Source organism: Leucobacter sp. WKLB1 (genome assembly GCF_059696215.1).
Genome location: NZ_AP046115.1, coordinates 1,365,563 through 1,826,935, shown reverse-complemented (window position 1 = coordinate 1,826,935; position 461,373 = coordinate 1,365,563). Strand labels below are relative to the sequence as shown.

The following is a 461,373-nucleotide window of genomic DNA, read 5'->3' as shown; positions in this document are numbered from 1 at the left end:
GACCCGGTTTCGGAGACGAATAGGGGCCGCCGCCCGACCAAGAACGGCGGCCCCAGAACCGGGAGAAATCATGGACAATCTCAACCCGGAAGTTGCGCGCTCACTCAGTGTATATCTGGGTGCCGACAACGGCCAGATCAGATCCTCGAGCGGCACGGAAGCCGCGCGTGCGAAGCGGAAGCGCGGCGGGAGTGCCGCCGCGAGCGAAGCGAGCGAGGCCGCCGGTACGGCGGCCCTTGATAGTACTCTGAGTTACTGTTGCGGGCAGAAGCCGGAGGAGAGTTCGGCCGATGAATCTCCCGACTCCGTGGGCGGACGCCGCGCATTGAGGTGGGGTGCCAGGGCGCTTCTTTGGCAGGCCTCTACTCTGCGGCCGGTGAGGATGTGCGGGCGCGTGCTTCGCGATGATCCTGGTGCACCTTCGACGGGTGCGGGAGTCAATCGTCGTGAGCTGAAGCGTGGTGCGGTAGCCGGGTACTCGGGCGTCACGCTGTGTGGTTCGGTGTGGGCTTGTCCTCGTTGTTCGGCGGTGATTGCGCAGCGTCGAGCTGAGGAGATCTCTCGAGCGGTTGACGCTTGTCATCGCGCGGGCGGATCGGTCTATCTGCTGACACTCACCGTCCGCCATAGCCGAAAGGATGCTCTGGCAGATCTATTCGATGCGATCTCCAAGGGATGGCGGGCAGGCCTCGGAGGCATCAAATGGTCCGGTCGTAAGGAGCAGACGCGGGCTCGCAACGGGCGTGTGTGGGTCGAGCCCGCCATTGTCGGAGACGCCGAACTGTTCGGCGTGGCTGGCCGGGTGCGATCCACAGAGGCGACTGTCTCATTGCCGCAATCAGGCGGGCACGGCTGGCACCTGCATTTTCACGCGTTGCTGTTCACAGTGGCCACACTCGGGGCCGGCCTTCGCGATGATCTGGACGCCGTCTTGAATCGGGTCTATGGATCGGATCTCTCCTGGGAACGTGACGCGTTGGGGCGTCTCGTATTCGGCAGTCGGATCTTCGGCCGCTATCGCAAGGCAGTCGAGAAGGCAGGGTTTCGCGCTGATGTCGACGGATTCGATCTTCGAGGGATCCATGATGGCGGGGCTGAGTTCGTCGGTTCCTACCTGGCGAAGTCGACCTATGACGTGGCTACTCGCGTCGGCTTCGAGGTAGCTTCTGGCTCGCACACAAAGAGCAGCAGGGCCGAGCGCAACGTCACCCCATTTGAACTGCTTTCACGCTGTGCTGAGGATCTACAAGCACGCCGGTTCGGGATTCGTACACCGCGGCGTTGGGAGATCGTCGATCTCGATGACGGGTCGCTCGGCCTCGTGGATCTCGATAGCGGCAGCATCGAATCGATCACATCTCCGGGTCTCTGGGCGCTGTGGCACGAATGGGAGCGCACCTCGCGCGGGCGTCATCAGATCCATTGGTCGCTGCCTGTGCCTGACGGCGAGACCGACCGCGCGCAGCTATGGAACGAGATCCTTACAGCAAGGGGCGAGACAGAGGACGATGAAGCCGTGGCACAGGTCGAGCTGCGTGGAGAGCGCCTGGGCGAGATCCCCCGGGAGGCGTGGTACGCAAGGCTCGTGTGGCGGCCGTCGTGGCTCGTTGGGGCGCTCGAGGCGGCGGAAGCCGGAGGACAAGACGCGCTGCGGTGGTACTTGAGGGTCCGGGGCGTGGAACTCGATTCCCCACCTGTCTAGGCATCTGTTCGGAAAGTATCGCAACAAGTCGATCAAGCCTCTTTGTGAGTGAGCCCGAGCAACGCACCCTAAGAAAGCTCCTGTGTCATCAACTTACGTCGAACGGGGGTACGAGGTTGCGGGAAGGTTCCCCATCAATCCACTCTTGACGTAGCCTCCTATATTCCTCTGTCTCGCCAAGTCGCCACGTTTGGTCCTCTTCACGCTTCTTGTACCCGAGCGCTAAAAAGATGGTTTCCATGATGTCTCTGTCTACGCCAAGGCGTTTCGCACCCTCGAAAGTGGTCCAGGATTCTCGAGTGGACGCCCACAGCCGAACGTCTTCCGTGTGGCGTACGCCTCGCTCAGAAAAGTCCTTCGCAAGTGTCTTAGCTCTCTTAGTCAGCGAAGAATTTTTCAGCCAGGCTTTGGGGGAAGGCAAAGCGTCGGCTGCAACCCAAGAGGCTCCGAAGAAGAACAGTTCCGTCAAGAACGGAACGAGCATATCGGCGGTTCCGCCGAGGCCTTGGAGGGGTGCAACGTAGATTGCGCGAGGCGTTCTATCAATGTACCTAGCCGAGTGGGATCGGTAGATATCTGACACTGAAAGATGCCCAGTGATTACTCCTAGCGGAGGAAACCGTGCACGGCCGTCTAAAGCTTCCCACACCGTGACGCGTTCGAGATCTCGCCATCGAGGTACATGCTCATCTGTATCTGAAACGAACAAAGCGAAGGGATAATCCCTTTCCGGAGCGGCACCAGAATCGTTGCGAGTCCAATCCGGGAATCGATCCGAGAAGTGCTCTTGCATCACCTGCGAGATCGCCACAGTAGAGGTCGGTGAAATAGCAATCTCACCGATCACTACAACCTCATCGCTGTCATAGGCCGATGGCAGATCGCTGCCTGGAAACGGCGTAAGTCGCAAAGTAAGCGTCACTAGAGAACTCCATCGATAGCAAATCAAACATGGATTTAAGGTTGGATTCTCTACAAATCTATCTCGCCGGGGGCTACGTGGAGACCGGCATCCCAGAGGAGGTAGACGCCTGCTCTGATGATCGTAATTGTCAAATGCGGCAGCTCTGAAGCGCGCTCCTACTGTGCCAGTGTCGGCGGGACGGAGTCGTGGGGTATCGTTGCTCTCTTATGCAGATGGCACGCAAGAAGCCCTATCTCGTGTACGTTTCAAGCGAGCACCGATGGTGGCTCCTCCATGTACCTGAACTGGGTGCCGTCGGACAGGCCGAGCAAAGACAAGATCTCGCGGAAGTCTCACGCGATCTGATCGCCCTCTGGCTCGACATAGATCAGCGAAGGGTGCAGGTGCGCTTACGGCGTCGCAGCGCCCAGTTCTGACAACGTTGTGAGGATCTAAAAGAGCCCCAGTTCCATTGCCTCGAGGATGAGAGCGTCAGGCCACCGCTCGCGCATTGTGGCTTCTTCCTCTTGCGTCATTTCGGGCTTCAGTCCGCGGCCCCTCAGAAATATCTCACGCTCCTCATCAGATAGGGCTACGCTCACGGCCCTTGACCCGGGCGCAGTGCAGTTCATGACGACACCCTACCGTTGCTACGCGATATAGCCCTCAAGCCATTTCCGCGGAATGCTGGTGATCTTGCCGAGATGACAACTACGACTCGAGCCTTGAGGGTCTCCGAGGGATTTCAGAAAACTCTCAGGGTTACTTATGGCCGTTCTCGCCTTCGCACTGAGGTGCTTGCGGACTGCTTGCAACTCGCAATACTGCGACCGCTCATCATCAGGCATTCTCGCTGACTGGCCCCCACTTGGCTTGCAGGAATATTGCAAGCAGATTGCTTGCAATATGCTTTCTGATCTGGGCTTTTAAGACTTCAAGCGTATGGACACGACGCATCGCGACCCCTAGTGTTCTGATTCCAGGAGCTGCTATCCGCTACCGGTAACAGAGAGGGGATCTGATGCACCAGAAGCGCGACTTTCCATACCCGCGGCTTGAGTACATGGAGAAGTGGACTCAGCGGGTCATTGCTCGAGCTGAGGGGCGAGACGTGCTCTCTTCCGCGATCGGGATAGATAGTCGCGACGCTCTGTTACAGGAGTTGCGGGAGACATGGCGGCTCATCGTCGAGGCCGAATTGAAACGGATGTTCCTTGTCGCCTATATGCGTCACCGAGCATCGCCAAGCTTCACGCTCCGCGAGATCGCGGAAGCAGCAGGCATCAGTGTCTCTAGGACTTCGCAACATAAACGTTTCGAGCGGCCTGGAAGTAGTCGATGAGCGACTTGAAGAACTTCAGAACGAGGCCGAGCACCCAGGAAAGGAATGAAACCATGCGCATGAAGATGAAGAGCGAGCCAGTCCCTCAAGTGGCATTCGAGGCTCCGAAGGACACTGTCCCGATGAGCCCTCCGGCGTTTCGGGCAAGTATCTCTATGGCGGTTTGGCTGGTCGCGCTCTGCGTGGCGGTGTTGACGGTCGTGTTCATCGTTCGCGGCTGGCCTGAGATGGGAGCGAGTACGGTGACTCCCTCTGTGCAGCAGGTGGAGGCTGAGACAGTCCCGGTTCCTCCGTGCGGATGGAATCAGGTCACTGCCGCGCTGCCGGGTGAACCCACGGTTTCCGTGTCGGTTGATTGCCCGGATGAGGCACGCTGATGTTCAAGAGGTGGCTTCGCTGGGTTCGGGCTGTCGGCAAGCTGGCCGTGATCCTCGCAGTAGGCTTGCTGGTCGTTGCGCTGGTGTCACCGGTCTTCGGGGAGGCTCGCCAGTGGCTGGTATTCCTGGCAGCGCTCGCAGCTCTTCTGATTCTCCTCGGCAGATCTCTCTTCCTGGATCCTCTGAAGTGGTACACGGTGTACCGCCCGAAGATGGCCCGTTCCCCGGAGGTCAGGAGGCAGTGGCGGTGGATTCTGCGGAACTGGGAACTGTTCTGCATCGCGACCGGGTTGGCAGGTGCAGAGCCGACGGGCAGCGGTTGAGCGCGCCTGTATCCGGCTGTGAAGCGGATTGTTTCTGGTCCGCGCGGGATCACGTGGGATGTTGAGGTGCTGGTGACGGATAGTGGCGCACAGACTCCCGGCCTGTGGATTCGTCGCTCTGAAGAGATCGCGAGCTGTATCGGTTGGCCGGTGGAGGTGACTGCGCTCTCCGCAAGTCGTGTCAGGATCTCGATTCTGAAGAGGACTCCTTCGCAGGAACGACAGTACGTTCCCCTGCGATCGAGTGTCGATTTGCGGGCTCCCCTCGCCGTGGGTCTTCGCTCGGATGGTTCACCGTTCCGGCTGCCGTTGGCGGATAAGCAGACACTTCTCGTCGGTGCTTCTGGCTCCGGTAAGGGAGCTGTGATCGCCTCGGTTCTTGCCGGGGTAGGTCCGGCGATACGCAGTGGAGCGGTGACGGTGGATGCCATCGACCTGAAGGGCGGCGTGGAGGCGTCCTCCTATTCGGGACTTCTCCGCTCGTGGGCCTGGGATTACGAAGCTGCGGTGAAGTTGCTGCGTGAGCTGGTTCAGGAACTCGAGGACCGCTTGACCACAATGCGGATGAGCGGCGTTCGTAAGATCGAACCTTCTTCCGCTACCCCTTTGCGACTGCTCATCATCGACGAAGCAGCCAGCCTCGTCTACATGGCTCCTGACAACAAGACGAAGTCCGAAGTCGACTTGCTGTTGAAACGAGTGCTCTCAACTGGGCGAGCTGCCGGATACGTCGTGCTGGCCGCTCTGCAAGATCCGCGCAAGGAAGCCCTCGCTTCTCGAGACCTCTACACCCAGACGCTCGCGCTTCGGTTCCGCACCAAGGATGATGCTGTGCTCGCCATTGGGCAGTCGGCCTACGACGCGGGGGCGCGGTGCGAGCAGATCCCTACCGCACTCCCCGGAACCGGTTACGCCATCGACGGGGAGACGGGAGAGATTGTGCGCTTCCGCTCGTACTGGGTCTCTGACACGGATCTCAAAGAAATGGTGAAGATCTACGCACCGAGTGCCAACGCGGGAGATTCAGCAGAAACCACCAAGTGACCCCGTGCCGAGAGTAACGCGCAGGGTTCCCCACCCTTGACCCACATCAATACGAACAACTCGAGAGAAAGGCCTGATCATGGCTTCAACTAACTCACTCGCTATCCGCCCGGAGGCAGGCACCATCGCCCTTGTCGGCGGCGGACGACTCACCGAGGTCGCCGAATACAAGGACGGCCAGCGCGTCGGCATTCAGACTCGCAACGGCCTTCCCCTCCGCCGTGCGGCCGGAGTCACGGCCATGATGGGAGGTGTACCGCTCGACGGCTTCACCGTCATGACGACCAGCCAGATCGACGATATTCCCGAGGGAAGTCTGCTGGCTGTCTCGGGAACGGTGGAGGTCAACATCCGCGGCGAAGCCAAGCCCGGATTTGGAGATAACGCACCCCGAGCATCATTGACCGGCTCCGTCTACGTCGAGCAGATCGAGCCTGTCGGCACGATGGCCCAGCTTCTCGCACAGGCGACTCGTCGCAAGGGTGATTGACCGATTGAGGCAACCCGCTCAAGGCAAGGGTTCGACGTGTCGAACCCGCGGCAGCTCAAGAAGGAGGTGACCAACTCATGGTTGCAACAACAAAGCAGGCTGCAGTTCCAACGCTGCTGACGGAAGCTGAGGCCGCACGCTATCTGACGGTGAGCGTCGGGGCTGTGCGTGCGTGGCGTGGTGCGGGCAGCGGCCCGGCCTATCTGAAGATCGGGGCGGCAGTCCGGTACCGGCCTTCCGACTTGGATCACTATCTTGAGTCGGCAAAGTGCGAACCGGAGAACTGAGCACGTGCGCCCCGCCAGGAATCGGCGGGGCGCACTCGTTCCAAGGAGAAGGATGATCGAGAAGCGACCGAACGGCAGCTATCGCGTTCGGCTCTACTATCGTCGTCGCTACGTCGGAGGGAAGACGTTCTCGCGTCGTCGCGACGCGGAGGTGTGGGAACGCGAGGCCAAGGCGGCCCTTGCCGCTGGCCGGTGGCTGGATCCCTCCAAGAATGAGGCGGTCACTATCTCCGAATGGGCGGAGCTCTGGCTTGCGACGCTCGAGGGCGGCAAGCCCTCCGCTGTTGCAGACAGGAAGGCGAAATTCCGCCTGTACGTCGAACCGACCTTTGGCCGTCGTCCAGTCGGAGCACTAAAGCACTCGGAAGTAGCGGCTTGGGCTCGCGATCTTGCCGTCCGCCTTTCGCCGTCTACAGCTCGTCGCGCGCTGGCGACCCTCCGAAGAACTATCGATCTGGCTATCCGTGACGGGGCGGCCAGTTCCAACCCGGCGTTGGGTGTGCGGTTGCCAGCTCAGCAGGCGGGAGAGCCAAATCCGCTCACACACGCCGAGGTTCTCAGGCTTGCGAGAGAGATGCCAACGCAGAAGGATCGCCTGCTCGTCCTGGTGGCTTGCTACGGTGGCCCGCGATGGGGAGAACTCACGGCGTTACGGCCTGCCGATGTCACCGGTCGGGGATCCCTGCGGCTTATTCGAGCCTGGTCTGAGACCGGCGGTGTTCTGCACCTGGGCGATCTCAAAACCCATCAGGCCCGAACGGTGCCACTGCCTGCGTCTGTGGGCGGAGAACTCGTAGAATGGTCTGCGACATTACCGCGAGATTCGTACCTCTTTCACGCATCCCAGCCACCTATTCCACTCAGGAACAATAACTACCGCCGCCGCGTACTCGATCCCGCGCTCGAGCGAATCGGCCTTGCAGGTATCACTCCGCACAATTTCCGAGACACCTGCGCATCGCTCGCGATTCAGGCCGGGGCCACGGTCCCCGCTGTTGCGGCGCTGCTCGGCCATCGAGATCCCAGTGTGACTCTTAAGCACTATGCAAGCCTGTTCCCGACCGACCTTGAAGCAGTTGCCGACCGGCTCGAACAAGCGCTATCCGCTGCTACGCACATCGAAGATCTACTCAACGAATCGAACCAGACCACCGACCATACACCGACCAAACCGAAACCGACGACGCAGGACGATGCCTGAGAATCCAAGCGATACGGGTAGTAGGGCGTGCGGGGCTTGAACCCGCGACCGACGGATTATGAGTCCGCTGCTCTGACCGACTGAGCTAACGCCCCCTGAGTAACCGTTCCATCTTAGCGATGGCTCGGTTCAGCTGATCGACTCCCGAGCCGCCGCGGGCGCGTCGAGGTGTTCAGCGGCGGCGACCGGGTCGCCCGAGCTCTCGCCCGGGTCGTAGCCCGCGTCGATGAGCGATGCTGCTCGCTCCGTGTGCTGGCTGAAGTCGAGCATGTCGGTGCGGAGCCCGAGGTCGCGGTCGACGTGCAGCGCCATGGAGTGCGCGGCGTTGCGCACATCGCGGGCCTCGATGGCGCTGAGCACGGCACCGTGATCGAGGTGCATCGTCTCGAGCGTAGTGCCGAGGATCACGCGGCCCTGTGCGCTCGCGCGCTGCAGCACCGACATGACGCCGAGGTAGAGATCGAGCAACAGCTTGCTGCCGCTGGCTTCGACGACGAGCAGGTGGAAAGAGCCGGGGTTCGTGCTCTGTTCGCACGATGCCACAGCGTCGGCTTCAGCGTGCTGGTCGCGGAGTGCAGCTTCGCGCAGCGCGGTGAGGTGCTCCTCGGTGCGGTGCACGGCAGCGTGCTGAGCCGCCTCGATCTCGAGTGAACGCCGGTAGACCAGCACCTCTTCGAGATCGTGGTCGCCCAGAAACTCGGTGAGGAGTGTGCTGACCGGGGTGCGGGATCGCACGAACGTTCCGACACCCGGAACGGTCTCGAGCATGCCGAACGCCGCGAGCGAGCGAACGGCTTCGCGGACCGTCGACTTGCCGACACCGATGAGCTCCATGAGCTCCGGTTCTTTCGGGATGAGTTCGCCGACGGCCCACGCGCTCGAAGAGATCTTGTCGCGCAGATAGTCGAGGGTGTCTCGGGCCTTTTGCGAGCCCCGAATGGCACTGGACATGGCGGACCTCTTGCTGCGTGGGACGGATGGTGATCCTATGTTATCGGAGCACACCTGTGGGGCCTGTGCTGGTGGGGATATTCAAGGCATCAACTCTGCTTCTGCCCCGATCTGCATGGGTGAATTCCGCGCCACGCCGCACATCCGATCTTATACATCAGATCTACAGGAAACCCGGTGGTAGCGTGCAGGTATGACCGCACCTGCGCTGCCGTATGACGCCCTGCTGCTCTGCTCCTTCGGGGGCCCGAATGCCGTTGACGATGTGATCCCGTTCTTGAAGAACGTCACTCGCGGCAAGGGAATCCCTGAGGATCGCTTGGCCGAGGTGGGGGAGCACTACCACCACTTCGGCGGGCGAAGCCCGATTAACGACCAGAACCTCGCACTGGTGACGGCGCTGCAGCAGGAACTCCGTAGCCGGGGGATTACGCTCCCGGTCATCTGGGGCAATCGCAACTGGCACCCCTACACGGTCGACACGCTGCGTGATGCGTCGGCCTTCGGTGCGAAGCGGATCCTCACCCTCGTGACGAGTGCGTACGCCTCGTACTCCGGGAGCCGGCAGTACCGCGAGCACCTGGCCGCAGCCGTCGAGGTGCTCGGCGAAGATGCGCCCGCCGTCGACATTCTGCGTCCGTTCTTCAACGACGCCGGGTTCGTGCACGCGAACCGCGAAGCGATTGAACACGCAGCGGCGGAACTCGAAGGTGGCCTGGCGGGCGCGCACATCGTCTACGTCACGCACTCGATCCCTGACACGATGCAAGACGCATCAGCGGTGACCGGGCCCGGGTACCGGGAGCAGCACGAAGACGTGCGCGCCACGATCGACGCCGACCTGCGCGAGCGCCACGGCATCGAATTCACCTCGTCGCTCGCCTACTGCTCCCGCTCGGGCGACCCGCGCACCCCGTGGCTGGAGCCCGACGTGAACGACCACATCGAGTCGCTGGTCGCCGAGGGCGTGCGCCGGATCATCTTCGCGCCGATCGGTTTCATCTCCGACCATATGGAGGTCGCCTTTGATCTCGATATCGAGGCGATGGAGACGGCTGTCGAGCACGGGGTGCTCGCGGTGCGCGCGGGCACGGTCGGCGTGCGCCATACCTTCGTTTCCGGCCTCGTCGATATGGTGCTCGAGCGCGCGGTGCGCGAGCGCGGCGAGTCGGTCGAACCGCACGTGCTCGGCGACTTCCCGGCGTTCCCCGACGAGGCGCCGGCCGACAGCTGCCGCATGCGCCACGGCGAAGTCACGGGCATTCCGGTGCTCGCGAGCGTGCTCGACTGACCGGCGCACGGCGATCCCGAACGAACTTCACGAACGCATCACGAGGAGAACAGATGTCTGACGCACCACGACCGCAGGTCGATCACAGCCATGTCGCCGAAGCCATCAACGCTTCGACGAACTTCACCATGTACTCGGTGTTCAAAGAGACGCGCCCGTCGGGTGGCGTGGGCGTCTCGCCGGCGCTGAACGGGATCGTGCGCGGTCTGCTCGCCGAACTCGATGCCATCGAAGGTCTTACGACTCGAGGCTGGTATGACGTCTCGGGGTTCCGTGCCGACGCCGATGTGCTGATCTGGTGGCACGCGCCGACCAGCGAATCGCTGCAGCTCGCGTATCGCACCGTGTGGGAGTGGAGCGGCGGTCGGCTCGCGCCGGTCTGGTCGAACGTCGGCGTGCACCGCGCGGCGGAGTTCAACCGCGGCCACGTGCCCGCGTTTCTCGCGGGGGACGCGCCGAAGGACTACGTGTGCGTTTACCCGTTCGTGCGCGGCCGAGACTGGTACCTCCTGCCCGATGCCGACCGAGGCAAGATGCTGCGCGAACACGGAATGGCGGCGCGCGACTACGGTGATGTGCTCGCCAACACCGTCGCCTCGTTTGCGCTCGGCGACTACGAGTGGTTGCTCGCGTTCGAGGCGGATGATCCGGTGCGCATCGTCGATCTGATGCGCGAACTGCGAGCCGTTGAAGCGCGTCGTCATGTCATTGAAGAGACCCCCTTCTTCACCGGCCCACGGCGCGCTCCTGAGGAGCTGCTGCGACGCATTCTCGGTTAGGCAATCCTGCCCTTCATCTGGGAGTTTCCCATTGTTAAGCCAAGCCTCGCCTTGCTTGCGCGGCGCCGAAATCGGCGTAGTGTGAATGTTGTCAACGCACACCAACGAAAGGGATTCACTCGATGTCTACCAAGCAGATCACCGTTCCCGCAGCCCAGGGCGACCTGCACCGCCCGACCGGTGTCGCGCAGTACCTGACGCCCGTCGTCCACGACCTCGTGGCGCTCGCCGTGAACGGCAAGCAGGCGCACTGGCACGTACGCGGCGAGAACTTCGTCGGCGTGCACGAGTTCCTCGATGAGGTCGTCGCGCACGCTCAGGATGCATCGGACACCGTCGCAGAGCGCATTGTCGCTCTCGGCCTGCCGATCGACGCCCGCATTGGCACCATTGCGGCGCGCACCACGACTCCGCAGCTCAGCGACGGCTTCCAGCAGTCGAAGGTCACCGTTCGCGAGATCGTCGCTCAGATCGATGCGACGCTCGAGACGGTCTACGCCGCGGTCAAGGGCCTCGATGACGTCGACCTGGTGAGCCAGGACGTGGTCATCGCCGTAGCTCAGCAGCTCGACAAGGATCGCTGGTTCCTGTCGTCGCACTTCGCCGAGTAATCCAGCGTGTCGCTGAGCAGCCCTGGCTGACCGGCGACCGCGTCTGCACGGGCGCGACCCTCTCGGGGGTCGCGCCCGTTTTTTTGCGTAAACATCACATCAGATGAATCTATGGTAAATTCACTCCGTAAGGCGTGCCTTACTCAGATCGCATGTTTGATGAAAGGTCGCCGCGCATGATCGGGACGCTGATGATCGGCCTCCGCGAAGGCCTCGAAGCCGCACTCGTCGTGAGTGTCTTGCTCGCCTATGTGAAGCAACTCGGGCGGCGCGACGCTGCAGTGAAGATCTGGATCGGCGTTGCTGCGGCGATCCTGCTCTCGATGATCGTCGGTGCCGTGCTGACTTTCGGCGCCTACGGCCTCTCGTTCCAGGCGCAGGAGATCATCGGCGGTTCGCTCTCGCTCGTCGCCGTCGTGATGGTGACCTGGATGGTCTTCTGGATGCTGCGCGCCGCGCGCGGTCTCAGCTCGGAGCTTCGCGGCCAGGTCGATCGGGCGCTGCTCGGCAGCGGCTGGGGCGTCGCCCTGCTCGGCTTCGTCTCGGTCGGGCGCGAGGGTCTCGAGACCGCCCTGTTCATCTGGGCGACCACGCGGGCGAGCCAGTTGTCGCCGTTGCTCGGCTTCGTCACCGCGGTGTCCGGCATCATCCTGGCAGTCATCATCGGGTGGGCGCTCTTCCGTGGCATGATCAGGATCAACCTGACCCGATTCTTCCGCTGGTCCGGGATTCTGCTCATCGTCTTCGCCGCGGGCGTGTTCGCGTACGGCATTCACGACCTGCAAGAGGCAGCCGTGCTCCCCGGACCCTTCGCCGAGCCCCCGCTCGGCGCGAGCGCGTTCGTCGCGAGCTGGTACGGCGAGGCGGCATGGGCCTTCCAGATCTCGCACGTCATTGCTCCCGACGGCTTCCTGGGGGCGCTGCTGAAGGGCACCCTCGGGTTCTCGCCCGAGATGACGAAGCTCGAGGTCGTCGCCTGGTTCGCGTACCTCATTCCGACCCTCACCCTCTTCCTCCGCGCTTCGTTCGCGCAGGAGCGCACGATACGTGCACACCGCGCGGCAGCCGAACCGGCCGTCGCTTCCTCGAAAGGAACCCTGTGAATCTCGTCTCCTCCCGCCGCACCGCCGGTGGACTGATGGCCGTCGCAGCCGGAGCGCTGCTGCTGACCGGTTGCGTACCCAACGCGGCGCCGAGCGGTGACGCGATCGCCGTGACGGCAAGCGACACCGACTGCACCGTCGAGACCGCGACCGCGCAGAGCGGCACCGTCACCTTCACCGTGGAGAACGACGGCACCAAGGTCAACGAGTTCTACGTGCTCGGCAGCAACGAGCTGACGATCGTCGGCGAGGTCGAAAACATCGCCCCCGGTGCGAGCCGCGACCTCACCGTGCAGGTCGGCCCGGGCGACTACTTCACGAGCTGCAAGCCCGGCATGATCGGTGCCGGCGTGGGCCAGGCCGCCTTCTCGGTGAGCGGTGACGCGATCGAGACGTCGCCCGAAGACGATGCGGTGATCGCGCAGTACGTCGGCTACGTGAAAGCGCAGACCGAAGAACTGCTGCCCCAGGTGCAGGCGTTCGTCGATGCCTACGTCGCCGGCGATGACGACGAGGCCAAGCGCCTCTTCCCGCTCGCGCGCATCAACTACGAGCGCATCGAGCCGACCGCCGAGCAGTTCGGCGATCTCGACCCGAAGATCGACTACCGCAAGCCGGGCGCTGATGAAGAGGGACTCGACTTCACCGGCTTCCACCGCATCGAGATGGATCTGTGGAACGACGCAGCCGTCGCAAACGGCGACTACCCGGGTGACCCCGATCTGACGCCGTTGACTCCTGAACAGCGCAAGGTGCTCGGTGATCAGCTCGTTGCTGACATCACCGAACTCAAGGAGAAGGTCGCGTCGCCTGATTTCACGCTGACGCTGGCCGACATCACCGAGGGCGCCAAGGGCCTCCTCGACGAGGTGGCGGCACCCGACGGCAAGCTCCCCGGCGAAGAGAACGAGTTCGCACACACCGACCTCTACGATTTCACCGCCAATGTGGAGGGCGCTCAGGTTGCGTTCGACACGGTGCGTGAACTCGCTGTCACGAACGGTCATCAGGACCTCGTGGACGAGCTCGACGAGCGCTTCGACGACATGTTCGCGCTGCTCGCCACCTACGGCAACTACACCGACGGGTTCGTCTTCTACGACACCGTGACGCAGGCGGAGCGCAACGAGCTCGCCGCCAAGCTGAGCGCCCTCAGCGAGCCGCTGTCGAAGCTCACCGCGGCGGTCGTGGCAAGCTAGTCGCATGACTGACCACTCTGCATCCGGCACGCCGGATGACGCGAGGGGCTCCGAGGCTTCGGCCGCGGGGCCCCTCCGCCCGTCACGCCGCGGACTTCTCGGCCTCGTCGGCGCGGGTGTCGCGGGCCTCGCGGCCGGTGCGGCCGCAGGCGGTGTCGCCGCCTCAGTGGCGTATGCCGGCGGCGGCTCGGGCGGATCCGGCACCGTACCGTTTTTCGGCTCGCACCAGGCGGGCATCGCAACGGCCGCGCAGGATCGCCTGCACTTCGCATCGTTCCGCATGCTCTCGGGCACGAACCGAGACGACCTCATCTCCCTGCTGCGCGACTGGACGGAGGCCGCTGCGGTGCTGACCCGTGGCCGCGCCCTCGGAACCGGTGTCGAGCCCGACAACGCCTTGCTGCCCCCGGATGACACGGGGGAAGCCGAGGGGCTCGAAGCCGCGCATCTCACCCTGACCTTCGGGCTGGGGCGCGCGCTCTTCGACCGACGCGATGATCAGGAGGATCCGTTCGGCATTCGCGACCGACTGCCGAAGGCGTTCGAACCGCTGCCCTCGTTCGCGTTCGACCTGCTCGACGCCGATCAGAGCGACGGCGATCTCTGCATTCAGGCGTGCGCCGACGACCCGCAGGTCGCGGTCCACGCCATCCGCAATCTGTCCCGGATCGCTGCGGGTCGCGCGCACCTCGTCTGGAGCCAGTTAGGGTTCGGGCGCACCTCTTCCACCTCGCGCGTGCAGGCAACGCCGCGCAACCTCTTCGGATTCAAAGACGGCACGGCGAACGTGATGGCCGAGGAAACCCAGGCTCTCGACGAACACGTGTGGGTCGGATCGGAAGCACCCGCATGGCTGCAGGGCGGAAGCTACCTCGTCGCTCGCAAGATCCAGATGACGATCGAAACCTGGGACCGAGCTTCGCTCGGCGAGCAGGAACGCATCATCGGGCGCACGAAGCAAGAGGGCGGGCCGCTGTCGGGCGGCACCGAGTTCACGGCTGCTGATTTCACCGCCCCCGACGCCGTCGATACCTCGGCGCCGGCAATCGACATGGCCGCGCACCTGCGGCTCGCGCACCCCGACCAGAATGCCGGCGTGCGCCTCCTGCGCCGCGGCTACAACTACGTCGACGGCTCGAATGGCCTCGGGCAGCTCGGTGCCGGACTGTTCTTCATCTCGTTCCAACGCGACCCTGCCGCGTTCGTGCAGGTGCAGCGCTCGCTCAAGACCGATTTGCTGAACGAGTACATCCGGCACATCGGGTCAGGGCTCTGGGCCGTGCCTGGGGGCGTGCAGCGCGGCGACTACCTCGCTCAGGCGCTCTTCGAGTAGTCGCTCGACGAGGCCGGGGCCCGGTCGCCGCGGCCGGCATCGAGATACTCCTCCACGAATCGCCCGAGCACCATGTGCGAGGCGCGCACGTCGGCCGCCTCCGCCGTCGCAATGATCGTGTCGGCCTGTGCCGGCTCGAAGTATCCGTGACCGGCATACGAACGCACACGAGACGTGAACGCCGCCGTGTCGAGCTCGGGGTGAAACTGCGTCGCATAGACGTTCTTGCCCACGCGAAACGCTTGCACCGGGCAGGTGGGCGAACTGGCCAGTACGGTGATGCTCGGCGGCACCTCGCTGATGGCTTCCTTGTGCCCGACAAACGCATCGAACGAGGTCGGGAGCTCGTGGAGCAACGGGTCCGCGCGGCCCTCGTCCGTGAGACTGATGCGCACCGCTTGAGAGGGCTCGCCATACGTTCGGTCGACACGGGCGCCCTGGTGCGACCCGATCGTGCCGACACCGTAGCAGACGCCCAGAAACGGAAAGTCGCGACGCACGACATCATCGAGCAGCGTTGCGAGTTCGCGTTCGACGCGGCGCTCGGTCGGTGATTTGCGTTCCTCGGGCTCGCTGACGGTGAACGGGCTCCCGGCGAGGATGATGCCAGAATACGCGCTGAAGTCGATCCCACTGAGTGGCGCTCGATCTGCGCGAATCCACGCGAGTTCGTCGGGAAGGAGCCCCGTCAATCGGCAGTACGCTGCGTGCTCATCTGCGGCGACGTCATCTTCGCCGCGAGTCGTGATGAGCAAGAACGGCGTCATCCGTCTACCGTACCGCGTGGATGAGGTGCGGCGTGCCATCGGCGTCACGCGACGTCATCGGTCTGCTTGCACGCCTGTGCGGCACGAGTGAGAATACCCGCATGGCACTGCACTGGAAACTCGTCGTCGATTCAGCGAACGCCGACCATCAGGCGGCGTTTTGGGCGGCCGCGCTCGACTATGTCGTGGAAAGCCCGGAGCCGCTCATTGCGGAACTGCTCGCGGCGGGGCGCCTGCCTGAGGCCGCGGTCAGTGGGGCGCCCGGCGCGCGCACGTTCCGGGGGCTCGCCGCCGTGCGGCATCCCGAGGATCCGTTCGATGCGCACAGCGGTGTCGGTGCCGGCCGTCGCATCCTCTTTCAAGAGGTGCCCGAACCCAAGCAGGGAAAGAACCGTCTGCACCTCGACGTGCACGCGGGGGATTTGTCGTTGGACGCGCACGTGGCCCGTCTCGAGGCACTCGGGGCAACACGGGTCACCGAGGTCGATCAGGGGGCAGCGGGTCACTGGTGGGTGCTCGCAGACCCTGAGGGCAACGAGTTCTGCGCGGCCGGATAGGTTCGACTCAGACGCCCGGGCGACCAAGCGAAAGGCGCACACCCCCGACCCTCTCGCAGAGGTTCGGGGGTGTGCGCGGTGTCGGAGGGGTTACTCGTACGAGCGAATCGCCAACACGGCGTTGTGGCCGCCGAAGCCGAAGGAGTTCGAGATCGCCAGCTGCGGGCCATCACCCAAGGGCTGCGCCTCGCCGGAGACGGAGAGCGGAATCTCGGGGTCTTGATCGACGAGATTGATCGTCGGGGGAGCGATGCGGTGCTGCACGGCGAGCACGGAGAACATCGCTTCGAGTGCGCCGGTGCCGCCGAGGAGGTGACCCGTCGCGGCCTTGGTTGCCGACACCGGAATCTCGGTGACGCGCTCACCGAATACGCTGCGGAGCGCAACGTATTCCGCGATATCGCCCACCGGCGTCGAGGTGGCGTGCGCATTGATGTGCGTCACCTGATCGGGCGTGGCTCCCGCCTGCTCGAGCGCGAGGTGCACGGCGCGAATGGCGCCCTTGCCCTCGGGATCGTTCGCGGTGATGTGGTACGAATCGGCGGTCACGCCGCCGCCCGCGATCTCGGCGTAGATCTTGGCGCCGCGAGCGAGCGCATGCTCTTCGGTCTCGAGCACGAGCGCTGCAGCGCCCTCGCCCATGACGAATCCGTCTCGGTCGATGTTGTACGGTCGTGACGCGGTCGCCGGAGAATCAACGCGCTTCGAGAGTGCCTGTGCCGAGTTGAACGACGCAAGCGTAATGGGGTGGATCGCGGCTTCGGCGCCGCCGGCGATGACGACATCGGCGAGTCCCGCCTGCAGATGCTCGTAGGCATTTGCGATGGACTCCGTACTCGACGCGCATGCGGAGGCGACGGTGCGCGCGAACGCACGCGCTTCGAGATGCATCGAGACCGCAGCTGCGGGGGCGTTCGGCATGAGCATGGGCACCGTGAGCGGCATGACCCGACGGGGGCCCTTCTCGCGAAGGGTGTCCCAGGCATCGAGCAGGGTCCAGAGCCCGCCGATACCGGTGGCCCAGTCGACACCGAGGCGCTCCGACGCCACCTCGGGAGTGCCCGCGTCGGCCCAGGCCTCGAGTGCCGCGACGAGCGCGAATCGGCTCGACGGGTCAAGTCGTTTCGCGACCGGTCGATCGAGCACCTCCGCGGGATCGACCTTGGCCGTTCCCGCAAAGTTGACCGCGAGTCCGTAGGTCTCGGCCCAGTCGTTCTCGAAGGTGCGCACGCCGGATTCGCCGGCGAGCAATGCCTGCCAGCTCTCTGGAGCCGTTCCGCCGATCGGCGAGGAGGCTCCGATGCCGGTAACGACAATCTTCTTCGTCATGTGTGGGTACTCCGAGATGTGGGGTGGGCCGGATAGTAGTGGGGGAGGTACGAGCGAGCGCGGCGGGAGCGTCCCGCACATGAGCTGGAGTGCTGCGACCGCCGCGCTGCGCTCGAAACCGAGTGCTTAGGCCTGAGCCTTGACGATGAAGTCGACGGCGTCGCCGACGGTCTTCAGGTTCTTGACTTCCTCGTCGGGGATCTTGACGTCGAACTTCTCTTCGGCGTTGACGACGATGGTCATCATCGAGATCGAGTCGATGTCGAGGTCATCGGTGAACGACTTGTCGAGTGCGACAACGTCCGCTGCGATGCCGGTCTCGTCGTTGACGAGCTCAGCCAGACCTGCGAGGACCTCTTCATTGCTGAATGCCATGTGTGTTTCTCCTTGATATGGGTTTCGGTCGGTGAAAAGTGTATGTCGGTCGGCCTCGTGCCGGGGGAACACTCCCGGGTGTGGCGCGAGAGGTCAGGGAATCTCGACGACCTGAGCGCCGTAGACGAGCCCGGCCCCAAAGCCGATGGTGAGTGCCAGGCCGCCCGAGAGTTCAGGCTGCTGCTGCAGCAGCGCGTGCATCGCGAGCGGGATCGATGCTGCAGAGGTGTTGCCCTGCATCTCGATATCGCGAGCGATCGCAACGGTCTCCGGCAGTTTCAGCTGTTTTGCGAATTCGTCGACGATGCGCATGTTGGCCTGGTGCGGAATGAACGCGGCGAGATCTCCCGGTTCGATCCCTGACGCCTCGAGCGTCTGCCGTGCGACCTTCGCCATCTCCCACACGGCCCAGCGGAACACCGTCTGGCCGTCTTGGCGCAGCGTCGGCCAAGCGACGACACCCGGATTGTTGCGGTACTCCTCGAAGGTCGAGGTGACCCGGATCGTGTCCCACTTCTCGCCGTCGGAGCCCCATACCGTGGGGCCGATGCCTGCATGGTCGCTCGGCCCGATCACGACGGCGCCGGCACCGTCGGCGAGCAGGAACGAGATGCTGCGATCGGTCGGATCGACGATATCGGAAAGCTTTTCCGCGCCGATCACGAGCACGTTGCGGCAGATGCCGGCGCGCACGAGCGCGTCGGCCTGGGCGACACCGTAGACGTAGCCCGCGCACGCTGCAGAGATGTCGAAGGCTGCGGCGGGGGTCAAGCCGAGTCGGTGCGCGGCGAGGGCCGCCATCGACGGGGTGACTGCGACGTTGGAGATCGTGGAGATGATGACGCCATCGATCTCGGATCGGTCCAGGCCAGACGCGACGATTGCCTCTTCGCCGGCTTCGACGGCGAGGTCGACGGCTTCGACTGAGCGACTCGCGCGTCGACGCTGAATGATTCCGGTGCGCTGGCGAATCCACTCATCAGACGAGTCGATGGGGCCGACGAGGTCGTCATTCGGCACGTCGAGGTCGCCGCGGGCGGCACCGATCGAAAGAATGCGCGTGTGCGCGGGGCCCGAGGGCTGCACGAGAGCAGTCATATGCGATTCCGTTTCGGTCAAGCTGCGGGGCCGGTGATCAGAGCCACGGCCGCGTCGAGATCTTCGGGGGACTTGATGGCGACTGCGGGAACGCCCTTGAGCGCGCGCTTCGCGATGCCGGTGAGTGCGCCGGCGGGGAGGAGTTCGATGAGGCCGGTGATCCCCGCGCTCTGGAAGCTCGCCATGCAGGCATCCCAACGCACTGGCTGCGCAATCTGCGACACGAGTGAGTCGACGAACGCGGAACCATCGGTCACCAGGGCACCATCGGCATTGGACCAGAGCGGGTGCTTCGGCTGTTCCGCGGAAATGCCGACCGCGGCTTCACGGAGCACCGGGATCGCCGACGCCATCGCCTCGGTGTGGAACGCGCCGGCGACCTGCAGTGCGATCACACGCGCCCCTCGCGGGGTATCCGCGGCAAGCGCGTCGAGCGCCGCTCGCGAGCCGGCTGCGACGATCTGGCCACCGCCATTGCGGTTCGCAGCCGTCGCACCGTGTTCGGCGATCTTCTCGAGCACATCGCTCTCGACTCCGCCGACGACCGCAGCCATGCCGGTGTCTGCGCGCGACGCGGCATCTGCCATGGCGCGTCCGCGCACCGCGACGAGGCGCAGCGCGTCGGCGTCAGCAAGTACACCTGCAGCGACGGCCGCTGCGAACTCACCGACTGAGTGTCCGGCGATGCCCGCATCGGCGACGGAGACGCGCGCCGAAAGTTCGCGCCAGGCGAGCAGGCTCGCCGCAACGATCAGCGGTTGGGCGATCGCGGTGTCGCGAATCGTGTCTGCGTCACTCGTTGTGCCGTGGGCGATGAGGTCGATACCGACGTACTCGGATGCCTCGCCGAGAAACTCGCGAGCTCCGGGGAGCTCGAGCCAGGGGGCGAGGAATCCGGGGGTTTGTGAGCCCTGTCCGGGGCTTGCGATGACGATCACGTGTTCCAGTTTCTCAGATCGGGGTCGTTTGGCCTGCATATTCTCGACCACACTTCGCGGAATTCTTTGTGGGAGTGCTTCAGAAAGGCGGTGTTTCGAGGTGGACTCGTGCGCTCAGCCGCGATTCGACTCGCGCTTCGGGGCGGGAGATCGGCGGCCGCTCTGAGCGATGGATCCGGCGATGAGCGCCGACTGCAAGATCAGCGCCTCGCGTGCACCGGTCGCATTCCACCCGATGACGTCGGAGACCTTCTTCAGGCGATAGCGCACGGTGTTCGGGTGTACGAAAAGCTCGCGTGCGGTGGCCTCGAGCGAACGGCCGTTGTCAAGGTAGCACCAGAGCGTCTCCAAGAGTTCGCCCGAGTGCGCGGCGAGCGGCTCGTAGATCTGCTCGATCAGTGTGCGGCGCGCCAGGCCGTCTCCGGCGAGTGCACGCTCGGGGAGCAAATCATCGGCAGCGACGGGGCGCGGGGCGTGTCGCCATGAACGTGCGACCGCAACACCGGCGAGTGCCGCCCGTGCGCTCCGGGAGGCATCCACCAGGTTGGCAACTGCGGGCCCCAGTACGAGTGGCCCCTCGGAGAATCCATCGGCGAGACGATGAGCGATATCGATGAATGACAGCGGATCGCCGCCATTCGCCTGTTCTTTCGCAGGCGGGTCGAGCCGGCCGAGCACCAGCACGAGTCGCGTCCCTTGCAGTCCGATGAGCACATCGGCCCCAGCGTGTCGTGCTGACCTGCGGAGTTGATCGACGTCGACGAAGCGCTCGGCCGTTCCGACCAGAACCGCGGCCTCGCCGTCGCCGTGCCAGCCGAGTGCGGCAATGCGGCTGGGAAGCTCGTCGTCGCTCTCGCCGGTCAGGATTGAATCGACGACGAGTGCCTCCAGACGCGCGTCCCACAGCCCTCGTGCCTCAGCCGCTCGTGCGTAGACATCGGCGGCGGCGAATGCGACGTCGCGCGAATAATGGAGCACCGCCTCGCGCAACGATTCGCTGCGCGGGGCGACGCGATCCTCCACGACCGACACGACGACGCGAATCAGCTGCAGCGTCTCTTGCAGGCTGATCGAGCGCAACAGCTCACGGGGAGCTGCGCTGAAGACGTCGGACGCGATCCACGGTGTCGAGGTCGGGTCCTCGTACCACTGAATGAACGAACTGATCCCGGTCTGCGCGACGAGGCCGACGGCGGAGCGTCGGCTCGGCGGCATGTTTCCGTACCAGGGGAGCGTCTCGTCGAGCCGAGTAATGGTTCGTGTCGAGAGCTCCCCCGTAATGGTGCGGAGCCAGGCGAGTTCCTGGGACTTGGTTCGATCCATGGGATTCGAATCGCTCGCCGCGGGGCGCGCTTAGGACTCCCCGCCGGCGCCGCCGGTGGTTCCGGCGTTCACGTCGTTCAGCCGGTACTGCTCGGCGGCCCGGCGCGGCACGTCGGCGTCGATCTTGCCCTGCAGCGCGAGGCGCTGGAGCACCTTCACGACGACAGACTCGCGGTCGATGCCGAAGTAGCGACGGGCCGCGGCGCGGGTGTCGGAGAAGCCGAAGCCGTCGGCGCCGAGCACCGAGTAATCTCCGGGCACGAATGCGCGGATCTGCTCCGGGACCTGCGTAGCCCAGTCGCTGACCGCGACCACGGGGCCTTCGGCGCCCTGGAGCTTCTCGGTGAGATACGGAACGCGCGGTGCGTCGCCGAAGTTGCGGAAGTTGTGATCCTCAGCCGCCACGCCATCGCGACCCAATTCGGTCCAGCTCGTCACGCTCCATACATCGGCTGCGACATCCCAGTCGCGCGCGAGAATCTGCTGCGCTTCAAGCGCCCACGGCACTGCGACGCCGGAAGCGAGGATCTGCGCGCGGTGCGTTCCCTCAGTCGCGGCTCCGACCTTGTGAATGCCGCGAACGATGCCGTCGACATCAACATTCTCGGGCTCGGCCGGGTGCACGAGCGGCTCGTTGTACACCGTGAGATAGTACATCACGTTGGGATCCGGGTGCGTGCCGCCGTACATGCGCTCGATGCCCGAACGCATGATGTGGCCGATCTCGTACCCGTACGCGGCGTCGTACGAGATGACCGCCGGATTCGTTGCCGCCAGGGCGATCGAGTGGCCGTCGGCGTGCTGCAGGCCCTCTCCGGTCAGCGTGGTGCGCCCTGCGGTGGCGCCGACGATGAATCCACGCGCCATCTGGTCGCCGGCGGCCCAGAACGCGTCGCCGGTGCGCTGGAACCCGAACATCGAGTAGAAGATGTAGATCGGAATCAGCGGTTCGCCCTGTGTGGAGTACGAAGTACCTACTGCGGTGAACGCGGCGGCAGCGCCGGCCTCGTTGATGCCGACGTGCAGCAGCACGCCCTGGGGGCTCTCCTTGTACGCGAGCAGCAGTTCGCGGTCGACGGAGACGTAGTTCTGCCCGTTCGGGTTGTAGATCTTGGACGTCGGGAAGTACGAGTCCATGCCGAAGGTGCGCGCCTCATCGGGGATGATCGGCACGATGCGAGGGCCGAACGACTTATCGCGCATCAGATCCTTGAGCAAACGCACGAACACCATAGTGGTCGCGGCCTCTTGCGTCCCCGAACCCTTCGCCGCGATCGCGTACGTCTTGGGCTCCGGGAGTGTGAGTTCCGTGTGCTTCGTGCGACGCTCAGGCAAGTAGCCGCCGAGCGCGCGACGGCGCTCGTGGATGTACTGGATCGCCTCGTCGTTCTCGCCCGGGAAGTAGTACGGCGGGCGGTACGGGTCGGCTTCGAGCTGCGCATCCGAGATTGGGATGCGCATCGTGTCGCGGAACGTCTTCAGATCGTCCAGCGTCATCTTCTTCATCTGGTGGGTCGCGTTGCGGCCCTCGAAGTGCGGTCCGAGCCCGTAGCCCTTCACGGTCTTCGCCAGAATGACCGTGGGTCGGCCCTTGTGCGCCAGCGCGGCGGCATACGCCGCGTACACCTTGCGGTAATCGTGGCCGCCGCGACGCAGCTGCCAGATCTGATCATCGGTGTAGTCGTCGACCAGGTGCTGAGCCCGCTCGTCTTTGCCGAAGAAGTGATTGCGGATGTACGCGCCGTTCTCGGCCTTGTACGTCTGGTAGTCACCGTCGGGAGTGGTGTTCATGACGTTCAAGAGTGCGCCGTCGACGTCGCGGTTCAGCAGGTCGTCCCACTCGCGACCCCAGATGACCTTGATGACGTTCCAGCCGGCGCCTCGAAAGTAGCTCTCGAGCTCCTGAATGATCTTGCCGTTGCCGCGCACCGGCCCATCGAGACGCTGCAGGTTGCAGTTGATCACGAAGGTCAGGTTGTCGAGGCCCTCGTTCGCAGCGACCTGGAGCTGGCCGCGGCTCTCGACCTCGTCCATCTCGCCGTCGCCGAGGAACGCCCACACGTGCTGATCCGAGGCATCCTTGATGCCGCGGTTGGTGAGATACTTGTTCAGCTGCGCCTGGTAGATCGCGTTAATGGGGCCGAGACCCATCGACACCGTCGGGAACTGCCAGAAATCGGGGGCGAGACGCGGGTGCGGGTAGCTCGGGAGACCGCCGCCGAGGTGCGACTTCTCCTGACGGAATCCGTCGAGCTGATCTGCGGAGAGCCGGCCCTCAAGGAAGGCCCGAGCGTACATGCCGGGGGAGGCATGGCCCTGCGCGAAGATCTGGTCTCCGCCGCCAGGGTGATCTTGCCCGCGGAAAAAGTGGTTGAAGCCGACCTCGTAGAGCGATGCTGCTGACGCATACGTTGAGATGTGGCCGCCGACGCCGATGCCGGGGGCCTGCGCACGGTGCACCGTCATCGCGGCATTCCAGCGCAGCCAGGAGCGGTACTTGCGCTCGAGTTCCTCGTTGCCGGGGAACTCCGGCTCATCATCCGACGCGATCGTGTTGACGTAGTCGGTCGTCGGCACCTGCGGCACATTGAGGTGCAGCTGGCGCGAGCGGTCGAGCAGGCTCGTCATGATCTCCCGGCCACGGCCGGCTCCCCGCTCATCGACCACCGCATCAAGAGACTCTCGCCACTCGGCGGTCTCCTGAGGGTCCTGATCGTTGTTGTCGGGTGCGTACGGATCCTGCGTGTTCACAGCCAAGATTTGTGCTCCATTCACCATGAGGCGTGCGCGAGCCTGAGACGCTGGTTGATGCGTCGGCGCGCAGCACGAAAGGCGCCCGCTGGATTCGCGGGTGTCGCACCAGACTATCGAAGTTGCACGACCAATCAGGCAATCGGAGCCGCCCGGGTGTCATTTCCGCACAAAGTGACGGGTGAATATGGAGGCTGATCGGGGGGCGCTACAGTGTGTATCGCAATTGCATATAGAGGGGCGCGGCGTCGCCCGGAACAGGAGTCTCGATGGTTCTCGCAGTTGGTGCGCAGGCACCCGATTTCACGCTTTCCGATCAGCACGGTGAAGAGCTCGTGCTCTCGGAACTCGTCGCCGAGGGTCCGGTCGCACTCGTCTTCTTCCCGCTGGCCTTCTCGGGAATCTGCACCGGCGAACTCTGCGAGCTGCGCGACAATCTCGCGATCTTCGCCGACCAGAACGTGCGCCTGATCGGTGTTTCAGTTGATTCGGTGTACGCGCTCAAGGCCTGGGCTGAGCACGAAGGATACGAATTCTCGATTCTCTCCGACTTCTGGCCGCACGGTGCCGTGGCGCGTGAATACGGCGTCTTCGTTGAGGAAGCCGGCATTGCGACGCGCGCCACCTTGGTGATCGGCGAGGATCGCCGCGTGCTCGCTTCCTTCGAGGCCGCTCCGGGCGAGGCCCGCGATTTCGGGGCGTACCGAGAGGCTCTCGCGACACTCGCCTGAATCGAGCGATTTTTGAGTCGCGACTCGCCTCGCGTATGCTGATACGGCTGCGGTGCTGAGGCGAGTCGCGGCGGTTGGGGCCTGTAGCTCAGTTGGTTAGAGCATCTCGTTTACACCGAGAGGGTCGGGGGTTCGAGTCCCTCCGGGCCCACCCATTCATTCTGTTACTCTGCCCGCAGCACGTGCGGCACTACTCCGGCCAGTGCGTCGCCAGCTTGTCGAGCAGTCGCGCAAGCTCGGCCCGCTCAGCATCGGTGAACTGCTGAAGCGCGGTGCCCAGAGCTTCGCGTCGTTCGCCGCGCACACCGCGCGCAAACCCTCGACCGCGGTCGGTGAGGGCAATGCGTGTGCGCCGGGCATCATGGGGATCTGCCTCGCGCTCGACGAGCCCGCGCTCGGCCGCCTGCTGCACGAGCCGTGAGGCGCGCGGTTGATCAACGCCGATCGCCTCACCGATCGCGCCGACGCCCAGTGGTGCTTCTGCTGCGGCAAGGGTCTCGACGAGTCGCATGAGCGCGGGGCCGCCGAAGCGCCTGCCATCGTGCAGTCCGCGACCCCGGTGCTGCGCTTGCGGGCCCCCTGGAGCGTCGTGAACTTGAGCGTCGAAGGGGCCACCGTGGCCAAACGGGCCGCCGGGGCCCCATGGGCCGCGCGGGCCCCGGCCTCGGCCGCGAACGCGTGCGAGGGCGTGCGCGATGGCGTCGATGTCGTCGGATCTGCTCACAGCGAACATCTTACATGTACCTTGACATGCATTGAATTGAATGTCACACTCATATACATGCAACATGACAAGTAAGGAACACGATGCACAACGTATGTGAAAACGAAAATGTCGGCCACAGCGCCGGCGCCACGACACATGACCATTCCGATCTCCGCGCTCTGCGACACTCGCTGAAAACGGCCAGCCACTTCATGCGCGAGTCCCGGCGACAGACGCTCGGTGAAGCCGGGCTGACGCCCGACGAGTGGAGACTCTTCCGCCGCCTCGAACGCAAGAATGCCCAGGCTTCTGAGAAAACTTCGCAGAACGATACAGCTCAGAACGACGGCGCTCAATACGATGCCCGACAGGGCCGTGAAGACCGTTGCCTCGAACACCCTCGCGGCATGGGGCGGCGCGGCCACGGACCTCGTCGCCACTTCGCCGTCCGCCGTCTCGTCGAGATCGGCTGGGTCACGCGATCCGAGTCTGGCTCACACTGACGGAAACCGGTCGTGCCGGCGTAGAACGCACGCGTGCGTCGCTGCAGCGAGCCGACGACCACCTGTCCGAAGCGATCGGCGACGAGAGCCTTGCGGCTGCGGTGCGCACGCTCGACGGCGTCGCGCAGCATCTCGGGTGGGAACCCGGAACGAAGTTGCCGCGGGCCCCGCGGACGCCGCGCGGCATGCGTCGCCACCCTCGGTTTGCCGGGGGAGGCCACACATGCGGCGAGCGGCACGATCGCCACGATCCTCGCGCGGAGCGATTCCACGAGTGCGACTTCGAACGCGACACGCACTCCGAGCGACCGCATCCGCACCATCGCCACCCGCATGCGGGTTGGGGGCGCGGCCAATGGGCAGTGCGTGGGCGTTAAGCCTTAGCGGGGGAGCGCCGCCTCGATCGCGGCAACGATTGCCGGAGCATCGGGCTCCGTCGAGGGCCGGAACCGCGACACGGTGCCGTCGGGCGCGATGAGGAACTTCTCGAAGTTCCACTTCACGCGCCCGGCTTTGGCGTCGGCGTCAGTCGTCTCACGCAGCTCTGCGTAGAGCGGGTGCTTGCGGCGTCCATTCACCCTGACCTTCTCCATGAGCGGGAAGGTCACCCCGTAGTTCATGGAGCAGAACGTCTTGATCTCCTCGCCATCACCCGGCTCCTGACCCATGAACTGGTTGCAGGGGAAGCCGAGTACCGTGAAGCCGCGATCCCCGTACGTGCGCTGCAGCTCTTCGAGCTTCTCGTATTGCGGCGTGAGACCGCACTTCGACGCGACGTTCACCACCAGCACAGCGCGGTCGGCATAGTCGGCGAGCGAAGCCGGGTCGCCATCGATGGTGGTGAAGGGAATATCGCGCAGCTCCATACGGCTCAGCCTACGCCCGAACTCCTCGGAATGCGCTGCATCCCGGTACCGTTGAAGATCGTGTGGGTCGCGACAGCGCGACGACGAAGACTGAAAGGCACGGGTAGGTATGACCTCGGCTGCGCACGGCATTCCGGTTCAATTCGATGCGAGCGGGGTCAGCGGTGCCGACGCACTCAAACAAGCCTTTCGCGAGCACCCGGCGGGCGTCTCGCTCATCACTGCGATGACTGAGGACGGCCCGGTTGGCCTCACTGCGTCGAGCGTCGCCTCGGTCGGCATCGATCCGCCCGCGATTGCATTTTCAGTGACCCGCGCGACCGGAAGTGCCGGGGGCATCCTCGGTGCCGAGACGCACCTGGTGCACCTGCTCGATTCGCGTCATGCCGACGTGGCCCAGCTCTTCGCGGTATCGGGTTCCGAGCGATTCACGGCAGAGCAGGGCTGGGACCGGCTGACGACGGGCGAGCCGTATCTCCCCGCATCCCGAGTCGCACTTCGATGCCGACCGCTGCACACTCTCGGAGTGGGCTCGTCGGTGGTTGTGGTGTCCGAAGTGCTGGGCGCGGTCTTCGGTGACGCCGCAGATCCGATGGTCTACCACGATCGCCGCTTCCACACGCTGCCCCCAGCCGAGCACGCGTAGCCTGAAGAGACGACGGGGAGGGGCCAAGATGCCAGAGCGCGATGCCACCACGATGGGCAGCTATGTCACCGGAGGCGAGGCTTTCGAGCGAGACACGCAGTACATCGAAGATCGCATCGTCGCTGACCCGGATGCGGTGCGTGCGCTCCCGGCGCCACCGGCGTCGAAGGTTGGTTCCCTGCACGCGGGGCTCACTGCGGGCGCAGACGCCTGGCCGGTCGAACCGGGTCGCTACCGACTCATCGCCGCTGCGGCGTGCCCGTGGGCGAATCGCACCCTCATCGTCCGGCGTCTCTTGGGCCTGGAATCGGTGATCTCGCTCGGGCAGCCCGGCCCCGTGCACGACGCGCGATCCTGGACCTTCGATCTCGACCCCGGTGGCGTCGACCCGATTCTCGGCAGCGAGCGGCTCCAAGAGCACTACTTCCGCAGATTCCCCGGGTACCCGCGCGGGATCACCGTGCCGGCGATCGTGGATATCCCAACGGGTGGAGTCGTCACGAACGACTACCCGCAGATCACGCTCGATTTCTCGACGCAGTGGCGTGAGTTCCATCGCGCCGGCGCACCCGACCTCCTGCCGGCCGACCTGGTTGAAGAGATGTGGCCAGTCATGGAGCGGGTGTTCACCGAGGTGAATAACGGCGTCTACCGATGCGGCTTCGCCGGGAGCCAAGCGGCCTACGACGCAGCGTATGAGCGACTCTGGGACGCGATGGATTGGCTCGAAGAACGGCTGTCGACTCGTCGGTACCTGATGGGAGAGACGATCACGGAGGCCGACGTGCGTCTGTTTACCACGCTCGCCCGCTTCGATCCCGTGTACCACGGGCATTTCAAAGCGAACCGCAACAAGCTCAGCGAAATGGAGCACCTGTGGGGGTATGCGCGTGATCTGTTTCAGACGCCGGGGTTCGGCGAGACGATCGACTTCGCGCAGATCAAGCAGCACTACTACGCGACGCACACGGACATCAACCCGACAGCCATCGTGCCTGCTGGGCCCAGCCTGGCGAACTGGCAGCAGCCCCACGGCCGGGAGCGGCTGGGCGGCGCACCATTCGGCGATGGCACCCCGCCCGACCCGATTCGCTAGCGGGGAACCGGGATTCCGACGGTGTTGAGATTGCGTGCCTTGTCGTGCCGCTCGACCGCGACGCCGACCAGGGCGAGCGTCATGCCGATCGCACCGAGCGCGACTCCGACCCACCCGGGGGCGAGATAGCCGAGGCCGCCGGCAATCACGACACCGCCGAGCCACGCGCCCAGGCTGTTGCCGATGTTGAACGCGGAGTGGTTGACGGCCGCCCCGAACAGGGCGGCTTCGTCGCTCACCCGAATGAGGCGCGATTGAATCGAAGGCATCAGGATCGATGACGTGACGCCGAGCAAGAAGGTGCAGATGATGAGACCCAGCGGAGTCGTCGCGAACAGTGCGTAGGCGACGAGCACGGCGATGAACGCGGAGAACCCGAAGAGAATCGTGCGGGTCAAGTCTTTGTCGCTCGCCCAGCCGCCGGCGAGGTTGCCGATGGTCATACCGACTCCGAGCCCGGCGAGTACCCACGGTATTGCGCCAGCAGAGAGCCCTGCGACGCGAGTGGTCACCTCTGCAATGTACGAGTAGACCGCGAAGAAGCCGCCGAAGCCGATCGCGCCGACGCCGATCATGATCCACAGCCGGAAATTCTTGAGTGCCGACAGCTCTCGGAGCGGGCTGCGCTCGGGGTTGCCGGGGAAGCGGGGGAGGAACGCGACGCAGAGCAGCAGGGTCGCCGTAAAGATCACCGCAACCAGCACGTACGCCCAGCGCCACCCCGCGATCTGACCGATCCAGGTTGCCAACGGTACACCGATGACGTTGGCAACCGTGAGGCCTGAGAGCGCCAGGGCGATGCCACGACCCTGCATGCCGGGCCCCATGATGCGGGCAGCGAGCAGCGAGGCGACGCCGAAGTAGGCGCCGTGCGGCAGTGCGGCGATGAATCGGGTGAGCGCCAGGGTGCCGAATGTGGGCATGAATACCGACGCGAGCGTGCCGACGATGAAGAGCGCGAGCAAGAGAAACGCCAGTTTCGTCTGGGACATGCGAGCCGCGAGCACCGCAAATGTCGGAGCGCCGACGACCACACCGAGTGCATACGCCGTGATCAGCCAGCCCGCCTGCGCAATGACGGTGGTCGGGGAGTCAGCGAAACCGGGGAGCAGGTCGCGCGCGATCTCGGGGAGGAAACCCATGGTTGCGAACTCGGTCACCCCGATGCCGAAGCCGCCGAGCGCAAGCGCGAACAGGGCGAACGCGCGCCGGGCCGGGGTGAGTTGCGTCATCGAATGCGGGCCTTTCGGAAGGTGGTGCTTGGCTGTGTTGCCGCGGCACGGCGACCACGCAAGCCTAGTCGGTGCGCGCGACGTGACCCGCACCGACCAGGTTCACCAGCCGCGCGCGATCCATTCGGGCAGGGCGGACGCTTCGGTCGCAATCGTCGTGCTGTCGCCGTGACCCGGGCGGGCGACCGTGGCTTCGGGAAGCGTGAACAGGCGCTGCTGAATGGAGTCGAGGATCTGCGGGAAGCTGGAATAGCTCCAGCGAGTGGCGCCGGGGCCGCCCTGGAAGAGGGTGTCACCCGAGAACACCGTGCCGAGTGCGGGCGCCGCGAAGCACACCGAGCCCGGGGTATGGCCGGGAGTATGCAGGGTCAGGAGTTCGACGCCGGCGACCGCAAACTCGGCGCCGTGGGCGAGTTCGATGTCGGGCAGCGTATCGCCGTACGTATCGGCCCAGATGAAGAGATCGTCGGGATGCAGATGAAGGAGGGTGTCGAGTCGCTGCGCGAGTTCGACTGCCGCATTCACGTGGTCGTTGTGGCCGTGCGTGAGCAGGATTCCGAGCGTGTCGCGATCACCGACAGCGTCCGCGATCTGGGCGGCGTCGTGGCTGGCATCGATGACCACGACCTGTTCGTCGTCGCCGACGAGCCAGATGTTGTTGTCGATGGGAACCGCTTCAGGCTCGGGGCCGCCACGATCGACCATTATGCTGCCGTGGGTGATGACGCGCTCGATACGGACGGTGCTCACAGGTGGGGTCCTCTCTGTAGGGGGCGAAACGAGGGAAGCGGCACGCGCTACTCAGCCAGCGCGAGACGCAGGTCGGTTACCCGGATGGCGGCCTCTCGAAGGCGCTCCGGCGGCAGGGTTCCGGCGTCGACCGCCGCGGTGATCCCGCTGATCGATGCGGCGACCGTGGATTCGTCAGCACCGGCCACCAGCACCAGCAGATCGTTGCCGGCGAGCACGGATTGCACGGCGTTCGCCGACGGATCCGCATACGCCGGATCTCCCGAGTTCAGGAGCATGCCGAGGTCATCGGTGACGGCAACACCGGTGAACCCGAGGTCTTCGCGTGCGATGCGATGCCATTCTGACGAGAGCGAAGCCGGTGCGGCATCGACGGACGTGTAGGCGAGGTGCCCGAACATGAGCAGTTCGGCGCCGGCGTCGATGCCGGCGGCGAATGGCACCGACTCGTTCGCCGTCCAATCGGCACGCGTCAGGTCTGTGGTCGGTATCGAGCTGTGCGAATCGCCGGGGGCCGCGCCGTGCCCGGGAAAGTGTTTGAGAGTGGAGAGCACCGTACCGTGTTCTCCACTGACGGCTGCTGCGACGCGAGGTGCCGCGTCGTCGCCGGTGGCTCCGAGCGTGCGCGAGAAGATGAACGAGCTCGGGTCTGCGGTGACGTCGGCGACGATGCCGAAGTTGACCGTGACCCCCGATTCGGCGAGGAGCGCCGCACGCCCGGCAGCGGCAGCGCGGACGTCGTCGGGTGCAGCGAACTTGAGGGTGTCAGCGCCCGGAAGCGTGTCCCAGGGCAGGCGCGTGACGTCGCCGCCCTCTTCATCGATGCCGATCAGTCGAGGCAGCGCTGGGTCGGGGGAGAGTGCGGCCGTCACGGTGCTCAGTGCAGCGGCGTCCGCGGGCACGTTGGCACCCATCAACAAGAAGCCGCCAAGTCCGTGCGCTTCGGCGAAGGACCCCACGGTCGCTGGGTCAGCGCTGGGTGTCGACGCCATCATGATGCTTGCCGCACGCTGCGCCGTACTCTCGGCGTCGACGATCTCGGTCGCGCGCGCGCGTCGCAGCTCTTCCGGGCTCGGGGGAGCCGGAGTCGTGGGGGCCGAAGCTGACGTGGGCTCCGGCGGCAACGTCGGTGCCGGATCGCCCGCGGGCTCCGGACCGCAACCCGTCAGAGCAAGCGCGGCGAGCGCCACCCAGGCGATGCCGACGGAGGCGGTTCGGGCGCGGCGCGGGCGAGCGTGGGTGACGGTTCGTCGCGGGCTCACGCGCGGGTGACGACGGTCGGGCACGGCAGCGCTTGCAGCACGCCGTGACTGACCGAACCGAGCAGCAGCCGCGAGATCCCACCACGTCCACGGCTGCCCACCACGAGCATTTCGGCATTCTCCGCGGCCTGCACGAGGGCGGCGACCGGAGCCGACTGCACGATTTCTCGACGCACGTCGAGGTCGGGGTACCGCTCGGCGAGTCCCGCGATGCCGATCGCGATGGCTTCCTCAGCGACGCCGCGCTGCGACTCCACGAGCTCTTCGCTCCAGAGGTACTCGAGACCGGGGGTGAGCGGTGGCATCCACGCGTATACGGCGACGAGGGGGACCTCGCGGATCGAGGCCTGCGCAGCCGCGAATGCGATCGCTTTGCGCGACGCATCGGACCCGTCGACGCCGACGACCACGGGGGCGTTCGGCCGAGGCTCGCTCTTCGGAATCACCGCTACCGGGCAGTGAGAGGTCGCCGCGACTTTCACGGCGCGCGTACCGAAGAAGGAACCGGAGAACCGGCCACCCTGGTGCGCGCCGAGGATGACGAGGTCGGCACGCTTCGATGCTTCTTCTACTTCAGCGATCGGATGCCCGACGACTGCGGTGCCCGAGATCGCCCCGGCGAAGCCGAGTGCGCGCGCGTGCTCGGTCTCGGCCTGCAGCATCTGCTCGGAAGCCGCCTGCGCCTCCGAAAGGAATGCAACGCTTTCCGAGAGGAATGAATCGTCGGCGACGTGAATCAATTCGACGGAGGCCCCGCGCTCGGTGGCGCGGGCGAGGCCCCAGGCGAGGGCGACCCTGCTCTGCTCGGATCCATCTACTCCGATGAGGTACTTCTCAGACATGATCTGTCCTTTCTCTCTCTGTCGATGTTCGGGGCGAGCAGGGCCGCGGTGCCTCAGCTCTCGAGCGCCGGCAGGTGAGCGGGGTGCCCGCCTGCGAGCTGTTCGATGATGCGCACGACCTGGCAGCTGTAGCCGTACTCGTTGTCGTACCAGACGTACACGACGGCACTGTCTCCGGTGACGATGGTCGCGAGACCGTCGACGATGCCCGCGCGGTTGGAACCGACGAAGTCGGTCGAGACGATTTCGTCGGATTCGACGTAGTCGATCTGGGTGCGCAGTGCCCCCGTCAGTGAAACCTGCTGCAGTGCGGCATTGATCTCTTCGCGCGTCGTCTCCGCTTCGAGCTGCAGATTCAGCACGGCCATCGACACGTCGGGGGTGGGTACGCGGATCGCGTTGCCGGTCAGCTTGCCCGCGAACTCGGGCAGTGCCTTCGCGACCGCCTTTGCCGCACCGGTCTCGGCGAGCACCATGTTGAGCGCTGCCGAGCGGCCGCGACGGGCGCCCTTGTGGAAGTTGTCAGTGAGGTTCTGATCGTTCGTGTACGAGTGCACCGTCTCGACATGACCGCGGGTGACGCCGAAGCGATCGTTCAGTACCTTCAGTACCGGCGTGATCGCGTTCGTCGTGCATGACGCAGCGCTGAGGATGCGCTGGTCATCGGTAATCGCATCGTGGTTCACGCCGAAGACGACGTTGAGCAGATCGCCCTTGCCGGGTGCGGTGAGCAAGACGCGGTCGATGCCGGGGTTCTCGAGGTGCTTGCCGAGCCCCTCGGCATCGCGCCAACGGCCCGTATTGTCGACCAGGATCGCGTTCTCGATGCCGTACTGGGCGTAGTCGACACTGGCAGGGTCATCTGAGTAGATCACCTGGATGCGCACACCGTTGGCGAGGATGACGTTCTCGTCTTCGAGAACCTTGATGGTGCCGTTGAACGGCCCGTGCACCGAGTCGCGCTTCAGCAGATTCGCGCGCTTCTCGAGGTCGTTCTCTGCGCCCCGACGCACGACGATCGCGCGGAGGTTGAGGCCGTTTCCGCTGCCCGAGTGCTCGATGATGATGCGCGCGAGCAGACGACCGATGCGGCCGAAACCGTAGAGCACCACATCGGTGCCCGTGCCGGGCTGTGCTCCGATGGCGGGGGCGAGCGCCTCGCGGAGGTACGCGTGCAGGTCACCCGCGCCTGCGGCGCGGTAATCGTTGGCGAGCAGCGCGAGGTCAACGGATGCGGGCCCGGGCTGAATCTCGGCGAGCGCGGAGACGATCGCTGCCGTCTCTTCGAGGGGAAGCTCGGCGTCGTCGATCTTGCGAGCGAAGCTGTGTGCGCGAATGATGTCGATGGGCGATCGGCCGACGAGGCTGCGGCCGTGGATGGACATCACGACATCGTGGTCGCGATACAGCTGACCGATGAGCGGGATCATCCGCTCGGCGAGTTCCTGCTTCGCTTTCCACGCTTCGAGGTGAGCATCAGCACGCTGGTTCATGTGAACGGAGGGTTCCTTCCCTGGGGTTACCTGAGTAGTTCGGCCTGCCCGCCGGAGACGTTGAACGTCCGGCTCCAGTATCCCACGATGCCGCCCGCGCGTGGCGACCGGTGCGCCACGCGGTGCATGACGCCGTGTGACGCCAAGATTTCACGGCGTCCGAGCCCGTGGCGCATCCTGGAACGGTACCGTGGGCAATTGCCCGCATCCCCAATCACATTGAGGAATCTCATGACCTTCACGAAGCGCGGCACTCTGGCCGCTTCGCTCGCAGCACTTGCACTCGCGGCCGCCACGGCGCTTGCCGGCTGCTCAACCTCTGCATCCGACTCAGGCAGCTCCGACGCAGGTTCTGACGCGACCGTCAAGATCGGTGTCGTCGGCGCGAGCGATCCGTACTGGCAGACCTTCACCGATGCTGCCGCTGAAGAGGGCATCACGGTCGAACTCGTAGATTTCACCGACTACAACCAGCCCAACCCGGCGCTGAGCGAGGGCGAGCTCGACCTCAACCAGTTCCAGCACATCCAGTACCTCGCCGACTACAACGTGTCGAACGACGACGACCTGGTGCCGGTCGGGGCGACGGCGATCTACCCGCTCGCCATCTTCTCCACGAAGCACACGAAGCTCGATGAGGTTCCGAAGGGCGGAACCGTTGCGGTTCCTTCGGATCCCAGCAACCGGGCTCGCGCACTGAACGTGCTGCAGTCGGCCGGCCTGATCGAACTCACCGACGGCGGCACGCTCTTCTCGACCCCGGACGACATCGATGCCGCCAAGTCGAAGGTCACGGTGACCGAGATGGATGCGTCGTTCACCGCGACCTCGCTCTCTGACGTCGACGCCGCGGTCGTCAACAACGACTTCGTCACTGACGCCGGCCTGAAGTTCTCGGATGCTCTGTACCAGGACGACCCGAGCGATGAGGGTGCGAAGTACTTCATCAACATCTTCGCGGCCCGCGCCGAAGACAAAGACAACGAGACCTTTAAGAAGCTCGTCGAGATCTACCAGACCAATGCAGACGTCCAGGCGGGCGTGCTCGAGAACTCGGGCGATTCCGCGATCCTCCTCGACACCCCGGTGTCCGAGCTCCAGGAGATCCAGGACGATGCAGAGGCGCAGATCGCGGCCAGCAAGTAAGTCGCAGCCTGACGCGCGAAGCGCATAGGATCGGGGCGTTCGGTTTTCCGAGCGCCCCGTTTCCGTCTATCCGAAGGGAGACGCGATGACCCGCGTCCAGATGATCGGCGTCTCGAAGCGCTACCCGGGCCGTGGCCCCAGCTCAGAACCGATCGTCGCCGTTGACGATGTGACCATCGACGTCGCCTCGGGCGAGATCCATGCGATCATCGGCTACTCCGGCGCCGGGAAGAGCACACTGCTGCGCCTGGTGAACGGTCTCGAGCGGGCGACGGCGGGGCAGATCCTGGTCGGCGACGATGACATCACCGCGCTGCCCGAGTCGAAGCTTCGCGTCGCCCGAGGCAATATCGGCATGATCTTCCAGCAGTTCAACCTGTTCCACTCGAAGAAGGTGGCGAAGAACGTCGAGTACCCGCTCATCGTGGCCGGGGTTCCGGCAGAGGAGCGCAAGCGCCGCGTCGCCGAACTGCTGCAGTTCGTGGGTCTCGCCGACAAGGCCGGCGCCTACACGGATCAGCTCTCGGGCGGGCAGAAGCAGCGTGTGGGCATTGCGCGCGCACTGGCCACGAACCCGGGCGTGCTGCTGGCCGATGAGGCGACGAGCGCGCTCGACCCGCAGACCTCGCACGAGGTGCTCGCGCTGCTCAAACGTGTCAATGCGGAGTTCGGGATCACCATCATTCTCATCACCCACGAGATGGAGGTGGTGCGCGAGATCGCGCATCGCGTCACGGTCATGGACAGCGGGCGCGCGGTCGAGCAGGGTGATGTCTTCGACGTGTTCTCCGCACCGAAATCGCAGACGACACAGCGCTTCGTCGCGACCGCTCTGCCGACGCAACCCGAGGCCGAGCACCTGGAGGCGCTGCGCGAGCGGCATCGCGGGCGCCTCGTCTCACTGACGTTCAGAGATGGCGATGTGGATCAGCCCGTCGTCTTCCGCACGCTCGCCGAGCGCGGCGTGGGCGTCAGCATCGTGCACGGCGGAATCACCGATGTCGGCGGCCGCAGCTTCGGCAAACTCACCCTCGAACTGATCGGCGAAGACCTGAAGGTGGAGCACGCCATCGCTGCCCTGGCTCAGGAGACGACCCTGGAGGTGCTCGCGTAATGGACAACCTCATTCAGCTGCTCGAGAGCGGCAAGTTCCTCGAGGCGACGTTTCAGACGCTGGTGTACGTCGTCTTCGCGATGCTCATCGGCGGGGTGCTCGGGCTCCTCATTGGCACGGCACTCACCGTCACGCGACAGGGCGGCATTCTGCAGAATCGCGGCGTGTTCCTCGTACTGAATCTGCTCGTCAACTTCTTCCGACCGATTCCCTTCGTGATTCTGCTGGCGGCGATTCAGCCGCTCGGCCGCGTCATCGTGGGCACCGGCATCGGCGATCGCTTCCTGATCTTCGTGCTCTCGTTCGCCGCGACCTTCGGCATCGCGCGCCTCGTCGAACAGAATCTGCTCACGGTGCCTCCGGGCGTGATCGAGGCCGCACGCGCCATGGGCGCGGGGCCGGTGCGCACCATTGTGACCGTCTTGATTCCCGAGGGCCTCGGTCCGTTGGTTCTGGGATACACCTTCGCGTTCATCGCGGTCGTCGACATGACCGCGATGGCGGGCGTGATCGGCGGTGGCGGACTCGGAAACCTGGCGCTGCAGTACGGCTATCGCCAGTTCAATCCGTGGATCACGTGGGCGGCGGTGCTCGTCATCATCGCTATCGTGCAGCTCGTGCAGCTGCTCGGCAATGTCATCGCGCGAAAGCTGCTGCGTCGATGAGCGCCGGGCTGCCGACTGCGCCGCTGCTTGCCGACCTGCGCGCTGCGGCGGAATCGCTGTGGCCGTTGGAGACCGCCGAGAACTGGGATCGCGTCGGTCTCGTCTCGGGCGCCGACGACGCGCCGTTGCGGCGCGTACTGCTCGCGGTCGACGCTACGGCGGAAACCGTGGGCGAAGCGCTCGACTGGCATGCCGACGCCCTGCTGACGCACCATCCACTGCTGCTTCGCGGCATTCACAGTGTGGCCGAGGACACGGCGAAGGGGCGACTCCTTGCAGACCTGATCCGCGGCGGCTGCGCGCTGTATGCGGCTCACACCAACGCTGATCAACCCGCTGGAGGTGTCTCCGCGGTCATCGCCGAACGGCTCGGGCTCACCGGTGCCGTTCCCATCGTGCCGCACGCGAGCGATGCGGCGATCGGGATCGGACGCGTCGGGGACCTCGCGGCACCGCTGACACTTCGCGCCTTCGCCGAGCAGGTCGACGCGGTGATGCCCGCGACCGTCTCGGGTGTGCGGGTCGCGGGCGATCCGGAGCGAACGATTCGTCGTGTCGCCCTGCTCGGCGGCGCAGGAGACAGTCTGCTCGACCACCCACTGGTGCGTTCGGCGGATGTGTATCTGACCTCAGATCTCCGCCATCACCCGGCGCAGGAGGCGAGCGAGACTGCGGCTGTCGGAGGAGGCCCGGCCCTGATCGATGTCGCCCACTGGGCAAGCGAATCGTTGTGGCTCGAGGGGGCCGCGGCGACGCTGGGACGGCTGCTCCCGGGCGTGGAGTTCCGGGTGAGTGCCCTGCGCACCGATCCGTGGACCTTCTCGGTGGGCGCCCACGTCGAGTGAATCGTGGGATCGCCACACCGCGATAGGCTGAACCTCATGAAGGCCAGCCCGCGACAGCAGCGACTCCTGCTCGATCTCCAAGATCTCGATACGACGCTCGCGCGACTCCGCCGTCAGCGCAAGACGCTGCCGGAACGCGAGCAGCTTGCCGGTCTCGCCGGTGAGACATCAGACGTGCGCACGCGGTACATGGCGGCGCAGCGTGAACTCGATGCGCAGACCGCTGAGCTCGAACGCGTCGAGTCCGATGTCGCACTGGTGCAGCAGCGTCGCGACCGCGATCAGCAGCTGCTTGCCGCGAGCACGTCGAGCAAAGAAGCGCAGGCCCTGCAATCGGAACTCGAGACACTGACTCGTCGTCAGTCGGAGCTCGAAGACCGCGAGCTCGAGCTCATGGAGGTGCAAGAGCAGGCGCGCATCGCCTTCGACGAGGCGCAAGGCGTGCTCGATGGCGTCGACGCGCGCCGCACCGATATTCAGGCCGCGATCACCGCGTCCGAACAGCGCATTGATCGCGACATCGCATCGCAGCAGGAGGAACGCGACGGCCTCGCCGCCGAGGTGCAGCGCGATGTGCTCGGTGTGTATGAAGATCTCCGGGCCCGCATCGGCATCGGTGCCGCCCGTCTGCGCGGCAACGTGTCCGAGGCGAGCAACATGGCGCTCGCGCCCGCCGAGCTCAGCGACATCAGGTCGGCGGCCCCCGATGAGCTCGTGTTCTGCCCGGGAACCGGCGCCATTCTCGTCCGCATCGAGGAGTAGCGGCCGCAGTGCTCTAAGCTGGTCTCTGGGAATGGGCCGGTGAGACGGTCGCGTCGTTCCGGAGCTTCGGCTTCTGAGCGCCGAGGAACGTCCGGGCTCCGCAGGGGAGAACGGTGGGTAACGCCCACCCGGGGCAACCCGCGAGAAAGTGCAACAGAGAGTAGACCGCCCGCACGGTTCGCCGCGCGGGTAAGGCTGAAAGGGTGGTGTAAGAGACCACCGGCGCTCGTGGTGACACGGGCGGCCAGGTAAACCTCGTTCGGAGCAAGGCCAGACAGAGGATGATGACGCGCCCCGCCGAGTCCTCGGGTAGGCCGCTAGAGGGTGTCGGCAACGGCACTCCGAGAGAGATGACCGTCACTGGTCGGCTCGCCGATCACGACAGAACCCGGCGTATGATCCGACCCATTCCCCCCACCGCGACGAAGCGCCGTGTCAGTCTCCCGAGACGGTCAGCAGCTCGAACCCGTCCTCCCGAATGACCACGGTGTGCTCGAACTGCGCGGTGATGCTATGGTCGCGCGTGGTAACCGTCCAGCCGTCGTCCCACTGATCCCATTCGTGCGTGCCGAGCGTGAGCATCGGCTCGACGGTGAACACCATGCCGGGCACGATCACATCGTTGTACGCCGGAGCAGAGTCGTAGTGCGGAATGATGAGCCCGCTGTGGAATGACGTGCCGACGCCGTGGCCGGTGAAGTCGCGCACCACGCCGTACCCGAAGCGTTTCGCATAAGTTTCGATGACGCGGCCGATGACGTTGACTTCGCGACCAGGCTTCGCCGCGCGAATTCCGCGCAGCATCGCCTCGTGGGTGCGCTCGATGAGCAGGTCGATCTCCTCGGATACCTCGCCGACGCGGTAGGTACGGTTCGTGTCGCCGTGCACGCCATCGAGGTACGCGGTGACATCCACGTTGACGAGGTCACCGTCGCGCAGCACGGTATCGTCAGGGATCCCGTGGCAGATGACCTCGTTGACCGAAGTGCATGACGATGAGGGGTAGCCCCGGTACCCGAGCGTCGAGGGGTACGCGCCTTGAGCGATCACGTAGTCGTGCGCCACGCGATCCAACTCGGCCGTGGTCACGCCTGGTCGCACAGCCGCGCCCACCGCGTCGAGCGCTCCCGACGCGATGCGCCCGGCTGCTCGAATGCGATCGATTTCCGGCTCGGAGTAGGTGTTGTCGCCGACGTAAGCGGGCGGCACAGCGAGGCCGACATAGGGCGGCCGCGTGATCATCGCGGGCACTGCGCGCGGTGCGGGGCGAGTGCCGGGTACGAGATGGCCGTGTGCGTCGAAAGGCATGCCTCTAGTCTAGGAAGTACGTTCGGCACCGCCGACCGCGAACGTCATCTGGCAGCGCGCGAGCGCAGAAGGAGAGAACGATGAGCAAGCGAGAGTGGGGGATCGAGGATCCTTCGGAGACGTACTGGTACAACTCGCGCACCGGCGACATCGAAGAGGGGCCGCAATCGCTTTCGGTCGACCGCATCGGCCCGTTCGCCACACGGGAAGAAGCTGCCCGTGCCAATGAGATCGTCGCCGAGCGCGCTCGCGCCTGGCGTGAAGAAGAATCGGCTGACGACTGAGACGTAACACGATCGTCATGGTCGCGGGATAGTCTGAGGCCAGCGGTGCGCGCGGGCCTTTCAGGGCGGCGCGCACGAGTGCAACATCCTGAGCAACGGACGGAGGAAGCGTGAGCAAGCAGCGAGATTTTGTTCTGCGCACGATCGAGGAGCGCGGTGTCAGGTTCGTTCGGCTGTGGTTCAGCGACGTCTCGGGCACGCTGAAGTCAGTCGCGCTCGCACCGGCAGAGGTCGAGGGGGCGTTCAGCGAGGGCATCGGCTTCGATGGCTCAGCCATTGAAGGCCTGACGCGCGCGTACGAGTCCGATCTGCTCGCGGTTCCGGATCCCTCAACCTTCCAGCTGCTGCCCTGGCGCAGCCAGTCGGCGCCGACCGCGCGCATGTTCTGCGACATTCGTACGCCGAACGGTGAACCCGCCGTCGCCGACCCGCGCAACGTGCTGAAGCGCACGCTTGCCACGGCCGCGGAAGAGGGGTTCTCCTTCTACACGCATCCCGAGATCGAGTTCTACCTGCTGAAGTCGAAGGACTTCGATGATCGTGGGCCGGTTCCCGTGGACCGTGCGGGCTACTTCGACAACGTTCCCGGCGGAACAGCGCACGATTTCCGGCGCGAGAGCGTCAACATGCTGGAAGAGCTCGGCATCTCGGTGGAGTTCAGCCACCACGAGGCCGGTCCGGGCCAGAACGAGATCGACCTGCGATATGCCGATGCGTTGACGACCGCCGACAACATCATGACCTTCCGCACGGTTGTCAAAGAGGTCGCCATTGCGCAAGGCGTGCATGCGACCTTCATGCCGAAGCCGCTCGCAGGGCACCCGGGATCGGGCATGCACACGCACCTCTCGTTGCTCGAGGGCGATACGAATGCGTTCTACGACCCGGGCGCCAAGTACCAGATCTCGCAGACCGGACGTCGGTTCATTGCCGGCCTGCTGCGTCATGCCCCAGAGATCACCGCAGTCACCAACCAGTACATCAACTCGTACAAGCGTCTGTGGGGTGGTGATGAGGCCCCGTCATTCGTGAGCTGGGGGCACAACAACCGCTCCGCACTCGTGCGCGTACCGATGTACAAGCCGGGCAAGGGCGATGCCGCACGCGTCGAATACCGCGGCATGGACAGCGCAGTGAACCCGTATCTCGGGTTCTCGATGCTGCTCGCCGCAGGTTTGAAGGGCATTCGCGAGGAGTACGAGCTGCCGCCCGAGGCCGAGAACAACGTCTGGGCGTTGAGCGACGGCGAGCGTCGCGCGATGGGGTTCGATCCGCTGCCGACGAGCCTCGACCACGCGCTCGCCGTGATGGAGCGGTCAGAGCTGGTCGCCGAAACGCTCGGGGAACAGGTCTTCGCCTACTTCATCCGCGACAAGCGCCGCGAGGTCGCCGAGTACCGCAGCCAGGTGACCCCGTACGAGCTGTCGTCGATGCTCGACACCATCTGACGCGTAGTCTGGACGTATGGCACGGGAGCACGCGACGATCACCCTCTCCGAGATCGCACGTGCGGGGTTTCAAGACCTCGGCGAGGCCCGCGACTCTCTGACGACGCTGGGCACTCAGCTCGGCTACCCGCCGAGCGCGTTTCTCCCTGCACTGAGCGCTGCCGCTGACCCGGATGCGGCGCTGCGGAGAGTGCGCCGGTTGGCAGATCAGCACCGGGAGGTGCTGAGCGAGATCGATTTCGCCGAGTTCGGCACATTGTGCCTGCTCGTGGGCGCTTCGCCCGCTCTCGGCGATTTTTTTGCTCGGCACCCCGACCGGCTGGTCGAGATCTTGCGCGTCGGCGGGGCCGTGGTCGATGCTGAACGCGCGCGGGTCGAGCTTGCCCAGGCCGTCGTCGACCCATCCGACGGTTCGGTGCGGTGCGGTGAGGCAGGTTGGATCGCGCTGCGCGCCCGGTACCGAGAACTGCTCGCCACACTCATGCTCTACGACCTCGACGCCGGGCGTCGAGGCGTTGCCACCGAGGTCTTCGAAGCGGTCGCCGCTTCGCTCTCGGGCCTCGCCGCAGCGGCGATCGACGCGTCGTTGACGGTCGCGCGCGCAACGATCGCCAGTGGTGCATCTGGCCCAGCGGCGAGCCAAGAACGGCTTGACGCATTGCGCTTGGGAATCGTGGCGATGGGCAAGTGCGGTGCCGGTGAACTCAACGTCGTCTCGGACGTCGACGTGGTGTTCGTCGTCGACAGCGCCGACGACGATGTGCTCGACGGCGATGCGCTGATCAGGCTGGGTACGCGGCTCGCGAGTGAAGTGATGCGCGGCATCCATGATCCCGCGGTCGAACCGCCCCTGTGGCAACTCGACGCGAACCTGCGCCCCGAGGGGCGGCACGGCGCACTCGTGCGCACACTGAGCTCCATGCGCTCGTACTACGACCGCTGGGCCAAAGCGTGGGAGTTTCAGGCGCTGCTCAAGGCTCGGCCCCTCGCGGGCGACCTCGAGCTCGCGGCCGAGTTCGTGGATCAGACCCGCGAGGGCGTCTGGGCTTCAGCTGCTCGTGACGACTTCGTCGGGTCGGTGCAGCGGATGCGCGAACGCGTGACCGAGCACATCGCCGATGCAGATCTCGACGTTCAGTTGAAGCTCGGCCCAGGAGGGCTCCGCGACATCGAATTCAGCGCCCAGCTGCTGCAACTCGTGCACGGTCAATACGACGAGCGCCTCCACGTCGCCGGTACGCTGCCGGCCCTGCGTGCGCTGGTCGAGGGTGGATACATCGCACGAGGCGACGGGGACCGGCTCGCCGCGGACTATCGGCAGCTGCGGGTGCTCGAGCACCGATTGCAGTTGCGAGACCTCCGCCGCACAGCCCTGATGCCGGTCGACGAGCATGGGCTTCGTGTGCTCGCTCGCGCGAGCGGACTCGCGAAGAGTGCTTCAGAGTTGCAGCAACACTGGGAGCACATCAAGCGAGAAGTGCGTGAACTGCATGTCAAGATTTTTTACGCCCCACTGCTGAGTGCCGTTGCCGCGTTGCCGGAGGAAGAGCTCGTGCTCGGCAGTGCAGCGGCTCGGGCTCGCCTCACGAGCATTGGATTCTCGGACCCCGACGGCGCGATGCGGCATATGGCGGCACTGACGCGCGGCACCACTCGTCGTGCGCGTATCCAGCGCAATCTCATGCCCGTTCTTCTGCAGTGGTTGGCCGAGGGAACCGACCCAGACTTCGGTCTACTGGCGTTTCGACGAGTCAGCGAGGCAAATCGGGAGTCGCCCTGGTATCTCCGACTGCTGCGTGACGGAACCGAGGCAGCCGAGCGTCTCATGCGTGTGCTCTCGAACTCCCGATTTGCCGCTGACCTGCTGGAGTCGGTGCCCGAGGCAGTCGCCTGGTTGGAGCGCGATGAACGTTTGCAACCGATGCCGCTGCCGATGCTCTTCGATGAGATGCGCGCAATCGCTTCGCGGCGCGCAGGCCTCGACTCCGCAGCCACCGCGTTGCGCACCGTGCACCGACGTGAAGTGCTTCGCCTGGCGCTCGGGCGCGTGGTCGGCGCCATCGACGACGCAGCCGTTGCAGCTGGGCTTGACTCCGCGCATACGGCGCTCCTCGACGCACTGCTCCTCGCCATCCGCGCCGAGGCGTCACCCGGCTCGTCGCACGGGCTCGAGATCGCGCTCATCGGCATGGGACGATATGGCGGGCGCGAACTCGGCTTCGCGTCAGACATCGACCTGGTCGCCATCTATCGGGCCGGAACGGGGACGCCGAACGACACCGCGGCGCGCGAGGCGGTTCGACTCGTCTCAGAACTCCGGCGTGCCGTCGCCGACCCACGCTTTCCCGTCGATCTCGACTTCGATCTGCGACCCGAGGGCAAGAACGGGCCAATGGCCCGAAGTCTGGACGCGTCACGGGCCTACTACGAGCGGTGGTCGGTGACGTGGGAGGCACAGGCGCTCCTGCGCGCGCGCTTCGTCGCCGGCGATGCACAGCTCGGCGCCGATTTCATCGCGCTCGCTGATCAGATCCGCTATCCGGCTACATTCGGCGAGGCTGAGACGCGCGAGGTGCGACGCATCAAGGCCCGTGTCGAGGCGGAGCGCCTGCCGCGCGGTGCGGATCCCAAGCGCCATCTGAAGCTGGGGCCCGGTGGCATCAGCGATGTCGAGTGGCTGGTGCAGCTGCTGCAACTGCGTGGTGCGTCTCAGCATCCCGAACTCAGAACGGTGTCAACGGTGGGGGCACTGCGCGCGGCGACTGAGCTCGAGCTCCTCACGACAGACGATGCGGAACACCTCCTCGAATCCTGGAGGTTCGCGAGCCGGGTGCGCACCGCATCGAAGCTGTGGACCGGACGAGGCTCGGATTCACTGCCGACCGACTGGAACGATCTCGCCGGAATCGCCGGAGTACTCGGCCTTCCGCGCGACCGTACGTCAGAGCTCGAGGAGCAGTGGTTCGGGGTAGCCCGCCGCGCGCGTGCTGTGGTGAATCGCGAGTTCTTCGGATACGACGACGACCCCCGATTCCCATTGCACTGATTCGATCCTTCAGCGCCTGGGCGACTCCCGCGGTCACGCTATGCAATATTTACACGGCGTTCACACTCGGGGCTAGCGCAATTCGTTATCGAAGTGTAATTTGATCGTTATGCAGTACTTACAAACATTCCTTGAGGCGTTGCTCGCAGAAGACGGCGCCGAGTTCGAAGACGAACTCGAGTCCTAAGTCCCTCCCACCCGTTGACGACGACGTCATCGGTACGAACGAGTGAGCCCCGCTGACCTGAACCGGTCAGCGGGGCTCACTCGCTTCTCCGAGAGATCAGACGCCGTAGTACAGCTCGAACTCAAACGGGTGCGGGCGGAGCGCCATCGGAGCGATCTCGTTCTCGCGCTTGTACGAGATCCAGGTTTCAACGAGCTCTTCCGTGAAGACGCCGCCCTCGAGCAGGAACTGGTGGTCGGTCGACAGCGCATCGAGCGCCTCTTCGAGCGATCCTGGAACCTGAGGAATGTTTTTGGCCTCCTCGGGTGGCAGCTCGTACAGATCCTTATCGATCGGATCCATCGGCTCGATGCGGTTGCGGATGCCGTCGAGGCCCGCCATCATCTGTGCGGCGAACGCGAGGTACGGATTACCCGACGCGTCAGGGGCGCGGAACTCGATGCGCTTTGCCTTGGGGTTCGACCCGGTCAGGGGGATGCGCACTGCGGCCGAGCGGTTGCCCGCCGAGTAGGCAAGGTTCACCGGAGCTTCGTACCCCTTGACCAAACGGCGGTAGCTGTTGATCGTCGGGTTGGTGAACGCGAGCAGCGCAGGGGCGTGGTGCAGAATGCCGCCGATGTACCAGCGGGCGATGTCGGAGAGCTGCGCGTAGCCGTTCTCATCATAGAAGAGCGGCTCGCCGCCCTTCCAGAGCGACATGTGCGTGTGCATGCCCGAACCGTTGTCGCCGAAGACCGGCTTCGGCATGAAGGTAGCGGTCTTGCCCCAGAGCTCAGCCGTGTTCTTCACCACGTACTTGAACTTCAAGACATCGTCGGCAGCCTTGACGAGGGTGTCGAAGCGGTAGTTGATCTCTGCCTGGCCGGGTGCGCCCACCTCGTGGTGCGAGCGCTCCAGCTCGAGTCCGGCTTCGATGAGTCGCAGCGAGATGTCATCGCGCAGATCCGCCTGCTTGTCGACGGGGGAGACGGGGAAGTAGCCGCCCTTGTCGGGAGTGGTGTTGCCGAGGTTGCCACCCTCGACCTTGCGAGCCGAGTTCCAGTTCGCCTCTTCGGAGTCGATTTCATACATCGTGCGACGCGGCGTCGTCTCGTACCGCACGGAGTCCAGAATGTAGAACTCGGCTTCAGGCGCGAAGAACGCGGTGTCGGCTATGCCGGTCGAAGCCAAGTACCGCTCGGCCTTCTTGGCGACCTGGCGGGGGTCCTTCGAGTAGATCTCACCCGTGCGAGGGTTGAAAATATCGCAGATCACGATCAGCGTGCGCTCGGCGCGGAACTGGTCGAGGTACGCCGTCGTGACGTCGGGGATGAGCTGCATATCGGACTCGGCGATGCCGGCGAACCCGCGAATGGAAGAGCCATCGAACATCTGGCCGACCTCGAAGAAATCTTCGCCTACCGTCGCTGCGGGAATGTTGAAGTGCTGCTGCACCCCCGGCAGGTCGGTGAAACGAATATCGACGAACTTGACGTCGGTTTCCTTGATGAAGTCGATGACTTCCTGCGGGGTAGTGAACATGCTGCTCCTCGGGTGTTGTTCGGCCAGAGGCATTCGGTTCCTCAGCGCGCCGATCGTGTGGTTCCACCCTACGCGAGCATGATTTCAAAACCATGAGTCCCATGTTTCGCGCGTGTTACGCGATGTTCATCGGCGTGCACTCGGCGAACACTGCTGAGCAGGATCGCTTAGCCGCGAAGGAGCACGGTTCCAGCGATCTTGTCGTGGAACGCACGCTGATCTGAATCCCACACCAGTACAGGGATGACGAGGCAGAGCAGCAGCGTGCGAACGACTGGGCGCCACAGGCCGACCCACCCGCCGGTCAGCGGCACAACACGCAGACCGAGCAGCCGGTGGCCGAGAGACCCGCCGATCGTCGGAATGAACACGACCTGCATGACGGCGAAGACGACCACATTCCAGAGCTCGGGGTGCAACCCACCGATCAACAGGTACGCCGGGAGGGCGGCAAGCGCCCAATCGATCAGGATCGCCAGAACTCGGCGACCGAAGCGAGCTACCGAACGCTGCCCGGTCTCCGGGAGTCCGAGTCGTTCGCCAGGCCACTCGCTGGGTTCGAGTTCTCCGAATCGCTGCGGCGACGATGCGGGCATTGGTTAGCGGGGCCGCTGTGAACGGACGCGGTTCGGATCCATGCCCTTGGGGATGCCGACCGGGGTGCTCTGGAGCGAGGAAAGCCGGCTGTGGACGGCATCGACTTCTGCACGACTCATCACCGTCTTGAGCTTGACGAGCGTGCGAGACAGCTTCGGCAGCGGCACCCCGTCACCATCAGGGCCGACATACAAATGCACAACGGCAACATTGCGGAGTGCGCGCTTCACTTTGCGCTCTTCGTCTGCGGCCATGCGCTGCGTGCGCTGTTTCGACCCCTCAGAGATGAGCACGACTCCACCGCGGCCGACGACGCGATACACCGCATCCTGTGCGCGGTTGATCGCGACCGGAACTTCGGAGCCGCGCCAGGATCGACGCAGCGCGCTCTGCACAACCGCGCCCACGGCGCCGGGGCGACCGGAAATCTGCTCATACGCGGTGTGCTCTGCGCGACGGCCCAGCACGATCATTACCAGGAGGATGCCGACGAGTACGCCGGTAATGGGCCACAACACCCACGCGAACCAGCTGCCGGGAAGCAGCCAGGCGAGGAGCACCGCCACGAGAATCGGAGCGATGAAGCACACCAGCAGGATCCACGGCAGATTCGTGTCGTGCACCTTCGTGGTGCGGTAAATCTCGATCATCTGCCGGATTCGGCCGTTGCGCTTCGCCTGCTCTGCTGCCATACCCTCCAGGATACCGGCAAACGAGGGGAGTGTTGACGAACTCTGCGCGGACGGGCGGCCAGTAAAGGCTCGACGCGCGCACACTCACGGCTCGGAGCCGATTCGCTTGACTTGTGCACATTCACGCACGAGTACGCAGGGCGATGGCGGATCGCGCGGCAGGCTGCCCTACATGAGCCAGGGATCGACTTCACATGCTGAGCCGGATCTGCCGCGCGATGCTGCGCGCAGCCGGCCGCGCTCGCCTGGCACGACGCATGCGGGCGCGGCGCAGGCGCTCGTGAATACGGCGTGGCAGTGGCTCGAATCGGCGTGGGAGCGACGCGCGACTGGGCGATGTGGCGTGCCGAGAGGTGCAGAGCGTCGGCACCGACGATTGGGCCACGATCTGGGCTGCGTCGGACTCGGCCTGCCCTTGCATGAGCTCCGACGCATGCTCCGACGGGCTGACACCGTCGAAGTCGCAGACGTGCTGGGCGACGTGATCGGTCTCGCCGCCGCAGAGCTGGCGAACCCTCGACAGCCGTGGTCTGTCGAGCGGGCGCGTGAGGCGGTCGCTGCGGAGTGCGAACGAAAGTTCGAGTTCGTCAATCACGAGTGGCCACCGCGGAGTGCCGAGATTTCGACGGAAAAAGCGCTGCGCCGCGGTCGATTCACAGAACGACCGCGGCGCAGCGCGTAACGGGGTGAGCGTGAGCCCAGAGGCGTTAGATTCCGAGGTTGCCCTCGAACTGTCCGGCCTCGAGCCGTTCGCGCACGAGCGACAGGAAGCGTGCCGCGTCCGCACCATCGACGATTCGGTGATCGTACGAGAGCGCGAGGTACACGGTCGACCGCACCGAGATGGAATCACCCTCGGGGCCCGAGATGACGACCGGCTTCTTCACGACTGCGCCGGTGCCGAGAATCGCGACCTGCGGCAGGAAGACGAGCGGGGTGTCGAAGAGCGCCCCACGCGATCCCGTGTTCGTGAGTGTGAAGGTGCCACCGCTGAGCTCATCAGGCGTGAGCTTGTTATCGCGCGTGCGAGCCGCGAGGTCGGCAATTTCGCCCGAGATCTGGGCGAGGTTCTTCTCGCCGGCCTCCCGCAGCACCGGCGTGAGCAGCCCGCGCTCGGTATCGACGGCGATGCTGATGTTCTCGGTGTCGGGATACACGATCGAGTCGCCGTCGACGGTGGCGTTGATGATCGGGTAGGTGCGAAGCGCCTCTGCCGCTGCAAGTGCGAAGAACGGCAGGAACGAAAGCTTCGAACCGGACTTCGCCAGGAACTCGTCCTTCTTCTTCTGCCGCAGTTGGGCAATGCGTGTCACGTCAACTTCGACCACGGTCGTGAGCTGGGCCGTCGACTGCAGCGACGCCACCGCGCGCTCAGCGATCACCTTGCGGAGACGGCTCATCTTCTGCGTCGTGCCGCGCAGCTCGGACACCTCGACGGTCGGTGCCGAAGCAGCAGGAGCCGCGCTTGCTGCACCTGCGGGTGCCGCGACTCGCTCTGCAGCGGCCAGCACATCCTCCTTGCGGATTCGACCGCCAACGCCGGTGCCGGAGATGGTGCCGAGATCGACGCCCTTTTCATTCGCCAGCTTGCGAACGATCGGCGTGACGTACCCGGCGTTGCTCTCGGTTTCGGCGGGAGCGGCGTGCGAGGCCGCGGGAGCCGGAGCCGCAGGTGCGGAGCTGACCGGAGCCTCGACTGCAGATGCAGGTGCAGGTGCTGCAGGTGCAGCCGGCGCCGGAGCCGCAGCGGGCGCCTCGGGAGCAGCCTCAGCGGCCGGAGCCTGACCGGCCGGCGCCGACGGTGCCGCACCGCTGCCGATGCGCGCGAGTTCGGCGCCCACCTCGATGGTCTCGTCTTCTTGTACGAGGATTTCCTGGAGCACCCCAGCGATCGGTGAGGGCACTTCGGTATCGACCTTGTCGGTCGATACCTCAAGCAGCGGCTCATCGACCTCGACGGTGTCGCCCACGCTCTTCAGCCAGCGGGTGACGGTGCCCTCAGTGATGCTCTCACCGAGCGACGGCAGGGTGATGCTCTGCGAATCGCCGCCCGCGGGAGCAGGTGCCGACTCGGCTGCCGTCGCTGCCGCGGGAGCGGGCTCTGCGGCAGCGGGCGTCTCGGCCGCGACCGGCTCAGGGGCCGATGAGGTTTCGGCCGGGGAAGCTGCAGGCGCTGCTGCTGCAGAACCGCTCCCGTCTCCGACCTTGGCGAGCACGGCTCCCACTTCTGCGGTCTCGTCCTCTTGCACGAGAATCTCCTCGAGCACGCCCGCGACGGGCGACGGGATCTCGGTATCGACCTTGTCGGTCGAGACTTCGAGCAACGGTTCATCGACCTCGACGGTGTCGCCGACGTTCTTCAACCAGCGGGTCACCGTGCCCTCAGTCACGCTCTCGCCCAGTGCGGGGAGGACCACCGATTCACTCATCGTGCATATCTCCGTTCGTAGTAATCAGTCTGTGCGCAGCGCTTAGATGGCGTGCAGCGGCTTGCCGGCGAGCTTCAACATGGATTCGCCGATCGTCTCGTTCTGTGTCGGGTGGCCGTGCACGAAGGGGGCGACATCTTCGGGGTAGGCCTCCCAGTTCACGATCAGCTGCGCTTCGCCGACCAGCTCGCCGACGCGGGCGCCGATCATGTGGACGCCGACGACGGGGCCGTCAACCACGCGCACTGCCTTGACGCTGCCCGCCGTGCCGAGAATCGAGCTCTTCGCGTTGCCGGCGAGGTTGTATTCGTAGCTGACGACGCGGTCGTCGCCATACTGTGACTTCGCCTTCGCCTCGGTCAGGCCGACCGAAGCGATCTCGGGGTCGCAGTAAGTGACCTTCGGGATATTGACGTCTTCGACGATGACGGGATTGAGGCCAGCGATCTCCTCCGCGACGAAGATGCCCTGCTGATAGCCGCGATGCGCAAGCTGCAGTCCGGGAACGATGTCGCCGATGGCGTACACACCCGCAACGTTCGTCGAGAGGCGCTCATTCGTGAGCACGAAGCCGCGGTCCATTTCGATGCCGACCTCTTCATAGCCGAGGCCCTGGGTGACGGGCCCGCGTCCGACGGCGACGAGCAGGTAATCAGCCTCGACGGTGTTGCCGTCTTCGAGAGCGACGGTCACGGTGTTGGCGTCCTGGGTGACCGACTGGAAGCGGACACCGAGCTTGAAGTCGATGCCGCGCTTGCGGAAGGCGCGCTCAAGCTGCTTCGAGATCGACTCCTCCTCGTTCGGCACGAGATGGGGGAGACCCTCGATGATGGTCACCTCTGCACCGAACGACTTCCAGACGCTCGCGAATTCGACGCCGATGACGCCGCCGCCAAGAATGGCGACGCGCTTCGGGATCTCCTGCAGCTCGAGAGCCTGCTCACTGGTGATCACGCGACCCTCGATGGCGAGGCCGGGGAGCGACCGCGAGAAGGAACCTGTCGCGAGCACCACGTTCTTGCCGATGATGCGATCTTCGCCCACCTGCACCGTGTTCGCGGCAACCAGCTTGCCCTCGCCCGCGATCACCGTGATGTTGTTGGCTTTCAAGAGGCCCTGGAGGCCCTTGAACTTGCCGGCGACGAGGTTCTCGCGGAACCGCGTGACGCCCGCGATGTCGACGCCCGAAACGCTGGACAGTACACCGTATTTCTCGCCTTCGCGGGCGACATCCGCAATCTCTGCGGAGTGCAGCAACGCCTTCGTCGGGACGCAGCCGCGGTGCAAGCACGTGCCGCCCAACTTGTCCTTCTCGATGACGGCGGCGCTCAATCCCAGCTGTGTCGCACGGATCGCCGCGGCGTAGCCGGCGCTTCCGCCGCCCAGAACCACGATGTCAAACTGCTGATCGGCCAAGTGGGGTCTCCCTCGGAATACTCGCAATGTGAAGGGCGTCCGAAATGTGCAGGGCGCGCCTTGACCAGCCTACACCGGAGCGCCCGAGTACCATTGCGCAGGGTTTCGCTGAGGGCGTGATGATTTCGCGGCTCAGGACGCGCGCCGTTCGTAGGATTGAAGCGTGACGGAATCGATCTTTTCTGCTGATTACTCGGAACGCCGAGCTCGGGTACCGCGCGGCCTGCCCCTGGTCGTGGCGATGCAGGGCCTGAGCGATGCCGGCGGCGCGATCGCGCAGCTTGAAGAATTCCTCTGGAAGCACGGTGAACCCGAAGAACTGGTGCGCTTCAACGCCGATCTGCTGCTCGACTACCGGGCGCGACGTCCCATCATTACGTTCGATGAAGATCACTTCGTCGACTATGCCCCCGAAGAGTTGACGCTGTCTTTGCTGCGCGACGAGCTCGGTGCCCCGTTCCTGTTGCTCAGCGGCTACGAGCCCGATTTCCGATGGGAGCAGTTCATCGACACGGTCCTGCTGCTTGTGCACGAGTTTGAGGTCTCGATCACGGTCTGGTCGCACGCGATCCCGATGCCCGTACCCCATACGCGGCCGATCTCGATGACGGTCAGCGGCTCTCGCGATGATCTAATCGAAGCGCGATCTGTGTGGAAGCCGACCACGAAGCTCTCGGCCTCGGCGTCGCATGTGCTCGAATACCGCTTGCACGGGCTCGGTGAAGAGGTGGCTGGGTTCGCCTTGCTGATCCCGCACTACCTGGCGAACACGGACTACCCAGATGCGCTCTACTCCGCGCTTGATGGCATCATGGCGGCGACCGGGCTTATTCTCCCCACCGATGAGGTGCGACGGTTGGCGCGACAGTTCACCGCTCAGGTCGACACGCAGATCGCAGAGAACGAAGAGTCCGCGGAGATGGTGCGCAACTTGGAGCAGCGCTATGACGCATACATGGAAGACCAGAGCCCGCGATCGCCCTTGGTTGCGGAAGACGGTTCGATCCCGACGGCCGACCAGCTCGCCAGCGAGTTGGAGCGGTACCTGGCGGAGCACCAGCGTCGCCGCCCCGAAGACGACGCTCCGGAAGCGTTGTGAAAATAGCACCCGGCGCGTCGAGTGGCAAGAACTTCCTGGGGTCCGTGCAATAATTGACGTGCAGCCCATGCAATCCGGCTCCCATTCTCGCTCGCGGGAATACGCCGGGCTTGACATGGGTTTTCATGCTGTGAGCACCTGACGGCGATTTCACCGTCAGCACAGGCCGAGATCTGAACGAGAGAGGCGGCTGCGTGGCAACTGCATCCACGACCACGACTCGAGCATCCAAAGCGGGTGCGACCCAGCAGGCAGGACAGACCGAGGAGGCCGGCGAGATGACCGAGACCACTGCGGCTCCGCGCAAGACGGCAGCAGCCAAAAAGACGACTGCTGCGGCGAAGAAGGCATCAACGGCGGCGAAGAAGCCAGCCGCGACCAAAGCGAAGCGCACGACGAAGAAGACCGAGGACGAGATCGATCTCGACGCTCCCGAGGTCGATGAGGAAGCCGAAGCCGCTGAAGAGGAGAAGGCGGCTCCGGTGATCACCGAGCCGCTGCCGACCGGGGCGATCGTGCTGAAGGCCGGTGACGAGGAAGACGTCCCGACCATCACGACCGCGATCCCCGGTGCGACCGCCGATCCGGTGAAGGATTACCTGAAGCAGATCGGCAAGGTGGCGTTGCTCAACGCCGCTGAAGAAGTCGAGCTCGCCATGCGTATTGAGGCCGGCCTGTTCGCTGAAGAGAAGCTCTCGACGGAAAAGGGTCTGGCGAAGAAGCTTGAGCGCGAGCTCAAGTGGGTGGCCCGCGACGGCCAGCGCGCGAAGAGCCACTTGCTCGGAGCGAACCTCCGCCTCGTCGTGTCGCTTGCAAAGCGCTACACCGGCCGCGGCATGCAGTTCTTGGACCTCATTCAAGAGGGCAACTTGGGTCTGATCCGCGCGGTTGAGAAGTTCGACTACACCAAGGGTTTCAAGTTCTCGACCTATGCGACCTGGTGGATCCGTCAGGCCATCACGCGCGCTATGGCCGATCAGGCGCGCACGATCCGTATTCCGGTACACATGGTCGAGGTCATCAACAAGCTCGCCCGTGTGCAGCGGCAGATGCTGCAGGATCTCGGTCGCGAGCCCACGCCTGAGGAGCTGAGCCGTGAGCTCGACATGACGCCTGAAAAGGTCGTCGAGGTGCAGAAGTACGGGCGCGAGCCCATTTCGTTGCACACGCCGCTCGGCGAAGATGGTGACAGCGAGTTCGGTGACCTCATTGAAGACACCGAGGCGGTCGTTCCGGCTGACGCGGTGGGCTTCACGATGCTGCAGCAGCAGCTCGAACAGCTGCTCGATTCGCTCTCGGAGCGCGAGGCGGGCGTGATCCGCATGCGGTTCGGCCTGGGCGACGGTATGCCGAAGACGCTCGACCAGATCGGTGACACCTTCGGCGTCACGCGTGAGCGTATTCGCCAGATCGAATCGAAGACGATGGCGAAGCTGCGGCACCCGTCGCGCAGCCAGCAGCTGCGCGATTACCTCGACTAAGTGATTCGCGGCGTCGATCGACGCCCATGAGAAAGGGCCCCGGTGAAGATCGCTTCACCGGGGCCCTTTCTGTCTCGCGAGTTACGCGTTGAGCTTATGGGTCTCGTCGTGCCAGGTCTCCGCCATCGGGCGCAGCTTCGACTCGTGCTTGTTCGCGTGATGCGCGCAGAAGAGCAATTCGCTTCCGCCCAGCAGCACCCGGACGTATGCCTGCGCACCGCAGCTATCGCAACGGTCCAGCGCACTCAGGGGACGATCTGCGGACTCAACCTCTTGGGTTCGATCCTGCTCGAGTGTCGTCATGGCATCCTCCTCTTCCTTCATCACTACGCCACCATCCAAGCACGACCTCCCGAGAATTCCCGCATTCTGTCACCGTGGTTCGCTGACCGCGTAGCCCGGGGAGTCGACCTGGGCACTCGCCGGATCACCTGACCGCCGATGTCCGTGGTGTGGCCTAGGGTAGATCCGTCATCAACCTGAGGAGATCCGAGTCGTGGCAGATTCCAGCTATTCCGCGAGACATCTCACCGTGCTCGAGGGGCTCGAAGCGGTGCGAAAGCGGCCGGGCATGTATATCGGCACCACCGATTCGCGTGGATTGATGCACTGCCTCTGGGAAATCATCGACAACTCGGTCGATGAAGCGTTGGGTGGGTTCGGCAATGCCATCGGCGTGGTACTGCACGATGATGGCAGCGTCACCGTTGCCGACAACGGCCGCGGCGTACCCATCGATATCGAGCCCAAGAGTGGGCTCAGCGGCGTCGAACTCGTCTACACGAAGCTGCACGCGGGAGGTAAGTTCGGTGGCGGTGGCTACCAATCGTCGGGTGGCCTGCACGGTGTCGGTGCTTCTGTGGTGAACGCGCTCTCCTCACGGCTCGATGTCGAGGTCGACCGAGAGGGCAAAACCTGGGCGATGTCGTTCCGTCACGGCGAGCCCGGGATCTTCGCAGGCGAAGGCCCTGACAGTGCTTTTACGCCCTTCGAAGAGGCGTCTGAACTCCGCGTGGTCGGCAAGGTGAAACGGGGGGTTACCGGAACGCGTGTTCGCTACTGGGCCGACCCGCAGATCTTCTTGGCGTCGGCACGATTCGAGCCGGAGTCGCTGGTCGCGCGCGCGCGGCAGACGGCGTTCCTCGTTCCGGGCCTGGCGATCGCGATCACCGATGAACGGTCAGAATCCCGAGGCGACGACGGTGTCGCTCCCGTGCATGAATTCGCGTACGAGGGTGGCATTTCGGAGTTCGTCGACTTCCTCGCGGTCGATGCGCCGCTGACCGAGACCTGGCGCGTCACTGACACGGGCACGTTCCGCGAGACCGTTCCGGTCATGGACGCGGAAACGGGCCATCTGGTTTCACGGGAAGTCGAACGCGATTGCGAGGTCGACGTCGCGCTGCGCTGGGGAACCGGGTACGACACCGAGATTCAGAGTTTCGTCAATATCATCTCGACCCCAAAGGGCGGCACGCACCTCACTGGTTTCGAGCAGGGGCTGACCCGCTTCTTCCGCAAGCAGATCGAGACCAATGCTCGGAAGTTGAAGGCGGGAAGCGACAAGCCGGAGAAGGATGACATTCTGACCGGGCTCACCGCGGTCGTGACCGTGCGGGTCCCCGAACCCCAGTTCGAGGGGCAGACGAAAGAAGTGCTCGGCACTGCAGCCGTGCGCGCGATCGTGACGAAAGCAATCGTTCAGGGGCTGACCGAGCGCTACGAGTCCACGAAGAAGACCGACAAAACCCAAACGGCAGCGCTGCTCGAGAAGATGGTCTCGGAGATGAAGGCGCGGATCGCGTTGCGCGCACAGCGCGACACCGCGCGACGCAAGAGTTCGCTGGAGAGCTCGTCATTGCCAGCGAAACTCATCGATTGCCGCTCCAAAGAGGTCGCCGAGACGGAACTGTTCATCGTCGAGGGTGACAGCGCGCTCGGCACGGCCCGCCCGGCCCGCGACAGCGAGTTCCAGGCCCTGCTTCCGATTCGCGGCAAGATTCTGAATGTGCAGAAGGCTTCGGTCGCCGAAATGCTCAATAACACGGAGTGCGGCGCCATTATCAAGGTGCTCGGCGCGGGTTCGGGGCGCGACTTCGAACTCGAATCCGCACGTTACGGCAAGGTCATCCTGATGAGCGACGCCGACGTCGACGGTGCGCACATTCGCACACTGCTGCTCACGCTGTTCTTCCGCTACATGCGACCGATGCTCGAAGCGGGTCGCGTGTACGCTGCCGTGCCCCCGCTGCATCGCGTCATCGTGCAGAATGCCGGCCGGAAGCCCAATGATGTGATCTACACGTACAGCGAACGCGAACTCAACGCCTTGCTCGCTGATTTGAAGAAACGCGGAAAGAAGTACCAGGAGCCGATCCAGCGCTACAAGGGCCTGGGCGAGATGGACGCAGATCAACTCGCGGAGACCACGATGGATCGAGAGCACCGTGCGCTGCGGCGCGTTCGCGTCGAAGACGCCCACTCGGCCTCCCAGATCTTCGAGTTGCTCATGGGCAACGATGTGGCACCGCGCAAGGAGTTCATCATCGAGAACGCCGATGATCTGGATCGCGAGCGCATCGACGCCTAACCCGTGCGAGGCGTTCACCCCGACGTTTGCGGTGTGAGGATGCATTCGGCCCCGTGCTCCCGCGTTCGCGGAGGCACGGGGCCGAAGTATCGCCGGGGCAGCGAACGTCAGGGAGCGACGCCCACGTAGGTAGCCGAGCCATCGATGGGCTGGCCGGAGCCATCGCGCTTGCCGAGTTCGACGGGAAGTTTGCGGGCGGTGCCATCAGAGGCCAGCGCACGCGGCTCTCCGGTACCCACCCAAGCGCACGCGATCTGGTCTTCCCACTTGAGGAAGCGCTGGGCTCGGACGCCACCAGTGCCCCTGCCCTTTGCCGGGAACTCGGCCCAATCAGTAACTTTCGCTGTTGCGACATCGGTGCCGGGGAGGGTGATCGAACTGTCAGCGATGGTGACGACGCGGGCCTCGGCGTCAGCCGCGACCGATCCTGCGAATACAACACGTGCGTCGGCAGCGAGACGAATGCCCGCCATACCCGCAGCGGGCCGGCCCTGGGGGCGAACCGACCCAGCACCGAACCTCAGCAGTTGCGCGTCGCTGGTCACGATCGCGAATTCATCAGAGTCTGCGGCGACGAACGCGCCGACCAGAGCATCACCGCTCTTCAACGTGATCACTTCAAAGCTCGGCTTGGCAGGCAGATCGGTGAGTACGACGCGCTTGACGGTTCCCTGCAGGGTGAAGAGCCCGATGGGGGTCTCCGTGTCGAGCGGAACGATGCCGACGACGCCGAGCTTCTTATCGGTGACTCCGATGTATTCCGCAAGTTTTGCACCCGCGGAAAACGCGATGCTCGCAGCGGGAACGGACGGAAGGTCGACCGGGGTGAATCGCTGCAGTGTGCCATCAGAGAGAATCGCCCCGAGCTCACCGCGAACCGTGCCGTCGATGCTCGCGAGCACGGCGCCGTGCTTTGTGGCGCGCGGTGCCGGCCGGGTCGACTCGGGCGTTTCAGGATCGCGTTCGATGCGCAGGGCTCGACCGGTGACCGAGAGCAGCACGGTGCAGGGGGAGTCGGCGACCTCAAGCGAGGCCGTTGAAGCCGCCGAACGGGTCGGGCGCATGACCGCTCCGGTCAGAACGGTGCGCCGTGGGGTGCCGAATGCTTCGGCTGCAGCGTCCATCTCGTCGGCGACCACGCCGCGGAGTCGCTCGTCGCTGCTGAGGATGGCCAGCAGCGACTCGATTTCTGATTGCAGTTCGTCACGCTCGGCTTCGAGCTCGACTCGCGAAAACTTCGTCAGGCGACGCAGGCGCAACTCAAGGATGTACTCGGCCTGCAGCTCGGACAGGTCAAAGACCTGCATAAGTCGAGTGCGTGCGGTTTCGGCATCATCGCTTGTGCGAATGAGCTGAATGACTTCGTCGATGTCGAGGATGGCGAGGAGCAGCCCCTCGACCAGGTGCAGACGTTCGCGACGCTTCCGCAAACGGAACTCGGTGCGTCGGGTGACGACGGAGATGCGGTGATCGAGGAAGACCCGCAGCATTTCGCGGAGTCCGAGCGTCTGCGGCTGCCCCTCGACAAGCGCCACCGAGTTGATGCTGAACGAGTCTTCGAGCGGCGTATACCGATAGAGCTGCTCGAGCACGGCTTCGGGGGAGAACCCGGTCTTCAAGGTGATGACCAACCGCAGCCCATTCTTGCGATCGGTCAGGTCGGCGACATCGGAGATGCCGGAGAGCTTCTTCGCGTCGACGCCCTGCTTGATCTTCTCGATCACGCGCTCGGGACCCACGAGGTAGGGGAGCTCGGTAACGACGAGCCCGGTGCGTCGCGGTCCGAGCTGCTCGACGGACGCCTTGGCTCGGGTGCGGAAGGCTCCGCGCCCGGAGCGGTAGGCGTCTTTCACGCCGTCGAGGCCGACGATCGTGCCGCCGCCAGGAAGGTCGGGGCCGGGGATGAATTCCATCAGCTCGTCGACTGTCGCCTCGGGGTGCTGCAGCAGGTGTTTGGCACCGTCGACAACCTCGATGAGGTTGTGCGGTGCCAGGTTCGTGGCCATGCCGACCGCGATGCCGCTGGCTCCGTTCACGAGCAGGTTGGGAACGGCAGACGGCAGCACTTCGGGCTGCATGATCTGGTTGTCGTAGTTCGGCACGAAATCGACGACGTTCTCGTCGAGCGATTCCGTCATGGCGAGCGCTGCGCCCGCGAGCCGTGCTTCGGTATATCGGGACGCGGCGGGCCCGTCATCGAGCGAACCGAAGTTGCCGTGCCCGTCGATCAGCGGCAAGCGGAGGGCGAATCCCTGTGCGAGACGCACGAGCGCGTCGTAGATCGACGAATCACCGTGCGGGTGCAGCTTGCCCATGACCTCGCCGACCACACGAGCGGACTTCACGTGCCCCTTCTCGGGGCGCAGACCCATGTCCTGCATCATGAAGAGGATGCGGCGTTGCACCGGCTTCAACCCGTCACGCGCGTCGGGAAGTGCGCGCGAGTAGATCACCGAATAGGCGTACTCGAGGAAAGAGCCCTCCATCTCTTGCGAGATGTCGATATCTTCGATGCGTTCGCCGGCGAGCTCATGGGGTGCGTCCGGTGCGCCGGCGGATGACGTGCGGGGGTCGGTCATAATGGAAATCATGCTACCGACGACGACCGACAACGGTGCGAGGCTTGCCGCGATTCTGCCAAGCGGCCTGGCAGCGATGGCCCGCGGTGCCGGGCACGCAGCGCCAGAGGAGCTGCGCATCGCGTCCGATGTGACCTTCCCGGCGATCCGTTCGTTCGTCATGATCGTTGTCGACGGTCTGGGGAGCGCGAATCTTTCTGCCGCAATCGATCATGCGCCGACCCTCGGGCGATTGCAGCGCAAACGCATCGAAACGGTCGCCCCGTCGACAACGGGAGCCGCGCTCACCTCCCTCGTGACGGGAGCACTTCCGGGGGAGCACGGGCTGATCGGCTACCGAATTCGGCACCCCGAACTCGGGCTGATCACGACACTGCGTGACTGGGATGGGATCGCGGATCGTGCGGCGTGGCAACGCGTGCGACCGCTGTTCCATCTCGCCGGAGATATCGGAGCACGCGCCTTCACGATCGGTCGGCCGGCGCACGCGTCAGGCGGGCTGACCGAGGCGATTCTCGCCGGGGCGCAATACATCGGCGGGCAGCGGATCGAAGATCGTTTCTCGGCCGCATCTCAGCTGCTGCGTGGCGGCGAGCCGGCAGTCGTCTACCTCTATGTCGATGAGCTCGACAAGGTTGCGCATGAATCCGGCTGGCAGAGCGAGGCGTGGTTGCACCGGCTCGAGCAACTCGACGGCGCGCTCGAGTCGCTGCTCAGAGGGTTGCCCGGTGATGTCGGGGTCGTCGTGACCGCGGACCACGGCATGGTCGATGTCGCGGCGCATCAGCAGATCGTGATCGGCTCCGATTCACCGCTGCTCTCCGGGGTCGATGACATCGGCGGGGAGCCGCGCTTTCGCGCTTTGTACCTCGGCGACGGCGCCGATGCGGAGGAGGTGGCACAGCGCTGGCAAGATGCCGAAGGTAGTCGTGCGTGGATCTTCACGCGTGACGAGGCCGTGCGATCCGGAGCCTTCGGGAACATCGCGCCAGAGGTCGCTCCGCGTCTCGGTGATGTAATGGTCGCCGCGCGCAAGCAGGTCGCCTACTACTCGCATCTCGACGACCCGAGATCGCTCTCGATGGTGGGACAGCACGGTTCATTCACCGACGAGGAACGCGGAGTGCCGCTCGCGCTCGCCGGTGCGCTCGCCGGAACAGGGTTCGCGAACGCCGTGGCCGCGGTAGCTCGAGCACGGGCCTGAGCGGCCATTCATTCAGCGTTCACTGCACCGGATCTTCGTCGCTGCGGGTGCCGAACAAGATGTCGTCCCAACTCGGAATCGACGCCCGACCTTTCTTTGCAGGGCGCTCTGACTCGCCGGACGAAGCCGGTTCGTTCGCGCGCGTCGAACTCGGTCGCTCCTGAACTTCAGGGGTGCCAGAATGACGCTGTGGTGCCTGATCGCGCGTCGAGCCGGATGCCGATACCCCGGCATTGCCCCAGATGCTGCGAGGCGACACAGCGCGTTCTGTAGTTTCTGGAAGCGAGACGGGTGCGGTCGCGTCGTTCGTCGAGTCGTTGTCATCGCGTTCCGCGGAAGTCGGTGTGACCGCCGGCTCAGAATCTACGAGAGCGTCCAGATCAAGCTCCTGAGGGTGCAGTGCGGCCTCGCGTTTGACTTGGTCGCGCTCCCCACGCCGCTTTCGCAGCGCATCGAGCAGATCTGCAGTCTGGCTGAGATCCGTCGGGGCTGCGGCGTCTGATGAGATGGCGCGCTGATCGATCTCCTTGCGGCGCTCGTACTCGGCATTCGAATCTGCGGGCGGCGTCGCGTCGGTGTCCGCTTCAAGGTCCGACTCGGTCTCGATGCCGGAATCGTCGGCAGAGCGTTCTTCCGCGGTATCTTCCGAGAACGTATTCGCTTCGAAGCGCCCGCCACGTTCCCCACCGTCAACTGCGCGCAGCTTCGGAATCAATCGGTCGCCGACTTCGCCCTGCTTCGACAGGTTCACGGCGTCCGGATTGATCGGCGCGAGAATGCTCTTGCGATGATCGAACGTCCACACCGCGCGATGCGCAACGTCATGCGAGATGAACTCGAGACTGACCATCCATCCCCGCTCCTCATCGCGCCACGAACTCCACTCGCTCGTGTCCGACGCAAGTCCGACAAGTCGCTCGGCGATGACCGCACCGAAACGCTCGTCTGCTTCGTCAAGCGCATCCGTGCGCACCGGCACTGCGTGCGCGCGCTCAAGGATGTAGCGACGCTCTGCGAGTACCGGCTCCTCGTAGCGCTCGACGTCGGCCTCGTCGAGTCCTGTCTCCGCGATGACCTCGGCGCGTGACTTCCCCGAGCGGATGAGCGCCTGGATTTCACGTGGCCCGACTTTTCCGGGCTCACGCTCGCGACGCGACAGGTGACGGAGCTCGCTCAGCGCGGCCTCGTCTACCAGGAAGCGGAACTCGTCGCCGGCGTCGTTCGCGACGATCAGCGACCGGTCATCTCGGCGCACAAAGCGCAGTTCGTCCATCGGCGCATCTCCTTCGTGAGTCGCGAACCAGAGTGACATAGAGTGTTGGCGATTCTGCGCATTGACGCGGGCGCGTGGCGATATGCCCGCGCGTAGGGTGTGTGCGACTTCGCGCTCAGAGAACTCTGAGCGGAACAGTTTGCGCCAGACAAGGTTCGTGCGGCAGACTATGGCCGCTCGAAGGATAAGGTGCCGACAGACCGGCACGGGAATGCAGGAGAGAATGGCCACCGATTACGACGCCCCGCGCAAGACCGAAGAAGACGCCGATTCGATCGAGGCGTTGAAAGAGCGTGGACCAGCCAAGGGCGCCTCGGGTCTTGACTCAGAGGACGCCGACAACCCCAGCTTCGATCTGGGAGGAAACGACCTCTCCGACGTTGAACTCGATGTCGTCGTGCTGCCGCAGCAGGATGACGAGTTCACCTGTGTGAGCTGCTTCCTGGTGCGTCACCGCTCACAGATCGATCATGAGACCGATCTCGGGCCGATCTGTCGGGAGTGCGCGGCGTAATTCCCGCTGTGACGACCGTGGCTGCGTGCCGCCCGGAATCGGGCGAACTCGCAGCCACAGTCGTGTTGCGAGAGATTCAGACCTCGTGCGAGTCGCTTTGCGTCGCTGCAATCGCCGCGGAGAGCTTCTGCGGGTGTCGGGTCGTCAGAATCCAGAACGGCGCCGGGTCGTTTGCATCCGTGACCTCAATCCGGACACCCCGATGAATCCATCCGCGCAAGAGCAGGTAGTTCCGCGCGTCGGCTCCCGGTCCGATCGCCGCTTTCAGCGCTTCGGCTCCGAGAAGTTCGACGGCTCCGAGGTGATGGAGCGGGATCCGCGCACGCCCGGCGACGAGCGAGTGGTCGGCGACCTCGATAGACGGGCTGAGCAGCAAAAACGTGAGCGCAAGAATGACGTACACGATGATGCCCGTCGGAATCGCCCACTGCGCATTGATCGGAGTCAGCACCAGGGCCACTGCCGGGATTACCAGGATCAGTGAAATGAACAGGCTCGGGCCGGGGAGCAGCCGCTCCCGGTAGGAGGAGGTCGTCGGCGCGGAGGCATCACGGGTCATGCTGCCATTATCTCGCGGGCCGAGCTGGGAGCGGTCGATCCAGCGCAGGTGCGGCCCGATCAGATACGCTGAGCGCGTGAGTGATGTTGTTGAGGTGCCGATTGTCGCCGAGTTCGCCCCCACGTATGCCCATCCCGGAGATGCGGGAGCAGATCTCAGGGCTGCGGAGTCAGTCGTGCTCGAACCGGGCGAGCGAGCACTCATTGGAACTGGTGTCTCAATCGCTCTTCCCGACGGGTACGTTGCATTCGTCGTGCCGCGGAGCGGCTTGGCAGCGAAACACGGCATCACGGTGGTGAATTCGCCCGGCACCGTCGATGCGGGCTACCGCGGTGAACTCAAGGTCACGTTGCTGAATACGGATCGCACGGCAGCGTTTGCCGTGGAGGTCGGGGATCGCATTGCCCAGGTCATCATCATGCCCGTGAGCCGTGCCGTCTTTACCCCGGTGCAGCAGCTTCCCGAGAGCGTCCGCGGCACCGGCGGCTTCGGCTCCACCGGCGTACAGAACTGAAGACAGGCAGACGGCGCATCGGCGCCGCAATCGGCCAATACCGGCCGCAGGAGGAGACGCAATCATGAGTGATGCACAGACGCCCGAGTCCGACGAACTCGAACAGAAGACCACCGACGCCGTTGAGGTGCGCGACGCAGAGGTCGCCGCGCCCGACGACAGCAAGTCCGCGCCGACGGATCGCGAGACGGCGGGTCCGTTCGATGTCAGCGAAGTCCCTGCGATGCGTCCGTATGTCGACCTCGGGGGCATCAAAGTTGCGCCTCGTGAGGGATTGCAGTTGCGCCTCGAGGTCGATGAGCGTGCGAATCGTGTCGTCGCCGTGTCACTGGAGTACGCGGAATCGCTGCTGCAGGTGCAGGCATTCGCCGCGCCGAAGACGACCGGACTCTGGCACGGGGTGCGCTCGGAACTCGCCCATCAGATGACCACTCAGGGCGGTACCGCTCGTGAAGAGGAAGGCCCGCTCGGAACCGAATTGTTCGTGCAGACCCCCGCGCCTGATGAGCAAGCAGGCACTCGCGCTGCGCGCTTCATCGCCGTCGATGGACCACGATGGATGCTCCGCGGCGTCATCATGGGCAAGGCGGCTGTCGATGCAGGTGCGCGTGAACGGGTCTTCGACCTGTTCCGTGAGCTCGTCGTGGTGCGCGGTGATCAGCCCATGCCGCCGAGCGAGCTGCTGCCGCTGAAGGTACCCGCCGGAGTGCAAGGCGAACGCCAGGCGCCCGAAGGCGGAACGCTCGCAGTGTGAACGGCCCCGAAGGTTCCGCAGAACCGGAACGCGGCGCACGTGAGGGTGCGCAGCCTGAATCTGAGCGGACCCCGCTGAGCCCGCCGCCTGCGCCCGAACGCGCGTCGGCAACGCGTGAGTTCGGAGGCGCGCTGGGGCGCACCGTGCGCGCTGGAATGTCTGGAGAGGCGCTTTCGGGTCGCGGAGTGCTCGAGGCGATCGGCGGGTGGCGGGGTATCGCCGAGACCCTCGTGCCCGGCCTACTCTTTCTCGTGCTCTTCACGCTCACCCGCGACGCGAGACTCTCGGCGATCGCGCCGGCTGCACTCGTCGTCGTGCTCATCGTGATCCGTCTGCTGCGGCGCGAGCCGCTCGTGTCGGTCTTCTCTGGGGCGGCGGGCGTCGCGGTTGCCGTCGCGGCAGCGATCTTTACGGGGCGCGGAGCCGACTACTACGTTCCCGGCTTCATCACGAATATCGTCTGGTCGTTGGGGCTGCTCCTGTCGGCGGCGGTCGGATGGCCGCTCATCGGACTCGCGCTCGGTGCATTGCGCGGCGATCTGACCGGCTGGCGCCGGGTGCGGGCGCTGAAGCGCATCGCAACGTGGCTCACCCTGCTCTGGGCGGCGCTGTTCGTGGCGCGGCTCGCCGTGCAGCTCCCGCTGTACTTCGCCGCGCGTGGCGACGATGGAGGAGCGGCGACCGACGCGCTCGGGATCGCTCGTCTGGTCATGGGAGTTCCGCTCTTCGCACTGGTGGTGGTCTTTACGTGGATGGTCCTCAATCGCCTGCCCCGATCATCAGATGATCCAACGGGGGAATCTGAGGAGAACACTGGGCAAAACGCCCCGTCGGCGTGACAATGGTGGTGTCGGTTCGGGTATAGAATTATCTCGACATCGAGACACATTGGAGGAGCTCAATGGGAGCCGTCAACAGCTTCGACGCGAAGAGCACCCTCGCCGTCGGCGAGAACGAATACGGAATCTATCGCATCGATCAGGTCCCCGGCCACGAGCGGCTGCCTTACAGCCTGAAGGTGCTGCTGGAAAACCTGCTCCGCACGGAAGACGGCGCGAACGTCACCCGTGAACACATTGAAGCCCTGGGCAACTGGGATCCTTCGGCGCAGCCCGACACGGAGATTCAGTTCACCCCCGCGCGCGTCATCATGCAGGACTTCACCGGCGTGCCCTGCGTCGTCGATCTCGCGACGATGCGCGAAGCCGTCGTCGACCTGGGCGGCACGCCTGACAAGATCAACCCGCTGGCGCCCGCCGAGATGGTCATCGACCACTCGGTCATCTCCGATGTGTACGGCACTCCCGGTGCGGCCGCGCGCAACGTCGAGATCGAGTACCAGCGCAACGGGGAGCGCTACCAGTTCCTTCGCTGGGGCCAGGGCGCGTTCGACGAGTTCAAGGTCGTTCCGCCCGGAACCGGCATCGTGCACCAGGTCAACATCGAGTACTTGGCCCGTGTGACGTTCACCCGCGACATCGACGGTGAAACCTTCGCGTACCCCGACACCTGCGTGGGCACCGATTCGCACACCACGATGGAGAACGGCCTCGGCGTGCTCGGTTGGGGTGTTGGCGGCATCGAGGCCGAGGCAGCCATGCTGGGTCAGCCCATTTCTATGCTGATTCCCCGCGTGGTCGGCTTCAAGCTCTCGGGCAAGATTCCTGCGGGCGTTACCGCCACCGACGTGGTGCTCACGATCACCCAGATGCTGCGCAAGCACGGCGTCGTTGGCAAGTTCGTCGAGTTCTACGGCGAGGGCGTCGGATCGGTTCCGCTTGCGAACCGGGCGACCATCGGCAACATGAGCCCAGAGTTCGGCTCGACGGCGGCAATGTTCCCCGTCGACGATGTGACCCTCGACTACCTGCGTCTGACCGGCCGCCCGGAAGAGCAGCTCGAACTCATCAAGGCGTACACGCAGGCGCAGGGCATGTGGCACGACGCGTCGCGCGAGCCCGAATTCAGCGAGTACCTCGAACTCGATCTGGGTACCGTGGTCTCGTCGATCGCCGGCCCGAAGCGCCCGCAGGATCGTATCGAGCTGTCGCACTCGAAGTCGCAGTTCGAGACGGACCTCAAGAATTACGCCCAGGCGGCCAACCCCGCCAAGGTGAAGGACGCGCAGGGGCGCGAGTTCGAGATCGACCACGGCGCGGTGACGCTCGCGTCCATCACCTCGTGCACCAACACCTCGAACCCCTCGGTGATGCTCGCAGCGGGCGTGCTCGCTCGCAATGCGGCAGCGCGCGGCCTCCAGGCGAAGCCGTGGGTCAAGACGACGCTGGCTCCCGGGTCGAAGGTCGTCACCGACTACTACGAGAAGTCGGGGCTGAACGTCGACCTCGAGAAGCTCGGCTTCTACACCGTCGGCTACGGCTGCGTGACCTGCATCGGCAACTCGGGTCCCCTGAACCAGGAGATCTCCGACGCCGTAAACGATCACGATCTCGCGGTGACTGCGGTGCTCTCGGGCAACCGCAACTTCGAAGGTCGCATCAACCCCGATATCAAGATGAACTATCTCGCCAGCCCGCCGCTGGTGATCGCGTACTCGCTTGCCGGAACGATGGACTTCGACTTCGAGACTCAGGCGCTCGGCCAGGATTCCGAAGGCAACGACGTGTTCCTCCGCGACATCTGGCCCGACCCCGTCGAGGTGCAGAAGATCGCCGACGAATCGATCGACTCCGACATGTTCACGGAGAAGTACGCCACGGTCTTCGATGGTGACGAGCACTGGACCTCGCTGCCGACCCCCGACGGCAACACGTTCGCCTGGGATGAGAAGTCGACCTACGTGCGCAAGGCGCCCTACTTCGACGGCATGGAGCTCGCGCCGTCACCGGTCACCGATATCTCGGGTGCGCGTGTGCTCGCGAAACTCGGCGACTCCGTGACGACGGACCACATCAGCCCGGCAGGCAGCTTCAAGGCCGAGACGCCGGCAGGCCAGTACCTTGTCGAGAACGGTATCGCACCGAAGGACTTCAACACCTACGGCTCGCGTCGCGGCAATCACGAGGTCATGATCCGCGGCACGTTCGCGAACATTCGTCTCCGCAACCAGCTCCTGGCCTCCGAGAACGATGGTGCGGGCGTCGAGGGCGGCTTCACGCGCGACTTCACGCAGGCCGATGCGCCGAAATCGTACATCTATGATGCGTCGCAGAACTACCAGAGCGCAGGTATTCCGCTGGTGGTGCTCGGCGGCAAGGAGTACGGTTCGGGCTCGTCCCGCGACTGGGCGGCGAAGGGCACCCGACTGCTGGGCGTGAAGGCGGTCATTACCGAGAGCTTCGAGCGTATCCACCGCTCTAACCTCATCGGCATGGGCGTGCTTCCGCTGCAGTTCCCCGAAGGGCAGAGCGCCGATGACCTCGGTCTTGACGGCACCGAGACCTTCGACATCTCGGGCATCACTGCGCTCAACGATGGCGAGACGCCGCGCACGGTCGCTGTGACGGCAACCAAGGCCGACGGTTCGCAGATCGCCTTCGACGCGGTGGTTCGCATCGACACCCCGGGCGAAGCGGACTACTACCGCAACGGTGGCATCCTGCAGTACGTGCTGCGATCGCTGGTCTAGGCGCTGCGTGCACTGCGCGGGCCCGGTCGCTTCGGCGATCCGGGCCCGCGCTCGTTTGCAGCGCTACTAGACTGATCAGATTCGCGGTTCTCATGCGGCGAAACGGAACGGAGGCGGGGTTCATGGCGATCCTGGATCGAATCTCAGGGCCTCGAGATCTCGACGCGCTCACACTCGATGAGTGCCAAGACCTGGCCGCGGAAATCCGCGAGTTCCTCATCGCTGCCGTCTCGCGGACGGGAGGTCATCTCGGGCCGAACCTGGGGGTCGTCGAGCTGACGATCGCGCTGCACCGCGTGTTTCAGTCGCCACGTGACCCCATCGTGTTCGACACCGGCCACCAGAGTTATGTGCACAAGCTCCTGACCGGGCGGAAAGACTTTTCCGGGCTCCGCAGTCGTGGCGGCTTGGCCGGGTATCCTCAGCGCACTGAATCCGAGCACGACATCGTCGAGAGTTCGCATGCGTCGAGCTCGCTGAGCTGGGCGGATGGAATCTCTCGAGCCTTCGCGCGGCGCGCCCAATCTGACCCCACCCAGCTGCACCGGCACGTCGTCGCCGTGGTGGGTGACGGCGCGCTCACCGGCGGGATGACGTGGGAAGCGCTCAACAACATCACCGACGACAACGACCGTAACCTCGTCTTGGTTGTCAACGACAACGGGCGTTCATACGCGCCGACGATCGGCGGCATGGCGCGGTTCCTGAATTCCGTGCGCTCGAAAGACGCCTACCGCGACCTGCAAGAGGGCAGCGAGAAGCTGTTTTCACGTCTGGGCGCGCCCGGTCGCACCGTCTACCGTGCTGCGCGCGGAGCGATGCGCGGAATGGTCAGCCGGGCATCGGACAACCAAGACCTCTACTCGAATCTTGACATCAAGTATCTCGGCCCCGTCGACGGACACGACCTCGCCGCGGTGGAAGAAGTACTGCGGCAGGCGAAAGGTTACGGGCGCCCGACTCTGGTCCATGTGATCACTGAGAAGGGGCGCGGATACGCTCCCGCAGAGAACGATCTCGCTGACCAGTTCCATGCGATCGGGCAAATCGATCCGGGCAGCGGCGAACCCGTCGAATCAGCGCATGGACGCAGTTGGACGTCGGTCTTTCGCGATCGGATCATCGAGCTCGCCGCAGGCGATGACCGCATCGTCGGGATCACCGCTGCGATGCTGGCGCCGACGGGACTGGACGGCCTCGCTGCAGCATATCCCGGCCGCGTGATCGACGTCGGCATCGCCGAGCAGCACGCAGTCACCAGTGCTGCCGGGCTCGCCTACGGCGGGATGCACCCGGTCGTCGCGGTCTATGCGACCTTCATGAATCGTGCGTTCGATCAGCTGCTCATGGACGTGGCCCTGCACCGCGCCGGCGTGACGTTCGTGCTGGACCGCGCCGGAATCACGGGGCCCGATGGGGCGAGCCATAACGGCGTGTGGGATCTCGCAACCCTGCAGGTCGTGCCGGGAATTCGGATCGCTGCGCCTCGCGATGCAGCGCGCTTGGACGAACTCCTGGCAGAGGCCGTGCGCATCGACGATGCACCCACCGTGCTTCGGTACCCCAAGGGTGCAGTCGGTAACGATATCAGCGCGCTTCGACGTACCGTCGACGGTGTCGATGTGCTCCGAGATGCGGTGCGTCCGTCGAGCCTCGCTGATCACGGCGCTGGCGGTGATGTGCTGTTCGTTCCCGTCGGGCCACTCGCCGAGGTCGCCTTGGATGCGGCTGACTTGCTTGAGCGCGACGGTATCACTGCCTCAGTGATCGATCCGCGATGGGTGGTGCCCGTCGCCGCATCAGTGATCGACGCAGCGCGGAACCATCGACTGGTCATTACCCTGGAAGATGGCATTCGCGTCGGTGGAATCGGCACCCGTATTCGTCAAGCACTTCGAGATGCGGGCGTCGACACAGCGGTGAGCGAGCTGGGAACGCCGGATGCGTTTCCCGACCATGCTTCGCGCGCCGAACTGCTCCACGATGCCGGATTAACGGCGTCTCAGATCGCGGCGAATGTCGTGCAGCAGGTGCAGGGCACCCGTATTCCGATCGCGCGCCCCGAGACGGAAACCGTCCCCGAGAACTGACAGGAGCGGGGCGCCCTCGTTGAGCCCGAGGACGCCCCGCCGAACAGCCGCACTACGACCGGTGCGCCCCGGCAATACGCGGATCGTGGAACGTACCGCCGAAGGCTCGCTCGCTCGCTCCTGAACGATCCAGGTACGGTGTCGCTCCGCCGGCCTGGAACGGCCAGCCTGCGCCAAAGATCAGGCACAGATCGATGTCTTCCGCCGCCGCGACCACGCCCTCGTCGAGCATGATCTTGATCTCGTTCGCCAGTTCGTTCTCGACACGGCGCAGGATCTCATCTTCACCGACGGCCTGTTTGCCGAAGACGCCCGCCTTCTTGGCGGCCTTTGACAGCTCCTCTACCTTGCCGAGCTTCGTCTTCACCAGGGGCGACTCAACCTCGGCGAGCCGGTGCAGATTCTCTGACGCGTAGAACCGGTCGGGGAACGCATGGACCATCGTATCTTGCACGTGAGCCGCGACTTTCCAACCGACGAGATCGATGAGCTCGAACGGCCCCATCGGCAATCCAATCGGTGCGAGCGCGCGCTCCACGACGGGGAGCGGGGTTCCCTCATCGAGAGCACGTGCCGCTTCGCCCATGACCTTCGCCAGCAGACGGTTGACCACGAAGCCGGGGCGATCCGCGGTGATTACCGCGTTCTTCCCCAGCTTGCGAGCCGTGACCATTGCCGTGGAGAGTGATGCGTCGTCCGTTGCGGGCGTGCGCACCACCTCGATCAGCGGCATCACGGCGACCGGGTTGAAGAAGTGGAAGCCGACGAGTCGCTCAGGGTGAGCGAGGTTTGCGCCGATTTCTTCGACCGAAAGGGAAGAGGTGTTCGTTGCGAGCACTGCAGTCTCGGAAATGAGCGGCTCGATCTCCGCGAATACCTGTTGCTTGACGCCCAGCTCCTCGAACACGGCTTCAATGACCCAATCGCAATCCGAGAACTGCGTCTTATCGGTCGTACCGTGCACGAGCTCGGTGATCTGATTGGCATCGTCAGCGCTCAGGCGGCCCTTGTCGCGCAGCTTGGCGATTTCGCCGCGGATGTACTCCAGGCCCTTGTCGACGCGTGACTGATCGAGATCGGTGATCAGCACGGGCACCCGCAGTTTCCGGGCGAAGAGCAGCGCGAACTGGCTTGCCATGAGCCCTGCACCGATCACCCCGACCTTGAGTACCGGCTTGGCAAGCGCCTTGTCGGGCGCGCCGGCCGGGCGTTTCGCTCGCTTCTGCACCAAATCGAAGGCATAGATCGAGGCCGCGAACTGGTCGCCGGAGATCAACTCGGCGAGCGCGTCGTCTTCACGTTCGAATCCGCGCTTCAAGTCGTTGTCTTTTGCGGCGCTGAGCAGATCGAGCGCGACGTACGGCGCCCGGGTGGCGGTGCCCAGTCGCGCCTTCAACGTGTCGCGTGCGATCTTGATCGCGGCCGGCCATTTGGTCAACCGCTCCAGCTTGCCCGGCACGTGCGGCCGCTGCACGGAGACGGATCCTTCAAGCACCCCGTCGGCCCACGCCAGTGAGCGCTCGAGGAAGCTTGCGGCCCCAAACATCGCGTCGAAGAGGCCCATGTCGAGGGCCTGCTGCGGCTTCAGCATCCGATTGTTCTTGAGCGGGTTCGAGATGATGACCTCGAGCGCCGGTTCGATCCCGATGAGGTTCGGAACAATGGTCGCTCCGCCCCAGCCCGGGATGATGCCCAGGAACACCTCGGGGAAAGCGAGCGCAGCGGCCGAAGCGTCGAGGGTGCGGTAGGTGCAATGCAGGGCGATCTCCATCGCGCCACCGAGTGCGAGACCGTTCACGAATGCGAATGACGGAACGCCGAGCTCGCCGAACTTACCGAGCACGAAGTGGCCGTACTGTGCCATGAGTCGGGCATTCTGCTCAGTCGCGAGCGTGGATACCTTCGAAAGATCGGCACCCGCGGCGAAGATGAATGGCTTCCCCGTCACCGCGACGGCAACGATCTCGCCGGCGGCCGCGCGGCGTCGCAGGTCGTCGAGCACAGTGGCGAGCGACTGGAGAGTGCGCGGTCCGAGAGTGTTCGGTCGCGTATGGTCTCGTCCGTTGTCGAGCGTGATCAGCGCGAGCGTGCCGCCGGACGGCAGGGTGACATCGCGCACGAACGACTCCGTGATGACCTCGTCGTCAGACGCTTCGATCAGCGGAGTGAAATCAATGCTGCTGTAGTCGGTCATTGCGCTACTTGCCCTTCTTGCCGTCGAAATGCGGGTTTTCCCAAATCGCCGTGCCGCCCTGTCCGAGGCCGACGCACATCGCGGTCACGCCGTATCGCACGTCGGGTCGCTGCGCGAACTGGCGCGCGAGCTGCGTCATCAGACGGACGCCCGATGCAGCGAGCGGATGCCCGATGGCGATGGCGCCGCCCCAGGGGTTGACGCGCGGGTCGTCATCGGAAATGCCGAAATGGTCGGTGAACGAGAGCACCTGCACGGCGAACGCCTCATTGAGCTCGAAGAGGCCAATGTCGTCGATCGTGAGGCCGGCGCGGCGCAGTGCCTTCTCCGTCGACGGCACCGGGCCGAGTCCCATGACTTCGGGCTCGACACCGGCGAAGCCGAAGCCGACGAGCCGCATCTTTGCGCCGAGGCCGAGTTCGCGGGCGGTGTCGGCACCGGCGAGCAACGAGACGGTCGCGCCATCGGTCAACGGGGATGCGTTGCCCGCGGTGACACGACCATGCGGGCGGAACGGGGTCTTCAGCGTTGCAAGGCCCTCCATCGTCGTCTCCGGTCGACGTCCCTGGTCTTCGGTTGCGAGGCCCCATCCGGTTTCCGACCGAGTCGCTACCGGAATCAGGTCGGCCTGGATGTCGCCGCGGTCGTAGGCGGCCTGCACTTTCTGCTGGCTCAGCATGCCAAAACGATCCGCGCGCTCCTTGGTCAAAGCCGGGAATCGGTCGTGCAGTCGTTCCGCGGTGATGCCCATGTTCAGCGCATCCGGGCTCACCAGCTTCTCGGCGACAAAACGAGGATTCGGATCTGCGTCGAGTCCGATGGGATGCTTGCCCATGTGCTCGACGCCGCCGGCAATAGCGAGGTCATACTGGCCCGATCCGATCGCTGCGCCCATGAATGACGCGACCGTGAGTGCGCCGGCGCACATGCGATCAAGGGCGAACCCGGGCACGGTGACGGGGATGCCCGCAAGCATCGACACCGTGCGGCCGAGCGTGAGCCCTTGGTCGCCTTGCTGGGTCGTCGCGGCGATGCCCACGTCGTCGATGCGCTCGAGCGGCAGCCCGGGATTGCGCTCGATCAGCCCTTGCAGCGCCTTGACCGCCAGGTCATCGGCACGAGTCCCGGCGTAGATTCCCTTGTCGCCGGCACGCCCGAACGGGGTGCGGACACCGTCCACGAACACAACTTCTCTCATTGCGGCCACTTCGCCTCCATCAGCATTGGTGATCTGCGTTTCTTCCATCCTAGAGAGACGGAGTCTCACGCGTCACGACCTGGCACCGAGAATGCTGAAAATATGCGGGAATCACCGTACGGTGTTATGGGAGGTCTACAATTTCATCGGCAATAATTGGTGCGGTTATGCCAACCTGCCAGGGGCGCGCTCCGAGCTCCGTGAGACGGAGTGCGATCCCTGCTGCGGAGCGGTCGGCGGGGGGCTGGAATACGACCCGGCGAAGTGTGTCGGGGGTGAGTAGGTTCTCCAAAGGAATCGAGCGCGCCTCGGCTTCGGCCTCGATTGCTGGGCGGGCGGCCTCGAGTCGCGCCGCAGCTTCAGGATGACGCTGCGCCCAAGCGCGGTGATGCGGGATTGCCTCGGGGTCGCGCTGCTTCGGCCCCGGCAAGTCCGTGGTCGTCTTCCCGCGCAGGATCGCTGACCACCAGCGCTCGAGCTCGCTGCGGCTGGCGCGCCCTCGGAATGTCTGCAGGCGCGCGAGGTCGCCGCTCGACCTGGGATTGGCTGCCGCGGCGGCGACGATCGAGGCGTCCGGGATCAGCCGACCGGGTGCCACATCGCGTTCGCGGGCGAGTGCGTCGCGGGCGTTCCAGAGCTCCCGGGCGAGTGCCAGGGCGCGCGCAGATTTGAGGAGGTGGCCGCCGGAGAGTTTGCGCCACGGTTCTGCGGGGCGCGGCTTCTCGGGTTTGGTGCGCGCCGCTTCGAATTCTTCGAACGCGAACTCTGCTTTTTGCTGCGCGTCAAGATCTGCCGCGATGGCATCGCGCAGGTCGGGCAGCAGCGCAACGTCGAGCGCCGCGTACTCGAGCCAGGATTCTGGGAGCGGACGCTGCGACCAGTCCGCGGCGGAGTGCGCTTTTTCGAGCGTGATGCCGAGCTTGAGTTCCACGATCGCACCGAGGCCGACGCGTTCGTACCCGAGGAGTCGCGCAGCCAGTTCGGTGTCGAAGATTCGCTGCGGCGCAAGCCCGATGGAAGCCAGGCAGGGGAGATCTTGAGTTGCCGCATGGAAGATCCATTCCTCTGCCGCGAGGGCGTGCTGCAGCGGGGCAAAATCTGGGATGTCGATGGGGTCGACGAGAAATGTGCCCGCACCGCGGCGGTACACCTGCACCAGGTAGGCCTCGGACCCGTAGGTGAAGCCGGAGGCGCGCTCGGCGTCAACGCCGACTGGTCCGGTTCCGCCAGCGAGGGCGTCAGCGGCGCGTTCGAGCCCCTCGGGGTCGCTGACCATGGTCCAGTGGGTATCGAGCTCCGACTGGGAGACCGTCATGCGTTATGCCCCTTCCGCGGCTTGGCGCGAGCGTCGCGCCGCGATGGAGTCTATGCCCTCTGCGTGGGGGAGTCCGGCCAAGAGGCACAAGAGCTCCGACCATGCCTGGGCGTGGACTCCGAAGTCGTCGCCGATCGGCGTCCACGACGCGCGCAGTTCGATCTGCGCGGATTCTCCACGGGCCTCCAGGGCGCCGTAACTACTGGAGAGCGTCTTCGTGGCGGTGGCAGAAAGGTAGGTGTACTCGGCGCCGCGAGAGTCCAGCGCATCGACGAGCCAGGACCAGGCGACATCGGAGATGAACGGGTCGACGCCGATCTCCAATTCGAGCGGCGCCTGGGCGAAGCACACGATGCGGAACTGGCCGCCCCACTCGTCGAAAGCGTCGGGGTCGTGCATGAGCACGATGCGCCCGGCACCATAGGGCGAATCGGTGGCCGTACTCGATGCAGGGCCGTGCTGCGACGTGCGCGACACGCCTGCGGCGAGCGCGATCGAGTGCGGCGCGATGCGCTCGGGAGCCGCGATCTCTTGAGAGATCAGTTCGCTGCGCAAGCGCGCGGAACGGAGCTGCTCTGCAGCCGTGTCGAAGTCGACGGGGGCGCCATCGATGCGTGCCATCACACTGGTGACACTAGAGTTTGCTGTGAACTTCGGGTCGATGCCACGCCGGGATCGGTGAAGCGAAGGAGGAGGCCGTCACCATGGTGAATCATGACTCGCGACGGGGCCGGGCGGTCGGGCTCGGGGTGCTGGGTGCGCTCGCGGGAACGGTGCTCGCCGGAGCTGCGGGCGCCGTGCTCGGTGGTGTCGCCCTTGCGCGACGCGCCGTGACCCCGGCTGCCGTACCCGAGTCGCCAGTCGAAGTCGTCTCGGTCGATGCCGCGGGGCTCGATGGAGCGGCTCGGCCGAACGGGGGCGTGCCCACGGTGCGGCTTCGGGGAACCGATGCAGACCTGCCGGGGCGATACTCGTACCTGTTCCAGGGCGTGGCGGGTCACGCGCGCGTCGGCGAAGTCGTGGCGCATCTCGGCGGTGACGTCGTACGCGAGCTCATCGCGGTAGATCGGGGTGAACTGCTGCCCGGCGTGTTGGGGCGCATTACGGGTTGGTGGTACTCGGAACCCGAAGAACTCGGATTGCGCACTGAACACATCACCTATACGACGGAACTCGGCGATGCCGATGCCTGGATCGTGCACCCGCGCTGGCCTCGTAAACGCCGGTGGGCGATCCACGTGCATGGCCGTGGAGCATTACCGGGGGAGACGCTGCGCGGCGTGACTGCGCTCGCGCAGAGCGGGGTCACCAATCTGATCATCAGCTATCGGAATGATCCCGGTGCGCCGCAGGGCTTGCGCGGTCGGTACGGAGTCGGATTCTCCGAGAGCCGGGACGTCGATGCCGCCATCGCGGAGGCCGTGAGTCGCGGGGCGGAACGCGTGACCCTGGTGGGCTGGTCTATGGGGGGCACCGCCTGCCTGGTCACGGCTACTCGTGGTCCGCACCGGGGCGTCATCGATGGTCTGATTCTCGATTCGCCAGCCGTCGATTGGAATGCGCTCCTCCGCTATCACGCTGCGGCAGCCTCGGTGCCCGAGGCGATTGCCGGTATCGGTGTGGGCTTGCTCTCGCGCGGGTGGGTCGGGGCCGGAGAGAACGGTGGGCTCCCGATCGCGGAGTTGCGCCCCGAAACCTTCGCCCGCGAACTCTGCATTCCGGTGCTGATACACGCAAGCCGTGGTGACACGTTCGTTCCTTCAGATGGCTCAGAGCGTCTTGCCGATCTGCGGCCGGAGCTGGTGCACCTGCGTCTAGTGCAGCGGGCGGAGCACGTGAAGCTGTGGAATATGGACCGGGAAGGTTGGGAGCGGGCGACCCGCGTCTTCGCGCGCGGGCTGCCGCATCCTCCCTGGCGCGGATAAGCGCGATCACGCGGGTACACTGGCTCCGATGGTCTCAGACACCCAGCACAACGCCGCCCGGCTCGTCGACCGGCGACCCACGATCTCCGGTACCGAACTCGTCGCGACCCTGGTGCCCCCGCCCCAGTTCGATCGCGCCTCCTTCGATTCGTACCGGCCGGATCCCGACTACCCGTCTCAGGACGAGGCCCGCGAGCTGCTGCGCGCGTTCTCCGCGCCCGCACCAACGGTGTCTCGAGGTGGTTTCTTCGGCTTCGGAAAAAAGAAGTCGGCTGACACAGCCGCTCCTGCGCCGACGAAGCCGGGCATCTACCTCGATGGCGGCTTCGGCGTCGGCAAGACCCACCTCCTCGCGGCCACGTGGCACGCCACGGCCGGTCGCAAGTACTTCGGCACCTTCATCGAATACACCGCGCTGGTCGGTGCGCTGGGCTACAGCGGCGCCGTCGGCGTGCTGCAGGGAGCCCGACTGATCTGCATCGATGAGTTCGAGCTCGACGATCCGGGCGACACCATGCTCATGACGCGTCTGATCGGCGATCTCACCGCGACCGGCACCAAGTTTGTGGCCACCTCGAACACGCCTCCCAACGCGCTCGGCGAGGGGCGGTTCGCCGCTGCCGACTTCATGCGCGAGATTCAAGCGATGTCCGATCGCTTCGTGACGATACGCATTGACGGTGTCGATTACCGCCAGCGCGACCTCGAGAGCGACGCCATCTCATTGACCGATGATGAGTATCGCTTCGTGCTGGCGGATGTGGCCTCCGCGCACGAGCGCATGACCGACGATGATTTCTCAGGTTTGATCGAGCATTTGGCGACCGTGCACCCGTCGAGCTACAGCGGATTGCTTTCGGGTGTGCAGTGCATCGGTCTGCGTAACGTGCACGAGCTCACCGATCAGTCCTCGGCACTTAGATTCGTCGCGTTCATCGACCGTGTGTACGACGCGCAGATTCCCATTCGCGCGACCGGTGCGCAGCTCACGACAATCTTCGGCGGAGGCATGCTCGACGGCGGCTATCGCAAGAAGTACCTGCGCTGCATGTCTCGATTGAACGCACTGACGGCCAGCGAAGTATCTCAGTAACGCCATCCGCATCACTGAGCGAGGAGACGATATGAACGGAACCCCGTCGAACAAAGGTTGGGCGCGAGCGCTCGGTGAATTCGGCCGTTCGTTTCTAACTGCGTTTCTCAAGTCTTCGGGCCGTCAGAATTCCGAGCAGCACTCGGGGTCAGTGCCGAAGCCTTCCGCGCAGGATCGCCGAAACGGTCAGGCAACTGCGACGGCCTCGCACGATGAGCGTCTGAGCCCGGGGCGCGACGGCCAAGCGGCAACGCGCGAACTCACCGCGTCGGAGACACGTCTCTTGCGACCGAGCTACGAGCCGAACCCCGACGGCGATCCTGACCCCGGGGAGGTCGTCTGGACCTGGGTGCCCTACGTAGAGAACGATGGTCGCGGCAAAGATCGACCGGTGCTCATCATCGCGCGCATCGACGACGAGACCACCGCGGGGTGCTACCTGAGTACGAAGCAGCACCGTGGCTTCGTTTCAGTCGGCACTGGAGGCTGGGACAGCCAGGGGCGCGAGAGCTTCCTCTCGCCCGAACGCGTACTCCGTGTCACGAACGGCGGGATGCGCCGCGAAGGGCACGTGCTCGACCGGAGCCGCTTTGTCGATGCGGTCGCCGCGGTCGTTCGCGAACATGGGATCCGTGGGTGAGCCTGAGCGGTTGATACTCCGTTCCCCCGTGCGCCGTTCTGGGCGCCGGCTCGCTTTGCGGACGCTCGCGGCTCAGCCGCGCACCGTACAGAACAGGTGTCCGACCGGATCCCGGTACACGCGGAACGTCTCGTGGTCGGCCGCGAATCGTGCCCCGATTTCGAGGAGTGCGCGGTGCGCTTCATCGAGGCTGTCGACACGAATGTCGAGGTGCGCCTGTTGCGCACCGTCATCGCCCGGCCACTCCGGTGGCACATAACCGGGGGACTCCTGGAACGCGAGTGTCGTGGAGAGCCCATTGATCTGGAGGTCGACCCAGTCGTCGCCGTCGGTCACCACCGTGCCCCCGAAGATGCGCCGATAGAACTCTGCCAGAGCGGCAGGTTCGGGGCAGTCGAATACGAAACTGTGCAACTTCGCGATCGGGCTCATGCGGGTCTCCGTTCTCAGCACTGAGTGTGCCACCAGTCTGCGCGCCGGTGCCGCACGGTGCAATCATCTGCGCGAGATGCCGGTCACGTCTTCGGAGGCGGGGTGACGTCGGGGGAACGGCGAGCTTCGATGATGCACTGGGGGCGGGCACCCGGTTCGTGACGTTCGGTGAGCGAGAGTACGCTGAAGCCTGACACGAGAGAACTGACTGGGAGGCCAGCGATACGCTCGAATGACGGCGTGCTCGAAGGGCTCGAAATGTGACCAGGTAAACAGGCCGACGAGCAAGCTCCCTCCAGGGCGCAGCACTCGGCGGAACTCCGAGAGCACCGCAGCAAGGTCTTCGGGGCGGGCATGGATCACCGAGTACCACGCAAGGACACCGTCCAGGCGTGTATGGGCACACTCGGTCTGTTCGAGGGATGCCCGGCGGAATCGAGCGTCGGGGAATCGGCTTGCGGCGATGGCTAGGAACTCGGGGGAGTGACCGATACCTTCGACATCGACTCCGTGCTGCCGCAGCTCCTCGGTCCAGTGCCCGGGGCCGCAGCCGGCGTCGAGCACGGGCCCGGAACGTGCGAGGGCCCAAGCGCGAATGCCAGCGCGGTCGTCGGGATGCGCAGCTGCGACGTCCGCGAAGTGCTCCGCGTATTCGACGGCGCGCTGGTCGTAGGCCTGGCGCACCGCCATGGGGGTCGGGTCGAAGGCTCGCATTCTTCCAGCGTATGTCGAAGCGCTGCAGTGCCTTGACACGTGGGTCTTCCCTCGGCGGATGCCATGGAGTCATAATGAAAGGAGATGCGCCGCGACCGGCCGGTGCGCTGACGAAAAGGACGAACGAATGGGCATCGAAGATCTGAGCAAGAGGGCCTCCGACCTCGCCGGCAAGGCCGGTGAAGTGGTGAACGAGAATGCTGAGAAACTGCAGGATGCGCTGAAGAGTGATCAGGCCGAGGAAATCAGCGACAAGGTGCTCGACGGCGTCGCCGGTTTCGCCGACAAGATCACCGGCGGCAAGTTCAGCGACAAGATCACTGAAGTTCGCGACAACATCGACGGCGCTATCGGTAACGAGTAAGTTTTCGCGGCTGTCCGCAACTTCGACCCCCGACAACATCATTGCGCGGGGGTCGAAGTATGTTTGCCAGCGCGTTCGCGATTCTCGCGAGGTCACGGAATGCAAAAAGCCCCGGGGAAACCGGGGCTTTTCTTCTGTGCGCGATACTGGGATCGAACCAGCGCGAGAATCTGGGGCGAACGCATCGCGTTCGCGATTCTCGCGAGGTCACGGAATGCAAAAAGCCCCGGGGAAACCGGGGCTTTTCTTCTGTGCGCGATACTGGGATCGAACCAGCGCGAGAATCTGGGGCGAACGCATCGCGTTCGCGATTCTCGCGAGGTCACGGAATGCAAAAAGCCCCGGGGAAACCGGGGCTTTTCTTCTGTGCGCGATACTGGGATCGAACCAGCGCGAGAATCTGGGGCGAACGCATCGCGTTCGCGATTCTCGCGAGGTCACGGAATGCAAAAAGCCCCGGGGAAACCGGGGCTTTTCTTCTGTGCGCGATACTGGGATCGAACCAGTGACCTCTTCCGTGTCAGGGAAGCGCGCTACCGCTGCGCCAATCGCGCCTGTACAGGCTATGAAATTATAGACGAGGTGGCGACGGGATTCGAACCCGTGTATACGGCTTTGCAGGCCGCTGCCTCGCCTCTCGGCCACGCCACCGTAGTGGTTGTTACCACAAGCGGCCGAGCAAGCTCGGCCACTGGAGCGGATGACGAGACTCGAACTCGCGACCCTCACCTTGGCAAGGTGATGCGCTACCAACTGCGCTACATCCGCATTTCCGCCGCGTTTCCGCGACCTGATTAACTATAGGGAAGCCTGAGCGGGGGTGCAAATCAGGCTCGCCATCCCGGGCGCGCCGCACGAGGCATCGGCGTGTTTTCGCCGTTCTTGGAAGTTTTCGCATGCGTGTCGGTGGCCCCGGATACTGTGGATGCATGTCCGAAAGCGCGGGGTCGGTGGTGAAGCGATGGGTGGGCTTCACGGTCTTCCTCCTCGTCGTCGCGCTCGTGGCGTTCGTCATGATGCATCGGCAGGAGCTCAAAGATCGCTTCGCCGCAATCGGGTTTGAGGTCAGCCCGCAGGTCGCAGACCTCTCTGAATCACTGCAGCTGACTGATGCGGGTCTGCGCATCTTTACCGCGACTCACCCGACCATCGACGGGAGTCAGCACTTCAATGAGCAGTGCGCCGAGGTCGACCACTCCGAGCAGGGTCACGTGCTCGGGTGCTACACGGGCGACAGGATCCATTTGTTCGACGTCACTGACGAGCGCGTGAGCGGCATCGTCGAGGTCACCGCGGCTCACGAGCTGCTGCACGCCGTATGGTCGCGCATGGGCGAGGGCGATCGCACGCTCATGACGGCGAAGCTTCGTGAGGTCTACGATGACTTGGTTCCCACGCACCCCGAACTTGCAGAGCGCATGTCGGTGTACGAGCATTTGTCGGATGCCGCGTTCGCGAACGAACTGCATTCGGTCTTCGGTACCGAGGTGCGCGAGCTACCACCCTGGCTCGATGAGCACTACGCGCAGTGGTTCGAGCACCGATCAGACCTCATCGACGGGTTCGACACGTACCACACGGTGTTTCAGGAATTGCAGCAGCAAGCCGATCACCTGCAGTCCGAAATGACGGCGCTGCGCGCCGATGTGAAGACGCGCAAGCAATCGTACGGGCAGGCGGTTGAGGCTTTCAACGTTGACGCGAGCGCATTCTCGGCCGATGTCGCGGCCGGCACATATGCGGAAGACCCCGACGCGCAGACCGCGGTCGCCGGCGCACTCACCGAGCGTCGCGCAGCCCTCGATGCGGAACTTGCCGACCTGCAGGGCGACATCGACCGATACAACGGGCTCCGCCATGATCTGCGGCAACTCAGCGAGGTGAGCGCCGAACTCGATGAGCAACTCAACAGTGATCTCGCGCCGATCACGACACGCCCGACCGAATAATCCCGATTCCGCGAAATACTGCGCCTCGCGACTGGTGGCGCAGAGGCAACCTGCGATCCGTGTATGATCGATCAGGTTGGCACCGCGCAGTTTCACTCGTGAAGCTCCAGTGCAGACGGGCGATTGGCGCAGTTGGTAGCGCGCTTCCTTCACACGGAAGAGGTCATCAGTTCGAGTCTGGTATCGCCCACCACACCGACATCAGGCCCGCAGCGCACACGCGTTGCGGGCCTGATGCGTTTCCCACCCATTGCCTTATTCCGGCGAATCTGGGACAGTTGACCCACATTCTCGACGAGGAGGATCGATGGGTGTTCCCGTGCATCAGCGCCGCGCCGCGCTCGTCGATGCCGCCTTGCGTGTGCTCAGCCGAGACGGGCTGGCGGCGACATCCACCCGGGCGATCGTTGAGGAGGCGGGCATGAGTCTTGCCAGCCTCCACTACGCGTTCGACTCCCGCGATGCCCTGCTCGAGGCGGTCGTCGGGAGAGTCGTCAGAGACGAACGCGAAGCGGTGCATGCGGCGCTCGCAAGCGGGGCCGGCGCGCAACGCGGTGACAAGGTCTCAGGCGCCGCCGGCGACGCCGTGCTTCAGGAACTTATCCGCAACGGCATGGAGCGCTACGTGCAGACCGTGGTGCAGTATCCCGGCCGCGAACACGGCATGCTCGAATTGACGCTCGATGCGTCGCGGCATGCGGACTCCCGGGCACTCGTGCGCTCGCAGTACGACAGCTACCGGTCAGTCGTCGCCGACCTGCTTGTCGAGGCCGGGCAGATCTCGGGAACGCGGTGGCGCGTTCCCGTCGATGAGATCGCGACCGTCGTGGTCGCGTTGACCGACGGCCTGACCATCGCGCACATCGTCGACGGCGTCACGCCCGTGCTCGCCTTGGATACCGTGGTTGCGGCGATCCTCGTGCACGCGGAAACGCGGTCCCTGTGAGCCGGGAGCGCGGCCAGGCACCCGCGACCGAGGTGCCGTCTTCGGCTGAGGCGGCAGCGGCTTCGGCACCATCACACCGGGTCGCGGCCCCGTGGATCGCTGCATTCTCGGTTGCGTGGCTGGGGGTGTGGATGGCTCAACTCGCACCGATGCAACTGCTGCTCCCGACGCAGGTCGAACGGCTGGTGCGGGCAGACGGTTGGGTTGGCAGCGTCGTCGCCTTCGGCACGGTGAGCGGGATCTCCGCCGTCTGCGCGATCGTCGCGTATCCGCTGGCGGGGGCGCTTTCTGACCGCACGAGGTCGCGGTGGGGGCGACGCCGCCCCTGGGTCGCCGGAGGAGCCCTGCTGTTCGGCTGCAGCCTGATGGCACTCGGGCTGCAGGAGTCGTTCTGGGGCGTCGCAGTCTGCTGGTCACTCGCTATTTCAGGGTTCTGCACGCTGACAGCGGCGCTGACCGCGATGATCGCGGATCAGGTGCCCGTGTCTCAGCGAGGCCTCGTCTCCGGGTTCGTTTCGGCGCCGCAGGGCGTCGGGGTGGTGTTCGGTCTCCTGCTGGTGACGGTGGTACTGACCGGCATCAGCGCCGGATACATCGGCCTTGCAGTGGCGCTCTGCGTGCTGGTGCTTCCTGCACTGCGGCTGCCGGATCCGCCGCTCGACCGCCGTCACCGCACGCCCTGGAGCGCCGCTGCAGTCGCCCGCGGGTTCTGGATCAGCCCGCGTCGCTTCCCCGACTTCGGTTGGACGCTGTTGTCGCGCATCCTCGTCAATACGGGCAATGCACTCGGCACGGGCCTCCTGCTGTACTTCCTGATGTTCGGGCTCCACCGGGCACACGCTGACGACGACCTGCTCGTCTTGTCGCTCATCTACACGACCATGACCGTCGTGGCCTCGCTCGTATGCGGCAGGCTTTCTGATCGCCTCGGCCGTCGTAAGGTCTTCGTTGCCATCTCGGCCGGTTTGCAGGCGATCGGCGGCTTGCTGCTTGCTGTGTGGCCGGGCTATTCGCTCGCGTTCGTGGCCGCAGTGCTGCTCGGCCTCGGATACGGATGCTTCCTCGCCGTCGATCAGGCGCTAGCGACGCAGGTGCTCCCTGACGCGGCCAGCCGCGGCAAAGATCTCGGCATCATGAACATTGCGAACGCCGTGCCGCAGGCGCTTGCACCACTGCTCGGGGCGATCGTCGTCAGCGCTACCGGAGGATTCATCGCCCTGTTCCTCGTCAGCGGCGCGTGCTCGCTGTTCGGAGCCTGGAGCGTGCAATACGTGAGGAGTGTTCGATGATTGATCTGACATCGCCGCGAGGGGACCCCTGGGCCAACCCTGCGGCGTACTGGCCGCGCATCGATGCAGCGACACGCGAGCTCGATCCACCGTTCGGCGTGTTGCACCGGGGCGCCCTCGCGCACAATGCTCACGACCTGCTGCGGCGAGCACAGGGGACGCCGATTCGTGTCGCGAGCAAGTCGCTGCGCGTGCGGGCCGTGCTCGAATCGGTGCTCGCGATTCCCGGGTTTTCGGGAGTGCTCGCGTACACCCTGCCCGAGGCGCTCTGGCTCGCGGATGCCGGGTTCGACGACATTGTGGTTGCGTACCCCACTGCGGATCGTGGGGCGATCGCCGCGCTCGCGACTGACCAGCGGCGGTCCGCCGCGATCACTCTGATGGTCGATCACATGTCTCAGCTGGACTGCGTCGACAGTGTGCTGCCACCGGCGCAGCGCGAGACCGTTCGGGTGGCGTTGGAACTCGACGCCTCATTGCAGTCGCCGGTGCTCGGGCATGTTGGGGTCTTCCGTTCTCCTGTGCGGTCGCCGGCGGCGCTCGCGAGTCTGGCGTCCGCAGCGGCGGGGCGTGACGGGTTTCGGGTGGTCGGCGTCATGGCGTACGAGGCGCAGGTCGCAGGCGTTCCGAATTCGGGTCCGGGCAGGATCGCGATTCGCGCCATGCAGCGCGCGTCCGTCGCCGAACTCGCCGAACGGCGGGCGGAAGCGGTGGCCCTCGTGCGGTCGGTCGTCCGAGCGCATGGCAACGACCTCGAATTCGTGAATGGGGGAGGCACAGGGTCGATCGAGTCCACGCGGCTCGACGATTCCGTCACGGAGATCGCGGCGGGATCCGGTCTTTTCGGCCCCGGCCTATTTGATCACTACGAGCAGTTCGCGCCGGCGCCCGCGGTGGGGTTCGCGCTCTCCGTGGTGCGCCGCCCCGCCCCAGCGGTCGCGACGGTGCTCGGCGGTGGGTGGATCGCGTCGGGACCACCGACGGCGAGTCGCCAACCGCTCCCGGTGTGGCCTCCAGGGCTCAGCACGTTGCCGCGCGAGGCCGCAGGCGAGGTGCAGACCCCGCTGCGCGGAGTGGCCGCGCGCGGCCTCGAGGTCGGCGATCGCGTGTGGCTGCGGCACGCGAAATCGGGGGAGATCTCAGAACATCTGAATGTGCTGCACGTCGTCGATGGAGATCAGGTGATCGACTCGGTACCCACATATCGTGGCGAGGGGAATGCGTTTCTGTGACTGACTCAAGATCGTCGTCGGATCCGAGAGGCGACCGCCTGCGCATCCGCCGCGGTCGCATCGTCGAGAACTGGGGGCGCAGCGTCCGTGCTCACCCAACCCGGGTTTCGGCACCGACGACCGCCGAAGAGCTCTCGGACATTGTGCGTCGTGCAGCGGCAAATGGTGAGACCGTGAAAGCCATCGGCGCCGGGCATTCGTTCAGCGACATTGCGATGACGGATGGCGTGCTCGTCGATGTCGCTGCGTTCTCCGGGCTGATCGCGTTCGATCCGGAGTCGATGCGTGTGACCATCGGTGCCGGCACACGCTTGCGACAACTCCCGATGATTCTGCGTCCACTCGGATTGGCCGTCCAGAATCTCGGCGACATCGACACGCAGACGATCGCTGGCGCCGTCTCGACTGGCACTCATGGCACTGGGATCGGCTTCGGCGGCATCGCGACGCAGATCACTGCGGTGACGCTGGTCGACGGCACCGGGGCGATCCGCCGGATCGCGACCGATGCGCACCCCGAATGGCTTCCGGCCGTACGACTGGGACTCGGCGCACTCGGCGTACTTGTCGCCGTCGAGCTGCGGTGCGTACCGACGTTTCTGCTGCACGCCGTCGAGCGCTCCGAACCATTTGATGTCATCGACGACCTGCTCGACCGTGCGCGCGCGATCGACCACGTCGAAGCGTACTGGTGGCCGCACACGGACCGATTGTCGACCAAGTCGAACGCGCGTCTCACCCCAGACGCGGCGTTCGCCGCCCCGCACCCGGTGCGGGGCTGGCTGGAGGACGAACTGCTCGGAACGGCGGCGCACTGGGCGATCTGCAGCGTCGGCACTGTAGCGGGGTTTGCCACGCCCGCGATCAATCGATTCGCCGCTGCGGTCTACGGGAGGCGCTCGTTCACCGACGACTCCCACGCGGTGTTCACCAGCCCGCGACGCGTACGCTTTCGTGAACTGGAGTACGCCATTCCTGCGGAGGCTCTTCCCGAGGCACTCCGCGAGGTGCGCGCGCTGATCGAGCGACGACGGTGGCGGGTTTCGTTCCCGATCGAGGTGCGCTTCGCCGCAGCAGACGATTTGTGGCTCTCGACCGCGTACGGTCGCGAGAGCGCCTACATCGCGGTGCACCGGTACTGGCGAGAGAATCCGGAGCCGTACTTTTCCGCAGTCGAAGCGATCTTGCGCGACTACGACGGCCGCCCGCACTGGGGCAAGATGCACGGTCGTAGTCGGTCTGATCTCGCATCTGCGTACCCTCGATTCGACGACTTCCTCGCCGCGCGCGATTTCTTCGACCCCGAGCGAACGTTCGCGAACGACTACACCCGCCGGGTGCTCGGGCACTGACCGGCGCAAGTAGGCTGAGAGGCATGCTTCTTCCGGCCCTCACCGCGCTCGATGTCGTTCCCGGCGTCTTCGCCTTGACGCATGCCGCTATCGGGCTCATCGCGATCCTGTCCCTGGCCAAGTTCGAGCCGCAGCTGACGTGGCCGAAGATGATCGCCTGGATCGTGTTCATCGCCGTCGTTCCGCTGGTCGGCGCGATCGTGTGGTTCACCGCGGGTCGACCGCGGTTCCTCACTGCGTCGGGAGTCGACGCGGCCGCGGACTCAGCGCCGCACGTCGGGGGAACGCAGTAGGATCGTACGGTGATCGGCGCATTGCCGATCCTGCGCGACCGCAACGGCGAGCGCAGCATTTCCGACACCCACAGTGCAGGAGTTCACCCGTGGCCGATGGCTTCTCCCGGTTCCCCGATCGTTCGATCGTCGCGATGCGCGTCAACGGCGAGTTGCGCGACCTTGCGACGGAGCTGACGGAGACGGACACGGCTGAGCCGATCTCGGTCGAGTCGGCCGACGGTCTCAACATTCTGCGCCACTCGGCGGCCCACGTGCTCGCGCAGGCCGTGCAGCGCATCAACCCCGAGGCTCGCCTCGGCATCGGCCCGCCGATCACCGACGGGTTCTACTACGACTTCGACCCGAAGACGCCGTTTACGCCTGAAGATTTGAAAGCGATCTCCGCTGAGATGCAGAAGATAGTCAAGCAGGGTCAGCGCTTCGTGCGCCGCGTCGTCACTGAAGATGAAGCGCGCGCCGAGCTCGCGAACGAGCCGTACAAGCTCGAACTGATCGGGCTGAAGGGTGGCTCGGCGGGTGACGAGAACGGCGAGAGCGTCGAGGTCGGCGGAGCCGAGCTCACAATCTACGACAACGTCGATCCGAAGACCGGCGAGCTGTGCTGGAAAGATCTGTGCCGCGGGCCGCACGTGCCCAACACGCGCCTGCTCGGCAACGGTTGGGCGCTCATGCGCTCGGCAGGCGCCTACTGGCGCGGCAGCGAGAAGAACCCGATGCTGCAGCGCATCTACGGCACCGCCTGGCCGACCAAGGATGAGTTGCGCGCCTACCAGACGCGCCTCGAAGAGGCGGCGAAGCGCGACCACCGCAAGCTCGGCGTCGAACTCGACCTCTTCAGCTTCCCCGACGAGATCGGGTCGGGCCTCGCGGTCTTCCACCCGAAGGGCGGCATCATCCGCCACGAGATCGAGACGTTCATGCGTGAAGAGCTGCTGAAGAACGGCTACGAGGTCGTGAACAGCCCCCACATCACGAAGGGCTCGCTCTTCGAAACCAGCCAGCACCTGAACTGGTACAAGGACGGGATGTTCCCGGCGATGCACCTCGACGAGGTCGAAGACGCCGATGGCAACGTCATCAAGCAGGGCCAGGACTACTACCTGAAGCCCATGAACTGCCCGTTCCACAACCTCATCTTCCGCGCTCGGGCGCGCAGCTATCGCGAACTGCCGCTGCGTCTCGCGGAGTTCGGCACGGTGTACCGCTACGAGAAGAGCGGCACGCTGTCGGGCCTCACCCGTGTGCGCGGCCTCACCCAGGACGATGCGCACATCTACGTCACCGACGATCAGGTGAAGGGCGAGATCAAGCAGCAGCTCGAGTTCGTGTTCGCGACGCTTCGTGCCTACGGTCTCGATGACTTCTATCTGGAGCTGTCGACGCGGGATCCCGAGAAGTCCGTCGGCTCCGACGAACAGTGGGAGATCGCGACGGAGACCCTGCGCGAGGTTGGAGAGGAATCGGGTCTCGAACTCGTCGCCGACCCCGGTGGCGCCGCGTTCTACGGACCGAAGATCTCCGTGCAGGCCCGAGACGCGATCGGTCGCACCTGGCAGCTCTCGACGGTGCAGCTCGACTTCAACCAGCCCGAGCTGTTCGAGCTCGAGTACCAGGCGGCCGATGGCACGCGTAAGCAGCCGGTCATGATTCACCGTGCCCTGCTCGGTTCAGTGGAGCGCTTCTTCGCGATCCTGCTCGAGCACTACGCCGGCGCGTTCCCCGTCTGGCTCTCGCCGACGCAGGTCGTGGGTATTCCCGTGGCCGAGCAGTACGGCGAGTACCTCGACGGAGTCATCGCCCAGCTGCGTGAACACGGGGTGCGCGCCGAAGTCGATCACGGCGACGACCGCATGCCGAAGAAGATCCGCACGCACACGAAGGCCAAGATCCCCTTCCAGCTCATCGCGGGCGAAGAGGATCGCGCGGCGGGCGCCGTCAGCTTCCGCTTTCGTGACGGAACCCAGATGAACGGCGTGCCGGTCGCCGATGCGATCGCGCGCATCACTGGTGCGATCCGTTCCCACGAGCAGGTCTCCACCGCATGGTCGGAGTAGGCGACTGCGCCGACGGCACCGCTCCGGTCGAGTCCCTCGACGAGAGCGGTGCCGTCGGCGTCGCCGACGACCTGCAACGACTGTGGGTGCCGCACCGCATGGTGTACGTCGCCGATCACTCGCAGCCCGAGCAACACGACTGCCCGTTCTGCGCAGCGCCCGGCCGCACCGATGCCGAGGCGCTCATCGTTGCCCGTGGCGAGCACGCCTACGTACTCCTCAACCTGTTCCCCTACAACAGCGGACACCTGCTCGTCTGCCCGTACCGCCATGTCTCGACCTATGACGAGGCCACCGCAGACGAGGTTGCCGAAATCGGTGAACTGACGCAGACCGCGATGCGCGTCGCGAAGCAGGTGCTGCGCTGCGACGGCTTCAACATCGGCATGAATCAGGGAGAGGTTGCGGGGGCCGGTATCGCCGCGCACTTGCATCAGCACGTCGTACCCCGCTGGCGCTCTGACGCCAACTTCTTCCCGATCATCGCGAAGACGAAGGCCATGCCGCAGTTGCTCGGTGAAGTGCGCGATTTGTTCGCCGAAGCCTGGCCGGCGCCGTCAGATGCCGGGCCGCAGCGCTCGTAGACTCAATCCCAGACCACCCTTTTCCATCACGATCAAGAGGAGCTCCCGTGTCCGGACACTCCAAGTGGGCGACGACCAAGCACAAGAAGGCCGTCATCGATTCGCGTCGCGCCAAGGCGTTCGCGAAGTACATCAAGAACATCGAGGTTGCGGCGCGCATCGGTGGCGCCGACCTCTCGGGCAATCCGACGCTCGTCGACGCCGTGCAGAAGGCCAAGAAGAACTCGGTCCCCGGTGACAACATCGACCGCGCGATCAAGCGCGGAGCCGGCCTCGACGGCGACGCCGTCGAATACATGACCATCGTCTATGAAGGTTACGGCCCGAACGGCGTCGCGCTCATGATCGAGTGCCTCACCGATAACAAGAATCGCGCCGCCGCCGAAGTCCGTACAGCACTCAGCCGCAACGGCGGTACCCTGGCGGATCCCGGGAGCGTCGCCTACAACTTCGCCCGCAAGGGCGTCATCATCGTGCCCGCAGAGGGAACGACCGAAGACGACGTGCTCGGCGCCGTGCTCGAGGCCGGCGCAGAAGAAGTGAACGCTGCACCCAACGGCGAGACCTTCGAGGTCGTCACCGAGGCGTCTGAGCTCGTCGCCGCCCGCACCGCGCTCGTCGATGCCGGAATCGACTACGACTCGGCCGACGCCGAGTTCGTGCCGAACCTCAAAGTCGAGATCGACGCCGATACGGCGCGCAAGGTCTTCCGACTGATCGATGCACTGGAAGACAGCGACGACGTGCAGAACGTATTCGCGAACTTCGACCTCACGTCCGAGGTGCAGGCCGAACTCGCTGAAGACGAGTGATCCGGGCGCTCGGCGCGACCTTCGCATGACGCGCATCATCGGGATCGACCCCGGTCTCACCCGCTGCGGTATCGGCGTGGTGACGGCCGGGGCCGGTCGTCGAGTCACCTTCGAGCACGTCGAGGTACTGGGCAGCCCGGCGACCGCCGAGCTGCCCGCGCGCCTGCACCAACTGGGCTCCGCAATCGAACGTCTGCTCGACGGCGAGAAGCCAGCAGCGATCGCGCTGGAGCGCGTCTTCGCACAGCAGAACCTCCCCAGCGTCATGGGCGTCGCCCAGATCAGCGGCGTCGTGATGTTCCTTGCGGAACGCCGGGGGATCCCGGTGGCGCTGTACACCCCGAACGAGGTCAAAGCGCAGGTGACCGGATATGGCAGCGCCGATAAAGCGCAGGTGACCACCATGGTGACGCGCCTGCTCGGGCTCGCCGCACCGCCGAAACCGGCTGACGCCGCTGATGCGCTTGCGCTCGCAATCACCCACGCTTGGCACCTGTCCCGCGGAGGCAGCGCCGATCGCTCGCAGCGCGGAGCGGCACCCGGTGGTGAAACGCCCGCCCAGCGCGCCTGGCGGGAGGCCGAGGCGAAGGTCGGTCGGCGTCGCAGCGGCCCGCGGGCCTGAGCTCTCCCGTCTGCGACCGAGCGCCTAGCGCTCGCGAGACGTCGGATCGTCGTCGTCCTCGCGATCCGGCATCGCCGAATGGCGCCCGTACCCGGCGACATCATCAGCATCGGGAAGCGTGATCGGCAACGTGAGCGTTCCGGTGTGCAGCGCCTCTTCGATCGCCTGCTCGACCTGACGCTGCCGACGCAACTGGATGCGACTGATGGCGCGCTGCTCGGGAAGACTCCAGCCGAAGCGCACAGCGAGCAAGCGCACGAGGGCGGTCACGATGACGCAGACGATGCCGGCAGTGATCACCGGCACTCCCAGGGCGAGCAGACCCACGAGCACGACCACGCCGGCGAGGCTCGCCACGGCGTACAGCGAGCCGACATGCATGACCGCGATCGGAATGTTGAGCATGAGATCGCGCAGCACCCCGCCGCCGATTGCCGACACTGTGCCGATGAAGAGCGCGGGGATCACTGGCAAGCCGAGTGCGAGCGCCTTCGTCGCCCCGATTGCGCCGAACATGCCAATGCTGATCGCGTCGAGCACCGTGATGGCGGGGTCGACCTTCTCGAGAACCCGCGACAGCAGCATGCCGAGGAACGCGGCACCGGTCGCGACCAGCAGGTACAGGTTGTCGGTGAACGCGGCGGGCGATTGACCGAGGAAGACGTCGCGAAGAAAACCGCCGCCGACCCCCGAGAAGATGCCGATGATCGCGACGCCCAGCAGGTCGATGCGTTTGAACCCGGCGGCGAACATCGCGCCCTGCAAGCTGCCGACCCCCACGGCGGTGAGATCGGCATACAGCGGGATCCGGAACGTCTCGTCGAACACCCGTCCATTCTCGCGCACCCGGAGTTGCGCCGCTCGCGGAATCTCCGCGTCGATATCACCTCCTGCGCGATACTGAGGGGGTGCCCCTCTACCGCGAACCCGGGGTCGTGCTGCGCACCCACAAGCTGGGTGAAGCCGACCGCATTGTCACCCTACTCACGCCCGGGCGCGGGCTGCTGCGTGCGGTGGCCAAGGGCGTGCGACGCACCTCGTCGAAGTTCGGCGCCCGTCTCGAACCTTTCATGGTGGCCGATCTCCAGTGCTTCGAGGGCCGCACCCTCGATACGATCACTCAGGCCGAGACTCTGGGAGCCTATGGCCCGCAGATCAGTGCCGACTACGACCGGTACCGCGCCGGCAACGTGATCGTCGAAACCGCCGAACGGTTGGGCGAGGGCGACACGTCGCGCGAACTCTACGGCCTGCTCGTCGGCGCGCTGCGTACACTCGCCGCGGCCCGGATTCCACCGGAGCTGGTGCGCGACGGCTATCTCCTGCGTGCGCTCTCGATCGCAGGTTGGACTCCGGGGTTCACCGACTGCGTGCGATGCGCTCGCCCCGGGCCGCACACGGCGGTGGTCGTGCAACTCGGCGGCGTGGTCTGCGAGGAATGCCGTACGCCGGGGTCGCCCCGACTCGATCCTGGGAGCATCGCGCTGCTCGAGGCGCTGCTGGTCGGTGACTGGGACGGGGCCGTCTCGTCGACGGAGCGCGAGCGGGGCCAGGCGGCCGGGATCGCGGCGGCGTACACGCAGTTTCACCTCGAGCGCGGGCTCCGCTCCTTCAGCGCGCCGCGCAACTGACGCTCGGCGGCCCGCCTCTACACTGGCAGGCATGCACTCCGCGCCCACCATGCTCGTTCCGGTCGATTGGACCGGAGAGCAACCGCCGCAATTCGACGGACCGGCCCCGAAGCACGTCGCGATCGTCATGGACGGCAACGGACGGTGGGCGAATCGGCGCGGCCTGCCGCGAGTCGAGGGCCACCGGATGGGAGAGCAGGCGTTGCTCGACGTCGTCGCCGGGGCGATTCAGGCGGGCGTGGGGCACCTCAGCGTCTACGCTTTCTCGACGGAGAACTGGCGGCGCTCGCCCGACGAGGTGCGGTTTCTCATGGGCTTCAACCGTGACGTGCTGCGTCGACGGCGTGCGCAGCTCGATGCGTGGAACGTGCGCATGCGCTGGGCTGGTCGACGGCCCAGACTGTGGGGATCGGTCATCAGCGAGCTGCAGGCCTCCGAGCGCGCAACCGCGAAGAACACCGGGCTCACACTCACGATGTGCGTCAACTATGGTGGTCGAAACGAGCTCACCGATGCGGTGCGAGAGATCGCGGCAGAGGTGCGCGCCGGGCGTCTGTCGCCGAACGGCATCACCGAGCGCACGATCGAGCGCCACCTGTATGTGCCTGAACTCCCTGACGTCGACCTGTTTCTGCGCAGTTCGGGGGAGCAGCGCACGAGCAACTTCATGCTGTGGCAGTCGGCCTACGCCGAGATGGTGTTCCAAGACACGCTCTGGCCCGATTTCGGGCGGCGCGAGCTGTGGGAGGCGATCCGCATCTACCATGCCCGCGACCGCCGCTTCGGCGGCGCAGTCGACACGCCCACCGCCTCCTGATCTGCGAGAATGGAGGAGATATGACTTCCCAGACTCTCGGTGACGCCCGCCTGCGCATCGGCCCGCTCGCACTCGACGTGCCGGTCGTACTCGCACCCATGGCCGGCATCACCAACACTGCGTTCCGTCGACTGTGCCGTGAATACGGCGCCGGTCTGTACGTCAGCGAGATGATCACGAGCCGTGCGCTGGTCGAGCGCACTCCCGCGTCGCTGCGTTTGATCAAGCACCACGAGAGCGAAACACCGCGATCGATTCAGCTCTACGGCGTCGACCCGAAGACGGTTTCCGAGGCGGTCCGCTTTCTCGTTGATCAAGACCTGGCCGACCACATCGATCTCAATTTCGGCTGCCCGGTGCCCAAGGTCACGCGCAAGGGTGGCGGTTCGGCGCTTCCCTGGAAGAGCGATCTGTTCCGCGCCATCGTCGAGGGAGCGGTGCGCGCCGCGGGCGACATCCCGCTCACGGTGAAGATGCGTAAGGGTATCGATGAGGATCACCTGACGTACCTCGATGCCGCTCGCGCGGCAGAGGGTGCGGGCGTGGCGGCCATCGCGCTGCACGGTCGCACGGCAAACCAGTTTTACTCGGGTCACGCCGACTGGAGCTCGATCGCGACGCTGAAGGAGACGATCACCAGCGTCCCCGTCCTTGGCAACGGCGACATCTGGTCTGCGGAAGACGCAATTCGTATGGTGCGGGAGACGGGCTGCGACGGCGTCGTGGTCGGCCGCGGATGCCTCGGGCGCCCGTGGCTCTTCGGCGATCTTGCTGCGGCGTTCCGCGCCGAGGCGGGGGAGATCACCGAGGAGGCGGCGGAAGCGGCGATCGCGAAGCCGCCGCTCGGCTTCGTCATGGAGGCCATGCGTCGCCATACCGAATTGCTCGTCGAGTTCTACGACGATGACGAACCGCATGCCTGTCGCGACATCCGCAAGCACGTCGCCTGGTACTTCAAGGGCTACGGTGTCGGAGGCGATACGCGCCGTGCGCTGGCGGCGGTCGAGTCGATCGCGCAAATGGACGAGATCTTCGCCACGATGGACGGCTCGATGCCGTATCCGGGCGAGGGCGCCGAAGGGCAGCGCGGTCGCGCCGGCAGCCCGAAGCGTGTAGTACTGCCCGATCGTTGGCTCGAGAGCCGCACCAGCGAAGGCATTGACTACGCCGACCTCGCCGAGGCCGAGCGAGACGACTCCGGTGGGTGATCCCGGCCTGCCCATCGGGTACGACCGAGCAGACGCGGAACGCTACGTTCCGGAAGCGCACGGCGGCGGTCGCAGCGATTTCGCCCGCGATCGCGCGCGCGTGCTGCACTCCAGCGGCTGGCGTCGGCTCGCCGCCAAGACGCAAGTGCTCAGCCCGACTGCGGGCATCGATTTCGCGCGCAACCGCCTGACGCACTCGCTTGAGGTCGCGCAAATCGGACGCGAGCTCGCGGTCGCCCTGCATCTCGCACAAGACGTGGTCGATACGGCCTGCCTCGCCCATGACCTCGGTCACCCGCCCTTTGGGCACAACGGTGAAAAGGCCCTCAACGAGTGGGCCGCCGATGCGGGTGGGTTCGAGGGCAATGCGCAGACACTGCGCGTGCTGGCCAGGCTGGAGCCGAAACGGTTCGATGCCGACGGTCGGAGCGTGGGGCTCAATCTGACCCGGGCGACGCTCGACGCGAGCTGCAAGTACCCGTGGAGTTTGGATGAAGCGGAGCCCGGCAGCGCGAAGTTCGGATACTTCGCCGACGACGCTCCCGTCTTCTCCTGGCTCCGGGCAGGCGCACCGGAACGGCAGAAGTGCGCGGAGGCGCAGGCCATGGACCTCTCCGATGACATCGCCTATTCCGTGCACGACTTCGAAGACGCGGTGGTGAGCGGGTTCATCGATCCCGAGATCTTGACCGCTCGCTCCGGGCACGACGGGCTCATTACCGACGTCTCGGAGTGGGCCGACGGCTCGTTCTCGCGCGACGAGCTGGGTGCCGCGTACGATCGGATCGCGGAAACCTCGAACTGGCTCACCCGATGGGATGGCACGCGCGCTCATCAGGCACAGCTTAAGAATTTTACGAGCGACATGATTGGGCATTTCGCGCGCGGTTCGATCGCTGCGACCCTCGAGTCTGCTGACGGCACTCCACTCGCTCGGTACGGCGCCTCGGTGATCGTGCCGCGTGAGATCCGAGCGGAGATCGCCGTACTCAAGGGCATCGTCGCGGCGTTCGTGATGGCCAGCGGCCGGCGGCAACCGACCTACCGTCGGCAGCGCGAACTGCTGAACGAACTGCTCGACGTCCTGTGGCAGACCGGCGACAGCGAGCTCGAGCCCGCATTCGCCGCTGATTTCCGTGAAGCGTCGGACGACGCCGGGCGGAAGCGCGCCATCGTCGATCAGGTGGCCTCGCTCACCGATCAATCGGCGATCGCTTGGCACAAGCGACTCTGCGACATCCCGCTCGTCTGATCCGACCGGGGCCGCGCCACGCGCTGAACCGAGAGGGGCATGCGCAGGGAGCGTGTGGGCGCGCTCTGAAGCGCGTCGTGCGGCGCTAGACTCTGCCCTATGGCAGGCAGGATTCGGGCGAGCGACGTTGAGGAAGTGAAGCGGCGCACGAATCTCGCGGATCTCGTCGGCGACTACGTCACGCTGAAGAACGCCGGCATCGACTCGATGAAGGGGCTTTGCCCGTTCCACGATGAGCGGAGCCCGAGCTTCCATGTGCGGCCGGCGCTCGGGTATTACCACTGCTTCGGGTGCGGCGAGTCGGGCGACGCGTTCACCTTCGTGCAGCGCATGGACCACCTCACGTTCGCGGAGACCGTCGAGCGCCTGGCCGCACGCATCCACTACGTGCTGACGTACGAAGAGGGTGGTTTTCAGCGCGAAGATGGGCCGAATCGGGCGCGTCTGCTCGCGGCGAACCAGTCAGCTGCGGCGTTCTTCATGGAGCAGCTGCAGAGCGACGAAGCCACGACCGCACGCGAGTTTCTCACGGCCCGCGGGTTCGATGCGGCCGCGTGCGCGCACTTCGGTGTCGGCTATGCCCCGCGAGGGTGGGATGGCATGACCGGGCATCTGCGCGCGCAGGGCTACACCCCGCAGGAGCTCGTGCTCTCGGGGCTCGCTTCTGAGGGCCAGCGCGGTGCCTACGATCGTTTCCGCGGCAGGATCGTGTGGCCGATCCGCGATACGAGCGGCCAGACACTCGGCTTCGGAGCCCGCAAGCTCTACGACGACGATAACGGCCCGAAGTATTTGAACACCCCAGAGTCTCCCGTCTACCACAAGTCCCAGGTGCTCTACGGGCTCGATCTCGCGAAGAAAGCGATCTCGCGGGGCAAGCGCGCCGTGGTGGTCGAGGGGTACACCGACGTCATGGCCTGTCACCTCGCGGGCATCGAAACTGCCGTCGCGACCTGTGGCACTGCATTCGGCAAAGATCACATCGCGGTACTTCGCCGCATCATGGGCGATGACTCTGCGGCCGAGGTCGTGTTCACCTTCGATCCCGACGAGGCCGGTCAGAAGGCCGCACTGCGCGCATTCAGCGAAGAGAAGCGGTTCACCGCGCAGACGTACGTCGCGGTCGCTCCGGAAGGCCTCGACCCCTCCGACCTCAGACAGCATCGCGGGGATGAAGCCGTGCGCGAACTGTTCACGCGCAAGGTGCCCCTGTTCGAGTTCGCGCTGCGACAGGCGATTGCGCGATTCAATCTGAATAGCGTCGAGGGGCGCGTCTCGGCGCTCCGCGAGGCCGCACCCATCATCGCGGAGATCAAAGACGCCTCGCTTCGCCCCGGGTACACCCGCGAGCTTGCACGCATGCTCGGTGCGGAACTGGGGGAGGTGCAGCAGGCCGTGCGCGGCGCGGAGCGATCCCCCCGCCCGCAGCCGCGCACAAACGGTGGCACGCAGCAGCGCGGGCAGCATCGCGGGGCGCCGGCCCGTCAGCGCGTCGCTGCGCAAGCCTCTGGCCCGGGCGACCCGTATGGGGACTCCCTCAGCGAAGCGTTCGAGGGAGACGACCCCTACGGCAGTGCAGGCGACCCCTATGCCGGTAGCGCCGGGGCGGCAGGCTCCGAACCTCAGGCACCACGGCGCGTCGGCGTGTCGACGTTGCGCAATGCCCCGACAACGCGCCTCGAACGCGACGCCATCATTGCGATGCTGCAGCAGGGCGACAGTATCGGCGCGGATTTGCTGCAACAGGCCGTGACCGCGCAAGTGTTCGAACCCGATCTCCGTATCGTGCGCGACGGCCTGGCAACAGGTCTCACGCAGCTCGGCGCCCCCGGCTGGCTCGACGCGGTGATCGCAGCGGTTCCCGAGACGCATCACGGGTTGGTACGTGAGCTCGCGATGGTGCCACTGCCCATCCCGCAGAGCAAAAGCGGACAGCTCGCCGCCTACTCGAGAGACGTCGTGGTCTCACTGCTCGATCGAGACCTCGTTGAGCTGAAGCGCGAATTGCTCGCCCGGCACCAGAGACTCGGTGATTCGAGCGACCCCCGCGCGCGTCGCATCCAGGAGCAACTGGTGGCGCTCGAGGCGGCGCGACGGAGCCTGCGCGATGAATGAGCAACGTGCCGGGAGATTTCCTGGACCGAACTCGCACATGCCCTAGGCTTTCGACAGCCGCAGGACACCGCGAACCCCGGAGGAGTTTCCAGGATGCCCCAGCCCGTAGTCGATGCCGATCCCACGATCCGCGTCTCCGATCTCTCACTCTCGTACCCGGCGCACGCCGGCGGTCGGGAATTCGAAGCGGTCGAGGGCCTGACGTTTGAGGTCGCGCGCGGGAACGTGATCGCACTGCTCGGAGAGAGCGGCTCGGGGAAGTCGACGCTCACACGGTTTCTGGCGGGTCGGGCGCTTGATGCGAACGAGAAGTCGTCGCGCATCAAGCTGACGGGCGGCGAAGCCACGGTGATGGACGTGCCGATGAAACGTCTGGGTCGTCGAGCCAAGGCACGACTCACCGCCCACGTCGGGCACCTGGCGCAAGACGCGGGGGCGACGCTCACGCCCGAACTCAATGTCGGCGACATCCTCTTCGAACCGATCGTCGAGCGCAGCAAGCACTTCGACCGCGAATCGCTCGGCGAGCGCATCGCGGAGATGATGGACATCGTGGCGATGCCGCTCGCGAAACTCCAGGAGTATCCCTACGAACTCTCGAAAGGTCAGCGTCAGCGCGTCGCGGTGATCCGGTCGCTCATGCTCGACCCGAGCCTGCTGATCGCCGACGAGCCGACCCTCGGCGTCGACGCGAACAATCGACCCAAAATCGTCGAACTGCTGCGCTGGTATCGCGAGCGCACGGGAGCGACGATGCTGCTGATCAGCCACGACATCGGAATGCTGGAAGCGCTGGTGCAGGAGGTGCTCGTGATGCAGCAGGGTCGCGTTGTCGGACGTGGCGACATCAACGAGATCTTCCGCAATGCTGATCACGGCTATGTGCAGCGCCTCGCTCAGGCGCTGCGCGCCACCGCATACGACGAGATTGCGGACGAGTAGCGGCCTGCGAATCGCCCGGGCCGGCTCGATTTGCACTGCTCGTTTCGAGCTTGCTAACCTTATGGGGTTGCAGACGCAATGATCCCCTGTAGCTCAGTTGGCAGAGCGCTTGACTGTTAATCAGGATGTCGCTGGTTCGAGCCCAGCCGGGGGAGCGACCACAGCCCTTACCATTTCGGTAAGGGCTGTTTGCATTTTCTGGCGAGTTGCTCTCCGCTGAACGATGGGATTCGATGATGACCGAAAACCCCAATCTGCACGGACGCGTCATTGCGGTGGCCCCGTACGGCGCGCCCGAGATCCACAAGTCCACATGGGTCGCCCCTGGGGCCGTGGTGGTCGGCAACGTGCAGATCGCTCAAGACTCCAGCGTTTGGTACAACGCGGTCGTGCGCGGGGATTCTGATGCCGTGCGCATCGGCGCTCGCACGAACATTCAAGACGGGGCCGTGGTGCACACGCAGCGCGGCGACGCGGCACTCATCGGCGATGACGTGTCGGTCGGTCATCTGGCGATGATCCACGGCGCGATCATTGAAGCGGGCTGTCTGATCGGCATGCACGCGACGGTGCTGACCGGTGCCGTCGTCGGAGCTGGGAGCCTCGTTGCCGCGGGCGCCGTCGTGCCGCAGGGCATGGTCGTCCCCCCGAATTCCCTGGTCGTGGGTGTACCTGGCCGGGTCGTGCGGGAATTGAACGCGGACGATCGCGAATCCGTGCGCCAGAATTCGGCGCGATACCTCGAAACCGCGGCACATCATCGCAACGCGACACGCGCCGAATAAGCCACCGTTCGAACACTCGTCGCGAATGCACTATGCTCGGTGAGGTGCTTCGGCACGACGCGCTGCACGCAGCACGGGGATGTAGCTCAATGGTAGAGCCTCAGTCTTCCAAACTGATTACGCGGGTTCGATTCCCGTCATCCCCTCCACTTCTCAGGCCCCGCTCCGGCGGGGCCTGTTGTGTTGCCGGAGCCATTGCACACCCGCGCTGACACTCGGAGCGGTTTCACGTGCATGTGTTCAGCCCGTGTTTCGGCTAGACTTGCTCGGGTTGTGCGCGTTCGCGCGCCATCACACGGGACACCCGGGTTCACCGGGGCGTAGCTCAGCTTGGCTAGAGCGCCCGCTTTGGGAGCGGGAGGTCGCAGGTTCGAATCCTGTCGCCCCGACCAGGGTCCGCCGGCCCGAAACCGGCATCCGATCGAAATTCAGATGATGAGAGGCCAAATTGCCGAAGACGACAGCTGAGAAGCTCACTGCCACCCGCGCCAAGCTAAGCGTGGAGGTCACGCTCGACGAGCTGGAGCCGTACCTCAAGCAGGCGTACAAGACCATCTCCGAGCAGGTCTCGATCCCCGGTTTCCGCAAGGGCAAGGTGCCCGCGCCGATCATCGATCAGCGCGTCGGCCGCGAGGCCGTCATCCAGGAGGCTGTCAACGCCTCGCTCGATGACTTCTACCAGTCGGCGATCGCAGAGGCCGAGGAGCGCCCGATGGGTCGCCCCACGGCTGACGTCGCCCAGTGGCCTGACGCAAAGGATCCGAAGAGCACGCTCGAACTGGTCTTCGAGGTCGAGGTGCGCCCCGAGTTCACGCTGCCGAAGTATGCCGGCATCAAGCTCACCGTCGACAACGCAGAGGTCGACGAAGCTGCGATCGAAGACGAGCTGACCAAGCTGCGCGAGCGCTTCGGCACCCTCGTGACCGTGGATCGCCCGGCCAAGTCGGGCGATTTCGTCGAGCTCGATCTCACCGCAACCATCGACGGCGTCGAGGTCGACCAGGCGAGCGGAGTCTCGTACGAGATCGGCGCAGGCAATCTGCTCGTCGGCACCGATGAGGCGGTCGAGACGCTCACCGCAGGTGAGACGACCAACTTCACGTCGCAGCTGCTCGGCGGCGAGTACGAAGGCCAGGACGCGGAGGTCGAACTCACCCTGACCGCCGTCAAAGAGCGCGAGCTCCCCGAGGCCGACGACGAGTTCGCGCAGCTCGCGAGCGAGTTCGACACCATCGCCGAGCTTCGCGACAGCCTCAAGGAGCAGGTCTCGAAGGCCTCGGTCTTCGCTCAGGGCCAGCAGGCACGCGACCTCTTCACCGCGACCCTGATCGAGCAGGCCGGTATTCCCGTGTCTGAAGAACTCGTCGAAGAAGAGGTGCACCGCCACCTCGAGAGCGAAGGTCGCCTCGAAGACGACGAGCACCGCGCTGAGGTGCGCAAGTCGTCTGAAGAGCAGATCCAGTTGCAGCTGCTGCTCGACGCCATCGTCGAGGCAGAGGGTGTCACGCCCACGCAGAACGAGCTCTCGCAGTACATCTTCCAGTCGGCGCAGCAGTACGGCATGGAGCCCACGCAGTTCCTGCAGGCCATCAGCCAGGGCAACCAGATGGGTGTCATCCTCGGCGAGGTCACGCGCAACAAGGCACTCGCAGTGGCGCTGGCGCAGGCGACCGTCGTCGATCAGGCCGGCAACACCGTCGACCTGAGCGAGTTCACCGCGGTCGATACCGATGACGAGTCGGGCGAATCTGCGGAGGGCGCAGACGAGGCCGAGGCCGCTGCAGCACCGGCGAAGAAGTCCGCTGCCAAGAAGCCGGCCGCGAAGAAGGCCGCAGCTGAGCCCGCTGCAGACGATGAGGAAGCCAAGAAGGCTGCCCGCTCGGCCGCCGCGAAGAAGGCCGCCGCAACCCGCGCCGCCAAGAAGGCCGCTGCTGAGGCAGCTGAGGGCGACAAGTAAGTCGAACCTCCCGGTCTCCAACGATCCCCCGTCTCGGTGAGAGACGGGGGATCGTTGCGTCTGCGGAGGTTCACAGTCGTCGAGCACCACCATGCGCCCACGGCGAACACGACTCCCGTGCGGCCCGCGAATCGGTACGCTCGAATCAAGCAACAACGAATGGAGCGCCGCATGGCTGAACAGACGCCACCGAACAGTGTGTTCGAGCGACTGCTGAAGGATCGCATCATCTGGCTGGGGTCGGAGGTGCGCGACGACAACGCGAACGAGATCTGCGCGAAGATCCTCCTGCTCGCGGCGGAAGATCCGGAAGCAGACATCTACCTGTACATCAATTCGCCCGGCGGCTCGATCACCGCTGGTATGGCCATCTACGACACGATGTCGTTCGTGCCGAATGACATCGTCACCGTCGGTATCGGTATGGCGGCGTCGATGGGACAGTTCCTGCTCACCGCGGGCACGAAGGGCAAGCGCTACATCACTCCGAACGCGCGCGTGCTTCTGCATCAGCCCCATGGCGGCTTCGGCGGCACGGCGAGTGACATTCAGACGCAGGCGCAGCTCATCACCTCGATGAAGAACCGTCTCGCTGAGATCACCGCAGCGCAGACCGGAAAGTCGGTCGAGCAGATCAACGAAGACGGGGACCGCGATCGCTGGTTCACGGCCGATGAGGCGCTCGCGTACGGCTTCATCGATTTCATTCGCGACTCCGCCTCCGACGTCGTCGGCGGCGGAGGCACGAGCAGCAACTGACGAGACGGACAGGAAGAATCGACTCGATGAATACTTCATACGCACCCCAGGCCGGCGGCTCGCACCTGCAGATGCCTGAATCGCGCTATGTGCTGCCCTCCTTCGAAGAGCGCACCGCATACGGATACAAGCGCCAAGACCCCTACGCCAAGCTCTTCGAGGATCGCATCATCTTCCTCGGGGTGCAGGTCGACGACGCATCCGCCGACGACGTCATGGCGCAGTTGCTCGTGCTCGAAAGCCAGGACCCCGAGCGCGACATCACCATGTACATCAACTCGCCGGGCGGCTCGTTCACCGCGATGACCGCGATCTACGACACGATGCAGTACATCCGTCCGCACGTGCAGACGGTGTGCCTGGGCCAAGCAGCGTCAGCTGCAGCGGTGCTGCTCGCCGGCGGTACTCCGGGGAAGCGGCTCGCACTTCCGAACGCACGCGTGCTGATCCACCAGCCGTCGAGCGGCCAGGGCGGTCACGGCCAGGCATCAGACATCGAGATTCAGGCGCGCGAGATTCTCCGCATGCGCGAGTGGCTCGAGGAGACGCTGTCGAAGCATTCCAAGCGCAGCATCGAGGAGGTGAACCGCGATATCGATCGCGACAAGATCCTCAGTGCGCAGGAAGCCTTCGAATACGGCCTCGTCGATCAGGTGCTGACGAGCCGCAAGAATCCGCAACCGGTGATCGCGCAGTAGTATTCCGGAGCCCCGGGGGTGACCCCGGGGCTCCGGCGTGCCGCCCATCAATGTCGGAGGCTCCCGCTAGTCTCGAAGACACCGGATCAGACCGAGTAGGTGAAGGAGCTCCGCATGGCGAAGATCGGCGAAAGCAGCGAGCTGCTGAAGTGCTCCTTCTGCGGCAAGTCGCAGAAGCAAGTGCAGCAGCTCATTGCGGGCCCGCAGATCTACATCTGCGACGAATGCGTCGCGCTCTGCAATGAGATTATTGAAGAGCGGCTCGCCGAGCACCAGGCTCCAGAGACCTCAGACTTCACGCTGCACAAGCCGCGTGAGATCGCCGACTTCCTCAACCAGTACGTCATCGGGCAAGAGCGTGCGAAGCAATCGCTCGCCGTCGCGGTATACAACCACTACAAGCGCGTACGAGCGATGTCCACACTGGCGAGCGCTGAGGTGGCCTCCGAACAGGTTGAGATCGCGAAGTCGAACATTCTGCTCATCGGTCCGACGGGGTGCGGCAAGACCTATCTGGCTCAGTCGCTTGCACGGCAGCTCGGCGTGCCCTTCGCTGTCGCCGATGCGACGGCGCTGACCGAGGCCGGGTACGTCGGCGAAGATGTCGAGAATATCCTGTTGAAGCTGCTGCAGGCGGCTGACTTCGATGTGCAGCGAGCTGAAACGGGCATCATCTACATCGATGAGATCGATAAGATCTCGCGCAAGGCGGAGAACCCCTCAATCACCCGAGACGTGTCGGGGGAGGGAGTGCAGCAGGCGCTCCTCAAGATTCTCGAGGGTACGGTCGCCTCGATTCCTCCGCAGGGCGGTCGCAAGCATCCGAACCAGGAGTTCATCCAGCTCGATACGACGAATGTATTGTTTATCGTTGCGGGCGCATTCGCCGGGTTGGAAGACATCGTCGGCTCGCGACTCGGCAAGGGCGGTATCGGGTTCGGTGCTCCGGTATCGAGCAAGCGAAACGACGACCAGCTCTTTTCTCAGGTGCAACCCGAAGATCTGCACAAGTTCGGCCTGATTCCCGAGTTCATTGGCCGACTGCCGGTCGTTGCCACGGTCGATCCACTCGACGTCGATGCACTGACCCGCATTCTGACGGAACCGAAGAACGCGCTCGTGAAGCAGTATCAGCGCATGTTCGAACTCGACGGAGTGAGTCTTGAGTTCGAAGACGCCGCTCTCGAAGCTATCGCTGAACAAGCGGTTGAACGAAAGACCGGTGCGCGTGGCCTCCGGGCCATTCTTGAGGGCATTCTCGGCCCCGTCATGTTCGAGGTGCCGTCAGATGGCGATATCACCAAGGTGATCGTCACTCCGGAATCAGTCGTGGGAGACGCGGCTCCGCGCATCCTTCAATCACGCGGTGGCCTCGAGATCGCCTAAGTCGGGTCGCCGTCGGATTGCCTCGCTCACATTGCCAGTGAGACGCCGGCGACATCATCGACGCTCCACTTTCCGTCAGCGTCTCGACTGAGCAGCGACATCTCCACGTTTCCGATTCGTGGGATGCGCTCGACCCGGGTACCGGCGACGTGCGCGAGAAGATGCCGAATGAACGACCCGTGCGATACAGCGAGCACCCGCTGCTGAGGGTGACGCCCCGCAATGCGTTCCAGCGCCCTGCTGGCGCGTGCAGCCACCGCTTGAGCGCCCTCCATATCCGGATACTGTCGATCAGGCCAACGCTCGAGCGCTTCCGCCGGCGACATTCCTTCTGCGGCGCCAAATGAGCGCTCGACGAGCTCTGCCACTGGCAGCACCGCCCCCAGGTCGAGCTGATTCGCCAGCACCTCAGCTGTCATCGTCGCGCGAGCCAGCGGGCTCGACACCACCGCGTCCCACGGTTCGCCGTCGGTGAGTGACCTCGCCAGCTCCGACGCCTGTGCGCGTCCGGCCGCGTTCAGCGGAATATTAGTGCGACCCTGCATACGACCGGCACGGTTCCAGTCAGTCTGGCCGTGACGGATGAGCGCGAGTCGCACCGACTAGCCTGCGTGCTCGAGATCGTAGCTCAACAGTACAGAGCCATCGGCGTTCGGGATGAGCAGCGCCTCGACGCTGAGCCCACCCCCGTCGAGGTGCGCTGAAATTCCGCCATCGCCCGACTCATCTGAGGCCGACACGGTGAATCCACTCTGCGAGATGACGCTCTGCCACAGCGCGTCAGCACCAGCGCGATTCGGCGCACGCAGCACGACGAACCAGGCGCTCGCTGAACGCTCACCGGCATCGTCGATCGTTGCTCCGGCGGGCACGACGAACTGAGTGGTCGGGAACGATGCAGGGAGCACCGCCGATTTGCCCTCGCCGCCGCCGGGAATGCCGGTCTCCTCCCAGCTGCCGCTCCCATCGCCGCCCTTCGCAGAGCTGTCGGCGGTGGCGTGAGCGTTCGCGTCGTCTGAGGTTTCTCCCGTGTTCTCGGCCGCACTGTCACTCGAGGCATTGGGGGTTGACGGGGCGCTCGTCGAAGTGGACGTCTTCGAGTCTGACGAACCTCGACCCGCAGTGGGTTCGGGGGCGCAGCCGACGAGCATGCCGGCCAACGCCGCACTGGTTGCGAGCAGCACCGCTGCACGAAGCTTCACGGGCGGTCGTTTCGTCATGCGTACTCCTCAGCTCAACCAGTCATCTTCGTCGCCGTCGAGATGCTCACCGCGACCTGTTGCAGACAGCGGCGAGCCGCTGACCGGCTCCCATGCCCCCGCACGATCTGCCGGGGATGCGGCAGGGAGTGCTCCGCTCAGCACGCGACCGCGCGCGTCGAGCCCGACGAAGGCGATGTCGTCAAGCACGCAGCGCGGTCGGCCCTCCAGCCACGTCAGCGTCCAAGAGACTGCGTTCGGATGTACCGATTCCTGGTTCGCGATAGCGGCATGCAGCAGCGGGGGCACGCTGCGGTGCGGGGCCGCCCCCGTCTGCCACCGCGCCCCCAGCTGCATGCTTAGGCCTCCACCGGCGCCAGCTGAATGTCGGCGACGACCACACCCGAGGCGTCGTCATCCGCCGCAACGAGCTGCAGTTCCGCGATGCGACCGACGGCCGCGAGATCGACCGAGGCAGACTCAAGGCGCGGCAGGTCAGCGACGGGCGCCTGAATGACTGCAACGGAGACCGGCGTCTTCTGTGAGGCCTTGGCGGCGGTCTTCGCACCGCGGATGCCGACCAGTGCAGCACCGACGAGGCCGAGCAGCCCCGCATCGGCGCCCTCGCCCGCGAGATCGGTCGCTTCCGCGGCCACCGGCCACGCGGCTTGGTGCACCGAACCCTCGCCGAACCACGACCACACTTCTTCGGTCGCGTACGGCAGGAACGGAGCCAGCAGCCGCACGAACACCGAGAGGGAGGTGCGGAGTGCGGTCACCGCCGAGGCCTGGGTCTGTCCGCTGCCGTTATGGGCGCGCTCCTTCACGAGTTCGAGATAGTCGTCGCAGAAGGTCCAGAAGTAGAACTCGGTGAGCTCGAGCGCGCGGGCGTGATCGTAGTTCTCGAACGCGCGCGTCGCGTCATCGATCACTGTGGCGAGTCCGGCGAGCACCGAGCGGTCGAGTGCCTCAGTGACGGTACCCGCGCCAGACGCGTCGAAGCTCAGAGTGAACTTCGCGGCGTTCAGCAGTTTGATCGCAAGGCGGCGACCGATCTTGATCTGCGTCGGATTCTGCGGGTCGAACGCCGCATCGGTGCCGAGCTTCGCGGAGGCCGCCCAGTAGCGCACTGCATCCGAGCCGTGCTGGTCGAGCATGCCCGCGGGAGTCACCACGTTGCCCTTCGACTTCGACATCTTCTTGCGATCGGGATCAAGAATCCACCCCGAGATGCCCGCGTGCTGCCAGGGGAGCTGACCGCTCTCGAGTTCTGACCGCAGCAGCGTCGAGAAGAGCCACGTGCGGATGATGTCTTGGCCCTGTGGGCGAATGCTGTAGGGGAAGACGAGATCAGAGAGCTCGGAGTCTCGCTCCCACCCGCCCGCAAGCTGCGGGGTGAGCGACGACGTCGCCCACGTATCCATCACGTCGACCTCGCCCTGGAAGCCACCTGCGACGCCGCGCTGATCGGCGGTGTACCCCGCAGGCACATCGCTCGACGGGTCCACCGGCAACTGCTCAGCGGCAGGGAGAATCGGCTGATCGAAGACGGGGTTGCCTTCCGCATCGAGCGGGTACCAGACCGGGATCGGCACGCCGAAGAAGCGCTGGCGCGAGATCAGCCAGTCGCCCGAGAGGCCTTCGACCCAGTTCTCGTAGCGCACGCGCATGAAGTCGGGGTGCCACGACAGCTCACGGCCGTGTGCCAGCAGCCGCTCGCGCAGCGACTCGTCACGCGCACCGTTGACGATGTACCACTGACGGGTCGAGACGATCTCGAGCGGCTTGTCGCCCTTCTCGAAGAACTTCACGGGGTGCGTGATCTTGCGGATGTCGCCGACGAGCTCGCCCGACGCCTGCAGCGCCTCGACGACCGTCTGCTTGGCACTGAAGACCGTCTTGCCCGCGATGTCCGCGTATGCGGCGAGACCGGCCTCACTGGTGATCGCATCGGGGGCCTCGGCGATGACGCGCCCGTCGAAGCCAAGAATTGCGCGGTTCGGCAGGCTGAGTTCGCGCCACCAGATGACGTCGGTCACATCGCCGAAGGTGCAGATCATGGCGATGCCGGTGCCCTTGTCCTGCTGCGCGAGGTGGTGCGCGACAATCGGCACCTCGACGTCGAACAGCGGGGTGCGCACGGTGCTGCCGAACAGCGGCTGGTACCGCTCGTCGTCGGGGTGCGCGACAAGCGCGACGCACGCGGCGAGGAGTTCGGGGCGGGTCGTGTCGATGAGGATGTCGCCCGATCCGTCTGACTTGTGGAACGCAAGGGTGTGGTAGGCGCTGGGCTGATCGCGATCTTCGAGTTCGGCCTGCGCGACCGCGGTGCGGAAGGTGACGTCCCACAGCGTCGGCGCCTGAGCCTGATAGGCTTCGCCGCGCTCGACGTTGCGGATGAACGCGAGCTGCGAGGCGCGCAACGACTCGGGTCCGATGGTGCGGTAGCTCTGCGTCCAGTCCACCGACAGGCCGAGGGTGCGCCACAGCGCCTCGAACTGCTGTTCGTCTTCCTCGGTCAGACGCTCGCAGAGCTCGATGAAGTTGCGGCGCGAGATCGGCTGCTGATCCGCCGCCTTGATGCTCTTGCCGTCGCCGCCCTCGTGCGGAGGCACGAACCCTTCGACGTAGGGCAGCGTCGGGTCGCAGCGCACACCGTAGTAGTTCTGCACGCGTCGCTCGGTGGGCAGGCCGTTGTCATCCCAGCCCATCGGGTAGAACACGTCTTTGCCCTGCATGCGCTGATAGCGCGCGACAGTATCGGTGTGCGTATATGAAAACACGTGCCCGACGTGCAGCGAACCCGAAGCGGTGGGCGGCGGCGTATCGATGCTGTAGACGTTTTCCCGTGTCGCGCGCTCGCGCGGGAAAGCGTACGTGCCCTGCTGTTCCCAGACCGGGCCCCACTTCGCTTCGAGGCCTTCGAGTGCCGGCTTGTCGGGAATCGCGCTCATGCGTGGGGCTCCGCTTCTCGATCCCGTGACGTCGCGGGATCGGGGTTCGATGTGGACGGCACCGCGTGATCGTGCGGCAGATTTCGCTGCACTGGTGCCTGATGGTGTGACCTCCAGCTTACCCGGGTCATTGAGCGCGGAGCGGCACCCCGAGCAGTGTTTCATTCAGTGCCGGGTCCCCGCCCGGTTCGGGTTCGGTGAGGTACTGCTCCCAAGAGATATCGCTGGCTGTCTCGCCCGCTGCGACGATCCACTCGTGCAGCCGCTGATATCCAGGGCCGATACCCGAGTAGTCGCCGCGCACGAGCAGCGTTGCGGTGCGCGCGGCCGGGATCGTTTCCGAGGACACCGCCACATCATCCGGGTCGCCGAGCTCCGCGAGCGAACACGCAACCGGCACGGCTACGGAGAGGTCGAGGCCGGCGTCAGTGGGGTTGCCGTGCACGACCGCCATCGGGGGAGCGGCGGGGGCGCCCCCGAAGCGCTCGAGCGCGCCAAAGAGCGTCGGATACGCGCGATCGTAGAACGACGGCAACTGATCGAAAGGAACGGTCTCGCGCACCACCACGAGGTGGATGAGCGGCAGTTCGCGGATCTCTGGCCCGGGTGCTGCTTCGGGGGACGTACTCATCGGGTGCCTCCTGGGGTGCCGTTCGGGCCGGATCCGCCCGCCGTTTCGATTCTAAACGCCGCGCACGGGCCGACTCCGGGGAGTGTCCCGTGAGTCGGCCCGCGCGCGGCGCAGCGAAGGAGACGATCAGCTGGCGATCAGCCCCGGGTAGGCGTCGCCGTACTCCTCGAGCCACGCATCCACGGCGCCCTGCGGGTCGTTCTTGTATTCGTCACCGGTCACCAGGCTTTCGAGAGCGCCGTAGGCCTCATCATCGAGCTTGATCTTTGCGATGTAATCGGCAACCTCGGGCATATCTTCCGAGAAGCCCTGCTTCGCGAGGAAGTGGAGCGACTCCGGGTCGCCCATGGCACCCTTGGGGTCTGCAAGATCTTTTAGGGGGAACGCGTCGTTCGCCCAGAAGGGGCGCCACAGGGTCACTACGACGTCTTCCTGGCTCTTGATCTTGTCCTGCAGCGTCGCGAGCATCGTGGCGGTCGATGAGGTCACGAGCTCGTAGTCCGAGTCGAGGCCGTACTCGGGCATCGCCACCTCCTGCGTCTGCTTGGTCAGGCCCGCACCGGGCTCGATGCCGATGATCTGGCCGTCGAAGCGCTCCGCGTCGCCCGCAAGATCTTCGATCGAATCGATGTCGACGTAGTCGGGAACCGCCATCGTGAGCACCGCGCCGTCGTAGTAGGCGCCGAGATCTTCGATGTCGTCGGAGTACTGCTCCATGTACGACGCGTGGGTCAACTCGGGCCAGGCGGAGGGGTAGATGTCGAAGTCGCCGCCGGCGAGTCCCGCATAGAGCACGCCCGCCTCGGTCAGCTCGTCCATCTCGACCGAGTAGCCCATCTTGCCGAGCTGGTCTTCGAGGAGGTAGGCCGTGCTCAACCCGTCGGTCCAGGCCGGCAGGTAGCCGAGCTTGACGGTGCCCTTGTCGCCCCCATCGGCCGATCCGCCGTCACTCGAGCACCCCGCGAGGGCCAGAGAAACCGCGGCGCCGAGGGCGATGACTCCGGCAATCGTTCGTTTATTCTGCATCATTCGTCCTTTCGTGCGGCGCACCGGGGTGCGCCAAATGGGAAGTGAGGTGTGGTCAGGCGGCCTTCGCGACGGTCTGCTTGCGCGCGGCGTCCCGTCGCCGGCGCAGCGTGCCCAGCACGGAGCGGGGGTAATCGCCGGGGTTGCCGAGGGCCGCGGTGACGCGATCGAGGAATACGGCGAGGATCACGACGCCGAGGCCGGCTTCGACGCCCTTGGCGGTGTCGAGCGTCGAGATCGCCGCCACCACCTCTTTGCCGAGGCCGTTGGCGCCGGTGATGCCGGCGACGACTGCCATGGAGAGCGCCAGCATGATGACCTGATTGATTCCAGCCATGATGGTGGGCGTGGCGAGGGGGAGCTGGATGCCCCTGAGGATCTTGCCCGGAGCCGCACCGAACGCGTATCCGGCCTCGACGGTCTCGGAGTCGACGCTCCGGATTCCGAGCTCGGTGAACCGCACACCTGGCGCGACCGAGAACAGCACGGTGGCGAACACGCCCGGCACGAAACCGACGGTGAAGAACGTCACTGCGGGAATCAGGTAGACGAAGGCCGGCATCGTCTGCATGAAGTCGAGCACCGGCTTCAACACGGCACTGAAGGTGTCATTCCGGGCCGCTGCGATGCCGAGGGGCACCGCGATGACGATGGCGATCGCAGCGGCGATCAGCACGAGTGCGAGCGTGAGCATCGCGTTCTCCCACTGATTCATGGCGACGATGAGGAGCATCGTCACCATCGTGCCGACCGCGAGCTGCCACGAACGCACCACCCAACCGATGAGGGCGAACACGACGATGAGCACGATGGCCGGCACGGAGGCGAGGCCGTCGGCGAGGCCCTCGACCAAGAACTTCACGATGATCGTGATGACGTCGAGGAGCCCGTCGAAGGTGTCCTTGATCCAGTCGAGGGCCGAGGCGACCCAGTCGCCGAGCGGAATGCGGAAGTCGTCCATCAGCGCACCTCCTCAGTTCCGAAGGCGAGATCTTCGGCCGCATCGGCCTCCGAGGTCTCGCCGAGCGTTGCGGTAATCATGTCGGCGGGAATCGTCGGCGTCGGTTCGATGACCGGAATCTCCGTCGTGACGGCGGGGAGGTCGGTGAGCGCTGCGAGCAGCGTGACACGAGGCACCACGCCGATCAGGCGATCCTCATCGTCGGTGACGGCAACCGGGAGCGGACTCTCGACCGCGAGTTCGAAGAGCTCGGAAATCAACTGCTCACGTTTCACGATCGATGGCGTCGGGCGCAGCCGTTCGGTGATGTCGGTGCCGCCCTCGCGCACCTGACGGAGCACGTCCTTGTCGCGCACGACGCCGAGCAGCCTCCGCGACCCGCTGGTGACGAAGCACGCGGACGTCTGCAGATCGCGCATGGTGCGCAGTGCCGTCCTCGGTCCGGCGCTCGCCGGCACCACGGCGCGTGGTGGTTCCATCACGTCGCCGGCAGTCAGCACCCGAGCCCGGTCGACGTCTTGCACGAACTGGGCGACGTAGTCGTTCGCCGGATCGGTCAGGATGTCATTGGGGGTGCCGACCTGCACGATGCGGCCGTCGCGCATCACGGCGATCCGATCGCCGAGGAACATCGCCTCGTTGAGGTCATGCGTGATGAAGACGATCGTCTTGTTCAGTTCCTGCTGCAGCTCAACCAACTGCTCCTGCATCTCGCGTCGGATGAGCGGGTCGAGTGCCGAGAAGGCCTCGTCCATGAGCAAGATGTCAGTGTCTGCGGCGAAGGCGCGGGCGATGCCGACGCGCTGCTGCATCCCGCCCGAGAGCTCTCCAGGGAGGCGGTCTTCCCAGCCCGAGAGTCCGACGCGCTCCAGCCAAGCGCCGGCGCGTTCGCGGCGCTCGGCCAGGCCGACGCCCTGCAACTCGAGCCCGTACGCGACATTGTCGAGCACGGATCGGTGGGGCAACAGGGCGAAGTGCTGGAAGACCATGGACATCCGGTCGCGGCGGAGCTCGCGGAGATCAGATCCGCTGAGGCCGACGACCTCGTTCCCGAATACGGTGATCGACCCATCGGTCGTCTCGTTCAGGCCGTTCAGCATACGAATCAGGGTCGACTTTCCTGAACCGGAAAGTCCCATCACGACGAATATCTCGCCCTGGGCCACGGTGAAACTGGCGTCGATGACCGCTGCGGTTCCCTGACCGCGAACTTCGTCGCGCGTCGCGCCCTTCCGGAGGCGCTTCACCACTTCCTTCGGGCGGCGCCCAAACACCTTGTACGCATGTGACACCTCGATTGCGGGTGATGCGGTTGTACTGGTCACTCTCAACTCCTCGTTTCATGGCACGACGAAATCGGAGGCACGCCACATACATCAACGGTTACGCGGCAGTTTCAGGGCGCGTCTCGCCTGGCGGCCTCACGATTGGCCAGTTATCTATTGCGGAGACGGAGCCGCCCGTGATCCTCCGACGCATCGGGTACCGAATTTCGGCAGAATTTCCCCGGCGTGATTTCGGAGGTCTGGCACGCGGCCGGCCTCAACGCTGCTTCGACGCTAACAACGTGTTGCACGGATGTGCAAGGTGCGGAGGGCAAAAACACGCCCGGGATACTGAGTTTTATGCGACGTGAGCTGGGGTTTTGCACAAATCGTATCGTTACCTCTTCGTGATCAAGTGGGCGATCTCGGCTCGGCTGACGGCCTCGTGCACGGCTTCCTGGTCCGCGCGCACCCCTTGCTGATGCCCGCAGGGGAGACGCTTCCTGCTGAGGTAGACTCTCCCTAGCGACTGCGATCCGGCCATCACCGGGGAGTCTTCGGAAGAACCGCCGGCTGGGTTCCGGGAAACCGGAATGCGCTCGGCGCAGTAGAACCGAACGGTCACGGCCCGTCATCGCCGAATGAAGCGGTTACCGCGACGCCCGGCACCGGGCGAGTGGTGGCAAGCGGGGTGGTACCGCGGGAGACGGATTGCGATCCGGAGCTCGTCCCGGCAGCAGGAGTAACGACCGACGCCGGAATCGAGAAGGACCCATGCCGTATCCCCAGCAGCCCACGGGAACCCCGTCAGACCACGCCGCAACCTCGTCGCCCGCAGCGGGCGCAGCATTCGGCGTTTCGCCTTCCCCCAGGTTCCCCGAGATCGAGCAGTGCGTGCTCGACTTCTGGTCGGCCGACGACACATTCGCGGAGTCGATCCGTCAGCGCGAACACGCCGAAGAGTGGGTGTTCAACGACGGCCCGCCCTTCGCGAACGGCCTGCCGCACTACGGTCACCTGCTGACCGGTTACGCCAAAGACGTCTTCCCGCGATTCCAGACCATGCTCGGAAAGAAGGTCGAGCGGCGGTTCGGATGGGATACCCATGGCCTCCCCGCGGAACTCGAGGCGATGAAACAGCTCGGCATCACCGAGAAGTCCGAGATCGAAGAGATGGGCGTTGCGGCGTTCAACGGCAAGGCTCGTGAATCGGTGCTGCAGTACACCCGCGAGTGGGAGGACTACGTTACCCGTCAGGCGCGCTGGGTCGACTTCGAGCGGGGCTACAAGACGCTCGATCTGACGTACATGGAGAGCGTCATCTGGGCGTTCAAGCGATTGTACGATCAGGGTCTCGCCTACGAGGGCTCACGGATTCTGCCGTACTGCTGGCGTGACGAGACCCCGTTGTCGAACCACGAACTGCGCATGGACGACGACGTCTATCAGATGCGCCAGGATCCGTCGGTGACCGTCGCGTTCCCCTTCACCGGGGAGCGCGCGGCTGAGCTCGACCTGACCGGAGTGCGCGCTCTGGCCTGGACGACGACGCCCTGGACGCTCCCGACCAATGCCGCGCTCGCGGTCGGACCGGCCATCGCCTACGCCGTGGTGCCCGCCGGCCCGGCGGGGGCGGGCGACGGCGCCGACGCTACAGCCGCGTACCTGTTGGCCGAAGATCTGGTCGGCGCGCACGCCAAGGATCTCGGCTACGACTCGGCCGACGCCGCAGTCGCTGCGGTTTCCCGGGTCATCCCGGGATCAGAGTTGAGCGGTGTCCGGTACGAGCCACTCTTCGACTACTTCTCCGATGTCGAGACGTGGGGCACCGAGCACTGCTGGCAGGTGCTCGCCGACGACTACGTGTCGACCACCGACGGCACGGGCATCGTGCACCAGTCGCCCGCCTACGGCGAAGACGATTACCGCATCACGACCGCTGCCGGCATGCCGACCATCGTGAGCGTCGACGCGGGTGGCCGATTCATTGCTGCCGTGACCGACGTCGCCGGTGAGCTCTGGATGGATGCGAACCGCCCCCTCATCCGTCTCGTGCGCGAGCGCGGGCGCCTCCTGCGCGAGCAGAGCTACGAGCACTCGTACCCGCACTGCTGGCGCTGCCGCAATCCGCTGATCTACAAGGCGGTCTCCAGCTGGTTCGTGCGCGTCACGGACATCAAGGAACGCATGCTCGAGACCAACGAACAGATCACCTGGGTCCCCGAGAACGTGAAGCACGGTCAGTTCGGGAAGTGGCTTGAGGGTGCGCGCGACTGGTCGATCAGCCGCAACCGCTACTGGGGCAGCCCGATCCCGGTGTGGAAGAGCGACGACCCCGAGTACCCGCGCGTCGACGTCTACGGCTCGGTTGCCGAGATCGAGGCGGACTTCGGCGAGCTGCCGCGGAATGCCGACGGCGAGGTCGACCTCCACCGCCCGTACATCGACGATCTCACGCGACCGAACCCCGATGACCCGACTGGCCGATCGACGATGCGCCGTATCGAAGACGTGCTCGACGTCTGGTTCGATTCCGCATCGATGCCGTTCGCGCAGGCCCACTATCCGTTCGAGAACCAGGAGTGGTTCGAGACGCACCAGCCTGCCGACTTCATCGTCGAGTACATCGGCCAGACCCGCGGCTGGTTCTACGTGCAGCACGTGCTCGCGACCGCGCTCTTCGATCGCCCGGCATTCACCAACGTGATCAGCCACGGCATCGTGCTCGGATCCGACGGCAACAAGATGTCGAAATCGCTGCGCAATTACCCCGACGTGAACGAGGTCTTCGACCGCGACGGCTCCGACGCGATGCGGTGGTTCCTGATGGCGTCGCCTGTGGTTCGCGGCGGAAACCTCGTCGTCACCGAGGAGGGCATTCGCGAGGGCGTGCGACAGTTCATCCTGCCGCTGTGGAGCACCTGGTACTTCTTCTCGCTGTATGCGAATGCCGACGGTCTCACGGCCGAACGTCGCACCGATTCGACCGACCCGCTCGATCGGTACATCCTTGCGAAGACGGGGCGCCTCGTCCGCGATGTGCAGTCCCACCTCGAAGGGCTCGACACCACCTCGGCCGCTGAAGCGTTGCGCGCCTATGCGGAGGTGCTGACCAACTGGTACGTGCGGCGATCGCGCGACCGGTTCTGGGAAGGCGTTGCGGGTGACAACGGCAAGCCCGAGAACCAGCAGGCCTTCGACACGCTGTACACCGTGCTCGAGACGGTGGCGCGCGTCGCCGCCCCGCTCGCTCCGCTCGTCACCGAAGAGCTGTGGCGCGGCCTGACCGGAGGCCGATCCGTGCACCTCGCCGACTGGCCCGATGCCGCGGAGTTCCCGGGCGACGACGAGCTCGTCGACGCGATGGACGAGGTGCGCCAGATCACGTCGCAGGCGCTCGCCCTCCGCAAGAGCCGCGGCCTGCGCGTGCGCCTGCCGCTCGCAGAACTGACCGTCGTCGCGGAGCACCCCGGCGCGATCGAGCCGTTCGCGGCCATCCTCCGCGAGGAACTCAACGTGAAGTCCGTGCGCCTCGTGCAGCAGACCGAGACGAGTGCGGACGAGCACGGCATCGTGCAGACGCTCGCGGTGAACGCCCGCGCGGCAGGCCCCCGACTCGGCAAGCACGTGCAGCAGGCCATCAAGGCGGCGAAAACCGGTGATTGGAGTGAAACCGATGGCGTCGTTGTTGCGGGAGGCATCGCGCTCGAACCGCACGAGTACGAGCTCACCCTGCGCGCGGGGTCCGGCGAAGCCGACGGCGGACCGGCTCTGACGCTATTGCCCGGTGGCGGTTTCGCGATCCTCGATACCGTGCTCACGACCGAGCTTGAGGCCGAGGGCATCGCGCGCGATGCGATCCGCGCCGTCCAAGAGGCGCGGAAGAACGCCGGCCTCGACGTCAGCGACCGGATCGTACTCGCGATCAACGCAGAGCCTGCACACGTCGAGGCGCTGGAGGCGCACGCCGCACTCATCGCCGCCGAGACGCTCGCCGAGGGGTTCGCGGTGCAAGAGGCGATCGGAATCGATGCGATCGTCGATGATCTCGGTTCCCCGGGTGGCGGGGTTCACGTGTCGGGAGCCCGCGCCATCGGTGCTGAGAAAGCCCCGATCGTCATCACGATCGATGCGACCGAGTCCGCTTCGACGCGCGGAGGCGCGGAATGACCGGCCCGGCGGAACGCGTCTACGCTGAACTCCTCGAGCGCGTCGGCGAGGCGAATCCGCGCCCACGCATCGAGCCGGTGCGCCGACTCGCCGAACTCGCGGGGTCGCCCCAGCTCTCCTATCCGGTGATCCAGGTCGCGGGCACGAACGGCAAGACGTCGACGAGTCGCGCCATCGCCTCGCTCATGCAGGCGCACGGGCTCCGCACTGGATTGTTCACCAGCCCGCACCTTGTCGAGTTCACCGAGCGGTTCCAGCTCGATGGAGAGCCGATCGACGGCTCCGTGCTCGCCGGAGCGTGGGACGAGCTGAAGCTGCCCCTCGAGGTGGTCGATGCCGAGCTCGTCGCCGCCGGGCACGGGCCGATCACCTTCTTCGAGGCGCTCGCGGTGCTCGCGTTCGCGGCGTTCGCCGACGCACCGGTCGATGTCGCTGTGATCGAAGTTGGCATGGGCGGTGAGTGGGACGCGACGAACATCGTCGAGGCCCAGGTCGCCGTGTTCACGCCGATCGGTCTCGACCACACCGCGATTCTCGGCCCCGATGTCGAGACGATCGCGCGGACGAAGGCCGGAATCATCAAGGACGGCTCGACGGTGGTTACGGCTGAGCAAGAGGTCGACGCGCTCGCCGAGCTCGAAGACGCGGCTGCCCGCCACGGCGCGCGACTCTACGTGCAGGGCCGCGACTTCGCGCTTGCCGATGATCGTCTCGCAGTCGGCGGGCGCCAGATCGATGTCGTCGGGCTCTCCGGTCTCGCCTACGATCCGATCTTCGTGCCGCTGTTCGGTCACCACCAGGCCGAGAACGCGGCACTCGCGATCGCCGCGGCCGAGGCGTTCTTCGGTGCGGATCGCCCGCTGCCGACTGAGGTCGTCGACGACGGCTTCGGAGCGTTGACCTCACCTGGTCGACTCCAGCTCATCGGAACCGAGCCGATCGTGTACGTCGACGCGGCGCATAACCCGCACGGTGCCGCCGCGCTGGTCACGGCTGTCAGCGAGTCGTTCTCGTTCGAAGAGCTCGCGCTCGTCGTGGGCGTGCTTGCCGAGAAAGATGCCACCGGGCTGCTCTCGACGCTGGCACCGATTGCGCACCGCGTCACGGTGACCCCCGTCGACTCGCCGCGCACCACGGACGGCGATGAGCTGCGCGAGCTCGCGGAGGAGGAGATTCCCGGCACGCCGATCGAGGTCGCCGAGTCGCTCCCCGAAGCACTGGATGAGGCACGCGCCTGGGCGGCACGCGCCGACGGCCGCGCCGTGCTCGTCGTGGGAAGCGTGCTCCTCGCCGGCGAAGCCATCGCGTTCGCGCGTGCCGAGGGCTGGGGGATCGCATGAGCGGCTCGCAGCCCGAGCGCGACGGGCAGGGATCGGGCGGGCAGGATCCCGAACTGCAGTTGTCTCCGTCTGAGACCGCGGCCCACAACTCTGCCATGCGCATCGCGGGTGCCCGGCGTGGCCCGGCGTCCACGCAGAAGGCCCTGGCCTCCGTGGTGCTCGGCTTCGAGCTCTTCATCGTGGTGCTGATCGGCCTCACGCTGTTCGGGCTCGCGACGTTGGAGCCGCGCGAGCTCGGCCTCTACCTGGGCGGCGGGCTCGCGGTCGTGATTCTCGTTGGCCTCGCCGGGATGCGTCGCGGCCGCTTCGGCATTATCACCGGATGGGTGCTGCACGCACTCATGCTGCTCACCGCAATCATCCTGCCCATGGCGCTGATCGTCGGCGTGCTGTTCACCGCGCTCTGGATCTACTGCATGGTGCGCGGTGCCCGCATCGACCGCGACCGCGCCGCGTGGATCGCAGCACAGGGCGACACCGCCTGAATTCGCTACACTCAGTGCTCGGGCCACCCGCCCGAGCACTTCCCGATCACCGAACCATGAGGAGTATGCATGTCGGCAGAAGAGACCCTGATCCTGGTGAAGCCCGACGGCGTCGCCCGCGGACTGACCGGCGAGATCATCCGTCGCATCGAGGCCAAGGGCTACACGCTCACCGATCTTCGCTTCGTGCACGCCGACCGCGAGCTGCTCGCCGCGCACTACGCCGAGCACGAGGGAAAGCCGTTCTTCGAGCCCCTGCTCGAGTTCATGTCGTCGGGCCCGTCGGTCGCGATCCGCGCAACCGGTGACCGCGTCATCGAAGGGTTCCGCTCCTTGGCCGGCACCACGGATCCGACCACCGCGGCTCCCGGCACCATCCGTGGCGATCTCGGCCGCGACTGGGGCCTCAAGGTGCAGCAGAATCTCGTGCACGGTTCCGACTCGCCCGAGTCGGCAGCACGCGAGCTGGGACTCTGGTTCGCCTAACACGCAGCACACCATGATGGCCGCGGGGGAGCAACTCCTCCGCGGCCATCATGGTGTCTCGGCGACGCTCGTCTACATCTCGGGCACGACGCGTACCGCACCCTTGTCGGCCGACTGCGCGAAGGTGGCGTACGCGCGCAGCGCCGGCGACACCTCGCGTTCGCGGGAGCGTGGGCGATAGCCGCCCGCCAGTTCCAGCGCCGCGCGCCGTCGGTCGAGCTCTGTCGCGGGGACGTCGAGCGTGAGCTCGCGCGTCGGGATGTCGATGACGATGCGGTCGCCGTCTTCGACGAGCGCGATCACCCCACCGGCCGCGGCCTCGGGTGAGATGTGTCCGATCGAGAGCCCCGAGGTGCCGCCTGAGAATCGGCCATCGGTGATGAGCGCGCAACTCTTGCCGAGGCCACGGCCCTTCAAGAACGACGTCGGGTACAGCATCTCCTGCATGCCCGGGCCGCCCTTCGGGCCCTCGTACCGGATGACCACGACGTCGCCAGCGCTCACCCGCTTGTTCAAGATCTTCTCGACGGCTTCGTCTTGCGACTCGCACACGACCGCGGTGCCCTCGAAGTGCCAGATGGACTCGTCGACGCCGGCCGTCTTGACCACCGCGCCGTCGACCGCGACGTTGCCCCGGAGCACCGCGAGCCCGCCGTCCGCGGAGTACCCGTGCGCGATATCGCGGATGCAGCCGTGCGCGGCGTCGAGGTCGAGGCTCTGCCAACGTTCTGACTGAGAGAACGCCGTCGAGGAGCGCTTGCCGCCGGGGGCTGCGTGCCACAGGTCGAGCGACTCCTGAGAAGCGGTGCCGCCGCGCACGTCCCACTCGTCGAGCCATTCACCGAGGGTGGCCGCGTGCACCGTGTGCACGGTGTCGTCGAGGTGCCCACCGCGGCGCAGCTCGCCGAGGAGGGCCGGAATGCCGCCGGCGCGGTGCACGTCTTCCATGTAGTAGGTGCGATCGCCAGCGACGTTCGGTGCGACCTTGGCGAGGCACGGCACGCGGCGGGAGACCGCGTCGATCTCGTCGAGTCCGAACGCCACCCCGGCCTCGTGCGCGGCCGCGAGCAGATGCAGGATGGTGTTCGTCGAGCCGCCCATGGCGATGTCGAGCGCCATGGCGTTGCCGAATGCCTCGGGGGTCGCGATGCTGCGGGGGAGCAGCGTGTGGTCGTCGCCCTCGTAGTGGCGCTTCGTGATGTCAACGACGAGCGATCCGGCACGCTCGTAGAGCGCCCGCCGCGCCGTATGGGTCGCGAGCGTGGAGCCGTTGCCGGGCAGCGAGAGCCCGATCGCCTCGGTGAGGCAGTTCATCGAGTTGGCGGTGAACATGCCCGAGCAGGAGCCGCAGGTCGGGCAGGCGGATTCCTCGATGGTCTGCAGGTCCGCGTCCGAGATGTTCTCGTTCACCGCGTCCGAGATCGCGTCGACGAGATCGAGTGTGCGCACCATGCCGTTCGCAAGCACGGCGCGTCCCGATTCCATCGGGCCTCCCGACACGAACACGGTCGGAATGTTCAGCCGGAGGGCAGCGAGCAGCATTCCGGGCGTGATCTTGTCGCAGTTCGAGATGCAGACGAGCGCGTCGGCGCAGTGCGCGTTCACCATGTACTCGACCGAGTCGGCGATGAGGTCGCGCGAGGGCAGCGAGTAGAGCATGCCGCCGTGGCCCATCGCGATGCCGTCGTCGACCGCGATGGTGTTGAATTCGCGCGGTACCCCGCCGGCTTCGGTGATCGCGTCAGAAACAATGCGCCCGACCGGCGCGAGATGCGTGTGCCCGGGCACGAACTCGGTGAAGGAGTTCGCCACGGCGATGATGGGTTTACGGCCGATGTCGGCACCGGGAACGCCGGCGGCGCGCAGCAGTGCGCGCGCCCCCGCCATGTTGCGTCCGTGGGTGACCGTGCGTGAGCGATATGGAGGCATGGTTCACTTCATCACGGGCGCCGTATCGCGCGGAAGTGAGCGTGAATCCTAGTACTGGCAGTACTATCAGGGCATGCCCCGGCCTCGCACTCCACGACGCATGCAGCTGGGCGAGTTTCTGGCTGCTCGCCGACGCCAGCGGGATCGCGCAGGGCTCGGTCTCCCCGCAGCAGCGGGCCGCGGCCGCGCCGGTGCGGCCCGATCGCGGGGGCTCAGCCGTGAGGAGATGGCGACGCTCGCCGGCATGAGTGTGAGTTGGTACACCTGGCTCGAGCAGGGACGCGACATCAACGCGTCGCGCCAGGTCATCGACGCGGTCGCCCGGGTTCTTGCATTGACCGATGCCGAGCGCCAATACGTGCGATCGCTCGTCGATACGGGCGATGTCGCCGGCGACGTGCCCGACCGTGCCGCTCCGGCGCATCTGCAACGACTCATCGATGCACTCGACCACCCGGCGTTCATCGTCGGCACGGACTGGGCGATCTTGGGCTGGAACCACCACTACGAATGGCTCTACGGGCCGATCGCCTCGACTCCGGAGGCCGAGCGCAACCTGCTCTGGCTCATCTACGCCGACCCTCGGCTGCGCGCGCTGCTCCCCGACTGGGAGCGCGACAGTCGGCGCTTCCTCGCCGAGTTCCGGGCCGAGTCGGGGGTGCGACTCGACTCTGACCGGCATCGCGCCCTCATCTCGCGGCTGCACGCGCACAGTGCCGATTTTCGGATGCAGTGGGCCGAGCACGCCGTGGAACGCTTCGCCTCGCGGCAGCGCGCGTTCGTGCACCCCGACGTCGGGCCGGTGCTCTTCGAGCATCATCGTCTGGTCCCCTCGGATGCCACGGAGTTGCACGTCGTGATCTACGTGCCGATTCCCGCGCACACGCCCGCCGACACCGACGGGGCCGTGCGGTTTCCGGTCCCGCACATTGGCAGTGCCGGATCACCCGGCGCTCCTGACCAGGCGCGCCGCGATGTCGGTGGCGCGCGATAGCGTACCCGCATGACACTTTCGCTCAGCGCCCCAGAGGCCCGACGCGTCGCCCTCGCCGCACAGGGCTTCGCCAACACGGCGAAGCTGCGCGTGCGCCGTCCCTTCGACACCGCCCTCGATCGGCTCCACGTGCTGCAGATCGACTCGGTGAACGTGTTCGCCCGGAGCCACCATCTGCCGGTGTTCTCGCGCCACGGTGGATACGACGCCGACGCGCTCGACCGGCATCTCTGGGAGAGCGGGGAGTTCACGGAATACTGGGCGCATGAAGCGGCGTTCATCCCGGTCGGCGACCGTCCGCTGTTCCAGTGGCGCATGGCCGAGCGCCGCGTCCGCGATCAGCGGTCGGGCCGCGCGGACGCCCTCACTCCGGTGCTCGACCGTGTGCGCGCGCACCTCGCCGACGCCGGCCCGTCGCTCGTGCGCGATCTCGACGACGGCCCCCGCGCGAACCGCGGTCCCTGGTGGGATTGGAGCGACACGAAACGCGCGGTCGAGGCACTCTTCTCCTGGGGCGAGGTGGTCACCGCGGGGCGTACCGGGTTTCAACGCAGATATGCACTCGCAGAACAGGTGCTGCCGGCGGCCGGCCTCGACGTTGCGCCCGCGGCGCGCGCGCAACGCACCCTCATCGAGCGAGCCGCGCGGTCTCTCGGCGTCGGTACGCTCGCCGATCTCGCCGACTATCATCGGCTGAAGTCGACGCCGGCGCGCGCGGCCGTCGCCGAACTCGAAGCCGAAGGCGTGCTGTTGCCCGTCATCGTCGACGGCTGGCGCACGCGCTCCGGAGCACCCGAACGCGCTTGGATGCACCGCGACGCAGCGGTGCCGTCGCGCCTCGCACCGAACGCCCTGCTCACGCCGTTCGACCCGGTGGTCTGGTTCCGCCCCCGCGCCGAGCGCATGTTCGACTTCCACTACCGCATCGAGATCTACACGCCGAAAGAGCAGCGCAAGTTCGGGTACTACTGCCTGCCGCTGATGGTCGGCGGCACACTGGCCGGACGCATCGATCTCAAAGCGGATCGCGCCTCCAACACGCTGCTCGTGCAGGCCGCATGGCAAGAGCATCGAGCGCCCGCGCGAACGCCCGAAGTAGCGGCGTCATTGCTGGCGCAGGCGGCGGCGTGGCAGGGGCTCGCAAACGTGCGCGTTTCGGGAATCGGCAACTTGCCGCTGCCCGCGACGATTGCCGTCGGCTGACCGACACCCGGCCCGCGTAACAGCGGCCGATCCGATCTGGCAGCGGTACGACAGTGCCGTGACAGCGCCGGGCATCACACTGATGCCATGAACCAACAACACAGCGAATGGGCCGTCGAGGCCGAGTCCCTGGTCAAGGTGTTTGGAACGCACCGCGCGGTCGACGGAGTCGACCTGCAGGTGCGCACCGGAACCGTGGTCGGCGTGCTCGGCCCGAACGGCGCCGGCAAGACCACCACCCTCAGCATGCTCGCGACGCTCCTGCGTCCGGACGGGGGCTCGGCCCGCGTCTTCGGACACGACGTCGCGCACGAACCCCACATCGTGCGTCAGCTTCTCGGCGTGACCGGGCAATACGCCTCGGTCGATGAGGCGCTGTCGGCAACGGAGAACCTCGTCATCTTTGGTCGGCTGCTGGGCCTGTCGAGCCGTGACGCGCGCGCCAAATCCGAGGAACTGCTCGAGCGCTTCGGCCTCACCGAGGCCGCGCGTCGTCCCCTCAAACATTTCTCGGGCGGCATGCGGCGGCGTCTCGACCTCGCGGCGTCCCTGATCGCCCAGCCACCGCTCATCTTCCTCGACGAACCGACCACGGGTCTGGATCCCCGCACCCGCGGCCAAATGTGGGAGACGATTCGCGAACTCGTCGCCACGGGGTCCACCGTGCTGCTCACCACGCAGTACCTCGATGAGGCCGACCAGCTCGCCGACCGCATCGCCGTCATCGACCACGGCCGCGTCGTCGCGGAGGGCACGGCGGAGGAGCTCAAATCCTCTGTCGGCACGGCATCACTCCACCTGCGAGTCGCAGAGCGGGGTGACCGCACAGAACTCCAGGTGCAGACGACCCTCGACGCGGTGCAGCGCGTACTCGGAGTGCCGGCCGTGCGCTCGCCCGAGGGGTCGCGCCTCACCGCGCCGATGACCGATCCCGATCGCCTCGCCGACCTCCTCATCGAGCTGCGCGCAGCGGACGTCTCGGTCACCGAGATCAGCGTGCAGAAACCCACCCTCGACGAGGTCTTCCTCACCATCACCGGGGCGCCCGACTCCACGGCCTCGTCAGATACCCCGAGCGATACCGATCGCTCCGGCGCAGAAGAGGTTCACGCATGAGCACCATCGCACCCGCACCCGCATCGCTCACGCCAATCGTCCCGGCGCACGCGCGATCACTGCGCCATCGTCCGAGCCTCTCCGAGAGCTTCGCCCACACGCGCACCATGGCGTACCGCGGCCTCATCAAGATCCGGCGCACCCCCGAGCAGCTCATCGACGTGACGATCCAGCCCATCATCTTCACCCTGATGTTCGCGTACATTTTCGGCGGCGCGATCGCTGGCGATGTGCAGACGTACCTGCCGCAGCTGATCCCGGGCATTCTCGTCCAGACCGTCATCACCGGCTCCGTCGTGACCGGCACTCAGCTCCGCGAAGACATGGACAAGGGGGTGTTCGATCGTTTCCGGTCCCTCCCGATCGCGCGCATCGCCCCGCTCTCGGGAGCGCTCCTCGCCGACACCGTGCGGTACGCGATCGCCACGACGATGACGATGCTCATGGGTGTGCTGATGGGGTGGCGCCCGGGCGGCGGGTTCACCAGTGTCGTGCTGGCCGGCCTGCTCGTTATCGCGTGCGCCTGGGCGCTGAGCTGGATCTTCGCACTCTTCGGTGTCGTCGCGCGCACCGCGGCCAGCGTGCAGGGAATCTCGATGCTGATCCTCTTTCCGCTGACCTTCCTGTCGAACGCGTTTGTCCCCGCCGATTCGCTCCCGAATTGGCTGCAGTGGTTCGCCGATATCAATCCGGTGTCGCACCTCGTGACGGCGGTTCGCGACCTGGCGAACTCGGGAACCGTCGGGGTCGATCTGTGGACCTCGCTGCTCGGCGCCGCCGTGGTGGTCGCAATCTTCGCGCCGCTCACCGTCCGGGCCTACATGCGGAAGGCGTAGACGCGGGTCAGCCTCGGGAAGCGCGTGCCGCGAGTGCCTCGAGTGCTCGCGGCACGCGCTTCTCCGCGGCGGCAGCGGCCGCACGCGCGGCGGCGTCGGCGATGCGCGACGCGCCGTCGACCCCCCGAGCTTCGAGCACCTCGATCGCACGAGCCCGGTGCGATTCGAGGCGCAGCGCCGGCTGGTCCTGACGCGCCCCCAGCACACCGGCCCAGGCGAGCGCCTCGATGCCGTGGTCCACCAGCTCGTCATGCTCGATTGCCCACGCGCCCCAGGCGATCAATGCGGTGCCCAGAATGGGGCGATCGATGTATCCCTGCTGCACGCGATGCATGGCGATCACGCGGGTGCGAATTCGGTTCGCCCACGATGCGCGTTCAGCGTTCGTGAGTGTGCCATCGAGGCACGCGGCGGCAAGCATGCCCGACATGGCGACCAGATACCACGGCGATGCGCGCTGCTCCGGGGTTTCGAACGCGAGCATGGCACGGGCGAACCGCCGCGACGACTCCGCGGTGTCGCCTTCGGCGCGCGAGACTTCGGCCAGCCCGAACCAGGAGATTGCTGCGAACTCGTGGCGATCCCGCGACCCTGGATGGGCATCGACGAGCCCCTCGAACAGCGCTCGAGCTTCTCCGGTGCGACCGAGCGACAGCAGAGTCAACCCTCGCAACCAGTTCCGCTCGTCGGCTTCATCCTCCGCATCGAACGCGTGCAGACCTGCCGCCGCGCGATCGAGCCAGGTCAGTGCGTCGCCCGGGCGAGCCGACTGGCTCGCGAGTTGTGCCAGCGTGTTCGCCGCCATCGATTCCAGCCACACTTGGCCAGAGCTCCGCGCATCGCGCCAGGCCTCCCGGGCCGATTCCTCCGCACGGCGATGCTCACCGAGATTCTCATCGAGCATCGCTGCGAACAGTGCACCGGCGAGCATTCCTTCGGGATCGCCGACGGCGCGCAACCGAGCAATTTCTGCGGCGACCCGCTCGAGATCCGGAAACACCGCGATGATCGCGGCCATGCCGCGCAAGACCGAGCGCACCGCGCTCACCCGTCTCATCACCAGGCGGAGCAGCGCGACAAGTCGGGGCAGGCGCACATCTTCGATGCCCGCCAACCAGACGATGCAGGTCAGCTGAGCGAGCACGATCGGCTCGTCTGGGAGCCCATCGAGCTCCGAACGCAGACGCGCGCGCGCCGTCTCAATCACGAGGTCCGCGGCTTCTGCGCACACCACCTGGAGCTCGGTGTGAGCACCGCGCACGATGTCCGTGTGCCCCAGGAGACACACGATCAGCACCGCTGTCTCCGAGTCGTTCTGGCGGATCGCGTGACGCAGAATCGCCACCAGGTTGTCGCGTTCCGCGCGTACCTCGCGGTGCCGCGCCGCGCCGATCGCTCCAGGCACGCCGTACAGCTGCGGGGCGCACCCGCGCACGAAGCCGCGTGCCCACTGCGTGACGGCATGCTCGGCGCGTGCCACCGTTGCCGACTCACGGAGGCGATCCAGGCCGAATTCACGCACGGTTTCGTACATCCGGAACCGCACCGTGCGGGTTCCGACATCGTCGTACGCGGTCAACATCGATTGCTCGACCAGGGAGGTGAGCGCCGCATCCGCGTCTTCGGCGGCGACTCCGCTCAGTTCGAGCACCGCGAGCGCGGTCGCCGTGCTCCACCCGCCGGGCAGCAGCGCGAGCACCGCCAACGCCTCTTGCGACGTCGCATCGAGCAGTTCCCAGCTCCAGTCGATGACCGCGCGCAAGGTCTGGTGGCGCTCGGGTGCGCTGCGATCTCCGCCCTGCAGCAGGGTGAACCGCTGCTGCAGTCGGACTTCGATCTCGGAGATGCTCATCGTTCGCGTGCGCGCCGCCGCGAGTTCGATCGCGAGCGGAAGTCCATCGAGGGCGCGGCACAAACGGGCAATGGTCGCGACGTCTCCGGCGGCACTGGCGCGAATCGAGCGCGCGCGGCGCTCGAAGAGCTGTTCCGCCGAGCCGGTGCCGTCGTCGGCGACCCGCAGCGGGGCCAGCTCGAACACTTGCTCACCCGGGAGTCCGAGCGGCGCCCGACTCGTCGTCAGTACCGAGAGCGTCGGAATCTGGCTGAGCACATCGTCCACCCAGCATGCGACGTCGGCGATGATCTGCTCGCAATTGTCGAGCACGAGCAGTGTGGGGCGTTCAGCGAGTTCTGCGAGCACCAAGGCACGGAGATCCGATCGCACGTCTGAGAGGCGTGCATTGGTGGTCGCTTCGCGCACACCGAGGGCGCTTGCGACGGCGCCGAGGAGATCGGCGCCCGCGCGGACGCTCGCCAAGCGAACCATCACCACCGCTTGTTCAACTCGATGGGCGCCAGCCTGTACGAGGCTCGTCTTGCCGAGCCCGCCGATGCCGAGCACCGTGACCAGGCGGTGACTGTCGAGCAACGACTCCAATGCGGCCAGGTCGGCAGCGCGCCCGACCAATCCGTCTAGCGGCCCCGGCAGCGCACCGCGCGTGCGGTTCGCAGTGTGAGTATCAAGCTGAGACCCATCGACCGCACCCTCCGATGCGCGCAGCGCCTGGAGATGGGCCGACACGACCTCGGGGCCTGGGGAGGCGCCCCAGACTTCGCGAAGCCGCACCTGCAGGTCTGCGAAAACCGCGAGTGCTTCCGCAGTGTCGCCCTGTGCAACGAACGCTCCGATCGCCTCCGCATGCAAATGCTCGTCGAATGGACGTTCTCCGAGCAGGCCTCGGTAGGCGTCAAGAGCGTCTCGCCCGCGACCGGCGTGACGCAGACCGAGTGCGCGCTGCATGCGAATCTCGAGATGCACCGCGGCTGCCTGCTCCGCGAGCAGCAGCCCGACCGGCGCATCGCCCAGATCGGCACCCGGTTCACCGGCCCAGAGCGTGAGCGCCGCATCGAGATTCTGCAGGCGTTCGGGCGTTCGCGCCTCGGGGTCTTCACGATCCTGCGCAACCGCTCGCGCGATGTCCCAATCACTCCTCCCGTACTCGGCAGAGAGCGCGTACCCGACGGCCGTCGTCACGATGACGGGCCCGCAGGCCGCGCGCACGCGTGACACCAGGCTCTGCAGTGCCGCCTTGGGATGGGCCGGAAGCGCATCGCCCCACAGCAGCTCGCCGATCGCGGGAACACTCATGCCGGATGCCGACCCGCTTGCCACCGCGGCCACGAGTGCACGGGGGAGTCGCCCCCCGGGATTGACGCCATCGACGCGAATCTCGCCCAGCACCGTGATGCGTGGCGGCTCGATCGACATGGGAACGAGTGTATCGCCGCGGGCCTCCTTCTCGGCTCGTTCTCGGAGCCGCGCCGACGAATGTCGGCGGCCGCGAGTACGCTCGGAGACATGGAACCCACGCGCAGCGTCCGCCCTTTCGAAGTGGTCAGCGAGTACGAGCCGAGCGGCGATCAGCCGAAGGCGATCGAAGAGCTCGCGCACCGCATCAACGCCGGTGAAACCGACGTGGTGCTGCTCGGAGCCACCGGTACCGGCAAGTCCGCGACGACGGCCTGGTTGATCGAAGCGGTGCAACGCCCGACTCTCGTCCTCGCCCATAACAAGACGCTCGCCGCGCAGCTCGCGAGCGAGTTCCGAAGTCTGCTTCCGAACAACTCGGTCGAGTACTTCGTGAGCTACTACGACTACTACCAGCCCGAGGCTTACGTGCCGCAGACGGACACGTTCATCGAGAAAGACTCCTCCGTGAATGCCGAAGTTGAACGCCTGCGGCATTCGACGACCAACGCATTGTTGAGCAGGCGCGACACCGTGGTCGTCTCCACGGTCTCCTGCATTTACGGACTCGGTAAGCCGGAGGAGTACTACGAGGCGATGGTGCCACTCGCTGTCGGCGATCGGCTCGATCGCGATGTGCTGCTGCGCCGCTTCGTCGACATGCAGTACCAGCGCAACGACATTGAATTCGTTCGCGGCAACTTTCGCGTCCGCGGCGATACGGTCGAGATCATCCCGATGTATGAGGAACTGGCGATTCGCATCGAGTTCTTCGGCGACGAAATCGAAGCGCTGTACTACCTGCATCCGGTGACCGGTGACGTCATCAAACAGGTCGAGACGATCTCAGTGTTTCCCGGCTCTCATTACGTCGCGAGTCGCGAGGTAATGCATCGCGCAATGGGGCAGATCTCTGAAGAACTCGACGCGCGCACCCGAGAGCTCAAACAGCAGAACAAGTTGGTCGAGGAGCAACGATTGCGCATGCGCACCACCTTCGATCTCGAGATGATGGAGCAGATCGGATTCTGCTCGGGTATCGAGAATTATTCGATGCACATGGACGGACGCAGCCCCGGCGAGGCTCCGCACTGCCTGCTCGATTACTTCCCCGACGATTTTCTCGTCGTCATCGATGAGTCGCATGTCACCGTGCCGCAGATCGGTGCGATGTTCGAGGGTGATGCGTCGCGCAAGCGTACGCTCGTCGATCATGGCTTCCGCCTGCCGAGCGCGCTCGACAATCGACCGTTGAAGTTCAGTGAATTCAAAGATCGCGTCGGCCAGACGGTCTATCTCTCGGCCACTCCCGGAAAGTACGAGCTCGAGCGGGCCGATGGCGTCGTCGAGCAGATCATTCGACCGACCGGCCTCATCGATCCGAAGATCGTGGTCAAACCGAGTGAGGGGCAGATCGACGACCTCCTCGAAGAGGTGCGCCTCCGCGCCGAACGCGATGAGCGAGTGCTGGTCACCACGCTCACGAAAAAGATGGCCGAGCAGCTGACCACGTTCATGGAGGAGTCCGGCGTACGCGTGCGCTATCTGCACTCCGATGTCGATACCCTGCGCCGCGTCGAACTCCTCTCTGAGCTTCGCGCCGGTGTGTATGACGTGCTGATCGGCATCAATCTGCTGCGCGAGGGTCTCGACCTCCCCGAGGTCTCTCTGGTCGCCATTCTTGACGCCGACAAAGAAGGGTTCCTGCGCTCGAGCACCTCCTTGATCCAGACGATCGGCCGCGCCGCGCGCAATGTTTCCGGCGAGGTGCACATGTATGCCGATCGCATCACGCGCTCCATGCGCGAGGCCATAGATGAGACCGATCGTCGCCGAGAAATCCAGGTCGCGTACAACGCGGAGCACGGCATCGATCCTCAGCCCCTGCGCAAGAAGATCGGTGACATCACCGAAATGCTGCAGCGCGAGGCGGCAGATACCGAAGACGTGCTCTCTCGCACGGGGGCGCACGCGCAACGCGGTTCGGGAGGATCGTCGCAGCGGAGCAAGGGCAAGGCAGCCGCGCGCGCGGGAGCGATCGCAAGCGAAGGCGCCGGCAAGCTGCAAGAACTGATCGCTGATCTGACCGACCAGATGCTGGTCGCCGCCGAAGAGCTCAAGTTCGAGCTCGCCGCGCGACTCCGCGACGAGGTCTCAGAGCTCAAGCGCGAGCTGCGCAGCATGGATCAGGCAGGCCACCTCTAGGCCGGAATCGGAAGCGGCCGAGATGTACCGGGAATTCGCCGTAGCGGGCATCGGTGTGCTCTGGCGCGCCGATGCCGATGACCCCGGTGATCGCGCGCATGCGTTGCCCGCTGAGCCCGCTCGCCGTATGCTCATCCCCGCGGATGGCTGCACCGATATCGTGCTGCATCGCGATGAGTTGCGCATTGCGGGGCCATCGACGCGCGTCATCCATGCTGACGCGGCGACGCCAGGTTCATCAGCGTCTGTCGGTATTCGCTTCCAGCCGGGAACCGCCAGTGAATTCCTCGCCCACCCGCTCACCGAACTCCGCAATCAATCGACCGTCGCGGACGCGGTCGTCGATTCACGTCTCGCCCGAAGGCTTCGGCTCCGCATGGAGCAGCTGGCTGCGGCTCCCGCTGATTTCGCACCAGACCTCGGAGAGCAGCTATTCCGCGAACTGCGGGAGGTCCGTGCCAGTCGGCGAGGCATGCACACGTTCGACCGCGAGAGCCCCGTCGACTGGCGACAGTGCGTGCGGCGAAGCGCCGAACGAGGCCTCTCGCTCCCGGCAATGCTCTCCGAACTCGACTCCTCAGAACGTCAACTGCACCGCCGTATGGCGTCGGAGTTCGGCTACGGGTACACGGCACTCCGCAAAGTGCAACGGTCGATCAGAGCCCGCACCCTGCTCCGGTCGGGAGCCACACCGTCCGACGTTGCCGCTCGCCTGGATTTCGCAGATCAATCGCATCTCACCCGCGACCTGCGCAGCACCGCGGGAGTCACCCCGTCCGCGATGCACCGGCGAATGGCGCCATCGGCAGAACGCCCGGCGGCGTCACGCTAGGTCGCGTCTGGCAACGCCGCCGCGTAGAGATCGATCGAATTGCCGTCAGGGTCGAGCACCGTCGCATAGCGCTGACCCCATGGGGCATCCCATGGCGCTGTCTCACCGGCATTTGGATGCTCGCGGACGATACGGGAATAGGCCTCGTCTACGGCGCTTGGGGACTCGGCGCTGAACGCGAACGCGATGCGATTATCGCCGGTCGGCAGCGTGAATCCGGGAATAAAGCTTTCGAGTGTCGAGACCGGGTCCCATGCGAGCTTCATGCCATTCGGAAGCACGTGCTTGACATGCGGAGCGTCGTCCTGCCCGTCCGGGATGTTCAGGCCGAGCGAACGGTAGAACGCGAGCGAAGCGCCGAGGTTTGCGGTAACAATGCCGATGAAATCGAATGTGAGCGTCATGGCTTCAGCGTAGGCGGCGCGGAGCCTGACGTATTGAACAATTCGGACACCGACGCATCGGACTCACAGGATCAGGTACCCGTAGCGATCAGCCGCTCGATCAACCACGCCCGAGAACTCATCCCGGTCCAAACGCATGCGCGCGAGCGGATGGCGGGGGAGCGCCGACTGCGCCGGCGCCCACATCGCGACGACGCGCTCGCTCGGGATCACCGAAGACGCAGAGATCACGCCGTCGAGCTGAGGGTAGGCCTGTCGGATCGCGCGTGCCCATCGCCGGCTCTGCGCTCGTTCACCCGATGAGATCGCGGCGTTTCCGCCGGCGACGGAAATCCAGTCACTGTCGCTGACGTCGAGGAGCCGGAGCTCTCGGGTCACCGCAAAGATCGTCACCTCGGGCGCATCTTCGGAGCGTCGGATGATGCGCGTCGATTGAAACACTTCGAGCACGCAGGCGTCGAACGCCGTGATCGCTGGCCGTTCGAGGACCGCGTAGAGCACGCCTTCCCCGGGGTGCTCACCGACCGGTTCGGGGTGCGGGTCGAACCGGGCGTCGAGCGGGCCGTAGCTCCGGAAATCATGCCAGCGAACGGGGTGCGGGCCGGCGGTCTTCGAAATACGAGCGAATGCGGTGCCGGCAGGGAGTGAGCGCACCCAGGTGGGGTCGGCCTCGAGGCCGGGGAAGCGGGACGGATCAACCTCGGGCAATCGTTCACTCATGGGAGTCGATGCAGCGCATCGTCGACCGCAGTGGCCGCGGCTGCCGGATCTCCGCCCTGTGCGAGCCATTCGAAGGGAGCGAGTTCCTCACCATCGACCCGAAGCGATGCTGCCGGTGACGTCAGTACCCGTTCAGCGAGCAGCATTGGGGTGCCCGCCGGGATTGCCCGCGCCACCATACCCCAGCCGTTGACCTCGCGGTCGTGCGGGAACTGGAATCGCGGCAGGTACCAACCGTCGCTGCGACGCTGCGCGAGCAGCGAGCCAGCCGCGCACCGCTGCCGCACCCGGGCCGCAGTCACGCCGAGCATCTCGGCAGCCTCCGCCACCGTCACGCTCTGATCGGCGACTTGGCGATCCCACAGCATTCCGCGCGTCGTCGCTGCAAGCGGGGTCGGCTCACGGAGTTCGGTTTCAGTCACCCCGAAACGAGCCAACGACTGAACTTCGGAGGCGCTCAGCCCTCGTGAGTCTGCGGCTTGATGCGCGAGCACGCCGGCGAGCAATGCCTCGGCGGCGTCCAAGCGCTCGTGATCGATCTGCGTGACGAGAGCATGAACGCGCTCGACGGCGGGATCTGTACGTGCGCGGGTGGAGCGGCGCACGACGGGGGAGAGCTGCGGCAGCGACACGACGCATCCTTTCGTTGTCTTATGTCGATAGTACTCGCGTGCGGCGGAACTCGCCAGAGCCGAGGGGCGAGTCGTCGTACGTATGTTCGAATTCTCGGCAATGACGACGTAGAATGGAGCGGTGACTACGACGCCCACTGCTCCCATCCGCTCCTCATCCGCGCATGCCCAGATCAGCGTGCAAGGGGCGCGCGTCCATAATCTCCAGAACGTCGACCTGGCGATTCCGCGCGACTCGATGGTGGTGTTCACCGGGTTGTCCGGGAGCGGCAAATCGAGCCTGGCTTTCGACACGATCTTTGCCGAGGGGCAGCGTCGTTACGTCGAATCGTTGAGCGCCTATGCCCGACAGTTCCTCGGGCAGGTGGATCGGCCGGACGTCGATTTCATCGAGGGTTTGAGCCCCGCCGTGTCCATCGACCAGAAATCGACCAACCGCAATCCTCGATCGACCGTGGGTACGATCACCGAGATCTACGACTACATGCGTCTGCTCTGGGCCCGTATCGGCGTGCCGCACTGCGCGGTGTGCGGGGAGCGAATCGCCTCACAGACGGTGCAGCAGATCGCCGACCAGTTGATGGAGCTTGACGAGCGCACGCGCTACCAGGTGCTCGCGCCGGTCGTGAGTAAGAAGAAGGGGGAGTTCGTCGACCTCTTCCAAGACCTTGCCGCGAGCGGGTATTCTCGCGCACTCGTCGACGGCGAGATGATCCAGCTTTCCGATCCGCCCCAGCTGAAGAAGCAGGTCAAGCACGACATCTCGGTCGTCGTCGACCGGCTCGTCGCCGGCCCCGAGATCCTCGGCCGCCTCACCGACTCACTCGAAACCGCACTGAGACTTGCTAGCGGCATCGTTGCGATCGAATTCGTCGATCAAGACGCCAATGCCTCTGATCGAGTGCAGCTCTTTTCGGAGCACCTGTCGTGCCCGAATCAGCACCCCGTGCAACTCACCGAAATCGAGCCGCGCACATTCTCGTTCAATGCGCCATTCGGCGCATGCCCGACCTGTTCCGGTCTCGGTACCAGCATGTCGGTCGATGAAGATCTGGTCTTGGGTGACCCCGAGCTCTCCATTGCGGAGGGCGTCATCGTTCCCTGGACCAGCCAGGGCAAGAGCCTGTACCAGTACTACGAGAAGCTGCTCGTCGGCCTGTCCGACGACCTCAATTTCTCACTGAAGACCTCATGGTCAGATCTCGGCGAAGAGGTGCAGCAGGCCGTTCTCTATGGCAACGACTTCAAGGTGAATGTGCGCTGGCGCAACCGGTTCGGGCGCGAAGTGAAGTACTCTTCAGGCTTCGAAGGGGTGATTCCCTTCATCGAACGCCAATACGCGGAGGCGGAGTCCGACACGAAGCGCGATCGCTGGTCTGAGTTCCTGCGCGAAGTGCCGTGCCATGCGTGCCAGGGGCAGCGGCTCAAGCCGGAGGTGCTCGCGGTGACCGTCGACGCGCAGTCCATCGCGAGCGTCGGCGAGTACAGCTTGACCGACGCGAAGCGATTCTTCGACGAGGTCGTGCTTTCCGACCGTGAGGCGAAGATCGCCGCGCAGGTGCTTCGCGAGATCCGTTTGCGCTTCGACTTCCTGATCGAGGTCGGTCTTGGCTACCTCACCCTTGCACGGGCTGCAGGCACCCTCTCCGGCGGCGAAGCGCAGCGTATTCGTCTCGCCACCCAGATCGGCTCCGGTCTCACGGGCGTGCTCTACGTGCTCGATGAGCCGAGCATCGGGCTGCATCAGCGAGACAATCGTCGCCTCATCGAAACCCTGATCAAGTTGCGCGATCTCGGCAATACGCTGATCGTCGTCGAGCACGACGAGGAAACGATCGAGGCTGCAGACTGGATCGTCGACATCGGCCCAGGTGCCGGCGTCGAGGGCGGCACCGTCGTCCATTCAGGCAAGTACGACGAGTTGCTCGAGAACACCGCTTCGATGACGGGTGACTACCTGGCAGGTCGGCGAGGCATCGACACTCCGAAGCGGCGACGCAAGCGCGACCGCAAGCGCGAACTCAAGGTCGTCGGTGCGCGCTCGAACAACCTTCGCAATGTCGATGCCACGTTCCCGCTGGGAGTGATGACCGCGGTGACCGGTGTATCGGGGTCTGGCAAATCGACGCTCGTGAACGACATCCTCTATCGGGTGCTCGCCAACCAGTTGAATGGCGCGCGCCTGGTGCCGGGCAAGCACACTCGGGTGACGGGCCTCGAACACCTCGACAAGGTCGTGCACGTCGACCAGGCTCCGATCGGCCGCACGCCGCGTTCAAACCCCGCGACGTACACCGGTGTCTTCGACAAGATCCGCAATCTCTTCGCGGAGACTCCTGAGGCGAAGACCCGAGGCTATCTGCCCGGTCGTTTCAGCTTCAACGTCAAGGGCGGTCGGTGCGAGGCATGCTCCGGTGATGGCACTCTGAAGATCGAAATGAACTTCCTCCCCGACGTGTACGTCGCGTGCGAGGTCTGCGGCGGGTCGCGGTACAACCGAGAGACGCTGCAGGTGCGATACAAGGGGAAGAACATCTCCGAGATCCTCGAGATGCCCATCGCCGAAGCCGAGCAGTTCTTCGAGCCGATCTCGTCGATCCACAGGTTCATGAAGACACTGGTCGACGTCGGCCTTGGCTATGTGCGCTTGGGTCAAAGCGCGACGACCCTCTCCGGCGGTGAAGCACAACGCGTCAAGCTCGCGACGGAACTGCAGAAGCGGTCGAACGGTCGCAGCATCTACGTGCTCGATGAGCCGACGACGGGGTTGCACTTCGAAGACGTGCGCAAGCTTCTGCTCGTGTTGAACGGCCTGGTCGAGAAGGGCAACACGGTGATCACGATCGAACACAACCTCGATGTCATTCGGAGCGCCGACTGGGTGATCGACCTGGGCCCCGAGGGCGGGTCCGGTGGCGGCATGATCATCGCGGAAGGCACGCCTGAACAGCTCTCGACCGTCGCCGAAAGTCACACTGGCCAGTTCCTCGCCGAGGTCTTGAACGGTCGCGCGAAAGCGTCCGCTTGATCGACACCGACCGCAGAGCCGATTTCCGACCGGCTCAGGGGGAGATCCCGACGTCACCTGGGGTGTATCGCTTCAGCGACCGACACGGTCGCGTGCTTTACATCGGCAAGGCGAAGAACCTGCGTGCGCGGCTCGCGAACTATTTCCAGCCGTTGCACTCGCTCATGCCGCGCACGCGCACCATGCTCTCGCTCGCGGCGAAGCTCGACTGGACCGTGGTCGCGACGGACACTGAGTCCCTTGTGCTCGAGCACACTTGGATCACGGAGTACAAGCCGCCGTTTAACGTTCAGTTCAAGGACGACAAGACCTATCCGTATCTTGCGGTGACCCTGCGAGAGGAGGCGCCCCGCCTCGTCATCACGCGGAATGAGCGCATTCGCGGCGCAAAGTACTTCGGGCCGTATCCGAAGGTATGGGCGCTGCGTGAAACCACAGCTCTCCTGCAGCAGGCGTTTCCGATTCGCACCTGCAACGACAGCGACTACCATCGCGCGATGTCGACGGGCCGTCCGTGCCTTGCCGGCCAGATCGGGCGCTGCAGCGGTCCGTGCTCGCAGCTCGTCACCCTCGATGAGCACCGGGAACGAGTGAATGATCTGGTCTCGTTCTTGAACGGGGGAGACACGCGTCACCTGAAAGAATTGCAAGTCGCCATGCGCTCAGCCGCACTCGAACAGCGCTATGAAGACGCTGCTCGACTGCGCGATCAAGCCCAGGCGGTCGAGCACGTCATGGAGAAGAACGCGGTGGTACTGGCACTCGACGTGAACCTCGATGTGTTCGGACTGCGCTCGGATGAACTGGCCGCAGCCGCCCACCAGTTCATCATTCGCGGCGGCAGAATTCGCGGCGAACGCAGTTGGATCGTGGATGTTGAGCTCGACGATTCCCCCGAAACTCTGCTCGAACAAGTACTCCAATCCGCATACGAAGGCGAGCGCGAACCGCCGCCTCAGGTCCTGGTACCGCGGCTTCCCGCCAATGTTTCCGATGTGGAAGTGGCGCTCGCTGCACGACGCCCACGCAAGGGAAAGGTGCAGATCCGCGTCCCGGAGCGCGGCGACAAAGTGCAATTGATGGACCGGGCGGTGCTCAACGCCGGCGAGCATCTGATCCGGCACAAGTTAAAGCGTGCCGCAGATCTGACCGCGCGTACCGATGCGCTTGCCGAGTTGCAGCGCTCGCTCGACATGGACGAGCCGCCGCTGCGTATCGAGTGCATCGATGTGTCACACTTGCAGGGAACGGGTGTCGTGGCGTCTCTGGTGGTGTTCGAGGACGGACTGCCCGCCAAAGGCGCGTACCGCAAGTACCGGATCGAGCAGACCACCGACGACACCGATTCGATCCATCAGGTGGTCTCGCGCCGCGCCGCGCAATTGAACGCCGCGCGCGAGTCTGGCGAGGCTCCCAGCGGCATCTACCGAGACCGGCCGCAACTCCTCATCGTCGATGGTGGAGAACCGCAAGTTCGCGCGGCGGCGCGCGCGCTCGCGGAAGCCGGAATCACTGATGTGGCTCTCTGTGGCATCGCCAAGCGCCTCGAAGAGATCTGGCTGCCGAACGACCCGTTCCCGGTGATCCTTCCGCGGACGAGCGAGGCACTCTTCCTCGTGCAGCGGGTTCGCGACGAAGCACACCGCTTCGCGATCACCTTCCAACGGCAGCGACGCAGCACATCGATCTCGAGTCGGCTCTCCGAGATTCCTGGTCTCGGGCCCAAGCGTGTACAGGCGCTCCTCAAGCACTTTGGGTCGGTGACCCGTCTGCGTGCCGCCTCACTCGCCGAGCTCGCGGCAGCGCCGGGCGTCGGCGAGAAATTGGGTGAGCAGATTCTCGCCCACCTGCAAACGGATCCCCAGCCGGGCGCTAAGCTAGAGGCCGCACCGGACGCGATGCAAGGAGAGGAGCACGGCGCATGAACGACGCGGCAACTCGACAGGAAATCCTCATCGTCACCGGGATGTCCGGCGCAGGTCGCAGCACCGTCGCGAACACCCTTGAAGATCTGGGCTGGTACGTCGTCGATAACCTTCCCCTGCCGATGTTGAAGACACTCGCCGACATGGCCGATCGTTCCGGGGGAGCACTCCCGCGCATCGTCGCGGTCGTCGACGTTCGCGGGCGCGATCTGTTCGAAGACATTCAGGCCACCGTCTCCGAGCTCCGCGATAACGCGACCGTTCGCGTCGTGTTTCTCGACGCAACGGATGACATCCTGGTACGTCGATACGAATCCGTTCGCCGACCGCACCCGCTCCAGGGCGATGAGCGAAGCCTTGCCGAGGGTATCGGCTTGGAGCGCGAGCGCCTCCAAGAGCTTCGGGCGTCTAGCGATGTCGTCATCGACACTTCGCGCTACAACGTGCACGAACTCTCGACGGCGACTCGCGAGCTGTTCTCCGATGACAACACTCCCGGCCTGCAACTCTCCGTATCGAGTTTCGGCTTTAAATACGGCGCGCCGACCGATGTCGACCTGATGGTCGATATGCGTTTTCTTCCGAATCCGTTCTGGGAGCCCGAACTCCGCGCCCTGACCGGAGTCGACCCAGAAGTGAAAGACTATGTGCTCAGTCGCGAAGGTGCGACGGAGTTTCTGGACCACTACGTCGCAGCTCTTGCTCCTGTGCTCGCTGGCTTCCAGCGAGAGAACAAACGACATGCTTCGCTCGCGGTAGGATGCACCGGCGGCAAACACCGCTCCGTTGCGACTGCGCGAGAACTCGCGGACCGGCTCGCCGGGCTTCCGGGCGTCAGTGTGAATCTGCGCCATCGCGACCTCGGTCGCGAGTAGTCGACCCTGCACCGTCGACTGATCTACCGAACCACCCCTTCCCGAAAGGACCCCATTCGTGCTGTCTACCACCGAGGTCAAAAGTGAACTCGTGCGATTCCCGGTGCAGCGCACCGGCGAACGCGTCGCCGAGGTCGCCACGATCCTCCGTCTTGCAGGCGGGCTGCACACGATTTCCGGCCGAATCGCTCTTGAGGCCGAGCTGCACACTCCGCAGATCGTCCAGCGTGTGCGTAAGGATTTGGCCGAGTTGTACGGCATCCGCTCAGAAGCGAAGCAGTTGCCCCCGTCGAGCACCCGTCCGGGTGCGCCACAGTTCCTCGTCCGCGTACTCGATGGCGAAACCCTCGCGCGTCAGCTCGGACTCCTCGACCAGCGTCGTCGCCAGATCCGCGGTCTTCCGAATCGTTTGACCACGGGCGCTCAGCCCGAGCTCGCCGCGATCTGGCGCGGTGCGTTCCTCGCCCGCGGCGGACTCACAGCGCCTGGCCGATCCGCAAACCTGGAGATTGTCTGCCCGAGCAACGAGGTCGCCATGGCGTTGGTCGGTGCCGCGGGGCGCATTGGCGTCGATGCGAAGAGCCGTGAGATTCGCGGGCAGCACAAGGTCTTGATCCGCGACAGCGAAGCCATCAGCCAGATGCTCGGGCTCATGGGCGCTGAAGATGCCCGGACGAGCTGGGATGAGCTGCGTCGCGCGCGCGAGACTCGTGCGACGGCGAATCGTCTCGTGAACTTTGACGACGCGAATCTGCGTCGCTCCGCCCAGGCTTCGGTGGCGGCTTGCGCACGCGTGGAACGCGCGCTCGAGATTCTCGGCGACGGGGTACCTGAACACCTGCGGTACGCGGGGGAACTGCGCCTCACTCACCGTGAGGCGAGTCTCGATGATCTCGGCGCGCGCGCCGAGCCGGTGTTGACAAAGGACGCTGTAGCCGGTCGCATTCGACGCCTCCTCGCCATGGCTGACAAGGAGGCCGAGTCGCGCGGCATCCCGGGTACCGAGGCAAGCCTCCCCGAGGAGCTTGACGCAATTTAGCGCAAGGCGAACATCCCGGCAATCCCCGGTGTCACTCGGCGCCATCCTCTCCACGAGGGTGGCGCCGAGCCATAGACTGAAGTTGATCGACTGTCCCCGAGAGATTGGATCGCCACATGGCTGCCTACTCACTTCCTGAACTTCCCTATGATTACGCTGCCCTTGAGCCGCACATCAGCGGCAAGATCATGCAGTTGCACCACGACAAGCACCACCAGGCATACGTGACCGGAGCGAATACCGCTCTCGATCAGCTTGCTGAGGCCCGCGAGACCGGCAACCTTGCTGCCGTGAACAAGCTCGAAAAGGACCTGGCGTTCAACGTCGGCGGTCACGTCAACCACACGATCTTCTGGAACAACCTGTCGCCCGAGGGCGGCGGAAAGCCTGAGGGCGAGCTCGCGGCTGCGATCGACGAGTACTTCGGCGACTTCGAGAAGTTCCAGGCCCACTTCACCGCCACCGCACTCGGTGTACAGGGTTCGGGCTGGGCAGTGCTCGCCTGGGACGCGCTCGGACAGCGTCCGAACATCGTGCAGCTCTTCGACCAGCAGGGCAACCTTCCTGCAGGCACCATTCCGCTGCTGCAGCTGGATGTCTGGGAGCACGCGTACTACCTGGATTACCTCAACGTGCGCGCGGACTACGTGAAGGCCTTCTGGAACATCGCCAACTGGCAGGACGTCGCGCGTCGCTTTGAGGCAGCGCGCACGCAGACGCCTGGCCTGATCTAACTCACCGGTCAAGGAGCCCCCACACCCTATGCGCACCATCGACACTCTGGGATCCTTGCGCGGAAAGACGGTTGTCGTCCGCGTCGATCTCAATGTTCCGCTCAGCGACGGCGTCATCACCGATGACGGCCGCATTCGCGCGTCGCTCACGACGATCCGCGAGCTGAAAGATGCGGGCGCCAAGCTCGTACTGATCAGCCATCTGGGCCGCCCGAAGGGCGAGCCCGACCCGCAGTACTCACTGCGGCCGGTGGCGGAACGCATGGCCGAACTCTTGGGGGCTCCGGTCGAGTTCGTTCCGGAGACGATCGGAGATGCAGCCTCTGCGGCGATCTCCGGTCTCTCCGAGGGCGACATCGTGCTGCTCGAGAATCTCCGATTCAATACTGCGGAGACCAGCAAGAACCCTGATGAGCGGCTCGCCTTCGCTCAGCGACTCGCCACTGGCGCCGATGCGTTCGTCTCCGACGGTTTCGGAGTCGTGCACCGTCAGCAAGCGAGTGTCTTCGAGCTCGCGCAGATTCTCCCGAGCGCTGCCGGACGCTTGGTCGCGGCCGAACTCAAGGTGCTGCAGCGTTTGACGGTCGATCCGGCTCGTCCGTATACGGTCGTGCTCGGCGGGTCGAAAGTCTCCGACAAACTGGGCGTCATCTCGCACCTAATCGAACGCGTTGACACGCTCCTCATCGGTGGCGGTATGGTCTTCACCTTCCTCAAGGCACAGGGTCATTCGGTTGCCTCGAGCCTCCTCGAGGAAGATCAACTCGACACCGTTCGCGGGTACCTCGCGGATGCGGAACGCCGTGGCGTGCAGATCGTGCTCCCGACCGACATCGTGGTCGCGGAGAAGTTCGGCGCCGATGCCGCGTTCGAAACCGTGCCTGCTGACGCGATCGAATCGTCCAGCTTCGGTGCGTCCGGTCTCGGTCTCGATATCGGCCCTCAGTCAGCCGCAGCATTTGCCCAGATCATCGCCGAATCGAAGACGGTCTTCTGGAACGGGCCCATGGGCGTGTTCGAGATCGACGCATTTGCGGCAGGAACACGCACGGTCGCCCAAGCGTTGACCGACACCAACGGTTTCACGGTCGTCGGCGGGGGCGACTCAGCCGCTGCAGTTCGCGCACTGGGCTTCAGCGACGATCAATTTGGTCATATCTCCACCGGCGGCGGTGCGAGTCTCGAATATTTGGAGGGCAAGACTCTCCCCGGCTTGGAGGTACTCGCATGAGCGACACCGCACCCGATCAGTCCACCGTGCCGTCCGTGCGCGAGCCGCTCCCGCCGACCGAGCGCACGCCGCTCATCGCCGGCAACTGGAAGATGAATCTCGATCATCTGCAGGCGATCGCGCTGGTGCAGAAGCTCTCGTGGGGGCTGCAAGACGTGCGCCACGACTACAGTGACGCCGAAGTCGTCGTCTTCCCGCCCTTCACCGATCTCCGCTCGGTGCAGACTCTGCTCGCGGCCGACAAGCTCTCCCTGGGTCTCGGGGCCCAGGATCTCTCGCCCCATGCATCCGGCGCCTACACCGGAGACATCTCTGCTGCGATGCTCTCGAAGCTCGACGTCGCGTATGCGCTCGTCGGGCATTCTGAGCGACGCGATGGCCACGGCGAAAGCGATGAGGTCGTAGGCAACAAGGCTCGTGCCGCACACGAGGCCGGCATCGTTCCGGTGATCTGCGTGGGGGAGACCGCCGAAGATCTCGAACGTCACGGAGCCGCGGCGATCCCGGTCGCGCAGCTCACCGCTGCGCTCGCGCTTCTCCCGAGTGACGCCGAGTTCGTCGTCGCATACGAGCCGGTCTGGGCGATCGGAAGCGGGCAGGCGGCAACGCCCGAGCAGGCCGAAGAAGTGGCTCGCGCGCTGCGCGAGCATCTCCGTGACATTCGCGATGACTCGCGAGCGGCATCGACGCGCATTCTGTACGGCGGATCTGTCTCCAGCCAGAACATCGCGGGGTTCCTCGCCCAGCCGAATGTCGATGGCGCGCTCATCGGAGGCGCCAGCTTGAAGGTCGATGAATTCACGCGAATCATCCAGTTCAAGAAGCACATCACGGCCGGCTGAACCAGACCCCGGTATACTGGGGTCTGGCCTCTTGCGCCCGCGACCCCTGAAAGGTGCACTTCGTGCTCATTCTGAAGATCATTCTGCTCGTTATCCTGGTGCTGACGAGCCTGCTGTTGACGCTGTTCATCCTCCTGCACAAGGGGCGTGGCGGCGGCCTTTCCGACATGTTCGGTGGCGGCGTGACCTCGAGCCTCGGTTCATCGGGCGTGGCAGAGCGCAACCTGAATCGCATTACGATCGTCGTCTCTCTCGTGTGGTTCGCGGCGATCGTCGGGCTCGGGCTGATCGCGCGTTTCACCGTCGTCTAATCGACGTCGCGACCGCACCCCGCACCCGTATTAGAAAGGCAACTCTTGGCAGGCAGTAACGCCATTCGTGGCGCTCGTGTTGGATCCGGCCCGATGGGCGAAAAGGATCACGGCTCGCGCGCCGAACGCACCCAGATCTCGTATTGGGATGCTCTCGGCAACGAGACGGTTCGCTATTTCGCGGCCGACGTCCCTGAAGACGAGATTCCCGAGCAGATCGATTCTCCGACGACTGGCCTTCCGGCTGGCCGTGACAAGGAGAATCCGCCGCTGCTCCCGAAGAACGAACCCTTTAAGACGCACCTTGCGTATGTGAAAGAGCGCCGCACTCCTGAGGAAGCCGAAGAGCTCCTCGAAGCCGCGTTGGAGAAGCTGCGAACCCGTCGCGGTACCGCACGCAAGTCAGCGTAGTTCGGCCCGAGATACGACGAAGGCCCCGGTGTTCCACCGGGGCCTTCGTCGTTGGTGCAGGTAGGGCTCAGGTCAGAGCGCTGCACTCAATGCACGTGTCGTTGCCGCGACATCACCCGCGGCCAATGCAAACACCGGTCGCCCACGCTCGATGAGCACGCTGCGATCGCCTCGCGCCTGAGCGGTGATGAGCGCATCAAAGCCGCCGTCGCCGCCCGGAATGGGGAGGGACTCAGGCGATGCGTCGGAAATCTGCAGGAAGACGGCGTTCGCCGGCCCGCCCTTGTGCAGTTGTCCGGTCGAGTGCAAGTAGCTCGGCCCCCAACCCAGCGCGACCGGAATCCGCAGCACTTCGGCGAGCTGATCTCGAAGCTGTTCTAGGGGAGCGACGGCGTCGCCGTGCGGATCTGCATAGGCCTGAAGCGACAGATATCCGGCGCCAGCGGCCGCCTGCTGCAGCGCGGAGACGAGCGACGCGGCATCAGCGACGTGCATCCCTTGGGGTTCCGCAAGAAGGACGGCACCTGCGAGTTCGGCAAGCACCGTGCCCGTGGAGGCAGAAGGCGTCGGCTGGGAGGCAAGTGCGGAGCGTGCAGCGACCTTTGCCGATTCGACGTCGGGCTGGTTGAACGGGTCGATCCCCATCAGCCGACCCAACGCTGCAGTCGCGACCTCCCACAGGAGGAACTGACCACCGAGGGAGCCCGACACCGAGATGTCGGGGGAGAACGACGCGGCAGACTCCGCGTCGGACTCATCGGTCACCGCAACCACTTGGGCGCTCTGCGGCACCGTGCTCAGCTCTGGCGCATCGGCATGGAGCGCGATCGGCAGCACCCCGAGCCCGTTCTTGCCCGTCGACTCTGCGACGAGCTGCTCGATCCATCGTCCCAACCCCCAGCGTGCGCTTGCCGACTCAGCAACGGCCAGCACGAAACGACGGGGGAGCCCCGCGAAGATTGCCGCCGCGAGGCGCAGCGCCGGGTTCTCCGCGTCATCCAACGCGACGAGGTCACGCACAGCCTGCTCCTCGGCGATCAAGCGGGCGAGATCAACGCCCGCCAATCCGGAAGGCACGAGCCCGAACGCGGTGAGCGCCGAGAAGCGTCCGCCGATGGTGGGATCTGCGGTGAAGATATGACGCCCGGCAGCAATCGATTCCGCCTCGAGCGGGGAGCCTGGGTCGGTGACGATGACGACACGTTCCGACGGCGTAATTCCTGCGACGCGGAATGCGTCTTCGAACGCGGCGAGGTGGCTCCTGGTTTCGATCGTGCTGCCCGACTTCGAACTCACTACCACGGCGGTTCCCGCGAGATCGCCCGCAAGTACACGGCGTACTTCGGTCGGAGCGGTGGAATCAATCATGGTCAGCTCGACGTCCGCCCACTGCGTGATGACGGCGGGAGCCAAACTCGAGCCACCCATGCCGCAGAGCACAATGCGATCGATACCCGACTCGTGGAACGCGTCGCGAAGCGCGGTGATCCGAGGAATCAGATCATTGGCTGCAGACGCAATTTCCGTCCAGCCGAGACGAATCGATGCTTCGGGCTCCGCGGCTGCTCCCCAGAGCGTCGCATCATGCGCAAAGATACGACTCGCGACGCGATCTGCGACGAGCTGCGCAAGGGCGGTGTGCGCAGCCTCTCCGAACTGCGCTACTCGAACGTCGAGCGCCATGATCAGCGTGCCTCGCGGAGCGCACGCTCCACGGTGCCGAGCAGGTCGGCCCACGATGCATCGAACTTTTCCAGACCCTCGCGTTCGAGCAGTTCGGTCACCTCGGAATACGCAATGCCCTGCGCGTCGATTGCGTTGAGTACCTGGTTCGCTTCGGCGTAGCCCGAGGTCACCGTGTCACCCGGGGTGTCGCCGTGATCGGCGAACGCATTCAAGGTCGCCTCGGGCATCGTATTGACCGTATGCGGCGCGATCAGCCCCGTGACGTAGGCGGTGTCGGGAAGCGCCGGATCTTTCACGCCCGTCGATGCCCAGAGCGGACGCTGCGGGTTGGCTCCGAGACCGAGCAGGAATCGGGCCCGTTCGCTCGCGAACGACTGCTCGAACACCTCGTAGGCGAGTCGCGCGTTGGCGATGCCAGCCTGGCCAGTCAGCGCCAGCGCTTCGGGAGTACCGACCTCGCGCAGTCGACGATCGACCTCGGAATCAACGCGCGAGACGAAGAACGACGCGACCGAGTGGATGCCCGCGAGGTCGATGCCGGCGTCACGCGCACGCTCGAGACCGGTCAGATACGCGTTGATGACTTCGCGGTAGCGCTCAAGGCTAAAGATCAACGTGACGTTGACACTGATGCCCGCAGCAATCGTCTCGGTGATGGCATCGAGCCCCTCGACCGTCGCGGGGATCTTGATCATCGCGTTCGGGCGGTCGACGCGTGCCCACAGCTGCTTCGCCTGCGCCGCGGTGCCGACGGTGTCACGCGCCAGGCCGGGTTCGACCTCGATGGAAACGCGGCCGTCACGACCGTCGGTCGACGCGAACACGCCTGCAAGCAGGTCGCATGCGTCGGCAACATCGGCCGTCGTGAGCTCGACGATCGCGGCCTCGGCGTCGAGTCCGCGCGAGGCGGCGTCGGCGAGACGATCGCCGTATCCGTCGCCCCCACCGATCGCGTTCGCGAAGATCGTCGGATTCGTGGTGACACCGACGACGTTGACATCTTCGAGCAGGCGCTCCAGTTCGCCACTCTCCAGTCGTCGACGTGAGAGATCATCGAGCCAGATGCTGACGCCGGCCTCGCTGAGGGCGGCGGTACGGGTATTCGACATCGCGTGATGTTTCCTTTCGGGAGGGCGGGTTCAGGCGGCGAGCGACGCGTGGGCAGCGGCCACAACGGCGTCGGTCGTGATACCGAACTCGCGGAAGAGGGTCTCGTAGTCGGCCGAAGCTCCAAAGTGCTCGATCGAGACGGAGCGGCCGCGGTCACCGACGATGCGCTCCCAGCCGAGCGAGAGGCCGGCCTCGACGCTGACGCGAGCAGTAACGTTCGCGGGAAGTACGCTCTCGCGGTACTCCGCGGTCTGCTCGGCGAACCATTCGAGGCTCGGCGCCGACACGACGCGTGCGCCGATACCTTCGGCTGCAAGTCGCTCACGCGCTTCGACGGCCAACTGCACCTCGGAGCCCGTGGCGATGAGCAGCACGTCGAGCGAATCGTTGGGGGTGTCGGCGAGCACGTACGCACCGCGGCGCACGCCCTCGGCGGCCTGCTCTGCGGTGGCGAAGCCGTCGCCCTGAGGCAGCACCGGCACATTCTGACGGGTCAGTGCCATGCCAGCAGGACCCGCGGTGCGCGTGAGAATCTCGTGCCAGGCAATCGCGGTCTCATTCGCGTCGGCCGGGCGCACCACAGCGAGATTCGGGATCGCGCGCAGCGTTGCGAGTTGCTCGATGGGCTGGTGCGTCGGGCCGTCCTCGCCGAGAGCGATCGAGTCGTGAGTCCATACGAACACACTGGGCACGTTCATCAACGCGGCCAGGCGAACGGCGGGCCGCATGTAGTCGCTGAAAATCAGGAACGTGCCGCCGTAGCTGCGGGTCTTGCCGTGCAACTGGATGCCATTGAGGATTGCGCCCATGGCGTGCTCACGAATACCGAAGTGGAGCACTCGGCCATACGGATCGCCCTGCCAGCTCGACGTGGAATGGTCGGCGGGCACGAACGACGGGACGCCAGGAATCGTGGTGTTGTTGGAGCCCGCGAGATCAGCGGACCCGCCCCAGAGCTCAGGCATGACCGGTCCGAGGGCGGCCAGCACCTTGCCGCTCGCCGCGCGGGTCGCAATGCTCTCACCAGGAGCGAAGCTGGGGAGCACCTCGAGCGCTTCGGCCGGCAACTCCTGCGCCTCGACGCGATCGAAGAGCGCCTTCCGCTCGGGGTTCGCGGCGGCCCAGGCGTCGAAGCCGACCTGCCACTCGGCGCGCTTTGCGGCTCCGCGGGCCACGGCCTCGCGGGCGTGCTCAATGACATCGGGAGCCACGGCGAAGTTCTGATCCGGGTCGAACCCGAGCGCGGTCTTGAGGCCTGCGAGCTCCTCAGCACCCAGCTTCGATCCATGGATGCCGCCGGTGTTCTGCTTGCCGGGCGAAGGCCAACCTATGATTGTCTTCAAGATGATGAGCGACGGCTTCGTCGTCTCCACCTGGGCCGCCGTGATCGCGCGATGCAGCTCGGCAATGTCTTCGACGTACTCGCCGGTCTTCTTCCAATCGACCTCGAGCACCTGCCATCCGTAGGACTCGTAGCGCTTCGCGACATCTTCGGAGAACGAGATATCGGTGTCGTCTTCGATCGAGATCTGGTTGGAATCGTAGATCGCGATGAGGTTGCCCAGATCTTGGTGGCCTGCCAGCGAAGACGCCTCGCTGGTCACGCCCTCCTGCAGGTCGCCATCGCCCGCGATGACATAGATGAAGTGATCGAAGGGACTCGTACCGGGCGCAGCCTCCGGATCGAACAGCCCGCGCTCGTATCGCGCTGCGTAGGCGAAGCCGACCGCCGAAGCGAGCCCCTGGCCGAGCGGACCCGTCGTGATCTCCACACCGTCGGTGTGACCGTACTCCGGGTGGCCCGGCGTCTTCGAACCCCAGGTGCGCAACGATTCGAGGTCTTCGAGCTCGAGCCCGTAGCCGCCGAGGTAGAGCTGCACGTACTGCGTGAGCGACGAGTGGCCCACGGACAGAATGAAGCGATCACGGCCGACCCACTTTGGATCGGTCGGGTCGTGGCGCAGCACTTTCTGATGCAGGAGATACGAGACCGGTGCCAAGCTGATCGCGGTGCCGGGGTGACCGTTACCGACCTTCTCGACGGCGTCAGCCGCCAGCACGCGCGCAGTGTCCACTGCGCGATCGTCGAGTTCGTTCCACTGCAGTTCGTTCGCCAAGAGTTCCCTTTCGACCGGAAGCGTGCGCGCAGCCTTGCCGCACCTCGCACAATCTTATCGAACGGCGAGGTACCATAGGAGGTGATGTCCACGCAGATCCCAGCCCAGACTCAGGCCCGCGCTACCGCCGGGCGACCCTCGTTCGGCCGCACGGTCAAGAACTATGTCGCCCTGACGAAGCCTCGGGTCATGGAGCTGTTGCTGGTCGTCACGGTGCCGGCGATGATCCTCGCTCAGGGCGGCCTGCCGGACCTCTGGTTGGTGCTCGCGACGCTGATCGGCGGGGCGATGAGCGCCGGGTCTGCCGGCGCGTTCAACTGCTACATCGACCGCGACATGGATCGCAAGATGAAGCGCACCGAGAACCGTCCGCTCGTCACCGGAGAGATTTCGGATCGCAACGCGCTCATCTTCTCTTGGGTCATGGGCGCACTCTCCGTCGTGTGGCTCGCCGCCACCACGAACTGGCTCGCCGCGGCGCTCTCCGCCGGCGCGATCTTCTTTTACGTGGTCATCTACACGATTGTGCTCAAGCGCCATAGCGAGCAGAACATCGTCTGGGGCGGTATCGCCGGGTGCTTCCCGGTGCTCATCGGCTGGGCTGCCGTCAACAACTCGCTCGACTGGCCCGCGTGGGTGCTGTTCCTCGTGATCTTCCTCTGGACACCGGCTCACTATTGGCCGCTCTCGATGAAGTACCGCAACGACTATGCGAACGCTGGCGTGCCGATGCTCGGCGTGGTCCGCGGGCGGGTCACGGTCGGCCTGCAGGTGATTCTCTACACCTGGGCGACGGTCGCTGCGAGCCTGCTCCTCATTCCCGTGGCCGATATGGGATGGACCTACACCGTTGCGTCGCTCGTCTTCGGCGGCTACTTCATCTCCCAGGCGCACCGCCTATACGCGCATGCGATCCGCGGCGAGGCGGGGAAGCCGATGCAGGTCTTCCACACGGCCAACATCTACCTGTCGGTGCTCTCGCTGGTCATTGCGATCGACGCGCTGTTGCCGTTCTAAGGCACGACCGCGCGCGCCTGAGTGCGCTACCGGCTCGCGGGCGCTGCCCGAACCGTGACCTCGCGGCCACACGCCGGGGTGAGTGGTTTCTGTCGCGCATCTCCTGGGTGAGCATTTCTCGCTGACTTCACGCTCAAGGAGCACGGAAACCCCTCACTCGCAGGGTGCCACATCGGAGAAGAGGTCTTCGTCAGAAGCCATCTGGTATCACCCGGCGAAGTGGGCAATTTTCGTCAGTATCTGCACGCAGAATGGCAGAATTTGCTCACTCACGGGCGTGTCATGCCGCAGGCTGCACGACCTTAGAAGTTCCGCTCACAGGCAGTCTCGACGTGGCCTTTTCTGGGCCACAGCCTCGCGACGGGTAACGACACGTTCTTGCGCCCCGATCGCAGTGAGTCATGCTTGCGCGATGGATGCGGGGGAGAGCGCGGCGCGCTACTCCGCCGCGATCGGACGCTTGAGTCGCAGCACGACGACGGTCATCGTCGCGGCGGTCAGCGCCGCGAGCACCATGTGCACGCCGACCGCGAGCTCTGGCAGGCCATGGCGCGCCTGGTAGACGCCGACGGAAATCTGCACGATCAGCGCGGCGAGCAAGACGACCGTCCACTTCAGCGGGCGGAGTCGCCGGGCGGCCGCCCACACGAGCACGGCCACTGACAACGCGAAAGCTGCGTACCCGGGCAGAGAATGGATATGACTCATGAGCGTCGCATCGACGCCGTCGCGCTGAATGGTGGCGTCGCCCGAATGCGGCCCCGAGCCCGTGGTGAGCACCCCGAACAGCACCGTGATCGCCATGAAGAGCGTGGTGACATGGGTGAGGATCGCAAACCCCTTCGGGACCGCCCGTTCGCGTGCCGTGCCCGGCTCGTACATCCGCGTGAGAAACGCCGCGGTGATGCAGACAAGCGCGAGCGAGATGACGTAGTGGATACCCACAAGGTTCGCATTGAGGTGGAGCCAGACGATGACACCGCCGATGAGCGCCTGGAGCAGCACGAGCCCGAACACGACGAGCGAGATGACGAACAAGTCGCGACGTGCGGTGCGAATGCGCCACGCGAGGATCACGACCAGGATTGCACTGATCAGCAGCGGTCCCGAGATCGTACGATTGCCGAACTCGATCAGGGAGTGGTAGCTGAGTTCCTCGGTTGGAACGAGGGAACCGGGGGAGCAGAGCGGCCAGTTCGGGCAGCCCAAGCCGGACCCGGTGAGGCGCACCGCGCCACCGGTACCGATGATGACCGTGTTCAACACGAACGAGATCCAGGCGACGACCCGCAGGAACCGCGACGGGGCGCCGATCCCTGAGCACAAGGCTCCGGGGGCGGACGTGCTGGCGATGGGCGCGCTGGACAACGAGTCTCCTCTCGGGCGCTTCCCTTGAGTTTGCGAAGCCCTGAGCGGACATCCCACCGAAACTATCGGAACCCTGTAGAATGGGAAGCTGTGGTTGCGAACGATACGTCGGGCGTTCGATGCTCCGCATCGGATCGCTCCGGCCCCGTCCGAGGCCCAGAATACTGCACCGCTGCAGGGAACCCGATGTGTGCGTGAGCTCGCCGAGCTCACACGCCGTCAGGCCGGATCCCTCCGGCTCGACACCGGGTTCCCGTGCGAGACGAAGAATGAGGGAGGGATCATGCCTGAGGTACTGATCGACCGACCCGAGCTCGAAGGCTTGGGCCAGTACGAGTTCGGCTGGCACGACAGCGACGAGGCCGGCGCGATCGCCAAGCGCGGTCTCAGCGAGCAGGTCGTGCGCGAGATCTCGGCGCTGAAGAACGAGCCCGAATGGATGCTGAAGCGTCGGCTCAAGGCATTGCAGATCTTCGATCGCAAGCCGATGCCCGCGTGGGGCGCCGATCTCTCCGAGATCGACTTTGACAACATCAAGTACTTCGTGCGCTCTACGGAGAAGCAGGCCACCACCTGGGAAGACCTGCCCGAAGAGATCAAGGAGACGTACGAGCGTCTCGGCATCCCGGAGGCGGAACGCCAGCGCCTCGTCGCCGGTGTCGCAGCTCAGTACGAGTCCGAGGTCGTCTACCACCAGATCCGCGAAGATCTGGAAGAGCAGGGCGTCATCTTCCTCGACACCGATACCGCGCTCAAAGAGCACCCGGAGATCTTCGAGCAGTACTTCGGCACCGTTATCCCGTCGGGCGATAACAAGTTCGCGGCGCTCAACACCGCTGTGTGGTCGGGCGGCTCCTTCGTCTACGTTCCGAAGGGCGTGCACGTCGAGATCCCGCTCCAGGCCTACTTCCGCATCAACACCGAGAACATGGGTCAGTTCGAGCGTACGCTCATCATCGCTGACGAAGACAGCTACGTTCACTACATCGAGGGCTGCACGGCTCCGATCTATCAGTCGGACTCGCTGCACTCGGCAGTTGTCGAGATCATCGTGAAGAAGAACGCTCGCGTGCGCTACACGACGATCCAGAACTGGTCCACCAACGTGTACAACCTCGTGACGAAGCGTGCGATCGCTGAAGAGGGCGCCACCATGGAGTGGGTCGATGGCAACATTGGCTCGAAGGTGACGATGAAGTATCCGTCTATCTATCTCACCGGTGAGCACGCCAAGGGCGAGACGCTCTCTGTTGCGTTCGCCGGCCCGGGGCAGCACCAGGACACGGGTGCCAAGATGATTCACCTCGCTCCGAACACCAAGTCGTCGATTCTCGCGAAGTCCATCGCCCGCGGTGGCGGCCGCACGGGCTACCGCGGCGAGGTCCGCATCGAGGCGAACGCACGCCACTCCGCCAACTCGGTGGTGTGCGACGCGCTGCTCGTCGACACGATCTCGCGCAGCGACACCTACCCGGCGATCGATATTCGCACCGACGACGCCGAGCTCGGCCACGAGGCCACTGTTTCCCGCGTCAGCGAGGAGCAGCTGTTCTACCTCATGAGCCGCGGCCTCGCCGAAGAAGAGGGCATGGCGATGATCGTGCGCGGCTTCATCGAGCCGATCGCACGCGAGCTGCCCATGGAATACGCGCTCGAACTGAACAAGCTCATTGAGATGGGCATGGAAGGATCCGTCGGATAATGACCGAAGCTGTCGCTACGAAAGAAACGGCTCAGCACGGCCTGACCGAGCATTCCGACGGGGACTGGGCGAACCGCGTGCCCGTGCAGACCCGATCGGATCGCCCGAAATCGACGAATGTCGCAGATTTCGCCGCGGTCACTGGCCGCGAAGCGGTCTGGAAGTACACCCCGGTCGCGAAGCTCGACGCGGTGTTGCACGGCGAGCTCGACGGTGCGCGTGTACCGGTAGCGGTGACGGAGATCGCCGGAGTCAGTTCCGAGTGGATTCCTCGCGATGACGCACGCGTCGGCCGCGCCGGGATTCCCGAGGAGCGCGGTGCCGCCGCGGCCTGGTCTGCATTCGGTGAAGCGCATCTCGTGACGATCTCGTCGGAGGAGCAGGTTACCGCGATCATCACGCGTGACGCACTCGATGCCGAACCGCGCGCGGCGCACACCATCATCGAAGCGGCTCCGCACTCGCAGGGCCTGGTCATCATCGAGAACTCGGGCGACGCGCAGCTCTCCGAGAACGTCGAGATCGTCGTCGGCGACGGCGCCAAGCTGACCGTCGTGAGTGTGCAGCAATGGAACGACGAGGCGATCCACCTCGCGAGCCACTACGCCACGGTGGGCCGCGATGCCTCTATTACGCACATCGTCGTCTCGTTGGGAGGCGGCATCGTCCGCCTGAACCCCTCGATTCACCTCGACCACGAGGGCGCGAACGGCGAAGCGCTCGGCGCATACTTCGCCGATGCCGGTCAGCACCTCGAGCACCAGGTCTACCTCGATCATGATGCGCCCCACACGCGCAGCCGCGTCACCTACAAGGGTGCGCTGCAGGGCGAGGGGGCGCACACGGTCTGGATCGGTGACGTACTCATCCGCAACAACGCCACCGGCACCGACAGCTACGAGCAGAACCGCAACCTCGTGCTCACCGAGGGCACGCGAGCGGACTCGATTCCGAATCTGGAGATCGAGACCGGCGACATCGAGGGCGCCGGTCACGCGAGCGCCACGGGTCGTTTCGATGACGAGCACATCTTCTATCTCCAGAGCCGAGGCATCTCGGCAGAAGAGGCGCGGAAGCTCGTCGTCCGCGGCTTCCTCATCGAGGTCATCGCCCAGATCGGTGATGCTGCGACCGAGGAGCGCCTGCAGGCGGCGGTCGAGGCCGAACTCGCCGGCTCCGTACGCTGATGCCGAGGCAGAAGGTGCTCGCCGTGAGCGATCTGGTGCAAGATCAGGCGACCCGCGTGGTGGTCGACGACGTACCGATCGCGATCGTGCTCGACGGCAACGGCGAGATCCACGCGATCGGCGACACCTGCAGCCACGGTCAGATCAGCCTTGCAGAGGGTTTCGTCGAGGGCGACACCCTCGAATGCTGGGCCCACGGGTCGGCATTCTCCCTCCGCACGGGCGTTCCGCAGAACCTTCCGGCGTATGAGCCGGTTCCCGTTTACGCCGTCGAGATCGCAGACGGCAACGTGTACATCGACCCCAACGTTACGAAAGAGATTGAACAATGAGCTCCGTTCTGGAAATCAAGGACCTGCACGTCAGCGTCGAGACCGAGCAGGGTGCGAAGCAGATCCTCAAGGGGGTCGACCTCACCATCAAGCAGGGTGAGACCCACGCCATCATGGGCCCGAACGGCTCGGGCAAGTCGACGCTGGCGTATGCCATCGCCGGCCACCCGCGTTACGAGGTCACGGGCGGGTCCATCCTGCTCGACGGCGAAGAGGTGCTCGAAATGGGCGTCGACGAGCGCGCTCAAGCGGGCATGTTCCTCGCGATGCAGTACCCGGTCGAGATTCCGGGAGTGACGAACGCCAACTTCCTTCGCACGGCGAAGACCGCCATCGACGGTGAAGCGCCCGCCATCCGTACCTGGATGAAGGACGTCAAGGAAGCCATGGGCAACCTGCGCATGGACGAGTCGTTTGCCGCCCGCAACGTCAACGAGGGCTTCTCGGGCGGCGAGAAGAAGCGCAACGAGATCTTGCAGCTCGAACTGCTCAAGCCGAAGTTCGCCGTGCTCGATGAGACCGACTCCGGCCTCGACGTCGACGCGCTGAAGATCGTCTCCGAAGGCGTGAACCGCGCCAAGGAGAACACCGGCCTCGGTGTCCTGCTGATTACGCACTACACCCGCATCCTCCGCTACATCAAGCCCGACTTCGTGCACGTGTTCGTCAACGGCCGTGTTGCCGAGCAGGGCGGCCCCGAGTTGGCCGATCGTCTCGAGAACGAGGGTTACGATCGCTTCCTCGAGTCGGCCTAGGGCGTAGGCTGGTCGTATGAGCGAGGAAACCACGACGGCACCGCAGTCGATCGACCCGGAGTTCCGCGAGCAGGCGATTGACTCGTTGAAGAACGTGTCTGACCCCGAGCTCGGCGTGAACATCGTCGATCTCGGCCTGATCTACGATCTCGCCTTCGATGAGGAGCACGATGCGCTCGTCATCAGCATGACGCTCACCAGCGCGGGCTGCCCGCTCACCGACGTCATCGAGAACGATATTGCTGAAGCGCTCGACGGGCTCGTCACGGCGTTCCGCATCAACTGGGTGTGGATGCCGCCGTGGACGCCGGAGCGCATCACCGACGACGGGCGCGACATGATGCGCGCGCTCGGCTTCGCGATTTAGCGCGCCGCGTGAACGACACGGAAAACGCCTTCGCGGTGCCCGGACTGGGTTGGGAAACTTCGGGTCCCACCCGCCCGGGCAATCCGCTGCGCTCAGGAGACGACCCGCGGCTCAGCCGCATTGCCGGCCCGAGCTCCCTCGTCATTTTCGGGGTCACCGGGGACCTGTCGCGGAAGAAGCTCATGCCTGCGGTCTACGACCTCGCGAACCGTGGCCTTCTGCCCCCGGGCTTCGCACTGGTCGGGTTCGCCCGTCGCGACTGGAAAGATCGTGACTTCGCGGAGATCGTGCACGATGCTGTGCGGAAGTACGCTCGCACGCCGTTCCGCGAAGACACCTGGCAGCAACTCGCCGAGGGCATTCGTTTCGTGCAGGGCCAGTTCGACGATCCCGAGGCGTACGATCGCCTGCGCGACACGGTCGAGACGCTCGACCGTGAGCGTGGAACGATGGGCAATCACGCGTTCTACCTGTCCATTCCGCCGACGGCGTTCCCCGAGGTCGCGAAGCACCTCTCAAGTTCTGGACTGGTCGATCGCACACCCGATGACCAGAGGTGGCGTCGTGTCATCATCGAGAAGCCCTTCGGCCACGACCTCGCCTCGGCGCGCGATCTGAACGATGTGCTTGAGTCGGCGTTCCCCGCCGACTCGATTTTCCGCATCGATCACTATCTGGGCAAGGAGACGGTCCAGAACATCCTTGCGCTGCGGTTCGCAAACGCGATGTACGAGCCGATCTGGAACCGGAACTACGTCGACCACGTGCAGATCACCATGGCGGAAGACATCGGCGTGGGCGGCCGCGCGGGCTACTACGACGGCGTGGGCGCGGCACGCGACGTGATCCAGAACCATCTGCTGCAATTGCTGGCGCTCACCGCAATGGAACAACCCATCAGCCTCTCCGCGCAGCATCTGCGCGACGAGAAGGAGAAGGTGCTCGAAGCGGTCGTGCTGCCCGAAGATCTGGAGCACTCGACCGCCCGTGGCCAGTACGCGGCCGGATGGCAGGGCGGCGAGTTCGTCAACGGCTTCCTCGACGAAGAGGGCATGGCGCCCGATTCGCGCACGGAGACGTTCGCCGCGATGAAGCTCGGCGTGCAGACGCGCCGCTGGACGGGCGTGCCCTTCTACCTCCGCACCGGGAAGCGCCTGGGTCGCCGTGTTACCGAGATCGCCGTCGTCTTCCGCAAGGAGCCGGGCGAACTCTTCGGGCAATCGCAGCGGCAGGAACAGGGTTCGAATGCGCTCGTGATTCGAGTGCAGCCCGACGAGGGCATTACGATCCGGTTCGGCGCGAAGGTGCCGGGCAGCGGCACCCGTGTACGCGACGTGACGATGGACTTCGGCTACGGCCACGCGTTCACGGAGGCGAGCCCCGAAGCCTACGAGCGCCTCATCCTCGACGTCTTGCTCGGTGACGCCCCGCTCTTCCCGCGGCAGCGCGAGGTGGAGCTCTCATGGCGCATCCTCGATCCCATCGAACGCCACTGGGCAGCGCAAGACGCATCGCTCGAGCCCTACGTTCCCGGCTCGTGGGGCCCGGCATCCGCCGATGAGATGCTCGCCCGCGACGGCCGCACCTGGAGACGCCCATGATTGAGAGCCTGCCGAACACCACCGTCAGCGCCGTCACCCGACGGCTCGTCTCGATGCGCCAGGAGAGCGGCGTCTCAGCCTTGGGCCACGTGCTCACGCTCGTCATCTCGGCGTCGGGCGAACTCGACGAGTCCGTCATCGAAGCCGCGAATCATGCCTCGAGCGAGCACCCCATGCGGGTCATCGTGCTGCAGGCGACTCCCGATGCCGAAGCACGTCTCGACGCGGAGATCCGTGTCGGTGCCGACGCGGGCGCGAGCGACGTCATCGTGCTGCGGGCGTTCGGCGATGTCGCCAGTGGCGTGGAGGGCTTGGTCACCGGCCTGCTACTGCCCGATGCACCGGTCGCGGTCTGGTGGCCCGATGAGGCTCCGGATCGCCCGGGCGCCGATCCGCTCGGTCGCATCGGGCAGCGCAGGATCACCGACGCTGCAGCGCCGGACGGCTCGGGGTGGGACACCCGCATCGAGGGGTATTCCGCCGGTGACACCGACCTCGCCTGGACGCGTTTGACGCGGTGGCGCGAGTATCTCGCCGCGGTGCTCGATCAGCCCCCGTTCGAACCGGTCACCGCGGTCGAAGTGGTCGGGTCGGAGGCGTCGCCATCGACTGAGTTGCTCGCGGCCTGGCTGGAGCTCGCACTCGGCGTGCCCACGACCTGCACACTGCTCGACCGTGCCCTGCATGCCGAGGGATTGCACTCGGTCAAGCTGGTGCGCGCGAGCGGTGAAGCGAAACTGAAACGGCTCTCGCCGACGCATGCTGCGCTCAGCCAACCGGGCCAGCCCACCCATCAGATCGTGCTGCCGCGGCGCACGCTGAGCGAGTGCCTCGCGGAAGAACTGCGCGGACTCAATGAAGACGTGATGTACGGCCGCGTGCTCGAGCAACTCTCGCGCACGCGCGCTGCCGCATCCCAGCACTCAACACACTGACGAAGGAGCGAGCGTGACTGACAGCGCAGCGAACATTGGGGTCGTCGGCCTCGCCGTGATGGGTGCGAATCTCGCACGCAACCTCGCGAGCCGCGAGGGCAACACCGTCGCGGTGCTCAACCGCAGCCCGGAACGTACCCAGACGCTGATCTCGGAGCATCCTGAGGCCGGATTCGTGCCGGCTTACGATTATGCGGAGTTCGCGGCGTCGCTGTCGCGCCCCCGCACCGCGATCATCATGGTGCAGGCCGGTGCCGCGACCGACGCGACGATTGATGCCCTGGTCGAGGTGTTCGAGCCGGGCGACATCATCGTCGATGGCGGCAACGCGTTCTTCCCCGATACGATTCGTCGCGAGCGCGCGGTGCGCGAGACCGGTATCAACTTCGTCGGTGCCGGCATCTCCGGTGGTGAAGAGGGCGCGCTGAACGGTCCGAGCATCATGCCGGGCGGCTCCGACGAAGCGTGGCAGACGCTGGGGCCGATCCTGAAGTCGATCGCGGCGGTCGCCGAGGGCGAACCGTGCGTCACGCACGTCGGGCACGACGGCGCGGGGCACTTCGTGAAAATGGTGCACAACGGTATCGAGTACGCCGATATGCAGCTCATCGCGGAAGCGTACGACCTGATCCGCCGCGGCACCGGCAAGTCCCCGGCAGAGATCGCAGACATCTTCGCTGAGTGGAATCAGGGCGAGCTCGAGTCGTACCTGATCGAGATCACTGCCGAGGTGCTGCGTCAGATCGATGCCGCGACGGGGGAGCCGCTGGTCGACGTGATTCTCGACCAGGCCGGTGCGAAGGGCACGGGGGCGTGGACGGTGCAGACCGCGCTCGCGCTCGGGGTGCCGGTTTCCGGAATCGCCGAGGCGACGTTCGCCCGCTCGCTGTCGTCGCACCCGGAGCAGCGCGCCGCCGCGTCGGCTCTGCCCGGCCCCGCCGCGGGAGTCGCGGTCGCCGATGAGGCCGCCTTCATCGAAGATGTGCGACAGGCGCTCTACGCGTCGAAGATCGTCGCGTATTCGCAGGGATTCGACGAGATTCGCGCGGGGGCGGCGGAGCACAACTGGACGATTGACCTCGGAGCCATTTCGCGGATCTGGCGCGCAGGGTGCATCATCCGCGCACAGTTCTTGAATCGCATCGCCGATGCCTATCACGCGGAGGCCGGCCTGCCGCTCCTGATGAGCGCGCCCTACTTCGCTGAGGCGCTGACCCGCGGGCAGGAAGCGTGGCGACGGGTCGTGGTGCATGCGACGCAGACCGGGATTCCTGCGCCCGCCTTCTCCTCGTCGCTGGCGTACTACGACGGGCTGCGCGCAGAGCGCCTGCCCGCGGCGCTCATTCAAGGGCAGCGCGACTTTTTCGGCGCGCACACCTATCGTCGTACGGATCGCGACGGCAGCTTCCACACGCTGTGGTCGGGCGACCGCACCGAGATCAGCGCGTAGTTCGGCTGCATCATGCGCATCGAGTCACGCACTGACCTGGCGAGCCTCGCAGCCGATGCGGCAGCGTCCGCCATCGAATTGCTCGCCGGCCGCCAAGCGCAGGGGGAGATTCCCTGCGTCGTGCTCACCGGTGGCACCGGGGGCGCACGGGTGCTCGAGGCTCTCGGCGCACACGCCGACCGCGATCGCGTGGAGTGGTCGCGCGTGCGCTTGCTGTGGGGCGACGAACGGTGGGTGCCTGCGGGGCACGAGGATCGCAACGACCTGCTCGCCGACCGCGCATTGCTGCAGCACGTCGTGACCGACTCGGCGCTCGTGCACCGAGTGGCGGGCGCAGAGTCGGGGCTGACGCTCGATGACGCCGCAACCGCCTACGCCGCGATCGTCGCCGGCATCGATCGCATCGATCTCGCACTCAACGGCGTGGGGGAGGACGGCCACGTCGCCTCGCTCTTCCCAGGCCGCCCGGAGATCGATGCGGTCGCCGCCGACACTCCGAGTGCTTTGGCGATCCGGAATTCACCTAAGCCGCCTCCCGAGAGAGTCACGCTTGCACTCTCCGCGCTCAATCGAGCGGAGCACATGTGGCTCATTGCGGCCGGTGCGGGCAAGGCCGATGCCGTTTCGCAGGTGGTCACTGCGGCTGAGCCCGTGCTGCCCGCCGCTCGGCTCGTCGGGCGTACCGACACTGTGCTCTGGGCCGACGAGGCCGCTCTCGCTGGGGTGTGATCTCAGCACCGTCCACTAGACTGTTGCGGTTGCCGTGCAGACGCACGGACGGTGTATCTGGGAGCCCCACAGCATGATTTCGGTCGAAGACCTCGCCATCGACGTCGGTGCACGACGCCTCATGTCGGAGGTGACCTTCCGCGTGAATCCTGGCGACAAGATCGGGCTCGTGGGGCGTAATGGTGCCGGCAAGACGACGCTGACGCGCACGCTCTCCGGAGAGCTGCAGCCTGCGGAGGGCAAGATCACGGTAACCGGCGAGCTCGGGTTCCTGCCGCAGGATCCGCGCACCGGCGACCCCGAGCAGATCGCCCGCCATCGCATACTCGATGCGCGCGGGCTCGGCACGCTGCAGCAGAACATCGCGAAGGCGACCGAAGACATGGGCTCAGATGACCCCGCCGTCGCGGAGAAAGCGATGAAGCGCTTCGGCAACCTCACCGATCGTTTCCAGGCTCTGGGGGGGTACGCCGCCGAATCCGAGGCCGCCTCGATCTCGAACAACCTCGGTCTGCCGGATCGCATCCTCGATCAGCCGCTGAAGACGTTGTCGGGCGGCCAGCGTCGTCGCATCGAGCTGGCGCGCATTCTGTTCTCGGATGCCGACACGATGATTCTCGACGAACCGACCAACCACCTCGATGCCGACTCGATCGTCTGGCTGCGGGAGTTCCTCAAGAACTCGAAGGCCGGGGTCATCGTCATCAGCCACGACATCGATCTCGTCGGCGAAACCGTGAACCGCGTCTTCTATCTCGACGCGAACCGCCAGGTCATCGATATCTACAACATGAACTGGAAGCTGTATCTGCGGCAGCGCGCCGCCGATGAGGAGCGCCGTCGCAAGGAGCGTTCCAATATCGAGAAGAAGGCGTCGGTGCTGAAAGATCAGGCAGCGCGCTTCGGCGCGAAGGCGTCAAAGGCGGCTGCAGCGCACCAGATGGTCGCGCGAGCCGACAAGATGCTGGCGAGCCTCGAAGACGAGCGCCAAGTCGAACGCGTCGCAAAGCTCCGTTTCCCGGACCCGTCACCCTGCGGCAAGACCCCGCTCATGGCCGAGGGGCTCTCGAAGTCGTACGGGTCGCTCGAGATTTTCGCTGGTGTCGACCTCGCAATCGATCGCGGGTCGAAGGTCGTAGTGCTGGGGTTGAACGGCGCCGGCAAAACGACGCTGCTCCGCATGCTCGCCGGCGTCGACGAGCCCGATACTGGCGAACTCATCGCCGGTCACGGCCTGAAGGTCGGGTATTACGCGCAGGAGCACGAGACGCTCGACGTCAAGGCGAGCGTGCTCCACAACATGGTCTCGGTGTCGCAGCACCTCACCGAGACCGAAGCGCGACGCGTGCTCGGCTCCTTCTTGTTCACGGGCGACGACGTCCACAAGCCCGCCGGCGTGCTGTCGGGCGGTGAAAAGACGCGCCTCGCGCTCGCCATGCTCGTCGTCTCGAGCGCGAATGTGCTGCTGCTCGACGAACCCACGAACAACCTCGACCCAGCCAGCCGCGAGGAAGTACTCGATGCGCTCGCGCACTTCTCCGGTGCAGTGGTGCTCGTATCGCACGACCCGGGAGCGGTCGAAGCGCTCAACCCGGAGCGCGTGCTCATCATGCCCGAAGCAACCGAGGATCACTGGTCGAAGGAGTACCTGGAGCTCATCGAGCTCGCCTGAGCAGACGCCGCAACTGCGTGCACCGCGGATGGCGCGCGGCAGCTCAGCCGTCGGCCTCGGGCGATGTCGGAGTCGGCGCGACGCTCGGCGACGGGGGAGTCCGTGACGTGTTGTCGTTGGTCACCGACTTCTCTGCCGCTTCGATTCGAGCCAGCACAAATTCGGCGCCCTCGGACGGCATGCCGTTCGAGTAATACGCGATATGCGGCTTCTCGTCGAAGTCGAGGCTGCTCTGGCAGATGAAGTCACCGGCGACGCAGTAGTCGCGCACTCGGTCGGCGACGGCATCGAGCGCGTCTTCGGGTCTCGGGAGGAGCCCGTTGAGCGACGCATCGAAGCTTCCGACGTTATACTCAGCCGCTCCGTCGAAGCGCGGATCGCCGAACAGCACGACCGCGAGCACGCGGTCCATCGCGCCCTCATCGACGGTGCCGACGGTCTCGCCGACCATCCGGTCCTCGGGGGAGGCGAGGGCGTCGCCGATGACAAGTGCGCCCTGCGAATACCCGAGCAGCACGAATCGCTGATCAGGGCAGGCCTCCGACTGCACATTCAGAATATCGACCAGGGTCCGCGCACCGATTGTGCCGCCCTCCTTGACATCACTGTCTGCCGGGTAGTCGACGTCGAGTACACGAACATCGCCGGCGCGCGCCTTCGAGATCTTCCGCGTCATGCCGGTGACGAGCTGTCCGGAACTGGGTTCGCCGGTTCCGCGCGCCGTGATCAGCAAATAGGGCTCGCACGGTCCGGCATCCACGACTGGATCCGGGTGCAGCTCGGCACTGTACGCATCAGCCGCCTCGGGAGGCGCCGGATCTTGGGTGACGTCCGATAGCGACTCGCGCGCCTCGACGGGATCGACCGGTGCCGCGCAGGCGGAGAGCAGTAGGACGCTGCCGAGCACGACCGCGAGTGCGGAGATCGCCGTCAGTCGCGAGCCCCGGCGCGGGAAAGCATCACCCATCGAGCAGCGCGTCCTCGATATCGGCGTCACTCGGCCCGCGACGCCGCTTGCGTTCGGCCTCTCGCCGATCCTGCGCGGCGACTTCATCGCTGCCGGCGTTGAAGGTGCGATACTCCCGACGAGCCGCATAGACGACGCCGATCGCGGCGATGATGATGAAGATGTACCACTGCACCGCGTACGACAGATGGGGGCCCTCGTCGCGCTCGGGTTTCGCGGGGAGCACGCCGTGATCAGCCGTTGGCGACTCGCCGACGAGCATGCCGTACGCCCCGGTATACGACTCGTCCGAAGCGCCGGCGAGCGTCGCGAGTTCGGGCAGCTCGATACTGGCGACGGCGCGACCAGCGGTCGTGCGGTTCGCAATCGCGGGCTCCGAAGCGCGCAGGCGCACCTCGACGGTCACGCTCCCGGACGGGGGAGTGGGGAGGTCGGCATCGTCCACGTGCTCCGCGGCCGCGCCATCGACGGGCACCCATCCACGGTCCACGAAGAACAGCGGCCCGTCGTCGGTGCGCAGCGGCTGGATCAGGTCTGACCCGACACCCTGCGGCCCGGGTCGATTGCGCGCGAGATAGGGATCGCCGACGTACTCGCCTGTCACGGTGACCGTGCGCCACTTCTGGCGATCCTCATCGAAATGCGCGGGGTCGGGCAACTCTTCCGTGAGAGCGACTGGTACCGCGTCATAGTTGTTGTCGATCCGATCGATCTCAGCGCGCGCTTCGGCGCGGCGAGCGAACTGCCAGTTGCCGAGCAGCACGCACGCGATCGAGAAGATGAGGAGCATCGCGACATATCCTGCCCATCGACCGGACCGCAAGAAGCTCCACCCCACGTGTGTCGGCACACGTTCAGGCCCCGCCGCATCGTCAACGGACGCGCGCAGATCAGTCATCAAGTTCTTCCACCGTTCGTACCTCAAGCGGGAAGCCGCGAGCTTCCAGGAAATCGTGCAGCACCTGGCGGTGCTCAGTGCACGCGAGCCAGGTCTTGCGGCGTTCGGGCGTGTGGATCTTCGGGTTGCGCCAGAGGATCGCGAATTCCGCGGCATCCCGACAACCCGCCCGCGAGCACATGAATCGATGCTCCGGCGTACCCCCAAGGGTCAGCGTCGGAGTGACGACGCCGCTCACGGAGCCTCCTCGGTGTCGGTCGGATCGGTTTCGGCCGCTGCTCCGGTCGCTGGTGCGCTCCGGCGCTCGGGATCAACATCGATCACGATGACCTCTGATGCCGCACTCGGCGGTGCGACCGGCCCCGGCTCGGTCGCAGTGAGTTCCAGCGGGTCGGGCGCATCGGGCGTCTGCTCACCGCCGTGGGCCACCGCGTTGCCCACGAGTACCGCGAACCACGGGAGGATGATCGCTCCGGCAGCGGCGAGGAGTACCCACCACCCGCGCACCCAGAAGAGCGACACCACGCAGACCACGCGCAGACTCATGGCGATGAAATACATGCGCATGCGGTGCGCGCGATCCTCGACCGGGTTCACCCCGGCCGACGTCACGTCGTAACTCTTCGCCATGCGCCCCTTCTCCGTACCCGTCTAGCCTACGCCGTCCGACTGTATCCAAGCCCGACAACGCGCATGCGCGTCCACCGTGTTGCGCGTCGGTAGGCTGGTGCGCAGTTGTCCGTAAGGAAGGAACCCCATGACCATTTCGCGCACTGTCCTCGTCACCGGAGGGAATCGCGGCATCGGCTACGCCATCGCCGAGCGCATGATCGCCGAGGGCCACCGCGTCGCGATCACGTCGCGTTCGGGCGAGGGTCCGGAGGGGTCGATCACCGTGCGTGCGGAGATGACCGATGCCGCATCGATCGATGTCGCATTCACTGAGATCGAGGCGAAGCTCGGGCCCGTTGAAGTCGTGGTGGCGAATGCCGGTATCACGAAGGACACGCTGCTGTTGCGCATGACCGAAGAGGAGTTCACGAGCGTCATCGATACGAACCTCACCGGCACCTTCCGCGTCGTCAAGCGCGCCGCGAAGGGTCTACTGAAGGGGCGTTTCGGTCGTGTCATCCTGATCTCGAGCGTCGTTGGTCTCTACGGAAGCCCGGGTCAGATCAACTACTCCTCGTCGAAAGCCGCGCTCGTCGGCTTCGCCCGTTCCCTGACGCGGGAGCTCGGTTCGCGCGGCATCACGGCGAACGTCATCGCCCCGGGGTTCATCGAGACCGATATGACGGCTGCGCTTCCTGAAGCCCAGCAGCAGCAGTACCTTTCCTCGATCCCCGCTGCGCGCTTCGGCCAGGTGGCCGAGATTGCGGGAGCCGCGGCCTTCCTCGCCGGTGACGACGGCGGCTACATTTCGGGCGCGGTCATCCCGGTTGACGGCGGCCTCGGCATGGGCCACTGACACTCTGCCGCGTTCTCCGAAGGAACACCGTCGCCTGTTCGCGCAGAGCGAGCGGTCGACGGCGTTCCTGTGCGCCTCCCCCCTTTCGCGGGGTTCGATGCTCGCACTAGCCTGAGCGCATGAGCACTCCAGAGCAGCCCCGTACCGCCACTCGCGTCGCAGTCGACGCCCAGACCCTCGCCGATCTCTACGCCGCACCCGAGGTGCTGCGTGTCGTGAACGTCTGGGACGCAGCGAGCGCCCGCGTCGTCGCAGACCTGCCCGGCACACGCGCGATTGCGACCGCGGGGCACGGCATCGCTGCGAGCCATGGCTATGCAGACGGAGAGCAGATTCCGCTTGACTCCATGATTGCCGCAATCGCACGTATCGCCGCGGTGACCGATCTGCCCGTCACGGCCGACCTCGACGGTGGATTCGCCGACGCAGGGGAGACGGTACGACGCGCGATCGGCGCCGGCGCCTCGGGCGCCAACATCGAAGACCGGCTGCGCCCGCTCGACGAATCGGTCGCGATCATGCGCGCGGCGGTGCAGGCCGGTGAGCGCGAAGAGGTCTCATTCGTGCTCAACGCCCGCACAGACGCGCTGGTACGCGGTGGCGACCGGCCGCGCGCCGAATCGATCGCCGACGCGATCGAGCGAGGCCGAGCCTATCTCGACGCCGGCGCGACCGCGATCTTCGTGCCGGGCGTGCTGGACGCCGACGACACCCGCGCGCTCGTGGAGGGCATCGGTGAGCGCAAGGTGAGTGTGATCGGGCTGCCCGGGGCACTGACCGCCGCAGAGTACGAGGCGCTCGGCGTCGCACGGGTCTCGTACGGTCCGATGCCGCAGAATGTGGCGCTGACGGCGCTCAAACACCTGGGTGTTTCGCTGCTCGACAACGGGGTGATCCCGAGCGATACCGAGATTCTCAACAACCTCTAGGTGTTCACGAGAGCCGGTCGAGCAACGGGATCGCGAGCGACAGATCGTCATCGATCGACACGTCGGCGCGCTCGCGCACGACCGGCTTTCCGTTGAACGCCACCCCGATCGCCGCGATCGCCATCATATCAAGGTCATTTGCGCCGTCCCCGATGGCGATCGTCGCGCTCAGCGGAATACTCTCCGCCTGCGCCCACTCGCGCAGGGCGGCGGCCTTCGCGGCTGCGTCGATGATCGGCCCGACGGTGCGACCGGTGAGCACGCCGTCCACGACCTCCAGACGATTCGCACGCCAGGCGTCGAGCCGTAAGTCGCGCGCGAGCGGGTCGAGCACCTCATGGAAGCCCCCGGAGACCACGCCGACGCGGCCGCCCCGATCGTGCACCGCAGTGATCAACTCCGTGATGCCCGGGGTCGTCCGAACGCGTCGGTAGGCGTCCTCAAAGACCGTCTCCGGCGTACCGGCGAGCGTCGCCACGCGCGCCGTGAGGCTCTCGGCGAAGTCGAGTTCTCCGCGCATCGCGCGTTCGGTCACCTCGGCGACTTCGGCGCGACTGCCCGCCGCATCTGCGAGCAGCTCGATCACCTCGTCCTGGATCGTGGTGGAGTCGCAATCGAGCACGACCAGGGGGCGTGTGGCGCCGAGAGAAGTCATGGTTCCCAGGATAGGGTGAGGGCCATGGTCAATGTGCTCCGCCTCACCGATGTCAGCTTTGTGCGCGACCGCCGGCCGATCCTCGACGGGATCACCTGGTCGGTTGACGACTCCGAGCGGTGGGTGATCCTCGGCCCGAACGGAGCCGGCAAGACCTCGCTCATGAAGCTCGCCACAGCGAACGACTTTCCGACGAGCGGCAGCGTGGAAGTGCTCGATGAGCGACTCGGCAAGGTCGACGTCTTCGAACTGCGCAACCGCATCGGCTTCGTCTCGTCGGCTTCCGCCCGTCGCATCCCGGCCTCGGAACTCGTGCGCGATGTGGTGCTCACCGCGGCGTATTCGGTCGAGGGCCGCTGGAATGAGCAGTACGACAGCATCGATGTGCGTCAGGCCGATCGCATTCTCGCCGAGTGGGACCTCGCACAGTTCGCGGATCACGCCTTCGGCACGCTCAGCGATGGCGAACGCAAACGCGCTCTGATCGCCCGCGCGGTCATGACCGACCCCGAGCTGCTGCTGCTCGACGAGCCGAGCGCCAGCCTCGACCTGGGCGCTCGCGAACGCCTGCTCCAGATGCTCTCCGGTTTCGCGGCATCGCCGGCGTCACCGGCAATGATCATGGTCACGCATCACGTCGAGGAGGTGCCGCCGGGCTTCACGCACGTGCTGCTGCTGCGCAACGGCACGATCCAAGCCGCCGGCCCCATCGCCGAGACCCTGACCGCCGACGCGCTCGAAGCGACGTTCGGGCTGCCGTTCGACCTGTCAGTGCACAACGGACGCTACTCGGCGATCGCGCGCCCCGCCCCGCAGGCGTGATCGCGTGTGAGCGCACCGGCTACAGATCGAGTCTGCTAAAGTAGAACGTTGGTGCGGTGAATCCGCCGATCCCAAGTCCTCAGAGCGTGCTGCTACACGCTCACCCCCAGGCAAACACTAAGGAACTCCCATGAAGACCGAAATCCACCCCGAGTACAACGCGATCGTGTTCCGCGACCTCGCGTCGGGCGAGACCTTCCTCACCCGCTCCACGCTGACCAGCGAGAAGACCATCGAACTCGACGGCGAGACCTACCCCGTCATCGATGTTGAAATCTCGAGCGCATCGCACCCGTTCTACACGGGCAAGCAGCGCATCATGGACTCGGCCGGCCGCGTCGAGAAGTTCAACCAGCGCTTCAGGGGCTTCGGCGCCTAAGTCGCAGTTCCGCGCGAAGGGCGGGCGATCCGATCAGGATCGCCCGCCCTTCGTCGTCCCCCCACGTTGCAGGCGAGGAGCAAGAGTGCGCTCAGCGGAGCGGCCACCGCCCATCGGCGACGAAGCTGGGGTCGCGCACTCGCCGCATGTAGTCCTGGAAACTGGCGGCCTGGGCAGCAGCCCACCCGACCTGAGCCTGGTGGAGTTCGTCGAGTTCGCCCGGAATCACGTCCGCGTACTTCGTCGCGATGTGCTGCAGCACGCGGCCGGCCGCGATCGCATCGTCACCGGCGTCGTGCGCATTGCCGATGACCACGCCGTAATGTCCGGCAACGGCCTCGAGAGTGCGCTTGCCTTTGCGGTACCGGTCGAACTGCTTATCGAGCACGAGGGGGTCGATCACGGGTGCGAGCTGGCGGGGGAGCAGCACACCGTGCCGTGCGGCTTCGGCGGAGAGCAGGGACAGGTCGAAGGGGGCGTTGTACGCCACCACCGGAAAACCTCGCTCGATCATTTCGAGCAGCTGCTCGACGATCTGTCGCACACCGACCGACGCCTCGATGCCGCTCGTGCGCGCGATCTCGGTGCTGATGCCGTGCACCTGCACCGCGGCAGCGGGAATCTCCACGCCCGGGTCGAGTAGCCAGTCGTAGCGCTCCTTGACGTCACCGCCTTCGCTGAGCAGGGCGACCGTCGCGCTCACGATGCGGGCCTCGTCGGTGTCGATGCCGGTCGTCTCCGTATCAAAGACGGCGAGGTCGGTCGCCCAGAGCGGAAGCGTTGCGGTCACATCAGTCCTTTCGACGGCGGAAGATCGTCTCCGTCGATGCTATCGAGTGCGGAGGCTACGCGTGCCGCATCAGGATGTTTGTCGGCGGCCACCGATAGAATTTCCCTGTGATTTCCGACCCGACCGACTTCGTCGTTCCCACGCTCGGCACACAGACGCGCGCGTGGCGATACGGTGCTGACGCAGGCGCAACCCTAGTGCTCGTGCACGGGTTCCGCGGTGATCATCACGGTCTCGCCGGCATCGCCGCACGCATCGTCGAGCTGCGCCCTGAGCTGCGTGTGATCGTCCCAGATCTGCCCGGCTTTGGCGAGACTCCACCGGTTCCCGAGCGAGCTCACGACATCGACCTCTACGGGGAGTGGCTGTCGGTGTTTGTCACTGCCGTCGCTCCCGATGGCGCCGATGTGCTCGGCCATTCGTTCGGCACCCTGGTGGTCTCTGCTGCAGTCCGCGCGGGTCTCTCGCCGCGACGGCTGATCCTCATCAACCCGATTTCCGCGCCGGCACTCGAGGGGCCGCAAGCCGCGCTCACCCAACTCGCGATCGGGTACTACCGGGCCGCCGATCTGCTGCCGGAGCGTGCTGCGCGGCAGTTGCTCGGCAATCCACTGATCGTGCGCGTGATGAGCGAGGTGATGGCGAAAACTGGAGATCGCGATCTGCGCCAGTGGATCCATGGCCAGCACGCGCAGTACTTCAGTGCATTCGCGGACTCGGCCACCCTGCTCCAGGCGTTCCGCGCGTCGGTCTCGCACACCGTCGCCGAGGCCGAAGCCGCACTCTCGATGCCGACCCTGCTGATCGCGGGCGACCGCGACGACATCACGCCACTCGCCAAACAGCTGGAGCTGCGACGGCGCCTGCGCGACGCGAGACTCCATATTGTGCCGGGCGTCGGGCATCTCGTGCACTACGAAGCCGTCGCAGACGCATCAGGTGCAATCGTCGATTTTCTCGCTCCGCTCGTTCGATCCACTGGTCGACCAGCTACTGAACTGGCGGCCGTCCATCACCACACGGGGGAGTGCACCGCGTGAAGCTGACACGAATCGACGATCTCTCGGCGCCCGAGCTCGCGGACTATACGCAGCTCACCGACGTCGCGCTGCGCCGCGTGCGGGAGCCCGAAGAAGGCCTCTACCTGGCGGAGTCGCCCAAGGTCATCGAGCGCGCCCTACGCGCGGGCCACCGCCCGCGGTCCGTGCTGCTGCTCGAGGAGTGGGTGCCGAAGGTCGAGCCTCTGCTTGCGGGCTTCTCAGATGTTCCGGTGTACGTGGGGAAGACCGATCAGCTCGCCGCGCTCACCGGGTTCCATTTGCACCGCGGCGCCCTGGCGTCGATGCATCGTCCCGCTCCGCTCGACCCCGGAGAGCTGCTACAGCAGGCCCGTCGCATCGTGGTGCTCGAAGACCTCGCAGACCATACGAACGTCGGAGCGATCTTCCGATCCGTTGCGGCACTCGGTGCCGATGCCGTACTCCTCACCCCGGCATGCGCCGACCCGCTGTATCGTCGGGCTGTCCGCGTCAGCATGGGCGCCGTGCTGCAGGTGCCGTGGGCGCGTCTGCCCGAGTGGCGCGAGGCCGGCCCGCTGATTCGCGATGCCGGGTTCGAGCTGACCGCCTTCGCGCTGCGAGACGACGCCGAAGATCTCGCCGACTACGCCGACGCGCTCCCGCACCGCCTGGCCCTCATGTTCGGCGCCGAAGGCGCGGGGCTCAGCAGACGCGCTCTGGCGGCGTCCACACGATCGGTGGTCATTCCGATGGAGCACGGCGTCGATTCGCTGAATGTGTCTACTGCCGCAGCATTGGCACTGTGGGCCGTGCGCACCGCGGATCAGCGAGCGCCCCGGCGAGAACTCGGCGCGTCTCGGTGACCGGGATCCGCGTGAGCGGCCGCCGTAGAGCCCTCTGGTTCCTCATCTTCTGGTCTGCCGTCGGCATCGCCTCATATGTCCTCGGAGTGCGCAATGCGCTCGGACAGCGCGCAGAAGACAGCGTGCTCGATGCGGCGCAATTCACCACCGATCCGCCGCCGCCGCTGAATCTCGTCTCCATTCCGACCGTCGCGATTGCACTGATCATCGTCGGTGTCATTGCCTGGATCTCACATGGCTTCGCTCGGGCGATCGCGGTGACCGTCATTCCTGCAGCCGCGATTGTCGCGTCGCAACTCCTGAAGCTCCGTCTCCTCACGCGACCAGAACTCTTCGAGCTCGACGCGGCGAACACGTTTCCGAGCGGACACATGACGGTGTTCGCCGCACTCACCGCGGCCCTGGTCTGGGCCGTCCCTGCAGCTGCCAGAGGTTTCGTCGCGCTTGCCGGCGCCGCACTCGTTGCAGCAGTCGGCTGGCAGTTGCTCGCCTATGGCTGGCATCGCCCCAGCGACGTGTACGGGGGAGTCGCGCTCGCCGTCATCGCGTTCTCGCTGGCCGCCCTGGTTCGTCCCGCCGCATCCCGCGGTGCTGTGGTACTCGGCGCAACGGTATCAGTCGGGCTCGCCCTTGTCGGTTGGATCATCGTCGGGGGAGCGCTGCTCCTCGCCGCGATCGCGGCTGCAACGAGTAACCCCACCTTGATGCTGAGCGCCGGGGAGTTCGGGGGAGTCGCCGCTGCCGCACTTGCCATGCGCTCGATGCTGCATATGGCCACGGGGCGCGTCTCAGCGCTTGTGAGCGCGGACTCAGTGGGCGCTTGACGGCACCTCTGCAGCGTCGCGCCAGGTCGCAGGCTCCCACGCCCGGTTCGCCAGGGGGAGTCGGTGCATGTCTTCGAATGCGAGCTCGGCTGCGATCGGATCGCCGGTGAGGAGCGCCGTGCGCATGCCCGACCATCCGTGCAACAGCAGTTGCCAGTTCGGCGTGCGCTCTTCGAGCTTGCGACCGTACCGGATGCGCATCTGGGCGAGTGTCGTCGCCGCGAGCTCCGAGATCGTCGCGTTCGGACACCGTTCGATGAGCCATTCGTAGAATTCAAGCGCGACAGTGGTATGCGCTGCGGCATCTTGTTCCTCCGCAGCAATACAGGCGCGCTCGATGATCTCGAGTACGTGGAGCTCACCGTCGACGTCGAGCTTCGGGGTCACGATACGCATGACACCGCCGAGCACGACGCCGAGCGTCTGAATGGCGTCCTCCGCGTTGCGGCGGTCGTAATGGGTCGTGACCGCGCGTCGCGCGCGTTGTGCAGGCATGGAGCAGGTTCCTTCCGGTGGGGCTCACAATTCACATTTGGGTGCGTGCTGATTCGGGAAAACCAGCACCAAGGTGTCGCAGGGCGCACACCGCGAGCGCCTCGTCGCGCGCACCGAGGGCGACACGCAGGAGTCGCGCGCCATCGGCCGCCTGACGCGCCGCATCAGCTGGCCATTTGCGCACCGGTAGCTCATCAGCGGCGAGTTGCAGCAGGTCTTCCGCGGCTCGAGCGAGGGCACTGCCGAACAAACTGAGCTCGACGATTCGCATCGCGAGCCTCATGACGTTGTTCGAGATCTCATTCGAGTCAATTACCGAAATCTCTCCACAGAGCGCGGCAGAATCACGCAACAGTTCGTCGACCGATACGCGAGACCACGAGCTCATCGTGTTCTCGCGGACTTCGAGCACATCCGTTCGGCTGCGCAGCAGCACCGACATTCTTGCACCCTTTCACTGACTCGTACTTTATATTTTAGATTCTAGTGGATCGTACCCACGTTGGCTACAGACTGACGCAAGTCATCGTGAAGACCAACCGACTGGCCAGCGAATATTGCGCACCTCGCGACCCGTGCAGCAGGAGCCGGTCAGTCAGTCGCGAGGTCCTTGAATTCGGCAACCCAAGGGCAAATGCGGGGCGTGACGGCCATCGAGCGATCGGCGCGACACGAACGCGCGAGCAGGCGATTTACGCAATTCGCGATCTGCACGATAATCTATATTATGTCAGCTTAAGTGAATGAAGCCGGCCCAGAGCGATACTCACACCGCTCTGCACCTGTTGAGCGCACAGCAGATAATGAGCTCAGAGCAGTTCGCCTGCAGCCTCCTCCAGTGGACCAGACCACCAGCACGAATCGTCGAGTGCCGCAGGGTCGGCCGTGCCCAGAGCCGCCCGGAAAACCGCAAGACGCTCATCGTGCGTTGCCGGAGCGGCAACCGGCGGCGCGGGCACAACGGCTCCCGCTCGAAAGGCGGCAAGTTTCGCCGCGGCCTGTTCCGCCGTCATCATGGTGGGAGCCGTCGTCGGCGCGCCGGAGTTCATATACCGACTGAACGCGGCGAGACAGACTTCCGCAGCATCGCGATTGCGATTGAGGTGGTGCCACTCCCCGGTGCCGGCGTCGACAATGCGCATGGTCCGGTCGTTGACGACTTCGACGACGAGGTGTTCGCCAGCCCAGAGCGTACCGACGACGCGACCTTCCCAGGCGTTCTCGTGTACGCCCCCGAATACTGCTGGGTACTCAGCGTCACGATCCAACCAGGTAAATCCGAGCACGGGTGGAAAGGCATCACCGACCATGGTGTCATCGTAGTCGGGCGCCATCGCTCCTCTCCTGCTTCCCGCCTCGACTTACCCCAGCCACCCGAGCGCGCCGCTGAGCGCCCCGCCGAGCACCACTCCCCAGGGCGGCACGCGCGCGTGCAGCGCGGCCAATGACGCGCCCACCAAGATGACTGACTGAAGACCGTCGACACCGTGCACGAGCACCGGATCGAACCACGCGGCCGCAGTACTCCGACGACCGCAGCGTTGATACCGCCCAGCGCACCGCGGGTGCGCGACGAGCGCAGCATCAGAGCCCACGCGGGTGCCACCGCGGTGACGAGAAGCATTCCGGGAAGGAATATCGCGATGGTCGCAATGCCCGCGAACGCAATGCGCGCACCCCACGCGGCATCGGGTTCGAACATCATGCCCAGGTATGTCGCGAGGGTGAACATTGGCCCCGGCACTGCTTGCGCCGCGCCGTAGCCGAGGAGCAGGTGATCCTCAGCGATGCCCCGCCCCACAGCGGGTTCGCTGTGCAGCATCGCCAGCACCACGTGCCCGCCTCCGAACACCGCGGCACCCGCCCGCGTGATCGCGTCGAGCAACTGCACCGTCGGGTCGCGCGTCAGCACTGTGAGCAGCGGGAGCGTTCCGAGCAACACGACCAGTGCGATCGCCGCGCCCGCCGCACATCGAGGAGTCTCTGCGAGCGGCGGTCCCGGCACCGCTTCGGACGCATCGGTACTCCCCCGGATCCAGACGAGACCGACGGCGGCACCGACGACCACCGCGCCGAGGGATGCCCCGAGGCCACCCCAGACGAGCACGAGCGTGCCGCACAGGATCGCGATCAGCGCGCGAGCCAGATCCGTCACGAGCGCGACCGCCATGCCGCGCACGGCAAGCGCGACGACCGCGACCGCGACCGCGAGCACCCCGCGAATCGCCCCCTCTCGTGCGCGTTCGAGATTCGGATCGCTGAGGTCGCCGTTCGACGTCGTCACCCCCACGGCCAACGCACCGAGCAGCAGTGCGGATGGCAACGTAAAGCCGATCCAGGCCGCGACTCCTCCAGCGACGCCGGCGCGATAATGACCGACCGCGAATCCCACCTGGCTCGAGGTGGGCCCGGGCAGTACCTGGCACAGCGCCACACACTCCGCGTAAGCGAGATCGGTGACCCAACGGCGACGGACCACGAACTCAGTGCGGAAGTACCCGAGATGCGCGATGGGCCCGCCGAATGAGGTGCACCCGAGGCACAGGCACACGATGAACACTTCCCAGATCGCGCGCACGAGCCGATCCTAGGGGCCGAAGTGGCGCTCGTGTATTGCATTTACAAGGAATTCATATGCGCTCTCCGGCACCCCGCTCCGACATGAACCGGAGCGATCGGGCTACGCTGAAGTGTCGAAGAAGCCCGGTATCACGAGTGCGGGGCCAGTGCCGAACGAGGGACACCGGATGTACGTAAAAATTTGCGGACTGCGCGAACCGCAGCATGCCGCCCTCGCCGCTGACCTCGGCGCCGACGCGGTCGGGGTCGTCATGAGTCCCGCGAGCCCGCGCCACGTCAGCACTGACGAGGCGCGTGGCGTATTGACTTCCGCGCGAGCTGTTCGCGCCGACATCGACACGGTACTGGTCGTGAACACGTTGCCCGCCGACGAAGCCGCTCGTATCGCAGCGGACCTCGGGTTCGACGTGCTGCAGCTCCACGGTGCATACACCGCGCGCGACGTCACCGTGGCCCAAGAGATCATTCCGCGAGTTTGGCGTGCGACGTCGCTCGCCGACGCCCCGCAGCTCCGCGCCAGCGAGTTCGGCGAGGAGCGCCTGCTGCTGGATGGGACCGTACCCGGCTCGGGATCCTCCTGGAATGTCGCACCGCTCGGCGTCCGTGGCGAACTGCGCGAACGCATTGGCGACTCCTGGCTGCTGGCTGGGGGCCTCTCTCCCGAGAACGTTGCCGAAGCCATCGTCTCGGCACGGCCGGGTGGAGTCGATGTTTCGAGCGGCGTGGAGTCGAGCCGCGGGGTCAAAGACCCGGATCGCATCGCCCGTTTCATCGCCGCCGCGCACGGCTGAGCGCGCTTTACCCTGCACCGACCGCTTCGACCTTAGAGGGATCCCACTCATGAGCGCTTCGCAGCCGCCCGGCAAACGCACTCGCAAAATCACGCTGCCCGCCCCGCCGCCGCTCCCCCATCCCGGACTGATTCCCGGTATCGGCGTGGAGCAGACGGGCCTGCGTTTCGCGACGAACTGGGTCGTGTTCGGCGTCGCCATGACGTTGACCCTCGGTGTCATCATCTGGGCGTTTATCGCACCGGATTCGATTGCTGTCGTTGGCGGCTCGTCGCTTCAATGGGTCACCGAGCACTTCAGTTGGCTGTTCGGTGCGCTCGCCATTTCAGTGGCGGGCTTCATGCTGGTCGTGGGCTACGGTCGCACCGGCGGTATCCGACTGGGCGCCGACGACGAAGAGCCCGAGTTCACGACGACGTCGTGGATCTCAATGCTCTTCGCGGCGGGGCTCGGAATCGGCCTGCTCTTCTACGGGCCGCTCGAGCCGCTCACCTACTTTCTCAATCCAGCACCGGGAGTCGACGTCGAGCCGGGCAGCGCCGATGCAGCATTGCCCGCACTGGCGCAGACCATTCTCCACTGGGGCCCGATCGCCTGGGCGTTCTATGCTCTCGTCGGCGGCGCCATCGCCTACAGCGCGTATCGTCGCGGGCGCGCACCACTGATCTCAGCATTGTTCGAACCCGTCTTCCCAGGCAGCAGTCATCGCGCACTCGGGCGCGTGATCGACATTTTCGCCATCATCGTGACGCTCTTCGGTACCGCGGTTTCGCTGGGCATCGGCGCCTTGCAGATCGAGAGCGGGTTTCGATTCGTCACCGGACTCGGCCCGATGGGCAACGCGTTCATCATCGGCGCGATCGCCATTCTGACGGCGTTGTTCATCGCATCCGCGGTCTCCGGCGTGAAGAAGGGGATCCGGCGGCTCTCGAACCTGAACATGGCGTTGACGGGCGCGCTCGGAGTCTTCGTGCTGATCGCAGGTCCGACCGTCTACATCCTGAATTTCATGCCCGCCTCACTCATCGAGTTCTTCGCGCAGGCGCCCGCCATGCTCGCCCGCAACCCGAACCAGGGTGAAGCGGCGACAACCTTCCTCTCGAGTTGGACCACCTACTATTGGGCGTGGTGGGTGTCGTGGACGCCATTCGTCGGCATGTTCATCGCCAAGATTTCACGCGGTCGGACACTTCGAGAGTTCGTGACCACGGTGGTACTCGTGCCCTCGGCAATTGTCGTTGCCTGGTTTGTGATCTATGGCAGCACCGCAATCTTCCAGACCTCTCAGGGCGCCGATCTCGAAGCCGGCGGTTCGGGTGAGGCGGTCCTCTTCGAAGTGCTCCATGAGTTGCCTCTCGGCGCAATCACTTCGGTGGTCGCGATGATCGCCGTGCTCGTGTTCTTCGTGACCGCGGCCGACTCGGCCTCGATCGTCATGGCATCGATGTCGCAGGGTGGGCGCCCAGAGCCGGCAAAATGGGTCACGATTGTCTGGGGTCTCCTCCTCAGTCTGATCGCCGTGGCGCTCCTGCTGGCCGGTGGGCGGGATACGCTCTCCGGTCTGCAGTCGCTGATGGTCGTGTCCGCGCTCCCGTTCGCCGTGATCGTGATTGGGATCATGATTTCGTGGGCGAAGGATCTGCGCACCGATCCGTACCTCATCCGCCGAGCGTATGCCCGAGCCGCCATCGCGCAGGGTGTGCGTCGCGGCATCGACGAGTACGGCGACGATTTCGTCTTCGGCACCAATCAGGTGCCCGCCGACGAGGGCGCCGGTGCCGGCTTTGACAGCGACGATCCGGCGCTCACCGACTGGTACGTCGACGCGACCACCGGCCCGATCCAGCAGATCACTCCGCCAGATGTGCAGCGCACGCTCGACCCCGGGCGCATTCAGCCGCGCGGGCCTGAACGCTCCGATCACACGGCATCGGGCGACGCGTCTCTCACCACGAGTCGCCGCTCCCCCGACGGTCGCCCCATTGCGAAACGCGATCTGTCAACCGAATCGGACCACACACGCGACACGGCTGAGGGCGACGACACGCGCTCGTGACTCCCCAGAAACATTGACGTCGTTTCTGACCGTTCACTAAGCTGGAACCGCACTGTTTTGAAACGATTCAACTCAACGGCGAGTGCAGAGGTGCATTGACGCCGTTGTCGCAAGGGGGCGTACACGCATGTCATCACCCGTTCACGGGCAGCCGTCTGGACTGACTCGCCGACAACTGCTCAGATACTCGGCGATCACAGCCGCCGGGGTCGCCGCAGCGACAACCGCGAGCCCAGCTTGGGGCGCTCCGTCCCTTCGCGCGGTCGATATTGCGACCGCCCCGCCCACGCTCGACGGGTTCACGGCGCCGACCGCGGCGACCGCGCCCCGATTCCGCTGGTGGTGGCCGAACGGTCAGGTCGACCTCGATGAGATCGCTGCAGAAGTGCAGCAAGCGGCACGTTCGGGGTTCGGCGGCCTGGAGATCTCCGACGTGCATCACAGCGTCAAGGGCGGGCTCGATCTCGACGAGTACGGCTGGGGCGGCGAGCACTGGGTCGCCGCCGTCGAACGCGCGTTACACACCGCGACTGAAGAGGGCATCGAGATCGACATCACACTCGGGCCATCGTGGCCCGCGGCGACGCCGAACATCACACCGCAATCCGCGGCGGCCATCAAGGAGCTCGCGCACGGCAGCGTGACCCTCGCACCGGGAGCCGAATTCAACGGCGCGTTGCCCGAACCGATCACTCCGCCGGATACCGGCGTAACGGAACGCCACCTGATCGCGGTGCACGCCTTCGAGATCGTCACCGTCGTGACGAACAAGCCGACCGTACTCAAGCGCGGCAGTTTCGTCGATCTCACCGCGCAGACCTCCGGCGAGACGCTCTCGTGGACCGCACCCGGCGCGGGCGGCAACTGGGTACTGCTCGCCTATTGGGAGCGCGGCAGCGGTCAACGCCCAGAAGGCGGCGATCACACCAACCCCACCTCCTATGTCGTTGACCATTTCAGCGCGGCGGGCTCCCAGACGCTCATCGACTACTGGAAAGCGAACCTGCTCACCCCGCGCATCATCGAACTCCTCGGCTCGGTGGGCGGTACGTTCTTCGAAGACTCTCTCGAAATTGAGACGCACGCCACCCTGTGGACTCCGGCGATCGCCGCCGAGTTCCAGACCCGCATGAGTTACGACATCCTTCCCTTCCTCGCCGCCATCGTCGAGACCAAGGAGAAGTACCAGTACGACTTCGACGACATCGTGACAACCCGGGTGCGCGACGACTACAACCAAGTCATGAGCGAGCTGTACTCGGAACACCATCTGATCCCGCTTCGCGACTGGGCGCACTCGTATGGCCTCGAGTACCGCGTACAGGCGTACGGCCTCGAGCAGGATTCGCTCGAGCAGGCCGGCGTCGTCGACATTCCTGAGACCGAGTCGCTCGGGGCGAAGAACATCGACGATTACCGAGTGCTCGCGAGCGGTCGCGACATCGCCGGACGCACGCTGCTCAGCTGCGAATCTTCCGCCTACCTCAACAAGGCATACCTCACGACTTGGCGCAACGAGGTGCTGTTCACACTGGCTGAGACCTTCTGCGGGGGCGTCAATCAGACCGTGCTGCACGGGTTCCCCTACGCAGCGGCACCGGGCGCCGGATGGCCAGGCTTCGCGGCGTTCTCCCCCTACAACGGAGGTGTCGGCTATTCGGAGGCCTGGGGACCCCGCACTCCGGTATGGGGTCATCTCGATCGCGTCGCCGCAGCGATCGCACGAACCCAGTGGGTGCTGCGCCAGGGGCGCGCGGAATACGACATCGCGTTCTATCGACAGAAAGGCTGGGCCCAAACCGGCATCGGTGCGCCGTGGGCAACCGCCTCGGGCATTCCGATTGGCTGGACGCACGGATTCCTGAACGAGTCCGGGCTTTTCCAGGAGGCATCCGTGCTTGCCGGCGGTCGCTTCGCTCCCGACGGTGGAAACTACCGGGCCCTCATTCTCGATATCGACCGTTTCCGCGGCAACGAGGCGACGATGTCAGTTCGCGCTGGAGAGCGACTACTTGAACTGGCGCAGGGCGGGCTGCCACTGGTGTTCTTCGGCGATTGGAGCAAGCCGGCCTCGACCGGCTACCGCGACGCGGCGACTAACCAACGGGTAGTCGAACTCATCGCCGCGCTGCGCGCGCTGCCCAACGTGGCGTCGGCCGCCGGTAACGATGACATTCCCGTCGCGCTCGCTGCGCTCGGCGTGCAGCGCACCGCCAGCTATGCGTTCTCAAACCTCAAGCACATCCACCGAGTCGCTGATGGAGTGGATTTCTTCTACATCGTGAACGCGAAACACAATCCGGCAAAAGACAAGCTGGTGCGCATTGAGCAGGAGGTGACGCTCACCGCCCGCTCCGAGACGCACGTGCCGTACGAGCTCGACTCATGGACCGGAGAGGTGCGACCGATTGCGCGATACACCCGCGACGGTGCCACGGTTTCACTCCTCATTCGGCTGAACCCTGCGCAGTCCACCGTGGTGGTGCTCGCGCCGGAAGGCTGGGCCGGTACCGTCACGCCCCGAGCTGTGGTCACCGCCACCTCGGGTGACGCGATTGCCGTCGACCGTGACGGATCGGTCGTCTTGCATTCCACCCAACCGGGAACCCACACGGTCGCGTTCGCGGATGGCCGCGAGAAGCGCACACTCGTCCCCGCGCTTCCCGACCCCATTTCGCTCGACGACTGGTCGCTCGCGCTCGAGGATTGGCACCCCGGAGGGGACGGAGTGAGTACGGAGCGTTCGACGACACAGATCGACTCGACGCCCCTCGGCGCGTGGAAAGATCTCGGATTCGCGGACACCGCAGGCGTCGGTACCTATCGCACCACGTTCAGCCTCGACGGCGCGTGGCGCGCAGGAACCGGGGGCGTCCGACTCTCACTCGGTCAGGTACTCGACACATTCAAAGTCTGGGTCAACAGCGCACCGGTCGCCCACGTTGACCTCACGGACACCGAGCTCGACATCTCGGAATATGTGCGTTCGGGTCGCAACACGCTTCGCATCGAAGTCGCCTCTCCGCTCATCAATCGCCTGCGTGTGGTGAATCCGGCCGTGTATGGCTCTATTGCCAGCCAGTCGTATGGGCTCATCGGCCCGGTGACCGTGCTCCCCTTCGGGAAGGCGCGGGTGGCCTGATTATGCACCTCAACCAATTCGTCAACAGAAAGCCCACGATGTCACTTCCCCACACAGCGCCCCGCATCGACCGCGCCATCGACCGCCTCGCGGCGGTGTCGGGGTCACGACGGGCGATGCGCAGTTCGGGTGCCGGATCGAACCGGCTCGTCGGCACCGCCGTGGTCGTCGGTCTCGCGCTGGCTGGCATTTCGCTCCCGTGGAGTTCATCGGCTGCCCACGCGGTTGATGCCACCATCGGCGGAATCGTCCGTGAGGGCGATGCGGTGCTCGATCGCGTCGAGGTGTCCGCCTACCGATGGGATGACGGGGTCGGTGCCTACGTGTTCGAGCAGGAGACCGAGTCCGACGCCAGCGGGGCCTGGCAGCTCGGGTTCCTGCCCGACGGTGCGTACACCCTGGATTTCTCCACCGATGTCTCAAATGCCCGGTTTGCACTTGGGGAGTCACTCGGCGGCAACGCCGACTACGCCGACGATTCCCCAGAGTTCACGATTGCTGACGGAGCAACGAACGATGGTTCATTCGCCGATATCCGCCTCACCCGGCTGGGAGGCGAAGCGGTGCTGCGCGTCGTCGAAGGCAATGACACCCTCATCGACCTCGATGACGCGGCCGCACAATTGCGCGGCATCGATGCGACGGGTGCATCAGTGTCCTCGGCCCGCGTCTTTGCCGACGCGGATGGCACCGTGACTATTCCCCGGGTTCCCCCCGGGGGCTATGTGCCTTGGGTGGCAGCCCGAGGCAGTGACTTCGCGCCGTCGACGACCGACGCGCTCATCTTCGCCCAGGATCACATCGATTTCGGCGACCTCGAGCTCGCAACCGGCCCCGAAGCCGCCATCGAAGCCGCCTCGCCGACGCTGTCGGGCGATGCCCGGGTCGGAGCGGTGCTCACCGTCATCGACCCGGAATTTGCTGCTGCGCCCGACTCGGTCTCGCACCGCTGGAGCGCCGACGCCGTCACCCTCGAGCACGCGGGCACAGAACTCGCGCTCACTGATGCACACGCCGGCGCGACAGTGTCTGCCTGGGTCTTTGCACATGCGGCCGGCAGCATCCCGTATGTCGGGGTCGTCTCTTCTCCCCCAGTCGCTCCGTCAACCGCGGGTTCCGCGGATGCCAACTCAGACGCCGACTCGGCGGAAGCCAACGCCGCAGTCGACGGCGGATCCGGTTCAGCGGGAACAGCAACTGCCGCGAGCAATGCTGGTGCCGCGGCAAACTCGATCGCTGCCGAAGCCGGTTCACGCGGTGCGGCCGGCAGCAGCGACGGGAGCGGATCCGGAACCGACGGACACGGGGCACTCCCCCTCACCGGCGGTGCGGTCGCGGCAACGGCGCTCCTGGGCGTGGCACTCATCGCGGTCGGAGCTCTGTTCTTCGTGCGGCGACGGCGCGTGCGCTGACTCGAGGAGTCCGCATAAATGCAGGTCGGGGCGGGTTTTCCGCCCCGACCTGGCACGTGGAGTCCAGACCTTGTAACCTGAACGTTATCTTTCGGGTTGAAGATCAGCACCCCGATCCCGAACCGAAAGCTCGAATGACCGCTCCTGAGCTTCGCCCCGCGCAGCACGTCGGCACCCCCAGCACGATGCTCGGACCCGGCGACTCCGTGGTCAGCCCGCGCGTCGCCCATGTGCCCGACGACGCTCCGATGACGGATCCCGCTGCGCCTCGGCCGCGACATCGCTTCGCACGAATTGCCGCCGGCATCAGCGTTTGCGCGCTCGTCGGAACGCTCGCATTGCCGCTGGTGCAGCAGTCGAGCGCGCTCGAGACGCCTGCCGCACAGCAGAAGCTCTTCTCGGAGATCACGGGCGACGAGGTGCCATCGACGCTCTCAGAAGTCGCGATCGTCGACACGGACGAGCCATCGACGATCGGCTACGAGTTCCGCGCACGCTCCGTGGTGAACTATCCGTTCGCTTCACCGGTTCCGCTCACAGACACGTTCGGGTATCGCACTGCACCCGTGGCGCAATTCCATGACGCGCAAGACTTCGGAGCGGGCGCCGGCACCCCCGTGCTCGCGATCGCCGATGGGACCGTGCTTGAGGCGGGTTACGCCACCGACGGTTGCGGGTTTGGCCTGAAGCTCAAGCACGAGATCGACGGCCAAGAGGTGACCAGTCGATACTGCCACATGCAGAACGACTCTCACACGTGGAAGGTCGGAGACACCATCAAGATGGGCGAGCCCGCCGGCAAAGTTGGCGCAACCGGAATCGCCTTTGGCGCACACCTCCACCTCGCACTCCGCGTGAACGACACAGCCATCGATCCGATGCCGTTCCTTGCGAAGTACTACCGGCTCGACCGCGACGCCCCTGCCCGGTCGCTGCAGAGCGCCACCGCAACGACGGAGCCAGCAACTACTGGGAAACCGGAGTAGCGCCGGCCGCTGAGGTCGCTCCAGCCCATGCTGCGAGCTTTGCGGCCGCTCGTCCGGAATCGATGGCGTCGGCAGCGACCAGCAGTTTCTCTGCGAGGCGATCGAGCAGTGCTCGCTCCGCCGACTCGGGATTCTGAGCCAGATCAAAGGCGACAAGGCCGGCCGCCGCGTTCAGCAACACGATGTCGCGAACCGGGCCGGTCTCGCCCGCGAGCACACGATGCACTACCTCGGCATTCTCCTCCGGAGTGCCGCCGACCAGGTCGCTGATCTGAGCGCGCGGAATCCCCAGATCTCGCGGGTCGATGTCGTGCTCGGTGAGCCCGCCTCGGCTGACCTCCCACAGTCGGGAGTGACCGGTGGTGGTGAGCTCGTCGAGCCCGTCATCTCCCCGGAAGACCAGCGCGGATGCGCCGCGAAGTCGGAACACACCGACGAAAATCGGGACTCGATCGAGATCTGCAACGCCGACTGCCGATGCTTCTGGACGCACGGGGTTACACAGTGGCCCGAGGAAATTGAACACCGTAGAGATCCCGAGATCTTTGCGGGCCTCGGCCACGTGTCGGAAACCTGGGAGGAACCGTGCGGCGTGTACGAACGCGATCCCGGAATCTTCGAATGCCGTCACCAGCTGCCGTGCGTCAAGACTCAGGTCAATGCCGAGTGCGCTCAGCACATCGGACGCTCCCGACAGACTGCTTGCTGCCCGGTTACCGTGCTTGACGACCGGCGCACCAGCGGCTGCCGCGGTGATCGACGCCATAGTCGAAATATTGACGGTACCGAAGCGATCGCCACCAGTCCCCACGATGTCCAGCGACATCGCCGGAAGTTCAATCGGCAGCGCTTCCGCAAGAATCGCGTCGCGGAAACCGATCGTCTCATCGACCGTCACGCCTTTGGAACGGAGTGCAACCAGAAATGCCCCGATCTGGGCGCCGCTGGCCTCACCCGTCATGAACCTTGACATCGCCCACTCGGCCTGAGAGACGCTGAGATCGTCACCCTCGAGCAGTGTTGTCAGTACGGTCGGCCAGGTGCGTTCGTCGATCATGGCTCGATTCTATCGAGGGGCCGAAAACCGCGTCATAGCGCCACTTCATCGGATGAATGCGGGGCATCCGAGGCGCTTCGAGGGGCTCGGGAACCGGTAGGCTACCGGGGAAGGATGCAGAAAGTTCGGCGCGCCGTGTCCGAGTGAAAATGCACACCTGACTTTCAGCCATAATGGAGGGGTGACAACGACCACTATGAATACCAAGTCAGCCGTGCCTGCGGTGAAGCGACCGAATATCGTCGCCGTCGGCACGATCGTGTGGCTCGGCAGCGAGGTCATGTTCTTCGCGGGCCTCTTCGCGATCTACTTCACGCTGCGCGCAATGAACCCCGAGCTGTGGGCAGAACAGACCGAGAAGCACAACTTCACGTTCGCGCTGATCAACACGCTGATTCTGGTCGCGTCTTCGTTCACCGCTCAGGCCGGCGTCTTTGCCGCAGAGCGCATGCAGCCGCGCGCCACCGGAGCGAGCCCGAAGAAGTGGGGCACCGTCGAGTGGTTCTACCTCACGTTCTTCATGGGCGCGATCTTCGTCGCGGGCCAGTCATTCGAGTACGCGACCTTCGTCTCCGAGGGCATCACTCTCGCTTCTGATCCTTACGGTTCAGCCTTCTACATGACCACCGGCTTCCACGGCATCCACGTCTCGCTGGGCCTGGTCGCATTCCTGCTGGTCATCGGTCGCATCTACGCGGTCAAGAACTTCACGCACAAGGAAGAGACCACCGCGGTCGTGGTGTCGTACTACTGGCACTTCGTCGACATCGTGTGGATCATCCTCTTCATCGTCATCTACGTCCTCAAATAGGGTCAGGAGTCATCGACAACATGGTTCGCACCAAGAAGAACCTGCGCAAGTCTGGCCGCCGGCACCCGCTGGCAACAGCCGCTCTTGTCGCAGTCGGTCTGCTCGTGACCGGCGCCGCGTATGCCGGCTTCAGCCAGACGTCGGCAACGGCAGAGGTCGATCTGACCTCCCCCTCCACCATCGAAGCCGGCGAGAAGCTCTTTGGCGCCAACTGCGCCACCTGCCACGGTGCCGCAGCTCAGGGAACGGACGACGGCCCGACGCTGATCGGTGTCGGTGCGGCTTCTGTGAACTTCCAGGTCGGTACCGGCCGTATGCCGCTGGCGTTCCAGGGCCCGCAGGGAATGGTGAAGCCTCAGCAGTTCACCGAGGAGCAGACGCTGCAGATGGCGGCCTATGTCGCCTCGCTCGCTCCCGGACCGGCACTGCCCGAAACGCAGTACCTCCAGGCTGACAGTGACGACGAGGGCGTCGCGAACGGAGCCGAGCTCTTCCGCATCAACTGCGCAATGTGCCACAACGTGGCCGCGGCGGGTGGCGCTCTCACCGAGGGCAAGTTCGCACCGAAGCTCACCGGGGTGGCCCCGACGCACATCTATGAGGCCATGATCACCGGCCCGCAGAACATGCCCGTGTTCAATGATGCGAATATCTCGCCTCAAGACAAGGCCGACATCATCTCGTACCTCAAGTACATCGAGAACCAGCCGGCTGTTGGCGGATTGACCCTTGGGTCCATCGGCCCGGTCGCAGAGGGCCTCTTCATCTGGGTGATCGGACTGGGCGCCGTGATCGGTCTCACCGTCTGGGTCACCGCGAAGTCGAACTAGTCGACGACGCACACAGCATTCATGAGTCAGGAGTCAAGGAGCAACATGGCAGAGGAAGCGAAGCACAACGGCGAACACGCCGTTGTCGCCGCGGACGGCCACGGCTCGGTCGAAGCCGCCGTCGGTACCGCGGTGATCTCGTCCGACGCCGTGCAGAATCCGGGCCTGCCCCCGCATCGCAAGCGCGTCACGGATCTTGATCCGAAGAAGGCGAAACGTGCTGAACGCACCGTTTACACCCTCTTCTACCTCTCGATCGCCGGAAGCCTCGGCGCCGTGCTTGCCTACATGTTCTTCCCGATTGAAACGGGAGATCTCATGGCAGTGCGCCTGCACACCATGTTCGTCGGCCTTGGCATGGCACTCGCCTTGCTCGCCGTCGGAATAGGTGCGGTGCACTGGGGTAAGGCCATCATGGCCGACCACGAGTCGATCGACATCCGCCACGACGTCGCCAGTGATACGCCGACCCGCGAGGCTTCCGCCGAGGTCTTCAAATTGGCCGATGAGGAGTCGGGCTTCTCCCGTCGCTCGTTGGTGCGCAACAGCTTGATCGGCGCATTGATCGCTTTCCCGCTGCCGGGCATCACGCTGCTTCGCGGCCTGGCACCGCAGGATCGCGACGCTGTGGAACTGCTGCACCATACGATGTGGACCGAGGGCGTGCGTCTTGCACGCGATCCCTCTGGTGTTCCCATCAAAGCCAGCGAAGTCACGATCGGTTCCGCCTTCCACGTCATTCCCGAAACCCTCAATCACGAGGACTTCGAGAAGATGACGCTCGACGAGCGTGGCGGCAGCACGCATCTGCTTGATGCCAAGGCCAAGGCCATCGTTCTGCTCATGCGTCTTGATCAGAAGGATCTCAAGGAGCTCCCCGAGCGAGAAGGCTGGTCGTACGACGGCATCGTCGCTTACTCGAAGGTCTGCACCCACGTCGGGTGCCCGGTGGCGCTCTACGAGCAGCACACGCATCACCTGCTGTGCCCCTGCCACCAGTCGCAGTTCGATGTCTCCGAGCACGCCAAGGTGATCTTCGGGCCGGCGAAGCGACCGCTTCCCCAGCTCCCGATCACTGTTGATGACGAGGGCTACCTCGTTGCGCAGAGCGACTTCCACGAACCCGTCGGCCCGAGCTTTTGGGAGCGTCTCAAGTGAGCAGCACCGTCACCGAATCACCGTCGAGCCAGCAAGCTCAGAGCGGATCGAGCCGCTTCACCGCCGCTGCGGCGAACTACATCGACGAGCGCACCAAGATCGGTGTCGCCGTCAAGGAGTTCGGCCGCAAGGTATTCCCCGACCACTGGTCGTTCCTGCTCGGTGAAGTCGCGCTCTACAGCTTCGTTGTTATTCTGCTCTCGGGCACTTTCCTGACGCTGTTCTTCCAGGCATCGATGGTTGAAACGCACTACACCGGCCCGTACGTGCCGATGAAGGGCGTGGAGATGTCCGCCGCGATGGCGTCGACGCTCGATATCTCGTTCTCCGTGCGCGGCGGCCTACTCATGCGCCACGTGCACCACTGGGCTGCGCTCCTCTTCGTGGCTTCCATCGGCTTGCACATGCTCCGCATCTTCTTCACGGGGGCATTCCGCAAGCCGCGCGAGCTCAACTGGGTGATCGGTTTCGTGCTCTTCATCCTGGCCATGGCTGAGGGCTTCACGGGCTACTCGCTGCCAGACGATGTGCTCTCCGGAAACGGCCTCCGCATCATCGACGGCATCATCAAGGCGATCCCGGTTGTTGGCACCTACCTCTCGTACTTCTTCTTCGGAGGCGAGTTCCCCGGTACTGCCATCGTCGGTCGGCTCTACATGCTGCACATCATGGTGCTGCCCGCCTTGGTCATTCTGTTTGTTGCGATGCACCTTGCGTTTGTGATCATTCACAAGCACACCCAGTACCCTGGCCCGGGCAAGACGCAGCAGAACGTGGTCGGCTTCCCGATCCTCCCGGTCTACGCAGCGAAGGCCGGCGGCTTCTTCTTCATCGTGTTCGGTGTGATCGCGCTGATCGCCTCACTTGTCGGTATCAACCCGATCTGGAACTACGGACCGTACGACCCATCCCCCGTCTCGGCAGGTACGCAGCCTGACTGGTACATCGGCTTCGCCGACGGCATGCTCCGTCTCGTACCTCCGGGGCTCGAGACCGAGTGGTTCGGTTGGACATGGTCGTGGAACATGCTGCTGCCGCTCGGCATCATCGGCCTGTTCATCGTGCTCGTGATGGTCTACCCCTTCATCGAAGCTTGGGTCACCGGCGACAAGCGTGAGCACCACATCCTGGACCGCCCCCGCAACGCGCCGACGCGTACCGCAATCGGCGCAGCCGGTGTCACGTTCTACGCAGTCATGTGGGCGGGTGCGAGCTCCGACCTGATGGCGACTCACTTCCAGCTGTCCATGGAGGGTGTCATCCACGCCCTGCAGTTCCTGCTCATCTTCGGACCGATCTTCTCCTACCAGGTCGCGAAGCGCATTTGCCTCGCTCTGCAGAAGAAGGACCGCTCGATCGCACTGCACGGCTACGAGTCCGGTCGCATCGTCCGCATGCCCGGTGGTGAGTTCATCGAGGTGCACAAACCGCTCGACGCATACGAGTCGTGGCAGCTGGTGAGCTACCACGACTACGCACCGCTGATGCTCCGTCCGAACGATGATGGGCGCATCCCGTTCTCCAAGCGACTGCGTGCCGGCTTCAGCCGTTGGTTCTTCGAAGACCGCATCGTTCCCCCCAGCAAGGGTGAACTTGAGCAAGGACACCACGAGGGCCACTAACCCCAGTTCCGCTCCGCGGCTCACAAGAACGCCCCATCCGAACGTGTTTCGGGTGGGGCGTTCTTGCCTTCTCCTCCCCCACAGCGCGTACAGTTCGTCGGCCCGCAGCATCGACGCAGAGGTCAGTATGCCGCGCCTGCAGCCAGACGCAGGTCTGAATGCAGCACCCGACAGACATACCTCCGGTGAACGCAAGCCGTCACCAAAGTCACTCCCCCTTGGGGAACAACCCTCAGCGGCTACTCCGCTGACAGCTGCATTTCACCGAGAACGGTACGCGTCCCGTTCTGCCCGAGCCCGCACTGCGCAGGCACCATACCAGGCGTTACTCGCCAACGTAAGGCACTTCTCTGCCTGTCTCAGTCATGCCTGCGGTGCACTACGTCCTTCGCACCCCTCGTTCACGAAACGCGGTAGAGTGCCGCACGGCTGAGATCGATCGGTGACAGTCGAGAGCCAGTCTCAGGGACTCGCATACATCGTGCGAGCGAGCTTCAGGCGTCAGATGGCGTCGCGAAGGGCACAATCCAACGCGTCAATCGCTACGCTACCGAACCGAGCAGCAATCCACTCGGCTCCGTGACGATCACGAAGTTCCGCAAGAATCCTTGCGAGTGGGTCACGAAGCTCGGTGACACCCAGCGCTGCGAATGCCTGTAGCACGCACTGAAACGCGGCCGGCGCCGTGAGACGGTCGATCGATTCGTCAATGGTGCCAGAATGCGCCTGAAGGTCGACTCGAGAAAGGTCTGCGTGTTCCCGTGAGACGCCGACATTACCTGCGGCGGGACGAGGCACGACAGGTTCAGTGAGCATCTGCGATGCGAGGGCGCAGCATTCGAGAAAGAGAGCCTGCTTCGTCGTAAAGCTCGCGTAGACGTGCGGTTGCGGCACATCAGCACGCGCGGCAATACCGGCGGTCGATGCCCCGTGAAAGCCAAAGAGGCCGAACTCAATGAGTCCGGCCTCTCGAAGACGTTGACGGTTCTCGCCGGGCTTTCGCCGCGGGCGACGTTCCGTCATGTGTTATCCCAGTTCGAGAATCTTGCGGTAGTGCTCACCGACGGCTTCGAAACCACGATGATTGTAGAACGAGCCGAATCGGGCGGTCGAGGCCGACAGCTGTCGAACCCCACGCCCCATGCAGTAGTGCTCGTTGGCCTGCATCAGTCGATCGCCGACCCCGTGCCCGCGTGAGCCTTCGTCGACGACGATCTCTTGGAGATGTGCGGTGAGCCCCGGTGCGTGCAACAGCCGGGAGACCGTCATCAACGAGTAACCGACGACGCGATCCTCGAGCTCGGCAACGAAGAGTACGTTCGCCTCCTGGTCGCGGTGCCGCAGCACGTTATCGAAAGCTACGGTGAACTCATCGCGACCGATGGGCTCGCGGCCCGTGGTGAACTGGCGCGCCAGTCCGAGAACGTCAGAGCCGTCTTCACTGCGACCGCGTCGAATGATGATTCCCAATTGCAACCGCCTTAGCGCGCGAAGTTACCGCGGTAGTACTCGTACACCCAGCCGACGACACCGACGATGACGATGGGGAGGGTCAAGAACGACAGCCAGAAGTTGAATCCGATGCACAGTCCGAGCACCACGATTGCGGCGCCGAACGCAAGCACGAGCGGCCACCAGCTCCAGGGGCTGAATTCGCCGAGCTCCGGGTCGCCATCGTCGATATCGGAGTCCTCGAGATCTTCGACCAGCACACCGCCCTGCTTGCGCTGCACGAGCACGAGATAGGAGGCGATAAAGCCGGTCAGGGCACCCGACAACAGGATCGCCGTGGAACCAACCCATTCGACATAACCGTGAGCAATAATGTTCCACACGGTGTAGACCGCGGCAAGCACGACCAAGTAGACCGTGAGAATCCAGAAGATAACGATATTGGATTTCATAACTGGTTACTCCTCAGCTCACTGCTTGTCAGCGAGCTCGCGCTCGGTCTGCCGAATCGGCTGCTCCACACCACTGATCTCGGGATGGTTGAGATCGAATGCGGGCGACTCCGAACGGATGCGCGGGATCGACGTGAAGTTATGACGAGGCGGCGGGCAGGAGGTCGCCCACTCAAGCGAACGTCCGTAGCCCCAGGGGTCGTTGACGGTGACCTTCGGCGCGCGACGCGCGGTGATGTACACGTTCAGCAGGAACGGGATCATCGAGGCGCCGAGGATCATCGCGCCGACGGTCGAGAGCTGGTTGCCCCAGGTCACGCCATCAGAAGGCAGGTAGGTGTAGTAACGACGCGGCATCGCCATCACGCCCAACCAGTGCTGCACCAGGAACGTGGTGTGGAAACCGATGAAGAGCACCCAGAAGTGAATCTTGCCAAGTCGCTCGTCAAGCATCTTGCCGGTCCACTTGGGCCACCAGAAGTAGAAGCCCGCGAACATCGCGAACACGACCGTTCCGAAGACCACGTAGTGGAAGTGGGCCACCACGAAATATGTATCCGACAGGTGGAAGTCCAGTGCCGGCGACGCGAGAATGACGCCCGTGAGACCGCCGAAGACGAAGGTGACCAAGAAGCCGATCGACCAGAGCATGGGGGTTTCGAACGTGATCGATCCGCGCCACATGGTGCCGAGCCAGTTGAAGATCTTCACGCCCGTCGGAACGGCGATGAGCATCGTCATCAGCGCGAAGAACGGCAGGAGCACCGAACCGGTGACGTACATGTGGTGCGCCCACACGGTCATGGAAAGCGCGGCGATCGCGATGGTCGCATAGATCAGCGTCTTGTATCCGAAGATCGGCTTGCGGCTGAATACCGGGAAGATCTCGGAGACGATTCCGAAGAACGGCAGCGCGATGATGTACACCTCGGGGTGACCGAAGAACCAGAAGAGGTGCTGCCAGAGGATGGCACCGCCCTCGCCGTTGTAGATCTGAGCGTGGAAGATTCGGTCGGCTGCGAGGCCGAACATCGCTGCAGCGAGCACCGGGAACACCAGCAGCACCAGGATCGAGGTGATCAGCGTGTTCCAGGTGAACACGGACATGCGCCACATCGTCATACCCGGGGCGCGCATCGTGATGATCGTCGTGATGAAGTTCACGCCGCCCATGATGGTGCCGAAACCGGAAACGCCGAGGCCGAGCACCCAGAGATTGCCACCCACACCTGGCGAGTACGTCATGTCCGAGAGAGGCGCATACGCGAACCAACCGAACGAAGCCGCCCCCTGCGGGGTGAGGAAGCCGCCGACGGCGATCAGTGAACCGAACGTGTAGAGCCAGAACGCGAAGGCGTTGAGTCGCGGGAACGCGACGTCAGGAGCGCCGATCTGCAGCGGCATGATGACGTTGGCGAAGCCTGCGAACAGCGGGGTCGCGAACATCAGCAGCATGATGGTGCCGTGCATGGTGAACAGCTGGTTGTACTGCTCTTTGGTCGGAATGACTTCGAGGCCCGGCGCAAACAGCTGCGCACGGATGACGAGAGCCATGAGGCCGCCGATCAGGAACCACACGAAGGAGCTGATCAAGTACATGTACCCGATCACCTTGTGGTCCGTGGACGTCAGCCACGAGACAATGACATTGCCCTTCTTCATGTTTTCGTATCCCTCGTTACTCGTTCTGAGCCTTGGCCTGGTCGCTCTGGAACTTCTCCTGGTTCGGGTTCAGATCTTCAGAGACCTGCCCCTCGTTCCCGGATTCGCGGAGCGACTTGACGTAAGCGTCGTACTCGTCTTGTTCGACGACCTTGACCTGGAAGAGCATCATCGAGTGGTACTCGCCGCAGAGTTCGGCGCACTTGCCCATGAAGGTGCCGGTCTTGGTCGGAGTGAAGCTCATGTAGTTCGTCTGACCCGGGATCATGTCCTTCTTGTACAAAAACTCCACCACCCAGAAGGAGTGAATGACATCGCGGGTCTCGAGACGGATCTCGGTGGTCTTGTCGACCGGCAGGTAGAGCACCGGCATGGTGTCGGCCTCGGCCTCGCCGTCGTCATCGGTCTGCACCTGGACGCCCTGGAAGTAGACATCGTCATTGACGTAGTTGAAGTCCCACGACCAGCGCTTGCCCACGACCTCGACGATGTTCTCGGGGTTGTCGTAGCGCGCCTCGATCTTCGACTGTTCCTGTGCGGTGAACGCGAAGAAGCCGATCACAAGGATCACGGGGACGACCGTGAAGAACGTCTCGATCGGCATGTTGTAGCGCAGCTGCACGGGCAAGCCGGTCTGGCCCTTCCGACGCCGGTAGGCGATGGTGGCCCAGATAATGAGACCCCACGTAATGACGCCCACTGCGAGCAGCACGATCCAGGAGGTGACCCAGAGGCCCGTCACTCCATCGGTGTGGTTCGTGGCCCCCTCGGAGCCCGCGGGGAGGAAGCCTCGCTGCTGCTCGGGAGTACAGCCCGCCAGGAGCAACGCTGCGGAGAGCGCTACCGGGGCCGCGACCCATTTCATTCGACGATTGGAACGCACCGCATACCTTTCGAAAACATTGTTTCGCTTCGATTCGCACGCATGCGAGCGAAGCTGATGACTCCCTGACAGCTTAGCGCGAACACGACCGTTCCCCGAACCACGAGGGGGTGTCGCGGATACTGGTGTCGCGCGGGCGCGGATCAGCTGAAGCTGTCACCGCACGCGCAGCTACCCTGCGCGTTCGGGTTGTCGATCGTGAAGCCCTGCTTCTGAATCGTGTCTTCGAAATCGATCGTGGCACCGTTGAGGTACGGAATGCTCATGGCGTCGACGACCACGCCGACACCGTCGAAGTCGACCACTGCATCGTTGTCGAGCTCGCGCTCGTCGAAGAACAATTGGTAGATCAAACCCGAGCAGCCGCCGGGCTGAACGGCGATGCGCAGACGCAGGTCGTCTCGCCCCTCCTGGGCCAGCAGACTGCGCACCTTGTCTCGTGCGTTTTCGCTCAGTGCGACGCCGTGCGCCTGTTCTGCTGCGGCCGCGGTACCCGCCGGTGCGATCGTATCGATGCTCATGCGTAACTCCTCGCTCACGTCGTGATCGTTCGCAAGCAGTCTACCGCGCCGGGCGCGTCGTGAACGCGGAGCCGAGCACGGTACTCTGGGGGTATATCGGCGCAGGCCGATCACCGCGTGCACCGAGCGCGTGCAGCATCACCGGGCGCAGCGTTTGCGTGCAGCCCACGACTTCCGCGCCTCGGCGCGGCCAATGGAGAGGATTCGCGTGGCAGAGAAGGGCGCTGCGAACGAGCAGCACGCATCAGATGGCGACGGTGCCGTCGTAGGCAAGGGCCGCCCGACGCCCTCGCGCAAGCAGGCCCAGGCCGCAAACGCTCGCCCGATCGTCGGCTCACGCGACAAGTCCGCGGTCAAAGAGCAGCGACGTCAGCAGGCAGAGACTCGCGAGCGCATGCGCGTTGGCATGATGCAGGGCGATGAGCGCTTCCTTGGTGCTCGCGATCGCGGCCCGCAGCGCCGCTACGTCCGCGAGTATGTGGACGCTCGATGGAACGTCGGCGAAATGTTGATCCCGATGATGCTCGTGGTCTTGGTGATGACGTTCATCCCCGGCCCCATTCAGGTCGTGAGCCTCTTCGTGATCTGGGCGTTTGTCGGTCTCGCCGTGCTCGACGCCGTTTTCCTCGGTGTGCGGTTGAAGCGCAAGCTGGGCGATAAGTTCGGTGAGGATCGCGTGCAGCCAGGTTTCCGGTGGTACGCAGCGATGCGCGCGTTCCAGTTCCGCCCGCTCCGCGCGCCCAAGGCGCTCGTCAAGCGAGGCGCATTCCCCAGCTGAGGTTCATGCCGCATACGCAGTGAGCCCCGCGCCCCTCATCTGGGGTGCGGGGCTCACTGCGTTGCAGAACAGAGGCAATGCGGAACGCGGGATTGCGGAACCCGCCGGGTTACTTCGGTGCGGCGCTCCCCCGGTAGCCTGCACGGCGCAGTCCCCGGTTGATTGCGCGAGCCCACAGCGGACCCTCGTAGATGAAGGCTGTGTACCCCTGTACGAGGGTTGCCCCGGCCCGCAAGCGCTCGAGCACGTCGAATGCGCTGGTCACTCCGCCGACGGCGATGACGCAGAACTCCGGGTCGGGTTCAATCGCTCGGATGCGTCGCAGCACCTCAAGTGCGCGATCGCGCAGCGGCTCGCCCGACAGGCCGCCGGCGCCGATTCGCTCGATCTCCGCCGAGGATGCACTGAGCCCATCACGGGAGATGGTGGTGTTCGTCGCGATGATCCCGCTCAGTCCGGTCTTGCGCGCCAGCGCGACGATGCCATCGATCTGTTCGTCGCCCATATCGGGGGCGATCTTCACGAGCACCGGCGTCGTTCCGGCCGCATCACGCACTGCTGAGAGCAGGGGCTCGAGCATTTCCAGCTCCTGCAGCCCGCGCAGGCCAGGGGTATTCGGCGAACTGACGTTGATCGCGAGGTAGTCCGCGATGGGGGCAAGTCGCTCGGTGCTCCACACGTAGTCGTGCACGGCGTCTTCGACCTCGGTCACCCGGCTCTTGCCGATGTTCACACCGATGACCGGCCGGTGGCGTGTGAGTCGCGCACGTTCGATCCGCGGCACGGCCGCTGCGGAGCCACCGTTGTTGAATCCCATGCGGTTCACGAGCCCTCGCTCGCCCACGAGTCGGAACATGCGGGGCTTCGGGTTGCCAGGCTGCGCGTGTCGCGTCAGCGTGCCCACTTCGACGTGGCCGAAGCCGAGCGCTCCGAGCCCAGCGATCGCAGTCGCATTCTTATCGAATCCGGCGGCGAGCCCGAACGGGCTGGGAAACACGGTGCCGAGCGCCGCGACGCGCAGCGATGGATCGGCACCGGTCACGCGCCGGGCGAGTGCACCTGCGAACGGAATCGCCTGGATCACGCGGAACGCGAGGTGGTGCGCCCGTTCGGGATCCATGCGGCGGAGCACGGTCTGGAACAGCAGCGGATAGCAGCGCACGGGTCAGGCCTCCGGATCAGTGGTGGACGTAGCGGTCGCCGCGGCCGGGCGAGCACGCAATTCTTCGATCGCGGCATCGAAGTCTTCGAGCGATTCGAATGCTTGGTACACGCTCGCGAAACGCAGGTACGCCACTTCGTCGAGTTTGCGCAGATGGGGCAGGATCGCCAGCCCGATCTCGTTGGCATCGAACTGGGCGATGCCGCTTGAACGAACCGACTCCTCGACCTGCTGGGCCAGCACGGCGAGATCTGCCTCAGTGACGGGGCGCCCCTGGCACGCTTTGCGCACGCCACTCATCACTTTCTCGCGGCTGAACGGCTCGACGACGCCGGATCGCTTGATCACGGTCAAACTCGCCGTCTCAGTCGTGGTGAATCGTCGCCCGCACTCCGGGCACTGGCGGCGTCGACGAATCGACAATCCGTCATCAGCGGTGCGCGAGTCGATAACACGCGAGTCGGGGTGGCGGCAGAACGGGCAGTGCATCAGCGGGTCTCCCTTGCTGATTCGAATCGAACGCTCACGGCATCGCCGTGGGCGGGGAGGCCTTCGGCCCGCGAGAGTGCGCGCAACGGTTGCTCGACGGACTGGAGCGCGTCACGTTCGTAGCGGATGATCTGCTGCGGGCGCAGAAACGTGTGAGCGCCGAGCCCCGAGGCGAATCGGGCGGTGCCGCCTGTCGGGAGCACGTGGTTCGAACCGGCGAGGTAGTCCCCGAGACTAACCGGCGTGTAGGCGCCCAGGAATATGGCACCGGCATCGGTGATCTGCGCCAATACGGCTTCATCGTCGCAGGTGTGGATTTCGAGGTGCTCGGGCCCGTAGGCGTTGCTCACCTGCGCTGCTGCCGCGAGATCGTCGACCAGAATGATGCCGGATTGCGGGCCGCGAAGTGCCGTCGCCACGCGTTCGGCGTGGAATGCGATGACTGCGCGATCCGCGATCTCGGCCGCGACTCGATCAGCGAGCTCAGGCGAGTCCGTCACCAGCACCGAGGCCGCGGCCTCATCGTGCTCGGCCTGACTAATGAGATCGGCGGCCACGAATGCGGCATCAGCCGTGGCGTCGGCGATCACGAGAATCTCGGTCGTCCCCGCTTCGGCGTCGATGCCCACGAGTCCGCTCACCACGCGCTTGGCCGCGGCGACGAACACATTGCCCGGCCCGGTCACGACGTCGACCGGGTCGAGGCCGATCTCAGGCACACCGTGCGCGAACGCCGCGATCGCTCCTGCGCCGCCGATGGCGTAGACCTCAGGAATGCCGCACAACGCAGCCGCCCACAGCACCGCGGGGTGCGGCAGGCCGTCGTTATCGAGCTGCGCCGGCGACGCCAGCGCCAGGCTGGGCACGCCTGCGGTCTGCGCCGCAACCGCATTCATGACGACCGACGACGGATAGGCGGCTTTTCCACCGGGTGCATAGAGCCCCACCCGAGACACCGGCTGCCAGCGCTGACGGATCACCGCGCCATCCGCGATGCGAGTTTCTCGATCCTCGGGTACCTGTGCTTCCGAGGCGACTCTGAGCCTCGCGATGAGCGCTCGCAGCGCCGCTTCGACGTCAGGCGGGCAGTCGTCCAACGACGCGCGCACCGTTTCTGTCGGCACGCGAAGCGCATGATCTGCTACTCCGTCGTATGTGCGGGCCTGGTCTCGCAGTGCGGCTTCACCGCGTTCCGCGACGTCGGCGACCAGCGGCCGCACGCGCTCCACGGCGACATCGGCGCTGACGGCTGCACGCGGTACGAGTTGCAGCAACGCAGATCGCGACAGGTCGGAGCCGCGCAGGTCGATCGTTCGCATCACCGAATCAGTCTACCGGCGCAGCTTGACCGCCCGGCACGGCTGCATTCCCGGGTGCGACCATCCCGAACCACGCGAGTTCGGTGATTCCGGCGACGAGTGCGTCTGCGGCCGCTGCCGCGTCGACCTCGAGGAGGGTCGCGAGCGCGTCGGCGATCTGCCGCAGTGTGAGCTCTCCGTCGCAGGCTCCGACTGCGGCGGCCAACAATGCATCGGCGGCAACACGTCGGGCGATGGGTTGGTCAGTGGTCAGGGTGATGCGGCGCGGGGATTCCTCGCCGGGGCGATGCTCCCGCTCTTCGACCACGGCGTCGTCAAGCACCCAGCGGGTCGCAAGCACCGTCGCAGCGTCGGCTGCCGCGGTGGCAGCACCGACGGAGAACGCACGCTGCAGCCGGTCCCCCGGTGCTGCAGCGAATGCGCCCAGCGCCGAGTCGAGTTGGACCACGGATTCGGCGGCCGCGGGGCGTCGTCGAACGCGCACGGACCCCAGACCGATCGCCGTGATACGGCGAGCGGTGAAATCTGCGAGCCAGTCGTCAAGGAGCCTTTCGAACGTGGGATCCCCTGGGCGCGCTCCTCCGTCGCGCACCCAGGTTTCCGCGTACGTTGCCGGCTCGACGCGATCCCGCTCGAGTACCCAGGCCGCGAGTGGTCCGGCGATCCCGATCGCGCGTTCAATCCAGTCGCCTACGCGCCCGAGTCCGTTGGTGCCCCACGGCGACTCCCAGTTCGCCAGGCAGAGGAGCGTGCCCCCTTCTTCGAGGTGCTCGGGCCCCTGCGTGATCACCCGTTCTGCGAGCGCGTCACCCGTGAGTCCACCGTCACGGTACTCGTACACGGGTGCGCCGGCATCACGGGGCGTGATGACGAACGGAGGGTTCGACAGGACCAGGTCAAACTTCTGGTCGCGCACCGGCGCGAACAGATCTCCCCGCCGAAACTCGATCTGATCGGCGACGTCGTTCAGTACGGCGTTCGTGCGGGCGAGCGCGAGGGCCCGCTCCGAAATGTCGGTCGCGACCACACTCGAGGCGAATCGCGTCAGCTGCAACGCCACGATGCCACAGCCGGTGCCGAGATCGAGCGCTCGTTTCACTGTTCCGCGGGGCGACTGCGCGAGCAATGAGCGTGTTGCGCCACCGACACCCATGACGTGGTCGGGCCTGGCCGGGCCGCGGCGCAATTGGTCGTCGAGATCGGACAGCACCCACCACTCAACATCGGCATCGACGACCACGGAATTGAGCGAGAGTGCGGCACGCCATGCCGACGACGGAGTTCCATTGCCATCGATCGCGTCGAGGGGCTGCTCTGCAGCGACCCCGTCGGCCACGATCAGGCCGAGCTGGTGCGCGCCGGTGGCGCCGAGTGCAGGGAGTGCCGTCTCGATGTCGCGATCCGGCACCGACTCCCCGAGCAGAAAGACGCGAACAAGCGTCGCGAGCGCACCGTGCGCACCTGCGAGGGCCTGGCGCGCCGGCGCGAACACTCCGCGCTGACGCGCGTCGTCGGCCACGGACCCAAGCAGAGCGGTTACGGCGGCGGCGCGGTACGGCGCCGCCGCGAGGTCGGTTCGAAGACGTCGAGCGAGTTCATCGTGCACCTGCCCAGCGTAGTCCGCCCCGCGGCGGTGTCCGTTCAGACGAACGCGCGGTCGTGCGCGGTGACCGGGCTCGGCAGCACGGTGTCGCCCGTGAGATACCGATCGACCGACGCGGCGGCGGCACGACCTTCGGCAATCGCCCAGACGATCAGCGACTGACCGCGGCCTGCGTCGCCGGCGACGAATACCCCGGGCAGCTCGGTGGCGTAGTCGCGTTCCCGTTCGAATGCGCCACGCTTCGAGCGCTCCAGACGATGCGCGGGGTCCTCGATCTCCTCGGGGCCGGTGAATCCCATCGCGATGAGCACGAGATCTGCATCGAGCAGTTCCTCGGTACCGGCGATCGGCACGCGGCCCTCCTCGGTGAAGCCGGTCTCTGCCACACGGAGGCCGATGACCTGACCCTCCTCGCCGGCGACGAATTCGACGGTCGATGCGAGGAACTTGCGCTCTCCACCCTCTTCATGCGAACTCGACACCTCGAACAGGGTGGGGTGTACCGGCCACGGCTGACCCGTGCTGCGGAACTCAGACGGCTTCTTGCCGATCGCGAGATTCGTGACCGACTTCGCGCCCTGACGATGCGCGGTGCCGATGCAGTCGGCGCCGGTGTCGCCGCCGCCGATCACGATCACATGCTTTCCCGCGGCGTCGAACGGCGTCTCGGAGAGCGCGCCCGACTGCACGCGGTTCGAGGCCGACAAATACTCCATGGCGGGCATGATGCCGGCGAGTTCGCGGCCGGGCAGTGGCAGCTCGCGGGGCACCGTGGCACCGGTGGCGACGATGACGGCATCGTAACGTCGACGAAGCTCGCTCCACGACATGTCACGGCCGATCTCGATGCCGCACCGGAACCGTGTGCCTTCGGCTTTCAGCTGCTCCACACGGCGCGCGACAAGGGTCTTCTCGAGTTTGAAATCGGGGATGCCGAAACGGAGGAGGCCGCCCGGCTCCTCATCGCGCTCGTAGACGGCGACGGTGTGGCCGGCACGGGTCAGCTGCTGCGCCGCGGCGAGGCCCGCGGGCCCCGACCCGACGACCGCCACGGTCTTTCCCGTGAGTCGCGACGGCGGCTGCGGTACGACCCAGCCGTTCATGAACGCTTGGTCGATGATGCTGTTCTCGATCTGCTTGATCGTGACCGCGGGCTGGTTGATTCCCAGTACGCAGGCAGACTCGCAGGGTGCCGGGCACGCGCGACCCGTGAACTCGGGGAAGTTGTTCGTCGCGTGCAGACGCTCGATGGCCTCCCGCTCCCGACCGCGGAACATGAGGTCGTTCCACTCGGGAATGAGGTTGCCGAGCGGGCAGCCCTGGTGGCAGAACGCGACGCCGCAGTCCATGCACCGCGACGCCTGCTTGGCGACGAGTTTCGGGTTCGCGGGGTCGACGACCTCGCTCCAGTCCTTGAGTCGCAGTTCGACGGGTCGCTTCGGCGCGAGTTCGCGCTCGCGCACTTTCAGGAATCCGCGGGGATCAGCCATGAGTCGCCTCCAAGATCTCGGACCAGACACGGTCACCATCGGGGTCGATGCCCTGTTCACCGGCGCGCACTCGAATCTCGAGGACGCGCGAGTAGCCGCGCGGGATCAGACGCGTGAATCGGGCGAAGGTGCCCTCGGGGTCGCGCTCGATGCTCTCGAGCAGTTCGGCGGCGACAGACGATCCGGTCTGCTCGCCGTGCCGCTTGACGAGCCCGACAATCTTTTCGCGCAGCGCGCGCTCTTCACCGTCGGGAAGCCCCGGGCCCAGGTCGTCCGCTCCGCCGAACCGCTGCAGCAGCAGCGAGCCCGACGCGAGCTCGGCCGAATTGACGTCGGCCGGATCGAGATCGAGCAGGATCGCCTCGCCGCCCGACATGCCGGCGCCGATGTTGCGGCCCGTCGGCCCGAGAATCAGCGCGAAGCCACCGGTGAAGTACTCGAGCGCGTGGTCACCCGTGCCCTCGACCACGGCGGTCGCTCCCGAGCCGCGCACCAGGAACCGTTCGCCGACGACGCCCGCGATCCAGAGCGACCCGCTCGTCGCGCCGTAGCCGATCACGTTGCCGGCGATGACGTTGCCCGAAGCGGGATGCCCGGATTCGGGGTGCGGGCGAATCACGACCTCGCCGCCCGAAAGTCCCTTACCGACGTAGTCGTTCGCGTCTCCCACCAGTCGCAGCGTGATGCCGGCGGGCATGAATGCGCCGAGCGACTGCCCCGCCGAACCGGTGAGGGTGATGTCGATGGTTTCCGGGGCGAGGCCCTCCGCGCCGAAGCGCTTGGTGACCTCGTGGCCGAGCGTGGTGCCCACGGCCCGATCGATGTTGCGGATCGGCAGGTCGATCAGCACAGGATCGCGACGCTCGAGCGCATCCGCTGCCATCGGCAGCAACTGCACGTCGAAGTGCTCTCCCAGCTCATGATCTTGCTCCCGTCCGTGACGGCGCGGCTCGCCCTCGGCGAAGACCGGTCCGCGCAGGATCGGCGTGAGGTCGAGCCCCGATGCCTTCCAGTGCGCGATCGCGTCGTTGACGTCGAGCGCCGAGGTGTCGCCCACGGCTTCGTCGAGCGAGCGGAACCCGAGTGACGCGAGGATTTCGCGCACCTCTTCGGCAATGAAGCGGAAGAAGTTCACCACGTGCTCGGCTTGCCCCGTGTACCGCGCACGCAGGTCGGGGTTCTGCGTCGCGACGCCCACTGGGCAGGTGTCGAGGTGGCAGACGCGCATCATGATGCATCCGGAGACCACCAGCGGGGCGGTCGCGAATCCGAACTCTTCGGCACCGAGCAGTGCGGCAATCACCACGTCGCGGCCCGTTTTCAGCTGCCCGTCGGCCTGGAGCACCACGCGCTCCCGCAAGCCGTTGAGCATCAGCGTCTGCTGCGCCTCGGCGAGGCCGAGTTCCCACGGCGATCCGGCGTGCTTTAGCGAGTTCATCGGGCTCGCGCCGGTGCCCCCGTCGTGACCCGACACCAGAATCACATCGGAGAGCGCTTTGGCGACACCGGCCGCAACCGGCCCGATACCGCTCTGCGCGACCAGTTTCGTGCTGATCCGTGCCGACGGGTTCGCACGCTTCAGGTCGAAGATCAACTGTTTGAGATCTTCGATCGAATAGATGTCGTGGTGCGGCGGAGGCGAGATCAAGCCCACGCCCGGCGTCGCGTGACGGGTACGGGCGATCCAGGGGTACATCTTGGTCGGCGGCAGCTGCCCGCCCTCCCCCGGCTTGGCACCCTGCGCCAGCTTGATCTGGATTTCATCGGCGTGCGTGAGGTACATCGAGGTGACGCCGAAGCGACCGGACGCGACCTGCTTGATCGCGCTGCGGCGCTCGGGGTCGAGGAGACGATCGTCGGCCTCGCCGCCCTCGCCCGTGTTCGACTTCGCGCCGAGCCGATTCATCGCGATCGCGAGCGTTTCGTGCGCCTCCGGCGAGATGGAGCCGTAACTCATCGCTCCGGTGGCGAACCGCTTCACGATCTCGCTCACGGGTTCGACCTCGGCAAGCGGCACCACCGGGCGCTGCGGAGAGAATTTGAAGAGACCGCGCAGCGTCATGAGGCGTTCCTGCTGCTCGTTGACGCGTTCTGTGTAGGCGGTGAAGATGTCCCGACGCCCGGTGCGCGTCGCGTGCTGCAGTTTGAAGATCGTCTCCGGGTCGAAGAGGTGCGGCTCTTCCCCGCGCCGCCAGCGGTATTCGCCTCCGGTTTCGAGGGTGCGATGCGCATGAGCCGCGACATCGTCGGGGTACGCAGAGCGGTGCCGTGCGGCGACCTCTGCAGCGATGACATCGAGTCCGATCCCGCCGAGCCGTGAGGTCGTGCCGGTGAAGTACCGATCGACGACCTGCTGCGAGAGTCCGATGGCCTCGAAGGTCTGCGCACCGCAGTACGACGCGACCGTCGAAATACCCATCTTGGACATCACCTTCAGCATCCCCTTGCCGAGCGCCTTGATGAGACCGGCAATGGCAGCGTCCTCAGACACCTCCGGAATCGAACCGTCACGCACCAGAAGTCCTACCGTTTCCATCGCGAGGTACGGGTTCACCGCGGCGGCGCCGTAGCCGATGAGTGCCGCCACGTGGTGCACCTCGCGCACATCCCCGGCCTCGGCGACGAGAGCCACGCGCAAACGCTTGCCTTCGCGAATCAGGTAGTGATGCACCGCCGACACCGCGAGCAGGGAGGGCACTGGGGCCTGATCCTTGTTCGAATCGCGGTCGGAGAGAATGATGAACTCGGCACCGGCATCGATCGCGGCGTTCGCCTCGCGGCACATCGCGTCCAGCCGGTCGGCGAGGCCTCGGGCACCCGAATCAACCGGGTAGAGTCCACGAATCGTGACTGCGCGTTCCCGCTCCGGGTCGTCACCGAAGTGCTGGATGCGTGCGAGCGCGTCGTTGTTGATCACGGGGAAGTCGAGGATCACCTGGCGCGCATGATCTGCCGACTGCGTGAGCAGATTCTCCTGCGGCCCCAGACCGGCGCGCAGGCTGGTGACCAGTTCTTCGCGAAGCGCATCGAGCGGCGGGTTCGTCACCTGCGCGAACTGCTGCACAAAGTAGTCGAAGACGAGGCGGGGGCGATCCGACAGCGTCGCAATCGGTGTGTCGCTCCCCATCGCGGCGAGCGGCTCGATCGCGTCCCGGGCCATCGGAGTGAGCAACACGCGGAGTTCTTCCTCGGTGTATCCGAAGGTGCGCTGGCGCCGCTCGATCGAGGCGGGCGGATGCACCAGGTGCTCGCGCTCCGGTTGCTCCGAGAGTCGGATGCGCCCCTCGGCGAGCCAGTCGCCCCACGGCTGCGACGCCGCGAGCTCGGCCTTGACCGCATCGTCCTCGCGGATGTGACCGGTCGCCAGGTCGACCGCCAGCATGCGTCCGGGCTGCAACCGACCGCGCCGCACGACGCGTTCAGGCGCGATATCGAGCACCCCCGTCTCGCTCGCGATCACGAGCACCCCGTCGGAGGTCACGAGATACCGACCCGGGCGCAGACCATTGCGATCCAGCAGTGCGACGAGTTCAGTGCCGTCAGTCGCGATCATGGCGGCCGGCCCATCCCAGGGCTCCATGACGAGCGAGTGGTACTCCAAGAAGTCGACGAGTTCGGACGACAGACCCGACTCCGACTCCCACGCTTCGGGCACCATCATCGCCAGCGCGTGCGGCAGCGACCGACCCGCCTGCACGAGGAGTTCCAAGACCTCGTCGAAACTGGCAGAGTCGCTGCCTCCGTCCGAGCAAATCGGCAGCAGCGGCGAGATGTCGCCGAGGCGCTCCGATTCGAGCTGTGCTTCGCGCGCACGCATCCAGTTGCGGTTGCCACGCACAGTGTTGATCTCGCCGTTGTGCGCGACCATGCGCAGGGGCTGGGCGAGGTGCCATGAGGGGAAGGTGTTCGTGGAGTAGCGGGAGTGCACGATGGCGAAGCGGCTCGCGAATCGCGCATCGGAGAGCTCCGGGTAGAAGGCGGGAAGCTGCAGCGTCGTGACCATGCCCTTGTAGACGATGGTGCGCGCGCTGAGCGACGGCAGGTAGCAACCGGTCTCATGCTGCACGCGCTTGCGCGTGCGAAATGCTTGACGGTCGAGGTCGTCCGTACTGAGGGTCGTCCCTGCAGCGGCAACGAGCACGAGTTGCTCGATGACCGGGCTCGCGATGCGCGCGCTTTCCCCCAGCACGTCAGGACGCACCGGCACCGGGCGCCAGGCGAGCACGCTCAGCCCTTCTTCGGCTGCGATCGCCGCGATGCGATACTGCACGGCACGGCGTTCCGTGGTGGCCTGCGGCAGGAACGCGAGGCCGGCGGCATATGCGCCCGGCTCGGGCAGACGCAGCGAGGCGTCTTGCGCGTGGAGCTCCCCGCGGATGAGCAGGTCGGGCAGATCGCTCAAGATGCCGGCGCCGTCACCGGTTCCCGCGTCTGAGCCGACCGCGCCGCGGTGCTCGAGATGCTCGAGCGCTTCGAGTGCCTGTTCGATGATCGTATGGCTGGCCTGACCGGTCAGCGCGACGACGGAGGCGAGCCCGCAGGCATCTCGCTCGTCGGCGGGATCGTAGAGTCCGACAGGGGCGGGGAAAGTCGAGCCCGGGTGGGTGATCGGCGAGCGCTGCGGCATCGACGTCCTCTCGATCGTCGGGACGTCGTGCGCCCCGGTGCGGTCATGCGCTCATCGAGGCGCCCAGGGGCTCCCCGTCGCTTGCGCGGTGGCTGAGCTCAAAATGTAGCACTCTGTTTCTTCGGCGAAATGCGAACGACATCGCAGTTCCTGCCTCGCGTGCGGGGACGCGCGGAAGATTGCCGAATTTTTGACGGAACTTATTGACTTTTGCCGCAGACGTATTCGATTCGTAACATCCCGGAAACACAGCATCGCAGAGGCGTTACTTTGATAGAACAAACGCGGTGTTCGATAATCGAATCAGGTAGGGGGTACCATTCGATTATCGAACACCGCGTCGGCATTCTGGAAGAGCCAGGCTATGCGTCACCGCCGAAGCTCGATGTGTCACCCACGAGTCGCGTGTGGTCTGCAGGCACCGGATCGATCGCCGCACGCGCCACCTCCGCGGCGAACTCCGAAACGTTGTAGAGCTTGCCCGCCTGCTCACGTCGCTCCTCAATCGCGCCGGGATTGAGACGGTTGAGCATCGTTGCGGTCACCGTGCCCTCGATCATGTCGCCCGACACGACGGTGAAGCCGATGCCACGCGATTCGAGTTCGGGGATGCGCGCTCGAAGCGCATCTTCACCCGCGCGCTTCGACTCAGCAACGGGCACATACTCCGGCATCGTCGGCGTCGAGCGAATGAAGTGCGCCTGGTGGCTGGTGACGAACACCACGCGCGATCCCTCACCCAGTAGCGGGAGCGCAGCGTCGAGCACCGAGAGTTGCGCGTCGCGGTTCAACAGCAGTGCGTAGTCTTCGCCCATCCCGCTCTCCATGCCGCCCGACGCGTTGAGCACCAAGATGTCCAGGCCACCGAATTCCTCGCGCACGGCGTCGAACATCGACTGCACCGAAGCGGGATCCGTCAGATCAGCGCCCTGCACCAGCGCGCGAACGCCGAGCTCGCGAAATTCATTCGCGAGCTTTTCGGCCCGAGGGGCCTTGTTGCGGAAGTTGACAACCACGTCCGCGCCCGCCTCAGCGAAGTAGCGCGCCGTGTCCGCTCCGATACCGCGGGATGATCCCGTTACCAGGGCGCGTCGGCCGGCGAGACTGCCGGCCTCGAGAATCTGGGTCACATGTACTCCTCAATCGTGGTGATACCTGCATCCAGGGTACTGGACGGCCAGTCAATCCCCAGGTCGGGGGTATCGCGGAGCCAGGCACGAGCGGTACTCTGCCACTGGAGGCACCGGCGCCACGACGAGACGTGGACGGCACACACGAGGGGGTTCCCACATGGCCGATCGAACACTCCGAGGAACGCGCATCGGCGCGACCAGCCTGCAGGGCGAAGCGGGCGTCGAACTCTCCCCGCGCCGTTCGATCGAGTATCTCACCGACCGCGGCATCCGTTTTACCGTCATGTTCGATGCTGATGCGGAGCCACCTGCGGAGTGGGTCGATCAGAAGAGCGGCGAGATCGGGTTTCTCGACGACGAAGCCGGTCGAGTCGCACGTGCGGAATTCGAGGAGAAGGGCGCCTCGCAGCGCACTCCCTGGGACATGCTGATCGAGCGTCGTACGCGCGAAGAGCTCGAGGAATTGCTCGAAGAACGTCTCCAGCTCTTGCGGCAGCGCCGCGGCACCTCAAGTTAGCCTGCGCCGCGGCCGCCCCAATCCGACGATTCCAGCGACCAGGCCCGCGATTCCCAACCCGGTCGCGACACACGCAATCGCTGCGCCGAAACGTAACGCCGGGGTCTCCCCGACCACCAGCGGCACTTCCGCGACCATAGCGTCTGCCGTGAACGCGCGCAGCCGCGCGAGATCCGATCCGTCCGGGGCAATGATGGCGCTCGTGCCGACCGTGGAATCGTTGACGACTGCGCGCCCGGTTTCCACCGCGCGCGTTCGCGCGATCGCCAGTTGCTGCACGCTTTCATCGGTGTGCCCGAAGTCGGCGTTGTTCGTCTGGGCGAAGATCACTTGGGCCCCGTCACGCACCATTTCGACCGCTTGCGGGTCGAAGATGATATCGAAGCAAATGGCGATGCCTGCCTGAACGACCCCCGCGGGCGTATCGACGTCGAGCGCGGCCGGCCGGGCGCCCGGCGAGTACTCGAGCTGCACGAGATCGACCAGGTCAGGCACAATCGCGTGGAAGAACGTTCGGTTGGGCATGTACTCCGCGAACGGCACCGGGTAACGCTTGTCGTAGCGCTCCCCCGTCGGGCCGTCTTGCCGCCAGACGAGTGAGCTGTTGCTGTAGGTGCCATCCGGGTTCGCGAGCACCGACCCCACCACGATCGGCGCGCCCGCACGCTGCGACAGCTTCGCAAGCCGTTGACTGCGAATGACGTTCTCCGGCAGACCGAACTCCGCACTGTTCTCGGGCCAGACGATGACGTCGACTGATTCACCTGTCGCCTCCAACCGATCGAGCAGATGCTCCGTCGCGTCGAAGTGATCCCGGATCACGCCGCCCGCTTCGCGGTCGTCGAAGATTCCGGATTGCGAGTTGCCCTGCACTGCGGCGACGCGCAGCGTGCCCGTCCGCTCGAGAGGCGCCGCAGGCAGCAACGCCAATGCGACGAGCAGGGCGAGCCCGGCTCCCGTGCCCACTGTCAGTGGTCGCCGCAGCAGGCCGAGACGCTCGGAGCCCACCACGGAGCTCTCAGTCGCGCGCGCACGACAGCTGAACGCGACCGCGACGGGAAATGCGCACACCACGGCAATGCAGGCACCCAGGCCGGCGAATCCGAACCACGATACCGATTGCAGCAGCGGACTATCTGCTTGGGTCGTCGCCAAGCGTCCCCACGCGAACCCGCCGTAGGGCCACGCTCCCTGCACCTGCTCGCGGAGCACCCAGAGGCCGGCGACCGTGACCGCCTGGGCAATCGGGATCGCCCAGGTGAGTCGACGGTCACGCGCTGTCGTGCGGGTGTCGCTCCCGAAGCGAGCGAGCCCGCGCGTCGCGATCGCGGCGAGCATCCCGAACAGGCCGAACCAGAGCAGCATGAGTGAGCTAAGCGCCGCCCACGGAATCGGCCCGAGGTACAGGGTCAGCCACGAGATGTGGGGCATCCAGAACGCTGCGCCGGCAGCGGAGCCGCTCAGCAACGCCCACGCCGCAGGCTGCTGCCATACCGCGGCACCGATCAGCGCGACCGCGGGGAAGACGAGCGGCCACCAAGCGAGGCCCGGTGTCGCCGCATCGAGCAGTAGACCGCCCGCGACCGCACTCACGAGGGCGACCCACCGCCGCAGCGCGACCACTCCTCTGAGGTCGGCGCGGAGCAGCACCGACCGGCGTACCCACCGCGTCACGATGAGCTCGACGCTTCGACGATGCCGCGCTTCACCGATCGCTTGGCCTCCCGCGCCAAGCGAGCGAGCGCACCGAGCCGGTCTTCATCGAGTTCGTCGAGCACGGCTGCTTCGCAGGCCTGAGCGACCTGGTCGAGCAGGTCGATCGTTTGCTTCGCCCAGCGCACGAAATCACCCGCGCCGATTCCTGAGGCCTCGAGCACCCGCTCGATCGGCCGACCTGTAGCCCAGCCATGCATGGTCGCGGCGAGCCCGGCATGCGGGAGCTCGCTGCGCGTGAGGCGGGATCGCTCGGCGAGATCATCGAGACGCACCCAGAGGTCGAGCACACGGTCGTAGGCAGCTGCAAACGCCGGCCCACCCGGGAGTCGCGGTTCGCCCTCATCATCCCGACGAGGCTCGTAACTGAGCACGCAGGCCATGGCGGCGAGACCGGCGGCATCAAGGCCGCGCCAGGCGTCTTCCCGAATGCACTCGGCAATCAAGAGATCGCGGTCACCGTAGATTCTGCGCAAGAGGTTGCCCCACTGCGTCACATTCACGTCGCCATTGCGATCCGCCTCGACGTACTCGAGCTCCAGCAACTGATCGACGACGCGGTCGAACGTGCGAGCGATGGTACCCGTGCGCGAGGCGATCTGACGCCTCCCGCGCTCGACGCGTCGACGCAGCTTGCGCGCGCGATCCTCCCATCGCTTCCGATCCGCCCCCTGAGCCCTGGCGGCGGCGTCGTCGTATCCGGCGAGCGACTCCTGCTCAGCGCGCAGCTCGCGCGCCTGATCGACGACGGCGCGGTCGGCTTGGAACTGCGCGAACGACAGCTCCAGCGTGTCGCGCGCTCGCGTGAGATCCATGCGCTGCAGGAGGTTCACCGCCATGTTCGCGGTGGGGCGAAAACTCGAACGCACCGGGAACGAACGCGCCCCGGCCAGGTGCGCCAGCGCCTCGAGATCGACGCCATCGCTCCACACGACGACGGCGTGCCCCTCGTGGTCGATGCCTCGTCGCCCGGCGCGGCCGGTGAGCTGTGTGAACTCCCCCGAGGTCAGCGGCACGCGCTGTTCGCCGTTGAACTTGTCGAGGCGCTCGATCGCCACGGCCCGAGCCGGCATGTTGATGCCCAACGCCAGGGTCTCGGTCGCAAACACCAGTTTCACGAGACGTCTTTGGAACAACCGTTCGACAACCGCTTTGAAGGCGGGCAGCAAGCCGGCGTGGTGGGCCGCGACGCCGCGCTCGAGACCGGCGAGCCACTCTCGCGCACCCAGCACACGCTGCTCTTCCTCGGTCATGCCGGCGATCTCGGCGCGGGCGATACGACGGATCTCGTCGCGTTCGTCCCGAGTCGTCAACGCGATGCCCTCGTACAGGCACTGCTTCACAGCCTGGTCGCACCCGTTGCGGCTGAAGATGAAGACGATGGCCGGGAGCAGGTCGGTCTCATCGAGTGCTCGGGCGATGTCGGATCGCGAGATCCGCTTCGACCGCCGCACCGGGGGCCGCCCGCGCGCGCGATCTCGACCCGAGTCGTAGCCGTGACTGCCCCGACCGGATCGTCCGTCGCGACCCCCGCGACCACCCCGCGAGCCGCCGCGACCTTCGAGCGCGTGCAACTCCGGGTTGATGCGACCTCCGGTCGCAAGTTCGCCAGCACGATCGACGTACAACGGCAGGAGCGCCCGCGATGTGAGGACGTGCTGGTACAGCGGCACCGGACGGTGCTCGGAGAGGATCACGTCGGTGTCGCCACGCACCGCGTGCATCCAGTCCCCGAATTCCTCGGCGTTTGAAACGGTCGCGGAGAGCCCGACGATGCGCACCCGCTGCGGCAGATGCAGGATGATCTCCTCCCACACTGCCCCGCGGAACCGATCACCGAGGTAGTGCACCTCGTCGAGCACCACGCACTCGAGCTCGTCGAGCGCGTCCGATCCCGCATAGATCATGTTGCGGAGCACCTCCGTCGTCATGACGACGATCGGCGCGTCGCCGCGCACGTTCACGTCACCGGTGAGGAGCCCCACTTCTTCCTCGCCGTATGTCGCACAGAGCTCGCGGAACTTCTGGTTCGACAGCGCCTTGATGGGCGCGGTGTAGAAGATTCTGGCATCGCGCTCGCGGCGGGCAAGATAGACCGCGAACTCCGCGACCGTTGTCTTGCCTGACCCGGTCGGTGCGGCAACAAGGACGCTGCGCCCCTCTTCGAGGCGCTCGCACGCGGTGCGCTGGAACGCATCGAGCGGATACTGCAGCGACGCGGCGAACGCATCCACGGCGGTCTCGATCAGCGGCGCCTCATTCGGCACGGTGTCCCCCTCTGTTGCGCCGGTCATCGCTCAGCGATGGCCGGGCTGGTTCGTATCGTTCGCGCGTTGCGGCGCATCGAGGTCGTAGGCGGCGAACTCCTCGGCGCGGCGCTTGTCGACGCGCCGGTCGTGCAGAATTGCGATTCCTGCGGCCGCAAAGTACAGCACAACGATGGGCGCCGCGAGCAGGAACATGCTCATCAGATCGGCTGCCGGCGTTGCGATCGCGGCGAAGAGAATGATGACCAGAATCGCAATCCGCCAGCTCCGCAGGATCGACGCGCCTCGAAGCACACCGATGAAATTCAGCATGACGAGCAGCACCGGCATCACGAACCCGACGCCCACAGCGAGCACCAGCTTGATCGCAAAATCGAGATAGCTTCGCGCGTTGAGATTGAAGGTGTCTTCCGTGGGTTGGAAGCTTGCGAGCAGACGAACGATGTTCGGCAGAACGAGCCACCCGGCGTAGGCGCCGCCGAGAAACAGCGGCACCGCTGCGGCGAGGAAGCCCACACCGGTGAGCTTCTCCCGGCGGGTCAGACCTGGCGCCAGGAACGCCCAGATCTGGTACAGCCACACCGGCGAGGCAAGAATGACGGCGATGAACAGCGCGATCTGCACCTTGGTGTCGAACCCACTTGAGATGTCACCGTATGAGATCTGCGCGTCACGCCCGACCGCAGCGAGATCTTGCACCGGACTGCGCAGCATGTTCCATACCCAGTCGGAGAGAAACCAGCCAGCGACCAGCGCGACGACGATCGCGACAGCGGAGATGAGCAGGCGCTTACGGAACTCGACGAGGTGCTCCCCGAGGCTCATGCGCCCCTCGGGATTGCGCCGCTTCCGCGCCTGTTCAGCCATTGCCTCAGTGTATCTCAGCAGATACCGAGAACCCGCCGTCTGTGCCCCGTCACTCGTCGTACGACGCCAGGGCGCGGTCCGCCCACTCCGCCACGCTGGCGCGCGCCGACGCTGGCGCGACGATCTCGATGTCACCGGGGAGCACCTGCACGACCTGCACCGCGGCCCACGGGTGCCACGCTGCGATCTGCAGACGCAGACGTCCGTCCTCGAATTCCTCGATGATCTCGGGGGCGAATCCTCGTAGCCGGGCAGCCGCCTGCGGTGAGGCGAGCGCCTCGATGACGATCGCCGGAGGGTCCTGATCGGCCGGCTGGCTCGCAGCGGGCTCGCGAACCGCGGCGATGCGCGGGCCGGATGCAGATGCGTCCGGTGACGGCGCAGCCGTGACGTCGCCTGCGGGTACGTCTGAACCGACCACGCGCAGCCCCGAAACTTGATCGAGCCGGAACGTGCGCTCCGCAGCTCGCTCGAAGCAGTATCCGCGCAGATACCAGGTACCCGTCCCCTGCGTCAGCAACCGCGGGAGCACCGTGCGGCTCGTCTCCGCACCCGCCGCATCGCGATAGCGGAACGAGAGACTCCGCCCCGTTTCGATTGCGGAGAGGATGACCGCGACCTCCGAATGCTCCGTCGACGGCGCAATGGAGACCGCAGCAAGGCCAGACGAGCCCAGAGCCGAACCCAGTTTCTCTGCGGTTCTGCGCGCCAACGCCGCGTCTTCAGGCCCGAGCATGGCGGTGAGCGCCTGCAAACCGGCCACGAGTGCCGCGGTCTCCTGTGGCGCAAATCGAGGCGCTTCGTCAACGGCGACCGTGCGCGTGAGGCTGACCGTGTCATGCACCTCGAGCGCGTCCCAATCGATATCGAAGAGGTCTTCGTCTTGGTAGCTCAGCGTCTCGCCGGGCACCCCGGCTGTGCCGAGAAATCGAACGAGGGTGCGGAGGAGCCGCGGGGTGACCCCGAATCGCTCGGCGAGTTCCGGCACCGGTACGGGGCCGGACTCGCGCAAATAGGCGACGAGTGCCAGAAGCAGGGTGACACGATCGGGGCCGAGGAGCGCGCTACGCACGGTGGCCTCCTTCGTGAGGTTCGGCACGAGACGGGTCGATGCCGGCATCTGTGCCGTGCACAGCCGCAATGCGTCGAAGGCCCGCGACGACGAGCGCCCGCAACTCCGGAGGATCGCACACCGTCACATCGGGGCCAAAGCCAATGAGCTCAGCGGCGAGCAGGTGCGGATCGAGCACTCCGACTTCGACGTCGGTCGTGCCGTTCTCCGCGCCTGCATCGGTGCCGGGAGCGTCCATTCGAGGCACCCGAGCACCGCGCGAGGTCAACCGCGCCTCCGCGAGACTGCCGCGTCGCACCCGCAGCACGGCACGGCGCTCAACGCGCAACCGTTCGAGGTCGGCGATCGCGATGTCGACGACCGGCGCGAGGTCATCGGCAATGCGCTCTTCGAGCACGTGCACCGTGCCCTCGATGCGCGCGAGCAAAAAAGTGCGCGGTGCGGCGCGGTCGAGATCCCACGACACCAAATGCCAGCGGCCTTCGGCTCGATGCAGGCGCAGCGGGGCAACACGGCGTTCAAGCGCCGTGTCGCGATCCGGCATGCGATAGGCGAACGTGACGACCAGGCCCGCGTCGATCGCGGATTGCAGTGGCGCGGCCGCGGGCTCCACCGAACCGAGTCGCGGAGCAATGCCGAGGTGCTGGACGTCGAGCCCGGCTCCCAGCGCCTCAAGTTTCATGGCCGCGCGTCGCGATTCGGCGCTGAGGCTTCCTTCGCTCCAGGCAAGCGCTGCAAGACGGAGCAGCATGAGCTCGCGCTCGGTGAACCGCAGGTCGGCCGGAAACTGCAGCAGATCCTTGGCGATCCGGTACCGCGTGAGCTGGTTGTTGCCGATCTCGGAAGGATCGTCGAACGTCTCGATTGCAATGCCGAGTTCCCGCAATTGCTCCTTGTCGCGCTCGAACTGCTTCTCCAACGACGCACTGATCTCGCCATGCGAGTAGCGATCAGCGTAACCGTACACCGACGAGAGGAGCTCGCGCTTCGTCGAGCCGTTCGGGCTCACGACGAGCGCGAGTACGAGGCTGAAGAGCCGCTGCTCGCTCGGCACGCGCGATCGCTGCGCGGACGCGCCGCGATCCGCACCCGCCGTCGTACCGGACGAGCCGCCTGCCATTGCCGAGCTCAGTTGACTCCGACGATGTCAACGACAACCACGCGTGCAATCGACCCCGACTCGTGTTCGAGCACGACCACCTGCGAGCCGACCTTCGCGCCGGTGAGTTCCGTGCGGTAGGTGTTCCCGGACTGAGCAATGTCGGCTTCCGACCCCACGCGGATCACGCTGGAATCCCAAGTGTTCTGCTGCACGTTGCCGCTCCAGTCGACTGAGAGCACCTGAGCAATCACGCTGTCGTCAGCGGTGACCTTCTTGCCGTCGCCTTCGATGCGCACTGCGGAAGTCGTCGCACCCGGCGCTTCCGTGGGCGGCAGCACGAGGCCGGGGCGACCGTCCTCCGTCGTCACGATTGCGGGGTACCCGTTGGGCAGGCCGCGCACCGGGCCATCAGCGCGGAGTGGGCCGGTCGTCTCGACGTCGATCACGCCCACAATGGAGGCGCCGGTCGGAGCACCCAGCTGCCCGGCGAGCTGCGCGCTGTCATCTGGCGAAAGCGCAAGCACGACTCGGTCACCCGGGACCGTGCACCGCACGGCCTCGCTGAGCGGGTTGGAGACGTCAGCGGAGACGAGCAGCAGTTCTGGGCTCGCCGCGTCATCCGAGAACCCAGCGCTCTCGTAGAGCGGGTCGCCTCCCGTCGACGCGAAGAACGCCATGTTGACGCCCACAACCGTGCCCTCGTCGGCAACATGACCATCCGCCTCGCCGGAGTCGACAACGGTGCGCTGCGTCGTGTCGATCGAGACATTCTTCGGCACCGAGACCTGCGGCTCCTCACCGAATGCGCCGAGCACCGTCGTTCCGTCGCTGAGCGCGCCAGGCTGCAGCACCGACGAGCAGTCGGCCGACTGCGCCTGCTGCGCACTGCAGCCGGTGACCCCGGCCAGAAGCAGCACGGCGGCTGCGGTTGCGGGAACGATGCGACGAAGCATGAGCACCTCTCGAGGAAGCCGATGTGAACCCGGCCATCTTATCGAATCGGGCCTGTGCACGAGCACACGGAGCGCTCGCACCCGGGCCCGCACTATTCGGATTCGGGCAGTTCCGCGCCGCGCTCACCGGCGAACTGGCGAGCCTCGCGCACCTTCTTGCGCAGGATCTTGTCGCTCTTGACCCGCTCGCCCACAGCCTCCGGGGTCCAGACCTCAGAACTCTCGGGCGCCTCGCCCTCGGGTCCGAGATCGGGCAGCCAGTTGCCGAGATCAGCCGCACTAAAGTCGCTCTTCGACGCACGGCGCTTGAGCTCGGGAAGCACCGTGCCCGGTGCCAACCGGCGCGCGGTCACCAGGAAGCCGGTGTGCGCCACCATGCGGTGATCCGGGCGCACCGCGAGCCCCTCGACGTGCCAGCCCCGTACCAGCGTCTCCGACGCTTGCGGGTGCGCGAATCCGCCGTGGCGACGAATCTGCTCGACGGTGCGCGACAGCTGGGTCACGGTCGCGACGTAACAGATGATGACGCCACCGGGTGCCAGCGCATCGGCGGCGACGTCAACGCACTCCCATGGAGCAAGCATGTCGAGCACGACCCGGTCGATCGTTCCGCCGCTGCAGACCGCGGGCAGCGTTTCCTGCAGATCACCGACAGTCACCGTCCAGTTCGCCGGAATCGCGCCAGCGAACGCTGCCACGTTGCCTCTGGCGACGTCGGCGAACTCCTCGCGACGCTCGAATGAGAACAGCTCCCCCGTGGTACCGACGCCGCGCAAGAGATGCAGGGTGAGTGCTCCCGAACCCACCCCGGCCTCGACCACGCGAGCGCCCGGGAAGATGTCGGCAAGCGAGAGGATCTGCGCCGCGTCCTTCGGATACACGATCGCCGCGCCGCGGGGCATCGACATCACAAAGTCGGAGAGCAACGGGCGCAGTGCCAGGTATTCCTCACCGCTGCTGTTCGCGATCACCGATGCGTCGGGCAGCCCGACGATATCGGCGTGGGCGATGACGCCGCGGTGGCTGTGGAACTCGCCGCCAGTCACGAGCGTGATCGTATTGATGCGGCCCTTTGGCCCAGTCAGTTGGACGCGATCGCCGTAGACGAGCGGGCCCCGGAGTGCCGGTGATCCGGTATCCAAGCCTTCGGCAGCAAGACCCGCGGACGGATGCGCATCGCGCAGTTCGGCGAATCGGGCGCTCAGCGCCTCGGCGTCAATGCCCGAGAGCGTCGGCCAAATCTCGTGCGCCGGAGAGGTCGAGAGGTCGAGCAGATTCGGGATGCCGATCGCAACGGCACCGGATGCCTCGGCCGAGGTCACTCCGGTCACCGAGTCTTCGAGCGCAAGGCAGTCTGAAATATCGACGCCGACCAGCGCGGCCCCGCGCACATACGGATCGGGATGCGGCTTCTCGTGAGCGACCTCGTCACCGCCGATGATGTCGACGAAGAGCCCTTCAGGGAGCATGGCGACAACCGCATCCGCAATCTCGCGCACCGCCATCGTGACGAGTGCACTCGGAATGCCCGCGTCGCGCAGCGAATGGAGCAGTTCGACCGCGCCCGGGCGCCACAGCGGCTCGGATGACGAGAGGCCGGCGACGACTGAGGTGGTCCACTCGGAGATGATCTCGTCGGTACTCAGGGGCACCCCGAGTGCCTGGAAGCGGCGCGCTGCGGCCTGCAGCCCAGACCCGACGAGCGCGTCACGGATCTCATCGGTGAACTCGATGCCGTACCGATCGAGCATCCCCGTTTCAGCTTCGAGCCAGAGGGGCTCAGAATCGATCAGGGTGCCATCCATGTCCCACAAGACGGCGGCGGGGCGGGTGGCGGGTGTCCGCTCAGAGAGGAATGCATTCATCAGCACCAGTCTACCGATGCACAGCCGATACCCTGGATGCTATGTCTGTTCCTCCTGCACGGCCCCGAGTGCTCATTCTCGCCTTCCAAGGCTGGAGCGATGCCGGCGACGCGACGACGGAGGTGCTCCAGCATCTCGGGGGGCTGATCGATTCCGAGGTGCTGCATGTCATCAGCGCCGAGGGGTACGTCGACTTCCAGGTGCATCGCCCCAAGCTGGTGTTCGATGACGCGGGCAAGCGTCAGTTGGAATGGCCAGACACGCGCCTCTACGGTCCGGTCCAGCGCCCGGGTGAGAATCCGGCTCCCGGTGACGATGAAACTCGCGAGACCGTGCGACGCATCGACGGCACCCCGGTGACCGATCTCTTCTTGTTGGCCGGCGTCGAGCCGGCCCGCGACTGGCAGAACTTCGCCGACGAGATCGTCGAGCTGGTCGATGTCTGGGCAGTCGATTTTGTCGTGATTCTCGGCTCAATGTTCTCGGACGCGCCGCACACCCGCCCGATCGTCACCACGATGACGTCGGAGAACGAGGCCCGACGCGCGGAAACCGGTGCGGTGCGCAGCACGTACGAGGGGCCTGCGGGTATCTCGTCGGTCATCGATCTCGCACTGGGCGACGCAGGTATCGAGACCCTCTCGCTGTGGGCGCAGGTGCCGCACTACGTGCACAGCACACCGTCGCCGAAAGCCACACTCGCGCTGCTCGACAAGCTCGAGGAACTCCTCGACATCGTGATTCCCCGCGGGGAACTGCTCGTGCAGGCCAACGAGTGGGAAGCGAACATCAACCGCATCGCCGAGTCCGACGACGAGATGACGCGTTACATTCGCAAGCTCGAAGAGAATCGCGATGAGGAGCTCGCCGCGGAGACGACCGGAGACGCGATCGCGCTCGAGTTCGAGAAGTTCTTGAAGGGCGGTTCGCGGTTCGCCCGCGATGTCGACGCTGTTGCGACGGCTCCTGCGCAGGATCGCCCGGCACCCGACGCATCCGGTACCGAAGCTGGCGGTGCGCCCCCCGAAGACGACGAGAACGACGACTCCGAGGAGCGGCCGGGAGCGCAGCCCTAGAGTCGTACTCCCAACAGCGCGAGCACTGCATCGGAGATCAGGCCGGGCGAATCCACGCCCTGATCGAGCGCAGCATCGAGCGTCGCCAGCATGACGGGCGTGTCGAGGTCGTTCGCGATCGCCGAGCGCAATTGGCGCAGCACCGCAGCCGCAGCCGCAGGCTCCGCGCTCTCCCGCGTCAGGCCGGCCCGCCAGGCGTCGAGGCGCCGCTGCGCGGTCTCCAGATCGGCGTCGTGCCACTCCCATTCTGAACGGTAATGGTGCGCAAGCAGACCGAGTCGGATCGCCGAAGGGTCGGCGCCCCCGTTCAGGAGTTTGGAGATGAAGACCAGGTTGCCCCGAGACTTCGACATCTTGTGACCATGGTAGGCGACGAGGCCGGCGTGGCAGTAGGCGTGAGCGAGCGGCGTGCCAGAGAGCGCCGTCGCGTGTGCCGCGGTGAACTCATGGTGCGGGAACACGAGGTCGGAACCGCCGCCCTGCACGGTGAACGCACCGCCGAGTGCGCCGCGAGCGATCACCGAGCACTCGATGTGCCAGCCGGGACGTCCCTCTCCGACCGAACTCTCCCAGCTCGGCTCGCCCGCGCGCGCTGCGCGCCAGAGCAACGGGTCGAGCGCACCGCGCTTCCCGGGCCGCTCGGGGTCACCGCCGCGCTCCGCGCTCAGACGCAGCATGAGATCGCGGTCGTAGGGCGCCACGTCGCCGAGCCGCCACTGCGATTCGCGTTCCGCAGCCGCAGTGTCGAAGTAGACATCCGATCCGGCTGCGTCCTCCGTCGGCACGTGATAAGCAAACCCCCGGTCGAGCAACTCGCGCACGGCGTCGGCGATCTCATCGATCTGCTCGGTGACCGCGACATAGTGCTCGGGCGGCAACATGCCGAGGCGGTGCATATCGGAGCGGTAGAGCCCGATCTGCTCGTCAGCCAGTGCTCGCCAATCGACCCCGGTATCGTTCGCGCGATCGAGGAGCGGATCGTCGACGTCCGTGATGTTCTGGGCGTAGACAGTCTCGATGCCGGCATCGCGCCAGGCGCGCTGCATGATGTCGAATGTGAGGTAGGTGAAGGCGTGCCCGAGATGCGTCGCATCGTAGGGCGTAATGCCGCACACGTAGAGGTGCGCGCGGCCTTCCGGAATCGCGGGGTGCTCGAGGCGCTCCGTCGCGGTGTTGAAGAGCTTGGGAGCGACGCCCTGACCGGGCAGGTCGGGCAGCTCCGGCGGAGTCCAGGTTCTCAACGCAGTGCTCCCGCCACGAGCACCGCCTGGCCAGCATCAGCCGCGCCCTGCGCGACGGCTCCGCCGTCGGCCGAGAGCACGCCAGTCGAGAGCAGCACAATGATGACCGCTCCGATGACCACGCGGTAGATCACGAAGGGCAGGAAGCTGCGCTTCGAGATGTACTTCATGAACAAGCCGATCACGAATAGGGCGATGATGAAGGCGACGACGGTGGCGATGAGCGTCAGCCCCATCGGAGTTTCACCGGCCGGCGCGCGCAGCGCCTTGAACACCTGATAGAAACCGGAGCCGAGCACGGCGGGGATGGCGAGCAAGAAGGAGTAGCGTGCCGCAGCCTCACGACGGTAGCCCATGAAGAGACCCGCAGTGATGGTGCCGCCCGATCGTGAGACGCCCGGAATGAGCGCGAGCGCCTGTGCGAACCCGTAGATGAGCCCGTGCTTCCAGGTGAGCTTCTCGAGCGGGCGCGTGTTGCGGCCGACACGATCGGCGATCCCGAGCAGCAGGCCGAAGACGATGAGGCTGATCGCCACGAACCACAGTGACCGCAGCGTGGTCTCGATCTGGTCCTGGAAGAGCAATCCCAACACGACGATGGGCAGTGTGCCGATGATGATCCACCAGCCCATCAGCGCGTCCGGGTCGTTGCGCGGCACGCGCTTGCCCCCGAGCGACTGGGCCCATCGGCCGATGATGCGCACGATGTCTCGCCAGAAGAACACGATGACCGCGGCCTCCGTGCCGATCTGGGTGATCGCGGTGAACGCTGCCCCGGCATCGCCGATGCCGAGCAGCTCGCTCGCGATCCGCAGGTGCGCACTCGACGAGATGGGCAAGAACTCGGTGAGCCCCTGGATGATACCGAGGAGGATCGCCTCGAAGATTCCCATGATTCCTTTCCTGGCTGCGCGGCCTCGTCAATCGGACGCGCGGCATGTGGACCGCGGACCAGAATAACCCACCGGCCGGGAGAAGTCCCCGACCAGCGGCGCGCGGCGCGGCTCGCGGACGATCGGTCGGCGCCCGCGAGCACCGGGGCAAGGCCGCCGCGACCGCGCGACGCGTGTCAGTAGGTGCGCAGCAGGTCGACGAGCACGGCATGGCCGAAGTCGAGCGCATCGAGCGGCACGCGCTCGTCGACGCCGTGGAACATGCCCGGGAAGTCGAGGTCGGCGGGGAGCCGAAGCGGAGCGAATCCGTACCCGGTGATGCCGAGTCGCGCGAGCGACTTGTTGTCAGTGCCACCGGAGAGCAGGTAGGGCAGCACGCGGGCGTCGGGGTCGGCACGGCGCAGACTGGCCGTCATCGCCTCGACGAGCTCACCGGCAAATGGCACTTCGAGACCGATGTCGGAGTGCACCTGCTCCACTTCGATGTCGTCGCCCACAATGGCGCGAATCTGTTCGAGCACGGTGTCTTGGTCGGCGGGCAGCGCACGGACGTCGACGAGGGCCTCTGCCGTATCCGGAATCACGTTGTGCTTGTAGCCCGCCTGCAGCACTGTCGGGTTACTCGTACTGCGCAAACTCGCTTGAATAAAGCCGCCCGCTTTGCCGAGACGCAGAATCAGCTCCTCCGGGGCGACCTCGTGCGGGTCCTCCCCGAGAATGCCGGCGATGGCGTCAACCAGTTCGCGCGTGGTATCGGTGAGCGTCACGGGCCATTCATGGCGACCGAGCGCGGCGATCGCTTCGGCCAGTCTCGTCACCGCGTTGTCGTGCCAGACCCGAGAGCCGTGCGCAGCGGTGCCGCGCGCGCGCAGACGAATCCACTCGAGCGACTTCTCCCCCGTCTGAATCAGGTACGCGCGCGTTCCCGAGATATCGATCGAGTACCCGCCGACCTCGCTGATCGCCGTAGCCGCACCGGCGAAGAGTTCGGGATGGTGGTTGACGAGGTACTGGGCGCCGTAGACGCCACCGTTCTCCTCATCCGCGAAGAAGGCGAGGATGACCTCTCGCCGCGGCCGATCCCCGGCGCGCAGCAGTTCGGCGATGGCGGTCAGGATCATGGCGTCCATGTCCTTCATGTCGACGGCGCCACGCCCCCACAGCATGCCGTCCTTGATCACTCCGGCAAAGGGATCGACGGTCCAGTTGGTCGGATCCGCGGGCACGACATCGAGGTGGCCGTGCAGCACCAGCGCGGGCAGCGACGGGTCTGAACCGGGGACGCGCGCAATCACGCTCGCCCGGCCCGGATCGGACTCGAAGATCTCGGGCTCGAGTCCGAGATCGCGCAAGTAGGCCGCGACGTAGTCGGCGGCCGGTCGCTCGGGCTCCGCATCGCCGCCGCCACGATTCGTCGTATCGATTCGAATCAGGTCGCGGGCGACTCGTGCCGTTTCTGACAGCTCATGCTCGGCGCTTTCGGGGGTTTCGACGGTCATGCTCCCAGCGTAGTGTGCGCGAGGGCGAGCGGCCCGGAGATGACGCCCAGGGGCATACGCACGCCCGCGGCCCGTCGTTCGGTCGAGCCGCGCGATAGGCTCGCGACGTGATGACGCGCTCCGTTCCCGTCACGGGATTCCTCCTCGCGATCGGCTCCGCGGCGAGCTTCGCGCTTTCCGGCATCTTCGCGAGCGCACTGATCGCCGCCGGCTGGTCTCCCGGTGCGGCTGCGACCGCGCGTATCGGATGTGCGACGATCGTGCTCGCGGGCCCGACCCTCGTGATGCTGCGCGGCGAATGGTACCTGGTACGGCGGGCGTGGAAATCGCTGCTGCTTTTCGGGCTGCTCGCGGTCGCCGGATGCCAGCTCGCGTTCTTCCTCGCCGTCGAGTTCATTCCCCCGAGTCTCGCGCTGCTCATCGAGTTCACCGGACCGGTGCTGCTCATGCTGTGGTTCTGGGTGCGCACCCGCGTCTCGCCCGGTGCGATGACGCTCATCGGCGCCGCGATCGCGCTTGCAGGTCTCATCGCGATCTCCGCGAGCGGTGACGCCGGGGCGGGATTGCACCCACTCGGCATCGCATTCGCGCTGGTGGCCGCGGTGGGCAACGCGGCCTACTACGCAACGGGCGCTTCGGCAGACCACGGCATCGCACCGCTGCCGTTCGTGGGCCTGGGTCTCGCGGTCGCGGCGATCCTGCTCGCCATCGTAAGCGGCACCGGCCTGCTGCCGTTCCGCACGACGGCCGACCCCGTCGTCATCGCGGGCGCAGAGCTGCCCCCGACGCTTGCGGTCACCGGCATGGTGCTCATCTCGACGGTGCTCGCCTACGTGCTCGGCGTGGCCGCCGCTCGCCGCCTCGGGGCGACCGTCGCCAGTTTCACGGGCTATTCCGAACCCCTCTTCGGCATCTTCTGGACCATTGTGCTGCTCGCTGTTGTTCCAACAGGAAGACAGTGGCTCGGAGCCGCATTGATCATCGCAGGCGTGATCGCGGTGAAGGCCGGTGAGCTCGTGCGGGCGCGCGGGCGGCGCGGGATCACCGGGCGCACGCCAGCCGATCGGCATTGATATTGCACACATGAGTGCATTATTCTGCACTCATGTCACTGGAACCCGAAGCGCTCGCAACCCTCATCGGCCAGCGCGTCAGAGCAGAACGCACCGCGCTCGGCTGGAGCCTCGACCGGCTCGCCGACGTCGCGACCGTGAGCCGTCGCATGGTCGTCAACGTCGAACAGGGGGCGGTGAATCCGAGTATCGGCACCCTGCTGCGCCTGAGCGATGCGCTCGGCATCGGGCTCGCCGCGCTGGTTCAGCCGCCCGAGCCCGCCATCGCTCGAGTCACCCCGGCCGGATCCGGCACCGCCTTCTGGCGCGGCGAGCACGGGGGCGTCGGCACCCTCCTCGCCGCGACTGACGCCCCTGACGTTGTCGAACTCTGGGACTGGACGATGGAACCCGGTGACGCGCTGGTGAGCGAGCCCCACACCGACGGCACCCAGGAGCTGCTGCACGTGCTGGAGGGCGCCCTGAACGTGCGCATCGATGGCACGGATTACTCGTTGAGCCGCGGCGACGCCATCGCGTTCGCCGGGAGCACCGCTCACGAGTACCGCAACGACGGCGACGCGACGACACACTTCACCATGACCGTGTTCGAACCCGGCGTGGGCGCCGCCCGTCGCATGGAGTCGCCCCATGCGTGAGCGCACACCCATCGCCACCGGCCACCCGAACGCGGCGCGGCGCATTCCGCCCTGGAGTCTCGCGGTGACGGCAATGTTCCTCATTCAGATGTCGAGCGCCCTCTCGGTGACGCTCATCACCGAGGTGGGCCCCGCCACCACGGCGTGGCTCAGGCTCACGATGGGCGCCATCATCTTCCTCCTCATCGCGCGCCCGCGCCTGCGATCGATCCGACGGAGTGACCTCATGCCACTCTTGGGACTCGGCGCCGCGAGCGCACTCATGAGCGTGGCGTTTCTCGCCGCGGTCGCCCGCATTCCGCTCGGCACCGCCGTGGCCATCGAGTTCCTCGGGCCGCTCGCGGTCGCCGCACTGCGCAGCCGGTCGAAGAGCATGATCGCTTGGCCGGCGCTCGCCCTCATCGGCGTCGTGTTGCTGACCGAGCCGTGGCACGGAACCGCAGACCTGCCCGGAATCGGCTTCGCCTTGCTCGCGGGAGTCGGCTGGGGCAGTTACATTCTGCTGACGCAGCAGGTCGGCGACCGATTCCCCGGCATCAGCGGGCTCGCAATTACGATTCCTATCGCTGCCCTCTGCTCAACAGTCGTCGGGGTGCCCGGCCTCGCCGCGAACTTCGAGTGGCGCTTCCTCATGGTCGCGATCGGCCTCGCCGTCATTGCCCCGGTGCTGCCCTTCGGCCTCGAGATGCTCGCACTCAAGCGCATGACTCCGACCGCATTCGGCACACTGATGTCCATCGAACCGGCCATCGGCCTGCTGCTCGGCGCAGTCGTACTCGGACAAGCCCCGGGGACGGTGCAGTTCATCGGGATCGCCATCGTCGTGATCGCCGGTGTTGCGTCGCAACGCGGAGGCACCCGCGCCGGCGTCGGCGATCCTGCCGTCGCGCCGCTCTCAGAGTAATCGTAGGCCGACGAAAAAGAGGCCCTCCCGAAGGAGAGCCTCTTGCGTTCGTGCGCGGAGGGGGACTTGAACCCCCACGCCCTAATACGGGCACTAGCACCTCAAGCTAGCGCGTCTGCCATTCCGCCACCCGCGCGAACGATCCGGACCTTCATCGGCCGAACAGAAGATAACTTAGCACGAATTCTCGGGGCGAATCGAATCGGCCTGGGATCTCGCGCGCGTCGCGCACCGCGACCCGTCATCCCCGCCCGGAAGCGCGTCTGATCGCCGCGCGGATCGCCGCCGTGGCCCGCACGAGATCGTCCGGAGCGAGCTCGATGTCGAGACCGCGACGTCCCCCGGAGACGAGCACGGTGTCGAACGCATCCGCCGTGCGATCGAGCACCGTCGGCAACGCCGTGCGCTGCCCCAGCGGGCTGATACCACCGACCACATAGCCCGTCTTGCGCTCCGCGACCGCGGGATCCGCCATGACGGCGCGCTTCCCGCCGAGGGCGCCCGCGAGCGCCTTGAGATCGAGCATCCCCGAAACGGGAACCACGGCGACCGCGAGCGCGCCGTCGACCTCGGCGAGCAAGGTCTTGAACACCCGCTCCGGGGCGATGCCGAGCTCGCGCGCGGCCTCCACACCGAAGTCGGTGGTCGACGGGTCGTGGGTGTAAGCTCGCGCCGAAAACGTGATTCCTGCACGGGTCAGAGCGACGGTGGCGGGGGTGGACACTCCCCCGGACTGCTTCTTGGCCATAGCGGCCAGCTTACGGTTGCAGACGCCGCCGCAGCAGTTCGATGCGTTTCTGCAGCTGCGTCACCGATGCCTGAGCTACAGCCGGGCCGCCGCAGACGCGACGCAACTCCGAATGGATATCTTTGTGCGCGTCACCCGAGACTTTCGAGTACATGCCGACCAGCGAGTTGAGCAACTTGCGCTGTTCACCGAGGGTGCGATGCAACGCCTCGGGCGACTCCGATCGCTCGGGCGCGTGCTCGAGAATGCCCTGACGATTCGCACTGCGTCGCGCCTGGCGCGCCTGGCGCTGTTGCAACAGCGCCGCGACTTCTTGCGGTTCGAGCAGCCCGGGGAAGCCCAGGAACTCGAGCTCTTCCTCGGTTTCGACCTCCGCGTAGCCGCCGAACTCGGCACCGTCGAAGACGGCACGGTCGAAGTGCGCATCTGATGACAGCGCCTGATAGGTGAAGCCTTCGCCCTCGAGCAGTTCGGACGATGCCTGATCTCCGCGCTCGGCCTCCGCCATCAGCGCGGCCTCGGCATCCCACATTTCTTCGGCGCTCTTCGGCCCTTCGAGCACATGGTTGCGCTCTTTCTCGAGTTCCGAGGCGAGTTGCATGAGCGCGGGCACATTGGGAATGAAGACCGAAGCGACCTCGCCGCGTCGCCGCGATCGCACGAATCGGCCGATCGCCTGCGCGAAGAACAGCGGGGTCGACGAGCTGGTCGCGTAGACGCCGACGGCGAGCCTGGGCACATCGACACCCTCGGACACCATGCGCACCGCCACCATCCAGCGCGACTCGCCCTTCGAGAATTCGTCGATCTTCTCCGAGGCTCCGGAGTCATCCGAAAGAATGAGCGCGACAGGCTCCCCAGTGATGTCGTGCAACTGCTGCGCGTACGACTTCGCTGATGCATGATCTGTCGCGATGACGAGCCCGCCGGCGTCGTGGATCTGCTGGCGCACCTCGGTCAGGCGCCGGTCTGCGGCACGCAGCACCTTTCCGATCCAGTCACCGGCTGGGTCCAGCGCCGTGCGCCAGGCCTGCGAGGTGACATCTTTGGTATTGCCCTCACCGAGCGCGGCCTCCATCTCTTCGCCCGCCGACGTCTGCCAGCGCATCTTGCCGGCGTAGACCATGAAGATGACGGGGCGCACGATGCCGTCGGCGAGTGCGCGGCCGTAACCGTAGTCGTAGTCCGTCATCGAGAGCCGGGACCCGTCGCCCTGCGGCGCGTATTGGACGAACGGAATGGGTGCCTCGTCGGAGCGGAACGGGGTTCCGGTGAGCGAAAGGCGCCGACGCGCGTTGCCGTAGGCTTCGCGGATGGCGTCGCCCCAGCTCAGCGCATCGCCACCGTGGTGCACCTCGTCCATGATGACGAGCGTGTCTTCGTGCTCGGTGAGCAAGCGGTGCTGCACCGGCTTCATCGCGACTTGCGCGTAGGTGACGGCGACGCCGTGATAGTGACGCCCGTAGGCGAGACCGTCGCTGTTCGAATACGACGGATTGAGTCTGATGCCGGCTCGCGCCGCTGCATCCGCCCACTGCGTCTTGAGATGCTCGGTCGGTGCGACCACGATGATCTGCTTCACGGTGTGGTTCGAGCGCAGGATCGCCGCGAGTCGCAGTGCGAACGTCGTTTTGCCGGCACCGGGCGTTGCTGAGGCGAGAAAGTCGCGCGGGCTTTCGTCGAGGTAGCGCTTGATGGCTTCCTCTTGCCAGGCACGGAGCGTGCCGGCGGTGCCGTGCGCGGCGCGCTCCGGGTAGGCGGGGGGCAGGTGCTCAGCTGCACTCGTGCCCGGAAGGTGGAGGCCCGGGTCCGAATCTGTCACGACGTTCTAGACTATCGCTGTACGCCGAACGCCGCGCGCTCGGCAGAACCTGTGCGATGCGTATGCGACGGCCGGGTTCTTCGAATTGAACCCGCAGTCAACCGAATTCCCCGAGGTGAGCAATGGCACACGATGGCAGCGTCGACCGGAGCGACGTCGAACTCCCCTGGTCTCGATTTGTCGCGCTCGGCGATTCGTTCACCGAGGGCGTGGGCGACCCCGACGCCGACAGCCCGGGCGGGTTGCGCGGGTGGGCCGACCGGTTCGCCGAGGTACTCGGCGCCTACAGTGATGAGTTCGCCTACGCGAACCTCGCGGTGCGCGGCAAGCTGATTCAGCAGATCACCGACGAGCAGGTGGAGGCCGCGCTCGATTTGCGCCCCGACCTGATCAGCGTCTGCGCGGGCGGCAACGACGTGATTCGCCCCGGCACCGACCCCGATGAGGTCGCCGCCAAGCTGGAGCGCATCGTCGAGCGGCTGAGCGTGGGCGGAGCGACCATTCTGCTCTTCACAGGAGTCGACACTGCATTCCAGCCCGTGTTCCGTTCGATTCGCGGCAAAGTGGCGATCTACAACGAGAACGTGCGCAAGGTCGCGCAGCGGCACGACTGCATTGTGGTCGACCAGTGGGCGCTCGAAGAACTGCACGACAGCCGCTACTGGGCGGGCGATCGACTGCATCTGAATGCGCTCGGCCACCACACCATCGCCCTCGCGGCGCTGGATGCGCTCGGCGTACCCCACGACCTGGTGCCGCTCGATCCGCCGCCACTGCCGATCCGCAATTGGCGCGAGGCCCGGCGCGAGGACGTCGTGTGGGCGCGCGAGCACTTCGTGCCGTGGGTCATTCGTCGTATCAAGCACGTGTCGTCGGGCGATCACATCGAACCGAAACGCCCCGTTCCCGCGGTGGTGCGCGCATCGCGTCACGGGGCTGACGAAGCCTAGGTCGAGCGAGTAGGGTGGGCCGCATGACTCACCTCACGAAGCAGATCGCAGACACCCTCGTTCAGGTCGGCGTCCACTCGGCGTACGGCGATCCTGTCGAGGTCGACGGCACCACCCTCATTCCCGTGGCGTACACCGCCTACGGATTCGGCGCAGGCGAGGGCGCCGGTGCCGGTGAGGGCGTCGCACAGGGTGAAGGCTCAGGCGGTGGAGGTGGCGGTTTCGCCGTGCCGCTGGGCTCCTATGTCACCCGAGAGGGGACGACCCGGTTCGAACCCAACATCATCGCGCTGCTCGCCGTGGGCGTGCCCTTCGTGTGGGTCGCCGGGCGGGCGCTCTCCCGCATCATCAAGGCCCTCAAGAAGTAGCGGGCCGCCAGGTCCACGGCTCGGTCGGCACTGCCGCCGGGTCGAACCTGCTGAGCACGGTCGCCGCGGTGACGCGCTCCCCCGGCTGCGCAAGGTGGATCGAGGTCGCGAGCCACCCGAGCACCTCGCCGTCGGAGGTGCCAGCGTCGCGCAGCTGCCCGAGGGTGACGGCGCCGTCCCGCTTCGCGAGTCGTGCCCCCGACGGCCCGAGCACAAGTGGTACATGCGCGTAGTCGACCTCGGGCGGCGCGGGAAGGCCCAGCACACGCTGCAGCAGAATTTGCCGAGGTGTCGACGGCGCCAGATCGTCACCGCGCACGACCTGATCGACGCCCATCGCAGCATCGTCCACCACCACTGCGAGGTTGTACGCGACCGTGCCATCACCGCGCAGCAGCACGAAATCATCGATGTCGCCGTGCACCGGGCCGAGCACTCGATCGATGAAGCTCGGCGCCGACGTTCCCTGGGGCACGCGCAGCCGCACGGCGGGCAGCCTTGGAGCAATGCGCGCTCTGGCCTCGGCGCGCTCGGTCGGCGTTCGCTCGCGGCAGGTCCCGGGGTAGGCGCCGGGTGGCGCGTGCGGCGCGGTCGGGGCAGCCAAAATGTCTTTGCGGGAGCACGTGCACTCATATACGAGGCCGGCATCGCTCAGCTGCGCGATCGCGGCGGCGTAGGCGGCGGCCCGACCCGATTGCTGCACCGGTTCATCGTCCCAGTCGATGCCGATGCGCGCGAGATCGTCGAGTTGCCGCTGAGCCGCGCCTGCATCCCGCGCGCGGTCGAGGTCTTCGATGCGCATCAGGAACCGCCGCCCTGAGGCGCGTGCGAAGCACCACGCGAGCAACGCCGTGCGCAGATTCCCGAGGTGGAGATCGCCCGAGGGGCTGGGCGCGTATCGACCGGCTCCGGGTGGTGACGTCATGCCTGCCATCCTGCCATGCGCACGATGTGCCAGACTGCTCACCCACGATAGCCTGGGCTTCGATGAAGGAGGCCCGTGTGATTGCCGTTCCGAACCCTCACGCAGCACCGAGCGGTGCGGAGCCGCCGATTGCCGAGTTGCGAACGTCTCTGGGAGATCGACTGGTCGCCGATCCCGAGCTCGTCGCTCCGTTTGCACGCGATTCCTCTCGGGCGCTTCTGGAGGGCGCCCCCGTCGCCGTCGTACTCGCGGAGTCAACCGCAGACGTTGCGACAGCGCTGAGTTGGGCGCACCGTTCAGGCGTCGCGGTCAGCGTGCGCGGCGCCGGAACGGGGCTCGCGGGCGGCGCGATGGCGTACACCGGCGGGCTCGTCATCTCGCTCGAACGCATGAGCCGCATCATCGACATCGACGCAGAGAATCGTCTGGCAGTCGTGCAGCCCGGAGTGATCACTGCTGAGCTGGACGATGTGGCGCGCGAGCTGGAGCTGTTCTTTCCGCCCGATCCGGCCAGCGCCCGCATCAGCACCGTGGGTGGCAACATCGCGACCAATGCCGGCGGCCTGCGCTGCGTCGCGCACGGAGTGACGAGCGACTCGGTCGCCGCGCTCGAGGTCGTGCTCGCAGACGGGCGAGTGCTGCGCACCGGTTCGCGCACCCGCAAGAACGTCGTCGGCTACGACTTGACGCGCCTCTTCGTCGGTTCGGAAGGCACCTTGGGTGTCATCACCGAGGCCACCGTGCGCCTCAAGCCAGTGGCGCCGGGCACGCCCCGCACGTTCCGCGCGAGCTTTCCGACGCTCGAATCGGCGGGCCGGGCCGTGACGGCCATTGTGGGCAGCGACCTGCACCCCGAGGTGCTCGAACTCATGGACGCGTTGAGCGTCGAGATCATCGAGTCGTTCCAGCCCAGTGGATTACGCGTTCCCGCGGGCGCGATGCTCGTGGGCCAGACCACGGGGCTCGATGCCGAGCAGCGCGCCGTCGGCATCACCGCCCTGTGCGCGTCACTGGGCGCCGACGACACCGAGGTGTCTGACACCGATGCGCTGCTCGAGGCCCGCCGTCTCTCGAATCCGGCGCTGAACGCGCGCGGCCTGAAGATCTCCTGCGATGTGGGGGTTCCCGTCGCCGCACTCGCGATGGTGTTCCACGGGATCGGCGAGATTGCGGCCCGACACGGAAAGCGCGTGTCCACGGTGGCGCACGCCGGCGACGGAAACCTGCACAGCACCGTCGAATCACCGGATACGCCCGAGGGCATCGCCGCTGCCGACGCGGTGATCGACGACATCACACGCCTCGCCCTGTCGTTGGGCGGCACGATCTCGGGTGAGCACGGCATCGGCTCGGTGAAGCGCCACGAGCTCGGGTGGCAACTCGACGACACCGCCCTCGACGTGCAGCGCGCGATCAAGGCCGCGCTCGACCCGCTCGGAGTCCTCACTCCGCATCGAGCCATTTGACCCGTCCTTGTCAACCGCCTCCCCAGCGGCATGCGGTCGCGTAAAGCTGGTGATCCCGGCACCCCAGACAAGGAGCACACATGACGCACAGCGAGCTGACCTCGGAAACCGTCGTCGAGCTCATGCGCGAGGAGCGGTTCGTCATGCTCTCCACCGCGACAGCAGCAGGCAAGATCGTCTCGCATCCGATGACGCCGCAGCAGATCACCGACGATGGCACGGTCTGGTTTTTCATCGGCCTCCAGGGGGACCAAGCGGATGCGATCCGCGCAAATCCACAAGTGAACCTCGCGTTCGCCGAAACCGGCAGCTGGCTTTCCGTCGCTGGCGAGGCCGCATTCGTTGACAATCGGGCGAAAGCCGCAGAACTCTGGGACGGCGAGGTCGACGCCTACTTCGCAGGTGGGCTCGACGATCCGAATCTCGGATTACTGCGCGTCTCGGGCGAATCGGCCCAGTACTGGGGCGTGCCCGGAGGCCGGGCCATGGCCGCCGTCAAGATCGCGGCGGCCAAGGTGCTCGGCCGGGAGAGCCCCGGCAAGTCGGGTACGACCGAACTCTAGGATTGGCCGGGGCTCCACCGCACCGACCGTCCGGCACTGGTCCACGCGCACCGACCAGAACTGGTCTACGCATTGGACCAGTGCCAGTATCGATGCCATGCGCGTTCTTTCGATCCAGTCCTCAGTGTCGTACGGCCACGTCGGCAATTCGGCCGCGGTGTTTCCCCTGCAGCGCATTGGCGTCGAGGTCATGCCGGTGTATACCGTCGCGTTCTCGAACCATACCGGGTACGGCTCGTGGCGCGGCCCGCTGATGTCAGGTGACGACGTTCGCGACATCGTCATCGGCATCGAGGAGCGCGGCGGGCTCGCCGGCGTCGATGCGGTGCTCTCGGGCTACCAGGGCGGCGACAGCATCGGTGACGCGATCCTGGATGCCGTCGCCCGGGTGAAACACCACAGCCCGGATGCCCTGTACGCGTGCGACCCCGTGCTCGGCAATGCGAAATCGGGATGCCACGTGGCACCCGAGGTGCAACGCCTGATCAAAGACCGAGTCGTGCCTCGCGCCGACCTCATCACCCCGAATCAGTTCGAGCTCGGTTTCATTACCGACACGACACCCGACACGCTCGACGCTACGCTCGATGCAGTCGACCGCGCTCGCGACCTCGGGCCGCGCACGGTGCTCGTCACGAGCGTCGATCGCCCGGAACAACCGGACGACGTCATCGAGATGCTCGCGGTGACGCCCCACGGCGCGTGGATCATCGAGACGCCCCGAATCCCGTTCAAGGTCAACGGTTCGGGCGATGTTACCGCGGCGCTGTTCACGGCCCATGTGCGCCGCAGCGGAGACGCCGCAGACGCGCTCGAACGCACGACCGCCAGCGTCTACGCTCTCCTCGAGCGCACCTACGCGGCCGAATCCAGAGAGCTGCTGCTCGTGGAGTCGCAAGACGCGTACGCGCACCCCGATCTCCGGTTCCGTGCGCGTCAGGTGCGGTAGCTCGCGCCGGCGCGTGTGACGCTCACGTCATCGCGCTCACAGTTCAGCGCAGCAGGGCCCCGCACAGCAGGCCGGCGATGGCCAGCGCCACAGCGACGACGAGCATGCCGACTCCGTTGGCCAGCGCAGCGCCCCAGCGACGCGCCATCAGCAGTTGCGCGGTATCGAGGCTCGCCGTGCTGAATGTGGTGTACCCACCGAGTAGGCCGCTCCCGATGATCGCGGCCAGCGGGTGATCCCACATCATTCCGGTAACGCAGCCGAGCACGAATGAGCCGGTGAGGTTGATGATGAGGATGCCCCAGGGGTACCGTTCGCGCCAGCGCACGGGCACGCTGATGTCGACGGCGTGGCGCAGCGCCGACCCAGCGCCACCGGCGAGCGCGACGACGACCGCCAGCCACCCCGCACTCACGAGGCCACCCCGCCCGCCTGACCCGCGGGCGCGACCCGAGTTGCGAGAGCTCGCCCCGCACCCAGGCCGAGCCCACTCGCGACCACTCCCCCGAAGAGGGTGGCTCCCGCGTAGCCGGCAACGACGCCCCAGTGGTCAGCGATAGCCGCCTGCGCAAGATCGGTCGCGAGCAGGCTGTAGGTGGTGAAGCCGCCGAGCACGCCCGTGCCGAGCAACAAGCGCAGCGTGCGCCAGCGACCCGCACTCCCGCGGGAGGTGACGATCGCCACGACGATCCCGAGGAGAAATGCGCCGAACAGATTGATGAGCATCGTGGCGAGCGGAAAACCACTGGTCGACTCCGGCCCGCCGATCGCCGAGGTGATCCCGTATCGCGCCAGTGTGCCGAACGCGCCACCGACGCCGACGACGCCGAGGTCGGGGATCGCACTGCGAGACATCACGGTGATCGAGTGTACAACTCCCTGGCGATCCTCGCGGATCAAGCAAGAGTGCGCTAACCTGAATTCCAAAGTTCGTCAAGGCGAACTTTTGTATCAGCATCACCTCACCTTGGGAGTCGTATGACCTCGTTCTCGGGACGCACGTTCGCGCGCCGCATCGGCCTGGGCACCGCAGCGCTCGCCGTCGTCGCCCTGCTGCTCGCGGGGTGCAGCGGGGGATCGCGCGACACCTGGTCGGATGACGACTGGGACGGCGATCCTGAGGCCCCCGTCGTACTCACCACGTTCACGGTGCTCGCCGATATGGCGCGCACGGTCGGCGGCGACCGCATCAACGTGCGCTCCATCACCAAGACCGGCGCCGAGATCCACGGGTACGAGCCGACGCCGCTCGACGTTGCCAAGGCATCCGAGGCCGACCTGATTCTCGACAACGGCTTCGGGCTCGAGGCCTGGTTCTCCCGGTTCGTTGCCCAGGCCGACGTGCCGCACGTCGTCGTCTCCGACGGCATCGAGCCCATCGACATCGCCGGCGACGCCTACGCGGGCAAGCCGAATCCGCACGCCTGGATGAGCCCCGCGAACGCGCAGATATACGTCGAAAACATCGTCACCGCATTCAGCGACCTCGACCCCGCGCACGCCGACGAGTTTGCCGCGAACGGCGCCGCCTATCAACGACAGCTGCAGGCGGTGCAGGATCGCCTGAGCGAGGCGGTGGCAGATCTCCCTGAGGCACAGCGCGCGCTCGTGACCTGCGAAGGCGCATTCTCCTACCTCGCGCGCGACGCCGGACTCACCGAGCAGTACATCTGGCCGGTGAACGCGGAGCAACAGGCGACGCCGCAGCAGATCGCCGGCACGATCGAGTTCGTGCGCACGCATGACGTGCCCGCCGTGTTCTGCGAGTCGACGGTCTCCGATCGCCCCATGCAGCAGGTGGTGTCGAGCACCGACGCCCGCTTCGGCGGCACGCTGTACGTCGACTCGCTCTCGCTTCCCGACGGCCCGGTCCCCACCTACCTCGACCTCCTCACCTACGACGCCGACACCATTGCCGCCGCCCTGCACGGCACGAAGGGATCCGCATGACCGCCTCCCCCGCGATCTCCGTCGATCGCGTCACCGTACGATACGGCGATGTGCTCGCGCTCGACGCGGCGTCGCTCGACGTGTCGGCCGGGGGCGTGACCGGGCTCATCGGCATGAACGGCTCCGGCAAGTCGACGCTCTTCAAAACCATCATGGGTGCGATTCGCCCCGAGCAGGGCACGGCTCGCCTCGCCGGCCTCGCTCCGGCCGTCGCCCGAAAGCGCGGCATCGTCGCCTACGTACCGCAAAGTGAGGACGTGGACTGGGCGTTTCCGGTGTCCGTCGCCGACGTCGTCATGATGGGCCGCTACGGCTCGCTCGGGGCGACCCGACGCGCTCGGGCGAGCGATCGCCGCGCAGTCGCCGATGCGCTCGAACGCGTCGACCTCGGCGACCTCGCTGAACGGCAGATCGGCAAGTTGTCGGGCGGCCAGAAGAAGCGCGCGTTCGTGGCCCGCTGCATCGCACAAGACGCCGAGATCCTGCTGCTCGACGAACCGTTCTCAGGCGTCGACCAGCGCAGCGAAGCGACGATCGTCAGGCTCCTCCGCGAACTGGCCGAAACCGGGCGCACGGTGCTCGTATCGACTCACGATCTGCACGCGTTGCCCGCACTCGCCGACGACGCCGCCTTGCTGCTGCGCCGCGTACTCTTCCACGGTGCGGTCGCCGACGCGCTCGATCCCCCGCAACTCGCACGCGCCTTCGGGCTCGGCGACGTCACGTCTCCGGAGGACGCCGCATGAACCCGCTCGACTACCTGCTCGAACCTCTCCAGTACGACTTCATGATTCGAGCGCTCATCACAACGGTCATCGCCGCAGTCGTCTGCGCACTGCTGTCGTGCTGGCTCGTGCTCACCGGCTGGTCGCTCATGGGCGATGCGGTGTCGCACGCCGTGCTCCCCGGCGTGGTTCTCGCGTACCTGGTCGGCGCCCCGTTCGCCCTCGGAGCACTCATCTTCGGCTTCCTCGCCGTTGCACTCATCGGCGCCATCCGAGATACGAGTCGCGTGAAAGAAGACGCGGCGATCGGCATTGTCTTTACGACCCTGTTCGCGCTCGGCCTCGTACTCATTTCGGTGATCCCGAGTCAGACTGATCTGAGCCACATCGTTTTCGGAAATATCCTCGGTGTCTCTGACGGCGACCTCCTACAGATCGGCGTGCTGGCGGCGATTGCGTTCACGATCCTCATCATCAAACGACGCGATCTGACGCTCTTCGCCTTCGACCCCACCCACGCACACGCCATCGGCCTCAATCCGCGAGCCCTCGGCGCACTCCTGCTGGGCCTGCTCGCCCTCACCGCAGTCGTTGCCCTCCAAGTCGTCGGGGTGATCCTCGTCGTCGCGATGCTCATCATCCCCGGGGCCACCGCGTATCTCCTCACCGACCGATTCGGGCGCATGCTCATCATCGCGCCGATCCTCTCGGCGGCCTGCTCCGTCATCGGCATCCTCGTGAGCTACTGGCTCGACGCCGCCTCCGGTGGCCTCGTGATTCTCGTGCAAGGCGCCGCGTTCACCCTCGTGTATCTGTTCAGCCCGCGTCAGGGCGTGCTCATCCGCGCACTGACGCGTCGAGCACGTTCCGCCCGTGGCCAGCGTGCCACCGCCGCGTAAGGACTCCGTATGCAGGGGCTCGCGCCCCGTATGGAAACCGTAAGGATCTTCCACCCGGCACCCCTCGGGGTGTTCGATAGTGACATGCACACCTTCGCAAACGCATCATCGCTCGAAGCCCCAACCCTGGGCGCTCCGCAGCGCGATGCGCGCACCCGCCTGCGTCGCTGGCTCCTCGCCGACACCACGGTCTCCCCCGGCCAGCAGCCCGGCCCGCACGGCCGCCCCGAGCAGCACCAGCGCACCCACTGGCTGCGCGTCATGTGCCTCACCGGCCTCGACTACTTCTCAACGCTCGGGTACCAGCCCGCCATCGCCGCGCTCGCCGCAGGCGCTGTGGCGCCGCTCGCCACCATCATCCTGGTCGCGGTCACGCTCGCGGGCGCGCTCCCGGTTTATCGCCGGGTCGCGGAGGAAAGCCCGCACGGCACCGGATCGATCTCGATGCTCGCGAAGCTGCTGCCGCGGTGGGGCGGGAAGCTGACCGTGCTCGCCCTGCTCGGGTTCGCAGCAACCGACTTCATGATCACGATGACACTGTCGGCCGCTGACGCCACGGCGCATCTCGTGGAGAACCCGTTCGCGCCCGAGGCGCTCCACGGTCAAGAGGTGGTGATCACGCTCGCACTGCTCGCCGGCCTCGGCATCGTCTTCCTGCGCGGATTCCGTGAAGCGATCAGGCTCGCCACAGTGCTCGTCGGCGCGTTTCTCATCGTGAACGTGGTGGTCATCGTCGTCGCGATCGTGCAGCTCATCGCGCACCCCGTCATGCTCGGCGACTGGTGGAGCGTGCTCACCACACAACACGGCAACCCGCTCTTCGTCGTCGCGGTGGCCCTGGTGGTCTTCCCGAAACTCGCCCTCGGCCTGTCAGGTTTCGAGACCGGCGTGGCCGTGATGCCGCAGATCAAGGGCGACCCCGGCGACACGGAACTGCAGCCGACCGGCCGCATTCGAGGCGCCAAGCGATTGCTGACGACGTCAGCGCTGATCATGAGCGGCTTCTTGATCACCTCATCGATTACGACCGTTGCGCTCATTCCCGCGGCGGAGTTTCAGCCGGGCGGTGCGGCGAACGGGCGAGCGCTGGCGTACCTCGCCCACACGTACCTCGGCGAGGGCTTCGGCACGGCATACGATCTGATCACGATCGCGATCCTCTGGTTCGCCGGCGCTTCTGCGATGGCCGGCCTGCTCAACCTCGTTCCCCGCTACCTGCCGCACTACGGCATGGCGCCGGCGTGGGCGCGAGCAACGCGCCCGCTCGTGCTCGTGTTCACGGCGGTCGCGTTCTTCATCACCGTGATGTTCGAGGCGAGCGTCGACGCGCAGGGCGGCGCCTACGCCACCGGCGTGCTCGTGCTGATCACCTCGGCCGCCATCGCTGTGACGCTCGCCGCCCGCCGTCGCTCGCAACGCGGCGCGACGATCGGGTTCGGCATCGTCTCGGTCGTGTTCGTCTACACGACCATCGCCAACATCGTCGAACGGCCCGACGGCATCAAAATCGCGGCCTGCTTCATCGTGGGCATCATCGTCGTGAGCTTTTTCTCGCGAGTGAAGCGGTCAACCGAACTCCGAGCGACCGCGGTGCGCCTCACCCCGAGCGCGCAGGCATTCATCGATCAGGCGCCGGGCGGCATCGTGCGACTTATCGCGCATGAACCCAACGATCTCGGCGCCGAACGCTACCGCGCAAAGCTCGAACACGCGCGCGTGGCGCACCGACTCCCCGACGACGACGTCTTGTTCATCGAGATCGTGGTCTCGGACAGCTCGGATTTCGAAAACGAATTGCTCGTCGAGGGGGTCGAGCGGCACGGATATCGAATTCTTACCGTGCACGGCAGCACGGTGCCGAACGGCATCGCGGCCGTCGCGTTGCACCTGCGGCAGGATCTGCGGTGTACCCCGCACATCTTCTTCCGCTGGACCGAGGGCAATCCCCTCGCCAACCTACTGCGATTCCTGCTCTTCGGCGAGGGAGAGATCGCTCCGATGACGCGCGAGGTGCTTCGGGAGGCCGAACCCGACCTCACGCGCCGCCCCTGGGTGCACGTGTCGTAAGGGCTAATTCGCCGACTCGACCACCTGCGCCAGCGCACGGAACGCGGCATCGGCTGGATGCCCGGTTTCCACGTTGGAGGCGTTCATGTAGACGACGATGCTGGCATCCAGGTCGGGGTTGAAGAACGTTGCCGCGGTGAACCCCAGCCCTTCACCGTTATGCCCCCACCAGTCACCGGTGTGCCCCATGCCGGCGCCGTAGGTGTCATAGGGCGGCTTCGGGATCGCATGACCCTCACGACGCAGTTCCTGCGTGGCGGCGTTGAGCAGTGCGCCGCTCCCGAGCGTCTGCGCCCACACGCGACCATCGTCGAGCGTCGAGAACAACGCGCCGGCCGCGCCGAGAATCGAAGGCGTCTCGTCCTGCGGCTCGAGCCCATTCGCCTTCGGGATGTACCCGGTCGCGTGCGGAGCAGCCCAGTCATGGTTGCTCCCCAGGTATGTCGTACCGCTTTGGTCGAGCGGCGACAGGATCATCTCATCCAGCGCCTCCGCGTAGGGCTTGCCCGTGACCTTCTCGACGACGGCACCGAGCAGATTCGTGTTCGCGTTGGTGTACAGGAATTCGGCACCGGGCTCGAACTGCGCCGGCTGGTCGAGCACGAAGGCGTTCAGTTCATCGATCGTGTACACGTGGTCGGGGTGCGTCGCGAAGTCGGCGACGAACGCGTCGTTCACGTAGTCGGCGTTGCCGCTCGACATGTTCGCGAGCTCGAGCAGCGTAATACGGTCACCGTTCGTCACTCCATCTACGTACTGATCGATCGTGTCGTCGAGGTTCAGTTCGCCGGCATCCGCGAGTTGCAGTATCAGGGTGACGGTGTACGACTTCGTGATGCTCCGGATCGGCCACACCATGTCCGTGCTGACAGGCGACTTGGTGACGACGTCGGCTACCCCGCTCGCCGCCGTCCACGAGCCCTCGCCGTCGATCCACACCCCAGCCACCGCGCCGGGCACCCCGTACTCCTGCATCGTCGTCTCCAGTGCGGCCCCCAGTTGCTGCTGCAGAGACGCGGGCAGCTCACCTTCAGGGGCCGCCGGGCGCTCGACCGCTGCACTGCCGCTTCCGGTTTCGGCGACTGCTTCGCCAGCACCGCTCTGCGGCGCGCTCGACGTGCTCCCGCAGGCGACGAGCGTCGCAGCAATGAGGAGAGCGGGGATCGCACGCGCGGCCCGGCGGAGTGAGCGCGACTGAGCGTATGTGCGCGGGTGCAGGTGAAGCGTCATCGTGAGTCTCCCCAAGCATCACACGTGATTCCCATGACCACGTTATGCGTCAAGTGTGAGTGAGCTCTCGCGACAGGGCAAGCATCGATTCGACAACACCCGCGAAAAACATGAATGCCCCGCCGAAGCGGGGCATTCATTTGGTGGATCTAAGGGGACTCGAACCCCTGACCCCCTGCATGCCATGCAGGTGCGCTACCAGCTGCGCCATAGACCCGTGGAAGTCGAACGAATACTCGCTCGACAACGCTTTTACTTTACCGTACGTGACCGGGAGGTAGCCAAATCGAGCGTTCCCGGGCGCGTCACGACTCCGCGCCGGCGGTGCCCGCGTCGGACTCCCGAGTAGGCAGCATCTCGGCCGTGTCGATGAGCGGCGCGTCTTGCCACAGCTTCTCGAGCTGGTAGAAGTCGCGCTCTTCGCGATGGAAGACGTGCACGATCAAGTCGCCGAAATCGAGCAGCACCCAACGTCCGCTCTCACGGCCCTCACGGCGCACGGTGCGCACGCCGGAATCATTGAGTGCATCCTCGATGCCGTCGGAGATCGCTTGCACGTTGCGCTCCACGGCGCCCGTGACGATCAGGAAGACATCGGCGAGGCCGAATTGCTCGGTCACTTCGAGTGCGACCGGTGCTGTCGCGCCTTTCTCGTCGGCGGCGATCACGGCCGTGCGCACATCGGCGCGCACGTCCCGGGTCTGAGCAGCTGCTGCGTTCAGTTCATTTCCTTCGTTCAGAAGTGGTCAGGTTCGGCGATTCAGCCGAAGAATCCGTTGCTCGCGCCCCAGGCACCCAGTGCCACGACCACTATCAGCAGTCCGCCGCCGGTCAACGACAGGATCAGCGGAAGCTTGCTCTTCTCGCGCGCGGGCTTCGCGACGACCGGCATGCCCGAATCAACGCGTGCGCTCACCGCGTGACGCGCCGACACCGGGGCCGGGCCACTGCCATCGCCCGAAGGCTCGCTGAGCTGGTCACCCGTGATCGGGTCCATCTCGATCGAATCGTGAATGGCGGAGTGGCCGCCGGTCTCGCCGAGCGACTTCGGCAGGTGCAGGGAGCCCGTGACGTACAGATCACCGGTGGCTCCGAGCGGGCCTGTGAGTCCACCCGTATCCTCCGGCATCGTCGGAAGGATCAGCGCCGATGTGCCGGTGCCGCCGGTCGAACCCTCCTGTGCGACTGCGCGCGAGATGAGATCATCGAAATCGCCGCCCGGCTGCGCGCCCGGAGTCGGGAACTGCCGCGAAGCGGGGTCGTCAAAGACAGAGCGCCACTCTTCTGGCGGTGCGATATCCGGGAACGAATAGCTGGATTTCTGCTCGGGGCTCCTTGGGGCAGCCTCAGGCTTTGGTTGGTTCGGCGCGACAGCTGCTGCCTGCGTGGGCAGGGCGACCGTCTCTGCCGCAGGCACAACCGGAAGATCATCTGCGGGCTCACGAGGCGGAACCACCTCAGGGATTGACTCCGGCGCCTCATCCGAAATAGCTCGCACCGCATCGCTGTCGATGACCGCAGTCGGCGCGGCGGCATCAACCGGAGACCCCGCTGAGACGTTGGTTCCATCTGCCGCAGCGGACTCCGCTTCGGGAGCTGACGCCTCGGCCGTCTCGTTCGGGGCTGGCACGACCCCCGCGAATTCGGTCTCCGCGGACTCCGCAGGCACCGTTTCGGGGGCCGACATTGCCTCATCAGCTTTGCCACGCTGCCAGGGGAAACGTCGCTTCGGCTTCGCAGGCTCACCAGCCGGCGAAGCCGCCGATTCAGCGGGTGTTGCTGACTCGTCAGCGGCGGAGTGAGCAACCTCGTCCGCAGGACGAGCCTCGTCCGCAGCAGCATTCGCTGCAGATTCGGCCTCGCGCAGCTCGTCAACGGTGAAGGGCTCGGTCGGCGGGGAAATCAGTGAGTCGAAATCAACCTCGGGTGCGGCTGACGGCGTCGCGACGTCATCCACTGACTGAGCGGAATCCGCACCATCTTCGCCACCTTCGACAGCGGGTTCGGCAATCTCGGGTGCAGCGCTGGGGTCAACAACGGTAGGCTCTTCTGCCGCAGCGGGTTGCGGTTGGACCGGAGCCGTGGTCACGGCAGCGTCGACCTTCGCTGGCTCAGTGCTCGACGCGTTGACCGGCTGGGCCGCGGCACGCTCCGCAAGCGCGGCTTCGCGCAACTGGCGCATCTCGCGACGACTGCGTGGGGTCCCGTCAGGGTTCACGGGCGAGATCTCGATGTCGCCCGTCGCGGGGTCCGCCTGCGCATCCGGTGCCGAGCCTGTCGGCGCATCTGGCTCCGATGCCTGCGTCGCCGGGGTATCACCCGTCGGCTCTGATTCGACGGCGGCCGGGTCGGAGGTTCCGGGCAGGACCTCAGCCAGGTCCATGGCGCCGGTCTCCCCCAGCTCCCGCATGCGCCGCTCTCGGCGGGTCAGCGGTCGTTGTTCGTCCTGCTCACTCATCACTCTGTCGCTTCCTCGGTGTAAAGCCCGTGCTTCGCAATGTACTGCACGACACCGTCAGGAACGAGGTACCACACCGGATAACCTCGTGCGACTCGGCCTCGGCAGTCTGTCGACGAGATCGCGAGCGCGGGAACTTCCAACAAGCTTACGTGTTCTGATGACAATCCTGAAAGCGAGAGCTCATGCCCCGGGCGAGACACCGCGATGAAATGTGCGAAATCCCACAGGTGATCCGCGTCTTTCCAGCCCAGAATCTGCTCGACAGCATCCGCGCCTGAGATGAAGAAGAGCTCATCGTCGGGCATCTGCTCGTGCAGATCGCGCAGCGTGTCGACCGTATACGTCGGGCCGGCGCGGTCGACATCGACCCGACTCACGGTGAATCGCGGATTCGAAGCGGTGGCGATCACCGTCATCAAATACCGATGCTCACTCGGAGATACGTTCTCTTTCTGCCATGGTCGCCCCGTCGGCACGAAGATTACTTCATCGAGGTTGAAGCTCTGCGCGACCTCGCTGGCCGCAACCAGGTGACCGTGGTGAATGGGATCGAACGTACCGCCCATCACCCCAATGCGACGCGGATTCGACACGTCGACTCGTTCGGTTAGTGGTGCGAGTCCGAACCGTGCTCGCGTGCGTAGGCCTCGGCCTTCGCGGCGTGACGATTCGCGACGTCGCGGAACGAGAAGACGACACCGGCGAACACCGTGAAGATCGCGAAAGCGATGATGCCGTAAACGATCGCCGGGAACGGCAGCTCGTTGACGACGTGGTGCCCCTCTTCGGCGGCGACTGCGATCGTGGCAAGAAGTGACATGGGGTCCCCTGCATTCATAACGGTTGGGTGGTACCGATCCAGTGTATCGGTTTGGATCAACGAATCTGGCCAGTGCCGCGCACCAGCCATTTCGTGCTCGTGAGTTCGGGAAGGCCCATCGGGCCTCGTGCGTGGAGCTTCTGAGTGGAGATGCCGACCTCGGCACCGAACCCGAACTCTCCGCCGTCGGTGAACCGCGTCGACGCGTTCACCATAACCGCCGCAGAATCGACTTCGGCGAGAAAACGTTCGGCATTGACGTAATCGCTCGTGACGATGGACTCCGTGTGACGGGTCGAGTACCGGTCGATGTGCGCAATCGCCTCGTCGAGCGAGTCGACGACCTTGATGCCCATCTCCAGCGCCAAGTGCTCGGTCTCCCAGGTCTCTGCCGTAGCAGCCGCAAGATCGCTGCTCACGGACTGAGCTGCCGGGTCGCCCCAGAGCTCGACGTCCGCGGCACGGAGTGCAGCAACCAGACGCGGCAGCAGACGAGGTGCGGCGTCACGATGCACAAGCAGCGTCTCGGCGGCGTTGCACACGCTCGGTCGATGCGTTTTCGCATTCAGTACGATGGCTTCCGCCATCTCGGCGTCTGCCGTGGCATCGACGAATACGTGCACGATACCCGAACCGGTTTCGATCACGGGAACGGTCGATTCGTTCACCACTGTCGAGATGAGCCCTGCGCTGCCGCGGGGAATGAGCACATCGACATACCCGCGCGCCCGCATCAAGCGGCCGGCGCCTTCTCGCCCGAACGGGTCGATCGTCTGCACCGCGTCGCCCGCGAGTCCCGCACTCGAAACGGCCTCCTGAATCACCCCGACCAGCACACCGTTGGTGTGCTCGGCGGCGCTGCCACCCCTCAGCACGACGCCGTTTCCACTCTTCAGAGCCAGCGCGGCGATATCCACGGTCACATTGGGTCGAGCCTCGTAGATCGCCCCGATGACACCGAACGGCACACGCACCTGACTGATGCCGATGCCGTTGGCCAGCGTGCTCCCGCGCACGACCTCACCGATCGGATCGGGAAGCGCGATGACGTCGCGAACTGCCACTGCGAGCCCGCGCACGCGCTCCGCGTCGAGTCGCAGTCGGTCGAGCAGGCCGACACCGATCTGTTGCTCCCGCCCGCGCGCCAGGTCTCGCTCGTTGGCCTCCACGATCTGTGGAATCGAGCCTTCGAGCCGATCAGCGATCGCGGCGAGTGCCGCGTTTTTCTGAGCCGTGGTGGCGGTCGCGAGCGTACGCGCCGCGGTGCGTGCGAGCGACAGGCGCTCGAGGAAGGCATCTCCTGCAGACATGAGATTCAGCCTAGTGCGTTCCGGGCGAGTCAGCCGCCCGCGGGGCGCGCCTCGAACCGCGTGCCGTGATCCGCGCCGTCGAGCACCGCCGAGAGCAGCCGCGTCTCGGTGAGCAGCACCGTCGCACCGGCGTCGGCAGCGAGTCGTGCCGCCTGCACCTTCGTCGCCGCGCCGCCGGTGCCCCACCCCGACTGACTTTCGCCGATCTCGATGCCCGCCAGAGGATCCCCGTATGCGACCTCGGCAATGCGCTCCGCTCCGACGATCATCGGCGGCGCCGTATACAGCGCGTCCACATCGGAAAGCAGCACCAGACGATCAGCATCCACCAGTCGAGCAACCAGCGCCGCAAGGCGATCGTTGTCGCCGAAGCGGATCTCGTGCGTCGCGACGGTGTCGTTCTCGTTGATGATGGGCAGGATCCCGAGTTGCAACAGTCGCTCGATCGCTCGACGGGCGTTGCCGCGATGTGTCGGGTTCTCGATATCGTGCGCGGTGAGCAGCACCTGACCGGCGATGATCTCGTGAGTCGTCAGCGCTCGCTGATAGCGGTTGACGAGAATGTTCTGGCCGACCGCAGCCGCGGCCTGCTGCGTGGCAAGATCTTCGGGCCGCTCGTCGAGCTTGAGAAACGGGACCCCCGTCGCGATCGCACCGCTCGAAACGAGAATCACCTGCGCGCCACCCGCGTGCAGTCGGGCGAGTGACGCGACCAGATCGGGAATCTGCGCCGCATTGTCGCCGCTCACCGACGAGGAACCGACCTTGACGACGACGCGCCGCGCCGCGAGCAGGTCGGCGCCGTGGGTCACGATTCGTCCTTCCAGAGCCCCGCCTCGCGTTCGCGGTCAAGTTCGGCGCGGGCCTCGGCCTTCGCGTCCATCATGCCGTGATACTCGACGCGACGTTCCTTGTTCGTGCGACGGTCGTTCTGGTCGACGCGCAAGTCGGTGCCACGCGCACCCATCTGCACCTCAGCAGCGCTGGTGACGGTCGGCTCCCAATCGAATACGACGCCGGATCCCGGGCCGATCACCACCGTAGAGCCCGCGGTGGCGCCCGCCTTCACGAGGGCGTCTTCGATGCCGATCTTCTGCAGACGATCGGCGAGGTAGCCGACGGCCTCATCGTTCTTGAAATCGGTCTGCGCCACCCAGCGCTCGGGCTTCGCACCGAGGATGCGGTACAGCGTGCCGTAGCTTCCGCCCTCCGTCACCACGCGATAGCCGCCGTCGTTGACGGCCTTCGGCTGCAGCACGATGCGCGGTTGCACCGGCTCGGCTGCGATACGCCGCTGGCGATCCTCGTCCACGAGTTCACCAAGGGCGAAGCCGAGCTCGCGCAGCCCCTCGTGCGAGACCGTCGAAATCTCGAAGACGCGGTACCCCTGAGCTTCGAGATCGCCGCGCACGAAGTCCGCGAGCTCACGCCCCTCCGGTACATCGATCTTGTTCAGTGCGATGAGCTGGGGTCGCTCGAGCAGCGGAGTCTGGCCCTCGGGCACCGGATACGCGGCGAGTTCTGCCTTGATGATCTCGAGGTCTGAAAGCGGGTCACGGCCGGGTTCGAGCGTCGCGCAGTCAAGTACGTGCAACAGCGCACTGCAACGCTCGACATGACGGAGGAAGTCGAGACCCAGCCCCTTACCCTCGCTCGCGCCCTCAATCAGCCCGGGAACGTCGGCGACGGTGAAGCGATGATCGCCCGACTGCACCACGCCGAGGTTGGGATGCAAGGTCGTGAACGGATAGTCCGCGATCTTCGGCTTCGCCGCGCTCATCGCCGCGATCAGGCTCGACTTGCCCGCTGAGGGGTACCCGACGAAGGCGACATCGGCGATGGTCTTGAGCTCGAGGGTGAGCGATCCGGCCCACCCCTCGGTGCCGAGCAGCGCAAACCCCGGCGCCTTGCGCTTCGTGCTCGCGAGGGCGTTATTGCCGAGACCGCCGACACCGCCCTGTGCGGCGACATAGCGTGCGCCGGGTTCGGTGAGATCGATCAGGGTCTCCCCCGCCTCATTCTTCACCACCGTGCCAACGGGAACCGGAAGCAGCAGCTCGGCACCGTTCGTGCCATCGCGATAGTCGCCGGCGCCGAATCCGCCGTTCTCGGCAGTGCGGTGCGGTCGACGATGGTACTCGAGCAGCGTCGTCACTTGCGGGTCGGCGACGAGCACAACGTCACCGCCGTGTCCGCCCGCGCCACCGTCAGGGCCGGCGAGCGGCTTGAACTTCTCGCGACGGATCGACACGCAGCCGTTCCCGCCGCGCCCGGACTGAATGTGCACCTGCACCTGATCGACGAACGTGACCATACTGTTTTCCCTGCCCTAGATACGGCAAAAGGCGAGCCGAAGCCCGCCTCGCCGTTGACTGCCTGTAATTAGGCGGCGGTCACAATGTTGACGACCTTGCGGCCGCCCTTTGCACCGAACTCAACCGCGCCCGCTGCAAGAGCGAACAGGGTGTCGTCGCCGCCACGCCCGACGTTTGCGCCGGGGTGGAAGTGCGTGCCGCGCTGACGCACGATGATCTCGCCTGCGTTCACCTGCTGGCCGCCGAAGCGCTTCACGCCGAGGCGCTGAGCGTTCGAATCGCGACCGTTACGGGTGGAGCTGGCGCCCTTCTTATGTGCCATGAGTCTCTACTCCTTGAATCGTTGCGAGGCGGATTACTTGATGCCGGTGACCTTGAGGCGCGTCAGATCCTGACGGTGCCCCTGGCGGCTCTTGTAACCGGTCTTGTTCTTGTATCGCTGGATGACGATCTTCGGGCCGCGGAGGTCGTCGAGCACCTCTGCAGTCACCTTGACCTTTGCGAGCTTTGCAGCGTCGGTGGTCACCTGGTCGCCGTCGACGAGGAGCACCGCGGGAAGCTCGAGCTTGCCCTTGGCGTCACCCGAAACACGGTTGACGGTGATGATCGAGCCAACCTCGACCTTTTCCTGACGTCCGCTTGTGCGCACTACTGCGTAAACCACTTCATACCCTTTTCTCGAGGATCGTCTTACGAGCCGAATCGCAGCAGTGCCGCATTCGAAGCCTGTGTTTGCTGCCCGACAGAGCAGCACCAACGGTCAATATTATCTCGAAGCACCGATTTTGGTCAAATAGGCGCCCCCGCGTGTCACTCTCGTTCTGCGTCTCGACGCAGTGCCGTGAGGTCGAGCGCCTCCGCAAGCGCCCGCTGGGCCGCCTGCTTCGCATTCGCCGGTTCGTTCTCCGTCGTCGATGCATCCGCACGACTCGGCTCGGCTCCGCCCCGCACAGGCGCCGTGCTCACACGACGGTTGCGCGCGCGCCCGTTGCCGGCAGCCGGAGCATCCGGAAGCGCGTTGAGAACCGAATCGAGCAACCCGGTCGCCGGCGGCTGGGAGTCCGTTCGCGGGGCGCGCTGACCCGGCGAGCGCTGACCCGCATCAGCGCGGTCGGTGTCGCGCGACCCGCTCCGCGATGACACGCGGCCGGTCACCTGAGCGGAGGACTCAGCTGCAGGGGCAGACTCCACCTCGCGAGCTGCCGCCTGAATCGCCTGAGCCAGCTCTTCGTGCTCGGGCTTCGGCGCGTGCAGCGTCGAAGCCGCAACCTGAGCGAGCATGTTCTTCGCGCCGTCGCTGATCGCGTGCGTCTGAGACTTCGTATCGACGTGCGGCTGCTGCCCCTTCGCGCGCTTCGCAGTGCGCGGCGACGATTCTGCTCGGTGGTGCTTGGCCACCGGCTCATGGTGCACGATCACGCCACGCCCTGCGCAGACGTCGCACGGCTCACTGAACGACTCGAGCAGTCCGAGCCCCAGCTTCTTGCGGGTCATCTGCACGAGGCCGAGTGACGTCACCTCGGCGACCTGATGCTTCGTGCGATCTCGGCTCAGACATTCGACCATGCGGCGCAGCACCAGATCGCGGTTCGACTCGAGCACCATATCGATGAAGTCGACGACGATGATGCCACCGATGTCGCGCAGACGCAGCTGACGCACGATCTCCTCAGCAGCCTCGAGGTTGTTCTTCGTGACCGTCTCTTCGAGATTGCCGCCCGAACCGACGAACTTGCCCGTATTAACGTCGACCACCGTCATCGCCTCGGTGCGATCGATGACGAGCGATCCGCCAGAGGGCAGCCACACCTTGCGGTCCAGCGCCTTGGCGATCTGCTCGGTGACTCGGTACTCGTCGAAGATGTCTCGCTCATGCGTGAAGCGCTCGACGCGCTCGAGCAGGTCCGGAGCCACCTGCGACAGGTAGCGCTCGATCGTCTCGTACGTATCTTCGCCCGAGATCGTCAAGCGGTGGAAGTCCTCGTTGAACACGTCACGGACGATCTTGATCAGCATGTCGGGCTCCGAGTGCAGCAGCACCGGCCCGCCGCCCTTCTCCACGCGCTTCTGGATCGACTCCCACTGACGAGTGAGGCGCTGCACATCGTGGGTCAGCTGATCCTCGCTCGCGCCCTCGGCAGCCGTGCGGACGATCACGCCGGCACCGCTCGGGAGAACTTCCTTGAGGATCTTCTTGAGGCGCGCGCGCTCCGTATCGGGAAGCTTCCGCGAAATACCGTTCATCGCACCGCCGGGAACATAGACGAGGAAGCGGCCCGGCAGCGAGATCTGACTCGTCAGACGCGCACCCTTGTGACCAACCGGGTCCTTCGTCACCTGCACGAGCACCTGATCGCCCGGCTTCAGCGCATTTTCGATGCGGCGGGCGGTATTGCCGCCCTCGAACTCGGACCAGTCGACCTCGCCCGAGTACAGCACCGCATTTCGGCCGCGGCCGATGTCAACGAATGCCGCTTCCATGCTCGGCAGCACGTTCTGCACGCGACCGAGGTACACGTTGCCAATGAGCGAGTTCTCGCTCGACCGTGCAACGTAATGCTCGACCAGCACCTTGTCTTCGAGCACGCCGATCTGCACGCGATCCGCAGTCGTGCGCACGATCATCTCGCGATCGACGGCCTCACGGCGCGCCAGGAACTCCGACTCAGTGATGACCACGCGGCGGCGGCCGGCATCACGACCGTCACGACGGCGCTGCTTCTTCGCTTCGAGCCGAGTAGATCCCTTCACCTTCTGCGGCTCCGTGATGACGGGGGCCTGACGCTGCGGACGACGCGGCGACTCTTCGTCGGGGTGCGCAGCCGACTCCGCACCGTTGCGCCGCCGGTTGCGGCGCTGCTGCGCGGGCGACTCGCGATCCTCTGGCGCATCTTCGCGCGAGAAACGCTCGTCGAGTAGGTCGTCGAGCTGACGCAGCTCAGACGGGCGGAAATCGGAGCGCCGCGAGCGCGGGGCCACCGGCGGCACGTCGGGCGCCAGGAAGATCAGCCGAGTCGTGGCCCGGAAACGCTCCTCCGGCGTCATGTCGGCGAGCGGCAGCAGCAACTGCGGCTTGGCCGGAGCCTGCGGCGACACTTCGGACGCGTCGGGGGTCGACACCTCATCTGCCGGCTTCCCCGCATCAGCGGCGTCACCATGCGCAGCGGGTGCGGCTTCTCGGTCGACATCGGCAGACTGGGCAGATTCGCTTGCAGCCGATTCGCCCGCAACCGGGGTGGCAACCGATGTCGCTTCCGCAAGCTCAGTGCTGTCTGCCACCTGCTCGGTGTTCGGTTCTGTATTCGTCTCGTTCACCATTGCTGGTGTCTCCTCTGCCCCGAGGTGCAGAAGCATTGCCCGGGGACACTTCTCGTGCGGTGTGACCCGCGAATCCTATTCTCCGCGAATGCCCCGCATCCGCGCTCGGTCGTTCTTCGACCGGTGAGGGTCTTGCGACCATCAAAAGACTGTGCGCACGTTTCGCCGGTTCGGCGCGCCGTACGCCCTCCATTATGTCACGGAGGTGTCGCCTGGTGCAGAGCAGATGAATTCGCAGGTGCGGCCGCTACGATCACCCCATGAGCTCTGAACTCCGCGCGCATTCGCGGCCTATCGCGTTCGCCCTGTTCACCCTGATCGGCGGCGTTGTGGGTTGGTTCGCCTCATTCGAACTGCTCACCGAATACATCAAGACGCTCCAAGATCCCGGCTACATTCCGAATTGCTCGGTGAGCATCCTCGTCACCTGCGGCCCCAACATGGCTTCGTGGCAGGGCTCGCTCTTGGGCTTCAGCAACACCATCATCGGCGTCTCGGCGTTTGTCGCGCCCATCGCCGTGGGCGTCGCCCTGCTCGCCGGGGCGCGCTTTTCTGCTTGGTTCTGGGCGTTGTACCAGGTTGGTCTGCTGGCCGGGTTCACCCTCGTTTGCTGGCTCTTCAGCCAGAGCGTCTTCGTCATCGGAACGCTGTGCCCGTGGTGCATGGTGGTGTGGACCGTCATGATCCCGCTCTGGTGGGTATCTTTCTTCCGCCCCTACGCCGTTGGAGACATTCCGGTTTCGGCCGGCGCGCAGCGCGTTCTCGCGAAGTGCTACTCGTGGAGCTGGGTCGTCATTCTCGTCTGCTACGCGGTCATCGCATTCATTGCCCAGTTGCAGCTGAACTGGATCGCCGAGTTCAGCCGGATGTAGTGAGGCTCCGCCATAGACGGTCGACCTGAGCGATCGTCTCCGGCTCCGAACCCGAAGTGTCGATTACGTAGTCGGCGACGGCTCGACGCTCGGCATCGCTCGCCTGGTTTGCGATACGTCGTCGAGCATCGTCTTCTGCCATGCCGCGGAGGTGCACCATGCGAGCGACACGGGTCTCCACATCAGCTTCCGCGACGACGACTTGATTCCATTCGCCGTTACGAGCTTCCGTCTCGACGAGCAGCGGTATCTCATACACCACGATGGCCGAAGCATCCGCCGCTTCCGCCGCGCGTGACCGTTCGGCGAAGAAGCGCCGCACTTCAGGATGCACGATGGCATTGAGTGCGTCGAGTGCGTCGGGATCGCCGAATACGCGAGCGCCGAGGGCAGCGCGATCCAACGCCCCATCGGCGAGCAGCATCTGAGGCCCAAAGAGATCAATAACGGCCGCGAGTCCCGGCGAACCCGGCGCAACCGCTGCACGCGCCAACTCGTCGGCGTCGATTCGCGTGGCCCCGAGCTGTTCGAGCCGCTTGCCAATCGTCGATTTTCCCGCGGCGATCCCGCCCGTGAGTGCGATCACCTGCATGCCGCTCAGCCTATCCGGTGATCTGCGTATGCTGAGACGCAGGAGGTGACCATGCTCGAAATCCTCACCGGCATGACGCTCGCGGCGTCAGCCGGCTTGAACGCGTACATTCCTCTCCTCGGACTCGGCCTGCTTTCACGCTATACCTCGATCGTGCAGCTGCCCGATGGATGGGTCTGGCTCGAGAACGGGTGGAGCCTCGGGATTCTCGGCGTGCTCCTGGCCATCGAGATACTCGTCGACAAGATTCCCGCACTCGACTCCGTGAACGACGTGCTCCACACTATCGTTCGGCCGGCTTCGGGCGGCATGGTGTTCGCGGCCGGCACGGGCAGTGACACCTGGGCCGTTTCCGACCCGTCGACCTTTGTGCAATCCGGGAACATCTGGCCGTTTGCGCTCGGTGTGATCACTGCGCTGGTGCCGCATCTCCTGAAGATGATCGCCCGCCCCCTCATCAATGCGATGACCGCGGGGGCTGGCGCGGCGGTCTCAAGCACGCTCGAAGACATCGCGGCGGCCGCGCTCACGGTGCTGGCCGTCATCGTACCGGTGCTCGCGCTCGTGGGTGTCATCGCGGTCTGCACCCTCTTGATCAGGCGACTGCGGCGCGCGCTGCGCAATCGTCGTCAGAGCACCGCACCCGCAACCGTCTGATCTCACCGGCAACGCCGAAGGCCCGGCCCCCGAGAACGGGGACCGGGCCTTCGTGACTGGCACGCAAAGCGTGCCGTGAGGGTTAGTTGCCCTCGAGCTGCGCCTTCAGAGCGGCGAGTGCCGCATCGTCGGCGAGAGCACCGGTCGAAGCCGAATCGCTCGAGAAGCTCGAAGACGGTGCCTCGACTGCCGGAGCCGCAGCGGCCTCGGCGAGCATCGAAGCGACCTGCTTCTTGTGCGCTTCCCAACGCTCCTGGGCAGCAGCGTACTCCTGCTCCCACTTCTCGCGCTGCGACTCGAAGCCGTCCTTCCACTCCTGAGTCTCGGGATCGAAGCCCTCGGGGTACTTGTACTCGCCGTTCTCGTCGTACTCCGTGGTCATGCCGTAGAGCGCGGGATCGAACTCGGTGCCCTCGGGATCGACGCCGTCGTTCGCCTGCTTGAGGCTGAGCGAGATGCGGCGACGCTCGAGATCGATGTCGATGATCTTGACGAACACTTCCTGGCCGGCCGAAACGACCTGCTCAGCGAGCTCGACGTGCTGACCCGACAGCTCCGAGATGTGCACGAGACCCTCGATGCCATCGGCAACGCGGACGAATGCACCGAAGGGAACGAGCTTGGTCACGACGCCCGGTGCGATCTGACCGATCGCGTGGGTGCGTGCGAAGACCTGCCACGGATCCTCCTGCGTCGCCTTCAGCGAGAGCGACACGCGCTCGCGGTCGAGCTCGACGGAGAGCACCTCGACGGTGACTTCCTGGCCGACCTCGACGACGTCAGAGGCGTGCTCGATGTGCTTCCACGAGAGCTCGGAGACGTGCACGAGGCCGTCCACGCCGCCCAGGTCGACGAACGCACCGAAGTTGACGATCGACGAGATGACACCCTTGCGTACCTGGCCGGGCTTGAGCTCAGCGAGGAACGAGGAGCGAGTCGCCGACTGCGTCTCTTCGAGTAGCGCGCGACGCGAGAGCACCACGTTGTTGCGGTTCTTGTCGAGCTCGAGGATCTTCGCCTCGATCTCCTGGCCGAGGTACGGCGTCAGATCGCGCACGCGGCGCAGCTCGATAAGCGAAGCCGGGAGGAAGCCGCGGAGCCCGATGTCCACAATGAGGCCGCCCTTGACGACCTCGATGACGGTGCCGGTGACGACGCCCTCGTTCTCCTTGATCTTCTCCACGTCGCCCCAAGCGCGCTCGTACTGCGCACGCTTCTTCGACAGGATCAGGCGACCCTCTTTGTCCTCTTTCTGGAGCACGAGCGCCTCGACCGAGTCACCGACGTTGACAACCTCATCAGGGTTGACGTCGTGCTTGATGGACAGCTCGCGCGAGGGGATGACACCCTCGGTCTTGAACCCGACGTCGAGGAGCACCTCGTCGCGGTCAATCTTCACAACGGTGCCCTCGATGAGGTCTCCGTCGTTGAAGGACTTAATGGTCTTTTCGACCGCTGCAAGGAAGTCTTCGGCCGAGCCGATGTCGTTTACTGCAACCTGCTTGCGTTCGGTCGTTGCGTTCGTCATGTAATTGGTCTCCAGAATGGACAGGGTATTCAGGCGGAAGCGCGCCGATCTTGGTTGAACCTGACGGTTCGCGAGCGCTCCCACGTGTGGACATGGTTGAGTCGCCACAGATGTGACGCTCTATGATACCCCGGGAACACGCCCGGGATCAATTACCCGATGGGAACGGCGCGTCCGGTGCGGGAGGCACGGACGATCGCGCTGACGCCGAGCACGAGCGCGATGAGCAGTGCGCCGGCCAATACGAAGAACTGCACATTCGCGTTGATCGTGGTGTCGTCCCAGCGTGTGAGATCGAGGGTGCCGCCTGAATCTTCACCGAGCACTCGATCGACAGCACGGTCAATCGCAAATGCGCACGCACCCGCAATCGCGACCGCGACCGCCCAGCGGCCGAGACGATTCACCGGGAGGTACCGCAGCACCAGTGCAATCACCCAGATGGGGGCGAGCGCAATCGCCGCGAGTGGGAGTACGGGGTGCAGCCAGAGTTCGGGGGCTCCCATCGACACCATGATTACGAGCAGGAGGAGGAGAGCGCCCACCGTGTCGAGTGCGAGCGAAATGACGGTTCGATGCTGGGACAGCGCAGTGGGGAGTTCGAGCAGCGACAGCCAGATCGGGCCGAACACCACGATCAGACCGAGGAGCACGGAAGCGAGCGCGATCGGCAACCAGGATCCCCCGTCGGAACCGATCCAGACCACGCACAGGAGCGCGGCGAGGCTCAGTACAGCGCCCCACAGCGCACTCCATCCCGGCTTCGGGATCGGGAGCAGTGGCAGGCTCGTGAGGCAGAACGCCAACAGCACAGCAGGAAGCACTGTCCAGAACCAGGTCAGCGTGTGCGAAACCGAAAGGTTGACGATGAAACAGGTCAGGATCGCCGCGGCGTACACGCTCAGGGTCGTCCAGAGCACGGCGCCCCGCCAGCGCCGGTAGGTGCGTGCGTCGCGCCGGTCGGCGCGAGCGAGTCGGTCTTCGCTGGCGTTAATGAGTTCTTGGGTACTTACGCCGAGTGCGTCGGCAAGATGGGCGACGATCGTGATGTCGGGGTACGACAGACCGCGCTCCCACTTGGAGACGGCGGATTCAGTGACGTGCAGGTGCTCGGCGAGTTGTCGTTGAGTGAGGCCGGCGTCACGGCGTCGTTCCGTAACGAAAATACCGAAGTCGTGTTTGGTGATGTTCATGGGAGTTATCCAAGCAGCGCGGGTCACCCGGTCAGCCCGAAACCCGTGATTTCACCACTCGACTGTTGAGCCAGTGGCGAAATCACGCGGAAGTCGGGATGCGCGAACCGGTCAGTGCGCCGCCGCGTTCCAGTTCGGACCGTGCCCGACCTGCACCTCGAGCGGCACCGAGAGTTCGGCGGCGCCGGCCATTTCCTCTCGCACAATTGCTTCGAGAGCGTCCCACTCACCATCGGCGACCTCAAACATGAGTTCGTCATGAATTTGGAGCAACATGCGCGACGAGAGATTCGCCTCGCTCATGCGGCGTTCTACTTCGATCATGGCGCGCTTGATGATGTCGGCTGCCGAACCCTGAATCGGCGCGTTCAGCGCGGCGCGCTCAGCATTTTCGCGAAGCACACGATTCGGGCTCGCGAGGTCTGGGAATGGGCGGCGTCGGCCGAAGATGGTTTCGGTGAACATGTCGCGCTTCGCCTGGTCGACGACGGAGCGCAGGTAGTCGCGCACGCCGCCGAAGCGTTCGAAGTAGTCGGTCATCAGCTGCTTGGCCTCGGCTGCCGAGATGTTGAGCTGCTTCGAGAGCCCGAATGCCGACAGGCCGTATGCGAGACCATACGACATCGCTTTGACCTTCGATCGCATCTCATTGGTCACCTCGTCAGGTGCGACTCCGAAGATGCGGGCGCCGACGAACCGGTGCAGGTCTTCGCCCTCGTTGAACGCCTGGATCAGCCCGGCATCGCCCGAAAGGTGCGCCATAATGCGCATTTCGATCTGGGAATAGTCCGCTGTCATCAGCGTCGAGAATTCACCGCTGTGAATGAAGCCCTCGCGGATCCGACGCCCTTCTTCCGAGCGCACCGGGATATTCTGGAGATTCGGATCGGTCGACGCCAGTCGTCCGGTGCTCGAGCCCGTCTGCACGAAGGTGGTGTGAATTCGGCCATCAGGCTGCACTGCTTTGATGAGCGACTCCACCATCTGACGCAACTTGTTCGCGTCGCGATGGCCGAGCAGTGCGTCGAGGAACGGGTGAGGCTGCTTGATCTGCAGGTCGGCGAGTGCCGCCGCATCGGTGGTGTATCCACGAGTGGTCTTGCGCGTCTTCGGCATGTCGAGCTCGTCGAAGAGCACTTCCTGCAGCTGCTTCGGCGACGACAGATTGACCTCATGGCCAATCGAGTCGAACGCCTGTTGCTGCAGTTCGGCGACGCGTGCCGTCAGTTCCGCGTCTTGCGCGGCGAACAGCGGCTCATCGATCTGCACCCCGCGGTGCTCGAGTGCGTGGAGCACCGGTACGAGCGGCAACTCGATATCTCGATAGACCTCGCCGGCTCGCGACTCGAATCGTTCAACGATCGCGGCGTGCAGGCGCACGACGTACCAGGCGAGTGTCGCGATATCGGCGACGCTGCCTTCGTCGGGGACGAGCTGATTGGGATCTCCCTCGGGCACTTGCTCCCCCAAATACCGGAAGACAGCATCGTTGATGCTCTTCTCCGCGTTCGACGGGCGCAACACCCACGCGGCGAGCAGAGCATCGCCCGCGATCCCACCGATGATCACTCCCCCGCGCCGCGCGACGGCCAGTTGCTGCTTCGCGTCATAGAAGGTCTTCGGCGCATCTGATGCGAGCCACTCCTCGAAGAGGGTGTAGTCACGCCCGCCCGGCTGCCAATCGAAGCGAACCGAGGAGTCGGGAGTCGCCACTCCCACTTCGAAGCCACCATCAAGCTCGCGAACCAGTACTGCGGGGTTCTCGTGCTTCTTCAGCCAATCTGCGAGTTCCTCATCGATGAGATTCTTCGACTCCGGCCGCTCGGGCGCGAGCGGCACCGCGGCCGACACCGTCGACCCGCCCGTGGGCACCTCTGCCCCGGCAAGCTTGCCCACGCGCTGGAGCAGCGTGCGGAACTCAAGCTTCGCGAAGATCTGCTGCACCACCGCCATGTCGATCTCGCCGCGCTTGAGTTCATCAAGCTCGACATCGAGCTCGACATCGCGCACCAGTCGGTTCAACCGACGGTTTCGTTCGGCAAGGTGCGCGTGCTCACGTAAGCTCTCGCCGACCTTGCCACCGACTTCGTCTTGCCGACGCAGAATCTCTTCGAGGGAACCGAACTGATTGATCCACTTTACGGCCGTCTTCTCGCCCACGCGGGGAATACCCGGCAAATTATCGCTCGTCTCCCCGACGAGTGCGGCGATCTCCGGGTATTGCTCGGGCCGGATGCCGTACCGCTCCATGACTTTCGCGCCGTCGTAGCGCGTCAGCTCGCTCACGCCCTGCTTTGACGGGTAGAGCAGCGTCACTCGATCATCGACGAGCTGAATGGTGTCGCGGTCACCGCTGACGACAAGCACCCGGTACCCACGCTCTGCGGCGCGCGTCGACAACGTCGCCAGAATGTCGTCGGCCTCGTAATTCTCCTTCTCAAGAGTACGGATTCCCATCGCATGCAGCGCCTCCTGCAGCAACGGGATCTGCCCCTTGAACTCCGCGGGCGTTTCGCCGCGAGTGCCCTTGTACTCCGGGTACTCCTCGGTACGGAACGAGTGTCGAGAAATATCGAACGCGACCGCGAGCGCATCGGGCTGCTCGTTGCCGAGCAGATTGATGAGCATCGCGATAAACCCGTGAATCGCATTCGTGTGCTGACCCGACTGCGTCTGGAAGCTGTCTACCGGCAAGGCGTAGAAAGCACGGAATGCGAGCGAGTGGCCATCGATGACCATGAGAGTAGGCTGAGTGTTCGACACGGCATCAGCCTACAATCCGCCGCCGACATTCCCCAGGGCGTGCACCGATACCGTCGACTCGCGCGTGTCACATCGCCCCCGAGAGGATCCCATGACTGACTCCCCTGCACGCGCAGACGCCGCACCGCTCGACGGTCTCGCCTACATCCGTGAACGCGGCATGGGTGCCCTTGCCGATCGTATGGGCATCGAAGCCATCGAGTTCACCCGGGACCGCGCGGTCGCCACCATGCCGGTCGAAGGCAACACGCAACCGATCGGCCTCCTGCACGGCGGCGCGTATGTGGTGCTCGGCGAATCGCTCGGATCCATGCATGCGAATCTCGTCGCCCCTGAGGGGTATGTCGCAGTCGGCGTCGACATCAACGCGACGCACACCGGCTCGGCTACGTCTGGCCTGGTCACCGGCGTGTGCACTCCGATCAAGCTGGGGCGCAGCATTGCGGTCCACGAGATCGTCATCACCGACGAGCACGGCATCCGTTGCTCCACCGTGCGCATCACCAATTTTTACAAGCAGCAGCGCGCTTAACCGCTGGCGCACACGAAGGCCCCGGAACCCGCATGCGCGGGCCGGGGCCTTCCTGTGTTCGCGGTCGAACTCGACCGGGCGACAGACTACTCTTTCTTCTGCCCGAGCTGATCGATGATCGTCTTGGCAACATCTTGCATGGTCAGACGGCGATCCATCGACGCCTTCTGAATCCAACGGAACGCCTCGGGCTCGCTCAGGCCCATCTTGTCGTTCAATATGCCCTTGGCGCGATCAACGAGCTTGCGGGTCTCGAAACGCTCAGCGAGATCGGCGACTTCGCTCTCCAGCGCCACGATCTGCTGGAATCGCGACAGAGCGATCTCAATAGCGGGGATCAGGTCGGCCGGGGTGAACGGCTTCACGACGTAGGCGAGCGCACCGGCTTCGCTTGCGCGCTCCACCAGCTCGCGCTGGCTGAACGCGGTGAGCAGCACGACCGGGGCCATGTGCGTCTTGTTGATGCGCTCGGCTGCGGAAATTCCGTCGAGCTGCGGCATCTTCACATCCATGACCACGAGGTCTGGGCGCAGCTCCTCGACGAGCTTGACGGCGGTCTCGCCGTCACCGGCCTCGCCGACCACCTCGAAACCGTTATCGCGCAGGGTCTCGACGATATCGAGACGGATCAGGGATTCGTCTTCCGCAACGACGACGCGTCGCGGAGCGCTCGGTGCAGTGCTCTGGTCATTCACCCGTCCAGCTTACGACATTCATACTGCGGAATTCCGAAAGCGGCTCGAATTCGAGCGCTCGCACCGAAGCCCAAACGCACAGATGCCCCGCTGCGGTGACGTGAGTCACCGCAGCGGGGCATCAAGTTCGTGCCGAATGCGGGACTTGAACCCGCACGCCTTTCGGCAACGCATTTTGAGTGCGCCGTGTCTGCCAATTCCACCAATTCGGCGAACTCCACCAGCCTAGCGCACAGTCAGGGGAACCTTGCGCGCGACGCATCCCCGATGGGCGCGTCGCGCGCTGTCGAACGAGCTAGTTGCTGAACGAACGCGGACCCGCCTCGGGCAATTGCCCGGTCGATTCACCCATGCGGTGAATGCGAAGCGTGTTCGTGGTGCCGACCACTCCGGGAGGCGATCCGGCAATAATCAGGACCTTCTCGCCGAGCTCCGCGCGTGAGTGTTCAAGCAACACCTTGTCGACCTGCTCGAACATCTCATCGGTACTGGCGACGCGAGGCACCTCATAGCTTTGCGCGCCCCAGGTCAGCTCCATGCGACGGCGCGTCCCTGAGTCGGGCGTAAAGCCGATGATCGGAATCGGTCGACGCAATCGCGACATGCGACGCACGGTGTCACCGGACTCCGTGAAGACGCAGATGAAGCGGGCTCCAATGAAATCAGCGACCTCAGAAGCCGCAAGGGTGAGTGCACCGCCCTGGGTGCGGGGAGCGCTCCCGAGAGGTTCGATGCGGCCGAGAGCGTGATCCTCCGTGGCCTCGATGATTCGAGCCATCGTCGCGACGGCCTGCACCGGGTACGCGCCGACGCTGGTCTCGCCCGAAAGCATCACCGCGTCAGCACCGTCGAGAACGGCATTCGCGCAGTCGGAGGCTTCAGCTCGGGTCGGGCGCGGGTTCTCGATCATCGACTCGAGCACCTGTGTGGCCACGATGACCGGCTTCGCATTGCGTCGTGCGATCGACACTGCTTCAGCCTGCACCAACGGCACCTGCTCCAGCGGCAGTTCGACTCCGAGATCGCCACGTGCCACCATGATGCCGTCGAAGGCTGCGACGATCTCTTCGAGGTGCTCAACCGCCTGCGGCTTTTCGATCTTGGCGATCACGGGCAGACGCACACCGGCTTCGTCCATGATCTCGTGCACGCGCGTGATGTCGGCGGCGTCACGCACGAAGGAAAGCGCGATGTAGTCGACGCCCAGCGCGAGCGCCCAACGAAGATCCTCTTCGTCTTTATCCGAGAGCGCCGGCACATTGACGGCAACGCCCGGCAGGTTGATGCCCTTGTTGTTCGATACCTTGCCGGGAATCTCGACGGTCGTGTACACCGTGTCTTCCGTCACTTTCACTGCTCGCAGAGCCACCTTGCCGTCGTCGACGAGCAACGGATCTCCGGGGCGCACATCTCCGGGAAGTCCCTTGTGCGTCGTGCCGCAGATCGTACGGTCTCCTACGATGTCTCGGGTCGTGATCGCGAATTCATCGCCGACCTCGAGCTCGTACGGACCATCGGCGAACACACCAAGGCGGATCTTCGGCCCCTGCAAATCGGCGAGCACCGCAATGGGACGCTGCACCTCGGCCTCGGCGCGACGGATGTTGCGATAGATGCCCTCATGCACGTTGTACGTGCCGTGAGACATGTTCAGTCGAGCCACGTTCACGCCCGCCTGGATCAGCGCGAGCGTGTGGTCGTAACTGGAAACAGCGGGGCCCCAGGTGGCGACGATCTTGGCGTGACGCATGCAGCGGTCTCCTTCGGTTAGTGGGTCTTACCGGGGGCGTCCGTCTCGGCAACCGGAGCGGCCTCGACGACGTCTTCGGCGTCAGATGGGGTGTCGACAGCGTCCGCAGCGTTGCGTTCGCTCGCGTCTCCACGATCGATGATGTGGTAGAACTCATCGGCGTTCGCCGTGTCCTGGAGCACCGTGTCACTCGGGTTTCGGCGCCCCGGCAAGTACACCGAGTTCTCGATACCGACGTGACGCTGACGACGCACGATGAAGAGGATGACACCGACGAGAATGGCGATCAGTGCGGCAAGGACGTTGGTGCGAATGCCCAGGAAGAGCAGGCTCGGGTCCACACGGAGCGACTCGGTGAACGAGCGACCGATGCCGTACCAGATGAGATACAGCGCGAAGAAAGTGCCCCAGCGCGGGCGCCACTTGCGCTCAATCGCGAGGAGCACGACGACACCGAGCAGGTTCCAGATCGCCTCGTAAATGAACGTCGGGTGGAACAGGGTCCCCTCGGGCAGTCCGATGGGGAACGCAGCATTGCTCGCCTCGATCTCCAGACCCCAGGGCAACGTGGTCGGTCCGCCGAACAGCTCATGGTTGAAGTAGTTGCCGACACGACCCACCGCTTGCGCGATGAGCAGGCCCGGTACCAGTGCGTCAGCGAACGACCAGAATCGGATTCCGGTGATGCGCGAAGCAATGAGCACACCGATGGCGCCGCCGATCAGCGCGCCGAAAATGGCGATGCCGCCGTTCCAGAATGCGAAGATTTCGAGCGGATTCTTGCCTGCGCCGAAGTAATCGCCCCAGTGCGTCACCACGTGATACAAACGCGCACCGATGATGCCGAGAACGAGTGACCAGACGAGGAAATCGAACACTGCGCCGCGTTCACCGCCGCGCTGACCGAGGCGACGGGCAGTCCAGATCCCGGCGATGATGATCCCCAGAATGATGCAGAGTGCGTAGAAGTAGATCCGCAGCGGCCCGATCTGCAGATACTGCAGCTCTGGGCTCGGAATGCTCAACGGGAGAATCATTCACTCCTCTTTCGGTCGCGGCGCGCTGCCGCGGGACTTCAATGGAAACCGCGCGGAATCGCCGTGCGGAAGACGGGTCAATCTTACCGCGCGGTACCCGCCGCGATACCGCGCACCGTATCGGCGAGCTGTGCCACGCCGCCGTCGCGCAGCGCGCGAACGAACGCTGTTCCGACGATTGCACCGTCGGCATAATCGAGAGCTGCGGCAACCTGCTCGGCAGTGGAAATACCGATTCCGACGCAGGCGATCTCTGCTCCCTGCTCGCGCAGTCGCTGAGTCAGCCCGCGGGCCGCCGCATCGAGCTGGGCTCGCTCACCCGTGATGCCCATAGTCGACACGGTGTACACGAATCCGCGACTCGACTCACTGACGAGCGCGAGACGCGCATCGGTCGAGCTCGGTGCGGCGAGAAAGACGCGATCGAGCCGGTGTGCTTCGCTGGCCACGATCCAATCCGACGCGGAATCCGGAGTGATGTCGGGCGTGATCAGCCCGGCGCCACCAGCAGCGGACAACTCCCGCGCGAAACGATCGACACCGTATTGCAGCACTGGATTCCAGTACGTCATGACGAGTACCGGAGTATCCACCGCTTCGCGAATGCGCCGAACGGCCTTGAAGACGTCCGAGAGACGAAACCCCTCAGCGAGCGCCGTCTGCGTGGCTTCTTGAATCACGGCCCCGTCCATCACTGGGTCGGAGTACGGGACGCCCAACTCGAGCACATCAGCCCCGCTGCGTGCCATGGCGATCGCCGCATCGATACTCGTGTCGAGATCGGGGAAGCCGACGGGAAGGTAGCCGATCAAGGCTCCGCGGCGATCCTGCTGCGCCGCGCGAATCGCGCGTGCGACCTGTGATTCCGCCGCGCTCATCCGTCGACCTCCGGTCCGTTCGCGTCGAGAAGACCGAAGTATCGGCCAGCCGTCGCCATATCCTTATCACCGCGACCGGAAAGACTCACCAAGACGATGCCGCCCTCGCCCAGCTCCGCGCCGATGCGTTGCGCACCGGCGAGTGCGTGCGCCGACTCGATTGCGGGGATGATGCCCTCGGTGCGGCTCAGGAGCCGCAGCGCCTGCATCGCTTCGTCGTCGGTCGCCGGAATGTACTCGGCACGACCGATGTCGGCGAGCCACGCGTGCTCAGGCCCGACACCGGGATAGTCGAGACCCGCAGAGATCGAATGCGACTCGATGGTCTGCCCGTCCGCGTCCTGCAGCACATAGGTTCGCGCACCGTGCAAAATACCGGGTCGACCGCGTTCGATCGATGCGGCGTGCTGTTCCGTTTCGACGCCGTCTCCAGCCGCTTCAACGCCATATAGCCGAACATCGGCGTCGTCGAGGAACGCATCGAACATACCGATTGCGTTCGATCCGCCGCCTACGCACGCGACGACGGCGTCCGGGAGACGACCGACGCGCTCGAGCAGCTGCGCGCGAGCCTCCTCGGAAATGATCTTCTGGAAGTCGCGCACCATCGCGGGGAACGGGTGCGGGCCCGCTGCCGTACCGAAGATGTAGTTGGTGCGATCCACGCTCGCGACCCAATCGCGGTATGCCTCGTTGATCGCGTCTTTCAGCGTGCGCGATCCGGTGCGCACCGGGATGACCTCGGCGCCGAGCAGTCGCATGCGAGCGACGTTGAGCGCCTGACGCTCGGTATCGACCTCGCCCATGTAGATCGTGCATTCGAGACCGAACAGCGCAGCGGCCGTGGCCGTGGCCACCCCGTGCTGCCCCGCCCCGGTCTCCGCGATGACGCGGGTCTTACCGAGGCGCTTCGTAAGGAGCGCCTGTCCGAGCACGTTATTGATCTTGTGCGAACCGGTGTGGTTGAGGTCTTCGCGCTTCAAGAAGACGCGTGCGCCTCCGGCATGCACGGCGAAGCGGGGCACCTCGGTGATCGGAGACGGGCGGCCCGCATACGAGAGCAGCAGCTCCGTGAGTTCGGCGCGGAACTCGGGATCTGCTTGGGCCGCGGCGTACGCCTCGGTCAACTCGTCGATGGCAGCGATGAGCGACTCGGGCATGTACCGGCCGCCGAATTCTCCGAAGAACGGGCCGTGCTGGTCGCGCAGGCTCGTCGTCGCCGGGTTCTGATCGGTCACAGTGTCCTCTACAGATTCAGTCAGACGCTGAGATAGGACTGCAGCGTAGCGATGGGGTCGCTCGTCACGAGCGCTTCGCCGACGAGCACCGCGTCGGCACCGGCTGAGCGATAGTGCTCGACATCTGCCACGTTGAGCACCGCCGATTCCGCAACCCGAGTCACTCCGGCGGGAATCTGGTCGGCCACACGGCCGAACAGATCGCGGTCGAGCTCGAACGTCCGGAGATCTCGGGCGTTGACTCCGATGAGCTGTGCACCGAGGTCGACCGAACGGGCGACTTCGGTATCGCTGTGCGCTTCGACGAGCGGGGTCATGCCCAGTTCAAGAATGAGGTCGTGCAGACGCTCGAGTCGGGGCTGCTCAAGTGCCGCGACGATAAGCAGCACGAGGTCGGCGCCGGCTGCTCGCGCTTCGAGCACCTGGTACTCGTCGCCGATGAAGTCTTTGCGCAGCACCGGAATGCTGATTGATTTGCGCACCGCTTCGAGGTCGGCGAGCGAGCCCTTGAACTTGCGCTCCTCCGTCAGCACGCTGACCGCGCTGGCACCACCGGCTTCGTACTGCGTCGCCAGGTCCTGAGGTTCAGGAATCTCGGCGAGATCGCCGCGTGATGGGCTTGCGCGCTTCACTTCGGCGATGACCTTGATGTGATCGGCCGGTGCCAGTGCGGCGAGTGCGTCGAGGGCCGGCCGCGCGGCCAGCGCATCCGCCTCAACCTCGGCAAACGGTCGAGTCAGCTTCCGAGTCGCAGCGTCTTCGAGCGAGCCTGCGAGGAGATCTTCGAGCACGTCAGTCGTGAGCCGGAGGGGTGAACTTCGGTCCGTTCACGCCGTAGCCGGCCTTGGAGAGAACCCACCCGAGCAATGCGCCCACCACGACAACGCCGACGCACACCCACACCATCAGTGCGTTGTGCAGGAAGAAGAAGACGGTGCCGGCAGCAATGCCGAGCAGCATCACCACGACCGCCGTCCATGCGGCGGGCGAATCGCCGTGACCGGGGTCTCCGTGCTGGGTACTCATGAATCTCCTCTGAACAGATTTCGACAGTTCCAGACTAGCGGAAATCAGAAGCACCGTTCGGCGCCTCCCCGGCGACATCGTCATCCCCCGCAGATTCCGCGTCTGTATCGGAGGTGCGGTCGGCATCGAGGTCGTCGTCGTCGCTCGGGTCGTCGCCGCCGGAGAGGGCATCCCAGTCGGAGATGCGATCCGGTTGACCTGCTGCAGTCGCAACCGTCGGCGCAGACGCATCGTACTTGCGCCCACCGGTCACCCAACGGCCGCCCCAGACGACGACGGTCACCCCGAGCAGCGCGGCGATCACCCCTGCGGCGACACACACCCAGACCCAGGCCGAAAGCTGGCTCCACACCACCAGTGACGTCGTATTCGCCCCGGTGATTCCCGTGAGTGAGGTAATGGTTCCCGCGATTGCCTCGAGCGGTTGCGCGATGACGCTGATGGTGAGCGCGGCAAGGCCCGCCCCGAGCAAGACGATCAGCGCACCCAGCACCCGCCGGAACACCCGTCCGGCAATCGTGAGCGCCAGCGCTGCGGCGAAGATTGCGATAGCGATGGGCGACACCGCGGAGTTCACGTCGTGCCCGGCGACGGTTTCGAGGCTGTGGGTGCCATCGAGCATGAAGGAGATCCAGGTCTGCGATCCGGCGAGCAGTGCAAGCGCACCGGCAGCCGCCAGCCCAGTGATGGTCAACAGCTTAGGCCGCATCGTGGGCCTCCCCCAACGCGTGCAGCGTGTTCGCGATGGCGATCGCTCGCAGCGGCGCCGCGGCCTTGCTGCGGCACTCGGCGTCCTCTGTCTCGGGTACCGAGTCGGCAACCACTCCGGCCCCGGCCTGCACCATCGCGACGCCGTCCTTGATCGTTGCCGTGCGGATCGCGATCGCGAGATCCGCGGCTCCGCCCAGCCCGAAGTACCCGACGACGCCGCCGTAGACGCCGCGCTGCACGGGCTCGAGCTCATCGATGATCTGCAGCGCACGCGGTTTCGGGGCACCCGAGAGCGTACCCGCGGGGAACGTGGCACGGAATACATCGATCGGGTTCTGACCCGAGCGAACACGGCCTTCCACACTTGACACGATGTGCATGATGTGGCTGAACCGTTCGATGCGCATGAACTCGGTCACCTCGACAGACGAAGGTTCGCACACTCTGAGCAGATCATTGCGCGCCAAGTCGACGAGCATGAGGTGCTCTGCGCGCTCCTTGGCATCGGCGAGGAGATCGCGCTCGTGCTGCTGATCCTCTTCGACCGAGGCTCCGCGCGGCCGTGAGCCGGCGATCGGGTGCGTCATGACGTGACCGTCCTCCTGAACCGTCACGAGCGCCTCAGGGCTCGAACCGACGACCGCGAAGGGTTGGCCTGCAGCGTCTTCGAGCTGCAGCAGGTAAAGGTACGGGCTCGGGTTCAGATGGCGCAGCACTCGGTAGACATCGAGTGGCGCGGCCGTGCACGGCTGGTCGAATCGTTGCGATGGCACTACCTGGAAGATGTCGCCGTCGACGATGTACTGCTTGGCGGCTTCGACCGCTGCGACGTACTCCGACGTCGAAGTGAGACGCTTCGGGTCGGGGGCGGCACCACGATCCACCGAGTTCAACGGGGAAGCTTCAGGAGCGGCGAGCGCGAGTTGCAGCGCGTCGAGTCTCGCCTGCGCATCTGCCCACTGCGCGTCAGCGAGCGTACGGTCATCGGTGGCATCTGAGAGTGCGGGATCGCCGAGCGCGGCATCGTGCAGCACGTTGGCGAGCAGCACCACGCTCCCCTCTCGATGGTCGATGACGACGAGCTCGGAGACGAAGCTGAGCCCCTGCGTCGGCAGACCGGGCCCGTCGACGGGGCCGTGCTCAAGCTTCTCGAACTGACGCACCGTCTCCCACCCGAGGTACCCGACGAATCCGCTCGCGAGCGGCGGCAAACCTTCGACCTGCGGTGACCTCCAGCGCTCGTAGACCGCGCTCAGCGCCTCGACGGGCGCCAACTCGCTGATGCCGCCGGGAAGCAGGCGCTCCTCCGACACTTCACCACCGTAGGCCGGCGACCAGTGTGCACGACCGCCGCGCTCGCCGAGCACACCGAAGCTGCCAGCACCCACGAAGCTGAACCGCGTCCAGACGCCGCCCTGCTCGGCCGATTCCAGCAAAAAGGTTCCTGGGCGCGACCCCGCAACCTTCCGGTAGATACCGACCGGAGTATCTGCGTCGGCGAACACTTCGCGGCACACCGGAATCACTGCGTGGGAGGCGCGCGCGGCGTCGAACGCGGCGCGCGAGGTCGTCAAGCTCACCGTGTCAGCCTACCGCGCGTTGGATGTGAGCCTGGAGCCGCAGAGGCCCCCGACGCCTCGAATCTCGGTGTCGCTCAATCGTCGGCAGGGTCACCGACGAGCGCAGTGATCTCACGATCGTCGAAGCAGGTGCGCGTGCCGGTGTGGCACGCCGCACCGACCTGAATCACCCGGACGAGCAGGGTGTCGCCGTCGCAGTCCATCGACACGCCGCGCACATATTGTCGGTGCCCCGAGGTGTCGCCCTTGCGCCAATATTCTTGCCGCGAGCGCGACCAGAAGGTGACTCGTCCCGTCGTGACGGTGCGCCGCACGGCTTCGCGGTCCATCCAGGCAAGCATGAGCACGTCGCCGTTGGCGTCGTCTTGAATGATCGCCGGCAATAGACCGTCGGCCCCGAACACCAGATCTGCGGGTACAGGATCGATCGAGGTCATGATGCCCGCTCAGCATCGCTGAGGCGCACCTCGTGCCCCGCATCCGCGAGCGCGCGCTTCACTTCCCCGATAGTGAAGGTCCCGTCGTGGAAGACGGACGCGGCAAGCACGGCGTCGGCTCCCGCATCCACAGCGGGGGCGAAGTGCTCCAGCGCCCCTGCGCCGCCGGAGGCGATCACTGGTACCGGCGAGATTTCGCGCACGAGTCGGGTGAGCTCGAGGTCGAAGCCTGCGAGCGTCCCGTCCGCATCCATCGAGTTGACGAGCAGTTCACCTGCGCCGCGCTCGACTGCCTCGCGGCACCAGGCGAGCGCGTCGATATCGGTCTCGCGCTTGCCGCCGTGCGTGGTCACGACGAAGCCCGAGGGCATGCGTTCGCTCCGCTTCACGTCGAGCGACAGCACGAGCACCTGGGCCCCGAATCGATCGGCGATCTCGCCGATCACTGCGGGTCGCGCGATTGCGCCGCTGTTGATACCCACTTTGTCGGCGCCGACACCGAGCAGACGCGCCACGTCGTCGACGCCGCGCACGCCACCGCCAACGGTCAGCGGAATGAACACCTGTTCAGCCGTTCGCTGCACGACGTCGTAGGTGGTCGATCGGTCGTCGACGGTCGCGGTGACGTCGAGGAAGGTGAGCTCATCGGCGCCCTGCGCCGCGTAACGTGCCGCGAGTTCGACCGGATCACCGGCGTCGCGGAGGTTGAGAAAGTTGACCCCTTTGACGACGCGCCCGCCGGCGACGTCGAGGCACGGGATCACACGGATTGCGATGGACATGATGCTCCGCTCAGAGACGCGCGGCGTGAATGGCAGTCACGAGGATCGCGCGTGCGCCGAGGTCGTAGAGGCGGTCCATGATCTGGTTCGCGTCATCAGATCGCACCATGACGCGCACGGCCACCCAGCGCTCGTCTTTCAGCGGCGACACAGTCGGCGATTCGATGCCACCGGCGATGCGCGTCGCCTCCTCGAGCTGTTCGACCGGCAAGTCGTAGTCCATGATCACGTACTTTCGAGCCACCAAGACGCCGCGCAGGCGACGCAACAGGCGTTCGATGTCGGCGTGCTGTTTCGGGCCACCGATCAGCACCGCCGTGGACTGGAGAATCACCGGTCCGAAGATCTCCAGACCGGCCGCCCGCAGTGTGGCGCCTGTCGAAACGACGTCGGCAACGGCGTCGGCGACGCCGAGCTCCACGGCCGATTCGACTGCGCCGTCGAGTTTGACGAGCTCTGCGATGACGCCGCGCTCGCGCAGGAAATCGTCGACCAGCTTGGTGTAGCTGGACGCCACCCGGCGGCCGGCGAGGTCAGCGAGCTCGGTGATGCCGCTCCCGGCAGGCGCGGCGAACCGGAACGTCGAGTCCGCGAATTCGAGCTCTTCGATCTCGGACGCGCCCGAACCGGAGTCGAGAAGCAGATCACGCCCCGTGATACCGACGTCGAGCGCGCCCGAGCCGACGTAGGTCGCGATGTCTTTCGGACGCAGGTAGAAGAATTCCACCTGGTTGCGCGTGTCGGCGTGCACGAGTTTGCGACTGTCGGAACGCCCCGTGTAGCCGGCCTCCGCGAGCATCTCGGCGGCGGTCTCGGAGAGCGAGCCCTTGTTGGGAACTGCGATGCGAAGCATGGTGCGTGGAAATCCTTCCGTGCGGCCGGTTCTGCCGGCCAAGAGTGAGAGGTCAGCGGCGAGCATCGGCGCTCGGGAATCCCGGCGCGCCGATGCTACAGATGCGCGTAGACGTCTTCGAGGGTGAGGCCCTTCGCGAGCATCAGCACCTGCAGATGGTAGAGCAGCTGGCTGATCTCTTCCGCGCAGTCTGCGTCGGATTCGTACTCGGCAGCCATCCAGACCTCGGCGGCTTCCTCGACGATCTTCTTGCCGATCGTGTGCACGCCGGCATCCAGACGCGCGACAGTGTCGCTGCCCTCGGGGCGGGTGGCCGCCTTCTCGCTGAGCTCGGCGAACAGCACCTCGAACGATTTCACGGGACTAGCCTAGCGGGTTTCATCGTGGGGCCGGATCGCACCGTCGCTCACGGCTCAGTGCGTGTGGGCGGACGCGGCGGCTCGCAGCTCTGCGATACGTGCTTCCGGAACGCCCCCGTAGACGGCGGAACCCGCGACAAAGGTATCCGCTCCGGCTTCCACGGCGACCCCGATCGTCTCGGTCGTGATGCCACCATCGACCTGCAGCCAGACATCGAGGCCGAGCCGCCGCTTGGCGTCTGCGAAGCGACGCAGCTTCGGCATCATGTCGGGCATGAACGATTGCCCGCCGAAGCCGGGCTCCACGGTCATGATGAGGACCTGATCGAACTCGGGAAGCAACTCGAGATAGGGCTCGGGGTCGGTGCCCGGCTTCAGAGCGATACCGGCTCGGGCGCCGCGCTCGCGCAACGCGCGTGCGAGCGAGACGGGTTCTGCTGCGGCCTCTGCGTGGAAGGTGACCGAGTAGGCCCCGAGCTCTGCGTAGGCGGGCGCCCAGCGATCCGCATCCGAGATCATGAGGTGCACGTCAAGCGGCACGGGCGACACCGCTTGGATGCGCTCGACGATTGGCGGGCCCATGGTGAGGTTCGGGACGAAGTGATTGTCCATGACGTCGACGTGCACGAGGTCTGCAGAACGAATCGCCTCCAGCTCGGACTGCAGGTTAACGAAGTCGGCGGACAGGATGCTCGGGTTAATGCGCTGCGCGGTCACGGGAACAGCCTACGGCCTCCCACCGACGCTGACTTCGACGCTCTAGTCTGGAGCCATGACGGACCCCGAGGACGCGCATCCGCTGCTGCCCGATGAGCCGCAGCCGACCTCCGCTGCTCCCCCGGGGCTGCTCCCTCCGCCTGGCCTCGGGCCGTCGCCGGGGCTGACCCCGCCGTCGTTCGGACCACCACCCGGCCTGACGATGCCGCCCGGCATGGATTCGCCCGGGCCAGGGGCCGCGCCGGCGCTGCCCGAGGCTCCCGCGATGCCTAATCTCACCTCGGCTGACCCGTCGTTCCTTGCCGTCGATCCCGAGTTGCAACCCGCGGTGACGGCACCTCCCGAGGTTCCCGTCGCGCCACCGCATCCCGAGCCCGTGCGCGCGGATTTCGCCCAGTCGAATCCGGCACCCGCTCAGCAGGCGACTGCTTCATCCACGCCCGCACCACCCGCGCCAGCTCCTTCGGCGCCCGCTGCCCCAGTTCCTGCGCAACCCGGCCCGAGCACCTCGCCCGCACCCGGGCCCACCGGTCTCGCCCGCGGCTCCCGCAGCATGGTCACCCCCACCGAATGCCGCCAAGCCTCTCGCACACCCCGGTGCGAAGGGCACGGGCAAAGCCGGCTGGGGCGCCCTCATCGGTCTCGGTATCGTGGCGATCTTCTTGGTGATCGGATTCGCCTCGTCGAACGGTGACCCGTCAGATGAGGCACCGAGCGACCTTCAGCTGAGTGCAAGCGACGCGGCAGTCTCCTATCTCACCGCGCTGGCGAATGGCGATGGCACCGCAGCCCGTGAGCTCGCCGGTGTCGACGGCCTCGAGCCGCTGCTCACCGACGAGGCGCTGCGCGACGCGATCGACGCCGCTCCGATCACCGATATTGCGGTGCTCGACGAGCGCGACTCGGATGACCTCGGCGACCGGGTCGTGACGGTCGCATACGAGGTCGGGGATGTCGCGGTCACCCGAGAATTCTCGTTCTGGGAGTTTCCCGATTCCTGGTTGATGACGAACGGGACCGTGCACCTGTACACCGGGGCGTTCGAGGGGATGGATCTGCGCATCGGCGGCGCCGCCCCGGAAGACAGCGCGCTGGAGGGGTTCCCGATCGCATATCCCGTCGAGCTCACGTCGGACTGGTTCGAACTGTCGACGGGCACGGACCGGCTGGTGCTCGCGGACGACTCTGCGCTCACCGAGTTTTCGACTGCGACTCCGGTGCTCTCAGACGCTGGTGTCGCAGAGTTCCGCCGTCTCGTCACGGCGTCGCTCACGGAGTGCCTCGCTGCGCAGACCCTGGAGACGAGCTGCGGGATGTCAGTGCAGCGCACATTCTCTGAGGGGTGGGCCGCGGTCGACGGCACCGTGACTCGAACGCTGCAGGCCGGGGTCGACGACCGGTTGGCTGCGATGATTCCCGATCCGGATTACGGCACCCCCACCCGGGTGACGACCTATGAATGGATCGCCGCCGACATCGCGTTGGACGTGTCGCGATCGGGCGAGGTGGCGCGTGCCGATCTTGAATACGGCGAAGAAGCTCTGCAGCCCTACGTCGACTTCAGCAGCGCTTCGCCCACGCTTATGTGGGAGTGACGGCGCCCGCACCCGGAACGGGCGGGACCTCGCCGGCGCCCGTCGATCCGGCGGAATCATGCACGTTCGGCACCGGAACCGCCGCATAGCTCCGCGACAGCACTCGATAGGAGCGAGTCAGAAACGCCCCGAGACCGAGGAGCACCATCGCGACGCCCGCCCATACGAAGATGAGGGCGATGCCGCGGCTTTGGCCGCCGCCGAGCAACCACCCCCAGTCCGCTGCCCCTGCCGGCTCGCGCATGTAGGGCACGATCCAGAACTCGGCGATGGGCGCGATGAGCAGCGAAGTGATCGGAGCTGCGGCCGCTTCGAAGGTCATGGCGAGCCCGAACACGCGGCCTTGCTTCTCGAATGGCACGACGCGTTGGATCACGGTCTGCTCCGCCGCTTCCACGGCGGGCATCAGTGCCATAAACACCCAGATTCCCGCGATGAACAGCCACGGCCACTCGCGCAGGGTGAAGCCGATTCCGAGCACCCCGAGCAAGACCACGAGCACAAGCATGGTGCGAATCGGATTCTTCCCGAGGCCAAACTTCGCCACCGCGAGGCCGCCGACGATGAATCCGGTCGAAGCGAGCCCGAACACCATTCCCCACACCTCGACGGGGAACATCTCGAGACCGTACGGATCGAGCAGCGCCATGAACACCCCGCCCGAGAGGTTGTTCAACGTCGAGAAGAACACGAGTGCGAGAAGTCCCGGCACTGCGAGCATCGCAGCCATTCCGCCCCGAAAGTCCACCGCGCTGCGGGTGGGATCGGGCACGATCTCGGGTTCGGGGATGCGAAGCGCGAGGAGATGCAGGATCGGCGCCCCCACGCAGACCGTCGCGATGATGATCGTGCCGCCCATGCCGAGCAACCCGACCGACAACCCGCTGAAGACGCTGGTGGCGATGAACGCCAAGCCCTGCACTGTGCCGACGAGGCCGTTCGCGTTGGCGTGCTTCTCGACCGGAACCAGCAGCGTCACCGTCGTGGCCAGCGCGAGGTTGCGCAGCAGCTCGACCACGCACCCCGCGAGCACGACGAGGGTGAACACCCAGAACCAGGGCCGGTCGAGTCTCAGCAGCTCCGGGCTCGGCACGGCAAAGAAGATGGCGCACCCGACTCCGAACGCCGCGAGCGACGACCATGCCGAGATCAGCATCACGCGGCGCTTGCGCAGTCGGTCGACCAGTGACCCGAACCACATCGAGCACACCGCCAGCAGGATCATGTACACGCCGCCGAGCACCCCGGTCGCCAAGATGCTTCGGGTCTCCAGATACACCCAGAAGACGACGGCGAACCAAAGGAAGTTGGTCGTCAGATTGGCCACAGCGGTATTCACGAGCACGTGCGCGAACGTGCGCGAGCCACCGACCGGCGGTGCGATCGGCACCGGCGGTCGCCCTGCCTCCGGGCCCAGATTCGTGGTCATGGCCTCAGGCTAGACGCGACCACCGACATCCGCTAGAGCCTCGTCGTGCGTGCGTCACCGGTCCGACGCCGCAGACCAGTCGTCAGCGCCGTTCGAGCAGCGCGACGAACATCGCATCCGTGCCGTGCCGGTGCGGCCAGAGCTGCGCGCTCAGCGTCTCCCCCGGAAGGTCGATCGCTCCCCGGGCCACTGCGGCAACGGCGTCGCGCGCACTGCGTTCGACGAGCTCGGGGTGTCGGCGGAGCAGACGATCAACGGTGACCCGGGTTTCGGCCAAGTGCGGAGAGCACGTCACATACGCGAGCAGCCCGCCGGGTGCGAGGTGATCCGCCGCCGCATCGAGCAACTCGCCCTGCAACTGCGTCAGCTCGGGCAGATCCGATGGCTGCTTGCGCCAGCGCGCCTCGGGCCGACGGCGCAGCGCACCGAGACCCGAACAGGGAGCATCGACGAGAATCCGATCGAACGTCGCGCCCGAAGACGGTCCGAAGGCCGCTTCAGAACGGCCGTCGTGCGAGACGACCTCGACGACCTCCGCGACTCCGGTCACGGATCGCCGCACGAGCTCGGCCCGGTGCTCGGATACTTCGTTCGCGCGCACCGTCGCGCCGCCCGCAATGGCTTCGGCGCCCAACACGGCCGTTTTTCCGCCGGGCCCGGCGCACAAGTCGAGCCAGCGCTCCCCCGATCGCACCGGGCGAGCCCGGGTAAGCGCAAGCGCAGCGAGCTGCGATCCCTGATCCTGCACCCGCGCGAAGCCGGACCGCGCTCCGGTCTCCTCGATCGCTCGTGCCGGATCGCCGCCGCCGACTTCGAGTCCGAGCGGCGAGGGGCCGCTGAGCGTGAGTTCCACCAGGTTGTCACGGTCGGCGATCTCTTCCGGCGCGACGCCGGCACCCGGCAGCACTGCCAGACTCACCCGCGGTGCGATGTTGTCTGCGGCGAGCAGCTCCTCGAGCTCATTCCGCCGCCCTTCGGCGTGCAGTGCATCGCGCACGGCTCGGATCACCCAAGCGGGGTGCGAGGACTGCGCGGCAAGTGCGTCGTCGGCGTTCCTCGCGTTCTCCGCGATGCGCGTATCCCACTCGGCAGACTCAGTGCGCCCGATCGTGCGCAAGACCCCGTTCACGAATCCCGCTGCCGCACGGTTGCCGACGCGTCGCTGCAGCTCGACGCTCTCGTTCACCGCAGCGTGGGCGGCGGTGCGCATGCCGAGCAGTTGATGCGCGCCGAGCCGGAGCACATTGCGCGTACGACTATCGATCCGCTCGATCTCGCGCCGAGCAGCGAGCTCGATGATGCGGTCGTAGCGGCCGCGCCAGCGCAGGGCACCCGCCGCCAGCTCGGTCGCGAGGCCCGCGTCGCGCGCGTCGAGTCCGGCTTCGCGGATGCGCGCAGGCAATGCCAGGTTCGCGTAGGCATCGCGATCCTCCACATCGCGCAGCACATCGTAGGCCACAAGTCTCGGCTTCGAAATCGCACTCATGAAACCATCGCCTCTCCGTCGCGGCCGCGCAACCAGGCGGCGCCATCCATCGCGGGCTTGCCGGCCGGCTGCACGCGCTCGAGCACGAGCGCGCCGTCGACGAGCTGTACCACGGCCGCTCCGCCTGAGAGCACCACCTGGCCCGCCGCCACGCCGGGCAGAGCCTCCGCACGACGCACCGCGTGCAGCTTCAGCGGTGCCTCGTCATGGAGCACGAACGCTCCGGGCTCGGGCGTCATACCGGCCCACGTCGCCAGTACCTCGGAGGTCGGCCGTGAGAGGTCAAGACGGCCATCGTCTCGCGACAGTTTGTGCGCGTAGCTCGCCTCGCCCTCCTGCGGTTCCCCGGCTTCGGCGTTCTCTGCGAGCAGCGCCACCGCGGCGACCAATGCCACCGTGCCGAACGACGCGAGATCGGTGAGCGCCGCACCAGCGGTCGTGCCCTCGGGCACCTCGCGAGCATCGCGCGTGAGCACGTCCCCGGCATCAAGCGCTTCCACGAGACGGAACACGGTGACGCCGAGCCGCTGCTCGCCCGCGGCGAGTGCGCGCTGCACGGGAGCTGCGCCGCGCCACTGCGGCAGTGCCGAAAAGTGCAGGTTGATCCAGCCGTGCACAGGGGTCTCGAGCAGCGGGGTGCGCACGAGCCCGCCGTAGGCCACGATCACGCCGAGTTCGGGCGTGAGACCCGCCACCCACTCGGTCGCCGCAGCATCCAAACGATTCGCCTTCAGCACAGGAATGCCGAGCGCTTCTGCCGCCGCCGCCACGGGTGATGGCGTGAGCACGCGCTTGCGGCCCAAAAGTGCGTCGGCGCGGGTGATGACCCCCACTACGTCATGACCGGCGGCGACGAGCGCCTGCAGACTCGGAACGGCGAACTCGGGAGTGCCCGCGAAGACGATACGCATTCGACCATTCTCCCACCTGACTCGGGCTCGTGCCGCCCGCTGCGATCCTGCTATGCTCCTCGTATGCGTACCGTGCAGCAGTGGTGGACCGCCTAGGCGGTCTCCCTCTCGTGCGCATGCACACCGACACCGCCTCTCGAGGGCGGTGTTTTTTCGTCTCCGAGTGGCGCAATGAAGCAAAGGACCACCCATGACACAGACCTCCCCCTACCGTGCCGACGCCGAGGGCAATTTCGGCGAGTTCGGCGGCGCAGAACTGCCGCCGTTCCTCGCCGGCCCGATCGCCGAGGTCGCCACGGCATACGCCGAGGCGATGCAGGATCCGGATTTCCAGGATCAGCTGCAGGCGCTCCTGCGTACCTACGTCGGTCGCCCTTCGCTGCTCTACTTCGCCGAAAACCTCACCCGCAGACTCGGCGGCGCGAAGATCTACCTCAAGCGCGAAGACCTGAACCACACCGGGGCCCACAAGATCAATCACTGCCTCGGCGAGGCGCTGCTCGCCAAGCGAATGGGCAAGACAAAGGTCATCGCCGAAACGGGTGCCGGTCAGCACGGCGTCGCGCTCGCGACCGCGGCCGCGCTCGTCGGGCTCGAGTGCGAGATCCATATGGGTGCGATCGACGTTGAGAAGCAGCATCCGAACGTCGTACGCATGGAACTGCTCGGCGCAAAAGTCGTTGCCGTCGAGGAGGGCGGTCGCTCGCTGAAGGAGGCCGTCGACTCGGCATTCGGCGTCTATGCGGCGTCTCCCGACGAGTACTTCTTCGCCATCGGCTCCGTGGTCGGGCCGCATCCATACCCCTCGATGGTGCGCGACTTCCAGTCGGTCGTTGGCCGCGAAGCCCGCGCACAAATTCTCGAGGCCGAGGGCAAACTGCCCGATGTGCTGGTGGCCGCGGTGGGCGGTGGCTCGAATGCGTTGGGCCTGTTCGATGCGTTCCTCGAAGATGAGTCAGTGCGCATTCAGGGCGTCGAGCCCGCCGGTGAGGGGCTCGAGGGCTCTCGTCACGCCGCAACGATGACCCTCGGCACGCCGGGCACGCTGCACGGCATGCGCACCAAGGTGCTGCAGACCGAATCGGGAGAACCATCGCCCGTACACTCGATCGCTTCGGGGCTCGATTACCCGGGAGTCGGACCGCAGCACGCCCACCTCGAGCAGCTCGGGCGCGTCGAGTACGTATCGGTGACCGATGAGGAGACGCTCGCCGCGTTCCAGACGCTTTCGAAAGTCGAGGGAATCATTCCGGCGCTCGAGTCCTCGCATGCACTCGCGCAGGTCATCAAGCTCGCCCCGACGCTGCCCGCAGACGCAGTCATCATCGCGAACCTGTCGGGGCGCGGCGACAAAGACGTGGACTTCGTCGCGGAGCGCCTGCGCGACGCCGCAGCGGTCTGAGCCGAACGACGCGACCGGCCTACCCGTCGAAGACCCCGCGATCGTCGAAGCGCAGCCGGAGCGCTTCGGGGCGTGCCCGCCCTGGAGCGCTCCCGCGTGTGCGCGATGCCGAGCCGGCTGCATCGGCGACGAGTGCGCCGCGCAGGCGGCTCGCGACTTCTGCACCGTGACCGTAGTCGAACCGAACGATGGCGCGCACCAAGCCCGCCGGCGTCTTCGCAGGGCCCCCCGCGGGCACCTGCGTCGGCCCGAGATGATCGGTTCCCGGAACCTCCGCGAGTTGCAGCAGCGCGCGCTCGACTTCGTCGGGCCCGCCGCTGACGCTCGCCACGCGCACCGCTGGCGGATACCGCAACGCGTGGCGATCCCGCAGCTCACCGTGCAGCCACTCCTCGGTGCGACCGGTCACGAATGCACGCACCACCGGGCCACCGCCCGAAGCCATGAGGCAGACGCCGTCTACCGCAGTGAGGGCTGCAGCGTTCTCCCACCAGCGCAGGCAATCTTCGCCTGCCCGCAACGTTTCAATGCTGAGCAGGCGCTCGGCGTCGAGCAGCACGACGGCGCGGTAGCCTCCCGCGGCCAACGGCTCGGCGCCGCGCGTTGCGACGACGATGGCAGGTCGAGCGTCGACGCGTTCCCGCGGATGGTCCCCGTCGCTGAGCAGCACGCGCGCGCCGGCGAACTGCCGCTCGAACTGTTCGACGGTGCGTCCGGACCCCATACCGCGCTCTACGAGCGTGCGCCCGTCGCAAGTGCGGCACTGCCAGCGAGCCGGGTGCTCCCCGCACCAGCGGCATGACGCCCGACCGATCGCTCGGAAACCGATCGGCCCCGCGCAGACCTGGCATCGAGCCAGGTCGCCGCACTCGGCGCACACCGCGACCGGAGCATAGCCCGGCGTGGCGACTTGTACGAGCACCGGTCCACTCCGCAGCCCTTCGCGGATCGTGCGCGCGGCGAACTCGGGGACGCGGCCCGCAAACGCGTCGGGCGCCAACGACGCGTCGGCATGTTGGATGCGGGCACGCCGCGGCGGGTTGCGCTGCGCACGCACGTAGCCCAGGTCGACGAGTCGTTGCACCTCGGCGCTGCGCGTGTGCCCGGCGAAGAACAGCCCGGCACCGGTCTGCTCGGCGCGCACGAGGGCGGCGTCACGCGCGTGCACGTAGGGGGTCAAGGGCTCGGCGAGCACGGGGTCTCCGTCATCCCAGATGAGGATCGCCCCGAGTTCGTGGGCTGGCGCGTACCCGGCAGAACGGTTGCCGAGAATAATGCGGGGCTCTGCGTCGAGTGCACGGAGGAATCCGGCATAGCGCTCACCGTTCGACTGACGCGAATCGACCCGTACCACGTGCTCGTGCCCGAAGGCGGCGAGTGCATCGCGCAGTTGGTCGAGGTCGCGATAGTCAGGAGCAATGATGATCACGCTGCGCCGTGACTCGTACACCGCGAGTGCAATGCGTGCCAGCTGCCCGGCCCACCCTCCGACCCACTCCCCCGTGTGCAGCCGCTCGGGGCCGTGCGACGCAGTCAGCGCAAGACGTGCGCCGGCGATGAGCTGTTCGGCGATGGTGTGCTCCGCCGACTGCGAGACGTCTTCGGCGATTGCGACCGCCGTGATCGCTTCGGCCTCGGCTGGATCGACGCCATCGGTCTCCGGCTCTTCCACGAGCTCAGAGTCTTCCCTGGATTCCACGACCGTCGAACCCTCTGCGCCCGAACTCTTCGTATCCGGGGTCGACGCCGCCGCCAAATGCTGCTTCTCGACGCGCACTTGGCGCGTGGGAATGGCAAGCCGCAGGATGTCACCCGCCGAGCCTCCCGCGCGATCGGCGACCGCACGAGCCAAGCGCCAGACCTCCGGGGTCAGCTGGGGTACGGGGGTGACGAGATCGGCGACGGGCGACAGCTCGCCGCCGAAGTCGCTGCGCTCGGAGAATCCGACGACGAACCCGAACGTCTTGCGTTCTCGCGAGCGGAACGGCACGCGTACGCGTTGCCCCACTCGAATCTCGTCGGCCAGCTCGGGCGGCACCGCATAGTCGAAGAGGTGATCGAGTTGCGGAAGCGCCGAGTCGAGCAGGATCTGCGCGATGGGTCGACCCTGTGCGCCTTCGGCCCGCTCATACCCCGACCATCCGTGCGCGGAGACCGGTGATGCGCTTGATGCCATACGCGGGCCTAGAGCCCGGCGGCGGCCCGCAGCTCTGCAACGCGCGGGGTAGCCTCCCAGGTGAACTCAGGCAGTTCGCGGCCGAAGTGTCCGTACGCGCTCGTCTGGGCATAGATCGGACGCAGCAGTTCGAGATCACGGATGATCGCGAGGGGGCGCAGATCGAAGGTCTCGCGCACGGCGCGCTCGATACGGTCAAGCGGCACCGTCTCCGTGCCGAAGGTCTCGACGTAGAGTCCGACCGGGTGGGCACGACCGATCGCGTACGCCACCTGCAGTTCCGCGCGCGAGGCCAACCCGGCGCGCACCACGTGCTTCGCGACCCAACGCATGGCATAGGCCGCCGAGCGGTCAACCTTCGACGGATCCTTGCCGCTGAAGGCGCCACCGCCGTGTCGGCTCGCGCCGCCGTAGGTATCGATGATGATCTTTCGGCCGGTCAGCCCGGCGTCGCCCATCGGGCCGCCGACGACGAACGGGCCGGCCGGGTTGATGAACAGGTCGGCGTCTGCACTCGAGAGCTCGACGCGCTCAAGCACCGGACGAATGACGAGGCGTTCGATCGCGTCGCGGAGCGCGGGCTGCGTCAAATCGGCGTGGTGCTGCGTCGACACCACGACGGCCTCGACGCTCGCGGCACGATCTCCGTCGTACCCGATCGTCACCTGCGTCTTGCCGTCGGGACGCAGCTCGGGCAGCTCACCGCTCTTGCGCACCTCGGTGAGGCGCTCGGCTAGCCGATGCGCGATCCAGCTGGGAAGCGGGTGGAGCTCTGGCGTCTCGTCGGTGGCGAACCCGAACATGATGCCCTGGTCCCCCGCGCCCTGACGGCTCAGCGCGTCGTCGTCACCCGAACCGCTGCGCACCTCGAGCGACGTGTCGACACCGCCCGCGATATCGGGCGATTGCTGACCGATCGACACAGAAACGCCGCAGGACGACGCGTCGAATCCCATTTCGGAACTGGTGTAGCCGATCTCACGCACAGCGTTGCGCACGAGCTGCGGGATTTCGACGTACCCCGTCGTGGAGACCTCACCGGCAACGTGCACCAAGCCCGTGGTCACGAGCGTTTCGACGGCGACGCGAGCGCCCGGATCCTGCGCGAGCATCGCGTCGAGGATCGTATCCGAGATGCGGTCGCAGATCTTGTCGGGGTGCCCCTCGGTAACGGACTCTGAGGTGAACTGACGCAACGACACGGGTCTCCTAGAACTGCGATGACGGGGCGGAAATACATCCACCAGATGAAAAAACGCCGATGGCGTCGGACCCTTTCAGGGTATCCGACGCCACCGACATCGCTGAGCTGCATCACTCAAGATTGCAGAGCCAGCGAAAGATTGCGGCTGCAATCGCGACTTATGCCTCTTCGTCGAGCTCCGGCGTGGCCTCAGCGCGCCGGGTCATCGTGAGTTTGCCCTCGACGATCTCGTGCAGGGCGATCGAGAGCGGCTTGTCGTCGACCGACGAATCGACCAGCGGGCCGACGTTATCGAACAGATTGCCGTCGTGCAGATCGGTGTAGTAGTCGTTGATCTGACGGGCACGCTGCGAAGCGAAGACCACCAGGGCGTACTTCGAATCGACCTTCTCGAGCAGATCGTCGATGGGCGGGTCGATGATGCCGTTGGGGTTGGCCATTACACACTCCTCTTGTTGACCGTCCTATCCTACCCGAGGAACGAGGGATCTGCTTGACGTGCGGCTCGTCTACCCCAGAAGCGAGCGCACCAGCACATGCCCGCGCGCCGCGGAGAGTCGCGTCCACGTCAGCGAACGCGCGATGTGGACCGGCGCGTCATCAGCGAGAAACCCCAGTGTCTCGGCAGCGAATGCGGCCGCTGCCGGCACACCGGGCGCCATCTCCAACCCCCACACCGTTGCTCGAACGCGGTGCACCACAGCTTCGCCGGGATCGGCGGGCAGCGCCGCGGCCACGCGGTCGATTCCTTCGAGTGCAACCCCGCGCACCGAAACCGCGTCCAGCGAACCGGCAGCGATCCAGCCCGAGGTGGGCGGCAGTACGCCAGCCCATGCCGCCATCGGGCTCGGAACCGGCAGTTCCAGCTCACGGCCGATGAACCCGAGTCGGGCAATGCGATCGAGCAGCGCGCGCGCCTCGACCGTGGTGTCGACGTCAGGCTCCGTCGATGTTGCCAGAGCGAACGCACGCATGACGAGCACCACAGGCACCGGATCGGTGATCCCGCGCGGCGCCTGCGTACACCCGAATACCGCGAGCACGGCCCCCCGCGACACGATCCGCACCTCGGGTTGCCCCGCGCGCAGGAGTCGTTCGAGGAAGATCTTCAGGTCGTCGCGTGTCGCCGCATCGGCGAGCGAAAGGGTCGCAGGCATCGCTGCCGAGTCTAGTCCGCGCAGGCCGGAGCACCCCGGTCGCAGCCCTAGACTGGGGCCATTCCAGTCCGCGCGCACACGACGGAGGCCCCATGACCGCATCACCGAACCTGCTCGAGATGCTCACCGTGCTCGATTCGGGTGCACGCACCCGTGAGAACATCCTGACCGGCCCGCCGCTGCCCACCCCGCACGGGCGATCCTTCGGAGGACAGGTGCTCGGTCAGGCGATCGCCGCCGCCGGCACGACGGTCCCCGACGATCGGCAGATCCACTCGATGCACGGCTACTTCCTGCGACCAGGCGATAGCGACGAGCGGATGACCTTCGAAGTCGACCGCCTCCACGATGGGCGCTCATTCTCGACCCGACGCGTTCAGGCGTATCAGCACGGTGAGGCGCGCATGTCGATGATCTCGTCGTTCCAGACCCCGGATGCGGGTGTGGAGCACCAGCAGATGATCGATCTCACGACGGTCCCCGACCCCGAAACGTTGCCGACAGTCTGGGAGAAGTACGGCCACCTCGGCGGCGATGGACGTGCCTCGTGGGTCCTCAATCGACCGTTTGACTTTCGCTATGCCGAGTCGGACATCATCCTGCGCGTTGCCGAGCGCACCTCGACACAACGCGTCTGGATGCGCAGCCGCGATGCATTTGACGCCTCACCACTGCTCAATGCTGCGGCACTCGCCTTCGGCAGCGACTACCTGCTGCTCGAACCGGTGGCGCGACGGCACGGCATTCCCTGGGCCACACCGGGGATGCGGGCGGCGAGCCTCGACCATGCCATGTGGTTCCACCGCCCGTTCCGGGTCGACGAGTGGTTGCTCTACGAACTCGATTCGCCGACGTCACAGGGCGGTCGCGGGCTGGCGCATGGCCGCTTCTTCGACCGTGACGGCAACCTGGTGGCAAGCGTGGCGCAAGAGAGCATGATCCGGCTGCCTGGCCAAGAGTAAGCCCGGAAACCGTCTTCAGCCCCGCCGCATGCGCAGCGGCTCATCCATCCAAGGCTCGACTGATGCTCGGCCGGCATCCGACAGGCGCATCGGACGCAGCGTCGCCCCGTCAACGATGACGATGTGGGAGATCGCCTTCGCGACGACCGAGCGCTCGGGAGCCGCGCCATCGACGATCTCGTAGTGAACTTCGAGGCTCGATCCCCCGAGTTTGCCGACCCACAATTCAACGGTGATCGGACGCTCTGAGTACTCGAGCACGCGGGTGTACTCGATCTGCTGGCTCGCCACGAGCATTTTCGGGCCGTTCGGATCGTCGCCCCGGAAATGACGTTCCATCCCCGTGCGCTCGCGCCCCGACCCCAGCCAGAAGGTGCGCACGCGCGCCTCCTCAAGAAATCGCGCGAATGCGACGTTGTTCACGTGCCCGTAGGCATCCTGATCGCCCCAGCGCAGTTCCATATCGACGCGTGTCCGTGTCATGAGTGTTCCCCTCTCGCCTCGCCAGGCTCCTGCCCGCGAGGCGATCGATGTGCGCCCCAAGCAAGCGAGGCGCGGCCCCTCATCGGGAGCCGCGCCTCGCTGCGGTTCAGTCGCGAGTGAGCTTGCGGTAGGTGACTCGCGATGGCTTCGCCGCGTCGGCACCGAGCCGCTCAATCTTGTTCGCCTCGTAGGCCTCGAAGTTGCCCTCGAACCAGTACCAGTTCGCGGGGTTCTCCTCGGTGCCCTCGTAGGCGAGAATGTGCGTTGCGATGCGATCCAGGAACCACCGGTCGTGCGTGATGACGACCGCGCAACCCGGGAACTCGAGCAGCGCGTTCTCGAGGCTCGTGAGCGTCTCGACGTCGAGGTCGTTGGTCGGCTCATCGAGGAGCAGGAGGTTACCGCCCTGCTTGAGCGTCAGGGCCAGGTTCAGGCGGTTGCGCTCGCCACCGGAGAGTACGCCGGCCGGCTTCTGCTGATCCGGACCCTTGAACCCGAAGGTTGAGACGTAGGCGCGCGACGGGATCTCGACGTTGCCGACCTTCATGTAGTCGAGGCCCTCGGAGACCACCTCCCACACGGTCTTCTTGGGGTCGATGCCGCCTCGCGTCTGGTCGACGTAGCTCAGCTTGACGGTCTCGCCGATCTTGAGTTCCCCACCGTCGAGCGGTTCGATGCCGACGATTGTCTTGAAGAGCGTCGTCTTACCCACGCCATTCGGGCCGATGATGCCCACGATGCCGTTGCGCGGCAGCGAGAACGACAGGCCATCGATGAGCGTGCGCCCGTCGAAGCCCTTGTTCAGCGATTTCGCCTCGAGCACGACATTGCCGAGACGCGGGCCCGCGGGAATCTGGATCTCTTCGAAGTCGAGCTTGCGCGTGCGCTCGGCCTCAGTCGCCATCTCCTCGTAGCGGGCCAGACGTGCCTTCGACTTCGCCTGACGCCCCTTGGTGTTCGAGCGAACCCACTCGAGCTCCTCTTTGAGGCGCTTCTGCAGCTTCTGATCCTTCTTGCCCTGCACCTCAAGGCGAGCTGCCTTCTGCTCCAGGTACGTGGAGTAGTTGCCCTCGTAGGGGTAGAGGCGGCCGCGGTCGACCTCACAGATCCAGGTTGCGACGTGGTCGAGGAAGTATCGGTCGTGGGTGACGGCCATGACCGCACCCGGATACTTGGCGAGGTGCTGCTCGAGCCACAGCACGCTCTCGGCATCGAGGTGGTTCGTGGGCTCGTCCAGGAGCAGCAGATCCGGCTTCTCGAGCAGCAGCTTGCAGAGCGCGACGCGGCGCTTCTCACCGCCTGAGAGGTTCGAGATGATGGCGTCGGCCGGCGGGCAGCGGAGTGCATCCATGGCCTGCTCGAGCTGGTTGTCGAGGTCCCAGCCGTCGACCGCGTCGATCGCTTCCTGCAGCTCGCCCATCTCGGGAAGAAGCTTGTCGTAGTCGGCGTCGGGATTCGCCATCTCCGCTGAGATCTCGTTGAAGCGATCGAGCTTGCCCTTGATCTCGGCGACGCCCTGCTGCACGTTCTCGAGCACAGTCAGGTGCTCGTCGAGCTCCGGCTCCTGCATCAGAATTCCGACGGAGTATCCGGGGGTGAGGATCGCGTCGCCGTTCGACGGGGTATCGAGCCCCGCCATGATCTTCAGAATCGTGGACTTACCGGCCCCGTTCGGGCCGACCACACCGATCTTCGCGCCCGGCAGGAACGCCATGGTCACGTCATCGAGGATCACCTTGTCGCCGTGCGCCTTGCGCGCGCGAACCATCTGGTAAATGTACTCAGCCATAGACACTTTCGGGCGCGAAGGCGCCCCGAACTCCTTTGTGGGCAGGAATGGATGCGGATCGCCACCACTCTACCGCGCGGAGCGTTGCTCAGCTGATGGGCGCGGTCTCCCCGATCAGGCACAGATCCTGATTCGGCCCGACTGCGGGTTCATTCTGTGCGACGAAGCTCCGATCAGCTGCGACGACTTGACCGATCAGGCAGTCCGTACCGATGCGCACCGACACGAAGATGTTGTCGGCGGGCAGATTGGTCTTGCTCGCGTCGAAACTCACCTGCATCGCGCTCTTATCGAAACCGGCATCGGCGACGGCTTGCACGATCGGTGCGCCCTGCACGGCCCCCGTGCCGGCGCTATACGCCCGTAGCACTTCCGTGAAATACGGCAGATTCTCGGCGGCAGACCCCCCGGGAACCAGCTCGGGGGTGGTCTCCGGCGGAGCCTGCGTCTCGCGCTTCGGCGTCTCGGGTGTGGGGCCCTCCAGCAGGGCGCACCCGCCGAGCAGCAGTGCGCTCAGCGCGAGCGCTCCGGCAGCGGCAAACGCAGATCGGCGGGCGGGATGCGGATCAGTAGGCACACGCACAGTGTACAAAGCGGGCGCGCGACCTTGCTGGTGATGCGCTGGAACAGGATCACCTCCCCACAATCAGGTGGAATGATCCGTCCACTGTCGGGCTTTCTTCCCGTGTGGCTCCTCGGCATCCACAATTCGAGCGCACCCGACGGTGGGGGTCGCAGGGATCGCACAGGCTATGGGTGAGCGGGCGGCACGGACTCCGCACGGCACGCGCCGTCCGCTCATCACATCACCGCCGTTCGCGGCACCAACGAAGGAGCGAAGCATGACCATCTCTGTCTGCGTCGTCGGCACGGTTGCGACGACCCCCAAACTGATTGCGACACCTGGCAAGGTAACGCTCTGCACGTTCCGAATCGCCGCGACCGAGCGGAAGTACGATCGCGAGCGTTCGCAGTGGGTCGATGGCGAGACCAACTGGCTGACGGTCAACACCTTTCGGGGGCTCGCCGACCACTCAGCCGCCTCGTTTTCGACCGGCGACCGCGTCATCGTAAATGGGCGATTGCGCGTCCGCGCGTGGGAGACCGAGGAGAAGTCCGGTACCTCCGTCGAAGTCGAGGCCGATGCGATCGGCCACGACCTTCGCTGGGGCACGAGCACATTTGCGAAGCAGAACGCCGCAACCCCGGCAATCGAATCCGACGCGCCAGCAACATCAGCGGATCCCGGAGCCTTCACCGATGACACGCTTACCCCCGCAGATTCCGGATGGTCGGTGACACCGGTGACCTCTGACGCTGTCGAGAGTGCGCCGTTGGGCGAAGGCGACGTCACTGAGTCGGAGGTGCTGCCGAGTGCCGCCTAACGCAGGTACTGTGCGAACGACGCCCGAACCTTATTCACCTTCGGCACGGCGACCGCGAGGCAGTATCCCTGAGTCGGATTCTTCGCGAAGAAATCCTGGTGGTATTCCTCAGCCGGATACAGCGCGCCGAGCGGTTCGATCGTCGTAACGACCGGACGAGGCCAGAGTCCGCCCGCCCGCTCGCGGGCGGACTCGAACTCGACCCGTTGCGCGTCATCTGCTGGGAACATCGCGGATCGGTATTGCGTACCCACGTCATTGCCCTGCCGGTTGAGCTGAGTCGGGTCGTGCATCGTGAAGAACGCATCCAGAATCACCGATGAAGGGATGACTTCCAGGTCGAACGTCACTGCCACGGCTTCCGCGTGCCCCGTTGCTCCCGTGCACACCTGCTCATACGTGGGATGGTCACTTTCGCCACCTGTGTAGGCCGACACCACATCAGTAACACCCCGGAGTGCGCGATACGCGGCATCCAGGCACCAGAAGCAGCCCCCGGCCAAAACGTACGTCGTGTTCGTCATTTCTCTCCTTCAGCCGGCACCCACCAGTCATCACTGGGCGAGACCGGCTGACGGCGCTTGTGCTCCGTCGCGCGGTACCGGCGCTCAAGATTCTCAACGCTTGTCGGGTCGACCGTGTTCCCGGTGAGGAACTCGTCGATCTCGGAATAGCTGACGCCAAGACTCGATTCGTCGGTCTGACCCGGCTGGTCGTCGAGCAGGTCTGCGGTCGGCGCCTTCTTCCAGAGACGCTCCGGGGCATCGAGTGCCCGCAGCAGCGAGGCACCTTGCCCCTTGGTCAATCCGTCGAGCGGCACGACGTCGGCCGCACCGTCGCCAAACTTGGTGAAGAAGCCGGTCACGGCTTCCGCAGCGTGATCCGTGCCCACGACGAGGAGTCCGCGGTCGCCCGCGATGGCGTACTGGGCGACCATGCGCATGCGGGCTTTGATGTTGCCGCGGTTGAAATCAGTGACCGGTGAGCCGAGGGCATCCGACACTGCCGCATCGAGCGCGGATGTCGCGGGCTTGATATCTACAGTCAGCGTCTGATCGGGTGCGATGAACTGGAGCGCGAGTTGCGCATCATCCTCATCCTGCTGCACGCCGTGCGGCAACCGGACGGCGACGAACTCTGCCTCGCGACCCGCGGCACGCAGGCGCTCGACAGCGAGCTGCACCAGCCGACCCGCCAACGACGAATCTTGGCCGCCTGAAATTCCGAGCACGAAGCCGCGCACTCCCGGAATGGAAGCGGCGTATGCGGCGAGAAAGGCGACGCGACGTTCGATCTCCGCCTGCGGGTCGATCTCGGGTTGCACGCCCAGGGCTTCGATGATCTGCTGCTGTGACTCGCTCATACGCACACCCTACTCCGGCCGGATTGCTGCACGGTTACAGCAGATCTTCCACGGGCAGCAGACACCGCGGGCCGAGCAGGCCCTTCAGCTCGCCGAAGAGATCAGCCGTGATGCGCACCTGCTGCGGAAGCTCGAAGACGCGGATCGCCGTCGCCGTCATCAAGTTCAAACGCACCTCGCTGTCACCCCGGTGACGCGTCAGGGTATCCTTCAACTCCCCCATCACCTTCTCGGTCGCTCGGGAGTCCGCAAGGGAGATCATCAGCATCGACGCGTCGTCTTGGGCAGAGACATCGATCGGCTTGACGCCGTAGGCGTGCATGGACATGCCATCGTCACGCGCATTCATCTTCCCTCGAAGTGCCACCACGCTGTCTGGCTGCAGCAGGCTGCCGAACTCTTGATACGACTTCCCCATGAACAGTGCCTGCACCTCGCCGGTGAAGTCCTCGATCGTGACCATGCCGTACAGGTTGCCGGACTTCGCCGTGCGGTGCTGCACACTCGTGAGGAGCCCGGCGACCGTGACAATCTCACCGTCAAAGCTCGGACTCGCTTCGGGGTTGGTCACCTGCTGCACGGTGGCACTCGCTTCTTTCGCAAGGGCGGCGTCGAGTCCGCGAAGCGGGTGATCCGAGACGTACAAGCCGAGCATCTCTCGTTCGAACGCGAGCTTGTCTTTCTTCGTCCATTCCGGGCGATCGGGTACCTGCGACACCGAATCACCGGCTCCGTCGGCCTCGGCGACTTCGGCGAACAGGCTATCGAAATCGAAACCGACATTGCCGTTCTCGGCGTCACGCTTCTCCTTGACCGAACTTTCAATCGCGGATTCGTGGATTTCGACCAATGCCCGTCGCGTGCCCCCGAGTCCGTCGAAGGCACCCGCTTTGATGAGCGATTCGATCGTGCGCTTGTTCAGCGCGACCAGCGACACCTTCTTCAGATAGTCGTGGAACGTCTCGAAGTTGCCCTTGGTCTCGCGCGCCTCCCGCACCGCCTCGACAACGTTCGTACCGACATTGCGAATCGCGCCAAGGCCGAATCGAATATCGGTGCCGACTGCGGAGAAGTTCGCGAACGATTCATTCACCGCGGGCGGCAGCACCTTGATGCCCATGCGGCGGCACTCGTTGAGGTAAATCGCGAGTTTATCTTTGGAGTCGCCGACGCTCGTCAACAGCGCCGCCATGTACTCGGCGGGATAGTGCTCTTTGAGATAGGCCGTCCAATAGCTCACCACGCCGTACGCCGCAGAGTGCGCCTTGTTGAATGCGTAGTCCGAGAAAGGCAGCAGAATGTCCCAGAGCGCTTTGACAGCCGCCTCGGAGTACCCGCGCTCTTTCATGCCGCCCGCAAAGCCTTCGTACTGCTTATCAAGCTCAGACTTCTTCTTCTTGCCCATGGCGCGCCGCAGAATATCGGCCTGGCCGAGCGAGAAGCCCGCAACCCGCTGCGCGATCGACATCACCTGCTCCTGGTAGATGATGAGGCCGTACGTTGTCTCGAGGATGTCCTTCAACGGCTCGGCCAGCTCCGGGTGAATCGGAGTGATCTCTTGCAGGCCGTTCTTGCGGAGCGCATAGTTCGTATGAGAATCGGCGCCCATGGGGCCCGGGCGGTACAGTGCGAGCACCGCGGAGATGTCTTCGAAGTTGTCGGGCTTCATGAGGCGCAGCAGGCCGCGCATCGGCCCTCCGTCGAGCTGGAACACCCCGAGTGTGTCTCCGCGCGCGAGCAACTCGTACGACGGTGCATCGTCGAGCTCGAGTCGCTCGAGGTCGAGCTCCTCGCCGCGGTTCAGGCGGATGTTCTCCAGCGCGTCCGAGATGATCGTGAGGTTGCGCAACCCCAGAAAGTCCATCTTGATCAGCCCGAGGCCCTCGCAGGTGGGGTAATCGAACTGGGTGACGATCTGACCGTCTTGCTCACGTTTCTGCAGCGGAATGATGTCGATGAGCGGATCGCTCGACATGATCACACCGGCGGCGTGCACACCCCACTGGCGCTTCAGGCCTTCAAGCCCGAGTGCGGTGTCGTAGACCGTCTTAGCCTCGGGGTCTTCCTGCAGTACTGCGCGAAACTCGGCTGCCTCTTTGTACCGCGGGTGCTTGCTGTCGGTAATCCCCGAGAGGGGGATGTCTTTGGCCATGACCGCGGGCGGCATCGCTTTGGTCAGCTTCTCGCCCATTCCGAAGGGGAACCCGAGCACGCGCGACGAGTCTTTCAGCGCCTGCTTCGATTTGATCGTGCCGTAGGTGACGATCTGAGCGACACGTTCATCGCCGTACTTTTCGGTCACGTACTTGATGACTTCGCCGCGGCGGCGATCATCGAAGTCGACGTCGAAGTCGGGCATGGAAACACGGTCGGGGTTCAGGAAGCGCTCGAAGATCAGCCCGTGCTGCAGCGGATCGAGATCGGTGATGCGCATGGCGTACGCCACCATCGAACCGGCACCCGAACCGCGGCCGGGACCCACGCGGATACCGTTGTTCTTCGACCAATTGATGAAGTCGGCGACGACGAGGAAGTAGCCGGGGAACCCCATCTGCGTGATGACGCCGATCTCGTACTCGGCCTGCTTGCGCACATCATCGGGAATGCCGTTCGGATACCGGTATCGCAGGCCTTGCTCGACTTCTTTGATGAACCAGCTATCTTCGGATTCGCCCGCGGGCACCGGGTATCGCGGCATATAGTTCGCCGAGGTGTTGAATTCCACATTGCAGCGCTCGGCAATGAGCAGGGTGTTGTCGCACGCCTCCGGGAAGTCGCGGAAAATGTGCCGCATTTCAGCGGCCGTCTTCAAGTAGTACCCCGAACCGTTGAATTGGAAGCGGTTCGGATCGTCGAGGCGCGACCCCGACTGCACGCACAGGAGCGCCGAGTGCGCCTCGGCATCGGCCTCGTGCACGTAGTGGAGGTCATTCGTCGCGACGAGTGGAATCGAGAGGTCGCGAGCGATCTTCACCAGATCGCTCTGCACACGGCGTTCGATCTCAAGCCCGTGATCCATCAGCTCGCAGAAGAAATTCTCGCGCCCGAAGATGTCCTGGAATTCTGCCGCTGCCTGGCGCGCCTCCTGGTACTGCCCCAGGCGCAGTCGAGTCTGGATCTCGCCCGACGGGCAGCCAGTCGTGGTGATCAGCCCTTTGCCGTAGGTCTGGAGGAGCTCGCGATCCATACGCGGCTTGAAGTAGTACCCCTGCATCGACGCGTAGCTCGAGAGCCGGAAGAGGTTGTGCATGCCCTCCGTCGACTCAGACAGCATGGTCATGTGCGTGTAGGCACCCGAGCCCGAGACGTCGTCGCCACCGCCGTCGCCCCAGCGCACACGAGTCTTGTCCGTGCGATGCGTGCCCGGCGTGAGGTACGCCTCAATGCCGATGATGGGATTGAGCCCGTGGTCTTTGGCCTGTCGCCAGAAGTCGAACGCACCGAACGTGTTGCCGTGGTCGGTGACCGCGATCGCCGGCATTCCCTGCGCAGCCGCGGCCTCCATGAGCGGCCCGACACGCGCCGCCCCGTCGAGCATCGAGTACTCGCTGTGCACGTGCAGATGCACGAACCCGTCTGAATCTGACACCGGTGAAACCCCTCTCGCGGACCATCACCAGGGTACTGCGCGCCTCTGACATTCGACACTTCTCGAGGGGGCGCGCGGCGCGGCGCGGTCAGGAGATCAGGCGAGCACTCCGCGCACCCAGGGGATGCAGCGCAAGAGGAGAGCGGCCCCGAGACTCAGCGCGGCGACAGCAATGGTGAGCACAGGCACCGAGATCCACGGGCTGGCGATCTCCGTCGTCATTCCGGCCTGCCTCAGGCACCACAGGAAAAAGGGATGCACGAGATAGATTCCGAATGATGCCGCGGCGAATACGGTCACCGCGCGAGACCACCCGGCGCTCAGTCGGTGCGAGACGTTCCAATCGCGCGCGCAGACGAAGACGGCGACCGCGACAACCGCCACCGTTATCGATACGAAGTCGAAGTACCGCTCATCGGTCTCTCCCGCGGCCCGCGACGCTTCGATCGTGCCCCATACGGTCGCCGCGATGCCCGCAGCCGCGCAGATGATCCACCCCACGCGTGCTCGTGTCGTGCCGCGCGCCGTGTGCAGCAGATAGCCGAGCACGAAGTAGCCGGAGTACCCGAGCACGAGGTCGAAGCGCATCGTGCCGAGCACCGACCGCAGCAGGTCGCCGGCACCGGGGATGGACTCGAGGAGCGGGAACACCGCCGCGAACGGAACCGCGAGTGCGACGAAGTACCACGAGATACGACGGTCGGTCGTGACCCGGCGCAGGATCGGCGTCGCCAGGTTCAGCCCGATCAATGCGATCAAGAACCACAGGTGAAAGTGACCGGTCACGAATTCTGAGATGAACTCCCACAGATCCTGGCTTCCACCGGGGCCGTACACCGTGAGCGCGGCGTACAGCAGCGACCACACGGCGTATCCGACCGTGAGACGTGCAATACGTCGCCGCAATGAACGTGCCCGAAGCGTGCGCCGGGGGTCGAGAAAGAGCGCTCCCGAGATCATGAAGAAAATCGGCACACAGAACCGCAGTGCGCCGTTGATCCAGGTCAACTCGACCCATCGGGTGTCGCTCATCGGAATGGCATGCCATTCGGTGATCGCCGCATGGATCCCGATCACCGCGATCGTCGCGATGACGCGCAACACCTCGAAATACTCGACGCGCTTCGGGCCGCCCTGTGCGGGAGTGGTCGTCGCTGCCTGAGTATCCATGCCTCGGAAGCGTATCAAGCTCTGTGCTGCGGGGCTCCCAGCACGTCTTCACAGCGGGGTCGTCACAGCGGTTCAAAACCTCACCGGGAGTAGGGTGAACGGACGGCGGGTACGAACGCGTTCTCCAAGCGCCCCGTTCCTGCGACGAGGTCCCATCGATATGGGCCGCCGGTGCCAGCGATACTTCGAGGAGTTGCCCAGTGAACGAACGCATCCCGCGCGTGAGCGTGGTGATTCCCGTCTACAACTCGATGCCCTACCTCACCGGGACGCTCGAGTCATTGGTCGCTCAAGACCTGCGCGATATCGAGATCATCGCCATCAACGACGGATCGACGGATGGATCGGGCGCAGAGCTCGACCGTTTCGCCGCTCGAGATGACCGGATCACCGTCGTGCACCAGGAAAACAGTGGATGGCCCGGGATGCCGCGCAATCGGGGCCTCGAACGCGCGGGGGGACGCTACGTACTGTTCATGGATGCGGATGACACGATGGTGCCGCATGCACTCCGCGTGATGGCGGATCAAGCCGACGACGCGGAGGCCGACGTCGTGATCCCTCGATTCGCCGGGACCGGAGGTCGCCACGTGCAGGCGTTGTTCGAGCGTCACCCCGAAGGCCCGATCTCGCTCGAACGCGCGATGGAGAGCCTGTCACCGCAGAAGCTCTTCCGGCGCGACATGCTGGAAGCGGAGGGACTCCGGTTCCCCGAGGGCAAAGTGCGCTTGGAAGACGGCATCTTCGTGACGCGCGCCTACGTGCTCGCCCGCCGAATCCTGTTCTCGGGAACCGGCCCGTTGTACCTCATCGCGTTGCGCGACGACGGCGGAAACATTTCGAGCCAGGCGATCGAGCCGCAGAACTATGTATCGTCATGTCGCAGCATTGCCGAGACGCTGCGTGCCGGAGTTCCAGATGCGACGCGCAGCACTACCCTCATCCGTCAGTTCTTCACTCGCAAGGGACTGCGGTTCTATGCGCCGAAGCGCTGGTTGCTCATGGATTCCGATCGTCAACACGAATGGGTTGAACTGCATCGCGCCTTCTTGAACGACTTCCTTCCCGACTCGAGCGATGCGCGGATCGCGCATCCGACGGATCGGTTGAAGCTCGAACTCATCCGGGCAGGAGACGTGCCCGGCCTGGACCGCCTCATCGCGTCGGCGCCTGAACTCGATCATCTCCCTCGAGCGCTCGGGGCTCGCGCAGTTCCCGGCGGGCTCGAATTGACCATCTCGATGTCGCCGACCTCGGACGATTCACCGTTGCGGAGTGCGGGATCGGGAATTCGAGCCCGCCTCGCGGACCGCGTGTACCGCACCTCGCGACCCTATCTCGACCGCCGCGTCGTCCGCGGAGGATCACGATGGATCGCGCGATTGCTCACCGGAGATGCCGCAGGGGCGACGCTGCTTCTTGCCGGGCGCAAGGTCGCGCGCGCGGCAGCAATTCCCGGCCGGCTCGCCTATCGCGCTGACGCGTCCTCGTCTGGCGACACCGACGGCCCCAGCTACCGATTCGTCGTGCCGAACTCGCTCCTGCGTCGATACGGTGCGGATCGCGTCGACCTCTGGACGGTCGCTCGTTCGGGGCGCCGGCTCAGTGGGGAGCGCATTCGCGTGACGGCGGATCGCAGGCCCGCTCGCGAGGTCGCCGATGTGCGGCTGTACACGACCGACCGCGGCAACCTGAGCCTGCACGGTCGCGCTGCGCGTCGCAGCACGAGCGACTAGGCGTCGAGCACGTCGAGTGCGTGCTGCAGGTCTGCAGGGTATCGACTCGAGTACGTCACCCGTTCTCCCGATCCGGGGTGACGGAAGCCGAGTCGCATCGCGTGCAGCCACTGCCGCGTGAGCCCGAGCCTGGCCGAGAGCGTCGGGTCGGCGCCGTACATGCCGTCACCCACGCACGGATGCCGCTGGGCTGCCATGTGCACTCGAATCTGGTGAGTGCGGCCCGTCTCCAACTGGATCTCGAGCAGCGTGGCATAGGGAAAGGCCTCGAGTGTTTCGTAGTGCGTCACCGAGGGTTTGCCGTCGCGAGTGACGGCAAATTTCCACTCATGACCGGGATGACGACCGATCGGCCCGTCAATGGTCCCCGCGAACGGATCCGGATGACCTTGCACGACGGCGTGATAGATCTTCTCCACTTCGCGCTCTTTGAACGCTCGTTTGAGGTCGCTGTACGCACGCTCGCTCTTGGCCACCACCATGAGTCCGCTGGTGCCCGCGTCGAGGCGATGCACGATCCCCTGCCGCTCGGGCGGGCCCGAGGTGGCGATCCGGTAGCCTGCTCCCGCCAACGCGCCCAGCACCGTGGGGCCCTGCCAGCCCAATGACGGGTGCGCAGCTACGCCCGCGGGTTTGTCGATCACGACGATTTCATCGTCATCGTGCACGATTCCGAGCTCCGGGAGGTCAACCGGAACAATCTCGGGGCCCCGCTTCTCCTGCCACGACACCTCGAGCCAGCCGCCCGCCGTCAAACGATCCGACTTGCCCAGCGTCCGTCCGTCCAGCACAACATCGCCCGAACCCGCGATCTCCGCAGCGAAACTGCGGGAGAACCCGAGCATCTTGGCGAGTGCGGCATCGACACGCTCGCCCGCGAGACCATCGGGGACCGGAAAACTACGGTGTTCCATGCGCCTGGTCTTCTGCACCGTGTGCGTCGTCGCGTGACTCCCCTGCGGGATCGGTGGCATCTGCAGCGCGCGCCGAGTCGCGGTTGCTGCGAGGTCGAGCATCGATCGAGACGCCGAGAAGCGTAATCAGGATGAACAGGATCATCCCGGAGACGATGGCGATGTCGGCGATGTTGTAGATCGCCTCATTGAAGCCGAGCCACAACCAGGGCGTCGAGATGAAGTCGATCACATGGCCCTGCGGAAAACCCGGCTCACGGGTCAACCGATCCGTGAGATTGCCGAGCACCCCACCGAGGAGCAATCCGAGGAACAGCGCCCACGCAACCGAGCGGAGTCGTCGAATCTGCCAGAGAACAACCACGACGACGGCGACCGCCAGGATGGTGAAGATCCAGGTCGAACCGGTTGCGAAGGAGAACGCGGCTCCGGGGTTGCGCACGAAGTGCCACCGCAGCAGCTCGCCCCACACGGGCACCGTCTGGCCCTCGACCAGATGGTCGACGACCCAGTTCTTCACGAGTTGATCGGCAGAGAACACTACGGCCGCCACTCCCAGAAGGAGCAGCGGCACAAGCGCACGCCTTCGCGAGGCGGTGGGGATGCCCACCGCCTCGGAACCGTTGTTCACGTTCGCGACTACTACTGCAGGCCGTCAGGCGCGCCGGCCGGCTCAGGGGAGCCGTCGAGTCCGCGCAGCTGCGACTGAATGTAGGAGCGAAGCGTAGAACGGTACTCGCTCTCGAACTGACGCAGGTCCTTGATCTTGAACTGCAGGTCGCTGCGCTCTTCACCGAGCTGACGAAGTTCTTCAGCCCGCTGCTTCTGAGCCTCATCGACGAGCTGCTTGGCGGTGCGCTCGGCGTCCTGGATCATTTGATCGCGCTTCGCCTCAGCGTCCGAGATGAGCTTGTCGCGGGTGGCTTCGCCCTCGTGCACGTGCTTGTCGTGCAACTCGAGCGCCAACTGGAGCATTGCGCTCGACTTGACCGCATCGGGCTGCGGAAGCGCAGTGTCGGTCGAGGCGGCCGGTGCCGATACGACGGGCGCTGCCACCGGCTGCGGTGCCGGCGCCTCGACCACGATGGTCTGCTCAGATGCTGCGCCGTCGGAGGCGTCAGCGCTCTCCGCCGCAGCAGTGCTCGACCCGGCGGCCGCGAGCTGCGCGGTCAGATCGTCGATCTGCGAGCGCAGTTCGGCCTTCTCCTGCTCGTGCTGGCGCAGCTCTTCGACGATGGTGTCGAGGAAATCATCGACCTGGTCGAGATCGTAGCCATCGCGGAACTTGGTGATCGTGAACTTCTGGTTCACGACATCTTCGGGAGTCAAGGCCATCGTTACGTCTCTTTCGCTTCGGGACCACTGACGTGGTCTAGAACAACGCTAGCAAATAAAGTCGGGTTCGCGCAGGCGAAGCGCAGCTGACTACAGGGCGGAAAGGATCGCGATGAGGATCCAGCACGCGATCATCGTAAGCATCCACCCCAGATCGAGCGCCACCTGACCGAGTCGAATCGGCGGAAACACCCTCCGGAACAGCTTGATCGGCGGGTCGGTCACCGAGTACACGAGCTCGACCAGCACGACCCAGAATCCGCGGGGCCTGAAATTGCGATTGAGTACGGTGACCCAGTCGAGCACGAACCTCGCCCACAGCACGAAAGTGTAGACGCGCAGCGCGAGGATCAGAATGAAGGCGATCGCCCCAACGATCTGCACGCTCAGGCCGAGGGCGCGACGAAGAACGAACCACTGTCGCTCTTCTGAGAGTCATCACCAGCGGTTTCGATGTGCTCGGGCGAGAGCAGGAAGACCTTGCTCGTGACACGTTCGATGCGCCCGTGCAGGCCCATCGTCAGACCGCTCGCGAAATCGATCAGGCGCTTGGCGTCGCCGTCGTTCATGCGCGACACATTGACGATGACGGGAACACCGTCGCGAAAACTCTCCGCAATGACCGTGGCATCGCCGTACGCCGTCGGGTGCACCGTAAGGATCTCGTTCAACGCCTGTGGCGCCGCCTGGCGTGTCGGAGTCACGCGGCGGAGCGGGGTCACGGACGCGCGCTGGGGCGCCTGGCGCGGCGCGTCGGCCTTCGGCGCAGATGCCGCGGGCTGGGCAGCGCGGGGGGCCGCCGGCTGCGGCGACTCGGTGCTCTGCGCGTCGAGGTCTTCCTCGGCGAGGCCCAGGAACACCATGGTCTTCTTCAGCGGGTTGCTCATTGTTTCTCCCAACGGTGCGGTGTTTCGAGACTACCGGGGGTCCGGGCGTTTCCCCGTGATTGCACTGCCGATCCGCAGGTGTGTCGCGCCGGCGGCAATGGCCTCCCGGAAGTCGTGCGTCATGCCCGCAGAAATGTCGGTCGCCTCCGGTGCGAGCGTGCGCACGCGATCGGAGTACTGGGCGAGACGCTCGAATGCCGCGGCTGGCGGCTCTTCGAGCGGCGCAACAGCCATCACACCGCGCAGGCGAAGATCTTCGGCGCGCAATGTGCGCTCGGCGAGTGCTTCGAGCCCTTCGGGTGCAACTCCCCCGCGCCCCGGATCGTCGGTGAGGTTGATCTGGAGAAACACGTCGAGCGGCGTACCGACACCATCCAGGGCATCAACGAGACGCTCGCGATCGATGGAATGAATCGCACGGGCGTAGCGGGCGGCCTGGCGCGCCTTCTTCGTCTGCAACTGCCCGATGAAGTGCCAGGACAGTGCGGGATCAGCGACCGCATCCGCCTTGTCCTGGGCTTCCTGGTGCCGGTTTTCACCCACATCGCGAACGCCGTGCGCTGCGAGTTCCGTGACCAGTGCAGCCGGGTGAAACTTGGTCACCACGATCAGCGTCAGGTCGTCGGGCTCCCGCTCGACGACCCGGGCAGCATCAGCGATCTCGGCGCGCACCGAGGCGAGGCGCTCCCCGAGCCCCGGGTATGCGAGCGTTGCATCGTCTGCCATGTGCGCGAACCGTCGCCGCTACCGGAGGAACTCGGGGATATCGAGATCGTCGTCGTCATCTCCGTCGAATGCCGGATCCGACAACTGCGCCTCGACCGGAGGGTTGGAGAGCACCTCGCCGAACTGCCCGGTCGGCGGATTCTGCGTAGCGGCCTCGCGATCCTGCGATGCATTGAATCCCGGGTACCCCAGGCCGGTGGCCTCGGCGGTCGCACCCGCGGCGCGCGACGCCGGAGCGGCGACGTCTTCCAGGCTCTCGACATGGCTGCCGCGCCGCCCGCGCTCGGGGCCGGTCACCTGCGGGCTCGGCTCCTCGTCGAAGCCGGCAGCGATCACGGTGACACGGACTTCATCACCGAGCGTGTCATCGATGACGGTACCGAAAATGATGTTGGCTTCGGGGTGCACGACGTCCTGCACCAGGGTTGAGGCCTCGTAGATCTCACTGAGCGCGAGGTTGGATGATCCCTGAATCGACAGCAGCACGCCGTGCGCGCCTTCGACCGATGCTTCGAGCAGCGGCGATGCGACGGCGAGTTCTGCGGCCTTGATCGCCCGGTCGGCTCCCCGTGCGGAACCGATGCCCATGAGTGCCGCACCCGCGCCCTGCATGACCGACTTGACGTCGGCGAAATCGAGGTTGATGAGACCCGGCGTCGTGATGAGGTCGGTGATCCCCGAGACTCCGGCGAGCAGCACCTGGTCCGCGGCGGCGAAGGCTTCGATCATGCTGATACCCGGCTCGCTGATGTCGAGCAGGCGATCGTTCGGCACGACGATGAGCGTATCCACGGCCTCGCGAAGCGTGTGCACGCCGGAGTCGGCCTGCGCGGCGCGGCGCTTCCCCTCGAAGCTGAACGGTCGAGTGACGACGCCGATGGTGAGTGCGCCGATCGACTTCGCGATGCGTGCGACCACGGGAGCGGCGCCGGTTCCGGTGCCGCCGCCCTCACCCGCGGTGACGAAGACCATGTCGGCCCCCGACAGGGCCTCCTCGATCTCCTCGGCGTGATCCTCGGCCGCACGTCGCCCGACCTCGGGGTCCGCGCCGGCACCGAGACCGCGGGTCAGTTCACGCCCGACATCGAGCTTGACGTCGGCATCGCTCAGCAGCAGCGCCTGCGCATCGGTGTTGACAGCGATGAACTCGACACCGCGGAGCCCGAGCTCGATCATGCGGTTGACGGCGTTCACGCCGCCGCCGCCGACGCCGACGACCTTGATCACCGCAAGGTAGTTCTGGTTCGCTGACACGTGGTTCCTCCGCCCCTAACCTTCAACCTCTACTTAAGGTTGAGTGTTAGTATCGCCGTATACATTTCCTGCGCCCCACCGTATGGGGAGCGACCCGCCGCAAGAGTCAGACACGCCGCGACCGGCACGAAACTTCGCCCGAACGCGTCCGCGCGTGTGCCGCCACGCCGTTACTGCACGAATACCGGAGCTTCGGACGACGAGACGTCGATTCGGCTCACAGACTGATCGGCGAGCGCGGTGAGCATGGTTTGCAGCACCACTGCCTTGCGACGCGTATCCGTCGCGTCACCCCAGAGCACTTCAATACCCGAGGCGAGCGTCAACGTCACGTCCTGCGCACTCGTCGCCGTCGCGCCCACGATCTGAGCCCGAAGCTCGTCGGGCATGTCGCGCAACGATCGAGCAGCCGAGTGAAACGCGTCGGAATCGAGGTCAGAGAGCGCTCCACCGGCAACCGGCACTCCAGCCGGCGCCGCCTCTGCGGTGCCCAGCAGCACTCCTGCCGCATCGACCATCGAGACCCCCGCGTCACCGGCGACCGAGAGCACGGGCACACGTTCTTGGATCCGCACAATCAGAGTGTGCGGCGGCACGCGCTCAACGGCATAGCGTTGGATGACCGGGAACGGTTCGAGCGCGCGATGCACCTCTGCATCGTCGACGAGAGCGAGGGGCACACCGGTAAAGCGCTGCAGGGCCGCCGAGATGTCTGCTTCGTTGACCGTCGCCGCACCCTCGACGCGCACGTCGCGCACGGCCATGAGTGGCGTGAACACCCCTGCCGCAACGAAGAGGGCGAGGGCGGCGACGGCGCTTCCGGCGATAATCCAGAATCGCCGTCTCCCTCTCGATGCAGCAGAGAAACGCTTCCGTTCCAGGCGGAAGCGTGCGCGCCGCTGCTTCGCGGCAGCTTTCAGTCGACGTTCTGCGGCACGCACACTGTCGGCCTCGCCCCGATCGCGCCAGCGTTCCGGCGACGTCTCTGCCCCCGCACGAATCGCGCGCACGTCACTGAGGTCGACCGTCGGTGCCACCGCTGCCTCGCCGCTCGACGATTCGGCGTCATCAGCTGCGGAAGTGGAGGAGCCCGCTTCGGGCGCTGTCTCTCCCCCGGTACCGGACCCGGATGCGTTCAGCGGGCTGCGTGCACCGACGCGGCGACCTCGGAGCCGATCCACAATCGATGGCGCGTCGCCGAGCTCCGCCGCGCTTGCGTCGAACGGCGTTGCATCGCGCGCCGGCTCCGGCGTGCGCGGCTCCGGGGAAGCGGGCCGCGATGCTTCGGGCTCTGGCTCTGGCGAGCGATCGAACCCGCTCGGCCGCTTCACCGCGCCTCGGGCTCGAACCGGTCGCGCAGCGCCTCGACGACCTGGGGAATGATGCGATACACCGTGCCGCAGCTCATCGTGACCATGACGTCACCGGGTCGAGCGATCTCGGCAAGGTACGCCGCGGCATCGCCCCACTCAGGCAAATAGGTCACTCGCTCAGCATCGACGAAGTCGTCAGACACGAGCGCGCCGGTCACCTCGGGCACCGGATCCTCGCGTGCGCCGTCAACAGCGAGCACCACAGTGTGATCAGCACCCTGCTCGAGCACCTCGGCAAATTCGCGATGGAACAGGCGCGTGCGGCTGTAGAGGTGCGGTTGGTGGATCGCGATGAGCCGCCCGTCCCCGACCACCGCGCGCGCGGAATCCAGCAGAGCAGCGACCTCGGTCGGGTGGTGCGCGTAGTCGTCATAGACTCGCACTCCGCCCACCTCAGCGTGGAATTCGAACCGTCGCTTCGTACCCCCGAATGCGGCGATCGCATCGAGTGCCGCTTCGGGAGCCCAGCCGAGCCCGGTCAGCACCGCGAGCGCACCGACGGCATTCACGGCGTTGTGCGTGCCGAACACGGAAAGCTGCGCGCTGTAGCGCTCGCCTGCGATTTCGACGGCGAAACGCACCGGCCCCGAGTCATCGATCTCGACGATGCGCACGTCGGCGCTTTCGTCTCTGCCAAAGGTGCGAATCGAAGCAGCACTCCCCTGCGCACGCACAGCCACGAGCACTTCGCGTGCGCCCGGGTCGTCCGCAGAGATGACGATCTGCTCGCTCGCCCCGCGGGCGAAATCGACGAATGCCTGCATGAATGCTTCGCGCGAGCCGTAGAAGTCGAGGTGCTCGGGATCGACGTTGGTGATCAGCGCGACGGCCGTGTCGTAGAGCAGGAAGGACTTGTCTGATTCATCCGCTTCGATCACGAAGAGGTCGTCTGCTCCGGTTCCGGAACTCGTTCCCAACGACTCAATAATGCCGCCGTTGACGAACGACGGATCGGCGCCGAGTCCGTGCAATCCGGTCACGAGCATGCCCGTTGATGTCGTCTTTCCGTGCGCGCCGGCAACTGCGACCAGTCGCCCGGAACGCGCGAGCCAGGCGAGCGCCTGTGAGCGGTGCAGCACCGGAATTCCGGCCTCCAGTGCGCGCTGGTACTCGGGGTTGTCCGTCCAGAGTGCACCCGTCACGACAAGGGTGTCCGCGTCGCCGACGTTCGCCGCATCGTGGCCGATGCTCACCTGAATGCCGAGTGCCTCGAGCGCCGCGGTTGAGTAGTTCGCGCTTCGGTCAGAACCGGTGACACGCACCCCCGCCTGATGCAGCATGCGGGCGATTCCGCTCATGCCCGAACCGCCGATACCGACGAAATGGACGTTGCCGAGATCTTCAGGGATCTCCAGCTCGAGATCGGGATAGATCATGGCGCCTCCTCAGCACGAACCGACAATCAAGAGTATCGCGCGACGCCCGCGCGACGAGTTCACGCGCTGCGCGTCGCGCTCAACGCTTCGCGCACGAGGCCCAGCAATCGCGCCGTTCCATCGAGCGAGCCGGCGCGGCGCGCGCGCTCCGACATGTCCGCGAGTCGCGCATCATCGACGATCAGCGGGATCAACGTGTGCCGCACCCATTCGGCGCCGAGTTCGCCGTCATCCACCAGCAGCGCACCGCCCGCTTCGACGACGCCCGCCGCGTTGAAACGCTGCTCGCCGTTGCCGACCGAATAGGGCACGAGTACTGACGGAATTCCCAGTCCGGCAAGCTCGCTCACGGTGGTCGATCCCGCGCGCGACACCGCAAGATCACAGGCAGCGAAGGCCAGATCCATGCGATCGCAATACGGCACCACTGAGTAGCCCGGCACTCCCGGGTCGGCGAGCTCGGTCAGTCCGCCCCAGACGTGCAGCACCTGTACGCCGGACGACACCAGTTCGCGGGCCGAACCAGAAACTCCCTGGTTCAACGCCCGCGCGCCAAGGGACCCGCCAGTGACGAGCAATGTGCGGTGGTCGGGTGCGAGCCCGAAGTGGGCACGGGCCTCGGCACGAAGCGCCTGCCGATCGAGCCCCGCGATCTCGGGCCGCAGCGGCATTCCGGTCACGCGGGCGCCGGAGATCGGGGTGCCCGCAAACGTCACCCCGACGTACGGCGTGCTCCGTGCACCGAGCTTGTTCGCCATACCTGGCTTCGCGTTCGCCTCGTGAATCACCACGGGAATGCGTTCGCGCGCGCCGGCACGATACGCCGGAGCCGCCGCGTACCCGCCGAATCCGACAACCACATCGATGTTGCGCTCACGAATCAGGGCGCGCACCTGGGAAACCGCACGAGCGAATCGCCAGGGAAAACGGAGCGCGGCGAGGTTTGGGCGACGCGGGAACGGCAGCCGTTCGATGTGCACGAGCTCGTATCCGCGTTCCGGCACCAGTCGCGCTTCCAGCCCTTCCCGGGTGCCGAGCACCACGATCACCGCGTCCGGCTCCTCGGCACGGATCTGATCGGCGAGGGCGAGTAGCGGATTCACGTGCCCAGCGGTGCCGCCGCCGGCGAGCAGATAGTGGGTCATTGCGGTGAGATCTCCTCTGAATGCTGTGCGGTATCGCGCGCGATCGAAATCACCACGCCGATGGCGATGAGACACGCAATCAGTGCGGTGCCTCCCGAGCTGATGAGCGGTAGCGGCACCCCGAGCACGGGGAGGATACCGACGACGACGCCGATGTTCACAAATGCCTGACCCACGATCCACACGAGGATGCCCCCGACGACCGTGCGGCCGAAGCGGTCCCGTGTACGCGTAATGAGACGCAGCATGACCACCGTGAGCACGACGAACAGCGCGATGACCAGCAGCGCGCCGATGAAGCCGAGCTCCTCGCCGATGATGGCGAAGATGTAGTCGTTGTCGGCCGCGGGGAGCCACGACCACTTTGCCTTCGAATTGCCCAAGCCGACCCCGAAGAACCCGCCGCCAGCGAGCGCCCAGAGCCCGTGGGTCGCCTGCCAGTCGATGCCGCTGTAGTCGTCGGTGCCGCCGGCGTGGCTGAGGAGCCGCTGCATGCGGTTCGGGCTGGACAGCACGAAGAAGGCCACCGCCAGGGCCCCGCCCAGAGCGGTCACCCCGAGTGTCTTCCAGCTGATGCCCCCGAAGTACATCGCTCCGAACACGATGGCCGCCATGATGAGCACCGTGCCGAGATCTCGGCCGAGCAGCACCACGCCGAGCGCGATGACGGCACCCGGCAGCACCACCGGAATGAGTTCGTGTCGCATTTGCCCGAGAAGCGGTTCCTTGCGCTGCAAGACGGCACCGACCCAGACCACGAGGGCGAGTTTCAGCGCTTCAGAAGGCTGAGCCGTGAACCCGCCGATCTGAATCCAGTTGCGGTTGCCGTAGACCTCGACGCCGAGTGGCGTGAACACGAGCAGCTGCAGCACGATGCCGATGCCGAGGAACAGCCACGCGTACCGCTTCCAGAAGCGCATCGGCATCGCGGCTGCCACCAGCATCAACGGAATGCCGATCACCGCGAAGATCACCTGTCGCCAGAAACCGCCGAAGAAGCCCTGGTCCGCAAGATAGGAGGTGATCGAAGATGACGACAGCACCATGATGAGACCGAACCCCACCAAGAGGAAGGTGATGGTGTAGAGCGCGACGACGGTGCGATCCGACCCGGTGCGCAGCACCCCGCCCAGGCGGATGATCGCCTGAATCGGAGCTTTGCCCGTACCCTCGCTCGGCCCCGCGCCCGCTGACATCACTCCAGCTCTCGCACAGCCGCCTGGAACCGACGGCCGCGATCAGAGTAACTCTCGAACTGGTCCATCGAGGCCGCCGCCGGCGAGAGCAGCACGATGTCTCCGGGTTGGCCGATCCCGAGCGCCTCCGTCACGACCGCACGCATGATCCCATCCGCATCCAGGTCTGCGTCGACGATGTCGACCACCGGGCGTTCGCCGAGGTGCCGCCGCAGCGCCTCGAGCACGGGAGCTCGATCCCGGCCGATGACGATGGCGCCCCGCAGTCGATGCGCGTGGGCGCTCACGAGCGCGTCGATATCAACACCCTTGAGAAGCCCTCCCAGCACCCAGACGACATCGGTCAACGCACGCAAAGAGGCGTCGGCAGCGTGCGCGTTCGTCGCCTTCGAATCATCGATCCAGCGCAAATCGCGGATTGCACCGAGTTGCTGCGCACGGTGGGGATCCGGCGTAAAGCTCAGGATCGCACTCGCGATTTCGCCGGGTTCGACTCCGCGCGAACGTGCGAGTGCGCTCGCGGCGAGGATGTTCTGCACCATATGGGGCGCACCGAGATCGTGATCGGCGAGCTCGTCGACGGTCACCAGCTCATACGCTTCGGATCGCCGACCCGCATGGAACCCGCGATCGACGAGAATTCCCTCGACCACCCCGAATCCGCTTGAGGGCGGGGTGTCGAGACCGAAGCTGATCGCGCGAGCACCCTCGATCACGTCGGCTGCCTCGACCATGCGTTCCGTCTCGGCGTCCGCGCGGTTGTAGACGCACGCGACTTGCGTGCGCTCGTACACCTTTGCCTTTGCGGCCCAGTAAGCCGCGGGGCTCCCGTGCCAATCGAGATGGTCGTCAGCGAAGTTCAGGCACGCACTCGCGTACGGCGATATCTCGCCGAGGCGCTCGAGCTGAAAGCTCGACAGTTCCACGACGATGACGTCGTAGCCCTGCGGATCACGGAGCGCGTCGAGAATCGGCGTGCCGATGTTCCCCGCCGGCGTGACCCGAAGTCCCCCCGCCGCGAGCATGTGCGCGGTGAGCTGAGTGGTCGTGGTCTTTCCGTTGGTGCCGGTGATGCAGATCCAGTCGGCAACGCGATCCGTCTTATCGCGCAGGCGCCATCCGAGCTCGATATCGCCCCACACCGTCACCCCGCGCTCGATTGCCCACGTCGTCAGTGGGTGGTCGGGTCGGTAACCCGGCGACACCACGATCAGTTCGGGATCGAAGTCCGCGAGATCCGCGAGCTGCGCCGCGTCATCGTCAGCCACAAATCGTTCCGCACCGATGACGTCGAGCAGCCGTTCGCGCTCCGCATTGGTCGCTCCGAAGATCACCCGCACCCTCGCGCCGAGTTCGACCAGCGTGTCGGCGACCGAGAACCCGGTCACGCCGAGGCCGAGCACGGCCACGCGCAGTCCACTCCAGTCGTGGTGCCAACTGGAGAGCGCCGAGACTCTGTCGGCCACCAGACGTGCGTAGATTGCCGCCGGCCGCCCGGGTTCCTGCGCCTCCGCGTTCGTGTCACCCATGCTCATCGCGTCGTGTCCTTTCACGGCTGCTGCAGCAGCCATTCGCCGTAGAAGGCACCGACCCCGGCGATGACGAACAGTGCCGCGATGATCCAGAATCGAACCACGACCGTGACTTCCGCCCATCCCTTGAGCTCGAAGTGGTGATGGATCGGACTCATCAGGAAGATGCGCTTGCCGTGGGTCACCTTGAAGTAGATGCGCTGCACGATGACCGAGCCGGTCTCGATGATGAAGAGCCCACCGATGAGCAGCAGCAGCACCTCGGTGTGGGTCAGGATCGCGAGTGCCGCGATGGCACCGCCGATGCCCATCGAGCCGGTGTCGCCCATGAAGATGTGCGCGGGGTTCGTATTCCACCACAGGAAGCCGGCGACGCCGCCCAGGAATGCCGCGGCGATGACCGCCAGATCCATGGGATCGCGCACGTCGTAGCAGCCGGGTTCGGCACCCGTGCTGATGCAGCTCTGCGCCGACTGCCAGAACCCGATGAGCAGGTAGGCGCCGAAAGCGAAGATGGCAGACCCTGCGGCAAGACCGTCGAGACCGTCCGTCACGTTCACGGCATTCGTCGTTGCCGTAACGATGACCATCACCCAGATCACGACCAGGCCGACGCCGATGATCGGCCCAAAAGTCATGAAGTCGAACGGCAGGTCGCGGAAGATCGAGATGTGGGTCGAGACGGGCGTAATTCCCGCCTCATTCGCGAACTGGAGTCCGAGCGCCGCGAACGAGACCGCGATGATGACCTGACCCGCGATCTTCGCCCAGCCGCCGAGGCCCGCAGACTGCTGCTGACGCGTCTTCATGAAATCGTCGACGAACCCGACGAGCCCGGCACCGACCGCCATGAGAATGACCAGCAACGCCGAAGGCGACGGCTGCTCTCCCATGATGAGCTTGCCCACAAAGTACGCGATCACCGATCCCGAGAGGAAGATAATGCCGCCCATAGTGGGGGTGCCCCGCTTGACCTCGTGCTCTTTCGGTCCGTCGACGCGGATCGGCTGGCCCCAGCGCAGACGGTTGAAGATTCGCACGAACAGCGGAGTCAGCAGCAGCGAATAGAGCAGCGAGAACCCGCCCGCGATCAGCAGCGCGATCATGCGTGCGCCTCCCCGAGTCGGTCGCCGAGTTGCTGGAGCCCCGCGGCGTTCGACGACTTCACGATGACGGTGTCATTCGGACGGAGCGTGTCGGAGAGGTAGGCAAATGCCTCGTCCTGCGTCTCGAAGAACACACTCTCGCCGTCCCACGATCCCTCGTTGATCGCGCTGATATGCAGTTGGCGTGCTGCGGCGCCGACGACGACGAGCTCTGAGATGCGCAGGCGCACGGCCTGCAAAGCGACCCGGATGTGCTCTTCGATGGAGTACTCGCCGAGCTCGCTCATCGCACCCAGCACGGCGACGGATCGCCCGTCTGGCTTGCGGATCTGCGCCAGCGTGCGCAGCGCCGCGCTCATCGAGTCGGGGCTGGCGTTGTAGGCATCGTTGATGATCGTGATGCCGTCACGGCCGCCGAGCACCTCCATACGCCCCGGAGCGGCGAGCGTCGCCCTTTCGAGCTCGGCGACGACGTCGCCGAGGCCCAGGCCGAGCTCGAGGCCGACCGTTGCCGCCGCGAGTGCGTTCATCACGTGGTGCTGCCCCAGCACCCGGAAGTGCACGGGGGCTTCGGCGCCGTCGGCGCGGATGGTGAATCGCGTGCCCTCGGCCGACGATTCGATGTCGGTGGCGCGCACGTCCGACTCCGCGCCCAGACCGAACCACCGCACGCGTGCGCGCGTCAGGTCGGCCATCTGCGCAACGCGCGGATCATCGCGGTTGAGCACGGCGACCGCCGACTCGGGAAGGTCGCGCACCATCTCGCTCTTCGTGCGGAAAGTGGTTTCGATGCCGCCGAACTCGCCGGCGTGGGCGAGCCCCACGGTGAGCACGACTCCGATGTGCGGGGGCGCCATGGCGGTCAACCGGGCGATCTCGCCCTCGCCGCTGGCACCCATTTCGGCGACCAGCGTGCGGGTGTCTGCGGCGACGCGCAGCATGGTCAACGGGCCGCCGACCTCGTTGTTGAACGATTTCGCGGAAGCGACCGTGGCACCGGTGCGTTCGACCATGGACTGCACGAGGTTCTTGGTCGTGGTCTTGCCGTTGGAACCGGTGATCCCGACGATGGTCAGCTCGCCTGCCGCACGCACACGACTCACGACCTCGGTCGCGAGATCGCCGAGCGCGATCGTACTGTCGGCGACCACGATCTGCGGAACTCGGTCGTCGACCTCGTGTTCGACAACGAGCAGCGACGCGCCTGCGTCGACTGCACGATCGGCGAAGCGGTGTCCATCGGTTTCCTCGCCACGGCGAGCGAAGAAAATGTGCCCGGGGCCGACCTCGCGCGAGTCAGTCTGGGATTCACCGGAGATGATCGTCGTGTCGGGCGCGACGGTCGCTCCCGGAACGAGGCGTCCGCCGACAGCGGCTGCGATCTCGGCGAGTGTCAGTTCAATCACGGGAGCAATCCTGCCTCGCGGAGTGCGCCGCGAACTTCGTCACGCGCCGAGTACGGAAGGAATTTCCCGGCGACTTCTTGGTGGTCCTCGTGTCCTGGACCGGCATACAAAATAACATCCCCGGGTTCGGCAAGCGAAATGGCGAGCCGCACGGCGGTGCGCGGGTCTCCCTCTTCAATGACCGTCGCGTGGTGTGCGGAACGCGCTCCGGCGAGCAGCTGTGCGCGAATCGCCTCCGGCGGCTCGGAACGGGGGTGGTAGTCGCACACGATCACGGTGTCAGCTCCTGCGGCGGCGATACGCCCCATCTCCTCGCGCTTCGTGGTGTCGCGATCCCCGTCAGCGCCGAACAAGAAGATCACCTTTCCAGAAGCGACCTCACCGAGTGCATCGAGCATGGCTTCAAATGCGCCCGGGGTGTGTCCGTAATCGACATAGAAGCGCGGACCATCGCTTCCGGGCAGCGTCATCTGCTCGAGCCGCCCCGGAATGAACACCGGAATGCGCCCCCGTTCAAGACCCGCTTCAACCTGGGCGAGCGGGATGCCTGCCTCGTGCAGCATGATGAGCGCCAACGCCGCATTTTCGGCCATGAACCGGCCGAACACCGGCACGCTGCCCCGAAAATGCGCGCCCTCCGGCCCTTGCAGCACGAACGATACGCCGTCGAGGTTTTGCCGGGTGACCGCCAAATGCCAGTCGGCGTCTTGGCCGTACTCAGTGGCCAGCCTGGTGACGGGGATCTTCGACTCGCGCGCAATGCGCTGACCCCACGGAGTGTCGACGACGACGACCCCGCGTGCGGCATGCTCCGGAGCGAACAACGCCAGCTTGGCCGCGAAATAGGTTTCGAGGTCGCCGAATTCGTCGAGGTGATCCTGCGAGAAATTATTGAACGCAACGACATCGAAGTGCACGCCGTCCAGTCGATGACGCACGACCGCCTGCGCTGAGACCTCGAGCGCGACACCCGACACTCCGACCTCGACCATGCGGGCGAGCAGTCCATGCAATTCGGAGGCCTCGGGGCTCGTCAAGTTGCTCACGATGACCTCGTCGCCGATGCGGCGCTCAGCGGTCGAGCTCAAACCGGCAGTGATGCCTGCAGCGCGCAGCAGTTCGGCAATGAGATAGACGACGCTGGTCTTGCCGTTCGTTCCGGTCACCCCGAAGGTGCGAGCCGACAATGCCGCCGTGCCGTAGACCTGCGCCGACACTTCGCCGAGCACCGTGCGCGGGTGCGACTCCGAAACGAGCACGGGCACATCGAGGCCCGCTTCGCGCACTCGATGCACACCGCCCGCGTCCGTGAGAATGGCGACGGCGCCCGACTGCACGGCTTGCGCCGCAAAGTCGGCACCGTGTCGGTGCGCGCCCGGCATCCCGACGTAGAGATCCCCGGGGCGCACGTCGCGCGAGTCCAACGAGACCCCGGTCGCGGCGAGCCCCGTGATGGATCCATCGACCGTGAATCCGAAGTCGCTGACCACCGCCTCGAGTGAAGCGGGATTGGGGCTCTGCGGGCGAATGCTCAAGGCATCTCCGGTACTCACGGGTGGGTGCCTCCTGAGGCGTGTATCAATATTCGGTCGGGAGCGGGGTGAACTCGCCCGTCGACGGTGGGATGTGGAATGTGCGAATGGTCGCTTCAGCGGCGTCACGGAACGCCGTGATCGCCGCGACGCCGCCGTCGCCGCCATTTGATGGGAACGCCACTGATGCTACCGCGACGTATTGCGGGTCGTCGGCCGGGAAGATACCGGCGAAGGAGTTCACGTAGTTGGTGCGATACAGGCCCGTCGCAGGATCAACCTGCTCGGCGGTACCCGTCTTTCCGGCGATCCGATACCCCGGAATCGCCAGGATGTCTTTGAACCAGGCCTCGGTGGTCACGGTCTCGAGCATGGCCATCATGTCGGCCGCCGTGCTCTGCTGAATCGCAGTCACGTCGTCGCCATGATCCATCGTGGTTTTCGTGCCGTCCGATGCGACGCAGTCCGCGACCAGCGCGGGCGGCACGCGCACCCCACCGTTCGCGATGGTCTGGTAGACGCCCGCGGTCTGCACGATCGTGGACGAGAGCCCCTGCCCGAACATGGTGTTGTACGCCGTCTGCCGGTCCCAGTCCGTGTAGTTCGCGAGTTGGCCCGAATCTTCGAGCGGCATGCCCGCCTGCGTGGACTCGCCGATCCCGAATTTGCGGAGATAGTCGTACCGAACTTCCGGGCTCAGCTGGTTGCCGAGCATCGAGGTGCCAACGTTCGACGATTGCGTCAAAATCCCGGTCAGCGTCCAGGGCATTTCCGGGTGCGAAAATGCATCGCCGAAGCGCACGTCGGGTTCAGGCGTCAGATAGTCGGGCGTCAGATTCTGCGACAGCGGCGTCGAGACACCCTGATCAATAAGTGCGGCTGCGGTAATCGCTTTGAACGTCGAGCCGGGCTCGTACGGGCTCGTGAAGGATCGCGCCTCACGCTTGCCGGGGTCGCCCGCATCGACATCGTTCGGGTCGACCGAGCCGTCCTCGGCCACTGCGACGAGCTCCCCCGTCTTCACGTTCATGATGACGAGGTATCCGTATTCGGCTCCAACATTCTGCACCTGCTGGTTGATCGCCTGCTGCGCCTCCCACTGCAGGTCGCGATCGAGCGTGAGCTCCACCGTTCCGCCGTCCTGCACCTTGCGCGTCACCACGACGCTGCCCGGCAGTGCGACACCGTCTTCGCTGCGCTCGTAGGTCTCGGTGCCGTCAACGCCCGTGAGGCACGCGTTCTGCGAGAGCTCGATGCCCGCCAGCGGCTCGTCGTCCGCGCCGAAGAAGCCGACGATATTGCCGCCGACCGCACCGTTCGGATAGGTGCGCTGATGCTGACTCTCGAAGGTCAGCCACGGGATCTCGAGCGCTTTGAGCGCGTTGAGTTGGGTGAGATCGATGGATCGCTTCACGTAGGCGAAGTCTGACTTCGGATTGTCTTTCAGCGCGTCATCAACGATTTGCTGAATATCGTCCGCGCTCTGTCCGGTGATCTTGCCGATCTCTGCAAAGGCCTGCGCTGCGGTCACTTCGACCGTGCCGACGCCGCGTTCGGTGTCGGCCCGGTAGAACACGCCCTTGTTGAGCTTCGTGTTCTTCGGGGAGAGTTGCACGTCGTAGCGTTCATCGGTCGTCGCAAAGACTTCTCCGTTGCGATCGACGATATCGCCGCGCACGCTCGGAATCGCCACGGGCACCGCGCGCTTGTCTTTCGCGTCTTCGTTCAGCGCCGCGGCTGACACCACTTGCACATCGACAAGTCGCACGAGAAACACGAGTGAGGCGACGACGACGATGCCGAGCGCAATGGCTCGGCGCAGCGACGAACCGCGCATTCTCAGCATGCCGTACCTCTCCCTCTTCGGCCGCCGACGGGACGCGCTAGTGGGTGTCGGGAGCCGGAAGCTTTCCCGACAACCGTACCGGCGGATCCATGGTTTCCGACTGAGCGCCCACGGCCTGTCCGCGAGGCACCAGCAATCCCGCAGCGTCGACGACCGGCATGTTTTCCAGCGTCGAGTTCGGAATCAGGTTGCCGTTGGCTTCGGTCGTCTCGGAATCGAGCGCACCCAGCACCGCGCCGTCGCTCAGACGCAGGGTTGCGGGGCGCGTGTTCTGCACCATCCCGAGGGCGGCGGCGTTCTCCGCGAGGTTCTGCGGGGAGGCCAGCTTGTCGACGTTCTGCGAAAGCACACGCTCCACGCGGCCCAGGTCGCGCTGCTCGGTTTCGAGCGCACGCGTCTCGTAGGCGCCCTGTGAAATCGCGATGCTGAGGCCGAGCTGCGTGGCGAAGATAGCGAGGATGATGCCGACTCCTGCGAGCGCGATGGCAAGCGGACTGCGGCGCGGGCGAGGTGCCGCTGTCGGCACCGAGACCGGCCGCAGATGGCGCTCCCCCGGCGTTGTCTTTGGCGCCTGGGCCGGCGCACCGAGCCGCAGCGCGGCGGAGTCAAACTTGACCGGAAGCGTTGCGCTCATCGCACGTCCCTCACTCGTTCGGCGGCGCGAAGCCGGACCGGGATGGCCCGCGGATTACGGGCCCGTTCTGCATCGTCTGCGAGTTCCGCGCCTCGGGTGAGCAGACGGAACTCGGGCCGGTGCTCGGGCAGTTCCACCGGAAGCCCGGCGGGAGCAGTCGACGTCGATCGCCGCGACAGTTCGCGCTTGACGAACCGGTCTTCGAGCGACTGGTACGACATGATGACGGCACGACCGTCAACGGCCAGCAGGTTCAGCGCTGCGGGAATCGCACGCTCCAGCACGGCCAGCTCCGCGTTGACTTCGATGCGCAGCGCCTGGAACACGCGCTTGGCGGGATGCCGCTGGTCGCGTACGGCTGCGGGAGTGGCCTCCTGCAGCACGTCGACGAGCTCTCCGCTGCGCGTGATCGGCGCGAGTGCGCGGGCAGCGACGATGGCTCGCGCGTATCGCCCCGCCAGCGGCTCCTCGCCGTAGCGTTCGAAAATCGCGCGGAGTCGCCCCTCAGGCGCTTGTGCGAGGACATCGGCGGCGGTCTCGCCACGGCTCTGGTCCATGCGCATGTCGAGCGGTGCGTCCTGCGCATATGCAAAACCGCGATCGGCCTCATCGAGCTGCAGCGACGACACGCCGAGATCGAACAGTACGCCGTCGATCCGGTCGAAGCCGCTGTCGTGTACCGCCCGCGCGATGTCGTCATATACGGCGTGCACGCGGATTGCGCGGGCACCGAAGCGCTCCAGTCGTTTTCCGGCCAGCGCGAGCGCTTCGGTGTCACGGTCGAGGCCGATCACCGTGAGGTTGGGAAAGCGCTCGAGCAGAGCTTCCGTGTGCCCGCCCATGCCGAGCGTTGCGTCGACGATGACCGGCCCGTCGGTACTCCCGGCAGTCATTGCGACCGGAGCGAGGAGTTCGATGCAGCGGTCGAGGAGCACTGGCGTGTGCAGCTCGCTCGGATCGCGTGAGATGTCGTGCGTCATGGGATTCCGGGCTAGAACAGCCCCGGGATCACCTCCTCCTCGATTTCGGAGAACGACGCTTCCTGCGCCGCCAAGTAGGTCTGCCAGGCGTCGAGATCCCAGATCTCAGCGCGCGTGCCGGCACCGATGACCGCGACGTCACGGTCGAGCCCGGCGTAGGTGCGCAGATTCTGCGGGATCGTGACGCGGCTCTGCTTATCCGGCGTCTCGGGGTGCGCCCCCGAGAGAAACACGCGCAGGTAATCGCGTGCCTGCTTGGAGGCAAGTGGAGCCGATCGGACCTGATCGTGCAGCACCTGGAACTCGGTTTCGCTGAACACGTACAGGCTGCGCTCTTGACCGCGAGTAATGACGAGACCATCCGCGAATTCATCCCGAAACTTCGCCGGCAGGATCAACCGGCCTTTATCGTCCAGGCGCGGCGTGAAGGTTCCCAGAAGCATGGACCCTCCCTCCACCGTCTCGTCCTGGTTCCCAGTTTACTCCACTTTCCTCCACCAGTTGCGTAATTGGCTCCACTTTATTCCCAGATTCACGAAAATTCGCAGATGCATGCCACCGAGATACGAGAACGATCCGGCCTACGACCGTCCACAAAATCGCCAAATATCGCCGAAGTACCGCGCCATCTCGACACTTTTCGCACCGCCGTGCGACGCCGGGGAGCAAAGTGGGGGGAATTCCGCCGTCGATGAAGAATCAGACGGTGCATCCCCACCACGGGGCACGAGAGGACGCGCCCGATGGCAGTCAGATATCTGCACTCAGGCCGAGGGGACGCGAGTATGCGCGAGCGATCATCCGGGAAACACAAAACGGGCGCCGGACTCAGTCCGACACCCGTTCATGGCGCTGTCAGGCGCGCACTCGGCGCATCGATCAGCGTTCCACCCCACGCTCCGCTCCCTGGGCCGGCGCTGTGGCCCCGCCGAACGCGGTTCAGAAACGCGATGCGTTTCTGATCAGCGTTCCACCCCACGCTCCGCTCCCTAGGCCGGCGCTGTAGCGCCGCCGAACGCGGTTCAGAAACGCGATGCGTTTCTGATCAGCGTTCGCCCTCCATGCGCTGGTCCCAGCGGCGCTCCATGCGCTCGCTGAACGACTCACGCGAAGCTTTGCTCGAACCGCCGCCAGAGGGGGTAGCAGTGATGTCTTCGACGGTCAGCGCGTCCGTGGACCGTCGCGACAACATGAGCATGACGCCGCCCAGCATGACGGCGAAGCCAATGAGCCCGAGCCAGAGCTGCTGCGCTGCAACGCCTCCGATGAGCACGCCGATGCCAATGATCACCACGACGATGCCAAGCACGAGCGACCGGTAGTTCAACCGGCGATGCTCTGATGATCCAGCCTGCATGACGTCGGCTTCGCTTTGATAGAAGCCGCGCTCCATCTCGTCAAGCAACCGCTGTTCGTGTTCTGACAGCGCCATGACGACCCTCCCGGCTCGGTGAAAACTTGGTACCCATCAGTCTACGACTCCCAGCCGTGAGTAGGCTAGGCGCGTGGAAGAAACGACCCGACTCGCAGCCCTCGTCCAGGAGCGCATCACTGACATCCTGGCTCGGCATCGCGAAGATCTGGTGCCGCTCGGCGATGACGCCGACCCGCTCCTCGACTCGGCGGAACGCTTTCTGAGCGGCGGGAAGCGCTTTCGTGCGCAATTCGCTGCGCTCGGGTACCGCTCCGTGCGCGAACTCGACATCTCCGGCGACATCGACGGCGCGTTCTCCGGCGTACTCGACGCCGCGTGCGCACTCGAACTCTTCCATGCGGCTGCGCTGATTCACGATGACATCATCGATCGCTCCGATACGCGACGCGGGCACCCCGCGGTGCATCGTGCGTTCGCCGAGCGGCACGCCGCCGCGAACTGGTCAGGCGCCTCCGAACATTTCGGTATCGCCGGGGCGATTCTGCTCGGCGACCTCCTCCAGTCCTGGGCCGACGAACTGATGCAATCAGCCTGCGCCCACGCGGCGACCGCCGCGGCCGCGATTCGCGCACGCGAGCACTTCAACCGGATGCGCAGCGAGGTCGCGATCGGCCAGTATCTCGATGTGCTCGAAGAGCAGCAGACCGAGTTCGCCGCGCACGACCTGCAGTTGGAGCGGTCAACCCGGGTACTGGTCTACAAGTCTGCGAAGTACAGCGTCGAGGCGCCGCTGCTGATCGGAGCCGCCCTCGCCGGCGCCGACGAATCGCACGAACAGGCGATGCGAGACTTCGGGCTTCCGATCGGCGTCGCCTTCCAACTGCGTGATGATCTGCTCGGGGTGTTCGGCGATGCCGAGGTCACCGGCAAGCCCACCGGTGACGACCTGATCGAGGGCAAACGCACGGTTCTGGTGACTTTGGCCCGGCACCACCTGCCGACGACTCAGCGACGCATTTTCGATGATCTGCTCGGCAACGATCTCGATGCGGAGCAGGTCTCCATCCTGCAGCGCACGATTCGCGAAAGCGGTGCGGTCGATCGCGTCGAAGAGATGATCAGTCGAAATGTCGAGCGCGCGCTCGGCTCGCTCGCCGGTGCACCCGTGCGTCGCGATGCGAGCGATGCACTCGCGCGTCTCGCGGATCGCGCCGCCCGACGCGAGTTCTGAGGCGGGCGACCGACGTCAGGTCGTCGCGTTAGAACGCGAGCGACTGCGTGGCGCGCCGCACCGCGCTCTTGCGCCCTGCTTGCAGCGAATCGACCGGGCGCTCACCCAGCTCCGCATTCTCCGCGAGCAGCCAGATCACTGCCTCTTCTTCCGAGAAGCCTGCGTCGTGCAGCACGAGCAGCGTGCCCCGCAGCGGCGGCAGCGGCTCGTCGCCCTGCAGAAACTCTGCGGGCACACGCATGACCCCGTCGATGCGCACGGATGCGAGGTAGTGCTCCTCGATCAGGCGATGGAGCCGTCCCGGCGTGACGCCGAGACGGTCAACCAGGTCGGCGATGCCGAGCATGGGCGCGGTCGTCAGCGGGCTGCGATCAGAAGAGGTGTTGTCTACCACGGTTCTACTGTGCCAGCGCCTCGCATCTCGCGCAATCCGCGCGACTCCGGCGCGCGTCATGATTCGCCGCATCAGACTTCCGTAGACTCGACGGGTGACTACCGTGCCCACCGACCCGTTGATCGGGCAGACGCTCGATGATCGGTATGCGATCCGTTCGCGCATTGCGCGGGGCGGCATGGCGATGGTCTATCTGGCGACCGACCTCCGTCTGGAGCGGCGCGTCGCGGTCAAAGTCATGCACGAGCATCTCGCCGAAGACGACAACTTCACGCGTCGCTTTGAGCAGGAGGCGCGGAGCGCCGCCCGCCTGTCGCACCCCAATCTGGTCAATGTCTTCGACCAGGGCCACGACCTCGGCCGCACCTATCTCGTGATGGAGTACCTGCCGAGCATTACGCTCCGAGACCTCCTGAAGCAGCAGCACCGGCTCACCACTGAGCAGACGATCGAGATCAGCGATGCGGTGCTCTCGGGCCTCGCTGCGGCGCATGCGGCGGGCATTGTGCACCGCGATTTGAAGCCCGAGAACGTCATGCTCGCTGACGACGGCCGCATCAAACTCGGCGATTTCGGCCTCGCTCGCGCTGTGTCGGCAAATACCACCACCGGCCAGGCGCTCCTCGGCACGATCGCCTACCTCTCCCCCGAACTGGTCACGCGCGGGATCGCCGACGCGCGCAGTGATCTTTATGCCTTCGGCATCATGCTGTACGAAATGCTCACCGGAGCCCAGCCGTTCACGGGCGAGCAGCCGATGCAGATCGCATATCAGCACGCGCACTCTGAAGTCCCCCTGCCGTCGCTGGTTACCCCCGAAGTTCCCGCGGATCTCGATGACCTCGTGCGGTGGATGACGCAGCGCGAGCCCGACGCACGACCCGATAACGCGGGCATCGCTCTCTCCGCCCTGCGCGACGGTGAAGTGCGTGACGCACCCCTGGGATCGACGCGGGTACTGCCTCGCGCGGCTGACGAGGGCATCCCGACGCCGTCCACCTCGGTTCTCAACCCGCAGCAGCAGTGGGCCGTAGCTTCGGGCGCCGATGCCACCACGGTCGCCCCGCAGATCGACGTGGCAGAGTCACCGGCGAACACCGCCGCAGCTGCCACGTCCATTGATCGCGCCGCTGGGTATGCCCGATCGCGCAGCCGCCGCGGCCGTTGGTTGGCGCTGCTCGCCGCAGTGCTCGTCGTGTCTGCCGGAGGCATCGGATGGTGGTTCGGGCAGGGTCCCGGATCCCAGGTGTCGGTACCCGATGTCTCCGGGCAAGAGATCGCGGCTGCGCAATCCGCTCTGGAACAGCACGATCTCGTGGTGTCGCTCGTCGAGTGCTCGAGCCTCGAGGTACCGGCCGGCAGCGCAGCAGGCAGTGATCCGCAGGCCGGTGCACGCGTCGATCGAGGCACCGCGGTACAGCTCTGCCAGTCGACGGGGCCGCAAATGCTGCCGGTACCGACCCTCGTGGGGCTCCCCCAAAGCGACGCCGAGTCGGCGATCGCTCAGGCCCAGTTCGCCTTTGGCTCCGTCGTGGAACAGCGTTTCTCCGACGCTGAGGCCGGTACGGTGCTGGCGGCGCTCGGCAGCGATGGCGATGCCCTCGGCGACACCTACCCTGAACAGGGGGTGGTCGACCTCATCACCTCAGCGGGCACCCTGCCCGACGTTGCTGGCGCGTCCGTCGCCGATGCGACGGCGACGCTCGCGGACCGCAAGCTGACGGTCGATGCGTCTCTGCAGCAGGATGCTTACAGTGACACCGTCGACAAAGGATCCGTGATCGCCCTGCTTCCGCAGACCGACCCGGTGCGCCCAGGCGACAACGTCGGATTGCAAGTGTCGCTCGGTCCCGAACTCTTCCCCATTCCCGACGTGTCAGGCATGGGCTTGCAAGAGGCGATGGACGCACTCACCAACGCGGGCTTCGCCCCGAGCACCTTGGTTCCTGATGCGCTGCGCAGTTTCGCCAAGGCCACCAGCACCGACCCGGCAGCCGGCACCGAAGTCGCTGCAGGCACCGAGATTCGCGTGCGCAGCACGATCTCGCTCTAATCCTCGCTCGAGTCTCTCAGACCTGGCGCACGAACGCCCCCGCTCACCTCGTCGGTGTGCGGGGGCGTTCATGGCGAACGGGTCAGGAGATCTTCTTGAGCTCCTCAGCCACCTGGAACGCGAGCTCGAGCGACTGCATGTGGTTGAGGCGCGGGTCGCAGAGCGACTCGTACCGCGTCGCGAGCGTGTCTTCGTCGATGTTCTCCGAACCACCGAGGCACTCGGTGACATCGTCACCGGTGAGCTCGATGTGGATGCCGCCGGGGAAGGTGCCGACCTCGCGGTGCGCCTCGAAGAAGCCACGCAGCTCGTCCATGACGTCGTCGAATCGGCGCGTCTTGTAGCCCGTGGCCGTCGTCATGCCGTTGCCGTGCATTGGATCGGTGACCCACAGCGGGGTCGCACCGGCGTCACGCACACCCGCAAGAAGGCCGGGAAGGACGTCGCGGATCTTGCCCGCCCCCATGCGCGTGATAAACGTCAGTCGGCCGGGCTCGCGCTCGGGATCGAGCTTGTCGATGAGACGCAGCGCATCGTCAACCGACGCCGTCGGGCCGAGCTTCACACCGATCGGGTTGCGCACGTGCGAGAGGAACTCGACGTGCGCGCCGTCGAGGTCACGAGTGCGCTCACCGATCCAGAGCATGTGCCCCGAGGTGTCGTAGAGGTTGCCCGTGCGCGAGTCGACGCGCGTCAGCGGTCGCTCGTAGTCGAGCAGCAGCGCCTCGTGGCTGACGTAGAACTCGGTCTGCGTCAGTGCTGCGTTGTCGACGCCGCACGCGGCCATAAACTTGAGTGCGCGGTCGATCTCAGCGGCCAGGGATTCGTAGCGCTGGTTCGCCGGGTTCGAGACGAAGCCCTGATTCCAAGCGTGCACCTGACGCAGGTCGGCGAAACCCCCCTGCGTGAACGCACGAATGAGGTTCAGCGTCGACGCGGAGACGTGGTACCCCTGCACCAGTCGCTGCGGGTCCGCGGTGCGCGAGTCGGTCGTGAAGTCGTAGCCGTTCACCAGGTCGCCGCGGTAGGCCGGCAGCGTCACACCCTCACGAGTCTCCTCGTTGCTCGATCGCGGCTTCGCGAACTGACCGGCCATGCGTCCGACCTTGATGACCGGCATCGAGGCGCCGTACGTCAGCACGACCGCCATTTGCAGCAGCGTCTTCACGCGATCACGGATCTTGTCGGCCGTCGCCGCGGCGAACGTTTCGGCGCAGTCGCCGCCCTGCAAGAGGAAGGCTTCACCGCGCGCAGCAGCGGCGAGGCGCTCGCGCAGCTGATCGGCTTCGCCGGCAAAGACCAGCGGAGGCTGCGCAGAAAGCTCGCGCGACGCAGAGGCCACGGCATCGGGATCGGGCCAGACCGGCTGCTGCTTGGCCTCGAGCGCCTGATAGGCGTCGAGCTCCGCGAACGCTCGTTCGGCAGCAGTCTCGTGAATCTGGGTAGTCATTGCGATCCCTCACAGTAGGTACGTGAAATCGTCGCGGCGGATCGCCGCAACCCTGTCAGCCTACTGCCTCAGGCGGGCCCCCGACGACGCGGAGACGGTTGAGCGAGACGCCCGAAGCGAACGTGCGGCGTCGCGGCGCGTGCTCCCCCGGTCGACGGGGGCGATCAGCGGTTGCGCACGCTCGACGCATAGACGTCGACGTAGCTCTGGCCGCTCAGTTTCTGGATCTCGAGCATGATCTCGTCGGTGACGCTGCGCAGCACGAATCGATCGGCGCTCATCCCTGCGAAACGAGTGAAATCCAAGGGCTTGCCGACGACGGTTCCAATGCGACGGATCTTCGGCACCTTTGCCCCGATGGGCATGGCCTTCTCCGTATCGATCATGACGATGGGCACGACCGTGGCACCCGATTCCACGATCAGACGCGCGACACCGGTACGTCCGCGATACAAACGGGCATCGGGGCTCCGCGTGCCCTCGGGGTAGATGCCGAGCACGTCACCGCGATCCAACACCGCGAGACCCGTGTTCAATGACGCTTCGGACGCCTTGCCGCCGGAGCGGTCGATGGGCAGCTGGCCCACGGCCAGCATGAACGACTTCACCAGCCAGCCCTTGAGCCCTTTTCCGGTGAAGTAATCGCTCTTCGCAAGGAAGTAGACCCGCCGCTCGATCATCGCGGGCATGAAGAAGGAGTCGATCACTGACAAGTGGTTTCCTACAAGAATCACCGGCCCGGTCGCGGGAATGTTCTCGGCACCCTCCAGCCACGGGCGGTAGATCGTTTTCAGCAACGGCCCGATGATCAGGTGTTTAAAAATCCAGTAGAGCACAGCCCACGATTCCTCTCGACTGAGAACACCATACCTGAGCCCGGGTGGACGCGGGGGTATGCATATAGGGTGGCAGAACAAGGTGCGACGCGAGACGCCGCGTCGCGGATGACGGATACATGAGTATCGAAGGAGCTGCCGTGAATCAGTCCGAAACCCCGATCCTCGTTCCGCCGGTGCCGGAGGACAACATCACGGATCTTCTCGAGCAGCGAGTTGAGGAGACGCCGGATCGCGCACTCTTCGCCGTCCCCGAAGGCGAGGGCTGGCGCGACGTCAGCGCGGCCGAGTTCCGCGCCGATGTGATTTCGCTGGCGAAGGGCTTCGCTGCCGCCGGCATCGAGCCGGGCGACCGCATCGCGTTCATGTGCAAGACGAGCTACCAGTGGACCCTGGTGGACTTCGCCATCCACTACACCGGTGCCGTGATGGTGCCGATCTATGAGACGTCATCCCCGCTGCAGGTGCACTGGGTGTTGGAAGATTCGGGCGCGCGCGCGATCCTCACGGAGACTGAAGATCACGCAGAACGGTTCTCTGAGATTCGCGACGACCTCCCTGCCGTGTCGCTCTCCTGGCGCCTGGACCAGGGCGCGCTCGACGAGCTCCGGGCGCAGGGCGCAGCCATCGACGACGCCGAGATCGTGCGTCGCCGCTCCATCGCCGTCGGAAGCGACGTCGCAACACTCATCTACACGTCCGGCTCCACCGGGCGACCGAAGGGCTGCGTACTCACGCACGCCAACTTTGTCGATTTGTCACGCAACACAGCTCCCGCACTCACCGAGCTGGTGCACCAGCCGGGCGCTTCGACGTTGCTCTTCGTGACGCTCGCCCACGTCTTCGCCCGGTTCATCTCGGTGCTCTCCGTGCACGGGGGCGTTCGCGTCGGGCACCAGGCCGACACCTCGCAGCTCCTGCCCGCACTCAGCACGTTCAAGCCGACGTTCCTGCTCGCGGTGCCACGCGTGTTCGAAAAGGTCTACAACTCGGCCGAGCAGAAGACCGAGTCCGAGGGCAAGGGCAAGATCTTCCGCGCAGCAGCCAAGGTTGCGGTCGCGCACTCCGAAGCTCTCGATGCCGGCAAGGTGCCGTTCGTACTAGGCCTCAAGTTCAAGCTCTTCGACAAGCTCGTCTACGGCAAGCTGCGCGAGCGTCTGGGTGGCAACGTACGGTTCGCTGTGTCGGGCTCAGCTCCGCTCAGCCACTACCTCGGTCACTTCTACCGCAGCCTCGGCGTCAAAATTCTCGAGGGCTACGGGCTCACCGAAACCACCGCACCTGCAACGGTGAATCTTCCGCACAAGTTCAAGATCGGCACCGTCGGCCCGGCGCTTCCGGGGCACACGATCCGCATTGCCGAAGACGGAGAAATCGAGATCAAGGGAATCGACGTCTTCAAGGAGTACTGGAACAATCCCGAGGCCACTGCGGCTGCGTTCACCGCCGACGGATTCTTCCGGACCGGTGACATCGGTTCGCTGGATAACGACGGGTACCTGTCTATCACTGGCCGCAAGAAGGAAATCATCGTGACCGCTGGCGGCAAGAACGTCGCGCCAGCGGCTCTCGAAGACCCGATCCGTTCGAATACCATCATCGGGCAGGTCGTCGTGGTCGGCGATCAGAAGCCATTCATCTCGGCACTCGTCACGCTCGATCCTGAGATGCTTCCGAGCTGGCTCAAGAACAATGGTGAAGACCCGAACATGACACTCGAGGAAGCCGCCGTCCACCCGAAAGTGCTGGCAGAAGTGCAGAGCGCCGTTGATGCCGGAAACGAGTACGTGTCGCGTGCCGAATCAATCCGCAAGTTCATCATTCTTCCGACGGAGTTTATCGAGGCGAATGGTCACCTCACCCCGAAGATGAGCATCCGTCGCGACAACATTCTCCGCGACTTCGCGGGTGAAATCGCCGGGATCTATGGCGAGAATCCGCAGACCGAGACCGTCAACGTCGCGCGGTAGCAGCTCCTTCTCTGACAGCACAGCCCGGGCCACTACGAGTGTGGTGGCCCGGGCTGTGTGCGTGACGTCGCTCCGCTCAGAACCAGGCAGAGGTGCGTATCTGACGCATTGCCTCGCCGCGTGACTCGCGGTCGAGACGAGAGAGGTACAGCTTGCCGTCAAGATGGTCGCACTCGTGCTGGAGCGCTTGCGCCATCAATCCCTCGCCCGAGATCTCGATCGAGTTGCCGTCGAGATCGATTCCTCGAACCGTCGCACGCGGATAGCGCAGCACGTCGAACCAGAGGTCGGGCACGGAAAGGCACCCTTCCCCGGTCAGCTCCGGTTCGCCCTCAAGCGCCACAATCTCCGGGTTCAGGACGTAGCTGATCTCTCCGTCGATATGCAGGCTGAACGCTCGCAGGGTATGACCGATCTGCGTTGCAGCGAGCCCGGCGCGGCCGTCCATGTCGACCGTATCAATGAGGTCTTGCACCAACGCTCGTACACCATCGTCAATGTCAACGATGGGGTCGCAGACCGTGCGGAGCACGGGATCGCCAAAGACTCGGATGTCACGAATCGCCATGACATCCGAGCCTACCGGCACGGGCCGTCAGCCCGAAAACGCTACTCGGTGATGGTGGCGATCAAATCGCCCGACTCGGTGGCCCGCGTCCCGGTGAACACGACCCGCTCCACACGACCCGATACCGGGGCCGTGATCGCGGCCTCCATCTTCATCGCTTCGATCGACGCGACCGGCTGACCCGCCTCCACGACATCCCCGACCGCGACCTTCACCGTCACCGTGCCGGAGAACGGCGCCGCGACATGCCCAGGAACCGTGCGATCAGCTTTCTCCGCGATCACGGCCTCAACCTTGACCGACTGATCCTTGACATACACCTGACGCAACTGCCCGTTCACACGAACCATCACGGTGCGCACACCCTTCGGGTCCGCCTCACCAATGGCTTCCAGGCCCACGTACAACCGCACACCCTTCGCGAGATCGATGGCATGCTCTTCACCGGCGGACAGACCGTACAGGTAGTCCGGAGTGTCCAAGACCGACACGTCACCGAACTGCTCGCGCGCATCCATGAACTGACGCGTCGGCTGCGGGAAGAGCAGTCGGTTCAATGCGTCGCGCCGCTCAGCACTCGTGCCGTCGAGCAACGCCTGGTCGGCGTCCGACACCGGCGTGACCGCGATATCAACGTTGCGCCCGGCGAGCACCTTCGAACGGAAGGGCTCCGGCCACCCGCCCGGGATCTCACCGAGTTCACCCGCGAGGAACCCGACCACGGAATCCGGAATGTCGTACTTCTCCGGGTTCGCCTCGAAATCAGCGGGATCGGCGTCAACGGCAGACAAATGCAGAGCGAGATCGCCCACGACCTTCGACGACGGCGTCACCTTCGGAATGCGCCCGAGAATCCGATCCGCCGCCGCATACAGGTCTTCGATCTTCTCGAAGTTGTCGGCAAGCCCCAACGCGATCGCCTGCTGACGCAGATTCGACAGCTGCCCACCCGGGATCTCGTGCGTGTACACGCGACCCGTCGGCGAGGGCAGCCCCGACTCGAACGGCTTGTACACGGCGCGCACGGCATCCCAGTACGGCTCCAACGCATACACCGCGTCCTGATCAAGGCCGGTGTCGCGGTCCGTGTCCGCGAGCGACGCCACCAGGGCGGACAGCGACGGCTGCGATGTCGTGCCCGACATCGGCGCGGATGCCGCATCGACCGCATCCACGCCCGCAGCACTTGCCGCGAGCAGCGTCGCGAGCTGCCCGCCCGGAGTGTCGTGCGTGTGCAGATGCACGGGCAGCGCGAAGCGCTCCCGGAGCGCGGTCACGAGCTTCGCAGCGGCAGCGGGCCTGAGGAGCCCGGCCATGTCCTTGATCGCGAGCACGTGCGCGCCCGCATCGACGATCTGCTCCGCGAGACGCAGGTAGTAGTCGAGGGTGTACTTGTCTTCGGCCGGGTTCAGCAGATTGCCCGTGTACGACATCGCGACCTCGGCCACGGCCGTCCCGGTCTCCCGGACCGCATCGATCGCGACCCGCATCTGGTTCACATCGTTCAACGCGTCGAAGATGCGGAACACGTCCACGCCCGTCGCAGCCGCCTCTGCCACGAACGCCTGGGCGACTTGCTTCGGGTACGGGGTGTACCCGACCGTGTTCTGACCACGCAGCAGCATCTGGATCGGCACGTTCGGCAGCGCTTCACGGAGCACCGCGAGCCGCTCCCAGGGGTCTTCTCCAAGGAATCGCAGCGCGACATCGTACGTCGCCCCACCCCACGCCTCAACCGACCACAGCTGCGGCGTCATCCGCGCCACATACGGGGCGATGCGGGCGAGATCGCGGGTGCGCACGCGCGTCGCAAGCAACGATTGGTGCGCATCGCGGAACGTCGTCTCGGTCACCGCGAGTGCGGTCTGCGCGCGCAGCTGGGCGGCGTAGGCCTCCGGGCTCACCTCCAAGAGCAGCTGGCGGTTGCCTGCGGGGGCCGGCGCGGCAATATCGATCGCGGGCACCTTCTGCGCGGGATCGATGTGCCCGGGCCCTGCTCCGTTGGGTTGATTCACCGTCACGTTCGCGACATGCTGCAGCAGCCTCGTCGCACGATCCTTCGGCTTATTCATCTGCAGTAGCTCGGGCCGCTCCTCAATGAACTGCGTCGACACATCCCCAGCCCGAAACGCATCATCCGCAAGCACCGCCTGCAAGAACGGAATATTCGTGGAAACGCCGCGGATTCGGAACTCCGCGAGCGCACGCTCGGCGCGGTTCACTGCCTCGGGGAACGAGCGAGCGCGGCAGGTCAGCTTCGCGAGCATCGAGTCGAAGTGCGGGCTGATCTGAGCGCCCACATCAATGGTGCCGCCATCCAAGCGCACGCCGCCGCCACCCGGCGAACGATACGCCGTGATGCGGCCCAGGTCGGGGCGGAACCCATTCGCGGGATCCTCCGTCGTGATGCGGCACTGCAGCGCCGCACCCCTGAGCTGGATGCGATCCTGCGTCAATTCGAGTTCTTCGAGCGTAGCCCCGGCAGCAATGCGCATCTGCGCGCGCACGAGGTCAACATCCGTGACCTCCTCGGTCACCGTGTGCTCGACCTGGATACGCGGGTTCATCTCGATGAACACATGCTCACCCCGACGCTCCCCCGCCGTATCCAACAAAAACTCGACCGTGCCCGCGTTCTCATACCCGATCGACTGCGCGAACGCGATCGCATCCCGCGTCAACTCGTCCCGCTTCTCCTGCGAAAGATTCGGGGCCGGAGCGATCTCCACGACCTTCTGATGCCGACGCTGCACCGAACAATCCCGCTCGAACAAATGCACCGTCGCACCCGTCGAATCCGCCAGCACCTGCACCTCGATATGACGCGGACGCAGCACCGCCTGCTCGATAAACATCGTCGGATCACCAAACGCGGACTCCGCCTCACGCATCGCGGACTCCAACGCGTCACGCAGATCCTCGACCTGTTCCACACGCCGCATACCACGACCGCCACCACCCGCAACCGCTTTCGCGAACACCGGGAACCCGATCTCCTCCGCCCCCGAAATCAACGCATCCACATCCGTCGTCGGCGGCGTCGAACGCAACACCGGCACCCCAGCCTGAATCGCGTGCTCTTTCGCAGCAACCTTGTTGCCCGCCATCTCGAGCGCGTTCTTCCCCGGACCAATAAACCGGATCCCTGCCGCCTCGGCCGCCGCCGCCAACTCCGGGTTCTCCGACAAGAACCCGTACCCCGGATAGATCGCGTCAGCACCCGACTCGACCGCGACCCTGACGATCTCCGCCACATCCAAGTACGCGCGCACGGGATGCCCGACCGTACCAATCAGATACGCCTCGTCCGCTTTCAAACGATGCAACGAGTTGCGATCTTCATAAGGAAACACCGCTACCGTCTGGGCACCCAGCTCATGCGCCGCCCGAAACGCGCGAATCGCGATCTCACCACGATTCGCCACCAAGATCTTCTGGAACACTCCGCCTCCTTGCTACTGCGCTTATCGCCGGGTGCCCACACCGTCGAACTGGTTTGATATCAAGATACATGGTCACGGTTACCGGCTTCGGCATTGAGCAACACCGGCACCCGACCGCGCCGCGAATTTCCCCACTGAATCCGTTGCGATCCGACTTCGCCGAGAACGAAGTCAGGCGATCCACACGCCAAATCCACTAAACTTGCCGTGTGCATGTATTGAGTGTGAGTTCCCTCAAGGGCGGCGTCGGCAAGACGACCGTGACGCTCGGCCTCGCATCGGCCGCGTTTTCACGGGGTCTACGGACCCTCGTCGTGGACTTCGATCCGCAGTCCGACGTATCGACCGGGCTCGCCGTCAACCCCGAGGGGTACGCCAATATCGCCAACGTTCTCGAGAGCCCGAAAGAGAAAACGGTGCGCAGTGCGATCGCGCACAGCGGGTGGAATGACTACCACGAGGGCGGCACCATCGATCTGTTGGTCGGCAGCCCCTCCGCAATCAACTTCGATGGGCCGCATCCATCGACACGCGACATCTGGAAGCTCGAGGAAGCCCTCGCGATCGTCGAATCCGAATACGATCTCGTGCTGATCGATTGCGCCCCCTCATTGAACGCATTGACGCGCACCGCTTGGGCAGCGAGCGACCGCGTGCTGGTGGTCGCAGAACCGAGCCTGTTCGCTGTGGCAGCGACCGACCGTGCGCTTCGCGCAATCGAGGAAATTCGTCGTGGCGTCAGCCCCCGCCTGCAGCCGCTCGGCATCCTGATCAATCGCACGCAGCCGCAGTCGATGGAGCACCAGTTCCGTATTCGGGAACTCCGCGAGATGTTTGGTCCGCTCGTGCTCAACCCGCAGCTTCCCGAGCGCCTCTCGCTGCAGCAGGCGCAGGGAGCCGCGAAGCCGGTGCACATGTGGCCCGGCGAGGCGTCTCAGGAGATGGCAGCGAATTTCGATCTGGTCCTCGATCGCATTCTGCGTTCCGCCGGCATCGACGCAGCGAGGGCTTCTGAGCCGGGAGCGCCGACTGCGACCGCGGTCACCGAAGACTGACGACGAACCGCGTCCCGTGAGATGACGAAGGGGCTGACCGCGAGTATGCGGCCAGCCCCTTCGTCATCTCAGAACCGAATCAGGATATCTTCCGAGTCTTCCGGCGAGCAGCGAGCTCATCGACCGCACGATCTTGTGATGCTTCCTCGCGATGCTCGTCCATGTCGACGAGAGACGTCTCCACCTCGCGCAGCACCTTCCCCACGGCAATGCCAAAGACACCTTGGCCGCGACTCACCAGGTCGATCACTTCATCATTCGAGGTGCAGAGATACACACTCGCGCCATCGCTCATGAGCGTCGTCTGCGACAGGTCATGCACACCGGCTTCGTGCAGCTGCGACACAGCCGTGCGAATCTGCTGCAACGAAATGCCCGTGTCGAGCAGGCGTTTCACGAGCTTCAGTACCAGAATGTCTCGGAATCCGTAGAGGCGCTGCGACCCCGAGCCCTGTGCGCTGCGCACCGTGGGTTCGACGAGACCGGTGCGGGCCCAGTAGTCGAGCTGACGGTAGCTGATTCCCGCGGCACGCGCCGCGGTCGCACCCTTGAATCCGCCGTCTTGGTTCGGGCGCGGAAGACCGTCGTCGAACAACACATCGGCATCGATCGCATACGACTGGAGCGTTTCAGCAGGCGCCTCAGAGTACGCCCCGGCGGAGACAACGTCTGGCTCCGCCTCCACAGATGGAGTCGTCGCATCGCCGTCAGGATGCCGAGTGTGCTCCATCGTGTTCCTTTCTCATCGGCGCACCGTGAGAGCGGCGCCGAACTCCCCCAACGCTACCGAGTGCTCGACCCCCCTGCAACGACCGTTGAGTCTCAATTTGATCGTGTCGACTTCAAGTGGAACTTGAAGGTTGAAAACACGCCGAATTCGGGTCGATCAGGCCGTTCCGAATCGCCGTCGCAACACGCCGGAGCGCACCGTATCAAGGTGCTCAGCGAGTTCAAGCGCCCCCTCGGTCGCCGCCGGCGAGGCCGGCTTGACTCCGCGGGTCGACACCGCGTGAGCGATCAGCTCGGCATCACGCTCGGCCGCAACGCGGAGCGGCCGGAGGTGTCGCGGCGTGATGCCCTGCTCGGCAAGCTTCAACAGCGACGTTACTTGCGCCACCGCGTCGTGCGGAAACACTTCTGCTGCCGGCAACAGGCCTGCCGCAATGGCTTCGCCGAGGAATCGCGCGCTCGCCCCCGTCAAGCGTCGGAGTTCCTCACTGCTCAGCACCCGCTTCGGGGTGAGGATGCTCGACGCGCTGCGCGAAGCGGCGCCGGGAATGATGGGATCTCTTCCCTGATCAATCTCGTCGAGCACCTCCGCAATGACCTTCAACGGCAAGTAGTGGTCGCGCTGCAGGGTCAAGATGAGACGCAGCCGCTCGATGTGCTCCTGTGAAAACTTGCGATACCCCGATGCCGTGCGTTCGGGTGTGATGAGCCGCTGCTCTTCGAGGAAGCGAAGCTTTGAAGGCGTGAGATCGCCGAAATCGTCTTGGAGACGCGCGAGCACCTGACCGATGCTCAGCAGGCCAGAGGAATACGGGTGGGCCTGCGCGGCCACCACCCTAGTTCTCCTCGGCGAGATCGAACCGCGAGGCGAAGAAGGTGAATCGGAACTTGCCGACCTGCACCTCTGAGCCGTCGGCGATCGAGACCGCACCCTCGATGCGCGTGCCATCGCTGAACGTCCCATTCAATGATCCGAGGTCGGCCACCGTGAACTCCGTGCCTGACCGACGGAACTCCGCGTGACGTCGAGACACCGTCACGTCATCGAGGAAGATGTCGACAGCCGGGTGTCGACCGGCGACGGTCACATCTTGATCGAGCAAGAACCGCGCACCCTGATCGGGACCGCGACGCACGACGAGCAGAGCAGCACCCGATGGCAGTGCCTCGACCGCCTCACGCTCATCGATCGTGAGGTCGGTGGCTCGGGTGCGAATGAGTGCTCCGAGATCTTCACGGAACTGCTGAGTCGATCGCACTTCTGTGCTGTCGTCGCGACGGGCATGATTTTCACTGGTCATGTCCTCACCCATTCCTACTCCCGGAGCCAATGCGAGCCGGTCGACTCGGTACTTCTACGCTATCGCAGCCCAGGCCAACGGCGCACCTCGGCATGAGGTTTTGTGCCGCATCGCGGCGTGGCGTCCAGCAGATTCACCGCGTTTCGTGTGATTCGAGGAACGCGTAGACTTCGTGCGCGTCCACTCCTGGAAACGTGCCGGTCGGCAACGCAGCCAGCAGACTCGTCGGTGTCGCTGCTTCCGGCCACGCCGCCGGCGCCCATTTCGTCGTCATCTCCGTCGAGGCGCTCCGACAACACCGATCATCAGGGCAGAACGACTGTGATCGGTGCGGCGTCTCGCGCCCGCGGAACCACTTGACGTCAGAGAACTGAACACCGACGCTGACCGAATAGAGCCCCTCTTTCGCGCGTTCGACTCGCGAGGTGCACCAATACGTGCCGCCCGACGCCATATCGGTGTACTGGTACCACGGGTTGAAGTGGTCTGGCTGCCCGAACACCGTGCGTGCAGTCCAATTGCGACAGACCATCGCACCCTCAACGTTGCCGAGTGCGTCTGAGGGGAACCGCACTCCGTCGTTCTCATACGCTTTGATCAGGGTGCCTGACTCATGCGCCTTCATAAAGTGCACATCGAGCCCCAGCCGCTCCGTGGCGAGATTCGTGAATCGATGCGCTGCCATCTCGTAAGAGACTGCAAAGGCGTCGCGCAGATCCTCCATCGAAATCTGCCGCTGCCGTTTTGCTTCGGCGAGCAGCGACACCGTCGCCGGCTCGGGAAGCAGCACGGCGCCGGCGAGATAGTTCGCCTCAATGCGCTGGCGCAGGAAGTCGCCGTAACTGGTCGGCTCTTCATGCCCGCGAACGACGCTCGCGAGCGCCCGCAGAATCGGCGCGCGAGCGTCACGCGACGGCGTTCCGCTGCCGAGATACACCCGACCGTTTCGACGGTCGATCACCGACCGAGTCGAGTGCGGCATATCGGCAACATAATGCAGACTGAAACCCAGCTTTTCCGCGATGTTTGAGACCAGCTGTTGCGAGACGGGACCTCCTGAGTATCCCACCCGTTCGAGCATCGCGGCCGCTTCCCGCTCGAGGTCGGCAAAGTAGTTCCCGGCCACGCGCATTTCCGCTCGAAGCTCGGTGTTCGCGCGTCGCGCCTCCTCAGGAGTTGCTGCACGTTCGCGGTGCAATCGCTCGACTTCGCGATGCAGACCCAGCAGGGCGCGCAGCGTCTCATCACTTGTCGTCTTCGACACCCGAATGGGCTGCAACCCAAGAGACTGGAACACGGCGCCGCGCTGTGCCCGTTCCACCGCGATCTCGAGCCCCGCGCGTTCCGAAGGAGCCTCATCGCGCAGCAGGTCGTCGACGCTCACTGCGAGCGCCGCTGCGAGGGAGCGAAGCATGGGCAATCGTGGCTCACGCCTGCCGTTCTCGATCGCCGACAGTTGCGATGGGGCGCGGTCGACGGCCTGGGCGAGTTGCTCGAGCGTCAAACCGCGTTGCGTACGGAGTGCACGAACGCGCCGGCCCAGTGTCAGAGCGTCGCTGCTCTCCTCGGCCGGGTCGAACTCGGCGGCGTGAGTGGGAGGTGTTGACTGCAGTGGCATGACGATATCATTTCAGAGCCCCGAACTTCCGACAAGCAGAACTTTCAGACTTCTTCGCAGCGCGAACGTCCGCGCAGAGCGCGGTGTGGGGCGATTCCGCGGAATTTATCGCGTGGCGCCGGAGTCGCCAACTCCCCGATCCGAGGGATCGACACGGTCAGGGAGTCGAGGCCCATACAGGTCGCTTCGTTCGATCGCGGGGCCCAGCTCATCAACGACGAGCGTGGCCGTATCGAGCTGCCCGGTGCGATACGCGGCGCGGCCCACCATGTGCGCAGCCACCGGAGCGGTGAGCGATTGGAAAACGAATACCGGGATGAGCGCGAGCAGCGTCGCGAAGGAACGTTGATCGAGCGCGATCGCGGCGATCACCAGCAGGAGACCGAAGATCTGAGGCTTGGTCGCGGCATGCAACCGACTCAACGCATCGGGGAACCGAAGGATCCCGATGCCTGCGGCAACCGACAATACTGCGGCCAGAAACACGCAGATCACCGCCGCCGTGTCGAGAATGATGTCAGACATGGCCCACCTCCGATGGTTGCGGCGGTGCCGGTTGCTCTGCACGACGTTTGACGAATCGTGCCACAACGATGGTCGCGAGCGTCGCCGTCGCGGCGATCACGGTCATGAGCGGAATCGTGTCGGTGTGCCCGCGAGCGACCATATCTGCCCCGACGGCGAGCATCAGCGTCGTGAGGAGCACATCGGATGCGACCATGCGATCGAGAATCGTTGGCCCCCGCACGATCCGAATGATGGCGGCAAGCGCGGTCACCGTGAGACCGGCGCCGGCAGCGATGAGCAGAGCAGCATTGACCACGGTCATTTGAGCGCCCTCATCTCTTCTTTGGAGCCGACCGCGCACACCAGCAGACGTTCGATGGTGCGCACGTCGCGCCGCATCTTGGTGAGCTCACGCTGCGTCGGCGTATTGAGCACGTGCAAATACAGGGTCGATTCGAATCGATCGATCTCGGCAACGAGCGAGCCAGGGATGAGCGAGTTCGTCAAGCCAACCATCGTCATGATGAAGTCGGAACGTGTGTTGAGCTTTACGGCAATGATCGACGTTTTGGGTGGTGGCCCGGGCCTCACCGCGAGCCACGCGACCTCCCATGAGGCGCGCCCCAGATGCCAGACGAAGTACGCCAGATACTGCACCGCGAACCACACGTTGAACCGACCGGCGAGTTCGACCGGTGGCAGGTAGAACAATCGCATGACGACGATGGCGACCAGGAGCCCGCTCACCACAGAGAGCAGCGATGCTTCGTGCCAGAGCATCATCCACAGCAGGACGAGTCCGATGACAAGTGGGAGTTCATGCAATCGCACTCCCCATTCCATCCGGCGGGCGGCACGTGGTGATCCGGCATCCGACTCACTCATGATCGCCCCCGTTCTGCAGCGTCGTCGTTCCGCTGCCGCCGCCGGGTCCACCGTTGCCCGCACCCGAACCGTCGCCGAGCACTTGGTCGACCACGGCCCCCGGGTGCGCGAGATCTTCCCCAGCGCGCGTCGCATACGCATACAGCGGGCCAGCGAAGATGGTGAGCGCGATGCTCACCACGACCATGCCCGTCGTCGCGGCGAACATGAGACGGGGAATCTCTTTCTGTTCGGCTTGCGGCTGCGCATCAGGCGCATCTTGCAGACGCTCGAAAAGCGCACGTTCGCGTTCGCGCAGCATGAGCGCTTCAGTGGTGGCGGGCTTCGCAGCCTTGGCCTCGACCCGCGATGGCGAACGCCAGAACGCGAGCACCCATGCGCGAGCCAACGCGTACAGTGTCAGCAAGGACACCAGTGCGCCGATCCCGATCAGCCAGTAGGCCTCAGGCGTTCCGAGGTCAGCGGCTACCGTGAACAGCCCGAGCTTGCCGATGAATCCCGAGAATGGTGGGATTCCCCCGAGATTGAGCATCGGGATGAAGAACAGCACCGCGATGAACGGCGCGCTGCGCATCAGTCCGCCCAGGCCCGAGATCGACGTGGTGCCGCCCTGCCGTTCGACGAGACCGACCGCGAGGAACAGTGTGGTCTGCACGATGATGTGGTGCGCGATGTAGTAGATCGTGGCGGCGAATCCCGCCGAATTGGCCATGCCGATGCCGAAAATCATGTAGCCGATATGGCTGATGAGCGTGAAGGAGAGCAAGCGCTTGATGTCGAGCTGCGAAACCGCGCCAAGGATGCCTACGAACAGTGTCAGGCCCGCGATGATCAGGAGCAATCGATCAACGCTTGAGCTCGGAAACAGTTGTGTCTGCGTTCGGATGATGGCGTAGACGCCGACCTTTGTCAGCAGTCCGGCAAAAACGGCCGTCACGGGTGCCGGCGCGGTCGGATACGAATCCGGGAGCCAGAACGCGAGCGGGAACACCGCGGCCTTGATACCGAACGCGATGAGCAGGGTGAGGTTGAGAAGCAGCTGCACTTCGCTCGGCAGCTCAGCGATGCGCACCGTGAGCTGCGCCATGTTCACGGTACCTGTCGCGCCGTAGATCAGACCGATCGCCGCCAGGAACAGCACTGACGAAACGAGTGAGACGATGACGTAGGTGACTCCGGCTCTGATCCGCTGGGCCGTTCCACCGAGCGTGATCAACACGTAGCTCGCGACCAGGAGAATCTCGAAACCGACGTACAGGTTGAAGAGGTCACCGGCAATGAATGCGTTGAAGACGCCCGCGCCGAGCACGAGGTAGGTGGGGTAATAAATCGAGACCGGCGTGTCGTCGTCACCGTCAGCGAGACCCTGACCGATCGAGAACAGAAAGACACCGAGCAGCACCACTGATGACACCGTCAGCATCAGCGCTGAAACACGATCAACGACGAGAGCAATGCCGAACGGCGCCGCCCAACCGCCGACTTCCATGACCAGGGTGCCGTGCGCGTCGACGAGATACATGAGTGCGCCGCTCAGCACCACGACGGAACTCAACGCGACCAGGGTGATCCCCTGCTGCAGCTTGCGGTGCCCGGGCACCGCGAGTGCGAGCGCAGCGCCGGCGAGCGGGATCAGCACTGCGAGCGGTACGAGTGGAATCATCGGGCGTCCTCCCCTGCGGAGGGAGCGGTGCTGCTCGTCGACGTCGCGACGGGATCAGCATCCGAAGCTTCGTCCGGGAAGTCCTCGGCGTCGTACTCCTGGGTTTCAGCCAGGTCTTCATCGGTGACCTCGGTCGCCGCGAGCGCTTCAGCAGTGGCAATCTCGAGATCGGCCTCATCGTCTTGCACGCGATCATCGTCCTCGTGCGCAAGTCGCCACGAACGATAAATCAGTGCGAGCAGGAAGGCGCTGACGCCGAACGTGATGACGATCGCCGTCAGAATGAACGCCTGCGGCAGCGGGTCGCTCATGTCTTCAGCGGCGGTCTCACCCGAAATCGGTGCGGCACCGAATGAGCCCGACATCAGAAAGATCAAAATGTTCGTCGCGTTGCCGACCAGAAGGAAACCCAGCAGCAATCGCGTCAGCGATCGGTCGAGCATGAGGTAGACACCGCAGGTGTAGAGCACCACCATCACTGCGACCAGAACGAGTGGCATGGTCATCGTGCGCTCACCTCCTCTTCCTCGAATGCTGCGATATCGGCTTCTTCATGTTCGTCGATCTCGGCTCCGAGGCTCCGCAGTACATCGAGAATCAGGCCGAAGACTACGAGGTAGACGCCCACATCGAACAGTGTGGACGTGACAAGCGGCAACGTCCCGAAGATACCGAGATCGACATCGACCCAGGCTGACGCCAGCGCGGATTGCCCGAAAAGCATGGGAAGGAAGGCCATCGACACTGCGATCGCTAGCCCAGTCCCCAAAATCCGCCCGGCATCGAGAGGTACCGTCGCGCCGAGTTCGTGCCGACCTCCGGCCAAGTAGCGGGCGACGAGCGCGAGACCGGCGACCAATCCCCCTGCGAATCCGCCACCGGGCGTATTGTGCCCCGTCAGCAACAGGTAGATCGACAAGATGATCAGCCCGTGGAAGATCAGCCGCACCACAACCTCGAGCAGGATCGAGCGTCGTGCGGGATCGAGGTGCCGCCCCGCCAGCACCCACGACATGCGTCGCGCCGGGTCTTGCGGATCCGCTACACGCATGAGGTGCTCCTGCGCAGCCGAACGCGCCGCGCGGCGGCTGATCTTCGGTCGGGTATCAACGCGGGTACTCACGAAAACGAGTGATGCGACGCCCGTCGCCGCGGCCAGGATCACCGAGAGCTCGCCCATGGTGTCCCACCCGCGAATATCGACCAGCATCACATTCACGACGTTGCTGCCGTGGCCGCCAGCGTAGGCGAGTTCGGGAAGCTGCAGTGAAATCGGCTCGGCAATTCGGGATCCCAGGGCAATCACCGCGAGGGCGCCGAAGACCAGACCCACGCCGAGACCAATTGCGCCCCGCGCCCAGCGCTTCGGCCGGGTTGCGCGGCTGCCGATCCGCTGCGGGAGTCGACGAATCACGAGCACGAACGCGATCAGCGTGACGGTTTCGACGAGGGCTTGCGTCAACGCGAGATCGGGGGCACCGTGCATGGCGAATATTGCGGCCATGCCGTACCCGGTGACTCCGACCAGCACCACTGATTGGAAGCGCGTACGCGCACGCAGCGAGAACAACGCGGCGATGATCATCACAATGGCAATCGGGATTTGCACCGGCGAGGTGGCAAACACCACCTCACTGGGCCACTCGCCCGTGAGGAGCAGGGTGCCGCCCAGTGACAAGACCAGCACGATGAGAATCACAGCCAAGTAGAACGGCAGCGAGCCGCGCTGCGTGATCGCGGTCACCCGAACAGCAAGCACATCGACGAAATGGGTAACGACCCAGTACGCGTGCGAGGCAAACCAACGCTCAGCGGGTGGTGGTGCGAATGTGCGTGTGCGGCTCAACCGCAGCGCGAGAAGCACGCCGAGCACCAGCACGACCACCGAGGCCAGCAGTGCGAGCGTCCATCCGTGCCACAGCGCGAGATGCTCGACTTCAATACCGCGCTCGTGCGCTTCGGGAACGAGCGGCTGCAGCACGCGATCGACACTGCTGGCAAGAATTCCGAGGAGAAGCGCGGCAGCTGAGAAGAGCGCCGGGGCAACGAGAATCGAGCGACCGGGATCATGGGCGACGCGACAGGATTCGACGCCTGTCTTGCGCCCGAAAGCGCCCCACAGGAATCGTCCCATGTAGGCGACGGTCAGCAGGCTACCGAGGACAGCGACGGCGAATGCGACCATCGCGATCGGCTCGTCGCGCCCCACTGCGAGCAACTCAGCGAACGCGGATTCCTTGGCAATGAACCCGAAGAATGGCGGAGCCCCCGCCATTGATGCTGCCGCGAGCAGAGTGATGACTGCGAGCACGGGCATCCGACGTCCCAACCCACTCAGCTTGCGCAGATCACGGGTGCCGGTTGCGTGATCGATAATGCCCACTGACAAGAACAATGGGGCTTTTGCAACGGCATGCGCGAAGAGCAAGGCAAACCCGGCGAAACTTGCGCGCGGATCACCTAAGCCGAACACCATCACGAGCAAGCCAAGTTGACTCACTGTACCGTGCGCCACAATCAGTTTGATATCAAACTGACGCAGAGCCCGAATACCGCCATTGAGCATCGTAATGGCGCCGAGAACCACGAGGGTCTCGCGGAATCCCGGCACGTCGGTGAAGGCGGGCGTGATGCGTGCGATCAAGTAGATGCCGGCTTTGACCATCGCGGCTGCGTGCAGATAGGCACTCACCGGCGTCGGTGCCGCCATGGCACCGGGCAGCCAGAAATGGAAGGGGAAGATCGCCGACTTTGACAGTGCTCCCGCAAGTACCAGGAACACGGCGGTGGTGCCCACCGCACCTTCGGGTGGAGTGGAAACAATCTCTGAAAGCAAAGAACTGTCGGCCTGGTGGGCAAGGAGCACCAATCCGACGAGCATCGCGAGCCCACCGAACGTCGTCACCATCAACGCTTGCAGAGCGGCAGCCGTCGAAGTCCGCAGCCGCGTGAGGTGCCCAATGAGCAGGAACGAGAAGATTGTCGTGCCTTCCCAGAACACGAAGAGCAGATAGACATCGTCTGCGAGCACCAGCCCGAGCATTGACGTCGCGAACCCCATAAAGACAGCGGCAAAGCGCTCGAGTCCGGGCTCACGGGGCTTAAAGTAGCGGGTGCAGTAGAGCAGCACCAGCGCGCCCGCGCCAGTCACGAGCAGTGCGAACAACAGCGCGACCGGATCAAGCCTGAATGTCAGCGAGAGGTCGATCTGCGGCACCCACACGAATGACTCGACAATCGTATTGCCGGCGTACACGCCTGGAGCGAGCGACAGAAGAACGACGAAGATCGCCGCCATCACGAGGGCGAATACGCCAAACACCCGACGCCCCAAGAGTCGGGCTACGGGGTGGGCGACAATCGAAACCAGAGCAAGGATGAGCAAGACACTCATCATCGCTCCCATAGGCGGCCCACTTCCGGTTCGGTCGTCGTTTGGATCTCATACACAGCCTACCGGAACCCAGCCTTCAAAACTTCGCAGTGCGCCCCTGGCGAACTCCCTGATCGCAACGGGGAAGCTCCGTGTACGACGAGCCGAACCAGGCGACACTGCTCTCGGCCGCAAACCGGTCCCAGAAATAGCGAAAGGGTCGCACGGTGTGAACCGTCATGGTTCACACCGTGCGACCCTTTCTGTAAAAGGTGTCCGGCGGTGTCCTACTCTCCCACAAGGTCCCCCTTGCAGTACCATCGGCGCTGTCAGTCTTAGCTTCCGGGTTCGGAATGTGACCGGGCGTTTCCCTGACGCTATGGCCGCCGTAACTCTATTCACATATGACCACACCCCAACCATCTCGGGGGTGTGTGGCCGTACGTCTAGAACCACAAAGTGGACGCTTACATCGTTACTGAAGATACTCATGCCCCAACCACTCAAGGTTGGGAAGAAATCAAGTCATCGGCTTATTAGTACCAGTCAGCTCCACAAGTTACCCTGCTTCCACATCTGGCCTATCAACCCAGTCATCTACTGGGAGCCTCACCACCACAAGGGTGACGGAGATCTCATCTCGAGGCCGGCTTCCCGCTTAGATGCTTTCAGCGGTTATCCATCCCGAACGTAGCCAACCAGCCATGCCCTTGGCAGAACAACTGGCACACCAGAGGTCCGTCCAACCCGGTCCTCTCGTACTAGGGTCAGATCCTCTCAAATCTCCAACGCGCGCAGAGGATAGGGACCGAACTGTCTCACGACGTTCTAAACCCAGCTCGCGTACCGCTTTAATGGGCGAACAGCCCAACCCTTGGGACCAACTCCAGCCCCAGGATGCGACGAGCCGACATCGAGGTGCCAAACCATGCCGTCGATATGGACTCTTGGGCAAGATCAGCCTGTTATCCCCGAGGTACCTTTTATCCGTTGAGCGACAGCGCTTCCACAAGCCACTGCCGGATCACTAGTCCCGACTTTCGTCCCTGCTCGACCTGTCAGTCTCACAGTCAAGCTCCCTTGTGCACTTACACTCGCCACCTGATTGCCAACCAGGTTGAGGGAACCTTTGGGCGCCTCCGTTACTTTTTGGGAGGCAACCGCCCCAGTTAAACTACCCACCAGGCACTGTCCCAGAACCCGATCAGGGTCCGTAGTTAGATGTCCAATATGACCAGAGTGGTATTTCAACAACGACTCCACCCAAACTAGCGTCTGAGCTTCACAGTCTCCCACCTATCCTACACAAGCCACACCGAACACCAATACCAAGCTGTAGTAAAGGTCACGGGGTCTTTCCGTCCTTCTGCGCGTAACGAGCATCTTTACTCGTACTGCAATTTCGCCGAGTTCACGGTGGAGACAGCTGGGAAGTCGTTACGCCATTCGTGCAGGTCGGAACTTACCCGACAAGGAATTTCGCTACCTTAGGATGGTTATAGTTACCACCGCCGTTTACTGGGGCTTAAATTCAAAGCTTCGACCAAGGTCTAACCTCTCCTCTTAACCTTCCAGCACCGGGCAGGCGTCAGTCCGTATACATCCACTTGCGTGTTGGCACGGACCTGTGTTTTTAGTAAACAGTCGCTTCCCACTGGTCTCTGCGGCCACCACACCCTTTCCGGAGTAAATCCGTATAAGTGGGTGGCCCCCCTTCTCCCGAAGTTACGGGGGCATTTTGCCGAGTTCCTTCACCATGATTATCTCGATCTCCTGAGTATTCTCTACCTGACCACCTGAGTCGGTTTGGGGTACGGGCAACAGCAAACCTCACGTCGATGCTTTTCTTGGCAGCATAGGATCACCTGCTTCCCCAAACGGGTCCGCATCATGTCTCACCCAAAGCCGAAAACTGTTCATAATCGACGGGCTACACATTTACACCGGGACAACCATCGCCCGGCACAGGCTACCTTCCTGCGTCACACCTCACGCTCACCACCCCAGTTCGGGTTCGCAACCGCCACCCCACATCACCCGAAGGATCCATGAAGTATTGGATAGCTGAGCACTACTGGTTAGGTCTTTGACGGTTTACCGCCGGTACGGGAATATCAACCCGTTGTCCATCGACTACGCCTGTCGGCCTCGCCTTAGGTCCCGACTTACCCAGGGCAGATTAGCTTGACCCTGGAACCCTTGGTCTTCCGGAGGACGGGTTTCTCACCCGTCTTTCGCTACTCATGCCTGCATTCTCACTCGTGTGGCATCCACGACTGGTTCACACCGCCGCTTCACTCGCCACACGACGCTCTCCTACCCATCCATACGGCTGGACCACGAAGGCCTACCTGTTATATGAATGCCACAACTTCGGTGGCGTGCTTGAGCCCCGTTACATTGTCGGCGCGGAATCACTTGACCAGTGAGCTATTACGCACTCTTTCAAGGGTGGCTGCTTCTAAGCCAACCTCCTGGTTGTCACAGCAACTCCACATCCTTTTCCACTTAGCACGCGCTTTGGGACCTTAGTTGGTGATCTGGGTTGTTTCCCTCTCGACAATGAAGCTTATCCCCCACTGTCTCACTGCTGCGCTCTCACTTACCGGCATTCGGAGTTTAGCTGACGTCAGTAACCTTGTAGGGCCCATCGGCCATCCAGTAGCTCTACCTCCGGCAAGAAACACGCAACGCTGCACCTAAATGCATTTCGGAGAGAACCAGCTATCACGAAGTTTGATTGGCCTTTCACCCCTATCCACAGCTCATCCCCTCAGTTTTCAACCTAAGTGGGTTCGGTCCTCCACGACGTCTTACCGTCGCTTCAACCTGGCCATGGATAGATCACTTCGCTTCGGGTCTAGGACATGCGACTGAACCGCCCTATTCAGACTCGCTTTCGCTACGGCTACCCCACACGGGTTAACCTCGCCACATATCGCTAACTCGCAGGCTCATTCTTCAAAAGGCACGCTGTCACACCTACAAGGGTGCTCCAACGGATTGTAAGCAAACGGTTTCAGGTACTATTTCACTCCCCTCCCGGGGTACTTTTCACCTTTCCCTCACGGTACTAGTCCGCTATCGGTCATCTGGAAGTATTTAGGCTTATCAGGTGGTCCTGACAGATTCACACGGGATTTCTCGGGCCCCGTGCTACTTGGGATACACACCACGCGGTAAAACCATTTCGGATACGGGACTCTCACCCACTCCGGCCGCCCATTCCAAGGCGTTCTCCTATAGCTTCACTCTCACGTCCGAAGCTCAGCAGCGCTCCGAGGCATGTCCCACAACCCCGACCATGCAACCCCTGCCAGGTATCACACATGATCGGTTTAGCCTGATCCGGTTTCGCTCGCCACTACTCCCGGAATCACTATTGTTTTCTCTTCCTGTGGGTACTGAGATGTTTCACTTCCCCACGTTCCCTCTACCCGCCCTATATATTCAGGCGGGAGTCACCAGGTACGCACGCGCCCTGGCGGGGTTTCCCCATTCGGAAATCCTCGGATCACAGCCCGTTTATCGGCTCCTCGAGGCTTATCGCAGATTACTACGTCCTTCTTCGGCTCCAGATGCCAAGGCATCCACCGTTTGCTCTTTGAGACTTGAAATCACATAAGTATTCAGAACCACACACCCACCACCAAAACCCGAAAGCTTCGACAGTCAAAGTGTGTGACCAATGAAATTATTAGTATCAGCAGCACCAAACCACCCCGAACCACACCCAAAGGCATGTCCCTGATGTTTTGACGCTGCAAGATGCTCGCGTCCACTGTGTAGTTCTCAACGTACGGTCGATCCCACCCCTGAAGACAACACGTTCTCCAACAGTGGGTCAAGGATCCAGTCCACCACACCCCAAGGTGCGGCCGGCTGGTCTCCCAGGACCCAATAGTATGCACTCTTTACGCAAACCAGACCACTCACCCACGCGTTCCAATCACCCCGCCAAAACGGAAGTGACGTACTAGCACAGGCGAGCCATCAAAGCTTGCTTTGTCGTATGTTCCACCCATGAGCTGTGTGCGTCACGCGTTTGGTGACGATCACACATTCTCTGCACCAACCAATGGTTGGTGAGTGCTCCTTAGAAAGGAGGTGATCCAGCCGCACCTTCCGGTACGGCTACCTTGTTACGACTTAGTCCTAATCACCAGTCCCACCTTCGACGGCTCCCTCCACAAGGGTTAGGCCACCGGCTTCGGGTGTTACCGACTTTCATGACTTGACGGGCGGTGTGTACAAGGCCCGGGAACGTATTCACCGCAGCGTTGCTGATCTGCGATTACTAGCGACTCCGACTTCATGGGGTCGAGTTGCAGACCCCAATCCGAACTGAGACCGACTTTTTGGGATTCGCTCCACCTCGCGGTATCGCAGCCCTTTGTATCGGCCATTGTAGCATGCGTGAAGCCCAAGACATAAGGGGCATGATGATTTGACGTCATCCCCACCTTCCTCCGTGTTGACCACGGCAGTATCCCATGAGTTCCCACCATAACGTGCTGGCAACATAGGACGAGGGTTGCGCTCGTTGCCGGACTTAACCGAACATCTCACGACACGAGCTGACGACAACCATGCACCACCTGTTTACGAGTGTCCAAAGAGTTGACGATCTCTCGCCCGTTCTCGTATATGTCAAGCCTTGGTAAGGTTCTTCGCGTTGCATCGAATTAATCCGCATGCTCCGCCGCTTGTGCGGGCCCCCGTCAATTCCTTTGAGTTTTAGCCTTGCGGCCGTACTCCCCAGGCGGGGAACTTAATGCGTTAGCTACGACACAGAACCCGTGGAACAGGCCCTACATCTAGTTCCCAACGTTTACGGCATGGACTACCAGGGTATCTAATCCTGTTCGCTCCCCATGCTTTCGCTCCTCAGCGTCAGTTACGGCCCAGAGATCTGCCTTCGCCATCGGTGTTCCTCCTGATATCTGCGCATTCCACCGCTACACCAGGAATTCCAATCTCCCCTACCGCACTCTAGCTTGCCCGTACCCACTGCAGGCTGGAGGTTGAGCCTCCAGTTTTCACAGCAGACGCGACAAGCCGCCTACGAGCTCTTTACGCCCAATAATTCCGGACAACGCTTGCACCCTACGTATTACCGCGGCTGCTGGCACGTAGTTAGCCGGTGCTTTTTCTGCAGGTACCGTCACTTGCGCTTCTTCCCTACTAAAAGAGGTTTACAACCCGAAGGCCGTCATCCCTCACGCGGCGTTGCTGCATCAGGCTTGCGCCCATTGTGCAATATTCCCCACTGCTGCCTCCCGTAGGAGTCTGGGCCGTGTCTCAGTCCCAGTGTGGCCGGTCACCCTCTCAGGCCGGCTACCCGTCGTCGCCATGGTGAGCCATTACCTCACCATCTAGCTGATAGGCCGCGAGTCCATCCCGAACCAAAATTCTTTCCACCTACACACCATGCGGTGATAGGACATATCCAGTATTAGACGCCGTTTCCAGCGCTTATCCCAGAGTTCGGGGCAGGTTACTCACGTGTTACTCACCCGTTCGCCACTCATCCACCCCCAGCAAGCTGGGAGCTTCAGCGTTCGACTTGCATGTGTTAAGCACGCCGCCAGCGTTCGTCCTGAGCCAGGATCAAACTCTCCGTAAAAAACGATTGTCACAAGCTCCCGGGGAAAAACCGGAAACCGCAACGAGTTCAATCAGGCAACAGAACCATCAATACTGACGATTCTTGTTATCCAAAAAAGGAATCTCCCACACCCACACGAATGTGAATGTCGGGGATTGTTAAATAATTGGCATATGACAATTAAAAGTGCACACTATTGAGTTCTCAAAGACCAGACACCACCCGTCACCCCCAACCAAGGAGGCTCCGAACAGCAACCTGTCTAACTTACCACATGAACTGTGGTGAGAAGCGCATGAAGAAGAACCGGACCGTTTCAGTCCGGCTTCGTCGCGCTGACAAGGGAATAGATTACGTGGATCCCACACCCCCAGCAACACGAGCCCACATCCCGGGCGTGTTGCCGCAGGAAACCGCCAATTCATGTTCCCGACAACCCCCAGACACCCACACCCACACACGGCGACCAGCAACCCAAAACACCCCAAAACCCGGCGTACACACCCGAAAACACCGAATCCCGGGCGCGCCACACACCCGAAACGACACCCACCGATGCGCACCCTCCCTTTTCCCCACTCGCATGACTTTCACGAGTGCTTAGATGGACGGGTGAATGACCCCTCCACCGCTTCGGCACTCCCCTCCCCCGCAGACTTCAGCTTCACGGTCGAGCACCGACTCGAATCCGGGGGCGCTACCGGAAGCGACGGCTCGCCCCTGGGACGTGCCGGCACGATCCGCACCCCGCACGGCGACATCCAAACTCCCGCCTTCATCCCGGTGGGCACGAAGGCGACGGTCAAGTCGCTGCTTCCTGCAACGGTGACCGAGCTTGGTGGCCAAGCCGTGCTCGCCAACGCGTACCACCTGTTCTTGCAGCCGGGCAGCGACCTCATCGATGAGGCCGGTGGCCTCGGCAAGTTCATGAACTGGGATGGGCCGACGTTCACCGACTCAGGCGGATTCCAAGTGATGTCACTCGGCGTCGGGTTCAAGAAGGTGATCTCGATGAGTGAAACGATGCACTCCGATGCCGAGGTCATCGCCAAGAACAAAGAACGCCTGGCGCACGTCGATGAAGACGGCGTCACGTTCAAGTCATTCTTGAACGGCGACAAGCATCGCTTCACCCCCGAGGTCTCGATGCGCATTCAGCACGAGCTCGGCGCCGACATCATCTTCGCGTTCGACGAGTGCACGACCCTGCTCAACACGCGCGCCTATCAAGAGGATTCCGTCGCGCGCACCGAGCGCTGGGCCGTCCGCTGCCTGGACGAGCACGCACGTCAGACCTCATCTCGCACGCACCGCCCGTACCAGGCGCTCTTCGGCGTCGTGCAGGGCGCGCAATACGAGGACCTGCGTCGTCAAGCGGCGTCCGGACTCGCTCACCTGACTGGAGCCGACGCGACGGAACAGCAATTCGACGGTTTCGGTATCGGCGGCGCGCTCGAAAAGAGCGAGCTCGGCACGATCGTCGGCTGGGTCTCCGATGAACTCCCTGAGTCCAAGCCACGACACCTGCTCGGTATCTCGGAACCGGATGATTTGTTCGCCGGGATCGCTGCCGGCGCAGATACCTTCGACTGCGTCGCCCCGTCGCGCCAGGCGCGAGGCGGCACGATGTACTCGTCGCGCGGGCGCATCAACGCGAAGTCGTCGGGTCAACGCCGCAGCTTCGAACCGCTCGACGCGGAATGCGATTGCTACACCTGCGAGCACTACACCGCCGCGTACTTGCACCATCTGTTCAAGGCGAAAGAGATGCTCGGGTCGACGCTGGCGACGATTCACAATGAACGGTTCATCGTGCGTCTGGTCGAGCGCATTCGCGCGAGCATCATCGACGGAACCTTTGCTGAGCTGCGTGATGAAGTGCTCGGACAGCAGTACGGGGTGGAGTTTGCTCGGCAAGCGGCCGCCCGGTACGCATCGCAACGCTAAGTGATGCCGGGAGTTCGCCCGACATCGGCCGAGTGCGGCAGCTGTCGGGCGAGCGCCAGCGTGTGAAGTGCGCTATTCGTCGACGCGACCGACGCCGAGCGCGCCGCGAATCATGTCGAGATTCAGCTTGGCCGCGACTCGGGCGCCACCGCCAGCGGCGATGATCAACTGCTGCGGACCGGGCGGCACGATGTCGCCGACGCCGTAGATGCCTCGGATCGACGACTCACCGCGATCGTCGACCTCGAGAAGCCCCCACCCGTCTCGAGCGATATCGAGATCGCCGAGGAACTCAACCGGGGCATGCCACCGCGGCCGCACAAACCCCCCGACGCGCGGAATCACGGTGCCGTCGGCGAGTCTCACTCCGGTCATCTCCGCGCGTTCGCCGAGGATATCGTCGATCGGACGTCGCTCGACACGAATACCGATGCGACCGAGCTGCTCCTCTTGCTCAGAGCGCACGGTATCGGCGCCATTCGTGAACACGATGAGATCAGAGCTGAAGCGGCTGATCAACAACGCTCGCGCGAAGACGTCGGTCGTCTCTCCGATAAGTGCCAACGGCTTGTCGGTCTTCTCGAACCCGTCGCATTCGACGCAGCTGTGGAGCGCCGTGCCGTAATACGCGCGAATCATCGGAAGCGCTGGCAGCTCTTCTGTGAGCCCGGCAGCGATGAGTACCCGACGCGCCGTGTACTCGACGTCGGCGGCGCCGCGGATTCCGGCAGCGCGTACCGTGAACCCGATTCCGTCGGGGAACCCTGCGGCACGCGCGTCGGCCTCGTCGAGCGGAACGACCTCTCGTGCGATCGCCTGTGCATACTGTGCGGTCGGGTACGCCGTGAATTCTTCCCGGCCGAGCCGTCGGAGTTCGAGCGGTGACACACCGTCGCGAGTCAGAAAACCGTGCGATTGCAGCGTCGCCGAATGACGCGGGCGGTTGCTGTCAATAATTGCGATGCGTCGATTCGCACGCACGAGTTGCAGCCCGGCGGACAGCCCCGCCGGGCCTCCCCCGATGATTGCGACACCGATCGGTGCTTCAGTCGTCGTCATACTCCCGCTCCGCGTGTTCGGAATCAGCTCGCGAGCTGGGTTTCCAGACGGCGCAAGCGTGCCAGCGACTCATCTCGGCCGAGCAGTTCGAACGACTCAAACAGCGGCGGCGAAACGCGACGCCCGGAGGCCGCGACACGCAGTGGACCAAACGCGAGGCGGGACTTGATGCCGAGCCCATCGATGAGGGCCGACTGCAAGGCCTCTTGGATGCGTTTCGTCGACCATTCGTTTTCTGCAATGGGGTCGAGCGCCCCGATGCTGGCGGCGAGCACCTGGGGCGCATCGTCTTTAAGCGAGGCGAGCGCGTCGTCTTCGTAGGAGAGATGCTCGGTCGTCGTGAACAGGAATCCCAGCATCCCCACGACGTCGGAGAGCACCGTCACACGGCTCTGCACCAGCGGCACGGCGCGCCGGATAGTCTCTCGCTGCGCCTCGGTGGGTTCGATCTGCAGTGCGCCCCCAGCGATGAGGTAGGGCAGAATTCGCTGGCCGAAGTCCTCCTCGGAGAGCAGGCGGATCTGGTCGGCATTGATCGAATCGGCCTTCTTCTGATCGAAGCGAGCCGGATTCGGGTTGACGTTGGCGACGTCGAACGCCGCCACCATCTCATCACTGGAGAAGACGTCGCGATCCGGAGCCAGCGACCAGCCCAGCAGAGACAAGTAGTTGAGCAGCCCCTCAGGAATGAAACCGCGGGATCGGTGATGCAGCAGGTTCGACTCGGGGTCACGCTTCGAGAGCTTCTTGTTGCCCTCGCCCAACACGTAGGGTAAGTGGCCGAACTGCGGGATCGCCTGGGCGATGCCGAGCTCTACCAGCGCGCGGTGCAGCGCGATCTGGCGGGGCGTGGACGAGAGCAGGTCTTCGCCGCGGAGCACGTGCGTGATGCCCATGAGCGCGTCGTCAACCGGATTCACCAGCGTGTACAGCGGAGCACCATTGGGACGCACCACGACGAAGTCAATAGTGGAACCCGCGGGGAAGGTAATGTCGCCGCGCACGAGATCCGTGAACGAGAGATCGGTGTCTGGCACGCGGAACCGCAAGGCGGGCTCGCGACCCTCGGCACGGAACGCTGCACGCTGCTCGTCGGTGAGGTCGCGATCGAAGTTGTCGTACCCGAGCTGCTTCGGGCGACCCGCGGCGATGTTCCGCGCGTCGATCTCCTCAGCAGTGGAGTAGCTTTCGTAGAGATAACCGCCCTCGCGGAGCTGGGCGATCACCCCCTGGTAGATGTCACCACGCTGCGACTGACGGTACGGGCCGTTCGGACCACCGATGTCGATGCCCTCGTCCCAGTCGAGCCCCAGCCACCGCAGTGAATCGATGATCTGGCCGTAGCTCTCTTCGCTGTCGCGCGCGGCATCCGTGTCTTCGATGCGGAAGACGAAGGTGCCGCCGCTGTGCCGGGCGTACGCCCAGTTGAAGAGTGCGGTGCGCACCATGCCGACGTGCGGCGTACCGGTCGGCGACGGGCAAAAGCGAACACGGACATCGGCTCCGGTCGCAGTGGAAAACTGGGGGCTCTCGGTGTGTGACATCATCGTCATTCTAGCGTCGTGCGGCCTCCCGTAGGCGAACGGTACACACGACGCCCGCAACGATGAGCACCGCAGCGACGCTCGAGAGCATAGGGAATCTTCCGGTCGCGAAGAGCACCCCCGACACTGCACCGAAGAGCGCGCCCGCCGCGTTCATCGCGGTATCAGCCTGCCCTTGGCGCGCCGGTCGATCGGCTGCGGGGGTGAGTGCGGTGACGAGCGCCGCACCCGCGACCGTCACCAGGCTCCACCCGACACCGAGCAGCACCAGTGAGATCTGCACGGCGGGCACCGACTCGCCCCCGAGTGCGGTGCCGATTGCTGCGAGGGCGAGCAACGCGAATCCCGCGAGCACCACGGGCACCGCACCCCACCGCCCAGCGGCCAGGCCGACCAGGGGCGACAGCGCATACATGCCGGCGATGTGCAGACTGATCGTGATGCCGACGAGCTCGATGCTGCCGCCGTGGTGCGTCAGGTGCAGCGGCGTCATCGCCATGATGCCCACCATTACCGCGTGCCCGATTGCCACGGCGGCGATGGCGAGGACCTGAGCAGTGCGTGCTTCGGGCAGCACGGGTGAGACTGTGGGTGACGGTGCCGTGCGCACGCCACCGAGTTCCGTGTCACGGTCGGCGTCGACTGCCGCGCGGCGACGCGCTTCGATCAGTGGGTCGGGTCGCAGACCTCCCCAGACGACGAGACCCGCTGCGAGCTGCGAGACGATCGTGAAGAGGAAGATGCCCGAGAACGGATGCAGACCCAGCGCACGCCCGAGAGATTCACCCGGGCCGATCAGATTCGGTCCGATCACCGCACCGACGGTGATCGACCAGACGACGAGCGACAGGTCGCGTGCGCGCTGCGCCGGGCTCGCCAGGTCGGTCGCGGCGAACCGCGCTTGCAGTTGCACTGCCGCTGCGATGCCGAGCACCGCGAGGCCGACGAACAGCAGTTCGCCGAGTTCCGCGCCGGCCGCGATGATGACGAGCGCCGCACCCACGACGGCGCCCAGGTTTCCCGAAGCGAGCGCCACACGGCGACCGCGACGCGCCGCGAGGCGAGCGAGCGGAATGCCCGCGAGGGCCGCCCCGACGGCATTCATCGTGGACCCGAACCCCGAGAGCGCCGGGTTGCCCGTGACGTCGGTGATCAGCAGTGCCCCTGCCGAGAGCGATGCGCCCACGCCGAGGCCGCCGAGTACCGTGCCGGTTGCGAGTACCGCGACCGTGCGGCGTTGCACCCGCTGCGGCGCGATCGCCTCAGACAGGCTGGCCAACCGCTTCGAGGTGCCAGGCCGACCCGTCGACCGCGGCGAGCAGGCGCTTGGCGAGCCGCACCTGCGGGCTCTCATTGGCGGTCGACATCGACACCAGCCCGATCGTGCGGTATCGCGGCGGGTCGAGCGGCAGAGCTCGAGCGTCATCGGGGAGGATGCGCGCTGCCGCCAGAGCCAGGCCCGGAACCAACGCGACCGCACCACCGGCCGCGGCCATCGCGAGCATCGCGGGCACGTTGTCGGTTTCCTGGATGATGTCGGGCTCGAACCCGGCGTCTGCGGCCGCAGCGAGCAGGTGGCCACGGCACTTCTCGCATCCGGCGATCCAGTGCTCTGCAGAGAAGTCGCCCAACCGTGCGGTCGATTCGCCGGCTGCTCGCTCGTCTGAGGCGACCAGGTGCACCTCTTCGCGCCACAGCGGCAGGAAAGCGCTGCCCGCCGGAAGTTCAGCCGCACCCTCGTAGTCGAAGATGAGGGCGCAGTCCACTTCTCCGTCGCGCAGCATCGCGGTGGCCGCCGGGGGTTCGGCCTCCCGGTACTGCAGCGCGACGTCAGGCGCTTCGATCGCGAGTTGGCGCATGAGGGTGGGTACGACGGTGGCACTCGCGCTCGGAAATCCGACGAGACGGAGGGTTCCGGCACGTTCGCCGCGCAGATCGTCGATCGCCGCCAGTGCCGCATCGATCTCGGTGACGACGGTTCGCCCGTGATCCGCGAGGATGCGGCCCGCAGTTGTCAGGCGGATTCCGCGGCCGTTGCGCTCGATGAGCGGCACGGCCAATCGGGTCTCCACGCGCTTGATGCGCTGGCTCACTGCGGGCTGGCTCAGACCGAGGCTCTGCGCCGCGGCCGTGAGCGAGCCCGTGGTGGCGAGTGCGTGGAGAATGCGAAGCTCGGTCGAGTCGATCGACCCGAGCGGATCGGCAGTGCGCGTCGTGCTCATGAGAGCAGTCTACACGAGACATAACGCAAAGCGAAGCAAAACATAAGAATGATTCCATTTCATTATGCCTAGCGCTCTTCTAGCCTGGCGTGATGATCTCCCACCCCGCGATCGCCGATGTACAGGCGCAGTTCCCCCGAGTCCCCGGATACCTGTCGGCCTGCACCGCCGGCCTCCCCGCGCACGCCACGACCGACGCGGTGCGCGCATTCGTCGATGCGTGGGCATCGGGGCGCATGCGCGCCGACACGATCAGCGCGCAGGTCGAGCAGTGCCGTGCGCTGTACGGGCGGCTTGCCGGGGTACTCGCGCACCGGGTCGCCGTGGGCACCCAAGCATCGCAGTTCGCATCGGTCGTCGCGACGGCCGTGCCCGACGGCGGGGAAGTGCTCTGCGTCGCCGGTGACTTCGCCTCGCTCACCCACCCGTTCGAACAACTCGCCCGGCGCGGCGTGCGTGTGCGCTATGCCTCACTCTCCGAGCTCGCCGCGTCGGTGCGCCCGACGACCGACCTCGTGGCGTGGTCGCACGTGCAATCCGCGTGCGGATCCATCGCAGACTCTCCGTCAATCGCCCGCGCCGCAGCATCGGTCGGCGCGCGCACGTGCGTCGACCTCACTCAGGCGCTCGGGTGGCTGCCCGTCGACGCGAGCGATTTCGATTTCACCATCTGCCACGCATACAAGTGGCTGAATGCTCCACGCGGCTCCGCGTTCCTCACCGTGCGCGAGAGTCTCGACGATGACCTGGTGCCGCTCGCCGCGGGCTGGTGCTCGGCAGATGATCCCTGGTCGTCGTGCTACGCCGGACACACACCGCTCGCCGCGGGCGCCGGACGATTCGACCTCTCCCCCGCGTGGCCGGTCATCGGCGGCACGGTGGCGGCGCTCGAGACGATGGGCAGTATCGACCCGGCAACGGCCCACGCGCACGCGGTCGGTCTGGCGTCGCATGCGCGTGAACGGCTCGGGATCGCCGGAGCCGCGCACGACCCGAGTGTTGCGGGCACCTCAGCGATCGTCACCTGGGCCGACCCCGACGGGCTTGACCTCGCGGCGATGACGCGCGCCAACATCGTGGCCTCCGGCCGCGCCGGGAACGCCCGCGTCGCCTTCCATCTCTGGAACACGACCGACGACATTGACTTGCTCGTCGCAGCGCTCGGGCGCTGACCCTGGCGCTTAGCCGGCGGCGGCGAAGGCCTCGGCTTCGGCCTTGTCCTGCTCCGTAGCAACCAGCTGGCCGCAGGCTCCGTCGATTTCTTTGCCGCGGGTATCGCGCAGCGTCGTCGGGATGCCGGCAGCATTCAACCGGTCGACGAACTCGCGCGTGACCTCACGAGTCGACGACGTCCAGATGGAGCCCGGCGTCGGGTTCAGCGGGATCGGGTTCACGTGCACCCAGCCTCGTCCGCGCGCATTGAGCTTCTCGGCGAGGAGGTCGGCGCGCCACGCGTGGTCGTTCATGTCTTTGATGAGCGCGTACTCGATCGAGACGCGTCGACCCGTCGTCTCGTAGTAGTGGTACGCCGCGTCGAGCACCTCTTCGACCTTCCATCGGCTGTTCACCGGGATCAGGTCGTCGCGCAGCTGGTCGTCGGGGGCGTGGAGCGACAGCGCGAACGTGATCGGGATGTTCTCGTCCGCGAGCTTGCGGATGGCGGGGGCCAGACCGACCGTCGACACCGTGATACCGCGAGCCGACATGCCGAGGCCCTCGGGCGATGGCGCGATCATGCGGTGCACGGCGTTCATCACACGCTTGTAATTGGCGAGCGGCTCGCCCATGCCCATGAAGACGATGTTGTTGACGCGCTCCGGCTCGGCACCGTTGCCCTCGCGGCGCTTGCGACCGAGGCCGCCCTCGGCGATGACGCGGTTGGCCTGCACGATCTGGTCGAGAATCTCGGCCGTCGACATGTTGCGCGTGAGGCCGGCCTGGCCGGTCGCGCAGAACGGGCAGTTCATGCCGCAGCCGCACTGGCTGGAGACGCACAGGGTGATGCGGCCCGGGTAGCGCATGAGTACGGACTCGACGAGCGCGCCGTCAAACAGGCGCCACAGGAACTTGATGGTGTCGCCGTCGTCGGTGACGAGGCGCTTCACCTCGGTGAGCAGCGGCGGGAAGAATGCCTCGGCGAGCTCCTCGCGGCGGTCCTTCGGCAAATCCGTCATCTGCTCGGGGTCGGTGGTGCGGTGCTCGAAGTAGTGCTTCGAGATCTGCTTGGCACGGAACTTGGGCACGCCCATCTCGACGACTTTCGCCTCGCGCTCTTCGAGCGTCAGGTCGGCGAGGTGCGTGGCAGGCTGCTTCACGCGGGGTGAGGCGAACTGCAGCGTCGGGCGGCCGTCGGGGCCGGCGATCTGCTTCCAACCCTCGGCCTTCGGGCGCACCTGCGGGCGCGACGCCGCACCGGCCGCGGCGGGCCGGGTCTTGATCAGCGGCGTGCTCTCGGGGGCGCGATCATGGTTGAGCTTGTTGGGATCCACACCGTCTATTGTCGCAGGTCGCGGCGCGAGCCGATCACAGCAGCCGTGAACGGATCAAGAAGCGACGACCTTCCGGCGCTTCGAGGGAGAACCCGCTGCCGCGCCCCGGCACCGCGTCGACGGTGAGGTGGGTGTGCGCCCAGACGCCGAACTGCTCGCGCGACATCCAGAAGCCGATTTCCCGAGGCTCGGGTGCGGGATCACCTTCCGCAGCGACTTCCGCAGCCGCAGCAGGCAGTTCGAGCGTGCCGAGAAGCACGTCTTGATCGCCCGTACGAAACTCGCCGCGCTGATAGCACATCGGTGAGCTGCCGTCGCAGCAGCCGCCGGACTGGTGGAACATGAGCGGCCCGTGCATCGCCCACAACTGTTCGATCAGGTGCAGCGCGGCCGGGGTGAAGGCGAGCCAGCTCTCCGACTCTCCCGCGACCTCGGGTCGCGCTGCGACGGTGCCGGGTATCTCCGCCGTACCCGCGGGGGCGGGAGACGCCGGCGATCCGGACACGCTGCACGCGTTACCGATCTCCGTCGGCGACGAAACTGTGTCTGGAGCACTCATGAGCGCGTTCCTCTCCGCGGCCGCACTGCCGCTGCTGATCCCCAGCCTACGCCGGGGGTGGGGATGGGCCCCGCGGCAGTGCGCCTCGGGGCCCATCCGGTCTCACGCCGCCGCGAGGCGGAGCACGACGCGACCATCGATCTTGCCTGCGCGCATCTCGTCGAGCACGTCATTGACGTCCTCGAGCGGGCGCTCCGCGACGGTCGGGTGGATCAGGCCGCGCGCATAGAAATCGAGCGCCTCGATCATGTCTTGCCGTGTGCCCACGATCGAGCCGCGGATGGTGAGGCCCTTGAGCACGATGTCGAAGATCGGCGCGGGGAAGTCTCCCGGCGGCAGACCGTTGAAGACAATGGTGCCGCCACGGCGAGTCATGCCGATCGCCTGCCCAAAGGCGGAGGGGTGAACGGCCGTGACGAGCACCCCGTGCGTGCCGCCGGTGAGTCGCTGGATCTCGGCCACCGGATCGGTCTCGCGAGCGTTCACGACGACCTCGGCTCCGTGGCGCTGCGCGAGCGCAAGCTTCTCGTCGGAAATGTCGACCGCGGCGACGCGCATGCCCATCGCCACGGCATATTGCACGGCGATGTGCCCGAGCCCACCGATTCCCGAGATGACGACCCACTGCCCGGGCCGCACCCCCGTCACCTTCAGCCCTTTGTAGACCGTCACCCCGGCGCAGAGCACCGGTGCGACCTCGACGGGGTCGGAACCGGCCGGCACCACCGCAGCGTAGGCGGCGTCGACGAGCATGTACTCGGCAAACGAACCGTCGACGGAGTAGCCGCCGTTTTGCTGCTGCTCGCAGAGCGTCTCCCACCCGGTGCGGCAGAATTCGCAGTGCCCGCAGGCGGACCAGAGCCACGCGTTGCCCACGAGGTCGCCGACCGCGACGTTCGTCACGCCCTCACCGATCGCTTCGACAATGCCGACGCCCTCGTGTCCGGGGACGAACGGGGGGCTCGGCTGCACGGGCCAGTCCCCCTCGACGGCGTGCAGGTCGGTGTGGCAGACCCCTGTGGTCAGCACGCGCACGAGCGCCTGGCCCGGTCCGGGTGTCGGGATCTTGAGCGCCTCGACGTCGAGGCGGGCGCCGAAGGCGGGCACGGATGCCCCGCGCATGGTCGCCCCGTCGGAACGGGTGTCGGTCGGTCGGTCGGTGGTCTGGGTCGGAAGCGTCGTACTCATCGTGCGGTGTCCTTTCTCAGTGCGGATGCGGGGAGGCTCGCCGGCTTAGAAGAAGCCATCGGCCGTCTCGCGGTAGCTCACGAGCAGATTCTTCGTCTGCTGGTAGTGGTCGAGCATCATCAGGTGGTTCTCGCGGCCGATGCCGCTCGACTTGTAGCCGCCGAACGCGGCGTGCGCCGGGTAGGCGTGGTAGTTGTTCACCCAGACGCGGCCCGCCTGGATCGCGCGGCCGGCCCGGTACGCCGTGGTGCCGTTGCGGCTCCAGACACCGGCACCGAGGCCGTACAGGGTGTCGTTGGCGATGCGGATCGCGTCGTCGAAGTCCGTGAACGTCGTGGCCGAGACGACAGGACCGAAGATCTCCTCCTGGAAGATGCGCATCGAGTTGTCGCCGCGGAAGATGGTCGGCTGAATGTAGTATCCGCCCGAGAACTCGCCGCCGAGGTCTTCGACGCCGCCGCCGGTGAGCACCTGCGCGCCCTCCTGACGGCCGATGTCGAGGTACGACTTAATCTTCTCGAACTGGTCGTTCGATGCCTGGGCGCCGACCATCGTGTCGGTGTCGAGCGGATTGCCGCGGGTGATCCGCTCCGTGCGCTCGACGACCGCGTCGAGGAAGTCGCCCGCGATCGACTCCTGGATGAGCGCGCGTGAGGGGCAGGTGCACACCTCCCCCTGGTTCAGCGCGAACATCGTGAAGCCCTCCTGGGCCTTGTCCCAGTACGCGTCGTCTTGGGCGCGCACGTCCTCGAAGAAGATATTCGGGCTCTTGCCGCCGAGCTCGAGCGTGACCGGGATGATGTTGTCGGAGGCGTACTGCATGATGAGGCGGCCGGTGGTCGTTTCGCCGGTGAAGGCGATCTTGCGGATCCGCGGGTTCGATGCGAGCGGCTTGCCGGCTTCGGCGCCGAACCCGTTCACAATGTTCACGACACCGGCGGGCAGCAGGTCCCCGATGAGTTCGAACAGGAACAGGATCGACGTGGGCGTCTGCTCCGCGGGCTTCAGCACGATGGCGTTGCCCGCGGCCAGTGCGGGGGCGAGCTTCCAGACCGCCATCAAGATGGGGAAGTTCCAGGGAATGATCTGACCCACCACGCCCAACGGCTCGTGGAAGTGGTACGCGACGAGATCCTCGTCGATCTGTGAGACCCCTCCCTCTTGCGCGCGAATCGCGCCGGCGAAGTAGCGGAAGTGGTCGATCGCGAGCGGAATGTCGGCGTTCAGCGTTTCACGGACAGCCTTGCCGTTGTCCCAGGTCTCGGCGACCGCGATGGCCTCGAGGTTCTGCTCGATGCGATCCGCAATGCGGTTCAGGATCACCGCGCGCTCTGCGGGGCTCGTACGCCCCCACGCTGGTGCTGCGGCGTGGGCCGCATCGAGCGCCGCCTCAATGTCTTCGGCGGTGCCGCGGGCCACTTCGCAGAACGCTTTGCCCGTCACCGGGGTGATGTTCTCGAAATACTGGCCTTTCACCGGCGCGACCCACTCGCCGCCGATGTAGTGCTCGTAGCGTGACTTGAAGGTCACGAGCGAATCCGGGTGCCCGGGTGCTGCGTACACGGTCATGGTGCATCTCCTCTGACGTCGTTGTCGATGCCGATCACTCGGGGAGGATCGGTTGCGACGACGCTACGTCGGCGGACGTTGCACGCACGTTGCGCACACGTATCGAGCGTGTTTCGCGGCGATTATCCGAGCTGTTCGAGCCGGGCGACCACCCGCGCACGCTTCGGCGACATCGCCGGCAGCACTTGCAGCAGGGTCTCCCACACCTGGGCGTCGTCGGACGCCCAGTTCTGCGCGTACGCGAACAGCGCGTCGGGGGCGGCCGACTGCAGCATCGATTCTCTCAGGGTGGCATCGACCGATGCCCGCAGCTCCTCGACGACGGGCGCACTGGAGGCGGGAAGCACCGGACCCTCGTAGGCCGCGAGCGCCAGGCGGTGGGCGCCGCGCCCGAGCGCCTCGAGGCTCTCAGTGGCGTCGACTCGCACGCCGGGCTCGAGCCGGTAGGGCCGGGAGGCGAGTGCGAGACCCGTGTCGTGCTGCTCGAGCCACTTGCGCAAGCGCACCATTTCCGGTCGGAGCGTACCCTCCGCGCCATCGTGCCCGTAAATCTGCCGGGCGAGGGCAGCTGCCCCGAGCCCGCGCGGTGACGCAGCCAGGGCGAGCAGGATCTCGGCGTGGCGACCCGCGACGGGCAGTGCGCGGCCTCCGCACTCGAGCACGGCGGGGTCGCGACCGAGCACGACGAGGCGCGGCGCGGGGCCAGCGGAGGCGAGTGACGCGCGGGAACGGCGGGGACTCGTGTGGGCACCGCGATCCTGCTCCATGCGCCGCCGGAGCGCCGCAAGCTGCAATTCGGCCTCGACGGCGGCCACCGTCGCATCCATGAGCGGCATCAGGTGCGGCGATGCCGCCCCGTCACCGCCCGTGACGTCGATGACGCCGATGATGGCGCCGCTGATGGGGTCGTGAACGGGCGCCGCGGTGCAGCTCCACGGGTGCACCGCGCGCGAGTAGTGCTCGGCGCCGAGCACCTGCAGGGCGTGGTCGAGGGCGAGGGCGCTTCCGGGAGCGCTCGTACCGACCGCACGCTCGGACCAGTCCATGCCCGCACGGAACCCCATCTCTTCCGCACGAGTGCGCAGTCGCGTATCACCGTCGACCCAGAGCAGCCGGCCGGACGCGTCGCCGAGCGCCACGATGAACCCCGACTCGCTCGCCTCTTCGAGCAGCAGGCGGCGCACCACCGGCAACGCCTCACCGATCGGATGCGTCCGTTGCAGATCGATGAGCGCGTCGGCATCGATCGCCGGCCGGTCGGGCACGCGGTCTGGGTCGACGGTGTGATGCTGCGCTCTGAGCCAGGATTCCAGCACCAGCGGCCGCACCGCGGTGGCCTGCGCGAACTGCGCTCGGCCGTCTGTGTCGAGCACGATACCGCGATCCGCCACGAACCGCTCGTGCGCGCGTTCGAGCAGTCGCCGCCGCTCCAACGCCGATTCTCCGCGCCGCAGCGCCTGCCAGGTGTGAGACATCACGACCCCCTCCTCGCGGTCCCGAATGCTCAGAGCGTACCCGACTCGGCGTGCATCGTGCCGAGAGTTACGCGACACCTCGCTGGAGATCGACCATGCCGGGATGACGCCGCGGGTCGGCCCGGTTACGCAATCCCGCCGCCGCGCACCAGGTGAGCACGCACTCGGGAGGACTGACATCTTCGATACCCGCGCGGTATCCGACGAGCGCAGCTGCCCCGATGAGGGCCGTCAGCGGGCGGGAGGCGCCGGCGATGTGCACGCGGGCATAGTCGGTGCCGGATCGCAGCATCAACCGAGTGACCGCGTTCCAGGGCAGATCGACGTCTCGTGAGCCGAGCGCGGCCGTGAGCCCGTGAGGTGTGATTCTCAGGTGCAGCGTGCCGGCACTCATGCGAAGCACGGCGGCCAGCACGAAGAATGCCGCGATACCGATCACGGCGGAGATCCACACCACCTGCCAGCGCGGCAGCCAGTCTCGCTCAGCGCCGGTGAGTGCGATAAGCAACGCGACGGCCGCCGTCCCCGCACACACAATGGTGCCGACCAGCAGTGCGACGAACGTGCTGAACGGCAGTGCGAGCGCACGCACGTGCAGCACAGCCTCGGCACCGTCGGCCGCGACGACCCACCCGACGGGCCGCTTCGCCCGCGTGCTCACGGTTCGCGATGCGCGCCGCGGTACAACTCCAGGAGGGCGCTGATGCCACCGGAGCGCCAGCGTTCCAGTTGTGCCCGCGCGCCACCGCCCTGCTTGCGACGTTCGACGAACGCCGTCACCAGTGCGAGGTCGCCCGTGCGTTCGAGCTCGGGCGCCACGTGGTCGAGCAGGGCGTCGACGACATCGAATGCCGGTCGCGGATCACCGGAACCCGGATCGACCAGCACCGACTCGAGCCCGTTGCGCGCTGCTACCCAGTGCGCGCCGCGCAGGTGATCGCGCTGAGGTTCTTCGACCACCGCGCCGAGCTCATGCTCCCGCAACGCCCGAGCGACCAGGGCCCGGAACAGCAGCCCGTACGCGACCGCGTCGCCCGCGGCCAACTGGGAATCGGCGAGGCGGGCCTCGATCGTCGGGTACTTGTCGGAAAGCCGCACGAGCCAGTTCACGAGCCCGCCGTCGAGCAGAGCACCCGAGTGCACGAGCCCGGAGACGACGCGATCGTATGCGGCCGCGTCGTCGAACTTCGGCGGGTACCCCGAGGTCGGCCACTGCTGAATCGACATGAACCGCCAGTCGGCGTAGCCGGTCTCTTCGCCGAGCCAGATCGGCGAGTTCGCGGTCAGCGCGACGAGTGTCGGCGACCACGGTGCGATGCGGGCGATCGCACCGACGCCGGCATCTCTCGAGGGCACCTCGACGTGCACGTGGGTACCCGTCGAGTAGTACCGCGTCACCATGCCGCGCATCGCGAGCTCGATGTCGTGGTAGCGCTGCTTGTCGACTCGGGTACCATGCCGTTCACCGCCGACCGGGGGCAGACCGGACCCAGCGAGCACGACGCCGATGTTGTCAGCGGCGTCGGCCGCGGCCACCCGGAACTCACTCAAGGCATCCAGCGCCTGCGCGTTCGAATCGCACACCGGAGTCGCGGTCTCCAGTTGGCAGTGGAAGTACTCGTGCTCCGCGAGCCGGCCCGGCAGCGCGGCGATCATCTCGTCGACGGCATCGCGGGGCACACCGGTCTGCGCGTCGAGCAGCAGGTACTCTTCTTCGACGCCGAATCTCGGCGACGCGGCGGGGGTCGCAGCCATCTCAGCACCTGCTCCTTCGTCGGGAGATTCCAGTGTGGCACAGGCCGTTCGCTCCGGGATCACGGCGCGTCATGAAGCGTACATGCCGGCGGGCGTCGATCGCGTTCGACCGCTACCCGGTGCCGAAGAGCCCAGCACCGTGGCGCGTGAGCACGCGATAGGCGTCGCCGAAGTTCTGCGGCGGATTCGCGCGTTCCTCGGGAGTGCCGTATCGCGAGAGCAGCAGCCCGATGAGGCCCTTCGCCGGTGGACTGAGCGGTCGCATCGGGTGAGCGTCAGCCGGATGCGGGCCCGCTTCTCCACTGGGAGGAACGTACGCCGCAGACGTCTGCGGCCAGTCGGCGATATTGCGCGGCACTCGCCGATTGAACGCCGCGTCGAGCGTCGGCGCCTCCGCATCGCGTCTCGTGAGGGGCTCGAGGCCGAAGCGTTCGCAGAGCGACGCGATCACCGACCCGTGGTGCATCGCCCCCGAAAATACGGAACCTCGCTCGACGTGCGCCGAGACCAGGATCGCCGGGACCCGACAGCCCAGACGATCGAACGTGAACCCCATCTCGCCAGCTCCAGAGTCGTCGGGCGGCGTCGCGGACGGCGGCGGCACATGGTCGTATGTGCCCCCGTGCTCGTCGAACGTGATGAACAGAGCCGTGTTCAGGTAGTTCGAACCGTGCTCCGACATCGCGTCACGCAGCGCCGAGTACACCTCGTGAATCAGCGCGTCACCCGCGCGGACGTCGGAGACCGCCCCGTCGACCACGTTCTCCCCCTCGACAGAGCTTTCGGCTGGCGTGCCGACCGGTGGATGAAAGTCGTTGTGATTGAAGATCATGCGCGGCTCGATGAACGCATAGGCCGGCAGCGTGCCCGCGGCCACATCGTCATGGAATTGCCGCATCGTCGCGAAGTGCTCCGTCTTCCAGTACTGCTCGAGCACGGGAGCGTGCAGCAGGCCGGTGAACGAGATGAGCTGCAACTCGTCGAAGTAGATGCGCCAGGTCAGCCCGGCCGCCTCAAGCCGATTCAGAATCGTCGGGGTCGGTGCGGCGTTCAGCCACTTGTCGATGCCTCCGAGCGAGTTCGTGACGAAGCCGTGCGACGTCGAAGCGTGGAAGAAGCTGCGATTGCAAAAGGTTTGGCTCGGGACCGCGCAGTGCCAGTGATCGAAGACGCCGAACTCACGGGCGAGCGTCGAGACCACCGGCAGCATCTCGGGGTCGAATGACCCCATGATCTGATCGCGCTCGGTAGCGTTCGGCGCGCGTCCCGAGCGGCCGACGAAATCGGCCTCATAGTCGAGCACGAAACCGTCCATGCGCGGTTGCGCTGCGTCACTCGGCGCGTTGTACGGTGCCGTCATGTCGGCAACGTCGCGCCCCCGGTTCTGCGGGTCGATCCGACCGAACAACTGCGTGTTGACGTGGGGGTACTCCTCGCCCGGGTCAGGGTCGGGCTGCCCCATGATGCGGTCGGTGGGGCCGGTGTAGCGGTGCGCCGGCACCTCAGTGCCGTCTGCCGCCGCATTGCGGTAGTCGCCGAACGCGAGTCCGGCGAATTCACCCGAGGCAGGCGGGGACTCGGGGGTGTACAGGTACCCGAGCAGGTTGTCGAAGGAGCGGTTCTCGCCCATGAGCACGACCAGGTGGTCGAAGCCCGGGTTCGCGCGCGGCTTCGGCACCGCGAAGCGCTCGGGCACATACGTCGCGCCATGCGTGTCAGCTGCGCGTTCACTCGCGACGCCCCACGCGGTGGCGGCGCCGCCCGCGCCGAGCGCTGCCCCCGCGGCGAGGATGCCGCCCCGTCGCAAGAATGCGCGGCGGCTGGTCCCGGAGTCGGCCTGGGCCGCTCCCTCCGGGTGCTCGTCCTCGGGCACGGGGGCAGGGCTCATACGACCCGGTTTCTCAGAATGCCGATGCCCTCGATCTCAACCTCGACGGTGTCTCCGGCTTCGAGCAACCCGACGCCCGCCGGGGTGCCCGTGAGAATGACATCACCGGGCAGCAGCGTGAAGGCCTGCGATGCGTACGACACGATGCGCGCGAGCGAATGAATGAGCTGCGACGTGCGGCCATCCTGTCGCACTTCGCCGTTGACCCGCGTGACCACGCGGGCGTCGGCGAGATCGGGATCAGTCTCAATGATCGGCCCGAGCGGGCAGAACGTGTCGAAGCCCTTGCCTCGCGCCCACTGCCCGTCCTTGATCTGCAGATCGCGCGCCGTGACATCATTCGCGCACGTAAAGCCGAATACGTACTTCAGCGCGTCATCTTCTGAAACGTCTTTCGCGACGGCGCCGATGACGAGAGCGAGTTCGCCCTCGTGCTCGACGCGGTTCGAGATCGATGGACGCACGATCGCATCGTCGGGCCCGATGATCGAGGTGTTCGGCTTCAAGAAGAGCAGCGGCTCCTCGGGCGCCCCGCCGTCGATGCCGGTGACGCCCTGCATCTCGGCGACGTGGTCGGCGTAATTCTTGCCGACGCAGACGATCTTGGAGCGGGGAATCACCGGAGCGAGCAACTGAGCGTCTTCCAGCTTGAATCGACGCCCGGTGGTGTCGTAGCCCGCCACCATCGGGTCGCCACTGAGCTCGACGAGCTCGACTCCGCTGCCGTGTTCGGCGTGATCGAGCACACCGAACGCGATCTCGCCGTCGATCTGAAAACGTGCGACCTTCATCGTGCGAGCTCCGCTGCGCCGACGATCACGTTGAGCCACCCGTGGCGATCTTCCACGGTACCGAACTGAATGCCAGTGAGCTCTTCGCGCAGCGACATCGTCAGCGCACCCGGAGCCGCATCGCCGAAGTCGATGGCGAACCCGTCACCCTTGAGCTGGCGAATCGGGGTGATCACCGCCGCGGTGCCGCAGGCGAACGCCTCGGTGATGGTGCCCTGCGCGACACCCTCGCGCCACTCCGACACCGTCACTTCGCGCTGCTCGACCGCGTGGCCGCGGTCTTCGGCGAGCTGGATCAGGCTGCGACGCGTAATGCCATCGAGAATGTTGCCGTTCAGCTGCGGCGTCACCAGCGTGCCGTCGGAACGGACGAGGAAGAGGTTCATGCCTCCGAGCTCGTCGATGGTGTCTTCCGTCGCCGAATCGGTGAAGAGCACCTGCTGGCAGCCGTTCTCAGCCGCGACCTGCTGCGGCAGCAGGGAGGCCGCGTAGTTGCCGCCGCACTTCGCCGCACCGGTGCCGCCGCGACCCGCGCGTGCGAAGTCTTCGGACAGCCAGATCGAGACCGGCTTCACGCCCCCCGTGAAGTACGGGCCGGCCGGACTCGCGATGATGAGGAAGCGCGCACGCTCGGCCGCGCGCACGCCGAGAAAGCTCTCGTCGGCGATCACGAACGGGCGCAGGTAGAGGCTCTGGTCAGCCCCGCTCGGCACCCATGCCGCGTCCATGCTCACCAGTTCGCGGATCGCCGCAACGAACAGTTCTTCGGGGATCTCGGGCAGCGCGAGACGACGGGCCGACTCGTTGAGCCGACGCGCGTTCGCCTCGGGCCGGAAGGTGACGACCGAGCCGTCGGGGCGGCGGTAGGCCTTGAGCCCCTCGAAGATCTCTTGACCGTAGTGCAGCACCGAAGACGCCGGATCCATAGGGATCGGACCGTAGGGCAGCACCTCGGCATTGTGCCAACCGGCCTCTTTCGTCCACGTGATCGAGACCATGTGATCAGTGAAGTGATTGCCGAAGCCGGGATCGGCGAGCAGTGCTTCGCGCTCGGTGTCGGAGAGGCGTTCGGCTTCGGTACGGGTGAACTGCAGGTCGGTCATCGAAATTCTTTCTCGCGTGAGTGGAAGCGGGGTTCAGGCCCCGCGCTGCGGAAGCTGTGCGATCACGGCGTCGCCGATCTCCGAGGTGCGGCGTGCGCCGGCGCCTCGAGAAGCGAGGTCGGCACGGACGGCGTCGCGGATGCGATCGCCATCGGTGACGAGCCCCAGATGATCGAGCATGAGACCCGCGGAGAGGATCGCCGCGGTCGGGTCTGCCTGCTGCTGCCCCGCGATGTCGGGCGCAGAGCCGTGCACCGGCTCGAACATACTCGGGAACGTGCCGTCGGGATTGATGTTGCCGGAGGCCGCGAGCCCGATGCCGCCGCCGATAGCGCCGGCCAGGTCCGTGAGGATATCTCCGAACAGGTTATCAGTGACGATCACGTCGAAACGCGACGGATCTTGCACCATGAAGATCGTGGCCGCGTCGACGTGCATGTAATCGACCGAGATGTCGGGGTACTCATCGGCGACCGACTGCACGATGCGCTGCCAGGTGGCACCGGCGTGCACCAGCACATTGGTCTTGTGCACCCAGGTGAGCTTCTTGCGCGGGCGCGTCAGAGCCGTTTCGAACGCGTAGCGCACGACGCGCTCGATGCCGAACGCGGTGTTGACCGAAACCTCGGTCGCCACCTCGGCGTGGGTGCCCGGCCGCAGACGTCCACCATTGCCGGCGTACGGCCCCTCCGTACCCTCGCGCACCACGACGAAGTCAACGTCTCCCGGTGCCGCAAGCTTGGACTCGACACCGGGGAACAGCGTGCAGGGCCGCACATTGGCGTAATGCTCGAAGTCGAAGCGCAGCTTCAGCAGCAGCCCGCGCTCGATATTGGCGTCGCGCAGGCGGGGGTCACCCGGCACTCCCCCGACGGCGCCGAACAGAATTGCATCGTGCTCGGCAATTGCCGCCTGCTCGGCCTCGGGCAGAGTGTCGCCCGTCTCGAGAAAGCGGTCGGCGCCGAGTCGGAACTCCGTTCGCTCGAGCACCACATCGCCGCCGTCGAGCACCGCGTCGAGCACCCGATTCGCCTCGGCGATGACCTCGGGGCCGATCCCGTCACCCGGAATGACTGCGAGCTTGATGGTACGGGTCACGTGGCGCTCCTTCGTTGCGTGCGAACCCCTCCAGCATACTGCCGGGATTCACGCGCAATTCGCCGGCGCCCCACTGCTGCACGGCGGCTCAGCAGCCCGCACCCCGTACCGATGAGAGCCGAAAACAGCAGAAGCCCCACCCGAAGGTGAGGCTTCTGCGTTCGGTGACCCCAGCGGGATTCGAACCCGCGTTACCGCCGTGAGAGGGCAGCGTACTAGGCCGCTATACGATGGGGCCGAACGTGATTCCCAGCTCTTCGGGCTTCCCCGTCGCGCTGGCAACTCATATATATAAACACACGCCGGGCCACTGAGCCAAATCGGGGCCCGTCGCCCGGGTGTGTCCCGCATGATTCCGGGGAATGCGTCTCGCGTGATCCCCGGAATCATGCATGTCAGAAATCAGCGGTGCGATGCGGGCGAGCCCACTTCGCCGGCGTGTCCGGGCCATCCCACACCTTGACGACTCCCCACGCGACTGCGGCAATGGGAACTGCGAGGATCGCGCCGAGGATTCCACTGAGCACCGTGCCGATGGTCAACGCCAGCAGAATCACCAGGGAGTGCAGCTTGAGTGCGCGCCCCATCAGCACTGGCTGCAGGAAATTGCCCTCGAGCTGGTTCACCAGGATCACGACGCCGACGACGATAATCGCGTTCACCGGGCCGTTCGCCACGAGCGCGACCAGGGCTGCGAGGATGCCCGCGACGGTCGCGCCGACGATCGGGATGAATGCGAGCACAAAGACGAGCACCGCGAGCGGCAGCGCGAGCGGCACCTGCAGGATCACCAGGCCGAGCCCGATGCCGAGCGCGTCGACGGCGGCGACCGCGGCCGTGCCGCGCACATAGGAGCCCAGCGTCTCGACCGTTTTCGCCCCGGCACGCTCCGCGCGGCGCAGGCCCTCCCCCTGGAACGGGCGCAGCAGGAAGCGCCAAATACTGGGGCCGTCCTTGAGGAAGAAGAACAGCACGACGACCATGAGCACGAGACCGGTGATGAAGCTGGTGACCGCACCCACTCCGGCGAGTGCCCCGGAGCCGAATTGCGCGCTTGTCAGGAAGTCGGTGATCTGGTCGCCCCACTCATGCAGCTGGGATTGATCGGGAAGGAACGGCAGCGTCTTCGACCAGTCGACGACCTGTGCGAAGCCGTCTTGCGCCTGCGACGACAGATCATCCCACTGGTCGCGCACGGCCCAGACGATGAGCCAGCCGATGCCCGTCAGCATGACGACGATTCCGAGCAGCACGATGGCGGCTGAGAGCGCGCCGGGAACTCGACGTCGACGCAACCACGCGGTGACCGGCGAGAACGTGCTCGCGAAGATCAGCGCGAGCAGGATGGGGATGACCACCGTGGTGAGCGAGCGCATCCCCCAAATCACCGCGGCTGTGAGCAGCAGCACGATGATGATCTGCAGCGATCGCGTCGCCATCAATCCGAACCCGTCGCTCCATGCGTGTTTCACGGAGCGCGGCGCGGGCCGCTCGGCGGCCTCACCGTACTCCAAACGCGTCAGGCGATCCTCGATCTCGCGTTTCGCGCCCCAGCCGAACATGTGCACTCCCCTTCGTCGATCGAGTTGTCTTGCACCCGCCGACCCGGCGGGTCTTGCTCCTAGCGCTGCACGGCGCGCGCCGCGATGAAGGCGCGGAGCTCAGCGGCATCGTCGGCCATCTCCGTGACGCGCTGCGGCAGCTCAAGCAGCCCTGCCAGGTGCTCCGGCATGCCGAGACGCTGCCCGGTCGCCTCGAAGACGATGTCGGGGAACTTCTCGGGTTTCGCCGTTTCGAGCACCAGCATCGGCACTCCGGGTTCACGATGCTCTCGCGCGACCTTGACGCCGTCGGCCGTGTGCGGGTCGATCAAGATGCCACTGCCCGTGAAGACCGAGCGAATGGTGTCAACGCGATCCGCATGCGTGCTCGTGCCGCTCTGCAGCCCGAACTCGGCTTCGAAGCGCGGCAGTTCTGCGGTGAGGTCGATGCGCCCCGTCTCGTCGAGTTCGCGCCAGGCCGCTGCCAGGCGCTCGGCGTCGCGTCCGAGCAGATCGAAGATGAAGCGCTCGAGGTTCGATGCCTTCGAGATGTCCATGGACGGGCTCGACGTCGCATGCGTGTCGGCTGCGCTGCGCGGGGCGTACACCCCCGAGCGGAAGAATTCGTCGAGCACATTGTTCTCGTTGGCGGCGAGCACGAGCCGGCGCAGGGGCAAACCCATCGATTTGGCCAGGTGCCCCGACAGGATGTTGCCGAAGTTGCCCGACGGCACCGTGACCGAGACCTCGAACGATGCTCGATCAGCCGCAGCAACCGTGTCACTCGCGCGCAGCCACGCCCAGAAGTAGTAGACGAGCTGCGCACTGATGCGGCCGAGGTTGATGGAGTTGACAGTGCCGAGCTCATGCGTGCGCTTGAAGTCGAGATCGCCCGAGAGCGCCTTGACCAGATTTTGGCAGTCGTCGAAGACGCCGGCCACCGCGATGTTGTGAATATTCGCATCGTCGAGTGAGTACATCTGCGCCCGCTGGAAGTCGCTCATGCGCCCCTGAGGCGACAGCATGAACACGGCGATACCCTCCTTGCCACGGAGAGCGTACTCCGCGGCCGACCCGGTATCGCCCGAGGTCGCACCGATGATGTTGAGCGCGCGATCGCTGCGCGCGAGCACGTACTCGAGCGATTGGCCGAGGAACTGCATGGCCATGTCTTTGAACGCGAGCGTCGGCCCTTCGGAGAGGCCGACCAGGGTGATCTCGTCATCAAGCTTGGTGAGCGGAACGATCTGGTCGGAGACGAACTTCTCAGCGCTGTAGGCCGCGCGCATCATCTCATCGAGGTCGGCTCGGGGAATGTCGGTGGCGAATCGACTCAGAATCTCGGCGGCGAGTTCGGGGTAGCTCAGTGAGCGCCACGACTCGATCTCGGCGGCGGTCACCTGCGGCAGCGTCTCCGGAACGACGAGACCGCCATCTGTCGCGAGCCCCTCGAGCAAGATCGCGCTGTACGGTGCCGGCTCCATGCCGCCGCGGGTCGAGATGTACTTCACCGATGCTCCTTACGGTCGTAGAAACACCAGTCTATGGGTCGCACCGTCACCAAGAGACGGGCAGGGCCTTCCCCTCCTCGTAGCCGGCAGCCGACTGCAGCCCAACACGGGCGCGAACGTGGAACTCGGCGACGCTACCGGCACCCGCGTAGGTGAACGACGAGCGCACGCCCGAGGTGATCATGTCGACGAGATCTTCGACGCTCGGTCGCTGCGGGTCCAGATAGATCTTCGACGACGAGATGCCCTCGGCGAAGAGTTCCTTGCGCGCGAGGTAGTACGCGTCGAGACCGCCGAAGCGCCCCTGCACCGCCTTGGTCGACGCCATACCCCACGACTCCTTGTACTGGCGGCCGTCGGCATCGGCGTGCAGTTCTCCGGGAGATTCCGCGGTGCCGGCGAACCACGATCCGATCATGATCGACGCGGCTCCGGCTGCCAGGGCGAGGGCGACATCGCGCGGGTATCGCACCCCTCCATCGGCCCACACGTGCGCACCGAGCTCTCGGGCCGCCTGAGCGGACTCGAGCACCGCCGAGAACTGCGGCCGCCCGACCGCGGTCATCATGCGGGTCGTGCACATGGCGCCCGGCCCGACGCCGACCTTAAGAATCGACGCACCCGCGTTCACCAGATCGTGCACACCCTCGGCGGTCACGATGTTGCCTGCGACAATCGGGAGGCCCAGGTCGAGCCCGGCAATCGCATCCAGCGCACGCAGCATCCCGCCCTGATGCCCGTGCGCCGTGTCGACGACGAGCACATCGGCGCCGGCATCGGCGAGCGAGCGAGCTTTCGATGCAACGTCGCCATTGATGCCGACCGCCGCCGCGACCGCGAGACGGCCGTTGCGGTCGAGCGCAGGGCCGTAGATTGACGCTCGCAGGGCTGAACGACGCGAGAGCGTGCCGAGCAGCACCCCGTCGCGCACCACGCACACGAGGTCGGCGGCGCCACCGGGATTTGCGGCCAGCGCGGCGTCCACGGCATCGAAAGCGGCCCGGGCGTCGCCCAGTTCTGATTCGTCGAGCGTGACGGTTTGCGCGTGCAGCAGATCTCCGAGACGCGCGTCGGCGGGCACCGAGGCGAGTCGGCTCGCGCTCAGCGTGCCCCGCACGCTGCTGATCGGGATCGCCCGGCCGACTGCGCCCTCGGTGTCGCCGGCCGATTCAGCAACGACGACCGACTGGCCTTCGGCGCGCGGGATCCATCTCAGCGCATCGGCGGCCGTTGCCTCGGGAGCGAGCACGATCGGAGCATCAACGGCCACCGGCGCTGCTTTCACCTGCGCAATCGCCCGGGTGGTCTGCTGCAAGGACAGGTCTTGCGGCAGCACAGCCAGACCACCGCGACGCGCGAGCACGGCCGCGAGGCGCGGACCCGTGACCGAGTTCATGTTCGCCGCGACCAGCGGAATCGTGGCCGGCGTGCCGTCTCCAGGCGCCAGCGAGACGTCGAGCCGGCTGCGCACGTCCGAGTGCCGGGGCACCAGAAAGACATCCGAGTAGGTGAGATCGACCGTGGGCAATGCTCCGAGGAACTCCATGTGCTCCACGCTAGGCCATGGAGTCGTGCAGCGCCCCGGAGTGCCGGAGATTCGCTCAGGACATTCGAGAATGCGGGTGTACCCGACCACCGAGTCTGTCGCTGGGTTCATCCACAGGATCATCACTGTTCAGGCAGGACTGCGTCTAGAATAATCTCCGTGCAGCGGGGAAACAGCTGCGCGAACCAGGGTCCCGCACGTCTCCGGACGCGGTGGATCGGCCCAGGGGAAGCCGATCTCTACGAAGGAGCGACACGCTCATGTCCGATCCCAACCTGCCGAACGATTCGAACGCATCGCGGTCGAGCGACGCCAACGACGCGCAGCCGACGACACCGCTCTTGCCTCCGAACATTTCGGAGCCGCAGCCCACGTCGAAGCTGCCGACCGACTTCGTGCCCGGCACACCGGTGCCGCCGCCCGCTTCCCCCGCGTTTGAGCCCGCCGCTCCCCCGGCTCCGGCCGCAGCGCAGGGCAACCTGCCTCCGCAGCCTCCGGCGTACGGCCAGCCCGCCCCTGGCGCACCTGTGCCGCCCGCCGGCGCACCTCCGCAGACCTACGGTGCGGTGCCGCCTGCTGCGGGCGCACCCCCGGTGCCGCCGAACGTGCAGTACCCGCAGCCCGCGTACGCCGCGGGCGGATACCCGGCACCGAAGAAGATGGGTCTCGCGATCTCCGCACTCATCGTCGGCATCGTCAGCCTGCTGTTCTGCTTCGTTCCCTTCATCGGAAACGCCATCGGCATCCTCGGCGGCATCACCGCGGTCGTGCTCGGCATTCTGGCCATCAAGAAGGCGCAGTCCAAGGGCATGTCGATCACCGGCATCATCACGGGCGGTATCGCCACGCTCATTGCCATTGCCTCGATCATCTTCTGGGTGTTCTTCATCGGAGCGGCGGTCAACTCGACAAACTCCGCACTCAGCGACCTGGAGGACTTCTCGAGCTCGCTGCCCACCGACGGCAGCGACGGATTCGCCGCCGACGTCGCGTCGGACGCGGCATCCAGCGCGGCCGCGGATATTTCCGCGAACGCGGCTTCGGAGGGCGCCTCGAACGGTGCGTCCGATGGTGCCGCTGACGGTCTTGACGAGTACTACTCCGAACTCGGCATCGAAGCGGGTGAGCGGTCGTCTGAATTCTGTGCGGCGTTCAACGACTTCGTCTCGGCACCCGTCACCGAAGACGCTCGCGCCGGCTGGATCAGCGCGCTGGAAAAGCTCGCGACCATCGACAGCCCGAACCAGGAGGTCTACGAGCGCTACCTGGAAATCACCAAGGACGGCGTCGATGCGGGAGTCACATCGGGTGACGGTGAGGCATTCGCTGAGGCCGTCACCAATGATGGAGTGAGCTGCTACTAGGCCGCACGTCGGCAGTCTGCAATTTCGGACTGCCACTCATCCACGAACGAAAGGACCCCACATGTTCAAGGGATTCAGAGACTTCATTCTGCGCGGCAATGTGATCGAGCTCGCGGTCGCCGTGGTCATCGGTGCCGCATTCAACGCGGTCGTGCAGAAGGTCGTCGATTCGCTGATCAATCCGATCATCGGTGCGGTGTTCCAGGCGGACAGCCTGGATGGCGCATTGAAGCTCCCCCTGCCCGGCGACAGCGGCAGCGAGATCGCCTTCGGCGCAGTCATCGGCGCGATCCTGAATTTCGTGATCGTTGCCGCGGTCGTGTACTTCGTCTTCGTGCTGCCGATGAACAAGCTGCGCCCGAAGGTTCCCGAGGCACCGACCGGCCCGAGCGATGTCGACTTGCTGGGCGAGATCCGCGATCTGCTCAAGGCGCAGGCCGCCACACACGCTCCGGTGCAGGCGACACCCGCGGTGTCGTCGCTCGAGGCGTCGGCTCCTGCGGCACCCGCAGCTTCAGCGGCCGACGCTGATGACGCGACCGGAGGTCCGGCGCACAAGCACTAAGCAGCACCGCACTCACCGGTGAATCGGTGTCAGTTTCTGCGCGAAATGTCCTTCGCATCGCGCAGATACTGACACCGATTCATTCGTTTTGGCCTGCCGCCAGAGGCGGGGCGTCTGGCTCTCAGCCCGCGGCTCAGGCGTCGTGCACGTTCACCCGGGCCAGGAACAGCGCCTCGGTGAGCAGCGCCTTGCGGAACGATTCGAGGTGCAGTGACTCGTTGGGGCTGTGCGCGCGGCCATCCGGGTCTTCGACCCCGGTCACCAGGATCTGCGCGGCCGGAAACTCTTCGACGAGCTCGGCGATGAACGGAATCGACCCGCCGACACCGATATCGACGGGCTCTCGCTCCCAGGCGTCAGCCATCGCGCCGCGTACGTCGGCGACGGCCCAGCCGCTGGTGTCGACCTGGAACGCTTGGCCGAGCCCCGGGTCTTCGAAGGTGAGCTTCGCACCGAACGGCGCGCGCTGCTCGAGGTGCTGCGTGAGCGCGGCGTAGGCCGCGCTCGGATCCTGCCCCGGCGCGATGCGGGCGCTGATGCGCACGCGCACGCTCGGAATCAGTGTGTTCGACGCGTTCGCGACGTCGGGCACGTCGATGCCGGTGATGGAGATCGCGGGTTGCGCCCAGAGTCGGGAAAGGATCTCCCCGCGTCCGATGGGGCTCACACCCTCGAGCAGTCCGGTCTCGAGGCGCAGGCGATCCTCGTCGTACGCCGGCACGTCGAGTTCCGAGGAACCGAGCCCGTCGACGGCGACCGCGCCATCCGCATCCCACAGCGTATCGAGTAGACGCACCGCGGCGAGCATCGCGTCGGGCACCGCGCCGCCGAACATGCCGGAGTGCGAGGCGCGGTCGAGGGTCTCGATGCGCACGTTGAACGCGACGGCGCCGCGCAACGCGACGGTGAGCGCTGGCGTCACCTCGTCCCAGTTGCTCGAGTCGGCGACGATGATCGCGTCGGCGGCGAGCAGCTCACGGTTCTCGCGGAGGAAGTTGCCGAATGATTGCGACGCCCACTCCTCTTCACCCTCGATGAACAGGGCGATGCCGAGGTCGAGCTCGCGACCCTCGGCATCGGCAGCAGCGGAAAGGGCCCGGATCGCACCGATGTGCGCCATCACACCGGCCTTGTCGTCGGCGGCGCCGCGACCGTAGAGACGACCGTTGCGGAAGGTCGGTTCGAATGCCGGGGACTCCCAGTCGGCGTCTTTGCCCGGGGGCTGCACGTCGTGGTGCGCATACAGCAGCACCGTCGGGCGGCCGTTCTTCGCCTCGCGCCGCGCCACGACGGCGGGGTGACCGAGCTCGGTACCGCCCTCGATCGGCGCGCGACGGACGTCGACGACGTCGAAGACCCCGATCTCGCGCAGCAGGTCGGCGATGGCCTCGGCACTCGCGGCGACGTGCGCCGGGTCGAACGCCGGCCAGGAAACGGACGGAATGCGCACGAGGCGCTGCAGGTCGTCGAGCGTGCGCTCGTGCCCCGCCGTCGCCGCGGCGCGAATAGCCGATTCGAAGGTGGACTGCTGCTGGTCGGTCATGTGCGCCTGCCTTCCCGCGGGGGTCGCCCGCGATGGGATATCGATGCGATGACCCGTCGATTCGGGCCGCGAATCCACCCTATCCCCGAGGCCACGACCCCACGAGCTCCGGTTCCGCGACTGCCTTCGCACGTTTTCGCCCGCGCATCTCGTGCTCGCAGTAGCATGACGCCATGACACTCCAGATCGACACCGTGCTCGAAGCACAGGGCCCGGCAACGGCCATCGAACTCACGGACGCGCAGGTCGAGGCGCTGGGCGGCGGCGGTCGAGCCGCAGTACGCGTCACCATCGCGGATCGCTCCGCGCGGTTGCGAATCGGTCGCATGGGCGGGCGCAACCTGATCGGCCTGTCGAAGGCCGCGCGCGCGGAACTCGGCGTCGAGATCGGCGATGCGGTGTCGGCGACGATCGAGCTCGACACCGTGGAGCGCGAGGTGGAGGTGCCCGAGGATCTCGCGGCGGCACTCGAGAGCGCCGGTCTGCGCGGCGCGTTCGATGCGCTCGCCTTCACGCACCGCAAGGAGCACGCGCGCTCGGTGACCGAGGCGAAGCGCGCTGAGACCCGTGAGCGCCGGGTCGCCGCGGTGGTCGCGAAGCTCGGAGGCGACGCGGCTTAGCGCGAGCCAGACTCGCGACTTGGGTCGGCGCCCGCTTTTGCGGGGGCATCCGCTGCGTCCCCTGCGTCCGCCGCGTCTTCTGAAGCCGTCGCCGAGCGTGCCGCTTTCGCGAGCTCCTGCTGCTCCGCGTCTTGCGCGTCGCGCAGTTCTCGGGTCGCCGCGTGCACGAGCTCTTCGGCGCGGCGACGCCGGTGCTGCGCGAGCGTCTCGGCACCGAACTTCTCACGGACGCGGTCGCGTGCCTCGGCGGTGGCCGTGATGATCACACTGCTGGCGATGAGGATCACCTGCGCCGACAGATTGATCCACAGCAGCAGTGCGATGAGTGCCGCGAAGGAACCGAGCAGCGGATTCGATGTCGCCCCGCGCACGAAGAGCCCCGAAAGTTCTTGCAGCACGACGAGACCGGCACCGCCGACGACCGCCCCGCTCCACAGTGCTCGCGCCGGCGCACGCACGCCTGAGAGCACTCGGAACACGAGCGCGATCGCGACCGTGTCGATGACGAACACGATGAGCACGCCGAAGATGCGCGTCACCGTCTCGGCGACGGGGCCGTCGCCGATCCCGATCCACGAGAGTACAGCTGAGATACCGACGGACCCGACGACGCTGAGCACCGCGGCGCCCGCGAGCAGCCCGCCGAAGACGAGCGCGACGAGCAGATTGCGCAGGATCACCCAGACGACGAAGACATCGTCGTGGATTTCGTCAGCGAGCGTACGCAGGGCCGAGCGCAGGCTGCCGATCGCGCTGATCGCAGCCCCGACCAGACCGAGGAGCGAGATGATGCCGGCGATCGTGAACCCGACGGGCGCGATCTCGGTGGTGTCGACGAGACCGCCGATGCCGGGAATGACGCGATCAAGCGTGCCGACGAGCGACGCCATCGCATCGGGGTTTGACCCCAGCCAGAGCGCGGCGATCGAGAAGCCGAGCAGTATGCCGGCGAACACGCTGAACAGCGCGCGATAGGTGATGCTGTCAGCGAGCATCGATCCCCGGTGCTCGCTGTACCGCAGGAATGCGCGCACGAGCCGCAATCGGAGCGCACGCGCAATGAGCTTCGGGATGAACCCGCGTTCCTCGACGGGCGGAGCCCCGCCGAGGTCGCGCGCCGCGCCTGCCGCAGACGGGGCCGAAGGCGATGCCGAGGCGTTCGGCGCTGCGTGCGTGCTCATGGTGCATCCTTTCTGACGATCGGCGGCGGCAACTGACGGGCCGACCGCTTCACCGTACCGCCGACGGTATCCGGCGCGCGCGGGGTCGACAACCGGGTTTCCGCACGCGAACCGGGTACCGTACACTCCAGCCGTACCCTGCGGGTCGCCGTGGCGCCTCGCGCTCAGGCCCGCCCCACCTCGCGAGACGGAGACCCGCCATGTCGATGACCGATGACCTGCTCGGCACGGGTCAGGCCACGACCCTCGCTAGAATCATGGGAGCTGCGCACGCGAGCCTTCCCGGCACTGCACGCACGGCGACGGCATCCGCCGCCCCGGAGCTGTCGGCTGCGGTTGAGGCTCTCACCGGGCTCGGCCTCAGTGAGCGAGCGCGCTTGCTCGCGAGCGCCATCGAGGCGGACTTCGGCAGCGACCCGGCGCGCATCGCGGCGATCACTCGGGACGCGCTCACGGATGACGACTTCACCGGCTGGATGCTGTGGCCGGCGGGCCTCGCCGTCGCCCGCACAGCTGTCGCCCGTGATGACACGCATGCGTTCGACGACGCGCTCGCGGTGCTGCGCGAACTGACCTCGCGCATGACCTCGGAGTTCGCCATCCGGCCCCTCCTGCTGCACGATCTGGATCGCGCGCTGCCCCAACTGCTCGACTGGACCCGGCACGACGACTGGAACGTGCGTCGCCTCGCCTCCGAGGGCAGCCGCCCCCTGCTCCCCTGGGCCGAGCGCATTCCCGCCCTCGTCGCCGACCCGGTACGCAGCCGGGCGATCCTCGATGCGCTGTACGACGACCCCGAGGAGTCGGTGCGTCGATCCGTCGCGAATCACCTCAACGATCACAGCCGCGCGCACGCGGCGCACGTCGTCGACGCCGTCACCGCGTGGCGCAGGAGCGGCGGCGTGCATGTCGAACGCACCGCGCGCCACGCCCTCCGCACGCTGGTGAAGCGCGGGGATGTCGGCGCACTCGCGTTTCTGGGGTTCGGTGCCGTCGAGGTCTCGGTGGCACCGCTCGCGCTGTCGCAGGAGCAGGTGCCGCTCGGAGGAGAGATCAGGTTCGCAGGCGCACTCGCCAACGTCGGCGATGCGGTCGCTCCCGTCATTGTCGATTACGTGCTCGGCTTCCCGGATGCCCGTGGCGGTGAGCGGTGCAAGGTCTTCAAGCTCGTGCAGCGCGAACTTGCCCCCGGGGAGTCCGTGACCGTCAACGGAGCGCAGTCTTTCCGCCCCCTCACGACGCGGCGCTACTATCCGGGCGCGGCGTGGGTCGCATTGCAGGTCAACGGCGTGGTGCAGGATCGCGCAGCGTTCGAACTGATCGAGAGCGATGGCGCGGTGCGCTCATGACCGATGGACGCATGCTCGATGCACACAAGATCGAAGCGCAGACGCCAGACGACCCGCCCGCGTTTCCGAAGCGCGACCTGAAGCGCGAGCTCGATGCGTATCGGGCGAAGCCGGGCGAGTTTCGGGTGTTCGAGGTGCCGCCCCAGCAGGCCGTGATGGTCGATGGGCACGGCGATCCGAACGTCGATCCCACGTATGCCGCCGCAGTCGCCGCGCTCTACCCGCTCGCCTACGCGGTGAAGTTCGCGAGCAAGCGGGAACTCGGTCGCGATTACACCGTGATGCCGCTCGAGGGACTCTGGTGGGCCGACGACTACGCCTCGTTCACCACCGCTCGCGACAAGAGCCAGTGGCGATGGACGCTGCTGATCGTGCAGCCCGATTGGATCGGCCCCGCACTCGTCGAGACCGCCCGAACGCGGGTCGCGTCACGGCCCGAGGCTCCGACCCGTCTCGCGGACGTGCGCTTCGAGACGATCTCGGAGGGCCGCTGCGTGCAGACGCTGCACGTCGGCTCGTACGACGATGAGGCGCCGGTACTCGCGCAGATGCACGACGTGTTCATGCCGTCGCAGGGCGTGCGCCCGCGCGGTACGCATCACGAGATCTACCTGTCGGACCCGAAGCGCACCGCACCCTCGCGGCTGCGCACGATTCTGCGCCAGCCCGTCGAAGATGCCGGCACCGTGCGCGCGCCCGACACCGCCTAACCCGACCGGAGCACTCGAACCGCCCGCGCGCCCCAGCGGCCTTCGGCGTGCGTGACCTCAATGGGGTATGCGAAGACCCGGGAGATGATCTCGGTGGTGACGACGTCGACGACCGGGCCAGCCGCGACCACCGCGCCCTCGGCGATCGCGACCGCGTGCGTGGTGGTCTCGGGCAGCTCCTCGAGGTGGTGCGTCACGAGGATCGTGGTGAGTTCGGGCGACCCCTGCGCCAGCCCGTCGACAGTTTCGAGAAACTGCTCGCGCGCAGCGACATCGAGGCCCGTGGTCGGCTCGTCGAGCAGCAGCAGCTCGGGCTGCGCGATCAGCGCGCGAGCGATCAGTGCCCGGCCGCGCTCGCCCTGCGACATGACCGGCCAGATCGCATCGCGCCGGTGCGCGAGGCCCACGGCGGCGAGCCCGGCGTCGGCCCGGGCGATGTCGTCGGCGGACGGCGACCACCGCATCGGCAGTTCGATCGTGCCGGTGATGCCGGTGAGCACGACGTCACGCGCCGAGAGCGCCGACCGCACCGGGTGCCGTGGATTCACATGCCCGATGTGCCGACGCAGCTCGGAGAGGTCGACCCGACCCAACCGGCGCCCGAGGATGTCCACGCTGCCCGACGTCGGGTGCGTCTGCGCCCCGCAGAACCCCAAGATCGTGCTCTTGCCCGCGCCGTTCGGCCCGAGGAGCGCCCAGCGCTCTCCGCGGCGCACCGTGAGATCGACCCCGTGCAGAATATCTGATCCGCCCCGGCGGATGACGATGTCGCGAAGTTCGAGCACCGGCGGTGCCAGGTTGGGGGCAGGGTGCGTGGTCATGCGAGGGCCTCCTTCAGTGCTTCGAGGTGGGCGCGACTGAGCGAGCGCGCGGCGTCGGCATCGCGCGACACCACCGCCTCGGCGAGTTCGGCGTGGGCTCGGTGATCCGCATCGCCGCCGAACACCCCGCGAATACGGAGCATCTCGATCATGGCGCGACGGGTGCGCGGGGTGAAGCCGTCGAAGAGTTCGAGCAGGATCGGATTGTGCGACGCGGCGACGATCGCGCGGTGCAGCGCGGTGTCGGCGTCGACGTGAGCCTCGAGGTCGTCGCGCTGCGCGTCGCGAGCGGCGAGCGCGGCGCGAATGGCGCGCACGTCAGCGGCGGTGCGCCGCCCTGCGGCGAGCGCGGCGGCCTCGGTCTCGATGCCGCTGCGGGCTTCGATGACGGAGACGATGTCGGCGCGCAGCAGCACGGCGTCCCAGTCTTCGCGGGCGTCGAGGGCGGTGACGAAGACTCCGGCGCCCTGTCGGGTGGCGAGCACGCCGCGACCGGCGAGCTGGCGGATGGCTTCGCGGACCGTGGAGCGGCCGACACCGAGCTGCGGCGCGAGCGTCGTCTCCCCCGGGAGCTTCTGGCCGAGTTCCCACTCACCGTTGCGGATACGCGCGAGAAGGTGGTCGGCGGCCTGGTCGGCCAACGGTGCGCGGCGCTCGACGCTGGAGGGGCTCGGGGCTGACATGCACCAGAGCCTACCACTCCGCTACTTATCTGAGGAGTTGTGTTACGCTCGTCGCTATGCGCACCTCCACGCTGCTCCTGCTTCGACGCCACGACGAGACCTAGCCCGGCCGGCTCCTCGTCGTGGTGGCATTCGTGCCGGCCCGCACGATCGAACCGAACGGAGCCCTTCATGCCTCTCACCATTCGCCCTACGGACCCGGCGCACCCTGTAACGGGGAATCACTGGAACCGGCAGTCCCCCTCGGCGATGCCCTCGCACCGCTACCGAGACGCCTTTGCGCGCGTGGCGATCCCGCACCCCGCGCCGGGCGCGACGCGCGCCTGGCCCGACGCCCGCCTGACCGAGGCACCGCTCTGGGTGCCCGTCGATCTGCGCGATGGCAACCAGGCGCTCGCCGAACCCATGGATCCGGAGCGCAAGCGCCGGTTCTTCGACCTCATGGTGCGGATGGGGTACCGCGAGATCGAGGTCGGCTACCCGTCGGCCTCGCAGACCGACTACGACTTCGTGCGCTTGATCGCCGAGACCGATATCGCACCTGACAACGTCACCATCGTGGTCTTCACCCCCGCACGGCGCGACCTCATCGAGCGCACCGTCGCCTCCATCGCGGGCATCACGAACGACGTCGTGATCCACATGTACACCGCGACCGCTCCCACCTGGCGCGACACCGTGCTCGGGCGGGATCGCTCGGCGCTGCGCAAACTGATTCTCGATGGCGGCCGCGACCTCCTGGAATTGGCGGGCCACCTCCCGAACGTGCGCTTCCAGTTCTCCCCCGAGGTCTTCAACCTGACGGAACCCGACTACGTGGTCGAGATCTGCAACGCGATCACCGAACTGTGGGATGCGCGCCCCGAGCGCCCGGTGATCCTCAACCTGCCCGCCACCGTCGAGATCGCGACCCCCAACGTGTATGCCGACCAGATCGAGTACATGCACCGCACGCTCGCCCGGCGCAACGGCGTCATTCTCTCAGTGCACCCGCACAACGACCGCGGCACCGGCATCGCGTGCGCGGAGTTGGCGGTGCTCGCCGGCGCACAGCGCGTCGAGGGGTGCATCTTCGGCAACGGCGAGCGCACCGGAAACGTCGATATCGCGACGCTCGCCCTCAACCTGCACGCGCAGGGTGTCGACCCGATGATCGATTTCTCAGACATCGACGAGGTGCGACGCACCGTCGAGTACTGCAACCGCATTGAGGTACACCCGCGGCACCCGTATGTTGGCGATCTCGTGCACACGGCCTTCAGCGGTACCCACCAGGATGCCATCAAGAAGGGATTCGCCGAACACCGCGAGCGGGCTGCAGCCTCCGGGATCCCCGAGCACGAGGCCGAGTGGCGCGTGCCCTACCTGCCCATCGACCCGGCCGACATCGGACGAACCTATGATGCGGTGATCCGCGTCAATTCCCAGTCGGGCAAAGGCGGCATCGCATACCTGCTTGAGGCGGCGTACGGCATCGAGCTGCCGCGCCGGTTCCAGATCGAGCTGGCGCGGCGGGTGCAGGCACACACGGACAGCAGCGGCGTCGAGGCGACCGCACACGAACTCTGGAGCGTACTGGAGCGGGAGTTCATCGAGCCGGCGCTCGTCGACGACACGCCCCTGCGCATCCAGCCGCACGTGCTCTCGGGAGTCGGCCCCGTCGAAGCACTCACTGCCGCGCTCGCCGAGCAGGGGGAGACTGTTGAAGTGCTCTCGCTGCACCAGACGAGCGTCGGCTCGGGCAACGGCAGTCGCGCGCTCACCCTCGTGGAGTATCGAGGCAGGCATGGCGACGTGCGCTGGGCGGGCGGCATCGATGCCTCGGTACTCGCCGCCACGACCGCCGCAGTCATGCGGGCGGCCGCAGCGTAGGCGCGTACGCGAGACCGCCACGTGGACGCCACTCGGGAGTCCACTCCCGAGGCACCGTCGCCGTCCTGAGCCACCCCCGAGATGCACGATCTCAGCGGTGGCTCAGGACGCGAACGGTAACCCGGGAGGGCGGGAGCGCCAGCACGCAAACTGCGGCGCTCCCACCCCGAGGGCTATGGCCGTGCGCTCTCCGGAGATGCTCCGAACAGATCATCGGTTCCCGTCGCCTCGCCGGTCATGGCCAGCCGTCGCCGACGCCCCGCCGCGAGGAGCAGCGCACCCGCGGCGAGTACTGCAATGGCGCCAGCCCCGAGCACCCAGGGCAGCATCCCCGACGATCCCGTCACCGAGAGGCCGTTCTTCGCGCCGGGAGCGCTCGCGGCATTCGTGCCCGTGGTTCCCGAGCCAGCCGTACCTGAGCCAGCGGCACCCGCGCCCGCCGCACCCGATCCGGCCGCGCCAGCATCACTGCTTGCCGATGCGGTCCCGGCGGCACCGCTCGTGGCACCGGCACCGGCGCTCGCGTCCGCAGTTCCGGTGGCAGTACCCCCGGCGGTCGCTCCAGCGGCGGCCCCGCCATCGGCATCCGCAGCAGCGTCAACGGCGCTCGGAGCGGCAGCGACTTCGAGGTCACCCCACCCGATGAGTTCGCCCACCGCCGACCGAATGGCGAGCTTGTGGCTGCGCACTTCGGCATCGGCCGGAATCGTCACGGCGAACGTGTCGCCGACCACCGGACCGCTGCCGAGCTCGATCGGATCGGAGAACAGGATTCCACTGAACGTCTCACCGTCGTAGGCGTCGCTCGGCAGCATCACCGTGATCGTCTGCCCCGGGTTCGCGGTCGCCGGAAGCTCGACCCCACCGCGGGTCTCGTCGGTGAGGTCGTCCTCTGTGATCGGGGGCAGTGCCGCAGTCGAGTGCGCGACCGAGCACGAGGTGCAGGTCACACCCAAGCTGTCGGCACGCGCCGCCACCTCAAACGCTGCACCGTGCGCACGCTCGCCGATGTGCGCGACGAACGAGGCCGTAGCCGTCGCCCCCACCCCGGTCTCGGGCACCGCCCACGTCAGGTGATCCCCCGCGAGCGACAGCTCGGCCGGCAGCGACGCAGCATCGACGACGACGACGGTGGGAAGCTCGCTCAGGTCGACCGAGACGACGCTCCCGACGGCGGGAACCTTCCCCGTGTTCAACGCGGAAAGCGTATAGGTCACATCCGACCCCACAGGGACCTGGTCGCCGGCAGGGTCGCTCGCGAGTGCAAGATCGAGCGTCGCCTGCCAAGCCGGCTTGTCGGCGTCGAAAATCCAGTCTTGGAAGAACGCCCCGAGGTCGCGGCCGGAGATCTGCTCGGCGAGTGCGCGGAACTCCGTGGTCGTCTGGCTGGTTCCGGCGTTGTCAGCGATCCAGGTCGTGATGAGTTCGTTGTACACGGGCGGGGTCAGGGCCTGCTTGAGAGCCTGGAACGTCATTGCACCGCGGTTGTAGACCTGCCAGCCGAACAAATCGGCGGGGTCTGTCATGGCCCCGGGCGGAATCGTCCAGCGTGCGTGCGTCGCCGCAGTCGAATTCCACGAGTTGTAGTACGTGGTCGCCGTCGTGGTCGGCGAACCCTGCACCTCCTCGGCGTACATCGCCGAGGAGTAGGTCGCCATCCCCTCGCTGATCCAGATGCTGTTCCAGTCGGCGGGGCTCACCTCGTCACCGAACCACTGGTGCGCGAGTTCGTGCACCAGGGTGCTGACGCTGACGTTGCCCTCGAAGTAGGAGCGATCCTGCGTCTCGAGTGCGTACCCCAGGCTCGTCACGTCGAAGACGAGGCCGGTGCTGTTGCCGGGGTACGGGCCGTACTTCGTTTCCAGGAACTGAATCATGCCCTGGATCTGGCCGCGTCGTGTGGCAATTGTGTCTTTCAGCGTTTGCCGCACCGAGGAATCGACGAACGACCATTCCGGAATCACGCGACCGTCGGTCAGCGTCACCGTCGACTCGTGCACGTCGTAGTTGCCGATCGACAGCATGGTGACCATCGTGGCCATCTGCTTCTGCTGCTGCCACACCCATGTCGTCTCGCTACCATCACTCGACGGCGTGCGCGAGATCAACTCGCCATTGCTCGCGGCTGCGGCGTCTTTGCCGCCGATCTGCGTCGGGATCGTAATTGCGAAGTCGAACGTCGCTTTGTCGGCCGGAGTGTTGTTACTCGGAATCCAGGTCATCGTGCCGACCGGCTGGCCGAGCGCGGTGGCTCCGTCGGACGTCGGCACCCAGCCCTCCGGAGACCCGTCGGGATCGGTGCGCGTGACCGGGGTTCCCGAGTAGGACACCGCGACGGTGAATTCGCCCGCCGCGACGGGCGCCGCGGGTGTGATGATCAGCTTGTACGCGCTCGTCTCCGGATCTTCGGTACGCGTGAACGCTGCAGCATTGCCGTTCACCAGCACCGAATCGACGGTGAGCCCCTCGAAATCGAGCGAGAACGATCGCAGCGCTTCGGGTGCCTGCGCGGTGATGGTCGTCGTCGCAGTAATCGATCCATCGGCGATATAGCGCAGCTGCACGTCGTAGTGACTGACGTCGTAGCCCGTGTTGCCGATGCCCGTGAAGAGCGAATCGCCGATGGATTGCCCGCCGTCGATGGGTTCCGCTGCCTGTGCCGCGGAGGAACCGAGCGCAAGGCCGAGCGGGGCTGCCAGCGCCAGGCTGGCACCCAGGGCGATCGTGCGGGTGCGCCTCCGCGCTCGAAGATGTGCGCGCTGGGGAGCACGCCACAGAGAGGTGATCTGCATGGGTCACGCTTTCTCGACGAGCGCAGGGCAGCGCTGCGGTGCGCTCGTCAGGTCGAGGACGTGGCCCGAGTGGACCACGACCTCACGCTAGCGAAGGCATGTTACGGCAGCAATACAGTTTCTGTGGGTGCACTCAAGGCTGCGTATGCAGCGACCGTGCGAGCGAGGCCTACCGGGTCGGGCTACTCGGGTCCGTCGGATCGTTTGGAGTCGTCGGATCGCTGGGAGTCGCCGGATCAGCCGAGGTCGTCGGATCAGCCGGACTGTGCAGGCCGAGCGGGTCTGCGGCATCGACCGCGCCACTCGCAGAATCCACGGCGCCCGGTGATCCCGCAGCCGGCTCGGCGATTGCCGCCGCGCGCCGCTTGCGCACTGCACCGAAGATCAGCAGCGCCGCCGCGAGAGCGATGACGACGATTGCGATGATGACCCACGGGAGCGTGCTCGCGCCGCCGGTCTGGGCAAGTTCATCAATGCCAGTCATGGTGCACTCCTTTCGGCCGCGCCCCGTGCAGGCGGGTCTGCCCCCACCCTACGCGGTCGACGCCTCGGCGAGCACGGCAACCTGTCGGCGCAGCGCCTCACGTCGGTCTTCGGCACTGCTTCCAGGCCCGAGCACGAGTTCGGCGAGTCGCTCGAGCGTCCACCACCCCGTCACGAGCGTGACGATGGTGAGCAGCAATTGCTCGGCACCCGCATCATCGAGCGTCGGGATCGCCCGCACCAGCGACGCCGCCTGCACCTCGCACGACAGCCGTCGATCGCTCGGCGCCGCGGGCTCCTCGAGCTCCAGGCTTTCCCAGGCGAGCAATCGGGCGAGCTCGGGCGACTCCCGATAGCGATCGAACAGGGCGATCGCGTAGTTCGCCGCCGCGTCAGGGCCACTGCCCTCGATCGGAGCGCTGTCGAGCAGGTGATCCAACCGGTCGGTGAGCACCGCGGAGAAGAACGCCCGCTTACTGCCGAAGTACTGGTACACCCGCTCTTTATTGACGCCCGAGTCGCGCCCGATCGCGTCCATGGTGGTGCCGGCGAACCCGTTCAGCGCGAACTGGCGCACCCCCGCCTCGAGCAGTTTGCGCTGTGTCGCCTGCGTATCCCACGCCATGCGCCCACCCTATCCAGCGCGCGCCTGAATGTGCAAACGAGCATTTGCAAACGGACCGTTGGAGCGGTACCGTCTTTTCCAACGATCCGTTTGCAAACAATCATTTGGATCAGCGAGGCGCCCCGATCGCGGCGCCAGAAAGGCAGCAGCCACGTGTCTCAACACCCCACCCCGTCCGCCGATCATGCACGCCTCGACACCCCACGGCGAACCGTATCCGCGCTCGTCATCGGCGCGAGCGGAGCCGTCGGCCGAGCCATCACCGACGAGCTCACCCGCACCGGTCACCGCTTCACCGCAGCGAGCCGACGCGCTGACGACTCGGCCGCACGCATCGACCTCGGAGCAACGAACGGGCTCGCGGCCCTCAGCGCGGCCGCGAGGCAACATGACGTCGTCATCAACGCTTCGGGCATCGAGCACCCCGAGATCGCCGCCGCGCTGGCGACCACAGGCACGCCCCTGGTCGACATCTCGGCGACCGGCGCCTACCTGCACGAGCTTGCAGCAACCGCGAACGCAACAGAATCATGCACAGCAGCACCCGACCCCGGGCCCACCCTCGTGCTCGGCGCAGGCATCGCACCCGGCCTCAGCACCGCACTCGTCGCCGATCTGATCGAGTCGCGCGATGATTCGCTCGCGCCTGCGCAGATCACGCCGAGCGCACCCGAGATCGACGTCGCTGTCACCCTCGGTGCTGGCGAGGTGCACGGGCCCGCCGCACTGGCATGGACTGCCGGCCTCGCGGGTCGCGCCATCTACGGAGCACCAGAAACGCACAGCGTGCAGAACTTTATCGAGTGGCGCACGTTGCCGACAGCAATCGGGCCGCGCCGCTTCCTGCGGGCTGATTTCCCGGATCATGTGCTGTTGGCGACGCCGCCCCGCCCAGGTACTGCCCCCGCGATTCGCAGCTACCTCTCGACGGGCAGCCGTCTCGCGACGGCGGCACTCGGGTTGGTCGGTCGGATGCCCGCGCTGCGGTCGCTCGTCGCCCGCGCCCCGCACATCGGCGATGAGCGCTGGGAGATTCGTGCGATCGACCGCGCGACCGGAGAGTACCGCGTCGCTACTGGTTCGGGGCAATCCCGGGCGACGGGCATCATTGCCGCACACGCCGCCATCGCGGCGACGGAACAGCCCCGCCTCGGGGCCGTGCCCATGAGCGCTGTGCTGCGTACTGTGCAGTTGGCGCAGCTGCCCGGCATCACTGTTGGCATTACTGTCGACTGAGGCCAGGGACGCGAACTGAGGGGTGCACGCCGAGGGGAGCACCGGCTGCGCGCCAGCCTCTGCGGCCCGTCAATGCCCAGCGTGGTGGAACGTGCCGTGCGGCACCGCGAACTCGCCGGCTTCGCTCGCGGCGAGTGCCGGGGTCGCGATCGCTGCCACCAGCATGGCTTGAATCACAAGCGCGAGCGCGAAGACACCCGCGCGACGTTTCTTCGGGTTGTGAGCAGATGCGTCGCGTGCCGCACTCCCCCGACGAACCTCGATCACCGCGGAGATCGCGATCGACCACTGGAAGACGAAGAGGGCGAGAAATGGCACGAGGGCCAGAGGCCCGGTGAGCAGGAGAAACGCAGCGGCAACCAGCCCCACAAGCCCTCCAGCAATCGAAGCGCGGGGCGTCACGACGCGTTCAGCGCGCAGCACCGCGAAGGCCCACCCGAGATGCAGTGCCCCCAGGGCACCGACGGGGATCGCGACGGCGAGGGGTGACCCGGCCGCGGTCGCGAACCACACGAGGCCGGCTCCGAACGATGCCAGAGCCGGCCACAGTGCGCGAATCATCAGAAACCTCGAATCATTCGACGGTGGTGAACGGTGCGGTGGTGATCCGCACCGTTCCGAGAGACGCGACGATCAGATCGCCGCGCGAGGCGCAGCGGGAGCCACCTGCTTGTCGGCGCCGAAGGCGACGGCGAGCAGCACCAACGCGCTGCCGAGGTGGAGAATGTGGTCGGCCGTGTTCAGCGCCAGAATATTCGCCGCGGTGTTCGCGATGAAGAAGCCGACGATACCGAGCAGCAGGTAGACCGCACCGACGGTGCCGTTGACGCCCTTCGCCGCACGAACGTTCGCGAGACCGGCGAGCAGCAGCACGGCGCCGATCAACAGGTGGGCGATGTTGTGCAGCGGATTGACCTCGAAGATTCCGAGGAGCAGTCCGCCCTCGGTGGCGATGAAGCCAACGCCCCCGGTGACGGCGAAGCCCAACAGGCCGACCAATACATAGACCGCACCGAAGATCACTCCGAGAATGCGGTTGGGTGAGTTCTTCACGACGTTCTCCTTCATTGTTGCGGTGATGTTCGCCGTGGGACTGACGTGTCGACGCCGCGCGCATCACCTGGTTTCCCCAGTGTTGATCGTTCGGAGCCGAAGCGATAGCGGGTTGCGGGACACCGCGAACGTGCAGTAAGTTCCCAGCTTTCTCGGCAATCCGCCCCGCAGCCAGTGCTCGCCAGCTCACGCGTCCCGCGTCAAGGCCTGGGCAAAGTCAGTGCTCGGGGCTAGGTTGGCCCCATGGTCACGCAGATTCTTGGAATCGGCACCGCAGTGCCGCGCGCTCGTCTGGCCCAATCCCGCGCCCGGGACTTCTTCGCCGCCCAGCCGGGGGTCGATCGGCTCGCCGCCAGACTCATCTCGGCCGCCTTCGATCAATCGGCGATCGAGTCGCGTTACTCGGTCATCGGCGGGCTCGATGACGATGACGGCTCGTTTTCGCACGCCGAGCTCTTCACGGAGGATCGCGAAGTGCTGCGGGCCCCATCGACCGGCGAGCGAAATCTCGTGTATCGCCGGGAGGCGCCCCCGCTCTCGGAGCGCGCCGCCCGTGACGCGCTGGACCGCGCCGGCGTGGCCGCAACCGAGGTGACACACGTGGTCACAGCGTCGTGCACCGGATTCTTCGCACCGGGCCCCGACTATCTGCTGGTGCGCGACCTCGGCATTCCGACGAGCGCGGAACGCACCCACATCGGGTTCATGGGCTGCGCGGCGGCGTTCCCGGCCTTGCGCGCCGCAACTCGCATCGCCGACGCCCAGCCCGGCTCGGTGATCCTCGTCGTCTGCACCGAGCTCTGCTCGCTCCATATCCGCTCGTCACGCGATCCCGAGCAGATCGTCGCTTCGGCCGTGTTCGGCGATGGATCGGGCGCTGCGGTGGTCGCATCGGACCCCCTCCCGCACCACCGCGCGACGCCCACGCTCGAGGTCGGCGCATTCTCGACGGCGATCACGTCGGAGGGCGAGGCCGACATGGACTGGACGATCGGCGACCACGGGTTTGAGATGCGGCTCACGGCGAACGTGCCACGCATCATCGGGCGCGAGATCGCCGGAGTCGTCGGGCCGATGCTCGCCGATGATGCCGCGGGCGCGGGCGCGGATCGCACCGAGCCGCACGGCGTCGACGTGTGGGCGGTGCACCCCGGCGGGCGCAGTGTGCTCGATCGCGTCGAGAGCGGGCTGGAGCTCCCGGAATCGGCGATGCAGGTCTCCCGCGGCGTGCTGCGGGACTACGGCAACATGTCGAGCGCGACGATCCTGTTCATTCTGCAGCGCATCCTCGACGACGACGCGCTGCACGACGGCGCGAGCGTCGCGGGCCTGTGCTTTGGCCCGGGGCTGACTGTCGAAACCGCACGGTTCACTCGACGAGCGGCACCGTCGACATGAAGCTCGCTGAGCTCGACCGGCGGAACACGCAGCTGCGCGAGATCATGGACGACGCCGAGTGCGAGCCGGCGCAGTTGCGACGCACGCTCGAGCGCTTCGGCATCGTGAACTTCGCTGTCGCGCGCTGGGGTCGGGTGTACCGCTCGCACATCCGCGCCGCGCTGTCGGCCGCGCGCGCCGCGGGCGGCGCGGAGCAGTGTCTGCTCGATATCGGCTGCGGAGGCGGTGATGTGCTGCGGCGCTTGGTGCGACGTGCGCGACGCGACGGGTACCGCGTCTCGGGCCTGGGCATCGATCCCGACCCGCGCGCCATCGCCGTCGCCCGCGCCGCAGCGCCGCTCGACGGCGTGCGCTACCGTGAGTGCTTCAGCGACGAACTGGCGGCATCGGGGGCGCACTTCGACGTCGTGCTCTCGAATCATCTGCTGCACCACCTCGAGACGCCGGCACTCGAGGCGCTGCTCACCGACTCCGAGCAACTGGCGGATCGCCTCGCCGTGCACTCCGACATTGCACGCGGGCGGTTCGCCTACGCCGCGTTCTCCATCGGTGTCGCACCGGTGTCACCCGGCACGCTGCTGCGCGTCGACGGTCTGCGCAGCATTCGACGGAGCTACCGGGCCGCTGAGCTCTCGGATGCGCTGCCCGCCGACTGGCACGTGGAGCGCGTCGGGCCGTTCCGGCTGCTCGCCGTGCACCGGCCGAAGCGGGCGATGGCCCGGTGCGGATCAGGGCTGGTCTGAACCGATGAGTGGTCTGAACCGATGAGTGCGGAGCGCGAGAACTCAGGGGTGCACGAGGTGCTCATCATCGGTGCGGGGCCGAGCGGTACGCTCCTGGCCGCCGAACTGCGGCGGCTCGGCGTCGACGCGCTGCTCATCGAGCGTCGCACCGACGCGACGCCGGGCAGCCGGGCGATCGGAGTGCATCCGCCCGTGCTCGCAGCGCTTGAGTCGAGCGGAGCGACCGCACGCATTCTGGATGGCGCCGCTCGCATACCTCGGGGCATGGCCCGAGCAGCCGGGAGCACGATCGCGACGGTGCGATTCGATCGTCGGCACCCGCGCTTCCCATTCATCGCGGCGGCACCGCAGCACGTGACCGAGGCAGCGCTCGCGGCCATCGCACCCGAGCCCCTCCGCGGGATGCGGGTCGTTGGGGTGCATGCCGCGGGCGATGTGATGCAGGTGCGCGCCGAAGATTCCGAAGGCAATGCCGCTACCTGGTCCGCACGCACGGTGGTCGTCGCCGCGGGCGCCCGCGGGCGGAGACTGCTCAGCGGGTTTCTCCCGGTGCGGGCGCATGCCTACCCCGACCGCTATCTCATGACCGATCTTGAGGACGCCCCGGGAGAACCGGAGCACACCGCCGTGATCACCTTGGGAGCGACCGGAGTCACCGAGTCGTTTCCGCTGCCAAACGGTGGTCGACGACTGGTCGCGCGCGTCACTGCCGCAGGCCCGCATGAGGCGCGTGAGCGTGCGAAGCGCGGGACAGACCATCACTCCGATCTCGCCGGCCCGCCCTCGCGCGCCGCGCAAGCGGCCGACGTCGATCGCCTCGCGGCGGCGGTACGCGAACGGATCGGGAGCGTCGAGCTCGCCGAGCGTGTGACCACAGCATCGGCATTCGGCATTCGACGAGTGCTGCTTTCGCGGATGGTCTCGGGGCCGTGGGCACAGCGCGGTGACGGATCAGGCTATGTCATCGCCATCGGCGATGCGGCCCATGAGGTCAGCCCGATCGGAGGTCAAGGCATGAACCTCGGGCTCCTCGACGCAGTGACCCTCGCTCCCGTGCTCGCGCGTCTCCATGCGCGAGCACGGGCGGACGATACGCACGAGCTGGCGCACTGGGAGCGCAACCGCCTCGCGTCGGCACGCACCGCCGGGCGACTCGCCGGGCTCAACACCGCGCTCGGACGCCCGTGGCCCGGGCCGGTCACGGGCACGATCGCCGCCGCCATGCGCACGGCGATGCGCACTCCGCTCGTGCGCCTGCCCGAGCGCGCCTATGCTATGGGGTTCGATCGCGACGCCTGAACCCGCAGCAGCGCGTGGAGCTCCGCTTCGAGTGCGGGCACCCGAGGGTCGACGAGAAACCGTTCGTCGCGCGGGATGTCTCGACTGACCGTGACCGACCCCGCGATGGGCTCGGGGCGGTTCGCGAGCACGAGCACCCGATCGGCCAATCGAACCGCCTCCCGAATGTCGTGGGTCACGAACAGGATGCTCCAGCGGTGCACGCCCCACATGTCGAGCAACCACCGCTGCAACTCATCGCGCGTGATGGCATCGAGTGCCCCGAAGGGTTCGTCGAGCAGCAGGATCGGGCGATCCTGCACGACCGCACGCAGAAACGACACCCGCTGCCGCATGCCACCCGAGAGCTGCCGCGGATACCGATCGGCCGCGTCGGCCAGACCGAAGGGTTCGAGGAGCGCCGTCACCCGCTGTCGGGCCTCGGCGCGAGACATCCCCTGTACTTCGAGCCCGACCGCCGCGTTCGCGACCACGCGCCGCCACGGGAGCAGGGCGTCGCGCTGCGGCATGAACGCGAACGGACGCGGCGATGGCAGTGGCGACCCGTCGTACCGGATCTCGCCGCCGTCGAGCGGCAGCGCGCCCGTGAGCAGCGAGAGCAACGTCGACTTGCCGCTGCCGCTGGCGCCCACCAGTGCGACGATCTCACCCGGGTCGAGAGCGAACGAGACGTCGGCCAGCACACGGCGCTCGCCGAAGCGCTTCGCGACGGACGCGAGCTCGAGCGTTGCTGTGCCTGCACCCGCTGTCATCGCTCTCCCCCAGTCATCGCGCACCCGCCGGCTCGCCGCGCTCGATGCGCATCCACGGCAGTGCGACGCGCTCGACGAGCACGACGAGCCCGAAGAGCGCCAGCGTCAGCGCGGTGCTGACGCCCACTGCCGCGAGCACGAGGTCGGTGCGGAAAACATTCTTCGCCGATTGCATGTACACGCCGAGCCCTGCGACCGCCCCGGCATACTCGGCGAAGATCGCACCGACCACCGCATAGGTGATCGAGATGCGCAGTGCCGAGAAGAAGGACGGCATGGCCGAGGGCAGCCGCACGAGACGGAAGACCGAAACGCGCGACGCCCCCATCGACCGCAAGAGCTGCTCGGCGTCGGGGTCGGCGGATGCGAAACCGCGCAGCAGGCCCACGACCATCGGAAAGTAGGTGACGAACGCGACGAGCAGAATCTTCGGCACCAACCCGAACCCGAACCAGAGCACCACCAAGGGCGCGATCGCGATGAGGGGAAGGGTCTGACTGACGATCAGCAGCGGCAGCAACGCTGATCGGAGCACCCGTGAGAAATCGAGCACCGTCGCGGTGAGCGCGGCCACGACGACCGAGAGACTGAACCCGGTCAGTGTTGCCAGCAGGGTCGGCAGCGCATGGTGCAGCAGTGCGGAGCGCTCGGTGGCCCCAGACGATGCGACGCGGGTCGGCGACGGCAGCAGTTCTGAGGGAACGATGCCCGCGACCGCGACCCATTGCCAGAGGCCGAGCAACGCGACGAGCGCGACGGCGGGCGGGAGCACCCGCCGCACCGTCGCGCTCACCGCGTCTCGGACGAATGTCACTCGAGGTATTCGTCGGTGTAGTAGTCGCTCCAGTCGGGCGCTTCGGTCACCGTCGCGCCGTCGGCGTCGGTAAGGAAGCCGCCATCGACCAGGAACGCCCCGAATGCGTTCCATGCGTCAGGGTTCGCCGCTCCGATCTCGCGGTCGGGTGAGGTGAGGTACTCGTCGGCGAGCAATTTCGCGCTCTGGTGCACCAGCTCGGTCGCGGTGCCGAGCGTGTCAGGGTTCGCCTCGATGAGCAGATCGGCGGCTTCCTCCGGGTGCTCGGCAGCGTAGGCGTACCCGCGGGCGACCGCCTGCACGAACGCGCGGGCTTCGTCGGGGTGCGCGTCGAGGTAGGCCTCGCTCGAGACGATGCCCGTCGACTGCTGCTCGGGCACCCCGAAATCCTGGTAGCTGAACTCGCGGTAGGGGTGCCCGTCGATCTTCGCCTGCAGATCTTCCCAGGTCGCCACCGACAGCGTGAAGTCGATGCGGCCTTGTGAGAGCGCTTCGTAGGCACCGGTGTCGAGCGTGACCTCGGTGAAGTCGCCGGTGCCGCCGTCGCCCGCAATCGTCGCCTCTGCCAGCGCCGAGTACAGCGGGGCACCGAAGCCGCCGAACGTCTGACCGTCGAGGTCTTTCGGACGGGTGATATCGTCTCGGTCGGCCAGCGCCACGATGCGACCGGAGTCGCTCTGCGTCACCCGGTAGACCGACACGAGATCGAGCCCCGCGGTGCGCGCCATCTGCACCCCCGACTGCCCGCCGACGCCGAAGTCGGCCTCACCGGCCGAGACGAGCTGCGTCGCCGACGTCGTACCGTAGGGCAGAATCTCGACGTCGAGCCCGGCATCGTCGAAGTAGCCGAGTTCGTCGGCGACGTAGACCCCGATGTGGTTCGTGTTCGGCGCCCAATCGAGCGCGAAGGTGACCGGGGCGGCTGTGTCGGAACCGGTCGTCGCCGTGTCGTTCGCGTCGGCTGCGGTGGAGCAGCTCGCGAGCCCTGCGGCGAGCGCCGCGGCGATGAGCCCTGCGGCGATCCGGCGCGTGCTGAAGCCCGCGTCGCGGCGCGGATGGGTGGAGTGGTTGCGCATGAAAGCGTGCCCTTCTGTGGTGAATGGGGCACGGGTTCGTAGAGTGTCTCCCTGCGCTGGCATGATCCAGATCAGGTTCGACGGTCGAAAGTTGAGTACTTTCCTCTCAGCCCGGCCTACCGGACTCCCGTGTGGCACTCACCCTAGCAACATTTGTGCGGCGGGCGCGCCTCGTCCCCTAGGGTGGGCTGCGTGACACAGACCCCACCGAGCGCGCAGCCCGCATCGACCCCTCAGCCGGCATCAGGCGATCAGGCCGAATGTGGCGATCAGGCCCCGACCCAGCCGATGACGCCCGTGGAGTACGGCGTCGGAGCCCGCTTCACGCTCTCGGTGTACGACTCCGAGTACGTCCGGATCATCTTGGGCGCCCTCGCAAGCGCCTCGGCTGATGCGCTCACCGTCGAGACGAACGACATCTCGACGTTCATCACCGGAAGCGAGCAGCGGGTGCTCGAGTACGTGCGCGACGTGATCGCGGCGGCTGCGGCGAGCGGCGCGCACCTGTCGGCCGCGATCCTGCTGTCGCGGGGATGCCCCGGCGAGTTGCAGTGCGCGCTGCCGCCCGGGGTGCACGCGCTGGCGTCGGCTCCGATCGCGTTGTCGCCCACCGGGGTGCGCGCCCGAGCGCACTGGTCGCTCTATCCGCTGCTCGACGCGCACGCCGCAGACGGAGCGCTTGCCGGCTCTACGCGTGCTGACTCGGCGCCCACCGACCACATGACGCCGATCTACGCGGCCATCGAGCGGGCGAAGCACGAGGGCGTCTACTCGGGCTCCGACCACTACGCCACCCGGCTCGATGGTGACCTCGCGGCGGTGCTCGAGACGGCCGCGAACGCGTGGATCGGCGTGGGCGCCACGGTGCAGCACGTCGTGACGCACCTCACGGTCTCCATCAACAGCCCGTCGATCGCGGGCACCCCGGCTCCCGAGCCCACGGCATGACCGGCACCGGCGCACGTTCACTTACCGGTGCACCCCGCAGCATGCACCTGGTCGGCATGGTGAACCCGCCGACGAGCCAGTACTCCGAGAACTGGCGCAACCCGCTGGGGCGCTCCGACTGGCTGAGCGGCGCGTTCTACGCCGATCTCGGGCGCACGCTGGAGCGCGGCTGCTTCGACATGGTCTTCTTCGCGGATGCGCTGGCAGTGCCCGAAGACGGTGCGGGTGATTTCGCGACGACGCTGCGCACCGCGGGCAAGGGCGCGATCTACCTCGACCCGATCACGAAGGTGTCGCTCGTCGCGGGTGCCACCTCCCGCATCGGCCTGGGGGCGACGGTGTCGACGAGCTTCGTGCCGCCGTACACGATCGCTCGGCAGCTGCTCTCCGTCGATCACCTGTCGGGCGGCCGCGCCGCCTGGAACATCGTCACCTCGACCACCGACGCCGAGGCACACAACCAGGGGCACGACGGCATCGCTCCCCCGGCCGATTGCTACGATCACGCTGACGCGGTGGTCGACACCGTGGTCGAGCTGTGGCGCAGTTGGGAACCCGAAGCGCTGGTGCACGATCAGGCGACCGGCGAGTTCGCCGATGCCACCCGCGTGCACCGCGTCGCCGGGCCGCTCTCACGCGGTCCGCTGACCCTGCCGCAGAGCCCGCAGGGGTTCCCGGTGCTCATGCAGGCGGGGTCGTCACCGCGCGGCCGGGCGTTCGCCGCGCGCTGGGCCGAGGTGGTGTTCGCAATCGGCGACTCCCCCGAGGCCATGCGCGAGCTGCGCACCGAGATTCGGGATCGCGCGCGCCTCGACCACGGCCGGGATCCCGATGCGATCCGCGTGTTGCAGGGCGTGCAGCCGGTGGTCGGGTGGACCGACGCTGAGGCGCAGGCGAAGCTCGCCGCGCTCGTCGCCCAGATCGACCTGCCCGGCGCCCTCGAAAAGCTCGGCCGGTTGCTGCATGCGGAGTCGCTCGACCCGGGGGCCCGCGCGACCGAGGTGCTCGCCTCCCACCGCGGGGCGACCGGCAGCGTCGGGTTCGAAGACATGCTCGCCGCGGTCAGCGAACGGCGCGGGTTCACCGTGGCGGATCTCGCGATCGAGCAGGCGCTGAATCAGCTGCACCCGCAGTTCGTCGGCTCACCCGCAACGATCGCCGACGAGCTGCAGCACCTGTTCGAGAGCGAGGCCGCCGACGGGTTCATCATCATGCCGGCGCTCTATCACTCGTCGTTCGAGGACTTCGTGAACGGCGTGGTCCCCGAGCTGCAGCGACGCGGCATCTTCCGGCGTGACTACTCCGGCGTCACGCTGCGGGATCACCTCAGCGCGTAGCCGGACGCGCCGAGGGTCGAGACCCGGGTTGAATTCCAGATCAGGAAATTGAGCTCAATACGGCATCGGGATGCGTGCCACACTAAGCACATGGACACTTTAAAGCGGACCCCGTTGGAGCTGTTTAATCTTCCACAGCATCTCGTGATCCCCTTGTTCCAGCGTCCCTACGTTTGGGAAGAGTCAGATCAGTGGGCGCCGCTGTGGAAAGACGTCGTTCGGACCGTAGAACGACGATTGAGCTCTCCGCTCACGGCGCACTCGAGCCACTTTCTCGGGGCGCTCGTATTGCAGGCCGCGAACGCAGTGCCTGGAAGTCTCCCCGAGTGGAACGTCATTGATGGACAACAGCGACTCACCACATTGCAACTCCTCATGGACGCTACTGCTGCGGTGCTCGATACCCAGGGCCATGAGCGACTCGCGGGAAAACTTGAGGCGCTCACTCACAATCAGGCTCATTTCGTCGAACCGGGCGATAGCCCGTTGAAGCTTCGGCATCTCAACCGAGATCGCGAAGCTTTCATTGAGGTGATGAATGCGCCTCCAGGAGCTGACTACGCTGATCTGAATTTTGCCGATTCTCGCATCGTTCGAGCGCATGCATATTTCTCTCGCGCTGTCGAGTCCTGGCTTGGGGACCGTGACGCGGATCCCCGAGTGTTCGATTCAAAATCAGACGTACTTACCGATGTGTTGCAAAGCGGACTTCAGCTTGTGTCAATTAACCTGTCGGAGAATGAGGATTCTCAGGAGATCTTCGAGACCCTGAATGCTCGCGGGACACCCCTCACCGCCTCTGATCTCGTCCGCAACTTTGTATTTCAACGATTGCAAAACGAGGGCAACGACGGCAAGGAGTTGTACGCCAAGCATTGGCCTTTCGACGGTCGATTCTGGGAAAAAGAAGTAAGCGTCGGTCGTCAGCTCATCAGCAGAAGTTCTCTGTTCCTGAATCAATGGCTAGTGTCTCGCCTCGGAGACGAGGTCAGCCCACACGCCACGTTCGGTCGATTTAAAGAATTTATCGACTCGAACGATCACGTCAACATTCGCGAGCTACTCCCCGGTCTCCAGGTGGAAGCTGAGCTGTACCAGCGCTTCACGGAAGCGGCAGCGCGCACTGACGGCAACCTCTCGCGTGTTGAACTGGCCTACTACCGGCTCCGCGCAAGCGGGACCGAGCTGTTGAAACCGTTGCTGATTTGGCTCACCAACCCCCAACGATCCCTTGCGGAATCCACGATCAGCTCGGTCATCGAGATCGCGGAAAGCTGGGTGTACCGACGCCAGCTCCTCCGTTTGACGAACTCAGACTTGGGCCGCCTGGTAGCTGAGATGATCCGAACAAATTCGAGCACCGGAGAAGAGGAGCTCGTTGAGAGAATCAGATCTTTTGTCTCTCGGTTCAATTCCACAAGCTCGTATTGGCCGGCAGACATTGAGGTCCGGCATGCGTTGGCGGCTGAAGCTGTCTACTGGCGCTTTCCACGTGGCCGACTTCGGATGTATTTGGAATCGATCGAAGATTGGTTCCGCGGTGAGACCCGAGAGCCGCAAGTTCAGCGCGGCAAACTCCCGATCGAGCATCTGTTGCCTCAGCGTTGGCAAGACACGTGGCCTGTGGCAGATGAGAATGCTGAGCACGTCAGAGATTCATACGTGCACCGGCTCGGCAACCTGACATTGCTCACGAAGTCGTTGAACTCGAAAGTGTCGAACGGTTCCTGGGCGAAGTAGCGGCCCGACCTGCTGAAGCACAGCACAATCAACATGACGAGCCGAGTGGTACAAGCCACGGAAGCTGACGAGTGGGATGAGGGGCATATCGATTCCCGCACGGATGAAATGATCAGCTCTCTATTGAGCATTTGGCCAGTGCCCGAAGGTCATTCTGGCCTCGTCATAGATCCCCAGTCCAAAGCGGGTGATTGGGTCGAAGTAAAGCATCTGGTACGAGCGGGGCTCCTGGTTCCTGAGACAGTATTGAATGCGACGCATCGAGATGCCGTCGGCGTAACCGCCAGAGTTAAGCAGGACGGGTCGCTCGTCGTGGGCGATGAGGTGCATTGGTCACCGTCCGGCGCCGCTCGGGGCGTGAGACAGCGTGCCACAAATGGATGGCTCTTCTGGGCGCTGCCTGATGGACGACGGCTCAAAGATCTCAGATCAGAGTTCCTTGGGGGTATACCCCAGCACTCGGTTTCGAACTAATCACCTCGGCGGGTCGCGGCGCGCGCCCGGGGGTCAGTCCGCGCTCCCCGCGCTCATCTACTCCTCGAGCGCGCCCGCGAGCACGTCGAGCACCGCCGATCGTGCAGCCTGGCCGCGCTCACCCCGCAGTTCGACGAACGCGTCGACGAGATGTTCGGTGAGCAGCATGAGCGCGGCGCGCGAGGTGTGGATGAGCTCATCGTGGAAGCTGCCGCCCACGGGCGGGACGACGAGCGAGACATCGGCACGGCGGTCGACGGCGGAGCGCGCGAACGAGGTGATCGCGAGCACCTGGGCCCCACTCCGTTTCGCGGCATCCATCGCTTCGAGGGTGGCGCGGTTCGCGCCTGACCCCGAGAACACGACGCAGACGGACTCCGCACCGAGCTGGCGGGCGGCGATCTGCTGCGCCATGGGGTCGGCGAACTGCTCGACCGAGCGTCCCGCCGAGTTCAGGCGCATGGCGAAGTCGAGCCCGAGCGGGCTCGAGAGCCCGTTCGCGATCACGAGCAGTCGGTCGGCACCGTCGAGGGCGTGCACGAAGGCGTCGACCCCCTCGACGGTGAGTGCCGCCAGGGTGTCGTCGAGGCGTGCGGCGAGCCGGCCGATACGCGAGCGCAGCGCGCCGAGGATCGTGGCGTCGCCCGCCGCTGATCCGGCACCATCGCCCCCGCCCGAGCCACCTCCGAACCCACCGGCGGCGTCCGCAGCAGCACCCTCGAGCGCGAGCTCTTGCACAAGTGCGACGCGCAACTGCGGGTACCCCTCGTAGCCGAGCGATTGCGCGGCGCGGATCACGGAGGTGCGCCCCACCTCCACCCACTCCGCGAGCGACTGAGCGGTGCAGGCGACTGCGCGCTCGCGGTCGGCGGCGATCGCTTCGACCACGCGGCGCTCGGTGCGCTGCAGCGAGGGGGCGAGTGAGGCGATGCGTGCGCTGGGGCGCGCATCGGGAGCTCCGTGCCAGGCCACCGTTACCTGCTTCCGTTCATGATCCGGCGACGAATCGCGCCCGAGATCGTATCCATGAGCATCGTCGCCACGATGACGACGATCAAGAGCATTCCCACCGTGTCCCACTGCCGATAGTTGGTGTAGTTCGACAGCATACTTCCGATGCCGCCCGCCCCGACGAGACCGAGCACGGCGGAGGTGCGGATGTTGATCTCGAAGCGGTACAGCGCGAACGAGAGCAGCGCCGGAGCGACGGCGGGCCAGATCGCCCAGCGGGTCACCTCGGCGGTCGATCCGCCCGCGGCGCGCACTGCCTCGGACGCCCCCTCGTGCGCCGACTCGACCGTCTCGTACACCCACTTGCCCTGGGTGCCGATGCCCGCGATGCCGAGCGCGAGAGCGCCGGTGAGCGGCGTCAGGCCGGTCACGGTGAGCAGCACGAGCGCAATGATCACCTCGGGCACGGCACGGATCACGGCGAACACCCCGCGCAGCAGCGCGCGCAGCCACGCCGGGCCGACGGAGCGCGCGGCGAGCATGCCGAGCGGCACCGACACGATGACGCAGAGCATGGCGCCGATCCACGCCATCGAGATCGACCGCCAGGTCTCGAAGAGCGCCCGCGGCAGCTTCTCCCAGTTGGGCGACGCGAACATGAGTTCGAGGTAGTGCGCGATCTGCCCGGGCACGGCGGGAAGGTCGCTCCAGGTGATCTGCAGCGTGCCCCCGGCGACGAGGATCACCACCCCCGCGATCACCGCCCACGCCGTGGGTGCGAGACGCGACGGTCGGGCCGGCAACTGCAGCGGCGCGTACGCCTGGGCGGCAGCGCCAGTCAAGGGCCGAGTGTCGAGCGATGCGGTCATACGAGCCTTCGGCGGATGACGTTGGAGAGCACTTCGATGGCGATCACGACGACGAGGATCTCGAGGATGATGACCGAGACATCGGAGTAGGCATAGAACCCGCGGCGTTCGTCGAGCAGGCGCCCGATGCCGCCCGCGCCGACGATGCCGAGAATGGCCGAGATGCGCACGTTGAGTTCGAGTGCGTAGAGCCACTGGTTCGCGAACAGCGGCCACGCCTGCGGCAGCGCGGTGGCGCGGTTGATCTGGAACTGCGTGCCACCCGCGGCGCGGCCGGCCTCCATGTAGCGGTGATCCGCCGCATCGATCGCCTCCGAGACGAGCTTCACGACGATGCCGATGTTGAACAGGAAGAGCGTCACCACACCGGGCAGCGCGCCGACCCCGACCATCGCCACCAGCACGGTGGCGAAAACGAGGTCTGGCACCGCGCGATTGATGTTGTTGAGGGTGCGCACGAGCCCGCGCGTGACCCGGTTCGGGTTGGTGGGTGCCGCAGCCCAGAGAGTGAGCGGGATCGAGCACACGGCCGCAGCGGCCGCTCCCACGAGAGCCATCTGCAGCGTTTCGACCAGTGGCGCCCAGGTGCGCGGCAGGAAGGCGAAATTGGGCTGGGCCAACTGCACGAGCTTCGTCACGCCGTTGCGCCAGTTCTTCGCAATCGCCGCGAGATCGAGCTCGATGCCGCCGATCGCCGGCACGCACGTGAGCACGGTGAACGCGAGCACGGCCGCGATGATCATCGCCGTGCGGAGCGTGTGGCGCGGTCGCGGCGGCACGTCGAGATGCCTGTCACCCACGCTCGTCATGCCTGCGACCCCAGTCGGTCGCGGGGTTGGATCGGCCGGCCGTAGATCTGTTCGAAGTCGGCGTCGGTCGCCGAAGCCGCGGGCCCGTCGTAGACGACGCGGCCGTCGCGCAGCCCGATCATGCGGGTCGTGTACTGGCGCGCGAGATCCATGAGGTGGATGTTGACGAGCACGGTCAGGCCGCGCTCGGCGTTGATGCGCTCGAGGTCGGCCATCACGGCGTGCGCGGTGGGCGGGTCGAGACTCGCGACGGGCTCATCGGCGAGCATGACGCTCGGCTGCTGCGACAGCGCGCGGGCGATCGCGACGCGCTGTTTCTGGCCGCCCGAGAGCGAGCCGGCGCGCACCCACACCTTGTCGAGGATGCCGACGGAGTCGAGCGCCCGCAGCGCGATATCGCGATCCTCGGCGCTCGGGAGTCCGAGCAGCGTGCGGTACGCGGGCGAGTGCGCGAAGCGACCGACGAGGGTGTTGCGGTACACGCTCGTGCGCTCGGCGAGGTTGAACGCCTGGAAGATCATGCCGATGTGCCCGCGCGCCTCGCGCAGCGCGCGACCGCGGAGCTCGGAGATGCGGTGCGGGCCGACGGTGACACTGCCCGCCGTCGCGGTTCCGCCGGTTGCGCCGACGAGGCCGTTGATCGTGCGAATCAGTGTGGACTTGCCCGATCCCGACAGCCCGACGATCGAGACCATCTCACCTGGCTCAATGGTCAGCGACACGTCGTGCAGGGCACGAGTGCCGTTCGGGTAGGTGACGGAGACCCCGTCGAGGGCGATGCGCCACGAGGCGGCGGCCGGCGTCTGCCGACCGCTCGCCCCGCGGTGCTCATCGAGTGAGTGTGTCATCGAAGTGCTTCGTGCTCCTGCGTGTGGTAGTGTGCCGCGCTGCCGCGACGTCAGTTCGCGAACTGCGTGAGGATCTCGCCGTAGCGCGAGATCTCGTCCTCAGCCGTCTCGCTGGTCCAGTCCGAGAGGCCGACGAGGTCGAACATCACGGTCTTCGCCACGTCCGAGGAATCCGCGTAGTCGTCCATCAGCTTCGTGAGCTGCTCGACGAGGTCGGCGGGGAGGGTGTTCGAGACCGCGACGCCACCGTTGGGGATCATCTCGGTGTACGCGAACGCGGTCACCGTGTCGGCGACATCGGGCGCCTCGGCGGTGACCGTGGTGCGCGCGTCCCAGTAGCCGAAGCTGACCTCGGCGTCGCCGTTCGCCACCGCGAGCACGGCGTTGTTGTTGCCCTCGACCGGCACCTGCGAGATATCGGCGTCGGTGTCGATGCCCGCGTCGCGCATGGCGACGACCGGGTACTGGTAGCCGGCGGGCGAGGTCGCAGCCTGCAGCGCAACCTTCGTGCCCTTCGAGATCTTCTTCAGGGCGTCGATGCCGGCTGCGCCCTGGCCGGTCGCGTCCGTGCCTGCCTCTTCGATGCCGTTGCAGTACGAGAGCTCGATGTCGCTCGCGGCGTACGTCGCCTTGACCGGCGCGGTCTCGCAGTACTTGTCGGGGTTATTGGTGTACGCGACCGAGGCGTACGAGGTCGCCCCGAAGCGCACGTCGCGCAGCACGAGCTGTGCGTCGTACTGGTTCATTGCCTGATAGAGCGAGCCGGCGTCGGTGATGACGACCTGAGCCTGGTCGGCCCCGAGCGCCTCGACCGTCGCGGCGTAGTCGCTCGCGACCACGCCCTCGACCTCGATGCCGAGACCGTCGGAGAGGTACGTCGTCAGCGGGTCGAGCGCCTCGGCGAGATCTTCGCCCTCGACCGAGGGAACGAGCGACACCGTGATGGAGTCGGGCCAGGCCTGCGCTTCGTCGGTGGCCGACGCCGAGGAGTCGCTGGCGCTGCAGCCCGCGAGACCGAGCGCGGCGACGGTCAGTGCGCCGATTGCGAGAACGGATGAACGCATGGGTGGGGTTACCTTTCGATGCCGGATCCCGCGCCGAGCGGCGCGGAGGTGCTGGAAGCCGCAAGTGCGGCCCAGGTTTCGATCTCGGTGCGCACCTGCGCGAGCGAGGCTCCGCGCATCGTCACCGGAACAGTGGAGGTCGCCGCGGTCGCGCCCACGAGCGCGGTATCCGCGCCGAGGGCGATCGCCGGAACGAGGTCGTATTCGGCGATATCGCCGATCGCGAGCACCGGACCGTCGGCGAGGAGTCGCTCGACGAGCGGCGCGAGCCCGGCGGGTTTGCCGACGGTGAAGTGACGCTCGTCGAATCGGTGCTGCACGCCCCACGACGCGAGTACGCGGTCGATGCCGGGCTCGGGAGCGTTCGTCGCGAGAATCAGACGCGCGGAGCGCCCCAGCGTCTCGAGCATGCTGTCGAGACCCTCTGCACCGTCGACGGGTGCCTGCTCAGTACCGAGCAGTTCCCGGCTCTCGGCGTACGCGCGCTGTGCCCCCTCTGCGGTGACACCGTCGGCGACTGCGAGCGATCCGACGATGTCGTAGCCGTCGCGGAAGGCGCTGTCTCCCGCGTCGTAGCGAGCGAGCTCGGCTTCGACTCGTTCGAGGTACCCGGCTGCGGCGGCCGCGGCGACGCAGTGCGCATAGGCGCGCACTGGCCCGTGGCCGACGGCGAGGGTGCCGTCGAAGTCGAATACGATACTCGGTGCCATGTGCGCTCCTCGATGTTTGGACGATGCATCCAAAGTTACGGAGCGATTTGGACGAAACGGCCATCAGCGCATGAACAGACCGTTACGAGTCGATGGCGGCATTCCAACGCGCGGTGGGTTCGCCCTCGAATTCGGCGATCAGCGCCTCGACATCGCCGCCGAACGGGAACGCCGTGATGAGCTGCAACGGATCGCCTGCGACGGGCGCGATGCCGTAGATCAGCGCCGACGATCCGCCAGATTCGCTCGCCGATTCGGCACCGACGAACACGACGCGACTCGCACGGTCGCCGATCAGCGCGTTCCCCTCTGGCGTGCCCGGTGCGGGCTCGCGCAGCGCCGGCAGCGCGACCTGCGACAGGCGCTGCAGCGGCGTCGAGTCGTCGATGGCTCCGCGCGTGAGGTGGAACGCATCAGGCGCGAGCCCGAATGCCCGCGCCACCTCGCCGTGCAGCCAGCGGTCGCGCTTGAAGCCGAACGGCGTCGGCACCTCCGAGAACCAGTACCCATAGACGTGCATGACGCCGGCGTTGCCGATCGGGAACTCCGCTGAGATGCCCGCGGCAGCGTGCAGCGTCTCGAAGAGTTCGCGACTGAACGAGGCCACGCTCGTGTGCTCGTCGATTACCGTCGATCGGCCCCAGTCGGCGAGCCGCCCGGCCGCCGCATCGTCGCGTACGCATTCGAGCACGAACGCGAGGTCGGGCACGAATGCGCGGCCGGGCGGAGTCTGGCGGGCGTCGATCACCCCACGATGATGCCATGTCGCGTGCGCGGTTGCCGCCCGGCCACTGCCCAATTGCGACGGTACAGTGGGTGCTACCCATGTTCCTCTCATTCTTCGTCCGCTCGCAGGCACGTGTTCCGTGGCTGCGCATCGGTTTCGGCGCGCTCACCGCCACCGCAGTGGTCGCCCTCATCAGCGTGTACGGCGGCACGCTCGGGCACCCGCTGCTGGTCGCGGCATTCGGCTCGTCATGCGTACTGGTCTTCACGCTGCCCGATTCACCCCTGTCGCAACCCGTCAACGTGCTGGGCGGCCACATCATCGCCGCGGCCGTCGGCATCGGGGCGAGCCTCGTGCTGCCTATCGCCCCGTGGAGCCTGGGGGTCGCCGTCGGCGTCGCTCTCGCGGTAATGGCGGCACTGCGCATGACACACCCGCCGGCCGGCGGCACCCCGATCGCCATCATGCTCGCCGATGAGCACTGGTGGCAGTTGGTTCCGCTGATCTTGGGCGGCGCGGGCATCATCGCGTTCGGCGGCGCGCTCTACCGCGCTGCATTCTCGGCGGTAGCCCGCCACCGCGATCGAGCACTCGTGCGGGCTGAAGCCGAGCGCCATCGCGCTGCGGCCGACGCCGAAGAGACCACGCAGCTCGCGCAGAACTCCCGCACGACCCTTCCCAGCGCCGAGAGTTAGCCGCCCCGCAGCGCTGCGACGGCGACGTCCGTGCGATCCGACACCACACCGTCGACCCCGAGTGCCATCAACCGGCGCATCGTCGCGGCATCGTTGATCGTCCAGAAGTGCACCTCGACGCCGTTCGTGTGCGCCGCCGCGATGAGGCGCGGGCTCAGCACGCGAATCGCCCCCTGCCGCTCGGGAATCTGCAGCGCATCGAAGCCCGCCAGCGCACGCGCGGCGAGCCGTCGCGAGCCGAGCGCCACCGCGAGCAGCACCCGGATGAGCGCGCCCCGACCCGGCGACGTGGCGGGCAGCGTCGCGGGCCGCTCCGAGCTCGCAGCCGCGATCGCCGCGCGACGAAACGTCTCGGAGAAGCTCGTGACCAGCACGCGCCCGGCGTGCGGGGCGACGATGCGTCCGAGCGGCACCGCGACTGCGGCCGCCTTGACGTCGATGTTCCAGTGCGCGTCGGGGAACTCTGCGAGCGCCTGCTCGAGCGTGAGCAGGCCACCACGGTCGGCGAAGATGTCCGCGAGCTCGGCAACATCGACCTCGGTGATCAGGCGTGGATCGCCCGTGACGCGGCCAAGGTCGGCGTCGTGGGCGAGCACGACGACACCGTCGCACGTGAGGTGGCAGTCGGTCTCAAGCAGGTCTGCCCCGGCGGCGAGCGCGGCAGCGAATGCGGCGCGAGTGTTCTCGGCGACGCCCTGCGCGGCGAGTTCGGCAGCCACGAATCCCCGGTGCGCAATGACGCGCGGATGGCGCGCCCCGACGAAGTACGGGTGCGGGGTGCGCGCGTGCGGCGGCGTCGAGTGCGGCATGGGTTCACCGTACCGCGGGCGCTGCGGCGGTGCTGCCCTGCCTCCCGCGCCGACACTGCGATTGGGGCAACTTTGGACCGGTTCGGTCGCGGTTTTGGAGCGCTGCACTGGTCCGAAGTTACCCCGATCTTGAGGTAGTGGGGTGTGCCGCGCCGCTCAGCGGCGCGCGTAGCGGTTGTCGGGGACCTCCAAGCCGAGGTTGCCGCGCAGGGTGGTGTGCTCATATCGGGTGCGGAACAGGCCACGCTGCTGCAGGATCGGCACCACGCCTTCCGTGAACGCGCGGATATCGTCTTCGGTGCGGAAGACGGCCTTGATGCCGTCGAGCGCCCGACCACGGAACCAGCGCTCGAGTTCGTCCGCCACGTGCTCGGCCGACCCGGTGAACGCCGGCGCACGGAACGTCGTCGCACCCGAGCTCGACAGCACGGCCTCACGGAGCGTCAGCCTCTCGCGTCGCGCGCGGTCGACGAGCGCGATCGCCTGCGGCAGTGTGACAAGTTCCGGTTGGTCCGAGAGATCGGGGAACGGGGCGTCGGGGTCGTAAGCGGAGAAGTCGTGCCAGTGGAAGTCGCGACCGAACTGCGCCAGGAGGTAGGCGAACTGGTGATCTTCCTCGAAATGATGCCGTGCCAGCTCGAGCGCCTCCTCCGTCGTCGCCGCGACCGTGGGCGTCACCCAGGGCAGCAGAAGCACGGAGTCGGGGTGCCGCCCCCGGGCCGCGGCGCGCTGTTTGATGTCGACGTAGTACGCCGCGGATTCTTCGAACGTGCGCACCGCCGCGAACGCCCCCTCCGCGATCGTCGCCGCGAACTCGCGCCCCTGCTCCGACCCGCCGGCCTGAAACAGCACGGGTTGCCCCTGCGGCGAGCGCGACACGCTCAGCGGCCCGGCGACCGAGTAGAACTCGCCGCTGTGGTCGAGCCGGTGCAGCTTGTCAGGATCGAAGAACCTGCCCGTGTCGAGGTCCGCGGGGAAAGCGCCGTCTTCGAACGAGTCCCAAAGCCCCTGCACGACGCGCACGTGCTCGAGCGCCATGCGATAGCGCGTGTCGTGATCGGCGTGCGCCGACTGCCCGAAGTTCGCTGCGGTGCCCGAGTCGCGCCCGGCGACGACGTTCCACCCGGAACGTCCGCCCGAGATGAGTTCGAGCGAGGCGAAGCGGCGCGCAAGGTTGAAGGGCGCGTTGTAGGTCGTCGATGCGGTGCCGACGAGTCCGATGTGCTGGGTGATGGGGGCGAGCGCCGAGAGCAGGGTGAAGGGCTCGAGGCGGTTGATCTCGTGGTTCGGCGAATGGTGCGTGATGAACTGGCTGTCGGCGAGGAAGAGGAAGTCGAGCAGGCCGGCCTCCCCGAGCGCCGCCCATCGCCGGTAGAAGTCGAAACTAATGCTCGCGTCGACGGGCACGCGAGGGTCTTTCCAGAGCGTGGGTTGGAAGTGCCCGACACCCCAGGTGCCGAGGCCGATGACGATGGTGTCGCGGGTCATGTGCGGGAGGGTTCCTTGTCTCGGCGCGCTCAGTGATGCGCGGCGGCGATGAGTTCTTGCGTGTACGCGTGCTCGGGGTGCGTGAACAGCTGCTCGGTGGGTGCGTGCTCGACGATGCGCCCGTGCCGCATCACGATGACCTCGTCGGCCACTTCGCGTACGACGCCGAGGTCGTGCGAGATGAAGAGGAGCGTGAGGTTGCGTTCGCGCTGGATGCGCACGAGCAGGTCGAGGATCTGCCGTTGCACGATCACGTCGAGCGCCGACACCGGCTCGTCGCAGATGAGCACGTCGGGTGACACGATGAGGGCCCGCGCGAGCGCCACGCGCTGGCACTGCCCGCCCGAGAGCGCGCCGCTGCGTGCGCCCAGCAAGTCTTCCGCGAGCCCCACTGACGCGAGGGTGCTGCGCACCAGCTCGGCTCGCTCGCGTGCGGTGCCGATGCGAGCGGCGACGAGCGGTTCGAGCAGCGTGCGCTCGACTGTGTACCGCGGGTCGAGGGAGCTCCCCGGATCTTGGAAGACGGCCTGCACCCGCCGTCGCAGGGCACGCGACCTGCGCCCGGCGATCCCGCGCAACGATGCGCCGCCCACCGTGACCTGCCCGGAACTGGGCACCAGGGTACCCAGGACGATGAGTCCGAGTGTGCTCTTGCCCGATCCCGACTCCCCCACGACCGCGAGCGTGCGACCGCGACCGATCGCAACCGTTGCGGGGTGCAGCGCGGGCGACGCCGCACCGGGGTAGGTGTGCGAGATCCCGGTCGCGTGCACCCAGGGGGCTGTATTCGCTGCGGCGGCGCTGTGTGCGGTGCCCGCTGAGTCAGTGGTGCCCACTGCGTCAGCGCTGCCCGCTGCGTCCGGGTCGCCCGCAACCGAGCCGGCCGCGATCCGCGATGCTCGCATCGAGCTGCGCTCGCGCCCGCCCGGAATCGCCTCAAGGAGCGCACGCGTGTAAGCGTGCTGCGGATTCGCGAGCACTTCGCGCACCGGCCCCGTTTCGACGACGCGCCCGCGCTCCAACACGACGACGGTATCCGCGTGACGCGCGACGACGCCGAAATCGTGCGTGATGATGAGCGCGCCGACGCGGTCCTCGAGTACGCGCGCGTCGAGGTGTTCGAGAATGCGCTGCTGCACCGTCGCATCGAGCGCCGATGTGGGTTCGTCGGCAATCAGCAGGTCGGGCGCGTTCACCAGGGAGGCCCCGATGAGCGCGCGCTGCCGCATTCCCCCGGAGAGCTGGTGCGGGTGGGCGCGAGCCGCACGCTGGGCGTCGGGCAGACCGGCGTGCTGCAGCGCGTGCTCGACCGCGCGCCGTCGCTCCGCGCGCCCGGTGCGTCGGTGCGCACGGATCGCCTCGGCGACATGCTCGCCCACCCGCATGAGCGGATCGAAGCTGCCGTGCGGATCCTGCGGAATGTAGCCGATCCGATCACCGCGCAGGTGCCGCCACGCGTGCTCACCCGCCGCACCGAGTTCGTGGTCGAGCACGTGCACGGTGCCGCCCTCGACGATGCCGCCAGCGGGCAGCATCCCGAGAATCGCGCGGGCGAGCGTCGACTTCCCAGACCCCGACTCCCCCACGACCGCGACGCGTTCGCCGCGGTGCACAGCGAGGTCAACCCCGTAGAGCACCCGCGCGCCGGAGCGTTCGTGCGTCGTACCGTACGACACGTCGAGCCCCGACACCCGCAACACCGCCTCGCCGCGCATCAGTGCAGATTCTCCGTGAAGGCTCCGCGGTAGGCCGCTGCCGGGTGCCGCTCGTTGAGGTGCGGCCCCGCGCCGAACGCTTTATCGCGGAAGGTTCCCGGTGCGTACTCGCGCTGGGCGAGTCCGCGTTCCTGCAGAATCGGCGTGACCTGCTCCGTGAAGTCGTGGAACGACCCGTTGAACAGGTAGTCGGCGACATTGATGCCGTCGACGCCGGCATCGGCCCAGGCCTCGATCTCGTCGGCGATCTGCTCGGGGGTGCCCACGATCGGTGCGGTGCCCGACTGCGACAAGATCTTGTTGATGGTGGTGTGCGTCTGGCCCGGCGCGAAAGCGGCGGCGCCGAAGGTGCCGAGGAAGCCCGAGGCCTGTTCGACGTCGAGGGGCTCGTCCGGGTCGTACTTTCCGAGGTCGAAGCCCAGTATCCCGCCGGCCTGAGCGGCGGCGCCCGCAGGGTGTACCCAGCTCAGCAGCTCCGCGTATTTGCGATGCGCCTCCTCCCCGCTACTGCCGACGACGAACTTCAGGTTCTGGAAGATTTTCAGGTCGCCGCGCTCACGCCCGTACTCCGTGAGGTACGCGCCAACACGGGCCACGACGCCCGCACCCTTCGCGGGCCCGTTGGCGTTGATGAGCAGGCCTTCGGCGTGCTTCGCCGCGAGACGGTGCGCCGACTCCGACATGCCGGCCGTATACAGAAACGGCACCTTCTGCGGGGACGGCTCGGACAGGTGGGGGCCCTCGACGCTGTAGAGGGGCCCCCGGTGGTTAATCTTGAATACCTTGCCGGGGTCGGCGTAGACGCCGCGCTCGACGTCGCGCTGCACCGCGTCATCGGCCCACGACCCCTCCCACAGCTTGTAGACGACCTCGAGGAACTCGTCCGCGCGCGCGTAGCGTTCGGCGTGCGTCGGGATCTCATCGAACCCGACGTTCTTGTACGAGTTCTCGAGCGCCGAGGTGACGATGTTCCACCCCGCACGCCCCTTCGACAGGTGATCCACGGTCGACGCGAGTCGCGCGAACTCGAATGGGTGGTTCTGGATCAGCGAGCTCGTAAAACTCAGCGACAGGTTCGAGGTTACCGCGATCAGCGCCGAGGCCAGCACGACCGCGTCGTTGTCGGGGAAGCAGATGCCCTGTTCGACGTGGATGTCGTAGCTGTCGGCGTACTTGCCGCCGATGCCGAGATGGTCCGCGAGGAACAGCCCGTCGAACTTCGCGTCTTCCAGCGTGCGAGCGATATCGATCCAGGTGTCGAGATCGTTGAAGTTGTGAGTGCGGCCCCAGGGCGATCGCCAGAGTCCGTGCGTGAGGTGCGAGGGAACGAGCTGGGTGAACCCGTTGAAGAGCAGTCGGGAGCGAGTCATGAGGCGTCCTTCGATGATGGGGTGGGCTGAAGCGCGGCGGAATCTCGCACGCGCGGGTCGATGCGCAGAATGATGAGTTCGATCGCGAGGTTGATGATCACGAAGACGACCGCGCTGAAGAGCACATACGCCTGGACCGTCGAGAAATCCTGCGACTGGATGCCCGACGTCACCGAGGCCCCGATCCCGGGCCACGAGAAGATGCCTTCGACGAGCACGCCACCGGTCATCAGCAGCCCGACGAGAATGCCGGCCGCGGTGAGCGAGGTGATTGCGGCGTTCGGCACGGCATGGCGCAGGATCGCGTGACGACGGGTGAGCCCCCGCGCGATGGCGATGTCGACGAACGGGCGCCCGGCTGCCACGCGGAGATTCGCCGCGAAGACCCGGGAGAGGAACGCCATCGAGTAGAGACCGAGCGCAATCGCGGGCAGCGCAAGGTGCGCGGCCGCGTCAGAGAACGAGGCCCAGTCGCCGGCGAGGATCGCATCGACGGTGAAGAGGCCCGTGACATGCGGGGGTTCGAGCACGCCGGTCGACAGACGCCCGCTCGATCCGGGCAGCCAACCGAGCACCTCTGAGAATCCGACGATGAGCAGCAGCGCGAGCCAGAACTGGGGCAGGCTGAGCCCGACGAGGTTCACGGCGTCGACGGTGCGACGCAGCCACCGGCGCTGCGACACCACCTGCAGGAGCGCGGTCAGCCCGGCGGCGACCACTGCGAACAGCGACGCGGCCAGGGCGAGCTCGATCGACGCGGGGAGGCGGTCTGCGAACAGCGTTCGCACGTCGACGCCGAGCGTGTAGGAATAGCCCCAGTCTCCGCGGAAGATGCCGCCGATGTACCTGAGGTACTGCGTCCAGACCGGCAGGTCGAGGCCCATCTGTTCGCGGAGCGTGACTTTCGCCTCGTCCGTCGCGAACGGGCCGAGCACCAGCGCGACGGGATCGCCCGGGGCGACGCGCAACAGGAAGAAGGCGAGCAGCGACGCGCCGACGATGGCGATCAGCGCGGTCGCGATGCGCGAGACGGCGGCCTTCATTATCGAGCCCCGTTCGATGCGTTGGAGGCTGCGGAGGGGGCTGCGCTTGACGCCGTCACGGGGGTCGTCGAAGGGGAAGCGGCTGGAGCAGGAGCGGAGACAGCGAGATCGCCGTGAGCCGAGATCCGATCCGCGAGAATGTTGGCCCCCGCCACGGCGAGGAACAGCCCGATGCCCGGGAAGGCGACGATCCACCACGCCCCGGTCAGCGAGTACTGCAGCCCCTCGGCGATCATCGATCCCCACTCCGGAAGCGGCACCTGTGCGCCGAGCCCGACGAAGCCGAGCGCCGCCAGGGTGATGATGGTCGAGCCGAAGACGGCGGCCGATTGCACGACCAGCGTGGGTCGGGCGTGCGGCAGGAGGTGGTGCAGCACGATCCGCCATCGCGGGAGCGCCGAGGTCTCGGCAGCGGTGATGAAGGGGAGCTGCGAGATCTGCAGCAATTCGGAGCGCACGAGCCGCGCCGTCACCGGAATGCACCCGAGCGCCGCTCCCACGATCGCCGCCGGAACCCCGCGTCCCAGGGCGATCGCGATCGCCATCGCGAGGATGAGCTGCGGGAACGCGAGCACGATGTCGAGCAGTCGCATCAGCACGTTGTCGACGATGACGCCGCTCCGTGCCGAAACGACGCCGAGCGCCGTGCCGATGAGCCCTGATGCCACCACGACGGCGACCCCGGCGATCAGCGAGATTCGGGCACCCGCGAGAAATCGCGCCAGCACGTCGCGTCCGCTCGCGTCGGTCCCCATCGGGTGAGCCGTGGTGGGCGGCAGCAGACTCTCGGCAAGATTCGTCGTGAGCGGATCGTGCGGCCAGACCCACGGACCGATGACCGCAGCAATAACGAGCACCGCCAGGATGCCGAGCGGAAGCAGGAGCCCGCGGGAGCGGACGGCGACCGTCAGCTCCCGCATTGCTCCGGCAGGGTTCGTCATGAAGACTTGCTCCACAGATGGAAGGGAATGTTGTTCTGGCCGTAGACGTACGAGTCGACGTCAGTGCCGAGCACCGCGGTGAAGTTCTGCGCGAAGGCGATGGCGCGCGGAGAATCGGCGTTCCAGAGCTCGGTCACCTGATCCCAGTACTGCTGCCGTTCCTCGTCAGTCGTCGCGGATGCCGCGTCGGTGACGAGCTGGTCGACCTTCGGGTTGCAGTAGTTGCTCTGGTTATATGGCTGGCCACAGAGAATGTCATACGAGGCCAGCCAGCTCGGCGTCACGACCGAGGGGCCATCGAAGCGAATGATGACCCATTCCTTCTTCTCGGCGCCCGCCGCATTCTGGTACTCGGCCGCCGACAGCTCCACCACGTTCAGTTCGACGCCGAGCTGCTTCCAGGAATCCTGCACGATCGTCGCGATCTGCTTCTGATCGTTGACGCCCTCGCGGACGTACGCATCGATCTTGACCGGGAGCTGGGCACCCGATTCGGCGATGAGTTCCTTCGCTCTCGCGAGGTCGAACTCGCGCGGCTCCGACAGCGATGCGTTGTAGGCCGGGAACGCCGGCGAGAACGGCCCGTAGTACGCCTCGCCGTAGCCCTTGGCGACCTGATCGACCAGGTCCTGCTGCGGCGTCGCGTAGGTCAGCGCCTCGCGGAACTTCGCGTTGTCGAAGGGCGCAACCTGGTTCGGAAGCCCGATGATCTGCCAGGCCGCCGCAGGGTGGTCGATGATCGAGACAGCGTCGTTGTCCTTGAGGCTCGCGACGGACTGCTTCGTGAGTCCGAGCGTGACGTCGGACTCGCCGTTGCGCGCGCGCAGCAGCAGTGCCGCGTCGTCGCTCACAAAGCTGACGTCGACCTTCGCCGCTTTGGGCTTGGCGCCCCACCAGTTCGAGTTCGCCGACAGGCTGAGGGTGCTTCCGGGCTCGTACGCATCGACGTTGTACGCCGCTCCACCGGCGAAGTGGCTGGCGAGCCACTCGTTCTGAGCGTCGACCGTATCGGCTGCGTCCTCGACCGCCTGCTGATCGACAATCGCCGCTCCCGAGGAGGTCAGCGCGAGCAGGTAGTCCGGGTTCCGGGCGCCGAGCGTCGTCACCACCGTGTGATCGTCGGGGGTGTCGATCGACACGAGCTCGGAGGCGCTGCCGCCCTTGCTGAAGCTAGCCCCGCAGGAGCCGAGCGCGATCGCACGCTCCCACGACCACTTGACGACTTCGGAGGTGATGGGGTTGCCGCTCGCGAACTTCGCATCGCGCAGCTTGAACGTGTAGGTCAGGCCGTCGTCGGACACCGTCCACGACTCGGCGAGGTTTCCTTCGACCTCGGTCGAGCTCAGCACCTGCTGGGTCCCGGCGGTGTCGTCGGCAACCGCGTACTGCGTGAGGGTTGGGTAGACGTCCGAAAGCAGGCCGAGATCCTCAATGGAGCACACAGCCGCGGGGTCGAGGGAGGCGGGAGGCGTCGCGATATCGACGCGGAGGGAGTCCGCGTTCGCGGATGGGGCGGCGCCGCTGGACGACGCGCACGACGTGAGTGCGAGCGCGGCAGCAGCGAACGCTGCCGCGGCGAACGCGATGCGCGTCGATGGCCTGGAAATGGTCATGTGCCGTTCTTTCCGTCGGGGGTCGCGGATCTCGCGATGCGGCATAACGTACCCTTATAATCCACATTAGGGAATTTTTGGGCGTATTATTCCGCAATAGAGAGATCTGGTCCGAAATCTGCGCCATGCTCAATCCCAGGCGACGCGCACGGCCGCGTGTCGCGCTACTGTCAATACGGAACACTCGCCCGGGGAAGGATCACGTGAGCACAGCAGAGGCCGGCACACGCGGCGGCATTCAGTCCGTGTCACGAGCCCTGGGCATCCTGCGCCAGTTTCAAGACGGCAACGCGCACCGCATCAGCTCACTCTCCGAACGCACCGGGCTGGGCCAGAGCACCGTGCACCGACTTGTGCGCACCCTCGTCGACGAGGGCATGCTCGAGCAGTCGCTCACCGACACCAGCTACCGGCTCAGTCTCGGCGCCGCCGTTGTCGGCCGGGTAGCGATCTCGCGCTTCGCCAATTCGCGCGCGGCGCACGCACTCGCGGGAATCCGCGAAACGCTCGGCGAGGGCACCAGCTTCGGCATCCCCACCGACGGCAAAGCGTTCGTGCTGCTGCGCTACACCGGCGACCGGGAGCACACCAGCACCGAGACCGAGGTGCTCGGCGGCCCCCCGCACGCCTGCGTGCTGGGCAAGGCGTTTCTCGCGTTCGGCGCGCTCGACTGGAACGACGTCGGGCCTGAACCGTATCGCCGCTACACCGAGCACACCATCACGCACGCCGACGAGCTGTGGGCCGACCTCGAGCTCACGCGCGAACGCGGGTACTCGATGCTGCACAACGAACGCGTGGACGGGAGCACCGCAATCGGCGTGCCCATCTTCAACGCGACGGGCGAGGTCACCGCAGCCTTCTCGACCTACGGCGACGCCGCGCGGTTCGACGACGAATTCGTCGCCCACGCGGTGCAGGTGCTGCAGCGCGCCGCCGGCAGCCTGACTCCACCGCTGCTGTAGCACCGCGGCGATGCTCGCAGCGCCGCCCCATCGCCACCACGCCCCATCACCGCCGCGTTTGGTAACGTCGCTGCCGTGACCACTCGCTCCCCTCGCCCGGCAGGCCCACGCTCCCCGCGCACGGCGGCGGCGATCGAGCGACGGGAGCTGCCAAGCTTTGAGGCGGGCGAGCTCAGCACGCCGTTCGGGTACCACGGCACGACCGAGGCGCTGACCGCGGACACCTACTGGGAGCCGCACTCCCACCCCACCCACGAGATCCTGTGGAACGATCGCGGTATGTCCGTCGCCACCGTCGATGGTCGCAGCTGGACCATCGGGCAACAGGTCGGGCTCTGGATCCCCGCAGGCACTCTGCACACCGGGCACGCCCCGAGCGGCACCGTGTACAGAACCGCACACTTCGACATCCGCACTTTCGCGTCCTACGGGCCCGAACCGGTGGCGCTCGACATGACCCCGCTCCTGCGGCTGCTGCTCGAGCGCCTCGCGACCGGCGGACAACACACCACCAACTCCAGCGCCCACACCAGCCCCGAACTCACCCCCGAGTCGCGCCGCCTCACCGAGACGATGGTGCGCGACGTGCTCGCTCCGGCCCGCGCGAGCCTGACGGTGCGCATTCCGACGAGCGCACTCCTCACCCCGATCGCGCGCGCGGTACTCGATGCTCCGGGCGAGGCGCCGCGGCTCGGAACATGGGCGGCGAACGCCGGCGTCAGCGAGCGCACGATCGCCCGCGCCTTCATTGCCGAAACCGGTCATGGCTATACCGCCTGGCTGGCTTCGGTGCGGGCGCGGTGGGCGATGCTGCTGCTGAGCGACGGCCTGCCGGTCGACGAGGTGGCGGATCGCGCGGGCTACGCCTCGGTCAGCGCGTTCGGGGCGGCGTTCCGTCGCACCACGGGTATCACGCCCAGCCAGGCGCGCGGGTTCGTCGGCGACTGACCGCAGCGGCGAGCGACGGGCACTGGCACCCGGCAGCCGCATCGCCTCGACGCGCACACCACGTGTCCATTTTGCGCGATCCCGAGTCACTTTCTCGCGATTGCGCCACCCGCCCGCGAGTTCATATGATGAAGCCAAGCCTTCCCTCAGCAGCTCGGATCGCCCCGGCAATCACCCGCAGAGCACACATGCGCCCGACTCCGGGCAACGTGCACCGCGGCCTGCACGGGCAGCGCGCCGGGCCGGAGGGCATTGTCATGTCCCCCACCGAAAGCGGGTTCCCTACCCATGTCTGCTTCACCCCGTCGACTGCTCACGGCTGCCGCCCTCGCCGGCGCGGCGCTGCTCACGCTCACCTCGTGCGCATCCGGCTCATCGGCCACCGATGCGGCGTCGGATTCCGTCATCGAGGCCCCCACGCCGACGAACGAATTCCCGCTCACCATCGAACACGCACTCGGCACGATCACCCTCGACGAGGCACCGGAGCGCGTTGCGACGGTCAACTGGGCCAATCAGGAGGTTCCGCTCGCGCTCGGCGTCGTGCCCGTGGGCATGGCCAGCGCCGACTGGGGTGACGATGACGGCAACGGCGTGCTGCCCTGGGTCGAGGATCGCCTCGACGAACTCGGTGCCAACACACCGGTACTCTTCGACGAAACCGATGGCATCGACTTCGAGGCCGTCGCCGACACGAACCCCGACGTCATTCTCGCCGCGTACTCCGGCCTGACGCAGGAGGATTACGACACCCTCAGCGAGATCGCACCGGTCGTCGCCTACCCCGAGGCACCGTGGTCGACGTCGTGGAAAGACGTGATTCGGTACAACGCTCTCGGCATGGGCCTCGAAGAAGCCGGCGATGAACTCATCGACTCACTCGAGAACGAGATCGACGAGACCGTCGCGAAGCATCCCGACCTGGCCGGCGCCTCAACGATGTTCGTGACGCACGTCGACACGACCGACCTCAGCACGGTCAACTTCTACACCTCGAACGACACCCGAGCGGCGTTCTTCACCGATCTCGGACTCACCGAGCCCGCGGCCGTCGTCGAGGCATCGAAGTCGGGCGAGTTCTCCGGCAGCATCAGCGCCGAGCAGGTCGATCGCTTCGACGACGTCGACCTCATCGTGACCTACGGCGACCAGGAACTGGTCGACACGCTCGAGGCCGACCCGCTGCTGTCGCAGATGCCCGCGGTCAAGAACGGCGCGATCGTCTTCCTCGACGGCTCCGGCCCCATGGGCACCGCGGCGAACCCGACCCCGCTCTCGATCTCGTGGGTGCTCGACGATTACGTCACACAGCTCGACGATGCGCTCGCGGGCAAGACCGCGAAGTCTGCCGAGTAATTGAGCGTTCTCACACGCGGACCGCAGGGCCCCGGTTCGGCCGTCGCCATCGTGCGGCGGCCGAACCGCGTTCGCGTGCTCTGGCTCGTCGCGGCGATCGCGGTGCTGGCCGGCCTCTCCGTGCTCTCCGTGGTCGTCGGCTCGCGTGCCGTGAACCTTGATGACATTCGCGCGGCGTTCACCGGTTCAGTCGACGGGCTCGGCGCCGCTGCGGTGTCGAAACGCATCGCGCGCACCACGCTCGCGATCTTGGTCGGTGCCGCACTCGGTCTCGCGGGCTCTGCCATGCAGGGCGTGACCCGCAACCCGCTCGCCGACCCCGGGCTGCTCGGCGTCAACATGGGCGCCTCGCTCGCCGTCGTCATCGGCATGGCGTGGTTCGCGATGTACCAGTTCACCGCGTTCATCTGGGTCGCGATTCTCGGCGCGGCAGTAGCCGCAACATTCGTCTACATCGTCGGATCGCTCGGCCGCGGCGGGGCCACTCCCCTGAAGCTCGCGCTCGCCGGCGCGGCAACGTCCGCGACGGCCGCCTCGTTCATCAGCGCGGTCGTGCTGCCCCGCGGCGACATCGCGGGCGGCGTGCGCTCGTGGCATATCGGCGGCGTCGGCGGGGCGAGTTTCGAGCCCATCATGCAAGTGCTCCCCTTTCTCGCGGTCGGCGCGCTCATCTGCATCCTCTCTGCCCGCTCATTCAACGCGCTCGCGCTCGGCGACGAGCTCGCCTCCGGTCTCGGCGAGCGCGTCGCGGTGATCCGTGGCGTCGGCGCACTCGGTGCGGTGCTGCTCTGCGGAGCTGCCACCGCCGTCGCGGGCCCCATCGGATTCGTCGGGCTCGTCGTGCCGCACGCGTGCCGCCTGCTCGTCGGGGTCGATTACCGCTGGCTCGTGCCGTTCTCCGCCGTCATCGGAGCCGCGCTGCTCACCGCCGCCGACGTCGTCGGCCGCGTCATCGCCCGACCCGACGAGATCGACGTCGGCATCATCACCGCACTCATCGGCGCCCCCGTCTTCATTTGGATCGTGCGCCGGCAAAGGATTCGAGAGCTATGAGTACGAGTGCCATCACCGCTGTGGCGACGCAGCGCCGCACGCGGGGCCGCCGTCGCGGCCTGGTCATCGCCGCACTGGCGATCCTGATCGCCGCCGTCTTCATCGTGAGCCTGCACCTCGGCCGCACCGTCTACTCCACGCCCGACGTGCTCGGCGTGCTGCTCGGACACGACGTGCCGGGCGCATCGTTCACGGTCGGGCGCCTGCGCCTGCCCCGCGCCGTGCTCGCCCTCATTGCGGGGCTCTGCTTCGGGCTCGGCGGCGTCACCTTCCAGACCATGCTGCGCAACCCGCTCGCGAGCCCCGACATCATCGGCATCACCTCGGGCGCCGGCGCGGCAGCCGCGTTCGCCATCATCATCCTCGGGCTCACCGGCGCACGGGTGTCGACGTTCGCGATCGCGGTCGGGCTGATCGTCGCGCTCACCATCTACCTCCTCGCGTTCCGTCGCGGGGTCGCAGGCACCCGACTCATCCTCATCGGCATCGGGATCGCCGCCATGCTCGACTCGGTGACGTCGTACGTGCTTGAGAAGGCGCCGCAGTGGGAGCTGCAAGAGGCAATGCGCTGGCTGTCGGGCAGCCTCAACGGCGCGCGCTGGCAAGACGTCGCGCCCGTGCTCATCGCGTTCGTCGTGCTCGCACCCCTGCTCTACGCACAAGCGCGAAACCTGTCACTGCTGCAGCTCGGCGACGACACCGCCTCGGCGCTCGGCGTGCGCAGCGAGCGCACCCGCATCCTGCTCATCGTCGCCGCCGTCGGGCTCATCGCGTTCGCGACCGCCGCTGCCGGGCCCATCGCCTTCGTCGCGTTCCTCGCCGGGCCGATCGCCGTGCGCATCATCGGGCCATATGGCTCGCCGTTGACTCCCGCAGGACTCGTCGGCGCGCTGCTCGTGCTGGTCGCCGACTTCGTGGGTCAGTTCGCGTTCGATACCCGTTACCCCGTGGGCGTGATCACCGGAGCGCTCGGCGCCCCGTATCTCGTCTATCTCATCATTCGCACCAACCGCGCAGGAGGATCGCTGTGACGATCGACCACACCCTCGACGTCGACGCCGTCTCGCTGGGCTACCGCGACCGCGAGGTCATCACCGGCCTCAGTCTGACCGTGCCTCCCGGCAAGATCACCGTGATCGTCGGCGCCAACGCGAGCGGCAAGTCGACACTGCTGCGCGCAATGTCGCGACTGCTCGCGCCGCGCGAGGGCCAGGTGCTGCTCGACGGCGCCTCTGTGCACCGGATGCGCGCCAAGGAGCTCGCGCGTACGCTCGGCCTGCTGCCGCAGTCGCCGATCGCCCCCGAGGGCATCACGGTCTCCGACCTCGTCGGCCGCGGGCGCAATCCGCATCAGAGCCGCTTCGCGCGGTGGAGTCACGACGACGACTCCGCGGTCGCCGAGGCACTCGAGGCCACCGACACGCTTGCGCTCGCCGACCGCGCCGTCGACGAGCTCTCGGGCGGTCAGCGGCAGCGCGTGTGGATCGCGATGGCGCTCGCGCAGCGAACCGACGTGCTGCTGCTCGACGAACCGACCACGTTTCTCGATGTTTCGCACCAGGTCGAGGTGCTCGACCTGCTCACCGATCTCAACCGCTCGCGCGGCACGACCATCGTCATGGTGCTGCACGATCTCAACCTCGCCGCACGGTATGCCGACCACCTCGTCGCGATCGCCGACGGCACGGTGCACGCAGCCGGCGCCCCCGATGAGGTACTCACCGAGGCACTCGTCGCGTCGGTCTTTGGTATGGCGAGCACGATCGTCGCCGACCCCGTATCAGGCCGGCCGCTGATGCTGCCGCGGGGGCGGCACCACGTGCGCGACGCGGCGCAGGTCGACGGCGCAGTGTTCGTCGGCACCGCGAGCACCGACGCCGCAGCACTCGCCGATGCGAGCACCAAGACCGCAGCTGTCGCCGAGGCGAGAACCAAGACGGGCACGCTCAGCTGACGCCCACAACGCACGCGGCCCGCGCATCCGTTCAGGATCCGCGGGCCGCGTGCAGTTCAGCGATCAGTGCGTGCGCCGCCGTCGAACGACGAGCACGGCACCGGCTGCGAGCAGCAGCGCGCCGAGCGCGACACTACCCATCACACCCGCTCCACCGGTTGCGGCGAGACCGCCCGCGCCCGCACCATCGGCGGACCCCGATGCGCCGGTCGCGCTCGAGCCGGCTACGCCCGAGCCCACCCCACCGGCGCCGCCGTCCGAGCCGGAACCCGAGCCCGCCGCCGTGCCGCTGCCCGTCGCATCGTTCGAACTATCGGCTCCTGCTCCGGCAACGCCAACAGCATCAGCATCAGCATCAGCATCAGCATCAGCATCAGCATCAGCACCGGCACCAGCACCGGCTTCGGCCGGCAGCGCCGAACCGGTGACCTCGGCGGTCGCCACCGCGATGTCGGCGTTGAACGATGAGACGACGATCGTCGCGGATCCGCTCGGCTCGAGCCCGGAGACGGTGACGAGCGCACCCGAGCGATCGAGCTGCGGCACCGTGGCCGCCCCAGTGGCGCCCGGGGCTTCGGCTGCCGCCGCCGGCGTGTTCGCGCCGCTTGCCACGACGCGCGCCGCACGACCGAGCTCGACGCCCGCGGGCGCGACGGTGTACTCGAGCGATTCGTCATAGTTCTCGATGCGGAACTCGAACCCGTCGACGAGCGACTGCGTCGTCGTCAGAATCGGCGCATAGCCGCGCTCCTGAGCACGCCCCTGCACGGTGCTGCTCGCACTCGTCGAATCATCGCGCGAGACCTCAACAGCAACGTCTGCCGTTGCGCCCGCCTCGAGGCCGCTGACGATGAGCAGCGAACCGTCCAGCCGGGCCGACACTCCTTCACGAGCCTCGACGGCGTCGACCCGGTACTGGGCATCGGCATCGAAGTTGCTGATCGGCGCCGTGTATCCGTCGCGCGTGCGCACCACAGTGCCGAACTCGGGTGCGATGCCTGCGAGCAGCGCGGCCCCCGTCACCGACGCTGTGGCCGGCGCGGAGCCCGAGAGCTCGACGGTGACGGCGATCTCCGCGCCTTCGCCCGCGGCGAGGCCCGTGACCGACAGCTGCGAACCGTCGAGTGCTGCGTGCGCCCCATCGGGCAGCTGCGCTCCGTCAAAGGTATAGCCGGCCGCGGCGTCGAAGTTCGTGATCTCGACCGCGAACCCGTCGGCGGTGCGCACTGGCGCACCGAATTCCGGCGAGATCCCCGCGAGCAGCGCGACGCCGGTCACCGACGCCGTCGCCTCCGTCGAACCTGCGAGCTGCACGCTGACGGGCACCGTGAGGCTTTCCCCGGGCTGCAGACCGGTGACGGTGATCACCGACCCGTTCCGCACCACCCGAACCGCGGCGTCGAGCGCCGTCGTGTCGAAGGCATAGCTGCCGGCGTCGACGAAGTTGGTCACCTCGACGGTGAAGCCATCGATCGTGCGCACGACCTCACCGAACTGCGGCGCACTGCCGGTCGACAGCGCCGACGCCGTGAACGTCTCGCTTCCGACCGCGTGGTCAGCCTGGTTCGCTTCGATCAGCACCGTCGCGGTTGCGCCGGCCGAAAGCCCGGTCACCGTCACCGTGCCGGTCTCGGCGTCGAATGCGACTCGAGCACCCTCAGGCGCATCGCTGAACGAGACGACGTAGTGCACCCGGGGATCGAAATCTTCGAGCGTGACCGCGTACCCGTCCACGGTGCGCGTCTCAGGCCCGAAGCGTACCTCGGGCGCTGCCTCGAGCGCCGAGCCGGTCGCCGTCGCAACGGCATCAGTCGAACCGGCGCGCGACGCGGTGACGACGGCACTGCCCTGCGCGCCGGCGTCGAGCCCGCTCACGGTGAGCGTCGCTCCGTTCAGAACCACCTCCGCCTGCGGGCTGAGCACGGTCGGCAGCGCGGTGTAGATGGCGTCGGCGTCGAAGTTCTCGATGTCAACGGAGAACCCGTCATTCGTTCGAGTGACGGAGCCGAACGTCGGAGCGATTCCGGTCGCCAGCGACCGGCCCGAGAGATCTGCGCGGGCGGCAACCGCACCGTCACGGTGCACGGTGACGGGCACGGTCGCCAAGGCATCCGGTGCGAGCCCGGTGACCACGACGGTGTCGCCGTCGAGCACGGCTGCGGCACCGTTCGGCAGCCCGACAAGTTCAAGGCCGTAGCGGGCGGCGGAGTCGAAGTCGCTGATCACGGCACTGAACCCGTCGACGGTGCGCTCGGGATCACCGAACGTCGGTGCGACCCCCGCGTCGAGGGCGGTGCCCGTCAACCGGCTGGTGGCCGGAGTGGCTCCCGATTTCGCTACGGCCAGGGTCACCTCGAGCGAGGCGCCCGGCTGCAGTCCGGTGACGCGCAACTTCCCGTTGTCGATGCGCGCGCTGATCGATGCATCAGAACCTGACCGCGTCACCGTGTAGGTCGCTCCCGCGTTCAGGTTGGTGATCGCGGCTTCGAATCCATCTGCGAGGCGCACGACCTCCCCGAAGGTCGGCGCGACCCCCGCGTCGAGCGCGGTGCCCTGCACGGTCGCCGTCGCATCGAGCGCCCCTGATCGCGTGACCCGCACCTCGACCGAGGCGGGAGTGCCGGGGGCGATGCCGGTCACGGTGAGCAGACCGCTCGCATCGACCGTTCCCGACACGTCGCCGCTCGCGGTAACCGCGTACTGCGAGGTCGAGGCGAAGTTCGTGATCGGCACCTGGAACCCATTCGCCGTGCGCGACACCGTGCCGAAGGTCGGCGCCGTGCCCGCGACCGCGGGCGTGACGGCGACGCGCGGGTTCGAGCGCTCGGAGTAGAGCTTGTCAGTCACTCCGGTCTGCGTCGCCTCGGTCTGCAGCGAGACGTAGTACGTCGTGCCGTTCGTCAGACCCGAGATCGTGCAGCTCGTGTTCGTGGTGGAGCAGGTCTGCACGGTCGCCCCGCCCGAGGCCGCGTTGAAAGCCGTTGCGAAGTAGTTCGAAATCGCATTGCCGTTCAAGTCGGCAGGTTGCCAGCTCACGACGGCGCTGTTCGTTCCGGGAGCGACGGAGATGCCGGTGGGCACCTTCGGGTATCCGTACGGGGTCGCAGTCACCGTGTTCGAAGCTGCGCCGGCGCCGGCGATGGTCAGGGCGCGCATCTGCACGGAGGTGGCGGTGCCGTTGGTGAGCCCTGAGATCGTTTTCGACGCACCGATGCCCGGCGACGCCTGCCACGTGGTGCCACCGTCGACGGTGTACTCGTACCCGGTGATCGTCTGGCCGTTGCCGCTCCCCGCGGTCAACGTCAGACGCAGCAGACCGTCACCGCGCGCCGCGAGGGCGATGCTCGGTGCGGCGGCGCGGGCCAGCGGCGTGACGGCGGGGCGCGGTGACGACTCCGGGCCGGCGCCCGCCGCATTCGTCGCGGTCACAGAGACCGTGTAGGTCTCGCCATTGGTGAGCGCGTTGACGGTGAACGGCCCCGTGTTCGCAATACCGCGGTAGTGCACGGCACTGCCATCGGCCGAGGTGATGGTGACCGTGTAGTCGGTGATCGGGCTTCCGCCATCGAACTCCGGGGCCTCCCAGCGCACGGTGGCCGTTGCGGATCCGCCAACCACCGACACGTTGCGGGGCGCCTCGGGCACCGTGCGGGGCGTCGACGTGCGCGTGGCCGCATCGCCGGCGCCGATCGCGTTGACCGCGCGCACCGCGACGGTCACGGGAGTGCCGTTCGGCAGGCCGGTGATCAGCGCATCGCCCGACAGGCTGCGCGTATCGATCCAGGTCTCACCGCCATCGATCGAGTACTCGATCCCGGTGAGCGGCGCACCCCCGTCGCCCGAGAATTCAGCGTGCACGCCGACGGTGCCGTCGCCCGGGGTAAGCGTCACGGCCGGTGCGGGCGGTGCCGATGCCGGCGCTGCAGTGAGCACATTCGACGCGCTGCTGGTACCTGCCGCGTTCACGGCGCGCGCCTGCACGGTGTAGGCCGCGCCGTTCTCGAGCCCGCTGATCGTGAACGCTCCGGCCACGACCTCCACTCCGTGCCAAGTCGCACCGCCGTCGACGCTGGCATCGATCGCGGTCACGGTCGATCCCCCATCATTTGCGACCGAGAAGTCGACCGAGAGCGACCCGTTCGCCCGCGCGACGCGGGTGAGGTCGGGGGCGCTCGGCGCCGATGCCGGCGTCGCCGACGCTGCGGCCGACGGCGCGCCCTCGCCCTGCGAGTTCACCGCACGCACGCGTACTTCCACTGCGACACCGTCCGCGAGTCCGGTAATGACGAAGCTGGGGGTCAGGCTCGGCGTGCGCTGCCAGGTCGCCCCCGAGTCGAGCGAGTACTCGTAGAAGTCGACGGGCACGCTGCCCCGATCGGCGGGGGTGAAGTCGACCTGCACCGCTCCGGGGCGCGACACGACCTGATCGATCACCGGAGCCCCCGGAAGCGCGACGGGAACCGGCCCGTTGCGCGTGGCACCGGCCGAAGCGGGGCCAGAACCGACCTCGTTCACCGCACGGATGACGAAGGTGTATTCGACGTCGGCGTCGAGCGTTGCCCCCGAGCTCGACTCGGTCAGTGCGGCGGGCGACTCGGTCGCGCCGAGTGCGCGCCAGGTGAGCCCACCATCGGTGGTGTAGTCGTACGCGGTGATCGGTGCGCCGCCGTTCGAGGCGGGCGCCGCGAACGCGAGTTCAAGCGCACCCGCACCGGTGTCACGCACACGGGTGATGGCGGGGGCACCGGGCACTCCGGCCGGTGCGGCCGTCACCTCAACCGCATCGCTCGCGCCGATCGCGTTGACCGCGCGCAGCAGAATGCGCTGCTCGGTGCCGTTTTCAAGACCACTGATGCTCTGCGGAGCGCTCGGCGAGAACGATTCCCAGCGCGCTCCCCCATCAAGCGAGTACTCGACCGAGGTGATCGGTGCACCACCCGAGGCTCCGAGTTGCCACGACACGACGATCGAGCCGTCACGGCGTTCGGCGGCGGCATCGATCAGCGCCGCCGGCACACCGGGCGCGCTGACGACGATGGGCGAGGAAGCCGCACCGGGGCCCGCCGCGTTGACGGCGCGAAGCTCGATCGAGGCCTGCGATCCTGCCGCGATGCCCGCCACCGTGACCGGGCTGGCGGTCGATCCCGTCGATGCCCAGTTGCCACCGTCGACGCGCACCTCGTAGTCAGTAATCGTCATGCCGCCGTCGAATCCCTCGGTGAACGCAATCGCCGCTGAGCCACCTGCGACTGCAGCGCTCGTGACCGTGGGCGCACCCGGCACCGCACGCGGCGTCGCCGAGGCCGGCGCACTCGTCTCGCCGATGCCGACAGCACTCGTCGCGCGGATCTCGATGCGCGCTGAGACGCCGTTGGTCAGCCCTGAGATCACCGCGGGGCGTGCCGTGGTGTCGAGCTGTACCCACGAACCGCCGTCGACGCGGTACTGGTAGCCGGTCGCCGCAGCACCCGACTCGGGAGCCGCGAATGTGACAGCGAGCCCGCCATCCCGCGCTTCGAGCTGCTCGATGCGCGGCGCCGACGGAACCGCGAGCGGCGTGACCGTATTCGAGAGCGTCGAGTACGTGCCGATGCCGGCCGGGGTCACCGCTGCGACCTCGAACCGGTAGGCCGTGCCGTTCGTCAGGCCGGGCACGGTGACGACGGTGTCGGTCGACCCGGTGAGGATCGGCTCGGTCCATGCAGTGCCGCCAACGGGGGTGACGCGCACGGCGTAGCCTTCGAGCGGCCCCTGGCCCACGCTGGTCGGAGCCGTCCAGCTGAGCGCGGCGCTGCCCGAGCCGGCGACGGCCTGCGGCGCCGTCGGCGCACTTGCGGTACCGGTCGTGTACGAGATCTTGATCGAGCCGTTCGCCGAGTTCGATGCGACGTACTCGACGGACTCCGTGAGTCCCGGCTGCGACGCCGTGGAGTTCTGTCCGAGCGAGCCGCCGTACCCGAACCACTCGTTCGACGTGCCGGCACCGAACTCGATCGCTCCATGCTTGCCGCCGATCGCGCCGCCGCCGCCCGCGCCGCCGCCGCCGCCATCGTCGTTGTTGCAGGTCGATGCCGCACAGGCGTCTGCGGCATTCTGCCCGCCCTGCCCGTCGGTCGAGGTCGGGTCGACCGTGCGCGCGACGAAGACGCTGTCAGCTGCCCGCCCGCGCGTCGGCGCGTACTGGCCCGAGCCGCCGTTGCCACCGCCACCACCGGCGACGATGTCGATGTCGCCGATACGCAGCACACTGGCGGCACCACCGGCACCACCCTGCCCCGACGAACCGCGCGATCCTGCGTTGCCGCCGCGGCCACCGTTGTATCCGTCGAGGGGGTTGTTGCCGCCGACCGCAGCAGCCGTCGACGCGTTCGTAGTACTGGCGCCCGTCGCGCCGCCCTGGCCCGGAACGACGGTCAGTGTCGAGCCCGGCACGACGTCGACGGTTCCGGTCACCAGTCCGCGGAAGGTGCCGATGTCGGGAGCGGGCGTGGCATCCTTGCCGCCGTTGCCGCCCTCGCCGCCGCGGATCTCGACATCGATCGACGTCACCCCGGCCGGTACGACCCACGACTGCGCAGTCGCCGAGTACGCGAACGAGACGACCTGCGTCTGCGGCGCACTGTTGCCGGCTGCGGCGCTCGCGATGAGCGCCCCTCCGACCAACGCGACCACTGCCGAACCTGCGAGTACGCGCTTTCCGCGCACGCCTGTGCTACCCACCCTTGTGACACCCCTCCAGTGCTCCAAGGCCGTCCCCAGGCAGACGCCTCGGACTCGGAGAGTTACATGCAGAACGATCTAACACTAGTGGGACGCCGTTCCCTTCTGCACCGTGTTCACGAAAATGTCGCCTGACGAATCGCGCACACTTCACTTCGCGCCTTCATCTGATCTTTGTTAGGGTCGGATCGGTGCGCCGGGGGAACGGCGCACGTCTCGACCGAAAGGCCTCTTCATGCCCTCGATTCGTACGCGCCGCGCTGCCGCCGTCACCGCCGCAGCCGCAGCCGCCGTTCTGTTCGTCTCCGGTTGCGCCGCTTCCGGAAACGCCGATGCATCGGGTGCGGGGGACGCATCCGACACCGCCGCCGGAACACACGCGATCACGCACGCTCGCGGCACCACCGTGGTGCCCGACGCCCCGCAACGCGTCGTCACACTCGAACCGCTCGAGCTCGATACCGCCGTCGCACTCGGCATCACCCCCGTCGGCGCCGCAGTCGCCAGCAACGTGGCCGGCGTTCCGGAGTATCTGGGCGTCGACGGCGTCGAGCCGGTCGGCACCGTGCCCGAACCCGACCTCGAGGCCATCGCAGCCCTCCAGCCCGACCTCATCCTCGGAACCGAATCGCGGCACTCGGGCCTCTACGACCAGCTCGAGAGCATCGCCCCGACCGTCTTCATCGGCACCCAAGCCGACCCCTGGCGCGAGAATGCCGCACTCATCGGCGAGGCGCTCGGCCAGCAGTCCGAGGTGACCGCACTCATCGATGACGTCGACGACCGCTGCGCGGCGATCAGCGACGACTACGACGTCGACGGCGCCACCGCGCAGATTGTGCGCCCGCGAGACGAGACCACGCTGAGCCTCTACGGCCCGGTCTCGTTCGCCGGCAGCCTCATCGAGTGCGTGGGCTACACGATCCCCGATCGCGAGTGGGAAGACGGACTGCAGGCCGACCTCTCCCCCGAGAACATCGTCGATGCCGCGGCCGACGAGGTGTTCGTCACAACCGCAGATATCGACGACCGCTCCACGGTTCCGTCGGCAATCACCAAGAACGCCGATGCCTTCCCGTCGGTCACGCTCGTCGACACCAGCACCTGGGTCTCGGGTGTCGGGCCCAAGGGCGCTCAGGTCGTGCTCGACGACATCGAGAAGTTCCTCGCTGCGGCGCAGTGATCCGCCGCAGTTCGGTGAGCGACCGCACCGGCACAATCCACCACCGACCACCTCCCGACCGACGACCGGTGACCTCCCGGCATTCCTCGCGGGCGGCCTGGGGCACGATCGCGCTCCTCGCCGCCCTCGCACTCGCGGTGGCGCTCTCGCTGGCCGTCGGTGCGAATGCGCTCTCACCGGGCACCGTGCTCGCGACCTTGCGCGGTGACGGCACGACCGAGACCGACTACATCGTGTTCACGCTCCGCATTCCGCGCACGGCCGCGGGCATCCTTGCCGGAGCTGCGCTCGGCGTCGCCGGCGCGCTGATCCAGGCGTTCACCCGCAACCCGCTCGCCGACCCGGGCATCCTCGGAGTCAACGCCGGCGCCGCGCTCGCGGTGGCGATCGGCGTCGCGTTCCTCGGGCTGCAGGGGGCTGCCTCGTTCGCGTGGTTGGCGTTTCTCGGCGCGCTCGTGGTCACCGTGGCGGTCTATCTCATCGGGTCCTCGGGCCGGGGCGCGGCCGATCCCATACGCCTCACCCTCGCCGGCGTGGCGCTCGGCGCGGTGTTCTCGGGGATCACGACGGGCATGACGCTCAGCAACCCCGATGCGTTCGACCAGATGCGCAGCTGGAACGCGGGATCGCTGCTCGGTCGCGGCTTCGACGTCTCGGGCCCGATCGCCCCGTTTATCGCGATCGGTCTGCTGCTCGCACTGCTGCTCACCCCGGGGCTCAACGCGCTGGCCCTCGGCGACGATGTCTCGACCGCGCAGGGCGCGAACGTGGCCGCCATCCGCGTCGGCGTCATTGCGGCGGTCACCCTGCTCGCCGGTGCCGCCACGGCGCTCGCCGGCCCCATCGCGTTTGTCGGCCTCATGGTGCCGCACATCGTGCGCTGGACGTTCGGCGTCGACCAGCGCGTCATCGTGCCGCTCTCAGCCCTGCTGGCACCGGTGCTCGTGCTCTTCGCCGACGTACTCGGGCGCATCGTCATCGCGCCCGCCGAGGTGCCCGTCGGCATCGTCACCGCCGTGCTCGGCGCGCCGGTGCTGATCGCGCTCGCACGACGCAGAAACGCGAGCGCACTGTGAGCGCCGCACCGCGCGACCGGTCAGTCGACATCGGCTACCGCCGCCTCGTGCTGCGAGCCGGGCCGTGTGCCGCCACCGTGCGCACTCGGAGCTTCGCCGTCGGCGCGCTCGCGGTCGCACTCATCGCGGCGCTGCTCGTGCTCGCACTCGGCCTCGGCACCTTTGCGGTCGCCCCGGCCGACGTGGTGCGCACGCTGCTCGGCGGCGGCACCCCGCTCGAACGCACCGTCGTGCTCGAGTGGCGATTGCCCCGCGCACTCGCCGCGATCACCATGGGCGCACTCCTGGCGATCGCCGGCGCACTCTTCCAGACGGTCACGCGCAACCCGCTCGCGAGCCCCGACATTCTGGGTCTCTCGAACGGCGCGTTCACCGGTATGCTGTTCGCGCTCGTCTTCGTGTCGAGCGGCTGGCCCGCGCTGACCGTGGGCGCGCTTCTCGGCGGCGTCGCCACTGCCGCCGCGATCTGGGCGCTTTCTATGCGGGGCGGCGTGCAGGGCTTCCGCCTGATCGTCGTGGGCATCGGCGTCTCGGCGATCCTCGCATCGATCAATACCTGGATGCTGCTGCAGATCGAACTCGAGACCGCGATGTTCGCGTCGTCATGGGGTGCCGGATCGCTCAACGGTGTCACCGCCGGCCCGCTCACGGGCGCCGTGCTCGCCGCGGCTCCGTTCGTCATCGCCGCGGCGCTGCTCACCCCTTCCCTGCGACAGCTCGATCTGGGCGACGACATGGCCGCCGCTTCGGGGTTGCGCCCAAACACGGTGCGCACCGCAGCCCTCGTCATCGGCGTCGCGCTCGTCGCCGCGGCAACTACGGTGGCCGGCCCGGTCGCGTTCGTCGCGCTCGCGGCCCCGCAGATCGCCCGGCGCCTCGCCGGTACCCCGTACCTCTCACTCACTGCCTCAGCTTTCATGGGCGCCCTGCTGCTGCTCGGCTCCGACCTCATCGCGCAGCACGTACTGCCAGTTGCGCTGCCCGTCGGCGTCGTCACCGTATCGATCGGCGGCGCCTACCTCGTCCTCATGATCATCCTGGAGATTCGCCGCCGTGCCTGACGTTCCCTCACCCAGCCGCACCGATTCCCGCCTTACGGCGGACGCCATCACGCTTGGTTACGACCGAACCCCGATCGTCGCCGACCTCAGCGTCGCGATTCCGCCGGGATCGTTCACCGTCATTCTCGGCCCGAACGCCTGCGGCAAGTCGACGCTGCTGCGCGGGCTGTCGCGCCTTCTCGCTCCGAGCAGCGGCCGCGTCGTGCTCGACGGCCGCGCCATCGCCGAGTACCCCGCAAAGGAGGTCGCGCGGCGCCTGGGGCTCCTGCCGCAGAGCGCGTCGGCACCCGACGGCATCACCGTCGCCGACCTGGTGGCGCGCGGGCGCTTTCCGCACCAGAAGCTCATGCGCCAGTGGTCCGATGCCGACGAGCGCGCCGTGCACGAGGCGCTCGAAGCGACCGGCACGCTCGACCTCGCGCCGCGCCCGGTCGACGCACTCTCGGGCGGGCAGCGGCAGCGCGTGTGGGTGGCCATGGTGCTCGCGCAGCAGACCGACCTGCTCCTGCTCGACGAGCCGACCACGTTTCTCGACGTCGCGCATCAGGTCGAGCTCATGGAGCTGTTCGCCGAACTCAACGCAGACGGGCGCACCGTCATCGCGGTGCTGCACGATCTGAACCACGCGGCCCGGTACGCCAGCCACATCATCGCGATGCGCGACGGCGCGATCGTGGCCGAGGGCTCCCCCGCCGAGGTCATCACGAGCGAGCGGGTGCGCGAGGTCTACGGGCTGCCGAACCTGGTGATCGAGGATCCGGTGACCGGCGGGCCGCTCGTCGTGCCGCTGCGTGGCAGCGCGGTGCGTGGCGGGCGTGCAGACTCCAGCCCTGAGGTGTCGTCGTGAGTGATGGGCCGTCTCCGCTCCCCGATCGTCCGTGGGCCTACAGCGCGTTCCCCGTCACCGTGCAGGCGATCCGGCGCATCAGCCCGGGGTTCGTGCGCATCACCTTCACCGGCGAGACGCTGCGGCACTTCGCGCCGTGGGGCCTCGACCAGCGCATCAAGCTGGTGCTCCCCATGCCCGGCGACGCACCGAGCGATTTCCGGCTCGCCGAATTCGGACTGCTCGACGAGCCCACACCGCACCCGTCCGAGTGGTACCAGGCCTGGCGCAGGCTGCCCGAGGGCGCGCGCAATGTGCTGCGAACGTACACGCCCGCCGCGATCCGCCCCGATGCCCGCGAGCTCGACGTCGACGTCTTCATCCACGAGCCCGCCGGGCCGGCCTCCGCGTGGGCACTCGCCGCTCGCCCCGGCGACCGCCTCGTCATCACCGGACCAGACGCGCGCAATGGCTGGACGGGCTACGGCATCCACTGGCAGCCCGCCGCGCACGACCGCTTTCTGATCGTCGCCGACGAGACCGCTTTCCCGGCCGCCCGCAACATCATTGCGTCGTTGCCTGCGGGCGCCGAGGCCGACCTGCTGCTCGACGTCGACAACCCCGCCGATGCGGCCGGCGCCGCAACCGCGGCCGCCGCCATCGTTCGCGTCGTCGTCGCCGAACGCGGTACGGCCTCCGGGCCAGATCAGCTCACCGGCATCGAACGGGCCGTGCGCGACTGGGGCGCGCGACACGGCGCCGCCGCCCGCGACGATCCGCGCTGGTACATCTGGCTTGCCGGCGAGTCAGGCACCACGACGCGCATTCGCCGCTCCCTCACCGGCGAATTCGGCATCGCGAAGGATCGCGTCGTGTTCCTCGGCTACTGGCGCATCGGCGGGGCGCTCGTCGGGTGATTCCGGGCGCCCCGTATCAGCTCCAGCGGCACTGGCGAGATACACCGTCGGCGTCACCCTGAAATGCGCTTTGAAGGCCCGGCGAAACGCGCTCGCATCGGTGTATCCGACGCGATGGGCGATGGTTTCGATGCCGTGCACCGAACCCAGCAGTGCGGCGGCGGCTTCCATGCGGTTGCTGATCCGCCATTGCCGCAGTGTCACCCCGGTATCGCGCACGAACGCCCGCTCGATGGTGCGCAGCGACACGTGCGCATCGGCGGCGAGCGCTGCGGCTGAACGCCGATCTCCGGGGTGCCGGCGCAGCACTGCGGCGACGACTGCGGCTTCGGGCGTGCGCGGCATCGTGAGCGCGCTAGTGATTGTCGGTTGCAGTTCGATGAGCGCCAGAATCTGGCTCGTCAGATCGATGTCGGGTTGCAAGGCGGTCTGCTGCGCCTGAATGCACGCGAGAAACAGGGTGCAGAGATCGTCGTCGGCACGGAACACGGTGACCCGTTGCGGTGCGGCACCCGTCTCTTCGAGCGCGAAGAACATCGGCAGCAGCACGGAGTTCTCGTGCACGTGCAGCGCGTGCCGCGTGCCGACCGGCACCCAGATCGCCAAACCCTCCGTCAGCACGTGGCGCTCGGCACCGGCGCGAACGTCGGAGCTGCCGCGGGCCTGCCAGAGCAGCACATGATCGCCGTGGTGCACGCGGGCGGAAAGGGTGACCGCAGGCACCTGCACGACCGCTCGATTTGTTGAACCCCGACGCACCGGTTCGATGCGGTTCATGCGTCTCCTCTCCAGCATGATGCGTGCCCACCCGGGTGGATCTCGCGGGTGGATCGCGCGGGTGGGCGGTGTCGCACGGCGCACCCAGGGTGTCGCATTCTGCACCGTCGACGATCTTAGCGTTCCCTAACCTAGATCACACGTACGTCGGCACGTCTGCAGCCGCGTCAGTGAAAGGCATCGTGAAACCCCTCTTCGTAACCCGTACCATCGCTCTGCTCACTCTCGGGGCACTCGCCCTTTCGGGGTGCGCCGCAACCGCGGGCGCCTCTGATTCCGTCGCATCCAGCGACGCAAGCCTGCTCCCCGCCCCCGAGGGAGACACGGTCTACCCCCTGTCGCTCGAAACCGAGTTCGGCACTTCAACACTCGAGCAGCGCCCCCAGCGCATCGCCGTGATCGGCGGGCTCGGCGACCAGGAGTCAACGCTCGCGCTCAACATCGCCCCGGTCGTCGCGTCTGACGACGACGGCTACCTCTGGAACGACGGCACTCGGCTCGACGAGGTCGACACGTTCATCGACCCGTGGGCCGACAGTTTCGCGTTCGAGAAGCTGCTCGCCGCGAAGCCCGACCTCATTGTCGCGAGCACGTACGGCAATCTCGAGAACGACTACGAGCGCCTGTCGAGCATCGCACCGGTGCTCGCCGTCGCACCGAGCGGCGATTTCGCCTGGGACTGGCGCGAGCTGGTGCGCGGCGTCGGCGAAGCCACCGATCTTTCGGATCGCGCCGAGCAGCAGATCGATGAGACCGAGAGCCGCATTTCTCAGGCGGCGCAGGATCACCCGGAGTATGCCGGCAAGACCGTCGGCATCGTGATCAACCGCGGCCAAGAGGCTGGTCTGCAGTTCGTCAACATCGACGGGTCGCCCGCGACGGAACTGCTCGACGAGCTCGGCTTCGCAGAGCACCCGCACGCCGATGAACTGAGCAGCTTCGACTGGGGCGAGATCAGCCTCGAGAACATCGGGCTCGTCGATGCCGACGGCTTGCTCATCGCTCGACACGGCGGCGAGGGCACCGTCGCGGAGGCGACCTCCTGGCTCGAGAGCAATCAGCTCTACCAGCAGCTCGGCGCCGTGCAGTCGGGCAGGGTCGCATTCGTCGATCCGAACCCCGAGACCGACGGTCTCGACCTCGCGTGGGCGTTCGCCTACCCGAACGTGCTGGCCAATCGGTGGACGGTCGATCAGTTGACCGACGCGTTCGCCGACCTGTACTGAGCTGGAGCAGAGTTCATGGCTCACTCGATGCGCCCCCTGTCGATCTACCCGATCACCACGCGCACGCTCGAGGTGCTGCGCGTCGCCGATGTCACCCCGGGCATGCGCCGGGTGACGCTGGGCGGCGCCGACCTCGCCGCGCACACGGCCGCGAACGGGTTTCCCGTCGCCGCCTTCCGCTCAGACGGGTTCGACGATGAGTTCAAGGTGCTACTGCCCCACCCCGATGCCGCCGAGATCGTCGGGCCGACGCAGGCCGACGGCGTCTTGAACTGGCCCCGCGGCGACGAGCATCTCGTGCTGCGCACCTACACGGTGCGCCGGTGGGATCCGGCTGCCGGGGAGCTCGACGTCGACTTCGTCGTGCACGATGGCGGGGCTGCCTCAACGTGGGCCGTCGAGGCGCAGGTCGGTGATCGCCTGCAGATCGCGGGCCCGAAGATGTCGGCCCCGCACCCCGTAGGCGCCGACTGGACGCTCATCGTCGGCGACGAGACCGCGCTCCCCGCGATCGCCCGGTGGCTCGACGAGTGGCCGGCCGGCGCCCGCGCACAGATCTTCATCGAGGTCGCCGTCGAGGCGCATCGCCAGCCGCTCCCGTGCCCCGACGGCGTCGAGATCACCTGGCTCAGTCGTGACGGCGCCGAGCCGGGCACGACGTCACTGCTGTTCGACGCGATCCGCGCGGCAGAGTGGTGGCCGGGCACCCCGTTCGCCTGGGTGTCCGGCGAGACACTCACACTGATCCCGATTCGCCGCTGGCTGCGCGGCGAGCGCGGGCTCGCGAAGGCGCAGGTCGAGGTCACCGGGTACTGGCGACGGCACGCTGCTCGCGTGGAGCACGCGGTTACCCTTCCCCCGGTGCAGGTCGCGGTCAAGCACGAGAACACGCTCCCGCCCGGAGCACCCGTCGACCGCGGGCACGAGCACAATGCATCTGCTGGCGATACTGCTGACACCGATGCTGCTGGCACCAATCCAGCCGGCACCGATGCAGCTGGCACTGCAGACACACCCGCAGATGCGCCCGATCCGAGCGACCGCTTCCACGAACTCACCGAGCTGCTGCCGGCATTCGCGGTGAGGATCGCCGCAACCATCGGGCTGCCCGCCGCATTCGGCGGCGCCTCGCGCACCCTCGAAGCACTCGCGGAGCGCACCGGAACCCACCCGCACGGCCTCGCCAAACTGCTGCGGTACCTGGAAGCGCTCGAGCTCATCGAGACGGTGACGCCCGCTGGCGCCGCCGCGCTCTCTGAACCCGCACAACGAGCCACAGCCGCAGCGCAGGATCGCGATTCCGAGCGCCCCGCCCGAACTTTCCGCCTCACCGCGCTCGGCAGCGAACTCGACGACGAAGACACCGTCGAAGATCTCGATCTCGACGGCTTGCGCGCGCAGCGGGAACTCGGCGGCGCGCTCGCGCTGCTCTCAGCAGTACGTACCGGTACCGGTGACTTCGCACGCTGGTTCGGCACCGATTGGCGATCTCACGCGTCGCGGCCGGGCACCGCGCTCGACGACCGCATCGCCGGCGAGGCGCAGGAGGCCGACTACGTGGCCAGCGCGCTCGCGGAGTCGCCGTCGTTCGATGGTTGTTCGAGCGTCGCACTCATCGGCCCCGGCACCGGCGTGTTCGCCGCGGCCCTCGTCGCACGACACACCGATCTGCGCGTGACCGTGCTCGCCGCACCATCTGAGATCGCCGTACTGAGTCGACTCCACGACGCGCACGACCGCATCTTCTACGAGCCCGCCGGCAGCTTCGCGACGCCCTCGACACCCGTCGATCGGGTGTTGCTCGCGACGGTGCTCTCGCCCCTTCCCGATGCCGACGCCGAGTTGACGCTGCAACGGGCCGCCGCCGCGATCATCCCTGGGGGCGCGCTGCTCGTGCTCGAAGAGCCGCTCGATCTGGACCTCGCCGACGAGCACGAGTTCGAAGACGATCTCCTCGACTTCGCGCTCACTGGCGGCGGGGCGCGCACCGATTCCGAACTGCGCGCGCGGTTCGCCGCAGCCGCGCTCCCCACTGCCGAGCGGCGCACCGTCGGCTGGGGCGCTGCGCTCTACTCCATCGCTCTTCCCGAATAAGGATCCACCATGCTGCACCACTCACCGATCAGCGCCCCGGACACCGAGTCGCAAGCCGCGCCCCACTCACCGCAGCGCAGGCGGGGTATGACCGCTCTCGCCGCCGTCGCCTCGGCGACGCTCCTGCTCGTCGGATGCGCCGGGGCCGCTTCGAGCGATACCGGCGCCGGCGCAGCCAACAACCCATTGCTCCCCGCCGCCGAAGGCACCACCGAATACCCGCTCACACTTGAGTCACCGTTCGGCGACACCGTACTTGAGGAGCGTCCCGAACGCATCGCCATCGTCACCGCATCGACGATCGATACCGATGCCCTGATTGCGCTCGGTGGCACCCCGGTCTTCGCACCGTCGACGGTAGAGCGCAACGCCTGGATCTCCCCCGAAACGATCGACGGTATCGAGACGCTGTGGGAATCGGAGGCGGGTGCCGAGGTCTCGGCCGAGCAGGTCGCCGCGAGCGATCCCGATCTCATCGTCGCGCTCTACGCCACAGATGCGGTCGACCGCACCCGATTCGCGCAGCTGAGCACCATCGCACCGGTGCTGTACGCCGAGAGCGACTCGCTGTCGTGGCAGCAGACCACCGCCGAGCTCGGAGCTGCGCTTGACCTCTCGCAGGCGGCTGCCGAGGCCGTAGATGCAGCCGAAGACGCCGTCACGTCAGCGCGCGCCGAGCATCCCGAGTTCGCCGGGAAGACCGCGACGCACGTCATCGTCTACGAAGAGGAGTACGGGGTGGCCTATGCCAGTGCTCCGGGAACCGACACCGCGGCGCTCTTCGAGCAACTCGGGTTCGCGCTGCCCGAGCCCGCGGCGCGCTTCGTCGATGACGACGTGGTGAGTGGCGAGCTCATCTCGCTGATCGATGCCGACTTCTTGCTCGTCAGCACCTTCGACGCGGGCACCGAGACGTACGTCACCGAGTCACCGCTGTTCGCCGCCGTTCCCGCGGTCGCAGATGGTCGTGCGGTGTTCGACGCCGCCGACCCCGAAACCGGCACGAACGCGTTCGCCTGGGGGCTGAACGTGCAGAGCGCACTCAGCGTGCCGTGGCTCATCGACCGCCTCACCGGGTTCGCGGAACAGGCCGTCTCCTGAGCTCCGAGACCGCTCCCGCGCGAGCATCAGCGCAAACACCCGTGCCCGCGCCGAACCGCGCGACTGCCCCGGCCGCCGCGACTCCCCCGGCTCCCGAGGCTCAGACTCGCGCGGCTCCCGAAGCGCCCGCCGCCACACCGCATCGCGTCGGCGGCCGGCTGCTCGCGCTGCTGGTCACGCTCAGCGCACTCGTCGCCGCCGTCCTCCTCAGCCTCGCCGTGGGCGCGAACCCACTCGGACTACCCGAGGTCTGGCGCGGACTCTGGCACCCCGACACCAGCGAGGCCTCGATCATCGTCTGGACCCTGCGCATTCCGCGCACCGTCGTCGGCATCGCCGCGGGCGCGGCATTCGGACTCGCGGGCGCACTAATTCAGGCGCTCACGCGCAATCCTCTCGCCGACCCGGGCATTCTCGGCGTCAATGCCGGTGCGGGGTTCGCGGTCACGCTCGGCGTCGGCGTGTTCGGCATCTCGAGCATCTCGGGCTACATCTGGTTCGCGTTTCTCGGCGCCATCGCCGCGACGGTGCTGGTCTCACTCATCGGCGGCACGGCGCGCGGCGGCGGCTCGCCTGTCACCCTGGTGCTCGCCGGGGTCGCGCTCTCGGCGGTGCTTACTGGCATCTCCACCTTTCTCACCCTCATCGACGAAGATACGTTCCGCGCGATCCGCTCGTGGGGCGTCGGATCCATCGCGCGCACGAGCCTCGACGACGCGCTACTGGTGCTGCCCTTTCTCGGTGCCGGGTTGCTCGTCGCGGCGTTCGTGGCGGGGCCGCTCAACGCTCTCGCCCTCGGCGACGACCTCGCTTCGTCGCTCGGCGCGCACCCGCTGCGCACGCGGGCGCTCGGCATCGTCGCAGTGACGCTTCTCGCGGGCGACGCGACCGCATTGACCGGCGGCATCGCGTTCGTCGGCCTGATGATCCCGCACATTGTGCGTTGGTTCACGGGCCCCGATCAGCGCTGGATCCTGGCGATCACCCTCGTCGCAGCGCCCGTACTCGTGTTGGCCGCCGACGTGTTGGGCCGCATCATCGCGCGCCCTGGCGAGGTTGAGGTCGGCATCGTCACCGCGGTGATCGGCGCCCCGGTGCTCATCGCGCTCGTGCGGCGCGGAAGGACGAGCGGGCTGTGAGCGCGGAGACCGCCCCGGCGCAGACCGCCTCGGCGCCCGCCACCTCGGCACCGGCCATCGACCCCGGGTACGCCTACCGCGACTTCCGCTGGGGGCGCGTCATGGCGCTGCGCCTGCGCACCCGCAGCATCGTCGTGCACGGTGTGCTGCTCGTCATCGCCGTGATGCTCGCGGTGCTCGCGATCGGGATCGGCGACTACCCGTTGTCGCCCGCGCAGGTGGTCGAGGGCTTGTTCGGCGGTGGACCTGGTGGCGGGGGCGAAGAGTTCACGCGCACGATCATCGTCGAGTGGCGCCTGCCCGTGGCGATCGCGGCGGTCGCGTTCGGCGCGCTGCTGGGCGTAGGCGGCGCGATTTTTCAGTCGCTGACGCGCAACCCGCTCGGCTCCCCCGACGTCATCGGCTTCGATGCCGGCGCCTACACGGCGGTCGTCATCACCATTCTGTGGATCGGCGCCTCGGGATACTGGGTGATCGCCGGAGCCGCGATCGCGGGCGGGCTGGCGACGGCGATCGTCGTGTACGCGCTCGCGTTCCGGCGCGGAGTGCAGGGGTTCCGGCTCATTATCGTCGGTATCGCCGTCTCCGCGCTCCTCGGATCGATCAACGCGTTTCTCATCACCCGCGCCGACCTCACCGACGCGCTCTCGGTGGGGTTCTGGGGCGCCGGATCACTCACGCGCGTCACCTGGCCCAGCCTGCTGCCTTCGCTCGCGATCGGTGTCGTGATTCTCATTGGTGCGGGGGTGCTCTCGCCGGCGCTGCGACAGCTCGAACTCGGCGATGACGCGGCCCTCGCGCAGGGCGTCAGCGTGGGGCGTGCTCGCGCGGGATTGCTGATCGCCGGTGTCGCCACATCGGCGCTCGTCACCGCTGCCGCCGGACCCATCGGATTCATCGCACTCGCCGCACCGCAGCTCGCGCGGCGCCTCACCCGCAGCCCGGGAGTCTCACTCATGGGGGCGGCGAGCATGGGCGCGGCACTGCTGTCGTCAGCGCACTTGCTGTCACTGTCGCTCGCCCAGGTGTACCGCCCGGTTCCCGTCGGGCTCATCACCGTGTGCGTCGGCGGGCTCTACCTCATCTGGCTGCTGTTCCGCGAGACCCGGCGCCGGGCGTGACCGGCGGCGAGCGCGCTTCGCCGCCCAGCCTCGCCCCGTATCCTGGCCGCATGGTCACGCTCATTCTCGTTCGTCACGCGAAGTCCGACTGGGGCGACCCGGGTCTCCCCGACCACGATCGCTCACTGAATGCCCGTGGGCAGCGCGATGCGCCGGTGATGGCGGATCGCCTGGCCGCCCGACTCCATGCCCTCGGCGAGCCGGTGGATCGCCTGATCTCCAGCACCGCGCTGCGCGCCCGCACGACCGCCGCGGTGTTTGCCGACGCGCTCGACGTCGAGCTCGAACTCGACCCCGAGCTCTACCTCGCAAGCCCCGAGACCCTCACCGGGGTCGCCGTTTCCGCCGGCACCGCGGCCGATCGCGGCGGCGACTCCCCCGCGTCGACCGTGCTGCTCGTCGCCCACGAGCCCGGGCTTTCCGAGCTTGCCGCGCGCCTCACCGGCGGCGGCATTACCGAGATGCCGACGTGCGCGGTCGCCCGCATCACCTGGGGGCACGGGGCGGGTGCCTCCGGGCATCTCGAGCATTCCGAGCACGAATCCTGGACGACCGCCGTCTCGCGCGTCGCCGATGCGTGGGAGCTCTATACGCCGAAAACGCCCGCCGCGTAACCGGCGCCTCGGGCAGCGATGCCCGCCCACCACCGCAGTACGCTGAACGCATGGCGATCCTCATCGACCCGCCGGCCTGGCCCGCGCACGGCACCATCTGGAGCCACCTCGTCTCTGACACCAGCTACGACGAGCTGCACGCGTTCGCCCGGCAGCTCGGGTTTCCGCGACGCAGCTTCGACCTCGACCACTACGACGTCTCGGCCGCGAACTACGACCGCGCCGTCGCGCTCGGCGCGCTGCCAGTGTCGGGTCGCGAGGTCGTGCACCGCCTGCGCAACACCGGGCTACGCGTGCGCCAGGTCGACCGCGCAGCGGTGACCCCGGTGCGGAGGCGGCAGTACCTCCGCGACGAGTGGGCCCGGCTCGGCGAGCTGCTAGCGCGCGCAACCGAGCACACGCAGCACGCGCCGGATCGCCCAGTCCGCACTCCCCACCCTGCCTGGGCCGCACTCGGTGATACCGTCATCGCCCGCTGGAACGAGCCGCATCGCAGCTACCACGATGAGCGCCACCTCGAAGACGTACTCTTGGCCCTCGACCACATCGGCTCACGCGGCGAACGCATTGCCCCCGAGACGCTGCTCGCGGCCTGGTTTCACGACGCGGTGTACACGGGCGCGGTGCCTGACGAGACTGCGCACTCGGGCAGCGCCGTTATCAACGGCACCGGCACCGGTACCGACACCGCCCCGAGCGACGAGCAACGGTCTGCAGATCTCGCCGTCGCCGAGCTCACCCGAATCTCGGCCGTTTCGGCGGCCTCGGCCGAGTCGCCGACGTCGACAACTTCAGCATCGTCGGCGACCCCACCCTTCGCGTTCCCCGGTCTGACGCTCGAGATGATCGAAACGGCCCGCACGCATATCCTCGCGACGACGCCCGGGCACTCGCCCGCGAACCCTGACCCATCGCTCGCGCATCTGCTCGACGCCGACCTGTGGATCTTCGCGTCGCACCCCACCCGCTACGCCGACTACGCTGCTTCGGTGCGGCGGGAGTACGCGCACGTGCCCGACAATGCGTTCGCACGGGGTCGCGCGGCGATCCTGGAGGCGTATCTCGCCCGACCGCACCTGTATGCGACCGAGGCCGCCCGCGACTTGTGGGAAGCGCGCGCCCGAGCAAACGTCTCCCGCGAAATCGCTACCTTGCGCGGCTGACGTGCTCGATCGCGCGCATCCCGCGCGCCAAACTGAACTCCGCTGCACTGCGCTGCACTTCGCGTCGCTTCACTTCGCTGAAAAACCCTCAGCGGCACCGCACAATGCACTGAGACTCCGGCGATCAGGTCACTGAAAGACCGCCCTGCAAATATCGCTCAGAACGGGTGCCCCGTAGCCGCACCGTGTGCTCTTCGTCGACGCTCGACCTCTTCGCGAAGTTCCGCCAATCGCGCGCTGGTCGGGTGCCGCCGAATCTTCTCGGGCACGCCAACTGGGTCTGCATCGGAGCCGGGATCGGCGTCGGGGTCGGCGCCCACATCCACATCCGTTTCCAGGCGCCGCACAGCCGCGAACCTCACCCGGCTCGGCGGTCGATCCGGAATCTTGCGGCCCGTCGGGCTTGTCCAGAGCAGGTCGCCATCGTCTCGCTGTTCGACAAGCCACCCGGTGTGGTGTTTCAGGGTGTGGTGCCCGCGGCACAAGTGCGCGAGGTTGTCGGTGGCGGTCGCCCCACCGAGTGCGGCATCAATGGTGTGGTCGAGGTCGCAGCGGGCGAGCGGAACCCGGCACCCCGGGAATCGGCAGTGCTGATCTCGCGCGCCGAGACGGCGCTTCATCTGCTCGCTCGGGCGGTACCGATCAACGGCGAGCACGCCGCCGGTGTGCGCATCGATCGTGACTCGCTCCCACACGGGCGTCGCGGCCGCGATTCCGCTGGCGGTGCTCATCGGCAACGGGCCAACTCCGACGAGTTCGGCAACTGGCCCCAGACCTGACGCCGCGGCCGAGCCGGCACCAAACGATGCAAGCCCCTCCGCCGGCACGATCACCTGCACGCGCGCTCGCATCGACTCGGCGGACGCCGCCGAACAGTCCGCCTCAGCCGGATCAGAGTTCAGCAGCATCGCGACAAACACATCCGATCGCACCGCATCGCGGCCCCGCGACTCCCCGGAGCCGGAGCCGTCGGCGTTGACCGCTGCCGCAGACCCAAAATCTGAAGTCGCACGCGACTCGCGACCCTGCGCCTCCACACGTTGCACTTCACGCGCGATGCGCGTCAGTCGATCATGAATCGCGAACGCTTCGACGGTCGGCAGGTAGGCGGTGAGGTCAGACATCCCGTCTTCACGCTCTTGCACGGTCACGCGTCGTTCGAGCGCTGCTTCACGATGGCGCTCGTCGAGTGACCCGACAGCGTGCTGCTCAGCGATGCGACGCGCGATCGGCCGCAGTCGGTTCACGGTTTCAACGCGTGCCTGATCCAGCGCCGCAGCTTCATACGCAGAGCGGCGGGCCACCACCGCAGGTTCGGACCCGTGCCCCACCCGCACCCCGGCGTCGACGATGACGCGAGCGTGGCCGATCGTGATTTCGCCCGCGGCCAGCGCTTCGTGCACGGCGAGATAGTCGTGCCGCACACGCCACGCGGTGTCGAGCTGCGCTTCGGCGGATCGTTCACTCGCGCCCAGTACGCCAGCGAGGTCGGCTCGCAGCGCGCGATACTCGAGCTCGCTCCCGCGCGTACCCGATGGTTGAGAGGGCGCCTCACCGAGCCCCGTCGCCGTCTCGAGCGCTGCGTTCAGCAGTTCGAGGCGGGCGGCGTCGAGGGCGCGCTGCTGGTGTTCGAGCCGCTCGATCCACCACATGATTTGCGTCACCGATTCAGAACCGGCACCCGACCCAGCGCCTGCCCCGCCCGCGCCGACTATCGCGCTCGGCGAGAGCGATGGGAGCGACGCAAGTGGTGCGATGGTGACGGGTGCCATGTGTTCACACAACCAGCAACCACCGACATTCAGAGGCCCAGGGAGTGCCGCCAGTGGTGATATCCACGGATTCACTTTTCACGCGGGTGCGCATCTCATACACTGCCCACATGCCCGCCGCACCCACCCCCGACGCCTACCCCGCCGCCCTCCGCGAGGTGTTCGACACCATGGCCTCCGACGCCCAACGCAGACTCGCGATCGTCGCCGACGCCGCACGCGCGGCGGGCCTCACCGAGGTCGTGCTCGACCTATTCATCGACGACGACGCCGAGGGACCGTTCGACATCTGGGCCCGCTTCCCCGAGGAGTCGGTATTCGAAACCCAGCGCCGCGTGGGCGACGAACGCCAGATCATCGGCGTGGAGTGGACGGAAGACGGCTGGGATCCCGACGTACCCCCATCGCCTCGTGGCTGGGGGCGCATCGATCTCGAAGACGCGGTGCTCACGGCAGTGACGGGGTGGATCGCTCAGCTGCTGCCCGAGGCCAGCGCCGACCAGCGGTGGACGCTCGAAACCCCCGACGGCGCCACCGACCCCATCGAGCTGCGCGCGCAGTGACGGGACGCAGTGCCCGCCTTGCCCGCGACACACGCCCGGCCCGCCACCAAACCCGTCCGTAGACTCGAACGCATGCGCATCGAAGTCATGGTCAGCGGGTGGGAGCAGGTCTGCTGCGGCGACGCGTTCGCGGTCGGTGACGAGATGAGATGGAATCTCGTCGCGGCGGATCCGGCGCACACCCCAGTGGGAGCTCTCCCCCGGTTCGCCGACGAGCGCCACGACGAGACTCCCGACGAGGTGCCGCACTGGCCGGTCGCCGGCACCGTGATTGCGATTCGGGGCGTCACCTATCCGGATCTCGCGGCCCCCGGCGCACCGGGGAGGTTCGAGCCCGACACCGAGCACCCGCAGGTGACGACGCTGATCAATGCCCCAGGCTCAGATACCGACACGGCGGATCACCATCACGCCGAATACCTCGTCGAATTCGAAGTACTCGAGTCCACCGAGCTCCCCACCTTCGTGGAAAGCACCAACACCCGCGAATGGCGAGAAACCGAGGAACGCGACCGCTCCCGCGATCGCGCACGGATGCTCGACCCCGTTGGCCAGATTCTCGAGCAGGCCGCCGACTTCGTCGAGGCAACGTTCAGCGACGTGGCCATGATCAGGCGCAGCACCGATCGCTCGGCGCTCTCGATCGTGCCGCATCGCGAGGGTGTGACCGCCGTGCACTGGGTGCGAACGTCGGGCGATTCCGACCGCATCGGAGTGCACGTCGGTGACGGCGAGTGGTGGCGAGATGCCAACGTCGAAAACGCCGCACTCGCCCGCGAGTTCGTCGAAGCGGCGGCAGCCGGGCGCGTCACGGAGTCAGTCGTCGATCAAGGCGACGGTCGCACGTACTTCGAGACTCAGGTGCGCTCGGCTGACGGCCGCGAGTGGTCCGCCCGAGAGCACTTCACCCCGCTCGGCGCAAGCGCAACCGAGGCCGGAGTCGTCATGATGGCGCGAACGGACCAGATCGAGCGCATGCAGCGCGGGGACGTACAGTATCTAGCGTGGAACGACCCGGCATGAGTGCGCCACAACACCCCGACCTCGCCGCCGCACTCATGTATGGTCCCCGCGGCCGGCGACTGCTGCTCGAATTCGCGCTGCTGTCAGATCGGCTGGGCGATCCGGAACCGCGCGACGACTCGTTCAGTGCCGCCGTCTGGGATGCGAGTTATGAACTCGACCCCGGCAAGGGAACCTCGGTGATTCGGTTCGGCACCGAGGACGACTCCGATGACGAGACGCCGCCGGTACCGCTGTCGCAGATCGCCGATCGACTCGCTGCCGTTCCGCTTGCTGCGGTGACGCCGGATCGCCTGCACGATTGCCTGCTCGAAGTCGTGGGCAGTGCCCGGTATTGGCAAGATCCGGAGGGTCGCGATGTACTCGCCGCGACACCCGAACTCGCCGCGCAGCTGCGACGCGTTGCGACCCATATCGCAGCATCACCGCACGTGGCGTGGTGGAGTTCGCCGGTCGATCTGCGCGGTCAGTGGCAGGTGGATTGGGACGACGATCCGCCCCGGCCGGTGCCCAGCGACCCCGCGGCGGTGCTGAGACGCGATCGGGAGTCGACCGTTGCGACCGAGCGCGCTGCGCTGCAGGATCGCCCATCCGACCCAACGGCGCTCTACGGTGGCGAGTGGTGGTCGAATCCCCGCGAAAGTTCCCCGCCACAACGCGCCCGCTCGCGAGCGGAGCCCCAGCGGGCTTGTGGTTCGTCGAAGACTATCTCGGGTGGGTTCGCGCCACCTCATGGAGACTTGGCGTGCCCGGTTCGCTGCGCGTCTACGAGATCGATTCGGCCGAGGCGTGGGCTGCGCTCTGCGCACGATTCCCGTTAGAGGTCACAGCGCAGAAGCGCCACGACTGGTATCGCACGACCGGTCGCGCGGGTGACTGGGTCGTGCCTGACTGGGTGCAGGTCGCCGAGCACTACGATGCCGTGCACCTGCAAGCGGCCGGTTACCTAGAGGCAGCGGGCACGGCGATTAATGTTGACGAGCGGTATGGATCAGTCATCGCCGGGTGGGGCCCGGACTCCACGTTCTGGTTCAGCGGCCGCGTGCGGTGGAGCGGCGATCGCGTCGACTGGGTGCTGCGGGAAGGTGATGGTAGTGAGCGGGATGAATGGATTACCGAATAAATATCGCCTCAAACGCGGGACGTGTACAGGTTGAGGTTTTGTCACTCTTTATCTGTTGCGGGTAACAGAATCCAACATCGTGCAAGTGCATTTTCCTCTGACTTTGCAACGACAAAAGCAAAAGAGAGTCCGACTCCACCCACTCGAACCAAAAACAACTGAGGGGCTCTGGCTCTCCGGGCTGGTCCGTGCAAAGCTGCTCGATCCGCGTATTCATGCGGTTCTTACGCATACTAGTCTACGCGTTGCTGCGGATTGATACGAGCTCATTCGGACCCAGCGGAGGGGTTTAGGACCCCGTTTCGGACCCTGTTGGAAGGCTCGTCATGGACGTCAGGGCGGCGTTGTCGGCTGCACCGTCACGGATGTAATCCACTCACGCGCGCCCAGACTGTGCGACGTCTTTATTTAAAGCCGCCCGCCCAGTCGTCATCCTCTCTAGCAGCCGGCGCCATGACCTCGAACCCACAACATCCAGCAGAAACCATAACAGGTATGCTGTATCTGTAACAGAATCTGCTGACTGGAGGTGAAGATGGACATCGCGACGCTGCCCGATCTGCTGAGCTACGACGAGCTCGCCGCGCAGGGCCTCACCCGGCATGGCCTAGACCGCTTGATCGAGGCCGGCGAGTTCGAGCGCATCGCCCCTGGGCTCTTCCTCAGGTCAGGACTCGCAGACGACACAACGGCAGCGTGGATCGCTATCGCCTCCAAGCGACCCGACGCCACGCTCTGCATGCTGACCGCGCTGTCGCTGCACGAGCTGACCGACGAGATTCCCACTCGGAGCGACATCGCCATCCCCCGCGGCACACAGCCGGTCACCGTTCACCACGCGCCTATCGCCTGGCACCGCTTCGATGCCGACACGTTCAGCATCGGCCGCACCGAGCATGCGTTACCGGACGGATCATCCATCGGCCTCTACTCCGCCGAGCGAACCCTCATCGATATGTTCCGCCTGCGCCACGCGTGGGGCAGCGACCTCGCCATCGGTGCGCTCAAGCAGTGGTTGCGTGGACGAGGCAACAGCCCCGGTTCGCTGCTCACGATGGCCGAGGACTTCCCGAAGGCGCGCCCCGCGATCCAGCAAGCCTTGGAGGTCCTGCTATGAGCCCAAACCCGCAGCACGGGACTCCGGCGGGCGACGCGACCATCGCGCTCCGAAAACTCGCCCGGCAAACCGGCAGAGACGTGCAGGAGCTGATGACCCTGTACGCGCTCGAAGGGCTGCTGGCACGCATTGCGATCTCTGAGTACCGCGATGACTTCGTTCTGAAGGGCGGTGTGCTACTCGCCGCTTTCGCCGCACGCCGTCCGACGAAGGACATCGATCTGCAGGCAACGCGGCTCACCGATGATCCCGACGAGGTCGCCGAGCGCGTCCGCGCCATCGCGAGGTTAGAGCTTGCCGACGGCCTTGTGTTCGATCCCGCGAGCGTCACCGCGACAACGATTCGTGACGAGGACGAGTACGCCGGGGTCCGGGTCAAGCTCATAGCAACGCTCGGCACTGCCCAGCTGACCATCGGGATGGACGTGAACTTCGGCGACCCTATCTGGCCGGCACCCCAGCTCATCGAGCTGCCTCGTGTTACCGATCTCGGCCTCCCGCCATTGGCAATACTCGGATACCCGCTGACGATGGTGCTCGCTGAGAAGCTTGTCACCGCCGTCGACCGCGGCGTTGCCAACACTCGCTGGCGCGACTTCGCTGACGTCTACACCCTCATCCGCCTCCACTCGGTCGATGGAGGGGAACTCCGCGCATCGATCGAGACCGTCGCTGAATACCGCAAGGTCACGCTTGCACCACTACTGCCGACGCTCGCGCCGATGAACGAACGTGCTCAGCAGAAGTATCATGCATGGCGCATACGATCCCACCGCGAAGGAGAGCTCCCAGCAGCGTTTGCCGACGTTCTCTCGGCGCTCGCGAGCTTTGCCGACCCGGTGCTGTCCTCTGCAGCAAGAGGGCGATGGAATCCCCGCCTCCGCACCTGGGAGTGAGAGGTCGACCAAGAGATAGGAAGACTCGCGCCAGGCGCCGGTTTCCGCCTACGCGGAGGGCACGGACGTCTGCGTTCCGCCGACGAAAGAGATCGCGTCGCAGAGAAGTCGAGCCTGCTGGATGGCAAGGTGAGCATCGGCATCCGTGACCACAACTCGTTGACCGACCGCAAGGTGAGACGCTGGAACGGCACGAAGGTAACGATCGTCGACGAGCCCGCCCGTGTGAGTGTGGACGTGCCGGGCTGCCCACAAGCGCACTAACTCTGGCCAGCGAACTCCGTCAACTGTGGCAAGTTCGACGCCAAACGCGTCGCGGAACAGTCCGGCCATGTCATCGAGCCGCTGAAACACGTTCCCCTTCCTGCGAAGGGCCGCCTCCCCGTTCAGCACATGGTTCCTGAACACCGTTGACGCGCACGCCTCTACGGCACCAACGACTCGACCAAGCACGTCGACATTGATCCTCTCGAACACGCCTTGTTCGCGAAGGATCGGAATCTGGTCGGCCGGAATGGCAGAGAGCGCACTCAGCTTGGCTTCTTCCGAAGCGAGAGCGTCGGCCGCGATATCACCGGGCGCAAGGAGCCCGCTCACCGGGCAGAAGCGATGCTCGCCGAACACCGCGTACCGCACACCGCACGTCACGCACCTACGCTCGCGGATGAGCGACTCCTCATTGATACCAGGAAGCGGTCGCGGGTAGAACGGCTTGGAGCGGAAGGTAAACGTGACTCCACTCCGTCGGCTCGATCCAGTCGATCGGCGCGACAGGCCCTTGAATGCGTCGCTGACCATCTGGAGCGCGGCGTCTCGCGCAACCTGCATGACCCGATCCCGCTGCTGCTCGGTCATGAACTCCGAGTGCTCGCTGACGTGCCCACATTACGGACAGGTCAGCTGCAAGTCATCAGGCAGATGGTGATAGTCCTCACCATGCATCCGGAAGATCTGCATGCATGAGGGGCATTGCCGCCCAAAGTAACCGTGCTCGTCGAACGGAATCGACACGCGAAAACGCTCGTGCCCCGAGCCGTCACGTCCCTCGTGGCTTGCCCCTTCAGCTGTACGAAACCTCATGCTTCATTCTCTCCCGCGGCGAGGGTGATCCCCCAGCGACCGGGCGGCTCCTCGAGCTCCAGCTGGGACGAGGTCGGTCATCGCTCCTCTACTTGTGTTTCCTGTTCACCTTGATAGGCGATACATCGGGGTCATATGAGCTAACGATTCCGTGTCGCTTCAAGCGCTCAAGGAGGGCTCGGTTTGCAGGGGTATTCGTGACATGCAGGGCAGTGCGTCCCACGGTGGTCAGCCTCGAATAGTCCCCACTCAGCGCATGCAAGATCGCGAAGAGGTCTGCGCGCGTGAGGGTGTCAAGGTGAGGTTCAAGGAGGGGCACTACGTACTGCGCAGAAGCACCACCCTGCGCCATCTTCTGCACGACAACGGACGGGATGGTGTGCCCGTACTTCACAGCAAGGCGCGCCAGTTCATTCAGCCCTCGCTGCGCAGCGATCTCGGCGTACGCTTCAGACTGCTCAACGATCACCCGCTTGATCGCGTCATCGATTTCATTGTCGGCGAGGAGCACCGCCAGATCCGGCTGCACCAGTTCCGGCGTCATGTAGCTTGCGAACTTCTCCGACTCGCGGATGAACGCCCTTCGCGTTGGCCAATCAGTCGCCGCAAGGTGCTCGTATGACTCGGCGGTGTCCGAGATGATGACGTGCTTGAGCAGCAATGCGAACAAGTCGCCCGTCTCGGCAGCAACCTCCCCAATCTCGACGTAGCTGCCCAGCTCCAAGCTCGCGACAAGATCCGCTCGCAGCTTCGCGGCTGGCAGCTGCTCCCGTGCCGCAAGAATCTTGACCGCCAACGTGGTCTTCGCGTCCTCGTCAGCCAATGCAGCCTCGGCGATCGCGCCTACCGCCGCCAGCAGCGGAGCGAGGTGGACATCGACTCCACGAGCAGCCACGTATCGGCTGACGTTGTTGAACGTTGCAGGGAACCGCTGATGCATAGCCAACGCCGGCCACGCTCCCTCGGAGATGGCACCAAGATCGACAACCTGGCACGCTGGCGCAGCGCGCTCAACCACGTCGGCCACACGAGGCACCCCTTGCTCAAGTAGTTCCTCGAGCACTGCGATGAACTGCTCACCTGTATCGACCGTCGCGGAAGAGCCTTCGATCGCGCCCAGATAGGCATCGATATGTTCGAGGACGTAGTCATAGACCGTCTTGTTCGCCGCTCGGATGACGTCGAGGGCAACCGTCTCGTCATTGCCAATAGCGAGGGTCAGGTTCTCCTGCGTGATGTCGTACAAACTGCGCGAGACGAACGACGGACGGGCGCTTGCCGAGAGCGGCGTCAGGCTAGGCAGCGTGATGCTCGCCTCGGCGAAGAGCGATCCAACTCGCTCTGCCTGGGCAGACGTCCCGTCGTTCGTAAGGACGGAGAACTCCGCGTAGTGCGTTCGCAGATAGTCAACGACCCGTGCGTCCGTGCGCTGCGCTGACGCTGGCAGATTCTCCAGTGCAGCGTCCACTAGTTGTACTGACCTCGACCGTTGTTGACGCGATCGATCGGAGATTGGCCCCCGATACCGAGATGGGGCCTGTCCAGGTTGTAATAATCGAGCCAGGCAGTCAACCCTGCCCGGCGATCCTCGTTCGACGCCCACGGCCGCGCGTACGCCCACTCCGTCGCGAGTGTGCGATTCAAGCGTTCGACTTTCCCATTCGTCCACGGGCAATGCGGACGAATGAACCGTTGCGCGATGTTGTGAGCGTCAAGAACACCACGAAACACTGCGGAGTGCCGGTATGCGAAAGCGTTATCGCTGATGACACGCTCGACCCGCACCCCAAGCAACGCATAGAACGCGATCGCACGCTCCAAGACCCCAGCCGCGGTAACACCTTTCTCATCATCGTGGATCTCGGCGTACGCGACACGCGAATGATCATCGATCACGGTATGGACATAGTCGTACCCGTGTCCCCGTTTCCGGTTCGGTCGTTCGCGACGACCGTGTAGCCGCCAACCGCCACCGTCGGGGATGCGGCCGAGTTTCTTGACATCGATATGGATCAACGAGCCTGGATGATCGTGCTCGTATCGGTTCGCGGATCGTCGTTCTGCGCGGATCCGAGTTCCCGTGACGGGATCGATATCGCGCAGCAATGGTTCCCGGTGGCGGCGCAGCACCCGTCCGACCGTCGAGGCGTGCATGCCGAGCTTGCCCGCAATGAAGACCGGGCCGCGGCGGGTCAACTCACGCATGATCCGCACACGAGTCTCCGCGCACGCATTGGTGCGGTTGGGATGCGTGTGCGCGACGCTGGATCGATCTTTCAAGCCCACGATCCCCAACTCACGGAATCGGCGCCACCACCGCCACGCAGTCGTGCGAGAGACCCCCATCTCAGCGGCGACATGCGCGACCGCACGCCCGGACTGGATGCGCTGAATCATGATCAAACGGCCCGCGGGAGCCAGTCGGGCGTTAGCGTGGGACATGAGAAGCCTCCGTGGTTCGAGATGTAGAACTAGACAGCTCCAACTCGACACCGGGGGCTTCTCTTATGTCAACAACGATCCGGGTCAGTACAACTAGTTCCAGCTGCGAAGCTTCGTCCAGCTCCGCTTGGCTCAGGAGGTAGACAAGCGCTCGCGACGACATCGTCGTGAACCGCTGGACGAGTTGTGCGCGCTGCTCACCGGCGGTCAGGTACGCCTGCAGGAACTGCGTCTGACTCTCTCCCAGACCAACCAGGGAGCGAATCATGATGTCGGCTGCATCAACGTCGGTTGCAAGGAGACGGTCGAGGATCGCGATGTTGTAGAGCGCGGGCTCTTTCAGTGCGCTCTTGCCACGCTCCCGGACGACGGCATCGACGTCCTTCGGGCCAAGTTCAAAGTGCGCATCCATCAGGTCTCGCTCGACGTGGTGGATGATAAAGTTGGTCGCCGCCGGACTTACGCGGTCGCCGTGAAACGTCGAGGTATACAGCGTGAAGTTGCGGTTGACGTGTCCGGCCCGAACAAGCTGGTAGGCCAAGCCGGGCTTGAGCAGTGCCTTGGCGACGTACTCAAGCGACTGCTTCGTCTCCTTGTAGGTCGCAGGCGTACCTTCGCTCGCAGGTGTGTCGAGTTCCTTGAACATGACAAGAAACTCTGGGCGCTTGATCAGATCACCCATGTCCGCACCGCGCAGAAAGTTGATCGCGTCCGTCTTTTCCTGGATCTGCTCCGTCAAGGCTTCGTGATCGGCATCATCCCAACTGTCGGCGTCGAGCGGATCGCCGAGGACAGCCGAGAGGCTGGATCGGGAGAATCTGAGCTGGTTCCCCGATGACATTTGCTGACGCAGTTCCGGATCCCCGTCGGCAGCGACGAACGATGCCCAGAAGTCCGCTGAGCGCAGGTCGGCATCGGACTTTGCGGCGCCATCGACCGACGACGACACTCCGTTCCGTCGTCGTGTTCCGAGCACCGCCGCCGAAGTCGCGGTTCGTTCAAGGTGCGCAATCAACGAAGCACCAAGGCGATCGCTACGCGCTTCCGCAATGTTCTTGCGTGCAAGCCTCTGACTAAGCCCACGACGTTCGCGTTCGAGCCGCTTGATATTTTCAGTCACCAGCTCGCGATTGAGCTTGTAGAGGGTGTCCAGATTGCTCTTGCCGAGTCGGATTGTCTCGAAGTCGGTGAGGTGGGTGCTCTTGTAGAGCATCATCGCGAACAGGTCCGTCTCACTCAGGTCGAGTTGCTTACCGTCGCCTGAGAAGATTCGATCGCGGAAAACGATGAACTCGTTGCGGACGTTCTTCAGCAGCCGCATATCAGGAACGTACTGCGCAGCCAGATCGAGCAGTTCCGGCGCCACCTTGTGCTCGATCTTGCCCAACAACCGGGTCGCCAGATTCCGGGCACTGCGATGTGTGATGAACGGAACCACCGGAATCACGAGATCGAAGAATTTGGTGCGGTTCGCACGCACCGCCTCGGCCTGCGCAGGATCCTCGATTGCGAGCACGCCTGTCTCGAGCTTGCGGCCTTCCGCCTCCAGCCCGATTCGGTCGAAGATGCTGTCCTTGATCGCGTAAATGAAGCGGATCGGTTTCTCGATCTGAGGCGAGGCGTTGAGCAATGAATTGAGCGCGCGAAGCGTCTCGAAGATGTGTGAGTCGTTAAAACGGTCGATGTCCTCGAATATCACGACGTCACGATCCGACACGTCGAAGAAGTAGACGATCTCGTCGAGGTACTGGTCGAAATACGACACAGAGTTGTCATCGAGGGTGACAGTCGCTGCGCCGGCGGACAGCTGCTTGATGCGGATCTTCCCGTAGAACAGCCAGCGCACCAGAAGCACCGCAGTCGTTGCCGCGGCCCAAACGATCAGATGCGTCCAGACGCCGAGGTCGTTCAGCGCCGTGAAGGCCACTGCAATCTGCGCAGTCCAGCCAGTCAGCAAGAAGATGACGGCAACGGCCAGACCGATCAGTGCAGCCGTGCCGGACTCTCTCCACCACCGGAAGCGCTCGATTCGACGAAATCTGGACGCAGGCGTCTTGCTCGGATCTTCCCGGTAGAGCAGCTGCTTAACGATCTCCTGCTGGATGCGGTTCGTCGGAGTCGTGGCCTGCAGCGGCACCGACTCGTCAATCTTGGACGCTTCGATCGGGGCAAGGGTTGACAGAGAGGTCGACAACGCGGCCGTCGAGTCGCTTCCCGAGCTCGCGCAAGATGCTGCTCTTACCGACGCCGTAGTTTCCGGACAGCGCGATGTTACGGATCTCACCGTCCTCACGTGCAGCCTCAAGTGCCGAGACGTAGCCACTGTGCTCAGCTTCTTCATACTCAGGGGTGAGCGGGATGAGGTTCCACCTGGGCTTCTCGGTCAGTTCCTTCGGGGCGTGGTTCATCCCTCCGATGCCTCCCCCTTAGCGAACAGCTCCGCCTGCTCCAGCACCAGCTCGATCGCCTTTGCCTCAGCGTCGGGCGGGTAGTCGTATTTGGCGAGCAGACGCCGCACCTTCGAGCGCATCGAGGCGCGGACACTCTCCTTCTGATCCCAATCGATGACGACGCTGGTGCGCACGGCCCAGACAAGGTCGACGGCGATCTCCTTGAGGGTGGCATCGCCCATCTCCAGCACGGCAGCATCGTTCTGGGCAATGGCGTCATAGAGAGCGACCTCGGCAGCGGACAGGCCGAGGTCGTCCTGGCGCTTGGCATCGTCGCGCATCTGCTTGGCAAGCTTGACCAGCTCCGCGATGATCTCGGCCGTCGTCAGCGATCGGTTCGTGTACCGGTTGATCGCTTCATCCAGTAGCTCGGAGAACTTCCGCGCCTGCACAAGGTTGGTGCGCTGCACAGTGCGAATCTGGTCGTTGAGGAGGCGCCGCAGCAACCCCAACTGCAGGTTGGGCTTGTCCTTGTCGGCGAGCGAGTCAAGGAACTCATCGCTGAGGATCGACAGCTCTGGCGTCTCGACACCGGCGAGCTTGTAGATGTCGACCACCTGGTCGGCGGCGACCGCTTCGTTGAGCAGCTGCCCGAGTGCCGTGTCGATCTCGACAGCACCGGAGCCGCCACGCCCAGAATCCGGGTTCTGGATCTTCAAGATGGCTGCACGCACGTCGGTGAACAATCGCACGTCGTTGCGGATCGCTGCCGCCTCGTCGCGCGCTCCAGCCAGAGCGAACGCCTTGGCCAGTGCGAGCACCTGGTCGTTGAAGCGCTTCGTGCGGTCGGGGTCAGCCATGACGAAGTCGAGCACCTTGGCGTACTCCGCCAGGCGCTGGGAGGAGGTGAGTGTCGGCGAGGAGTCGTAGTCGACGCCGTGCAGCAGTCCCCGGATGATGTCGTGCTTCTCCAGCATGACGGCGACCATCTCGTCGATCGGTACGCCTGCCTGGTCACGGTCGGAGGGTGAGTACTCCTGGAGGGCCGCCTGGAGGTTCGAGAACACGCCGATGTAGTCGACGATGAGGCCGCCGGGCTTGTCCCGGAAGGTGCGGTTGACGCGAGCGATGGCCTGCATGAGCCCTGCACCCTGCATGGTCTTGTCGACGTACATCGTGTGCATGGACGGCGCGTCGAAGCCGGTCAGCCACATGTCGCGGACGATCACCAGCTCGAGTTCGTCGTCGGGGTTCTTCGCCCGGAGCTTGAGATCTTTGCGGACGTCCTTGGAGTGGATGTGCGGCTGGAACTCGGCCGGGTCCGCGGCCGAGCCGGTCATGACGACCTTGATCTTGCCCTTGGCAGGATCATCAGAATGCCAGTCGGGGCGGAGCGCGACGATCTTCTCGTAGAGCCGCACCGCGATACGGCGGCTCATCGTAACGATCATGCCCTTACCGAACAGCGCCTCGCGTCGTTTCTCCCAGTGCTCGACGATGTCGCGGGCAATGAGGTCGAGCCGTGAGTCGGCGCCGACGATGGCCTCCAGGCGCGACCAGCGGGACTTCGCAGCCGTGGCGGCATCCTCTTCGACGGTCTCGGTGATCTCGTCCGCCAGTTCGTCGAGCGCGGCGAGGTCATCGTCGGACAGGTCGATCTTCGCCAGGCGCGATTCGTAGAAGATCTTCACCGTCGCGCCGTCCTCGACCGCACGCGTGAGGTCGTAGACGTCGATGTAGTCACCGAACACCGAGCGCGTGGACTTGTCGTTCGACTCGATCGGCGTACCGGTGAAGCCGAGATAGGTAGCACCCGGCAAAGCATCTCGCATGTGCTTCGCTAGACCTCCGCGCAAGCGGCCATGACGATCCAACGTCTCACCGAAGCCGTACTGGCTGCGATGCGCCTCGTCCGCCACAACCACCACGTTGCGACGATCCGTCAGCACTGGGTTGGCATCGCCATCCTCGCCGGGAGCGAACTTCTGCAATGTCGTGAAGACGATGCCACCCGAGGCACGCTTCAACTTCGTCCGCAGATCGGTGCGAGTCGCGGCCTGTACTGGGGTCTCCGGCAGGATACGAGCAGGGGCGAACGCCTCTCCGAACAGCTGATCGTCCAAGTCGTTGCGATCCGTGATGAACACCAGCGTCGGATTCGCCATCCGGGGATCGCGCATGATCTTCGCGGCGTAGAACACCATCTCGAAGCTCTTGCCCGACCCCTGGGTATGCCAGACCACACCACCACGACGATCACCGTCTGGCCGCGAGGCCTGCACGGTCGACTCGACCGCCGCATTTACCGCCCAGTACTGGTGGTACTTCGCCACACGCTTCACCAGCACCCGCGTCGGCTGCCCAGTGGCCTTGTCGGTGACGGTTTCGTCGCTGAAGACGATGAAGTTTTGCAACAGATCAAGGAGCCGCTTCGGCTCGAACACTCCCTTGATCAACACTTCAAGAGCCGGGCGGTCGCTGACCACCTCGCGGCCCTCGATCGTCTTCCACGGCGCGTAGTGCTCGAACGCTCCGGCGTAGCTGCTCATCGCCGCCGATGTGCCATCGGAGATCACGGTGACGGCGTTCGGGACGAACACGGACGGGATGTCCTGCCGGTACGTCTGTACCTGGTTCCACGCTGATTTCAACGTGGCGTGCTCGGCAGTCGGATTCTTCAGCTCCAGCAGTGCCAACGGCATGCCATTGACCAGCACCAACACGTCAGGCCGGCGATTCTTGCCGTTCTCAACGATCGTAAACTGGTTGATCGCCACCCAGTCGTTGTTCTCCGGCTGCTCGAAGTCGACGAGCCACAGCCGGGTCGTTCGCAGCGCACCGTCGGCATCCCGGTGCTCGACAGGCACGCCCTCGGTAATGAGCTGATGCAGCCGGTAGTTCTCATCGATCGGGCTCTGCGACTCCGCACGCCGCACCCGCTTGATCGCCTCGTCGACAAGGGCAGGGGAAGTCTCCGGATTGATACGACGGATCGCATCACGCAACCGGCCCCACAGGAACACCTCCTCATAGGAGTCGCGCTCCGCGCCCGGCTCGCCAGGAGCGATGTCCGGCCCGTGCAGGGTGCGGTAGCCCAGCTCCGCGAAGTACTCCAGCGCCGCCAGCTCGACGGTGTTCTCGTTGAATGCGCTCACGATGCAACCTCCAACGTCGATTCATCCACCCAGCGCGCCAGCACACTGAGCGCCGCCAAGTACTCCAGCGCTTCTTGCTCGGGCATCTCCTGGTCAGCCTCATGAGCAAGCGGGTTACGGATACCAGCAAACACACCCTCAGCAAGCATGCGAGCCCCACGCTGCACCGACTTGAAGGTCTTGCTGCCGTCATCCGGCATACGGTGCAGACGCGGATTCTTCGCAGCAGCGGGCTGTTCGCTGAACGCCTGGTTGAAGAGATCCGTCTCGCTCACATCACGACGGCCGAGCTTGTTCTGCGTCTCCGCATTCAGCTTGCGAATCGCGCCTTCGACAGCCTCACGAAAGTGCCCCGAGTGCCACAGCGACGAAGCACCGCCCCAAACCCACGGATGCAGGTTCGCAGCTGACAGCTCCGGGGCGTCATCGCCAAGGTTCTTAAGGATCTCCTCCTGACGACGGAGGTTCTCCCGGGCACGAAGCGAAGCCTCGTGGTGCAGTGCCCACTTCTTTCGGCTTGTGCTGACCTCAAGGGAACGCCAGTTGGGAAGCACCCGATCAAGGATCTGTTCAGCGACCTGAGCTCGCTTGACTACTTCCTCTTCCGAGTCCGCCGTCCGATAGCTCCCAGCGCTTATGACGCCGCTCGGCGGCGGCACATGATACACGGTGGTAGCTCGGATGAAATCTTCGAGCTGCTCCAGTGCCCACTCGATATTCAGCGCACTCATACCGCGACTCCTTCGGTAGGGACGCGCATGCGACCCGAGAGGAGTTCGGGGAGGAGGGTGTCGCGCAGCGCAGCAAGACGTTCCGACTCAGCCCGAGCCTGAGCGACACGGCGCCGCAGCGGCATCGTGTCTGCCTCGAACTGCTCGGCGGCAACGGCTTCCTTCGGTACAACAACCGGATAGCTGCCCATCGCCTGAATACCGACGGCGGGATACGCACTACCGTGGGCGACCGATTCGAGGTACTCAGCGAACTCTGGCGCGCCCACCACGCTCGTTAACATCGATGAGCCCAGTCGGACGCTCGGACTCATGACGGCAAAACCGGTCGAGGCGACGCTGCCGGGGGTCGGGTCAACAATCAGAGCAGAGGCGCGGTTGCCAGGGCGCACGGTCGAGTAAATTACGTCACCATCGCTCACACCACGTCGTGCCCGACTCGGCGCCTCATCCCAAGTCAGCTCCTGAACCGAGTCGATCTGCCCCGGTGATACTGACGAGATGTCGATGTAGCGCAAGGCATCGGTCGAGTGTGGCTTCACGTTCAGTCGATTGAACTCCACAAGGTCGGCGAGAGGAAGAACCTCCGTCGATGTGCGCGCCAGAAGTTGCGAGGCAAATGCATCGATCACCGCCGACGCTCGTTCAGCAAGTTGCCGGTTCGACTCGATCTTGTCGTCGAGCGCACCGAGTGTCGCGGCGATGGCACGCTGCTCCTCCAGTGGAGGAATGTCGAAGTGGAAGTCCTCGATACGTCCCGGTGAGGTGTGAAGAATCTTGCTGCCCGATGCCGTGGCAAACAGGTGCTGGTTGAACATGTTCCAGCGGGCAAGCTGAAATACGAACGGAAGATAGACGCGCTCGGGATCGAGGACTTCGACCTTCCCGAGCCGCTGGTTGTGCAAGTAGGTCTGACCGTCATCAGGAACAATGCCCGGGATGCCAAGGATCTCTCCGCCTGCAGTCTGGCAGGTCATCGCCAGCAAGACGTCGCCCGGTGAAAGATTGAACTCAGGCGGATACTCACCGACGTATCGCTTGACGCTGGTCGATCCGAAGCGGAAACCGCCCGTGTAGTCGAGGTTGCCGATGCCGACAACCACTGGAAGCGTCCTGTCAGGATTCTCGGCCATGCCGGAGAACGCGAAGCCATGCTTGACGCGGACAACGTCACCCAGGCGCGTAGGCGTCCAGGCGCCTGTCACGATGCCAGCCTCCCCAGTCGCTGACGGATCTCATCTTCCAGCTCCCGCCCGCGCTCGAACTCGGCAAACAGGTCGTTCGTGAGGCGTGCGACCTTCTCGTCGATCGGTTCGTCGTCGACCTCAGCCTCGGCAGCGCCGACGTAGCGGCCTGGGGTGAGCACGTAGTCGTGCTTGGAAATCTCTTCTAGTGAGGCGGCCTTCGCGAAGCCCGGCACGTCCTCGTAGCCGCCGTCGTGGTTGCGCCAGGCGTGGTAGGTATCGGCAATCTTCGCGATGTCGTCGTCGGTGAGCACGCGCAGACGGCGCGACTCCATCGTGCCGAGCTTTCGGGCGTCGATGAAGAGCACCTCGCTGCGGCGTTCGCGGTGCCCGTTGCCGTGCCGGGCCTTGGAGACGAACCAGAGCGCGACGGGGATGCCGGTGTTGAAGAACAGCTTGTCGGGCATCGCCACGATGCAGTCGACTAGGTCGGCCTCGACAAGCTTGCGGCGAATCTCGCCCTCACCGCCGCTCTTCGACGACAGGGATCCGTTCGCAAGCACGAACCCCGCCGTGCCCTTCGGGCTCAAGTGGTAGATGAAGTGCTGCACCCATGCAAAGTTCGCGTTGCCCTGCGGCGGGGTGCCGTACTGCCAGCGTGGGTCGCCCTCGAGCTTCGCATCCCACCAGTCAGAGACGTTGAACGGAGGGTTGGCAATCACGAAGTCGGCCCGCAGATCCGGGTGCAGGCCATCGGTGAATGAGTCGGCCGAACGCGGCCCCATGTCGGCTTCGATGCCTCGCAGTGCGAGGTTCATCTTGGCGAGCTTCCAGGTCGTGTCCGTGTACTCCTGCCCGTAGACGGAGATGTCGGTGCGCTTGCCGCCGTGAGCTTTCACGAACTCAGCCGACTGCACGAACATGCCGCCGGAACCCGCCGCAGGGTCATAGACGCGCCCCTGGTAGGGCTCCAGCATCTCGACCAGCGTCTTCACGACCGAGCGCGGCGTGTAGAACGCCCCCGCGTCCTTGCCTGTTTCCTTGCCTGCGAATTGGCCGAGGAAGTACTCGTACACCCGGCCCAGCACGTCGTCGGCACCGTGGTCGTCAGTCTCGGTGAAGCCGATCGATCCGATCAAGTCTACCAGCTCGCCCAGACGTCGCTTGTCCAAGCCGTCGCGCCCGTAGTTGCGCGGGAGAACGCCGCGCAGGGAAGGGTTCTCCTTCTCGATGAGATCCATCGCCTGGTCGATCTGCTGACCGACCTCGGGCTGCTTCGCGACCGACTGGATGTAGCCCCAGCGCGCCAGCTCTGGCACCCAGAACACGTTGTGGCTGGTGTACTCGTCGCGGTCTTCGAGGAAGTCCGGCAGCCGCTCTGGCTTGATGCCCTCCGCGGCGAGCTCGGCCTCGAGCGTTGCCCGTCGCTCTTCAAAGCGGTCAGAGATGTACTTGAGGAACACCAAGCCCAGCACGACGTGCTTGTACTCGCTCGGTTCCTGGTTGCCGCGCAGCTTGTCAGCAGCCTCCCAGAGGGTCTGCTCAAGTGTCTTTGTCGGTTTCGGCTTCGCGGCGCGTGCCATGCTGTGGGTCTCCTCCGCGCCGCAGGGCGCGTCTTAAGTTGTGCTCATAGTGCCGTGTTCTACGCTACCGGCGGTCACCGACGCCTATAGAGTGCCGCGCCGCTTGGGCGGAGTCGTGACGTCCCAACAGCGACCCCACTGATACCCACGTTCGCTAATCTGCTACAAACCAAGGCGTGGAGGCGGCCGGTGCGGGTCGCTGTCTCGGTGCCGGGTCCACGCAAGACGGTCTTCGTGTGTCTCTTCGGCACGGCGGGACATCTCGCCGGCGAGACGCTGGGCCACGTCCTGGGCGGCACGCTCGCGGACGAGCTGCACCGCCTTATCTGGCGGGAGCGCATCAAGTTGGGCGAGGTAGAGTCGATCCTGCGCGGCCTGCTCGCGCAGGGCCTTCACCCGCGCAGCGACCGCACTTGGCCGGCGGTTGCCGAGCACCCGCTCATACAGCGCCGTGTGTTCTCGCGACTGCCTCGCGGCGATCTCCTTCGCGATCTGGTGCGCCTTCGTGGCTTCCTCACGTGCTTCGATGATCTCGGGCACGTGGTCGGCCTGACGCTGGGCGACTGCCTCGGCCCACGCAGCGAGGCCACTCTCGCTGTGCGGAATGCTCTGCCACCTGGCGTGCACGAGCCGCTCTACCGCCTCGCGGTGGGCGTCTGCGTCTTTCCCAGTGCGGGTAGCCGAGCGCTTACGAAAATGGGGTGCGTTCGCTTGGGCGCGGTGTGCCGCGTAGGTGGCCCGCTCCGCAGCCAGGAGGTCAGCACCGTCCGTAGTTGCTTCCAGGGCCAGCGATTCCACAACATCCGCGAGAAGTGCGGCAACCTTCGCATCGGCGGCTTCCGCCAGCTCGCGCTGGTGCTCGTACTCGGCCTTATGGCGCTCGGACTGGTCATGCAATCTAACGGCTGCCGATACCCAGTGCTCTCGCTCCGCGTCAGCCCGCGCGATCCGCTCAATGACGCGGTCGCGCTCTGCGTTCACGATGGACATGGGCCCGTCCGCGACGAGGTTCGCAACGGCCTCGCGAGCGCGTTTGGTGGCGTCTTCCAGGCCGCGGTCGGCGCGGTCTCGGGCGAGTGCTTCAACGAACTGCTGCTTCGCATCGTCGAGGTCAGCGGCGACGACGTGCAGAGTGTTCGTCTCGCGGCCGCGGGTCATGCCGACGTAGACTCCGGCAGCATCGAGCACGTCGGAGAGAACCGTGTGCGAAGTGTTCACGGTCGCGCCCTGGACGCCGTAGGCGGTGACCGCATAAGCCAGATGCGCATCCGCGGTCACGTACTCCGCGGGCAGTGTCACGGTGCGCTGCTGCTTTCGGCCGCTGACGGCCTCCACGACACTCAGCGTGTCGTCGTCGCCCACGTGCTGCACCGCCCAGGTCTGCCGGTTGGTGACACCGAGCGTACTCTCGTTGCGGCGGGTCTGGATCACATCACCCTTCCCGATCGGAAGGGTGTCGCTGCTGAACACCGTCCGCTCGTCATCGACCTCGCCGCGATCGATGCGCTCAGCGCGGATGCATTCGCTCAACGTCCGAGCCTCGTCATTCGTGGCGGCGGTGATGGCGTCCTCGGGGCACGCAGTCTTCGCGATGGTCTCCTGCATGTCGTCGTCGCTCTCGTGAAGCTCGATGAGCCCGAGCGCGTTGAGCTGGTCGAAGATCGCGGCGGGGTTACGGCCGTAGCGAAGTTCAAGAGTGAGCGCTGCGTAGGCGTCGTCGGTGAAGCGATGCAGGCTGGTCATATCCACGACGACTGGAGTGAGACGGACGGCGAAGTCGAGCACACCACCGCGCCCGACAGCGGGGAGTTGCGCGCGATCGCCGACGAGGGCAATGGTTGCGCCGGCTTCGTCGGCGATGCGCAACAGTGCGAGTGCGCTGTCTTGGTCGAGCATTCCGGCTTCGTCGACGACGATCCGGTCACCGTTCTCGAGTCGTGCTTCCGTCACTGGCCCCCGGTAGGTTCTGCCGGTTTCGGGGTCAGCGTCACCGGGCCGCAGGCGCGTCCACACACCGTCGCTGTTCCACCGGAATCCGTGTGCGTAGACGAGCGCGGCTACGGAGTCGGTGGGGATGCCGAGTTCTTGGGCTGCCACGTCGGCGGCCTTCTTCGTCGGCGTCACGACCAGCATCGAACGGCCCTCCGGAGCGGCGGCTGCAATTGCAGTCTTGAGCATCGTGGTCTTGCCCGATCCGGCCGCACCTTCGATCACAACGAACGGGTTGGCGGATGCAAACGCTGCGGCTGCGCGCTCCTGATCCTCATCCAGGCCCGCCCGCACAGCGAGGTCGTGCACATCGGGCGTGCTACGACGGGATTGTTCAGCGCGTCCGGTCAGCAGGTCGCGCAGTTCCGTCTCTGCCGCAACCACGCGCAGCGAGGTGAGATGCGCGACGTGCTCCGGTATCGGTGCGCCGGGCGGGAGCACGGAGAAGCAAGCCTCCGCAGCGAGCTGCGTCGCGAGTTGCACAAAGTCGCGCAGCTCGCGCGGGCCGGATTGCACGCCATGTTCCGTCGTGATCCTCGTGACGTGCTCGCGCAGGGTGTGTACCGTCCACGCCGACGCTCCTGCGGCGCAGCGGTCGAGCGCACGCGATGCGATCTCCTCGATGTGCAGCTCATCCAGCGTGACAGATGCAACGCGCCATGCGCGGGGCAGGTTCGCGGTGTATCCGGCGTTCTCGAGTTCGGTGCGCCAGCCGGCTTCGCTGCCGAGCACGGTGGGCTTCTTGCCCGGGCGCTCGTGCTCCCACGCTTTCGCCTTCAACCGTGCGCGCACTACTGGGCCGGGCTCCTCGCCGGGATGGGCGGCTTCCCACTCGGCTTCGAAGCGGTCGACGTTGCGTTCGACCTGCGCGCCCCGCTTCGACATGACGGCGTTGAAGGGCTCCAGCTCTGCCACTTCACCGGTCGCCGGGTCGAGGGTGAGGCGGTGCTGATCGAGCACGGCGGCGAGCTGCGGGTGCGCGGCGATGATCGCGGTACCGAGCGCGCGAATGGCACCCTGCTGCTTGAACAGCGCCGCGGTGTCGAGGCCGCGCCACTTGCCTGCGGCGTAGACGCGAGTGCCGATCTGGAAGTGGATGTGCCGGTGCGGGTCACCGGCCCGGCTGGTCTTGTGGGCGACCGCGTTGGTCTGCAACTGCTGTACCGGCACGATCTCGCGTGCGTTCCGCGGGCCGATCCGGGTGACGGAGTGCTCGGCGAGCCAGCGGCGGATCTCCCCCGCCGCGTCCTGCTGTGCGGCGTCGAGCGCGTAGGAGACTCCCGGGTGCAGGGCAGCGGCGATCGAGAGCGACTTCGGTGCGTTGATGACCATCTCCGCAAAGCGCGGCGACTCCTGCGACCTATCGCTCGCCGCTCGGGGAGCCCCCATCGACATGCCCGTGATCGGGTCCGTCCAGTCGACCCAGGCCGCATAGCCTTCCGGATCGAGCGTTTTCGTTTCGATGACTTCGCCATCGTGACCGCTCACGGCGAACTCGGCGAGCGCGGTGCCGCCCTCCAGGTAGTACTCGTCGGCGGTCGATCTATCCGACTCCAGGTAGCGGCGCGCCGCGGCACCGGTGCCGCGGAACAGGATCACGCCGCCCTTCATCTCGGGCCTCCTCACGAGTCGTCTCATGAGGGAGGTGCGCACGCCCCACCATCGGTGGCATACGTCCATGAATCAGTTGTCGAGCAGGAGGGGAATCGAGAGGGAGCGTCTCACAGGCGTGAGTTTCGTTGAGCCGCAGGGCGTGATGAGGATCACGTGGGCATCGCAGCAGCTTCTGCGGTTGACGACGCTGAGCGCTGGTCAGGATGAGACGAAACAGAGAATCAGCTCCAAGGGAGGAGCTTCACGGTGCGGGAAAATCTCCACCACCGTCAGGAGCATCTCGGCGTCCCAACAGTTGAGAGGCCAGTAGCGGATACATCCGGCGCGGCAATTACGGTGGCGGCAATTTTCCGGAGCCGTGGGGGTGCCGATTCGGCCCGCCCGTGTCGGAGCCGTTCACGGTGGTGCCGAATCGACACCACCGTGGTTTCCGGCCTTGCGGCGAGCAGAAAAACTGACCACCGACCCGCGCGGACATGACCGCGGTGCAAGAACCGTAGCTCACTCTGACAGGTACGGCAAGCAAATGGTGAGCACATCCGGGTGCACTCCTAGCCTTCACAGCAGATCACTTTCGAGGCTGCTGCCCGCGGTGCCGAGCATCGCCGTGAACGCGTCGTCCATGATGTCGGCAGTAACGGGGTCGACCATCTCGGCGGTGACGACGTAGTTGCTGCGGGTGACCTGCTCGTTCGCGTGACCTAGCAGGCGCGAGGCGAGGGTGATGCCGGCTGCGGCGTCAATGATCGTCGCGGTGGTGCGGCGGAAGATGTGCGTCGAAAACTCGGTCGGATCGATACCCGCCTGCTGCAGGGCTTCCGCGTTGTCGTCCACGAAGGTGCGCAGCAGACGCTCGTAGTTGCTGACGCTGAGCGGTCGGCCCGTCTTCGTCGAGAACAGGAACGCTTCCGGGTCGCGATCAGCGGTCGCGAGTTGACGGCGGATCGCGGCGGCGGAGAAGCTCGGCAGCGCGACGCGGCGCTTCTGCCGCGAGCGTTTCGGGGTGTTCTTCCGATACAGCCCGTTCGCTTTGCTCTGCTTGATGGTGCCGGCGATCAGCACCGTCGCGGGGCGAGAGATCACATCCAAATCGCAGCGGCGCAGACCGAGCACTTCGCCGATGCGGGCACTGGTGCCGATCATGATCCACATCACGTGCTCCAGCACCGCGACGTTCGGGCGCGGGCCGTAGCTGCCCCCCCCCCCGTCTTTGCGCCAATCGTGGATAAGGTTCTGCACCACCATCGCCTGCGCGGGGTTCAGCACCAATTCCTTTTTCTCCGGCAGCGGCAGCCGTCTCGCGTCTCGGATCGGGTTCGCGGTGAGCACCTCGTTCTCGATCCCGGTCTGGCACACCTGTGAGAGCACACTCCTGGCGCGCCTCGCGGCAGATAGCGACTTCTGCTCGCGGATCGATTGGAGGATGCGGTTGCAGCGCAGCACGC

398 protein-coding genes, 13 tRNA genes, 3 rRNA genes, 1 other RNA gene, 2 pseudogenes and 1 riboswitch (1 of these 418 running past the window's edge) are annotated in these 461,373 nt (G+C 65.9%); of the genes and pseudogenes, 180 read left to right on the top strand and 237 right to left on the bottom strand.

Going from position 1 to position 461,373, the window contains the following annotated elements; genetic code table 11:
- The first annotated feature begins 70 nt into the window (after positions 1-70).
- Positions 71-1,702: a hypothetical protein gene (locus ACZF5Y_RS08305; RefSeq protein ID WP_497532164.1), complete on the top strand. Its 1,632-nt coding sequence runs from the start codon at positions 71-73 to the stop codon at positions 1,700-1,702.
- An 88-nt stretch (positions 1,703-1,790) separates the two neighbouring features.
- Here the strand turns inward: ACZF5Y_RS08305 and ACZF5Y_RS08300 are convergent, their stop codons facing one another.
- Positions 1,791-2,624 (bottom strand): hypothetical protein, encoded by an 834-nt coding sequence (locus tag ACZF5Y_RS08300; protein ID WP_497532162.1) that lies wholly within the window; start codon positions 2,622-2,624, stop codon positions 1,791-1,793.
- Between the two features lie 1,700 nt (positions 2,625-4,324).
- Between ACZF5Y_RS08300 and ACZF5Y_RS08295 the strand changes: the two genes are divergently transcribed.
- The 5 genes from ACZF5Y_RS08295 to ACZF5Y_RS08275 all read left to right on the top strand — a co-directional run bounded on the left by ACZF5Y_RS08295 (position 4,325) and on the right by ACZF5Y_RS08275 (position 7,670).
- Positions 4,325-4,648 carry a hypothetical protein gene (locus ACZF5Y_RS08295; RefSeq protein WP_497532161.1) on the top strand — a complete coding sequence of 108 codons (324 nt, stop codon included), beginning with the start codon at positions 4,325-4,327 and terminating at the stop codon, positions 4,646-4,648.
- 18 nt (positions 4,649-4,666) lie between these two features.
- Positions 4,667-5,692, top strand: coding sequence for an FtsK/SpoIIIE domain-containing protein (locus ACZF5Y_RS08290; protein WP_497532159.1), 1,026 nt, complete (start codon positions 4,667-4,669; stop codon positions 5,690-5,692).
- Positions 5,693-5,771: 79 nt separating this feature from the next.
- Entirely contained in the window at positions 5,772-6,182 is a 411-nt protein-coding gene (locus ACZF5Y_RS08285; protein ID WP_497532158.1) for a hypothetical protein, read from the top strand.
- Positions 6,183-6,259: 77 nt separating this feature from the next.
- On the top strand, positions 6,260-6,469 hold the full coding sequence (locus ACZF5Y_RS08280) for a helix-turn-helix domain-containing protein (RefSeq protein WP_497532156.1): 210 nt from the start codon (positions 6,260-6,262) through the stop codon (positions 6,467-6,469).
- A 52-nt stretch (positions 6,470-6,521) separates the two neighbouring features.
- Positions 6,522-7,670, top strand: a complete 1,149-nt coding sequence (locus tag ACZF5Y_RS08275) for a tyrosine-type recombinase/integrase (protein ID WP_497532155.1) — start codon at positions 6,522-6,524, stop codon at positions 7,668-7,670.
- A gap of 21 nt (positions 7,671-7,691) precedes the next feature.
- On the opposite strand, the gene ACZF5Y_RS08270 is transcribed toward ACZF5Y_RS08275, so the two are convergent.
- Both ACZF5Y_RS08270 and ACZF5Y_RS08265 read right to left on the bottom strand, forming a co-directional pair.
- Positions 7,692-7,765 (bottom strand) — tRNA-Ile (locus ACZF5Y_RS08270).
- 34 nt (positions 7,766-7,799) lie between these two features.
- Positions 7,800-8,621: a FadR/GntR family transcriptional regulator gene (locus ACZF5Y_RS08265; protein ID WP_497532153.1), complete on the bottom strand. Its 822-nt coding sequence runs from the start codon at positions 8,619-8,621 to the stop codon at positions 7,800-7,802.
- 193 nt (positions 8,622-8,814) lie between these two features.
- Here ACZF5Y_RS08265 and ACZF5Y_RS08260 point away from each other — a divergent pair, with 193 nt between their 5' ends.
- The 6 genes from ACZF5Y_RS08260 (at position 8,815) to efeB (ending at position 14,937) form a co-directional block, all read left to right on the top strand.
- Positions 8,815-9,912: a ferrochelatase gene (locus ACZF5Y_RS08260; protein ID WP_497532152.1), complete on the top strand. Its 1,098-nt coding sequence runs from the start codon at positions 8,815-8,817 to the stop codon at positions 9,910-9,912.
- Positions 9,913-9,965: 53 nt separating this feature from the next.
- Positions 9,966-10,691, top strand: a complete 726-nt coding sequence (hemQ, locus tag ACZF5Y_RS08255) for a hydrogen peroxide-dependent heme synthase (RefSeq protein WP_497532151.1) — start codon at positions 9,966-9,968, stop codon at positions 10,689-10,691.
- Between the two features lie 122 nt (positions 10,692-10,813).
- Positions 10,814-11,302 carry a Dps family protein gene (locus ACZF5Y_RS08250; RefSeq protein ID WP_497532150.1) on the top strand — a complete coding sequence of 163 codons (489 nt, stop codon included), beginning with the start codon at positions 10,814-10,816 and terminating at the stop codon, positions 11,300-11,302.
- A 176-nt stretch (positions 11,303-11,478) separates the two neighbouring features.
- Positions 11,479-12,405, top strand: coding sequence for an iron uptake transporter permease EfeU (gene efeU / locus ACZF5Y_RS08245; RefSeq protein WP_497532149.1), 927 nt, complete (start codon positions 11,479-11,481; stop codon positions 12,403-12,405).
- Positions 12,402-13,604, top strand: a complete 1,203-nt coding sequence (efeO, locus tag ACZF5Y_RS08240; protein ID WP_497532148.1) for an iron uptake system protein EfeO — start codon at positions 12,402-12,404, stop codon at positions 13,602-13,604. The genes efeU and efeO overlap by 4 nt, the downstream gene beginning before the upstream one ends.
- A 4-nt stretch (positions 13,605-13,608) precedes the next feature.
- Positions 13,609-14,937 (top strand): iron uptake transporter deferrochelatase/peroxidase subunit, encoded by a 1,329-nt coding sequence (gene efeB, locus ACZF5Y_RS08235; RefSeq protein WP_497532147.1) that lies wholly within the window; start codon positions 13,609-13,611, stop codon positions 14,935-14,937.
- Here efeB and ACZF5Y_RS08230 read toward each other — a convergent pair.
- Positions 14,919-15,704, bottom strand: a complete 786-nt coding sequence (locus ACZF5Y_RS08230; RefSeq protein ID WP_497532145.1) for a glutamine amidotransferase — start codon at positions 15,702-15,704, stop codon at positions 14,919-14,921. The two genes, efeB and ACZF5Y_RS08230, sit on opposite strands and share 19 nt — an antisense overlap.
- Positions 15,705-15,805: 101 nt before the next feature.
- Between ACZF5Y_RS08230 and ACZF5Y_RS08225 the strand changes: the two genes are divergently transcribed.
- Complete coding sequence (locus tag ACZF5Y_RS08225) at positions 15,806-16,261, top strand: VOC family protein (RefSeq protein WP_497532144.1); 456 nt, start codon at positions 15,806-15,808, stop codon at positions 16,259-16,261.
- A 90-nt stretch (positions 16,262-16,351) separates the two neighbouring features.
- On the opposite strand, the gene ACZF5Y_RS08220 is transcribed toward ACZF5Y_RS08225, so the two are convergent.
- The 6 genes from ACZF5Y_RS08220 to aceE form a co-directional block, all read right to left on the bottom strand.
- Positions 16,352-17,590 carry a beta-ketoacyl-[acyl-carrier-protein] synthase family protein gene (locus ACZF5Y_RS08220; protein WP_497532143.1) on the bottom strand — a complete coding sequence of 413 codons (1,239 nt, stop codon included), beginning with the start codon at positions 17,588-17,590 and terminating at the stop codon, positions 16,352-16,354.
- A gap of 126 nt (positions 17,591-17,716) precedes the next feature.
- A complete protein-coding gene (locus ACZF5Y_RS08215; protein WP_010157098.1) occupies positions 17,717-17,965 on the bottom strand; it encodes an acyl carrier protein in 249 nt (82 codons plus the stop codon).
- Positions 17,966-18,058: 93 nt separating this feature from the next.
- Positions 18,059-19,063 (bottom strand): beta-ketoacyl-ACP synthase III, encoded by a 1,005-nt coding sequence (locus tag ACZF5Y_RS08210; protein ID WP_497532142.1) that lies wholly within the window; start codon positions 19,061-19,063, stop codon positions 18,059-18,061.
- Between the two features lie 17 nt (positions 19,064-19,080).
- Positions 19,081-20,001: an ACP S-malonyltransferase gene (locus ACZF5Y_RS08205; RefSeq protein ID WP_497532141.1), complete on the bottom strand. Its 921-nt coding sequence runs from the start codon at positions 19,999-20,001 to the stop codon at positions 19,081-19,083.
- Positions 20,002-20,115: 114 nt separating this feature from the next.
- Positions 20,116-21,324: a PucR family transcriptional regulator gene (locus ACZF5Y_RS08200; RefSeq protein WP_497532140.1), complete on the bottom strand. Its 1,209-nt coding sequence runs from the start codon at positions 21,322-21,324 to the stop codon at positions 20,116-20,118.
- 30 nt (positions 21,325-21,354) lie between these two features.
- Positions 21,355-24,081 (bottom strand): pyruvate dehydrogenase (acetyl-transferring), homodimeric type, encoded by a 2,727-nt coding sequence (gene aceE / locus ACZF5Y_RS08195; protein WP_497532139.1) that lies wholly within the window; start codon positions 24,079-24,081, stop codon positions 21,355-21,357.
- Positions 24,082-24,344: 263 nt separating this feature from the next.
- Here aceE and ACZF5Y_RS08190 point away from each other — a divergent pair, with 263 nt between their 5' ends.
- Both ACZF5Y_RS08190 and ACZF5Y_RS08185 read left to right on the top strand, forming a co-directional pair.
- Positions 24,345-24,806 (top strand): peroxiredoxin, encoded by a 462-nt coding sequence (locus ACZF5Y_RS08190; RefSeq protein WP_497532138.1) that lies wholly within the window; start codon positions 24,345-24,347, stop codon positions 24,804-24,806.
- 77 nt (positions 24,807-24,883) lie between these two features.
- Positions 24,884-24,957: transfer RNA gene (locus tag ACZF5Y_RS08185), tRNA-Val, on the top strand.
- A gap of 39 nt (positions 24,958-24,996) precedes the next feature.
- Here the strand turns inward: ACZF5Y_RS08185 and ACZF5Y_RS08180 are convergent.
- The 3 genes from ACZF5Y_RS08180 to ACZF5Y_RS08170 form a co-directional block, all read right to left on the bottom strand.
- Entirely contained in the window at positions 24,997-25,539 is a 543-nt protein-coding gene (locus ACZF5Y_RS08180; RefSeq protein WP_497532137.1) for a MarR family winged helix-turn-helix transcriptional regulator, read from the bottom strand.
- Positions 25,527-25,937, bottom strand: coding sequence for a hypothetical protein (locus ACZF5Y_RS08175; protein WP_497535355.1), 411 nt, complete (start codon positions 25,935-25,937; stop codon positions 25,527-25,529). The genes ACZF5Y_RS08180 and ACZF5Y_RS08175 overlap by 13 nt, the downstream gene beginning before the upstream one ends.
- Before the next feature lie 458 nt (positions 25,938-26,395).
- A complete protein-coding gene (locus tag ACZF5Y_RS08170) occupies positions 26,396-26,881 on the bottom strand; it encodes a glutathione peroxidase (RefSeq protein WP_497532136.1) in 486 nt (161 codons plus the stop codon).
- Between the two features lie 109 nt (positions 26,882-26,990).
- Between ACZF5Y_RS08170 and ACZF5Y_RS08165 the strand changes: the two genes are divergently transcribed.
- Both ACZF5Y_RS08165 and ACZF5Y_RS08160 read left to right on the top strand, forming a co-directional pair.
- Positions 26,991-27,527: a flavin reductase family protein gene (locus ACZF5Y_RS08165; RefSeq protein WP_497532135.1), complete on the top strand. Its 537-nt coding sequence runs from the start codon at positions 26,991-26,993 to the stop codon at positions 27,525-27,527.
- Positions 27,528-27,555: 28 nt separating this feature from the next.
- The gene (locus ACZF5Y_RS08160; protein WP_497532133.1) at positions 27,556-28,623 is read left to right on the top strand and encodes a glutathione S-transferase family protein; all 1,068 of its coding nucleotides are present in this window, start codon (positions 27,556-27,558) and stop codon (positions 28,621-28,623) included.
- Here ACZF5Y_RS08160 and ACZF5Y_RS08155 read toward each other — a convergent pair.
- The 5 genes from ACZF5Y_RS08155 to ACZF5Y_RS08135 all read right to left on the bottom strand — a co-directional run bounded on the left by ACZF5Y_RS08155 (position 28,620) and on the right by ACZF5Y_RS08135 (position 34,202).
- Positions 28,620-29,855: an MFS transporter gene (locus ACZF5Y_RS08155; protein WP_497535281.1), complete on the bottom strand. Its 1,236-nt coding sequence runs from the start codon at positions 29,853-29,855 to the stop codon at positions 28,620-28,622. The genes ACZF5Y_RS08160 and ACZF5Y_RS08155 overlap by 4 nt on opposite strands.
- A gap of 102 nt (positions 29,856-29,957) precedes the next feature.
- The gene (locus ACZF5Y_RS08150; protein WP_497535280.1) at positions 29,958-30,605 is read right to left on the bottom strand and encodes an MBL fold metallo-hydrolase; all 648 of its coding nucleotides are present in this window, start codon (positions 30,603-30,605) and stop codon (positions 29,958-29,960) included.
- Positions 30,606-30,652: 47 nt separating this feature from the next.
- Complete coding sequence (locus ACZF5Y_RS08145; RefSeq protein ID WP_497535279.1) at positions 30,653-31,867, bottom strand: glycoside hydrolase family 3 N-terminal domain-containing protein; 1,215 nt, start codon at positions 31,865-31,867, stop codon at positions 30,653-30,655.
- The gene (locus ACZF5Y_RS08140; RefSeq protein WP_497535278.1) at positions 31,864-32,709 is read right to left on the bottom strand and encodes a universal stress protein; all 846 of its coding nucleotides are present in this window, start codon (positions 32,707-32,709) and stop codon (positions 31,864-31,866) included. Before ACZF5Y_RS08140 ends, ACZF5Y_RS08145 begins: the two co-directional genes overlap by 4 nt.
- Positions 32,710-32,762: 53 nt before the next feature.
- Complete coding sequence (locus tag ACZF5Y_RS08135) at positions 32,763-34,202, bottom strand: glyceraldehyde-3-phosphate dehydrogenase (protein WP_053353113.1); 1,440 nt, start codon at positions 34,200-34,202, stop codon at positions 32,763-32,765.
- A 231-nt stretch (positions 34,203-34,433) separates the two neighbouring features.
- Between ACZF5Y_RS08135 and ACZF5Y_RS08130 the strand changes: the two genes are divergently transcribed.
- The 6 genes from ACZF5Y_RS08130 to rnpB all read left to right on the top strand — a co-directional run bounded on the left by ACZF5Y_RS08130 (position 34,434) and on the right by rnpB (position 39,146).
- On the top strand, positions 34,434-35,348 hold the full coding sequence (locus tag ACZF5Y_RS08130) for a MetQ/NlpA family ABC transporter substrate-binding protein (protein ID WP_497535277.1): 915 nt from the start codon (positions 34,434-34,436) through the stop codon (positions 35,346-35,348).
- An 85-nt stretch (positions 35,349-35,433) separates the two neighbouring features.
- On the top strand, positions 35,434-36,462 hold the full coding sequence (locus ACZF5Y_RS08125; RefSeq protein WP_497535276.1) for a methionine ABC transporter ATP-binding protein: 1,029 nt from the start codon (positions 35,434-35,436) through the stop codon (positions 36,460-36,462).
- On the top strand, positions 36,462-37,127 hold the full coding sequence (locus ACZF5Y_RS08120) for a methionine ABC transporter permease (RefSeq protein ID WP_497535275.1): 666 nt from the start codon (positions 36,462-36,464) through the stop codon (positions 37,125-37,127). Before ACZF5Y_RS08125 ends, ACZF5Y_RS08120 begins: the two co-directional genes overlap by 1 nt.
- Positions 37,124-37,972, top strand: a complete 849-nt coding sequence (locus tag ACZF5Y_RS08115) for a Nif3-like dinuclear metal center hexameric protein (protein ID WP_497535274.1) — start codon at positions 37,124-37,126, stop codon at positions 37,970-37,972. The genes ACZF5Y_RS08120 and ACZF5Y_RS08115 overlap by 4 nt, the downstream gene beginning before the upstream one ends.
- A 36-nt stretch (positions 37,973-38,008) precedes the next feature.
- Entirely contained in the window at positions 38,009-38,734 is a 726-nt protein-coding gene (locus tag ACZF5Y_RS08110; protein WP_497535273.1) for a zinc ribbon domain-containing protein, read from the top strand.
- 32 nt (positions 38,735-38,766) lie between these two features.
- An RNA gene (rnpB, locus tag ACZF5Y_RS08105) (RNase P RNA component class A) lies at positions 38,767-39,146 on the top strand.
- A gap of 23 nt (positions 39,147-39,169) precedes the next feature.
- Here rnpB and map read toward each other — a convergent pair.
- The gene (map, locus tag ACZF5Y_RS08100; RefSeq protein WP_497535272.1) at positions 39,170-40,042 is read right to left on the bottom strand and encodes a type I methionyl aminopeptidase; all 873 of its coding nucleotides are present in this window, start codon (positions 40,040-40,042) and stop codon (positions 39,170-39,172) included.
- An 80-nt stretch (positions 40,043-40,122) separates the two neighbouring features.
- Between map and ACZF5Y_RS08095 the strand changes: the two genes are divergently transcribed.
- From ACZF5Y_RS08095 to ACZF5Y_RS08085, 3 genes are all read left to right on the top strand, one after another.
- A complete protein-coding gene (locus ACZF5Y_RS08095; protein ID WP_053353106.1) occupies positions 40,123-40,326 on the top strand; it encodes a hypothetical protein in 204 nt (67 codons plus the stop codon).
- A 110-nt stretch (positions 40,327-40,436) separates the two neighbouring features.
- Entirely contained in the window at positions 40,437-41,774 is a 1,338-nt protein-coding gene (gene glnA / locus ACZF5Y_RS08090; protein ID WP_053353105.1) for a type I glutamate--ammonia ligase, read from the top strand.
- A gap of 16 nt (positions 41,775-41,790) precedes the next feature.
- Entirely contained in the window at positions 41,791-44,820 is a 3,030-nt protein-coding gene (locus tag ACZF5Y_RS08085) for a bifunctional [glutamine synthetase] adenylyltransferase/[glutamine synthetase]-adenylyl-L-tyrosine phosphorylase (RefSeq protein WP_497535271.1), read from the top strand.
- A 283-nt stretch (positions 44,821-45,103) separates the two neighbouring features.
- Here ACZF5Y_RS08085 and glnA (ACZF5Y_RS08080) read toward each other — a convergent pair whose 3' ends face one another.
- The 3 genes from glnA (ACZF5Y_RS08080) to ACZF5Y_RS08070 form a co-directional block, all read right to left on the bottom strand.
- Positions 45,104-46,528, bottom strand: coding sequence for a type I glutamate--ammonia ligase (gene glnA / locus ACZF5Y_RS08080; RefSeq protein WP_497535269.1), 1,425 nt, complete (start codon positions 46,526-46,528; stop codon positions 45,104-45,106).
- A gap of 167 nt (positions 46,529-46,695) precedes the next feature.
- On the bottom strand, positions 46,696-47,124 hold the full coding sequence (locus ACZF5Y_RS08075) for an RDD family protein (RefSeq protein WP_497535268.1): 429 nt from the start codon (positions 47,122-47,124) through the stop codon (positions 46,696-46,698).
- Between the two features lie 3 nt (positions 47,125-47,127).
- A complete protein-coding gene (locus tag ACZF5Y_RS08070; RefSeq protein WP_497535267.1) occupies positions 47,128-47,817 on the bottom strand; it encodes a DUF4191 domain-containing protein in 690 nt (229 codons plus the stop codon).
- 172 nt (positions 47,818-47,989) lie between these two features.
- Here ACZF5Y_RS08070 and ACZF5Y_RS08065 point away from each other — a divergent pair, with 172 nt between their 5' ends.
- On the top strand, positions 47,990-48,499 hold the full coding sequence (locus ACZF5Y_RS08065) for a hypothetical protein (protein WP_497535266.1): 510 nt from the start codon (positions 47,990-47,992) through the stop codon (positions 48,497-48,499).
- 25 nt (positions 48,500-48,524) lie between these two features.
- Here ACZF5Y_RS08065 and sucB read toward each other — a convergent pair whose 3' ends face one another.
- Positions 48,525-50,246, bottom strand: a complete 1,722-nt coding sequence (sucB, locus tag ACZF5Y_RS08060) for a 2-oxoglutarate dehydrogenase, E2 component, dihydrolipoamide succinyltransferase (protein WP_497535265.1) — start codon at positions 50,244-50,246, stop codon at positions 48,525-48,527.
- A gap of 42 nt (positions 50,247-50,288) precedes the next feature.
- A complete protein-coding gene (gene lpdA, locus ACZF5Y_RS08055; protein WP_497535264.1) occupies positions 50,289-51,662 on the bottom strand; it encodes a dihydrolipoyl dehydrogenase in 1,374 nt (457 codons plus the stop codon).
- A gap of 163 nt (positions 51,663-51,825) precedes the next feature.
- On the opposite strand from lpdA, the gene ACZF5Y_RS08050 reads away from it, so the two are divergent.
- The gene (locus ACZF5Y_RS08050; RefSeq protein ID WP_497535263.1) at positions 51,826-52,761 is read left to right on the top strand and encodes a proteasome assembly chaperone family protein; all 936 of its coding nucleotides are present in this window, start codon (positions 51,826-51,828) and stop codon (positions 52,759-52,761) included.
- A 194-nt stretch (positions 52,762-52,955) separates the two neighbouring features.
- Complete coding sequence (locus ACZF5Y_RS08045; protein ID WP_497535262.1) at positions 52,956-54,242, top strand: RNA polymerase sigma factor; 1,287 nt, start codon at positions 52,956-52,958, stop codon at positions 54,240-54,242.
- 81 nt (positions 54,243-54,323) lie between these two features.
- On the opposite strand, the gene ACZF5Y_RS08040 is transcribed toward ACZF5Y_RS08045, so the two are convergent.
- Positions 54,324-54,545 carry a DUF7455 domain-containing protein gene (locus ACZF5Y_RS08040; RefSeq protein ID WP_053353570.1) on the bottom strand — a complete coding sequence of 74 codons (222 nt, stop codon included), beginning with the start codon at positions 54,543-54,545 and terminating at the stop codon, positions 54,324-54,326.
- A 193-nt stretch (positions 54,546-54,738) separates the two neighbouring features.
- Here ACZF5Y_RS08040 and ACZF5Y_RS08035 point away from each other — a divergent pair, with 193 nt between their 5' ends.
- Positions 54,739-56,832, top strand: a complete 2,094-nt coding sequence (locus ACZF5Y_RS08035) for a DNA gyrase/topoisomerase IV subunit B (RefSeq protein ID WP_497535261.1) — start codon at positions 54,739-54,741, stop codon at positions 56,830-56,832.
- A 107-nt stretch (positions 56,833-56,939) separates the two neighbouring features.
- On the opposite strand, the gene ACZF5Y_RS08030 is transcribed toward ACZF5Y_RS08035, so the two are convergent.
- Positions 56,940-59,411: a DNA gyrase/topoisomerase IV subunit A gene (locus ACZF5Y_RS08030; RefSeq protein WP_497535260.1), complete on the bottom strand. Its 2,472-nt coding sequence runs from the start codon at positions 59,409-59,411 to the stop codon at positions 56,940-56,942.
- 10 nt (positions 59,412-59,421) lie between these two features.
- On the opposite strand from ACZF5Y_RS08030, the gene ACZF5Y_RS08025 reads away from it, so the two are divergent.
- Complete coding sequence (locus ACZF5Y_RS08025) at positions 59,422-60,615, top strand: alkaline phosphatase family protein (protein ID WP_497535259.1); 1,194 nt, start codon at positions 59,422-59,424, stop codon at positions 60,613-60,615.
- 19 nt (positions 60,616-60,634) lie between these two features.
- Here the strand turns inward: ACZF5Y_RS08025 and sepH are convergent, their stop codons facing one another.
- A complete protein-coding gene (sepH, locus tag ACZF5Y_RS08020) occupies positions 60,635-61,888 on the bottom strand; it encodes a septation protein SepH (RefSeq protein WP_497535258.1) in 1,254 nt (417 codons plus the stop codon).
- 223 nt (positions 61,889-62,111) lie between these two features.
- Here sepH and ACZF5Y_RS08015 point away from each other — a divergent pair, with 223 nt between their 5' ends.
- The gene (locus ACZF5Y_RS08015; RefSeq protein WP_053353093.1) at positions 62,112-62,402 is read left to right on the top strand and encodes a DUF4193 domain-containing protein; all 291 of its coding nucleotides are present in this window, start codon (positions 62,112-62,114) and stop codon (positions 62,400-62,402) included.
- A gap of 76 nt (positions 62,403-62,478) precedes the next feature.
- On the opposite strand, the gene ACZF5Y_RS08010 is transcribed toward ACZF5Y_RS08015, so the two are convergent.
- The gene (locus ACZF5Y_RS08010) at positions 62,479-62,961 is read right to left on the bottom strand and encodes a DUF3093 domain-containing protein (protein ID WP_497535257.1); all 483 of its coding nucleotides are present in this window, start codon (positions 62,959-62,961) and stop codon (positions 62,479-62,481) included.
- A 76-nt stretch (positions 62,962-63,037) separates the two neighbouring features.
- On the opposite strand from ACZF5Y_RS08010, the gene dut reads away from it, so the two are divergent.
- The 5 genes from dut to dxs all read left to right on the top strand — a co-directional run bounded on the left by dut (position 63,038) and on the right by dxs (position 69,908).
- The gene (gene dut, locus ACZF5Y_RS08005) at positions 63,038-63,475 is read left to right on the top strand and encodes a dUTP diphosphatase (RefSeq protein WP_497535256.1); all 438 of its coding nucleotides are present in this window, start codon (positions 63,038-63,040) and stop codon (positions 63,473-63,475) included.
- Positions 63,476-63,539: 64 nt separating this feature from the next.
- Positions 63,540-64,229 carry a DUF3710 domain-containing protein gene (locus ACZF5Y_RS08000; RefSeq protein ID WP_497535255.1) on the top strand — a complete coding sequence of 230 codons (690 nt, stop codon included), beginning with the start codon at positions 63,540-63,542 and terminating at the stop codon, positions 64,227-64,229.
- A complete protein-coding gene (locus ACZF5Y_RS07995) occupies positions 64,226-65,068 on the top strand; it encodes a DUF3159 domain-containing protein (protein ID WP_497535253.1) in 843 nt (280 codons plus the stop codon). The genes ACZF5Y_RS08000 and ACZF5Y_RS07995 overlap by 4 nt, the downstream gene beginning before the upstream one ends.
- A gap of 62 nt (positions 65,069-65,130) precedes the next feature.
- Entirely contained in the window at positions 65,131-67,818 is a 2,688-nt protein-coding gene (acnA, locus tag ACZF5Y_RS07990) for an aconitate hydratase AcnA (protein ID WP_497535252.1), read from the top strand.
- Between the two features lie 122 nt (positions 67,819-67,940).
- Positions 67,941-69,908 carry a 1-deoxy-D-xylulose-5-phosphate synthase gene (gene dxs / locus ACZF5Y_RS07985; RefSeq protein ID WP_497535251.1) on the top strand — a complete coding sequence of 656 codons (1,968 nt, stop codon included), beginning with the start codon at positions 67,941-67,943 and terminating at the stop codon, positions 69,906-69,908.
- Positions 69,909-69,960: 52 nt separating this feature from the next.
- Here the strand turns inward: dxs and ACZF5Y_RS07980 are convergent, their stop codons facing one another.
- The 4 genes from ACZF5Y_RS07980 to ACZF5Y_RS07965 form a co-directional block, all read right to left on the bottom strand.
- A complete protein-coding gene (locus tag ACZF5Y_RS07980; protein WP_497535250.1) occupies positions 69,961-72,102 on the bottom strand; it encodes a 3-hydroxyacyl-CoA dehydrogenase NAD-binding domain-containing protein in 2,142 nt (713 codons plus the stop codon).
- A gap of 4 nt (positions 72,103-72,106) precedes the next feature.
- Positions 72,107-73,300, bottom strand: coding sequence for a thiolase family protein (locus ACZF5Y_RS07975; protein ID WP_497535249.1), 1,194 nt, complete (start codon positions 73,298-73,300; stop codon positions 72,107-72,109).
- 124 nt (positions 73,301-73,424) lie between these two features.
- Positions 73,425-74,615, bottom strand: a complete 1,191-nt coding sequence (locus tag ACZF5Y_RS07970; RefSeq protein ID WP_497535248.1) for an HRDC domain-containing protein — start codon at positions 74,613-74,615, stop codon at positions 73,425-73,427.
- A gap of 3 nt (positions 74,616-74,618) precedes the next feature.
- Entirely contained in the window at positions 74,619-75,236 is a 618-nt protein-coding gene (locus ACZF5Y_RS07965; protein WP_497535247.1) for a DUF3000 domain-containing protein, read from the bottom strand.
- Positions 75,237-75,319: 83 nt separating this feature from the next.
- On the opposite strand from ACZF5Y_RS07965, the gene ACZF5Y_RS07960 reads away from it, so the two are divergent.
- The 3 genes from ACZF5Y_RS07960 to ACZF5Y_RS07950 are packed head-to-tail and all read left to right on the top strand — an operon-like array spanning position 75,320 to position 78,273.
- Positions 75,320-76,540, top strand: a complete 1,221-nt coding sequence (locus ACZF5Y_RS07960) for an alpha/beta hydrolase family protein (protein ID WP_497535246.1) — start codon at positions 75,320-75,322, stop codon at positions 76,538-76,540.
- Between the two features lie 28 nt (positions 76,541-76,568).
- Positions 76,569-77,633, top strand: coding sequence for a cell division protein ZapE (gene zapE / locus ACZF5Y_RS07955; RefSeq protein WP_497535245.1), 1,065 nt, complete (start codon positions 76,569-76,571; stop codon positions 77,631-77,633).
- A gap of 31 nt (positions 77,634-77,664) precedes the next feature.
- Positions 77,665-78,273 (top strand): hypothetical protein, encoded by a 609-nt coding sequence (locus tag ACZF5Y_RS07950; protein WP_497535244.1) that lies wholly within the window; start codon positions 77,665-77,667, stop codon positions 78,271-78,273.
- Positions 78,274-78,345: 72 nt separating this feature from the next.
- Here ACZF5Y_RS07950 and ACZF5Y_RS07945 read toward each other — a convergent pair whose 3' ends face one another.
- Together ACZF5Y_RS07945 and ACZF5Y_RS07940 are read right to left on the bottom strand one after the other, a co-directional pair.
- Complete coding sequence (locus ACZF5Y_RS07945) at positions 78,346-78,705, bottom strand: VOC family protein (protein WP_497535243.1); 360 nt, start codon at positions 78,703-78,705, stop codon at positions 78,346-78,348.
- 63 nt (positions 78,706-78,768) lie between these two features.
- Entirely contained in the window at positions 78,769-79,419 is a 651-nt protein-coding gene (locus ACZF5Y_RS07940; RefSeq protein ID WP_497535242.1) for a class I SAM-dependent methyltransferase, read from the bottom strand.
- A 127-nt stretch (positions 79,420-79,546) separates the two neighbouring features.
- Here ACZF5Y_RS07940 and ACZF5Y_RS07935 point away from each other — a divergent pair, with 127 nt between their 5' ends.
- Complete coding sequence (locus ACZF5Y_RS07935; protein ID WP_497535240.1) at positions 79,547-79,783, top strand: antitoxin; 237 nt, start codon at positions 79,547-79,549, stop codon at positions 79,781-79,783.
- A gap of 482 nt (positions 79,784-80,265) precedes the next feature.
- Here the strand turns inward: ACZF5Y_RS07935 and ACZF5Y_RS07930 are convergent.
- The 3 genes from ACZF5Y_RS07930 to ACZF5Y_RS07920 form a co-directional block, all read right to left on the bottom strand.
- Positions 80,266-80,337 (bottom strand) — tRNA-Val (locus ACZF5Y_RS07930).
- Positions 80,338-80,363: 26 nt separating this feature from the next.
- A tRNA-Cys gene (locus ACZF5Y_RS07925) sits at positions 80,364-80,434 on the bottom strand.
- 41 nt (positions 80,435-80,475) lie between these two features.
- Positions 80,476-80,551, bottom strand: a tRNA-Gly gene (locus tag ACZF5Y_RS07920).
- A 161-nt stretch (positions 80,552-80,712) separates the two neighbouring features.
- On the opposite strand from ACZF5Y_RS07920, the gene ACZF5Y_RS07915 reads away from it, so the two are divergent.
- From ACZF5Y_RS07915 to ruvC, 11 genes are all read left to right on the top strand, one after another.
- Entirely contained in the window at positions 80,713-81,732 is a 1,020-nt protein-coding gene (locus ACZF5Y_RS07915) for a hypothetical protein (protein WP_497535239.1), read from the top strand.
- A 117-nt stretch (positions 81,733-81,849) separates the two neighbouring features.
- Positions 81,850-81,925 (top strand) — tRNA-Val (locus ACZF5Y_RS07910).
- A 114-nt stretch (positions 81,926-82,039) separates the two neighbouring features.
- Positions 82,040-82,678, top strand: a complete 639-nt coding sequence (locus ACZF5Y_RS07905; RefSeq protein WP_497535238.1) for a TetR/AcrR family transcriptional regulator — start codon at positions 82,040-82,042, stop codon at positions 82,676-82,678.
- The gene (locus ACZF5Y_RS07900; RefSeq protein ID WP_497535237.1) at positions 82,675-83,967 is read left to right on the top strand and encodes an MFS transporter; all 1,293 of its coding nucleotides are present in this window, start codon (positions 82,675-82,677) and stop codon (positions 83,965-83,967) included. Before ACZF5Y_RS07905 ends, ACZF5Y_RS07900 begins: the two co-directional genes overlap by 4 nt.
- Positions 83,964-85,199: an amino acid deaminase/aldolase gene (locus tag ACZF5Y_RS07895; RefSeq protein WP_497535236.1), complete on the top strand. Its 1,236-nt coding sequence runs from the start codon at positions 83,964-83,966 to the stop codon at positions 85,197-85,199. The genes ACZF5Y_RS07900 and ACZF5Y_RS07895 overlap by 4 nt, the downstream gene beginning before the upstream one ends.
- Entirely contained in the window at positions 85,196-86,551 is a 1,356-nt protein-coding gene (locus tag ACZF5Y_RS07890; RefSeq protein ID WP_497535235.1) for a D-arabinono-1,4-lactone oxidase, read from the top strand. The genes ACZF5Y_RS07895 and ACZF5Y_RS07890 overlap by 4 nt, the downstream gene beginning before the upstream one ends.
- A gap of 23 nt (positions 86,552-86,574) precedes the next feature.
- The gene (locus ACZF5Y_RS07885; RefSeq protein ID WP_497535234.1) at positions 86,575-86,844 is read left to right on the top strand and encodes a PLDc N-terminal domain-containing protein; all 270 of its coding nucleotides are present in this window, start codon (positions 86,575-86,577) and stop codon (positions 86,842-86,844) included.
- A gap of 89 nt (positions 86,845-86,933) precedes the next feature.
- Positions 86,934-88,901 (top strand): threonine--tRNA ligase, encoded by a 1,968-nt coding sequence (thrS, locus tag ACZF5Y_RS07880; protein ID WP_497535233.1) that lies wholly within the window; start codon positions 86,934-86,936, stop codon positions 88,899-88,901.
- A complete protein-coding gene (locus ACZF5Y_RS07875; protein ID WP_497535232.1) occupies positions 88,889-89,485 on the top strand; it encodes an HIT family protein in 597 nt (198 codons plus the stop codon). Before thrS ends, ACZF5Y_RS07875 begins: the two co-directional genes overlap by 13 nt.
- 47 nt (positions 89,486-89,532) lie before the next feature.
- Entirely contained in the window at positions 89,533-90,297 is a 765-nt protein-coding gene (locus ACZF5Y_RS07870; RefSeq protein WP_497535231.1) for a YebC/PmpR family DNA-binding transcriptional regulator, read from the top strand.
- Positions 90,298-90,322: 25 nt separating this feature from the next.
- Positions 90,323-90,919: a crossover junction endodeoxyribonuclease RuvC gene (gene ruvC, locus ACZF5Y_RS07865; protein ID WP_053385900.1), complete on the top strand. Its 597-nt coding sequence runs from the start codon at positions 90,323-90,325 to the stop codon at positions 90,917-90,919.
- A gap of 24 nt (positions 90,920-90,943) precedes the next feature.
- On the opposite strand, the gene ACZF5Y_RS07860 is transcribed toward ruvC, so the two are convergent.
- Entirely contained in the window at positions 90,944-91,747 is an 804-nt protein-coding gene (locus tag ACZF5Y_RS07860) for a trimeric intracellular cation channel family protein (protein WP_497535230.1), read from the bottom strand.
- Positions 91,748-91,827: 80 nt separating this feature from the next.
- Between ACZF5Y_RS07860 and recO the strand changes: the two genes are divergently transcribed.
- The 14 genes from recO (at position 91,828) to clpX (ending at position 104,469) form a co-directional block, all read left to right on the top strand.
- Positions 91,828-92,550 carry a DNA repair protein RecO gene (recO, locus tag ACZF5Y_RS07855; RefSeq protein ID WP_497535229.1) on the top strand — a complete coding sequence of 241 codons (723 nt, stop codon included), beginning with the start codon at positions 91,828-91,830 and terminating at the stop codon, positions 92,548-92,550.
- 31 nt (positions 92,551-92,581) lie between these two features.
- Positions 92,582-93,367, top strand: coding sequence for an isoprenyl transferase (locus tag ACZF5Y_RS07850; RefSeq protein WP_497535228.1), 786 nt, complete (start codon positions 92,582-92,584; stop codon positions 93,365-93,367).
- Between the two features lie 20 nt (positions 93,368-93,387).
- A complete protein-coding gene (gene dusB / locus ACZF5Y_RS07845; protein ID WP_497535227.1) occupies positions 93,388-94,575 on the top strand; it encodes a tRNA dihydrouridine synthase DusB in 1,188 nt (395 codons plus the stop codon).
- Positions 94,568-95,827 carry a deoxyguanosinetriphosphate triphosphohydrolase gene (locus tag ACZF5Y_RS07840; RefSeq protein WP_497535226.1) on the top strand — a complete coding sequence of 420 codons (1,260 nt, stop codon included), beginning with the start codon at positions 94,568-94,570 and terminating at the stop codon, positions 95,825-95,827. The genes dusB and ACZF5Y_RS07840 overlap by 8 nt, the downstream gene beginning before the upstream one ends.
- A gap of 99 nt (positions 95,828-95,926) precedes the next feature.
- Positions 95,927-97,942, top strand: a complete 2,016-nt coding sequence (gene dnaG / locus ACZF5Y_RS07835; protein WP_497535225.1) for a DNA primase — start codon at positions 95,927-95,929, stop codon at positions 97,940-97,942.
- A 93-nt stretch (positions 97,943-98,035) separates the two neighbouring features.
- Positions 98,036-98,884: an ATP-binding cassette domain-containing protein gene (locus ACZF5Y_RS07830; RefSeq protein ID WP_497535224.1), complete on the top strand. Its 849-nt coding sequence runs from the start codon at positions 98,036-98,038 to the stop codon at positions 98,882-98,884.
- Between the two features lie 82 nt (positions 98,885-98,966).
- Positions 98,967-99,039: transfer RNA gene (locus tag ACZF5Y_RS07825), tRNA-Asn, on the top strand.
- Between the two features lie 81 nt (positions 99,040-99,120).
- Positions 99,121-99,669 carry a gamma carbonic anhydrase family protein gene (locus ACZF5Y_RS07820; RefSeq protein ID WP_497535223.1) on the top strand — a complete coding sequence of 183 codons (549 nt, stop codon included), beginning with the start codon at positions 99,121-99,123 and terminating at the stop codon, positions 99,667-99,669.
- 75 nt (positions 99,670-99,744) lie between these two features.
- Positions 99,745-99,818 (top strand) — tRNA-Gly (locus tag ACZF5Y_RS07815).
- A 165-nt stretch (positions 99,819-99,983) separates the two neighbouring features.
- Positions 99,984-100,061, top strand: a tRNA-Pro gene (locus ACZF5Y_RS07810).
- 56 nt (positions 100,062-100,117) lie between these two features.
- Entirely contained in the window at positions 100,118-101,626 is a 1,509-nt protein-coding gene (gene tig / locus ACZF5Y_RS07805; protein ID WP_497535222.1) for a trigger factor, read from the top strand.
- 144 nt (positions 101,627-101,770) lie between these two features.
- Positions 101,771-102,385 carry an ATP-dependent Clp protease proteolytic subunit gene (locus tag ACZF5Y_RS07800; RefSeq protein ID WP_497535316.1) on the top strand — a complete coding sequence of 205 codons (615 nt, stop codon included), beginning with the start codon at positions 101,771-101,773 and terminating at the stop codon, positions 102,383-102,385.
- A 26-nt stretch (positions 102,386-102,411) separates the two neighbouring features.
- Entirely contained in the window at positions 102,412-103,083 is a 672-nt protein-coding gene (locus ACZF5Y_RS07795) for an ATP-dependent Clp protease proteolytic subunit (protein ID WP_497535221.1), read from the top strand.
- Positions 103,084-103,197: 114 nt separating this feature from the next.
- Entirely contained in the window at positions 103,198-104,469 is a 1,272-nt protein-coding gene (gene clpX / locus ACZF5Y_RS07790; RefSeq protein ID WP_497535219.1) for an ATP-dependent Clp protease ATP-binding subunit ClpX, read from the top strand.
- Between the two features lie 26 nt (positions 104,470-104,495).
- Here the strand turns inward: clpX and ACZF5Y_RS07785 are convergent, their stop codons facing one another.
- From ACZF5Y_RS07785 to ACZF5Y_RS07750, 8 genes are all read right to left on the bottom strand, one after another.
- The gene (locus tag ACZF5Y_RS07785; RefSeq protein WP_497535218.1) at positions 104,496-105,068 is read right to left on the bottom strand and encodes a histidine phosphatase family protein; all 573 of its coding nucleotides are present in this window, start codon (positions 105,066-105,068) and stop codon (positions 104,496-104,498) included.
- A 3-nt stretch (positions 105,069-105,071) separates the two neighbouring features.
- Positions 105,072-105,689 (bottom strand): hypothetical protein, encoded by a 618-nt coding sequence (locus ACZF5Y_RS07780; protein ID WP_497535217.1) that lies wholly within the window; start codon positions 105,687-105,689, stop codon positions 105,072-105,074.
- A 9-nt stretch (positions 105,690-105,698) separates the two neighbouring features.
- Complete coding sequence (locus ACZF5Y_RS07775) at positions 105,699-106,025, bottom strand: Fe-S oxidoreductase (RefSeq protein WP_497535216.1); 327 nt, start codon at positions 106,023-106,025, stop codon at positions 105,699-105,701.
- Between the two features lie 2 nt (positions 106,026-106,027).
- Positions 106,028-108,622 (bottom strand): valine--tRNA ligase, encoded by a 2,595-nt coding sequence (valS, locus tag ACZF5Y_RS07770; protein WP_497535215.1) that lies wholly within the window; start codon positions 108,620-108,622, stop codon positions 106,028-106,030.
- Positions 108,623-108,749: 127 nt separating this feature from the next.
- Positions 108,750-109,253 (bottom strand): GyrI-like domain-containing protein, encoded by a 504-nt coding sequence (locus tag ACZF5Y_RS07765; RefSeq protein WP_497535214.1) that lies wholly within the window; start codon positions 109,251-109,253, stop codon positions 108,750-108,752.
- Positions 109,254-109,379: 126 nt separating this feature from the next.
- Complete coding sequence (locus ACZF5Y_RS07760) at positions 109,380-110,279, bottom strand: glycine betaine ABC transporter substrate-binding protein (protein ID WP_497535213.1); 900 nt, start codon at positions 110,277-110,279, stop codon at positions 109,380-109,382.
- 55 nt (positions 110,280-110,334) lie between these two features.
- Positions 110,335-111,240 (bottom strand): ABC transporter permease, encoded by a 906-nt coding sequence (locus ACZF5Y_RS07755; protein ID WP_497535212.1) that lies wholly within the window; start codon positions 111,238-111,240, stop codon positions 110,335-110,337.
- Positions 111,240-112,571 (bottom strand): quaternary amine ABC transporter ATP-binding protein, encoded by a 1,332-nt coding sequence (locus ACZF5Y_RS07750; RefSeq protein WP_497535211.1) that lies wholly within the window; start codon positions 112,569-112,571, stop codon positions 111,240-111,242. The genes ACZF5Y_RS07755 and ACZF5Y_RS07750 overlap by 1 nt, the downstream gene beginning before the upstream one ends.
- A 708-nt stretch (positions 112,572-113,279) precedes the next feature.
- Between ACZF5Y_RS07750 and ileS the strand changes: the two genes are divergently transcribed.
- From ileS to ndk, 4 genes are all read left to right on the top strand, one after another.
- Positions 113,280-116,675: an isoleucine--tRNA ligase gene (ileS, locus tag ACZF5Y_RS07745; RefSeq protein ID WP_497535210.1), complete on the top strand. Its 3,396-nt coding sequence runs from the start codon at positions 113,280-113,282 to the stop codon at positions 116,673-116,675.
- Positions 116,672-118,015 (top strand): bifunctional folylpolyglutamate synthase/dihydrofolate synthase, encoded by a 1,344-nt coding sequence (locus ACZF5Y_RS07740; RefSeq protein ID WP_497535209.1) that lies wholly within the window; start codon positions 116,672-116,674, stop codon positions 118,013-118,015. Before ileS ends, ACZF5Y_RS07740 begins: the two co-directional genes overlap by 4 nt.
- Positions 118,012-118,500 carry a DUF4233 domain-containing protein gene (locus ACZF5Y_RS07735; RefSeq protein ID WP_497535208.1) on the top strand — a complete coding sequence of 163 codons (489 nt, stop codon included), beginning with the start codon at positions 118,012-118,014 and terminating at the stop codon, positions 118,498-118,500. Before ACZF5Y_RS07740 ends, ACZF5Y_RS07735 begins: the two co-directional genes overlap by 4 nt.
- Positions 118,501-118,569: 69 nt before the next feature.
- Positions 118,570-118,986 carry a nucleoside-diphosphate kinase gene (ndk, locus tag ACZF5Y_RS07730; protein WP_053353044.1) on the top strand — a complete coding sequence of 139 codons (417 nt, stop codon included), beginning with the start codon at positions 118,570-118,572 and terminating at the stop codon, positions 118,984-118,986.
- 72 nt (positions 118,987-119,058) lie between these two features.
- Here the strand turns inward: ndk and ilvD are convergent, their stop codons facing one another.
- Positions 119,059-120,915 (bottom strand): dihydroxy-acid dehydratase, encoded by a 1,857-nt coding sequence (ilvD, locus tag ACZF5Y_RS07725; RefSeq protein WP_497535207.1) that lies wholly within the window; start codon positions 120,913-120,915, stop codon positions 119,059-119,061.
- A gap of 73 nt (positions 120,916-120,988) precedes the next feature.
- On the opposite strand from ilvD, the gene ACZF5Y_RS07720 reads away from it, so the two are divergent.
- The 4 genes from ACZF5Y_RS07720 (at position 120,989) to ACZF5Y_RS07705 (ending at position 125,064) form a co-directional block, all read left to right on the top strand.
- Positions 120,989-121,909: a helix-turn-helix transcriptional regulator gene (locus ACZF5Y_RS07720; protein ID WP_497535206.1), complete on the top strand. Its 921-nt coding sequence runs from the start codon at positions 120,989-120,991 to the stop codon at positions 121,907-121,909.
- Positions 121,910-121,918: 9 nt separating this feature from the next.
- On the top strand, positions 121,919-123,112 hold the full coding sequence (locus tag ACZF5Y_RS07715; RefSeq protein WP_497535205.1) for a winged helix-turn-helix domain-containing protein: 1,194 nt from the start codon (positions 121,919-121,921) through the stop codon (positions 123,110-123,112).
- Positions 123,113-123,199: 87 nt separating this feature from the next.
- Positions 123,200-124,228 (top strand): ATP-binding cassette domain-containing protein, encoded by a 1,029-nt coding sequence (locus ACZF5Y_RS07710; RefSeq protein ID WP_497535204.1) that lies wholly within the window; start codon positions 123,200-123,202, stop codon positions 124,226-124,228.
- Positions 124,225-125,064, top strand: coding sequence for an ABC transporter permease (locus ACZF5Y_RS07705; protein WP_497535203.1), 840 nt, complete (start codon positions 124,225-124,227; stop codon positions 125,062-125,064). The genes ACZF5Y_RS07710 and ACZF5Y_RS07705 overlap by 4 nt, the downstream gene beginning before the upstream one ends.
- A gap of 7 nt (positions 125,065-125,071) precedes the next feature.
- On the opposite strand, the gene ACZF5Y_RS07700 is transcribed toward ACZF5Y_RS07705, so the two are convergent.
- Positions 125,072-128,332, bottom strand: a complete 3,261-nt coding sequence (locus tag ACZF5Y_RS07700) for an ATP-binding protein (RefSeq protein WP_497535202.1) — start codon at positions 128,330-128,332, stop codon at positions 125,072-125,074.
- 90 nt (positions 128,333-128,422) lie between these two features.
- On the opposite strand from ACZF5Y_RS07700, the gene uvrB reads away from it, so the two are divergent.
- Both uvrB and ACZF5Y_RS07690 read left to right on the top strand, forming a co-directional pair.
- On the top strand, positions 128,423-130,516 hold the full coding sequence (gene uvrB, locus ACZF5Y_RS07695) for an excinuclease ABC subunit UvrB (RefSeq protein ID WP_497535201.1): 2,094 nt from the start codon (positions 128,423-128,425) through the stop codon (positions 130,514-130,516).
- A gap of 22 nt (positions 130,517-130,538) precedes the next feature.
- Positions 130,539-131,348, top strand: a complete 810-nt coding sequence (locus ACZF5Y_RS07690; RefSeq protein ID WP_497535200.1) for a helix-turn-helix transcriptional regulator — start codon at positions 130,539-130,541, stop codon at positions 131,346-131,348.
- On the opposite strand, the gene ACZF5Y_RS07685 is transcribed toward ACZF5Y_RS07690, so the two are convergent.
- From ACZF5Y_RS07685 to ACZF5Y_RS07675, 3 genes are all read right to left on the bottom strand, one after another.
- Entirely contained in the window at positions 131,345-131,752 is a 408-nt protein-coding gene (locus tag ACZF5Y_RS07685; protein WP_497535199.1) for a VOC family protein, read from the bottom strand. The genes ACZF5Y_RS07690 and ACZF5Y_RS07685 overlap by 4 nt on opposite strands.
- A gap of 63 nt (positions 131,753-131,815) precedes the next feature.
- Positions 131,816-132,472, bottom strand: a complete 657-nt coding sequence (locus tag ACZF5Y_RS07680) for an RES family NAD+ phosphorylase (RefSeq protein ID WP_497535198.1) — start codon at positions 132,470-132,472, stop codon at positions 131,816-131,818.
- Positions 132,469-133,104 (bottom strand): helix-turn-helix domain-containing protein, encoded by a 636-nt coding sequence (locus ACZF5Y_RS07675; protein WP_497535196.1) that lies wholly within the window; start codon positions 133,102-133,104, stop codon positions 132,469-132,471. The genes ACZF5Y_RS07680 and ACZF5Y_RS07675 overlap by 4 nt, the downstream gene beginning before the upstream one ends.
- Before the next feature lie 121 nt (positions 133,105-133,225).
- Here ACZF5Y_RS07675 and uvrA point away from each other — a divergent pair, with 121 nt between their 5' ends.
- The 9 genes from uvrA to ACZF5Y_RS07630 all read left to right on the top strand — a co-directional run bounded on the left by uvrA (position 133,226) and on the right by ACZF5Y_RS07630 (position 143,500).
- Entirely contained in the window at positions 133,226-136,132 is a 2,907-nt protein-coding gene (uvrA, locus tag ACZF5Y_RS07670) for an excinuclease ABC subunit UvrA (RefSeq protein ID WP_497535195.1), read from the top strand.
- A complete protein-coding gene (gene uvrC, locus ACZF5Y_RS07665) occupies positions 136,129-138,057 on the top strand; it encodes an excinuclease ABC subunit UvrC (RefSeq protein ID WP_497535193.1) in 1,929 nt (642 codons plus the stop codon). The genes uvrA and uvrC overlap by 4 nt, the downstream gene beginning before the upstream one ends.
- Positions 138,054-138,932, top strand: a complete 879-nt coding sequence (rapZ, locus tag ACZF5Y_RS07660) for an RNase adapter RapZ (RefSeq protein WP_497535192.1) — start codon at positions 138,054-138,056, stop codon at positions 138,930-138,932. The genes uvrC and rapZ overlap by 4 nt, the downstream gene beginning before the upstream one ends.
- 58 nt (positions 138,933-138,990) lie before the next feature.
- On the top strand, positions 138,991-139,971 hold the full coding sequence (gene whiA, locus ACZF5Y_RS07655) for a DNA-binding protein WhiA (protein ID WP_497535191.1): 981 nt from the start codon (positions 138,991-138,993) through the stop codon (positions 139,969-139,971).
- A gap of 116 nt (positions 139,972-140,087) precedes the next feature.
- Positions 140,088-140,705 (top strand): superoxide dismutase, encoded by a 618-nt coding sequence (locus tag ACZF5Y_RS07650; protein ID WP_053385871.1) that lies wholly within the window; start codon positions 140,088-140,090, stop codon positions 140,703-140,705.
- Positions 140,706-140,733: 28 nt separating this feature from the next.
- A complete protein-coding gene (locus ACZF5Y_RS07645) occupies positions 140,734-141,936 on the top strand; it encodes a phosphoglycerate kinase (RefSeq protein ID WP_497535190.1) in 1,203 nt (400 codons plus the stop codon).
- Complete coding sequence (gene tpiA, locus ACZF5Y_RS07640; protein WP_497535189.1) at positions 141,933-142,778, top strand: triose-phosphate isomerase; 846 nt, start codon at positions 141,933-141,935, stop codon at positions 142,776-142,778. The genes ACZF5Y_RS07645 and tpiA overlap by 4 nt, the downstream gene beginning before the upstream one ends.
- Before the next feature lie 62 nt (positions 142,779-142,840).
- The gene (secG, locus tag ACZF5Y_RS07635) at positions 142,841-143,089 is read left to right on the top strand and encodes a preprotein translocase subunit SecG (RefSeq protein WP_497535188.1); all 249 of its coding nucleotides are present in this window, start codon (positions 142,841-142,843) and stop codon (positions 143,087-143,089) included.
- A gap of 45 nt (positions 143,090-143,134) precedes the next feature.
- Positions 143,135-143,500: an RNA polymerase-binding protein RbpA gene (locus tag ACZF5Y_RS07630; RefSeq protein ID WP_075201176.1), complete on the top strand. Its 366-nt coding sequence runs from the start codon at positions 143,135-143,137 to the stop codon at positions 143,498-143,500.
- A gap of 72 nt (positions 143,501-143,572) precedes the next feature.
- Here the strand turns inward: ACZF5Y_RS07630 and ACZF5Y_RS07625 are convergent, their stop codons facing one another.
- Genes ACZF5Y_RS07625 through tkt form a run of 3 tightly spaced genes read right to left on the bottom strand, consistent with a single transcriptional unit; the run spans position 143,573 to position 148,413 of the window.
- Positions 143,573-145,183 (bottom strand): glucose-6-phosphate isomerase, encoded by a 1,611-nt coding sequence (locus ACZF5Y_RS07625; RefSeq protein ID WP_497535187.1) that lies wholly within the window; start codon positions 145,181-145,183, stop codon positions 143,573-143,575.
- A gap of 2 nt (positions 145,184-145,185) precedes the next feature.
- The gene (gene tal, locus ACZF5Y_RS07620; RefSeq protein WP_497535186.1) at positions 145,186-146,295 is read right to left on the bottom strand and encodes a transaldolase; all 1,110 of its coding nucleotides are present in this window, start codon (positions 146,293-146,295) and stop codon (positions 145,186-145,188) included.
- Positions 146,296-146,325: 30 nt separating this feature from the next.
- Positions 146,326-148,413: a transketolase gene (gene tkt, locus ACZF5Y_RS07615; protein WP_497535185.1), complete on the bottom strand. Its 2,088-nt coding sequence runs from the start codon at positions 148,411-148,413 to the stop codon at positions 146,326-146,328.
- 84 nt (positions 148,414-148,497) lie between these two features.
- Here tkt and ACZF5Y_RS07610 point away from each other — a divergent pair, with 84 nt between their 5' ends.
- A complete protein-coding gene (locus ACZF5Y_RS07610) occupies positions 148,498-149,430 on the top strand; it encodes a heme o synthase (RefSeq protein WP_497535184.1) in 933 nt (310 codons plus the stop codon).
- A 438-nt stretch (positions 149,431-149,868) separates the two neighbouring features.
- Here ACZF5Y_RS07610 and ACZF5Y_RS07605 read toward each other — a convergent pair whose 3' ends face one another.
- Positions 149,869-150,798 carry a COX15/CtaA family protein gene (locus ACZF5Y_RS07605; RefSeq protein WP_497535183.1) on the bottom strand — a complete coding sequence of 310 codons (930 nt, stop codon included), beginning with the start codon at positions 150,796-150,798 and terminating at the stop codon, positions 149,869-149,871.
- A 283-nt stretch (positions 150,799-151,081) separates the two neighbouring features.
- Between ACZF5Y_RS07605 and sufB the strand changes: the two genes are divergently transcribed.
- The 10 genes from sufB (at position 151,082) to ACZF5Y_RS07555 (ending at position 161,528) form a co-directional block, all read left to right on the top strand.
- Positions 151,082-152,500: a Fe-S cluster assembly protein SufB gene (sufB, locus tag ACZF5Y_RS07600; protein ID WP_053353551.1), complete on the top strand. Its 1,419-nt coding sequence runs from the start codon at positions 151,082-151,084 to the stop codon at positions 152,498-152,500.
- On the top strand, positions 152,500-153,687 hold the full coding sequence (gene sufD, locus ACZF5Y_RS07595) for a Fe-S cluster assembly protein SufD (protein ID WP_497535182.1): 1,188 nt from the start codon (positions 152,500-152,502) through the stop codon (positions 153,685-153,687). Before sufB ends, sufD begins: the two co-directional genes overlap by 1 nt.
- Positions 153,687-154,019, top strand: a complete 333-nt coding sequence (locus ACZF5Y_RS07590) for a non-heme iron oxygenase ferredoxin subunit (protein WP_497535181.1) — start codon at positions 153,687-153,689, stop codon at positions 154,017-154,019. Before sufD ends, ACZF5Y_RS07590 begins: the two co-directional genes overlap by 1 nt.
- A complete protein-coding gene (sufC, locus tag ACZF5Y_RS07585) occupies positions 154,016-154,774 on the top strand; it encodes a Fe-S cluster assembly ATPase SufC (RefSeq protein WP_053353024.1) in 759 nt (252 codons plus the stop codon). Before ACZF5Y_RS07590 ends, sufC begins: the two co-directional genes overlap by 4 nt.
- A gap of 16 nt (positions 154,775-154,790) precedes the next feature.
- On the top strand, positions 154,791-155,141 hold the full coding sequence (locus ACZF5Y_RS07580; RefSeq protein ID WP_053385864.1) for a metal-sulfur cluster assembly factor: 351 nt from the start codon (positions 154,791-154,793) through the stop codon (positions 155,139-155,141).
- Positions 155,142-155,176: 35 nt separating this feature from the next.
- The gene (zwf, locus tag ACZF5Y_RS07575; protein ID WP_497535315.1) at positions 155,177-156,742 is read left to right on the top strand and encodes a glucose-6-phosphate dehydrogenase; all 1,566 of its coding nucleotides are present in this window, start codon (positions 155,177-155,179) and stop codon (positions 156,740-156,742) included.
- A complete protein-coding gene (locus tag ACZF5Y_RS07570) occupies positions 156,739-157,677 on the top strand; it encodes a glucose-6-phosphate dehydrogenase assembly protein OpcA (RefSeq protein ID WP_497535180.1) in 939 nt (312 codons plus the stop codon). Before zwf ends, ACZF5Y_RS07570 begins: the two co-directional genes overlap by 4 nt.
- Before the next feature lie 13 nt (positions 157,678-157,690).
- A complete protein-coding gene (gene gnd / locus ACZF5Y_RS07565) occupies positions 157,691-159,127 on the top strand; it encodes an NADP-dependent phosphogluconate dehydrogenase (protein ID WP_497535179.1) in 1,437 nt (478 codons plus the stop codon).
- Between the two features lie 12 nt (positions 159,128-159,139).
- Positions 159,140-159,856, top strand: coding sequence for a 6-phosphogluconolactonase (gene pgl, locus ACZF5Y_RS07560; RefSeq protein WP_497535178.1), 717 nt, complete (start codon positions 159,140-159,142; stop codon positions 159,854-159,856).
- A gap of 73 nt (positions 159,857-159,929) precedes the next feature.
- Positions 159,930-161,528 (top strand): ABC-F family ATP-binding cassette domain-containing protein, encoded by a 1,599-nt coding sequence (locus tag ACZF5Y_RS07555; protein WP_497535177.1) that lies wholly within the window; start codon positions 159,930-159,932, stop codon positions 161,526-161,528.
- A gap of 43 nt (positions 161,529-161,571) precedes the next feature.
- Here the strand turns inward: ACZF5Y_RS07555 and ACZF5Y_RS07550 are convergent, their stop codons facing one another.
- From ACZF5Y_RS07550 to ACZF5Y_RS07535, 4 genes are read right to left on the bottom strand one after another with little or no spacing between them, the layout of a single operon-like run.
- Positions 161,572-162,495, bottom strand: a complete 924-nt coding sequence (locus ACZF5Y_RS07550; RefSeq protein ID WP_497535176.1) for a cutinase family protein — start codon at positions 162,493-162,495, stop codon at positions 161,572-161,574.
- Positions 162,488-163,393 (bottom strand): SURF1 family cytochrome oxidase biogenesis protein, encoded by a 906-nt coding sequence (locus tag ACZF5Y_RS07545; RefSeq protein WP_497535175.1) that lies wholly within the window; start codon positions 163,391-163,393, stop codon positions 162,488-162,490. Before ACZF5Y_RS07545 ends, ACZF5Y_RS07550 begins: the two co-directional genes overlap by 8 nt.
- A complete protein-coding gene (locus ACZF5Y_RS07540; RefSeq protein ID WP_497535174.1) occupies positions 163,386-163,631 on the bottom strand; it encodes a hypothetical protein in 246 nt (81 codons plus the stop codon). The genes ACZF5Y_RS07545 and ACZF5Y_RS07540 overlap by 8 nt, the downstream gene beginning before the upstream one ends.
- Positions 163,628-164,023 (bottom strand): DUF3099 domain-containing protein, encoded by a 396-nt coding sequence (locus ACZF5Y_RS07535; RefSeq protein ID WP_497535173.1) that lies wholly within the window; start codon positions 164,021-164,023, stop codon positions 163,628-163,630. The genes ACZF5Y_RS07540 and ACZF5Y_RS07535 overlap by 4 nt, the downstream gene beginning before the upstream one ends.
- A gap of 127 nt (positions 164,024-164,150) precedes the next feature.
- On the opposite strand from ACZF5Y_RS07535, the gene fabG reads away from it, so the two are divergent.
- Both fabG and ACZF5Y_RS07525 read left to right on the top strand, forming a co-directional pair.
- Entirely contained in the window at positions 164,151-164,861 is a 711-nt protein-coding gene (gene fabG / locus ACZF5Y_RS07530; protein WP_497535172.1) for a 3-oxoacyl-ACP reductase FabG, read from the top strand.
- Positions 164,862-164,980: 119 nt separating this feature from the next.
- Positions 164,981-165,790, top strand: a complete 810-nt coding sequence (locus ACZF5Y_RS07525) for an isocitrate lyase/PEP mutase family protein (RefSeq protein WP_497535171.1) — start codon at positions 164,981-164,983, stop codon at positions 165,788-165,790.
- 4 nt (positions 165,791-165,794) lie between these two features.
- On the opposite strand, the gene serB is transcribed toward ACZF5Y_RS07525, so the two are convergent.
- Positions 165,795-166,445 (bottom strand): phosphoserine phosphatase SerB, encoded by a 651-nt coding sequence (serB, locus tag ACZF5Y_RS07520; protein WP_497535170.1) that lies wholly within the window; start codon positions 166,443-166,445, stop codon positions 165,795-165,797.
- A gap of 24 nt (positions 166,446-166,469) precedes the next feature.
- Here serB and ACZF5Y_RS07515 point away from each other — a divergent pair, with 24 nt between their 5' ends.
- Together ACZF5Y_RS07515 and ACZF5Y_RS07510 are read left to right on the top strand one after the other, a co-directional pair.
- Positions 166,470-167,267, top strand: coding sequence for an ABC transporter ATP-binding protein (locus tag ACZF5Y_RS07515; protein ID WP_053353013.1), 798 nt, complete (start codon positions 166,470-166,472; stop codon positions 167,265-167,267).
- A 130-nt stretch (positions 167,268-167,397) separates the two neighbouring features.
- Entirely contained in the window at positions 167,398-167,646 is a 249-nt protein-coding gene (locus ACZF5Y_RS07510; RefSeq protein ID WP_497535169.1) for a type B 50S ribosomal protein L31, read from the top strand.
- A gap of 91 nt (positions 167,647-167,737) precedes the next feature.
- On the opposite strand, the gene ACZF5Y_RS07505 is transcribed toward ACZF5Y_RS07510, so the two are convergent.
- Complete coding sequence (locus ACZF5Y_RS07505) at positions 167,738-168,436, bottom strand: exonuclease domain-containing protein (RefSeq protein WP_497535168.1); 699 nt, start codon at positions 168,434-168,436, stop codon at positions 167,738-167,740.
- Between the two features lie 107 nt (positions 168,437-168,543).
- On the opposite strand from ACZF5Y_RS07505, the gene ACZF5Y_RS07500 reads away from it, so the two are divergent.
- From ACZF5Y_RS07500 to ACZF5Y_RS07490, 3 genes are read left to right on the top strand one after another with little or no spacing between them, the layout of a single operon-like run.
- Entirely contained in the window at positions 168,544-169,476 is a 933-nt protein-coding gene (locus ACZF5Y_RS07500; protein ID WP_497535167.1) for an alpha/beta fold hydrolase, read from the top strand.
- The gene (locus ACZF5Y_RS07495) at positions 169,473-170,318 is read left to right on the top strand and encodes a TrmH family RNA methyltransferase (protein WP_497535166.1); all 846 of its coding nucleotides are present in this window, start codon (positions 169,473-169,475) and stop codon (positions 170,316-170,318) included. The genes ACZF5Y_RS07500 and ACZF5Y_RS07495 overlap by 4 nt, the downstream gene beginning before the upstream one ends.
- Complete coding sequence (locus tag ACZF5Y_RS07490) at positions 170,315-171,142, top strand: phosphatase PAP2 family protein (RefSeq protein ID WP_497535165.1); 828 nt, start codon at positions 170,315-170,317, stop codon at positions 171,140-171,142. Before ACZF5Y_RS07495 ends, ACZF5Y_RS07490 begins: the two co-directional genes overlap by 4 nt.
- Here ACZF5Y_RS07490 and ACZF5Y_RS07485 read toward each other — a convergent pair.
- The 4 genes from ACZF5Y_RS07485 to chrA all read right to left on the bottom strand — a co-directional run bounded on the left by ACZF5Y_RS07485 (position 171,128) and on the right by chrA (position 174,215).
- Complete coding sequence (locus tag ACZF5Y_RS07485) at positions 171,128-171,637, bottom strand: FCD domain-containing protein (RefSeq protein ID WP_497535164.1); 510 nt, start codon at positions 171,635-171,637, stop codon at positions 171,128-171,130. The genes ACZF5Y_RS07490 and ACZF5Y_RS07485 overlap by 15 nt on opposite strands.
- Before the next feature lie 31 nt (positions 171,638-171,668).
- Complete coding sequence (locus ACZF5Y_RS07480) at positions 171,669-172,079, bottom strand: hypothetical protein (RefSeq protein ID WP_497535163.1); 411 nt, start codon at positions 172,077-172,079, stop codon at positions 171,669-171,671.
- Between the two features lie 367 nt (positions 172,080-172,446).
- Positions 172,447-172,686 (bottom strand): hypothetical protein, encoded by a 240-nt coding sequence (locus ACZF5Y_RS07475; protein ID WP_497535162.1) that lies wholly within the window; start codon positions 172,684-172,686, stop codon positions 172,447-172,449.
- Positions 172,683-174,215, bottom strand: a complete 1,533-nt coding sequence (gene chrA, locus ACZF5Y_RS07470) for a chromate efflux transporter (RefSeq protein WP_497535161.1) — start codon at positions 174,213-174,215, stop codon at positions 172,683-172,685. Before chrA ends, ACZF5Y_RS07475 begins: the two co-directional genes overlap by 4 nt.
- Before the next feature lie 169 nt (positions 174,216-174,384).
- On the opposite strand from chrA, the gene ACZF5Y_RS07465 reads away from it, so the two are divergent.
- The 5 genes from ACZF5Y_RS07465 to ACZF5Y_RS07445 all read left to right on the top strand — a co-directional run bounded on the left by ACZF5Y_RS07465 (position 174,385) and on the right by ACZF5Y_RS07445 (position 182,604).
- Positions 174,385-175,008, top strand: a complete 624-nt coding sequence (locus ACZF5Y_RS07465; RefSeq protein WP_497535160.1) for a phosphoribosylanthranilate isomerase — start codon at positions 174,385-174,387, stop codon at positions 175,006-175,008.
- A 49-nt stretch (positions 175,009-175,057) separates the two neighbouring features.
- Positions 175,058-177,064: a BCCT family transporter gene (locus ACZF5Y_RS07460; protein ID WP_497535159.1), complete on the top strand. Its 2,007-nt coding sequence runs from the start codon at positions 175,058-175,060 to the stop codon at positions 177,062-177,064.
- 127 nt (positions 177,065-177,191) lie between these two features.
- Positions 177,192-180,206: a glycosyl hydrolase gene (locus ACZF5Y_RS07455; protein WP_497535158.1), complete on the top strand. Its 3,015-nt coding sequence runs from the start codon at positions 177,192-177,194 to the stop codon at positions 180,204-180,206.
- Between the two features lie 38 nt (positions 180,207-180,244).
- Positions 180,245-181,618 (top strand): LPXTG cell wall anchor domain-containing protein, encoded by a 1,374-nt coding sequence (locus ACZF5Y_RS07450; RefSeq protein ID WP_497535157.1) that lies wholly within the window; start codon positions 180,245-180,247, stop codon positions 181,616-181,618.
- A 134-nt stretch (positions 181,619-181,752) separates the two neighbouring features.
- Positions 181,753-182,604, top strand: coding sequence for a M23 family metallopeptidase (locus tag ACZF5Y_RS07445; RefSeq protein ID WP_497535156.1), 852 nt, complete (start codon positions 181,753-181,755; stop codon positions 182,602-182,604).
- Here ACZF5Y_RS07445 and trpD read toward each other — a convergent pair.
- Positions 182,585-183,661, bottom strand: coding sequence for an anthranilate phosphoribosyltransferase (gene trpD, locus ACZF5Y_RS07440; RefSeq protein ID WP_497535154.1), 1,077 nt, complete (start codon positions 183,659-183,661; stop codon positions 182,585-182,587). The genes ACZF5Y_RS07445 and trpD overlap by 20 nt on opposite strands.
- 196 nt (positions 183,662-183,857) lie before the next feature.
- On the opposite strand from trpD, the gene ctaE reads away from it, so the two are divergent.
- The 4 genes from ctaE to qcrB are packed head-to-tail and all read left to right on the top strand — an operon-like array spanning position 183,858 to position 188,082.
- Positions 183,858-184,472, top strand: coding sequence for an aa3-type cytochrome oxidase subunit III (gene ctaE / locus ACZF5Y_RS07435; RefSeq protein WP_053353002.1), 615 nt, complete (start codon positions 183,858-183,860; stop codon positions 184,470-184,472).
- Between the two features lie 20 nt (positions 184,473-184,492).
- A complete protein-coding gene (gene qcrC, locus ACZF5Y_RS07430) occupies positions 184,493-185,302 on the top strand; it encodes a cytochrome bc1 complex diheme cytochrome c subunit (RefSeq protein ID WP_497535153.1) in 810 nt (269 codons plus the stop codon).
- A gap of 45 nt (positions 185,303-185,347) precedes the next feature.
- On the top strand, positions 185,348-186,460 hold the full coding sequence (gene qcrA / locus ACZF5Y_RS07425; protein WP_497535152.1) for a cytochrome bc1 complex Rieske iron-sulfur subunit: 1,113 nt from the start codon (positions 185,348-185,350) through the stop codon (positions 186,458-186,460).
- Positions 186,457-188,082 (top strand): cytochrome bc1 complex cytochrome b subunit, encoded by a 1,626-nt coding sequence (gene qcrB, locus ACZF5Y_RS07420; protein ID WP_053385843.1) that lies wholly within the window; start codon positions 186,457-186,459, stop codon positions 188,080-188,082. Before qcrA ends, qcrB begins: the two co-directional genes overlap by 4 nt.
- Before the next feature lie 501 nt (positions 188,083-188,583).
- Here qcrB and ACZF5Y_RS07415 read toward each other — a convergent pair.
- The 6 genes from ACZF5Y_RS07415 to ACZF5Y_RS07390 form a co-directional block, all read right to left on the bottom strand.
- Entirely contained in the window at positions 188,584-189,105 is a 522-nt protein-coding gene (locus ACZF5Y_RS07415) for a helix-turn-helix domain-containing protein (protein WP_497535151.1), read from the bottom strand.
- 3 nt (positions 189,106-189,108) lie between these two features.
- Entirely contained in the window at positions 189,109-189,552 is a 444-nt protein-coding gene (locus tag ACZF5Y_RS07410; RefSeq protein ID WP_497535150.1) for a GNAT family N-acetyltransferase, read from the bottom strand.
- Positions 189,553-189,563: 11 nt separating this feature from the next.
- Positions 189,564-189,986, bottom strand: a complete 423-nt coding sequence (gene ctaF / locus ACZF5Y_RS07405) for an aa3-type cytochrome oxidase subunit IV (protein WP_053352996.1) — start codon at positions 189,984-189,986, stop codon at positions 189,564-189,566.
- An 18-nt stretch (positions 189,987-190,004) separates the two neighbouring features.
- Positions 190,005-191,648: an aa3-type cytochrome oxidase subunit I gene (gene ctaD, locus ACZF5Y_RS07400; RefSeq protein ID WP_053352995.1), complete on the bottom strand. Its 1,644-nt coding sequence runs from the start codon at positions 191,646-191,648 to the stop codon at positions 190,005-190,007.
- 16 nt (positions 191,649-191,664) lie between these two features.
- A complete protein-coding gene (ctaC, locus tag ACZF5Y_RS07395) occupies positions 191,665-192,513 on the bottom strand; it encodes an aa3-type cytochrome oxidase subunit II (RefSeq protein ID WP_053385841.1) in 849 nt (282 codons plus the stop codon).
- Positions 192,514-192,674: 161 nt separating this feature from the next.
- On the bottom strand, positions 192,675-193,052 hold the full coding sequence (locus tag ACZF5Y_RS07390) for a HesB/IscA family protein (protein WP_053352993.1): 378 nt from the start codon (positions 193,050-193,052) through the stop codon (positions 192,675-192,677).
- Between the two features lie 208 nt (positions 193,053-193,260).
- Between ACZF5Y_RS07390 and ACZF5Y_RS07385 the strand changes: the two genes are divergently transcribed.
- A complete protein-coding gene (locus ACZF5Y_RS07385; protein WP_497535149.1) occupies positions 193,261-193,830 on the top strand; it encodes a DUF3043 domain-containing protein in 570 nt (189 codons plus the stop codon).
- A gap of 109 nt (positions 193,831-193,939) precedes the next feature.
- Here the strand turns inward: ACZF5Y_RS07385 and ACZF5Y_RS07380 are convergent, their stop codons facing one another.
- The 7 genes from ACZF5Y_RS07380 to ACZF5Y_RS07350 form a co-directional block, all read right to left on the bottom strand.
- Positions 193,940-194,992: a quinone-dependent dihydroorotate dehydrogenase gene (locus tag ACZF5Y_RS07380; RefSeq protein ID WP_497535148.1), complete on the bottom strand. Its 1,053-nt coding sequence runs from the start codon at positions 194,990-194,992 to the stop codon at positions 193,940-193,942.
- A gap of 3 nt (positions 194,993-194,995) precedes the next feature.
- On the bottom strand, positions 194,996-195,481 hold the full coding sequence (gene nrdR, locus ACZF5Y_RS07375; RefSeq protein ID WP_497535147.1) for a transcriptional regulator NrdR: 486 nt from the start codon (positions 195,479-195,481) through the stop codon (positions 194,996-194,998).
- The gene (gene hisD / locus ACZF5Y_RS07370) at positions 195,481-196,800 is read right to left on the bottom strand and encodes a histidinol dehydrogenase (RefSeq protein ID WP_497535314.1); all 1,320 of its coding nucleotides are present in this window, start codon (positions 196,798-196,800) and stop codon (positions 195,481-195,483) included. Before hisD ends, nrdR begins: the two co-directional genes overlap by 1 nt.
- A gap of 7 nt (positions 196,801-196,807) precedes the next feature.
- Positions 196,808-198,406: a methyltransferase gene (locus ACZF5Y_RS07365; protein WP_497535146.1), complete on the bottom strand. Its 1,599-nt coding sequence runs from the start codon at positions 198,404-198,406 to the stop codon at positions 196,808-196,810.
- Positions 198,407-198,441: 35 nt separating this feature from the next.
- Positions 198,442-199,893, bottom strand: coding sequence for a glutamate synthase subunit beta (locus tag ACZF5Y_RS07360; protein ID WP_497535145.1), 1,452 nt, complete (start codon positions 199,891-199,893; stop codon positions 198,442-198,444).
- Positions 199,886-204,520 (bottom strand): glutamate synthase large subunit, encoded by a 4,635-nt coding sequence (gltB, locus tag ACZF5Y_RS07355; protein WP_497535144.1) that lies wholly within the window; start codon positions 204,518-204,520, stop codon positions 199,886-199,888. Before gltB ends, ACZF5Y_RS07360 begins: the two co-directional genes overlap by 8 nt.
- Before the next feature lie 362 nt (positions 204,521-204,882).
- On the bottom strand, positions 204,883-205,650 hold the full coding sequence (locus tag ACZF5Y_RS07350; RefSeq protein WP_497535143.1) for an SDR family oxidoreductase: 768 nt from the start codon (positions 205,648-205,650) through the stop codon (positions 204,883-204,885).
- Between the two features lie 160 nt (positions 205,651-205,810).
- Between ACZF5Y_RS07350 and ACZF5Y_RS07345 the strand changes: the two genes are divergently transcribed.
- Entirely contained in the window at positions 205,811-206,170 is a 360-nt protein-coding gene (locus ACZF5Y_RS07345; RefSeq protein WP_497535142.1) for an RNA polymerase-binding protein RbpA, read from the top strand.
- Here ACZF5Y_RS07345 and lnt read toward each other — a convergent pair.
- The 8 genes and pseudogenes from lnt to ACZF5Y_RS07305 all read right to left on the bottom strand — a co-directional run.
- Positions 206,162-207,844 (bottom strand): apolipoprotein N-acyltransferase, encoded by a 1,683-nt coding sequence (gene lnt, locus ACZF5Y_RS07340; RefSeq protein ID WP_497535141.1) that lies wholly within the window; start codon positions 207,842-207,844, stop codon positions 206,162-206,164. The two genes, ACZF5Y_RS07345 and lnt, sit on opposite strands and share 9 nt — an antisense overlap.
- Positions 207,841-210,177: a DEAD/DEAH box helicase gene (locus ACZF5Y_RS07335; RefSeq protein WP_497535140.1), complete on the bottom strand. Its 2,337-nt coding sequence runs from the start codon at positions 210,175-210,177 to the stop codon at positions 207,841-207,843. Before ACZF5Y_RS07335 ends, lnt begins: the two co-directional genes overlap by 4 nt.
- A gap of 3 nt (positions 210,178-210,180) precedes the next feature.
- Positions 210,181-211,017: a twin-arginine translocase subunit TatC gene (gene tatC / locus ACZF5Y_RS07330; protein ID WP_497535139.1), complete on the bottom strand. Its 837-nt coding sequence runs from the start codon at positions 211,015-211,017 to the stop codon at positions 210,181-210,183.
- Positions 211,018-211,066: 49 nt separating this feature from the next.
- Positions 211,067-212,089 carry a helix-turn-helix transcriptional regulator gene (locus tag ACZF5Y_RS07325; RefSeq protein WP_497535138.1) on the bottom strand — a complete coding sequence of 341 codons (1,023 nt, stop codon included), beginning with the start codon at positions 212,087-212,089 and terminating at the stop codon, positions 211,067-211,069.
- Positions 212,082-213,209 (bottom strand): helix-turn-helix transcriptional regulator, encoded by a 1,128-nt coding sequence (locus tag ACZF5Y_RS07320; protein ID WP_497535137.1) that lies wholly within the window; start codon positions 213,207-213,209, stop codon positions 212,082-212,084. The genes ACZF5Y_RS07325 and ACZF5Y_RS07320 overlap by 8 nt, the downstream gene beginning before the upstream one ends.
- Before the next feature lie 8 nt (positions 213,210-213,217).
- Positions 213,218-214,144, bottom strand: coding sequence for a peptidylprolyl isomerase (locus tag ACZF5Y_RS07315; protein ID WP_497535136.1), 927 nt, complete (start codon positions 214,142-214,144; stop codon positions 213,218-213,220).
- Between the two features lie 92 nt (positions 214,145-214,236).
- Positions 214,237-215,328 carry a tRNA (adenine-N1)-methyltransferase gene (locus ACZF5Y_RS07310; RefSeq protein ID WP_497535313.1) on the bottom strand — a complete coding sequence of 364 codons (1,092 nt, stop codon included), beginning with the start codon at positions 215,326-215,328 and terminating at the stop codon, positions 214,237-214,239.
- 114 nt (positions 215,329-215,442) lie between these two features.
- A pseudogene (locus tag ACZF5Y_RS07305) lies at positions 215,443-216,009 on the bottom strand (HAD family hydrolase); the annotation flags it as partial.
- 41 nt (positions 216,010-216,050) lie between these two features.
- Here ACZF5Y_RS07305 and ACZF5Y_RS07300 point away from each other — a divergent pair.
- Positions 216,051-217,085: a proteasome assembly chaperone family protein gene (locus ACZF5Y_RS07300; protein ID WP_497535135.1), complete on the top strand. Its 1,035-nt coding sequence runs from the start codon at positions 216,051-216,053 to the stop codon at positions 217,083-217,085.
- On the opposite strand, the gene mshC is transcribed toward ACZF5Y_RS07300, so the two are convergent.
- The 3 genes from mshC to ACZF5Y_RS07285 all read right to left on the bottom strand — a co-directional run bounded on the left by mshC (position 217,082) and on the right by ACZF5Y_RS07285 (position 220,718).
- Positions 217,082-218,326: a cysteine--1-D-myo-inosityl 2-amino-2-deoxy-alpha-D-glucopyranoside ligase gene (mshC, locus tag ACZF5Y_RS07295; RefSeq protein ID WP_497535134.1), complete on the bottom strand. Its 1,245-nt coding sequence runs from the start codon at positions 218,324-218,326 to the stop codon at positions 217,082-217,084. The two genes, ACZF5Y_RS07300 and mshC, sit on opposite strands and share 4 nt — an antisense overlap.
- On the bottom strand, positions 218,323-219,219 hold the full coding sequence (locus tag ACZF5Y_RS07290; protein ID WP_497535133.1) for an undecaprenyl-diphosphate phosphatase: 897 nt from the start codon (positions 219,217-219,219) through the stop codon (positions 218,323-218,325). The genes mshC and ACZF5Y_RS07290 overlap by 4 nt, the downstream gene beginning before the upstream one ends.
- 176 nt (positions 219,220-219,395) lie before the next feature.
- Positions 219,396-220,718: a M20/M25/M40 family metallo-hydrolase gene (locus tag ACZF5Y_RS07285; RefSeq protein WP_497535132.1), complete on the bottom strand. Its 1,323-nt coding sequence runs from the start codon at positions 220,716-220,718 to the stop codon at positions 219,396-219,398.
- Positions 220,719-220,828: 110 nt separating this feature from the next.
- On the opposite strand from ACZF5Y_RS07285, the gene ACZF5Y_RS07280 reads away from it, so the two are divergent.
- The 3 genes from ACZF5Y_RS07280 to ACZF5Y_RS07270 are packed head-to-tail and all read left to right on the top strand — an operon-like array spanning position 220,829 to position 223,333.
- Positions 220,829-221,791: an EamA family transporter gene (locus ACZF5Y_RS07280; protein WP_497535312.1), complete on the top strand. Its 963-nt coding sequence runs from the start codon at positions 220,829-220,831 to the stop codon at positions 221,789-221,791.
- 32 nt (positions 221,792-221,823) lie between these two features.
- Positions 221,824-222,429 (top strand): helix-turn-helix domain-containing protein, encoded by a 606-nt coding sequence (locus ACZF5Y_RS07275; RefSeq protein WP_497535131.1) that lies wholly within the window; start codon positions 221,824-221,826, stop codon positions 222,427-222,429.
- Entirely contained in the window at positions 222,422-223,333 is a 912-nt protein-coding gene (locus ACZF5Y_RS07270; RefSeq protein WP_497535130.1) for an EamA family transporter, read from the top strand. Before ACZF5Y_RS07275 ends, ACZF5Y_RS07270 begins: the two co-directional genes overlap by 8 nt.
- A 51-nt stretch (positions 223,334-223,384) precedes the next feature.
- On the opposite strand, the gene ACZF5Y_RS07265 is transcribed toward ACZF5Y_RS07270, so the two are convergent.
- The 3 genes from ACZF5Y_RS07265 to ACZF5Y_RS07255 form a co-directional block, all read right to left on the bottom strand.
- A tRNA-Leu gene (locus ACZF5Y_RS07265) sits at positions 223,385-223,469 on the bottom strand.
- 105 nt (positions 223,470-223,574) lie between these two features.
- A complete protein-coding gene (gene ybaK, locus ACZF5Y_RS07260) occupies positions 223,575-224,081 on the bottom strand; it encodes a Cys-tRNA(Pro) deacylase (RefSeq protein WP_497535129.1) in 507 nt (168 codons plus the stop codon).
- Between the two features lie 10 nt (positions 224,082-224,091).
- Complete coding sequence (locus ACZF5Y_RS07255; protein WP_497535128.1) at positions 224,092-225,903, bottom strand: DEAD/DEAH box helicase; 1,812 nt, start codon at positions 225,901-225,903, stop codon at positions 224,092-224,094.
- A 122-nt stretch (positions 225,904-226,025) separates the two neighbouring features.
- Here ACZF5Y_RS07255 and ACZF5Y_RS07250 point away from each other — a divergent pair, with 122 nt between their 5' ends.
- Together ACZF5Y_RS07250 and ACZF5Y_RS07245 are read left to right on the top strand one after the other, a co-directional pair.
- Positions 226,026-226,853, top strand: coding sequence for an SGNH/GDSL hydrolase family protein (locus ACZF5Y_RS07250; RefSeq protein WP_497535127.1), 828 nt, complete (start codon positions 226,026-226,028; stop codon positions 226,851-226,853).
- Positions 226,854-226,876: 23 nt separating this feature from the next.
- Positions 226,877-227,221: a spore germination protein GerW family protein gene (locus ACZF5Y_RS07245; protein ID WP_497535126.1), complete on the top strand. Its 345-nt coding sequence runs from the start codon at positions 226,877-226,879 to the stop codon at positions 227,219-227,221.
- Here the strand turns inward: ACZF5Y_RS07245 and gluQRS are convergent.
- A complete protein-coding gene (gene gluQRS / locus ACZF5Y_RS07240) occupies positions 227,211-228,146 on the bottom strand; it encodes a tRNA glutamyl-Q(34) synthetase GluQRS (protein ID WP_497535125.1) in 936 nt (311 codons plus the stop codon). The genes ACZF5Y_RS07245 and gluQRS overlap by 11 nt on opposite strands.
- 62 nt (positions 228,147-228,208) lie before the next feature.
- On the opposite strand from gluQRS, the gene ACZF5Y_RS07235 reads away from it, so the two are divergent.
- The 3 genes from ACZF5Y_RS07235 (at position 228,209) to pdxY (ending at position 231,124) form a co-directional block, all read left to right on the top strand.
- On the top strand, positions 228,209-229,612 hold the full coding sequence (locus tag ACZF5Y_RS07235) for an FAD-binding oxidoreductase (protein ID WP_497535124.1): 1,404 nt from the start codon (positions 228,209-228,211) through the stop codon (positions 229,610-229,612).
- 80 nt (positions 229,613-229,692) lie between these two features.
- Complete coding sequence (locus tag ACZF5Y_RS07230) at positions 229,693-230,175, top strand: pyridoxamine 5'-phosphate oxidase family protein (protein WP_497535123.1); 483 nt, start codon at positions 229,693-229,695, stop codon at positions 230,173-230,175.
- Between the two features lie 97 nt (positions 230,176-230,272).
- Complete coding sequence (gene pdxY / locus ACZF5Y_RS07225) at positions 230,273-231,124, top strand: pyridoxal kinase PdxY (protein WP_497535122.1); 852 nt, start codon at positions 230,273-230,275, stop codon at positions 231,122-231,124.
- 43 nt (positions 231,125-231,167) lie between these two features.
- On the opposite strand, the gene ACZF5Y_RS07220 is transcribed toward pdxY, so the two are convergent.
- Both ACZF5Y_RS07220 and ACZF5Y_RS07215 read right to left on the bottom strand, forming a co-directional pair.
- Positions 231,168-231,539 carry a fluoride efflux transporter FluC gene (locus tag ACZF5Y_RS07220; RefSeq protein ID WP_497535121.1) on the bottom strand — a complete coding sequence of 124 codons (372 nt, stop codon included), beginning with the start codon at positions 231,537-231,539 and terminating at the stop codon, positions 231,168-231,170.
- On the bottom strand, positions 231,536-231,979 hold the full coding sequence (locus ACZF5Y_RS07215; RefSeq protein ID WP_497535120.1) for a fluoride efflux transporter FluC: 444 nt from the start codon (positions 231,977-231,979) through the stop codon (positions 231,536-231,538). Before ACZF5Y_RS07215 ends, ACZF5Y_RS07220 begins: the two co-directional genes overlap by 4 nt.
- A gap of 123 nt (positions 231,980-232,102) precedes the next feature.
- On the opposite strand from ACZF5Y_RS07215, the gene ACZF5Y_RS07210 reads away from it, so the two are divergent.
- The 4 genes from ACZF5Y_RS07210 (at position 232,103) to ACZF5Y_RS07195 (ending at position 236,765) form a co-directional block, all read left to right on the top strand.
- A complete protein-coding gene (locus ACZF5Y_RS07210) occupies positions 232,103-233,074 on the top strand; it encodes a metal ABC transporter substrate-binding protein (protein ID WP_497535119.1) in 972 nt (323 codons plus the stop codon).
- Positions 233,071-233,820 (top strand): metal ABC transporter ATP-binding protein, encoded by a 750-nt coding sequence (locus ACZF5Y_RS07205; RefSeq protein WP_497535118.1) that lies wholly within the window; start codon positions 233,071-233,073, stop codon positions 233,818-233,820. Before ACZF5Y_RS07210 ends, ACZF5Y_RS07205 begins: the two co-directional genes overlap by 4 nt.
- The gene (locus ACZF5Y_RS07200; protein ID WP_497535117.1) at positions 233,817-234,698 is read left to right on the top strand and encodes a metal ABC transporter permease; all 882 of its coding nucleotides are present in this window, start codon (positions 233,817-233,819) and stop codon (positions 234,696-234,698) included. Before ACZF5Y_RS07205 ends, ACZF5Y_RS07200 begins: the two co-directional genes overlap by 4 nt.
- 84 nt (positions 234,699-234,782) lie before the next feature.
- On the top strand, positions 234,783-236,765 hold the full coding sequence (locus ACZF5Y_RS07195; protein WP_497535116.1) for an APC family permease: 1,983 nt from the start codon (positions 234,783-234,785) through the stop codon (positions 236,763-236,765).
- Positions 236,766-236,768: 3 nt separating this feature from the next.
- Here ACZF5Y_RS07195 and ACZF5Y_RS07190 read toward each other — a convergent pair whose 3' ends face one another.
- From ACZF5Y_RS07190 to ACZF5Y_RS07135, 12 genes are all read right to left on the bottom strand, one after another.
- On the bottom strand, positions 236,769-237,995 hold the full coding sequence (locus ACZF5Y_RS07190; RefSeq protein WP_497535115.1) for a serine hydrolase domain-containing protein: 1,227 nt from the start codon (positions 237,993-237,995) through the stop codon (positions 236,769-236,771).
- A gap of 141 nt (positions 237,996-238,136) precedes the next feature.
- Positions 238,137-238,212: transfer RNA gene (locus tag ACZF5Y_RS07185), tRNA-Ala, on the bottom strand.
- 88 nt (positions 238,213-238,300) lie between these two features.
- Positions 238,301-238,687, bottom strand: coding sequence for a ribosome silencing factor (gene rsfS / locus ACZF5Y_RS07180; RefSeq protein WP_497535114.1), 387 nt, complete (start codon positions 238,685-238,687; stop codon positions 238,301-238,303).
- A 68-nt stretch (positions 238,688-238,755) separates the two neighbouring features.
- Positions 238,756-240,453 (bottom strand): hypothetical protein, encoded by a 1,698-nt coding sequence (locus ACZF5Y_RS07175; RefSeq protein WP_497535113.1) that lies wholly within the window; start codon positions 240,451-240,453, stop codon positions 238,756-238,758.
- The gene (gene nadD, locus ACZF5Y_RS07170) at positions 240,453-241,049 is read right to left on the bottom strand and encodes a nicotinate-nucleotide adenylyltransferase (protein WP_370726576.1); all 597 of its coding nucleotides are present in this window, start codon (positions 241,047-241,049) and stop codon (positions 240,453-240,455) included. Before nadD ends, ACZF5Y_RS07175 begins: the two co-directional genes overlap by 1 nt.
- Positions 241,050-241,063: 14 nt before the next feature.
- Positions 241,064-241,276: a hypothetical protein gene (locus ACZF5Y_RS07165; protein ID WP_053352959.1), complete on the bottom strand. Its 213-nt coding sequence runs from the start codon at positions 241,274-241,276 to the stop codon at positions 241,064-241,066.
- Between the two features lie 56 nt (positions 241,277-241,332).
- Positions 241,333-242,586 (bottom strand): glutamate-5-semialdehyde dehydrogenase, encoded by a 1,254-nt coding sequence (locus tag ACZF5Y_RS07160; RefSeq protein WP_497535111.1) that lies wholly within the window; start codon positions 242,584-242,586, stop codon positions 241,333-241,335.
- Between the two features lie 29 nt (positions 242,587-242,615).
- Positions 242,616-243,398, bottom strand: coding sequence for a glutamate 5-kinase (proB, locus tag ACZF5Y_RS07155; RefSeq protein ID WP_497535110.1), 783 nt, complete (start codon positions 243,396-243,398; stop codon positions 242,616-242,618).
- Positions 243,395-244,900 carry a GTPase ObgE gene (obgE, locus tag ACZF5Y_RS07150; RefSeq protein ID WP_497535109.1) on the bottom strand — a complete coding sequence of 502 codons (1,506 nt, stop codon included), beginning with the start codon at positions 244,898-244,900 and terminating at the stop codon, positions 243,395-243,397. The genes proB and obgE overlap by 4 nt, the downstream gene beginning before the upstream one ends.
- 68 nt (positions 244,901-244,968) lie before the next feature.
- A complete protein-coding gene (gene rpmA, locus ACZF5Y_RS07145) occupies positions 244,969-245,223 on the bottom strand; it encodes a 50S ribosomal protein L27 (RefSeq protein ID WP_053352955.1) in 255 nt (84 codons plus the stop codon).
- Between the two features lie 33 nt (positions 245,224-245,256).
- Positions 245,257-245,565, bottom strand: a complete 309-nt coding sequence (rplU, locus tag ACZF5Y_RS07140) for a 50S ribosomal protein L21 (RefSeq protein WP_497535108.1) — start codon at positions 245,563-245,565, stop codon at positions 245,257-245,259.
- A 146-nt stretch (positions 245,566-245,711) separates the two neighbouring features.
- The gene (locus ACZF5Y_RS07135; protein WP_497535107.1) at positions 245,712-248,219 is read right to left on the bottom strand and encodes an Rne/Rng family ribonuclease; all 2,508 of its coding nucleotides are present in this window, start codon (positions 248,217-248,219) and stop codon (positions 245,712-245,714) included.
- A 260-nt stretch (positions 248,220-248,479) separates the two neighbouring features.
- On the opposite strand from ACZF5Y_RS07135, the gene ACZF5Y_RS07130 reads away from it, so the two are divergent.
- On the top strand, positions 248,480-249,091 hold the full coding sequence (locus tag ACZF5Y_RS07130; RefSeq protein WP_497535106.1) for a vitamin K epoxide reductase family protein: 612 nt from the start codon (positions 248,480-248,482) through the stop codon (positions 249,089-249,091).
- Here the strand turns inward: ACZF5Y_RS07130 and coaE are convergent.
- Positions 249,078-249,683 (bottom strand): dephospho-CoA kinase, encoded by a 606-nt coding sequence (gene coaE / locus ACZF5Y_RS07125; RefSeq protein WP_497535105.1) that lies wholly within the window; start codon positions 249,681-249,683, stop codon positions 249,078-249,080. The two genes, ACZF5Y_RS07130 and coaE, sit on opposite strands and share 14 nt — an antisense overlap.
- A gap of 51 nt (positions 249,684-249,734) precedes the next feature.
- On the opposite strand from coaE, the gene ACZF5Y_RS07120 reads away from it, so the two are divergent.
- Positions 249,735-250,340, top strand: a complete 606-nt coding sequence (locus ACZF5Y_RS07120) for a DUF4126 domain-containing protein (RefSeq protein WP_497535104.1) — start codon at positions 249,735-249,737, stop codon at positions 250,338-250,340.
- A gap of 82 nt (positions 250,341-250,422) precedes the next feature.
- On the opposite strand, the gene rpsA is transcribed toward ACZF5Y_RS07120, so the two are convergent.
- The 3 genes from rpsA to polA all read right to left on the bottom strand — a co-directional run bounded on the left by rpsA (position 250,423) and on the right by polA (position 255,800).
- The gene (gene rpsA, locus ACZF5Y_RS07115; RefSeq protein ID WP_053352949.1) at positions 250,423-251,868 is read right to left on the bottom strand and encodes a 30S ribosomal protein S1; all 1,446 of its coding nucleotides are present in this window, start codon (positions 251,866-251,868) and stop codon (positions 250,423-250,425) included.
- Between the two features lie 152 nt (positions 251,869-252,020).
- Entirely contained in the window at positions 252,021-253,061 is a 1,041-nt protein-coding gene (locus ACZF5Y_RS07110) for a helix-turn-helix domain-containing protein (protein ID WP_497535103.1), read from the bottom strand.
- A 111-nt stretch (positions 253,062-253,172) separates the two neighbouring features.
- On the bottom strand, positions 253,173-255,800 hold the full coding sequence (polA, locus tag ACZF5Y_RS07105; RefSeq protein ID WP_497535310.1) for a DNA polymerase I: 2,628 nt from the start codon (positions 255,798-255,800) through the stop codon (positions 253,173-253,175).
- A 115-nt stretch (positions 255,801-255,915) separates the two neighbouring features.
- Between polA and ACZF5Y_RS07100 the strand changes: the two genes are divergently transcribed.
- Positions 255,916-256,356 carry a hotdog fold thioesterase gene (locus ACZF5Y_RS07100; RefSeq protein ID WP_497535102.1) on the top strand — a complete coding sequence of 147 codons (441 nt, stop codon included), beginning with the start codon at positions 255,916-255,918 and terminating at the stop codon, positions 256,354-256,356.
- An 86-nt stretch (positions 256,357-256,442) separates the two neighbouring features.
- Here ACZF5Y_RS07100 and ACZF5Y_RS07095 read toward each other — a convergent pair whose 3' ends face one another.
- From ACZF5Y_RS07095 to rpe, 15 genes are all read right to left on the bottom strand, one after another.
- Positions 256,443-257,051 carry an ANTAR domain-containing response regulator gene (locus tag ACZF5Y_RS07095; protein WP_053352945.1) on the bottom strand — a complete coding sequence of 203 codons (609 nt, stop codon included), beginning with the start codon at positions 257,049-257,051 and terminating at the stop codon, positions 256,443-256,445.
- A gap of 130 nt (positions 257,052-257,181) precedes the next feature.
- Positions 257,182-257,263: transfer RNA gene (locus ACZF5Y_RS07090), tRNA-Leu, on the bottom strand.
- An 83-nt stretch (positions 257,264-257,346) separates the two neighbouring features.
- Positions 257,347-258,801: a pyruvate kinase gene (pyk, locus tag ACZF5Y_RS07085; protein ID WP_497535101.1), complete on the bottom strand. Its 1,455-nt coding sequence runs from the start codon at positions 258,799-258,801 to the stop codon at positions 257,347-257,349.
- 17 nt (positions 258,802-258,818) lie between these two features.
- Positions 258,819-259,838, bottom strand: a complete 1,020-nt coding sequence (gene lgt / locus ACZF5Y_RS07080; protein WP_497535100.1) for a prolipoprotein diacylglyceryl transferase — start codon at positions 259,836-259,838, stop codon at positions 258,819-258,821.
- A gap of 83 nt (positions 259,839-259,921) precedes the next feature.
- Positions 259,922-260,716: a tryptophan synthase subunit alpha gene (gene trpA, locus ACZF5Y_RS07075; RefSeq protein WP_497535099.1), complete on the bottom strand. Its 795-nt coding sequence runs from the start codon at positions 260,714-260,716 to the stop codon at positions 259,922-259,924.
- Positions 260,713-261,954 carry a tryptophan synthase subunit beta gene (gene trpB, locus ACZF5Y_RS07070; RefSeq protein ID WP_497535098.1) on the bottom strand — a complete coding sequence of 414 codons (1,242 nt, stop codon included), beginning with the start codon at positions 261,952-261,954 and terminating at the stop codon, positions 260,713-260,715. Before trpB (ACZF5Y_RS07070) ends, trpA begins: the two co-directional genes overlap by 4 nt.
- 20 nt (positions 261,955-261,974) lie before the next feature.
- Positions 261,975-262,745: an indole-3-glycerol phosphate synthase TrpC gene (trpC, locus tag ACZF5Y_RS07065; RefSeq protein ID WP_497535097.1), complete on the bottom strand. Its 771-nt coding sequence runs from the start codon at positions 262,743-262,745 to the stop codon at positions 261,975-261,977.
- Position 262,746: 1 nt separating this feature from the next.
- The gene (locus ACZF5Y_RS07060) at positions 262,747-262,980 is read right to left on the bottom strand and encodes an HGxxPAAW family protein (protein ID WP_053352940.1); all 234 of its coding nucleotides are present in this window, start codon (positions 262,978-262,980) and stop codon (positions 262,747-262,749) included.
- A gap of 34 nt (positions 262,981-263,014) precedes the next feature.
- Complete coding sequence (locus ACZF5Y_RS07055; protein ID WP_497535096.1) at positions 263,015-263,689, bottom strand: Trp biosynthesis-associated membrane protein; 675 nt, start codon at positions 263,687-263,689, stop codon at positions 263,015-263,017.
- Positions 263,679-265,271, bottom strand: coding sequence for an anthranilate synthase component I (locus ACZF5Y_RS07050; RefSeq protein ID WP_497535095.1), 1,593 nt, complete (start codon positions 265,269-265,271; stop codon positions 263,679-263,681). The genes ACZF5Y_RS07055 and ACZF5Y_RS07050 overlap by 11 nt, the downstream gene beginning before the upstream one ends.
- 74 nt (positions 265,272-265,345) lie before the next feature.
- Positions 265,346-265,708 (bottom strand): phosphoribosyl-AMP cyclohydrolase, encoded by a 363-nt coding sequence (gene hisI, locus ACZF5Y_RS07045; RefSeq protein WP_497535094.1) that lies wholly within the window; start codon positions 265,706-265,708, stop codon positions 265,346-265,348.
- A complete protein-coding gene (hisF, locus tag ACZF5Y_RS07040) occupies positions 265,705-266,490 on the bottom strand; it encodes an imidazole glycerol phosphate synthase subunit HisF (RefSeq protein ID WP_497535093.1) in 786 nt (261 codons plus the stop codon). The genes hisI and hisF overlap by 4 nt, the downstream gene beginning before the upstream one ends.
- Before the next feature lie 10 nt (positions 266,491-266,500).
- Positions 266,501-267,343 (bottom strand): ATP phosphoribosyltransferase, encoded by an 843-nt coding sequence (hisG, locus tag ACZF5Y_RS07035; RefSeq protein ID WP_497535091.1) that lies wholly within the window; start codon positions 267,341-267,343, stop codon positions 266,501-266,503.
- Between the two features lie 95 nt (positions 267,344-267,438).
- Positions 267,439-267,702 (bottom strand): phosphoribosyl-ATP diphosphatase, encoded by a 264-nt coding sequence (locus ACZF5Y_RS07030; RefSeq protein ID WP_053352935.1) that lies wholly within the window; start codon positions 267,700-267,702, stop codon positions 267,439-267,441.
- A 54-nt stretch (positions 267,703-267,756) separates the two neighbouring features.
- A complete protein-coding gene (gene rpe, locus ACZF5Y_RS07025; RefSeq protein WP_497535090.1) occupies positions 267,757-268,419 on the bottom strand; it encodes a ribulose-phosphate 3-epimerase in 663 nt (220 codons plus the stop codon).
- A 650-nt stretch (positions 268,420-269,069) separates the two neighbouring features.
- Here rpe and ACZF5Y_RS07020 point away from each other — a divergent pair.
- On the top strand, positions 269,070-270,014 hold the full coding sequence (locus tag ACZF5Y_RS07020; RefSeq protein WP_497535089.1) for a hypothetical protein: 945 nt from the start codon (positions 269,070-269,072) through the stop codon (positions 270,012-270,014).
- On the opposite strand, the gene ACZF5Y_RS07015 is transcribed toward ACZF5Y_RS07020, so the two are convergent.
- The 3 genes from ACZF5Y_RS07015 to ACZF5Y_RS07005 form a co-directional block, all read right to left on the bottom strand.
- Positions 270,001-271,443, bottom strand: coding sequence for an MFS transporter (locus tag ACZF5Y_RS07015; RefSeq protein WP_497535088.1), 1,443 nt, complete (start codon positions 271,441-271,443; stop codon positions 270,001-270,003). The two genes, ACZF5Y_RS07020 and ACZF5Y_RS07015, sit on opposite strands and share 14 nt — an antisense overlap.
- A gap of 82 nt (positions 271,444-271,525) precedes the next feature.
- Positions 271,526-272,929: a transcription antitermination factor NusB gene (locus ACZF5Y_RS07010; RefSeq protein ID WP_497535087.1), complete on the bottom strand. Its 1,404-nt coding sequence runs from the start codon at positions 272,927-272,929 to the stop codon at positions 271,526-271,528.
- On the bottom strand, positions 272,926-273,840 hold the full coding sequence (locus ACZF5Y_RS07005; protein WP_497535086.1) for a methionyl-tRNA formyltransferase: 915 nt from the start codon (positions 273,838-273,840) through the stop codon (positions 272,926-272,928). Before ACZF5Y_RS07005 ends, ACZF5Y_RS07010 begins: the two co-directional genes overlap by 4 nt.
- Positions 273,841-274,030: 190 nt before the next feature.
- On the opposite strand from ACZF5Y_RS07005, the gene trpB (ACZF5Y_RS07000) reads away from it, so the two are divergent.
- On the top strand, positions 274,031-275,242 hold the full coding sequence (gene trpB, locus ACZF5Y_RS07000) for a tryptophan synthase subunit beta (protein WP_497535085.1): 1,212 nt from the start codon (positions 274,031-274,033) through the stop codon (positions 275,240-275,242).
- Positions 275,243-275,261: 19 nt separating this feature from the next.
- On the opposite strand, the gene ACZF5Y_RS06995 is transcribed toward trpB (ACZF5Y_RS07000), so the two are convergent.
- From ACZF5Y_RS06995 to ACZF5Y_RS06980, 4 genes are all read right to left on the bottom strand, one after another.
- Positions 275,262-277,418, bottom strand: a complete 2,157-nt coding sequence (locus ACZF5Y_RS06995) for a primosomal protein N' family DNA-binding protein (RefSeq protein WP_497535084.1) — start codon at positions 277,416-277,418, stop codon at positions 275,262-275,264.
- Between the two features lie 8 nt (positions 277,419-277,426).
- The gene (gene metK / locus ACZF5Y_RS06990) at positions 277,427-278,620 is read right to left on the bottom strand and encodes a methionine adenosyltransferase (RefSeq protein WP_497535083.1); all 1,194 of its coding nucleotides are present in this window, start codon (positions 278,618-278,620) and stop codon (positions 277,427-277,429) included.
- 160 nt (positions 278,621-278,780) lie between these two features.
- Positions 278,781-279,062 (bottom strand): DNA-directed RNA polymerase subunit omega, encoded by a 282-nt coding sequence (gene rpoZ / locus ACZF5Y_RS06985; RefSeq protein ID WP_053352927.1) that lies wholly within the window; start codon positions 279,060-279,062, stop codon positions 278,781-278,783.
- Positions 279,063-279,131: 69 nt separating this feature from the next.
- Positions 279,132-279,779 carry a DUF8185 domain-containing protein gene (locus ACZF5Y_RS06980; RefSeq protein ID WP_497535082.1) on the bottom strand — a complete coding sequence of 216 codons (648 nt, stop codon included), beginning with the start codon at positions 279,777-279,779 and terminating at the stop codon, positions 279,132-279,134.
- Between the two features lie 92 nt (positions 279,780-279,871).
- On the opposite strand from ACZF5Y_RS06980, the gene ACZF5Y_RS06975 reads away from it, so the two are divergent.
- Positions 279,872-280,741 (top strand): acyl-CoA thioesterase, encoded by an 870-nt coding sequence (locus ACZF5Y_RS06975; protein WP_497535081.1) that lies wholly within the window; start codon positions 279,872-279,874, stop codon positions 280,739-280,741.
- 15 nt (positions 280,742-280,756) lie between these two features.
- Here ACZF5Y_RS06975 and ACZF5Y_RS06970 read toward each other — a convergent pair whose 3' ends face one another.
- From ACZF5Y_RS06970 to ACZF5Y_RS06960, 3 genes are all read right to left on the bottom strand, one after another.
- Positions 280,757-281,224, bottom strand: coding sequence for an acyl-CoA thioesterase (locus ACZF5Y_RS06970; RefSeq protein WP_497535080.1), 468 nt, complete (start codon positions 281,222-281,224; stop codon positions 280,757-280,759).
- A 106-nt stretch (positions 281,225-281,330) separates the two neighbouring features.
- The gene (gene ettA, locus ACZF5Y_RS06965; RefSeq protein ID WP_497535079.1) at positions 281,331-283,013 is read right to left on the bottom strand and encodes an energy-dependent translational throttle protein EttA; all 1,683 of its coding nucleotides are present in this window, start codon (positions 283,011-283,013) and stop codon (positions 281,331-281,333) included.
- 88 nt (positions 283,014-283,101) lie between these two features.
- Positions 283,102-283,590: a DUF6993 domain-containing protein gene (locus ACZF5Y_RS06960; protein WP_497535078.1), complete on the bottom strand. Its 489-nt coding sequence runs from the start codon at positions 283,588-283,590 to the stop codon at positions 283,102-283,104.
- Between the two features lie 265 nt (positions 283,591-283,855).
- On the opposite strand from ACZF5Y_RS06960, the gene ssb reads away from it, so the two are divergent.
- Positions 283,856-284,398, top strand: a complete 543-nt coding sequence (gene ssb, locus ACZF5Y_RS06955) for a single-stranded DNA-binding protein (RefSeq protein WP_497535077.1) — start codon at positions 283,856-283,858, stop codon at positions 284,396-284,398.
- Here ssb and msrA read toward each other — a convergent pair.
- From msrA to ACZF5Y_RS06935, 4 genes are all read right to left on the bottom strand, one after another.
- Positions 284,395-284,922 (bottom strand): peptide-methionine (S)-S-oxide reductase MsrA, encoded by a 528-nt coding sequence (gene msrA / locus ACZF5Y_RS06950; protein WP_497535076.1) that lies wholly within the window; start codon positions 284,920-284,922, stop codon positions 284,395-284,397. The two genes, ssb and msrA, sit on opposite strands and share 4 nt — an antisense overlap.
- A complete protein-coding gene (nadE, locus tag ACZF5Y_RS06945; protein WP_497535075.1) occupies positions 284,919-285,761 on the bottom strand; it encodes an NAD(+) synthase in 843 nt (280 codons plus the stop codon). The genes msrA and nadE overlap by 4 nt, the downstream gene beginning before the upstream one ends.
- Before the next feature lie 34 nt (positions 285,762-285,795).
- Positions 285,796-289,299 carry a DNA polymerase III subunit alpha gene (dnaE, locus tag ACZF5Y_RS06940; protein WP_497535309.1) on the bottom strand — a complete coding sequence of 1,168 codons (3,504 nt, stop codon included), beginning with the start codon at positions 289,297-289,299 and terminating at the stop codon, positions 285,796-285,798.
- Between the two features lie 147 nt (positions 289,300-289,446).
- Positions 289,447-290,520, bottom strand: coding sequence for an acyltransferase (locus tag ACZF5Y_RS06935; RefSeq protein WP_497535074.1), 1,074 nt, complete (start codon positions 290,518-290,520; stop codon positions 289,447-289,449).
- Positions 290,521-290,720: 200 nt separating this feature from the next.
- Here ACZF5Y_RS06935 and ACZF5Y_RS06930 point away from each other — a divergent pair, with 200 nt between their 5' ends.
- Positions 290,721-292,256 (top strand): glycosyltransferase family 2 protein, encoded by a 1,536-nt coding sequence (locus ACZF5Y_RS06930; RefSeq protein ID WP_497535073.1) that lies wholly within the window; start codon positions 290,721-290,723, stop codon positions 292,254-292,256.
- On the opposite strand, the gene ACZF5Y_RS06925 is transcribed toward ACZF5Y_RS06930, so the two are convergent.
- The 20 genes from ACZF5Y_RS06925 to ACZF5Y_RS06830 form a co-directional block, all read right to left on the bottom strand.
- Positions 292,253-293,170, bottom strand: coding sequence for an RluA family pseudouridine synthase (locus tag ACZF5Y_RS06925; RefSeq protein WP_497535072.1), 918 nt, complete (start codon positions 293,168-293,170; stop codon positions 292,253-292,255). The two genes, ACZF5Y_RS06930 and ACZF5Y_RS06925, sit on opposite strands and share 4 nt — an antisense overlap.
- Entirely contained in the window at positions 293,157-293,801 is a 645-nt protein-coding gene (gene lspA, locus ACZF5Y_RS06920) for a signal peptidase II (RefSeq protein ID WP_497535071.1), read from the bottom strand. The genes ACZF5Y_RS06925 and lspA overlap by 14 nt, the downstream gene beginning before the upstream one ends.
- Before the next feature lie 11 nt (positions 293,802-293,812).
- Positions 293,813-294,505, bottom strand: coding sequence for a DivIVA domain-containing protein (locus ACZF5Y_RS06915; protein ID WP_053352915.1), 693 nt, complete (start codon positions 294,503-294,505; stop codon positions 293,813-293,815).
- Between the two features lie 90 nt (positions 294,506-294,595).
- Complete coding sequence (locus ACZF5Y_RS06910; protein ID WP_497535070.1) at positions 294,596-294,889, bottom strand: YggT family protein; 294 nt, start codon at positions 294,887-294,889, stop codon at positions 294,596-294,598.
- 2 nt (positions 294,890-294,891) lie between these two features.
- Positions 294,892-295,392 carry a cell division protein SepF gene (locus ACZF5Y_RS06905; protein ID WP_053385773.1) on the bottom strand — a complete coding sequence of 167 codons (501 nt, stop codon included), beginning with the start codon at positions 295,390-295,392 and terminating at the stop codon, positions 294,892-294,894.
- A 30-nt stretch (positions 295,393-295,422) separates the two neighbouring features.
- Positions 295,423-296,118, bottom strand: coding sequence for a YggS family pyridoxal phosphate-dependent enzyme (locus tag ACZF5Y_RS06900; RefSeq protein WP_497535069.1), 696 nt, complete (start codon positions 296,116-296,118; stop codon positions 295,423-295,425).
- An 18-nt stretch (positions 296,119-296,136) separates the two neighbouring features.
- Positions 296,137-297,372 carry a cell division protein FtsZ gene (ftsZ, locus tag ACZF5Y_RS06895; protein ID WP_497535068.1) on the bottom strand — a complete coding sequence of 412 codons (1,236 nt, stop codon included), beginning with the start codon at positions 297,370-297,372 and terminating at the stop codon, positions 296,137-296,139.
- Positions 297,373-297,542: 170 nt separating this feature from the next.
- On the bottom strand, positions 297,543-298,703 hold the full coding sequence (locus tag ACZF5Y_RS06890; RefSeq protein ID WP_497535067.1) for a cell division protein FtsQ/DivIB: 1,161 nt from the start codon (positions 298,701-298,703) through the stop codon (positions 297,543-297,545).
- On the bottom strand, positions 298,700-300,121 hold the full coding sequence (murC, locus tag ACZF5Y_RS06885) for a UDP-N-acetylmuramate--L-alanine ligase (RefSeq protein ID WP_497535066.1): 1,422 nt from the start codon (positions 300,119-300,121) through the stop codon (positions 298,700-298,702). Before murC ends, ACZF5Y_RS06890 begins: the two co-directional genes overlap by 4 nt.
- 59 nt (positions 300,122-300,180) lie before the next feature.
- Positions 300,181-301,266 (bottom strand): UDP-N-acetylglucosamine--N-acetylmuramyl-(pentapeptide) pyrophosphoryl-undecaprenol N-acetylglucosamine transferase, encoded by a 1,086-nt coding sequence (locus tag ACZF5Y_RS06880; protein ID WP_497535065.1) that lies wholly within the window; start codon positions 301,264-301,266, stop codon positions 300,181-300,183.
- Positions 301,263-302,462, bottom strand: a complete 1,200-nt coding sequence (gene ftsW, locus ACZF5Y_RS06875; protein ID WP_497535064.1) for a putative lipid II flippase FtsW — start codon at positions 302,460-302,462, stop codon at positions 301,263-301,265. Before ftsW ends, ACZF5Y_RS06880 begins: the two co-directional genes overlap by 4 nt.
- Complete coding sequence (murD, locus tag ACZF5Y_RS06870) at positions 302,462-303,991, bottom strand: UDP-N-acetylmuramoyl-L-alanine--D-glutamate ligase (protein ID WP_497535308.1); 1,530 nt, start codon at positions 303,989-303,991, stop codon at positions 302,462-302,464. The genes ftsW and murD overlap by 1 nt, the downstream gene beginning before the upstream one ends.
- 20 nt (positions 303,992-304,011) lie before the next feature.
- The gene (gene mraY, locus ACZF5Y_RS06865; protein ID WP_497535063.1) at positions 304,012-305,100 is read right to left on the bottom strand and encodes a phospho-N-acetylmuramoyl-pentapeptide-transferase; all 1,089 of its coding nucleotides are present in this window, start codon (positions 305,098-305,100) and stop codon (positions 304,012-304,014) included.
- Positions 305,097-306,506: a UDP-N-acetylmuramoyl-tripeptide--D-alanyl-D-alanine ligase gene (locus ACZF5Y_RS06860; RefSeq protein WP_497535062.1), complete on the bottom strand. Its 1,410-nt coding sequence runs from the start codon at positions 306,504-306,506 to the stop codon at positions 305,097-305,099. Before ACZF5Y_RS06860 ends, mraY begins: the two co-directional genes overlap by 4 nt.
- Entirely contained in the window at positions 306,503-308,059 is a 1,557-nt protein-coding gene (locus tag ACZF5Y_RS06855; protein WP_497535061.1) for a Mur ligase family protein, read from the bottom strand. Before ACZF5Y_RS06855 ends, ACZF5Y_RS06860 begins: the two co-directional genes overlap by 4 nt.
- 25 nt (positions 308,060-308,084) lie before the next feature.
- Positions 308,085-309,884 carry a peptidoglycan D,D-transpeptidase FtsI family protein gene (locus ACZF5Y_RS06850; protein WP_497535060.1) on the bottom strand — a complete coding sequence of 600 codons (1,800 nt, stop codon included), beginning with the start codon at positions 309,882-309,884 and terminating at the stop codon, positions 308,085-308,087.
- A gap of 37 nt (positions 309,885-309,921) precedes the next feature.
- Positions 309,922-310,518, bottom strand: coding sequence for a cell division protein FtsL (ftsL, locus tag ACZF5Y_RS06845; RefSeq protein WP_497535059.1), 597 nt, complete (start codon positions 310,516-310,518; stop codon positions 309,922-309,924).
- The gene (rsmH, locus tag ACZF5Y_RS06840) at positions 310,515-311,498 is read right to left on the bottom strand and encodes a 16S rRNA (cytosine(1402)-N(4))-methyltransferase RsmH (RefSeq protein WP_053385762.1); all 984 of its coding nucleotides are present in this window, start codon (positions 311,496-311,498) and stop codon (positions 310,515-310,517) included. The genes ftsL and rsmH overlap by 4 nt, the downstream gene beginning before the upstream one ends.
- A gap of 11 nt (positions 311,499-311,509) precedes the next feature.
- Positions 311,510-311,941: a division/cell wall cluster transcriptional repressor MraZ gene (gene mraZ, locus ACZF5Y_RS06835; protein ID WP_053352900.1), complete on the bottom strand. Its 432-nt coding sequence runs from the start codon at positions 311,939-311,941 to the stop codon at positions 311,510-311,512.
- A 602-nt stretch (positions 311,942-312,543) separates the two neighbouring features.
- A complete protein-coding gene (locus tag ACZF5Y_RS06830; protein WP_497535058.1) occupies positions 312,544-312,930 on the bottom strand; it encodes an SCO2097 family morphological protein in 387 nt (128 codons plus the stop codon).
- Between the two features lie 73 nt (positions 312,931-313,003).
- Here ACZF5Y_RS06830 and ACZF5Y_RS06825 point away from each other — a divergent pair, with 73 nt between their 5' ends.
- Positions 313,004-314,104, top strand: a complete 1,101-nt coding sequence (locus tag ACZF5Y_RS06825) for a polyprenyl synthetase family protein (RefSeq protein WP_497535057.1) — start codon at positions 313,004-313,006, stop codon at positions 314,102-314,104.
- A gap of 28 nt (positions 314,105-314,132) precedes the next feature.
- On the opposite strand, the gene ACZF5Y_RS06820 is transcribed toward ACZF5Y_RS06825, so the two are convergent.
- Positions 314,133-314,498 carry an Rv2175c family DNA-binding protein gene (locus ACZF5Y_RS06820; RefSeq protein ID WP_306455205.1) on the bottom strand — a complete coding sequence of 122 codons (366 nt, stop codon included), beginning with the start codon at positions 314,496-314,498 and terminating at the stop codon, positions 314,133-314,135.
- 94 nt (positions 314,499-314,592) lie between these two features.
- On the opposite strand from ACZF5Y_RS06820, the gene pknB reads away from it, so the two are divergent.
- Positions 314,593-316,551, top strand: coding sequence for a Stk1 family PASTA domain-containing Ser/Thr kinase (gene pknB / locus ACZF5Y_RS06815; protein ID WP_497535056.1), 1,959 nt, complete (start codon positions 314,593-314,595; stop codon positions 316,549-316,551).
- A gap of 82 nt (positions 316,552-316,633) precedes the next feature.
- Here pknB and ACZF5Y_RS06810 read toward each other — a convergent pair whose 3' ends face one another.
- Positions 316,634-318,001 carry a class II 3-deoxy-7-phosphoheptulonate synthase gene (locus ACZF5Y_RS06810; protein ID WP_497535054.1) on the bottom strand — a complete coding sequence of 456 codons (1,368 nt, stop codon included), beginning with the start codon at positions 317,999-318,001 and terminating at the stop codon, positions 316,634-316,636.
- Positions 318,002-318,165: 164 nt separating this feature from the next.
- Positions 318,166-318,837 carry a lysophospholipid acyltransferase family protein gene (locus ACZF5Y_RS06805; RefSeq protein WP_053352894.1) on the bottom strand — a complete coding sequence of 224 codons (672 nt, stop codon included), beginning with the start codon at positions 318,835-318,837 and terminating at the stop codon, positions 318,166-318,168.
- Positions 318,838-318,977: 140 nt separating this feature from the next.
- Here ACZF5Y_RS06805 and ACZF5Y_RS06800 point away from each other — a divergent pair, with 140 nt between their 5' ends.
- Positions 318,978-320,807: an AMP-dependent synthetase/ligase gene (locus ACZF5Y_RS06800; RefSeq protein ID WP_497535053.1), complete on the top strand. Its 1,830-nt coding sequence runs from the start codon at positions 318,978-318,980 to the stop codon at positions 320,805-320,807.
- A gap of 76 nt (positions 320,808-320,883) precedes the next feature.
- On the opposite strand, the gene def is transcribed toward ACZF5Y_RS06800, so the two are convergent.
- Positions 320,884-321,375 carry a peptide deformylase gene (gene def / locus ACZF5Y_RS06795; RefSeq protein WP_497535052.1) on the bottom strand — a complete coding sequence of 164 codons (492 nt, stop codon included), beginning with the start codon at positions 321,373-321,375 and terminating at the stop codon, positions 320,884-320,886.
- 41 nt (positions 321,376-321,416) lie between these two features.
- Positions 321,417-324,818, bottom strand: a complete 3,402-nt coding sequence (locus ACZF5Y_RS06790; RefSeq protein WP_497535051.1) for a pyruvate carboxylase — start codon at positions 324,816-324,818, stop codon at positions 321,417-321,419.
- Between the two features lie 209 nt (positions 324,819-325,027).
- On the opposite strand from ACZF5Y_RS06790, the gene ACZF5Y_RS06785 reads away from it, so the two are divergent.
- A complete protein-coding gene (locus ACZF5Y_RS06785) occupies positions 325,028-325,873 on the top strand; it encodes a ParA family protein (protein ID WP_497535050.1) in 846 nt (281 codons plus the stop codon).
- A 79-nt stretch (positions 325,874-325,952) separates the two neighbouring features.
- Here the strand turns inward: ACZF5Y_RS06785 and ACZF5Y_RS06780 are convergent, their stop codons facing one another.
- The 13 genes from ACZF5Y_RS06780 to ACZF5Y_RS06720 all read right to left on the bottom strand — a co-directional run bounded on the left by ACZF5Y_RS06780 (position 325,953) and on the right by ACZF5Y_RS06720 (position 341,575).
- Complete coding sequence (locus tag ACZF5Y_RS06780) at positions 325,953-326,603, bottom strand: MerR family transcriptional regulator (RefSeq protein WP_497535049.1); 651 nt, start codon at positions 326,601-326,603, stop codon at positions 325,953-325,955.
- Positions 326,604-326,759: 156 nt separating this feature from the next.
- Complete coding sequence (gene ftsR, locus ACZF5Y_RS06775) at positions 326,760-327,437, bottom strand: transcriptional regulator FtsR (RefSeq protein WP_497535048.1); 678 nt, start codon at positions 327,435-327,437, stop codon at positions 326,760-326,762.
- A gap of 1 nt (position 327,438) precedes the next feature.
- Positions 327,439-327,903 (bottom strand): FHA domain-containing protein, encoded by a 465-nt coding sequence (locus ACZF5Y_RS06770; protein WP_053385755.1) that lies wholly within the window; start codon positions 327,901-327,903, stop codon positions 327,439-327,441.
- Positions 327,904-328,036: 133 nt separating this feature from the next.
- Positions 328,037-329,521, bottom strand: a complete 1,485-nt coding sequence (locus tag ACZF5Y_RS06765) for a helix-turn-helix domain-containing protein (protein WP_497535046.1) — start codon at positions 329,519-329,521, stop codon at positions 328,037-328,039.
- 105 nt (positions 329,522-329,626) lie between these two features.
- Positions 329,627-330,046: a monovalent cation/H(+) antiporter subunit G gene (mnhG, locus tag ACZF5Y_RS06760; RefSeq protein ID WP_497535044.1), complete on the bottom strand. Its 420-nt coding sequence runs from the start codon at positions 330,044-330,046 to the stop codon at positions 329,627-329,629.
- On the bottom strand, positions 330,039-330,350 hold the full coding sequence (locus ACZF5Y_RS06755) for an MrpF/PhaF family protein (RefSeq protein ID WP_053352887.1): 312 nt from the start codon (positions 330,348-330,350) through the stop codon (positions 330,039-330,041). The genes mnhG and ACZF5Y_RS06755 overlap by 8 nt, the downstream gene beginning before the upstream one ends.
- A complete protein-coding gene (locus ACZF5Y_RS06750) occupies positions 330,347-330,913 on the bottom strand; it encodes a Na+/H+ antiporter subunit E (protein ID WP_497535043.1) in 567 nt (188 codons plus the stop codon). The genes ACZF5Y_RS06755 and ACZF5Y_RS06750 overlap by 4 nt, the downstream gene beginning before the upstream one ends.
- Positions 330,906-332,576 carry a Na+/H+ antiporter subunit D gene (locus ACZF5Y_RS06745; RefSeq protein WP_497535042.1) on the bottom strand — a complete coding sequence of 557 codons (1,671 nt, stop codon included), beginning with the start codon at positions 332,574-332,576 and terminating at the stop codon, positions 330,906-330,908. The genes ACZF5Y_RS06750 and ACZF5Y_RS06745 overlap by 8 nt, the downstream gene beginning before the upstream one ends.
- Positions 332,573-333,082 (bottom strand): Na(+)/H(+) antiporter subunit C, encoded by a 510-nt coding sequence (locus ACZF5Y_RS06740; RefSeq protein ID WP_497535041.1) that lies wholly within the window; start codon positions 333,080-333,082, stop codon positions 332,573-332,575. The genes ACZF5Y_RS06745 and ACZF5Y_RS06740 overlap by 4 nt, the downstream gene beginning before the upstream one ends.
- Entirely contained in the window at positions 333,079-335,973 is a 2,895-nt protein-coding gene (locus tag ACZF5Y_RS06735; RefSeq protein ID WP_497535040.1) for a Na+/H+ antiporter subunit A, read from the bottom strand. Before ACZF5Y_RS06735 ends, ACZF5Y_RS06740 begins: the two co-directional genes overlap by 4 nt.
- Positions 335,974-336,223: 250 nt before the next feature.
- Positions 336,224-336,340, bottom strand: a 5S ribosomal RNA gene (rrf, locus tag ACZF5Y_RS06730).
- Between the two features lie 125 nt (positions 336,341-336,465).
- A 23S ribosomal RNA gene (locus tag ACZF5Y_RS06725) occupies positions 336,466-339,566 on the bottom strand.
- Between the two features lie 483 nt (positions 339,567-340,049).
- Positions 340,050-341,575, bottom strand: a 16S ribosomal RNA gene (locus ACZF5Y_RS06720).
- Together the 16S, 23S and 5S rRNA genes form the textbook arrangement of a ribosomal RNA operon.
- 594 nt (positions 341,576-342,169) lie before the next feature.
- Between ACZF5Y_RS06720 and tgt the strand changes: the two genes are divergently transcribed.
- Entirely contained in the window at positions 342,170-343,504 is a 1,335-nt protein-coding gene (tgt, locus tag ACZF5Y_RS06715; protein ID WP_497535039.1) for a tRNA guanosine(34) transglycosylase Tgt, read from the top strand.
- Positions 343,505-343,576: 72 nt separating this feature from the next.
- Here tgt and ACZF5Y_RS06710 read toward each other — a convergent pair whose 3' ends face one another.
- From ACZF5Y_RS06710 to ACZF5Y_RS06695, 4 genes are read right to left on the bottom strand one after another with little or no spacing between them, the layout of a single operon-like run.
- Entirely contained in the window at positions 343,577-344,563 is a 987-nt protein-coding gene (locus ACZF5Y_RS06710; protein WP_497535038.1) for an NAD(P)/FAD-dependent oxidoreductase, read from the bottom strand.
- A 23-nt stretch (positions 344,564-344,586) separates the two neighbouring features.
- A complete protein-coding gene (gene gltX / locus ACZF5Y_RS06705; protein ID WP_497535037.1) occupies positions 344,587-346,107 on the bottom strand; it encodes a glutamate--tRNA ligase in 1,521 nt (506 codons plus the stop codon).
- 10 nt (positions 346,108-346,117) lie between these two features.
- Complete coding sequence (locus ACZF5Y_RS06700) at positions 346,118-347,386, bottom strand: MFS transporter (RefSeq protein WP_497535036.1); 1,269 nt, start codon at positions 347,384-347,386, stop codon at positions 346,118-346,120.
- Positions 347,370-348,329 carry a LysR family transcriptional regulator gene (locus tag ACZF5Y_RS06695; RefSeq protein WP_497535035.1) on the bottom strand — a complete coding sequence of 320 codons (960 nt, stop codon included), beginning with the start codon at positions 348,327-348,329 and terminating at the stop codon, positions 347,370-347,372. Before ACZF5Y_RS06695 ends, ACZF5Y_RS06700 begins: the two co-directional genes overlap by 17 nt.
- A 92-nt stretch (positions 348,330-348,421) precedes the next feature.
- Here ACZF5Y_RS06695 and ACZF5Y_RS06690 point away from each other — a divergent pair, with 92 nt between their 5' ends.
- Positions 348,422-349,501, top strand: coding sequence for an aminotransferase class V-fold PLP-dependent enzyme (locus ACZF5Y_RS06690; protein ID WP_497535034.1), 1,080 nt, complete (start codon positions 348,422-348,424; stop codon positions 349,499-349,501).
- Between the two features lie 9 nt (positions 349,502-349,510).
- On the opposite strand, the gene rlmN is transcribed toward ACZF5Y_RS06690, so the two are convergent.
- The 15 genes from rlmN to guaB1 all read right to left on the bottom strand — a co-directional run bounded on the left by rlmN (position 349,511) and on the right by guaB1 (position 366,842).
- Positions 349,511-350,818: a dual-specificity RNA methyltransferase RlmN gene (rlmN, locus tag ACZF5Y_RS06685; RefSeq protein ID WP_053386320.1), complete on the bottom strand. Its 1,308-nt coding sequence runs from the start codon at positions 350,816-350,818 to the stop codon at positions 349,511-349,513.
- A 34-nt stretch (positions 350,819-350,852) separates the two neighbouring features.
- Positions 350,853-351,377: a DUF779 domain-containing protein gene (locus ACZF5Y_RS06680; protein ID WP_497535033.1), complete on the bottom strand. Its 525-nt coding sequence runs from the start codon at positions 351,375-351,377 to the stop codon at positions 350,853-350,855.
- A gap of 102 nt (positions 351,378-351,479) precedes the next feature.
- Complete coding sequence (gene adhP / locus ACZF5Y_RS06675; RefSeq protein ID WP_497535307.1) at positions 351,480-352,499, bottom strand: alcohol dehydrogenase AdhP; 1,020 nt, start codon at positions 352,497-352,499, stop codon at positions 351,480-351,482.
- A gap of 111 nt (positions 352,500-352,610) precedes the next feature.
- Positions 352,611-354,134: an acetaldehyde dehydrogenase ExaC gene (gene exaC, locus ACZF5Y_RS06670; protein ID WP_053386321.1), complete on the bottom strand. Its 1,524-nt coding sequence runs from the start codon at positions 354,132-354,134 to the stop codon at positions 352,611-352,613.
- 122 nt (positions 354,135-354,256) lie between these two features.
- Positions 354,257-355,609 carry an AfsR/SARP family transcriptional regulator gene (locus ACZF5Y_RS06665; RefSeq protein ID WP_497535032.1) on the bottom strand — a complete coding sequence of 451 codons (1,353 nt, stop codon included), beginning with the start codon at positions 355,607-355,609 and terminating at the stop codon, positions 354,257-354,259.
- A 67-nt stretch (positions 355,610-355,676) separates the two neighbouring features.
- Positions 355,677-356,270, bottom strand: a complete 594-nt coding sequence (locus tag ACZF5Y_RS06660) for a hypothetical protein (RefSeq protein ID WP_497535031.1) — start codon at positions 356,268-356,270, stop codon at positions 355,677-355,679.
- Positions 356,267-357,364 carry a carboxylate-amine ligase gene (locus tag ACZF5Y_RS06655; protein WP_497535030.1) on the bottom strand — a complete coding sequence of 366 codons (1,098 nt, stop codon included), beginning with the start codon at positions 357,362-357,364 and terminating at the stop codon, positions 356,267-356,269. The genes ACZF5Y_RS06660 and ACZF5Y_RS06655 overlap by 4 nt, the downstream gene beginning before the upstream one ends.
- Positions 357,365-357,476: 112 nt before the next feature.
- A complete protein-coding gene (locus tag ACZF5Y_RS06650; RefSeq protein ID WP_497535029.1) occupies positions 357,477-359,252 on the bottom strand; it encodes an alkaline phosphatase family protein in 1,776 nt (591 codons plus the stop codon).
- Positions 359,249-360,043 carry a fumarylacetoacetate hydrolase family protein gene (locus tag ACZF5Y_RS06645; RefSeq protein WP_053386326.1) on the bottom strand — a complete coding sequence of 265 codons (795 nt, stop codon included), beginning with the start codon at positions 360,041-360,043 and terminating at the stop codon, positions 359,249-359,251. The genes ACZF5Y_RS06650 and ACZF5Y_RS06645 overlap by 4 nt, the downstream gene beginning before the upstream one ends.
- Positions 360,040-361,146 carry a branched-chain amino acid aminotransferase gene (locus tag ACZF5Y_RS06640; protein ID WP_497535028.1) on the bottom strand — a complete coding sequence of 369 codons (1,107 nt, stop codon included), beginning with the start codon at positions 361,144-361,146 and terminating at the stop codon, positions 360,040-360,042. The genes ACZF5Y_RS06645 and ACZF5Y_RS06640 overlap by 4 nt, the downstream gene beginning before the upstream one ends.
- 33 nt (positions 361,147-361,179) lie before the next feature.
- A complete protein-coding gene (locus tag ACZF5Y_RS06635) occupies positions 361,180-362,244 on the bottom strand; it encodes a 3-isopropylmalate dehydrogenase (protein WP_497535027.1) in 1,065 nt (354 codons plus the stop codon).
- A 165-nt stretch (positions 362,245-362,409) separates the two neighbouring features.
- Positions 362,410-362,482: transfer RNA gene (locus tag ACZF5Y_RS06630), tRNA-Glu, on the bottom strand.
- Positions 362,483-362,639: 157 nt separating this feature from the next.
- Entirely contained in the window at positions 362,640-363,806 is a 1,167-nt protein-coding gene (locus ACZF5Y_RS06625) for an AI-2E family transporter (protein ID WP_497535026.1), read from the bottom strand.
- 59 nt (positions 363,807-363,865) lie between these two features.
- Complete coding sequence (thrC, locus tag ACZF5Y_RS06620) at positions 363,866-365,296, bottom strand: threonine synthase (protein ID WP_497535025.1); 1,431 nt, start codon at positions 365,294-365,296, stop codon at positions 363,866-363,868.
- Between the two features lie 46 nt (positions 365,297-365,342).
- Positions 365,343-366,842, bottom strand: a complete 1,500-nt coding sequence (gene guaB1, locus ACZF5Y_RS06615; RefSeq protein ID WP_497535024.1) for a GMP reductase — start codon at positions 366,840-366,842, stop codon at positions 365,343-365,345.
- Between the two features lie 260 nt (positions 366,843-367,102).
- Between guaB1 and ACZF5Y_RS06610 the strand changes: the two genes are divergently transcribed.
- Complete coding sequence (locus tag ACZF5Y_RS06610) at positions 367,103-368,206, top strand: DUF4190 domain-containing protein (protein WP_497535023.1); 1,104 nt, start codon at positions 367,103-367,105, stop codon at positions 368,204-368,206.
- A gap of 61 nt (positions 368,207-368,267) precedes the next feature.
- The gene (mscL, locus tag ACZF5Y_RS06605; RefSeq protein ID WP_497535022.1) at positions 368,268-368,771 is read left to right on the top strand and encodes a large conductance mechanosensitive channel protein MscL; all 504 of its coding nucleotides are present in this window, start codon (positions 368,268-368,270) and stop codon (positions 368,769-368,771) included.
- A 133-nt stretch (positions 368,772-368,904) separates the two neighbouring features.
- Here mscL and ACZF5Y_RS06600 read toward each other — a convergent pair whose 3' ends face one another.
- Positions 368,905-370,314 (bottom strand): dipeptidase, encoded by a 1,410-nt coding sequence (locus ACZF5Y_RS06600; RefSeq protein WP_497535021.1) that lies wholly within the window; start codon positions 370,312-370,314, stop codon positions 368,905-368,907.
- A 173-nt stretch (positions 370,315-370,487) separates the two neighbouring features.
- Between ACZF5Y_RS06600 and ACZF5Y_RS06595 the strand changes: the two genes are divergently transcribed.
- Complete coding sequence (locus ACZF5Y_RS06595; RefSeq protein ID WP_497535020.1) at positions 370,488-370,934, top strand: YdeI/OmpD-associated family protein; 447 nt, start codon at positions 370,488-370,490, stop codon at positions 370,932-370,934.
- On the opposite strand, the gene ACZF5Y_RS06590 is transcribed toward ACZF5Y_RS06595, so the two are convergent.
- Positions 370,931-372,115 (bottom strand): YihY/virulence factor BrkB family protein, encoded by a 1,185-nt coding sequence (locus ACZF5Y_RS06590; RefSeq protein ID WP_497535019.1) that lies wholly within the window; start codon positions 372,113-372,115, stop codon positions 370,931-370,933. The two genes, ACZF5Y_RS06595 and ACZF5Y_RS06590, sit on opposite strands and share 4 nt — an antisense overlap.
- 200 nt (positions 372,116-372,315) lie before the next feature.
- Between ACZF5Y_RS06590 and ACZF5Y_RS06585 the strand changes: the two genes are divergently transcribed.
- On the top strand, positions 372,316-373,464 hold the full coding sequence (locus ACZF5Y_RS06585; protein WP_497535018.1) for a YhaZ family DNA alkylation repair protein: 1,149 nt from the start codon (positions 372,316-372,318) through the stop codon (positions 373,462-373,464).
- 11 nt (positions 373,465-373,475) lie between these two features.
- A complete protein-coding gene (locus ACZF5Y_RS06580; protein WP_497535306.1) occupies positions 373,476-374,174 on the top strand; it encodes a GyrI-like domain-containing protein in 699 nt (232 codons plus the stop codon).
- On the opposite strand, the gene ACZF5Y_RS06575 is transcribed toward ACZF5Y_RS06580, so the two are convergent.
- Positions 374,171-374,995 carry an ABC transporter ATP-binding protein gene (locus ACZF5Y_RS06575; protein ID WP_497535017.1) on the bottom strand — a complete coding sequence of 275 codons (825 nt, stop codon included), beginning with the start codon at positions 374,993-374,995 and terminating at the stop codon, positions 374,171-374,173. The two genes, ACZF5Y_RS06580 and ACZF5Y_RS06575, sit on opposite strands and share 4 nt — an antisense overlap.
- Entirely contained in the window at positions 374,992-375,678 is a 687-nt protein-coding gene (locus tag ACZF5Y_RS06570; protein WP_497535016.1) for a FadR/GntR family transcriptional regulator, read from the bottom strand. Before ACZF5Y_RS06570 ends, ACZF5Y_RS06575 begins: the two co-directional genes overlap by 4 nt.
- Before the next feature lie 171 nt (positions 375,679-375,849).
- Between ACZF5Y_RS06570 and ACZF5Y_RS06565 the strand changes: the two genes are divergently transcribed.
- Positions 375,850-377,550: a 2-isopropylmalate synthase gene (locus ACZF5Y_RS06565; RefSeq protein ID WP_497535015.1), complete on the top strand. Its 1,701-nt coding sequence runs from the start codon at positions 375,850-375,852 to the stop codon at positions 377,548-377,550.
- A gap of 173 nt (positions 377,551-377,723) precedes the next feature.
- Here the strand turns inward: ACZF5Y_RS06565 and ACZF5Y_RS06560 are convergent, their stop codons facing one another.
- The 3 genes from ACZF5Y_RS06560 to ACZF5Y_RS06550 form a co-directional block, all read right to left on the bottom strand.
- Positions 377,724-380,342: a M1 family metallopeptidase gene (locus ACZF5Y_RS06560; protein WP_497535014.1), complete on the bottom strand. Its 2,619-nt coding sequence runs from the start codon at positions 380,340-380,342 to the stop codon at positions 377,724-377,726.
- Between the two features lie 169 nt (positions 380,343-380,511).
- On the bottom strand, positions 380,512-380,826 hold the full coding sequence (locus tag ACZF5Y_RS06555; RefSeq protein WP_497535013.1) for an LPXTG cell wall anchor domain-containing protein: 315 nt from the start codon (positions 380,824-380,826) through the stop codon (positions 380,512-380,514).
- Between the two features lie 48 nt (positions 380,827-380,874).
- Positions 380,875-381,450: a TetR/AcrR family transcriptional regulator gene (locus tag ACZF5Y_RS06550; protein ID WP_497535012.1), complete on the bottom strand. Its 576-nt coding sequence runs from the start codon at positions 381,448-381,450 to the stop codon at positions 380,875-380,877.
- 153 nt (positions 381,451-381,603) lie between these two features.
- Here ACZF5Y_RS06550 and ACZF5Y_RS06545 point away from each other — a divergent pair, with 153 nt between their 5' ends.
- Positions 381,604-382,686, top strand: a complete 1,083-nt coding sequence (locus ACZF5Y_RS06545; protein ID WP_497535011.1) for a saccharopine dehydrogenase NADP-binding domain-containing protein — start codon at positions 381,604-381,606, stop codon at positions 382,684-382,686.
- A gap of 69 nt (positions 382,687-382,755) precedes the next feature.
- Here ACZF5Y_RS06545 and ACZF5Y_RS06540 read toward each other — a convergent pair whose 3' ends face one another.
- Both ACZF5Y_RS06540 and ACZF5Y_RS06535 read right to left on the bottom strand, forming a co-directional pair.
- Positions 382,756-383,247, bottom strand: a complete 492-nt coding sequence (locus ACZF5Y_RS06540; RefSeq protein ID WP_497535010.1) for a hypothetical protein — start codon at positions 383,245-383,247, stop codon at positions 382,756-382,758.
- A gap of 72 nt (positions 383,248-383,319) precedes the next feature.
- Positions 383,320-383,739 carry a DUF4383 domain-containing protein gene (locus ACZF5Y_RS06535; RefSeq protein ID WP_053352458.1) on the bottom strand — a complete coding sequence of 140 codons (420 nt, stop codon included), beginning with the start codon at positions 383,737-383,739 and terminating at the stop codon, positions 383,320-383,322.
- Positions 383,740-383,982: 243 nt separating this feature from the next.
- Between ACZF5Y_RS06535 and ACZF5Y_RS06530 the strand changes: the two genes are divergently transcribed.
- From ACZF5Y_RS06530 to ACZF5Y_RS06520, 3 genes are read left to right on the top strand one after another with little or no spacing between them, the layout of a single operon-like run.
- Positions 383,983-385,137, top strand: a complete 1,155-nt coding sequence (locus ACZF5Y_RS06530) for a type III polyketide synthase (RefSeq protein WP_497535009.1) — start codon at positions 383,983-383,985, stop codon at positions 385,135-385,137.
- Positions 385,134-385,880, top strand: a complete 747-nt coding sequence (locus tag ACZF5Y_RS06525; RefSeq protein WP_497535008.1) for a methyltransferase domain-containing protein — start codon at positions 385,134-385,136, stop codon at positions 385,878-385,880. Before ACZF5Y_RS06530 ends, ACZF5Y_RS06525 begins: the two co-directional genes overlap by 4 nt.
- Before the next feature lie 21 nt (positions 385,881-385,901).
- On the top strand, positions 385,902-387,179 hold the full coding sequence (locus ACZF5Y_RS06520; RefSeq protein ID WP_497535007.1) for an FAD-dependent oxidoreductase: 1,278 nt from the start codon (positions 385,902-385,904) through the stop codon (positions 387,177-387,179).
- Here the strand turns inward: ACZF5Y_RS06520 and ACZF5Y_RS06515 are convergent.
- From ACZF5Y_RS06515 to ACZF5Y_RS06505, 3 genes are read right to left on the bottom strand one after another with little or no spacing between them, the layout of a single operon-like run.
- Positions 387,149-387,931: an ABC transporter ATP-binding protein gene (locus ACZF5Y_RS06515; RefSeq protein ID WP_497535006.1), complete on the bottom strand. Its 783-nt coding sequence runs from the start codon at positions 387,929-387,931 to the stop codon at positions 387,149-387,151. The two genes, ACZF5Y_RS06520 and ACZF5Y_RS06515, sit on opposite strands and share 31 nt — an antisense overlap.
- Positions 387,932-387,944: 13 nt before the next feature.
- Complete coding sequence (locus ACZF5Y_RS06510) at positions 387,945-388,745, bottom strand: ABC transporter permease (protein ID WP_497535005.1); 801 nt, start codon at positions 388,743-388,745, stop codon at positions 387,945-387,947.
- Positions 388,742-389,821, bottom strand: coding sequence for an ABC transporter substrate-binding protein (locus tag ACZF5Y_RS06505; protein WP_497535004.1), 1,080 nt, complete (start codon positions 389,819-389,821; stop codon positions 388,742-388,744). The genes ACZF5Y_RS06510 and ACZF5Y_RS06505 overlap by 4 nt, the downstream gene beginning before the upstream one ends.
- Before the next feature lie 31 nt (positions 389,822-389,852).
- Positions 389,853-389,962: riboswitch (TPP riboswitch) on the bottom strand.
- Between the two features lie 51 nt (positions 389,963-390,013).
- Here ACZF5Y_RS06505 and ACZF5Y_RS06500 point away from each other — a divergent pair.
- The 4 genes from ACZF5Y_RS06500 (at position 390,014) to ACZF5Y_RS06485 (ending at position 394,320) form a co-directional block, all read left to right on the top strand.
- A complete protein-coding gene (locus ACZF5Y_RS06500) occupies positions 390,014-390,769 on the top strand; it encodes a YkoF family thiamine/hydroxymethylpyrimidine-binding protein (RefSeq protein WP_497535003.1) in 756 nt (251 codons plus the stop codon).
- The gene (locus ACZF5Y_RS06495; RefSeq protein WP_497535002.1) at positions 390,766-392,106 is read left to right on the top strand and encodes an NtaA/DmoA family FMN-dependent monooxygenase; all 1,341 of its coding nucleotides are present in this window, start codon (positions 390,766-390,768) and stop codon (positions 392,104-392,106) included. Before ACZF5Y_RS06500 ends, ACZF5Y_RS06495 begins: the two co-directional genes overlap by 4 nt.
- Positions 392,107-392,196: 90 nt before the next feature.
- The gene (locus tag ACZF5Y_RS06490) at positions 392,197-393,846 is read left to right on the top strand and encodes a DUF262 domain-containing protein (protein ID WP_497535001.1); all 1,650 of its coding nucleotides are present in this window, start codon (positions 392,197-392,199) and stop codon (positions 393,844-393,846) included.
- 33 nt (positions 393,847-393,879) lie between these two features.
- On the top strand, positions 393,880-394,320 hold the full coding sequence (locus ACZF5Y_RS06485) for a restriction system modified-DNA reader domain-containing protein (RefSeq protein ID WP_497535000.1): 441 nt from the start codon (positions 393,880-393,882) through the stop codon (positions 394,318-394,320).
- A 57-nt stretch (positions 394,321-394,377) separates the two neighbouring features.
- On the opposite strand, the gene ACZF5Y_RS06480 is transcribed toward ACZF5Y_RS06485, so the two are convergent.
- The 7 genes from ACZF5Y_RS06480 to ACZF5Y_RS06450 form a co-directional block, all read right to left on the bottom strand.
- Positions 394,378-395,292 (bottom strand): MurR/RpiR family transcriptional regulator, encoded by a 915-nt coding sequence (locus ACZF5Y_RS06480; RefSeq protein WP_497534999.1) that lies wholly within the window; start codon positions 395,290-395,292, stop codon positions 394,378-394,380.
- Between the two features lie 2 nt (positions 395,293-395,294).
- Positions 395,295-396,140, bottom strand: coding sequence for a phosphonate ABC transporter, permease protein PhnE (gene phnE / locus ACZF5Y_RS06475; protein WP_497534998.1), 846 nt, complete (start codon positions 396,138-396,140; stop codon positions 395,295-395,297).
- Positions 396,137-396,949 (bottom strand): phosphonate ABC transporter, permease protein PhnE, encoded by an 813-nt coding sequence (gene phnE, locus ACZF5Y_RS06470; RefSeq protein ID WP_497534997.1) that lies wholly within the window; start codon positions 396,947-396,949, stop codon positions 396,137-396,139. The genes phnE (ACZF5Y_RS06475) and phnE (ACZF5Y_RS06470) overlap by 4 nt, the downstream gene beginning before the upstream one ends.
- Positions 396,946-397,797 carry a phosphonate ABC transporter ATP-binding protein gene (gene phnC, locus ACZF5Y_RS06465; RefSeq protein ID WP_497534996.1) on the bottom strand — a complete coding sequence of 284 codons (852 nt, stop codon included), beginning with the start codon at positions 397,795-397,797 and terminating at the stop codon, positions 396,946-396,948. The genes phnE (ACZF5Y_RS06470) and phnC overlap by 4 nt, the downstream gene beginning before the upstream one ends.
- Before the next feature lie 50 nt (positions 397,798-397,847).
- A complete protein-coding gene (phnD, locus tag ACZF5Y_RS06460) occupies positions 397,848-398,861 on the bottom strand; it encodes a phosphate/phosphite/phosphonate ABC transporter substrate-binding protein (RefSeq protein WP_497534995.1) in 1,014 nt (337 codons plus the stop codon).
- An 8-nt stretch (positions 398,862-398,869) separates the two neighbouring features.
- Positions 398,870-399,571, bottom strand: coding sequence for an HAD family hydrolase (locus tag ACZF5Y_RS06455; protein ID WP_497534994.1), 702 nt, complete (start codon positions 399,569-399,571; stop codon positions 398,870-398,872).
- A gap of 82 nt (positions 399,572-399,653) precedes the next feature.
- A complete protein-coding gene (locus ACZF5Y_RS06450; RefSeq protein ID WP_497534993.1) occupies positions 399,654-400,319 on the bottom strand; it encodes an amino acid deaminase in 666 nt (221 codons plus the stop codon).
- Between the two features lie 77 nt (positions 400,320-400,396).
- On the opposite strand from ACZF5Y_RS06450, the gene ACZF5Y_RS06445 reads away from it, so the two are divergent.
- Positions 400,397-400,993, top strand: coding sequence for an HPP family protein (locus ACZF5Y_RS06445; RefSeq protein WP_497534992.1), 597 nt, complete (start codon positions 400,397-400,399; stop codon positions 400,991-400,993).
- Here the strand turns inward: ACZF5Y_RS06445 and ACZF5Y_RS06440 are convergent.
- The 7 genes from ACZF5Y_RS06440 to ACZF5Y_RS06410 form a co-directional block, all read right to left on the bottom strand.
- On the bottom strand, positions 400,990-401,802 hold the full coding sequence (locus ACZF5Y_RS06440; protein ID WP_497534991.1) for a glycerophosphodiester phosphodiesterase family protein: 813 nt from the start codon (positions 401,800-401,802) through the stop codon (positions 400,990-400,992). The genes ACZF5Y_RS06445 and ACZF5Y_RS06440 overlap by 4 nt on opposite strands.
- A 156-nt stretch (positions 401,803-401,958) precedes the next feature.
- Entirely contained in the window at positions 401,959-403,290 is a 1,332-nt protein-coding gene (locus ACZF5Y_RS06435) for an NtaA/DmoA family FMN-dependent monooxygenase (RefSeq protein WP_497534990.1), read from the bottom strand.
- A gap of 29 nt (positions 403,291-403,319) precedes the next feature.
- Positions 403,320-405,005, bottom strand: coding sequence for an ATP-binding cassette domain-containing protein (locus ACZF5Y_RS06430; protein WP_497534988.1), 1,686 nt, complete (start codon positions 405,003-405,005; stop codon positions 403,320-403,322).
- Positions 405,005-406,375, bottom strand: coding sequence for an NtaA/DmoA family FMN-dependent monooxygenase (locus ACZF5Y_RS06425; RefSeq protein WP_497534987.1), 1,371 nt, complete (start codon positions 406,373-406,375; stop codon positions 405,005-405,007). The genes ACZF5Y_RS06430 and ACZF5Y_RS06425 overlap by 1 nt, the downstream gene beginning before the upstream one ends.
- Positions 406,372-407,418 carry an ABC transporter permease gene (locus tag ACZF5Y_RS06420; protein WP_497534986.1) on the bottom strand — a complete coding sequence of 349 codons (1,047 nt, stop codon included), beginning with the start codon at positions 407,416-407,418 and terminating at the stop codon, positions 406,372-406,374. The genes ACZF5Y_RS06425 and ACZF5Y_RS06420 overlap by 4 nt, the downstream gene beginning before the upstream one ends.
- Entirely contained in the window at positions 407,418-408,359 is a 942-nt protein-coding gene (locus ACZF5Y_RS06415; protein ID WP_497534985.1) for an ABC transporter permease, read from the bottom strand. The genes ACZF5Y_RS06420 and ACZF5Y_RS06415 overlap by 1 nt, the downstream gene beginning before the upstream one ends.
- The gene (locus tag ACZF5Y_RS06410; protein WP_497534984.1) at positions 408,356-409,972 is read right to left on the bottom strand and encodes an ABC transporter substrate-binding protein; all 1,617 of its coding nucleotides are present in this window, start codon (positions 409,970-409,972) and stop codon (positions 408,356-408,358) included. The genes ACZF5Y_RS06415 and ACZF5Y_RS06410 overlap by 4 nt, the downstream gene beginning before the upstream one ends.
- A gap of 203 nt (positions 409,973-410,175) precedes the next feature.
- On the opposite strand from ACZF5Y_RS06410, the gene ACZF5Y_RS06405 reads away from it, so the two are divergent.
- The 6 genes from ACZF5Y_RS06405 to ACZF5Y_RS06380 all read left to right on the top strand — a co-directional run bounded on the left by ACZF5Y_RS06405 (position 410,176) and on the right by ACZF5Y_RS06380 (position 416,248).
- Positions 410,176-410,937 (top strand): IclR family transcriptional regulator, encoded by a 762-nt coding sequence (locus ACZF5Y_RS06405; protein WP_497534983.1) that lies wholly within the window; start codon positions 410,176-410,178, stop codon positions 410,935-410,937.
- A gap of 75 nt (positions 410,938-411,012) precedes the next feature.
- Positions 411,013-411,885 (top strand): AraC family transcriptional regulator, encoded by an 873-nt coding sequence (locus tag ACZF5Y_RS06400; protein WP_497534982.1) that lies wholly within the window; start codon positions 411,013-411,015, stop codon positions 411,883-411,885.
- Between the two features lie 288 nt (positions 411,886-412,173).
- The gene (locus ACZF5Y_RS06395) at positions 412,174-413,241 is read left to right on the top strand and encodes an iron-siderophore ABC transporter substrate-binding protein (RefSeq protein WP_497534981.1); all 1,068 of its coding nucleotides are present in this window, start codon (positions 412,174-412,176) and stop codon (positions 413,239-413,241) included.
- Positions 413,242-414,294: a FecCD family ABC transporter permease gene (locus ACZF5Y_RS06390; protein ID WP_497534980.1), complete on the top strand. Its 1,053-nt coding sequence runs from the start codon at positions 413,242-413,244 to the stop codon at positions 414,292-414,294.
- A complete protein-coding gene (locus ACZF5Y_RS06385; protein ID WP_497534978.1) occupies positions 414,291-415,325 on the top strand; it encodes a FecCD family ABC transporter permease in 1,035 nt (344 codons plus the stop codon). Before ACZF5Y_RS06390 ends, ACZF5Y_RS06385 begins: the two co-directional genes overlap by 4 nt.
- Positions 415,322-416,248 carry an ABC transporter ATP-binding protein gene (locus tag ACZF5Y_RS06380; RefSeq protein ID WP_497534977.1) on the top strand — a complete coding sequence of 309 codons (927 nt, stop codon included), beginning with the start codon at positions 415,322-415,324 and terminating at the stop codon, positions 416,246-416,248. Before ACZF5Y_RS06385 ends, ACZF5Y_RS06380 begins: the two co-directional genes overlap by 4 nt.
- 63 nt (positions 416,249-416,311) lie before the next feature.
- On the opposite strand, the gene ACZF5Y_RS06375 is transcribed toward ACZF5Y_RS06380, so the two are convergent.
- Positions 416,312-422,953 (bottom strand): beta strand repeat-containing protein, encoded by a 6,642-nt coding sequence (locus tag ACZF5Y_RS06375; RefSeq protein WP_497534976.1) that lies wholly within the window; start codon positions 422,951-422,953, stop codon positions 416,312-416,314.
- Positions 422,954-423,203: 250 nt separating this feature from the next.
- On the opposite strand from ACZF5Y_RS06375, the gene ACZF5Y_RS06370 reads away from it, so the two are divergent.
- The 5 genes from ACZF5Y_RS06370 to ACZF5Y_RS06350 all read left to right on the top strand — a co-directional run bounded on the left by ACZF5Y_RS06370 (position 423,204) and on the right by ACZF5Y_RS06350 (position 428,031).
- Positions 423,204-424,151: an ABC transporter substrate-binding protein gene (locus ACZF5Y_RS06370; RefSeq protein ID WP_497534975.1), complete on the top strand. Its 948-nt coding sequence runs from the start codon at positions 423,204-423,206 to the stop codon at positions 424,149-424,151.
- A gap of 68 nt (positions 424,152-424,219) precedes the next feature.
- Entirely contained in the window at positions 424,220-425,227 is a 1,008-nt protein-coding gene (locus tag ACZF5Y_RS06365; RefSeq protein ID WP_497534974.1) for a FecCD family ABC transporter permease, read from the top strand.
- Complete coding sequence (locus ACZF5Y_RS06360) at positions 425,224-426,288, top strand: FecCD family ABC transporter permease (RefSeq protein ID WP_497534973.1); 1,065 nt, start codon at positions 425,224-425,226, stop codon at positions 426,286-426,288. Before ACZF5Y_RS06365 ends, ACZF5Y_RS06360 begins: the two co-directional genes overlap by 4 nt.
- A complete protein-coding gene (locus tag ACZF5Y_RS06355) occupies positions 426,281-427,135 on the top strand; it encodes an ABC transporter ATP-binding protein (protein ID WP_497534972.1) in 855 nt (284 codons plus the stop codon). The genes ACZF5Y_RS06360 and ACZF5Y_RS06355 overlap by 8 nt, the downstream gene beginning before the upstream one ends.
- Positions 427,132-428,031 (top strand): siderophore-interacting protein, encoded by a 900-nt coding sequence (locus tag ACZF5Y_RS06350; protein WP_497534971.1) that lies wholly within the window; start codon positions 427,132-427,134, stop codon positions 428,029-428,031. Before ACZF5Y_RS06355 ends, ACZF5Y_RS06350 begins: the two co-directional genes overlap by 4 nt.
- Here ACZF5Y_RS06350 and ACZF5Y_RS06345 read toward each other — a convergent pair.
- Positions 427,921-428,808 carry a helix-turn-helix domain-containing protein gene (locus ACZF5Y_RS06345; RefSeq protein WP_497534970.1) on the bottom strand — a complete coding sequence of 296 codons (888 nt, stop codon included), beginning with the start codon at positions 428,806-428,808 and terminating at the stop codon, positions 427,921-427,923. The genes ACZF5Y_RS06350 and ACZF5Y_RS06345 overlap by 111 nt on opposite strands.
- 182 nt (positions 428,809-428,990) lie before the next feature.
- On the opposite strand from ACZF5Y_RS06345, the gene ACZF5Y_RS06340 reads away from it, so the two are divergent.
- The 7 genes from ACZF5Y_RS06340 to ACZF5Y_RS06310 all read left to right on the top strand — a co-directional run bounded on the left by ACZF5Y_RS06340 (position 428,991) and on the right by ACZF5Y_RS06310 (position 437,266).
- On the top strand, positions 428,991-430,034 hold the full coding sequence (locus ACZF5Y_RS06340) for an ABC transporter substrate-binding protein (protein WP_497534969.1): 1,044 nt from the start codon (positions 428,991-428,993) through the stop codon (positions 430,032-430,034).
- Between the two features lie 15 nt (positions 430,035-430,049).
- On the top strand, positions 430,050-432,128 hold the full coding sequence (locus tag ACZF5Y_RS06335; protein ID WP_497534968.1) for an SIP domain-containing protein: 2,079 nt from the start codon (positions 430,050-430,052) through the stop codon (positions 432,126-432,128).
- A gap of 87 nt (positions 432,129-432,215) precedes the next feature.
- On the top strand, positions 432,216-433,229 hold the full coding sequence (locus ACZF5Y_RS06330) for an ABC transporter substrate-binding protein (protein ID WP_497534967.1): 1,014 nt from the start codon (positions 432,216-432,218) through the stop codon (positions 433,227-433,229).
- A gap of 41 nt (positions 433,230-433,270) precedes the next feature.
- A complete protein-coding gene (locus ACZF5Y_RS06325) occupies positions 433,271-434,368 on the top strand; it encodes a FecCD family ABC transporter permease (RefSeq protein ID WP_497534966.1) in 1,098 nt (365 codons plus the stop codon).
- Positions 434,365-435,489 carry a FecCD family ABC transporter permease gene (locus tag ACZF5Y_RS06320; protein ID WP_497534965.1) on the top strand — a complete coding sequence of 375 codons (1,125 nt, stop codon included), beginning with the start codon at positions 434,365-434,367 and terminating at the stop codon, positions 435,487-435,489. Before ACZF5Y_RS06325 ends, ACZF5Y_RS06320 begins: the two co-directional genes overlap by 4 nt.
- A 50-nt stretch (positions 435,490-435,539) precedes the next feature.
- Positions 435,540-436,103, top strand: a complete 564-nt coding sequence (locus ACZF5Y_RS06315; RefSeq protein ID WP_497534964.1) for a SixA phosphatase family protein — start codon at positions 435,540-435,542, stop codon at positions 436,101-436,103.
- Positions 436,104-436,153: 50 nt separating this feature from the next.
- Positions 436,154-437,266 carry a DUF4031 domain-containing protein gene (locus ACZF5Y_RS06310; protein ID WP_497534963.1) on the top strand — a complete coding sequence of 371 codons (1,113 nt, stop codon included), beginning with the start codon at positions 436,154-436,156 and terminating at the stop codon, positions 437,264-437,266.
- Positions 437,267-437,424: 158 nt separating this feature from the next.
- Here ACZF5Y_RS06310 and ACZF5Y_RS06305 read toward each other — a convergent pair whose 3' ends face one another.
- Positions 437,425-439,038, bottom strand: a complete 1,614-nt coding sequence (locus ACZF5Y_RS06305) for an HNH endonuclease signature motif containing protein (RefSeq protein ID WP_497534962.1) — start codon at positions 439,036-439,038, stop codon at positions 437,425-437,427.
- A 110-nt stretch (positions 439,039-439,148) separates the two neighbouring features.
- Between ACZF5Y_RS06305 and ACZF5Y_RS06300 the strand changes: the two genes are divergently transcribed.
- The 6 genes from ACZF5Y_RS06300 to ACZF5Y_RS06275 all read left to right on the top strand — a co-directional run bounded on the left by ACZF5Y_RS06300 (position 439,149) and on the right by ACZF5Y_RS06275 (position 443,760).
- On the top strand, positions 439,149-439,601 hold the full coding sequence (locus ACZF5Y_RS06300; protein WP_497534961.1) for a DUF6389 family protein: 453 nt from the start codon (positions 439,149-439,151) through the stop codon (positions 439,599-439,601).
- A gap of 72 nt (positions 439,602-439,673) precedes the next feature.
- Entirely contained in the window at positions 439,674-440,624 is a 951-nt protein-coding gene (locus tag ACZF5Y_RS06295) for a DUF6578 domain-containing protein (protein ID WP_497534960.1), read from the top strand.
- Positions 440,621-441,445: a hypothetical protein gene (locus ACZF5Y_RS06290; RefSeq protein ID WP_497534959.1), complete on the top strand. Its 825-nt coding sequence runs from the start codon at positions 440,621-440,623 to the stop codon at positions 441,443-441,445. The genes ACZF5Y_RS06295 and ACZF5Y_RS06290 overlap by 4 nt, the downstream gene beginning before the upstream one ends.
- Positions 441,370-441,747, top strand: coding sequence for a hypothetical protein (locus ACZF5Y_RS06285; protein ID WP_497534958.1), 378 nt, complete (start codon positions 441,370-441,372; stop codon positions 441,745-441,747). Before ACZF5Y_RS06290 ends, ACZF5Y_RS06285 begins: the two co-directional genes overlap by 76 nt.
- Positions 441,748-442,282: 535 nt before the next feature.
- Positions 442,283-442,864: a type IV toxin-antitoxin system AbiEi family antitoxin domain-containing protein gene (locus tag ACZF5Y_RS06280; RefSeq protein WP_497534957.1), complete on the top strand. Its 582-nt coding sequence runs from the start codon at positions 442,283-442,285 to the stop codon at positions 442,862-442,864.
- Positions 442,861-443,760, top strand: coding sequence for a nucleotidyl transferase AbiEii/AbiGii toxin family protein (locus tag ACZF5Y_RS06275; RefSeq protein WP_497534956.1), 900 nt, complete (start codon positions 442,861-442,863; stop codon positions 443,758-443,760). The genes ACZF5Y_RS06280 and ACZF5Y_RS06275 overlap by 4 nt, the downstream gene beginning before the upstream one ends.
- A 48-nt stretch (positions 443,761-443,808) precedes the next feature.
- On the opposite strand, the gene ACZF5Y_RS06270 is transcribed toward ACZF5Y_RS06275, so the two are convergent.
- The 10 genes and pseudogenes from ACZF5Y_RS06270 to ACZF5Y_RS06225 all read right to left on the bottom strand — a co-directional run.
- Positions 443,809-444,615 (bottom strand): hypothetical protein, encoded by an 807-nt coding sequence (locus ACZF5Y_RS06270; RefSeq protein ID WP_497534955.1) that lies wholly within the window; start codon positions 444,613-444,615, stop codon positions 443,809-443,811.
- Positions 444,616-444,928: 313 nt separating this feature from the next.
- A complete protein-coding gene (locus ACZF5Y_RS06265) occupies positions 444,929-446,308 on the bottom strand; it encodes a hypothetical protein (RefSeq protein WP_497534954.1) in 1,380 nt (459 codons plus the stop codon).
- Entirely contained in the window at positions 446,308-447,282 is a 975-nt protein-coding gene (locus ACZF5Y_RS06260) for an IS481 family transposase (RefSeq protein WP_497533803.1), read from the bottom strand. Before ACZF5Y_RS06260 ends, ACZF5Y_RS06265 begins: the two co-directional genes overlap by 1 nt.
- Positions 447,269-449,690: pseudogene (locus tag ACZF5Y_RS06255) on the bottom strand (YobI family P-loop NTPase). The gene ACZF5Y_RS06260 and the pseudogene ACZF5Y_RS06255 overlap by 14 nt, the downstream one beginning before the upstream one ends.
- On the bottom strand, positions 449,687-452,827 hold the full coding sequence (locus ACZF5Y_RS06250) for a type I restriction endonuclease subunit R (protein WP_497534953.1): 3,141 nt from the start codon (positions 452,825-452,827) through the stop codon (positions 449,687-449,689). The pseudogene ACZF5Y_RS06255 and the gene ACZF5Y_RS06250 overlap by 4 nt, the downstream one beginning before the upstream one ends.
- Positions 452,824-453,558: a TIGR02391 family protein gene (locus ACZF5Y_RS06245; protein WP_497534952.1), complete on the bottom strand. Its 735-nt coding sequence runs from the start codon at positions 453,556-453,558 to the stop codon at positions 452,824-452,826. Before ACZF5Y_RS06245 ends, ACZF5Y_RS06250 begins: the two co-directional genes overlap by 4 nt.
- Positions 453,555-454,763 (bottom strand): restriction endonuclease subunit S, encoded by a 1,209-nt coding sequence (locus ACZF5Y_RS06240; RefSeq protein WP_497534951.1) that lies wholly within the window; start codon positions 454,761-454,763, stop codon positions 453,555-453,557. Before ACZF5Y_RS06240 ends, ACZF5Y_RS06245 begins: the two co-directional genes overlap by 4 nt.
- Positions 454,760-456,325 carry a class I SAM-dependent DNA methyltransferase gene (locus ACZF5Y_RS06235; RefSeq protein ID WP_497534950.1) on the bottom strand — a complete coding sequence of 522 codons (1,566 nt, stop codon included), beginning with the start codon at positions 456,323-456,325 and terminating at the stop codon, positions 454,760-454,762. Before ACZF5Y_RS06235 ends, ACZF5Y_RS06240 begins: the two co-directional genes overlap by 4 nt.
- Before the next feature lie 162 nt (positions 456,326-456,487).
- Positions 456,488-459,925 carry a MobF family relaxase gene (mobF, locus tag ACZF5Y_RS06230; RefSeq protein ID WP_497534948.1) on the bottom strand — a complete coding sequence of 1,146 codons (3,438 nt, stop codon included), beginning with the start codon at positions 459,923-459,925 and terminating at the stop codon, positions 456,488-456,490.
- Between the two features lie 561 nt (positions 459,926-460,486).
- Positions 460,487-461,373, bottom strand: the 3' portion of a protein-coding gene (locus ACZF5Y_RS06225) for a tyrosine-type recombinase/integrase (protein WP_497534947.1). The gene runs 160 nt beyond the window's last position; 887 of the gene's 1,047 nt are visible here — the last part of the coding sequence; the start codon falls outside the window, past its right edge; its stop codon occupies positions 460,487-460,489.

Bases quoted from the DNA above. Each gene is read 5' to 3' on its own strand.
- ACZF5Y_RS08305 (WP_497532164.1), top strand. From the start codon at position 71: ATGGACAATCTCAACCCGGAAGTTGCGCGCTCACTCAGTGTATATCTG.
- ACZF5Y_RS08295 (WP_497532161.1), top strand. From the start codon at position 4,325: ATGTTCAAGAGGTGGCTTCGCTGGGTTCGGGCTGTCGGCAAGCTGGCC.
- ACZF5Y_RS08285 (WP_497532158.1), top strand. From the start codon at position 5,772: ATGGCTTCAACTAACTCACTCGCTATCCGCCCGGAGGCAGGCACCATC.
- ACZF5Y_RS08280 (WP_497532156.1), top strand. From the start codon at position 6,260: ATGGTTGCAACAACAAAGCAGGCTGCAGTTCCAACGCTGCTGACGGAA.
- ACZF5Y_RS08275 (WP_497532155.1), top strand. From the start codon at position 6,522: ATGATCGAGAAGCGACCGAACGGCAGCTATCGCGTTCGGCTCTACTAT.
- ACZF5Y_RS08265 (WP_497532153.1), bottom strand. From the start codon at position 8,621: ATGTCCAGTGCCATTCGGGGCTCGCAAAAGGCCCGAGACACCCTCGAC.
- ACZF5Y_RS08260 (WP_497532152.1), top strand. From the start codon at position 8,815: ATGACCGCACCTGCGCTGCCGTATGACGCCCTGCTGCTCTGCTCCTTC.
- hemQ (WP_497532151.1), top strand. From the start codon at position 9,966: ATGTCTGACGCACCACGACCGCAGGTCGATCACAGCCATGTCGCCGAA.
- ACZF5Y_RS08250 (WP_497532150.1), top strand. From the start codon at position 10,814: ATGTCTACCAAGCAGATCACCGTTCCCGCAGCCCAGGGCGACCTGCAC.
- efeU (WP_497532149.1), top strand. From the start codon at position 11,479: ATGATCGGGACGCTGATGATCGGCCTCCGCGAAGGCCTCGAAGCCGCA.
- efeB (WP_497532147.1), top strand. From the start codon at position 13,609: ATGACTGACCACTCTGCATCCGGCACGCCGGATGACGCGAGGGGCTCC.
- ACZF5Y_RS08230 (WP_497532145.1), bottom strand. From the start codon at position 15,704: ATGACGCCGTTCTTGCTCATCACGACTCGCGGCGAAGATGACGTCGCC.
- ACZF5Y_RS08225 (WP_497532144.1), top strand. From the start codon at position 15,806: ATGGCACTGCACTGGAAACTCGTCGTCGATTCAGCGAACGCCGACCAT.
- ACZF5Y_RS08220 (WP_497532143.1), bottom strand. From the start codon at position 17,590: ATGACGAAGAAGATTGTCGTTACCGGCATCGGAGCCTCCTCGCCGATC.
- ACZF5Y_RS08215 (WP_010157098.1), bottom strand. From the start codon at position 17,965: ATGGCATTCAGCAATGAAGAGGTCCTCGCAGGTCTGGCTGAGCTCGTC.
- ACZF5Y_RS08210 (WP_497532142.1), bottom strand. From the start codon at position 19,063: ATGACTGCTCTCGTGCAGCCCTCGGGCCCCGCGCACACGCGCATTCTT.
- ACZF5Y_RS08200 (WP_497532140.1), bottom strand. From the start codon at position 21,324: ATGGATCGAACCAAGTCCCAGGAACTCGCCTGGCTCCGCACCATTACG.
- ACZF5Y_RS08190 (WP_497532138.1), top strand. From the start codon at position 24,345: ATGGTTCTCGCAGTTGGTGCGCAGGCACCCGATTTCACGCTTTCCGAT.
- ACZF5Y_RS08180 (WP_497532137.1), bottom strand. From the start codon at position 25,539: ATGTTCGCTGTGAGCAGATCCGACGACATCGACGCCATCGCGCACGCC.
- ACZF5Y_RS08170 (WP_497532136.1), bottom strand. From the start codon at position 26,881: ATGGAGCTGCGCGATATTCCCTTCACCACCATCGATGGCGACCCGGCT.
- ACZF5Y_RS08165 (WP_497532135.1), top strand. From the start codon at position 26,991: ATGACCTCGGCTGCGCACGGCATTCCGGTTCAATTCGATGCGAGCGGG.
- ACZF5Y_RS08160 (WP_497532133.1), top strand. From the start codon at position 27,556: ATGCCAGAGCGCGATGCCACCACGATGGGCAGCTATGTCACCGGAGGC.
- ACZF5Y_RS08155 (WP_497535281.1), bottom strand. From the start codon at position 29,855: ATGACGCAACTCACCCCGGCCCGGCGCGCGTTCGCCCTGTTCGCGCTT.
- ACZF5Y_RS08140 (WP_497535278.1), bottom strand. From the start codon at position 32,709: ATGTCTGAGAAGTACCTCATCGGAGTAGATGGATCCGAGCAGAGCAGG.
- ACZF5Y_RS08135 (WP_053353113.1), bottom strand. From the start codon at position 34,202: ATGAACCAGCGTGCTGATGCTCACCTCGAAGCGTGGAAAGCGAAGCAG.
- ACZF5Y_RS08130 (WP_497535277.1), top strand. From the start codon at position 34,434: ATGACCTTCACGAAGCGCGGCACTCTGGCCGCTTCGCTCGCAGCACTT.
- ACZF5Y_RS08125 (WP_497535276.1), top strand. From the start codon at position 35,434: ATGACCCGCGTCCAGATGATCGGCGTCTCGAAGCGCTACCCGGGCCGT.
- ACZF5Y_RS08120 (WP_497535275.1), top strand. From the start codon at position 36,462: ATGGACAACCTCATTCAGCTGCTCGAGAGCGGCAAGTTCCTCGAGGCG.
- ACZF5Y_RS08115 (WP_497535274.1), top strand. From the start codon at position 37,124: ATGAGCGCCGGGCTGCCGACTGCGCCGCTGCTTGCCGACCTGCGCGCT.
- ACZF5Y_RS08110 (WP_497535273.1), top strand. From the start codon at position 38,009: ATGAAGGCCAGCCCGCGACAGCAGCGACTCCTGCTCGATCTCCAAGAT.
- map (WP_497535272.1), bottom strand. From the start codon at position 40,042: ATGCCTTTCGACGCACACGGCCATCTCGTACCCGGCACTCGCCCCGCA.
- ACZF5Y_RS08095 (WP_053353106.1), top strand. From the start codon at position 40,123: ATGAGCAAGCGAGAGTGGGGGATCGAGGATCCTTCGGAGACGTACTGG.
- ACZF5Y_RS08085 (WP_497535271.1), top strand. From the start codon at position 41,791: ATGGCACGGGAGCACGCGACGATCACCCTCTCCGAGATCGCACGTGCG.
- glnA (WP_497535269.1), bottom strand. From the start codon at position 46,528: ATGTTCACTACCCCGCAGGAAGTCATCGACTTCATCAAGGAAACCGAC.
- ACZF5Y_RS08075 (WP_497535268.1), bottom strand. From the start codon at position 47,124: ATGCCCGCATCGTCGCCGCAGCGATTCGGAGAACTCGAACCCAGCGAG.
- ACZF5Y_RS08070 (WP_497535267.1), bottom strand. From the start codon at position 47,817: ATGGCAGCAGAGCAGGCGAAGCGCAACGGCCGAATCCGGCAGATGATC.
- ACZF5Y_RS08065 (WP_497535266.1), top strand. From the start codon at position 47,990: ATGAGCCAGGGATCGACTTCACATGCTGAGCCGGATCTGCCGCGCGAT.
- sucB (WP_497535265.1), bottom strand. From the start codon at position 50,246: ATGAGTGAATCGGTGGTCCTCCCCGCACTGGGCGAGAGCGTGACTGAG.
- ACZF5Y_RS08040 (WP_053353570.1), bottom strand. From the start codon at position 54,545: ATGACGACACTCGAGCAGGATCGAACCCAAGAGGTTGAGTCCGCAGAT.
- ACZF5Y_RS08030 (WP_497535260.1), bottom strand. From the start codon at position 59,411: ATGACCGACCCCCGCACGTCATCCGCCGGCGCACCGGACGCACCCCAT.
- ACZF5Y_RS08025 (WP_497535259.1), top strand. From the start codon at position 59,422: ATGCTACCGACGACGACCGACAACGGTGCGAGGCTTGCCGCGATTCTG.
- sepH (WP_497535258.1), bottom strand. From the start codon at position 61,888: ATGGACGAACTGCGCTTTGTGCGCCGAGATGACCGGTCGCTGATCGTC.
- ACZF5Y_RS08015 (WP_053353093.1), top strand. From the start codon at position 62,112: ATGGCCACCGATTACGACGCCCCGCGCAAGACCGAAGAAGACGCCGAT.
- ACZF5Y_RS08010 (WP_497535257.1), bottom strand. From the start codon at position 62,961: ATGACCCGTGATGCCTCCGCGCCGACGACCTCCTCCTACCGGGAGCGG.
- ACZF5Y_RS08000 (WP_497535255.1), top strand. From the start codon at position 63,540: ATGAGTGATGCACAGACGCCCGAGTCCGACGAACTCGAACAGAAGACC.
- acnA (WP_497535252.1), top strand. From the start codon at position 65,131: ATGGGAGCCGTCAACAGCTTCGACGCGAAGAGCACCCTCGCCGTCGGC.
- dxs (WP_497535251.1), top strand. From the start codon at position 67,941: ATGGCGATCCTGGATCGAATCTCAGGGCCTCGAGATCTCGACGCGCTC.
- ACZF5Y_RS07980 (WP_497535250.1), bottom strand. From the start codon at position 72,102: ATGACCGACTACAGCAGCATTGATTTCACTCCGCTGATCGAAGCGTCT.
- ACZF5Y_RS07975 (WP_497535249.1), bottom strand. From the start codon at position 73,300: ATGAGAGAAGTTGTGTTCGTGGACGGTGTCCGCACCCCGTTCGGGCGT.
- ACZF5Y_RS07970 (WP_497535248.1), bottom strand. From the start codon at position 74,615: ATGACGGTCTCCCAGTCGGAGCTCGATACCCACTGGACCATGGTCAGC.
- ACZF5Y_RS07965 (WP_497535247.1), bottom strand. From the start codon at position 75,236: ATGGCACGCATCGATGGCGCCCCCGTCGACTTCGACACGGCTGCAGAG.
- ACZF5Y_RS07960 (WP_497535246.1), top strand. From the start codon at position 75,320: ATGGTGAATCATGACTCGCGACGGGGCCGGGCGGTCGGGCTCGGGGTG.
- zapE (WP_497535245.1), top strand. From the start codon at position 76,569: ATGGTCTCAGACACCCAGCACAACGCCGCCCGGCTCGTCGACCGGCGA.
- ACZF5Y_RS07950 (WP_497535244.1), top strand. From the start codon at position 77,665: ATGAACGGAACCCCGTCGAACAAAGGTTGGGCGCGAGCGCTCGGTGAA.
- ACZF5Y_RS07945 (WP_497535243.1), bottom strand. From the start codon at position 78,705: ATGAGCCCGATCGCGAAGTTGCACAGTTTCGTATTCGACTGCCCCGAA.
- ACZF5Y_RS07940 (WP_497535242.1), bottom strand. From the start codon at position 79,419: ATGCGAGCCTTCGACCCGACCCCCATGGCGGTGCGCCAGGCCTACGAC.
- ACZF5Y_RS07935 (WP_497535240.1), top strand. From the start codon at position 79,547: ATGGGCATCGAAGATCTGAGCAAGAGGGCCTCCGACCTCGCCGGCAAG.
- ACZF5Y_RS07915 (WP_497535239.1), top strand. From the start codon at position 80,713: ATGTCCGAAAGCGCGGGGTCGGTGGTGAAGCGATGGGTGGGCTTCACG.
- ACZF5Y_RS07905 (WP_497535238.1), top strand. From the start codon at position 82,040: ATGGGTGTTCCCGTGCATCAGCGCCGCGCCGCGCTCGTCGATGCCGCC.
- ACZF5Y_RS07895 (WP_497535236.1), top strand. From the start codon at position 83,964: ATGATTGATCTGACATCGCCGCGAGGGGACCCCTGGGCCAACCCTGCG.
- ACZF5Y_RS07885 (WP_497535234.1), top strand. From the start codon at position 86,575: ATGCTTCTTCCGGCCCTCACCGCGCTCGATGTCGTTCCCGGCGTCTTC.
- ACZF5Y_RS07875 (WP_497535232.1), top strand. From the start codon at position 88,889: ATGGTCGGAGTAGGCGACTGCGCCGACGGCACCGCTCCGGTCGAGTCC.
- ruvC (WP_053385900.1), top strand. From the start codon at position 90,323: ATGACGCGCATCATCGGGATCGACCCCGGTCTCACCCGCTGCGGTATC.
- ACZF5Y_RS07850 (WP_497535228.1), top strand. From the start codon at position 92,582: ATGCACTCCGCGCCCACCATGCTCGTTCCGGTCGATTGGACCGGAGAG.
- dusB (WP_497535227.1), top strand. From the start codon at position 93,388: ATGACTTCCCAGACTCTCGGTGACGCCCGCCTGCGCATCGGCCCGCTC.
- dnaG (WP_497535225.1), top strand. From the start codon at position 95,927: ATGGCAGGCAGGATTCGGGCGAGCGACGTTGAGGAAGTGAAGCGGCGC.
- ACZF5Y_RS07830 (WP_497535224.1), top strand. From the start codon at position 98,036: ATGCCCCAGCCCGTAGTCGATGCCGATCCCACGATCCGCGTCTCCGAT.
- ACZF5Y_RS07820 (WP_497535223.1), top strand. From the start codon at position 99,121: ATGACCGAAAACCCCAATCTGCACGGACGCGTCATTGCGGTGGCCCCG.
- ACZF5Y_RS07795 (WP_497535221.1), top strand. From the start codon at position 102,412: ATGAATACTTCATACGCACCCCAGGCCGGCGGCTCGCACCTGCAGATG.
- clpX (WP_497535219.1), top strand. From the start codon at position 103,198: ATGGCGAAGATCGGCGAAAGCAGCGAGCTGCTGAAGTGCTCCTTCTGC.
- ACZF5Y_RS07780 (WP_497535217.1), bottom strand. From the start codon at position 105,689: ATGACGAAACGACCGCCCGTGAAGCTTCGTGCAGCGGTGCTGCTCGCA.
- ACZF5Y_RS07775 (WP_497535216.1), bottom strand. From the start codon at position 106,025: ATGCAGCTGGGGGCGCGGTGGCAGACGGGGGCGGCCCCGCACCGCAGC.
- valS (WP_497535215.1), bottom strand. From the start codon at position 108,622: ATGAGCGCGATTCCCGACAAGCCGGCACTCGAAGGCCTCGAAGCGAAG.
- ACZF5Y_RS07765 (WP_497535214.1), bottom strand. From the start codon at position 109,253: ATGAGTACGTCCCCCGAAGCAGCACCCGGGCCAGAGATCCGCGAACTG.
- ACZF5Y_RS07760 (WP_497535213.1), bottom strand. From the start codon at position 110,279: ATGCAGAATAAACGAACGATTGCCGGAGTCATCGCCCTCGGCGCCGCG.
- ACZF5Y_RS07755 (WP_497535212.1), bottom strand. From the start codon at position 111,240: ATGGACGACTTCCGCATTCCGCTCGGCGACTGGGTCGCCTCGGCCCTC.
- ileS (WP_497535210.1), top strand. From the start codon at position 113,280: ATGCCGTATCCCCAGCAGCCCACGGGAACCCCGTCAGACCACGCCGCA.
- ACZF5Y_RS07740 (WP_497535209.1), top strand. From the start codon at position 116,672: ATGACCGGCCCGGCGGAACGCGTCTACGCTGAACTCCTCGAGCGCGTC.
- ACZF5Y_RS07735 (WP_497535208.1), top strand. From the start codon at position 118,012: ATGAGCGGCTCGCAGCCCGAGCGCGACGGGCAGGGATCGGGCGGGCAG.
- ndk (WP_053353044.1), top strand. From the start codon at position 118,570: ATGTCGGCAGAAGAGACCCTGATCCTGGTGAAGCCCGACGGCGTCGCC.
- ilvD (WP_497535207.1), bottom strand. From the start codon at position 120,915: ATGCCTCCATATCGCTCACGCACGGTCACCCACGGACGCAACATGGCG.
- ACZF5Y_RS07720 (WP_497535206.1), top strand. From the start codon at position 120,989: ATGCCCCGGCCTCGCACTCCACGACGCATGCAGCTGGGCGAGTTTCTG.
- ACZF5Y_RS07715 (WP_497535205.1), top strand. From the start codon at position 121,919: ATGACACTTTCGCTCAGCGCCCCAGAGGCCCGACGCGTCGCCCTCGCC.
- ACZF5Y_RS07710 (WP_497535204.1), top strand. From the start codon at position 123,200: ATGAACCAACAACACAGCGAATGGGCCGTCGAGGCCGAGTCCCTGGTC.
- ACZF5Y_RS07705 (WP_497535203.1), top strand. From the start codon at position 124,225: ATGAGCACCATCGCACCCGCACCCGCATCGCTCACGCCAATCGTCCCG.
- ACZF5Y_RS07700 (WP_497535202.1), bottom strand. From the start codon at position 128,332: ATGTCGATCGAGCCGCCACGCATCACGGTGCTGGGCGAGATTCGCGTC.
- uvrB (WP_497535201.1), top strand. From the start codon at position 128,423: ATGGAACCCACGCGCAGCGTCCGCCCTTTCGAAGTGGTCAGCGAGTAC.
- ACZF5Y_RS07690 (WP_497535200.1), top strand. From the start codon at position 130,539: ATGTACCGGGAATTCGCCGTAGCGGGCATCGGTGTGCTCTGGCGCGCC.
- ACZF5Y_RS07685 (WP_497535199.1), bottom strand. From the start codon at position 131,752: ATGACGCTCACATTCGATTTCATCGGCATTGTTACCGCAAACCTCGGC.
- ACZF5Y_RS07680 (WP_497535198.1), bottom strand. From the start codon at position 132,472: ATGAGTGAACGATTGCCCGAGGTTGATCCGTCCCGCTTCCCCGGCCTC.
- rapZ (WP_497535192.1), top strand. From the start codon at position 138,054: ATGAACGACGCGGCAACTCGACAGGAAATCCTCATCGTCACCGGGATG.
- ACZF5Y_RS07650 (WP_053385871.1), top strand. From the start codon at position 140,088: ATGGCTGCCTACTCACTTCCTGAACTTCCCTATGATTACGCTGCCCTT.
- ACZF5Y_RS07645 (WP_497535190.1), top strand. From the start codon at position 140,734: ATGCGCACCATCGACACTCTGGGATCCTTGCGCGGAAAGACGGTTGTC.
- tpiA (WP_497535189.1), top strand. From the start codon at position 141,933: ATGAGCGACACCGCACCCGATCAGTCCACCGTGCCGTCCGTGCGCGAG.
- ACZF5Y_RS07625 (WP_497535187.1), bottom strand. From the start codon at position 145,183: ATGGCGCTCGACGTTCGAGTAGCGCAGTTCGGAGAGGCTGCGCACACC.
- tal (WP_497535186.1), bottom strand. From the start codon at position 146,295: ATGTCGAATACCCGTACCGCCGCCCTCAGCGAGGCCGGCGTCAGCATC.
- ACZF5Y_RS07610 (WP_497535184.1), top strand. From the start codon at position 148,498: ATGTCCACGCAGATCCCAGCCCAGACTCAGGCCCGCGCTACCGCCGGG.
- sufB (WP_053353551.1), top strand. From the start codon at position 151,082: ATGCCTGAGGTACTGATCGACCGACCCGAGCTCGAAGGCTTGGGCCAG.
- sufD (WP_497535182.1), top strand. From the start codon at position 152,500: ATGACCGAAGCTGTCGCTACGAAAGAAACGGCTCAGCACGGCCTGACC.
- ACZF5Y_RS07590 (WP_497535181.1), top strand. From the start codon at position 153,687: ATGCCGAGGCAGAAGGTGCTCGCCGTGAGCGATCTGGTGCAAGATCAG.
- sufC (WP_053353024.1), top strand. From the start codon at position 154,016: ATGAGCTCCGTTCTGGAAATCAAGGACCTGCACGTCAGCGTCGAGACC.
- ACZF5Y_RS07580 (WP_053385864.1), top strand. From the start codon at position 154,791: ATGAGCGAGGAAACCACGACGGCACCGCAGTCGATCGACCCGGAGTTC.
- ACZF5Y_RS07570 (WP_497535180.1), top strand. From the start codon at position 156,739: ATGATTGAGAGCCTGCCGAACACCACCGTCAGCGCCGTCACCCGACGG.
- pgl (WP_497535178.1), top strand. From the start codon at position 159,140: ATGCGCATCGAGTCACGCACTGACCTGGCGAGCCTCGCAGCCGATGCG.
- ACZF5Y_RS07555 (WP_497535177.1), top strand. From the start codon at position 159,930: ATGATTTCGGTCGAAGACCTCGCCATCGACGTCGGTGCACGACGCCTC.
- ACZF5Y_RS07550 (WP_497535176.1), bottom strand. From the start codon at position 162,495: ATGGGTGATGCTTTCCCGCGCCGGGGCTCGCGACTGACGGCGATCTCC.
- ACZF5Y_RS07545 (WP_497535175.1), bottom strand. From the start codon at position 163,393: ATGACTGATCTGCGCGCGTCCGTTGACGATGCGGCGGGGCCTGAACGT.
- ACZF5Y_RS07535 (WP_497535173.1), bottom strand. From the start codon at position 164,023: ATGGCGAAGAGTTACGACGTGACGTCGGCCGGGGTGAACCCGGTCGAG.
- fabG (WP_497535172.1), top strand. From the start codon at position 164,151: ATGACCATTTCGCGCACTGTCCTCGTCACCGGAGGGAATCGCGGCATC.
- ACZF5Y_RS07525 (WP_497535171.1), top strand. From the start codon at position 164,981: ATGAGCACTCCAGAGCAGCCCCGTACCGCCACTCGCGTCGCAGTCGAC.
- serB (WP_497535170.1), bottom strand. From the start codon at position 166,445: ATGACTTCTCTCGGCGCCACACGCCCCCTGGTCGTGCTCGATTGCGAC.
- ACZF5Y_RS07515 (WP_053353013.1), top strand. From the start codon at position 166,470: ATGGTCAATGTGCTCCGCCTCACCGATGTCAGCTTTGTGCGCGACCGC.
- ACZF5Y_RS07510 (WP_497535169.1), top strand. From the start codon at position 167,398: ATGAAGACCGAAATCCACCCCGAGTACAACGCGATCGTGTTCCGCGAC.
- ACZF5Y_RS07485 (WP_497535164.1), bottom strand. From the start codon at position 171,637: ATGCCTGCACAACGCGCGCGACGCGCGGTCACGACCCATTACGACCGC.
- ACZF5Y_RS07480 (WP_497535163.1), bottom strand. From the start codon at position 172,079: ATGTCGGTGCTGCTGCGCAGCCGAACGGATGTGCTCGAAGTCCGCGAG.
- ACZF5Y_RS07475 (WP_497535162.1), bottom strand. From the start codon at position 172,686: ATGAACTCCGGCGCGCCGACGACGGCTCCCACCATGATGACGGCGGAA.
- ACZF5Y_RS07465 (WP_497535160.1), top strand. From the start codon at position 174,385: ATGTACGTAAAAATTTGCGGACTGCGCGAACCGCAGCATGCCGCCCTC.
- ACZF5Y_RS07460 (WP_497535159.1), top strand. From the start codon at position 175,058: ATGAGCGCTTCGCAGCCGCCCGGCAAACGCACTCGCAAAATCACGCTG.
- ACZF5Y_RS07455 (WP_497535158.1), top strand. From the start codon at position 177,192: ATGTCATCACCCGTTCACGGGCAGCCGTCTGGACTGACTCGCCGACAA.
- ACZF5Y_RS07450 (WP_497535157.1), top strand. From the start codon at position 180,245: ATGTCACTTCCCCACACAGCGCCCCGCATCGACCGCGCCATCGACCGC.
- ACZF5Y_RS07445 (WP_497535156.1), top strand. From the start codon at position 181,753: ATGACCGCTCCTGAGCTTCGCCCCGCGCAGCACGTCGGCACCCCCAGC.
- trpD (WP_497535154.1), bottom strand. From the start codon at position 183,661: ATGATCGACGAACGCACCTGGCCGACCGTACTGACAACACTGCTCGAG.
- ctaE (WP_053353002.1), top strand. From the start codon at position 183,858: ATGAATACCAAGTCAGCCGTGCCTGCGGTGAAGCGACCGAATATCGTC.
- qcrC (WP_497535153.1), top strand. From the start codon at position 184,493: ATGGTTCGCACCAAGAAGAACCTGCGCAAGTCTGGCCGCCGGCACCCG.
- qcrA (WP_497535152.1), top strand. From the start codon at position 185,348: ATGGCAGAGGAAGCGAAGCACAACGGCGAACACGCCGTTGTCGCCGCG.
- ACZF5Y_RS07415 (WP_497535151.1), bottom strand. From the start codon at position 189,105: ATGACGGAACGTCGCCCGCGGCGAAAGCCCGGCGAGAACCGTCAACGT.
- ctaF (WP_053352996.1), bottom strand. From the start codon at position 189,986: ATGAAATCCAATATCGTTATCTTCTGGATTCTCACGGTCTACTTGGTC.
- ctaD (WP_053352995.1), bottom strand. From the start codon at position 191,648: ATGAAGAAGGGCAATGTCATTGTCTCGTGGCTGACGTCCACGGACCAC.
- ctaC (WP_053385841.1), bottom strand. From the start codon at position 192,513: ATGAAATGGGTCGCGGCCCCGGTAGCGCTCTCCGCAGCGTTGCTCCTG.
- ACZF5Y_RS07390 (WP_053352993.1), bottom strand. From the start codon at position 193,052: ATGAGCATCGATACGATCGCACCGGCGGGTACCGCGGCCGCAGCAGAA.
- nrdR (WP_497535147.1), bottom strand. From the start codon at position 195,481: ATGCACTGCCCGTTCTGCCGCCACCCCGACTCGCGTGTTATCGACTCG.
- hisD (WP_497535314.1), bottom strand. From the start codon at position 196,800: ATGCGAACGATCGACCTGCGCGGCTCCGACCTGTCGCGATCTGCGTTG.
- ACZF5Y_RS07360 (WP_497535145.1), bottom strand. From the start codon at position 199,893: ATGGCTGATCCCCGCGGATTCCTGAAAGTGCGCGAGCGCGAACTCGCG.
- gltB (WP_497535144.1), bottom strand. From the start codon at position 204,520: ATGCCGCAGCGCTCGCCGATCACCCACCCGGGCTCGACTTTCCCCGCC.
- ACZF5Y_RS07345 (WP_497535142.1), top strand. From the start codon at position 205,811: ATGGCCGATCGAACACTCCGAGGAACGCGCATCGGCGCGACCAGCCTG.
- ACZF5Y_RS07335 (WP_497535140.1), bottom strand. From the start codon at position 210,177: ATGACCGGCGCAACAGAGGGGGACACCGTGCCGAATGAGGCGCCGCTG.
- tatC (WP_497535139.1), bottom strand. From the start codon at position 211,017: ATGGCTGAACAGGCGCGGAAGCGGCGCAATCCCGAGGGGCGCATGAGC.
- ACZF5Y_RS07320 (WP_497535137.1), bottom strand. From the start codon at position 213,209: ATGGCAGGCGGCTCGTCCGGTACGACGGCGGGTGCGGATCGCGGCGCG.
- ACZF5Y_RS07315 (WP_497535136.1), bottom strand. From the start codon at position 214,144: ATGCTTCGTCGCATCGTTCCCGCAACCGCAGCCGCCGTGCTGCTTCTG.
- ACZF5Y_RS07300 (WP_497535135.1), top strand. From the start codon at position 216,051: ATGTCTGTTCCTCCTGCACGGCCCCGAGTGCTCATTCTCGCCTTCCAA.
- ACZF5Y_RS07290 (WP_497535133.1), bottom strand. From the start codon at position 219,219: ATGGGAATCTTCGAGGCGATCCTCCTCGGTATCATCCAGGGGCTCACC.
- ACZF5Y_RS07285 (WP_497535132.1), bottom strand. From the start codon at position 220,718: ATGACCGTCGAAACCCCCGAAAGCGCCGAGCATGAGCTGTCAGAAACG.
- ACZF5Y_RS07280 (WP_497535312.1), top strand. From the start codon at position 220,829: ATGACGCGCTCCGTTCCCGTCACGGGATTCCTCCTCGCGATCGGCTCC.
- ACZF5Y_RS07275 (WP_497535131.1), top strand. From the start codon at position 221,824: ATGTCACTGGAACCCGAAGCGCTCGCAACCCTCATCGGCCAGCGCGTC.
- ACZF5Y_RS07270 (WP_497535130.1), top strand. From the start codon at position 222,422: ATGCGTGAGCGCACACCCATCGCCACCGGCCACCCGAACGCGGCGCGG.
- ybaK (WP_497535129.1), bottom strand. From the start codon at position 224,081: ATGGCCAAGAAGCAGTCCGGGGGAGTGTCCACCCCCGCCACCGTCGCT.
- ACZF5Y_RS07250 (WP_497535127.1), top strand. From the start codon at position 226,026: ATGGCACACGATGGCAGCGTCGACCGGAGCGACGTCGAACTCCCCTGG.
- ACZF5Y_RS07245 (WP_497535126.1), top strand. From the start codon at position 226,877: ATGACTCACCTCACGAAGCAGATCGCAGACACCCTCGTTCAGGTCGGC.
- gluQRS (WP_497535125.1), bottom strand. From the start codon at position 228,146: ATGACGTCACCACCCGGAGCCGGTCGATACGCGCCCAGCCCCTCGGGC.
- ACZF5Y_RS07235 (WP_497535124.1), top strand. From the start codon at position 228,209: ATGAAGGAGGCCCGTGTGATTGCCGTTCCGAACCCTCACGCAGCACCG.
- ACZF5Y_RS07230 (WP_497535123.1), top strand. From the start codon at position 229,693: ATGACGCACAGCGAGCTGACCTCGGAAACCGTCGTCGAGCTCATGCGC.
- pdxY (WP_497535122.1), top strand. From the start codon at position 230,273: ATGCGCGTTCTTTCGATCCAGTCCTCAGTGTCGTACGGCCACGTCGGC.
- ACZF5Y_RS07215 (WP_497535120.1), bottom strand. From the start codon at position 231,979: ATGTCTCGCAGTGCGATCCCCGACCTCGGCGTCGTCGGCGTCGGTGGC.
- ACZF5Y_RS07210 (WP_497535119.1), top strand. From the start codon at position 232,103: ATGACCTCGTTCTCGGGACGCACGTTCGCGCGCCGCATCGGCCTGGGC.
- ACZF5Y_RS07205 (WP_497535118.1), top strand. From the start codon at position 233,071: ATGACCGCCTCCCCCGCGATCTCCGTCGATCGCGTCACCGTACGATAC.
- ACZF5Y_RS07200 (WP_497535117.1), top strand. From the start codon at position 233,817: ATGAACCCGCTCGACTACCTGCTCGAACCTCTCCAGTACGACTTCATG.
- ACZF5Y_RS07195 (WP_497535116.1), top strand. From the start codon at position 234,783: ATGCACACCTTCGCAAACGCATCATCGCTCGAAGCCCCAACCCTGGGC.
- ACZF5Y_RS07190 (WP_497535115.1), bottom strand. From the start codon at position 237,995: ATGACGCTTCACCTGCACCCGCGCACATACGCTCAGTCGCGCTCACTC.
- ACZF5Y_RS07175 (WP_497535113.1), bottom strand. From the start codon at position 240,453: ATGAGTGAGCAGGACGAACAACGACCGCTGACCCGCCGAGAGCGGCGC.
- ACZF5Y_RS07165 (WP_053352959.1), bottom strand. From the start codon at position 241,276: ATGTCACTTCTTGCCACGATCGCAGTCGCCGCCGAAGAGGGGCACCAC.
- ACZF5Y_RS07160 (WP_497535111.1), bottom strand. From the start codon at position 242,586: ATGTCTGCAGGAGATGCCTTCCTCGAGCGCCTGTCGCTCGCACGCACC.
- obgE (WP_497535109.1), bottom strand. From the start codon at position 244,900: ATGGTCACGTTCGTCGATCAGGTGCAGGTGCACATTCAGTCCGGGCGC.
- rpmA (WP_053352955.1), bottom strand. From the start codon at position 245,223: ATGGCACATAAGAAGGGCGCCAGCTCCACCCGTAACGGTCGCGATTCG.
- ACZF5Y_RS07135 (WP_497535107.1), bottom strand. From the start codon at position 248,219: ATGGTGAACGAGACGAATACAGAACCGAACACCGAGCAGGTGGCAGAC.
- ACZF5Y_RS07130 (WP_497535106.1), top strand. From the start codon at position 248,480: ATGAGCTCTGAACTCCGCGCGCATTCGCGGCCTATCGCGTTCGCCCTG.
- coaE (WP_497535105.1), bottom strand. From the start codon at position 249,683: ATGCAGGTGATCGCACTCACGGGCGGGATCGCCGCGGGAAAATCGACG.
- ACZF5Y_RS07120 (WP_497535104.1), top strand. From the start codon at position 249,735: ATGCTCGAAATCCTCACCGGCATGACGCTCGCGGCGTCAGCCGGCTTG.
- rpsA (WP_053352949.1), bottom strand. From the start codon at position 251,868: ATGACGAACGCAACGACCGAACGCAAGCAGGTTGCAGTAAACGACATC.
- ACZF5Y_RS07110 (WP_497535103.1), bottom strand. From the start codon at position 253,061: ATGAACATCACCAAACACGACTTCGGTATTTTCGTTACGGAACGACGC.
- polA (WP_497535310.1), bottom strand. From the start codon at position 255,800: ATGGTCATCGATGGCCACTCGCTCGCATTCCGTGCTTTCTACGCCTTG.
- ACZF5Y_RS07100 (WP_497535102.1), top strand. From the start codon at position 255,916: ATGACTGACTCCCCTGCACGCGCAGACGCCGCACCGCTCGACGGTCTC.
- pyk (WP_497535101.1), bottom strand. From the start codon at position 258,801: ATGCGTCACGCCAAGATCGTCGCCACCTGGGGCCCCGCTGTTTCCAGT.
- lgt (WP_497535100.1), bottom strand. From the start codon at position 259,838: ATGATTCTCCCGTTGAGCATTCCGAGCCCAGAGCTGCAGTATCTGCAG.
- trpA (WP_497535099.1), bottom strand. From the start codon at position 260,716: ATGAGCGCGGCGGAATCACAGGTCGCACGCGCGATTCGCGCGGCGCAG.
- ACZF5Y_RS07060 (WP_053352940.1), bottom strand. From the start codon at position 262,980: ATGAGTACCCAGCACGGAGACCCCGGTCACGGCGATTCGCCCGCCGCA.
- ACZF5Y_RS07055 (WP_497535096.1), bottom strand. From the start codon at position 263,689: ATGCGGCCTAAGCTGTTGACCATCACTGGGCTGGCGGCTGCCGGTGCG.
- hisI (WP_497535094.1), bottom strand. From the start codon at position 265,708: ATGACCTCGATCGATCCTGTACCCGCAGATCTGGTGTTCGGGGCCGAC.
- hisF (WP_497535093.1), bottom strand. From the start codon at position 266,490: ATGTCCATCGCAATCCGTGTGATCCCGTGCCTCGACGTCGCCGGCGGG.
- hisG (WP_497535091.1), bottom strand. From the start codon at position 267,343: ATGCTTCGCATCGCAGTTCCCAACAAGGGCTCGCTCTCCGAGACCGCC.
- ACZF5Y_RS07015 (WP_497535088.1), bottom strand. From the start codon at position 271,443: ATGACCACGAATCTGGGCCCGGAGGCAGGGCGACCGCCGGTGCCGATC.
- ACZF5Y_RS07010 (WP_497535087.1), bottom strand. From the start codon at position 272,929: ATGAGTGCGATTTCGAAGCCGAGACTTGTGGCCTACGATGTGCTGCGC.
- ACZF5Y_RS07005 (WP_497535086.1), bottom strand. From the start codon at position 273,840: ATGCGTATCGTCTTCGCGGGCACTCCCGAGTTCGCCGTTCCGAGTCTG.
- trpB (WP_497535085.1), top strand. From the start codon at position 274,031: ATGACACAGACCTCCCCCTACCGTGCCGACGCCGAGGGCAATTTCGGC.
- ACZF5Y_RS06995 (WP_497535084.1), bottom strand. From the start codon at position 277,418: ATGGCATCAAGCGCATCACCGGTCTCCGCGCACGGATGGTCGGGGTAT.
- rpoZ (WP_053352927.1), bottom strand. From the start codon at position 279,062: ATGGCCAACCCCAACGGCATCATCGACCCGCCCATCGACGATCTGCTC.
- ACZF5Y_RS06980 (WP_497535082.1), bottom strand. From the start codon at position 279,779: ATGCCTGCGACCCTTTCGCTCGCCGATGCGGCGACACGCGACGACCTG.
- ACZF5Y_RS06975 (WP_497535081.1), top strand. From the start codon at position 279,872: ATGACCGCATCACCGAACCTGCTCGAGATGCTCACCGTGCTCGATTCG.
- ACZF5Y_RS06970 (WP_497535080.1), bottom strand. From the start codon at position 281,224: ATGACACGGACACGCGTCGATATGGAACTGCGCTGGGGCGATCAGGAT.
- ettA (WP_497535079.1), bottom strand. From the start codon at position 283,013: ATGGCTGAGTACATTTACCAGATGGTTCGCGCGCGCAAGGCGCACGGC.
- ssb (WP_497535077.1), top strand. From the start codon at position 283,856: ATGACCATCTCTGTCTGCGTCGTCGGCACGGTTGCGACGACCCCCAAA.
- msrA (WP_497535076.1), bottom strand. From the start codon at position 284,922: ATGACGAACACGACGTACGTTTTGGCCGGGGGCTGCTTCTGGTGCCTG.
- nadE (WP_497535075.1), bottom strand. From the start codon at position 285,761: ATGAGCGAGTCACAGCAGCAGATCATCGAAGCCCTGGGCGTGCAACCC.
- dnaE (WP_497535309.1), bottom strand. From the start codon at position 289,299: ATGCTCGACGGGGCGGCGCGTGTCGGGCCGCTCATGGAGGCCGCGGCT.
- ACZF5Y_RS06935 (WP_497535074.1), bottom strand. From the start codon at position 290,520: ATGGATACTCAGGCAGCGACGACCACTCCCGCACAGGGCGGCCCGAAG.
- ACZF5Y_RS06925 (WP_497535072.1), bottom strand. From the start codon at position 293,170: ATGGAACACCGTAGTTTTCCGGTCCCCGATGGTCTCGCGGGCGAGCGT.
- ACZF5Y_RS06915 (WP_053352915.1), bottom strand. From the start codon at position 294,505: ATGGCCTTGACTCCCGAAGATGTCGTGAACCAGAAGTTCACGATCACC.
- ACZF5Y_RS06905 (WP_053385773.1), bottom strand. From the start codon at position 295,392: ATGAGCAACCCGCTGAAGAAGACCATGGTGTTCCTGGGCCTCGCCGAG.
- ACZF5Y_RS06900 (WP_497535069.1), bottom strand. From the start codon at position 296,118: ATGGCAGACGATGCAACGCTCGCATACCCGGGGCTCGGGGAGCGCCTC.
- murC (WP_497535066.1), bottom strand. From the start codon at position 300,121: ATGATCTATCCCGATCTCGAGCTGGAGATCCCTGAAGATCTCGGCAAC.
- ACZF5Y_RS06880 (WP_497535065.1), bottom strand. From the start codon at position 301,266: ATGACCCACTATCTGCTCGCCGGCGGCGGCACCGCTGGGCACGTGAAT.
- ftsW (WP_497535064.1), bottom strand. From the start codon at position 302,462: ATGTCAGCGGGCGCGGGGCCGAGCGAGGGTACGGGCAAAGCTCCGATT.
- murD (WP_497535308.1), bottom strand. From the start codon at position 303,991: ATGGGTGACACGAACGCGGAGGCGCAGGAACCCGGGCGGCCGGCGGCA.
- mraY (WP_497535063.1), bottom strand. From the start codon at position 305,100: ATGATCGCGCTGCTGATCGCGGGCGGGTTCTCGCTGCTCTATTCGCTG.
- ACZF5Y_RS06850 (WP_497535060.1), bottom strand. From the start codon at position 309,884: ATGCTGAGAATGCGCGGTTCGTCGCTGCGCCGAGCCATTGCGCTCGGC.
- ftsL (WP_497535059.1), bottom strand. From the start codon at position 310,518: ATGAGCGCAACGCTTCCGGTCAAGTTTGACTCCGCCGCGCTGCGGCTC.
- rsmH (WP_053385762.1), bottom strand. From the start codon at position 311,498: ATGACGCACGACATCTCACGCGATCCGAGCGAGCTGCACACGCCAGTG.
- mraZ (WP_053352900.1), bottom strand. From the start codon at position 311,941: ATGCTTCTGGGAACCTTCACGCCGCGCCTGGACGATAAAGGCCGGTTG.
- ACZF5Y_RS06830 (WP_497535058.1), bottom strand. From the start codon at position 312,930: ATGGCGCTGTCAGAACACGAACAGCGGTTGCTTGACGAGATGGAGCGC.
- ACZF5Y_RS06810 (WP_497535054.1), bottom strand. From the start codon at position 318,001: ATGACTACCCAGATTCACGAGACTGCTGCCGAACGAGCGTTCGCGGAG.
- def (WP_497535052.1), bottom strand. From the start codon at position 321,375: ATGGCGATTCGTGACATCCGAGTCTTTGGCGATCCCGTGCTCCGCACG.
- ACZF5Y_RS06780 (WP_497535049.1), bottom strand. From the start codon at position 326,603: ATGGAGCACACTCGGCATCCTGACGGCGATGCGACGACTCCATCTGTG.
- ACZF5Y_RS06770 (WP_053385755.1), bottom strand. From the start codon at position 327,903: ATGACCAGTGAAAATCATGCCCGTCGCGACGACAGCACAGAAGTGCGA.
- ACZF5Y_RS06765 (WP_497535046.1), bottom strand. From the start codon at position 329,521: ATGCCACTGCAGTCAACACCTCCCACTCACGCCGCCGAGTTCGACCCG.
- mnhG (WP_497535044.1), bottom strand. From the start codon at position 330,046: ATGTCTGACATCATTCTCGACACGGCGGCGGTGATCTGCGTGTTTCTG.
- ACZF5Y_RS06755 (WP_053352887.1), bottom strand. From the start codon at position 330,350: ATGACCGTGGTCAATGCTGCTCTGCTCATCGCTGCCGGCGCCGGTCTC.
- ACZF5Y_RS06750 (WP_497535043.1), bottom strand. From the start codon at position 330,913: ATGAGTGAGTCGGATGCCGGATCACCACGTGCCGCCCGCCGGATGGAA.
- ACZF5Y_RS06745 (WP_497535042.1), bottom strand. From the start codon at position 332,576: ATGATTCCACTCGTACCGCTCGCAGTGCTGATCCCGCTCGCCGGCGCT.
- ACZF5Y_RS06740 (WP_497535041.1), bottom strand. From the start codon at position 333,082: ATGACCATGCCACTCGTTCTGGTCGCAGTGATGGTGGTGCTCTACACC.
- ACZF5Y_RS06735 (WP_497535040.1), bottom strand. From the start codon at position 335,973: ATGATGAGTGTCTTGCTCATCCTTGCTCTGGTTTCGATTGTCGCCCAC.
- ACZF5Y_RS06710 (WP_497535038.1), bottom strand. From the start codon at position 344,563: ATGACGACGACTGAAGCACCGATCGGTGTCGCAATCATCGGGGGAGGC.
- gltX (WP_497535037.1), bottom strand. From the start codon at position 346,107: ATGTCACACACCGAGAGCCCCCAGTTTTCCACTGCGACCGGAGCCGAT.
- ACZF5Y_RS06695 (WP_497535035.1), bottom strand. From the start codon at position 348,329: ATGAGCACGACGCGCACTGCCGATCCGCTCGGGTCGATCGACTCGACC.
- ACZF5Y_RS06690 (WP_497535034.1), top strand. From the start codon at position 348,422: ATGATCTCCCACCCCGCGATCGCCGATGTACAGGCGCAGTTCCCCCGA.
- ACZF5Y_RS06680 (WP_497535033.1), bottom strand. From the start codon at position 351,377: ATGAGTGCTCCAGACACAGTTTCGTCGCCGACGGAGATCGGTAACGCG.
- adhP (WP_497535307.1), bottom strand. From the start codon at position 352,499: ATGCGCGGGGCATCCGTGCCCGCCTTCGGCGCCCGCCTCGACGTCGAG.
- exaC (WP_053386321.1), bottom strand. From the start codon at position 354,134: ATGACCGTGTACGCAGCACCCGGGCACCCGGATTCGCTCGTGACCTTC.
- ACZF5Y_RS06665 (WP_497535032.1), bottom strand. From the start codon at position 355,609: ATGTCTCACACCTGGCAGGCGCTGCGGCGCGGAGAATCGGCGTTGGAG.
- ACZF5Y_RS06655 (WP_497535030.1), bottom strand. From the start codon at position 357,364: ATGGCTGCGACCCCCGCCGCGTCGCCGAGATTCGGCGTCGAAGAAGAG.
- ACZF5Y_RS06650 (WP_497535029.1), bottom strand. From the start codon at position 359,252: ATGAGCCCTGCCCCCGTGCCCGAGGACGAGCACCCGGAGGGAGCGGCC.
- ACZF5Y_RS06645 (WP_053386326.1), bottom strand. From the start codon at position 360,043: ATGAAGGTCGCACGTTTTCAGATCGACGGCGAGATCGCGTTCGGTGTG.
- ACZF5Y_RS06640 (WP_497535028.1), bottom strand. From the start codon at position 361,146: ATGACCGACCTGCAGTTCACCCGTACCGAAGCCGAACGCCTCTCCGAC.
- ACZF5Y_RS06625 (WP_497535026.1), bottom strand. From the start codon at position 363,806: ATGTTCGGCTGGGGCGCGAAACGCGAGATCGAGGATCGCCTGACGCGT.
- guaB1 (WP_497535024.1), bottom strand. From the start codon at position 366,842: ATGGAGTTCCTCGGAGCATTGCCCACGGTCGATCTCACCTACTCGGAT.
- ACZF5Y_RS06610 (WP_497535023.1), top strand. From the start codon at position 367,103: ATGTCCGATCCCAACCTGCCGAACGATTCGAACGCATCGCGGTCGAGC.
- mscL (WP_497535022.1), top strand. From the start codon at position 368,268: ATGTTCAAGGGATTCAGAGACTTCATTCTGCGCGGCAATGTGATCGAG.
- ACZF5Y_RS06600 (WP_497535021.1), bottom strand. From the start codon at position 370,314: ATGACCGACCAGCAGCAGTCCACCTTCGAATCGGCTATTCGCGCCGCG.
- ACZF5Y_RS06595 (WP_497535020.1), top strand. From the start codon at position 370,488: ATGACACTCCAGATCGACACCGTGCTCGAAGCACAGGGCCCGGCAACG.
- ACZF5Y_RS06590 (WP_497535019.1), bottom strand. From the start codon at position 372,115: ATGAGCACGCACGCAGCGCCGAACGCCTCGGCATCGCCTTCGGCCCCG.
- ACZF5Y_RS06585 (WP_497535018.1), top strand. From the start codon at position 372,316: ATGTCGATGACCGATGACCTGCTCGGCACGGGTCAGGCCACGACCCTC.
- ACZF5Y_RS06580 (WP_497535306.1), top strand. From the start codon at position 373,476: ATGCTCGATGCACACAAGATCGAAGCGCAGACGCCAGACGACCCGCCC.
- ACZF5Y_RS06575 (WP_497535017.1), bottom strand. From the start codon at position 374,995: ATGACCACGCACCCTGCCCCCAACCTGGCACCGCCGGTGCTCGAACTT.
- ACZF5Y_RS06570 (WP_497535016.1), bottom strand. From the start codon at position 375,678: ATGTCAGCCCCGAGCCCCTCCAGCGTCGAGCGCCGCGCACCGTTGGCC.
- ACZF5Y_RS06565 (WP_497535015.1), top strand. From the start codon at position 375,850: ATGCCTCTCACCATTCGCCCTACGGACCCGGCGCACCCTGTAACGGGG.
- ACZF5Y_RS06560 (WP_497535014.1), bottom strand. From the start codon at position 380,342: ATGCAGATCACCTCTCTGTGGCGTGCTCCCCAGCGCGCACATCTTCGA.
- ACZF5Y_RS06555 (WP_497535013.1), bottom strand. From the start codon at position 380,826: ATGACTGGCATTGATGAACTTGCCCAGACCGGCGGCGCGAGCACGCTC.
- ACZF5Y_RS06550 (WP_497535012.1), bottom strand. From the start codon at position 381,450: ATGGCGTGGGATACGCAGGCGACACAGCGCAAACTGCTCGAGGCGGGG.
- ACZF5Y_RS06540 (WP_497535010.1), bottom strand. From the start codon at position 383,247: ATGATTCGCGCACTGTGGCCGGCTCTGGCATCGTTCGGAGCCGGCCTC.
- ACZF5Y_RS06530 (WP_497535009.1), top strand. From the start codon at position 383,983: ATGGTCACGCAGATTCTTGGAATCGGCACCGCAGTGCCGCGCGCTCGT.
- ACZF5Y_RS06525 (WP_497535008.1), top strand. From the start codon at position 385,134: ATGAAGCTCGCTGAGCTCGACCGGCGGAACACGCAGCTGCGCGAGATC.
- ACZF5Y_RS06520 (WP_497535007.1), top strand. From the start codon at position 385,902: ATGAGTGCGGAGCGCGAGAACTCAGGGGTGCACGAGGTGCTCATCATC.
- ACZF5Y_RS06515 (WP_497535006.1), bottom strand. From the start codon at position 387,931: ATGACAGCGGGTGCAGGCACAGCAACGCTCGAGCTCGCGTCCGTCGCG.
- ACZF5Y_RS06505 (WP_497535004.1), bottom strand. From the start codon at position 389,821: ATGCGCAACCACTCCACCCATCCGCGCCGCGACGCGGGCTTCAGCACG.
- ACZF5Y_RS06495 (WP_497535002.1), top strand. From the start codon at position 390,766: ATGACCGGCACCGGCGCACGTTCACTTACCGGTGCACCCCGCAGCATG.
- ACZF5Y_RS06490 (WP_497535001.1), top strand. From the start codon at position 392,197: ATGGACACTTTAAAGCGGACCCCGTTGGAGCTGTTTAATCTTCCACAG.
- ACZF5Y_RS06485 (WP_497535000.1), top strand. From the start codon at position 393,880: ATGACGAGCCGAGTGGTACAAGCCACGGAAGCTGACGAGTGGGATGAG.
- phnE (WP_497534998.1), bottom strand. From the start codon at position 396,140: ATGACCGCATCGCTCGACACTCGGCCCTTGACTGGCGCTGCCGCCCAG.
- phnE (WP_497534997.1), bottom strand. From the start codon at position 396,949: ATGACGAGCGTGGGTGACAGGCATCTCGACGTGCCGCCGCGACCGCGC.
- phnC (WP_497534996.1), bottom strand. From the start codon at position 397,797: ATGACACACTCACTCGATGAGCACCGCGGGGCGAGCGGTCGGCAGACG.
- phnD (WP_497534995.1), bottom strand. From the start codon at position 398,861: ATGCGTTCATCCGTTCTCGCAATCGGCGCACTGACCGTCGCCGCGCTC.
- ACZF5Y_RS06455 (WP_497534994.1), bottom strand. From the start codon at position 399,571: ATGGCACCGAGTATCGTATTCGACTTCGACGGCACCCTCGCCGTCGGC.
- ACZF5Y_RS06445 (WP_497534992.1), top strand. From the start codon at position 400,397: ATGTTCCTCTCATTCTTCGTCCGCTCGCAGGCACGTGTTCCGTGGCTG.
- ACZF5Y_RS06440 (WP_497534991.1), bottom strand. From the start codon at position 401,802: ATGCCGCACTCGACGCCGCCGCACGCGCGCACCCCGCACCCGTACTTC.
- ACZF5Y_RS06435 (WP_497534990.1), bottom strand. From the start codon at position 403,290: ATGACCCGCGACACCATCGTCATCGGCCTCGGCACCTGGGGTGTCGGG.
- ACZF5Y_RS06430 (WP_497534988.1), bottom strand. From the start codon at position 405,005: ATGCGCGGCGAGGCGGTGTTGCGGGTGTCGGGGCTCGACGTGTCGTAC.
- ACZF5Y_RS06425 (WP_497534987.1), bottom strand. From the start codon at position 406,375: ATGACTCGCTCCCGACTGCTCTTCAACGGGTTCACCCAGCTCGTTCCC.
- ACZF5Y_RS06420 (WP_497534986.1), bottom strand. From the start codon at position 407,418: ATGAAGGCCGCCGTCTCGCGCATCGCGACCGCGCTGATCGCCATCGTC.
- ACZF5Y_RS06415 (WP_497534985.1), bottom strand. From the start codon at position 408,359: ATGACGAACCCTGCCGGAGCAATGCGGGAGCTGACGGTCGCCGTCCGC.
- ACZF5Y_RS06410 (WP_497534984.1), bottom strand. From the start codon at position 409,972: ATGACCATTTCCAGGCCATCGACGCGCATCGCGTTCGCCGCGGCAGCG.
- ACZF5Y_RS06395 (WP_497534981.1), top strand. From the start codon at position 412,174: ATGTCTGCTTCACCCCGTCGACTGCTCACGGCTGCCGCCCTCGCCGGC.
- ACZF5Y_RS06385 (WP_497534978.1), top strand. From the start codon at position 414,291: ATGAGTACGAGTGCCATCACCGCTGTGGCGACGCAGCGCCGCACGCGG.
- ACZF5Y_RS06370 (WP_497534975.1), top strand. From the start codon at position 423,204: ATGCCCTCGATTCGTACGCGCCGCGCTGCCGCCGTCACCGCCGCAGCC.
- ACZF5Y_RS06345 (WP_497534970.1), bottom strand. From the start codon at position 428,808: ATGAACCGCATCGAACCGGTGCGTCGGGGTTCAACAAATCGAGCGGTC.
- ACZF5Y_RS06335 (WP_497534968.1), top strand. From the start codon at position 430,050: ATGGCTCACTCGATGCGCCCCCTGTCGATCTACCCGATCACCACGCGC.
- ACZF5Y_RS06330 (WP_497534967.1), top strand. From the start codon at position 432,216: ATGACCGCTCTCGCCGCCGTCGCCTCGGCGACGCTCCTGCTCGTCGGA.
- ACZF5Y_RS06315 (WP_497534964.1), top strand. From the start codon at position 435,540: ATGGTCACGCTCATTCTCGTTCGTCACGCGAAGTCCGACTGGGGCGAC.
- ACZF5Y_RS06310 (WP_497534963.1), top strand. From the start codon at position 436,154: ATGGCGATCCTCATCGACCCGCCGGCCTGGCCCGCGCACGGCACCATC.
- ACZF5Y_RS06305 (WP_497534962.1), bottom strand. From the start codon at position 439,038: ATGGCACCCGTCACCATCGCACCACTTGCGTCGCTCCCATCGCTCTCG.
- ACZF5Y_RS06300 (WP_497534961.1), top strand. From the start codon at position 439,149: ATGCCCGCCGCACCCACCCCCGACGCCTACCCCGCCGCCCTCCGCGAG.
- ACZF5Y_RS06295 (WP_497534960.1), top strand. From the start codon at position 439,674: ATGCGCATCGAAGTCATGGTCAGCGGGTGGGAGCAGGTCTGCTGCGGC.
- ACZF5Y_RS06290 (WP_497534959.1), top strand. From the start codon at position 440,621: ATGAGTGCGCCACAACACCCCGACCTCGCCGCCGCACTCATGTATGGT.
- ACZF5Y_RS06280 (WP_497534957.1), top strand. From the start codon at position 442,283: ATGGACATCGCGACGCTGCCCGATCTGCTGAGCTACGACGAGCTCGCC.
- ACZF5Y_RS06275 (WP_497534956.1), top strand. From the start codon at position 442,861: ATGAGCCCAAACCCGCAGCACGGGACTCCGGCGGGCGACGCGACCATC.
- ACZF5Y_RS06270 (WP_497534955.1), bottom strand. From the start codon at position 444,615: ATGACCGAGCAGCAGCGGGATCGGGTCATGCAGGTTGCGCGAGACGCC.
- ACZF5Y_RS06260 (WP_497533803.1), bottom strand. From the start codon at position 447,282: ATGTCCCACGCTAACGCCCGACTGGCTCCCGCGGGCCGTTTGATCATG.
- ACZF5Y_RS06245 (WP_497534952.1), bottom strand. From the start codon at position 453,558: ATGAGTGCGCTGAATATCGAGTGGGCACTGGAGCAGCTCGAAGATTTC.
- ACZF5Y_RS06235 (WP_497534950.1), bottom strand. From the start codon at position 456,325: ATGGCACGCGCCGCGAAGCCGAAACCGACAAAGACACTTGAGCAGACC.
- mobF (WP_497534948.1), bottom strand. From the start codon at position 459,925: ATGAAGGGCGGCGTGATCCTGTTCCGCGGCACCGGTGCCGCGGCGCGC.